This is a genomic window from Paenibacillus sp. FSL R5-0378, assembly GCF_038009285.1.
GTDB lineage: Bacteria > Bacillota > Bacilli > Paenibacillales > Paenibacillaceae > Paenibacillus_AQ > Paenibacillus_AQ favisporus.
Genome location: NZ_JBBPAY010000001.1, coordinates 2,263,728 through 2,725,100, shown reverse-complemented (window position 1 = coordinate 2,725,100; position 461,373 = coordinate 2,263,728). Strand labels below are relative to the sequence as shown.

431 protein-coding genes, 4 tRNA genes, 1 other RNA gene, 1 pseudogene, 2 riboswitches and 1 other annotated feature (2 of these 440 running past the window's edge) are annotated in these 461,373 nt (G+C 53.2%); of the genes and pseudogenes, 147 read left to right on the top strand and 290 right to left on the bottom strand.

All coding sequences use genetic code 11. The annotated features are described in order from the left end of the window. On the bottom strand, positions 1–303 hold the 5' portion of the coding sequence (locus MKY74_RS12810; protein ID WP_076169157.1) for an AraC family transcriptional regulator. 504 nt of this gene lie to the left of the window's left edge; the window shows 303 of its 807 coding nt (coding positions 1–303); the start codon lies at positions 301–303; the stop codon falls past the left edge of the window. Between the two features lie 253 nt (positions 304–556). Between MKY74_RS12810 and MKY74_RS12805 the strand changes: the two genes are divergently transcribed. Then, entirely contained in the window at positions 557–3,133 is a 2,577-nt protein-coding gene (locus tag MKY74_RS12805; RefSeq protein ID WP_167372858.1) for an Ig-like domain-containing protein, read from the top strand. Between the two features lie 107 nt (positions 3,134–3,240). On the opposite strand, the gene MKY74_RS12800 is transcribed toward MKY74_RS12805, so the two are convergent. The 4 genes from MKY74_RS12800 to MKY74_RS12785 all read right to left on the bottom strand — a co-directional run bounded on the left by MKY74_RS12800 (position 3,241) and on the right by MKY74_RS12785 (position 6,880). After that, entirely contained in the window at positions 3,241–3,801 is a 561-nt protein-coding gene (locus tag MKY74_RS12800) for a sugar O-acetyltransferase (RefSeq protein ID WP_076169158.1), read from the bottom strand. Position 3,802: 1 nt separating this feature from the next. Then, positions 3,803–5,035 carry an MFS transporter gene (locus MKY74_RS12795; protein ID WP_076169159.1) on the bottom strand — a complete coding sequence of 411 codons (1,233 nt, stop codon included), beginning with the start codon at positions 5,033–5,035 and terminating at the stop codon, positions 3,803–3,805. 11 nt (positions 5,036–5,046) lie between these two features. Then, positions 5,047–6,078, bottom strand: coding sequence for an ROK family protein (locus tag MKY74_RS12790; protein WP_076169160.1), 1,032 nt, complete (start codon positions 6,076–6,078; stop codon positions 5,047–5,049). Positions 6,079–6,280: 202 nt separating this feature from the next. Beyond that, entirely contained in the window at positions 6,281–6,880 is a 600-nt protein-coding gene (locus MKY74_RS12785) for a TetR/AcrR family transcriptional regulator (RefSeq protein ID WP_076169161.1), read from the bottom strand. Positions 6,881–6,975: 95 nt separating this feature from the next. Here MKY74_RS12785 and MKY74_RS12780 point away from each other — a divergent pair, with 95 nt between their 5' ends. Further along, positions 6,976–7,701, top strand: coding sequence for an SDR family oxidoreductase (locus tag MKY74_RS12780; RefSeq protein ID WP_076169162.1), 726 nt, complete (start codon positions 6,976–6,978; stop codon positions 7,699–7,701). 131 nt (positions 7,702–7,832) lie between these two features. On the opposite strand, the gene MKY74_RS12775 is transcribed toward MKY74_RS12780, so the two are convergent. The 4 genes from MKY74_RS12775 to MKY74_RS12760 all read right to left on the bottom strand — a co-directional run bounded on the left by MKY74_RS12775 (position 7,833) and on the right by MKY74_RS12760 (position 11,260). Further along, complete coding sequence (locus tag MKY74_RS12775) at positions 7,833–8,825, bottom strand: phosphotransferase enzyme family protein (protein WP_076169163.1); 993 nt, start codon at positions 8,823–8,825, stop codon at positions 7,833–7,835. Between the two features lie 70 nt (positions 8,826–8,895). Next, complete coding sequence (locus MKY74_RS12770; RefSeq protein WP_076169164.1) at positions 8,896–9,522, bottom strand: hypothetical protein; 627 nt, start codon at positions 9,520–9,522, stop codon at positions 8,896–8,898. A gap of 148 nt (positions 9,523–9,670) precedes the next feature. Further along, positions 9,671–10,525 carry a class I SAM-dependent methyltransferase gene (locus tag MKY74_RS12765; protein ID WP_076169165.1) on the bottom strand — a complete coding sequence of 285 codons (855 nt, stop codon included), beginning with the start codon at positions 10,523–10,525 and terminating at the stop codon, positions 9,671–9,673. A 216-nt stretch (positions 10,526–10,741) separates the two neighbouring features. Then, on the bottom strand, positions 10,742–11,260 hold the full coding sequence (locus tag MKY74_RS12760) for a DinB family protein (protein ID WP_076169166.1): 519 nt from the start codon (positions 11,258–11,260) through the stop codon (positions 10,742–10,744). Between the two features lie 126 nt (positions 11,261–11,386). Between MKY74_RS12760 and MKY74_RS12755 the strand changes: the two genes are divergently transcribed. Next, complete coding sequence (locus MKY74_RS12755) at positions 11,387–12,331, top strand: helix-turn-helix transcriptional regulator (RefSeq protein WP_076169616.1); 945 nt, start codon at positions 11,387–11,389, stop codon at positions 12,329–12,331. Positions 12,332–12,414: 83 nt separating this feature from the next. Here the strand turns inward: MKY74_RS12755 and MKY74_RS12750 are convergent, their stop codons facing one another. The 4 genes from MKY74_RS12750 to MKY74_RS12735 form a co-directional block, all read right to left on the bottom strand. After that, positions 12,415–13,413, bottom strand: a complete 999-nt coding sequence (locus MKY74_RS12750; protein WP_167372859.1) for an anti-sigma factor — start codon at positions 13,411–13,413, stop codon at positions 12,415–12,417. Further along, on the bottom strand, positions 13,400–13,897 hold the full coding sequence (locus tag MKY74_RS12745) for an RNA polymerase sigma factor (RefSeq protein WP_076169168.1): 498 nt from the start codon (positions 13,895–13,897) through the stop codon (positions 13,400–13,402). The genes MKY74_RS12750 and MKY74_RS12745 overlap by 14 nt, the downstream gene beginning before the upstream one ends. 164 nt (positions 13,898–14,061) lie before the next feature. Further along, positions 14,062–14,604, bottom strand: a complete 543-nt coding sequence (locus MKY74_RS12740; protein WP_076169169.1) for a GNAT family N-acetyltransferase — start codon at positions 14,602–14,604, stop codon at positions 14,062–14,064. Positions 14,605–14,747: 143 nt separating this feature from the next. After that, complete coding sequence (locus tag MKY74_RS12735) at positions 14,748–15,014, bottom strand: CD3324 family protein (protein ID WP_076169170.1); 267 nt, start codon at positions 15,012–15,014, stop codon at positions 14,748–14,750. A 360-nt stretch (positions 15,015–15,374) separates the two neighbouring features. On the opposite strand from MKY74_RS12735, the gene MKY74_RS12730 reads away from it, so the two are divergent. Next, positions 15,375–16,343 (top strand): copper amine oxidase N-terminal domain-containing protein, encoded by a 969-nt coding sequence (locus MKY74_RS12730; RefSeq protein WP_076169171.1) that lies wholly within the window; start codon positions 15,375–15,377, stop codon positions 16,341–16,343. Positions 16,344–16,527: 184 nt separating this feature from the next. Here the strand turns inward: MKY74_RS12730 and MKY74_RS12725 are convergent, their stop codons facing one another. After that, positions 16,528–17,241 (bottom strand): glycerophosphodiester phosphodiesterase family protein, encoded by a 714-nt coding sequence (locus MKY74_RS12725; protein ID WP_144025371.1) that lies wholly within the window; start codon positions 17,239–17,241, stop codon positions 16,528–16,530. Positions 17,242–17,490: 249 nt separating this feature from the next. Between MKY74_RS12725 and MKY74_RS12720 the strand changes: the two genes are divergently transcribed. Further along, positions 17,491–18,495, top strand: coding sequence for an aminoglycoside phosphotransferase family protein (locus MKY74_RS12720; RefSeq protein ID WP_076169173.1), 1,005 nt, complete (start codon positions 17,491–17,493; stop codon positions 18,493–18,495). 126 nt (positions 18,496–18,621) lie between these two features. Here the strand turns inward: MKY74_RS12720 and MKY74_RS12715 are convergent, their stop codons facing one another. From MKY74_RS12715 to MKY74_RS12695, 5 genes are all read right to left on the bottom strand, one after another. Then, positions 18,622–19,218: a TetR/AcrR family transcriptional regulator gene (locus MKY74_RS12715; RefSeq protein WP_076169174.1), complete on the bottom strand. Its 597-nt coding sequence runs from the start codon at positions 19,216–19,218 to the stop codon at positions 18,622–18,624. A 68-nt stretch (positions 19,219–19,286) separates the two neighbouring features. Beyond that, positions 19,287–20,762 (bottom strand): FAD-dependent oxidoreductase, encoded by a 1,476-nt coding sequence (locus MKY74_RS12710; RefSeq protein ID WP_076169175.1) that lies wholly within the window; start codon positions 20,760–20,762, stop codon positions 19,287–19,289. Positions 20,763–21,016: 254 nt separating this feature from the next. Continuing rightward, a complete protein-coding gene (locus MKY74_RS12705) occupies positions 21,017–21,541 on the bottom strand; it encodes an AAA family ATPase (RefSeq protein WP_076169176.1) in 525 nt (174 codons plus the stop codon). 66 nt (positions 21,542–21,607) lie between these two features. Then, positions 21,608–21,964, bottom strand: a complete 357-nt coding sequence (locus MKY74_RS12700) for a VOC family protein (RefSeq protein WP_084203816.1) — start codon at positions 21,962–21,964, stop codon at positions 21,608–21,610. A 150-nt stretch (positions 21,965–22,114) separates the two neighbouring features. After that, positions 22,115–23,611 carry an alpha-L-fucosidase gene (locus MKY74_RS12695; protein ID WP_076169178.1) on the bottom strand — a complete coding sequence of 499 codons (1,497 nt, stop codon included), beginning with the start codon at positions 23,609–23,611 and terminating at the stop codon, positions 22,115–22,117. A gap of 130 nt (positions 23,612–23,741) precedes the next feature. On the opposite strand from MKY74_RS12695, the gene MKY74_RS12690 reads away from it, so the two are divergent. After that, positions 23,742–24,584, top strand: a complete 843-nt coding sequence (locus tag MKY74_RS12690) for an AraC family transcriptional regulator (protein ID WP_076169179.1) — start codon at positions 23,742–23,744, stop codon at positions 24,582–24,584. A gap of 79 nt (positions 24,585–24,663) precedes the next feature. On the opposite strand, the gene MKY74_RS12685 is transcribed toward MKY74_RS12690, so the two are convergent. The 3 genes from MKY74_RS12685 to MKY74_RS12675 form a co-directional block, all read right to left on the bottom strand. Beyond that, on the bottom strand, positions 24,664–25,662 hold the full coding sequence (locus MKY74_RS12685) for an endo-1,4-beta-xylanase (RefSeq protein ID WP_076169180.1): 999 nt from the start codon (positions 25,660–25,662) through the stop codon (positions 24,664–24,666). Positions 25,663–25,889: 227 nt separating this feature from the next. After that, positions 25,890–27,425: a glycoside hydrolase family 43 protein gene (locus MKY74_RS12680; RefSeq protein WP_076169181.1), complete on the bottom strand. Its 1,536-nt coding sequence runs from the start codon at positions 27,423–27,425 to the stop codon at positions 25,890–25,892. 17 nt (positions 27,426–27,442) lie between these two features. Continuing rightward, complete coding sequence (locus MKY74_RS12675; protein WP_076169182.1) at positions 27,443–29,257, bottom strand: family 43 glycosylhydrolase; 1,815 nt, start codon at positions 29,255–29,257, stop codon at positions 27,443–27,445. A gap of 177 nt (positions 29,258–29,434) precedes the next feature. Between MKY74_RS12675 and MKY74_RS12670 the strand changes: the two genes are divergently transcribed. Next, a complete protein-coding gene (locus MKY74_RS12670) occupies positions 29,435–30,211 on the top strand; it encodes a helix-turn-helix transcriptional regulator (protein WP_076169183.1) in 777 nt (258 codons plus the stop codon). Here MKY74_RS12670 and MKY74_RS12665 read toward each other — a convergent pair. The 10 genes from MKY74_RS12665 to MKY74_RS12620 all read right to left on the bottom strand — a co-directional run bounded on the left by MKY74_RS12665 (position 30,200) and on the right by MKY74_RS12620 (position 43,676). Further along, on the bottom strand, positions 30,200–30,823 hold the full coding sequence (locus tag MKY74_RS12665; protein WP_144025372.1) for a class I SAM-dependent methyltransferase: 624 nt from the start codon (positions 30,821–30,823) through the stop codon (positions 30,200–30,202). The genes MKY74_RS12670 and MKY74_RS12665 overlap by 12 nt on opposite strands. Positions 30,824–30,910: 87 nt before the next feature. Beyond that, entirely contained in the window at positions 30,911–31,858 is a 948-nt protein-coding gene (locus MKY74_RS12660) for a carbohydrate ABC transporter permease (RefSeq protein WP_076169184.1), read from the bottom strand. Between the two features lie 17 nt (positions 31,859–31,875). Next, the gene (locus MKY74_RS12655; RefSeq protein WP_076169185.1) at positions 31,876–32,784 is read right to left on the bottom strand and encodes a carbohydrate ABC transporter permease; all 909 of its coding nucleotides are present in this window, start codon (positions 32,782–32,784) and stop codon (positions 31,876–31,878) included. Next, on the bottom strand, positions 32,781–35,339 hold the full coding sequence (locus MKY74_RS12650; protein WP_076169186.1) for a DUF5696 domain-containing protein: 2,559 nt from the start codon (positions 35,337–35,339) through the stop codon (positions 32,781–32,783). The genes MKY74_RS12655 and MKY74_RS12650 overlap by 4 nt, the downstream gene beginning before the upstream one ends. A 17-nt stretch (positions 35,340–35,356) precedes the next feature. After that, entirely contained in the window at positions 35,357–35,992 is a 636-nt protein-coding gene (locus tag MKY74_RS12645) for a Yip1 family protein (RefSeq protein WP_084203819.1), read from the bottom strand. Further along, positions 35,973–37,439, bottom strand: a complete 1,467-nt coding sequence (locus MKY74_RS12640) for a hypothetical protein (protein ID WP_076169188.1) — start codon at positions 37,437–37,439, stop codon at positions 35,973–35,975. Before MKY74_RS12640 ends, MKY74_RS12645 begins: the two co-directional genes overlap by 20 nt. 16 nt (positions 37,440–37,455) lie before the next feature. Continuing rightward, positions 37,456–38,319, bottom strand: coding sequence for a carbohydrate ABC transporter permease (locus tag MKY74_RS12635; RefSeq protein ID WP_089550090.1), 864 nt, complete (start codon positions 38,317–38,319; stop codon positions 37,456–37,458). Positions 38,320–38,332: 13 nt separating this feature from the next. After that, positions 38,333–39,292, bottom strand: a complete 960-nt coding sequence (locus MKY74_RS12630; RefSeq protein ID WP_076169189.1) for a carbohydrate ABC transporter permease — start codon at positions 39,290–39,292, stop codon at positions 38,333–38,335. A 12-nt stretch (positions 39,293–39,304) separates the two neighbouring features. Beyond that, positions 39,305–42,187, bottom strand: coding sequence for an extracellular solute-binding protein (locus MKY74_RS12625; RefSeq protein ID WP_076169190.1), 2,883 nt, complete (start codon positions 42,185–42,187; stop codon positions 39,305–39,307). 94 nt (positions 42,188–42,281) lie between these two features. Further along, on the bottom strand, positions 42,282–43,676 hold the full coding sequence (locus MKY74_RS12620) for an ABC transporter substrate-binding protein (RefSeq protein WP_076169191.1): 1,395 nt from the start codon (positions 43,674–43,676) through the stop codon (positions 42,282–42,284). 276 nt (positions 43,677–43,952) lie between these two features. Here MKY74_RS12620 and MKY74_RS12615 point away from each other — a divergent pair, with 276 nt between their 5' ends. Beyond that, complete coding sequence (locus tag MKY74_RS12615) at positions 43,953–44,723, top strand: helix-turn-helix domain-containing protein (RefSeq protein ID WP_076169619.1); 771 nt, start codon at positions 43,953–43,955, stop codon at positions 44,721–44,723. Between the two features lie 127 nt (positions 44,724–44,850). Here MKY74_RS12615 and MKY74_RS12610 read toward each other — a convergent pair whose 3' ends face one another. From MKY74_RS12610 to MKY74_RS12565, 10 genes are all read right to left on the bottom strand, one after another. Next, positions 44,851–47,586, bottom strand: coding sequence for an endo-1,4-beta-xylanase (locus MKY74_RS12610; protein WP_076169192.1), 2,736 nt, complete (start codon positions 47,584–47,586; stop codon positions 44,851–44,853). Positions 47,587–47,691: 105 nt separating this feature from the next. Next, positions 47,692–48,585, bottom strand: coding sequence for an ABC transporter ATP-binding protein (locus tag MKY74_RS12605; protein ID WP_076169193.1), 894 nt, complete (start codon positions 48,583–48,585; stop codon positions 47,692–47,694). A 3-nt stretch (positions 48,586–48,588) separates the two neighbouring features. Beyond that, positions 48,589–51,471, bottom strand: coding sequence for an ABC transporter permease (locus MKY74_RS12600; RefSeq protein WP_341012237.1), 2,883 nt, complete (start codon positions 51,469–51,471; stop codon positions 48,589–48,591). 43 nt (positions 51,472–51,514) lie between these two features. Next, positions 51,515–52,582, bottom strand: coding sequence for an efflux RND transporter periplasmic adaptor subunit (locus tag MKY74_RS12595; RefSeq protein WP_076169194.1), 1,068 nt, complete (start codon positions 52,580–52,582; stop codon positions 51,515–51,517). Beyond that, positions 52,536–53,267, bottom strand: coding sequence for an ABC transporter ATP-binding protein (locus MKY74_RS12590; RefSeq protein ID WP_076169195.1), 732 nt, complete (start codon positions 53,265–53,267; stop codon positions 52,536–52,538). Before MKY74_RS12590 ends, MKY74_RS12595 begins: the two co-directional genes overlap by 47 nt. 340 nt (positions 53,268–53,607) lie before the next feature. Next, complete coding sequence (locus tag MKY74_RS12585; RefSeq protein WP_084203820.1) at positions 53,608–55,068, bottom strand: glycoside hydrolase family 43 protein; 1,461 nt, start codon at positions 55,066–55,068, stop codon at positions 53,608–53,610. Positions 55,069–55,172: 104 nt separating this feature from the next. Continuing rightward, complete coding sequence (locus tag MKY74_RS12580; protein WP_076169197.1) at positions 55,173–56,804, bottom strand: response regulator; 1,632 nt, start codon at positions 56,802–56,804, stop codon at positions 55,173–55,175. After that, positions 56,782–58,545 carry a sensor histidine kinase gene (locus MKY74_RS12575; protein WP_244169220.1) on the bottom strand — a complete coding sequence of 588 codons (1,764 nt, stop codon included), beginning with the start codon at positions 58,543–58,545 and terminating at the stop codon, positions 56,782–56,784. Before MKY74_RS12575 ends, MKY74_RS12580 begins: the two co-directional genes overlap by 23 nt. A 27-nt stretch (positions 58,546–58,572) precedes the next feature. Then, positions 58,573–60,195 (bottom strand): extracellular solute-binding protein, encoded by a 1,623-nt coding sequence (locus tag MKY74_RS12570; RefSeq protein ID WP_208629285.1) that lies wholly within the window; start codon positions 60,193–60,195, stop codon positions 58,573–58,575. Between the two features lie 269 nt (positions 60,196–60,464). Continuing rightward, entirely contained in the window at positions 60,465–61,289 is an 825-nt protein-coding gene (locus MKY74_RS12565) for a sugar phosphate isomerase/epimerase family protein (RefSeq protein ID WP_076169198.1), read from the bottom strand. 98 nt (positions 61,290–61,387) lie between these two features. On the opposite strand from MKY74_RS12565, the gene MKY74_RS12560 reads away from it, so the two are divergent. Then, positions 61,388–62,221, top strand: a complete 834-nt coding sequence (locus MKY74_RS12560; RefSeq protein WP_240913229.1) for an AraC family transcriptional regulator — start codon at positions 61,388–61,390, stop codon at positions 62,219–62,221. Positions 62,222–62,270: 49 nt separating this feature from the next. Here the strand turns inward: MKY74_RS12560 and MKY74_RS12555 are convergent, their stop codons facing one another. The 9 genes from MKY74_RS12555 to MKY74_RS12515 form a co-directional block, all read right to left on the bottom strand. Next, positions 62,271–63,644 carry an ABC transporter substrate-binding protein gene (locus MKY74_RS12555; RefSeq protein WP_076169199.1) on the bottom strand — a complete coding sequence of 458 codons (1,374 nt, stop codon included), beginning with the start codon at positions 63,642–63,644 and terminating at the stop codon, positions 62,271–62,273. A 292-nt stretch (positions 63,645–63,936) separates the two neighbouring features. Further along, positions 63,937–64,707, bottom strand: coding sequence for an alpha/beta hydrolase (locus tag MKY74_RS12550; RefSeq protein WP_076169200.1), 771 nt, complete (start codon positions 64,705–64,707; stop codon positions 63,937–63,939). A 64-nt stretch (positions 64,708–64,771) separates the two neighbouring features. Then, positions 64,772–66,070, bottom strand: coding sequence for an SGNH/GDSL hydrolase family protein (locus tag MKY74_RS12545; protein ID WP_341012233.1), 1,299 nt, complete (start codon positions 66,068–66,070; stop codon positions 64,772–64,774). Positions 66,071–66,192: 122 nt separating this feature from the next. Further along, positions 66,193–67,731 carry a response regulator transcription factor gene (locus MKY74_RS12540; RefSeq protein WP_076169201.1) on the bottom strand — a complete coding sequence of 513 codons (1,539 nt, stop codon included), beginning with the start codon at positions 67,729–67,731 and terminating at the stop codon, positions 66,193–66,195. Further along, positions 67,724–69,544, bottom strand: a complete 1,821-nt coding sequence (locus tag MKY74_RS12535; RefSeq protein WP_076169202.1) for a sensor histidine kinase — start codon at positions 69,542–69,544, stop codon at positions 67,724–67,726. Before MKY74_RS12535 ends, MKY74_RS12540 begins: the two co-directional genes overlap by 8 nt. A 24-nt stretch (positions 69,545–69,568) precedes the next feature. Next, positions 69,569–71,107, bottom strand: coding sequence for a response regulator (locus MKY74_RS12530; protein ID WP_076169203.1), 1,539 nt, complete (start codon positions 71,105–71,107; stop codon positions 69,569–69,571). Between the two features lie 121 nt (positions 71,108–71,228). Then, on the bottom strand, positions 71,229–72,140 hold the full coding sequence (locus MKY74_RS12525) for a carbohydrate ABC transporter permease (protein WP_076169204.1): 912 nt from the start codon (positions 72,138–72,140) through the stop codon (positions 71,229–71,231). Positions 72,141–72,154: 14 nt separating this feature from the next. Further along, positions 72,155–73,138, bottom strand: a complete 984-nt coding sequence (locus MKY74_RS12520; protein WP_076169205.1) for an ABC transporter permease — start codon at positions 73,136–73,138, stop codon at positions 72,155–72,157. Between the two features lie 80 nt (positions 73,139–73,218). Beyond that, positions 73,219–74,874, bottom strand: a complete 1,656-nt coding sequence (locus MKY74_RS12515; RefSeq protein WP_076169206.1) for an ABC transporter substrate-binding protein — start codon at positions 74,872–74,874, stop codon at positions 73,219–73,221. A gap of 314 nt (positions 74,875–75,188) precedes the next feature. Between MKY74_RS12515 and MKY74_RS12510 the strand changes: the two genes are divergently transcribed. Beyond that, entirely contained in the window at positions 75,189–75,953 is a 765-nt protein-coding gene (locus MKY74_RS12510) for a helix-turn-helix transcriptional regulator (protein ID WP_076169207.1), read from the top strand. Between the two features lie 18 nt (positions 75,954–75,971). On the opposite strand, the gene MKY74_RS12505 is transcribed toward MKY74_RS12510, so the two are convergent. From MKY74_RS12505 to MKY74_RS12465, 9 genes are all read right to left on the bottom strand, one after another. After that, positions 75,972–77,516, bottom strand: a complete 1,545-nt coding sequence (locus tag MKY74_RS12505) for a carboxylesterase/lipase family protein (RefSeq protein ID WP_076169208.1) — start codon at positions 77,514–77,516, stop codon at positions 75,972–75,974. A 53-nt stretch (positions 77,517–77,569) separates the two neighbouring features. After that, positions 77,570–79,336 carry a hypothetical protein gene (locus tag MKY74_RS12500; RefSeq protein WP_076169209.1) on the bottom strand — a complete coding sequence of 589 codons (1,767 nt, stop codon included), beginning with the start codon at positions 79,334–79,336 and terminating at the stop codon, positions 77,570–77,572. A gap of 39 nt (positions 79,337–79,375) precedes the next feature. Further along, the gene (locus MKY74_RS12495) at positions 79,376–80,287 is read right to left on the bottom strand and encodes a carbohydrate ABC transporter permease (protein ID WP_076169210.1); all 912 of its coding nucleotides are present in this window, start codon (positions 80,285–80,287) and stop codon (positions 79,376–79,378) included. Continuing rightward, positions 80,284–81,204 carry an ABC transporter permease subunit gene (locus MKY74_RS12490; RefSeq protein ID WP_076169211.1) on the bottom strand — a complete coding sequence of 307 codons (921 nt, stop codon included), beginning with the start codon at positions 81,202–81,204 and terminating at the stop codon, positions 80,284–80,286. Before MKY74_RS12490 ends, MKY74_RS12495 begins: the two co-directional genes overlap by 4 nt. 392 nt (positions 81,205–81,596) lie before the next feature. Then, on the bottom strand, positions 81,597–82,877 hold the full coding sequence (locus MKY74_RS12485; protein WP_076169212.1) for a glycoside hydrolase family 27 protein: 1,281 nt from the start codon (positions 82,875–82,877) through the stop codon (positions 81,597–81,599). 129 nt (positions 82,878–83,006) lie between these two features. Then, on the bottom strand, positions 83,007–83,921 hold the full coding sequence (locus tag MKY74_RS12480; protein ID WP_076169213.1) for a helix-turn-helix domain-containing protein: 915 nt from the start codon (positions 83,919–83,921) through the stop codon (positions 83,007–83,009). A gap of 145 nt (positions 83,922–84,066) precedes the next feature. Continuing rightward, entirely contained in the window at positions 84,067–84,690 is a 624-nt protein-coding gene (gene rplD / locus MKY74_RS12475; RefSeq protein ID WP_076169214.1) for a 50S ribosomal protein L4, read from the bottom strand. A gap of 347 nt (positions 84,691–85,037) precedes the next feature. After that, positions 85,038–85,301, bottom strand: a complete 264-nt coding sequence (locus tag MKY74_RS12470; protein WP_076169215.1) for a CD3324 family protein — start codon at positions 85,299–85,301, stop codon at positions 85,038–85,040. Positions 85,302–85,350: 49 nt separating this feature from the next. Then, on the bottom strand, positions 85,351–86,382 hold the full coding sequence (locus MKY74_RS12465; RefSeq protein ID WP_076169216.1) for a Cfr family 23S rRNA (adenine(2503)-C(8))-methyltransferase: 1,032 nt from the start codon (positions 86,380–86,382) through the stop codon (positions 85,351–85,353). Positions 86,383–86,863: 481 nt separating this feature from the next. Between MKY74_RS12465 and MKY74_RS12460 the strand changes: the two genes are divergently transcribed. Both MKY74_RS12460 and MKY74_RS12455 read left to right on the top strand, forming a co-directional pair. Continuing rightward, positions 86,864–87,283 carry a DUF1259 domain-containing protein gene (locus tag MKY74_RS12460; RefSeq protein WP_076169217.1) on the top strand — a complete coding sequence of 140 codons (420 nt, stop codon included), beginning with the start codon at positions 86,864–86,866 and terminating at the stop codon, positions 87,281–87,283. Between the two features lie 54 nt (positions 87,284–87,337). Further along, complete coding sequence (locus MKY74_RS12455) at positions 87,338–87,757, top strand: DUF1259 domain-containing protein (RefSeq protein ID WP_076169218.1); 420 nt, start codon at positions 87,338–87,340, stop codon at positions 87,755–87,757. A 111-nt stretch (positions 87,758–87,868) separates the two neighbouring features. On the opposite strand, the gene MKY74_RS12450 is transcribed toward MKY74_RS12455, so the two are convergent. Both MKY74_RS12450 and MKY74_RS12445 read right to left on the bottom strand, forming a co-directional pair. Further along, a complete protein-coding gene (locus MKY74_RS12450) occupies positions 87,869–89,482 on the bottom strand; it encodes a GMC family oxidoreductase (RefSeq protein WP_076169219.1) in 1,614 nt (537 codons plus the stop codon). 873 nt (positions 89,483–90,355) lie between these two features. Further along, positions 90,356–90,697: a VOC family protein gene (locus MKY74_RS12445; protein WP_076169220.1), complete on the bottom strand. Its 342-nt coding sequence runs from the start codon at positions 90,695–90,697 to the stop codon at positions 90,356–90,358. Positions 90,698–91,080: 383 nt separating this feature from the next. Between MKY74_RS12445 and MKY74_RS12440 the strand changes: the two genes are divergently transcribed. The 3 genes from MKY74_RS12440 to MKY74_RS12430 all read left to right on the top strand — a co-directional run bounded on the left by MKY74_RS12440 (position 91,081) and on the right by MKY74_RS12430 (position 93,390). Then, positions 91,081–92,277, top strand: a complete 1,197-nt coding sequence (locus MKY74_RS12440) for an IS110 family transposase (RefSeq protein ID WP_076177140.1) — start codon at positions 91,081–91,083, stop codon at positions 92,275–92,277. Between the two features lie 350 nt (positions 92,278–92,627). Continuing rightward, positions 92,628–92,873: a hypothetical protein gene (locus tag MKY74_RS12435; RefSeq protein WP_076170194.1), complete on the top strand. Its 246-nt coding sequence runs from the start codon at positions 92,628–92,630 to the stop codon at positions 92,871–92,873. 202 nt (positions 92,874–93,075) lie between these two features. After that, positions 93,076–93,390 (top strand): hypothetical protein, encoded by a 315-nt coding sequence (locus MKY74_RS12430; RefSeq protein ID WP_076170196.1) that lies wholly within the window; start codon positions 93,076–93,078, stop codon positions 93,388–93,390. 1,576 nt (positions 93,391–94,966) lie between these two features. Here the strand turns inward: MKY74_RS12430 and MKY74_RS12425 are convergent. Both MKY74_RS12425 and MKY74_RS12420 read right to left on the bottom strand, forming a co-directional pair. Then, the gene (locus MKY74_RS12425; protein ID WP_076170197.1) at positions 94,967–95,749 is read right to left on the bottom strand and encodes a hypothetical protein; all 783 of its coding nucleotides are present in this window, start codon (positions 95,747–95,749) and stop codon (positions 94,967–94,969) included. A gap of 23 nt (positions 95,750–95,772) precedes the next feature. Beyond that, complete coding sequence (locus MKY74_RS12420) at positions 95,773–96,096, bottom strand: hypothetical protein (RefSeq protein WP_076170198.1); 324 nt, start codon at positions 96,094–96,096, stop codon at positions 95,773–95,775. 189 nt (positions 96,097–96,285) lie between these two features. Here MKY74_RS12420 and MKY74_RS12415 point away from each other — a divergent pair, with 189 nt between their 5' ends. Both MKY74_RS12415 and MKY74_RS12410 read left to right on the top strand, forming a co-directional pair. Beyond that, entirely contained in the window at positions 96,286–96,783 is a 498-nt protein-coding gene (locus MKY74_RS12415; protein WP_076170199.1) for a hypothetical protein, read from the top strand. A gap of 52 nt (positions 96,784–96,835) precedes the next feature. Continuing rightward, complete coding sequence (locus MKY74_RS12410) at positions 96,836–97,276, top strand: hypothetical protein (RefSeq protein WP_076170200.1); 441 nt, start codon at positions 96,836–96,838, stop codon at positions 97,274–97,276. 659 nt (positions 97,277–97,935) lie between these two features. On the opposite strand, the gene MKY74_RS12405 is transcribed toward MKY74_RS12410, so the two are convergent. Then, positions 97,936–98,157, bottom strand: coding sequence for a hypothetical protein (locus tag MKY74_RS12405; RefSeq protein ID WP_076170201.1), 222 nt, complete (start codon positions 98,155–98,157; stop codon positions 97,936–97,938). A 109-nt stretch (positions 98,158–98,266) separates the two neighbouring features. Here MKY74_RS12405 and MKY74_RS12400 point away from each other — a divergent pair, with 109 nt between their 5' ends. Next, on the top strand, positions 98,267–98,776 hold the full coding sequence (locus MKY74_RS12400) for a hypothetical protein (RefSeq protein WP_076170202.1): 510 nt from the start codon (positions 98,267–98,269) through the stop codon (positions 98,774–98,776). 280 nt (positions 98,777–99,056) lie between these two features. Then, entirely contained in the window at positions 99,057–99,713 is a 657-nt protein-coding gene (locus MKY74_RS12395; RefSeq protein WP_076170203.1) for a hypothetical protein, read from the top strand. 668 nt (positions 99,714–100,381) lie between these two features. Here MKY74_RS12395 and MKY74_RS12390 read toward each other — a convergent pair. Continuing rightward, a complete protein-coding gene (locus tag MKY74_RS12390) occupies positions 100,382–102,994 on the bottom strand; it encodes an adenosylcobalamin-dependent ribonucleoside-diphosphate reductase (RefSeq protein ID WP_076170204.1) in 2,613 nt (870 codons plus the stop codon). 452 nt (positions 102,995–103,446) lie between these two features. On the opposite strand from MKY74_RS12390, the gene MKY74_RS12385 reads away from it, so the two are divergent. The 3 genes from MKY74_RS12385 to MKY74_RS12375 all read left to right on the top strand — a co-directional run bounded on the left by MKY74_RS12385 (position 103,447) and on the right by MKY74_RS12375 (position 107,261). Next, positions 103,447–105,192: a DEAD/DEAH box helicase gene (locus tag MKY74_RS12385; RefSeq protein WP_263880528.1), complete on the top strand. Its 1,746-nt coding sequence runs from the start codon at positions 103,447–103,449 to the stop codon at positions 105,190–105,192. Continuing rightward, complete coding sequence (locus MKY74_RS12380) at positions 105,192–106,133, top strand: YqhG family protein (RefSeq protein ID WP_076170206.1); 942 nt, start codon at positions 105,192–105,194, stop codon at positions 106,131–106,133. Before MKY74_RS12385 ends, MKY74_RS12380 begins: the two co-directional genes overlap by 1 nt. A gap of 141 nt (positions 106,134–106,274) precedes the next feature. Further along, complete coding sequence (locus MKY74_RS12375; protein WP_144025417.1) at positions 106,275–107,261, top strand: hypothetical protein; 987 nt, start codon at positions 106,275–106,277, stop codon at positions 107,259–107,261. Between the two features lie 97 nt (positions 107,262–107,358). Here MKY74_RS12375 and MKY74_RS12370 read toward each other — a convergent pair whose 3' ends face one another. Beyond that, on the bottom strand, positions 107,359–107,577 hold the full coding sequence (locus tag MKY74_RS12370; RefSeq protein ID WP_076170208.1) for a YqzE family protein: 219 nt from the start codon (positions 107,575–107,577) through the stop codon (positions 107,359–107,361). Positions 107,578–107,753: 176 nt separating this feature from the next. Here MKY74_RS12370 and MKY74_RS12365 point away from each other — a divergent pair, with 176 nt between their 5' ends. Next, on the top strand, positions 107,754–108,464 hold the full coding sequence (locus MKY74_RS12365; protein WP_076170209.1) for an N-acetylmuramoyl-L-alanine amidase: 711 nt from the start codon (positions 107,754–107,756) through the stop codon (positions 108,462–108,464). Here MKY74_RS12365 and MKY74_RS12360 read toward each other — a convergent pair. Both MKY74_RS12360 and MKY74_RS12355 read right to left on the bottom strand, forming a co-directional pair. Further along, the gene (locus MKY74_RS12360; RefSeq protein WP_076170210.1) at positions 108,439–109,347 is read right to left on the bottom strand and encodes a divergent polysaccharide deacetylase family protein; all 909 of its coding nucleotides are present in this window, start codon (positions 109,345–109,347) and stop codon (positions 108,439–108,441) included. The two genes, MKY74_RS12365 and MKY74_RS12360, sit on opposite strands and share 26 nt — an antisense overlap. Before the next feature lie 175 nt (positions 109,348–109,522). Then, positions 109,523–109,607 (bottom strand) — tRNA-Leu (locus MKY74_RS12355). A gap of 204 nt (positions 109,608–109,811) precedes the next feature. On the opposite strand from MKY74_RS12355, the gene MKY74_RS12350 reads away from it, so the two are divergent. After that, on the top strand, positions 109,812–110,273 hold the full coding sequence (locus MKY74_RS12350) for a hypothetical protein (RefSeq protein WP_076170211.1): 462 nt from the start codon (positions 109,812–109,814) through the stop codon (positions 110,271–110,273). A 58-nt stretch (positions 110,274–110,331) separates the two neighbouring features. Here the strand turns inward: MKY74_RS12350 and MKY74_RS12345 are convergent, their stop codons facing one another. From MKY74_RS12345 to MKY74_RS12330, 4 genes are all read right to left on the bottom strand, one after another. Further along, entirely contained in the window at positions 110,332–110,547 is a 216-nt protein-coding gene (locus tag MKY74_RS12345; protein WP_076170212.1) for a hypothetical protein, read from the bottom strand. A gap of 373 nt (positions 110,548–110,920) precedes the next feature. Beyond that, positions 110,921–111,250 (bottom strand): hypothetical protein, encoded by a 330-nt coding sequence (locus tag MKY74_RS12340; protein ID WP_076170213.1) that lies wholly within the window; start codon positions 111,248–111,250, stop codon positions 110,921–110,923. Between the two features lie 118 nt (positions 111,251–111,368). Beyond that, positions 111,369–111,941 carry a xanthine phosphoribosyltransferase gene (locus MKY74_RS12335; RefSeq protein ID WP_076170214.1) on the bottom strand — a complete coding sequence of 191 codons (573 nt, stop codon included), beginning with the start codon at positions 111,939–111,941 and terminating at the stop codon, positions 111,369–111,371. Positions 111,942–112,032: 91 nt separating this feature from the next. Continuing rightward, positions 112,033–112,623 (bottom strand): DedA family protein, encoded by a 591-nt coding sequence (locus MKY74_RS12330; protein ID WP_076170215.1) that lies wholly within the window; start codon positions 112,621–112,623, stop codon positions 112,033–112,035. 185 nt (positions 112,624–112,808) lie between these two features. Between MKY74_RS12330 and MKY74_RS12325 the strand changes: the two genes are divergently transcribed. Beyond that, positions 112,809–113,837, top strand: coding sequence for a YkvI family membrane protein (locus tag MKY74_RS12325; protein ID WP_076170216.1), 1,029 nt, complete (start codon positions 112,809–112,811; stop codon positions 113,835–113,837). Between the two features lie 75 nt (positions 113,838–113,912). On the opposite strand, the gene MKY74_RS12320 is transcribed toward MKY74_RS12325, so the two are convergent. Next, the gene (locus MKY74_RS12320; protein ID WP_076170217.1) at positions 113,913–115,040 is read right to left on the bottom strand and encodes a glycosyltransferase family 4 protein; all 1,128 of its coding nucleotides are present in this window, start codon (positions 115,038–115,040) and stop codon (positions 113,913–113,915) included. Between the two features lie 134 nt (positions 115,041–115,174). Between MKY74_RS12320 and MKY74_RS12315 the strand changes: the two genes are divergently transcribed. Continuing rightward, positions 115,175–116,341 carry a GGDEF domain-containing protein gene (locus tag MKY74_RS12315; protein WP_076170218.1) on the top strand — a complete coding sequence of 389 codons (1,167 nt, stop codon included), beginning with the start codon at positions 115,175–115,177 and terminating at the stop codon, positions 116,339–116,341. 43 nt (positions 116,342–116,384) lie between these two features. Next, positions 116,385–117,782 carry an RsmB/NOP family class I SAM-dependent RNA methyltransferase gene (locus MKY74_RS12310; protein ID WP_076170219.1) on the top strand — a complete coding sequence of 466 codons (1,398 nt, stop codon included), beginning with the start codon at positions 116,385–116,387 and terminating at the stop codon, positions 117,780–117,782. Positions 117,783–117,868: 86 nt separating this feature from the next. Here MKY74_RS12310 and MKY74_RS12305 read toward each other — a convergent pair whose 3' ends face one another. The 5 genes from MKY74_RS12305 to MKY74_RS12285 all read right to left on the bottom strand — a co-directional run bounded on the left by MKY74_RS12305 (position 117,869) and on the right by MKY74_RS12285 (position 123,242). Next, the gene (locus MKY74_RS12305; protein WP_076170220.1) at positions 117,869–118,669 is read right to left on the bottom strand and encodes a Cof-type HAD-IIB family hydrolase; all 801 of its coding nucleotides are present in this window, start codon (positions 118,667–118,669) and stop codon (positions 117,869–117,871) included. A gap of 78 nt (positions 118,670–118,747) precedes the next feature. Next, positions 118,748–119,509, bottom strand: coding sequence for a pseudouridine synthase (locus tag MKY74_RS12300; RefSeq protein ID WP_076170221.1), 762 nt, complete (start codon positions 119,507–119,509; stop codon positions 118,748–118,750). After that, positions 119,506–121,068, bottom strand: a complete 1,563-nt coding sequence (locus tag MKY74_RS12295; RefSeq protein WP_076170222.1) for an RsmB/NOP family class I SAM-dependent RNA methyltransferase — start codon at positions 121,066–121,068, stop codon at positions 119,506–119,508. The genes MKY74_RS12300 and MKY74_RS12295 overlap by 4 nt, the downstream gene beginning before the upstream one ends. A gap of 206 nt (positions 121,069–121,274) precedes the next feature. Beyond that, positions 121,275–122,123, bottom strand: coding sequence for a GTP pyrophosphokinase (locus MKY74_RS12290; protein ID WP_076170223.1), 849 nt, complete (start codon positions 122,121–122,123; stop codon positions 121,275–121,277). 24 nt (positions 122,124–122,147) lie between these two features. Further along, positions 122,148–123,242: a quinone-dependent dihydroorotate dehydrogenase gene (locus tag MKY74_RS12285; RefSeq protein WP_076170733.1), complete on the bottom strand. Its 1,095-nt coding sequence runs from the start codon at positions 123,240–123,242 to the stop codon at positions 122,148–122,150. A gap of 188 nt (positions 123,243–123,430) precedes the next feature. Here MKY74_RS12285 and MKY74_RS12280 point away from each other — a divergent pair, with 188 nt between their 5' ends. Continuing rightward, positions 123,431–123,565: a hypothetical protein gene (locus tag MKY74_RS12280; RefSeq protein ID WP_279628464.1), complete on the top strand. Its 135-nt coding sequence runs from the start codon at positions 123,431–123,433 to the stop codon at positions 123,563–123,565. 64 nt (positions 123,566–123,629) lie between these two features. On the opposite strand, the gene MKY74_RS12275 is transcribed toward MKY74_RS12280, so the two are convergent. From MKY74_RS12275 to MKY74_RS12265, 3 genes are all read right to left on the bottom strand, one after another. Next, the gene (locus MKY74_RS12275) at positions 123,630–125,081 is read right to left on the bottom strand and encodes a L,D-transpeptidase (RefSeq protein ID WP_076170224.1); all 1,452 of its coding nucleotides are present in this window, start codon (positions 125,079–125,081) and stop codon (positions 123,630–123,632) included. 123 nt (positions 125,082–125,204) lie between these two features. Then, complete coding sequence (locus tag MKY74_RS12270) at positions 125,205–125,447, bottom strand: ferredoxin (RefSeq protein ID WP_076170225.1); 243 nt, start codon at positions 125,445–125,447, stop codon at positions 125,205–125,207. 166 nt (positions 125,448–125,613) lie between these two features. After that, positions 125,614–126,936: a DNA polymerase IV gene (locus MKY74_RS12265; protein WP_244169261.1), complete on the bottom strand. Its 1,323-nt coding sequence runs from the start codon at positions 126,934–126,936 to the stop codon at positions 125,614–125,616. A gap of 155 nt (positions 126,937–127,091) precedes the next feature. Between MKY74_RS12265 and cimA the strand changes: the two genes are divergently transcribed. Further along, entirely contained in the window at positions 127,092–128,711 is a 1,620-nt protein-coding gene (cimA, locus tag MKY74_RS12260) for a citramalate synthase (RefSeq protein WP_076170226.1), read from the top strand. A 129-nt stretch (positions 128,712–128,840) separates the two neighbouring features. Here the strand turns inward: cimA and MKY74_RS12255 are convergent, their stop codons facing one another. Next, complete coding sequence (locus tag MKY74_RS12255) at positions 128,841–129,392, bottom strand: TlpA family protein disulfide reductase (RefSeq protein ID WP_076170227.1); 552 nt, start codon at positions 129,390–129,392, stop codon at positions 128,841–128,843. 239 nt (positions 129,393–129,631) lie between these two features. On the opposite strand from MKY74_RS12255, the gene MKY74_RS12250 reads away from it, so the two are divergent. Further along, complete coding sequence (locus MKY74_RS12250; protein WP_076170228.1) at positions 129,632–130,087, top strand: Mov34/MPN/PAD-1 family protein; 456 nt, start codon at positions 129,632–129,634, stop codon at positions 130,085–130,087. On the opposite strand, the gene MKY74_RS12245 is transcribed toward MKY74_RS12250, so the two are convergent. From MKY74_RS12245 to MKY74_RS12235, 3 genes are read right to left on the bottom strand one after another with little or no spacing between them, the layout of a single operon-like run. Further along, the gene (locus MKY74_RS12245; RefSeq protein WP_076170229.1) at positions 130,073–130,813 is read right to left on the bottom strand and encodes an exonuclease domain-containing protein; all 741 of its coding nucleotides are present in this window, start codon (positions 130,811–130,813) and stop codon (positions 130,073–130,075) included. The genes MKY74_RS12250 and MKY74_RS12245 overlap by 15 nt on opposite strands. Continuing rightward, a complete protein-coding gene (locus MKY74_RS12240) occupies positions 130,810–131,889 on the bottom strand; it encodes a DUF294 nucleotidyltransferase-like domain-containing protein (RefSeq protein WP_076170230.1) in 1,080 nt (359 codons plus the stop codon). The genes MKY74_RS12245 and MKY74_RS12240 overlap by 4 nt, the downstream gene beginning before the upstream one ends. Before the next feature lie 50 nt (positions 131,890–131,939). Next, positions 131,940–133,385, bottom strand: a complete 1,446-nt coding sequence (locus tag MKY74_RS12235; protein ID WP_076170231.1) for an ammonium transporter — start codon at positions 133,383–133,385, stop codon at positions 131,940–131,942. A 264-nt stretch (positions 133,386–133,649) separates the two neighbouring features. Here MKY74_RS12235 and MKY74_RS12230 point away from each other — a divergent pair, with 264 nt between their 5' ends. Then, positions 133,650–134,084, top strand: coding sequence for a MerR family transcriptional regulator (locus MKY74_RS12230; protein WP_076170232.1), 435 nt, complete (start codon positions 133,650–133,652; stop codon positions 134,082–134,084). A 31-nt stretch (positions 134,085–134,115) separates the two neighbouring features. Then, a complete protein-coding gene (locus MKY74_RS12225; protein WP_076170233.1) occupies positions 134,116–134,802 on the top strand; it encodes a zinc metallopeptidase in 687 nt (228 codons plus the stop codon). A 53-nt stretch (positions 134,803–134,855) separates the two neighbouring features. Here the strand turns inward: MKY74_RS12225 and MKY74_RS12220 are convergent, their stop codons facing one another. Then, the gene (locus MKY74_RS12220; RefSeq protein WP_076170234.1) at positions 134,856–135,773 is read right to left on the bottom strand and encodes a LysR family transcriptional regulator; all 918 of its coding nucleotides are present in this window, start codon (positions 135,771–135,773) and stop codon (positions 134,856–134,858) included. Positions 135,774–135,821: 48 nt separating this feature from the next. Continuing rightward, positions 135,822–136,439: a rhomboid family intramembrane serine protease gene (locus MKY74_RS12215; RefSeq protein WP_076170235.1), complete on the bottom strand. Its 618-nt coding sequence runs from the start codon at positions 136,437–136,439 to the stop codon at positions 135,822–135,824. Positions 136,440–136,560: 121 nt separating this feature from the next. Between MKY74_RS12215 and tpx the strand changes: the two genes are divergently transcribed. Beyond that, entirely contained in the window at positions 136,561–137,079 is a 519-nt protein-coding gene (tpx, locus tag MKY74_RS12210) for a thiol peroxidase (protein ID WP_076170236.1), read from the top strand. A gap of 71 nt (positions 137,080–137,150) precedes the next feature. Here tpx and MKY74_RS12205 read toward each other — a convergent pair whose 3' ends face one another. The 3 genes from MKY74_RS12205 to MKY74_RS12195 form a co-directional block, all read right to left on the bottom strand. Continuing rightward, positions 137,151–137,543, bottom strand: coding sequence for a DUF1499 domain-containing protein (locus tag MKY74_RS12205; RefSeq protein ID WP_076170237.1), 393 nt, complete (start codon positions 137,541–137,543; stop codon positions 137,151–137,153). Between the two features lie 187 nt (positions 137,544–137,730). Further along, positions 137,731–137,922, bottom strand: a non-coding RNA gene (gene ssrS / locus MKY74_RS12200) — 6S RNA. A 75-nt stretch (positions 137,923–137,997) separates the two neighbouring features. Next, positions 137,998–138,831, bottom strand: a complete 834-nt coding sequence (locus MKY74_RS12195; protein ID WP_076170238.1) for a YesL family protein — start codon at positions 138,829–138,831, stop codon at positions 137,998–138,000. A gap of 176 nt (positions 138,832–139,007) precedes the next feature. Here MKY74_RS12195 and MKY74_RS12190 point away from each other — a divergent pair, with 176 nt between their 5' ends. Next, positions 139,008–139,127, top strand: coding sequence for a YjcZ family sporulation protein (locus MKY74_RS12190; RefSeq protein WP_208629305.1), 120 nt, complete (start codon positions 139,008–139,010; stop codon positions 139,125–139,127). A 59-nt stretch (positions 139,128–139,186) separates the two neighbouring features. On the opposite strand, the gene MKY74_RS12185 is transcribed toward MKY74_RS12190, so the two are convergent. Beyond that, positions 139,187–140,752 (bottom strand): DEAD/DEAH box helicase, encoded by a 1,566-nt coding sequence (locus tag MKY74_RS12185; protein WP_089546056.1) that lies wholly within the window; start codon positions 140,750–140,752, stop codon positions 139,187–139,189. Positions 140,753–141,075: 323 nt separating this feature from the next. Here MKY74_RS12185 and MKY74_RS12180 point away from each other — a divergent pair, with 323 nt between their 5' ends. From MKY74_RS12180 to MKY74_RS12165, 4 genes are all read left to right on the top strand, one after another. Beyond that, complete coding sequence (locus MKY74_RS12180; protein ID WP_445671803.1) at positions 141,076–141,900, top strand: YitT family protein; 825 nt, start codon at positions 141,076–141,078, stop codon at positions 141,898–141,900. 187 nt (positions 141,901–142,087) lie between these two features. Beyond that, positions 142,088–142,282 (top strand): hypothetical protein, encoded by a 195-nt coding sequence (locus MKY74_RS12175; protein ID WP_076170738.1) that lies wholly within the window; start codon positions 142,088–142,090, stop codon positions 142,280–142,282. 347 nt (positions 142,283–142,629) lie between these two features. Then, a complete protein-coding gene (locus MKY74_RS12170; protein ID WP_076170241.1) occupies positions 142,630–143,802 on the top strand; it encodes a putative glycoside hydrolase in 1,173 nt (390 codons plus the stop codon). A gap of 176 nt (positions 143,803–143,978) precedes the next feature. Continuing rightward, on the top strand, positions 143,979–145,337 hold the full coding sequence (locus tag MKY74_RS12165; protein ID WP_076170242.1) for an MATE family efflux transporter: 1,359 nt from the start codon (positions 143,979–143,981) through the stop codon (positions 145,335–145,337). Between the two features lie 135 nt (positions 145,338–145,472). Here the strand turns inward: MKY74_RS12165 and pfkA are convergent, their stop codons facing one another. Next, the gene (pfkA, locus tag MKY74_RS12160; RefSeq protein WP_076170243.1) at positions 145,473–146,441 is read right to left on the bottom strand and encodes a 6-phosphofructokinase; all 969 of its coding nucleotides are present in this window, start codon (positions 146,439–146,441) and stop codon (positions 145,473–145,475) included. A 17-nt stretch (positions 146,442–146,458) separates the two neighbouring features. Further along, entirely contained in the window at positions 146,459–147,490 is a 1,032-nt protein-coding gene (locus MKY74_RS12155; protein ID WP_076170244.1) for a tetraprenyl-beta-curcumene synthase family protein, read from the bottom strand. Between the two features lie 327 nt (positions 147,491–147,817). Between MKY74_RS12155 and MKY74_RS12150 the strand changes: the two genes are divergently transcribed. Then, the gene (locus tag MKY74_RS12150; RefSeq protein ID WP_076170245.1) at positions 147,818–149,011 is read left to right on the top strand and encodes an MFS transporter; all 1,194 of its coding nucleotides are present in this window, start codon (positions 147,818–147,820) and stop codon (positions 149,009–149,011) included. A 169-nt stretch (positions 149,012–149,180) separates the two neighbouring features. Here MKY74_RS12150 and MKY74_RS12145 read toward each other — a convergent pair whose 3' ends face one another. Further along, complete coding sequence (locus tag MKY74_RS12145) at positions 149,181–149,378, bottom strand: cold shock domain-containing protein (RefSeq protein WP_068694440.1); 198 nt, start codon at positions 149,376–149,378, stop codon at positions 149,181–149,183. 278 nt (positions 149,379–149,656) lie between these two features. Between MKY74_RS12145 and MKY74_RS12140 the strand changes: the two genes are divergently transcribed. The 5 genes from MKY74_RS12140 (at position 149,657) to MKY74_RS12120 (ending at position 153,571) form a co-directional block, all read left to right on the top strand. After that, positions 149,657–149,890: a hypothetical protein gene (locus MKY74_RS12140; RefSeq protein ID WP_076170246.1), complete on the top strand. Its 234-nt coding sequence runs from the start codon at positions 149,657–149,659 to the stop codon at positions 149,888–149,890. A gap of 6 nt (positions 149,891–149,896) precedes the next feature. Next, positions 149,897–150,091, top strand: coding sequence for a hypothetical protein (locus MKY74_RS12135; protein ID WP_076170247.1), 195 nt, complete (start codon positions 149,897–149,899; stop codon positions 150,089–150,091). Between the two features lie 200 nt (positions 150,092–150,291). Beyond that, positions 150,292–152,082 carry an oligoendopeptidase F gene (gene pepF / locus MKY74_RS12130; protein ID WP_076170248.1) on the top strand — a complete coding sequence of 597 codons (1,791 nt, stop codon included), beginning with the start codon at positions 150,292–150,294 and terminating at the stop codon, positions 152,080–152,082. An 84-nt stretch (positions 152,083–152,166) separates the two neighbouring features. After that, complete coding sequence (locus MKY74_RS12125; protein WP_076170249.1) at positions 152,167–152,496, top strand: LapA family protein; 330 nt, start codon at positions 152,167–152,169, stop codon at positions 152,494–152,496. 37 nt (positions 152,497–152,533) lie between these two features. Continuing rightward, positions 152,534–153,571 carry a M42 family metallopeptidase gene (locus tag MKY74_RS12120; RefSeq protein ID WP_076170250.1) on the top strand — a complete coding sequence of 346 codons (1,038 nt, stop codon included), beginning with the start codon at positions 152,534–152,536 and terminating at the stop codon, positions 153,569–153,571. A 178-nt stretch (positions 153,572–153,749) separates the two neighbouring features. Here MKY74_RS12120 and MKY74_RS12115 read toward each other — a convergent pair whose 3' ends face one another. The 9 genes from MKY74_RS12115 to hemE form a co-directional block, all read right to left on the bottom strand. Further along, a complete protein-coding gene (locus MKY74_RS12115; protein ID WP_076170251.1) occupies positions 153,750–155,786 on the bottom strand; it encodes a M56 family metallopeptidase in 2,037 nt (678 codons plus the stop codon). A 2-nt stretch (positions 155,787–155,788) separates the two neighbouring features. Then, complete coding sequence (locus tag MKY74_RS12110) at positions 155,789–156,178, bottom strand: BlaI/MecI/CopY family transcriptional regulator (protein ID WP_076170252.1); 390 nt, start codon at positions 156,176–156,178, stop codon at positions 155,789–155,791. A gap of 196 nt (positions 156,179–156,374) precedes the next feature. Further along, the gene (locus MKY74_RS12105; RefSeq protein ID WP_076170253.1) at positions 156,375–158,318 is read right to left on the bottom strand and encodes an ABC-F family ATP-binding cassette domain-containing protein; all 1,944 of its coding nucleotides are present in this window, start codon (positions 158,316–158,318) and stop codon (positions 156,375–156,377) included. Positions 158,319–158,524: 206 nt separating this feature from the next. Further along, complete coding sequence (locus MKY74_RS12100) at positions 158,525–159,334, bottom strand: DUF92 domain-containing protein (RefSeq protein ID WP_076170254.1); 810 nt, start codon at positions 159,332–159,334, stop codon at positions 158,525–158,527. 6 nt (positions 159,335–159,340) lie between these two features. Next, entirely contained in the window at positions 159,341–159,964 is a 624-nt protein-coding gene (locus MKY74_RS12095) for a fumarylacetoacetate hydrolase family protein (protein ID WP_076170255.1), read from the bottom strand. A gap of 82 nt (positions 159,965–160,046) precedes the next feature. Further along, positions 160,047–160,775 (bottom strand): glycerophosphodiester phosphodiesterase, encoded by a 729-nt coding sequence (locus MKY74_RS12090; RefSeq protein WP_076170256.1) that lies wholly within the window; start codon positions 160,773–160,775, stop codon positions 160,047–160,049. A gap of 29 nt (positions 160,776–160,804) precedes the next feature. Further along, the gene (locus MKY74_RS12085) at positions 160,805–162,295 is read right to left on the bottom strand and encodes a CapA family protein (protein WP_076170257.1); all 1,491 of its coding nucleotides are present in this window, start codon (positions 162,293–162,295) and stop codon (positions 160,805–160,807) included. A gap of 153 nt (positions 162,296–162,448) precedes the next feature. Beyond that, positions 162,449–163,399 carry a ferrochelatase gene (gene hemH, locus MKY74_RS12080; protein ID WP_076170258.1) on the bottom strand — a complete coding sequence of 317 codons (951 nt, stop codon included), beginning with the start codon at positions 163,397–163,399 and terminating at the stop codon, positions 162,449–162,451. 54 nt (positions 163,400–163,453) lie between these two features. Continuing rightward, the gene (gene hemE / locus MKY74_RS12075) at positions 163,454–164,494 is read right to left on the bottom strand and encodes a uroporphyrinogen decarboxylase (protein WP_076170259.1); all 1,041 of its coding nucleotides are present in this window, start codon (positions 164,492–164,494) and stop codon (positions 163,454–163,456) included. Between the two features lie 201 nt (positions 164,495–164,695). Between hemE and MKY74_RS12070 the strand changes: the two genes are divergently transcribed. Together MKY74_RS12070 and MKY74_RS12065 are read left to right on the top strand one after the other, a co-directional pair. Further along, on the top strand, positions 164,696–165,907 hold the full coding sequence (locus MKY74_RS12070) for an MFS transporter (protein ID WP_076170260.1): 1,212 nt from the start codon (positions 164,696–164,698) through the stop codon (positions 165,905–165,907). Positions 165,908–166,353: 446 nt separating this feature from the next. Continuing rightward, complete coding sequence (locus MKY74_RS12065; protein WP_076170261.1) at positions 166,354–167,616, top strand: asparaginase; 1,263 nt, start codon at positions 166,354–166,356, stop codon at positions 167,614–167,616. 96 nt (positions 167,617–167,712) lie between these two features. Here MKY74_RS12065 and MKY74_RS12060 read toward each other — a convergent pair whose 3' ends face one another. Next, positions 167,713–168,339: an O-methyltransferase gene (locus MKY74_RS12060; protein WP_076170262.1), complete on the bottom strand. Its 627-nt coding sequence runs from the start codon at positions 168,337–168,339 to the stop codon at positions 167,713–167,715. 193 nt (positions 168,340–168,532) lie between these two features. Between MKY74_RS12060 and MKY74_RS12055 the strand changes: the two genes are divergently transcribed. Together MKY74_RS12055 and MKY74_RS12050 are read left to right on the top strand one after the other, a co-directional pair. Continuing rightward, positions 168,533–169,672, top strand: a complete 1,140-nt coding sequence (locus MKY74_RS12055; RefSeq protein WP_076170263.1) for a THUMP domain-containing class I SAM-dependent RNA methyltransferase — start codon at positions 168,533–168,535, stop codon at positions 169,670–169,672. Between the two features lie 127 nt (positions 169,673–169,799). Then, a complete protein-coding gene (locus MKY74_RS12050) occupies positions 169,800–171,749 on the top strand; it encodes an LTA synthase family protein (RefSeq protein WP_076170741.1) in 1,950 nt (649 codons plus the stop codon). A 61-nt stretch (positions 171,750–171,810) separates the two neighbouring features. Here the strand turns inward: MKY74_RS12050 and MKY74_RS12045 are convergent, their stop codons facing one another. The 12 genes from MKY74_RS12045 to MKY74_RS11990 all read right to left on the bottom strand — a co-directional run bounded on the left by MKY74_RS12045 (position 171,811) and on the right by MKY74_RS11990 (position 180,377). Further along, positions 171,811–172,635, bottom strand: coding sequence for an aldo/keto reductase (locus tag MKY74_RS12045; protein ID WP_076170264.1), 825 nt, complete (start codon positions 172,633–172,635; stop codon positions 171,811–171,813). A gap of 196 nt (positions 172,636–172,831) precedes the next feature. After that, positions 172,832–173,113, bottom strand: coding sequence for a hypothetical protein (locus MKY74_RS12040; protein ID WP_076170265.1), 282 nt, complete (start codon positions 173,111–173,113; stop codon positions 172,832–172,834). Between the two features lie 134 nt (positions 173,114–173,247). Further along, the gene (locus MKY74_RS12035) at positions 173,248–173,550 is read right to left on the bottom strand and encodes a heme biosynthesis protein HemY (protein WP_076170266.1); all 303 of its coding nucleotides are present in this window, start codon (positions 173,548–173,550) and stop codon (positions 173,248–173,250) included. 174 nt (positions 173,551–173,724) lie between these two features. After that, positions 173,725–174,006 carry a hypothetical protein gene (locus MKY74_RS12030; protein ID WP_076170267.1) on the bottom strand — a complete coding sequence of 94 codons (282 nt, stop codon included), beginning with the start codon at positions 174,004–174,006 and terminating at the stop codon, positions 173,725–173,727. Positions 174,007–174,174: 168 nt separating this feature from the next. After that, a complete protein-coding gene (locus MKY74_RS12025; RefSeq protein WP_076170268.1) occupies positions 174,175–175,374 on the bottom strand; it encodes a M14 family metallopeptidase in 1,200 nt (399 codons plus the stop codon). 339 nt (positions 175,375–175,713) lie between these two features. Then, on the bottom strand, positions 175,714–176,526 hold the full coding sequence (gene racE / locus MKY74_RS12020) for a glutamate racemase (RefSeq protein WP_076170743.1): 813 nt from the start codon (positions 176,524–176,526) through the stop codon (positions 175,714–175,716). Between the two features lie 206 nt (positions 176,527–176,732). Then, entirely contained in the window at positions 176,733–177,074 is a 342-nt protein-coding gene (locus MKY74_RS12015; RefSeq protein WP_076170269.1) for a YtxH domain-containing protein, read from the bottom strand. Between the two features lie 3 nt (positions 177,075–177,077). Then, complete coding sequence (locus MKY74_RS12010) at positions 177,078–177,542, bottom strand: hypothetical protein (RefSeq protein WP_076170270.1); 465 nt, start codon at positions 177,540–177,542, stop codon at positions 177,078–177,080. A 184-nt stretch (positions 177,543–177,726) separates the two neighbouring features. Continuing rightward, positions 177,727–178,152: a DUF86 domain-containing protein gene (locus MKY74_RS12005; protein ID WP_076170271.1), complete on the bottom strand. Its 426-nt coding sequence runs from the start codon at positions 178,150–178,152 to the stop codon at positions 177,727–177,729. Positions 178,153–178,307: 155 nt separating this feature from the next. Continuing rightward, positions 178,308–178,595, bottom strand: coding sequence for a Dabb family protein (locus MKY74_RS12000; protein WP_076170272.1), 288 nt, complete (start codon positions 178,593–178,595; stop codon positions 178,308–178,310). Positions 178,596–178,683: 88 nt separating this feature from the next. Beyond that, positions 178,684–179,100, bottom strand: a complete 417-nt coding sequence (locus MKY74_RS11995; RefSeq protein ID WP_076170273.1) for a phage holin family protein — start codon at positions 179,098–179,100, stop codon at positions 178,684–178,686. 116 nt (positions 179,101–179,216) lie between these two features. Next, a complete protein-coding gene (locus tag MKY74_RS11990; RefSeq protein WP_076170274.1) occupies positions 179,217–180,377 on the bottom strand; it encodes a polysaccharide deacetylase in 1,161 nt (386 codons plus the stop codon). 313 nt (positions 180,378–180,690) lie between these two features. On the opposite strand from MKY74_RS11990, the gene MKY74_RS11985 reads away from it, so the two are divergent. The 5 genes from MKY74_RS11985 (at position 180,691) to MKY74_RS11965 (ending at position 186,640) form a co-directional block, all read left to right on the top strand. Further along, entirely contained in the window at positions 180,691–181,284 is a 594-nt protein-coding gene (locus MKY74_RS11985; RefSeq protein ID WP_076170275.1) for a helix-turn-helix domain-containing protein, read from the top strand. A gap of 542 nt (positions 181,285–181,826) precedes the next feature. Then, positions 181,827–183,983, top strand: coding sequence for an ATP-dependent Clp protease ATP-binding subunit (locus tag MKY74_RS11980; RefSeq protein WP_076170276.1), 2,157 nt, complete (start codon positions 181,827–181,829; stop codon positions 183,981–183,983). Between the two features lie 450 nt (positions 183,984–184,433). Next, a complete protein-coding gene (locus MKY74_RS11975; protein WP_076170277.1) occupies positions 184,434–184,880 on the top strand; it encodes a MerR family transcriptional regulator in 447 nt (148 codons plus the stop codon). Positions 184,881–184,987: 107 nt separating this feature from the next. Continuing rightward, entirely contained in the window at positions 184,988–186,205 is a 1,218-nt protein-coding gene (locus MKY74_RS11970; protein ID WP_076170278.1) for an MFS transporter, read from the top strand. Between the two features lie 12 nt (positions 186,206–186,217). Then, complete coding sequence (locus MKY74_RS11965; protein ID WP_076170279.1) at positions 186,218–186,640, top strand: universal stress protein; 423 nt, start codon at positions 186,218–186,220, stop codon at positions 186,638–186,640. Between the two features lie 145 nt (positions 186,641–186,785). Here MKY74_RS11965 and pstB (MKY74_RS11960) read toward each other — a convergent pair whose 3' ends face one another. The 4 genes from pstB (MKY74_RS11960) to MKY74_RS11945 form a co-directional block, all read right to left on the bottom strand. Beyond that, complete coding sequence (gene pstB / locus MKY74_RS11960) at positions 186,786–187,550, bottom strand: phosphate ABC transporter ATP-binding protein PstB (protein WP_089546020.1); 765 nt, start codon at positions 187,548–187,550, stop codon at positions 186,786–186,788. A gap of 11 nt (positions 187,551–187,561) precedes the next feature. Further along, on the bottom strand, positions 187,562–188,458 hold the full coding sequence (gene pstA / locus MKY74_RS11955) for a phosphate ABC transporter permease PstA (protein WP_076170281.1): 897 nt from the start codon (positions 188,456–188,458) through the stop codon (positions 187,562–187,564). After that, on the bottom strand, positions 188,455–189,321 hold the full coding sequence (gene pstC, locus MKY74_RS11950) for a phosphate ABC transporter permease subunit PstC (RefSeq protein WP_260869391.1): 867 nt from the start codon (positions 189,319–189,321) through the stop codon (positions 188,455–188,457). Before pstC ends, pstA begins: the two co-directional genes overlap by 4 nt. Before the next feature lie 172 nt (positions 189,322–189,493). Further along, positions 189,494–190,435, bottom strand: coding sequence for a phosphate ABC transporter substrate-binding protein (locus MKY74_RS11945; RefSeq protein ID WP_076170283.1), 942 nt, complete (start codon positions 190,433–190,435; stop codon positions 189,494–189,496). Between the two features lie 197 nt (positions 190,436–190,632). Here MKY74_RS11945 and MKY74_RS11940 point away from each other — a divergent pair, with 197 nt between their 5' ends. The 6 genes from MKY74_RS11940 to MKY74_RS11915 all read left to right on the top strand — a co-directional run bounded on the left by MKY74_RS11940 (position 190,633) and on the right by MKY74_RS11915 (position 197,294). After that, positions 190,633–191,541 (top strand): LysR family transcriptional regulator, encoded by a 909-nt coding sequence (locus MKY74_RS11940; RefSeq protein ID WP_076170284.1) that lies wholly within the window; start codon positions 190,633–190,635, stop codon positions 191,539–191,541. 247 nt (positions 191,542–191,788) lie between these two features. Further along, positions 191,789–192,547, top strand: coding sequence for a metal ABC transporter ATP-binding protein (locus MKY74_RS11935; RefSeq protein WP_076170285.1), 759 nt, complete (start codon positions 191,789–191,791; stop codon positions 192,545–192,547). Next, positions 192,547–193,410 carry a metal ABC transporter permease gene (locus MKY74_RS11930; protein WP_076170286.1) on the top strand — a complete coding sequence of 288 codons (864 nt, stop codon included), beginning with the start codon at positions 192,547–192,549 and terminating at the stop codon, positions 193,408–193,410. Before MKY74_RS11935 ends, MKY74_RS11930 begins: the two co-directional genes overlap by 1 nt. Positions 193,411–193,477: 67 nt before the next feature. Next, positions 193,478–194,422 carry a metal ABC transporter substrate-binding protein gene (locus MKY74_RS11925; protein ID WP_076170287.1) on the top strand — a complete coding sequence of 315 codons (945 nt, stop codon included), beginning with the start codon at positions 193,478–193,480 and terminating at the stop codon, positions 194,420–194,422. Positions 194,423–195,001: 579 nt separating this feature from the next. Next, complete coding sequence (locus MKY74_RS11920) at positions 195,002–197,041, top strand: sulfatase-like hydrolase/transferase (protein ID WP_341012189.1); 2,040 nt, start codon at positions 195,002–195,004, stop codon at positions 197,039–197,041. Positions 197,042–197,220: 179 nt separating this feature from the next. After that, a tRNA-Pro gene (locus tag MKY74_RS11915) sits at positions 197,221–197,294 on the top strand. A gap of 103 nt (positions 197,295–197,397) precedes the next feature. Here MKY74_RS11915 and MKY74_RS11910 read toward each other — a convergent pair. Beyond that, the gene (locus tag MKY74_RS11910) at positions 197,398–198,750 is read right to left on the bottom strand and encodes an MATE family efflux transporter (protein WP_076170288.1); all 1,353 of its coding nucleotides are present in this window, start codon (positions 198,748–198,750) and stop codon (positions 197,398–197,400) included. Positions 198,751–198,908: 158 nt separating this feature from the next. On the opposite strand from MKY74_RS11910, the gene MKY74_RS11905 reads away from it, so the two are divergent. After that, on the top strand, positions 198,909–199,595 hold the full coding sequence (locus MKY74_RS11905; RefSeq protein ID WP_076170289.1) for a TetR/AcrR family transcriptional regulator: 687 nt from the start codon (positions 198,909–198,911) through the stop codon (positions 199,593–199,595). 80 nt (positions 199,596–199,675) lie between these two features. Here the strand turns inward: MKY74_RS11905 and MKY74_RS11900 are convergent, their stop codons facing one another. After that, positions 199,676–200,860, bottom strand: a complete 1,185-nt coding sequence (locus MKY74_RS11900; protein ID WP_076170290.1) for an MFS transporter — start codon at positions 200,858–200,860, stop codon at positions 199,676–199,678. A 158-nt stretch (positions 200,861–201,018) separates the two neighbouring features. Here MKY74_RS11900 and MKY74_RS11895 point away from each other — a divergent pair, with 158 nt between their 5' ends. After that, positions 201,019–201,948 (top strand): AraC family transcriptional regulator, encoded by a 930-nt coding sequence (locus MKY74_RS11895; protein WP_076170291.1) that lies wholly within the window; start codon positions 201,019–201,021, stop codon positions 201,946–201,948. Positions 201,949–202,077: 129 nt separating this feature from the next. Here the strand turns inward: MKY74_RS11895 and MKY74_RS11890 are convergent. The 9 genes from MKY74_RS11890 to MKY74_RS11850 form a co-directional block, all read right to left on the bottom strand. Beyond that, positions 202,078–202,162, bottom strand: a tRNA-Leu gene (locus MKY74_RS11890). 183 nt (positions 202,163–202,345) lie between these two features. After that, positions 202,346–204,685 (bottom strand): glycoside hydrolase family 65 protein, encoded by a 2,340-nt coding sequence (locus MKY74_RS11885; protein ID WP_076170292.1) that lies wholly within the window; start codon positions 204,683–204,685, stop codon positions 202,346–202,348. A 64-nt stretch (positions 204,686–204,749) separates the two neighbouring features. Then, entirely contained in the window at positions 204,750–205,841 is a 1,092-nt protein-coding gene (locus MKY74_RS11880) for a carbohydrate ABC transporter permease (RefSeq protein WP_089546004.1), read from the bottom strand. A 1-nt stretch (position 205,842) separates the two neighbouring features. Continuing rightward, complete coding sequence (locus MKY74_RS11875) at positions 205,843–206,925, bottom strand: carbohydrate ABC transporter permease (RefSeq protein WP_076170294.1); 1,083 nt, start codon at positions 206,923–206,925, stop codon at positions 205,843–205,845. Positions 206,926–207,066: 141 nt separating this feature from the next. Further along, positions 207,067–208,479 carry an ABC transporter substrate-binding protein gene (locus MKY74_RS11870; protein ID WP_076170295.1) on the bottom strand — a complete coding sequence of 471 codons (1,413 nt, stop codon included), beginning with the start codon at positions 208,477–208,479 and terminating at the stop codon, positions 207,067–207,069. Between the two features lie 354 nt (positions 208,480–208,833). Then, the gene (locus MKY74_RS11865) at positions 208,834–209,838 is read right to left on the bottom strand and encodes a LacI family DNA-binding transcriptional regulator (protein ID WP_076170296.1); all 1,005 of its coding nucleotides are present in this window, start codon (positions 209,836–209,838) and stop codon (positions 208,834–208,836) included. 317 nt (positions 209,839–210,155) lie between these two features. Next, positions 210,156–210,923 carry a MerR family transcriptional regulator gene (locus tag MKY74_RS11860; RefSeq protein ID WP_076170297.1) on the bottom strand — a complete coding sequence of 256 codons (768 nt, stop codon included), beginning with the start codon at positions 210,921–210,923 and terminating at the stop codon, positions 210,156–210,158. Between the two features lie 155 nt (positions 210,924–211,078). Next, positions 211,079–211,432 (bottom strand): winged helix-turn-helix transcriptional regulator, encoded by a 354-nt coding sequence (locus MKY74_RS11855; protein WP_240913240.1) that lies wholly within the window; start codon positions 211,430–211,432, stop codon positions 211,079–211,081. A gap of 146 nt (positions 211,433–211,578) precedes the next feature. Further along, the gene (locus MKY74_RS11850) at positions 211,579–212,658 is read right to left on the bottom strand and encodes a hypothetical protein (RefSeq protein WP_208629309.1); all 1,080 of its coding nucleotides are present in this window, start codon (positions 212,656–212,658) and stop codon (positions 211,579–211,581) included. Between the two features lie 133 nt (positions 212,659–212,791). Here MKY74_RS11850 and MKY74_RS11845 point away from each other — a divergent pair, with 133 nt between their 5' ends. Then, the gene (locus MKY74_RS11845; protein ID WP_076170298.1) at positions 212,792–213,256 is read left to right on the top strand and encodes a MarR family winged helix-turn-helix transcriptional regulator; all 465 of its coding nucleotides are present in this window, start codon (positions 212,792–212,794) and stop codon (positions 213,254–213,256) included. 28 nt (positions 213,257–213,284) lie between these two features. Here MKY74_RS11845 and MKY74_RS11840 read toward each other — a convergent pair whose 3' ends face one another. Then, positions 213,285–214,568, bottom strand: a complete 1,284-nt coding sequence (locus MKY74_RS11840) for an MFS transporter (protein WP_341012178.1) — start codon at positions 214,566–214,568, stop codon at positions 213,285–213,287. Positions 214,569–214,678: 110 nt separating this feature from the next. Here MKY74_RS11840 and MKY74_RS11835 point away from each other — a divergent pair, with 110 nt between their 5' ends. Further along, a complete protein-coding gene (locus MKY74_RS11835) occupies positions 214,679–215,425 on the top strand; it encodes a MerR family transcriptional regulator (protein ID WP_076170299.1) in 747 nt (248 codons plus the stop codon). 179 nt (positions 215,426–215,604) lie between these two features. Here MKY74_RS11835 and MKY74_RS11830 read toward each other — a convergent pair whose 3' ends face one another. Continuing rightward, positions 215,605–217,413: an Ig-like domain-containing protein gene (locus tag MKY74_RS11830; protein ID WP_076170300.1), complete on the bottom strand. Its 1,809-nt coding sequence runs from the start codon at positions 217,411–217,413 to the stop codon at positions 215,605–215,607. A gap of 310 nt (positions 217,414–217,723) precedes the next feature. Between MKY74_RS11830 and MKY74_RS11825 the strand changes: the two genes are divergently transcribed. Beyond that, positions 217,724–218,467 (top strand): SDR family NAD(P)-dependent oxidoreductase, encoded by a 744-nt coding sequence (locus MKY74_RS11825; protein WP_076170301.1) that lies wholly within the window; start codon positions 217,724–217,726, stop codon positions 218,465–218,467. A 239-nt stretch (positions 218,468–218,706) separates the two neighbouring features. Beyond that, on the top strand, positions 218,707–219,276 hold the full coding sequence (locus MKY74_RS11820; RefSeq protein ID WP_167372871.1) for a TetR/AcrR family transcriptional regulator: 570 nt from the start codon (positions 218,707–218,709) through the stop codon (positions 219,274–219,276). 3 nt (positions 219,277–219,279) lie between these two features. Here MKY74_RS11820 and MKY74_RS11815 read toward each other — a convergent pair whose 3' ends face one another. Beyond that, entirely contained in the window at positions 219,280–219,942 is a 663-nt protein-coding gene (locus MKY74_RS11815; protein ID WP_076170303.1) for an O-methyltransferase, read from the bottom strand. 147 nt (positions 219,943–220,089) lie between these two features. Here MKY74_RS11815 and MKY74_RS11810 point away from each other — a divergent pair, with 147 nt between their 5' ends. Further along, positions 220,090–220,980 (top strand): LysR family transcriptional regulator, encoded by an 891-nt coding sequence (locus tag MKY74_RS11810; protein WP_076170304.1) that lies wholly within the window; start codon positions 220,090–220,092, stop codon positions 220,978–220,980. A gap of 75 nt (positions 220,981–221,055) precedes the next feature. Here MKY74_RS11810 and MKY74_RS11805 read toward each other — a convergent pair whose 3' ends face one another. Both MKY74_RS11805 and MKY74_RS11800 read right to left on the bottom strand, forming a co-directional pair. Next, on the bottom strand, positions 221,056–222,078 hold the full coding sequence (locus MKY74_RS11805) for a methyltransferase domain-containing protein (RefSeq protein ID WP_076170305.1): 1,023 nt from the start codon (positions 222,076–222,078) through the stop codon (positions 221,056–221,058). A gap of 457 nt (positions 222,079–222,535) precedes the next feature. Next, positions 222,536–223,015: a GNAT family N-acetyltransferase gene (locus MKY74_RS11800; protein ID WP_076170306.1), complete on the bottom strand. Its 480-nt coding sequence runs from the start codon at positions 223,013–223,015 to the stop codon at positions 222,536–222,538. A gap of 150 nt (positions 223,016–223,165) precedes the next feature. Between MKY74_RS11800 and MKY74_RS11795 the strand changes: the two genes are divergently transcribed. Beyond that, entirely contained in the window at positions 223,166–223,504 is a 339-nt protein-coding gene (locus MKY74_RS11795) for a VOC family protein (RefSeq protein ID WP_076170755.1), read from the top strand. Positions 223,505–223,572: 68 nt separating this feature from the next. Here the strand turns inward: MKY74_RS11795 and MKY74_RS11790 are convergent, their stop codons facing one another. Next, on the bottom strand, positions 223,573–224,793 hold the full coding sequence (locus tag MKY74_RS11790) for an MFS transporter (RefSeq protein ID WP_076170307.1): 1,221 nt from the start codon (positions 224,791–224,793) through the stop codon (positions 223,573–223,575). Between the two features lie 183 nt (positions 224,794–224,976). Here MKY74_RS11790 and MKY74_RS11785 point away from each other — a divergent pair, with 183 nt between their 5' ends. Beyond that, positions 224,977–225,855, top strand: coding sequence for a LysR family transcriptional regulator (locus tag MKY74_RS11785; protein WP_076170308.1), 879 nt, complete (start codon positions 224,977–224,979; stop codon positions 225,853–225,855). A gap of 58 nt (positions 225,856–225,913) precedes the next feature. On the opposite strand, the gene MKY74_RS11780 is transcribed toward MKY74_RS11785, so the two are convergent. Next, the gene (locus tag MKY74_RS11780) at positions 225,914–226,426 is read right to left on the bottom strand and encodes a DinB family protein (RefSeq protein WP_076170309.1); all 513 of its coding nucleotides are present in this window, start codon (positions 226,424–226,426) and stop codon (positions 225,914–225,916) included. Positions 226,427–226,456: 30 nt separating this feature from the next. Beyond that, positions 226,457–226,786 (bottom strand): chaperone CsaA, encoded by a 330-nt coding sequence (gene csaA, locus MKY74_RS11775; protein ID WP_076170310.1) that lies wholly within the window; start codon positions 226,784–226,786, stop codon positions 226,457–226,459. A 284-nt stretch (positions 226,787–227,070) separates the two neighbouring features. On the opposite strand from csaA, the gene MKY74_RS11770 reads away from it, so the two are divergent. Further along, entirely contained in the window at positions 227,071–227,910 is an 840-nt protein-coding gene (locus tag MKY74_RS11770; protein WP_076170311.1) for an SDR family NAD(P)-dependent oxidoreductase, read from the top strand. Positions 227,911–228,071: 161 nt separating this feature from the next. On the opposite strand, the gene MKY74_RS11765 is transcribed toward MKY74_RS11770, so the two are convergent. Next, on the bottom strand, positions 228,072–228,887 hold the full coding sequence (locus MKY74_RS11765; RefSeq protein ID WP_167372872.1) for an alpha/beta fold hydrolase: 816 nt from the start codon (positions 228,885–228,887) through the stop codon (positions 228,072–228,074). A gap of 183 nt (positions 228,888–229,070) precedes the next feature. Continuing rightward, positions 229,071–229,235, bottom strand: a riboswitch (cyclic di-AMP (ydaO/yuaA leader). Between the two features lie 87 nt (positions 229,236–229,322). After that, positions 229,323–229,510: riboswitch (cyclic di-AMP (ydaO/yuaA leader) on the bottom strand. A 483-nt stretch (positions 229,511–229,993) separates the two neighbouring features. Here MKY74_RS11765 and MKY74_RS11760 point away from each other — a divergent pair. After that, on the top strand, positions 229,994–230,623 hold the full coding sequence (locus MKY74_RS11760) for a hypothetical protein (RefSeq protein ID WP_076170313.1): 630 nt from the start codon (positions 229,994–229,996) through the stop codon (positions 230,621–230,623). A gap of 40 nt (positions 230,624–230,663) precedes the next feature. Here the strand turns inward: MKY74_RS11760 and MKY74_RS11755 are convergent, their stop codons facing one another. The 11 genes from MKY74_RS11755 to MKY74_RS11705 all read right to left on the bottom strand — a co-directional run bounded on the left by MKY74_RS11755 (position 230,664) and on the right by MKY74_RS11705 (position 239,738). Further along, positions 230,664–232,043, bottom strand: coding sequence for an MATE family efflux transporter (locus tag MKY74_RS11755; protein ID WP_076170314.1), 1,380 nt, complete (start codon positions 232,041–232,043; stop codon positions 230,664–230,666). Then, positions 232,043–232,867: a sugar phosphate isomerase/epimerase family protein gene (locus MKY74_RS11750; protein WP_076170315.1), complete on the bottom strand. Its 825-nt coding sequence runs from the start codon at positions 232,865–232,867 to the stop codon at positions 232,043–232,045. The genes MKY74_RS11755 and MKY74_RS11750 overlap by 1 nt, the downstream gene beginning before the upstream one ends. Before the next feature lie 27 nt (positions 232,868–232,894). After that, entirely contained in the window at positions 232,895–233,821 is a 927-nt protein-coding gene (locus MKY74_RS11745; RefSeq protein WP_208629310.1) for a Gfo/Idh/MocA family oxidoreductase, read from the bottom strand. Continuing rightward, positions 233,749–233,946 (bottom strand): hypothetical protein, encoded by a 198-nt coding sequence (locus MKY74_RS11740; RefSeq protein WP_208629312.1) that lies wholly within the window; start codon positions 233,944–233,946, stop codon positions 233,749–233,751. Before MKY74_RS11740 ends, MKY74_RS11745 begins: the two co-directional genes overlap by 73 nt. Before the next feature lie 33 nt (positions 233,947–233,979). Further along, entirely contained in the window at positions 233,980–234,915 is a 936-nt protein-coding gene (locus tag MKY74_RS11735; protein WP_076170316.1) for an AraC family transcriptional regulator, read from the bottom strand. Between the two features lie 91 nt (positions 234,916–235,006). After that, positions 235,007–235,759: a sugar phosphate isomerase/epimerase family protein gene (locus tag MKY74_RS11730; RefSeq protein WP_076170317.1), complete on the bottom strand. Its 753-nt coding sequence runs from the start codon at positions 235,757–235,759 to the stop codon at positions 235,007–235,009. A gap of 55 nt (positions 235,760–235,814) precedes the next feature. Then, positions 235,815–236,927 (bottom strand): Gfo/Idh/MocA family protein, encoded by a 1,113-nt coding sequence (locus MKY74_RS11725; protein ID WP_076170318.1) that lies wholly within the window; start codon positions 236,925–236,927, stop codon positions 235,815–235,817. 233 nt (positions 236,928–237,160) lie between these two features. Continuing rightward, on the bottom strand, positions 237,161–237,955 hold the full coding sequence (locus tag MKY74_RS11720; RefSeq protein WP_076170319.1) for a DUF2935 domain-containing protein: 795 nt from the start codon (positions 237,953–237,955) through the stop codon (positions 237,161–237,163). Between the two features lie 175 nt (positions 237,956–238,130). Further along, entirely contained in the window at positions 238,131–239,033 is a 903-nt protein-coding gene (locus MKY74_RS11715; protein WP_076170320.1) for a LysR family transcriptional regulator, read from the bottom strand. Positions 239,034–239,134: 101 nt separating this feature from the next. Next, entirely contained in the window at positions 239,135–239,533 is a 399-nt protein-coding gene (locus MKY74_RS11710; protein WP_076170321.1) for a DUF6220 domain-containing protein, read from the bottom strand. Further along, positions 239,520–239,738 carry a DUF5957 family protein gene (locus MKY74_RS11705; protein WP_076170322.1) on the bottom strand — a complete coding sequence of 73 codons (219 nt, stop codon included), beginning with the start codon at positions 239,736–239,738 and terminating at the stop codon, positions 239,520–239,522. Before MKY74_RS11705 ends, MKY74_RS11710 begins: the two co-directional genes overlap by 14 nt. Before the next feature lie 360 nt (positions 239,739–240,098). Here MKY74_RS11705 and MKY74_RS11700 point away from each other — a divergent pair, with 360 nt between their 5' ends. Both MKY74_RS11700 and MKY74_RS11695 read left to right on the top strand, forming a co-directional pair. After that, a complete protein-coding gene (locus MKY74_RS11700; protein ID WP_076170323.1) occupies positions 240,099–240,788 on the top strand; it encodes a response regulator in 690 nt (229 codons plus the stop codon). Beyond that, positions 240,778–242,139 carry a sensor histidine kinase gene (locus MKY74_RS11695; RefSeq protein WP_076170757.1) on the top strand — a complete coding sequence of 454 codons (1,362 nt, stop codon included), beginning with the start codon at positions 240,778–240,780 and terminating at the stop codon, positions 242,137–242,139. Before MKY74_RS11700 ends, MKY74_RS11695 begins: the two co-directional genes overlap by 11 nt. A gap of 126 nt (positions 242,140–242,265) precedes the next feature. Here MKY74_RS11695 and MKY74_RS11690 read toward each other — a convergent pair whose 3' ends face one another. Beyond that, complete coding sequence (locus MKY74_RS11690; protein ID WP_076170324.1) at positions 242,266–242,592, bottom strand: ArsR/SmtB family transcription factor; 327 nt, start codon at positions 242,590–242,592, stop codon at positions 242,266–242,268. An 89-nt stretch (positions 242,593–242,681) separates the two neighbouring features. On the opposite strand from MKY74_RS11690, the gene MKY74_RS11685 reads away from it, so the two are divergent. Then, positions 242,682–244,142: an MFS transporter gene (locus MKY74_RS11685; RefSeq protein WP_208629319.1), complete on the top strand. Its 1,461-nt coding sequence runs from the start codon at positions 242,682–242,684 to the stop codon at positions 244,140–244,142. A gap of 8 nt (positions 244,143–244,150) precedes the next feature. Here MKY74_RS11685 and MKY74_RS11680 read toward each other — a convergent pair whose 3' ends face one another. Then, positions 244,151–245,116: an NADP-dependent oxidoreductase gene (locus MKY74_RS11680; RefSeq protein ID WP_084203891.1), complete on the bottom strand. Its 966-nt coding sequence runs from the start codon at positions 245,114–245,116 to the stop codon at positions 244,151–244,153. Positions 245,117–245,274: 158 nt separating this feature from the next. On the opposite strand from MKY74_RS11680, the gene MKY74_RS11675 reads away from it, so the two are divergent. The 6 genes from MKY74_RS11675 (at position 245,275) to MKY74_RS11650 (ending at position 251,282) form a co-directional block, all read left to right on the top strand. Further along, a complete protein-coding gene (locus tag MKY74_RS11675) occupies positions 245,275–245,847 on the top strand; it encodes a TetR/AcrR family transcriptional regulator (RefSeq protein ID WP_076170325.1) in 573 nt (190 codons plus the stop codon). A 125-nt stretch (positions 245,848–245,972) separates the two neighbouring features. Beyond that, positions 245,973–246,473 (top strand): DinB family protein, encoded by a 501-nt coding sequence (locus tag MKY74_RS11670; RefSeq protein WP_309545764.1) that lies wholly within the window; start codon positions 245,973–245,975, stop codon positions 246,471–246,473. Between the two features lie 70 nt (positions 246,474–246,543). After that, positions 246,544–247,536 (top strand): helix-turn-helix transcriptional regulator, encoded by a 993-nt coding sequence (locus tag MKY74_RS11665; protein ID WP_076170327.1) that lies wholly within the window; start codon positions 246,544–246,546, stop codon positions 247,534–247,536. A 91-nt stretch (positions 247,537–247,627) separates the two neighbouring features. Next, on the top strand, positions 247,628–249,076 hold the full coding sequence (locus MKY74_RS11660; protein ID WP_076170328.1) for a spore germination protein: 1,449 nt from the start codon (positions 247,628–247,630) through the stop codon (positions 249,074–249,076). Continuing rightward, the gene (locus MKY74_RS11655) at positions 249,073–250,176 is read left to right on the top strand and encodes a GerAB/ArcD/ProY family transporter (RefSeq protein ID WP_076170329.1); all 1,104 of its coding nucleotides are present in this window, start codon (positions 249,073–249,075) and stop codon (positions 250,174–250,176) included. Before MKY74_RS11660 ends, MKY74_RS11655 begins: the two co-directional genes overlap by 4 nt. After that, positions 250,173–251,282: a Ger(x)C family spore germination protein gene (locus MKY74_RS11650; protein WP_076170330.1), complete on the top strand. Its 1,110-nt coding sequence runs from the start codon at positions 250,173–250,175 to the stop codon at positions 251,280–251,282. Before MKY74_RS11655 ends, MKY74_RS11650 begins: the two co-directional genes overlap by 4 nt. A gap of 70 nt (positions 251,283–251,352) precedes the next feature. On the opposite strand, the gene MKY74_RS11645 is transcribed toward MKY74_RS11650, so the two are convergent. The 7 genes from MKY74_RS11645 to MKY74_RS11615 form a co-directional block, all read right to left on the bottom strand. Next, on the bottom strand, positions 251,353–252,948 hold the full coding sequence (locus MKY74_RS11645; RefSeq protein ID WP_076170331.1) for a glycoside hydrolase family 43 protein: 1,596 nt from the start codon (positions 252,946–252,948) through the stop codon (positions 251,353–251,355). Beyond that, positions 252,945–253,928, bottom strand: a complete 984-nt coding sequence (locus MKY74_RS11640; RefSeq protein ID WP_076170332.1) for a pectinesterase family protein — start codon at positions 253,926–253,928, stop codon at positions 252,945–252,947. The genes MKY74_RS11645 and MKY74_RS11640 overlap by 4 nt, the downstream gene beginning before the upstream one ends. A gap of 37 nt (positions 253,929–253,965) precedes the next feature. After that, positions 253,966–254,856, bottom strand: coding sequence for a dienelactone hydrolase family protein (locus MKY74_RS11635; RefSeq protein WP_076170333.1), 891 nt, complete (start codon positions 254,854–254,856; stop codon positions 253,966–253,968). Positions 254,857–254,859: 3 nt separating this feature from the next. Continuing rightward, complete coding sequence (locus MKY74_RS11630; RefSeq protein ID WP_076170334.1) at positions 254,860–256,230, bottom strand: glycoside hydrolase family 28 protein; 1,371 nt, start codon at positions 256,228–256,230, stop codon at positions 254,860–254,862. Then, positions 256,227–257,372, bottom strand: a complete 1,146-nt coding sequence (locus MKY74_RS11625; protein ID WP_076170335.1) for a glycoside hydrolase family 88/105 protein — start codon at positions 257,370–257,372, stop codon at positions 256,227–256,229. The genes MKY74_RS11630 and MKY74_RS11625 overlap by 4 nt, the downstream gene beginning before the upstream one ends. Positions 257,373–257,533: 161 nt before the next feature. Beyond that, positions 257,534–259,063 (bottom strand): extracellular solute-binding protein, encoded by a 1,530-nt coding sequence (locus MKY74_RS11620; RefSeq protein WP_084203892.1) that lies wholly within the window; start codon positions 259,061–259,063, stop codon positions 257,534–257,536. Positions 259,064–259,140: 77 nt separating this feature from the next. Then, entirely contained in the window at positions 259,141–260,106 is a 966-nt protein-coding gene (locus tag MKY74_RS11615) for an ABC transporter permease (RefSeq protein WP_373309525.1), read from the bottom strand. 291 nt (positions 260,107–260,397) lie between these two features. Between MKY74_RS11615 and MKY74_RS11610 the strand changes: the two genes are divergently transcribed. Continuing rightward, the gene (locus MKY74_RS11610) at positions 260,398–261,288 is read left to right on the top strand and encodes a carbohydrate ABC transporter permease (RefSeq protein WP_076170336.1); all 891 of its coding nucleotides are present in this window, start codon (positions 260,398–260,400) and stop codon (positions 261,286–261,288) included. A gap of 68 nt (positions 261,289–261,356) precedes the next feature. Here the strand turns inward: MKY74_RS11610 and MKY74_RS11605 are convergent, their stop codons facing one another. Then, positions 261,357–263,600: a helix-turn-helix domain-containing protein gene (locus tag MKY74_RS11605; protein WP_076170337.1), complete on the bottom strand. Its 2,244-nt coding sequence runs from the start codon at positions 263,598–263,600 to the stop codon at positions 261,357–261,359. A 160-nt stretch (positions 263,601–263,760) separates the two neighbouring features. On the opposite strand from MKY74_RS11605, the gene MKY74_RS11600 reads away from it, so the two are divergent. The 5 genes from MKY74_RS11600 (at position 263,761) to MKY74_RS11580 (ending at position 270,068) form a co-directional block, all read left to right on the top strand. Then, positions 263,761–264,759: a LacI family DNA-binding transcriptional regulator gene (locus MKY74_RS11600; RefSeq protein WP_076170338.1), complete on the top strand. Its 999-nt coding sequence runs from the start codon at positions 263,761–263,763 to the stop codon at positions 264,757–264,759. A 119-nt stretch (positions 264,760–264,878) separates the two neighbouring features. After that, the gene (locus MKY74_RS11595; protein ID WP_076170339.1) at positions 264,879–266,288 is read left to right on the top strand and encodes a tagaturonate reductase; all 1,410 of its coding nucleotides are present in this window, start codon (positions 264,879–264,881) and stop codon (positions 266,286–266,288) included. An 11-nt stretch (positions 266,289–266,299) separates the two neighbouring features. After that, positions 266,300–267,787, top strand: coding sequence for a UxaA family hydrolase (locus tag MKY74_RS11590; protein WP_076170340.1), 1,488 nt, complete (start codon positions 266,300–266,302; stop codon positions 267,785–267,787). Positions 267,788–267,840: 53 nt separating this feature from the next. Continuing rightward, the gene (gene uxaC / locus MKY74_RS11585) at positions 267,841–269,262 is read left to right on the top strand and encodes a glucuronate isomerase (RefSeq protein ID WP_076170341.1); all 1,422 of its coding nucleotides are present in this window, start codon (positions 267,841–267,843) and stop codon (positions 269,260–269,262) included. A gap of 95 nt (positions 269,263–269,357) precedes the next feature. Beyond that, entirely contained in the window at positions 269,358–270,068 is a 711-nt protein-coding gene (locus tag MKY74_RS11580) for a rhamnogalacturonan acetylesterase (protein WP_076170342.1), read from the top strand. A gap of 202 nt (positions 270,069–270,270) precedes the next feature. On the opposite strand, the gene MKY74_RS11575 is transcribed toward MKY74_RS11580, so the two are convergent. From MKY74_RS11575 to sigZ, 4 genes are all read right to left on the bottom strand, one after another. Beyond that, the gene (locus tag MKY74_RS11575; protein ID WP_076170343.1) at positions 270,271–271,479 is read right to left on the bottom strand and encodes an MFS transporter; all 1,209 of its coding nucleotides are present in this window, start codon (positions 271,477–271,479) and stop codon (positions 270,271–270,273) included. A gap of 84 nt (positions 271,480–271,563) precedes the next feature. Then, on the bottom strand, positions 271,564–272,175 hold the full coding sequence (locus MKY74_RS11570) for a TetR/AcrR family transcriptional regulator (RefSeq protein ID WP_076170344.1): 612 nt from the start codon (positions 272,173–272,175) through the stop codon (positions 271,564–271,566). Positions 272,176–272,358: 183 nt separating this feature from the next. Further along, complete coding sequence (locus tag MKY74_RS11565) at positions 272,359–274,341, bottom strand: stalk domain-containing protein (RefSeq protein ID WP_244169263.1); 1,983 nt, start codon at positions 274,339–274,341, stop codon at positions 272,359–272,361. 155 nt (positions 274,342–274,496) lie between these two features. Continuing rightward, the gene (gene sigZ, locus MKY74_RS11560) at positions 274,497–275,234 is read right to left on the bottom strand and encodes an RNA polymerase sigma factor SigZ (RefSeq protein WP_076170346.1); all 738 of its coding nucleotides are present in this window, start codon (positions 275,232–275,234) and stop codon (positions 274,497–274,499) included. A 590-nt stretch (positions 275,235–275,824) separates the two neighbouring features. Here sigZ and MKY74_RS11555 point away from each other — a divergent pair. Beyond that, positions 275,825–276,844 (top strand): aldo/keto reductase, encoded by a 1,020-nt coding sequence (locus MKY74_RS11555; RefSeq protein ID WP_076170347.1) that lies wholly within the window; start codon positions 275,825–275,827, stop codon positions 276,842–276,844. A gap of 227 nt (positions 276,845–277,071) precedes the next feature. Here MKY74_RS11555 and MKY74_RS11550 read toward each other — a convergent pair whose 3' ends face one another. The 3 genes from MKY74_RS11550 to MKY74_RS11540 form a co-directional block, all read right to left on the bottom strand. Continuing rightward, entirely contained in the window at positions 277,072–277,836 is a 765-nt protein-coding gene (locus MKY74_RS11550) for a class I SAM-dependent methyltransferase (protein ID WP_076170348.1), read from the bottom strand. Positions 277,837–278,187: 351 nt separating this feature from the next. Then, positions 278,188–279,411 (bottom strand): amidohydrolase, encoded by a 1,224-nt coding sequence (locus tag MKY74_RS11545; RefSeq protein WP_076170349.1) that lies wholly within the window; start codon positions 279,409–279,411, stop codon positions 278,188–278,190. A gap of 104 nt (positions 279,412–279,515) precedes the next feature. Then, positions 279,516–280,739, bottom strand: coding sequence for an amidohydrolase (locus tag MKY74_RS11540; RefSeq protein WP_208629320.1), 1,224 nt, complete (start codon positions 280,737–280,739; stop codon positions 279,516–279,518). Positions 280,740–280,900: 161 nt separating this feature from the next. On the opposite strand from MKY74_RS11540, the gene MKY74_RS11535 reads away from it, so the two are divergent. Then, positions 280,901–281,791, top strand: a complete 891-nt coding sequence (locus MKY74_RS11535; protein WP_076170351.1) for a LysR family transcriptional regulator — start codon at positions 280,901–280,903, stop codon at positions 281,789–281,791. 135 nt (positions 281,792–281,926) lie between these two features. Here MKY74_RS11535 and MKY74_RS11530 read toward each other — a convergent pair whose 3' ends face one another. After that, positions 281,927–282,556 carry a nitroreductase family protein gene (locus tag MKY74_RS11530; protein WP_076170352.1) on the bottom strand — a complete coding sequence of 210 codons (630 nt, stop codon included), beginning with the start codon at positions 282,554–282,556 and terminating at the stop codon, positions 281,927–281,929. A 109-nt stretch (positions 282,557–282,665) separates the two neighbouring features. Continuing rightward, positions 282,666–283,265 carry a phospholipase D-like domain-containing protein gene (locus MKY74_RS11525; RefSeq protein ID WP_167372873.1) on the bottom strand — a complete coding sequence of 200 codons (600 nt, stop codon included), beginning with the start codon at positions 283,263–283,265 and terminating at the stop codon, positions 282,666–282,668. Between the two features lie 260 nt (positions 283,266–283,525). Here MKY74_RS11525 and MKY74_RS11520 point away from each other — a divergent pair, with 260 nt between their 5' ends. From MKY74_RS11520 to MKY74_RS11480, 9 genes are all read left to right on the top strand, one after another. Beyond that, positions 283,526–284,488, top strand: coding sequence for a family 43 glycosylhydrolase (locus tag MKY74_RS11520; protein WP_076170353.1), 963 nt, complete (start codon positions 283,526–283,528; stop codon positions 284,486–284,488). 220 nt (positions 284,489–284,708) lie between these two features. After that, positions 284,709–285,056, top strand: coding sequence for a Na-translocating system protein MpsC family protein (locus MKY74_RS11515; protein ID WP_076170354.1), 348 nt, complete (start codon positions 284,709–284,711; stop codon positions 285,054–285,056). A 364-nt stretch (positions 285,057–285,420) separates the two neighbouring features. Then, positions 285,421–286,464: an ABC transporter substrate-binding protein gene (locus MKY74_RS11510; protein ID WP_076170772.1), complete on the top strand. Its 1,044-nt coding sequence runs from the start codon at positions 285,421–285,423 to the stop codon at positions 286,462–286,464. Positions 286,465–286,597: 133 nt separating this feature from the next. Next, positions 286,598–287,542: a nucleoside hydrolase gene (locus MKY74_RS11505; protein ID WP_076170775.1), complete on the top strand. Its 945-nt coding sequence runs from the start codon at positions 286,598–286,600 to the stop codon at positions 287,540–287,542. Positions 287,543–287,557: 15 nt separating this feature from the next. After that, positions 287,558–288,379, top strand: a complete 822-nt coding sequence (locus MKY74_RS11500; protein ID WP_076170355.1) for an ABC transporter permease — start codon at positions 287,558–287,560, stop codon at positions 288,377–288,379. Between the two features lie 4 nt (positions 288,380–288,383). Continuing rightward, positions 288,384–289,172, top strand: coding sequence for an ABC transporter permease (locus MKY74_RS11495; protein ID WP_076170356.1), 789 nt, complete (start codon positions 288,384–288,386; stop codon positions 289,170–289,172). A gap of 16 nt (positions 289,173–289,188) precedes the next feature. Then, positions 289,189–290,244: an ABC transporter ATP-binding protein gene (locus MKY74_RS11490; protein WP_076170357.1), complete on the top strand. Its 1,056-nt coding sequence runs from the start codon at positions 289,189–289,191 to the stop codon at positions 290,242–290,244. Between the two features lie 18 nt (positions 290,245–290,262). Further along, positions 290,263–291,978 (top strand): adenine deaminase C-terminal domain-containing protein, encoded by a 1,716-nt coding sequence (locus MKY74_RS11485; RefSeq protein WP_076170358.1) that lies wholly within the window; start codon positions 290,263–290,265, stop codon positions 291,976–291,978. Positions 291,979–292,319: 341 nt separating this feature from the next. Then, entirely contained in the window at positions 292,320–292,607 is a 288-nt protein-coding gene (locus tag MKY74_RS11480) for a hypothetical protein (RefSeq protein WP_076170359.1), read from the top strand. Between the two features lie 33 nt (positions 292,608–292,640). Here MKY74_RS11480 and modB read toward each other — a convergent pair whose 3' ends face one another. After that, positions 292,641–293,354 carry a molybdate ABC transporter permease subunit gene (gene modB, locus MKY74_RS11475; RefSeq protein WP_076170360.1) on the bottom strand — a complete coding sequence of 238 codons (714 nt, stop codon included), beginning with the start codon at positions 293,352–293,354 and terminating at the stop codon, positions 292,641–292,643. Between the two features lie 3 nt (positions 293,355–293,357). Continuing rightward, positions 293,358–294,200, bottom strand: coding sequence for a molybdate ABC transporter substrate-binding protein (gene modA / locus MKY74_RS11470; protein ID WP_244169264.1), 843 nt, complete (start codon positions 294,198–294,200; stop codon positions 293,358–293,360). A 238-nt stretch (positions 294,201–294,438) separates the two neighbouring features. Here modA and MKY74_RS11465 point away from each other — a divergent pair, with 238 nt between their 5' ends. After that, positions 294,439–295,392: a helix-turn-helix transcriptional regulator gene (locus MKY74_RS11465; RefSeq protein WP_076170362.1), complete on the top strand. Its 954-nt coding sequence runs from the start codon at positions 294,439–294,441 to the stop codon at positions 295,390–295,392. Positions 295,393–295,648: 256 nt separating this feature from the next. Here MKY74_RS11465 and MKY74_RS11460 read toward each other — a convergent pair whose 3' ends face one another. Then, positions 295,649–296,881, bottom strand: a complete 1,233-nt coding sequence (locus MKY74_RS11460) for an acyl-CoA dehydrogenase family protein (protein WP_076170363.1) — start codon at positions 296,879–296,881, stop codon at positions 295,649–295,651. 343 nt (positions 296,882–297,224) lie between these two features. Between MKY74_RS11460 and MKY74_RS11455 the strand changes: the two genes are divergently transcribed. Together MKY74_RS11455 and MKY74_RS11450 are read left to right on the top strand one after the other, a co-directional pair. Beyond that, positions 297,225–297,614 (top strand): MerR family transcriptional regulator, encoded by a 390-nt coding sequence (locus tag MKY74_RS11455; RefSeq protein WP_076170364.1) that lies wholly within the window; start codon positions 297,225–297,227, stop codon positions 297,612–297,614. A gap of 66 nt (positions 297,615–297,680) precedes the next feature. Next, complete coding sequence (locus MKY74_RS11450; protein WP_244169265.1) at positions 297,681–298,508, top strand: NAD(P)-dependent oxidoreductase; 828 nt, start codon at positions 297,681–297,683, stop codon at positions 298,506–298,508. A 107-nt stretch (positions 298,509–298,615) separates the two neighbouring features. Here MKY74_RS11450 and MKY74_RS11445 read toward each other — a convergent pair whose 3' ends face one another. The 4 genes from MKY74_RS11445 to rfbB all read right to left on the bottom strand — a co-directional run bounded on the left by MKY74_RS11445 (position 298,616) and on the right by rfbB (position 302,384). Continuing rightward, entirely contained in the window at positions 298,616–300,424 is a 1,809-nt protein-coding gene (locus tag MKY74_RS11445) for an ABC transporter ATP-binding protein (RefSeq protein ID WP_076170365.1), read from the bottom strand. 13 nt (positions 300,425–300,437) lie between these two features. Beyond that, positions 300,438–300,932, bottom strand: coding sequence for a lasso peptide biosynthesis B2 protein (locus MKY74_RS11440; protein ID WP_076170366.1), 495 nt, complete (start codon positions 300,930–300,932; stop codon positions 300,438–300,440). Next, positions 300,919–301,221 (bottom strand): lasso peptide biosynthesis PqqD family chaperone, encoded by a 303-nt coding sequence (locus tag MKY74_RS11435; RefSeq protein WP_076170367.1) that lies wholly within the window; start codon positions 301,219–301,221, stop codon positions 300,919–300,921. Before MKY74_RS11435 ends, MKY74_RS11440 begins: the two co-directional genes overlap by 14 nt. A gap of 164 nt (positions 301,222–301,385) precedes the next feature. Continuing rightward, on the bottom strand, positions 301,386–302,384 hold the full coding sequence (gene rfbB, locus MKY74_RS11430) for a dTDP-glucose 4,6-dehydratase (protein WP_084203894.1): 999 nt from the start codon (positions 302,382–302,384) through the stop codon (positions 301,386–301,388). Between the two features lie 159 nt (positions 302,385–302,543). Here rfbB and MKY74_RS11425 point away from each other — a divergent pair, with 159 nt between their 5' ends. Continuing rightward, positions 302,544–304,118, top strand: coding sequence for a glycosyl hydrolase family 28-related protein (locus tag MKY74_RS11425; protein WP_076170368.1), 1,575 nt, complete (start codon positions 302,544–302,546; stop codon positions 304,116–304,118). Positions 304,119–304,152: 34 nt separating this feature from the next. On the opposite strand, the gene MKY74_RS11420 is transcribed toward MKY74_RS11425, so the two are convergent. The 15 genes from MKY74_RS11420 to MKY74_RS11350 all read right to left on the bottom strand — a co-directional run bounded on the left by MKY74_RS11420 (position 304,153) and on the right by MKY74_RS11350 (position 319,920). Next, positions 304,153–305,313 (bottom strand): nucleotidyltransferase domain-containing protein, encoded by a 1,161-nt coding sequence (locus tag MKY74_RS11420; protein WP_076170369.1) that lies wholly within the window; start codon positions 305,311–305,313, stop codon positions 304,153–304,155. A 44-nt stretch (positions 305,314–305,357) separates the two neighbouring features. Further along, the gene (locus MKY74_RS11415) at positions 305,358–306,563 is read right to left on the bottom strand and encodes an O-antigen ligase family protein (protein ID WP_076170370.1); all 1,206 of its coding nucleotides are present in this window, start codon (positions 306,561–306,563) and stop codon (positions 305,358–305,360) included. A gap of 50 nt (positions 306,564–306,613) precedes the next feature. Further along, positions 306,614–307,951, bottom strand: coding sequence for a UDP-glucose dehydrogenase family protein (locus tag MKY74_RS11410; protein ID WP_076170371.1), 1,338 nt, complete (start codon positions 307,949–307,951; stop codon positions 306,614–306,616). Positions 307,952–307,988: 37 nt separating this feature from the next. Continuing rightward, positions 307,989–309,374 (bottom strand): sugar phosphate nucleotidyltransferase, encoded by a 1,386-nt coding sequence (locus MKY74_RS11405; protein WP_076170372.1) that lies wholly within the window; start codon positions 309,372–309,374, stop codon positions 307,989–307,991. Positions 309,375–309,390: 16 nt separating this feature from the next. Next, positions 309,391–310,620 (bottom strand): glycosyltransferase family 4 protein, encoded by a 1,230-nt coding sequence (locus MKY74_RS11400; protein ID WP_076170373.1) that lies wholly within the window; start codon positions 310,618–310,620, stop codon positions 309,391–309,393. Next, on the bottom strand, positions 310,617–311,207 hold the full coding sequence (locus MKY74_RS11395; protein ID WP_076170374.1) for a putative colanic acid biosynthesis acetyltransferase: 591 nt from the start codon (positions 311,205–311,207) through the stop codon (positions 310,617–310,619). The genes MKY74_RS11400 and MKY74_RS11395 overlap by 4 nt, the downstream gene beginning before the upstream one ends. Continuing rightward, positions 311,176–312,090: a glycosyltransferase family 2 protein gene (locus MKY74_RS11390; protein ID WP_076170375.1), complete on the bottom strand. Its 915-nt coding sequence runs from the start codon at positions 312,088–312,090 to the stop codon at positions 311,176–311,178. Before MKY74_RS11390 ends, MKY74_RS11395 begins: the two co-directional genes overlap by 32 nt. A 23-nt stretch (positions 312,091–312,113) precedes the next feature. Further along, positions 312,114–313,292, bottom strand: a complete 1,179-nt coding sequence (locus MKY74_RS11385; protein ID WP_076170376.1) for a glycosyltransferase — start codon at positions 313,290–313,292, stop codon at positions 312,114–312,116. A gap of 52 nt (positions 313,293–313,344) precedes the next feature. Beyond that, positions 313,345–314,658 carry a lipopolysaccharide biosynthesis protein gene (locus MKY74_RS11380; protein ID WP_076170377.1) on the bottom strand — a complete coding sequence of 438 codons (1,314 nt, stop codon included), beginning with the start codon at positions 314,656–314,658 and terminating at the stop codon, positions 313,345–313,347. Positions 314,659–314,669: 11 nt separating this feature from the next. Then, positions 314,670–315,656, bottom strand: a complete 987-nt coding sequence (gene gmd, locus MKY74_RS11375; RefSeq protein ID WP_076170378.1) for a GDP-mannose 4,6-dehydratase — start codon at positions 315,654–315,656, stop codon at positions 314,670–314,672. Between the two features lie 18 nt (positions 315,657–315,674). Beyond that, the gene (gene fcl, locus MKY74_RS11370) at positions 315,675–316,616 is read right to left on the bottom strand and encodes a GDP-L-fucose synthase (protein ID WP_076170379.1); all 942 of its coding nucleotides are present in this window, start codon (positions 316,614–316,616) and stop codon (positions 315,675–315,677) included. 24 nt (positions 316,617–316,640) lie between these two features. Further along, entirely contained in the window at positions 316,641–317,339 is a 699-nt protein-coding gene (locus tag MKY74_RS11365; protein WP_076170783.1) for a sugar transferase, read from the bottom strand. Positions 317,340–317,356: 17 nt separating this feature from the next. After that, the gene (gene galU, locus MKY74_RS11360) at positions 317,357–318,247 is read right to left on the bottom strand and encodes a UTP--glucose-1-phosphate uridylyltransferase GalU (protein ID WP_076170786.1); all 891 of its coding nucleotides are present in this window, start codon (positions 318,245–318,247) and stop codon (positions 317,357–317,359) included. Positions 318,248–318,497: 250 nt separating this feature from the next. Beyond that, a complete protein-coding gene (locus MKY74_RS11355) occupies positions 318,498–319,187 on the bottom strand; it encodes a CpsD/CapB family tyrosine-protein kinase (RefSeq protein WP_076170380.1) in 690 nt (229 codons plus the stop codon). Then, positions 319,168–319,920: a YveK family protein gene (locus MKY74_RS11350; protein ID WP_076170381.1), complete on the bottom strand. Its 753-nt coding sequence runs from the start codon at positions 319,918–319,920 to the stop codon at positions 319,168–319,170. The genes MKY74_RS11355 and MKY74_RS11350 overlap by 20 nt, the downstream gene beginning before the upstream one ends. Before the next feature lie 375 nt (positions 319,921–320,295). On the opposite strand from MKY74_RS11350, the gene MKY74_RS11345 reads away from it, so the two are divergent. From MKY74_RS11345 to MKY74_RS11330, 4 genes are all read left to right on the top strand, one after another. Continuing rightward, positions 320,296–320,766 (top strand): VanZ family protein, encoded by a 471-nt coding sequence (locus MKY74_RS11345; protein WP_076170382.1) that lies wholly within the window; start codon positions 320,296–320,298, stop codon positions 320,764–320,766. A gap of 140 nt (positions 320,767–320,906) precedes the next feature. Further along, on the top strand, positions 320,907–322,856 hold the full coding sequence (locus MKY74_RS11340; protein WP_076170383.1) for an asparagine synthase-related protein: 1,950 nt from the start codon (positions 320,907–320,909) through the stop codon (positions 322,854–322,856). 15 nt (positions 322,857–322,871) lie between these two features. Continuing rightward, positions 322,872–322,997: a paeninodin family lasso peptide gene (locus MKY74_RS11335; protein ID WP_105441696.1), complete on the top strand. Its 126-nt coding sequence runs from the start codon at positions 322,872–322,874 to the stop codon at positions 322,995–322,997. 103 nt (positions 322,998–323,100) lie between these two features. Further along, entirely contained in the window at positions 323,101–324,012 is a 912-nt protein-coding gene (locus tag MKY74_RS11330) for an aldolase (RefSeq protein ID WP_076170384.1), read from the top strand. Between the two features lie 126 nt (positions 324,013–324,138). Here the strand turns inward: MKY74_RS11330 and MKY74_RS11325 are convergent, their stop codons facing one another. Beyond that, on the bottom strand, positions 324,139–324,816 hold the full coding sequence (locus MKY74_RS11325) for a winged helix DNA-binding protein (RefSeq protein ID WP_076170385.1): 678 nt from the start codon (positions 324,814–324,816) through the stop codon (positions 324,139–324,141). 174 nt (positions 324,817–324,990) lie between these two features. Here MKY74_RS11325 and MKY74_RS11320 point away from each other — a divergent pair, with 174 nt between their 5' ends. Both MKY74_RS11320 and MKY74_RS11315 read left to right on the top strand, forming a co-directional pair. After that, on the top strand, positions 324,991–325,608 hold the full coding sequence (locus tag MKY74_RS11320; protein WP_076170386.1) for an NAD(P)H-dependent oxidoreductase: 618 nt from the start codon (positions 324,991–324,993) through the stop codon (positions 325,606–325,608). A gap of 240 nt (positions 325,609–325,848) precedes the next feature. Continuing rightward, positions 325,849–327,138 carry a phytoene desaturase family protein gene (locus MKY74_RS11315; protein ID WP_084203897.1) on the top strand — a complete coding sequence of 430 codons (1,290 nt, stop codon included), beginning with the start codon at positions 325,849–325,851 and terminating at the stop codon, positions 327,136–327,138. Between the two features lie 76 nt (positions 327,139–327,214). Here MKY74_RS11315 and MKY74_RS11310 read toward each other — a convergent pair whose 3' ends face one another. Next, positions 327,215–327,556, bottom strand: a complete 342-nt coding sequence (locus tag MKY74_RS11310; RefSeq protein WP_076170387.1) for a KGG domain-containing protein — start codon at positions 327,554–327,556, stop codon at positions 327,215–327,217. Between the two features lie 279 nt (positions 327,557–327,835). On the opposite strand from MKY74_RS11310, the gene MKY74_RS11305 reads away from it, so the two are divergent. Beyond that, positions 327,836–328,456, top strand: a complete 621-nt coding sequence (locus MKY74_RS11305; RefSeq protein ID WP_084203898.1) for a YqjF family protein — start codon at positions 327,836–327,838, stop codon at positions 328,454–328,456. A gap of 366 nt (positions 328,457–328,822) precedes the next feature. Here the strand turns inward: MKY74_RS11305 and ptsP are convergent, their stop codons facing one another. From ptsP to MKY74_RS11260, 9 genes are all read right to left on the bottom strand, one after another. Continuing rightward, on the bottom strand, positions 328,823–330,577 hold the full coding sequence (ptsP, locus tag MKY74_RS11300; RefSeq protein WP_076170388.1) for a phosphoenolpyruvate--protein phosphotransferase: 1,755 nt from the start codon (positions 330,575–330,577) through the stop codon (positions 328,823–328,825). Next, complete coding sequence (locus MKY74_RS11295; RefSeq protein ID WP_076170389.1) at positions 330,577–330,846, bottom strand: HPr family phosphocarrier protein; 270 nt, start codon at positions 330,844–330,846, stop codon at positions 330,577–330,579. Before MKY74_RS11295 ends, ptsP begins: the two co-directional genes overlap by 1 nt. A 26-nt stretch (positions 330,847–330,872) precedes the next feature. Beyond that, complete coding sequence (locus tag MKY74_RS11290; protein WP_076170792.1) at positions 330,873–331,607, bottom strand: SIS domain-containing protein; 735 nt, start codon at positions 331,605–331,607, stop codon at positions 330,873–330,875. Further along, positions 331,604–332,362 (bottom strand): creatininase family protein, encoded by a 759-nt coding sequence (locus MKY74_RS11285; RefSeq protein ID WP_076170390.1) that lies wholly within the window; start codon positions 332,360–332,362, stop codon positions 331,604–331,606. Before MKY74_RS11285 ends, MKY74_RS11290 begins: the two co-directional genes overlap by 4 nt. Before the next feature lie 12 nt (positions 332,363–332,374). After that, positions 332,375–333,367 (bottom strand): phosphotriesterase family protein, encoded by a 993-nt coding sequence (locus MKY74_RS11280; RefSeq protein WP_076170391.1) that lies wholly within the window; start codon positions 333,365–333,367, stop codon positions 332,375–332,377. 138 nt (positions 333,368–333,505) lie between these two features. Next, positions 333,506–334,804, bottom strand: a complete 1,299-nt coding sequence (locus MKY74_RS11275) for a PTS ascorbate transporter subunit IIC (protein WP_076170392.1) — start codon at positions 334,802–334,804, stop codon at positions 333,506–333,508. Between the two features lie 35 nt (positions 334,805–334,839). After that, the gene (locus MKY74_RS11270) at positions 334,840–335,103 is read right to left on the bottom strand and encodes a PTS sugar transporter subunit IIB (RefSeq protein WP_076170393.1); all 264 of its coding nucleotides are present in this window, start codon (positions 335,101–335,103) and stop codon (positions 334,840–334,842) included. Next, complete coding sequence (locus MKY74_RS11265; RefSeq protein ID WP_076170394.1) at positions 335,100–335,543, bottom strand: PTS sugar transporter subunit IIA; 444 nt, start codon at positions 335,541–335,543, stop codon at positions 335,100–335,102. Before MKY74_RS11265 ends, MKY74_RS11270 begins: the two co-directional genes overlap by 4 nt. A gap of 24 nt (positions 335,544–335,567) precedes the next feature. Further along, positions 335,568–337,703, bottom strand: a complete 2,136-nt coding sequence (locus MKY74_RS11260) for a BglG family transcription antiterminator (RefSeq protein WP_244169266.1) — start codon at positions 337,701–337,703, stop codon at positions 335,568–335,570. A gap of 248 nt (positions 337,704–337,951) precedes the next feature. On the opposite strand from MKY74_RS11260, the gene MKY74_RS11255 reads away from it, so the two are divergent. After that, positions 337,952–338,164 (top strand): hypothetical protein, encoded by a 213-nt coding sequence (locus tag MKY74_RS11255; RefSeq protein WP_076170395.1) that lies wholly within the window; start codon positions 337,952–337,954, stop codon positions 338,162–338,164. A gap of 89 nt (positions 338,165–338,253) precedes the next feature. Here MKY74_RS11255 and MKY74_RS11250 read toward each other — a convergent pair whose 3' ends face one another. After that, positions 338,254–338,607: a DUF2512 family protein gene (locus MKY74_RS11250; RefSeq protein ID WP_076170396.1), complete on the bottom strand. Its 354-nt coding sequence runs from the start codon at positions 338,605–338,607 to the stop codon at positions 338,254–338,256. A gap of 226 nt (positions 338,608–338,833) precedes the next feature. Between MKY74_RS11250 and MKY74_RS11245 the strand changes: the two genes are divergently transcribed. Beyond that, positions 338,834–339,415, top strand: a complete 582-nt coding sequence (locus MKY74_RS11245; protein ID WP_076170397.1) for a TetR/AcrR family transcriptional regulator — start codon at positions 338,834–338,836, stop codon at positions 339,413–339,415. A 35-nt stretch (positions 339,416–339,450) separates the two neighbouring features. Next, positions 339,451–340,419 (top strand): glycerophosphodiester phosphodiesterase family protein, encoded by a 969-nt coding sequence (locus MKY74_RS11240; protein WP_432206607.1) that lies wholly within the window; start codon positions 339,451–339,453, stop codon positions 340,417–340,419. A 7-nt stretch (positions 340,420–340,426) separates the two neighbouring features. On the opposite strand, the gene MKY74_RS11235 is transcribed toward MKY74_RS11240, so the two are convergent. Next, entirely contained in the window at positions 340,427–341,206 is a 780-nt protein-coding gene (locus MKY74_RS11235; protein WP_076170399.1) for a DeoR/GlpR family DNA-binding transcription regulator, read from the bottom strand. A 249-nt stretch (positions 341,207–341,455) separates the two neighbouring features. Between MKY74_RS11235 and MKY74_RS11230 the strand changes: the two genes are divergently transcribed. Together MKY74_RS11230 and MKY74_RS11225 are read left to right on the top strand one after the other, a co-directional pair. Continuing rightward, complete coding sequence (locus MKY74_RS11230) at positions 341,456–342,418, top strand: metallophosphoesterase family protein (protein ID WP_076170400.1); 963 nt, start codon at positions 341,456–341,458, stop codon at positions 342,416–342,418. A 22-nt stretch (positions 342,419–342,440) separates the two neighbouring features. Then, on the top strand, positions 342,441–343,298 hold the full coding sequence (locus MKY74_RS11225; RefSeq protein ID WP_341012123.1) for a DMT family transporter: 858 nt from the start codon (positions 342,441–342,443) through the stop codon (positions 343,296–343,298). 84 nt (positions 343,299–343,382) lie between these two features. Here the strand turns inward: MKY74_RS11225 and MKY74_RS11220 are convergent, their stop codons facing one another. Continuing rightward, positions 343,383–343,826, bottom strand: coding sequence for a MerR family transcriptional regulator (locus MKY74_RS11220; protein ID WP_244169267.1), 444 nt, complete (start codon positions 343,824–343,826; stop codon positions 343,383–343,385). Between the two features lie 94 nt (positions 343,827–343,920). Here MKY74_RS11220 and MKY74_RS11215 point away from each other — a divergent pair, with 94 nt between their 5' ends. Next, positions 343,921–344,781, top strand: coding sequence for an SDR family oxidoreductase (locus MKY74_RS11215; RefSeq protein ID WP_076170402.1), 861 nt, complete (start codon positions 343,921–343,923; stop codon positions 344,779–344,781). A 266-nt stretch (positions 344,782–345,047) separates the two neighbouring features. On the opposite strand, the gene MKY74_RS11210 is transcribed toward MKY74_RS11215, so the two are convergent. Continuing rightward, positions 345,048–346,181 carry an NADH-dependent flavin oxidoreductase gene (locus tag MKY74_RS11210; protein WP_076170403.1) on the bottom strand — a complete coding sequence of 378 codons (1,134 nt, stop codon included), beginning with the start codon at positions 346,179–346,181 and terminating at the stop codon, positions 345,048–345,050. A 191-nt stretch (positions 346,182–346,372) separates the two neighbouring features. Between MKY74_RS11210 and MKY74_RS11205 the strand changes: the two genes are divergently transcribed. Then, positions 346,373–346,846: a MerR family transcriptional regulator gene (locus tag MKY74_RS11205; protein ID WP_076170404.1), complete on the top strand. Its 474-nt coding sequence runs from the start codon at positions 346,373–346,375 to the stop codon at positions 346,844–346,846. Positions 346,847–346,983: 137 nt separating this feature from the next. Here the strand turns inward: MKY74_RS11205 and MKY74_RS11200 are convergent, their stop codons facing one another. Then, positions 346,984–348,105 carry a Gfo/Idh/MocA family protein gene (locus tag MKY74_RS11200; RefSeq protein WP_076170405.1) on the bottom strand — a complete coding sequence of 374 codons (1,122 nt, stop codon included), beginning with the start codon at positions 348,103–348,105 and terminating at the stop codon, positions 346,984–346,986. 119 nt (positions 348,106–348,224) lie between these two features. Between MKY74_RS11200 and MKY74_RS11195 the strand changes: the two genes are divergently transcribed. Then, entirely contained in the window at positions 348,225–349,070 is an 846-nt protein-coding gene (locus tag MKY74_RS11195) for a LysR family transcriptional regulator (RefSeq protein WP_076170800.1), read from the top strand. A gap of 147 nt (positions 349,071–349,217) precedes the next feature. Here the strand turns inward: MKY74_RS11195 and MKY74_RS11190 are convergent, their stop codons facing one another. From MKY74_RS11190 to MKY74_RS11175, 4 genes are all read right to left on the bottom strand, one after another. Further along, positions 349,218–350,288 carry a bifunctional 3-deoxy-7-phosphoheptulonate synthase/chorismate mutase gene (locus tag MKY74_RS11190; protein WP_076170406.1) on the bottom strand — a complete coding sequence of 357 codons (1,071 nt, stop codon included), beginning with the start codon at positions 350,286–350,288 and terminating at the stop codon, positions 349,218–349,220. A 427-nt stretch (positions 350,289–350,715) separates the two neighbouring features. Next, on the bottom strand, positions 350,716–351,615 hold the full coding sequence (locus MKY74_RS11185; protein WP_076170407.1) for an NAD-dependent epimerase/dehydratase family protein: 900 nt from the start codon (positions 351,613–351,615) through the stop codon (positions 350,716–350,718). Between the two features lie 221 nt (positions 351,616–351,836). Then, positions 351,837–352,706, bottom strand: a complete 870-nt coding sequence (locus MKY74_RS11180) for a LysR family transcriptional regulator (protein ID WP_341013935.1) — start codon at positions 352,704–352,706, stop codon at positions 351,837–351,839. Positions 352,707–352,822: 116 nt separating this feature from the next. Beyond that, positions 352,823–353,695, bottom strand: a complete 873-nt coding sequence (locus tag MKY74_RS11175; RefSeq protein WP_076170409.1) for a LysR family transcriptional regulator — start codon at positions 353,693–353,695, stop codon at positions 352,823–352,825. A 143-nt stretch (positions 353,696–353,838) separates the two neighbouring features. Between MKY74_RS11175 and MKY74_RS11170 the strand changes: the two genes are divergently transcribed. After that, positions 353,839–354,756: an NADP-dependent oxidoreductase gene (locus MKY74_RS11170; protein ID WP_076170410.1), complete on the top strand. Its 918-nt coding sequence runs from the start codon at positions 353,839–353,841 to the stop codon at positions 354,754–354,756. Positions 354,757–354,885: 129 nt separating this feature from the next. Here the strand turns inward: MKY74_RS11170 and MKY74_RS11165 are convergent, their stop codons facing one another. From MKY74_RS11165 to MKY74_RS11125, 9 genes are all read right to left on the bottom strand, one after another. Next, positions 354,886–356,091: an acyltransferase gene (locus tag MKY74_RS11165; protein ID WP_084203899.1), complete on the bottom strand. Its 1,206-nt coding sequence runs from the start codon at positions 356,089–356,091 to the stop codon at positions 354,886–354,888. A gap of 414 nt (positions 356,092–356,505) precedes the next feature. Then, positions 356,506–356,967, bottom strand: coding sequence for a RidA family protein (locus MKY74_RS11160; protein ID WP_076170412.1), 462 nt, complete (start codon positions 356,965–356,967; stop codon positions 356,506–356,508). Next, complete coding sequence (locus MKY74_RS11155) at positions 356,967–358,178, bottom strand: M20 family metallopeptidase (RefSeq protein WP_076170413.1); 1,212 nt, start codon at positions 358,176–358,178, stop codon at positions 356,967–356,969. Before MKY74_RS11155 ends, MKY74_RS11160 begins: the two co-directional genes overlap by 1 nt. 26 nt (positions 358,179–358,204) lie before the next feature. Then, the gene (locus MKY74_RS11150) at positions 358,205–359,296 is read right to left on the bottom strand and encodes an alanine racemase (protein ID WP_076170414.1); all 1,092 of its coding nucleotides are present in this window, start codon (positions 359,294–359,296) and stop codon (positions 358,205–358,207) included. 353 nt (positions 359,297–359,649) lie between these two features. Beyond that, complete coding sequence (locus MKY74_RS11145; protein WP_076170415.1) at positions 359,650–360,318, bottom strand: helix-turn-helix transcriptional regulator; 669 nt, start codon at positions 360,316–360,318, stop codon at positions 359,650–359,652. A 269-nt stretch (positions 360,319–360,587) separates the two neighbouring features. After that, entirely contained in the window at positions 360,588–361,061 is a 474-nt protein-coding gene (locus MKY74_RS11140) for a YbaK/EbsC family protein (protein ID WP_076170416.1), read from the bottom strand. Between the two features lie 15 nt (positions 361,062–361,076). Then, on the bottom strand, positions 361,077–362,639 hold the full coding sequence (locus tag MKY74_RS11135; protein WP_076170417.1) for a 2-isopropylmalate synthase: 1,563 nt from the start codon (positions 362,637–362,639) through the stop codon (positions 361,077–361,079). Positions 362,640–362,733: 94 nt separating this feature from the next. After that, positions 362,734–362,969, bottom strand: a binding site (T-box leader). 82 nt (positions 362,970–363,051) lie between these two features. Next, positions 363,052–363,579, bottom strand: coding sequence for a PadR family transcriptional regulator (locus MKY74_RS11130; RefSeq protein WP_076170418.1), 528 nt, complete (start codon positions 363,577–363,579; stop codon positions 363,052–363,054). 69 nt (positions 363,580–363,648) lie between these two features. Then, a complete protein-coding gene (locus MKY74_RS11125; protein WP_144025419.1) occupies positions 363,649–364,113 on the bottom strand; it encodes a hypothetical protein in 465 nt (154 codons plus the stop codon). Here MKY74_RS11125 and MKY74_RS11120 point away from each other — a divergent pair. From MKY74_RS11120 to MKY74_RS11110, 3 genes and pseudogenes are all read left to right on the top strand, one after another. After that, positions 364,085–364,201, top strand: a pseudogene (locus MKY74_RS11120) (sigma-70 family RNA polymerase sigma factor); the annotation flags it as partial. The gene MKY74_RS11125 and the pseudogene MKY74_RS11120 sit on opposite strands and share 29 nt — an antisense overlap. Then, positions 364,191–365,261, top strand: coding sequence for a hypothetical protein (locus MKY74_RS11115; RefSeq protein WP_084203900.1), 1,071 nt, complete (start codon positions 364,191–364,193; stop codon positions 365,259–365,261). The pseudogene MKY74_RS11120 and the gene MKY74_RS11115, both read left to right, overlap by 11 nt. A gap of 219 nt (positions 365,262–365,480) precedes the next feature. Beyond that, the gene (locus tag MKY74_RS11110) at positions 365,481–366,464 is read left to right on the top strand and encodes a glycoside hydrolase family 43 protein (protein WP_076170421.1); all 984 of its coding nucleotides are present in this window, start codon (positions 365,481–365,483) and stop codon (positions 366,462–366,464) included. A gap of 353 nt (positions 366,465–366,817) precedes the next feature. On the opposite strand, the gene MKY74_RS11105 is transcribed toward MKY74_RS11110, so the two are convergent. The 6 genes from MKY74_RS11105 to MKY74_RS11080 all read right to left on the bottom strand — a co-directional run bounded on the left by MKY74_RS11105 (position 366,818) and on the right by MKY74_RS11080 (position 371,893). Further along, positions 366,818–367,051 (bottom strand): hypothetical protein, encoded by a 234-nt coding sequence (locus MKY74_RS11105; protein ID WP_076170422.1) that lies wholly within the window; start codon positions 367,049–367,051, stop codon positions 366,818–366,820. 102 nt (positions 367,052–367,153) lie between these two features. Beyond that, complete coding sequence (locus MKY74_RS11100; RefSeq protein ID WP_244169268.1) at positions 367,154–367,666, bottom strand: restriction endonuclease; 513 nt, start codon at positions 367,664–367,666, stop codon at positions 367,154–367,156. A 423-nt stretch (positions 367,667–368,089) separates the two neighbouring features. Then, positions 368,090–368,545 carry an SRPBCC domain-containing protein gene (locus tag MKY74_RS11095; protein ID WP_076170424.1) on the bottom strand — a complete coding sequence of 152 codons (456 nt, stop codon included), beginning with the start codon at positions 368,543–368,545 and terminating at the stop codon, positions 368,090–368,092. A 121-nt stretch (positions 368,546–368,666) separates the two neighbouring features. Next, positions 368,667–369,659, bottom strand: a complete 993-nt coding sequence (locus MKY74_RS11090; protein ID WP_076170425.1) for a quinone oxidoreductase family protein — start codon at positions 369,657–369,659, stop codon at positions 368,667–368,669. Between the two features lie 17 nt (positions 369,660–369,676). Continuing rightward, positions 369,677–370,906: an MFS transporter gene (locus MKY74_RS11085; protein WP_076170426.1), complete on the bottom strand. Its 1,230-nt coding sequence runs from the start codon at positions 370,904–370,906 to the stop codon at positions 369,677–369,679. Positions 370,907–371,041: 135 nt separating this feature from the next. Beyond that, a complete protein-coding gene (locus tag MKY74_RS11080) occupies positions 371,042–371,893 on the bottom strand; it encodes a helix-turn-helix transcriptional regulator (RefSeq protein ID WP_076170427.1) in 852 nt (283 codons plus the stop codon). A gap of 136 nt (positions 371,894–372,029) precedes the next feature. Here MKY74_RS11080 and MKY74_RS11075 point away from each other — a divergent pair, with 136 nt between their 5' ends. Further along, the gene (locus tag MKY74_RS11075; protein WP_076170428.1) at positions 372,030–372,941 is read left to right on the top strand and encodes an alpha/beta hydrolase; all 912 of its coding nucleotides are present in this window, start codon (positions 372,030–372,032) and stop codon (positions 372,939–372,941) included. Between the two features lie 77 nt (positions 372,942–373,018). Then, positions 373,019–374,947, top strand: a complete 1,929-nt coding sequence (gene shc / locus MKY74_RS11070) for a squalene--hopene cyclase (RefSeq protein WP_076170429.1) — start codon at positions 373,019–373,021, stop codon at positions 374,945–374,947. A 46-nt stretch (positions 374,948–374,993) separates the two neighbouring features. On the opposite strand, the gene MKY74_RS11065 is transcribed toward shc, so the two are convergent. The 3 genes from MKY74_RS11065 to MKY74_RS11055 form a co-directional block, all read right to left on the bottom strand. Beyond that, positions 374,994–375,467: a PAS domain S-box protein gene (locus MKY74_RS11065; RefSeq protein WP_076170430.1), complete on the bottom strand. Its 474-nt coding sequence runs from the start codon at positions 375,465–375,467 to the stop codon at positions 374,994–374,996. Position 375,468: 1 nt separating this feature from the next. Beyond that, entirely contained in the window at positions 375,469–376,308 is an 840-nt protein-coding gene (locus tag MKY74_RS11060) for an alpha/beta fold hydrolase (protein WP_076170431.1), read from the bottom strand. A gap of 161 nt (positions 376,309–376,469) precedes the next feature. Then, positions 376,470–377,918 carry an aminotransferase-like domain-containing protein gene (locus MKY74_RS11055; RefSeq protein ID WP_076170432.1) on the bottom strand — a complete coding sequence of 483 codons (1,449 nt, stop codon included), beginning with the start codon at positions 377,916–377,918 and terminating at the stop codon, positions 376,470–376,472. Between the two features lie 126 nt (positions 377,919–378,044). Between MKY74_RS11055 and MKY74_RS11050 the strand changes: the two genes are divergently transcribed. Together MKY74_RS11050 and MKY74_RS11045 are read left to right on the top strand one after the other, a co-directional pair. After that, entirely contained in the window at positions 378,045–378,662 is a 618-nt protein-coding gene (locus MKY74_RS11050) for a LysE/ArgO family amino acid transporter (RefSeq protein ID WP_076170433.1), read from the top strand. 180 nt (positions 378,663–378,842) lie between these two features. Next, entirely contained in the window at positions 378,843–379,820 is a 978-nt protein-coding gene (locus MKY74_RS11045) for an aldo/keto reductase (RefSeq protein WP_076170434.1), read from the top strand. Positions 379,821–380,000: 180 nt separating this feature from the next. Here MKY74_RS11045 and MKY74_RS11040 read toward each other — a convergent pair whose 3' ends face one another. Continuing rightward, on the bottom strand, positions 380,001–380,144 hold the full coding sequence (locus tag MKY74_RS11040; protein ID WP_208629322.1) for a hypothetical protein: 144 nt from the start codon (positions 380,142–380,144) through the stop codon (positions 380,001–380,003). Between the two features lie 74 nt (positions 380,145–380,218). Beyond that, complete coding sequence (locus MKY74_RS11035; RefSeq protein WP_076170435.1) at positions 380,219–380,836, bottom strand: TetR family transcriptional regulator; 618 nt, start codon at positions 380,834–380,836, stop codon at positions 380,219–380,221. Between the two features lie 240 nt (positions 380,837–381,076). Here MKY74_RS11035 and MKY74_RS11030 point away from each other — a divergent pair, with 240 nt between their 5' ends. Continuing rightward, a complete protein-coding gene (locus MKY74_RS11030; RefSeq protein WP_244169269.1) occupies positions 381,077–382,336 on the top strand; it encodes a cytochrome P450 family protein in 1,260 nt (419 codons plus the stop codon). A 184-nt stretch (positions 382,337–382,520) separates the two neighbouring features. Here MKY74_RS11030 and gdhA read toward each other — a convergent pair whose 3' ends face one another. The 5 genes from gdhA to MKY74_RS11005 form a co-directional block, all read right to left on the bottom strand. Further along, on the bottom strand, positions 382,521–383,885 hold the full coding sequence (gene gdhA / locus MKY74_RS11025) for an NADP-specific glutamate dehydrogenase (protein ID WP_373309577.1): 1,365 nt from the start codon (positions 383,883–383,885) through the stop codon (positions 382,521–382,523). Positions 383,886–384,035: 150 nt separating this feature from the next. Next, on the bottom strand, positions 384,036–385,019 hold the full coding sequence (locus MKY74_RS11020) for a diaminopimelate dehydrogenase (RefSeq protein WP_076170438.1): 984 nt from the start codon (positions 385,017–385,019) through the stop codon (positions 384,036–384,038). Between the two features lie 131 nt (positions 385,020–385,150). Beyond that, the gene (locus tag MKY74_RS11015) at positions 385,151–385,864 is read right to left on the bottom strand and encodes an SDR family oxidoreductase (RefSeq protein WP_076170439.1); all 714 of its coding nucleotides are present in this window, start codon (positions 385,862–385,864) and stop codon (positions 385,151–385,153) included. Between the two features lie 54 nt (positions 385,865–385,918). Next, positions 385,919–386,473: an NAD(P)H-dependent oxidoreductase gene (locus tag MKY74_RS11010; RefSeq protein ID WP_076170440.1), complete on the bottom strand. Its 555-nt coding sequence runs from the start codon at positions 386,471–386,473 to the stop codon at positions 385,919–385,921. 125 nt (positions 386,474–386,598) lie between these two features. Beyond that, a complete protein-coding gene (locus MKY74_RS11005) occupies positions 386,599–387,177 on the bottom strand; it encodes a TetR/AcrR family transcriptional regulator (protein WP_076170441.1) in 579 nt (192 codons plus the stop codon). A gap of 305 nt (positions 387,178–387,482) precedes the next feature. Here MKY74_RS11005 and MKY74_RS11000 point away from each other — a divergent pair, with 305 nt between their 5' ends. Together MKY74_RS11000 and MKY74_RS10995 are read left to right on the top strand one after the other, a co-directional pair. Then, on the top strand, positions 387,483–388,625 hold the full coding sequence (locus MKY74_RS11000; protein ID WP_076170442.1) for a glycosyl hydrolase family 8: 1,143 nt from the start codon (positions 387,483–387,485) through the stop codon (positions 388,623–388,625). Positions 388,626–388,871: 246 nt separating this feature from the next. Further along, positions 388,872–389,369: a MarR family winged helix-turn-helix transcriptional regulator gene (locus MKY74_RS10995; protein WP_076170443.1), complete on the top strand. Its 498-nt coding sequence runs from the start codon at positions 388,872–388,874 to the stop codon at positions 389,367–389,369. A gap of 89 nt (positions 389,370–389,458) precedes the next feature. Here the strand turns inward: MKY74_RS10995 and lpdA are convergent, their stop codons facing one another. Then, positions 389,459–390,847, bottom strand: coding sequence for a dihydrolipoyl dehydrogenase (gene lpdA, locus MKY74_RS10990; protein ID WP_076170444.1), 1,389 nt, complete (start codon positions 390,845–390,847; stop codon positions 389,459–389,461). 184 nt (positions 390,848–391,031) lie between these two features. On the opposite strand from lpdA, the gene MKY74_RS10985 reads away from it, so the two are divergent. Both MKY74_RS10985 and MKY74_RS10980 read left to right on the top strand, forming a co-directional pair. Beyond that, the gene (locus tag MKY74_RS10985; RefSeq protein ID WP_076170445.1) at positions 391,032–391,610 is read left to right on the top strand and encodes a TetR/AcrR family transcriptional regulator; all 579 of its coding nucleotides are present in this window, start codon (positions 391,032–391,034) and stop codon (positions 391,608–391,610) included. Between the two features lie 196 nt (positions 391,611–391,806). Further along, positions 391,807–392,253, top strand: coding sequence for a GNAT family N-acetyltransferase (locus MKY74_RS10980; RefSeq protein WP_076170446.1), 447 nt, complete (start codon positions 391,807–391,809; stop codon positions 392,251–392,253). Positions 392,254–392,358: 105 nt separating this feature from the next. On the opposite strand, the gene MKY74_RS10975 is transcribed toward MKY74_RS10980, so the two are convergent. Next, positions 392,359–393,444 (bottom strand): Gfo/Idh/MocA family protein, encoded by a 1,086-nt coding sequence (locus MKY74_RS10975; RefSeq protein ID WP_076170802.1) that lies wholly within the window; start codon positions 393,442–393,444, stop codon positions 392,359–392,361. 48 nt (positions 393,445–393,492) lie between these two features. Then, positions 393,493–394,677, bottom strand: a complete 1,185-nt coding sequence (locus tag MKY74_RS10970; RefSeq protein ID WP_076170447.1) for a Gfo/Idh/MocA family protein — start codon at positions 394,675–394,677, stop codon at positions 393,493–393,495. Positions 394,678–394,842: 165 nt separating this feature from the next. Between MKY74_RS10970 and MKY74_RS10965 the strand changes: the two genes are divergently transcribed. Continuing rightward, positions 394,843–395,721: an AraC family transcriptional regulator gene (locus MKY74_RS10965; protein ID WP_076170448.1), complete on the top strand. Its 879-nt coding sequence runs from the start codon at positions 394,843–394,845 to the stop codon at positions 395,719–395,721. A 51-nt stretch (positions 395,722–395,772) separates the two neighbouring features. On the opposite strand, the gene MKY74_RS10960 is transcribed toward MKY74_RS10965, so the two are convergent. Further along, positions 395,773–395,845 (bottom strand) — tRNA-Ala (locus tag MKY74_RS10960). 224 nt (positions 395,846–396,069) lie between these two features. Beyond that, complete coding sequence (gene nrdR, locus MKY74_RS10955; protein ID WP_076170449.1) at positions 396,070–396,537, bottom strand: transcriptional regulator NrdR; 468 nt, start codon at positions 396,535–396,537, stop codon at positions 396,070–396,072. 214 nt (positions 396,538–396,751) lie between these two features. Here nrdR and MKY74_RS10950 point away from each other — a divergent pair, with 214 nt between their 5' ends. Then, positions 396,752–396,970 (top strand): alpha/beta-type small acid-soluble spore protein, encoded by a 219-nt coding sequence (locus MKY74_RS10950; protein ID WP_076170450.1) that lies wholly within the window; start codon positions 396,752–396,754, stop codon positions 396,968–396,970. Between the two features lie 91 nt (positions 396,971–397,061). Here the strand turns inward: MKY74_RS10950 and MKY74_RS10945 are convergent, their stop codons facing one another. The 10 genes from MKY74_RS10945 to pnpS all read right to left on the bottom strand — a co-directional run bounded on the left by MKY74_RS10945 (position 397,062) and on the right by pnpS (position 408,614). Next, positions 397,062–397,625 (bottom strand): lytic transglycosylase domain-containing protein, encoded by a 564-nt coding sequence (locus MKY74_RS10945; protein WP_076170451.1) that lies wholly within the window; start codon positions 397,623–397,625, stop codon positions 397,062–397,064. Further along, entirely contained in the window at positions 397,622–398,218 is a 597-nt protein-coding gene (gene coaE / locus MKY74_RS10940) for a dephospho-CoA kinase (protein WP_076170452.1), read from the bottom strand. The genes MKY74_RS10945 and coaE overlap by 4 nt, the downstream gene beginning before the upstream one ends. A gap of 14 nt (positions 398,219–398,232) precedes the next feature. Beyond that, complete coding sequence (locus MKY74_RS10935; protein WP_076170453.1) at positions 398,233–399,003, bottom strand: manganese efflux pump; 771 nt, start codon at positions 399,001–399,003, stop codon at positions 398,233–398,235. A 141-nt stretch (positions 399,004–399,144) separates the two neighbouring features. Beyond that, positions 399,145–399,978 (bottom strand): DNA-formamidopyrimidine glycosylase, encoded by an 834-nt coding sequence (mutM, locus tag MKY74_RS10930; protein ID WP_076170454.1) that lies wholly within the window; start codon positions 399,976–399,978, stop codon positions 399,145–399,147. A 129-nt stretch (positions 399,979–400,107) separates the two neighbouring features. Beyond that, complete coding sequence (gene polA, locus MKY74_RS10925) at positions 400,108–402,774, bottom strand: DNA polymerase I (protein ID WP_076170455.1); 2,667 nt, start codon at positions 402,772–402,774, stop codon at positions 400,108–400,110. Between the two features lie 179 nt (positions 402,775–402,953). Then, complete coding sequence (phoU, locus tag MKY74_RS10920; protein ID WP_076170456.1) at positions 402,954–403,613, bottom strand: phosphate signaling complex protein PhoU; 660 nt, start codon at positions 403,611–403,613, stop codon at positions 402,954–402,956. A 49-nt stretch (positions 403,614–403,662) separates the two neighbouring features. Next, positions 403,663–404,418, bottom strand: coding sequence for a phosphate ABC transporter ATP-binding protein PstB (pstB, locus tag MKY74_RS10915; protein WP_076170457.1), 756 nt, complete (start codon positions 404,416–404,418; stop codon positions 403,663–403,665). Between the two features lie 145 nt (positions 404,419–404,563). Further along, the gene (locus MKY74_RS10910; RefSeq protein ID WP_167372874.1) at positions 404,564–405,754 is read right to left on the bottom strand and encodes a methyl-accepting chemotaxis protein; all 1,191 of its coding nucleotides are present in this window, start codon (positions 405,752–405,754) and stop codon (positions 404,564–404,566) included. Positions 405,755–405,909: 155 nt separating this feature from the next. Continuing rightward, positions 405,910–406,644, bottom strand: coding sequence for a response regulator transcription factor (locus MKY74_RS10905; RefSeq protein WP_076170458.1), 735 nt, complete (start codon positions 406,642–406,644; stop codon positions 405,910–405,912). A 164-nt stretch (positions 406,645–406,808) separates the two neighbouring features. Then, entirely contained in the window at positions 406,809–408,614 is a 1,806-nt protein-coding gene (pnpS, locus tag MKY74_RS10900) for a two-component system histidine kinase PnpS (RefSeq protein ID WP_076170459.1), read from the bottom strand. Positions 408,615–408,858: 244 nt separating this feature from the next. Between pnpS and yfbR the strand changes: the two genes are divergently transcribed. Beyond that, positions 408,859–409,518, top strand: a complete 660-nt coding sequence (gene yfbR / locus MKY74_RS10895) for a 5'-deoxynucleotidase (protein ID WP_076170460.1) — start codon at positions 408,859–408,861, stop codon at positions 409,516–409,518. A 179-nt stretch (positions 409,519–409,697) separates the two neighbouring features. Here yfbR and MKY74_RS10890 read toward each other — a convergent pair whose 3' ends face one another. The 13 genes from MKY74_RS10890 to MKY74_RS10830 all read right to left on the bottom strand — a co-directional run bounded on the left by MKY74_RS10890 (position 409,698) and on the right by MKY74_RS10830 (position 424,536). Beyond that, positions 409,698–410,573: an SDR family oxidoreductase gene (locus MKY74_RS10890; protein WP_076170461.1), complete on the bottom strand. Its 876-nt coding sequence runs from the start codon at positions 410,571–410,573 to the stop codon at positions 409,698–409,700. A gap of 234 nt (positions 410,574–410,807) precedes the next feature. Next, a complete protein-coding gene (locus MKY74_RS10885) occupies positions 410,808–411,233 on the bottom strand; it encodes a hypothetical protein (RefSeq protein WP_076170462.1) in 426 nt (141 codons plus the stop codon). 135 nt (positions 411,234–411,368) lie between these two features. Then, entirely contained in the window at positions 411,369–412,310 is a 942-nt protein-coding gene (gene mdh / locus MKY74_RS10880; protein ID WP_076170463.1) for a malate dehydrogenase, read from the bottom strand. A gap of 15 nt (positions 412,311–412,325) precedes the next feature. Then, positions 412,326–413,618 (bottom strand): NADP-dependent isocitrate dehydrogenase, encoded by a 1,293-nt coding sequence (gene icd / locus MKY74_RS10875; RefSeq protein WP_076170464.1) that lies wholly within the window; start codon positions 413,616–413,618, stop codon positions 412,326–412,328. A gap of 124 nt (positions 413,619–413,742) precedes the next feature. Beyond that, the gene (gene citZ / locus MKY74_RS10870) at positions 413,743–414,858 is read right to left on the bottom strand and encodes a citrate synthase (protein ID WP_076170465.1); all 1,116 of its coding nucleotides are present in this window, start codon (positions 414,856–414,858) and stop codon (positions 413,743–413,745) included. Positions 414,859–415,197: 339 nt separating this feature from the next. Next, complete coding sequence (locus MKY74_RS10865) at positions 415,198–415,599, bottom strand: FxsA family protein (protein ID WP_076170466.1); 402 nt, start codon at positions 415,597–415,599, stop codon at positions 415,198–415,200. Beyond that, the gene (locus MKY74_RS10860; protein ID WP_076170467.1) at positions 415,596–416,105 is read right to left on the bottom strand and encodes an acyl-CoA thioesterase; all 510 of its coding nucleotides are present in this window, start codon (positions 416,103–416,105) and stop codon (positions 415,596–415,598) included. Before MKY74_RS10860 ends, MKY74_RS10865 begins: the two co-directional genes overlap by 4 nt. A 182-nt stretch (positions 416,106–416,287) precedes the next feature. Continuing rightward, positions 416,288–417,712: a pyruvate kinase gene (pyk, locus tag MKY74_RS10855; protein WP_076170468.1), complete on the bottom strand. Its 1,425-nt coding sequence runs from the start codon at positions 417,710–417,712 to the stop codon at positions 416,288–416,290. Positions 417,713–417,848: 136 nt separating this feature from the next. Beyond that, positions 417,849–418,832: an acetyl-CoA carboxylase carboxyltransferase subunit alpha gene (locus MKY74_RS10850; protein ID WP_076170469.1), complete on the bottom strand. Its 984-nt coding sequence runs from the start codon at positions 418,830–418,832 to the stop codon at positions 417,849–417,851. Then, positions 418,833–419,723, bottom strand: coding sequence for an acetyl-CoA carboxylase, carboxyltransferase subunit beta (gene accD, locus MKY74_RS10845; protein WP_076170470.1), 891 nt, complete (start codon positions 419,721–419,723; stop codon positions 418,833–418,835). A 77-nt stretch (positions 419,724–419,800) separates the two neighbouring features. Beyond that, entirely contained in the window at positions 419,801–419,989 is a 189-nt protein-coding gene (locus MKY74_RS10840; RefSeq protein ID WP_076170471.1) for a glutamate decarboxylase, read from the bottom strand. A gap of 135 nt (positions 419,990–420,124) precedes the next feature. Continuing rightward, positions 420,125–420,631 carry a phosphatidylglycerophosphatase A family protein gene (locus tag MKY74_RS10835; RefSeq protein ID WP_076170472.1) on the bottom strand — a complete coding sequence of 169 codons (507 nt, stop codon included), beginning with the start codon at positions 420,629–420,631 and terminating at the stop codon, positions 420,125–420,127. Between the two features lie 236 nt (positions 420,632–420,867). Beyond that, entirely contained in the window at positions 420,868–424,536 is a 3,669-nt protein-coding gene (locus MKY74_RS10830; RefSeq protein WP_076170473.1) for a DNA polymerase III subunit alpha, read from the bottom strand. 155 nt (positions 424,537–424,691) lie between these two features. Between MKY74_RS10830 and MKY74_RS10825 the strand changes: the two genes are divergently transcribed. The 3 genes from MKY74_RS10825 to MKY74_RS10815 are packed head-to-tail and all read left to right on the top strand — an operon-like array spanning position 424,692 to position 425,887. Next, positions 424,692–425,018 carry a YtrH family sporulation protein gene (locus MKY74_RS10825; RefSeq protein WP_076170474.1) on the top strand — a complete coding sequence of 109 codons (327 nt, stop codon included), beginning with the start codon at positions 424,692–424,694 and terminating at the stop codon, positions 425,016–425,018. 3 nt (positions 425,019–425,021) lie between these two features. Continuing rightward, positions 425,022–425,525 carry a hypothetical protein gene (locus MKY74_RS10820; protein ID WP_076170475.1) on the top strand — a complete coding sequence of 168 codons (504 nt, stop codon included), beginning with the start codon at positions 425,022–425,024 and terminating at the stop codon, positions 425,523–425,525. A gap of 14 nt (positions 425,526–425,539) precedes the next feature. Further along, positions 425,540–425,887, top strand: coding sequence for a YtpI family protein (locus MKY74_RS10815; RefSeq protein WP_306433629.1), 348 nt, complete (start codon positions 425,540–425,542; stop codon positions 425,885–425,887). Between the two features lie 192 nt (positions 425,888–426,079). Here the strand turns inward: MKY74_RS10815 and MKY74_RS10810 are convergent, their stop codons facing one another. From MKY74_RS10810 to MKY74_RS10800, 3 genes are all read right to left on the bottom strand, one after another. Further along, entirely contained in the window at positions 426,080–427,414 is a 1,335-nt protein-coding gene (locus MKY74_RS10810) for a DRTGG domain-containing protein (RefSeq protein ID WP_076170476.1), read from the bottom strand. Positions 427,415–427,542: 128 nt separating this feature from the next. Further along, positions 427,543–427,830: a hypothetical protein gene (locus MKY74_RS10805; protein ID WP_076170477.1), complete on the bottom strand. Its 288-nt coding sequence runs from the start codon at positions 427,828–427,830 to the stop codon at positions 427,543–427,545. 84 nt (positions 427,831–427,914) lie between these two features. Continuing rightward, entirely contained in the window at positions 427,915–428,262 is a 348-nt protein-coding gene (locus MKY74_RS10800; RefSeq protein ID WP_076170478.1) for a YlbF family regulator, read from the bottom strand. 291 nt (positions 428,263–428,553) lie between these two features. On the opposite strand from MKY74_RS10800, the gene MKY74_RS10795 reads away from it, so the two are divergent. The 6 genes from MKY74_RS10795 to MKY74_RS10770 are packed head-to-tail and all read left to right on the top strand — an operon-like array spanning position 428,554 to position 435,198. Continuing rightward, on the top strand, positions 428,554–429,921 hold the full coding sequence (locus MKY74_RS10795; protein ID WP_076170479.1) for a YheC/YheD family endospore coat-associated protein: 1,368 nt from the start codon (positions 428,554–428,556) through the stop codon (positions 429,919–429,921). Between the two features lie 11 nt (positions 429,922–429,932). Then, entirely contained in the window at positions 429,933–431,054 is a 1,122-nt protein-coding gene (locus MKY74_RS10790) for a YheC/YheD family endospore coat-associated protein (RefSeq protein WP_076170480.1), read from the top strand. Then, positions 431,054–432,430: a YheC/YheD family endospore coat-associated protein gene (locus MKY74_RS10785; protein ID WP_076170481.1), complete on the top strand. Its 1,377-nt coding sequence runs from the start codon at positions 431,054–431,056 to the stop codon at positions 432,428–432,430. Before MKY74_RS10790 ends, MKY74_RS10785 begins: the two co-directional genes overlap by 1 nt. Before the next feature lie 2 nt (positions 432,431–432,432). Then, positions 432,433–433,539: a YheC/YheD family endospore coat-associated protein gene (locus MKY74_RS10780; RefSeq protein ID WP_076170808.1), complete on the top strand. Its 1,107-nt coding sequence runs from the start codon at positions 432,433–432,435 to the stop codon at positions 433,537–433,539. A 22-nt stretch (positions 433,540–433,561) separates the two neighbouring features. Continuing rightward, a complete protein-coding gene (locus MKY74_RS10775; RefSeq protein WP_076170482.1) occupies positions 433,562–434,083 on the top strand; it encodes a GNAT family N-acetyltransferase in 522 nt (173 codons plus the stop codon). Further along, the gene (locus MKY74_RS10770; RefSeq protein WP_076170483.1) at positions 434,065–435,198 is read left to right on the top strand and encodes a YheC/YheD family endospore coat-associated protein; all 1,134 of its coding nucleotides are present in this window, start codon (positions 434,065–434,067) and stop codon (positions 435,196–435,198) included. The genes MKY74_RS10775 and MKY74_RS10770 overlap by 19 nt, the downstream gene beginning before the upstream one ends. Positions 435,199–435,258: 60 nt before the next feature. On the opposite strand, the gene MKY74_RS10765 is transcribed toward MKY74_RS10770, so the two are convergent. The 10 genes from MKY74_RS10765 to MKY74_RS10720 all read right to left on the bottom strand — a co-directional run bounded on the left by MKY74_RS10765 (position 435,259) and on the right by MKY74_RS10720 (position 444,773). Beyond that, positions 435,259–435,945: an HAD family hydrolase gene (locus MKY74_RS10765; protein WP_076170484.1), complete on the bottom strand. Its 687-nt coding sequence runs from the start codon at positions 435,943–435,945 to the stop codon at positions 435,259–435,261. A gap of 123 nt (positions 435,946–436,068) precedes the next feature. Continuing rightward, on the bottom strand, positions 436,069–436,638 hold the full coding sequence (locus MKY74_RS10760) for a manganese catalase family protein (RefSeq protein WP_076170485.1): 570 nt from the start codon (positions 436,636–436,638) through the stop codon (positions 436,069–436,071). 34 nt (positions 436,639–436,672) lie between these two features. Continuing rightward, positions 436,673–436,948 (bottom strand): spore coat protein CotJB, encoded by a 276-nt coding sequence (locus MKY74_RS10755; protein WP_076170486.1) that lies wholly within the window; start codon positions 436,946–436,948, stop codon positions 436,673–436,675. After that, entirely contained in the window at positions 436,932–437,174 is a 243-nt protein-coding gene (locus MKY74_RS10750) for a spore coat associated protein CotJA (protein WP_076170487.1), read from the bottom strand. The genes MKY74_RS10755 and MKY74_RS10750 overlap by 17 nt, the downstream gene beginning before the upstream one ends. Positions 437,175–437,419: 245 nt before the next feature. Further along, positions 437,420–438,451, bottom strand: coding sequence for a sporulation integral membrane protein YtvI (gene ytvI / locus MKY74_RS10745; protein ID WP_076170488.1), 1,032 nt, complete (start codon positions 438,449–438,451; stop codon positions 437,420–437,422). Positions 438,452–438,461: 10 nt separating this feature from the next. Next, positions 438,462–439,823 (bottom strand): hemolysin family protein, encoded by a 1,362-nt coding sequence (locus tag MKY74_RS10740; protein ID WP_076170489.1) that lies wholly within the window; start codon positions 439,821–439,823, stop codon positions 438,462–438,464. A gap of 16 nt (positions 439,824–439,839) precedes the next feature. Continuing rightward, entirely contained in the window at positions 439,840–440,973 is a 1,134-nt protein-coding gene (gene yfkAB / locus MKY74_RS10735) for a radical SAM/CxCxxxxC motif protein YfkAB (protein ID WP_144025420.1), read from the bottom strand. 297 nt (positions 440,974–441,270) lie between these two features. Beyond that, complete coding sequence (locus tag MKY74_RS10730; RefSeq protein WP_076170491.1) at positions 441,271–442,353, bottom strand: HD-GYP domain-containing protein; 1,083 nt, start codon at positions 442,351–442,353, stop codon at positions 441,271–441,273. Between the two features lie 134 nt (positions 442,354–442,487). Next, positions 442,488–443,315 (bottom strand): undecaprenyl-diphosphate phosphatase, encoded by an 828-nt coding sequence (locus tag MKY74_RS10725; RefSeq protein WP_076170492.1) that lies wholly within the window; start codon positions 443,313–443,315, stop codon positions 442,488–442,490. Positions 443,316–443,336: 21 nt separating this feature from the next. Next, entirely contained in the window at positions 443,337–444,773 is a 1,437-nt protein-coding gene (locus MKY74_RS10720) for a bifunctional metallophosphatase/5'-nucleotidase (protein WP_432206608.1), read from the bottom strand. 130 nt (positions 444,774–444,903) lie between these two features. On the opposite strand from MKY74_RS10720, the gene moaD reads away from it, so the two are divergent. Together moaD and MKY74_RS10710 are read left to right on the top strand one after the other, a co-directional pair. Continuing rightward, on the top strand, positions 444,904–445,632 hold the full coding sequence (gene moaD, locus MKY74_RS10715; protein WP_076170494.1) for a molybdopterin converting factor subunit 1: 729 nt from the start codon (positions 444,904–444,906) through the stop codon (positions 445,630–445,632). Positions 445,633–445,721: 89 nt separating this feature from the next. Then, complete coding sequence (locus MKY74_RS10710; RefSeq protein ID WP_076170495.1) at positions 445,722–446,771, top strand: HD-GYP domain-containing protein; 1,050 nt, start codon at positions 445,722–445,724, stop codon at positions 446,769–446,771. A gap of 230 nt (positions 446,772–447,001) precedes the next feature. On the opposite strand, the gene sufB is transcribed toward MKY74_RS10710, so the two are convergent. The 6 genes from sufB to MKY74_RS10680 all read right to left on the bottom strand — a co-directional run bounded on the left by sufB (position 447,002) and on the right by MKY74_RS10680 (position 453,251). Beyond that, positions 447,002–448,399, bottom strand: coding sequence for a Fe-S cluster assembly protein SufB (gene sufB / locus MKY74_RS10705; protein WP_076170496.1), 1,398 nt, complete (start codon positions 448,397–448,399; stop codon positions 447,002–447,004). A gap of 21 nt (positions 448,400–448,420) precedes the next feature. Then, entirely contained in the window at positions 448,421–448,852 is a 432-nt protein-coding gene (gene sufU / locus MKY74_RS10700; protein ID WP_076170810.1) for a Fe-S cluster assembly sulfur transfer protein SufU, read from the bottom strand. Next, positions 448,852–450,063, bottom strand: a complete 1,212-nt coding sequence (locus tag MKY74_RS10695) for a cysteine desulfurase (protein WP_076170497.1) — start codon at positions 450,061–450,063, stop codon at positions 448,852–448,854. Before MKY74_RS10695 ends, sufU begins: the two co-directional genes overlap by 1 nt. Next, complete coding sequence (gene sufD / locus MKY74_RS10690; RefSeq protein WP_076170498.1) at positions 450,060–451,364, bottom strand: Fe-S cluster assembly protein SufD; 1,305 nt, start codon at positions 451,362–451,364, stop codon at positions 450,060–450,062. Before sufD ends, MKY74_RS10695 begins: the two co-directional genes overlap by 4 nt. A gap of 25 nt (positions 451,365–451,389) precedes the next feature. Further along, positions 451,390–452,172, bottom strand: a complete 783-nt coding sequence (gene sufC, locus MKY74_RS10685) for a Fe-S cluster assembly ATPase SufC (protein WP_076170499.1) — start codon at positions 452,170–452,172, stop codon at positions 451,390–451,392. Positions 452,173–452,789: 617 nt separating this feature from the next. Next, positions 452,790–453,251, bottom strand: a complete 462-nt coding sequence (locus MKY74_RS10680) for a Dps family protein (protein WP_076170500.1) — start codon at positions 453,249–453,251, stop codon at positions 452,790–452,792. 321 nt (positions 453,252–453,572) lie between these two features. Here MKY74_RS10680 and mtnK point away from each other — a divergent pair, with 321 nt between their 5' ends. Beyond that, complete coding sequence (gene mtnK / locus MKY74_RS10675) at positions 453,573–454,796, top strand: S-methyl-5-thioribose kinase (protein WP_076170812.1); 1,224 nt, start codon at positions 453,573–453,575, stop codon at positions 454,794–454,796. Then, a complete protein-coding gene (gene mtnA / locus MKY74_RS10670; RefSeq protein ID WP_076170501.1) occupies positions 454,793–455,878 on the top strand; it encodes an S-methyl-5-thioribose-1-phosphate isomerase in 1,086 nt (361 codons plus the stop codon). The genes mtnK and mtnA overlap by 4 nt, the downstream gene beginning before the upstream one ends. 119 nt (positions 455,879–455,997) lie before the next feature. On the opposite strand, the gene MKY74_RS10665 is transcribed toward mtnA, so the two are convergent. Continuing rightward, a complete protein-coding gene (locus MKY74_RS10665) occupies positions 455,998–456,300 on the bottom strand; it encodes a YunC family protein (RefSeq protein WP_076170502.1) in 303 nt (100 codons plus the stop codon). 214 nt (positions 456,301–456,514) lie between these two features. Here MKY74_RS10665 and MKY74_RS10660 point away from each other — a divergent pair, with 214 nt between their 5' ends. Beyond that, positions 456,515–457,045 carry a hypothetical protein gene (locus MKY74_RS10660; RefSeq protein WP_076170503.1) on the top strand — a complete coding sequence of 177 codons (531 nt, stop codon included), beginning with the start codon at positions 456,515–456,517 and terminating at the stop codon, positions 457,043–457,045. Between the two features lie 106 nt (positions 457,046–457,151). Here MKY74_RS10660 and MKY74_RS10655 read toward each other — a convergent pair whose 3' ends face one another. Next, positions 457,152–457,532: a DUF423 domain-containing protein gene (locus tag MKY74_RS10655; RefSeq protein ID WP_076170504.1), complete on the bottom strand. Its 381-nt coding sequence runs from the start codon at positions 457,530–457,532 to the stop codon at positions 457,152–457,154. Positions 457,533–457,708: 176 nt separating this feature from the next. Here MKY74_RS10655 and MKY74_RS10650 point away from each other — a divergent pair, with 176 nt between their 5' ends. After that, positions 457,709–458,146, top strand: a complete 438-nt coding sequence (locus MKY74_RS10650) for a hypothetical protein (RefSeq protein WP_076170505.1) — start codon at positions 457,709–457,711, stop codon at positions 458,144–458,146. Positions 458,147–458,195: 49 nt separating this feature from the next. After that, positions 458,196–459,047, top strand: a complete 852-nt coding sequence (locus MKY74_RS10645) for a DegV family protein (RefSeq protein WP_076170506.1) — start codon at positions 458,196–458,198, stop codon at positions 459,045–459,047. Positions 459,048–459,083: 36 nt separating this feature from the next. Here MKY74_RS10645 and MKY74_RS10640 read toward each other — a convergent pair whose 3' ends face one another. The 3 genes from MKY74_RS10640 to MKY74_RS10630 all read right to left on the bottom strand — a co-directional run. Further along, entirely contained in the window at positions 459,084–460,241 is a 1,158-nt protein-coding gene (locus MKY74_RS10640) for a phosphodiester glycosidase family protein (RefSeq protein ID WP_076170507.1), read from the bottom strand. A gap of 185 nt (positions 460,242–460,426) precedes the next feature. After that, positions 460,427–461,203: a delta-lactam-biosynthetic de-N-acetylase gene (gene pdaA / locus MKY74_RS10635; RefSeq protein WP_076170508.1), complete on the bottom strand. Its 777-nt coding sequence runs from the start codon at positions 461,201–461,203 to the stop codon at positions 460,427–460,429. 85 nt (positions 461,204–461,288) lie between these two features. Beyond that, positions 461,289–461,373, bottom strand: partial view of a response regulator gene (locus MKY74_RS10630; RefSeq protein ID WP_076170509.1) — the final stretch only. Its footprint extends 302 nt past the window's final position; 85 of the gene's 387 nt are visible here — the last part of the coding sequence; its start codon lies off the right edge, out of view — the gene reads right to left on this strand; the stop codon is at positions 461,289–461,291.

The following is a 461,373-nucleotide window of genomic DNA, read 5'->3' as shown; positions in this document are numbered from 1 at the left end:
GACCGGGTGGTCCGGAACATAATGAAGCAAATCTCCTGTGTAATCCCCCGGAAATGAAGCGTCAAAGAAGATCAGCAGGATTTGGCTGTGGTCAATGGTTTGATAGCCGTGCGGCTGATTAGGGAAAATGATCGCCATGTCCCCTTCGGACAGGACGTACTCTTGTTGATCGATGTGGACACGGATGTCGCCGGACAGGACCATAGCAATTTCGACGTTTTTATGCAGATGCAGAGGATAGGTATTGTTGGTGGAAATGAATAAATGAAACTGCGGGTCCCTGTGCTGGTATTTGATTTTCATTGCGATCCCCCGTTTCGGTCTGATGTGAACCCTGGCAGCCAAGCTTGGTTTGTTATGAAAAAGATAATATGGATGTCTGTATCTGCACAAGCACCGGGCGCAACTTCTGGCACAAAAAAATTCGTTTTTGGCAGGTAAAAGCAGCCTAAAAGATTTAAAGTTAGAGCAGTAAGCGGCTCCATGGAGCGGAGAAACGCAGCATTCCACCGGGCTTCCTGCTCCATTTGCCGTTGAAGGGAGGAAGTGTGATCGAATGACAAATCGAACAGTAAGGGGTGCATTTATGTTACACGGCAAGCGGATGAAACAGAAGAACAAAGGAATGAAAAGCATGGCTGTTGTGTTGAGTATTATGGTAGCGTTTCCATTTGTGGGAATGCCGCATTCCGGTTCGGTTTCGGCCCAGTCGGCGGATGAGCAGAAGTTTGCGGGCGCATCGATTCCCGCTTTTCCGGGCGCGGAAGGCGGCGGGGCTTATACGAGCGGCGGCCGTGGGGGCGACGTCTATATCGTCACGACCTTGGAAGATTACGGCGCCAACGAAAAGGCGGTCCCGGGATCGCTTCGCTACGGGATTATGTCCACGCCGAAAGAAGGCCGCACGATTGTTTTTAACGTATCCGGTACGATCGAGCTGGAAAGCTCCCTGCTGTTCAAAAACATTAAAAACCTGACCATCGCCGGGCAAACCGCGCCAGGCAACGGCATTACCCTCGCAGGTTGGGACACCAACATCAGCAACTCGGAGAACATCATCCTCCGGTATCTCTCCTTCCGGCCGGGGGCGACCAACGTGTACAACGGCAGCGATTCGATGGATGCGCTCTGGGGCAGAGACAATAACTATTTTATCATTGACCACTGCTCCTTCAGCTGGAATACCGATGAAACGCTGTCGCTGTACAGGGGCGAAAATGGCACCGTCCAATGGTCCCTCATTTCGGAGAGCCTCACCCTGTCCGGGCATTCCAAAGGCAGACACGGCTACGGCGGCATCGCCGGCGGAGACAAAACGACGTTCCATCACAATCTGTATGCCAGCCACACTTCCCGGAATCCAAGGCTCGGCGGCGGGTATGCCGGCGCGGCGGATGCCGATCACGTGGCGGTCGTGCAGCTCTCCAACAATGTGATCTATAACTGGGGCTTTAACGGCACCTATGGCGGAGGGTTCACCTTTACGAATTATATGAACAATATCGAAATCGCCGGTCCAGGCACACGGGATAATGTAACTGACCGTGTCATCGATGCGGGCGAATCCAAAAAGCTTGGCGGCTTCTACATCGCCGGGAACCGGATCAACGGCAAGCTGACGGGATGGCTCGACGGCTCGTCCCCATTGGTGAAAAGCTCCGGTGACGCCAGCGGAGACCAGCCGACGTCTTTTGCGTCCAAACCGTATCTCTCTGCGGACAGCACGGGAGTCAATCACGGGGTGACCAATCCGGCGTTTGACGATTATGTGCAGCATGGCGTGGAAAAAGCGAACGAGCCGCTACTGAAGGCCATTTTGGAGAAGGCGGGAGCCACCTACCCGCGCCGCGACGCCATCGACGCAAGAATCGTCGCGGAAGTGGAGCAGGGCCTCGGCAGATATATCAACACCGAAAATGAGGTTGGCGGGTATGTCACCCCATTCGGCGTGATCGAGGAGCAGCACGGCGCCGATTTTGATACGAATCGGAACGGAATCGACGACCAATGGGAAAAGAAAAACAACATCTGGGGCATTCAAGATGCCTATAAGACGGTAACCGGCACGGGCTACACCTGGCTTGAGCTGTACCTCAACAGCCTGGCCGACATGGACCATGCGGCCGAAAATCCGGATGCCACGCTTGCGGCGCCGCTGAACAATGCGCAGTTTGCACTGGGAGAGGACATTGAGGTCAGCGTCAAAGCCTCCTCCAAATTCGGCAATAAAATCAACAATGTGGCCGTATACAACGGATCGCAGTACCTTGGAGAAGCGGTGAAAAAAGGCGGCGCCTATGTGTACACCATCAAGGGCCTTCAGGATGCTTCCTACAATATTTCCGCCAGAGTGACGGACACGGACGGAAATGCGACCCAAACGACCGCAGCCACCATCCATGTCAATACGGCCCCTCGTACGCTGGCTGATGCAGGCTGGGCATCGGCCGATATCGGCCGCCCGGATATTAAAGGAACCGGAAGTCTGACGGACGGCGTAATCACCGTTAAAGGCAACGGCAAGCTGGGAACGAGCGAAGGAAGCACCGAGCAATCGCCGGAAAACGATGCTGCGAAAGACGATTTTCATTTTGTATATAAGGAAATGACCGGAGACATGGAATTCACCGCGAAGCTGGAAGCCATCGGAGCCGTTGACAATCATGCCTTTACCGGACTGATGATCCGTGATGATTTGCAGGATAACAGCGCCACTGCAGCCCTTGGATTATCCTGGGTGAAGCTGTCCAAAGAAACAAGCTGGTCGGCTTATCTGACGGGTAGAGATCAGCAGGGCTCAGGCTTTGATCCTTTGACCGAAACATTGGACAGCGCATCCAGCGCGCAGGAAGCCGGTATTCAGCTGGTTCCCGACATTCCGTTCAAAATCGGCGGCGTCGAGCAGGGCTACTGGCTTAAGCTCGGCCGGAATGGCAACACCTTCTACGCCTACGGATCGACGGACGGCAAGGAATGGAAGCCGATCGGTCAGAGAACCATCGCGATGCAGGATTCGGTCTATGTCGGTTTTGCCGTGGACAGCAACGATGTGGCCAATGCGATCGAGCAATTAAACTTTGCCAAATTCTCGAATGTGAAACTCGAGGATCACTTTGCTCCCATAAGCAACTAAGCTTAAATAGGGCGGGATGTGTGGTCCCTCTGAGATAACCCTTTTTCCGGTATGTAAAAATCGCCCGGCGGCCGTTTTCCGCACGGGCGATTCTTTTTTATTACAACTTAGGCTTCGATCGTTTTAATGACTTTCGCCGGGTTGCCTCCCACGATCGTGTTGTCCGGAACATCCTTGGTCACGACCGCTCCGGAAGCGATGACGACGTTGTTGCCGATCGTTACGCCCGGGTTGATGACCGCCCTCCCGCCGACCCATACATTGTCACCGATCGTTACGGGTTTGCCGTATTCCGGTCCCTTGATCCTTTCATACGGATCCACCGGGTGAGTCGCGGTATAGACGTGAACCCCGGGACCAAACAAGCAGTTGTCCCCGATCCTCACTTCGCACACATCCAGGATGGTACAGTCAAAGTTGGCGTAGAAGTGTTCACCGACGTGAATATTGTAGCCGTAGTCAAAGCGGATGTTAGGCTCCATCGCCAAGAAGTTCCCGGTTGAGCCCAGCAGCTCCTTCAGGATTTTCAGCCGCAATGCTTCATCCGTTTCGGTCGTCTGATTGTACATGCGGGTCATTTGCCGGGCATATGCCCGCTCCCGCGTCAATTCAGGGTCGGCAGCGACGTACAATTCGCCGTCCAGCATCTTTTGTTTTTCTGTTTTCATCTCAGGAGTGAAGCCCCCTCTCATCTTGATGTAATGTTTGGTGCAGCTGCACGGGCTTGGCTGCTCTAGACAGAGAACCTGCGATCCCAATGCCGATCAGCACTGCGATCAGTGCGTGCAATAACCCGAAATGCTCTCCAAGGAACCCCAGCGCAGGCGGGCCCACCAGAAAAGCGATGTAGCCTGTGGTCGCCACGGCTCCGACTCTTGCGGCAGCGCCTTGAGGATCATCTCCCGCCGCCGATAGACCGACCGGAAAACCAAGGGAAGCTCCAAGTCCCCACAGGACAACGCCTATGGAGGCCACAACGTCATTCGGACCCCAGATCACCAGCGATAACCCCAAAATGGCCGCCACGGCGCATCCGGATAACACCGGCACCCGGCCATAACGGTCCAGAACCCATCCGCCCGTAAACCGTCCCAGCGTCATCGCCGCAACGAACAATCCGTAAATAAATGAACCTGTCAGCGAGCTCACCCCGTAGCCATCCACCATGGTGAGCGGCAGCCAGTCATTGGCGGAACCCTCGGCAAACGCCATGCCCAAAACGATGATTCCAATCAGCAAGGTGCGCCTCTCCGTCCACATCTTTAACTGCTGCTGAATCGCCGATCCTTTAGGTGCTCCAGCACCCGCCGGTTCCTTCCCAGACTCCTCAGGCAGGTATCGCCAGCTATAGAGCACTGCTGCCGCCATAATTAAGGCAAGGATCGTGAAATGGACCATCACCTGAAGATGGATGGCGACCGCGGCGGCGCCGAGTGCTGCGCCCACAAGCGTCCCCACACTGAAAAAGCCGTGTAACGCCGGTAAGAGCGTCCGGTTCAACGCCTTTTCCGCGGCCGAACCCTCCACATTAAGCGCAACCTCCGCCGTACCATAGCCGCCGCCGAAAATAATCAGGCCGATAATAACTACGGGTACCGAAGCCAGCGACGTACCGATTCCCGCAACGACGAAGCCAACCACAATCAGCAAAGAGCTGATCAGGATGACAAATCGTGCGCCTTTCCGGGCTACGATCGAACCTGACGTAAGCAGACCGAACAAAGAACCGGCGGCAATCGCAAATATAATCATGCCCATCCCGGCGGTGGAGACTTGAAGCGTGTCCCGAACGTCAGGCGTGCGGGAGACCCATGACGCAAAGGATAGACCCGGCAGGGCAAACAGCAGAAACAGAATATTCCGGACCGTTCCCGGATGCGGTTTACTTTTCACAGATGTCATTGGGCTGACCCTCACCTCCGCTTCTCTACCAATTGCAGGGAATAAGCCAGGCTTTCCAACGTCATGGTCGTCAGCCCGTACATGTAGTCCTCATCCGGATGCTCCAGCAGCGCCAGCTGCGGCATATGCATCTCCGGGATATACTTCAGGCATTCCTGGCGGATCAGATGGATATCATCTGCCTGTACCAGACTTCCCGTCAGGGCGATCGTCTCCGGGTTCATGACCGCTATCAGGCTGGACACCGCATGCGCAGCCAGGGAATGGAAGGTCTCCCGGTCGTGCAGCTGCCGCAGCTGCTCCGCCTGCGAAATACCATACGGTAAAAAGGCGATCTCTCCGGCAAAGCGGGTATTCCCCCGATGAATATGCCCATCGACGATTAGCCCGGCGCCCGGCAAGCTCCCTTCGAGAAACGTTGCGACTGCAATCGACTTCTCGCTGTCATATTCCTGCTTCCGGTAAAAACCGTACACGGTCGAATTCATGTCGTTCTCCAGAATGACCTCGATCCCGTGTTTGTCGCGAATGATCGCCTCCAGCGGGGCATGAATCAGTTCAGGTATATCGCTGACATTGATCACGCCCTGATAAACCGCACCCGGGACACCGATCCCAACCGCCCGGATTTGCGGGTATTGGGAGATGAGCCCGTCGATCAGTTTCTCAATCGCTGCTACATCGATCCGGCCCGCTTCCTGCTGCCCCTCCTCTACCGCTTCACCGGCCAGGTTAGCAACCCTGTACGTGAGGGAGTGCACCTTCACGCCGGCCCGGATGATCACGCAGGCGATATAAGCATAGTTCACATTATATTGATACAGTCTAGCCGGACGGCCGCCGCTCGATTCCTCTCGATCCAGCTCGAGCAGTTCACCGGTCTCCAGCATTTCGTTCAGAATGCTGCCGCAGGTCGCCACGCTTAATCCGGTCATTTGTGCCACCATCGACTTGGTACCCTGCTTCATCGATTTGAGCGCTTGCCGCACGAGCTCCTGATTCATCTTTTTGACTCGCATCGTATTGTGCGTCACGGGATTCATTGCCGCTACCCTCCCCTTTTAAACTTATTAAAATACTTTTAATAAGTAATAACATAAATGATTTTGCTGTATCTGTCTACCCATTGATCCTGATCGGGTGCTAAAGCTGGATGACCTTTTACCAAGACACGGGACGCTGCAAGTAATTAACGCCATGCAAAAAAAGCCGACCGATTTTTAAAATCAGCCGGCAAATTTATTTTTAGTTCTTCGGACGCGGGGAATCGAATAAGTACGATACGAGGTTATCCACAAAAGGATCTTCCAGGGTCGAATGCCGGTTCAGAAGCCGATACCACATCGGTCCATAACACAAGTCCGCGATAAGCTCCAAGTCTGTATCCCTGGGCAATTCGCCACGCTGCTGTCCCCGCTCCAACAACCGAATCAAGGCTGCTCTGCGCGAAAAGATAAAGTTGTCACGAAAGACTGCGGCAAATTCAGGGTTAAATTGGGCTTCCGCCATCAAACTGCATACGATTTCATCCTTTCCTTCTATCAGGGAACGGAAGGTCCGCTTTAAATATTCAAGCACATCGCTCTTGAGATGGCCTGAATCCGGCAGGCCGATCTCCGTGTCCGCGTGCAGTTTCAGCGCCTCCATTACGATAAAAGGAACGCCAGGCCACCAACGGTATAACGTAGGCTTTCCTACACCAGCCTCTTTTGCGATTTTTTCCATCGTTAAGCTCGGGTACCTGCCCGATTTGAGAAGGTCAAGAGTCGCCTTCATCACGGCTTCATACGCTTTTTGGCTTCTTGGCCGACCTACAGCTGTTGTTTTGTCTTGCTCAGTATCCATGATAGCTCCCTCAAAATAATTTATTTACAGAACGTTACGTAATATATTATAATTCAAACCAGAACTTCAATCAAGCACAGTGAGGAGTCGATCCAATGGAACAATCTTTAAAAGGTCAACGTGTCATTATTATGGGTGGAACATCAGGAATGGGGCTGGCATCAGCCCGGTTGTTGGTCGAATTGGGTGCTGACGTCATCGTCACGGGGCGGGATCAGGCCAAGTTGGAGACCGCTCTTCAACTTCTGGGGTCTGGCGCTAAAGGAGAGCAGCTTAATGCAGCTTCTTACGAAGATCTGAAATCTTTTTATGAACGTCAAGGAAGCTTTGATCACCTGGTCATTGCGGTCTCGGGGGCTAAAGGTGGCGGAAACTTCCGTGAACTCTCGCTCGATGAATTGCGCAGCGGCTTCGATGCCAAGTTTTGGCCGCAAGTGACGTCTGCCCAGCTCAGCCTGAATACGTTGAGCGGCAGCGGCTCGATCACCTTCCTCACTGCGATTTCGGCCCGTTCCCATGCGCCAGGCAATGCCGGACTCGCTGCGATTAACGCCGCCCTGGAGTCTATGGTTCCCATATTGGCACAAGAGCGGGCACCTGTACGCGTTAACGCTATATCTCCTGGTGTCGTGGATACGCCTTGGTGGAATTGGCTGCCGAAAGATCAAAAAAACGCCGCGTATGAATTTTACAAAGAGCAGGCCCCGGTTAACAGAATAGGCCAGCCGGAGGATATTGCCAAAGCGGTCCGTTACTTAATCGATAACACGTTTGTGACCGGAACCGTGCTGGAGGTGGACGGCGGGCTGCGACTTCGGTAGCACCGATGCATCCGACAACGTCCTCATCATGGAATCATGAGTATTTCTTGTGACGCTGAACAGGCTGCCGTTATGAAGCGGCAGCCTGAGTGCTAACTTTCGATGCACAAACATAAATGATTTTTGATCATTTAAAAGAACTCGTCGATTAATGACATTCCATTCGTGATCCGCATCTGACTATCCTGCAAAAAGTCGCGGGTCCAATCGTCCGGTTCACGTAAATCCCAGCTCCGGTGCATACCGACGAATACAATGATTTCACGCAGTCTAAGGAAGAGCGGCAGAAGGTCTTTCCAGCCATCAGGCATAGTACGCCCATCCGCGGTATAGCCACGCACGAAATGTTTGATAAAAAGTTCATACTGCGCCTTCCGTTCGGATTTCGAATCTTCACCAAAAACATACAGCAAGTAATATAGCTGAACGGCGATGTCTTCGACATACCAGCTGTACTGGCATTCGTCGAAGTCGAAAAGTGTGATTCCTCCAGCTTCATCCACCATAAAATTCCCGACATTCATATCCCCGTGGATCAAACCAAATTGATCCTCTGCAGATGGCAGGACAGCCAGCTGTGCTTTAAGCTCATCCAGGGCCTGAAGAATCGGTTGATGCTCTGAGGGCAGCACATTTTTGGCCTGCAAGAGGTATTCATTAGACTTCCAAGTATGTCTTCTGAGCGTTGGGTTATAACGCTTCGACAGTTCGTGAAGATGTCCGGTGATGCGTCCGCATTGTTCATAAAGCAATGCATTTCCTAAGCACTCCGGATATCCAATCTTGCGACCAACCGCGTGCCTGAATGACGTTACATAGAAATCAATCATATTTCCATGCACCTGTTCAATGTCTTTCCCGTCAACTGAAGATACCGGTTCTGAAACAGAAAGTCCATTCGCTGAAAGATAACGAATCCATTCGATCTCAGCCGCAAGTCCTTTCCATGTGCGAAGCGTGCTCGGGGTGAAACGGAGGATATATTTTGAATCGCCCTTCATGTAGGAATAAATAAAGTTCTGAAAGCCGCCGATGAAAGTCAGCTCCTTTGGGCTGACGCCAAACCGGGCGGCACCTTCTGCGGCATGCTCGTTCAGGAACATTAATTTTATTTGGGGGTCCATGAGATCTCCTTGTGAATATAAAGTTTCATAAGATATTAGGAAACACGCTGGAACTTTGCCTTAAAGGTTATTACGCCTCAAACTGTAAGGTGAATACGAGTGCCCACTCCGTTCGGCTTAACGACTCCGTTGAAAGATCCGATGTACGCATGGTATTGGAGCTTGTGGCTTGCATGCCAAACACATGCACGGCCTGATCGGCCGTAAACGAACGCGGCTCCGCATCCTGGATCAATCCTCGGGCCGTCAGCTTTTTGTCCCAAGGGATGTGAAATGTGGCTAAGTCTGTTCCCGAGCGATTAACAATGCCTACCTTAATGGTTGCGGACTCGTCCTTCTCCCCAATGGATACCATATCCGTGGATATGATCACTTCTATTTCGTTATTCTTCTGCTCATCCGGACTGTAAAACACATCCCCTATCCAGCCTATAGAATCTACTCTCTGACCGTCCTTCCAGATGTCTATGTCCAAATTAGCGATCGGCTTGCTTCCTTCATATTTCAGCTTAAATGCACCGGACATCGCCCCGAGGAACGGCTGAAACTTGGCTGCCTCCCCCTTGAACAAATCAACAGGCACCAGCTCTATTTTGGCAGGACTTGCTTCCCCTTCCGGTGCGGTTGTCTCTTTACTCTCTGCAGTACATCCCGTTAAGACGAAAAAGATGATCAATATGCATGCTTTTAAGCGCATGTTACCTCCCCAAAGATGTTCCCATAATTCCAAATTGTACCATAAAATGCGTTATAAATGAGGTTATCCGCGCGGTTAGCGAAAAAAAGCAGCCGATCGTTGGGATCCGCTGCTTTGATTTGCTTCATAGTTTTGGGTGGGTTATCTTTTACACCGTTCCGAAAGTAATTTTCATACCCGCTGCATAGGTGGCCGCTGTTGATGAGGTAAAGAACTCCGACATTGCATTTTCACATTCATATTGTCGGATGGCCTCTTCCATTGACATTTCTCTCTTTAACAGGCTATCAATAAATGCTGAACGCTCCCCCGGGTTACTGAACTGCATAGCTTCATAAATATCGGTACCTATCTTCGCTGTGGGATCATAAATGTTTACTTTATCGCTCATCCGGCATTGGACATTACGTAATCCCAACCGATTGAAATATAAAGGCAGCTTTATTCCGATGTTTCCGTCCTTACCGGTGCGTTTCAAGTCTCGCTCAAACAACTCCTGCAACTGCCCTAATGGAATCACCGTGGACTGATCCATGCCATCCAAGTGGAAACCTGCACTATTTCCGATCCAGTGAGGCTCGAATGCAGCAACTTTTCCTTCGGGTTTGACAGAAGCTTTCATTCTTTTCAGCGTGCAAAGCGGGTCGTTCATATGCAGCAGCACCGCGTGGCATACGGCAAGATCAAATTCCTCATCAAAGCATACCGAGTTAAAATCCGCTGCAATGAACTCCGACCGGTATGGTAGATTTCGAAAGAGCTCTCTTGCGTGCTCTATCAGCTTAACACCGGCATCGACACCGACATATTCCGAACCGGCTGGCAGCAGAGGCAGCAATCGGAGCCCCAAGTGACCAAACCCGCATCCAAAATCTACGATTCGAACGGGATCATCAATGTTCCATACGCGATGAATCAAAAAATCAATATAATCATCGTTATAATACAAGGCAGTAGACCTTTTTAAATACTCGATTTGACCATCCCAATAATATGGCTCCATGAAGGATCTCCCTTAACGTATTTGCGCCGCGGTCGCTTATATAACATACAATCTACCCCAAAAAAGAAATAGACTTATCTTCAATTTTTTTATAAACTATTATGTATCTATGGCTTTTTTAGTAAACCCATTAATGCATGGAACCGGCACACTTTGTGCCGGTTTTTTTATTACTTCTACACTGTTCCATCTGCACATCTATTTTCCGCCTATGCCTCACAACGTCCACGATTTTGACGCCGGTCCGTACAGATCATACATCGAAACCGGGATGCCAAGCTGCTTCATATAGGTAAACATTTGGCCGCGGTGGTGATAGATATGCGTCGTAATCTCGATCAACCATTTGATCTGAACAGAAGGCTGGTGCTTGGCAAAAAAAGGGGCGGTCGATTTGTACAGCAGATCTGCCTCATCCAAGTTGTTCATGTAGTCTTTTAACGCTGAGACTCCGCGATGCATAACCTCTGACAGGGCAGCTGCGTCTTTTACATGCATAACAGACATGACCAGACTTCTAACCTGCTCCATGGGTTGTTCCTGCAAAATGGCCAGTTCTTGCTCGGGGACCTGAACAAGATGGCGGGCAAGCTCGATTAAGCTCCGCATGTTCTCGCGAGGACGATACTCCCAATGCTCCTCCTCAATCATGGAGAGCAGCGAGGCGATTGTCGTGAGCGCCAGCTCCATCTCTTCAAACAGCAAATCCTTGATGCGGGATACTTCCGGATTCATGTCTCTCATCCTTTCTTCGGGCAGAGGATCATTACGAGCATGAATATAACACCTAAATAAGTCAGAACTTGGCTTATTTTATGTGATAATATGGAAGAAAAATATGTGGCGGAGGATGAGCATGTATTGATCAAATCACAGCGCCTGATTCAATTAATGATGGTGATTAACGCCAAAAGGTCGTTTACGGTCAGGGAGCTTGCCGACGAGTTTGGCTTGTCTCCGCGGACGATTACCAGAGATTTACAGGAACTGAGCGAAGTAGGGTTTCCGATCTATTCCGTGCAAGGGCGCGGCGGCGGTTACCGGCTGCTCCAAGAAAGGATGCTTCCGCCGATTGCCTTTTCAGAGAACGAAGCGGTCGCCGTATTTTTTGCCTGCCAATCCCTGCAGTACTTTGGTTCCGTTCCCTTTGACGAGAGTGCGGCTTCGGCGATTCACAAGTTTTATCACTACTTGCCTGCCGATGCGAAAGAGCAGATCGACCGGCTGCGAAATCGGGTGGTGATCTGGAATCCTCATCGGACGATGTCCGCCGACTGCCTCCAGACTCTGCTGCAAGCGATCATGAACGACAGCGTCGTGACTATTGCGTATAAATCCGGCGATGGCGTCACGCAAAGAGATATTCAGCCCATCGGTCTCTATGCGAGCGAGGGATACTGGTATTGTCCGGCCTATTGCTTCCTCCGCCAGACCTACCGGCTTTTCCGCGCAGACCGAATCAGCTTCGCGAGTGTGAACGACGGCTTTCCTGACCGGAAGGATCTGGGCGGACGATCCGTATTCGATTGGATCACACCGGATTTGACCCGCTTTGAGCAGCAGTGCGATTTGATCGTCGATCTAACAGAGGAAGGCGTACGTTCGCTTGAAACCAACGTCTGGTTCAGTTCTCACATAGAAATTCATGAAGATGGAAGAGGTACTTTACGCATGCGGATCCCCGTTCAGAAAATCGAATTTTTCACGGATTTGATTTGGCCCTTAGGGGGAGAAGCAAAGATCGTGGGGCCTGTAGAAGCGGTAGAATATATTCGGCAAAAAATAGATAGGATTACTAAATGCTAATTTTGATCCCATGAGTTAAAAAGAAGGCAGCCGTTCGCACTGACCGGATACCTTCTTTTCCTGATGAAGTCGGGACACTTCACTCATCTGTCGACGGTTGCACCCATGACGGCTGCTTTTACATAGGGTTGGCCCTGCAATGCTTTCAGGCTCTCAGCCGTTCCCGTTACGACAACGCCAAACAGGCGCACGTCGCTTGTTTCCGGTTGTTCCTTATCCTTGCGTAAATAATCATAAATCCGCTTAAATTCCTGCTTATATTTTCGATTGTGATGCACTCCATATTCCAGTGCGCTAAGAAAATCCTTTTCAGAAACATCATTACGATCCGGATGAACGCCAAAACCGTATACGCTGCTCGCCCAGTCGGGAAACGGATCAACAACGGATCCATCTGGCATTTTAGCGGCCGTAAAGGGCTTCATATTCGAGTAAGTGTCTACCCAATACCACACGGGATGGACACCTGGCGGAAGCATCGCCTTGATCTGCTCCACCGTATAATTTTTATCAAAAGAAATGCCCATTTCAACCCGCTTCCGTCCATGCATGTCCTTCAGCTGCGGAAGCTCGTTAAGATAGTTCGCGTATTTTACGCTCGGGAGATAGAACAGCATCTCTCTCTCTCCATTATAGCGGTTATAGGGGCGTGAATAATGAAATCCTTTGGCCTCCATTTCTGGGTCCATAAGCGACAGGTCAGAATAGTCGCCGAAAAAGCGGGAAAAACTTCCCCAGGAGCTAAAATCGTAGTTTTCCTCCCCCCAGATGACCGGGACTCCCTCTATAACCTTATATGTCCGATATTCAAGCGTACCATGAAGAAAGCCGTAGTTAATCTGGAAACCTAATATATACTGATTCGGACCACTGATTGCTTTGAGCATCTCAATGTCACGCATTGCATGTTCTTCGCTTCTATACTGAAGCTGTAAATTCGCAAACCACCCTCCCGCAAGGATAAATATCGTAACTGCCAATGATATGATTGCGTTCCTAAGTATCGTTCTGCGGCGTGCCTTCTTGACGAGAGCCGACAGCTTCGCCCCATCATCAAAGCTGGATTCGTTATCGTTCATCATATAGTCCTCCATATTTTTTCTGAAATAGTTTGCGTGCCCGATATAGGTACGTCTTCACCTTCTCCTCACGAATGGCTATGAGTTCAGAGATTTCTTTATAGCTAAAACCCAGTTCGTATTTTAAAATAAGCAGCTGTTTATAGATCGGAGCCAGCTCTTCCATCACCTTTTCGATCTCTTCTCTCCGTTCCTTTCGCAGCAGGATTTCCTCTGGAATTTCACTGCCTTCCACCGTCGCCTCTTCCATCGAAATCTCGATTCGTTTGCGTTTTCGGAGCATATCGTAATATCGATTGAGTGCGACCCGATACAGCCACGCCGAAAACTTATCAGGCCCAATGGAATCAATATACAGGAGACCTTTATATACCGCGTCCTGGACGATATCCTCAGCGTCAGCCCTGCTTGCCCCAAGGCGAATCAGGTACCGCTGAATCTGTTTCATTTTATCCTGCATCAGCCGCAGCATCTGCTCGTTATCCACTTTCAACCTCCCTCCAAGCAGTACAACGTTTGGGTAGGTGCATATGTATACAAGCGCGGCAAAAAAAGATTTTTCCTCTCGTAGAATCGGACCCATCGGTGAGTCGCAACAGCCATGAATTAAACAAAAAAACAGCCGATCTTATCGATCAGCCGCCCGACTACTTATTTGTTTGTAAAATTGAACACCTTTGCCGCACCGATCTCAGCCCGCAGTTCCTTGTCCTCTTCCGTGAACCTGTTGTTCGTATAACGCGCGAGGGTTTTTCTCCAAAAATGAATGGTCCTTGAATTCCTCTCTGTCGGGGTCGTGTAGATCAGCCATTTTCCCTGGAACCGGTTGAAGATTTGGGTTATGGCAACCTCGGCAACGCCCTGACCCCGGAAAGGCTGCAGTATAAAATATTCATTCACCAAAAAGTCGCTGTCATCCTCCACATAAGGCGGCGTGGCAATCAATGCGAATCCTGCGGGCACTTCGTCGACCTGAATCAAGAAAGGAAAAAGGCACTCCTCTTTTTCCCACCAAATATCAAACTCCGGCATTTGCTGCTGAAGCGTTTGAAAGGCATCGCTGTCTTCAAAGACGCCATACCGATTGGGAAGCACGTTACGGATCCCTGCTAAATCGTGAAGATACAGGGGGTAAAGGTTATAGATGATTGATTGTGTATCACGCCTGCTTAATTCAACCGTTATTTCCGCCATGTCGGATCCTCCTCAAAGAGCCTTTTATCTATTACCGTAAAGTATATCGGCTGGCGCTTTGAAACAATAGGCAGAGAATACACATAACCATTTAGGATACAAAAAGGGCTCGCGCTGGTTTGGTCACACGCAAGCCCCTGGCATTATTTTTTCTGGTATACGATCTTTCGGATCGTTTCTACCGCGAGGCAATAGGACTGGGAGAGCTGCTCCACATCAATTCCTTTACGGAACGATTGCCTGATCTCTAGATTGCGTTTCCGCAGATAGTCCCGCTGTCCCGAAAGCTGGCCCCATTTTTTGCGGCCGTCCTCGCGAGAAGGAATATAGATCGTCCTGCCTTGGACGTATTTTTGAATTTCCTGAAGCAGCTGTTCAGGTAAAATGTCGCTCGCAGATACATATTTCATTGGCTTCGCCCTTTCATCTAAGTGAGTTGCAGATGGTATGGTAGCAAAGCCTGCATGACAAACATCCTGCTAATGAATTGAAAATGATGCGGTTAATAGATAAGGCTCCATGCAAAACAACCGCCGCTGTTTGTCATATAGACTCTGCATGGAGCAAAGATGTAAACTTTGCATCGGGTAAGCTTTTGGATTCAGTAGGTCCTGAACCGGCATCATCACGATATTCCTCTCTTTCGGTTATTCATCTGCCTAGTAGTTTCCACATGATATCTGTGGATTCCTTTGACTCTAGCAAAAAAATGAGACAAATCACTGCAATTCAGGTATATTCAAGGAAAAGATTCAAATGGAGGAAGAATTTTGAAGAAAATTGTCATGATATTGCTGGCTTGTGTGCTGGGGATTTCGGTAATCACGAATGGACAAAAGGCGGAGGCCAGTGGAGAGACAGAATCAGAGCTGCCTACCATCGAATTGAAAGATAAAGGAGTTATCCTATCAGGTCAAACCATGCTTCCCATTGGCCAGCTATTTAAAGAATTGGGCCTGCAACTGCAGTTTGATCCCAAACAGGGAAACATCGGCTATACAATCGGGGATATCAAGGTCACCGCTAAGCTGAATGTTAAGTCCGTGTCGATTAATGGAGCAAAAAAGCTGTATACTGTCCCTCCTCAGCTCATCGAGGGCAAGTTGATGCTTCCCCTCCGGATGATAACGGACACGCTGAATGCAAAGACAACAGTAGATTACACCAGGCCAATAAATGAAAAAACAAAGCCGATCAGCTACGTTATGCTCACCACATCAGCCAAGAAAGTTATCATTTTTATTAATAACGCCTATGAAACCTATAAAAAATATATAGGCAAGACTGTTTGGATTCACAGCTACCGGGTGCAGATGAAACTAACGGAACTTGACGGAACGCCAACTAAATCGGTTCACAATTTGTCGCAAGTTAAGATCATCAAGGTAGAAAGCGATGAACTAATTACCGGCTGGGTTGACGTATACTTTACTTATCAAAACAAAACATATAAAATTAAGAGCCTTCACACCGAGGATTTCCAAAAGGTAATTTCGACCGTTAACCCTTATAAAACCTTTAACTTTCCAAGTTCATCTTGGAAGCTCATCGAAAATAGCCAGGTTCGTGTAGGGATGACCGGCAAGATGCTCGAATTATCCTGGGACAAGCCGGACCGGATCCTTAATTCGGGGAATCATACCGTAACCTGGATCTACGACATCGCACCACCAAAATTGTTTATCTACGTAACGCTGAAAAACGGCGCTGTAACCTCCTATTCTTTGGAGGAGAAATAAGGTTCTCTTCAATCTCATATTAGAGTTCGGAAAAATACGATCCAGAAAAGGGAAGCGCAAGAATTAGCGCTTCCCTTTTCTTATACTAAACACTCATCAGCTATAACAACTATCTCCAAATGTCACCATTAGTCATAGCAGTAATACCCGTGGACAAAACGCTACGGAAACCAAGACTCCACTTTCAATCCCACAAAATCGTATCCGTCGTTATATAGGCCGCACCCGCCTCCTCAAACGGCCGCGAAATCTCCCGCTCGTTTACGGTCCAGATCGACACGTCAACTCCGGCCTTGCTGCAGTTTCGCACGTCATCCGGCGTCGCCGAACGATAGTCGTAATCCAGAAAAGCAGGCTGCAGCCGGCCGATGAGCTCAAGGTCTGCTTCGCTTGGCGGCTTCGCCGATAGAAAGCCGAGCGGCACCGCCGGATCGATGGCACGCACCTTCAACAGATCGTTGGCATTGAAGCAGATGAAGCTCATTTGTCCCATCATGCCGGAGCCGCGGACCAGCTCAACGAGCCTTTCCAGATCGCGATCCTGGTGGTATTCCTCGATCTCGACGAATGCGTGCATGCCGTATTTGACGCATACGGACAATACTTCCTCCAGTGCCGGGATTTGCAGGCCGGAATAATCGCTGATCCCGTTTCCGGAGGTGATGCTCAGCCCTCGGATCTCGGCAAACGAGAAATCCTTCGTCCTCCCCGATCCGTTCGTCATCCGGTCTACGGTACGGTCATGATGAACAATCCAGCGGCCGTCCGTCGTGCAGTACGTATCGCATTCGATGCCCCAGAATCCCGATCGTCCCGCCAGTTCAAAAGCCGCGACGGTATTCTCAGGCGCCTGCATACTAAGCCCCCGATGGGCTACATACTTCGGTTGCTGATTCACCTGTCTTCACCCCATGATCCGAATTTTTGTTGCTGTCCTCATCCTTTAATCGAACCGAGCATAACCCCTTTGTTAAAGTATTTTTGCAAAAAGGGGAATATGATCAGCAGCAGCAGCGCCGTTAACATATTAAAAACCATTCGTGAACGAATGGTTTTTTCCTGCTGCATGACGGCCGGGTAATTACATCCGTTCCATGATAAAATATCCGGTATATCCTAAAAAAAGGTAAGGAGGCAGGAAGCTGCAATGGATGTAAGGCTATCAGAACGAATCATCGAAAAATGGGCATCGGCGAACGCCGGTGCGATCGGTCTAGAACCTAATCATATCCAGGCTTCATACATCTATAATCCGGGAGGCTTCGGCAATTTGTCCCTCCGCTTGTCGGACGGCCGCACGCGGCTTCATGTTAAGCTGGCTCCGCCTGATCGGAGCGAGCGGCTGCAGCAGTGGGCGGTCGTCAGCAATTATCTTGCCGAACACTACGCCGCCCCCAAGATGTTCCACAGGATTGAAAGCGAGATCGTAGACGGGTATCCGTACGGCCTTGTGTTCGAATATATCGAGGATGCGGTCCCGCTGGCGGAAGCGGCGAATTCGGAGGCTATTCTGACAGGCGTCATTGAGACCGCCTCCAAGCTGCATCGCGACGGCATTCTCCGCGGAATGCTGCCTGAAGCCGAAACCCGCACTTATGCGGATGCCTTTGAAGACGAGTACATATCCAGGTTTACGGAAGACTTGGAAGGAATCCGCGGATCCCGAGAGCTGCTGCGGGACTTCATATCGGATGAGACCATTTTGTGGTTTGGAGAAGAGATCGAAAGGCTGAGGGAAACCGTCCGGCAGACCCCGGCATTTGGGCTCCCAGCGCGCGATGTGGTCCATAACGATCTGAACGGAAACAACGTGCTGGCTTGCGGCAAGGGAGGCTTTCGGATCATCGACTGGGACGATCTTTCCGCCCAAGGAGATGCGGCGATGGACTATTCGGTTATGTTATGGCCGCTAAGGCATGGCCCCTCATGGCCGGTTTGGAGGGAAAAGGTGTTGGCCACGGCAGGAGATACGGTTGCCCAGCGGCTTGAGCTGTATTTTCGGGCAAAACTGCTAGACGACGTCATTGACGTCCTGGCCGATTACGTCGAGTCGGAGGAGGTCCCGGAACATCGGGAAGAGGCCCAGCGCAAGGCCAAAGCGGTCCATCTCCGCTCTTATCCGCAGTATCTCGCCCAGTATGGAGCCGGATAAGCAGGCAGCGTTAGAGGCTGGAAACGGATTGCTGTTCTTGAATAAGGAGAACACATCATAAAACTCTTTCCACCCGCCTTGATAGACGGGTAGGAAAGAGTTTTTTTCACGATGTACAGACTGCGTTTATTTCCGGGCAACGAGCCGCATCAGCATGTCGGCCTTCGGAATTTGATACACCTTGCTTCCATTCGAATTGATGACCATCACACCGGAGAGGACGGATAAATAACAAACGATGAGCTCACGCGGATCTCCTTCCGCCAATTCCCCTGCCTGCTGGCCCTCTTCGAATAACGGAAGCAGCATATCTACATACGTATCCATAGAATATTGCTGTTGGAGCTGCTTGACTTGTTCAGGCACCCCGTCGGACGTGGCTGCCTGGTGAATCAGCATGAAGTATGGAGTGCCGTCTTCATTGAGGATTTCCGCCGTTAACGCCCTAATTCTCTCGAGCGGCGTTCCCGGCATGTCATAGACACTGCGCAGCGCCGCTTCCGATTCGGCCATCGCCTCCTGAACGAGTGACGTGAACAATTCGTCTTTGGATTTAAAATAATGGTACAGCAGCCCGTTGCTGATGCCTGCCGTCTCCGCGATCATGCTCATCTTTGCGCTGAGGATGCCTTTGCGGGCAAACACCTGAAGCGCTGCCGACTTGATTTGTTCTTTTCGTTCATCGCGAATTTGGTGCAATTGCTCTTCGTTTAATGGTGCCAATGTCAAGTACCCCTTTACCGGAAGCTACCGTTTTTTCTACCAGTATATCAAATCCATCTTCACTATCGCTATGGTCTGACCAGCTCGAACGCCGATTCCGGGAAATGCGGGAGCATTTCTTCGAGAATCGTTTCAACGGGTTGGCTGTTGTCCGCTGTAAGACGGGAGAGCAGTTCCCTACCTTCTTCCGAATCGGTTAACACTTGGACTGCTGTTTCAGGGTTGAAAATGTTTCGGGGGGATACCGCTAACGTATTAACCGCCCAATAGAGTCCATAGAACTTCCAGTCGGGTTTGCTGACCGCATATCTCAGGAACAGCTCCATATATTCCCGGCTGAAGGCGTTCCTCTTGCTCGAATCCGTCCCATGGTATTCGACCCCCTCCCACCGGAGATCGGCCGTACAGTTCAGCCAGAACGCCGGCTCGATGGCCTCCTTGATTCGGTGAAGCACGCCTTTCTCCCAATCCGGCCGTTTCTCGGCGCGCTGTTCCCGCAAACAGGCCTCCAGGATTTCGACAGAGATGGCAGCCACGGTCATGCCCTGGCCGAAGATCGGGTCATAGATGCAGTAAGCATCTCCCAGGACCAGCAAGCCTTGTGGCCACTTCGGCATCTGTTCGAATCGATGGCAGTACAATTCCGGAACGCGGAAAGGTCTGGGTGACGCCATCGGTTCGAAATCGCGGACGAGTTCTGCGATTTTCGGGCTCGGAAGCTGCTCCAGGGCGCTCTCGAATTCGGCGGCATCCGTCGGAGGGTAATTCCCGCCCGGACGGGCGAGCAGCACTTCTGCCGTATCGTTTTCGATAAAAGAGAAGACACTCGTATACGTACCGCTCGCCGGCTGCCCTTGAATGTTGATGACATCCCATTCATCGATCAAATGAGTCAGATGCGGCGGTACTTTATAGCGGCGGGTGCTGTATCCGAGCGAAACTTTCAACAGATCCGGCTTGGGAACCTCGTAGCCCAGGTCCGTAAGCCAGCCCGACAGCTTTGAAGATCGCCCGCTCGTATCAATAACCAGGTCGGCCGTCAGGGCTTTCTCCTGGCCGGACTGCTCACGGTCTCTGGCTTGCACCCCCGTTACCTCGGATCCGTCAGGGCTCGTTAACAATCCCGTCACCTGGTGTTTCGTCAGAAATTTCACGTTGGAAATGGCTGCCGTCCGCTGGCGGATGACCCACTCCAGAATCGCTCTGCTGAATTTAAGATCATCCCTGTCGTACTTCATTTCCAGGGTGCCGTACTGGTTCATGAAATACGCGCTTTTGTTCAGGGAAGACGGGCAGCCGTTCGCGATCATATCCTGCTCATAACCAGGAAAGAGGCGTTCGATGACCGCTTTCCCCCGCGCCGTAAAGCGATGCGGATGGAATGCCTGAGGCGTTCCCGGCCGCACGTCCGGCCCTGTCGGATAGGCATCATTTTCGACGATCAGTACCTCTTTGAAATGTTCCGAGAGCACGCGTGCGGTCATGAGTCCCGCCATACCTCCACCGATGACGATGGCCTTGCTTGTGTTCCCCTTGGTAACCATAAAATGATTCCTCCCTAGTTTAGATTGACTCATTCAGTCGATAATATTCCAAAAAAATATGAAGTTCCGTAATTTAGATTGACTCAGTCAGTCAATGTCATTATGCGGTGATTAACAGTTATTGTCAACCCCTTTTTTCATGCATCAGCATTTGCCTGTTCAGACACTTTCGGGCACAACAAAACGGCGGCCGGCGAAGACTTGAAGAATCGCAGTCTATCCCTGCGGCAGCCGTTGTTTAACCATGCTTTCCGTTACATTCCAATATGAACGTGAAACCTGTCATGTTGGATCACTCCTGCGGCAGTATCGGCCGGATCCTTTTGATTCGTATCCACAAGATAATCCGCATTGACTGCTGCAGACTTCAGTTTATTTAGCAAAAACAGCGAACGGTCCAGTAAGTGTATATCCCCTCTCTTATGGAGACGCTCTTTTATCGTTTCTTCGTCTGCGTGCAGTACCGCATATTTGAGCTGTACGTTTAAATCGGCGATCTGCCGGCAGAACCACTCGAATTCATCTTCGACGACAAAGTCGATCACGACATGAAAACCGCTTTGGATAAAGTTTCTGGTGACCGAAAGAATATTCATCCAGGCCAAGCTCAGACGTTCCTCCCATGTCGGGGCAGGCTCCGTCATCTGCATGTGGAGTAAATCGTCGCCCACGATCAGCACACAGCGTTCCACGAGCCGAGCGAGCTCTTTCGACGTTGTCGATTTTCCGACCCCGAGCGGACCGGAGATCAGATAGATTTGCTTCGTATCACCGTCCATATGTAATCTTCCTCCTCTTTCTACAAAAGCCATCAGCTGCGTCTAACCTTTCCAACTCGGCCGGGTTCAGACTTCTGTAATATGCCAGAGAACGCCGGCGGGATCCAACAGATGGATGGCCCGTCTGCCGTAAGGCTGGATTTCAGGAGGCTTGGCTTTCACGCCGTATTTTCCGATGACACCGGAGTGTTGAAGGTGGCTCCACCACGCATCCAAGTCCTGAACGCATAGTTCCAGCATATAGTTCATCTGCAATTCAGCGTTCTGATAGTTCTGTAGATGGAACTCTGTTTCGTCCATCCGGAAAATCGTAAGCTCATCGCTGGTGAAGATTTTTTCAAATCCCAAATCCTCATAGAACTGCACAGCAAGCGGGTAATCCTCACCGGACGGAACAAAAGGCCTCAGCTTAAGCGCTTTCATCGTCATCATCTCCTTAACAAGAGTTATTAAAAACGCCCTACGGCATCATTATAACAGCCGCAGAGCGTAATCCAATGAGTATTATATTTTTATACTGATTATATGCCTAACTCAGCCAGCGATGCCGGTCCAAATGGATCATCGAGCGTGTCACCCGAGCTCAATAGCCAGGCAGTGGGCATGATTTGTAGGCCTATGCTCCGGAAGGGAAACAACCAGAGCTCCGTAAGGCTGCTCGAACGGTACATCGCCCACACCCAGCAGCCGCACGGACTTTACTTTGTCAGCCGGGGTCAACGTACGAATGACGGCCAGACGATCCTCCGGCCAGCGCATTTGGAAGGCGTAGAGAATATTCCCCTTCTGCGTAAATCGGTAATCTGCCGCTGTCCATTCCACTTTGTTTTCGGTGAAATGGTCAATGACCACCTGTGAAGGGCCTTCGCCTGACACGCGGAACGGGCGGGTGCCAAATATTCCTTCGCCGCAGACTCGAATCCACTCAGCCATCTCTCTGAGGATATGCGTGCACTCGTCGTCGATTGTACCATCCGGCTTCTGCGGAATATTCAAGAGAAGATTACCGTTTTTAGAAACGATATCGACCAGGATTTCGATGACATGCCCCGGCTTTTTATACACAGACCTCACATTATAGAACCAGTCCCCTACGCATGTGTCGGTCTGCCACGGCTCAGGTTTAATGTCAGGCTCTTGGCTCCGCTCGATATCCAGCACGCCTATCGTGTATATTTCCTTGCGCCGATCCTTCTGGTTATAGACCGCACGGTTCACGCCGCCGTGAATCGCAGCGCTCGTATTATACAGGTGTGCGACAGCGCGCAGTCCAGCCTCGTAGGCGGGATCATCCAGGGAGAGCTCCGGCTTTTCCCAGTAGCCTGGTGTGAACGGCAGCCCGCCGTCCGAGTACAGCAGATCCGGCTGATACTTATCAATGATTTCCTTCATCACGGAAAACCAATGACGATGCCACCATGGATTGGATGTATACCAAGGCGCAATCGAATCAGCCTGTATCCTGCCTTGATGGTGTTCCTTATTGGGCAGGTACAAATCCTCATTCGCCGGATCGTTCCCATCGTAAGGAATGCCGGCATATGGCCCCTCCTTATCGCTGCCTTTATTCCAATGGAACCAGCTGAATGTGGCGCCGAGATGCTCCGTTAGGCCAAAAGGCAGCCCACGCCGTGCGGCCGCATCCTTCCACAGAGCGACAATATCTTTTTTGGGTCCCATATTGACCGAGTTCCAGCGATGGATGCTAGAATCATAATTGAAGAAGTTATCATGGTGCATCGCCTGCGCCACGAAATATTTGGCCCCGGCTGCCGTGTATAGGTCCATTAAGGCATCCGGGTCAAACGCCTCCGCTTTCCACAGCTGCACAAGATCTTTATAGCCAAATTTCGATGGGTGACCGTAGTGACGGATATGGTATCGGTATTGTTCCGAACCTTCGATGTAGATGTTCCGTGCATACCAGTCTCCGTACATCGGTACGGACTGGGCGCCCCAGTGCGACCAGATCCCGAACTTGGCGTCCCGGAACCACTCCGGACATTCGAATTGGCGGAGGGACTCAAAGGTAGGTTGGTAGGGGCCTGCGGCGATTTCGTTCCAGTTCATCGGTATTGCCTCCTTTGCTCGAATCAGGAATTGATTTTATCCTAGCAATCCTCATGCCATGAATGAATACAGAATCCTAACCTTCTGTTGGATAAAATTATCTACTCTATTTAGAACGGGGAATATATATATGGGCAACCAATCACTAGCAAGGCTGTATATGGAAAATCTGGACGTACGGGTCACATCGATGGGTTATAACCAGGTATGGACGGATTGGCGGGAGCTCGACTACACGCCGGACTTTAACAAGTTTTATTTGATCTGTGACGGGGAGGGATGGCTGAAAATCGGCGATTCGGAATTCAGACCCAAACCCGGACAATGGTTTCTTATGCCTCATGGGGTTAAGCAGTCCTATTCTTACACTTCGGGCCCCAGATACACGAAATATTGGTGCCATTTTACGGCTCGGATTGGAGACCGCAATCTCTTTGACCTGATTCAAACCCCACTGTATGTGGACACAAAAAATGACAGCGAAGCGATCCGGCTGTTCCGCGAATTGCTCGACAGCGATGCTGCGGCTTCCATTAGCGGTCCGCTGCTTGTGAAATCAGCCATGCTAAGATTGGTTTCTTATTATATTGAGCATGCCGTTTCCTCCGAGGTCAGCCTCCATCGTTCGACGGAGCCCGAACCTCTCGAACAGGTGATTTCGTATATTCAGAGCAGCTACCGTCACAACCTGACTATTACGGATTTGGCCGAAAAGGCTCATTTGCATCCCAACTATTTCATCCGTGTATTTAAACGCCAGTTCGGGATTTCCCCGATCCAATACATCAAGAAAAGAAGGCTGGAGGAAGCAAAACTGCTGCTTGTGACGACGAACCTCCCATTATCTGAAATCGGCGAGCGGATCGGAATATCCGATATCTCCTACTTATCCAGAATTTTCAAGGAATCGACCGGCTTCTCGCCGACCGCATACCGGATGACCTTCAATTCCCATCAAACGGTATCGCCTTAATTAAACGCGGTGCAGCTGCCGTTAACACGAAAAAAATGGTGCTTGTATAAGCACCATTCCAATGAAAAACATGCCTTGCCTAAAGAGTCAAGCCCACGGTCTTCAGCACTTCCGAATAAGACGGTTTGGGCTGATGCTTCGCATCAAATAAGAATGGCCAATTCTTTCGGCCCCGTACAGGGAAATGGTCCAGCCAGGTATAATCATCGGCAGCGCCCCAAAAAGTGACGGAAGTGATATATTCGCTGTATTCCTGGAACAACCGGAAAAATTGACCGTAACGTTCCGCTTGAAGAGCCAGCATCTCTTCCGTCGGAGCCGTGAGGTCGGTCCGCCGGTCATCGAACGCAAACATCGAAACGTCCAGCTCCGTAATATGCAGCTTCACGCCCAAACTGGCGTATTTCTCGATCGCCACGCGGATATTATCCAGCGACGGGTGATACAGGCTCCAGTGCGCCTGAAGCCCGATGCCATGGATCGGCACCCCCTGCTCGAGCAGCGATTTGACGAGCGTGTAGATTTTCTCACTTTTCACCGGATCGGCCTCGTTGTAATCGTTGTAGAACAGCAGCGCCTCCGGATCGGCTTCATGAGCGTACTCAAACGCCTTGGCGATGAAATCCTCGCCGATGATATCGAGCCACTTCGAAGGCCGCAGCAGCTCGCTGCCGCTGTCGGATACCGCTTCGTTCACCACGTCCCAAGCATAGAGTTCTCCCCGGTAACGGGATACGACCGTGTTGATATGAGATTTCATGCGGGCCAGCAGCGTCACCCGATCCGTTTGGCTGCCGTCTTCATTTTCAAACACCCATGTCGGCGTCTGATTGTGCCAAACCAGCGTATGGCCCCTTACTCCCATGCCGTTGGCTTTAGCCAGGGCCACCATACGGTCTGCCGCCTCAAACGTATATCGGTCCTCCGTCGGATGCAACCTTTCGAATTTCATTTCATTTTCGGCAGTCACGCTGTTGAAATGCTCAATAAGCAAATCACGCTGCGAGTCCAACGTCACCGGATTGACGGCGGCCCCGATCAAAAACTGTTCTTTAAACGCTTCGCGCAACCTCATCATACCTATCCCCTCCTAGAGAAGTTCTACACGCCAATGCTTTATGAAAGACACCTTCATCCCAAAGTGTAAGCCTCCTCATGATCACGCAACAACCTGCCGTTGACCGTGTCCTCACCCGGCAAAGTATGGTTGTCTTTGACCACAGCTTGCGACTTTCAAACAGCCAGCGCAAACGAGGACATTCCCGGAGGAACATCCCCTTTGCATAAAGAGCGAACGAAGTCGGATTACTTCAGCACTTGGTATTGAAAATCGGAAAAATCCGCCGTCCCTCCGACCTCCCGGGTGGAAAACAAAAACAGACCGATGCGGCATCCCATAAAATGGTCCAACTTGTATACCATCTTGTGCGTAATCCCGAGCTGCCTCCAGTCCGCGCCATCCCGGTAATAAAACATGCACTCATCCGCATTGTTCACGAAATTGCCAATCGTCTTGAGTGTGACGACGTTTCCGGAAACGGGAATTCTGGCGAGTTCGGTCCCGGGCTCTTCGTCGACCAGTTTGCCGAATATGGAGCGGTCTTTGGCCTCTCTGGCCAGCATCACCAGGTAGGATCGGCCGGCCTCCTTGGTCAGGGCAATCAAGCCGTACGTACCGATTAAAAAGCATAAGCCTGCATAATCGCCATCTTTCAGCCCGCTGCCGTCCAGCGTGACTGTCACCTCGCATGCCGGTCCCATGGCGCGCTGCGTCAGCGTATTGACCGCGAACGTCAAATTGGGGCTGATCTTGCCGGATGTGACCCGGTAGACTCCCGGTTTGTCCGTTACGGACCATAATGCATCGTCAGGCGTATGATTCCACTGCCAAACATCCTTCAGGCGTACTTTGCCGTCTTCGTCCGGCGTGTAATCAAAGTCGTCGCTTCCAACCAAAGGCTGGTAGGTATACCCCGGTCTTGTGCTTGGCAGCTCGATCATTGGGGGTGCTGCTTTGGCGAATACCGGAAATCCGTTCTCAAAGCGCAGCGGAACAAGCACCGGAATCCGGCCGACGGCGCCGTGATCCTGGAACAGCACAGCCACCCATTTCCCGTCCGGCGTATCCACGATGCCGCCCTGCGCTACGCCTGAATTGAAATACCCCATATCGTCATTAAAGGCCTCTCCGCCTGTAAATTCACCCTCCAGGGAATCCGCTGCAAAGCAGGCCTGCGTTCTGCGCCCTGAAGCCTTCGAAATATGGATAAAGAAAGCATAATACCTGCCATCGATCTTATAAAAGTGGGCACCCTCGTACCCGAGATGATACGGCTCCCGTTCTTTCACGATAACGCGGCTCAGCCCGCCGGGTTTCGGACCGGAAAGATCCTCCTTCAATTCGAGCAGGTGAATCTCGGCATTCCCGTAAATCAGATACGTCCGGCCATCATCGTCAAACAGCAGGGAGCAGTCGTGATAAAAACCCTCGATGTATTGCTTCGTCCATGGACCGGTTACACTATCTGCCGTGTACAGGTAAGTCCGGCGGGTATCGTTCGCCACGAAGATGACGTAGAATTTACCCTTGTGGTAACGAAAAGATGGCGCCCACATGCCCTGGCCGTAAATATGTTGGCCGTCTTCGAGCCGCTGTGCGGGCGTATTGTCCAGTACGTCGTACACATGTGAAGCCACCTCCCACTGAATCAGGTCGTATGATCGCAGAATGACGCAGCCCGGCATCATGTGCATCGTCGTGCTCACCATATAGTAGGTATCCTCTACCCGGATCACGTCAAGGTCCGGATAATCGGCCCATATAATCGGATTTGGAAACATGTTCTCTCTGCCCCTTCCTAATCGCGTTGTACAATGATTTCGATCGACACCTCGGCCAAAGCCGGGTTCAAATCCCTTTCTTCCGTTAAATCAAGCACCGGATATCCGTCCATGCCGAAATGAACGCGGCGGATTCCGGAGCCTCTTGGCCCCTCTACTCCAGGTCGGGCATGGTATACGTTCCAAGTGACGCCATCGTCATCGGTAATATAAGAATTATGGCCCGGACCGTATTCGCCCGGGACGCTTCTCGACGTCAGCAGCGGATAATTGCCCTTCGTCCAGCTGCCGGGATCCAGCAGGTCCGCATTCGCATCGGCGGTCAGCAGGCCTACACAATAAGTAGCGTCTACCGCCGCGCTCGAGAAGGTTAGAAAAATCCTGCCGTCCCGGATCAAAGCAAACGGCCCTTCATCGACAAAGGTATGGTTATTGGCCCAGCCAAAGTCCGGCTTGGTCAGCAGCACCGGGTCGCTCGCCAGCCTCCACGGCTCCTTCGGATCCAATTTCGCGATATAAACCCAGGCGCCAAGATCTACAGGCACGAACTGCCGCTCCGACCAAGCCGCGTAACAATCCCCGTTCACTTGGAAGACGGTCATGTCCAGTGAGATCACCTTGCCCGCCTCGCATAACTCGGTACCGTCTTTCCTGACGACGCGCCGGGGCATCGACCAATCAGCGGCGCAAGTGGGGTCCCCACCCTCGTGCAGCTTCATCACATGGCACTCTTCATAGAAAAACTCGCCTGTCGTTGCCGCATGAAAAATGTACAGCTCGTCCTCGATAATATGGAACTCGGGCGCCCATAACAGCCCTTTAATGTGATCATAGGTTTGTGTATCCAAAATTAAAGACTCGCCGGCCTGAACCAGACCGGATATCGTCTCTGCTTCCCGGATATACAAGGTTCGGTTGCCGTCGGCGTCGTTGGTCGCAATGAAATAATACTTGCCGTTCCATTTCGCGATGCAAGGGTCCGCCCGGTTCGGCGCGATCGGAAACGCATAATGCTCCTGACGAACCCTTCCCTTCACCCGATAGGTTCCCGCCTGATCCCAGCGAACCGATGCCGTATCCCAATCCACGGCTTTGGGGGCCGTGGTGCCGTCACTGTATACCGCGGTCGCTTTGAGCGCTTTCAAATCCTCTTCCGATGCCGCCTTAATGCCATCCGGAACTTCAATGGCGACATTCTCGGGAACCGTAAGCCGGCATACGAGCCGTTGTGCCGTTTCCCGCGGAACGCCGATCACGTTACGGGGCTGGACGCCTTCAATGTCTGCCGATACGGCTTCGAGCGTAAACGCCTCCGCTTTTTCCGGAGTCCCGGCGCCAGCCAAATCATAAAGGTCCTGAATCTTATTTTGGTAGCTGCCGCCCTTCCCGTCGCTCCACCGGATGACGTATGCCTGGCTTGTTTCATCGTACTCGCAAGCGACATCATGGACGTAAACATCGCTCTTCAAATCGACAAGCCCGATTTCTTGATACTGCAGCAAATCGTCGGAAGTAAAGAACAGCACCGCCCCTCGGCTCTCTTCATCCTGCTGTCCATCCGCCTCCGTCCGTACGGCAACGACACCGAATTTTCCGTCGGCCATGCGGAAGAGGTACGGATTTTTCAGGCTTTTGGCCCGGAGCGTCCCGTTTTCATGGTTCCTGGCCTTGGCGAACAGGACGCCTGAATTATGGTTCAAGGCTTGGAAGTCCCTGCCGTTCTCGCTATAGGCAAGATGCATGCTGTACGCCAGCCTAGGTGCATAGATGATGTCCTCCTGCGGAGTGCGGGTATAGCATAGTACTTTGATAAATTCGCTTTTCAATATCATGGCATGCCTCACCTTTATTGATCATTTCAAATACGGATTTGCTGACGGAGTAACGCCATTTCTGATTGTTCTATTGACTTTATATTGGGTTTACTATGAAATTATAAATTAGGACATCTTAGCAATGAATGATCTATGCTGACAGAAACTTGATCTATTCTAAGATTGGAGATCGTGATGACGACATCCATTTACTATGTCGGATATGATGCCGCCCATCCCGGAGACTTTATTTATGACATTCCGGATGGACATGATTTTTGGCTGCTGATTCTTACGCAAACGCCGGCTGAGTTCTGGGTTCAAGGAGAAATCCGGGAGTACCCGGCAAACTGTGCCGTTCTCTTTCCCCCTCGGCAAAAGATTATGTACCGCGCCTGCTCAGGCCAATTTGTGAATGACTGGGTCCGTTTCGAGACGGACGAATCCTACGTTCTGGAGACGACACTTCCGCAGGGCGTTCCGATTCCGGTCCCGGATCCCGGATACTGCCGCCAGCTGTTCCAGCTTCTGGCCACCGAAAATTTTTTCAGCTGCGATTACCGGGAGCTCTCGATCGACTACCTGTTTCGGATTTTGTTCAACAAGCTGCTCGAAGCTTTTCAATCCAAGGAAAATTCGCCGCATTACCAGAAACTGTTGAATCTGCGCAAGGCGATCCATAACTGTCCCGGCGCTGAATGGAGCGTCCCTTCCATGGCCGATGACGTACACTTGAGCCCCGGGTACCTGCAAACGCTGTATAAGGCGACTTTCGGGATTTCCTGCATGGACGACGTAATCCAGTGCAGGATCCGCCTCGCCAAGGAAAGGCTGATCCACGGATCGCTTCGAATCGCTGATATCAGCGAGCTGTGCGGATACAAAAATGTCGAGCATTTCTCCAGACAATTCCGGCGTATCGTGGGCTGCACGCCTCGTGAGTATCGGCAGTCGGGTGATTTACGGCTTTGAGATTTCATTTTGCAAGCTGTTTCTCTTCAACTTGCAAATATAAAACGGGTATTTTGAAAAAGTGTCGTATTGCTCTAATTGTTCAATGCGAAGATCACGATCTTTTGCATAATCCACCAGTTCTTTGACAGGATTCCTGCTTAAATGTGCCATGAACAAGAGGCAGCCTTCCCGTTTGAGCAGGCTCATGCAAGCATCGATACAGCGATCGAAATCGCCCGTTTCATTCACTGTAGAACCAATGAGCGTCACAAGGTCAAAATATGCTGATGGCAAATCGACGTCAAAAATACTTTGGTTCTTAACCATCGAACGATTTGGATGTCCTTCTAGATGCTGTCTCATCGAGAATATACTGCATATTTCCGGATCCAAATCGATGCTTGTCAGCGTTCCTGTGCCGTTCAGCCAGTATCCAAGATAGTCATCCCAGTCGCCAGTTCCGATCCCAACATTGCACACCCTAATACCGTCCTTTAGAGCCACATATCTTCTGACATAATCCCTTGTCATACACTCTGCGTACAGGCACTCCGGTGACAAATTCCATTCCGCAGCTTCCGGGCTTTTCAGCGCGAGGTAATAATCAAGCAGCTTTCTATCCGTTTCCAATAGAAACCTTCTCCTTATAGATAAATAAAATAGAGCAGCAGCATGCGGGACCGCATGCTGCTTTTTCGTTAATACCATAACCCGACCTTACCCGACGATGCCGGTCCGTTCGATGCTTTCCACAAAGTAACGCTGCACGAACAAATAAATAATGATCAGCGGCAGGATCGCCAGCAAGATGCCGGTATCCTGGACCATGCTCATATAGAAAGGATCCTTGTTGGTCGCCACCCCGCCCTCGAGCATGATGGAGAGGTTGTGCGGCAGCGACGCCAGTTGGGTGGACATCACTTTGCCCGACGTTAAATACGTTGTCGTAAAGAAGCTGTCATTCCACTGCCATACGAATGAAAACAACAGCACGGTAACGATGGCCGGAACGGCATTCGGAAGCATGATGCGCATAAAAGTTTTGCTTACGCCCGCCCCATCAATATAAGCCGCCTCCTCCACTTCTTTCGGGATCCCCCGGAAAAACTGCCTGAAAATAAAAATGTAGAGACCCGCCTTCAGCGAGTTTGCGGTGACTGAGGTTAGAAAGAAAGGCCAGTACGAATCCAGCAGGTTCACCGACTTCCCGGTCAGCAGCGGGATCAGCCCCATGAGGCTGAAATCCTTCAAATTCATGTAGATCGGTATCAGAATGGTCGTTGGCGGCACCAGAATGGTCAGAATGACGCCTCCAAAGAGCAAATTGCTGCCTTTGAATTTAAGCCGCGCGAAAGCGTAGCCTGCAAACGCGCAGGACACGGCCGTCAGGATCGTCGTCATGGCCGATAACGTAAACGTATTGAACAGCGTGTGCCAGTAATCCATGATCGAGATGGCTTTTTTGAAATTGTCCAGCGAATAATGCTCCGGGATAAAGACGACGATCGGCGAATACAGATCGCTCTTGTCTTTGATGGCCGTTGAAATCTTTTGAAGAATGGGGTACAGAATGACAAACGACAGTCCCGCCATCAGGACCAGCCGCACGACGGTCCACAGCCAGCGCTTCCAGCTTTCGAGCGACAACAAACGGGCGATGATCAACGCTGCTCACGCTCCTTCTATTCTTGATAGAAAATTCTTTTGGAAATGAAAAACGTAATGATTAGCAAAATAACCATGATCGCCAGGAAGTAAATCCAGGCCATCGCTGAGCTGAGTCCGAAATTGAAATTCGTAAATCCCGTTTCCCTGATCAGCGTCGTCATTTCGCTCCGGGAGAACGAGTCGATCACCGTATAAATCACGTTGACCAGGATGAGCGGACTGACCATGGGCAGCGTGATTTTCCAAAACGCTTCGTAACCGGTCGCTCCCTCGATCTTGGATGCCTCATACAGCTGGGGGGATACCGACTGGATCCCTGCTAGGAAGATCAGAATTTGCACGCCCGACTGGCTGACGATCTGGTAGATGCGATCCACAGCGCTGGTCAGGTACGCGACGATGTTATCACTGACACCGGAATTGACCATGATCCGCGTCAGCTCGCTGGTCCCCAGGCCGCTCACGGCACCGCCGGCGTTCTGCTCATTGATGGCCTGAACGAGGCTGGATGTCTCCAAATTCGCAATGACTCCGGACGCCAGGATGACCGGAAGGAAAAAAATCGATCTGGCAATGGCTCTGCCGACAAACCTTTGGTTCAGCAGTACAGCCAAAAACAGGCTGAAGATCACAATGAGCGGCACGTTGATGACCATGTTTACGATCGAGGTCGTCAGCGTACGGTTAAAGCTCGTATTGACCGTAAGGGCTTCCACGTAATTGGAGATGCCGATAAAGCTGATGTTCATGCCGTTAGCATTGGCTTCGATGGAGCTGAAGCTGTACCTTAATGAGGAAATTAAGGGTATCAGAAAAAAGAGAAGGAATCCGAGCAGCCACGGCAAAACGTAGATAAAGCCCCAGAGCGCCTTCTGTTCGGCGTACGTCCGCCGCTTCGCGCCGATTTTCATGATCGACTTCAAGATTGCACACCACCTGTCAAATAGCTCTCGGCTTTCACCGTTTGGCCGTCCACCGTCACATCCGTACGGTTATAGTTCACAATGACGTATACGCCGTTCCCGTACACGGTCTTGAATACGCCTTCGCCAAGCTTCTCATGGCCCGTGATCGGCTCATTCCGGACGTTCTTCAGCACATCGTTCACTTCACGGTACATTTCGGCGGCCTGGTCGATCCACTGCTTGTAATGGACGGCATACAACTCGTTATAATCCGTATCCTTTACTTTGTCATTCGGTTCATGGATCCATTCGAAGTACACGCCCGCTCCGTATTCGAGGCATCTCAGGATATACTGCCGTTCATCCGTATAGGTTGACAGGTTAAACGGGCTTCCCGTGTAGTCGACAGACCCCCGAATGACCATTTGATAGAATGGGATCTCTTCGTCCTCGATCTTGAATCGGCTGCCGGACATCGGCGCGTTCGTAATATCCGACAAGAATGGAAGCGCATAAGCGTTGCCGCCGTCTGCCATGACCTTCAAATTTTGCTGCGAGATGCTGCCCAGCGCCTGAACCGATAGTTTCTCGGACTGCGTGCGATCCAGTTGATTGTGCTTGCGGTAATCGCTGTTGAGCTGATCGGCGAGATCCCGGAGTGAAATGCCGCCTGTCTGATACCCCTTCAAGCCCTCCAGCACCGACTTGGTATAGGGAACAGTAAGCCGAGGTGATACAACATAAGAAGGCGGCTTATCCCGTTCCCTTCGATTGAGTGCCTGATCCAGCGGATAAAGAGCAGCAGGAACGCCTCTCAGCGTTCTCGCAGCATTCGCGTTCTCGTTGAATCCCTTTCCTGTATTCGCGGTCAAAACGGCTACATCAGGAAAGAAAGAAACCCCTTGATCCCTCGTGAACGACAGGAAGCTCTGCAATCCATTGCTGCCGCCGACCGCCTTGTCGACCGAAATGTGATCCGGAACCTCATGATCCATCCCGCCATTGAACCAGCCCGAAAGTTTCAGTTTGATGTTGGAGATGTCGCGGCTCTTCATCTGGTTGATAATATCCTCCGACTGTTCGAACGTCGTGAGGGGCTCAATGGTCCGGTAAGGAATGCCGGCGAAATGCTTTTCTTTGGCGATGCCGCCGACCAGCTGCAGGTAGAACGGCGTATCTGTCGTACCTGCGGTAGCCTCTTCTGGCTTAGGGAGACCTCCATGCTGCTCCAAATAACGCTGGTAGTAGCGGGCCAAGCCTTGGTAAGAAGCCTCCTCTTTGTTCAGGAATGCGTACCGGACCGTAAAATCCGTTTTCATAGCCTGTTCCTGGAACCTGGGGAGCGTACGCTCCTGGCCGTTCGCTTGCAGTGTCACTTCTCCTTTGTTCATGACATTGAAGCTGGGATATACATAGTTATAGCTGTTCAGCTTTCCGCTAATATCGGCATGGATGGCCGCAGCCGATGCGCCTTCCTCGATAATGCCGAGGATCGCGCCGCTTTCCCGGATGATGCCGAACACCGGCAGCCGGACCGCCTGCTCGGTCTTGGCATCCTCGGTCGTCTTCATCGTCAGGTCTTCCCCGTACACCGGCTGCTGGTAAGCGGGATACTGCTTCTTCCCGTTGTTGAAGTGGATGAGCGCACCGGATCCGTCCGGCACGAAGATCGCCCCCTTCTCCTTGGAACTGCCGGCGCCAAAAAAGCTGAGGAAGGAAATATTCCCGATCGGATATGCGCTCGGATATTGAATGCCGGATGAAGGGATTTTGGCGACTAGGCTGCCGCCGTCCAGAGCATATTCGATCGATGCGAGGAATATCCGAGGTTCCGGCTTCTCCTGTGTAAAATGCAGCTCCTCCATGTCCTTCATCAGGTCCTCTTCCGTATATCCGGCATCGTCGAATGCCTTGAAAGCGCGATCGAGCTGCAGTCCATTTAAGGCGCTGTCGTTACGGACATACACCTTTTTATCCGGATCTTCTTTATAGGCAATTTTCAGAGCCCGCTGCCCCGTTTTGTCCAGCTTGCCCAGCATCGCCTCGATCCGCTCGCTGCTGAGCATCATCGGCAAATCGGCCGCTGACTTCACGGCCGTTCCGAACTGGTACGTGACCCTTACTCCGCCTGGGATCGGTTCGAATTTGATCTGCTTATGCGAGACGCTGTCCGTGAACGTATTGATGGAATTCACCTGGCCGAAATTGTTGTAATAATCGATCTTGAGCTGGGAAGAAAGGTTGGCTTTGTTCACCCCCGAGGCGAGCGGATCCTTGCCCTGCTCCGGCGGGTTGCTGTACCACGTCTCTCCGGTATCCTTATTTAACACAGCAATAGCACCCGTACTCTCATCCACGAACAGCCGCAGTCGTTCATTTTCGGCCACGCCTTTCATGCCGGCTGCGCGGGCGTCGGTGAAAGCCGCCTTCAAAGGCTGGCCCTTGGTGAATTGGGCTGCAGCCGCCGGTGCATCCTTGGCCCCGGAGCGGGCGGCGTTCGAATCGGCACAGCCGGCCAGCGCGATCCCCGCGATCAGTGCAGGGAGCCACAGGGCGATTCTGGCTTTGCGCATGGTTTCTCCTCCTTTCTTTAGTTTCTCAGCATGATTTCCTGATAAATGACGTGAACGAACGAAATCATCTGCTGAATCAGTCCGAAAAACAGCAGGCATATAAAAGCCATAAATCCCATCGCCACGATCGTCAGCAGGATCGTCCCGATGGTCTTCGACGGCGAGTATTGATGCACGGTCATGTTGCCGACGAACAAAAGATACGCCGACCAGAGGAAGGCCGCGGTGCTGCAGAAGTTATAAAACGCCGTCTCCTGCAGCGATATGATATTGCTGAGCCAGATCCACGGGAAGTTGATGATCATCATCGGAACGAGGGCAAAACACGTCGACGTAAAAATTTCAACGAACTTCCCTTCGCCGTCCATGAGCGTCGTCAGCGACCAGTTGGCCACGCACCAGAACAAGACCGGGACAACGATGTACACTACTTCCATCAGGCTGTTCATATCATCCGGATTGGTGATTTTGACCAGGAAGCCGCTGTACTGGTTGCTAAGGACATTGGTGATGATCATCAAAAACAAAATGATCAAGGAAGCGATCAGCGTGTGCCGCTTGTTTCGTTCGTATTTCAAGTCCCAATAGGCGTTAAACGGATGCACGATGAGATAAAGCGGGTATTTTACGAGCTCACGATTCAATCGTAACACCTCCTTGTCTCCTCATCCGCTTCCGGAGCTTTTTGAAGAACAGGAGAGCAGCGGCAAGCACGATCAATCCGGTCATGACTGCCGGGAAGTATTCCCTCATCACCTGCTTGCGGTAAAGCAGGTACGCCTTTGAATAATTGACTTGATCGTAACTTTCCTTGAAGTACTGCATCGCCCCTTTGTAGTCCCCTTTCCGAAGGAGGGCCTTGCCCACGCCGGAATAAGCAAATTCCAGGTTCGCATTCATATTGATCGCCTGTTGATAGAGATCAAACGCCTTTTCCTCATCGCCCCTGTAGTAGCTCCGGACCGCTTCGTTCAACATCCGGCCGTACGCTGTTGTCTGAAACACCGTTATCTCGCCGAATGCCTTATCCAGCACAAGAAAATCGTCCCCGACCCGTTCAATCGCCGCGGGGGTGTTAAATTGGCCCATTTGGTTGCCCAAGCCGCCGAATATGTACATCAGATGTCCATCCCCGCTGTAAGTGAAGATCCTGCCCCGCTTCGAGTCGAGGACCGAATACATTTCGCTGTCGGTGACATCGATATCGATGAGCCGTGAAGGGCCGACATCTTTTGAATACCGGATATCCCCCACCAGGCTGAGATATCCCGTCCGCCGGAGAATATCGTTGCCCTGAGCGTTCAGTTTTTTGATCGGGTTATTCGAGTAGTCACCGCTTGTTGCGTAAATGAAGCCTTCGTCATCCATATCCAGATTTGTGAATTCGGTAGGCGTGAACATCACCATTTGGCTCCGCTGCGCCTGCGTAGACATCCTTTTCCAGAACAGCTCCACCGGATCAACCGTCACCCGGTTGGCGCCGATGAACGAGGTGAACGCCCCGTCCGGATTGAATTCCATAAAACCGTCAAATACGCCGGTCGACATGACGTAGATCCGCTGCGCCGTGTCGACAACCACCCGAACCGGCTGAAAATCGAAATTGGCCTGCAGCAGGTCGGACTTCGGCGCTTCAAGCACCCCCGCCACCCTTAAGTTTGAATCCAGATGAACCACCCGTTTATTGCCCGTATCGGCGATAAAGAGCTCTTTCCGGTCGGTCACGAAGATCCCTTGCGGGTTATTGAACGTATCTTTCTTCCCCTTGTAGTCAAAGGAATCCACCACCTTAACCGGCTTAAAATGCTCGTCGAGGACGACGATGCGGTTGTTGCCGGAATCGAGCACGTAAATCTCTTTGTCGGCCGTTACGTGGATGTCGCTTGGGTTTTTGAAGGGGCCCACGCCAAGCTGCGCGCCGTTCAGCAAGGACGTGGCCTCATACGCGGCAGGAGCCGGCGTCGTGTCATTCCAGAAGGAATAGTTGTAGGAGCCGCTGCCTTCGGCGTGAGCCGCATTTACGCCTATACTCGTCCCCAGCAGGCAGCAGAGGGCAGCCGCCAGGAGGTACTTTTTCACATTCGGTATGCTCATTCGCATCGTGCTAGTCTCCCCTCTATTCTTTCATTCCGGAGGTCGCCATCGTCTGAAGGACGTTGCTCTGCGAAATGATAAAGAGTGTAATCGGCACGACCATCAGAATCAGCGCGACGGCAGCTCCCACGCCGGCCCGGGCAATCCCGCCCGCGGTGATTTGGCCTAAGGCGTAGTGAAGCGTCTTGAGGTTCTCACTGTAAATAAAATTGCCTCCGTCCGAGCCCCACAGCATCGGAAACTGCAAAATCATCAGCGTTAGCCAAGCAGGCTTCACATTGGGCATGACGATCGTCCAATAAATCCGGTATTCGTTCGCCCCGTCGATTTTGGCCGCTTCCAGCAGGGCATCCGGAATCTGCTCCATGAACTGCTTCATCAGGAATAAGCCTAGCGGGAACGCAAGCGACGGGACGATAATCGATGCGTGCGTATTGATCCAGCCGAGCCACGACATCACCATATAGTTGGGAATCGCCGTAACATGCCCGGAAAACATCAAGGACATGACGACGATTGAGAACAGGATTCTGGACCCGGGAAAACGGTATTTTGCCAGCGGATAGGCCGCAGCAGAAGACAGCAGGATATGGCCGACGGTCCCTACAATCGTAATGAAGAGCGTATTCACGATATACCGGGACAGCGGAACCCAGGAATTTCCCATTAACGCCACCAGATCGTAAAAGTTGTCCATCGTCGGATTGTTCACGAAGAAACGCGGCGGAAACAGAAACAGTTCGTTCAGCGGTTTAAAAGCATTATTAACGGCGTAGATCAGCGGCAGCGCCATGAATGCGCCGAATACGGCCAGGAACGCGAACAGCATAAAGCTGACGGTAAAAGAGCGGTTCAGCCTTCTCGGCATGCGAAAGGCGGCCATCATTCTCGTCACCAAATCACTCCCCTACCTTTCTGAGCAATCGCTGTGTCAATTTGTTGGCACCGAGCATCATGGCGAACAGCACCGTTGCAATCGCGGACGCATACCCCATTTCAAAGCGGATCGTTCCGTAATCCATCAAGTGAGTGACGATCGTATGCCCCGCGTAGTTGACGCTGGGAAAACCGGCGAGCGCCACCGAGATATCGGCCACCGCAAACGAGCTGGTGATCTGCATAACCGCGCCGAACATCAGCTGTGGCCTCATGGACGGCAGCGTAATGAACCACAGCTCCTGCCAGCGGTTGCGGATGCCATCGATCGCTCCGGCTTCAATCAGGGACTTGTCGATCGTCTGCAGGCCCGCGATAAAAGCCAGGAAGCTGGTGCCCAGGCTGAGCCACAACTGGACGATCATGATGATCGGCAAAATGTACTTCTCGTTCGTCAGCCATTGAATCGGTTCCAGCATAAAGCCGAATTTAATTAAAAAGCCGTTCAAATAGCCGTATCTGTCGCCTGAAAAAATAATGAGCCAAATAAAGAAAACGTTGCCGGAAATCGACGGCGCATAGAAAACAAGTGTCATCAACGCGCGGACCTTCGGGGACAGCTCATTGATAATCCATGCAAACAGAAAGCAGGCAATGTAGCTGATCGGTCCGCAAATGACCGCAAACAGCAGCGTATTTTTCAAAGCGATCATAAAGACGTCATCATTCAAAAACAATCTGGAGTAGTTCTGCCACCCGACAAACCGGGGGAATTCCAGCATATTGAAGTAAAAGAAGCTGAGAACGATCGAGAAAACGACCGGAACCACCGTAAAGGCAAAAAAGATCAGCATGTACGGACTCATGAGGATGTAATAATGCTTGTTTTTCTTCAGCTCTCTCCAGACGTTGGCCAGCCGCGACTGCTTTTTCGGCTGCACGAGGCTCGATACGGCGGCCTTGCTGGTTGTTTCGGCTTGCATCCGATTCCCCCCTTACTGTTCAGGTAAATTGAATTCCTTCCGCTTGACCGCAATTTCGTCATTGATGTACAAGAGGTAATCCGACAAAGCCTCGCGGGGATTCTCGCTGGCGTTGACGACTTTGCGGAATGCGTTGTCCAGATGCCGGCCGGTAAAATAGCCGCCCGGAACTTGAGGGATTCCCCGGACCCATTTCCATTGATTCTCCAGATTACGATAGTCTTTAACCGGCCAAGGCAGTTCCTCGAGCGCCTCGACGTTGGCTGTCGGATAACGGGCCGCCTCGCCCATCAGCCCTTCCATCTCGCGGCCGTATGCGATTTGGGTATCCTTATCCGTCCACCATTTCATGAACTCCCAAGCCGCCTCTTGATCCCGTGCGCCCTCGAGCATCATCACGCCGGTCGTGTGGCTTGCCACTTCATGATGGATCGTGCCGTTCTTCTCCGTGCCGGGCACCATGGTAAATTCCCATAGCCCCTTGATCTCCGGCGCGAGGACGGTCAGCATGTTGTACGTCGTATAATCCGCGATGCCGATCGGCATTTCGCCGGTACGGAACCGGTTCGGAAAGTCGGCAAGCAGCGGGAACTTGTAGCTCGTATAGAACTGCGTCCATTTCTTGAAGGCATCCATGGAGATTTCGGAATCCAGCGCGCTCTTTCTGCCGCCGTCCCGGTAGAATTCGCCGCCGTTCTGGTACAGCAGCATGGAGAACGTCGGGTTCGGCACCAGGCTCGCGTTGGCGGCCTCGATCGGCAGATAAAATTCCATGTTGTGCTTCTGCAAAACCGAAATCATGTTATAGATATCCTGCCACGTCTGGGGCGGCTCCAGGTTAAGCTCCTTCAGGATATCCTTGCGGTAAAAGAGCATCGGGAACGACTGCTGCTCCGGCAGCGCGTAAACGCCTCCGTCATATTCGTAAGGCACCAATCCGCTGTCGCGAAAGCGGGATGCGACTTCGTTATAATCGGCAAATTTCGACAAATCGGCGGCGGCTCCCCGCATGGCATAGTTCACGGGCACGTCTTCGCCGATCTGCATTGCCACGTCCGGCCCTTCCCCGGCGAGCGTCGCGGGCAGAAGGATGTTGGCGGGTACGAGCTTCAGATTGACCGAAATGCCCGATTTCGGGGTAAACGAATCATCGATCAGGTTTTTTAACACCTGTGCCTGATCCCGCCCCGTCGTAATCCAAACGGTCGTCGACCGCTTCTGCTTGCCGGTATTGCCGATGCTGTCGTAATCCTCGGTATAAGAAGCGGTAAGCGCCCCGGCTTCATGCTTCACCACCTGCAGAAACGACGCATCCGCTCTCGGCAGCTTATGATCCGGGGAGGAAACGACCAGATAATCCAGCGTAAGCGGCTGTTCCCGGACGGTCAGAATCCAGGTACCCAGGCCGCCGACGTTGGTCTTGAACGCCTCCAAACGGTTCGCAACCGTATCCGGCCGTTTGGCCATCTCTTGGAGCTGCTTGACCATCGTGTGCAAAATGGCCACCTTGTCGCTCTGTTCGCCTGTCGCTTGTTCCAGGTAATCGGCCACGCTTTGGATCGTTTCGGCTTGTTTGCGGAATACCTCCGCCATTTCCGGGATCCGCTTCTCCAATTGGTAGTCCCGGTACGGATCGGGCGAATTGGATGTGATCATCAGAATTTTGCGGTACATTTCGTTTAGCTGCAGCACACTAGACTCGATCGTCTGGATCAGCGGGGCCAGCTCGCCAAGGGAAACCGTCATGCGAATCCGGTGCTTGCCTTGGGTCAAATGAAACAGGTACGGCTCATCCTCTCCCAAGACGTACATGCTCCAGTCCCTGCTGAATTCAAAAGGGATCCGCTTCATCTCCTTGAACGGAACCTTTCCGTCAATCGTCAGGCTTCTCGTGGCGAAGACGCCGCGCAGCTGATCCTGCTTCTCTTTTAAAGCGATCTGGTACAAGCCGTCCTCCGGCGCTTCGAATTCCCACTCGATCCATTGTCCGGGCAGCTTCCAGTTCAGCCCTCCGATCGTGTTGATCCGAATTTTGGACACATCGTATGGAATAACCGTCGGGCTCGATCTGTCAGAAACCGGATACAAGGTCGGAGAGGACTTATACACCGCATCCTCTGCCTGAATCAGGGTGTATTGGTCTTTGACCGGCTGCAGCCCTTCGGTTGAATAATCGCTCTTGATTTCTGCGTACGTCTTTAATGCTTCTTCCTGGTACAGCTCGATATAATCGATGGCCATAGGCTCACGCAATGCCGTCAAGGTCACGCTTTGGTTGCCTTTGTCAAAATAGAACAAATAGGGTTCGTCATAATAACCGCTGCGGTCGGTGACGGATTCGACCTGCCAGATCGGCTTCTCTACCTGACTCGGACGCAGCTCGTTCCCTCTGTCATCGCGACCGATCTTGTCGTCCCGGTTGCCCCAGACCCGGTCAAACGTAACCAGGTCGGCGCCCTTAAAGGGCAGCTGTTGATTGATTGTCAATCCGCGTTCGATCGCGGAACTTTTGCCTTCAACCGGCAAATACCGGATTCGGATGTTGTACAGGCCCGCCTGTTCGATGGGCACGTTCCAGCTGATGGAACCTGACTCCGGCGTGAGGACGGCGGTTTCCCCTGACGGATGGACGACCTCGAATCCCGGCCCGTCGGTTTGGGTAAAGCTCTCGCCCTCGATCCGGATAACCTGATCCGGGCGCTTAGCAGCCGAATGGGCTTTCACATATGCATCGTAGCCGCCGTCATCCCCGCCCGATCCCGTCACAGCCGCAAAATCGGCCATGGCTTGAACGCTCCGCACTTCGGATGAACCAGAAGGGTAGAATGCCCAAATGGACACCAGTATGGCAAGGACGTGCAGGACAGCGACGTAGCTCTTCTTTCGGTTGTTCACGCTTCTCCCTCCTGAAGCAAGAGACATGTCATGTCAATAACAGTCCCCGTTAGAAAAAAATTTCTAATAGGGACTGCTGCTTCAACATGTGAAATTATTTCGATCCGTATACCTCATCAATGGCTGCCTGGAACGGCGCTTTGTACTTTTCCACCACCGTAGACACCGAGGTTCCGCTGGTGATTTCGCCGAGGAAATCGTAGAACTTCAGGTTCGGGAATGTGAAGTGGTCAAGGACAATCAAATTGGCGGCGACTTCCTTCGCATTGTTAATGTCGTTTTCGTCCGTGAACGAGGTTTCATAGTAGGCCTGGTCCGGATAGTCATACATCGAATCGATGTCGTTGATTTTCTCCCAAATATAGAGCAGCTTATCCGGATCCTTCACAGCCTTAGGGATGAACAAAGATTGATAGAGGCCTTCGTAAGAGTGGTACGAGCTTGCACTAGGCCCTTTAGGGAATGGCACAAATCCGATATCTGCGTCAGGCATATCCTTCTTGAAACCGCTAAGTTCATAGAGTGCTCCCGTGTACATCAACGTGTTGCCTTGGCGGAAAAATTGGCCCGGCTCCGTCCAGTCTCCGCCTTCCGTTGGTCTGGCCACTTTTTCGGTCGCAATCTTGGAAATAAAATTAAGCGCTTCGGTCGTTTTCGGATCTTCCAGGTTTTGCTTGTTGTCCTTCGTCAAGCTCGTTTCGTTGGAAGCGAGCGCAAATTCGAGCGGCGCCGGGTTAGCGAGCCCCCAGGAATCAAGCTTGCCGTCATTGTTCGTATCCTTGTTGGCTTCTTTGGCTACTTGCAAAAACGTATCCCAATTCCAGCTGTCTTCATTGACATAATCTTGAAGCGACTTCAAGCCAAGCTTGCTCATGAGCGTCCGGTTGTAAAAAATACCCATGACATTGTTGCCCTGCCCTTCCGAGAATCCGTAACCCCTTCCGTTATATTGCATGTATTGATTGGTCACACTTTGGTTAAAGGCTACCGGATTTTTCGTATACTCATCGACGGGCCACAGCAGGTCCTGTTTCACAAGTGCCGGAATCGTGTAGGTTTTGCCCAATCTCACGATGTCGCCAAGCGGTTCGCCGGCCAGCAGGGAAGCCGTCACTTTTTGCTGGTATTCGCCATAATCGATCGCGACGTATTCGATTTTGAAGTTATGCTTCTTCTCCAACTCCTCCAGATTTTTTTTGCGCTGGATGTTATCCGGGTTATCCTCCGGAATCGTCATATCCCACCACGATACGACCTTGATCGTTCTTCCGCCCATGTCGAAATCCATGTCAGGCGTCTTGTACGTTTGCTCCGCATCCTTCTCTTCCGCACCTTTATTATCGGTGTTGGTTGCCGCAGTCTCGGTACTCGTCTCCGTACTCGTCTCCGCCGTACCGGCGCTTGACCCGCTTTTAGAACCGCCGCTGCTGCACGCCGAAAGCACAAGCAACAGTGTGCAGAGCAGCAGCATCATTTTTCCCATACGCATTCCTCTAATCCCCCCGTTAAAGTGGTTTGCATCCCAATTACATTCAAAGTGTAGCGCTTACATTGAAAGGGCAACAACCTGTGGTAAGTTAGATATTCTACCCGTCAAAATATAGGTTGCTTGTAACCCCTTACATTACAAATGGCCAATAAGTAAACAACGGATAGCAATATAAAGAAAAGCACATTGTTTGGGTATCGGGTTCTTTTTCATAATGAGAGATAAGCAGCTTCACCGGAGCCAATGATTGACAAAAAAGAAACAGGGGGGAATATCGTGTATAAGGTGCTGCTTGTTGATCCCGATCATCATGCGAAGGAATGGATAAAGCGTATGCTGGACAGACACCAAGCGGAATTTGAATTGGAGTGCCATGCCGCTGCAGCTGCCGAGGCGATGTCGATGCTATCCGCCCAGGATCATCAGCTGGTGCTGATCAGCATGAGAGCCTCGGAGGAAGAAGGACTTCAGCTCTGCGGCCGTATCCGGGAGAAAAGCCGTGTCCCGATCGTTCTGATCGGCGGGCGCAATGAGTTTCAGCTTGCCCGGAAGGCTTTGTATTATCAGGTGAACGACTACCTGCCCGACCCCGTATCGCCGGAGGAATTCGCGGCGAGCCTGAAGACCGTGAAGCGGGAGATGGACGAAGCGCCGTATTCCGCACATCAACCGGTCCCATGGGCAGGAACCGTTCAGGAAGCTGCCTCCGCCATCTCTTCGGCCGGCATCATCGACAAGGTGAAGGCGTATGTGGAAGAAGCCCTGCATCAGAACATCACGCTGAAGGAAATCTCCCATATTTTTCACTTCAACTATTCTTACCTCGGCCAGAAATTTAAAGTTGAAGAGAAGATGACCTTCAAGGAATATCTGCTTCAGCAGCGCATGGAGAAGGCAAAATTCCTGCTGGAGAATACCGACATGAAGGTGTATGAAATTGCTAATGAAGTCGGCTATACCGAGATGGACTGGTTCTATAAGAAGTTCAAAACGTATACCGGTGTAAGCGCTAACAAATATAGAAAGACCCTGATCATAACGGCGTGATTTAAGCACACTTCGGCATACATGGCGCACATTCGATGAAGCCTGACCACCTGATCCCTTAAACCAAAGGCCGCTTCCCGGCTGTTTATCCGGGAGCGGCCTTTATTCGTTGCCCCACTCGCTGGGGTTATTCCAATGTTAACAGTCCGATGTTAGACAGGTTTTGCCACGTTCTGTCCGATGTATCATTCCAGATCGCCACGCTGTCGCGAACCCCGTCGTCGTTCCCGTCATTATTGACCTGTACGTCAAACCCGATGAGGCTGCCCGCCTCAGGAGGCGTTCCGACCCAATCGACAGCGGCCTCAATAATGTAGCCGGTCGGGGTCCGCTTCGCGGCGGATGTCAAATTGGCGCCGAGCGATCCGGGGCTGACCGACGGCTCGTTATCGAAGTTCACACGATACTGCCCGTCGTCGCTGTCATAAGAAGCGGCTCTTGCGTTGTTCTGATCGATGAAGATTTCGACCGAATCCTGCTCCCACGCATTGGCGCTCCGCTTGGTCACCAGAGAGTCGGTCACCTCGGCCAGCACGTACAGACGGTGATCGTCCCAGAGCGTCCGGACCTTTGCCGTTGAACCCGAAGTTCCGCTGACCCAGCGGTCGGTTACGATCTGCTCGGCCTTGTTCCAAATGTCATCGATGTCTCCGTCGATGACCGCCGTTCCTTTTACAGCCTTGGCGGTTCGCGGACCTTCCACCATCGTCAATACGCCAAACCCGGACGTATCCGAATCCTGCCTGTGATGAATATCGTTCCAGGACGCCAGCTCTTCCGCTGCACCGGACCGGTCGCGAATACGGACGTCAAAGCCGATTTCCTTTCCGGTGTGCGCACCGTCGACCGGGATCGAGGCTTCGATCCGGTATCCCTTCTCTGTTTTCACCACGTTATACTCGGCCGGTTTATGCGGATTGGCGCCGCTGCGCCGAAACGTATACTTTTTGTCGTCCGCTTCATAAGCATTCGTTTTGCCGTTATTGCCGTCAATGTACACTTCGACGGAGTCATTGCCGTTCACCGTGGCATCATCGACATCAACCCATATATACAGATGTCCCGCATCCCACAGCGTCTTATAAGTCGCTGCCGCTTTGCCGCCTGTCTGGATCGGTACCGCCTGCGCCACATTCCATACCGCCTCCGCCTGGCCGTCAATCTTCGCGCTGGCCTCCAGGGCTTTCGTGCGCTTCGTTTCAACCGGAACCTTCGCCGGATCGACGAGCGCCCAGTATGCGTATTTGGCTTGCAGCCTTTCATCGAACAGCAGCGGCCAATTGTTGCGAACGACCGGGAACGTGCGCAGCCAGGTGTTCAGGTCATCCTTGCCCCAGAATATGACGGCGCTGAGCTGATCCGAATGCTTCCTGAATACGTCGAAGATCTCCCTGTAGCGGTTGGCCTGCTTGATTTGCAGCTCGGTTGGGAACGTCTCATAGGCCTCCGTGTCATTCGTATAGATGCTCATGTCCAGTTCGGTGATTTGCTGATCGATGTCAAGATCCCGGAACGCCTGAATCATATCATCTAATTCCTGCACCCGGGGATATTCGATCCCGATATGCGTCTGGTGACCGACGCCGTCAACCGGAATCCCCTTGGCCTTCAAACGCTTAATGAGATCATGCAGAAACTGCCGTTTTACGGGATCATTCGTGTTGTAATCGTTGATGAACAGCTTGGCGTCCGGATCGGCCTCATGTGCATAAATGAACGCCTTTTCAATGAATTCCTCGCCTGCAATTTGATACCATAAGCTGTTGCGAAGGCCCCCCGGTTTCTGATCGCCGGGCTCAATAACCTCGTTTACAACGTCCCAAGCGTAAATTTTTCCCTTGTACCGGCCGACGACGGTATCGATATGTTTTTTCATCCGCGCATATAGAAGCTCCTTGCTGGCGAGGTTGCCGTCGCTGTCATAAAACACCCATTTCGGCGTCTGGGAATGCCAGATGAGCGTGTGGCCCCGCATGGCGATCCCGTTATCCATGGCAAAGTTTACAATTTTATCGGCTGCCGTAAAATTGAATTGACCCTCCGTGGGCTCGGTGGCGTCCCATTTCAGCTCGTTGCCGGCCGTCAGACTGTTGAAATGCTTCCGGACCAGCTCCGCATCAGGGCTGGTTGGATTCTGGATTTCATTGACCAGCACCGCCGTCCCCAGCTTGAATTGGCCGGCAAACACGTCCTTCAGGCTCGGAATGTCCTTCTGAATCTCGATCGGAACCGGATCGGGAGCGCGCTCAATCACAACATCGTCCACGTAAAAATCAAGCGTCGGATAATCGAAGGATTCGATATAAACGGCTAGGCTTTCAATTGGATGTTGCAAGGTATATTCTCCGCTGAGCTTGACCCATCCGCTGTCGCTCGCCTGGACCGATTTGACGAGTTCATAGGCATTGGCGCCATCCGTCGTGCGTTGCACCACAATCGATACCGGTGAGCTTGCCGTTCCGGCAGGCAGCTTGACCCAAGCCGATAAGTGGTATGTCTTTCCCGTTTCCATGATTGGCGTCACGTCGAGCTGCGGGCCGTTCCAGCCCTGGGTTCTACCGGTGACCTGCAACCCGTAAGATCCCGTATGGGCTGCATTCGGGGAAACCGTCAGGACTTCGCTGCCGCCCCGCCCGTACCAGCCTTGAAGCGTCCCGTCCTCAAAATCTTTTGAGATGCTTACCGGAACGCTTGATGCCGCATCGCTCGTTCCGGCCGTTCCCATGCGGCCTTCAGATAGCAGGCCGGCCGGCTCCTGCTCAGCACGGGCCAGACCCGGGCGTGTGCCGAGCGATAAAGGGGTCAGTACGAGAACAAGCGCGAGCATCAGCAGGATAGAACGTTTGATTCGATGCTTTTTCATGAATCCACCTCTCCTCATGTCATCTATTCCATTAAAACGCCGCTTAACGGCGTTCCATGGTCATGTTATGGATCACTTCATTCCATAAATAAAACCAGGTTAAGTTCAGACCGTCTGCCTTTCGTTTGCCGGGTACAGAACGATACGCCCGTCTTCAAGCTCGACACGCACCTTGTTGCTGTCCTTGAAGCTCCCCGTGTCGAGGTAACCGGCAGGAATTTGCAGCCGTCCAGCCTTGTCGAGCACTGCATACTCGATATGGCTCTCGGCTTCCCGCCGGGCGGTGTCGGCGTCCATTTGCGTCAGCACATCGGAATAAGAGATCCTGCGGATCATCTCGGCCGACGTCTTGCCGTCGCGGATCTGAACAACCCGGTCGACCTTGCGTGCCAACTCCGGATCATGAGTCACGATCACAATCGTAATGCCGATCGACCGATTCAACGTCCGGAACAAATCGAGAACCTGATTCGATGTGCCCGTATCGAGCGATCCGGTTGGCTCATCGGCCAGCAGCAGCCGCGGTTCGTTCGCCAGCGCGATGGCGATAGCCACCCGCTGCTGCTCACCGCCGGACAATTCGCTGAGCTTGTTCTTCACCCTGTGGCTCAGTCCGACCGCTTCCAGGAGCTCGAGCGCACGGGCCCGGCGTCTTCGGCCCCGCAGGAGGATCGGCAGTTCGACATTTTCGATCGCGGTCAAATAGGGAATCAGGTTGCGCGCGTTATTTTGCCAGACGAACCCGACCGACTCCCGTTTATATTGCACCAGGTCGCGCTCGCTGAAGGCGAGCAGGTCCTTGCCGTCTACGAACAGCTTGCCGGCCGAAGGTTTGTCGAGGCCGCCCAGCATGTTGAGCAGCGTCGACTTGCCGCTGCCGGAATTGCCGATGATCGCCATGAATTCACCGTTCTCCACCTGAAGGTCCAGGCCCTGAAGGGCGACGACTTCCAAATCCGCCGTTTTATAGATTTTGACGAGCCCTTCGCATTGAATCATGCTCTATTCCTCCCCGAGCTTCAGCGCCTGTGCGATGCGGATTCGTGTCAGCCGGTACCCCAGAATGAGCAGCCCGACCGCCAGCGTGAATCCGATAATGCCGTACAGCTGCAAATAATCGCTAAGCTGATATGTAATCGTGAATGGAGGGACTTGTTCTTTGGACGCAAACGACATTTCAAACAGCGGCACGAATTTCATGCTCGTGACGTTGCCGATGAACACGCCGATGAGGACCGCGGCCCCCGACGTGAGCAGCTGTTCGCTGACGAGCATGCCGATCATTTGCGGGAAAGAGATGCCCATGGCCCGCAGAACCCCGTATTGAAGCGTCCGGCCGGACAAGGTCAGCACCCAGAACAGCAGGAAACCGATGAAGCTGACCAGCATCGAAATGGAAAAACCGAGCGTCATCACGCCGTTCATCGCCAAACGGAACGGATCATTTCTGGACTGGACCAACTCCTGCGTCGCGTCCCGCAGGCTCGTCACCTGCAGCTTCTTCGCCTGCAGCTCCCTGTAGATTTGTTCGCTGTTCGTGCCGTCCGCCAGCTTTAGCCATACTTCATACGGCTCGACGGCCAGCCTGTTCTGAATCGTGCCCAGATGTCCGACAACGAGATGGGGCTGCTCGGGTTTTCCGCTTCCCTGATCGGACGGCAGCGGGCTCCAGCTGGGCCAATAATCGATGATGCCGTACACCGTGAACGTCGCCCCGTCCAGGCTGTCCCAGTAAACCCGGATCGGATCGCCGGGCTTCAGTTTGGCATCCTCTGCGAGCGACCGCGAAATGAGCACGGCCTCCGGATTCGGGGCGATCAGATTCAGGTAGCTATTGATCGGATACTGCAGCAGTCCCTCCTTCATCCAGGCGGTACTGCCGAAATCCTTCGTGTCGATGCCAAAGAGAGCCGTTTTGCCGGACTTTTCATTTCCGACGGCACTGAATCTGGCCTCCTGCTTCTTGAACACCTTTGCTGTCGCTTGCAAGCCGTCCAGCTCCTCAAAGGGCTCGAAGGGCGGCTCCGTATACTGAACCCTTTTCTGCACCGTTGTCGTTGCCTGCTCAGACTGAGGCTGCCCTCCCGCCCCGGGGGATACAGGTGGAGGCGCATCGCTTTCCCACTTTGTCGTCAGCGCAATGTCCGTGCCGACGGCATACCGAACCTTGCTGTCCATGTTGTCGTTGATCGTCCTGGCCGCGTTCGCGCTGAACAGACCCGTCGCCACCGTCATGATCAGGAACACCTGAATGGTCAAATACTGCCCGGACGAGCGGCTGATCTGAACGAGCGTATGATACAGCGCAGGCGGCCATCCGTTTCGGCCCAGCCAATAAACGAGCCGGACGAACCAGGGGTATACCCGCAGCACCAGCAGGCCGCCTCCAAGCGCGAAAAGAGCCGGGGTCAGGAACAGGAGCGGATCAACCTGCAGGTCGGCAGATCCCAGCGCAAGCCTCCGCAGATCCTCCTGGCGCTGGTTGAAATTGTACAGCAGGTAAGCTGCCAGGCAGATAAGAACAAGATCCAAACCTGTCCTGTGCCAGATCGACAGCCGGGTGAGGCGCGCCGTCTGCTGCTTGTGGCTTACGATGCTGACCCGCGTTGCGAGGAAGGCCGGAATGAGGATCAGGATGACCGCTCCCGCCACAGCGGCTGCAGCCACTTGATAGGCGCTGCTCGTCATGCTGACCTTCAGCGCGGAGCGCTGCACGAACTCCAGAAACCCATTGGAGGCGCCAAGCAGTTTGGTAAACCATACGCCGAGAAACGGCCCGGCCGCCAGCGCGCTCAGCCCGAGCAGCAGGCTCTCCAGCAGGTAGGCAGCCATGATCTGCAGCCGGCTTGCTCCCCGGCTGCGGAGCACGGAAATTTCCGTTTTTTGCCGGTCAATGATCAGATTGGCGGTCATATATAAATAGAATGCCAGCATCAGCATGACAGGGGTATACAGCGAAAGCGTCACCGTATCGAGCTTCTCCTGTTTGCCCTGGTACGATGCGATGGTCGGGCTCGCCGGAATTTTGATTTCGGCTACCCCAAGCTTGCCTTTGAAATAACGCCGGACCTCCCGGTCCGCCTGGGTGAACGCATCGACCTTGCCCAGCGACAGCTGTTCGTAATTGAGCGCGAGCCGCCATTCCATGTTGGAGACCCTGGCTTTGCCGCCTTGCGTAAATTCTCGCTCGAACTGCTGGAAGGGGATCAGGAATCCGTCCTCGTTCTCCGTGGTCAGAAACGGCAAATACCGGTCCGCCTCCGGATTCGTCTCTACGATGCCGACCGGGATGACCCGAAAGCGGGTACTTCCGCCATCCTGCGGCTCTACGGTCAGTTCTTCACCAAGCTTCCGCTTGGTCGCCAGCTGAAACTTCTGCGTGACCAGCGCCTCGATGATCCCGTCCGAACGATCCGCAGGCATCCGCCCCTCGATCAGCCGGACCCGCTTCTCCAGATCAGACAGCGACATAAAGCTTCCTAACGTCTTTTGCGATTGCTTCTCTTGAGCCGAAGCATCGGCGCCGTATACCTTCATCTTCGGCGTGAACCGCTGCTGATAGAACGACAGTGCTTCCAGCCCCATGCGCTCCGGAATCGTCTTCACGAACCGGTCGGCGCTTCCGATGGCTTCCTTCGTCTTTGCGTCCATGGATGATGCCGAGACCGTCGTGCTTATTCGGAGAAAGCCCGGATACACGCCGTTCCCGGTCTGCACGGACTGCAGCTCCTTCAGTAATGTCCGCTGCAAAATGGCCTGCGAGTAGAGCGGCATGGAGCTGAACAGGGCCACGCATACGGTAAGGCCGATCCACAAATTCAGCTGCAGCCACTTGTTGTTGGCCATCTTGCGCAGGATCATCGTCCACAAAGCCAATACATACACCCCATCCCTAAATGCCCGGTCGGCCCGGGCCATAGCTCTTCGGTTAATTGTTCAGAATGACCTTCTGGCCTTCCTCAAGTCCTTTGACAATCTCGACTTCCGTCGGCGTCGTCAATCCGATCTCGATGTCAACCTCCTTGCGGCGTTCTCCTTCGGCGATTTGAACATAGGAACGCCCCATATAGGAGCGGATTGCCGAGCGGGGTACAATGATGGCGTTATCCCGCTTCTGAAGCTCGATCGTCAGCTCGGCGCTGTCGCCGACCTTGACGTCTCCCGGAGCGTTGTCCATGCTCATGAAAATCGTAACCCCGTTCTTCTCGGCCTTCGAACTGTCGGCGGCTGCCGGCAAATCCGAAGGGGCTTGAAGGACCTTTCCCTTATAGTCCTTGCCTTTATACTTGAGACTCACAGGCATGCCGGCTTTGACCGGGTTCAGATCCTTGCTGTCCGCTGCAACATAAGTCAGCTGCACTTTGGACGGGTCGGAGACCGTGACGATCGCTTGATAAGCGTTCACGTTGTCTCCCGCATTCAGCTTCTCGACAAACGTCACCGTTCCCGAGACGGGAGCGTACAAGCGTGATTGGCCAAGCTTGGCCTTCATCTCCTGCAGCGACATCCGCTCGCGCTCCAGGTCGATTTCCTTGAGCCGCAGGTCTACGGCGCCTGCACCGGCATCGCGTGCCTGTTTGTACAGCAGCTGTGCGCGCTCTACATTCAGCTGCTGCAGACGCACCTGAAAATCGAGGTCGCCCGTCTCCAGCTCGGCCAGCAAATCGCCCGCCTTCACCTCCTGGCCCACCGTCACCGGAATCGATTTGAGCCTTCCGCCCATCTCCTTGAAGGACAGCGCTTCGGATTGGGCCGACACAAAATAAGCCGTCCCCTTCAGGAAGGTCTGAATCTTCCCGCGGCTGGCCTGCACGAGGTTAAACTGTTCTTTGGCCGGCTCGACCAAGGGCGGCTGCAGCGTTTCCGGTTCGACCGGAAGGAGCGAACAGCCCGAGAGCAGCATCAGCGCCGTCAGAAGCGCGGCTATTCGCCGCAGACGCCGGTCTATTCTAGATAAGGGGAGATTCGTTCGTTGTCTGCGATACAATATTTCCATCCTCCAATGCGATAACGTGATCGACAAGCTCCATCATCCCGGGGTCATGCGTCGTGAGAACGACCGTCATCCCCGATTCTTTTACCAGCTCGCGAAAAATGCGGACGACCTGCAGCCCCATCCGGCTGTCCAGTTCGGCGGTCGGCTCATCCGCAATCAACAGCTCAGGCTGGTGCACGATTGCGCGGGCAATGGCTACGCGCTGCTGCTCGCCGCCCGACAGTTCGGACGGCCGATGCTTCATCCGCTCCCGCATGCCGACGCGGTCAAGCGCATGCTCCACCACCTCACGGTTACCCTTCAGTCCTGCGATACGCAGCCCGAATTCAACATTTTCGTAAGCCGACATCAGCGGAATCAAGCCATACGACTGGAACACGAGGCCGATCTCCTTACGCCGGATCTGGCTGCGTTCGGAGCCGGATAAACCGGTGATTTCCCTGCCTTTGAAATACACCTGTCCCTCCGTCGGATCGTCTAATGCGCTGAGAATGTTCAATAGTGTGGTCTTTCCGGAACCCGAGCGCCCTCTCAGAGCCACGATCGTTCCAGGCGGAATGTTCAGATGGATATTTTCCAAAGCGGTAACGGCGGTATTCCCCCTGCCAAAAATCCGTGTGATCCCGCTTGCCTGCAGAATCGGTCCGCCGCCCGTATCCTTCGTCTCCGTTTCCTTACCGGTCATTGCACTCGCCCCTTTGTTCTGACCCGATTCGCCTTCACCAACCTCATTGTAGCGCTTCCATTCAGGGGGAAGTACCCGCCAGTTCCCGTTCGTTTACCTGAGAAAATGTAGATATGTGCAGGCTGCAAGTTCTGCGGCTGCGTGTATTTGCAATAAGAAAAAACGTCTATCGACGTACTCTCAAAGGAGACAGACCGCGTTTAGATGTTGTTTTTCTTGCGATATCAGGAAGGTCTCGCTTCGAATTTTATACTTTCTGATATCTTAAAAAATGCCGCCCGATGAAACGGACGGCATTTCTTACAACGGCCTTACCTCTCACATATTCATTACCGGCACATTATCGAAATTGCCAATAGTCGATCTGGAACAGCTCGATATCCGGCTTCCCTTTGAAGATCAGGAACAAATCATGCACGCCCTCAGCACCGCTGACGGGCGCCGCCATTTCGCTCCACTGTCCGCCGGTCGAAGACACTTGAAGCGTACCGATCGATTTGCCTTCAGGGCTGTCCAGGAGGAGCTCGATGACTCCCCCATCATTCGCGCACGATACAGACGCTGAAAACGCTGAGGCCCCGGCGCCGAAATCAACGCCGGACACGGCGGTCCAGTCCCCATGATGAATGTCCGTTAAAACCATGCGGTCTTCGCCCTGTTCCAGTCCATCCGTCTGAAGCTTACGCACATTCACGCCTGCGCACCAAGCGATCGTCTCCGCTCCAACGCGGTCATAGGGATTCAGCGGCTTGATCTGCTCAACGCCGGCCATGTCCGCTTCAATGGATTGGATCGCACCATCTTCGTCCAAGATCACCCGGTTAAGGTGGGTCGACCGATACCCCTTCACCACGCCCATGGCCTTCGACAAGGTCTGGGCGTGATAAGCGATATACCAATCCCCATGAAACTGGAACATGGCATGGTGGTTGTTGCCGCTGACACCGAAAAAATGGCCGGGATTTTTAAGGATCGTCCCCTGGTACATCCATGGCCCCATTGGGCCGGTGCTGGTCATATAGGCAATCTCCCCTGCCGGAGGACTCCCCTCCGGCCGAACGCCATTGTAGAAGTTGGAGCAATACGAATAGTAATATTGGCCGCCTGCCTTATGAATGCCGGCATCCTCGAACATAAACGGAGCCGGGATCGGCTCGGCTTCGCCGATCACGCTGATCATATCGTCACCCAGCCGCATCATCCGAGCGGTCCCGGGATTCTCATCCTGGCCTTCCGGAACGCCCCCGCCAAAGTAAATATAACCTTTGCCGTCATCGTCCACCAGCACGGCCGGATCGAAGAGCCATACGACGCCTGGAACGCCCGGCGTGTCTCTTGCGATAAGCGGCCTGCCGATCGGATCGATCCATGGGCCGGTCGGACTGTCGCTCGTCAGCACACCGATGCCGCTGGCGTTGTTGGCAAAGTACAGGAAGAAGCGGTCTTTGCCGTCTATTCTTTTGTGAGCCGCCGCAGGGGCCCAGGATTGCGTCGCCCATTTGGCTGCTCCATCCGGACCTGCCACTTGAATGGCGCCATGGTCCGTCCAGTTCGCCAGATCATCCGAGGAAATTACCGATATGCGGTTGATGGAGCTATAGCTGTTGTCCTTGACCGCTCCTTGCTCGTCATACTCTAATACATCGTCTGTATTGTAGAGGTATACGCGCCCGTCGAACACCAGTACATAGGGGTCTGCTCCAAATTTATGGGCGACAAGCGGATTTCCGTTTCGCGGCAGCTTGCCGATCGGTGCATGAACGAGTTCATTCATTTTTGTGTCAACTCCCGTATTCAGCATTTTTTGTATAACCAAACTCTCTTAAAAAGAGTAAGGCTTGCGTTCAGCGGTAACAACCTGTCTGATCCGTCCGGATCACCCGCCAAACTCTAGTTTCCAGAGGTTCAATTCAAAGAAAGTGTATCCCGGTATTCCTGTGGCGTGAGCCCCGCTGCTTTTTTGAAAAAACGGGTGAACGAATGGGCCGCCTCGTAACCGACGGATAACCCCACCTCGCGCACTTTCAAATCGTTGTCCCGCAGCATCTCCTTGGCCTTCTTCACCCTGCACTTGTCGATAAAATCGGATAAGTTGATTCCTTTCTCCTGCTTGAAGAACCGCGACAAATACGAGGGATTGAAATAATGGATTTCCGCTAGGCGCACCAGGGACAAATCCTCACTCAAGTGCTCTTCGATGTACTGGCAGATCCGGTCGACAATCAGCGAGGCCCTGTCCCTCTCCTGCGTTTGTTTGCTTAGGAAAATGGATTCCGCCACGCGTTTCAAATAACCGAAGGCCTCCTCCATTGAGGGATGATCGTTCAGCCGCATCAATTTTCCGGTATCGCCGATATGCCCGTGCATTCCCATACGGCCTATGCAGGAATGCAGCATCAGCGCAATCGTATAGTACGTCTCGATCGTTAACTGAACCTTACAGCTCATCTTCAGTGCACTGGCCGTTACCTCCTCAAGCGCTTGGATAAATTCATCGTGTCTCCCCGACTCCAGATAAGCCCTCAGCACCTCCGCTGTCTGACTGTCCGCAAAGCTCGCTTTGCAGTCCATTCCATCGAGCGGCTCGAAGCCGTCGCGTACAATGATGGCTCCCCCGCTGCCGCTCCTTAACTGCTGCAGCTCCCGCAGCCTTTCGTATTGGCGCGTCAAGCTTTCCCACCTGCATGCTTCGCTGCTCAGCGCCAATCCGATGCTCAATCCAAGAAAACCGATGCAGGATTCCTGAACCAGCTCCAAGGTCCCCTCCACGAATCGGATGAAATGGCTGTCGGTCCCGCCCTCGGCCAGTTCAGACGGTTGCAGAAACCAAAAGGCGTCGCCATGCTTGTCGGTGATCCCCATACTCCGGGCCCTGCCCGAAAAATAGGTATCCCATATCCTTCTGACGGACGACAGGATTTCGCCTCTTTCCGTATACGTCCTGCCCTCCGGATACGAGATGCGGCCAAGGACCAGCACGACAGGCTGGGCGGGATCGAGGCCGATGTCCAGCTTGCTGAATTCGCGAGCCAGCATGTCTGTATCCTCATCCAATACACGGCTGTTCTGGAGAAGGTGCCTCATATAGTCACCCTGCGCCATGAATTGGAACGCCAGCAGCTGCTCGCGGGACTGTTCCAGCAGCAGACTGTCGTGATGCGCGCGTTCGATATCGTCCAAGACATCCTGCACGGTGTCGGTCACTTTGGCGTACCCTTCCGTCTTCAGCACATAACGGGCATTGGTCATTTGGATCGCGCGGTACGCATATTCGAATTCACTGTGGCCGGTCAAGAACACGACTCTGCATCTGGGCCAGTACTTCCGGATTTCCTCGGATAATTCCAGCCCGCTCATGCCGGGCATGGCTATATCGGTCAAGACGATGTCGATTCTCGTGCGCGACATCCAATCCAGCGCTTCCTTGGCGGAATAGGCTTTGCACACATCGAGCCGCTCCGGCTGATAGCGGTTGAACACTTCATATAGTCCGTCCGTAATGATATCTTCATCGTCAACGATTAGCAGTCTGTACATCCCCGTTCTCCTCCCTGATCTTGATACGAATGGCGGCCTGAAGCCCGCCCAAACTGCTTCTGGACAAGAACAGTCCGCTGCCTTCGCCGTACGTAAGCAGGATCCGCCGATGGATGTTGATTATCCCGGTCATTTCGTGGGATTCGGCAGGACCTGTTACCCGATGCTGGAGGGCTTCGAGCCCGGCATCGTCGATGCTGTTCCCGTTATCCTCCACCTTGATGACGCATTCGGAGCCGGTTCGCTCAAACGTAACGCGGAGAAACCCTTCGTTCGGCATGCTCTCCAGACTGTGCTCATAGGCGTTCTCGATCAACGGTTGGACGATCAACCTCGGAACCTTGATGCGCTGCATGTCCACAGGCAATTCGTCGAACTGGACACGGATGCGCCGGGAGAAGCGGAGCTGCTGGATTTCCGTGTACATTCTCGCATGCTTGATTTCTTCCGACAGCGTGGCATGGTCCTCGCCGTTGCGGGCGATAAACCGGTAATACTCGCCGAGCATGATTGTAAACAGCTCGATCCGGTCCGTATCGCCCGTCTTGGCCAGCGAATTCAGGATAAAGAAGCTGTTATACAGGAAATGCGGTTTGATTTGCGACTGCAGCTGCTTCAGTTCCGCCTTCTGCATCATCAATTTCTGTTTGAAATCTTGATCGATCAACGTCTGCAGCTTGACGAGCATCTGATTAAACCGGTCATACAAATAGCCGAACTCATCCTTCTGCTCATGCTGAATCGGAATATCAAGGGTCCCTCCTTCCATCCTTCGAAAGCTTTGGACGAGCGACAGCAGCGGACGATGAACGTAACGATAAGTGGAATAGGCATATACGATAATGGCAAAAACCGAAGTTACCGCAAACACCCATGCCCACAGGTTGAATTTGATCAGCGGTCTCTTGACCGTCCCCTCCGGTAAGTACGAAACGAGCGAGAGGGCCAGCTTGTCGGAATTGGCGATATTGAAATGGTACTCCCTTCTCCCGATATCGAGCAGTATCGTACTGTCGTCCAAGCCCTTGGCCGCCTTTATAAAATCCTCCAGCAGCTCTGGCGGCGTGCCGTTGCTGGACAATGTGAATCCAGCTTCCCTCGCGATCAGAATCGAGCCGCTTCCGGGATACACGCTGAGCGGTTTCAATGAGTCCTTCAGCTTGTCGTTATCCAATTCGATTTCAACGAGGTACAGCGGATCCTCCACATTGTTCCCGCCAAACTTCGAGGCGGTGAGCTGAAGCGAGTCCCCCTGCCGCATCAGCCGGGCGCCGCTTCGTTCTCCGATGGAGCGTATTGCATCATATCTCTGCTGGTCCAGCGAACGGACAGCATTGCTGGCCGAAATCGTTTTACCGATCGAATGAATATGGACATAAATATCTTTAATGTACGGGCTGCTGTTTTTTATGGAAGTCAGACGGTGGAGCAAGTAATTTACGCTGGACCTTTTCTCGGCGCTGTCCATCATCCCCCAAGTGACGGCAATTTTATGAAGCTCGCTTTCCTGCAAAATGTCGAACTGCTGAATTTCAAGCCATTCGATTTCCCGGTTCAGCCCCTCGAGATAGGATGATAACTGCGCCAGTGAATTTCTTGATATTTCTTCGCTTGCGTTGGTATAGCTCCAATTGTACAGGTATACGCCGAGCAGAATAATCGGGAGGATCACCACCAGATACATCAGAACGAGCCTGGCCAGGATGGTATGACGCAACGAATTCACAGGAATCCTAATCAAAACAACGCCTCCGATGCACTAATCTTTCTATTTGTTCGAGTACCATTCATTGACTTCGGCTGTCATTTTATCACCGCCCAGACGATGCCATTCCTCGACGAAACGGTCAAATTCATCGATGGGATGACCAAGTATAATGTTAGTGAACGTATCCATCGTCAGAGAGTCCAGAATCGATTGTTTTTCGATCATCGTATCGGTTGGCGCGCCCACAAAACTCTCATACAATAACTGGTTGTTCCTTTTATACCGGTCAAGGATGGAAAACGCTCCCGACGGGCCATAGGTTCGTTCCCAGCCCCAGCCGGACGGATTGCCACGGGTCAGATAAGCCTCGATGTTCTTTTGAATCGACCTTGCCTCATCCTTAAGCACATTAGGGTTTCCGGTTCGGCGTGCCTCTTCAATTTGGTAGTAGGCGTCCAGATTCTTCAGTGCAGGATACGGAGTAACCGGAGAAAGCTGCCAAGCCGGATATGGGGTGCTGTAATAGATTTCGTACTCGGCCGTCGCTCCCCAATTCTTTTCCAGATGCAAATTGAACAGCTTGACGATGGCCTCGGGATGCTGGACTCCCTTACGGACGGCAAGAAATTGATGGGTAGCGAAGCGGAGCGGCACTTTCGCCGGTTTCCCTGTGGCCGAAACAATGGGAAAAGCCTGCCATCTGGCTTCCGGATCCTGCTCATGATTGCCCTGCACGACAAACGATCCCCACTGTTCGCCGTACATCATCCCGTATTTACCTGCGATAAGGTCTGCTTTGGCCTTGATGCCGTCTTTAAACATAAATTCCTCGTCAATTTCTCCGTTCCGATACATGTCCTGAAGGACTTTCAGCGCAGTTTTGACTTCAGGTTGAACAGCTCCGTATACGAGCTTGCCGGATGGATCGCGAATCCATATATTAGGGAAGGCGTCGTAACCGGCCATAAATGCCGACAAGCCCATCACGGGATCCCACAAATATTGGGTTACCGGGAGCCCCAATGTATCGTTTTTTCCGTTTCGGTCGGGGTCATTTTCTGTAAACGCTTTCGAAATGTTCAGGAGGTCATTCATCGTTTGTGGCGGCTGTAAGCCGAGACGGTCCAGCCAATCCGTCCGGATCCAAATATACTGTGCTCCCTCGATCGATGAGCTTGTCTCGGGAATTCCCATCAATTTGCCGTCTACCGTGGCCGCTTCAAACGGCCCGCTCCCCTCCTGGCCCAAAATTTCCTTCGTGAACGGCGCCGCATATTTCTCATAGGCTTCGGTCAAATCCTGAATCAGGCCTGCATTGCTCAGCTGACGCAGCTGATCTGCATCGACTCTCACGACATCAGGCAGGTTTCCCGAAGCAAGCGCAACGCCCAGCTTCTGGTTATAGAGGGTGCCTTTGGCTGTCCAATCATACTTGATCTGGATGCCCAGAACTTGCTCATACAGGCGGGTCCATCGGTTATCTTCCAGCGTTTCTCCCTGAAACGTTTTGATCAGGTTGTCCAAATCATCGCTCGTCTCCCGCACGAAAGTGAGCTCAATCGGGGGATCATACTTCTCCAGGCCGGGCTCCGAGTAGATGTACTGACCATCGGTCTTCCCTGTTACCTCCTCACCGTCAGACACCCCGACCCGGTCGCACGACGCCAGCATGGACAAGGGCATCGTGACCGTCAGGACTAGACCAACTACACTCCATTTGGGAATACGCAATGCGCCAACCCCATTTCGATTAGATTCATTAAAGCGTATCAAGAATATTATCTTGATGGCGTACGCACACACACAACCCGCATCTTTTTACTTGCTCACCCGTTTTTTACTTTTTTGTGAAAGCGTAAACATTTTCTCTATTTATTTTAAATCAGTTTTTATGATCCCTCCTATTCATAAACTAAAGAAATACCCCCAATAAATGTAGGACTTTGCGTCAGTCAATTCCACTTCATTTCCTGCTCGGCCAGCAGTTTCTTAATTGCTTTCGCGGCTACTACGAATAGTTCAGGCTGGCTGAGCCCCGCGAGCTTTCCGGTTGCCTGCAGGTGCGGCTCCAAAGACATAAATCCGGAATATCCCGTCTGTTTCAATTGCTGGAGAAGCAGACGCAGCTGGCCGTCTCCCTCGCCGGCAAGAACCACTGAACCATTGTCCATCCGTGCGTCCTTCACATGAATATAAGAGATGTAGCCGGCGAGCAGCGGGTATGCCTCAGACATGGGGTGTACCCTGCACTGCACAAAATTTGCGGGATCAAAGGCCGCTCTCATGCCGGGCGACGAAACGGCCTCCAAGATGTCCTTGCAGCGTTCTCCGGTATCGCCGTAAATGTGGCTTTCATTCTCATGCAGCAGTACGATTCCGGCATCATTCGCCAGCTGAACGAGCCGCTTCATGCGACGGAATACTTCTTCTCGGAATCTTTCATGTTCTCCCTCCGGAATATAAAAGGAAAATATGCGGATAAACTTGGCTTCAAAAAACGCTGCCAAACGAATGGCGTGCTCGGCCATCGTAAAATGTGGATCAAAGTCCTCGGTGATCTTGATTTTTCCCAGAGGAGAGCCGATCGCGGAGACACCGAATCCCCGCCGGGTCAGCCGTTCTTTAATCTTCACCGTTTCCGCTTCGGTTAAATTCAATACATTTTTCCCCCAGACCCCCCGCAGCTCCAGATACCGAATATGTTCCGATTCGAGGACATCCAGCTGTTCTTCCAAATCCGATGAAATCTCATCCGCGAAACCAGTTAATGTAATCATGACAAAACCCCCTTCATTTGTTGAACTGAAATGAAATACTTCATCCTGGATGAGTCATACAATCTCGATTTTCTCTTGAAATTTCTGGAGTGAAACCTATGATTAGCTTAAAGGAGGCGGTGTACTTGGAAATTGAGCATCATCCTCATCTTGTTCCGAATATCTTTCTGTTCATCGACCGTAGATGCTTTCCCGAGTGGACGATCCAGAAAGCGAAAATCGGCTTCCACGATCTAACGTTTGTGGTTGAAGGCATGGCGAATTACTATATTAATGGAGAAAAATTCACAGTAGAAGCAGGTGACATGATCTACGTCCCCGGAGGAAGCATCAGGGAAGCCCATACGTTCAAGGAGTCCCTCATGCATTCGTATCCGTTCAACTTTTTTTGGGCTGAACCGTATAATCATATCCATCTCCCGTTTAAAGGCGTCACCAAGAAAGTGATCACCAAGGAGATTCTGGGGTATATTCGTGAATTCAACCATGTATGGATGAGCAAGCAGCCGTTTTACCACATCCAGGCACGCGCTTTGTTCGAGCTTATCCTCCACCGTCTGCTCACCAACTATTACCGGAAAGCGCCCATGCCGATCGATCCGCGGATCAAGAAATTAACGGAATACATTTCAGAGCATTACTCGGAAAATCTCTCGATCGCCGAATTGGCGGAATGGCTGCATCTGAGCCCCGTCTATTTGGGCAGGTTATTTAAGCAGAATACCGGTACGACACTCAAGGAGTACATCAAACGCATTCGCATCAACAATGCCGAAATGATGCTGTCATCCGGTGACTTTACCGTGAAGAACGCAGCGGAAATGTGCGGGATTGACGATATTTACTATTTCAGCAAGCTGTTCAAGGAAATGAAGGGCTATCCTCCATCCGCTGCAAGGAAGCAGGCAGGGCAGAAGCACCTTCTTGAATAAGGAGTCCCCACTTCGGATATTTTCTTCGTGGGGACGGTACCTATCACCGCTACTTTTTCCAAACCTCATCAATCGAAGCCTGGAACGGCTCTTTGTATTTTCCAATGACCGTGGAAACGGAATTTCCGTCAATAATGTCTCCGACTAGCTCGTAGTAAGGCATGGAAGGATACCCGTCTTTGCCGTCGACGACGTTGATGCTTTCCCCTGCCATTTTTGCATTGTTGATGTCGTCTTCGTTCTTGAATAACGTTTCGAGCGAAGCTTGTTTCGGGTAGTCGTAGATGGACTCGATATCGTTGATTTTTTCATAAATGTAAACCAATTGCTCGGGATGTTCGACCGCCTTCGGGATCGTCAAGTAATTCGGAATCGTAAGATGGGAGTGGTACTCTGTCGCGCTGGGCCCTTTAGGGAAGGGCAGGAAGCCTATGTCCAAATCAGGCATATCCTTTTTGAATCCATCCATCTCATAATCGCTCCCGGCATACATCAGCGTGTTCCCTTGACGGAAAAATTGGCCGGGTTCGGTCCAATCACCGCCTTCGGTCGGTCTGGCGATGTTTTCCGTTGCGAGCTGGGATATGAAGTTCAAGGTTTCTTTCGTTTTCGGATCCTCCAGGTTTTGCTTATCTCCCGACACGATATTTGCGTCGTTGGCCGCCAGAGCCTGAACTAAAATGGAAGCGGAAGCGAGCCCCCAGGTGTCCAGCTTACCGTCATTATTCGTATCTTTGTTCGCCTCTTTGGCTGCCTGGATGAAGGTCTCCCAATTCCAGTCGTCTTCGTTGACGTATTCCTGCAGCGGCTTGAGGCCCAGTTTCTCCATCAAGGTCCGATTATAAAAAATACCTGATGAAGCACCGTTGATGCCTGCTCTGAACCCGTAGCCCCTGCCCTCAAACTGCGAATAATCGTTCGTGTACTGCTGAATAAATACGTTCTGATTTTTTGTGAATTCATCAACCGGGGAGAATAAATCCTGCTTCACGAGCGTTGGAATCATCCAAGGTCTGGCCATCCGGATGATGTCGCCGAGCGGCTCTCCCGCGAGCAGCGATGACGTCACTTTATTCACGTACTCGCCATAGTCGATCGTAACGTATTCCATTTTAAAGTTATGCTTCTTCATGAGTTCGTCCAGGTTCTGCTTCTTTTTAATATTGTCCGGGTTATCTTCCTTGATCGATTCGTCGTACCAAGATACCCATTTGATCGTCCGGCCACCCATGTCGAAATTCATTTCCGAAGTACCGCTCTCTTCTTTTTCGTCCGGCTTCGCGGGTGCATTCGTGCTTTCCTCAGCGGCATTCTCGCCGCTTGAATCCGTGTTGGATGCGCCTCCTCCGGAACCGCTGCTGCAAGAGGCCATCAGGATCAGAATCAAACACCAAACCAGCACCATTGACTTACGCTTCCTCATAAAATACCCCCCCTTTGGATTTCGCCGTCTCATAGGACAGCGCTTTCAAAACATGAGCTTGCACGCGTATGCCTCCGTGATGACCGAAAGAATCGGTTCCGATGCCGGTGGTTCCTGATGAACTGCAAGCACACGGATCATGTTAAATGGATTTCCGGCAAACAACCATAGATAATCTAAATGGCATTTGTAAGTTTTAAACATCATTTTTCAGCCTTCCTGAACCTGACCTGCTTTAACTAAAAAAAAGAAACCTCTCCCTAAAGGAAAGGTTTCTTCCTGATCCATGATGCTAAACTCGAAACAGCAGCTGCGAGAAATGGTACAGATCGTTTTTCCAAACCGGCCAATCGTGACCGCCGCTTTCCTCGTACCAGACATGAGGAACGCCGTGCTCTGACAAATACGAGTGCGTCCGGTCACTGATATGCTTCAGGTCATCCTGGTCTCCGCAGGATAGCCAGAGCAGTCTGAGCAGATTTGCTGCCTCTTCGGGATTCGGTACGAGCAGTTCCGGGACCTTGGTATTCGGGGCCGGAGAAAAGGCTCCTACCCAGGCAAAGCGGTCGAGATGATTCAATCCGATATTCAGCGCCTGCCCTCCGCCCATGGACAAACCGGCGATACTATAATTCTCTCTGCCTGTGAATACCGGGTATTTCGATTCCATAAAAGGAATCAGATCATGAAGCAAATCGGACTCGAAAGTCTCGAAGGCTTTCACCTTGTCGGGGTCGAATATGTCTCCTTCCGCCCTGTCGTTCGGCATCGCGCGGCCATTAGGGAGTACGACGATCATGGGCTCGAGCTTGCCGTCGGCGTAAAGATTATCGAGCACGACCTGTATATTGCCGTGATTCTTCCATTCGGCTTCATCCCCGCCTATTCCGTGCAGGAGAAAGAGCACGTTATACTTGTGTTGTTCGGAGTACCCGGGTGGGGTGTATATGAACATTTTGCGGTTACAGCCGACAGTTTCTGAATAATATTCCACAAGTTCGATTTGTCCGCGGCTGATATGTTCCCTATATTGGTCAAAGCCCGTTGGCGCTGTTTCTATCAATTTCTTTTCCTCCCCTGTTATGACTCACATGATTAAATAGAACTGTATCAAGTACAAACAAGCTTTACAGCACGTAACCAAACCCCAGAATCGTAAACCGTTTATGTTCGCTGCCCGCCGCCATACGGATCTCAACGGTATGCTGCCCTGATTCCGGCTCATCGTACAAAATAACCGCACTGCAGTGCGTCCAGTTCACCTCATGCGGATCAGCGGTCAGCTTGTGCTTTCCGTCCACCCGAATCTCCGAGGATCCGAAATCGCTGCTTCCCGAGTCTTTAAATACGAGAATGAGACGCTTGCTCCTGATGGTCATTGTAAAATGGCCCTCTCCCGATCCGGCTGTATGCATCCAGTTATGGGGAAATTGGGGCGTGCCGTAATCGTGATCGTCCATTTCCGCGAGCTGCAGATCGGTATCGGTCTCCCGAAAACCACCGGTATCGATCTGAGCGATACGGTCACCGTTCTGACGATCCAGCAGCCGGGTGTGAACGTAATCGCTGCCGATCAACGGCGGTTTATCGGTCAGGACATCCTCCTCATCAGGTGCAGACCGGTCCGTGACTTCGAACAGCCAGTCCAGGCAATCCGCCATGATCTGATGGCCGCTATTCGTCGGATGATAGATATCATGGAAGAACTGCCTTTTGGAGATGACGCCTCCTTGGTCCCTGGCCAAATGGAACTGCTCGACGACGGCATCCTTTATGCTGACCATGGGAAGGTCGTAGTGCCACCCGACCGGAGCCAGCCGATCCTGAAGATTCCAGTCGTTCAGGAACACGCTGAACAGCAAGATCACCGCAGGGCGGCTATCGCCGCCAAGCGCCTTGAGCACCAGGCTTTCGTAACAATTGCCCCGCGTCTCATCGCCGGCGTCATTGACGGCAAACTCCACTACCACGATATCGGGATTCTCCGTATCGTCCCGGAGCACATCCCGATCATAACGTACGATTCCCAGCTCTGACGGCGTCCCGCCTACTCCCGCTTTGATCAGACGGATCGGACTGCCTTTGGAGGAGGCGAACCGCTTCCTAAAAAGATCGTACGACCTGTAGGCGTAACAATTTTCAGGAAGCGGGATAGCCCCAGCTCCATGGGTGATGGAGCCGCCGATGTAGGCGATGGTGACCGGCTCCCCTCTCTTCGCTTTTTCGATGGCCGCTTTCAATCTCTTGTTGTTGCCTCGATTCAAAAGAGATTTGGCGATCATATCACGGTAGGACTGCCCTTCAAAGTCAACCGGAGGATCGATCGTGTCTTCGGCAGCTTGATCATCTTCACGCCGGTATTCGGGGTCCCGCGGGGCCGCAGGGCCGCGAGCTTCGTTCGTGGATGCAGCTGGATGGTCTGTCATGGGAAATCCCCTTTTCACTGTGATTAGGAATTTGCGTTTCGATTTATCAAACTTCATTATCCCTGCAGCGGACGGATAAACTCAATCCGCATCTCTTTACATACCCACCCGATGTTTACTGCTTACGGGGCAGAAATACCTAACCGATCTCCCGGTTGATGCCATTTTCTGTAAGCTACAGGTTTGAGAGACGTCCGCTTCTCGAATTCTCTTAAAAAATGGTGATAGTGGACATATCCGAGATCCTCTGCGATCACCCGCACCGTTTCTTCGGTGTCGCACAATCTTCTTTTGGCTTCGGCAATCCGCAGATCGTGGATGTATTCCAGAATGCCGACACCGTTCTTTTTGATAAACGCCTGCCCTAAATAAACCGGATTGATAAAAAATCGTTCCGCGATCTTCTTGATCGTCAGATTCTGATGGAAATTCTCTTGCAAATAACGCTCGATTTGCACCAAGGGATGCTCGGAATTCATTTCTTTGTAGTGCTTGACGGTTCCCATGCATAATTCTAAAAACGTGTGCAGCGACTGCTTTAACGCAGCGACGGAACCCGGCTTCGTTTTTAAAAAATGGAACACATCCCGCCATAAATCCGTGGTCCCGCCGAATTCCCTGAGCAGCTCGATACTTTTCATGACGATCTGAATGCTTGCCATGTACGCCACTTCGGGGGCAATCTTGTTATCCTTAAATGTCTCGAACAACTGATGGAGCATATCGCAAACTTTCTGCTCCTGTGATCTCTCAACAGCGATGAGCAATTCATCCAGGACAAGGGACGGAGGAAGAACGTAACTCATTTCAAGCGAGGAATCCGGGTCACCGTCAATCACCCCTCCCTCCTCCGAACGGAAGAAGTGCTGAAGGGAAGCCTTGGCTGCCCTAATATAAGACTCAGGCAGGTCATGAAGGGTTAGAACCGAAGGACCGACGGACACGGAGCAGTCAAGGCCATGCTTCAGCAGTTCCTCATGCACCCGCTGCGCAAGCTCTAATGGTTCACGGGCAGTATCTACGATAAGACCGGCTTGGTTGCAGTACATATCTACATATAATGCATGCCCTGACTGGGAAAACGACCGGCAAATTTCCGTTCCCTCACAGGTCAGCCCTTCAATGTGGATATACCGCCAGCCGGTGGCTAGCTGATTCATCTGATCCATCAAATGCGCAATATCCCCGTCGACTTCGGTCAGTTCTCCGCGAAGCATTCGGGAAAGGGCGATGGCCAAGACCTGTTTGGAGGTAGCTTCCTCTTGCTCTCTGGTGCGTGATTTGGCGTCAAGTTCATTAACAATCGTCGCGATCATCGCATCCCACTCAGGCTCAATGACCGGTTTGAGCATATAAAATCTCACCCCGTACCGAAGAGCCGTGCGGGCATATTCAAAGTCGCTGTACCCGCTGAGAACGACAAAGATCGGATCATAATGTTCTATGGAACGGACTCGACGTATCAATTCCAGCCCGTCGATCCCCGGCATGCGAATATCGGTGACCACCAAATCCGGCAGCGTGTCCATAATCAGAGACAGGGCATCTTCGCCGTCGTCGCATGCTCCGCAGATTTGAAAACCGAGTCCTTCCCAATCGCTCAACATCTTCAGCCCCTCGAGGGCAATCGCTTCGTCATCCACAAGAAGCACGCTATACATGAATTTCACCTCCCGCTTGTGCTTGAACCTGGTTCAACGGGATTTGGATTACGATCGCCGTACGTACATAGGGATCGCTTTCAATGACAAGCTTGGCTTGACCGTCGTAGTACACTTTCAGACGCTTATACACGTTGCGCAGTCCGATATTTTTTCCGGTGTCATCGTCCGAATGAAGATTGCGGTTGATCCAATCCAGCTTGTCCTTGTTCATGCCGATCCCGTTGTCTTCCACGGTAATGATAAGGTCCTCATAGGACCGATGGATCCCGATCCGGATCAACCGTGCTCCTTTGACCGATTGGAGTCCATGCTTGCAGGAGTTTTCCACGAGCGCCTGGATGCTCATTTTAGGGATCCGGTACTTCATCAGGCCGGGATCAACGTCCAGCTCATAGGAAAACCGGTCCTGGAACCGGAATTTTTCGATCTGGAGGTACATTTCAATGAACATCACCTCCTCCTCAATCGTCACCAGGTCATCTTTCCAGCTTAACAATCTGCGCAGGATCTGGGCCAGATTACGAATAATATCGGTCACCTGCTCGTACTTGTATTTTTTGCAGATGACCAGCACCGCATTTAATGTATTAAATAAAAAGTGGGGGTCCACCTGGCTTTGCAAATAGTTCAATTCCGCCCTGACCCGTTCCAGCTCCAGATCCTTCTTCTGGATTTCCAGCTTGTAGACGTCGTTGATCAAATTGCGGATTTTTTCGGTCATCATGTTAAAGCTCCGCAGGAGCCCGCCGATTTCATCTTTTCCTTCGTACATATGAATCGTTTCAAAACGTTCGTAGTTCACAAGTTTCATATGCTTATACAGCTGCTTTACTCTTAGATTGTAGGAACGCAGAATGACTACAAATAAGATGGCCGGGATCAGCGTGGTGATCAGAGCCAAAATCAGGATAAAACGAAGGATATGACGAAGCTCGCCGCTGATATCTTTCCTTTCGGGTGTTCCGACCAGATTCCAGCCCTGTGTATAATTTGCCGGTCCTAATGGCCGGATAATATCCTTTATCGCTCCATCTCCGGAAGCTCTGCTCTCAACAGGGAGGCTCAACAGCTGACTGTCGCCCGCATCATCATGTGACTGATCGGATGCCAAAACGATTCTTTTTTTGTCATCGATCAGCTTTAATGTCATGTAATCCCGTTCCTTGGCGAACAATTCCTTCAGACTGTCCAATCTCAAATCGATCCGAAGATACTTTGTATGCTTTAATAGTCCGGGGTAATTGTCCATTTTCCGAATGATGCTGATGTATACCTTCTTTTGATTCGGGTACATCGGGTTCGTATCCAAATACGAAGTGAGCAGCACTTTTTCTTTGCTCCCGGCGATTTTTTGATACCACTCGCTGTTCTTATCGCTGTCTTGCAAGACAAAATAGCTGTTGCCGCTTTGAATGGTCGGATTCGTCGTATATACGCCAAGCCATAAAATATAGGAATGCAGGTTACTGTACTGACGCAGCCGATCTCTTAATACATTATCGTAATTTTCATAGTACTCATCATAATCCGCATAGTTATAATCCAGCATTTCATTCAACGTCCGGTCCGCAGCTACCGTGTTGCCGATGGCAACGCATTCATTAACCATTTGCATAAAATCATAGCCCGCCCGCTCTACCGAAATTTGCAGATTTTCCTGTTCACGGGTTTCGGCATTTTTGCTGGTCTGCAAATAGAACAGCGTATTAATGCTGATGATCGGAATAAGCACACCGAGCAGGATGATTAAAAACTTGTATCTTAAAGGGATATCGTCCATGAGAGCTGAGGTCTTCCACTTCACGTTCATGCACCTGTCTCCTGCATCATATTTTCAACCCTTCTTATAAACCGAAGGGGATATGCCGTTGATGGCTTTAAATTTGGCCGTAAACTGATCGGTATCGGCATAACCGACACGAGCCGCAATCTCGCGAATGTTCAAGTCGGTTCGCCGAAGAAGCTTCATAGCTTCTTCAATCCGCACGGCATGATAATATTCGTTAAAGGAAATGCCGAGTTTCTTCTTGAAGCGCTGTCCCAGATAGGCCGCATTGACATGCAGAACCTCGGCGATATCCTGCAGCTTCAGCTTCTCGGGATAATGATCACGGATAAATTCTATCGCTTTCGATATGTTTTGATCCGCCTGAACCCCATCTTCTTCAGCAAACCACTCCGCCGCTTCGCGAAGCTCGGTCAGGGTTTGTTGTTCAAGGTCGCTTTGCATCGTCAACGCCGGTGAGCCAGTAAACCATCTCCTCTCCCAGTCCGCTGTGCTGCTTCCCCTTCTGCCGATTTCATGGAGGAGTTCAACCTTGATATTGGCTGCATAAGCGCTGATCCACGGTTTTGAAGCGTGGTCTCCCGAAATGACGGCGAAAAACTCGTGCACACGACCGGGCAGCTCATCCACCCTGCCTTCCACAACCGCCTTTGTGAGCGATTTCATAAACGCAGAGGGAAGAAGGAGCTGCTGTTCCAGATTCTCCTCCTCATAATAGTAAACCTCTTGATGACGGTTATCGAGACGGGAAACCCCAGCGGCAACGGCTTCTTGGAAAACGGTGTTGAGAGAATACGGTCCTCTATGCTCATCGCTCACCGAGAAGGTGACATTCTCCTGATAATCGTTTCTAATGCATCGGATGAACCGGGTAACAAGAAGGGGAGTTAATTCCGGGCCGTCGGGGCCGGATATCAATACGTAGCCGTGCTTGTCCTGCCCGATCACGAAAGGAAGCACGGTAATATGCTCTATTTGCTGTTCGGCCAGACGGCTCAGCCGATCCAGCAGCTGACAGCCGCGAACATTTCCGTGCTCCAAAGCAGTTCCATACACGAGCATGCAGCGAATCCGCGATTCATCGCCGATGGGGAGCTGCCTAACCGCCTGCTCCAGCTCTTGCGGAGCGTATTCTCTTGTGAGAAGCTGCGAGAGCAGTTCTGTTTGGACATAGGCAGTCTCGGCTCTGCGGTACGCATCCGATTTCCGCTCGGACCGGATCTCCGAAGCTATGTTTTTCACGGCCGATTCCAACTCGCCCTCATCCAGAGGCTTGGTCAGATAGTTGCAAACGCCATATTGAATGGCTGTCTTGGCATATTGAAAATCAGCATATCCGCTTATAATAATAAATTTCGGTTGGAGAGACCCGCCCTGCACCTGCTTAATCAGCTCTAATCCATCAATGACGGGCATACGAACATCCGTAATGACCAAATCGGGATTGAGACTCTGGATTAGCTGCAAGGCGTCATCCCCATCCATAGCCGTACCACAAATCTCAAAGCCCAATTCGGTCCAGTCGACCAAAAAACACAGACCTTCCAGCATTAAGGGTTCGTCGTCGGCAAGTAAGACTTTAAGCATTTGGCATCACCGCTCCACCGATTGAATTTGCTTCATTATACACCCATGGAATAGGAGAAACCGTTCCGGCAGGCTGCCGGAACGGTACTGTTCTCGTCTGAAACGAGCACCCGAAAAATTTTTATTCTTTGACACTTCCCAAGTTCAAGCCTACCACAAAGTACCTTTGCAAAAAAGGATAAACGAATAATATCGGCATCGCGGTCACGATCGTGATTGCAGCCTGAATGGACGCCGGCGTTACCATGGCCTGGGTTTGGTTCGTATTAGCCCCTGCCATCATGGACGGATCGTTATTCGTGCTCATGGTCGATCCAAGCAGCTTCATCATTTCATACTGGAGTGAACTGAGGTTCTGTTCAGAAGAAGCGTACAGGAACGTGTCGAACCAGGAATTCCAGGAGCCTACGGCGATGAACAAGGCAATGGTCGCAAGGACGGGCGTACACAGCGGAAATACGATCCGCCAGAAAATCCGGAAATCACCGGCTCCGTCAATTTTGGCGGATTCTACCAGGCTCCCCGGGAGCGACCTGATGTACGTTCGGATCACGATCAGGTTAAATGCGCTGACCAAACCCGGCAGGATATAGACCCAGAAGCTGTTCCGCAAACCCAGGTCTTTGATCAAAAAATAGTTGGGAATCAAGCCTGCGTTGAAGTACATCGTCAATATAAACAGCATGCTTATTTTTTTGCGGAAAATATAGTGAGGCTGGGCCAATGTATAAGCCAGCATCGTCGTCAGAAATACGCCGAGCACGGTCGAAATGACGGTACGGGACACAGAAATGAACGCGGCGTGATAGATCGTGCCCGATACGAATACCGCTTTATAATTTTGCAGGGTCCAGGTGTGCGGCCAAACGTACACGCCCCCCTTCAGTGAATCGCTTCCGTCATTAAATGAAATCGCCATCGTATGAAGAAAAGGATACAGCGTGACAATGACGACAATCAGCATAAACAGGGTATTCAGCGTATGGAAAACGACGGGTTCCAGGCGAAACTGACTCTTGACTTCTGTTTTCATTTCCCCGTCCTCCTCTATACCAATCGTTCTTCGCCAAGACGCTTTGCGATGGAATTCGCAATGAATACGAGTATGACGCTCACGATCGTTTTAAATATGCCTGCAGCCGTGGCAAGAGAATAATTCCCCATCGATATCCCGTACTTCAGCACGAAAATATCAATCGTTTGCGACCAGTCCACGACCAGGCCGTTTCCCAGCAAATACTGAACCTCAAATCCTGCATCCAGGATATGCCCGATATTCATAATGAGCAGAATGATAAAAGTCGACTTGATCCCGGGGAGCGTCACATACCTCATTTTATGAAACCTGCCTGCACCGTCGATGGAAGCTGCTTCGTAAAGGGACGGATCGATCGAGGTAATGGCAGCCAAATAGATAATCGTATTCCAGCCAACCTCTTTCCAAACGTTCGACAGCCCGACGATTCCCCAAAAATAGTGTCCTTTACTCAGCCACATCACGGGCTGATCAATCAGATGCAGCTTCATGAGCACGGTGTTGACGATGCCGTCATCCACAGATAAGGAAGTCGCAACAATGCCTGCTGCGATGACCCATGACAGAAAATGCGGCAGATAGGATATGGTTTGTACCGTCCTTTTAAAGAACCGCACCTTGATTTCGTTCAGCAGCAGTGCCAAGGCAATCGCCGTTACAAAACCCAAAACCAGGTTGATGAAACTCATGGCAATCGTATTTCGCAGCACCCCAAGGAAGGCATCGTCCTGAAACAGAAAACGGAACTGCTGCAGTCCAACCCAATCCTGTTTCCAGAAGGACAGGGCCGGACGATAGTTTTGAAAAGCCATCAGCCATCCCCAGACGGGGACATATGAAAAAATGATTAAGTAAATGGCAATCGGAACCGACATGAATATCAGCTGTTTTTGGGCTTTCAGGGTTTTCCAGCTCAGGCTGACTCCAATTTCCGGGTCCACTCTCTTCTTCTTCTTCTTGCTCTTGACCTCCCCGGTCAGCACGATTTCAGACATCTCGTTGTTCCCCTCCCTTATGACATTTCCAATACGGGGCGGGGAATGAATTCCCCGCCCCGTTTGGATTTCTACAGCTCTTACTTGCTGCTCCAGTTCTTAATCCGCCATTGAATTTGTTCATTCATGCGGTCTTCATAAGCCTTAATATCCAGCTTGTGGATCTGATTCACATAATCCTGCCATACACTATCAAATTCCGAAGGGGAAGCCATAATCGCTTTCGGCAAATATTTGACCGACAGGTCGTTTAATTTGGTGCTGGCTAGTTGAGCGGCCGAGCCGTCCTCCAGAATGATGGTATAAGCCGGGAAATATACCGGGTTCGGGCCGGGCTCCTTGAAAAATTCCGCCCAGGTTTTATGATTGTATGCTTTTAAGATCTCTTGATCATAAGGCTTCAAGCTATCGTAAAATTCCTGCGGCTGGGTTCCGGGATCCGTCGCGTTGCCATCACTGTAAGATCCCTGCATTTTAGGCATGTATCCAAAGAACGAATCTGCCTTGTTCGCTAATTTCCAGGTATTGTTGTCCGCATTTTTCCGCTGCTCCGGAGTCCGGTAGAACGTGCCGTCTTCTTTAACCTCATAATCTTCTCCCTTGATTCCCCATTGCAGCGTCTTCTGCCAATCCTCTGTCATCAATGCATCCATAAACTTAATGATCCGAACCGGATCTTTGGCTTTTACGGAAATACCAAACCCGCGATTGAGGTTTAACCCTCCGCGATCACGATAGTATTCCTTTGCACCGGGATACATGAGCGGAAAGCCGACGTAAGTGCTTCCAATTTTCCCTTGGGAAATCAAGGAATTCTCACCATCTTGGAAGTTCCAATGCTGATCGAACATGCCGATCACTCGCCCGCTGGCGATTTTGGCCAGGTACTGGTCATAGTTCTGCACGAAGGCCTCTTTATCCAGCAAGCCCTGTGCGTTCACTTCATTCAGCTTCTTATAGTAGGTTTTCGCGATATCCTTGTCCGCAAAAATTTGCGCCTTGTTGTTGTCCACGATCACGCCGCCGTCATTAGGGTGACCGGATAAATGCTCCGGCGCGTTCTGGAGCGGAAATACCCTCCAGTCAAAATTCAAGGTTTCAAATCCGATCATATCCGGATGCTTGGCCTTATATTTCGCGATAATATCAAAGTACTCTTCTAGCGTTTTCGGTGTAGGATAGCCCATTTCTTTCAAAACATCCTTTTGCAAATAGAACCCCGGCCCCTGATAGGTCGTATCGTGAACCGAACCGGTATACACGCCGTAGCTTGGGAGTACATAAATATGTCCGTCCTTCGGATCCTTCATTTGATTCCATACTTCCGCATAATGCTTCTTCAAATTGGGCGCATACTTCTCAATTAAATCTTCCAGCGGAATATAAGCCCCCGCATTGATCAGTTTGTCATTGCCCGAGATGAGATCCGGGTAGTCGCCGCCTGCGATCATAACGCCCAGCTTCTGCTGCAGATCCCCGACCAAAAATTCCATATTCAGACTGACGCCGGTTTTTTCTTTAATCAATTTATAAATTTTGTTGTCGGCCGTAGGCTGCTGGCCCGGGGCGTCCATAAACACAGACAGGGTAATGGGTTTCGTATCGTCCCCGCTTGATTCAGCCGTCGATCCCCCGCCGCTCGTTTTTCCTGATCCGCTGCAGCCGGATAGCAGCAGTGCCGTAGAAATCATGCCGATACACAAAATGATGAGTGAACGTTTTACCTTTTTGCGCATTTCTTTGTGCCCTCCCCTTTTTCATCTATTGTCACATATTCTCACCTGGTGATAACTAAATTATATCTTTCTAGAAATCGCTTACAATTCACAAACTCAAGATGTTCCCCCTAAAAATATAGTCGCCCAAGGTTTAACACAAACAAGCGCCCCGCGGCGAATTGACGGCAGCCGCGAGGCGCTTGTAAACGGTGGATCATCTCATGACCCGGTCACTGAACATATTTCCTGATGCTAAGGTAGAACTCATAGGGTTTCGTTCATATTTTCCTTGTTATAGTATAGTAGAAACATCATTCCAAGGAGGGATAAGGATGGCCCGTATTCATTTTGTTGAGTATAACACGACGCACCCAAGCAACTTTGTGATCGATGTTCCCGTGGGTCATCACTGGCTTCTTGTCATCACCAAGACTCCCGCGCAGTTCTGGGTCAATGGTGCGCTGAAGGAATATCCTACGCACAGCGTTATCCTTTACCGCCCGCAGCAGAAAGTGTATTATCGGGCCTGCGCCGATCAATTCATCAATGACTGGATCCGCTTTGAATCTAATGAGCCCTATATTACGGAATCGCCGCTGCCGCTCGGAGTCCCCTTTTCCCTGGATGATCCGGACTACTGCCGCAAGCTGTTTGAACTGTTGACCATCGAACACAACTTTCATCGGGATTACAGGGCTTCGTCCATCGACTGTTTGCTGCGGACGCTGTTCAACAAGCTGTTGGAATCTTATTTTCACGAACCGATTACGCCTCAGTATTATAACTTGTTGAAGCTTCGAACCGCGATCCAGAACGATCCGGGCGATTACTGGACGATTGCGAAAATGGCCGAATATCTCGGAATCAGCCCAGGCTACCTGCAGAGCATCTACAAAAAAACCTTTAAGGTCACCTGCATGGAAGACGTCATCAACAGCCGAATCCGGTTGGCCAAAGAATATTTAATTCACAGCACCCAAAACATTGCTGAAGTCGCCTCCCGATGCGGGTATCAAAATGTGGAGCACTTCTGCAGACAGTTCAAACAGATGACAGGCTATTCACCAAGAAAATTCCAGGAGCATAAACAAGCTTGATATCCATATCACGCCATGCTAAGCCTCTGGTTGCAAGACGGGTCTGTTCTTCTTGAAATATTGGCGCACCAGAAATTTCATGATCTCGCTCGGCTGCTCTTGGGAAAATTCAGCCTGATCCGCAAAGAGCATTCCATAAGGGGCTTCCGGGGTATAAGGCTCCCATCGCGGCAGTTCCTCTCCCGTTGCATCCAGCCCGTTCGGATCACCGTTACGGATGAAGTTCGCCCAGTAATTGCACATCTGGCGGGCCAAATCGTAATGCTTGCCGACAAACGGCCGCCAGCATTTCGCCAGCGTTTCGAAGAAAAACCAGAGATCTACCGAGTGGAAGGTGCCCGGATCATCCCAGCCGGGGATCTCGGCATCAAAATTGTAATAGTACAATGGCGTACCGGAGCCGGTCTCGGCATTGGCCTGTGCGGCGATGCGGATCGCATATTCGATGCCGCTCACCGCAGCCTTCTGCCGGCTCTCCTCCACGTTGGCCGATGGCGCGCCACACAGTTCCAGGAACGCCTCTGCGTCGTCTCCAAACATGTCTTCGGCCAGCTTCTTGAATTCTTCAGGCGTATGGACATCCGGAGTACTGAAGAACTCGGAGGACGTGTGGCCAAACATGACCGGCACGTTCCAGCGCTTGTTCTCAAGGAACAATTCAAACGGATTGCCTACGCTGAACACCTGATCTGCGACGGTGCCCCAGAATCCCTTGTATTGCACAGCCTTGTCGCGGAGAGTGACGGCATCCAGCTGCCGGGCTTCCGCAAGTGAAGATACGCCAAGGTATTCAAAAAATTTCACGCCATCCTGTTCGGCCTCAGCCAAATGACTCCGAAGCGGGGGAACGCGAGTCCCCGGATACAGCTTCGTGTAGATTCCGCTTTGAATGATCGCCTTTTGAAACAGCCCCTCATTCTGAGGCGAAGTCAGCTGTGTCATCACGCTGCCGCCGCCGGCGGACTGACCGCCGATCGTGATGTTGTCCGGGTCGCCGCCGAAAGCCGCAATATTGCGCTTGACCCATCTGGTGGCCGCCTGCTGATCGAGATTGCCGAAGTTAGCCGGCGCTTCGGGCGCTTCCGCCGTAATTTCCGGATGGCATAAAAATCCGAACACATTGAGGCGGTAGTTGATCGTGACGACCACGATCCCTCTTCTGGCGATGCGCTCACCGTCGAACTCCATTTCAGCCGTATGGCCGACCTGAAGACCTCCGCCAAAATACCACACGTAGACCGGCAGCTTCTCATCGGTCCGATTAGCCGGGGTCCATACGTTCAGGTAGAGACAGTCCTCGTCCATGGCGATGTCCGGTTCCACGGCCCATTCCCGGGTATAGATATTGTTTTCGTCGATCTCCTGCCTTACCTGCATCGAGATCGGCGCGAATTCGTACGCCTTAAGCACGCCTTCCCAGTCGTTGGCCGGCTGCGGGGCACGCCACCGGTTGTCGCCTACGGGCGGAGCGGCGAATGGGATTCCTTTAAAACTGGTGATTCGGGGGTCGGCTGCTGGTAGTCCCTGCACCACCCCGTTTTCAACTTGTACGATTCGAAGCATGTGTAACGTCTCCCTTCATCGTTAGAATTCACTGGCCTTCACAGCCCCTGCTCTTATTTGCCGGCCGATGCCTCGGAACGCATTTGAACGATTTTTTGCGCTTTTGCCGTATCCGCAGCAAGTACGTCATTCCAGCCGAGACCTGCCACATCCGTTTTCATCTTTGCCCACAGCTGGTCAAACTCCGCCTGATCCTTCGCAAACACCATTTTCCAGGATGCATTTTTTACATAGTCCGAAATCTGGCTCCGTTTATTTTTAATATCCGACGAGTCGACGCCGAAGCTTGTATTGATATTCGGCACGATGTCGATCATCTTATTTTTCTGATAGTAGTCTGTTGCGTTCTTGGCGTCGTAGGTTTTTTGCCAGTCCGTGGTCAAGGCGGTCTTGTTAGCTTCTATAGTGGAACTCCAGTAATTGTTGTTATAGAATTCGCCGGTGTCCGGATCCTTGACAAAATCGCTCATGATCATGCTATTGATCTTGCTCTGTCCGTCCTGGTATCCGCCGCCTCCATATTGATCCGGTACGGGGGTGTTCTTCTGGAAAGCGGTTTGCCCTGTTTCGGTCAGCTTGAACTTGCCGTCATCCGTCTTTTCGTAATTGAACCCTTCAAAGCCGTTCGTGTAGTAGCGCAAGCCCTCGGGAGAAACCGACCAATCCAGGAATTCCATGATCCTTTCGGGATTTTTGGCCTTTGAACCGATGGCAAAAACCCTGCCGTTGCCGTAGTAGGCATCACTGGTCTGAATGATCCGGGAATCCGCGATTGGAACTGAAACGTAGCCGTCGCCGTTTTTACCCCTTTCAATGGAATTGTAGAACCCTCTTTGCCAGGAATACCATAAGAGGAGCACCTGTTTGTTGGTCAGTTTTTCAGAGACTTTGTTCCAATCCTGCGACGCGGAATCCGGATCGATCAGCCCCATCTGATTGGCCGTAAAATAAAATTGCAAAATCTTTTTGTACATGCTGTTATCATCGATGAGCGGAACGATATCGCCTTTCGCATTCAGCTGTAAGGTTGAAGTTCCGTCAGGCTGCTCATAGCCGTACCAGTTGCTCAGCCAGCGTACGTTCTCCATCCCTCCGCCATCCCAATCCTTCCACAGGGTGATCGGTACGATCGGTTTCCCGTCCGGAGTCTTGGGATACTTCTCCTGCATTTTTTTCAGTACATTCAGGAGGTCGGTCAAATTGTTCAGCTTGGGTGCCCCTACCCCCTTGTAATAATCCCAGGGCAAAATGGGGCTGGAATAAGGCTGGTCTTCCGAGAAGGTCGTTGGCGAAGTATCGGCTGTAAACGTCGGTAACGCATAAATTTTGCCGTCCGGATTCACTTTATCGAAAGCTTCGTTGAAAGGTTTAAAGTGATTATCCACATACTGGGACAAGTACTTGGTGTTCTTGACCTTATCCGTCAAGTCCATAATGAGACCGGCCGGGATGAGCTCTTCCAGCTGACTGTTATCGATGATCAGGAGATCCCCCAAATTTCCTGCTGCCGACCTCGTCTTGTATAACTGATCCCCGGCAACCTGCGGAGCAAGTATGTTCAGCGTCAGATTAAACTTGTCTTTAAGCAGCTTGCCATACCATCCGGTCTGCTCGCCCTGGTAATTCGCCGCGTTATCGAACACCGTAATCGTCAGCGGCTTGCTGTGATCGATGGCTGTGTTATTCTCGGAAGTCTTTGTATCGGTACCCGGCTCCTCATTGGATCCGCTTCCACAGCCGGCCAGCCCGACCGAGGCGATGAAGAGGCAAGCGAACAATAGCATGACCGATTTTTTTGCTGCTTTCCTGCTTTTACTCATTGACCATCCTCCTAATCCATTTTTAATCCCATGCGAAAATCAACCTTTGACCGCCCCGATCATAATTCCCTTGACGAAAAACCTCTGGAAGATCGGGTAGACGAGTAATATGGGGGCAACGACGATAATGGTAACGGTCATGCGAATGGAAGTCGTGGTTTGCTCTGTGGCTAGACTGGCTATGGCCGTCGAACCGGCATTTTGCAGGTTAACCATGGTCGATAATGAGCTCGCCTGATTGATATAGTTATAGAGAATAAATTGCAGCGTGTATAATTTGCTGTCCGTAACGAGCAGCAGCGTATCCTGAAAAGAGTTCCACTGATCCACTGCAGTAAATATCGCGACCGTCGCCAAGATCGGCTTGCTTATCGGCAATATGATCCTGAAGAAGATCATCATCGTGCCCGCTCCGTCGATGCTTGCCGCCTGCTGCAATTCCTTCGGCGTCGATTCCACGAAGGTCTTGACCAGAATGATGAAGAACGGGGCTACGATCGTCGGCAGAATGTATGCCAAAAAATTGTTGGTCAGATGCAGGGAACGCATGGTGAGATACCACGGAATAATGCCGGCGTTAAAGAACATGGTGATGACGGTGAACCGGTACCAGAATCTTCTCCCCCACATATCCTCTTGGGAGAACATAAATCCCAAAAAGGCGGAGGCCCCTACCGTCAGCAGAGTTCCGATCACGGTTCTGCCCAGGGAGATCAAAGCCGCATTCCCCAATCCCGGTATTTTAAAAACGTCCAAATAGTTCTGGAAATGGATATGCAGCGGATAAAAGACGACGTCCCCCCGGGCACTGATATCGTTTGCGCTTATCGTATTAATGATGATGGAGTAGAACGGATATACGCATACGCAAGCAAACAGGGAAAAAAGGACGTAGATCAATACGGTGATCATTTTGTCTGTCGGGCTTACCTGAACTGCAGCTTTTCTCATACGATACTCTCTCCTCTTAACAATTTGGAGAATCCGTTTACCGAAAAGAGAAGAACAACACTAATCAAACTCTTCAGCATACTGATTGCGACCGATACGGAGTAGCTGCCGCCCCCCATCGCCAAGTTATAAACATACAGGTCCAGAACTTGTATATTTTCCTTGTTGAATGCATTCTGGAATACGAAATATTGCTCCAAGCCATTATTCAGAAAGCTGGCGATCTGCAGCATCAGCAGAACAAAATACGTCGGGAGCATGCTCGGCAGGATGACGTTCCATATCACCTGCATTCTCGTTGCCCCGTCCACATGGGCCGCCTCATAAAGGGAATCATCAATTCCCGTAATCGCCGCTATGTATAAGATGGCGGACCAGCCTAACGTTTTCCAGATCGTCCACAGCCACATGGTGATCCAGACATGATCGGAGTTCTGAAGGAATAAAATCGGGGAATCGATCAGTCCCAGCTGCTTCAACAGACCGTTGACGATGCCTTCGCTGGAAAACATGGAAAACGCCAAAGAATATACCAGTACCCAGCTGATGAAATTCGGCAGGGTCGTTACCGTCTGCACAAACTTCCGGAACCGCACGGCCTTTATTTCGTTCAGGAATATGGCAAAAATCATGGGGAGCCAGGAGAACAGCAGCCCCAATCCACTCATCCCGAACGTGTTCTTGATGACCTGGAGCAGCTGGTCGATCTTGACCTGGTTTTCGATCAAGGAACGAAACCACTGTAAGCCGACAAACGGAGATTTGGACAACGGAATCGGCGGCGAGTAGTCGAAGAATGCATAGACCCATCCGTATAGCGGATAGTAGGCAAAGACAGCAAGCAAAAGCATGAACGGAAGTATGTAGAGGAATTTCCTGAAAGATATGCCTTTCGTGCTGTACTCTCGTATGCGCATCGTGTCACCTTCCCTAAAGATTCGTAGATTTGACGGGGAACCACAATATCACTCCCAGCCAATCATTCGAAAACGCTTTCAATAATAAGCAAAAAACGCTCTGACCCCATCCATTTCTCCAATCACAATGGTCTCATCTGTTTTTTCGGAACACCTCCATACATTCTCTCAAGATATCATTGTATCTCTATATGACTTGCACTAAATTTAAAAAAATTGTAAATGACTCCCCTGATTTAAACAATGATCTATACCAACATCTAATTGATATATCGTCACATCGGGCAGCCAGGGCCGTACAGAGCTTTATGAATTCGATCATCTTAACAAAAAGGAAGCCTATCTATAAAAGATAGACTTCCTCTGATCATGTCTGCATCAACAAAAGGGTGTTATTCCGCTATAAGCCGGAACAAAGAAGCTCCATGCGGCGGAACGGCAGAAGCCAATGTGCCGCCCAGCTCCCTGCGCTCCTCTCCGGTCCACAAATTTCGCGCATGCGCCGAGCCGGAAATGCCCAGCTCAGCCAGCGACACGGAAACTTCGGCAGCCTCCTCGCCGGTATTGAACAGCGCGGCGTAACGCTCGCCATGAGGACCCTCAGCAGCCCATATCACTCGGCCTTCGCTCCGGCTCACCTGGCGGGCGCCGAAGCTGTGCTGATGCATGTCCAGCACGTCCCGGTTCGTCAGCAGCGATAACGTCCACTCGTCGTTGTCGCGCATCTCCCCGCCGAACATAAGCGGCGAGCGGAAGATCGTCCACAGCGTCATCATCGTCAGCTGCTCGTCACGCGTAAAGTTCGTCATCCGGTCGGGATGACTGCAGCGGACGCCGATGCGGCCCAGCGGGAGCATGTCGCAATCCGGCCAGCAGCCGGGCTTCGGCCGTCCCTGCCAGGTTTCGCAGCGGTCGAACATATCAAGCAGCAGCGGCCAGCGGTCCCAGAAATCGTCGGTCATCCGCCACATGTTGGCATGGGTTTCAAGGAAATCGGCATGCTTCACAGGTGCGGGTCCCGGCGACAGGCTCAGCACCATCGGCCGGCCGGCATGGTCGATCGCCTTGCGGATCAGCTCTATTTCCGCCAAATGCGGCCCTCCGTGCAGCCAAGAATCCGCAATGTCATCCACCTTGACGTAATCGACGCCCCATTCGGCGTACAGCTCAAACAAGGAATGATAGTATTCCTGAGCCCCTTTCTTGCCCGCGTCGACGCCATACATGTCCGTGTTCCACCCACAGAAAGAGCAGGTATGGGCGATATCCCGGGCCGTAACGTTCGTGCCCTTGATCGGCGTATTATCATGTACGGCCTGCCGTGGAATGCCTCGCATGATATGGATGCCGAATTTTAGTCCAAGGCTATGTACGTAATCCGCCAGCGGCTTGAAGCCCTGGCCTCCCTCCGCAGACGGAAAGCGGTTCACTGCTGGAATGAGGCGCGAGTAACCGTCGGTTTCCAGCCGGACGAAGGGCCTGTACAGGTCTGAGACCGCTCCCGGCTCGTACCACTGAATATCGACGACAATGTATTCCCAGCCGTAATCCTTTAAATGGCGTGCCATATATTCGGCATTGCCCCGAACTTCCGCTTCCGTAACGGTTGCGCCGTAACAATCCCAGCTGTTCCATCCCATAGGGGGTGTTGGTGCAAACGAATGATGCTGCATGACGTTCCTCCCGAATTGATTTCGTATCATAAAATTGCTTTTACGCCTCCTATATTACGTCCGGGAAGAACAACGTTTCCATAGTAATCTTTCTTCTATTACAGCAAAATATTGCGGTTTATTCGCCGACTAATCAGAAAAACGTCTATCGACGTTATAATCTTCAAAAAACATCCGGCTGAACGTCAGCTGCCCCTCTTCGGAGCGGAAGCCCCCGGGTGTCAGCCCGGTCATCTTGCGGAATACCTTGATCAGGTAACTGCCGCCGGAATATCCGACCTGCTCCGCGATCTGTTCAATGCTCATATCCGTCTGCCGGAGCAGCCGCATCGCTTGTTCAATGCGGACCCGGTTTAAATATTCGCTCGGCGTCTGGCCGACCGCAGCCGCAAACGTGCGCAGCAAATGGTATTTGGACCACCCGAGCCGGTCCGACAGCTGGTCCAGGCTGATCATCGAACGGTAATTCGCATCCATATACTCGGCGGCCTGGCGCACTTTCTCCGGCCAGTTCCGTCGCTCGTCCTGCGGCGCTACCGCATACCGGCACAGCTCAGAAATGAAAGAGTATACACAGGAAGAGGCCGTGTAAGGGTCGGTAATCCGGCCGTGGCCCGCCTGATCCCAAATCTCCAGCAGCGCGCGGACAGGCCGGCTTGTGGGCGGCAGGTAGGGAGCCTCTCCCAACCGCAGCTTTGCTTCCTCCCAATTCGGCAGGATGAGCGATGGCCGCATCAGAATAAACACGAAGGACCAATGTGACCCATCCGCCGGAAAATAGTAGCGGTGATCACCCGGGATTTCGGCCATAATTGCCCGTCCCTGATCGATCTGGTACGTCTCCGTCCCCGACTCGAACATGCCCTCGCCCTCCAGCGTATACTGGAACAACAGCAGCGGACCGTCCTTCCGCTCCTCCCCGTCCCATCGGTACGACGGATGCCTGATCTCGTCCCGCCCGACCGCAAACAATTCGCACAGCGCCAGGTGCGAAGGCGCCGTGAAACGAAAGCCGTATGTGCCTGTCTCCGTACCGGATGCCATGCACTTCCCTCCTGTTCAAACATGATCTTTATATGATAGGGCTTAGCTATAACTATAATCCTTCATCGTTCATGCGCAAACTAAAAAGCCTGATCCTCTTCGGATTCAGGCTAATACTGAGGCGTATGATATATAGGATTCCTTCCTAAACATAGATCTCCGTAACCACTCTCACAGCATCTTTAGTGATTATGAACTTATCGCAATTCAGAATGTCATATACATTCAGCGAATCGGCTTCTGTGGTTTGCACACCCGGAATGTTATTTGCGCTTTTAAAGATCATATGATCTTTTTCAGGTAAGACAATGAGCGCTTTTCGATCGGCACCCAGAGCATTCAGCATGGCAACGATGGTCTTTGTCCTGTAACTCTCTAAATGAATGCGGTCGACGACAATGAGCTCGTTATTTTGTACTTTAGCCGACAAAGCCGATTTGAGCGCCAGACGCTTGACCTTTTTATTCAGGTGATAACCATAATCGCGAGGTTTGGGGCCAAACGCAATCCCTCCATGACGCCAGTGCGGCATACGAATCGAACCCGCTCTGGATCGGTCGATTTTATTTTGTTTATATGGCTTTCGGCCTCCGCCTCTAACTTCGCCGCGGGTTAAGGTGGAATGCGTCCCGCTGCGCTTATTCGCGAGAACATTGACCACCGCTTCATGTAAAACGGATTCGTTCGGGACTATGCCGAAGATGGATTGTTCGAGCTCCATTTCACCGATCACTCTACCATCCATATCATATACTGAAATCTTTAACAATCTAACTACCTCCTGATGATCCTCTAGACTTAATGGGCATTATATGCGAAGTACGTTCAGCCCTTAAGCAAGCATAAATAGCGATAATTAGTTGTTACCCGTATGATTTATCTTCTTACTTTTATGCTCACTTAAACTACAACCGAAATATTTACGATGGCATTCATGACTTTGACCCCCTCTTCCCTGCCTACATTTATACGTTAACAGATTGGATTTTCCTGATCTATATACCGAATGATGCTGTAGCATTTCGTAGCAACAACGTAAAAACCCCCCTGCAAGTCACACCATGCTTTCCTTTAGCACGATTTGCTTGAGGGGGGAATCCACTTCTACTTCTACTTCTACTTCTGATAAATTATTTTTCTGATCGCATAGGTCGATAAATGGAACGATTCCGAAAGCTCCTCGACAGATGCTCCCAGTATATATGCTTTCAGTATTTCATGGTTTCTTTTATTAATCTCTTGTCGGGCGCCGGATAGCTCTCCCCAGCTTCGATGTTGATTTTTTATAGCCGGTATATAGAGGTATTCCCCTTGTACAAATTCCTGTAATTTTTCAACCAATTCCTCCGGCAGGACGGCAGAGGCGTTAATGTATCTCACTGAGACTCACTCCTTGAAAAAATGGTTCAGGCAGCAAAATTTCAAAATCTCACTGTGATCCGTACAGCTGACCGCATGCTGCGTTGATATCGGAACCGAACTGGGTTCTGACGGTAACATGGACTCCTTTGGTCTTTAAGATTTTAAGGAACATGCTGATTCCGCTGTGATCCGATTCTTTATAACTTTGCGGGGTGGCTGTGGTGGCATTGTAAGGGATGAGATTGACGTGATATAAATGTTCCCATGGTCCTCTTCCCCGCAGTAAATCAGCAACCGCTTCAGCGTGCTTGGCCGAGTCATTGATTCCCCTCAAAAGGATATAAGCAATGTATACCTTTCGTTTCGTCGTTTGAATATGCTCATCAAGCACTTTCATCACTTCTTCCAGCGGAAAATGATGATTGATGGGCATGAGCTCGCTTCTCTGATCCGGAAATGGGGAGTGGAGAGAAAAGGTTAGATTCATCTGCGGAAAATCCTTCATTAATTTCTTTACTCCAGGCAGTATGCCTATGGTAGACACCGTAATTCTCCGATGACCCAGGCCAAAAAGCTCAGGATCGGTCAGCACATGTAAGGCATCAAACACATACGGATTTGCAAGGGCTTCGCCCATCCCCATAAAGGACACGCTGTCCAATGGGTAGCCGTTCAAATGGAAATAAAGAAGCTGGTCCGTGATTTCATCCGCTGTGAGATTTCTCTTCAACCCCAGCGTTCCCGTAGCGCAAAAGGTACAGCCAAACCCGCAGCCGCACTGGGATGAGATACAATAGGATTCCCACCCGTTTTTATAACTTAACTTTACGGACTCGATGTGCTCGTCGCCAGGGATGGCAAAAAGAATTTTGCTTACTTGCTTGGACTGCTGCACGATTTTGGGCGTAATGCTCAGCACAGGGTTGCCAATCTCCTTGATGAATTCGTTTCTTACGGCTTTAGGCAAGCTGCTCATTTCTTCAAAATGTCCGATTTTCTGCTTGAAAATAGCATCAGTTATTTGCTTGTATCTATAATCCGGTTGTTTCAGGATAGATAGGATCTGACGGATTTTTTCATACTTAGTGATGTGCTTCAACGTTAACGATCTCCTTTTACACGGAGACAACGCAAAAAAAAGCACCAGCATACCGGTGCTTTCTTGCGATACATTAACCAAGCTATACACAAACAAGCGACTATTTTAAAAACAAGTCACCTGCGATGTTTATGCATAGAAGGATAAAGCTCCGGTATCCGATTTGTGATTTGGTGAACCTTGCCCAGCATTGCTCCCGAAGACAGGTTCACCTGATCATCTACAATCTCAGAAATCGTCATCGCTTTATCCCTCCCTGTTCATTTGATATGGATGAAACTATCACAAAATGCCTCTCCCCGTCAAGCATTTGTCATGCTGCTCTGGAAGAAAACACGATACGGGTTCAGATAACGGACCGGCCTGCTCATGATGCAGCATCGGTCGTTCGTTTTTTATGCGAGTACCCTACGCTATCAGTCCATACCTCTTGCTTCCTTGATCATAGAATACATAGAACTTGATTAAAGGAGGACTTATGATGGCGGAACAAGTAAAGGTTAGCCCGCAGTTCAAAAGACTTTGTACCCAATTCGGAAAAATATTGGGCGGCGAATCGGAAATTGAAGCAGGTCCGGTTTGCTTTGTTACGCGGATGACGAATTTAAGAGAAACCATTCTTGGCAAAAGAACACGTTCCCCTTTGGTTCAAATGCAAATGTTTTCCTTCGAATCTCTTGATAAGTCGGGCCGCGCGCTTTGTTTGGGTGAAACGGCCGTTCACCAAAATCAGGTGAATCGGTTGATGTCGAACCTCCGTAAACGCGGGATTAAAGTAACCGCAGTCCATAACCACTGGCTGAAAGAGCAGCCTCGCTTAATGTATATGCACTGGGAGTCTATTGACAATCCGGTTGCATTCGCCAGAAAAACAAAAGAATCCATTAAATTCCTGGGCTAACACGGTTAAACGGGCAGGCTGTATTTATATCATTTCATGGGAGGATGATTTCGGATGGCGCAAGTTAAAGTAAGTCCTCGCTTTAAAAAACTTTGTAACGAATTCTCAGCTATTTTAGGTGGAACCGAGCACGAAATTACGAAAGGTCCGGTTTGTTTTGTCTCCAGAAACCGGGTCATTAGAGCCTCGATTTTAGGAAGACGTACCACTTCTCCTTTGGTCCGCTACCAGCTCTTCTCCTTCGAATCCCTGAACAGTTCAGGCAAGGCACTCTGTTTAGGCGAAACCGCTCTCTTCCAAAGTCAAGTCAACCGCTTGCTGAGCAATCTCCGCAAAAACGGGATTAAAGTAACGGCCGTCCACAATCACTGGTTATTCGAGAATCCGCGCTTGATGTACGTTCACTGGGAGTCGATCGATGATCCCATTGCATTTGCCAGAAAAACCAAAGAATCCATTAAGTTTTTGGGCTGAGGAGCAACAAGGAGTAAAGCGCTTCACGCACCGGCTGCACAGCATTAAAAAAAAGTCCCCGGGTTTTCGAGCTCGGGGACTTAGGCGTTATTTATGAATAAGTTGGGGCCATTACTCTTCCTCGCCCTCGGATGGCTGTCTTCTGCCTTTTTTATCCGGTGAGACCAATTGCCTCGCAATCGTATAACCAATAAGGAAAGTAGCGGCGGATGTATTACCGTCCACCGTAAATGGAATGATGGAAGCGTCGGCAACGATCAAATCCTCTACCCCATGCACGTGGCCCGTTCGATCCACTACCCCTCCCTTTTTTAACGGAGCCATACGAAGGGAGCTTTGCTGGTGATGATTATGGTCGAAATTCTGTTTAATATACTCCTCCAGTTGGGCGTCGTCCTCAATCATATCCAGTGTCGGTGAAACAAGCTGGTACGACGGATCGATGGATGCGAGTTCTGCCGCTATATTTTTCACATAGGTTCTAAAAATATTTTTAACCGCTTCCATGTCATCCGGATTGGTCAGAAATCCTTCATCCGCAAGCACGATTTTAAGCGGATCCTTGTTCTGTATCTTAATCGAGCCGCGGCTCTTGGGGCGCAAGTAAAGAACTGCTAAAGTTAACGTGCTGTCAGAACCAATGCCAATCAGTTGAACCGCCCGGCGATTGCTGTTTACACCCGTCGGATCGGGCAAAAAGGCCCCCCCTGTATAAAGGGCATCCGGGTCATTCGCAGGCAGGGCAGCATCGTTCGGATTGGTAGTGAAAGCGGCAAAGTTAAGCGTATGATTTCTCAGCCTCTTACCTACGTTCGGGTTATTAAAAATCACGGGGATACCCGCTTCTTTAAGTAATGCAGCTGGACCAATTCCGGACAGCATTAATAGTTGAGCGCTATTGATGCCTGCAGAGATAATGACCTTTTTTTGGGCGTAAGCACGAATGCGTCTTCCTTCTTTCAGGAATTCCACTCCTGTGGCGCGTTTCTTGTCAAAAAGCACGCGCAGAGCCGTTGAATTAAAGAACACTTTGAGTTTCCTGCCGTTTACACCGCGGCCGGAAGGCGTCATGATATCCGAGGAGAGAAAGGCTGTGGAGGAACTTTCTCTTCGGCCTTTGGGATTTTGATACAACTGCCAGCGGGTAAATGGCCCCAGGGGAGTTTTAGGATCGTTATAATCGAGGATCTCGGGATAGCCTGTAGCCCTCTCAATAGCCGTCGTGAGCTTTTCCGCCATAGATGTGGGATTTACCGGAGCCTGTCTGATATCGATCCTTCCATTGAATCCACGGGCGTTCAGATCATCGGTTTCTCCGTTATACTTCTCTAATTTCTTGAATCGGCGAATGGCCCGTCTAGGTGACCACAGCGGACCTAAGAGCTTTTCCCATTCCCTGAAAACAGCTGATGTAGGACGTACATACTGCTCACCGTTAATCGATGACCCTCCGCCTAAAAGGCGTCCCGTTGTCCATTCAAATGCCCGCTCATCCAGCTCCTCTTGCGGAACCCCTTCCCCCTGCCAAAAATATTGGGGGAAGAACTGTTCTTCCAATTCCAGTGCGAATGTAGAGTCCTTAATGGGGGTGTCTTTATCGTTGTTCCCACCGGCCTCCAGGACAAGAACCGATACTTCTTTATTATCGCTTAATGTTTTGGCGATTACGGCGCCAGCAGGACCTGTTCCTACGATAATATAATCAAAGGTTAATTTCCGGCTCATCTAAGCTCTCCTTGTTAAATGGTCTAATGTAAGGATATTACATTGACCTGTACTATGTTCCTGAGCGGAGTTATAGGAAAGCTCGAACCTCTATTTACTAAAAAAGGCATCCGAACATATTGATGTAGCGAAACAAAAATAATGCTGCCGCGTCCATACTGCAAAAGGCTACCGCTTGGATATCTTAGCAGCCACCCGGAGTACTATGTCGATATCGAAAAGCTGCCTGCTAATTACGATTTAGCTCAGCTTGCAGCTGCAGGTAAAAGGGAGTTGATTTCGTTCAGTGAAGTATCCGAACATAGCGGAGAGCTTGTCGAGCACCCGCTGGGCTTTGCCGAGCTCTATCTTCAAATGCCTTCCTGTTTCGTCTTCGGAATCCCAAAGGCGAGGAGGCATCGAATTTTGCCGGTCCCGTCCTCGTTTCGTTATCTACGGTTCAGAGCGATTCAAAATGATTACCTGTTACCCGGTAACCTAAAATCAAAAAACCTGATCCATTAAGGATCAGGCAAAGGACATGCATGCTTAGCTACAAATCGTACACGAGCAACGAGAGGGAATCTATCTATCTCCCTATCCCTCTATTGCTATACCCACCTTACTAGCACTTGTTAGGTCGGGTAGTAATGTATACGTATATACGTTAAATCCTTGTTTTGACTGGTGTTATCCATAATATGATATTCGAGAAACGACTGAACCATCCTGCCCGTTAACGTAGATGAAGCTACCGAACTGCACCGGCAGCTTCTTTCAAGAGGTCGTTTATTCAACTATCGTTTCCCGTTAGTTTAACGAAGTCATTCACAGGAATGTCCATGATCATATATTTTCGTCATCAAATGCTCCTTCTTGCCAAGGATTCGATTATTAGATGTTACCTACAATATTTACCGCATTTCCTTCAGTGTCCTCAAACGAAGCATACACCATACCGATCTCGGTAATTTCGGTTCGTTGCTGTATGATTTTACCGCCAAAATGAATGATTCTTTCAATCATTCCATCAACATCATCCACCCGAATTACAAGGCGCGGTTCCTTTAGTTCTCCGCTACGCCGTACGATTTCGCCATTTATGGCGCCAGTCGTAGTCTTATTTGCGTAGACTTCTTCCTGGCTCCAGCCAAAAATTTGCCCATAAAAACACCATGCTCGTTGCTCATCATCTGCGGGAAGTTGAAACCATGTAACTTTGTTCGAAGGGATCATCGTGGTACCTCCACTCGTTTAATTATTCTCAAACTAATTATAAGGTGGGAATGCTGACAACAATATGTCAGACATTATTGGTAGTTATATTTCGAGTGCCGTATCGTTCATTGAACAACCGATTGCACTATCCTGCCCGTTCGTATTATGAGGTGACCAGAACTTACTGGTCGACCTCATTTTTGTGTGGTCATAAGATTGAGGTAGCCGGGGATCGAACGTTTCTGCCCGTGGGACTCAGATCCCGAAAGCTATTCTGTTCATCCCCCCTACTTGTTAAACCATGATTAGGCTAGTTGGGGCTTTGACCCCGAATCACATGCGATAATATGGACGACAAGAAGGTTAGGGGCTGCCGGCGAATATAGACTAGGAGTGATTGAATGAATCCCGTCATCGGGTTGGATATTTCCAAAGGAGAAAGTCATGCACAAGCTTTTTCAAATCGAGGAATGCCTCACGGCAAAATCTTCCGTTTTGGGCATGATCTCGAGGGGCTAATGTCTTTTCTGCGATACGCACAGGAGCTTGAGTTCTTTACAGGTCTGCGTCCTGCCGTCGTGTTAGAAGCAACCGGGCATTACCATAGCCCTGTCGTTCAGTTTCTAGATGAGCATCAGTACTTGTACATCGTTATTAATCCATTGATTTCACATCAGGCCAAAAAAACCAACTTACGTAAGGTGAAAACGGATATTGCTGACGCGTACCAACTGGGGGAATTGTTTTACAAAGAAGAGTTGGAACCTTATAAAAAGCGCGGCCAATATCTGATGAATTTGCGCTATCTGACACGGCAGCATGAGTCTTTAACGGATATGTATGTGCAAGCGAAGCTACAGTTTCAGGCGGTTCTTGATCAGGTCTTTCCGGAATATCATGGTGTGTTTGGTGACCTGTATTCGAAGGTGTCACTTCGTTTTCTGACTCTTCACTCTACGTCTCAATCAGTGTTGGTCAGATCCCTGAAAGATATCACGGCAACGATCCAGTGCCTTGCTGGGCGTTCTTCCACTTGGGCGCTTGAACGTGCCCAGAAACTAATGGCTGCCGCGGAGCGCAATCCTTTCAAGGAGACAGCTTTTCCAAGCCATCTTATCTCACTGGAGTTGCTTATTAACCTACTTCTTCAGTACCAGGAGCATCTAGCCAACCTTGACCAGTCGATAGATGCTCTAGCTGAAGAATTACAGGAATATGATTTGATCCAATCGATACCTGGCATTGGCACCAAAATTGCTGCAACAATTCTGGCTGAAATCGGGGAAATCGATCGATTTGATCATGCAAAAAAGCTGGTTGCATTTGCCGGTATCGATCCAAGCGTGTTCTCTTCCGGCAAGTTTACAGCGACCCGAAACACGATTACTAAACGCGGTTCCAGAAGACTCCGAACGGCCTTATACCAAGCCGTACGCTGTGGTCTGCGTAGCTCTCGCAACCAAAAGCTCCGAGCTTATTACGAGAAAAAGCGTGCTGAAGGCAAACCGTTTAAAGTGGCCGTAATTGCCTGTGTAAACAAGCTGATCCATTGGGTTTATGCGATTCTAACCAAAAAAGAAGCATTTCGACTGAGCTAAACAAGAAAGGCTCACCTTCTGAGGAAAACCTTCCCAAATCCTATGGGACGGTTATTTGTTATGCTTTCTTTTAAGTATAGCACCTTTGACTTTAACCATTAAGAATTAAATATTGACAAGCTATTAGCTAGAATAGCTTAATGAAAAAAGCAGCCATCAAAAAACCTGCTCTGCCGGTTATACGGCAGTTTTTTCTCACAGTTGAATGAATAGTTTAAATGAAGCAGACCCCAAATCAAATATTCGATGCCTGCTTGCGAAGAATCAATACGATTGTATAAATCTCTCCTTGATCAAGCAAATTAACCAAAATGGGTAAAGGGCCATAGACTTCAGGAGGTTAAATCTACATGGATACATTTAATGATGCCGATGACCGGAAAGACTGGGTTAATAAGGATGTTTATGGGGTTCTAAGGAAGGAGATGGAAGTTGATTCTGACGTTAATGAGGACAGCAATCGGGAACAGCAATTGGACGACTCTTTTCAGGATTGGTACCGTAATATCGGGTATTGGGTTCAGCAAAAAGAAAATATGACCCAGGTGCCAAAGGCAAACGTCTTTGATGACATACCTGAGTTGGAAACCGAATAAACGATGAATGTGAATAAGGATGATGATATTAGATGGGATGGCTGCGCTGAGATCCATGTATATTCAATTAAGGACGAAAATCGTGATATCAATAACACCTTCCATACATGTGATTTAAAAGGGATGATCGATGTGTTGCAGCCACTCAACAACGTATGTAAAGATTACTTTGGTAAAGGAAGCTATTGGGAGGATACTGACGATGTTAAATCTGTCTGAACTCGGAAATCTTCACGCCGATATCCAAGCCGTTCACGAGATTGTCCGAACACTAAAGGTTATAATCGATGGTAAAGAAATTGAAATTGATATCCTCAGAAATCAGAACGACCATTATTTTTATGAGCTAAGCCATTACTATAAAAACGCGGACAAAACCGATCCCCACGATCCATCGGAAAATAGATATTCATCTGTTGAAGAAGCGGCACGAGGAGCACTCCGCTACGCTACGATGTTTTACCGGAGTACGGATGAAGGTGGAGCTTGGGTAAGAAAGGAGTCTTTCACTCCGTAGAAAAATACGGCTGCCGAATATCACGAGACACCCTAATAGGTGTCTCATTTACTCATCAGGGACGCAACCAGGCAATGAATTAAGGTTATGCCAGGCTTAATTCATTCGAATCACAAATAAAAGCCGCAACCGGTTTTGAAATGATTAATTCTCCACCGCATGATTCGATTTTTTGCCTAGTTAAAGCCAGGAAAGTTTGGGCGATTGCTTCCCGATGTTCTAGACTTAACGCTTTGTCATTAAAAGGTCCTTGATAGAGTTGGTACAATCTACATAACTCTGCTTTACTTTTTCTCCAATTCGGCAATGAATTGTACTTATTCGACTAATACCAATGTATTTTTCCTTCATCCAAATTGAAAGATCGGCAGGAAAAATAAGACCGGCAGCTTGAGGGTATTTCCCCAAACTGCCGGTTAATCAATCTTCGGATTTACAATGTGCTACAACTCAACTCGCTTTATTTATTTTTTTCATCTCTGTGCATGACCACGCTCTATTTACGAGCACTTATTAGGTCGGGTAGTTTTGTATACGTATACACGTTAAATCCTTATTTTGACTGAAGTTATACGCGATATGATATTTACGTATACATATACATAAAGATCAAATTGCTGCTAAGGAAATAAGAATCTCGGCATTAGTAGGGTCGATGACGGTGCACAAATGCCGAGACTTCGCTCTATTGAGCACCTACGTGGTTTATTTTATGTTCGCTGCCAATCTTGTTAGCATCGGTAACGATTCCTGGCTCATATAGCTAACAATAATTAATGTTCTTCTCTTTTATACTTTAGAATCCATAGATTGATAGTATATAGCAAAGGTATTAATAGAGAAAATTTAGGAATACCGTGTCCAAAAAAAGTCAAATAACATATTAAAGGAGTTGTCCATATGTCAGCTATTAGCAGCATACTGAATGATGCCTTTAATACTGCATAAAAGGCAAGAAATGAAGGCAAAAGCAAAAATAGGATAACAACCAAATATTGAATGTCTCCGGGATCTGTGCGAAACCAAAAAATCAAAAATACGGACAGAACAATTCCTAAAATTGATCCAATAATGCCCAAGGCCCATCCTTTCGTTCCCACGAGATTCCCCGCAACTATTGTGTGGTAATGAAATGGTAGATACCGACCAAAATTAATAGACATATTACAACAACGAAACCAATCAGAAAATTCTTTAACATTGTCCCTTCACCCCAATTACCATGATAATCCATTTTAAGCAGTGAGAACTACAAATAAGTAAATTTAAAATAGACAGGTAAGTGGATTGGAACGGATTGCTTTTCCCTTGCCCATTAGCAATCACCTCAATATTACATACTATGTGTAACCAGTTCTGCTTTGTGTTACTAATTCTGATTACCTAGTTTGTTTAAGAAAGAAAATTGGAAATTAAATGACCAGTTACTGTTTAACATTTTTGGATATACCCTTTTGTCGTCATTTATATGAGATAGTCAAAATTGATTCTCTCGGACAAACTTATATCAGACATAGGAAAAAGGAAGTGGGCGTCCCCACTTCCTTTTTCCTGATCAGTCTTGCATCCCCATGATTTAATCTTCTCGTCTACATTGTTGGGCAGTTTCTTTCTCAGGAACAGCCTTTTCTATCTCAACTTTAATTATCTTAACACCGTTTTCTGGAGTGTCACTCAACGTAACATGGATTCTATCGTAGGGAACATCACCATGATGTGCGCTATAATTTAACGCACTCAAATGAACAATATGTCTTTTTGTGTTCCCGTTTATTCTTTCAATTTTATCTATTCGGGGACACATGATAAAATCCGAGTAAGTTTCATCGAAATAAGGATAGTATCTGAAGTATAAAGTCTCTTCAAGCAACTCTTCTTTAGAAACTCCTACACTTTCATATTTCCACCCGACTAATAGCCAGTCGAACAGTTCTCTGGATTGCAATCGAACCTTCTTATTGTTCCAGGTGTATATAACCTCACCTTCCGCTGGCGTGCATATCTTTGTTTTGGATGCAGATGAACAATTATATGCAGGTTCAATAACTGAAACATTACCGTTTTTCATGTTTATTCTCAAATTCGGGAGAGTAGAGGTTTTATTAAGCTCTAATTCAGTTGGTCCAGTGGAAAGGTTTGATGTGTTAATCCATTTGATAACCTTTGCGATGATTACTTCTTCATACCCATCATTTTCTCTAAATAAGCGAGAATGACCGTATAAACCGTTGACTTGAACAGATGAAATATCCTCACGTGTTAATAACGGTTTCTGTAATTGAAAATCTGCTTTTGTAACACCTATTTGGAAATATAATCCAGAAATCACAACAAGCATTAGTAATACCCACTTTTTCATAAGCACCACGCCCCCGCACTTTCTTATGGATACCACATGAACTCCGGTATTTTTACGTAGACCCCATGATCGGTTATTATCTCTTCCGTATTGGGTCCAATATCGCTCATTTTTCTAGCGATTTCGGATTCGTTAAAGCCTATTGCCTGGTCTACTCGCGCGAAGTCACCAAATGTAGTAACAATCAGCCCAATCCGTTCATTCTCTTTTTGTTCTTCAACAGCAGACAATTTTGGACCTGAATAGATACCAACACCCGAGGGATGATGATCTGCATAGGTACTTTTCCCAGCTAAATTTGAAAGAGACAGCATTACAGCTGTAATTAGGATAGTTTTTCTTAACATGCTTACTCCACCTTTCCGTCAACAATAATGTTCCCTATTTTTGGATTTCCATCCCTGCAGGGCAGGCGACCGGTCTTTGAAAAACCGATTCATCTGGGAATGAAAATCTGCCTATATGGGGAACATATTTCCTATTGATAGGCGATAATACCTATCGAAAATGCCAAGAGGGATAAAAAAGGAGACAAAATGTTACTAAAAATTTTCACAGCGTTGATCAGTAGCACACTACTCTTTAATCCAAATCACTATCCTGAATTAAATGTATCTGAAAAGGACATACATGCGAGTTATACCACTATTCAAAAGGCTGAAAGACAATTCGAAAATAAATTTCAAAGGAACATAAAAGTCCCCCAGTATGTCCCCCTTAAACATAACTATACTGGTGGATTCTTCGATGAAGCTAAAGGTTCCTTAACCTTAGATTATTTAGATACGAATAACAATTTAAAATTTGAAGTTAAAGCTATTAAAGGAATACTTAATGAGAATGTTAATCGAGGTGAGAAAATTCAACTTAAAGATGGACATGCCTATTATCTAAACAAAAAAGAACATGTGGCTGATTATATTGTGTTTCAAGATAAGGATAATGAAGTTATTTACTTTTTGAGTATGAACAAAAAAACACAAGGCGAAACTCACTTGCAAGAATTAATAAAGGCAGCAGACTCGCTTCAATAACGAAAAAACCGACGCTGTTTATTGGAGACTCTCAGACGAACATGGTGAAAAAATGAAAAGGAAATTATTCGCTTTGCTTGGTATCTGCCTTCTGATTTACGGCTTCGCAACTGTTGCTGAGTCGTCTCCATCTAAATCTAGCGTATTTAGATTGACTGCAAATGATGTTCAAACAGCGTATGTAAAATGGGGTGAATTTTGCTGGACGCTGAAAAGTGAAGAAATTGATTCGCTTATCATCATGCTGCAAAACATCAAACCTTATCTTGGTCCACTTCCAAAAGGAGGTCCATTTCAAGTAAGCTTAACGACGAAATCAAATGAACATTTCGCTTTTACGGTTGGTGTTGGCGGACAGGGGTATGTCCTAATCTCGCCACGCGAGAAGGTATATCTTCCCGGATTTAATGAATTTATGAATCCGTTTATCGAACGAAGAACCAATGAAGCTAAAAATCACTCGCCGGCGCCATGCTCGAGTCAAACAAAATAAGGAGCCACTGTCTCATGGCAGTGGTTCCTTAATTAATGAAATTCAATGTATATCAGTTCTTAAAAAGTATCCGTAGTTAAGGATTAATTGTTTCGTATTGGGTCCAATGTCCCTTTTGGCTCGTGCTATCTCGGATTCATTAAAAATGATTTGCTTTTCTTGTCGGAAAAAATCTCCGTATTTTATAGAAATTAAGCTTATATATCTAAGTTTATGAAATCAACATCTGGACTGGTATCTGGATCCCACTCTAAAGTTGTTGTGATCCTTCTTACTGAATCCATACTATCAATATCTGCATGACTCGCTAATTCTTCCGAAGGGCTTGATATTGGATTCGAGGGAATTTCACTCCTATGCCACTTTCTAAATAAAGAATGAGCTTAATTCTAATTATAGTACATTCGATGAAAGATTATAACAAAAATCCCCATTTCATAATATTCAAATATCCGTTGCTATGGTCAGGCAACTTTATATTTGCCCTTCAGAAGCATTGGGTAAGATAAGCTATTTACGCCCAACAACCTTTAGTAGGGAATTTCCGAAACACGGTGTTACCTTATAGCCTGAGTTGTCATGCTTCTCTAACTCGATTCTGATTTTCTTTTTGACTTTATTGCCCAAGAGATCCCCTTCTAAAGTAAGGCTGGTGCCATTTATTTCGCAAACTTTCTTTGAAAGAACCCCCAATCTGTAATATGAAATTCTTTTGAAATCGCCTCATTGACTTCACCATGAAGAATAGATAACGTGTAGGTTCGTATATCTTTTACTGACTCCTTTACTTGCTCTTCTGGTGAAGCTAAACAAATTCCACTTACACTCATTACAACTAAAAATGTCGACAGCAGCAAAAGCAGTTTTACTTTGACTTTCAAATTTGCTCACTCCTTCAACCTGTATGCTTAGATTTTATTTTATCCAGAACAGACAATGATTAACTATGAAAAGGGCATACTACCTAACAAAAATACAAGGAGTGCTCAAATGTTAAGATTATCGCTAATTTTAATGCTTACAATTTCCTTTTTGACGGCAAATGATTTGAATCACCTCAGGAAGGCTACGGATTTTAAATTGCTCCTTCCAACGGATAGTTCACTTAAACAGAACAAGATTGAAATTAAGGAGCCTTACTCAATTGAACTTGATCCCCCGATTCCCAGGGTCCGAATCCATTATTTCGATGCATCAGGACAAAATTATGAGTTTGGATTGGAAGAACATAAAGCGGCTGGTTATAAGGTTAGGCGAATCAAAACGATAATGGATGCTCGTACCAAAACCAGTAAAACTGAAATAAACGAGGAGAATTTTAAGTTTGATTTGCGTGGAGAAAAAGTCTACATAAATGGGATCGAGGGGAGATTTGAGGCTTGGGTTAATCACGATAAAGGAGGCTATTTACGCTGGATACAAGATGACACATATTTAGAGATGGATAGTGGGGTTCTGACTAAGCAGATGATGCTTGACATTGCGGCATCGCTTCAATAATTTAAGAAATAAACCTTATCTTCGCTCAAAAGGGTCTGACCGAGCGTTATGATCGACTTCGAGTTGGCGCACTTTCGCAAAGGGGGCAAATTTGAATGAAAAAAGGATTGAGGCTATCTAACGATTGAGGAGGCGGCAAAACGCCTTAAGATCAGCTCAGAGAGCGTCTACGGATTAATTGTACGGGGGGGAGATCCAGGTGAGGACTCGTGCGGACCAGTTTGACGCTTTCGCAGAAAGAAAAGCGAAGTCCCACCCTTTCATGAAAGGAGGTTTACTAATGAGTTTGTTTAAGGAAATAAGAATAGAGGACTTAAAGGCGAAGCCAAGAAGCGAAGTTAACACTTCTCCGGTTAAGCATACGGAAATTAAGATTGATCGAACAATTAACCCAATAATATCAAATATCACACAGTTTTTTCTGTTTCCCTCCATAACTATGAATCTTGATTCTTTATATCTCCCTGTAGGCAACCCATTGATCGAAAATGTGATTTCAGTCCATCTTATGCCTCATTTTGAAGAAGCCGTTAGAGAGGAAACCAATGATGGTAAAATCGACATCTCTATGAGAAAATTAAGACCTGAATCAAAAATTCAGATACACGACTTACTGGATTCTGGTCAAATTCATACCTATATCACTGACCTATACGGTCATGAGTATAATTATCAATCGATTCCTGCAAAAAAACTGTATAATGTTGACATGACACAAATCACACCTTTGAAGGATGCGGAATTTGATCAACTTTGGAATTTCTTTAAGAATACTTATCTCAATAGACAAGGTGTGTTGGGTTTACTACCGACAGATTGGAATTTCGACGAGAGCTTCAAAAACCACTCGCTTGTAAGAATACTGGCAGACCGTTGTACTCTGATGAATGTTTTTGTAAGCGCTGATAATAAAATTACGAATTTTAATATTTATTGAAACGATGACCAAGTTCATTACTCATTGAATATAAAAGAGTTACCTCTAAGCTTCAAATCGCTGTTGAATGAGCTCAAGCCTGTCTTCCATGAGTTACCCCTCCGCCCTTAATAATAATCAAAAATAGAAGTGTTTTCTTAAAGTGGAAACAAGTTCGTTAAATCTTCCCGAACCAGTATGTGAAGTTTCAAATCCTCGTTTCCCATACTGAAGAAAATACAAAGTACGTGGATGAAATCTCTTTGATTAGAGCGTTCCAGGATCCCAAAAAACTGCTTCAGTCGAAGGACAAAACTGTTGTTTCTTCATACGGGAAATGAAGGGTTGAAAATGGAAATCCGTCGATGATATCGTGTGGAAGTCAGAACCAGGCGATGCCTTCCTGTTTCGTCTTCGGAATCTCAAAGGCGAGGAGACATCGGATTTTGCTGGTCCGGTCCTCGTTTCGTTATCTACGCTTCAGAGCGATTCGAGTTAGAAGAACACCTGGATTATTACCCGGTAACCCGGCTTAAATAAAAAACGCCTGATCCATTGAGGATCAGGCGAAGGACATGTGTGTTTTGTTACAACTCATACACGAACGATGAGAGGGAATCTATCTAACGTACTCTCTTTTTCTCTATCTTCTTTTTCTCTTCTCTATTTCCCTATCAACACATCCACTCTTACGAGCACTTGCTATACCCACAGTTGCCGCAAGTCTTGCAGCCCTCGATATTGATCAGCGCCGCAGCCCCGCAGGACGGGCACAAATCCACCGACGCCTTCGGCGCATCATGGCTGTGCGAGTGTGTGCCGCCATGGTCCGCCGTCTCCGGTGCCAGCGTAGCTGCCACGGGCGCAGGCTCCGGATGGTCATCTTCGATGCCGCTCTGCACATGCGCTTCCAGCGCCTTGGCGACCGCGTCGGCGATCGATTCCACACGGTTGACGCCAAAGCCGATCGCGCCGGACCCGCCGATGCCCTTCAGGTGCTTGATCAGCAGCTCCACCTTGTGGCCATGGTCGCCGTAGCGGAGGAACAGGGAGCAGACGCGGCCCAGTGCTTCCGCCATGGCGAACACATCGGAGCCTGCCTTGCCTACGTTCAGGAAGATCTCGCTCGGAATGCCGTCGAGGTCGTTGATCGTAATGTACGCCATGCCAAACGGCGTATTGATCTTATAGGTTGCACCGCGCAGCACCTGCGGCCGGCGCTTGTACTGCTTATCCACTACGGAGCTCTGGCTGCTTGCCACGGCAGCGGCTACCTGGGCACCCGCCTCCTCTGCGGCAGCCGGTACGGCAGCCTCGGGGGCAGCTGTTTCCGCAGCTGGAGCGGCCTTAGCTTCGCTCTTGTCTTCCTTCTTCTCCGTTTGCAGCACCTGCACATCGCGGCTGCCGTCACGGTAGATCGTCACGCCCTTGCAGCCAAGGTCGAACGCCAGCTCATACAGCCGCTTCGTTTCTTCGACCGTGAAGTCGGCCGGGCAGTTCGCAGTTTTCGAGATGGAACTGTCCACCCAGCGCTGAATGGCGGCCTGGGCGCGGATATGGTCTTCCGCCGTCAGATCCATCGCCGTCACGAAGTAATCCGGCAGTTCTTCACCCGGATGGGCGTCCAGCCAGTCCTGCGCGATCGGTACGAACTGTTCGTCGAAGCCGAGGCGGCTCTGACGGAAATATTTAAACGCGAAGTATGGCTCGATACCGGTCGACGTGCCGACCATCGTTCCCGTGCTGCCGGTCGGCGCCTGGGTGATGACGGTCACGTTGCGCATGCCCTTCTCACGGATGGCCGTGCCGACTTCAGGGAACGCCTCGGTCATATTTTTCATAAATCCGCTCTGCAAATACGGATCCGCGTCAAACGCCAGGAACGAGCCTTTCTCTTCTGCAATGTCAGCCGATGCCAGGTATGCTTCGCGGGCGATAAACCCGTAGAGCTTGTCGAGGAACTCAAGTGATTCCGGACTGCCGTACCGGATGTTCAGCTTGATCATCAGCTCCGCCAGACCCATCGAACCGAGGCCGATCCGGCGCTCCTTCTTCTGGTTTTTCTCGTTTTCTTCAAAATGGTATGGCGTCGTGTCGATAACGTTATCCAGGAAACGCACGGAATAACGCGTCACCGTCGCCAGTTCGTCCCAAGCCACGTCATGCTTCTCTTCATCGTAGAACTTGGAGAGATTCATCGCAGACAGGTTGCAGACGCCCCATGCCGGAAGCCCCTGCTCGCCGCACGGGTTCGTGCAAATGATCGGGTTGAAGTACCAGCTGTTGGACATCTGGTTGTAGTATTCCATAAAGACGACGCCCGGCTCGGCTGATTTCCACGCCGATTCGATAATCGTATGCCAGATTTCGCTCGCCTTTACCGTCCGGTACGGAATGACGGCATGGCCGCCCTGCTTCCATTTCTCAAGGTCGCCGTCCCACAGCTCGTCGTAATCCGGATCCGTCGTATCCGGGAATACCAGCTCCCAGTCCAGGTCCTCCTTGACCGCCTTCATGAAATCATTGCTGACACAGACGGAAAGGTTGGCATTCGTCACTTGTCCCATCGTCTGCTTGACCGTAATAAAATCGAGCACGTCCGGGTGCCAGTCGTTGATCATGAGCATCAGCGCGCCGCGCCGGCTGCCGCCCTGCTCAATCAGGCCGGTCGTGTAGCTGAACAATCCGCCCCAGGATACCGCACCACTCGAGGATCCGTTCACGCCCTTGACCACGGATCTGCGCGGACGGAGCGAGGACAGATTGATGCCGACACCGCCGCCCCGCGCCATAATTTCGGTCATCTCGGACAGCGTCGCCATGATACCGCCGCGGCTGTCCTTCGGCGAAGGAATGACGTAACAGTTAAACAGCGTCAGCTCGTCACTGGCACCCGCTCCGGCGGCGATCCGCCCGCCCGGAACGAGTTTCCAGTCTTCCAGAATGTAGCGGAACTTCTCTTTCCACTCGGCCTGCAGCTCCGGCGTCGGCTCCGCCGATGCCATGGCCCCGGCCAGCCGGTCCCACATTTCCTCAGGCGTCTTCTCGATATTCAGCGTCAGCTTCTCGACATCCGTCTCCACCAGCTCGCCGCGGCGTGTTTTTACCGTCGCCCGTTTCCCCTCGCGCGATACGATCTCGCCGACTTCCTTTGTCGGAAACTTCGGATCGTCCTTGGTCAGTACAAGTACGACGTCTCCAACTTTGGCGTGATTCGGGTCCGGGTCCTTCCAAGCATACCGGTCCAAAAAGATTTTTTCGCTTAACCCCTCAAGCTTCTGTTTGCTCTGAACTTGATTCACTGTTACATTCTCCTCCCATGACTGTTCTGCCGAACGTATCGGCTCTTCGTTCCGATCAGCGGATGATGTCGGTCTGCCGACTGCGCTAAAAGTGCCGGTTCACTTCCGGGAAAGGCCTGTATGTAGCCGGGTTCCTTCCATTCAATAAACGAAATATCCCCATTTAAAACGCAAATCCGCTCGTCATGTACCATATATTGTGTGCATTGATGATTATACTATACCACATATTGTTACTCCACGCCTTAATCCTGAAATTTAGACCATGAAAGCTCTTCACTCTGGGACAACCTTTGCTTTTCTCCGCCAATCTCACTTTTTTGCTTCGGTTCCTTTGAAAAAAATTGTGAAAATCAGCGGATGCCTTCATCCATACGGAGGTTATGAACTCTCCGGTTTACGTGCATACTACTGTTACGCGAGATTACGAACCTATGAAGGAGGTACAAGGCTTGAAAACTTCTCATCTCGGTAGCGGGGCGCAGGCCGGGGACCTTCCCGTTCCCCTAAATATTGACCGCAGCTGGCTGGATAACCTCGAATCCCGCCTGGATAAAGGCGGCCCCTGGGGTGACTTCCGGCTGTTTCAGCTGGCCGTTCAGGGCGAAGAGGCGCGGCTTGTGACGAGCTTTGACGAGCTGCAGTGTGTGAAGCATTTGCAGGACCTGTCCCCCCTTCCCCATCAGATCGACACGGCGCGGAGGGTGCTGTTTGAGATGTCCGGCAGAGCCATTCTGGCCGATGAGGTCGGACTGGGCAAGACGATCGAAGCGGGACTCATTTTAAAAGAATACATGGTGCGCGGGCTGGTATCCAAAGTGCTGATTCTGGTACCCGCCTCCCTGGTGCTCCAGTGGGTCCGCGAGCTGAACAGCAAATTCGGCATCCCGGCGGTCGCGCAGAAAAAAGCTTATTCCTGGCATTCCGACGTCGTCGTCGCCTCCATGGATACCGCCAAGCGCGAGCCCCACAAGGACATGCTGATGGAGCAGGAATACGACATGCTCATTATCGACGAGGCGCACAAGCTGAAGAACAAGAAAACGACGAACTATCAATTTATCCAGAAGCTGCGGAAAAAGTACTGCCTGCTGCTGACTGCGACGCCGGTTCAAAACGATATGAGCGAGCTCTTCAACCTTATTACGCTGCTGAAGCCCGGCCAGCTCGGGCGGCAGGGGGATTTTGCGGCCAACTTCGTTGTCGGCAAACGGCAGGCGAAGAACGAGGGTCAGCTCCGGGACGAGCTCGCCAAGGTAATGATCCGCAACCGGCGCGGCGAAGGCCCGGTGCAGTTCACCAAACGGACGGTGCGCAACGTCAGCCTGCAGCTCTCTCCTGAGGAGCAGGCGCTGTACGACGGTGTAACTTCTTTTGTCAAGAACCAGTACAAAGCGTCCGGGGGCAACCTAAGCAGCATGCTGTCCCTGGTCACGCTGCAGCGCGAGGTGTGCAGCAGCCGGGACGCGGTGTTCCTGACCCTCGTGAACCTGTCGAAGAAGATTCCGGACGACTCCCCACTCACCGCCGAGGTGTGGGAGCTGGTGAACGCAATCCGGAACATCAAAGCGAACACGAAGGCCGAAAAGACGATCGAGCTGATCAAGGACATGAACGAAAAGGTCATCGTGTTTACGGAATACCGGGCGACGCAGGAATACCTGCTGCAGTATTTTCAAAAGCACGGCTTGTCCTGTGTACCGTACCGCGGCGGAATGAACCGGGGCAAAAAGGACTGGATGATGGACCTGTTCCGCGGCCGGGCCCAGGTCATGATCGCCACCGAAGCCGGCGGCGAGGGCATCAACCTGCAGTTCTGCCACCATATGATCAATTTTGACCTGCCATGGAACCCGATGCGGGTGGAGCAGCGGATTGGCCGCGTCCACCGGCTCGGGCAGCAGAACGATGTGAAGATCTACAACCTGTCCACCACCGGAACGATCGAGGAGCATATCCTGAACCTGCTGCACGAAAAAATCAACATGTTCGAGACGGTCATCGGCGGCCTGGATGTCATTCTGGAGCGTTTCGAGAAAAAGGAATCGTTCGAGAAAAGCCTGTACAAGCTGTTCCTCGAGTCGGAGTCGGATGAGGAAATCCGCAGTAAGGTCAGCTCGCTCGGGCAGTCGCTTGACCAGATCAAGCGCGAGATCGAATACGAAGATGCGGAAACCGTCATTGAGGAGGAAGCTTGATGAGCCTGTCCCCGCAGGAAGTTCAGAAGCAAGTGCTAACTTATCTGGAAACGACCGAATGCAGCATTATCGAGAAGTCCCCTTATCACGTGACCGTCAAACTGTCACCGCAGGCGGACAAGCAGCTGACCAACCGCCCCTACTACTGGGGCTTTATTGAACGGACTGGGGCGGAGCCGGAGACTCTCTCCTACACCTTCGTCTTTGCCCCGGACCAATATAACGAACAGGTGGCCAAAACCCCGCCCCCTTCAGCGCAGCCTCAGCCGCAGGACAGCATTCTGTCGAGGTATTTCGGGGTGAATCCGGCAGGGCCGCGGATCGGCCCGGGGCGGATTCCCCGCGAAGACGTCACATACGGCAGCAGCCGGCTGCAGCAAATTTGGGCCATAGCCCGGCAGGAGGGCTCCTGCGTGTATCTGTTTGAGCAGCCGGGCCCTTTGCAGCGGGAGACGCTGTTCTCCGCCCCCTACGAGCCTTGGCTGGGCGTCTGCTTCAAGGTCGAGATGACCTGCGACGTGAAGAAAGAAGCGCTCCACTTCATCGGCATCTCGCTGGTGACGGGGCAGATCGACCAACAGTTTGCCCAGCGACTGGAGAAGCTTCAACTCGGGCCGCGGCTGCCCGAGAATATCCATATCCAGCCGGGAAGCCTCTCGCTCGCGGGCGCGGCCAATCTGCTGGAGAAGCATATGAAGGATCAGCTGGCGGGCGAGGATTACAGCTGGGCGGAAGCCGCAAGGGAGCGCCTTAGGGATGAGCTTGCGGTGATCGACATGTATTACGAAGACCTCCTCAAGGAAACCGAGGAGGAGAAGCTTACGGCCATCCGGGAGCAATACGACAACCGGCGCAGCGAAATGACATGGCAGTATGAACCTAAGGTGAACCTGTCCGCCATAACCTGCGGTCTGTTTCACTTAAGATCCATCCGTCCATGAGCATTTGACCTCCCTCGCTAAAAGAAGGCAAAAAAAGACCCGTGCCCGCGCCCCAAAGCCCGACACCTTGCAACAGCCTTTTTACGGCTTGTCCGATACAATGATGTCAATAAAGCTCTGAAATCGAGGAGGGTGAATGTGGTGAGGATGGTATCTCTCGCTTTAAAAGTGACGGCGTTGACCTGTGCCGTCAGCTGCGCCTGGCCGGCCTGGAGTCCTGCGGTCCCGCAATCGGCCGCAGCGGTCGGCATCGCTGCCGCCAAGGCGGCAAGCCCCGCGCGGGCTGCCTTGCTTCGGATCGCAGCGGGATCGGACATGCAGGCGGTGCCCGCGCCGCTGGAGAGCTTTGCCGGCTCCGTCGTCCGCGAGCTGTCCGCGCAGTCCGAGTTTCAGCAGTGGGACGGCGCCGCCATCGACTATTACCCGCTAGGGCCCGGCACCCACAGCTGGCTTGCGGTCGTTTCAAAGGATAGCAAGCAGCTGGGATATTTAATATTCACCGCCAGGGAGGAAGGCGGATATATGCTCAGCGAGTACGGCAGCGGTCCAGCCATCCCTTACAGCAGCGATGCGCTTCATGACCGGCTGGCTGAGGATGGCCTTATTCCCGATCACCCCGGCCTCCCCGCAAACGTTCAAATTCAAGCTCAATATTCGGCAATGCTGCCGGTTTGGAAAGTGACCCTGCCCGGCAAGCCGGCGATGTACATCAATGCGCTGACCTTGGAGCTTCTGCCGGCAAATGCCGTTTACGCCAGCACCGCCTCCGTTTCTAAGACGGCGGTCGTTACCAATCAGAACGGTCTCCGGCTCGAGGCATCGTCACCTGCTGCGAAGATAGATAGTAATGATCCTTATGACGACCTGCTCTGGATGACCTCCCCCCGGCTGAACATCCGCCGCGGAGACGATCTGCTGAAAGCCGTCGCATCCGGCGGCAGCCTGATCTTCACCGCTCCCGGCCGTAACGCGTCCTATGGGGCTCCCTTTGCGGTAAGCGGAATTCAGACATGGTCCCCGGCCGCAGGCGCTCCTGCGGTCAGCTACGCGGCCACAGGACGTGCCGGAACCCGGTACCTCCCTGTCTCCATGCTGATGGCTGCCGGAGAATTTCATGCCCGCCCCTAGATCTCCTGCATGATTATCTGTTCCTGCCCTTATCGCGTTTCATTCCCAAAAAGAAGCGGACCTCGTATCCCACGAGGTCCGCTTCTTTCATTTTCGTTCAGTCATGAAGATTCCGCATCTTGATTTTTCGCCGCTTCGGATGGCGTTTGTCAGCCGTCCGGCCTCCCCATTGGGACAATCCGAACGGGATCATGCCGAACCATTTGACCGTCCACGGCTCTTTATATTTTTGCTTCCTTCGTTCTTCCTTGGGTGTTTCCATGTAGCTGACGACGCGCTCGGTAATGTATTTTACAAGTTCATCTCCACTGGCCATTTCCATTCCCCCCACAATGCCAAATTACAGCTCTGCTATGCTCTTAGTTTGCACAGAGATACGGTAATCTAAACGGAGGAATGCGGACGGTGCATTATTTACCGTTTATTGCACATTCTAACTTCGACATCAATTTTTCGCTCCAATCCCGTTTAACGAAAGGAGGGCCATCCTTTATGCCTATCAAAAGCTTGATCGCCGCCATCCTCCTGATCCCGGCAATGTTGTGCACAGGCAGCTCGTCCGCTTGGGCCGCTGGCCCCGGTGACCAAAGTACGACCGCCTATCCGGAGCATCCGGCTTTTCCGCATGAAGTGATTATCGTGGATGCAGGACATGGCGGTGTTGACGGAGGGACTTCATTTCAGAACATTCTGGAAAAGGACATTAACCTCGCCATCGCCCAGAAGCTGTTTATGCTGCTGCGCAGCCAGGGGTACGACGCGGTCTTGAACCGGACGGCTGACTACGCTCTCAGCGACGACAATAACTGGCTCCGCAGCTCTTCCCGCCATAAACGCGATCTCGCGCAGCGGAAGGAGTTAAGCCATCAGCTGCCGACCCTGATCGTCGTGAGTCTTCACGTCAATTGGGGCCGCAATCCTTCAAAGAACGGGGCGCTTGTGCTTCACCAGAACGAAGGGCGCAGCGTCCTGCTTGCGGACAGCATTCAGCAGCAGCTTAACCCGCTGTACCAAACGAAGGGAAGCATCCGGCTGGGAAGCCCGTTTTACCTGCTGAACCAGGTCAAAGATCCTGCGGTTATCGTAGAGACCGGATTTCTCAGCAATGCCGCAGACCGGACGATGCTGTGCAATCGGCGCGGGCAGCTCAAGATCGCGCAGGCCATCGCGAACGGAATCAGCTATTATTTGACGGCAATATAGGCGCCGGCTTCCAATCCCAGATATCCCGGACGAGATCGCTGATTCCTACAAAAGATACGGAATTCTGCATACCGGTGATGCTTTGGCGAATGGCCTCCGCCGTCTTTTTCCCCTGCACGCCGACATGCCCGATCGTTACACAGTTCTGATGTTCACTCGCCCAGGTTTCAACGGCTTTCATTTGTTTGCTGACATGGCTGACGGTGTGCCGGTCGTCCAGAAATATGTTATTGGCCACCGGAGGCATTCCCATCTGAACGGCCAGCTTGCCGACTACGGAATGGTAGTTGGTCTTGCTGTCCACGAAGAACAACCCGCGTTCGCGGCAGACCTCCAGCACGATGGACATGATCCGTTCGTCTCCGGTAATCTTCGATCCCATATGATTGTTCATGCCGACCGCATACGGCACGTTGTCGATGGCCTCCTCCACCCGTTTGCGAATCTCCTCATTGCTCATATTGGAGGTAATAGCGCCGGGACCTAGCCACTTGGGATTGCCCTGCTTGGGCTCCATCGGCATATGGACAATGACGTCATGCCCCTGTTTATGGGCCAGCTCCGCGTCGGTTTTACTGGTAGGAAGAAACGGCATGATGGCTACGGTCAGCTTAATCGGCAGGGACAACATTTCTTCGGTTCCCCCTTGCCCGTTCCCGAAGTCGTCGATGATGATCGCAACCTTTTTATCCGGCTTCATGTCACTTTGCCGCTGGTCTGCCCCGGGCTGCTCCGCTTGCTCGTTGAAGACCCGCTCCGCCGCCAGTGATCGTTCCCCATCCGCGAGGGCAGTTTGACCAGAAAGCGCAACCGTAAGCGCCAGTCCCGCTGCCGCAATATTCCGCCAGCCGCGATGCAGCTTATTGAAAGATGATGTACTCAAGCAACTTCCTCCTTTACTCGGTATCTCCACGATGTGGTTTCATTGTTTGAGGAAGTTGGAGGAATTATGTATAGCAAAAATCCCCGCTACTCCCCTCTCAGGAAAGATACGGGAAATAACAAATAACACAAAAAGGCGTCCCCGTTGTTCAAAACGGGAACGCCTTATGTATGTATGCGGTCGAGAGGACTCGAACCTCCACGGGGGGTTAGCCCACACGGACCTGAACCGTGCGCGTCTGCCAATTCCGCCACGACCGCAAATCGGTCGGTCACTCTTTGAAAGATTCAATCTTTCGCGGCGACAAGATAGATCATACCATGCTGGACAGGTATAGTCAACAATTTTTCAAAAAAAAGTTTAATCTCCTCTTCATTCTGAACAATTTCCAGTTCCTATCTCTTGAATAATCCAAGCATTTGCGGGTAAAATAAGAACATAAGTTCGTACAGGTGGTGATATGTATGGCAGCACCCGGCATGACGTCGGAAGAGGCATCGCTGATTAAGAGTTATCTGCTCCTGATTTTTATTCATAAAGTTTTCGAACGGGACATTCGGATTATGGAGGAGAGCGGCGTATTCAAGACGCCCCAGTTGTATTCGGAACTGATTGTGAACGGCGACCGGCAGGCCGGCACGCTGCTTGCTGAAGTCAAGCGGGAAATGAGAAGACGCAAGATCCGGATCCTTCGAATCTTACAAGATGATACCGGGGTCAGGGCGGAATATTCCTGCAGAGGCTATACCGACGAAATGAATATCCTTTGGCCGGCTTTTCGTAACGAGATGCTCGTTCGGATGAGAGTTTATCTCGGGCTGGATCCTTTCTCTCCCGAAGACCGTTCTCTCCTTCCCGTCTCTTCTTTTACTCACCATATGGACCATCCCGCTGCTCCCTATTTTCAGGAGGGCTCCAAACCATAAGAGCCGCCTGGAGTCCCCCCATATGAACCAAGGGGAACCGAACCAGACGGCTCTGCTATTATTCCAGAGGGCTTTGACGCGGAGCGCTCGCAGGCTGGAACAAGTAGTTCCGGTCCAGCTTGACCACTTTGCGGTTGCGGCGGCGGATCAGCACCTGGCTGCCGTCCCAAGCCACAACAATCCCTGTCACATCATTGCTTTCGATGCCGTCGCGAACCACCCGGACCTGCTCTCCGGATTGGCGGTACGCATCCAATTCCTCATCGCTGATCATCTCCAATCCTCCTTTGCTTTTGAAGAAATCTCTTCATGTAGTGAACATGGATAAGTATATGCTTTTCCCGCATATCTTACAATGGAATCGGTGTGTACCGACCTTTATTAGACACAAGACTGAGCGGGTTCAATGGCATTTTTCGTTAAAGTCATCCGGCATGATTAAGAAAAACGTCTATCGACGTACCTTCAAAGAAGACAGACCGCGTTTAAAGGTAATTTTTCTTGAAATATCAGGAAGCAATGCTCTGGCGTTTATACTTTTCTGATATTATAAGAAAGGACCAGCAGCCAATCGGCCGCTGATCCTGAATGTGTTGGTATAAAGGTGTGTATATTAATCAACTGAACCTCTCGGTGACGCTCAGCAATTAACGTTGTGCGTGTTCTTTACTGTCGTTCTTCTCGTACCAATAATCGAGCACCGTCGACGACATCACTCGTTTTTCCAGATATTCAACTTGATGAGGGGTAAACAATTCCTTCCAGGAGAAGTCTAGCTCATCACACATGCCCACGATGGTCAGCAGTTCTGACCAGGCCACGTAACGTTTATACCAAAAAAACTGAGGATGCTCTATAATATAGGGATAGAGGTCATCGAATTCGGTATGCTTGCAATCAAGCGCTCTTTCAAAGTGATCCTTTGCTTTGGCCAATTTATCAATGAAATACTGTTCGGTTACCGGTTCTTTCCCCATTGTGCTGCCTCCCCTCATGATCATCTAATACATATTATAAGCCAAAAGACGGCCGGTTGAAAGAAATTGTTTCGATTTATCCGCGGAAAATGCGGCGAAACGGGCTTTCATCCCGGGCTTAATCGGCAAAAGTGATGACGCCGCCTTCAAGCGACTGGATACGGACGAGCGGTTCAATACTTATGCCCTGCTCCCGGATGGTCCGGGCCCCTGCCTGAAAGCACTTCTCTATGACGACACCAAGGCCGACCAATTCCGCGCCGGAGCGTTCGATAATTTTGATAAGCCCCCGCGCAGCATCTCCGTTTGCAATGATGTCATCGATAAAGAGCACTTTATCCTGTTCGCTGATATAATGACGCGACAGCATAATATCCGTCACGATCCCTTTGGTAAACGAAGGAACCCGTTCGCAAAGAGCGTCCGGATCGGCCAGCAGCGTCTTCTTGCGGCGGGCGAACACCAGCGGCACGCCAAGCTCGTAAGCCGTCGCAAAGGCCACCGCAATCCCGGACGATTCCACGGTAACGACCCGGGTCACACCGGCTTCGGCAAACCGGGATGCAAACTCTTTTCCCATCTCCATCGTCAACTGCGGATCCACCTGGTGATTAAGCAGACCGTCCAAGTTCAGCACCTGATCCGAAACGATGACGCCTTCTTGTAAAATTCGTTCTTTTAACTTATCCATTTCAATAGCCCCCCACGCCGTTCCTTTGACGTAAAAGTAACATATCTTGGGCTCCCACTTCAAGGGGAAACTCCATACATAACTTCAAATGTCAGCGTTTCTTCCACCGAAGCAAGCCAATGGCCGCTCCGAGTGCAAGAAGAGCCGCAAGCAGCGCGATCCGGATCGTGGTGTGCGTCATCCTCCCGGCAATTTCGCTCCAATGATATCCAACGGCATGTCCGATCAGCATAAAGATGGTGCACCACAAGGCGGCACCTACTCCCGCATACACCACATAAGCCCTGACAGGAAGTTTCGTCGTCCCCGCGATATACGAAGATAAATGCCGGAGTCCCGGCACGAAGTAGCCGACGATAATGCTTAGTGATCCATAACGCCTGAACCACTTCTCCGCCCCAGCCAGCCGCTCCGGAGTCATTCTTACCCATTTTCCATACCGGTGAAGCAGAGGTTCCCCGACCAGACGTCCAAGAGAATAGCTGATCATCATCCCGGTCATGCTTCCCAGAAAAGTGACGGCCAGCGCGCCGGCAAAGTTGAACTCCCCCCTCGCGGCCATCCCCCCGAAAGCAACAATCAGCGTTTCGTCAGGCACCGGAATACCCAGAATGCCCAGGGCCAGCAAAAAGTACATGGCGGCATACCCGTAATGGGCAATGTAAAAGGTAATCCCTGCCATACCAAAGCCTCTCTTTCCTATCGGTGTGTCTATTCGTCCATTCGAACGCAGCCGCTCACGGGAAACGCCTGATGGACTGCTTTCATGAGACATGGACAGGTTCCAGTCATGTCCTACCTCTAAACATCATAACCTGTAGTACAGGCAGGACACAAACCGGACTGCTTGGAGCAGGGAGGATAACGATGAAGAACGGGATCAGGGTACTTCAAATTGCTTTTACATATATCGGAACCATTGTGGGTGCAGGCTTTGCGACCGGACAGGAGATCCTGCAGTTTTTTACCCAATACGGCAAATGGGCGACGCTGACGATTCTGCTGTCCACCGCCCTGTTTATTTGGCTTGGGACCAAGATTATGATCATTTCACGGCGGATATCGGCCAGATCCTATGAGGATTTCAACAAGCATTTGTTCGGGGACCGGGCCGGGGGAGTGATCAGCATCGTGATGATGTTCGTGCTCATCTGCGTAAACAGCGTCATGTTGGCGGGAGCCGGCTCCGTTTTCGTCGAGCATTTACACCTTCATTATCAGACAGGCCTGATCATCACTCTGGTCGGATCCTATGTCTTGCTCACCCGGGGAATGAACGCTATCGTGCAGATGAACAGCATTGTCGTCCCCTTGATGCTGACGTTGTCTTTGGCCATTATTTTCAATACGATCCGCATGCCGGGGGCAGACAGCTTCCTGCGGATTACGACCGACCATCATTTTACGGCGGTATGGACCTCTCCGCTCCTGTATACAGCCTTCAATCTCGTTATGGCGCAAGCGGTGCTGGTCCCCCTTGGAAGCAAGACGGACAGCCATACGGTGGTTAAATGGGGAGGCATTCTGGGGGGCGTCGGCGTCGGGTTCATGCTGCTGGCCGCGCATGTTGCCATGTCCGCCCACATGCCGGGCATCCGGCAGTACGAAATCCCGATGGGCAGCATCGCCAGCAACCTGGGCACCGCGATCCAGCTGATTTATGTGATGCTGATCTTTTTAGAGATCTTCAGCACCTTCGTCGCCGACATCTACGGGGTCACCCTTCAGCTGCAGCAGCATCTTCCTTTGCCGCCAAAGCTTCTGATCGTCTGCGTCATGTTCATCTGCTTTCTGCTGAGCCAGATCGGATTCAGCTCCCTGCTGTCCGTGCTGTACCCGATTATCGGCGCGCTGTGCCTGATATTGGTGCTGAAGCTGATGTTCATATCCAAATGACAGAGCCATGAAATAGAAAAAAGGCGGGAGCTGAATATCTCAGCACCTGCCTCTTTGAGTTGGACGGCCAGCACGCTACACCTTTTGATAAGATAAATAAATTTTCTTCAGTTCATTCACCGCATGCGTCAGGGAATATTGGCTCTTCGCCTTATCCCAGGCCGTCCGGGCGAGATCGTAGCGGTACATCGGGTCGGTGATGACCTTCTCAAGCGCTTCGCAGAGCGCGATCGGGTCCTCGGGCGGCACGAGCAGGCCGTTCACTCCGTCTTCGATCTGCTCCGGAATTCCGCCCACGTCGGTTCCTACCAGGGCCAGGCAGCTGAGCGCCGCTTCCGCAAAGACCGAACCAAAGGCTTCCGCTCTGGAAGGGAGCACGAAAATATCAAAAAACGGCATAAACTCTTCCGGATGCAGCGTGTATCCATAGAAAATAGTTTCGTTATAAATGCCAAGCTCTTTGGCAAGGCTCTCCAGCTCCGTGCGGAACGGTCCGTCTCCGATGATGTGCAGCACGTAGTCATGACCCTTCTTCTTAAGCTCGGCGCAGGCCTTCAGCAAAATATCCAGCCCTTTGGCGGGTACCAGGCGGCAGACCGTAATCAGCTGCGGCACCTCGTTCTCATGGGGAACCGGCTTGAAACGCTTTTCGTCAAAACCGTTCGGAATGACCCCAATCTTATCCGGATGGTCCACATAGTCCGACAAATAGCCGGCGAACGACCGGGAAACCGTCAGCATGCGTTGGCTCTTCTGCTCCAGCTCCCGATACAGCGATACGAGGAACCGATGCTCCGGCCCACCGTTCTTAATGCGTCCGTTCAATATTAATTCCCGTTCATAACTGGAGTGAATGGTCTGAATTAACGGCGTATCGGGAAAAACCTGCTTGGCGGCCAGCCCGGCGATGGGATGGTGCGCATGGATCAGGTCATACGGCTTCTGGATCCGCAGACGCGTCCACCACAAGTAATCCTTATACGTCTGAATATATTTTTGAACGACAGGGGAGTCCTTGAACTCGGTCCAATCGAAGGTGTCGAACACGACCTCCTCATGCCCCTTGTTGCGGATCCGTTTAGGAAGCCAAAACAGCTCCATATCCCATCTCGATGATTGGAATCGCTCCTGCATATACGGAATCATGGAGGATACTCCGCCCGGCTGCTCGGGTGGGAAAAAGAGGGCCTGTAACAATCTCATAATGGGAAAACCACCCCTTTCTGTAGGTCTCTTAGCTTTTCGGCATCTTGTAAATTATGATATATTAGAACATATGTTTCAGTAAAGTAAAACCGCTGATCCAAAGAATATTCAAGAGAGCAGGAGAACGATCCATGCCCTACTCTTCATTCTTATCCCCCATTGTACCGGGGATTGCCGCCGCATCAGGTTTATATATCATACTCATCATGCTGCTGATTTGTCTCACGATGTACAGCAGGCAGCGCAAAAAAGCCTATCTCTACATGGTGGCGGCCTTTTTGTTCATTATGGCATACGAAGGGGTGAACATCCATTTCGCCTTCTCCGGATCGCTGAGGCAAGGGAATTATCCGGAAGGTGCCGATTGGCTTCTGGCCTTCTCCTTCCTCCTCCTCAACTTCGCTGTGTACCAGCTGTACCACCGGATGAACCGCAGGCTGCGGGCGCTCCTGATGGTCATGGCGCTTCTGTATGTCGTTCCGCTCCTGTCTCCCGGGTTTCTGGAAGGGGCCGGAAGCTGGCAGGCGGGTTATATAGACCTGTGCCAATTGGGCACCGTAATGATAGGGCTATTCGGCATGGCGCCTCGGGTTGGCCAGCGCAAGAAATATACCGCCGGATTGGCCGTCTATTTCGTCTACATTTTGGTCCATCTGCTGAACAACCTCATCCCCTTGGAAAAGACTTGGATTCCGGCGATCTGGATCTGGCTGCCGCTCTTGTTTTACACGCTCCTCTTTTTTATTTTGTTTACGCGGATCGTGGAGCAAATGCAGTCGATCTATCGCTCCTCCATTACCGACGGCTTGACCAATTTATACAACCGCCGCTTCTTTACGAGGCAGCTGAACCGTTACGTGGAACAAGGGCTGAAGGTCTCGCTGATCTTCTGCGACATCGACAACTTCAAGAAGCTGAACGATACCGAAGGCCATGCCAGAGCGGATCAGGTGCTGAAGCAGGTGGCCGCCATCATCGAGGAGGAAGTCGACGAAGCAGGCCTGGCCGGGCGGTACGGGGGCGAGGAGCTGGTAGCCCTCATCGTGGACAAAAGGGCCAAAGTCAGCCGGATCGCCGAGCAAATCCGGGCCCGGGTCGAAGCCGAAACGATCGTGACCCTGAGCGTCGGATACAGCGTCCTTCGCGCCGGCACGAACGCCGGTACGCTCATTTCGCAGGCGGATCAGGCCATGTACCGCTCGAAGACGACAGGCAAAAATAAAGTGACCGCATACCGATCTTCAAATCCGCCGGCAGCCGCCGGGACGGCCCCTTCGGCGGAAAGCGCGAATACATAGAAACCGCATCCATGATGATGTTGAATAAAGGAGTATGTAACGAATGAGTAAACAGGAACTCCCCGCAGCTTTTGTCAGACAGATGGAATCCCTGCTGGGAAGCGATACCGAAGCATTTCTTGACAGCTACGAGCGTCCGAGAACACATGGGCTCAGGTTCAACGGCTTGAAGCTTGCGGACGCACCGCAGCTGAAGGAGGCCGTCATCCGGGAGTTTAGCTTGACCCCGGTTCCTTGGTGCAGCACCGGCTACTATTACGGGGAGAACGTCCGGCCCGGCAAGCATCCGTACCACACAGCCGGCTTATATTACATCCAGGAACCGTCCGCTATGTCGGCTGTGGAGCTGCTCGATCCGCAGCCCGGCGAGACGATCTTGGACCTGGCCGCGGCGCCAGGCGGCAAGAGCACCCATATCTCCTCGAAAATGAAGGGCGAAGGGCTGCTCGTCTCGAACGAAATCCACCCGGAACGGGCGAAAATTTTGGCCGAGAACATCGAGCGTATGGGCGTTACTAACGCGGTGGTTACCAGCGCGGCGCCGGACGAGCTGTCGCGCCGTTTCCCGCAGGCTTTTGACCGGATCATGCTGGACGCCCCATGCTCGGGCGAAGGCATGTTCCGCAAGGACTCCGGGGCGATCGCGGAATGGACGCCGCAGCTGGTCGAGCTGTGCGCCGCCCGGCAGTGGGATATTTTGCAGGAGGCCTATGCCATGCTGAAACCCGGCGGTACGATGGCTTATTCAACCTGCACGTTTAACCGCAGCGAAAATGAAGACATGATGGAGCGCTTTACGGCTCATTATGCCGATATGGAAATCATCGCCATGAAGCGGCTGTGGCCGCATCGCGAGGCGGGGGAAGGGCATTTTGTCGCCCTCCTCCAGAAACGGGGCGAACCCAGCGGTGGCGGGCAGACCCTGGAGGCCTCGCCAAGCGAGCGGCAGCGGCCGCGAAGAAAAGGCCGCAGCGGAAACGGCAAGCCGGGAGCCGGCCTCCAGGACGCCCAGTCTGCGCTGAAGGCGTTCCAGGCTTGGGCGGATGAGGAGCTGCCGGACTTCGCGCTGCCGGCGGGTACGCCGATTCTGTTCGGCGAATCGCTGTACCTGCTTCCAGGCGGGGAGCTGCTGCAGGAACAGCAGCTCCAGGGCCTGAAAGTGCCGCGGGCGGGCCTCCACCTGGCCCACCTCAAGAAAAACCGGATCGAGCCGGCGCATGCGCTCGCCATGGCTCTCTCCCCGCAGCAGGCGGCCAAGCGCATCACGCTGGCCGCAGAGGACCCGCAGGTCTCCGCCTACCTGCGGGGCGAGACCCTTCAGGTCGATGCCTCCCTGAAGGGCTGGGTGCTCGCGGCCGTGGACGGCCTGCCGCTCGGCTGGGGCAAAGCCAGCGGCGGGCAGCTCAAAAACCACCTGCCCAAAGGCCTGCGGCAGCACTAGCCGCCCCGTAATCGGCCATCAACAGCAAAGAGCCTTCCTACGCCAGCGTGTACCAAGCTGAAGCCGTAGGAAGGTTCTTTTTTTCATTACGACAAACAGTATTTCAGCAGCGCCGCGTGCACGCCGTCCTCATTGTTCGAAGCCGTCACCTCATTAGCTGCGGCCTTAACCTCCAGCGGCGAGTTATCCATCGCCACGCCAAGGCCGGCGTAGGTGAGCATCGTAATGTCGTTATAATAGTTGCCGATTGCCAGAATCTCCTCCTGCCGGTAGCCGCGCCGCTCAGCGAGCTGCTTCAGGGCGTTCCCTTTGGACGCTTCCGGATGCATCAGGTCGACGAAGTATTCGCCGCTTCGCAGGATGTTAAATTCCGGCGTCCACGCCGCGATGTCCTGATGTACCTGGTCCATCGTGTCCGGCTGCCCAAACGCGGTGACCTTGACGATCGGATCACTCAGGTCATGCAGCGGCGGCAGAACCGACGGCAGCATCAGATAGTTTTCATACATGCTGCGCACTTCCACAGCCAGTCCCTCAACGTCGTCGACAAACATCTGGAACGCCGTATTAACGTCAAAATGCACGCCTTCCTTCCGGAAGTAATCCAGGTAAGGCACGATCGCCTTGGCGTCCATCGCGTATTGGTGAACCACTTCCCGGGTGTCCACCTTCACCGTCGCTGCCCCGTTATGGCTGATGACGTAGCCGGAGAGCCCCATCTGTTCCATAAACGGAATGGAATTTTGCGGTCCTCTCCCGGTGCACAGCACGATATCAGCGCCTTGACGCGCGGCCTCCTGAATCGTCTTCTGCGTCTGTTCGGTTACTTCATGCTCATCATTAAGCAGTGTGCCGTCGACATCCAATGCAATCAGTTTGTATTTCATGCTCCATCCATCCTTTGCCGTAATATCTCTATCTGTTCTAAAGCGAGCCGGTCTTTGGTCTATTGTAGTATGCCAATGTTATCGGGATGTTTCATCCTTCCCGAGCTGCAGCAGCTCATCCTCCGTCAGCTCACGGTAAGTCCCGATGCGCAGGCCTTCATCCAGCTTCAGTTCCCCCATTTGCACGCGCTTGAGGTAGGTAACCTTTTTTCCGACAGCCTGGAACATCCGCTTCACCTGGTGAAATTTCCCCTCATGGATCACAAGGGAGATGTGGGAGACGACTTCGTCCCCCTGCTGCTCTTTGCGCAAAATGGTGAGCTCGCCGGGCAGCGTAACATAACCGTCGTCCAGCGTGACCCCGGAGGCGAACTGCTGTACATCGGCTTCGGTCACGTCGCCGGATACGACGGCCTCGTATGTTTTGGGAACATGCCACTTGGGCGACAGCAGCTCATGCGCCAGCTTGCCGTCGTTGGTGAGCAGCAGCAGGCCTTCCGTGTCCTTATCCAGCCGCCCGACCGGAAACGGCTCGAATGCCAAATGCTCCGGTTCCAGCAGATCCAGCACGGTCCGGTCCCGGGTATCCTCGGTCGCCGATACGACGCCTGGCGGCTTATGCAGCATGAGATAGATAAATTCCTTATACTGCACCTGTTCCCCGTCAATCCGGATGTCATCCTTATACGGGTCGACATGCATGCCGCTGTCCTTGGCCCGGACTCCGTTGACGGTAACCCCCGCCTGTTTGATTTTCTTCTTGATATCGCTCCGGGAGCCATATCCCATATGCGTTAACACCTTGTCCAACCGCAGTGTCGTTCTGCCCTGCTTGCTCATGCGGATGTCCACCTCCAGCCTGCCGGATATTCGTTCTTCAGCATGCCCTCCTGCCACTTGCCCCATCCGGCCGAATAGCCGTCGATGCAGACCAGGGCGTAGCCCTTGGGCGAAGCTTCGCCGCCGCATTCCACGCGGTCCCCGGGAATGCTCAGCGTTTCGCCCTTCAAATAACGCACGGCTTCGCCGCTCCCGGAGTCGAGCCGGATGACCCGGATGAACTCACCGGGATGCAGCGCCGTCGCCAGCGGATGGGCCGGAACGAAGCGGCCGTTCTTGGCATCGCCCATGTACCAGCCCGGGCGGACGACCTTCAGCCCGTCGAGAAGGCTTGGCGGCAGCGGCGATTGATAAATATGGGAGCCGTAGACGACCGTATGGCCCCCCGGCACGAAGCCAAGGAGATGTTCGCGGATGAAAGCTTCATACGCGGCCGTTGGTGCGGCTTCGCCCTGGTTCCCCGCACCTTTTTTCGGCGGTTTTCCTTTCACGGGCTTGACGTTTCGCGTCGGCCGTTCCTTTCCCTTAGGCCGGTCGGCGGACTCCGCCGGAGCCGTGCTGCTCAGCAGCGTATCTCTGGCCCGTTCCGCTGCGGCGGCAGACTTAGGGTCCACCTCATGCTGAAGGACAGCCAGGAAATGCCCTTCGCCCTCAATCCGGTGCGGCCACAGCCGGGCTGTGCCCCGAACCTGCTCCCAAACCTGATCCGGAATATGCCCGAATCCGGAGCCTTGTTCCTTCAGCCAATCCGTTTCCCCTGCGGCAAAAGAGCCGGTTCCTCCGACCGGAAGCACGCGGAATTCAGGATGACCTGCCACGAATTCCGCAATCATCCCTTCGTTTTCTTCCGGAGAAAACGTACAGGTCGAATACACGATCCGTCCGCCGGGTCTGAGCATGGTGGCGGCTGCCCTAAGAATGCCGCGCTGCATGTCCGCATACTTCAGCGGCGAATCCCCATCCCATTCCTTGATCATCGCTTCGTCTTTGCGGAACATCCCCTCTCCCGAGCAAGGGGCGTCGATCAGAATTTTATCGAAAAAGGCCGGAAACTTCTCCGCGATCCGGTCGGGATGCTCATTCAGCACGACCGCGTTGCGGACGCCGTACAGCTCGATATTTTTGGCCAGCGCCTTGGTCCGGTCGGCATTCAAATCATTGGAGACCAGCATGCCTGTCCCCCGCAGCTTGGCCGCAATTTGCGTCGATTTGCCTCCAGGGGCGGCGCACAGGTCCAGTACGGCCTCTCCCGGCGTTACGTCCAGCAGCTCCACCGGAGCCATTGCGCTTGGCTCCTGGATATAATAAAGGCCCGCATGGTAATACGGATGCCTGCCGGGCCGTTCACCCGCTTCGGTATAGAAGCCTGTCCCGCACCAGGGAATCGGCCGCAAATCCCATGGGGCGATAGACAGCAGGTCCTCTGTAGAAATTTTCAGCGTATTGACCCGGATGCCGCTGCGCGGCACACGGTCATACGAATCCATAAAATCGGTATACTCCTCTTTCAGCAAGGAACGCATCCGTTCCTGAAATGCAGCCGGCAGCTTAAGTGCCATGTGCTTCATCATCCTGTCTTTAATATAAAATCGTTGGCCGGACCCCATTGTATCAGCCCTCGACCATACAAACAACCCGCTGCGCATGATCGGCAGCGGGCTGAATCCGAATGTTATGCCTCATCGGAAGGATCGTTTTTCTTTAGATCATGGCTGTAAGATTTCAGGGATACTGAAACATCCCATGATCGCAAGAAAAATTTCCGCTAATCTCGGTCTGTCTCTTGTGAGAATACGTCGATAGAATTTTTCTTATAGGCCGCCATCAGTTCCCGTACCTCGTCGAGGAGCTGTCTCATGCTCTCCATGTCATGGGGCTTGCCTGGCTCGGTCTGGGACCAGATTTGATTGAACCGTTCCTGGAACGCCATCGCCTCGTTCACCAGATGATAGAAGTAGAGCTGATGGATCATCGCCAGCACCGTAGAGGTCACGTTGGAATCGTCCTCAAACTGCTTCTGCGCCTCAAGGATATCCTCACGGATGCTCGACATTTCGTTATCCAGCACGGATGCCGCTTCGGCCGCGGTCTGCAGCCGCTTGCGGATGTTCTCCGGAAGGCTCTCCCGGTACTTATAGCTGAGCGAATGCTCGATCGTCGCCCAGAAATTCATCGCCAGCGTGCGGATTTGGATCTCCGCCAGGACCGGTTTTTGACCAAGCGCGGTCTGAACCGGGTACTCCACGATCATATGAAAACTGCGGTAGCCGCTTTCTTTATAATTCGTAATATAATCCTTTTCATACAGCACCGTCAGATCCTTCCGCTTGCGGATATATTCGGCCACGCGGCGGATATCCTCGACGAACTGGCACATGATCCGGATGCCGGCGATATCCTCGATCCCTTGCTCCAATTGATCCATTGGAACGCTAAGCCGCTTCGCCTTGTCCAGAATGCTCGATATTTTCTTGACGCGTCCGGTCACGAACTCGATCGGGGCATATTCCTCTCTCTTCTTCAGTTCCGCACGCATCGTCTTGAATTTGACCTTCAGTTCCTCAACGGTTTGTTCATACGGTAGTAGAAACAATCCCCAATCTCTGCCGTCCATTCACATGCCTCCTGTCTGTCTCCCTCAGTGATGGTCTGCCCCCACAGCCTCGGAGATATGGGCAAAGCCGTCACGACGCAAAAGCTCTCTCAGCCCGGCGTTGATTTTCCGGTTGATTTCGGGTCCTTCATATATAAGGGCAGTATAAATTTCCACCAGGCTAGCACCTGCCCTGATCTTCTCATAAGCATCTTCAGCCGTAAAAATGCCGCCGGAACCGATAATCGGCAGCTTGCCGCCCGTCTGGCGGTATACCCGGGATACGACCTCCGTGGAACGGATACGCAGCGGTTTGCCGCTAAGTCCCCCGGTTTCCTTGGCATTCGGATGGCTCAGCCCTTCCCGCCCGATCGTGGTGTTCGTGGCGATAATGCCGGAGATCCCGCTCGGAGCCAGCGCGTCGACCATTTCTTCCAGCTCGCCGTCGCTCACATCAGGCGCAATTTTCACCAGAATATGCTTGGACTCTCCGTGCTTGGCGGCTTGTGCCCGCATCTCTTCCATAATATGCCGGACCAATGTCGAAAGTTCGCTGCCGTACTGCAGATTGCGCAAATCTGGCGTGTTCGGCGAACTGATGTTAACCACAAAAAAATCCCCGTACGGATACAGGGTACGCAGGCATTCCTGATAATCCTTATAGGCTTCCTCGTTCGGAGTTACTTTATTTTTGCCGATGTTCACGGCGACCGGGATTCTGCGGTTCTTGATGGCCGCCAGCCGCTTGGCCATGGCCTCCGCTCCCTCGTTGTTGAATCCCATCCGGTTTACAAGCGCCTCGTCGGGCGGAAGGCGAAACAGGCGGGGCTGCTCGTTGCCCGGCTGTCCCTTCGGCGTCACCGTGCCAACCTCCATAAAGCCAAAGCCGATGGAAGAAAAACCGTCGACCGCTGCCGCATTCTTGTCCAATCCTGCTGCAAGTCCAACCGGTGTCGGAAAATGTATGCCGAACAGATCCACTGCGAGGTCTGCCGTCTCGTTCACGCCGTACATGCTTCGCAGTAGGCCCGTTCCTCCCGGAAACGCGCCCGCGGAATGAAGTCCGCCGATGACCAAATGGTGAGCTTTCTCCGGATCCATTTTAAAAAATATCGGTTTTGCCAAATTTCGGTACAGCACCAGCCAATCTTCCTCTCCATGCACATTGTCGTCTCTATCCTTCAGTTTATCCTTAATCGGTATAAAAATAAAGTTTTTTGCCTGATCGAACCGGCTGGCTCCAAGCCCATCCCCTGCTGGTATTTTACATTGAAAGCCATTACAATGAGGGTAAGATTGAATCTGATTAGGAAAGAAGGTAGAACGTCATGGCAACCAAGCGCAAACCGCCGACGCTTCAGCAGAAGAAGGACGAAGTCAACCGGAGGGCGGTGCTTTGGGTCGGGGTCGGCCTGCTTTTGCTCATTCTGCTCATTTCGGTTCTGATTATTTTCAACGTGTAAATTTTTAATTTCTATAATCTAACGCATTTTCGTTTGGGACAAGCCTTTCTGCCAGGGCTGCGGTTCACAGCCAGTGATACGTCTGATGGGGGTTCGTCTGATCCTGCTTCGGCTTCGTAAGGAATCTTTCCTTCGGCACGAGCGGCAGATCAGGCAGAACCCCCTTGCTGATGAGTACAGGGGTGCCTAACGGTACGAGATCAAAAAGCTCCTCAATGTCCGCCCTTCTCATGCGGATGCAGCCTTTGGATTCGTCCTTGCCCACGCTGTCCGGTTCGTCCGTGCCGTGAATCGCGTAATTCGTGTCCGACAGCTGCATGCCCCTGCTTCCAAATTCGCCGTCATCCCGGCCGTTCGGATTCATCACCTTGATCGAAATTTTGTATTTTCCCTCCGGCGTACGCTCTCCCCCCAGTCCAACCTTATAACTGCGGATGAGCTTATCCCCGCTGACTACGGCCAGACGGTGCGCCGCTTTATCGACGATAATTTCGAGCCGCTCCTGCAAAAAGGGCTCCTGCCCCCATGTCGAAGCAAACGGAGACGACGGCGTATTGGCACCGGATGCCGTTTCACCGCTCCCGCCTTCTTGTCCCTTAGAAGAACTATCGCCGGATTGCATCCATTCGGCCATCGGGGCAAACGCCTCCTGCATGCGTGGCGTCCGCCCCGAAACCCAATTTTCCGGAAAAGGCCGCGTCAGATCGTTCACGGACTTCGGCAGGGCTCCGTTCTTGTCCCGGTAGGCAGCCATGGCGCTGTACAGCAAAGCCAGCTCCTCCTGCTCCAGGGTCCATTTCGCGGCAGCGGACTGCAATGCTTCCTGATCCTCCGGTTTGCATGCGCAATCTTTGGCGTTATAGGACTGATAGGTCATCTTTCCTTTCCCGCCGGAAAGCATCGTATAAGAGACTGGCAGATCGCGCGACCACAGCAGCCATTTTCCCTGCCGTTTCATGGTCAGGACCGCCAAGCGGTTCCTGGATTTCTGCGCGATTGACATTTCACCCGCTAGCAGGTGCGCCTTGCCGTCCCCATCGTCCTCGCCCAGTGCGGTAAACACCGTACCGGATGCAGGCTGTCCGGCTTCAGCCGCAGCCCCCTCGCCTTTACTCGTACCCGTTTTCTCCGGCATATCACCTGCTGCTGCAGCCGCCTGCACTTCTTCCCGGGGGTTCGCCGATTCTTCGGCAAGGCTCTGCCGCTGCGGCGACTCCACCGAAGGAATCAGCACCAGAATGAGAATCATCAAGGCAACCGCCGCCCGGCGAATCCGCCGCCGCTTCCGCTCCGCATCCTCAGCCTGCTTCAGCAGCTTCTGTTCGTATTCCAGCCAAATATCCGAAGGCACCCGGCTCGTTTCGAAGGCTTCATAAATTCCGCCCGACTGGTTAAAACAGTAGTTGGCTTTCCCCTGCTGCCCGCTTTTTTCATATTCCTTCCCCAGCAAATACCATCCCATTTTATTGTCCGGATGCATCTGAACGTATTTTTTGAGATAGAGCGAATTCTTCAACGGTAACCTCCATGCGCAAATGTTCTTTCTATTTATATCGGCACGCGGAAAACAAAAAAACATCCCCCTCGAGGCCTATTCGGCCGGGGGATGCTTTCAGACATAGGCGTATGCAGCGATGCTTCAGCCTTCTTTATGAAAAGGGCAGTCCGCGATCTTAATGGAATCGGTCGGGCAGCCGTCAACGGCATCCTGCAGGTCATCGTACATCTCTTCAGGAATTTCGGTGTTGCCTGTGTTGTCGTCGTCGCCGTACACGACTCCCGCCAGCCCCTCATCGTCGTAATCGTAAATATCCGGAGCGGTTGCGCCGCAGGCGCCGCACGCGATGCAGGTATCTTTCTCAACCCAAGTATATTTGGCCATGGCTCTCCTCTACCTTTCTATTTATCTATATAAATGATCTATCCAAAAAAAACGAAATGTTCTCCACTATAGCAGCAAAACCATATTTCTATGGTAACGCAAATTTCGCCGTCTCTTCAATGACAAAAATCACATATTTTCGTTTCGTGACTTTCGCCCTAGCCGCCTACGGAAGATCCTCGTCGCGCTTATCGGCAAAATCCATCTGCAGCGACGTTCCCCGCACCCGATGGTTGCGCAGCAGCGCCGACGGATCGTCGCCGAGCATCCCCGCGGTAACGACGGCGTTCTCCCCGAACTTGTTCCGCAGCTCGTCCATAATCTTCGTCAGGTTTTCCTTCTTCGGCTGCTTCTCATAGCTGAACAGATCAAGCTGGATCGCCGATTCCTCCTTCGGCACCAAATGCTGAAGCGTCACGCCGAGCAGCCTGACCGGCTTGTCCCAGCTCCAATGCTCCGCATACAGCTTGCGTGCCGCCTCGTAGATGTCCTCGGCATTTTCGGTCGGGGCAGGCAGCACGCGGGCACGCGTGATCGTCTTCATGTCTGGCGTCCGGATCGTGATCTGCACCCCGCCTGCAACCAGTTCCTTCCTTCTTAAGCGCCGGGCTACCTGATCGCTTAAATTGAGCAGCACCCGGTTGACATCTTCCTTGGCGCTGATGTCGTGAGGCAGCGTCGTGGTATGCCCGACCGATTTGCTCTGCTCCCGATCCTCCACCACCGGAGAATGGTCAATGCCGTTCGCCGCCTGCTTCATCCAGGCTCCCACGACCCCGAACACGCGGATCAGCGCTTCTTCGTCCGTACGCGCCAGCTGGCCGATCGTATGGATGCCGATTTTGCGCAGCTTCTCCGCCGTTTTGCCGCCGATCCCGAACAGCTCGCCGCAGGGCTTGTTCCACAGCACGTTCGGCACATCGCGGATGCGAAGGACCGAGATGCCGTTCGGCTTTTTCATATCGGAGCCCATCTTGGCCAGCAGCTTGTTCGGGGCGATCCCGATAGAGCACGGCAGCCCGAGCTCCTCATAGATCCGCCGCTGGATTTCCTCGGCGATGTGCTGGGGCGTCCCGAACTGCTTCGATCCGGTAATATCCAGATAGCATTCGTCAATCGAAGTCGCCTGCATCAGCGGCGTATAGGAATAGGCGATTCTCATAAACGCCTTGGAGTATTTGCGGTATAAATCAAAATCAGGCTTGATGACGATCAGCTCCGGGCACAGCTTCAGCGCCCGGGTGACCAGCATGCCTGTCGAAATGCCCCGTTTCCGCGCAGCATAGGAACAAGTGACGATAATTCCCTTACGCAGCTCCATGCTCCCTGCAACCGCGGTGGGCATGCCCCGGTATTTCTCCGGCTCCTCCGCCTCATGGACGGAGCAATAAAACGCGTTCATATCGACATGCAGAATGACCCTTCCATTCTGCGGATAATAGGCATCAACGCTTGGCTTGTCCATCTTTCTCACCCTTACCAAATTCATAAATCCAGCATACCCCTCGCCAGAAACGAGGTCAAGAACCCTGGGAACCTACTTGCACGAGGAATTCTTTGTTACATTCCCGCGTAAAAATGATATAATAATGAATTATACAAATGACGTAGTGATCATTCCAAGACTTCCAAAGGAGGACTCCCATGTCTAAGTCCATTTCCATCTTCGATACGACCCTGCGGGACGGCACCCAAGGCGAAGGTGTCAGCTTGTCCGCCGACGATAAACTGAAGATTGCCAAGAAGCTCGATGAGCTTGGCGTACAATATATTGAAGGTGGCATTCCGGGAAGCAACAGCAAGGACATCGAGTTTTTTAAAAGGGTTCAGCAGCTGGGCCTGAGCGCCAAAATCACCGCTTTCGGCAGCACGCGCCGTAAAGACAGCAAAGCTGAGCAGGACGGAAACTTAAAGCGCATTCTAGAATCCGGTGTACAGGCCGCCACGCTCGTCGGCAAATCCTGGGACTTCCATGTCCATACAGCGCTGCAGACCACGCTGGATGAGAACCTGGCCATGATTTACGACTCGATCGCCTTTTTGAAGCAGCAGGGGCTTGAAGTCATTTTTGACGCCGAGCACTTCTTCGACGGCTATAAGAACAATGCGGACTATGCCGTGTCCGTGCTGAAGAAAGCCAAGGAAGCCGGCGCCGATTGGCTGGTGATGTGCGACACGAACGGCGGAACCCTCCCGCACGAAATCCACGGGATCGTCACCAGCCTGACATCGCTTATCCCTCAGGCTCAATTCGGCATCCATACGCATAATGACTGCGAGCTCGCCGTGGCCAACACGCTCAGCGCGGTGGAAGCCGGCGCCCGCCAGGTTCAGGGAACGATCAACGGCTACGGCGAACGCTGCGGCAACGCGAATCTCTGCTCTATCATTCCGAACCTGGAGCTCAAGCTCGGTTACGAGTGCATCGGGGAAGATCGCCTGAAGCAGCTGACCAACACCGCCCGCTTCGTCAGCGAAATCGCCAACGTCAACATGCCGGTGAACCAGCCGTATGTCGGTAACGCGGCATTCGCCCACAAAGGCGGAATCCACGTCTCCGCCATTCTTCGCGACTCGCGCACGTACGAGCATATCGTGCCCGAGCTCGTCGGCAACAAGCAGCGAGTGCTGGTGTCGGAGCTGGCCGGCCAGAGCAATATCGTGTCCAAGGCGCAGGATATGGGCCTGGACTTCGATTCCACGAGCGAGCATTCGCGCAAAGTGATCGAGAAGATCAAGGATCTCGAGCACCAGGGCTATCAGTTCGAAGCGGCAGACGCGTCCCTGGAGCTGCTCCTGCGCGAAGCCGGCGGCGAAATGAAGGAACTGTTCACCTTTGAATCCTTCAAAATGCTGGTAGAGAAAACCGCCGGCAGAGCCGTCGTTTCCGAGGCGTTCGTCAAGCTGAACGTCGCCGGCAACAACGTCTATACTGCGGCCGAGGGCAACGGTCCGGTCAATGCGCTTGACAATGCGCTGCGGAAGGCGCTTGTGCAGTACTTCCCGGCAATCAAGGAAATGCACCTGTCCGACTATAAGGTCCGCGTGCTCGATGAGAAGGATGCGACCGCGGCCAAGGTTCGCGTACTGATCGAATCCCGCAACATCAACCAGTCCTGGAACACCGTCGGCGTGTCCGAGAACGTCATCGAGGCGAGCTGGGAGGCGCTGGTCGACAGTATGCGCTACGCCCTGCTCGGACAGATCCTTCAGACATCGGAACCTGAAGCGGCTTCACCGTCGCAAGGGCTGGTCAATCACTAAACCATTCATATCAGCTTAACTGAAGCAGACCGTCCGGGAGCTATCCTGGACGTTTTTTTATGTTCTACAACAAATTCGCAAAAAAAAGAAGACCTCCGTTCTCGCGGCGGGTCTTCCATTCAACCTAAACTAAGACTCGATCAGATGCTTGATCTTCTTCTCCAGATCCTTGGACGGCAGAATGCCCAGGATCACATCCTGCACGACGCCGTTCTTGTCGATCAGCACGTTCGTCGGGAACACGGCTCCTTTGTACTGGTCGTAAATCGTTCCTTTCAGGTCCAGCATGACCGGAAAGTTCACGTCGTATTTCTCGACGAAGCTTTTGGCGTTTTTCTTGTTGTCGTATTTGGTGACATTGATGCCGTAAATATTCAGGTCATCCTTGTATTTCTCCGCCAAGGCATGCAGCTCGGGCGCTTCCTGCTGGCACGGATCGCACCAGGAAGCCCAAAAATTCACCAGAATAGCCTTGTCCTGCGCCCCGCCGACACGGTATTCCTTCCCGTCGAGTCCCGTGGCCGTGAAGGCCGGTGCCAGATATCCCGCTTGCGGCTTCGTTTCGGTCGGCATCGGCTTCTCCTGCTGAAAGGCAGCCTGGATTTTGTCCCCTGCACTTTGGTAAACTACAACACCCGCCAGCACCAAAAAGGCCAGCAGAATATACAAATTACGTTTCATTGATGTCGTCCCTTTTTTTCATAAAGTGGTATCCCTTATATTTTACCCTCTTTTCACGGGAACTTACAAATGAACTGCAAAATTTTTCCCAACGACCTATTTGGCTGGCTCACAATACGGTCTGCCGAGCACGTCCCTTGCGATTGTACGGTCATCCCGCTACACTTGACATGATATGAACGCACAAAAAAAAGAGCCCCTGCCAAATGCAGAGGCCAAAGTGAGAGGGGAGAATACGGTTGACAGAGCTTCACGTACACGACGAAGAAATATGGCTGGATGCTGCTTGCGCCCACGGATTGGCGGAGCAGCTATTTCTTCATCGGCCTTATGAAGCCTGCGGTGTACTGCGGGGTAATGCTGCAGCGGGCGGCATGCGAATCGAGACGTTGATCCCGATCCGCAACGTAGCGCCTGACCCGCTGCACCGCTTCGTCCTGGATCCCCAGGCGTGGGTCCAGCAGTGTCTGAACCCTTTGGGACTGCTCGGAATCTTTCACACGCATCCACACACCGTTCCCGCTCCGTCCGAGGAGGATTTGCGTCAGCTCCCGCTTTTCGGAGATTTGCTCCGTATCTACTTGATCAGCTCCCCCGACCAATCGGGATCTTCCATCCTGACTCAAGCTTACTTCATTGAACGATCAGCAGCGGGCGATTTTCATCTCCGCCCGGCCCGGTTACGCATGGCTTAGATAGGCGTACAGGTCGCCCAGCGTCTCCACCTGTCTCCTGCGCGATATGTCCCGCAGGTACATAACCCACAGCTTTGCGGTCATCTTGGCATCCTCCAAAGCGTGATGCCTTCCCTCGATCGGAATATTTTTCGCCATCAGCAGGTCGTCCAGTGCAAAGCTCGCGCGCTGCGGCTCCAGCCAGCGGGCAATCATCATCGTGTCGATCACCCGGTGGCTGAGGTTCACCTTCGAGGTTTTCCACAGTGCCGCATTCAAAAAGGATTTGTCATGGGCGCTCGCATGGGCGACCAGCACCCTTCCCCCGACAAAATTCATAAAACCGTGCAGACCGTCCATCAGCGGCGGCGCTTCGTTGATCATCGCCTGCGTAATCCCCGTCAATCCGGTAATGTGGGACGGCACCGGGCGTTTGCATTGAACGAGGCTGTAGAACGACTCATCCTCTTTGATTTCGCCGCCTTTGACCCGGAGCGCCCCGATCGACAAAATTTCATCGCCCTGCTGAACGTTAAATCCCGTCGTCTCCAGATCAAACACGACGGTTTCCAGCTCGCTGAGCGGAGTATGCAGAACCTCCGGCCGCCGTTGTTCTCTCATCAGCGAGCGGATAAACGCCATCTGCTGTGCGGAGGATCCTCCCATCACTGAAGCAATCGCAGATGGCATGCCTCCCTGCCGAAGCAGGCTCCAGAACCCGCTGTTCCCCCGCTCCGGCGTCTTCATGGTCTTCTCCTCTCCGCGAAACGGAGCTGACGCTGCAGCGCCCGGTGTGTCCGCCTGACGACGGTCAGGCTTTCGCGAAGCTCATACATCAGCGGCCTTTTCTTGAGCTCCTTCTGCGGAATGTATCCGCTGCTCATGAAGATGCCCCTTTCTTCGCGGTGGGGGGCGGTCGACCTCAGCATCAAGGCGGTAAGAAAGGCGCGCTGCACGTTCTCCAGCAGCATGTTGCCCCCGTCCAGCACCATCAGCCTCTCCAGCCGTTTCAGCGTGGACGATTCCTTGACTCCCTGTTGGAGCGCCATATATCGGACGCTGTTGACGATCGGGATGTACACCCCGTATTTCACGTCAAAATCTCCGGCATGTTCTCCAAACCGTTCGGTAACGACCTGGCCGAGCAGATTTAGCGTTGCTTTATGTCTGACCGTATTCCGCAGAATCGCGATCGCCAGTTCCGGCGTCTCATCGAGACATTTTCCGAAAAAAACCTTCCACGACTCAGAAAGTGTGCGATCACCAGAAATATAGCGCATATCTGTAGCGATAATCAGGTAGCGAACCGGTTCCCAGCTGAAGTCATTGCGCCAGCGGGAGAGCTGCGTTTTCCAACCCTCCAGCGTTTTGCGCCACAGCGGCTCGGAACACATGACTTTCCCCTTGCATTTTTCATAGCCCAAATATTCAAACAGGTCCGACAGCCGTTGACCGAAGATTTGAAAGTAAGCTTCCTTATATGCATCCGGCTCGTCGCTGATAATAAGGCCGTTATCCTGATCGCTCCACAGCGTCGACTCCCTACGGCCCGCACTGCCGAATACGACGAAGGCGTAGGAGACGGGAGGCAGGCCGTAACCGGCCTCCTCCAGTTCCCGCTCGCAGATGTCGACGGCTCTGGCCGCGATCAAATCATGCATTTCATTGACGAGTGCAGACCAGGCCCCGATCGGCATGTCAGCGAACATTTCCTGAAGCTGTTCCTGGCAGTCCAGCCGCCGACTCCGAAGCTCTTCACGCGAGTTCGCATAAGCGATCGTACCGAGGTCCAGATCACATGATTCCGACTTCAGCGGTTCCATACGGTTCACCCCCTCCATGGTGAATTATATTCATTCATATTTCTTAAGACTTAGGTAAAGGACTCGTTGGTTCCCGCAGATGGCTTGGGAGCCGATGCGGAAGACGCCGATGGTCTGATCTCGGAATCAACGAGCAGTCTCATTTGCTCCGGATAGCCGTAAGTGCCGTGTTCGCTGATGTCCAGACCCATCATTTCTTCTTCTTCGGTAACGCGAATTCCCATCGTTGCTTTCATAATAGCGATGACGATGAAGGAGATCACGAGAACGAATACGAACGCCCCGAGGACACCCAGCACTTGAACGCCCAGCTGCGAGAATCCACCGCCATAGAACAGTCCGGGTTTTCCGACGCCAGTAATCTCAACAAGCTTCGGCGTTGCAAACAACCCTGTGGAAACGGCACCCCAAATCCCGGCAATACCGTGTACGGAAAAAGCGTAAATCGGATCGTCAAGGCCCGCTCTCTCAAACCATTGAGCCGTGAAGAAGGTAATGATACCGGCAACCGCACCGATCACGATTGCTGCCCACGCATCCACGAATGCACAAGAACCGGTGATAGCAACGAGAGCGGCCAAAACGCCGTTCAGCATGCTAGGGATATCGGCTTTGCCGAATATTGCCCAGGAAATCAGCAGGGCGGCAACAGCACCGGCAGCTACAGCCAGGTTGGTGGTCAAGGCCACATATCCGAAAAATCCGTCCATCAGCGGTGTCAGCGCACTGCCAGGGTTAAAACCGAACCAGCCGATCCACAGAATAAACACGCCAAGTACCGATAATACCTGATTGTGACCCGGAATGCTGTTAGGCTTGCCGTCCTTGTTGTATTTGCCAAGGCGCGGCTTCAGCATGTAAGTGATGACCAGGGCTGCGGTCGCACCTGTCAGATGCACGACGGTCGATCCGGCGTAGTCCTGCATACCCAATTGGCCCAACCAGCCTCCGCCCCATACCCAGTGGGCAACAACCGGATAAATCACGATCATAAAAATGGTTCCAAATACGATATATACGCTTAATTTAGCGCGTTCCGCCATACCGCCGCAGGCAATGGCCAGCGATACGGCCGCAAAGGACAGTTGGAACAAAAACTTAACCGTCAGCGACGCATCCGATGCGGATAAGGAATCAAAGGACGCCGCCATGGAATCGCCGGTCAGGAAAAATCCCGTCGTTCCGAATAAACTGTTCCCATTGCCGAACCCAAGGCCAAAACCGACTGCCCAGAAAACGACGATGGCAATTCCGAGTGTCAGTACGGTCTTCCCTGCGATATGACCCGCGTTCTTCATCCGCACCGTACCGGCTTCCAAAAGCGCGAAACCCGCCTGCATAAAAAACACGAGCATAGCAGCCATAAATACGAAGAAGGTGTTCAACCCAGCCTGTAGTTGAACGTTGGTCGCCCCGTCATCGGCTGCAAAAACCGTTACGGGAAACGTCAACAATGTAAGCATTAATAACATGATTCCTAACCATTTTCTTTTCATGTACCCCATTCCCCCAATGTCAATATTTCTAACACAAAGTGAAATTCTTAATGACATTATAAGCCGATAGTCCTGAAATTGACAAGATATTTTTTGAAAATACTGAAAAAATGTTTCTGATGTAATATTAACTTACAATGTCAGCTTTACAGGAAAAGCATGACGTTTGACTGTACGGTTCGGATTCATGTATCATAATTTAAGTAATATAATATGGAAACGAGCATTCGTTTAATTTCCTGCGAGGTGATATAGGATGGGGATATGATACTGTATCGGATCGGTGAATTAGCTAAGGCTGGTGGTGTCAGCGAGCGTACAATTGATTATTACACCAAGCTGGGATTGATTTTTCCAGAGAAGCGCACGCTTAAGAATTACCGTTTGTACAGCCATGAAACCTTGGTCCGGCTTAAACGTATTAATGAATTGAAACAAGAGAAATATAGTTTGGATGAGATTAAAGAGATGCTTGAGAAGTGGGATTCGGTTCCGGAAGAGAAGCAGGTGTCCGACAAGCTGTCTCACCTCGAGCTTCATATGCAGCAGCTGCAGCGCGAAGTGAAGGAACTCGAACCGCTGATTAAGCAAATGAAGCCAAGCCATGCGCGGCTGGTGCTGCTGAATCTCCTCCCGCAAGGTGCGGCGTGCATCGAGGCCATTCGCCTCTTCCTTGAACAGCACGGCCCAACCCTCTAGTTTCCCGCAAAATAAAGCAGGAGGTATGGAAATGTATTTCGACGGAATGTATATACTTATCATTATTGCATTTCTGTTTTCGCTCTGGGCACAGTTTCGAGTTCAGGGTACCTTCAAGAAGTGGTCCACGGTTCAGGCGAACAGCGGCATGACCGGATATGACGCGGCCCGGCACATGCTGGATACCCACGGGCTGCATGACGTGCCGATCGAACCGGTACGCGGAGCCCTCTCCGACCACTACGACCCGATTAACCGCGTCGTCCGCCTGTCGGAACCGGTATATTACGAGAGCTCCATCTCGGCGATTTCCGTTGCTTGTCACGAGATCGGCCACGCCATTCAGCATAAGGAGCACTATCCGATGCTGGTACTGCGCCACCGGATTTTCCCGATCGTTAACTTTGCATCTGGACTTGCTCCGATCCTTCTGATTGCCGGTTTCCTTTTCCAATGGCTTGGACTGATCGGACTCGGCATTATCTTCTTCTCCGTTGCGGTTGCTTTCCAGCTGATCACGCTGCCGGTCGAATTTAACGCAAGTAACCGGGCCCGCGAGATTATGGTTTCGGAAGGATACATCACGAACGAAGAAGAACGGGGCGTGGCCAAGGTGCTGAACTCCGCAGCCCTGACCTATGTTGCAGCGGCGCTGGTTTCCCTGCTCGAACTGCTCCGGTACATTTTGATCTTTACGAACAGCAACAACCGTGACTAATACAAACAAGTATGTAAGTATCCGGCTTCAAATATAAAAATACCCCGTGTCGTTTAACCGACCGGGGTATTTTTATTGTTCTGGTGTAAGCCGAAATATTTAAGCAGAAAGGTGCGGAAAGACTGGGCCACCAGAGGAAGCTTATCGTCCGAACGATGAATCAGCCCGATCGTGCGGGTGACTTTCGGCTCCGAAATTTTAACGCGTGCCGGCTGCAGCGGATTGGTCTGGAACAAGGCCAGCTCCGGCAGGATGCTGACACCCATGCCAGCGGCCACCAGTCCGCGGATCGTGTCGGTCTCCTCACCTTCGAAGGCAATCTTCGGCGTAAAGCCCGCCTCGAGGCAAGCATGCCAGACAATCGGCCGCAAAGAATAGCCTTTGCTGAAGAGAACGAACTTCTCATCCTTCAGCTCGACGAGCTTGATGCTCTCCTTCTCGGCCAACGGATGGTTCGGCGGCAGAATCGCATACAGCTCTTCGGTCAGGATCACTTCGCCTTCCACATGTTCATGCTTTTCCGGGAAAGGTGAAATGAAGGCCAAATCGACTTCCGCCGAGATCACATCACGGATCAAGGACGGGAACATCCCCTGCTTGAAACGGAATTTCACGTTCGGATACCGGCGTTTAAATTCGGCCACCACGGAAGGGATCAAATGAATCCCCAGGCTGTGCGGAAATCCGATACGAATTTCTCCCTGCTCCGGATCCAGAAATTCATGAACCTCCATGACCGCCTTATCCAAATCCTTCAGGATACCCTCCACCCGTTTGCAGAACAGCTGCCCTACGGGGGTTAACTGCAGGTTTCTTCCTTTCTGCATGAATAAGTGGACTCCGAGTTCCTCCTCCAGCTGATGAATCTGCCGGCTCACCGCTGACTGGGCGACATGCAGCTCCTCTGCAGCCTGCGTGACATGCTCCTTCTGTGCTACCTTCAAAAAGTATTGCAACTGTCTTAATTCCACTACTTTCGCTCCATTCTGCTTATACGATACCTGTTCATCCGAGCTTGGCTAGCGGCGCCTTCTCAGCACCCTCGCCATCAGTCCATAAATAAAGAAACCGCCGATCAATCCGCCCATATGGGCCACCCAGTTGATGTTGGATTGTGAAACCCAGGTTACGACGACCCCCACGATCAATATGCCGTACACGGTTTTCCGGGAGGCGTCGTCCATCCACTGCCGCTGAAGCAAAGCGATATACAGATAGGCGCCGTAAATGCCGTAAATCGCTCCTGAAGCGCCTATGGAGATCAGAATCTCTCCGGTACGGTTGTAATGAGCCACTGTCATCAAATTGCCCAGAATACCGCTTAACAAGTACAGCAGCCCGTATCGCCAAGAACCAAGCAGCCTCTCCAGTGGCGGGGCAAACACGAGCAGCGCGAAGCTGTTAAACAGCAAATGGGAAAAACCCGCATGCAAAAACATGGAGCTGACATATCTCCACCACTCATTATATTGATCGATGTTCGTCAGTGCTCCAAACCGGATCAGCGTTTCATTGTTGGTGGAGCCCCCGTTAAAGGCCATAATGAGAAACATCACCAGGTTGATGACAAAGAGCAGCGTCGTGATCGGGTAGTACTTCAAATAACTTTTCAGATTCTCATAACGTACAAATAACATGTTATCCTTCCTTCTATAACCGAGTAAACCGCCGACGAAATTGGACAATGCCTTTTTAAAAAGATTATAATGGACTTTGTCACGAATCACCAATTTTTGATAACCAGGAAGGAGATTTCATATGGCACAAGAACGTACCAATGCAGCTACATTCAAAGGCAATCCGATTACCCTCATTGGCCCGGAACTTCATGTGGGCGACGCCGCTCCGGATTTCAAGGTCAGCAAAAATTTGCTTGAAGAGGCTACTCTTAAGGATTATGCCGGTAAAATCAAATTAATTAGTGTCGTTCCTTCTCTTGATACGGGAGTATGTGACGCCCAAACGCGCCGTTTCAACGAAGAAGCCGCCGGCCTTGGCGACGACGTGATCGTGCTGACCATCAGCGCCGACCTTCCATTCGCCCAGGAACGCTGGTGTGCCGCTGCCGGAATCGACCGTGTCGTGACCCTTTCCGACCACAAGGAGATGTCGTTCGGCGACGCGTACGGTGTTCATATTAAGGAATTCCGTCTGGACATGCGCTCCATTTTCGTCGTGGACAAAAACGACAAGATTACATATGTCGAGTACCTGAAGGAAATGGCCGAGCATCCGAACTACGAAAATGCCGTAGCAGCCGTTAAAGAACTGCTGTAATTCGGCTTAAGCCGCCATGTTCCCATAAAAAGCGGGAGAAAGAGCTGATCTTTCTCCCGCTTTTTCCTTACTCATTGTGTTATTTTGTATTTAGCCAGTTTCTTATCCAATATGCCGAACAAGTTTAAAATAATCCGGTAATTATACCCCAGATCCCCCAGCGAGCCCCGGGAGGCGGAATACATATCAACAGCGGTGCGGACTGGACCAACCGATAGCACCGAAATGGTAATATCCACGGTACGGCCAAGCGAGGTTCTCTTCTCCAGCGTGATTTCCCCGACGGAAGACACCTCGTGCAGCACTTTGTAGCCAGGAATTTTTTTAAGTGTCGAGGAGATTTCCTCCCATGCCTTGTCTTTCGATAAATTGTAATAGCGCGTTTTCATTTTAGGATCCTTCGCGCGGTCGCTTGTTCCTTCTTGACTGCGAATGACCCCCACTAGAACTCTCTTTAGCGACAAGACCTTTCCTCCTTTATAGTAAACATCATCAATACTTAACAGTTTATCATTGTTACGGTCAGAACAAAAGAGTAAGTACGGATTGATGCCGGAGATTCAACAAAAAAACACCCCAATCCGGAAATAGAACCGGCTGGGATGTTCTCTATTCTGCACCATCATGGTCGCAATGGGTTCATCGACAAAATAAAAACCCGCCTATGCCGTCCGGTTAAATTGTCTTCTGAACCTGCTCTAGCAGGTGGGTGATCGCATAAGCGGTTTTGAAGTCCCCATGTCATATAGACAGGGCGTTTCAGCTGCGCTTCATATAGATCTCCCTCAGACATTATCATTGGTTCAAAACAACGATTAACCGTGGCGAACATCGCAGGATGTAGTCTTATTATAGACCGAAATCGTCAGCATGTAAACGAAATGGTAAAAATTTAGAAGAAAATTATCGCTTGCTGGCTTAGTTTCTTTTACCCGGCTCATCGCCATTTGAAACGCTTTCTTCGTACCATTCATCTCTCTTGTCCGGATCGCCCTGCAAACTTACGGAATCATCTGCGTCAGCGGCTTCCTGCTGCGCCTCTTCTTCCTTCTGTTTGAGCCGCTCCGCTTGCTCCTGCATCTTCATGTAGGTGCCGTAGAAGTTGAAAAACGCCCACAATGCGATGACGCTACCGCCAAAGAAGAAGATCAGCGCAGGATACTTAGACCCGATAAACAGGACGACCGCACTCCCGAGCACGGTAGCAAGCACCCGGAAAGGGCGGATGATCGTAATCAGAATCGCGTTCTTCAAAATCTGTCCGATGGACATATGGTAATGAACGATCATCGAGAAAAAGTTGAACATCGACAGAAACAGAACGATCAGCAGGATCAGCATCACAATCCCGATCAGCTGCATATTGCGGAACTGGGTCATATAGACCGTATAATCCACCATCATAATAACCAGCAGCAGCACGTAGAAAATGCCGCCGACCATGCTTTGTTTGTAGTTTTCCTTGTACGCTCTGAAATAGGTGCTGAAAATTTTAATATCGGTATCGCCCATCACCCATTTACGTACCACTGCAAACAGCGCCGCCGTTGCAGGGAACAATGTAAACGGTGCCACGATTCCCATAGCCCAGTTCATCTGCAGCGACTCGTTAGCCCCCGTTACCAACAGCTTCGTTACGAGAAAAAAGAAGAACGGGATCGAACACAGCATCCACAAGATATTGCTGTAAGCTATCCGGGTAATCCACTCTGTAATTTTGTAAATTCCACCCATTGCACCTTTGAATTCCAAGTAAAAGTCTCCTCCTCCACTAACATGCCTGTACCTTAATAATACCGCATTAGGGACATACATTGCCAGAGCCTAATTTCCGGCATCTGGGTGTTGGTCTATACATGCGGGCGAAAACCGTCATAAGATACACCGTAATCCAAAAGAGTTCAACTTTTTGAAGGAGGTTATGTTCAATGTCTCACGCTGTAGGCGGAGTTGGTTATGGTTACGGTCATGGCCTTTGGGGTTCCACAGGCGCCATTCTGGTGCTGTTCATCCTGCTCGTTATCATCACTCGCGCATTCATCTGGTAATTTGATGATATGAAAAAAGAGGCGAAGTGCACGCGGCACTTCGCCTCTTTGTTATGTTCTTACTTCTCGTAAGAATCTTCGCGTTTCGTAGTACGGCGTCCCTCGCTGCTGCTGGTCCGCGGTTTACGGTCGCCGCGGTACGAATCCCCGCGTCCGCTGTAGCTCTTGCTGTAGCCGCCGCGTCCATCGCCGCGGTCACGGTTGTACCCTCCGCCGCTGCGGCTGCCGCTGCTGCCGCCGCGATAGCCGCCGGACGGTTTGCGTCCGCTGCGCAAGTCTGGCTTGCCGCTGTGACGGCGCTTGACGCGGATCGGGTCTTCCGGCGTCAGCTGGATATCCGAATCCTTCTTCTCGCCTGTCAGCATCTTCAATGCCGCAGACAGCAGCTGCACGGAGTCGTACTGCTCCAGCAGTTGGATGGCTAGTCCTTTGTATTCGTTCAATTCGCCCTTCTCCACGGTTTCAAGCAATCTTTCTGCTGTCACGCGCTGTTTGCCTTCGATGGCTTCGGCCAGCGTAGGGAGCGGCTTGCGCGGAATACGGTGGCGGGTTACGCGTTCGATCAGGTGCAGATGATCCATTTCGCGCGGAGTAACGAAGGTCCACGCGGTTCCTTCTTTCCCGGCACGGCCGGTACGTCCGATCCGGTGCACGTAGCTTTCCGGATCCTGAGGAAGGTCAAAGTTCACAACGTGGGTAACGCCGGATACGTCAAGGCCGCGGGCCGCAACGTCCGTAGCTACCAGCACGTCGATGCTTCCGTCACGGAATTTGCGCATCACGGTGTCGCGCTGGTTCTGGGACAGGTCGCCGTGCAGGCCGTCCGCGGAATATCCGCGCTTCTGCAGGGCTTCGGCCAACTCGTCGACACGGCGCTTCGTGCGTCCGAAAACGATGGCAAGCTCCGGAGATTCCATATCGATCAAGCGGCTGAGCGCTTCAAACTTCTGGCGTTCCGGCACTTCAATATAAGCCTGGTCGATCAGAGGTGCGCTGACTTGTTTCGGAATAACGGAAACATGCTCCGGATTTTTCAAAAATTGCTGAGCCAGCTTCTGAATGTTCGGCGGCATCGTCGCGGAGAACAGCATCGTTTGGCGTTCTTCCGGCACCAGCTTCAGGATCGTTTGGATGTCCTCCATGAAGCCCATATCCAGCATTTCGTCGGCTTCGTCCAAAATGACGGTTTCGACGTCGTCCAGGCGGATCGTTTTGCGGTTAATGTGGTCAAGCAAACGGCCTGGCGTACCGATAATAATTTGAGGCTTCTTCTTTAGCGCCCGGATCTGGCGTCCGATGTCTTGACCGCCGTAAATCGGCAGCGAGCCAATTCCTTTGAAACGGGTCAATTTTCCGATTTCCTCTGCGACCTGAATCGCAAGCTCACGGGTAGGTGTCATAATGAGGGCGACGATTTTATCCGTATCTTTGGAGATTTTATTAATCAGCGGAATACCAAAGGCAGCGGTTTTGCCTGTACCCGTCTGTGCTTGGCCAATCATGTCCCGTCCGCTCATTGCGATCGGAATGGATTGTGCCTGAATCGGTGTCGCTTCCTCAAATCCAAGCTCCGTAATGGCCTGCAATACCTTTGGTTCGAGGCCTAATTCTGCGAAATTTTTCAAATTTTTCATACTCCTTCTATAAAGTGGACATACCACAATCTTGTCTGTATTCTTAAGTAGCGGTAAACATTATATAGGGTAGCCAAACTTCGATCAAATTTTTCATGGCTTCGATTCTCTATAGCGTTTATCCGGGCAAACAAAACAGCCTACAGAATTTAGTAAACGGTAATTATTCTCCTGAAACAATGCAAAATAATACTATTGTACAACCGTACTCAAGAACATCTAATACATTATATCACAAACCAAATTACAAACACCAGTCAAGCTGAAACAACTTTCACTCGTCTTGCAGAAAATTACATAATGAGGTGATGAGCTTGGAGCTCAAAAATATTTGGAAGTATGTGGTTGTAGTCCTTGGTGCGGCTTTTATTGCCTGCGGGTTCAATTTATTCCTCGTACCGCTTCATTTGCTGAGCGGGGGCGTTTCGGGCCTGTCCATGCTCGTGAATTATTTTACACCGATCAGTCTCAGCGTTCTTTATTTCGTGTTTAACATACCGATGCTTGTCGCCGGCTGGTTCCAGCTCGGCAAACGTTTCATAATCCTGAGTATTCTTTCGGTCGTCGCCACAACGTGGCTGATCGCGGTAGTCCCCGAAACGTCCCTCGTGTCCGATACGCTGCTGGCTGCGGTATTCGGCGGCGTCCTCGTCGGGATCGGGGCAGGCATCTCTTTCCGGGCTGGCGGCTCCTCCGGCGGGTTCGATATTATCGGGTCCATCGTTACGCGTTACCGCGACTTCCCGATCGGAAACATACTGGTGTCCATGAATGGGGTCGTGATTCTCGCAGCCGGTTACTTACAGAACAATTGGAACCTGGCGCTCGCCTCCATCGTTTCCATTTTCGTCACCGGCAAGGTCGTGGACATGATCCACGTCAGCCATTTCAAGGTCACTGTGTACATCATCACGAACGAGACGGATGCCCTTCTTCAACAGCTGCTGGAACGTCCGCGCGGCGTAACCAAGATCAAGACGCAGGGCGCCTTTTCCAATGTGGAAAAGGATATGCTGATGACCGTTACCACACGGTACGAATTGGCCGAGCTGAAGCGCATCATCAAGCAGACCGACCCGAAGGCGTTCGTCAACATTGTCGAGACCGTCGGGGTGATGGGTTCCTTCCGCAGAAGCTGATTTTTGTATGCGCTGTGTAAAAAAAACACCGAATGTGGTATATTAATAGTGCGCGCTTCCTACAATAGTTCCATGAGATTAGGATAGACCCGAATTTCCCAAAGCACCAAAACGCTTTTCCGATTCGCCTTGCGTTGGATCATCTGACTGTGAAGATTCGAAGGAGGAAAGGGTGATTTTTGTGGAAATGGAAATGGAAACGGTAAAGTTGTCCCAAATCGTCATGAAATGGTTCCCGGATATGATGCCATTCTTGAAGCAAAATGAACTGAATTCCCTCATTGTGCTGCGGGACGGACTTAGCATTCTGGAACAAGAAGATGCCATGGAGATCATCCAGTACAGCATCTGTGAACATCAGAGCTCCGCGCTGCTTCACTGATTTATAGCAAGTAGCAAGTGCTTGAATAACATGCCATTCGCGAATGGCCGCTTTCGGCGGCAGCGCGGGTGGCATTTTTATTTGGCCTGAAGCGGCCACCGGGCACGGGAACTGCAATTTTGTCAAAATGTTGGAAGTCGCTTTTCCCGCAAGTATTTAAGCATCACGGTGGCAACCCTACGGAAGAGGGAGACCGTTTGATTCCAAGCTGATCCGTTTAAGAAAAGGAAAGGCGCCCCAGATTCCAGCCGCGCAGCCTTCGCCAAATGATTACAAAGCTGTTGCACCAAACAGGAGGTCGTTCCGATATAATTGACATGTAAAGCCACTCAAGGGGAGAGAGTATTATGAATATTATTTGGGCGCTGCTGCTGTTGCTCGGCAGCAGTGCCGGTCATCCGCAGCAGGACAGCACTCATCCGTTAAGCCAATTGTTTCAGGCAACCGTTCATTCCGCAATGATCGCATCCCAACAAGACGTTCCGGTCAGCGCAGACCACCCGCCCGTCAAGGTAGATCCGCAGGTCACCGCCCCCAAAGTCAAAGGGATTTACGTTACCGCATACAGCGCCGGCGGTTCACGCATGAATCAGCTGCTGGATCTCATCGACAAAACCGATTTGAACGCCATGGTGGTCGACATCAAAGACGATGCAGGATACATAACCTATAAGACGGACAATGCCACGTTGAAGCAGATGGGCAAACCGCAGCCGTTCATTCCCGACATCAACCAGCTGATGCAGCGCCTGAACAAGCATAAGGTGTACCCTATTGCCCGGGTGGTCGTATTCAAAGATACGGTCCTTGCCAAGAAGCGGCCGGATCTATCGTTTAAAAATCCGGACGGAACCCTCTGGGAGAACGGCAAAGGAGACAGCTTCGTCAACCCGTACAGCAAGGAAGTATGGGATTATAACATCGCGATTGCCAAGGAAGCGGCCAAGCTTGGCTTTAAAGAAATTCAGTTCGATTATGTACGGTTCCCGGAAGGATTCGAGAAGCGGGCTGATACACTGAAATACGTTAAGAACGATAAATCCCGTGTGGATACGGTCGCAGAGTTCGTCCAGTATGCCCGCAAGCAGCTGGCCCCTCTCGGCATTCGCGTGTCGGTGGACATCTTCGGTTATGCGGCGTCCGTTCCGGCGGCCGAAGGGATCGGTCAGGATTTCGGCAAAATCTCCGAAAACGTGGATGTCATCAGTCCGATGGTGTATCCGAGCCATTACACGACAGGCTGGTTCGGCGCCCAGGATCCGGACAAGGAGCCTTACAAGACGATCAAGGGCTCTATGGCCGATACGCACAAAAAGCTGGATCCGCTCAAAGACCGCAAGCCGATCATCCGCCCGTGGATTCAGGATTTTACCGCAAGCTGGCTCGGCAGCGGCCATTATGAGAAGTACGGCAAGCAGCAGGTACAGGATCAGATTCGCGCCTTGAAAGACGCCGGCGTGGACGAATACTTGCTGTGGAACGCTTCGAACCGGTATTCCCAAGGCGTGGCCTACAAATAAGAGGTACCGTCTAGATCAAACGGCATGATTATAAACGCACTTCTTTATCCCGGCGGCTTTCGCCGGGTTTTATTTATTTGAACAGAGCCCTGTTCAAACCGGTGTGCCATGGTTTACAATAATAGTCTTGTCACCTTTATGTCAGAATTCAAGATATCTGTGAGGCTCATTTTATTATGAAAACAACCATGTCGCTCAAGCAAAAAACGATGCAGTTTCTCGTCATCCTGCTGCCGATTCTGGTCACGCAAATCGCGCTTTCCGCGATCACGTTTTTCGATACCAACATGTCCGGCCGGGCCAGCTCGACCGATCTCGCCGGTGTAGCGATCGGCACAAGTCTGTGGATACCGCTCCAAACCGGTCTGAGCGGGATCCTGATGGGCATGACCCCGATCGTGTCGCATCTGGTCGGCGGCGGCAGCCGCAATAAGGTAGCGTATCACGTCGTGCAGGGCCTGTATCTCGCCATATTGCTGGCCCTTGTGATCCTTGGAATCGGCTCGCTGCTGCTTCCCGTTATTTTGGACGGGATGAACCTGGAAGGGAATGTCCGGGACATCGCTTTCCGCTTTTTGAGCTACCTGTCCATCGGCATCGTCCCGATGTTCGGTTATACCGTGCTGCGAAGCTATATCGATGCCCTGGGACAGACCCGGATTTCCATGCTGATCACGCTGATCTCGCTGCCGATTAACGTCGGCTGCAATTACCTGCTGATCTTCGGCAACTGGGGCTTCCCCCGCTTGGGAGGCGCAGGCGCGGGAATCTCATCCGCCATCACTTATTGGTGCGTGTTCCTGATCGCGATCCTGTTCATCCACCGGCTCCATCCGTTCACCGATTACGGCATTTTCCGGAAGCTGTACGGTGTATCGCTTTCCGTGTGGAAGGAGCTGCTGAAGATCGGGGTGCCGATCGGCTTCTCGATCTTTTTTGAAACCGGGGTATTCTCCGGCGTCACCCTGCTGATGAGCCGTTTCGACACGGTGACGATCGCAGCCCATCAGGCGGCGATGAATTTTGCGTCCACACTCTATATGATTCCGCTCAGCATCAGCATGGCGCTCACTATTCTGGTCGGCTACGAAAATGGGGCGGGCCGGCTGCGGGACGCCAGACAATACAGCAGGCTCGGCATTTCCACTGCGGTGGGCCTTTCGCTGATTACCGCCGTCGTCCTGCTCGTAGCCGGACGTTATGTCGCCGGATTTTATTCAGAGGAGAGCCATGTGATTGAACTCATTCAGCATTTTCTGATCTATGCGATTTTCTTCCAAATCTCCGATGCCGTAGCCACCCCCGTTCAGGGCGTACTGCGCGGGTATAAAGACGTCAATCCGGCATTCATCATTACGTTTATTTCGTATTGGGTCATCGGCCTGCCCGTGGGCTACCTTCTGGCCGAGTTCACCCCTCTTCAGGCCTATGGCTATTGGGTCGGCCTGATTACGGGACTCGCGGTCGGCGCGGCCCTTCTGCTCGGACGGCTCGTTAAGATTCAGCGGCGGTTCGCTGCCCCAAGCCGAGCGTAGCCCGCCCGGGTTCCCCCGAGCGGTTACTGAAACTGCGGAAGCGAAACCGGCATACCGCTCTCCCACTTTCGGCTCACTACAAAAAGGCGCTGCAGGGTTAAAACCCGCAGCGCCTTGTCTGTGTTACCGTTATGTTTATTGCGAAAGCCGTGAAGCGAGCTCATACAGCTCCCGGTTAAATTCCTTCTTCGTGTTGACGACCTTATCAATGTCCGTGAGCACGAGCTCGCCTTTAATGATCCCACACGCCTTGTCGGATTCACCCGCGATCAGCATACGCACCGCAAAATCGCCCAGACGGCTCGCCAGATTCCGGTCCGCCGGAGTCGGCGTTCCGCCCCGCTGGATATGTCCAAGAACCGTTACCCGCGGTTCCAGAGTAGGGCAGCGGTCGGTCAGGGCTTTGGCAACCTCTTCCCCGCTTCCCACACCTTCCGCCACGAGCACGATACTGTGCCGTTTGCCATGAGCAAAGTTCTGCTTCATCCGCTCCGTAATTTCATCCATGTCATGCGGCATTTCCGGCACGAGGATCGTCTCCGCACCCGAAGCGAGGCCCGCATGCAAAGCGATATCGCCGCAGTGTCTTCCCATGACTTCCACAATCGAGGACCGCTCGTGCGAGGACATGGTGTCGCGCAGCTTGTTTACCGCATCAACGACGATGCTGACGGCGGTATCGAATCCAATGGTGTAGTCCGTAAACGCGATATCGTTATCGATCGTTCCGGGCAGCGCCATCGTATTGATGCCGAGCTTGCTGAGCTTATTGGCACCCTGGTATGAGCCATCGCCGCCGATGACGACAAGGCCGTCGATTCCGTGCTTGCGGAGGATTTCCGCACCCTTCTGCTGGCCTTCCGGCGTCATAAATTCCTTACAGCGTGCCGATTGGAGAATGGTGCCGCCGCGCTGGATAATATCGCCCACGCTGCGCAGATCCATCGAAAAGATGTCGTCGTTCAGCAGGCCGTGATACCCGCGCTGAATGCCGTAAACCTCAAGTCCGTGATACAAGCCGCTGCGTACGACGGCGCGTACGGCTGCGTTCATCCCTTGCGAATCTCCGCCACTGGTTAGTATTGCGATTTTTTTGACTGCCATGTTATTTCCTCCTCTTATCACTCGTACAAATGCTTGCGGATCCACCGGCTGTTGAAGAAGAAGAATAAGCGGGTAAGCGGGCTTCCCTTCATCAAACGTTTGGATACGGAGCGAACTTCCTGCTGCTCGCTGACTTTGGGATCGGATAAATAGATTGCCAGCAGCCCCTCAATGATCATCCGATGGAACGGGGGCACCGGGATGGCTGCAACATCCTTCCGGGCCGATTCCACAATAAAGGCAATCCGGTCCAGCATGACTTCGGGGCTCTCATAGTAATTGCAAAAATTGAGGTCTCCGCCAAGCCGATCCTCTTCCTGATCAATCAGGTAATCCAGCATAATATGCAGACAGCAAACATGTGGAAAATATGACGCATGAATGGAGGCGGCGGCAGTGCTGCTCAAATGGCGGTCGCTTGCGGCCAGAAAGAGCATGAACACGCCCAAGGTCGAACCGGTTGCCGCGGCGAACTCGTTCCATTGAAGCTGGGGAGTCCGTTCACGATGAAGCTCCCACCATTCAAGCAGCGCCGGTTCTCTTAACTCCGGTTTGATGTGCTTGTAAACCTGCAGGTCGGTATACAGGCCCGCTAAATCCCGGATAAAGGGCATCGCGGCAGCGTATCCGGGCAGCTGGCGTATGCAGCTTTGGCAGGTTGTCACCAACCCATGCAAATAACCTCCGTCATTCTGCTCCTGACGAAGTGCATAGTAATTGACAGGTTCAGCCGCCGGGTCGATCGCATCCAGCATCGATTGGTGAAGCAGGCGGAAATCTTCGGCTTCCATGGATGTGCTGCGGTCACACAGGTTATCCAGATAGTCGCTGATCGTCTGATAGGCCACGATGAGCTTGGTAAGTATAAGCCGCTCCGGCAGCGGAACGGCGGCATAGACGCCTCCGCCCTCACAGTGAAATTGCTTCGTCTCTATACTCGCCAAGGCTTGCTTTCTCAGCTCGGGATCAGGGATGTTCCCTGCCTTCCTCCGCCATCCGTCCAGTTCTTTTCGCACTTCCGGCAATATATGCTTGTACACCCGGCTCATTAAACTGACAGGATTCCGGGGAACTTGATATCGAGTTTGCCTATTTTCATTCAAGACGGTGCCTCCACATTGTTGTCTACTTGTATCGATCCTAATGTCTTTTATTATAATATGGTCCTGGAATTTGCACAAATAAACCGTACATGAATCCTCCCTTTTTTTACAACAATATGTGTCCAATTAAAGGAGTGTGCCCAGATCTCCTCGAAAAGGTAAGCTGAAAGATTCCACCGCAGCAGCATATGCTCATCTATAGTATAGCGGGCGGCATCGTGCTGCAGGGTGACTTTTTGCACAAAAATCACAAAAACATCGGGGTATTTGATCATGAAACTAGAACAATCGACGCCAGACGTCAATTGGCAAAGGGCTTTCACCTTTACCATCTATGGGACCAGCGTCCTGGTCGCCTCCTACTTCCAGCTTTACTTCAGCTACTTGGGCTTCAGCAGCTCGCAGGTCGGCTATTTGTACGCCGTCGGGCCCTTCATCTCCATCTTCTCCAATATGTTTTGGAGCATGGCCAGCGACCGCTACCGGACGACCAAGAAGATGATGATCCTGCTTTTTGCCGGACAGCTGGGTATGGGCCTACTCCTGTCGGCCACTTCTTCCTTTTATGCGGTATTCGCGTTGATTACGGTCTTCTACTTTTTCTACTATCCGGTATTTCCGCTATCGGATACGATGTCGATCCAAACCGCCCAGAGGCACGGGAAAAACTTTATCGTCATCCGGGTCTTCGGTTCGATCGGCTATGCCTTCTTCGCCCTATCCATTGGCTATGTCCTTGGCAACGTCGGTATTTCCCGAACACTGCTTCTGGCCATAATCATTGCTGGAGCCTGCCTCCTGCTCGCTACAAGGCTCAGAGACGGCGTCAAAACGAACGGTCAGAAGATGGAATGGAGGGGCTTGTGGAACGTGCTTCGGCAAAAAGAAGTGCTGTGGTTTTTCGCAGGTGTATTCTGTCTCGCCCTCCCCTACCGGATGAATGAAGCGTTCCTGACCCTGACGCTCAAAAGCATGGGCGCGAGCGAGGGGCTGATCGGCTGGTCCCTGCTCGCGGCAGCCCTCAGCGAAATTCCGGTCTTCTTCCTGCTCAGCCGCTTCGGAGAGCGTTTCAAGGAGCTGCCGCTCCTCACCCTGGCCGCGCTGATGTTCGCTCTGCGCTTCTTCTTAATGTCGATCGCCGATCACCCCGGAACGGTCATCGCGGTTCAGACTTTACACAGCGTAACCTTTGGCATCTACTATGTGACGGCGGTCCGCTACATCACCCGGATCATTCCGGATGAATTCCGGGCGACGGGACTTGCGCTGTTTACGATCGTATGGTCGAGCGCAGCCGGGCTCGTCAGCGGAACGTTCGGCGGCGTGCTGTATGAGCAGACCGGGCGCACAACCTTCTATTTCATCGCCGCAGGGCTGGCTTTGGTCGCCTGCGCCGGTTTTTTGGCGCGGCACCTGCTCGGAAATGCCAAGATTCCGGGTGCTTCAATGGACAGCCGCAAGATGTAACCCTTCAAAAAAAAGCCCATTTTCTAACCGCGGAGAACGGAAGAAAACGGGCTTTCCCTTTATACACAAAAATATATGATAACAAAAAGGCACAGTCCCCGCATGAGAACTGTGCGTAATAAGCAATTGTTAACCAAAACTTATAAGAAATCCGTTACCGGAGTCAATCTTATAATTTGATTACGTTAGCAGCTTGAGGGCCACGGTTGCCTTCAGTAATTTCGAATTCAACTTCTTGACCTTCGTCCAAAGTTTTGAAGCCGTCTCCTTGGATTGCGGAGAAATGTACGAATACGTCCTCGCCGCCTTCAACTTGGATAAAGCCATAGCCTTTTTCTGCGTTAAACCATTTAACTGTACCTTTCAAATGAACAACCTCCTAAAAATACCGCCATCTGTGGCGAATAAGTACATTATACTTCATGAACTTTGACAATGCAATCGCTCTTTTTCGTCCGAAGCTTCTTTTTAAGGAATGGCATTTGTAAATCTCATCCAGGCTGCACCATTCCGTTATCGCAAGAAAAACTACCGCTAATTGCGGCCTGTCTTTAATGAATTATGCATGGATGACGTTTTTCTTATTTGCTTTTACACAAGCCTCTGCGGTATCATTTTACCAAAAGACCAAACGGAGAATGCGACATGATCAAAAAACATGAAATATACAAAAAAGACAAATGGAACATGATGACTGTCGAGGTCCAGGGCCGCTACATCGTCCTGCGGGAAATTTCCGATCAATGGGGCGAAGAGACCCACACCTTTATGAGCCGTCCGGCCATGATGCAGTGGGTGAACAACCGCTTTCCGAAGGAAGATTACCAGGGCAACGAGGATGAATGGCGTCAAATCATGAATGCGTTTAAAGAGGTATAATACAGGATGGAATACGGCAGCGTCCTGGTCTTTGTTATTTTGGCCTTCTGTTTAGGCGCAGTCTTGATCATGAGGAAGGATACGATCCCGCCGAAGCTGAAGCGCGGTATGGCCATCTTCGCCCTTATCATGATCCTGGTTGCCTTTTTCCTTATTGTATACAATTTGCTTACCATGGGTTCCAGCCCTAATGGAGGATAAATAATCTTTTTCGGGTAAGGTCATACTAAGGGGTATATTTCTTCAAGACAGACCGTCAGAGGAGGCCCCCTTTCGTGAAATACTCGAAGACCCTGAAGCTTGCCGTCGCCATCAGCATGCTCTCGGTCCTATTTGTTCCTCCTGCGGCTTCTTCACACGGAGCCCGATTCATATTAACCCAACAGTCAAGGAGGATTCCGATGGAACAATTACCGAAACGTTCAGAAGTACCCGCCGAGCACAAATGGAAGATTGAGGACCTGTTCGCCAGCCAGCAAGCTTGGGACGAAACGTATGCCGAGCTTCAGCAGGAAGTGAAAAAGGCCGCCGATTTCCAAGGCAAACTGGATAATGCGGCAGCGGTGAAAGACTGCTTCGCCCTCGAGGATGAAATCTCGCTGAAGACGGAACGTTTATACGTGTACGCTCACCTGCATCACGACGAAGATACAGCCAACCCTACATACCAGGCCCTTTCGGCCAAAGCCAAAAAAATGAGCGTACAGGTGGGCGAAGCCCTCTCCTTCATCACGCCGGAAATTTTGTCGCTGCCGGACAGCAAGCTGGACGAATTTATTGCCGATCCACAGCTTGCCGAATACAAATTTACGCTGACCGAAATGAAGCGCGAGAAAGCGCATGTTCTGTCCAAAGCGGAAGAAGCGCTGCTTGCCCAGGTCGGAAACCTGTCCCAGGCACCGCAGACGATCTACGGCATGCTGAACAACGCCGATCTGAAATTTCCGAAGATCAAGGACGAGAACGGCAAGGAAGTTGAGCTGACTCACGGCAGCTACATTCAGTTCCTGGAGAACCCGAACCGCGAAGTCCGCGAGCGGGCGTTCAAAGCGGTGTACGAAACGTACGCCAAGCAAAAGAACACGATCGCGTCCACGCTGAGCGCCAACGTCAACAAGAACATGTTCTACGCCAATGTGCGCAAGTACCCTTCCGTGCTGGAAATGTCCCTCTACGGCGACAATATTCCGAAGGACGTGTATACGAACCTGATCGACACCATCCATGAAAGCCTGCCTCTGCTGCACCGTTACATGAACCTGCGCAAGAAGCTGCTGGGCGTGGATGAGCTGCATATGTACGATCTGTTTGCTCCGCTCGTCGACGAGTACAAAATGGACATTACGTATGAAGAGGCGAAGAAAACCGTATCCGAAGGCTTGAAGCCGCTCGGCAAAGACTATCTGGCTTCCCTGCAGGAAGGCTTTGACAACGGATGGATCGACGTATATGAAAATGAGAACAAGCGCACTGGCGCTTACAGCTGGGGCGCCTACGGCACGCACCCTTATGTGCTGCTTAATCACAAGGAGAACCTGAACAGCATGTTCACCTTGGCGCACGAGATGGGTCATGCACTGCATTCCTATTATTCGGACAACGCGCTGAAATACCGTGACGCGCAGTATACGATTTTCCTGGCGGAAGTGGCCTCCACCACTAACGAAGCGCTGCTGATGGATTACCTGCTCAAGAAATCGACCGATCCGAAGGAAAAAATGTACCTGCTGACTTATTATGCAGACCAGTTCCGGACAACGGTATTCCGTCAAACGATGTTCGCCGAGTTCGAGAAACTTGTCCACGAACGTGCGGAGCAGGGCGAAGCGTTGACGCCTCAGGCGCTGTCGGAGATCTACTACGACCTGAACGTGAAATACCACGGCAAGGACATGGTCGTCGACAAGGATATCGAGATGGAATGGGCGCGCATTCCCCATTTCTACACCAGCTTCTATGTGTACAAATACGCTACGGGCTTCTCGGCGGCGACCAGCTTCTCGAAGCAGATTCTGGAAGAAGGCCAGCCGGCCGTCGACCGTTACCTTGGCTTCCTGAAGAGCGGAGGCAGCGACTTCTCGATCAACATTCTGAAGAAGGCCGGAGTCGACATGTCTTCGCCGCAGCCGGTCCGCGAAGCGATGAGCGTCTTCGAGAGCGTCATCGAGCAAATGGAACAGCTGACAAAATAAGTTGAACGGCCAGGCTTATGAAAATCCCTTGCCCGCGGGGGCGGGGGATTTTTCTACTGTCTGCCGGAGAGGGTGTTTTCAAAAGTGAAAATGCAGTGGTCACTCATATTCGGGCTTCTGTTTGCGCTGCTCACCGCGATTTTTGCCGTGATCAACGTCGATCCCGTGAAGGTCAACTTTATGTTTGCCGAGGTGAACATTCCGCTGATTCTGCTCATTCTCGGATGTACGCTGATCGGCGGGATTATCGTCGGATCCTACGGAATTTTCAGGCAGTACAAACTTCAGAAAACAGTCAAACATCTGTCGGCCCAACTGGCTCAGGTCCAGGCCGAAACGGGGTATACTTTCCCGGATCCTGCCGCGAACAAGGCGGGCTCTGAGGAAGATGCCGGCGGCTTGAAGCCGTCGTAAATGAGGAATGCAATTCTAACGGAGGAGAACCGTGAATATGTCGATACAACCCAATGAACAATACGTTTTAACCTTTTTGAAAAAGCTGCTCGACACACCGAGCCCCACAGGATTTACGGGACACATTATGAAATTCATCGAGGAGGAAGCGGCTAGCCTGGGCATTCCGCTGACCCGGAATCATAAAGGCGGGGCGATTCTGGAGGTGCAGGGCGAGAATACTTCCCGCACGGTCGCACTGAGTGCCCACGTGGATACCCTCGGGGCGATGGTCAGAGCGGTCAAGCCTTCAGGCACGCTGCGGCTGACGTCCGTCGGCGGTTTCATGATGCACAGCATCGAGAACGAATACTGCGTCATCCATACGCGCAGCGGCAAAACCTATACCGGCACGATCCTCAGCACCCATCCGTCGGTGCATGTCTACAGCGACGCACGCGATTTCAAACGCCAGGAGGACCATATGGAGGTCCGCATCGACGAGCTGGTGGAATCCAAAGAAGACGTGCTGAAGCTGGGCATCGGGGTCGGCGACTTCGTCTCCTTCGATGCGAGAGCGACGATTACGGACAGCGGTTATATCAAGTCCCGTCATATCGATGACAAAGCCAGCGTCGCGGCGCTGTTCGGCCTGCTGGAGTCGATGAAACGGGAAAACTGGAAACCGTCCACCAATGTCAAGCTGCTGATCTCCAACTATGAAGAAGTTGGACATGGCACCGCCTATATTCCTTCGGACATTGATGAGATGATCGCCGTGGATATGGGCTGCATCGGCGACGACCTCAGTTGCAAGGAGACCGACGTCTCGATCTGTGCGAAGGATTCTTCCGGTCCGTACGACTATGAGATGACAAGCCGGCTCATCGAGCTGGCGAAAGCCGAAGGCATTCCTTACGCCGTGGACGTGTATCCGCACTACGGCTCGGACGCTTCCGCCGCCCTGTCCGGCGGGAATAACATTCGTGCCGCGCTGATCGGGCCGGGCGTTCACGCTTCCCACGCGATGGAGCGCACCCATAAGCAGGCGGTGCTGAATACGGTCAAGCTGCTTGCGGCTTATATCCGCGGGTAACGCCCCAGCCATTTTCATCAGCCATATGCCGGGCTCACGCCCATCAAAGCCAAACCGGCTGTCCACTCGGACAGCCGGTTTGTTCTGTATAGTGCTGAATCACGATATCAGCAGCGTTTATACATTAATTTCGTTCACTATGCGAAATCTTGATCCGCACGCCAAGCTGACGCCTGGATCAGCGTCCTCCGCCGGAAGATACGGCTGCCTGCACGGGGCCGGATTCTGCGACCGGGCTGTTGCCGGGGGCTGCCTGCTCGGAAGGCGCCGAAGCGTTTCCTGCTTTCTCAACCGGGACAGCAGCAGCTTGAACACTGGCCCGCGCTTGCTTGGAGATTGGTGCCGTCTCGCGAGGGGCCTCCGCCTGCGCCTTTACCGAAGCGGCGTTTTCGCTTGCGCCGGATTGCGCAGTCGCATCGCCGCCCATAGTGGAGCGGGCCGCTTTCGGCGAATAGACCGAAATGTGATCCAGGCGCTTGGTGGCATGCGGCCCGACGAATTTCAGCTCGTAATCGCCCTCTTTATAGGTAAGCACATCATCCGATCCGCTTGTCTTGACGGAGCTTGGTTTGCCTAAGGTATTCTCGATTTCCTGGAAGCTGATTTTGCTTAGATCGGTGCTCTTATCCGTACCCGATCCGAAATAACGGATGTCGTACACCACTTCGCCCTGCCCGATGCCAAAAGCGTAGCTGCCCCGTCCCGCTCCAGGCGAGTAGGAATCATAGGCGTAACGGTCAGTCGGCTGCCATGGCCGGTCCGGCTCACCCCATGCGGTATGCACGTCCTCAATCGTTGTTTTGCCGGATACAAAGTCAGCACCCTTTACTCTGCCCTTCTTGGCTAAAGTGGCGATATCCTTGATCTGCTGCTGGTGTCCGCTTGTTGCACTGCCGGTCCCGGATGTGCCTGAGCCGCCACCCGCAGAACCGGTGCTGTCACCTGTAGTGGAGCCTGTGCCTGTGCCTGCGCCATTGCCGGCATTGTCAGGTCCGGAATCCGTCTGGCCGCCCGGCTCGTTCTGGCCATCCCCGTTGTGGGTCTGCCCATTCGATCCGTTCCCGTCATCCGAGGGGGTCGTGCCTGAATCCGTATTGGTGCTTCCGGCCGGCGGAGACGCCTGATCCTGTGTGGATTTTCCGTCGGTCAGGGCACATCCGCCCAAGACGAGCACAAGCACCAGACCGATCACTGTCCAACGGATCGAAGCCGGTTTAAACGTTTTAATCATGAGTATCCTCCTTCTCAGCTGCCTGCGTGAAGCAGATAGTCTTGCGGTTCCCGGAACATAGGCATCCGTCCGGTATTGTTCCAAAAGCGTCAGAATCGTATGCCCATACTGGGCGATTTGGTTCGGATCCATCCTTCTCAATGCCAGCGCATCGGCGGACAGCTCCTGATCCTCCCGCATCCGGTAGAACCCGTACCACAGCAGCGGATTATACCAATGAAAGGCGAGGAGGATCTGCGCAACCCAATTCAGTAAAATATCCCATCTTTTCGCATGCGCCAATTCGTGCAAAAAAATATGCTTTTGCTGCGCCTCGTCAAGCTCCGCAATACCCGGCGGCATGATCATCTGCGGACGCAGCACCCCAAACAGCGTGGGCGAGGAAACGGCGGGCGATATCTGCAGCCCGATGCTCCGCCTCACGCCCATGCTGGCTTTAGCCTCTTCAAGCATTTGAACCATTCCCGGGTCTGCCGCTTGGGCATGTCTGCCGAGCAGCCGTGCGTAACGGATATTCGAGATGGCAAGCCGGATCAGCAGGAGCGCCGCCCCGGTCAGCCAGACCGTCATCAGGATCGATCGGACGGATAACCGCCTTTCCTTTTGTGTCGGAACTAAAGTTCCGGAGGATTCATGGCCACCCGAGAGTTCGCCAGGGAATAAATCGGCCTCGTCCCCCACCTTCTCCGGTGGCTGTGCTTGGCCGGAGGAAGGGACTTCCGGCGCCTGCTGCCCAAACAAGGCGTTCCCCTGACCTGCCATGGAAAAAAGGTTCCCCATGCTGAATGAACTTTCAGGTCCGGCCGGGATGATCAATCGGAGAATTAACAGCAGCCACAAGGCGTAATGCCACTCGGGCTTCAGCCATCTGCCGAACACCTGCTTCATCAGCAAAATGAGGACCACCATCATACCGGCCAGCAGCGTCGTATGGATCATCCAGTCAAACAAATCGTTCAGCAGGGGGTTCAGGTTTCCCGGCATGCTTACCCCCTCCCCTCCGGTCTGCTCGTCTCATCCAGCAGTTTGCGCAGCTCGGCGATCTCCTCCTGCGACAGCTTCTCCTCTTTGAGAAAATTCACGAGCAACGGTTTGAAGGATCCGCTGTAAATGCGCTGCAAAAAGCTTTTCGTCTCCGCCCGCTGGCATTCTTCCTCCGAGACAAGCGGGAAGTATCGGTATGGGCGGCTGTCCGGATCGAATGAAGCGGCTTCCTTCGCGACGAGACGGTTCAGCAGCGTTCTGACCGTCTTCGGGCTCCAGTCCATGCGGCCGGCCAGAACGTCAATGACCTCACCAGCCGTCAGCGGGGAGCTGGCCCACAGCACTTTCATGACCTCCCATTCGGCCTCGGAAATGACGGGAAGTGGTTTCACGGTTTACTCTCCTTTCAAGTGATCACATTTGTAATCATCATATGCATCCAATATTACACATGTAATCCAAGATGTCAATCCGTTCTTTGCCCGGAAAAATGTCATTTTCTGAAAATGCACAGAAAAAGGGCGTTCCCGTAAACTTTTATGGGAACGCCCTAATATACTAACCTTCAGCTCCTTGAGCCGCTTCAATCTAAGCCTTGCTCTGTTCAATTTTCTCCGCCAGCTCGTTCAGATACGTCCAGCGGTCCATCAAATGCTCCAGCTCCTGCTCGGCTTCCTTCTGTGCCTGCAGCAGCTCCTGCAGTCTCGCCGAATCGCTGAACGCGGCTTCCATATCCTTCTGTATACCCTCCAGCTTCTGCTCGCAGGCTTCGATTAAGCCGTCGATCTGCTCGTATTCGCGCTGCTCTTTATAGCTGAATTTCAGCTTCTCCCGCGGCGCTTCTTTCGCCTGAGCTGAAGGCTGGGCCCCCTCCTGGGAGGCGCCGGCCTTCTTCAGTCCGTCCGCAGGGGAGCCGCCTGCGGCAGACGGCGCATTCTTGCTCATCCATTCCGCATATTCCGTGTAAGCCCCTACGTGGACGCGAATTGCCCCTTCGCCTTCAAATGCCATAATCTTCTCTACGGTGCGGTCAAGAAAGAAGCGGTCATGGGACACCACGAAGACTACGCCGGGAAAATCGTCCAAATAATCTTCCAGCACGGACAGCGTTTGAATGTCGAGATCGTTCGTCGGCTCGTCGAGCAGAAGAACGTTCGGAGCAGACATCAGCACCCGCAGCAAATACAGGCGGCGCTTCTCTCCGCCGGACAGCTTGGAAATCGGTGTCCACTGCATAGCCGGCGGGAACAAAAAGCGTTCGAGCATCTGGGAAGCGGTGATCTGGCTGCCGTCATCGGTCCGGATCACTTCCGCTCCTTCCTTGATGTACTCGATCACCCGCATATTGCCGTCCATTTCCTGATGCTCCTGGGTAAAGTATCCCAGCTTGACCGTCGGTCCGACCACGATTTCGCCCTCATCGGGCTCCAGCCGGCCGGCAATCAGGTTCAGCAGCGTCGATTTGCCGCTTCCGTTCGGGCCGACGATACCGACGCGGTCGCCGGGCACGGCAATATAGCTCAGATCGCGGATCAGCGTCCGGTCATCGGCCTTTTTGGCCAAATGCTCGATCTCGAGGATTTTCCGGCCAAGCCGGGTCGATAGCGCGGCCATGTCCACATTCCCGGCACGCTGCGGCCCCTTCTGATCCTTCAGCGCCTCAAAGCGTTCGATGCGCGCCTTCTGCTTCGTCGATCTCGCTTTGGCCCCACGCCGGATCCAGGCGAGCTCCGTCCGCAGCAGGTTCTGGCGCTTCTGTTCGGATGCCGCCTCCCGCTCTTCCCGCTGGGCCTTCAGCTCCAGAAAGGCCGAGTAATTGGCCTCATAGCGGTACAGTTTGCCCTGGTCCAGCTCCAGCATGACATTCGCAACGCGGTCCAGGAAGTACCGGTCGTGCGTAATCATCAGCAGCGCGCCGCGGCGCTTCTGGAGGTACTGCTCCAGCCAGGCGACCGAGTCGTTGTCGATATGGTTGGTCGGCTCGTCCAGAATGAGCAGCTCGCACGGCTGGATCAAGGCGGACGCCAGCGCGACGCGCTTCCGCTGACCCCCGGACAGCGTCCCCATCAGGGCATCGAAGCTTGAAATGCCCAGCTTGGACAGGATGGTCTTGGCTTCGCTCTCAAGCTGCCACGCCTGAAGGGCGTCCATTTCCTGATTCAGCTTAAGAAGCTTCTGCTGCAGCGATTCGTCCGAAGGATTCAGCTCGACCCGTTCCATCGTCTCCGTATAGTCACGGACGATCTTCATCTGCGGGTCCTGGCCCTGGAACACCTGCTGAAGCACCGTCATGCCCGGGTCAAAATCGGGATTTTGCGCCAGATAACGGACCCGGACGCTGTTGCCGATGGAAATCTGGCCTTCGTCCGGAGGCTCAAGTCCGGCGATGACCCGCAAAAAGGTGGATTTGCCGGTGCCGTTGACACCGATGATCCCGATTTTATCCTGATCCGCCATCCCGAAGGACGCGTCCTCAAACAATACCTTCTCTCCGTAGCTTTTGGAGATATGTTCAACTGTCATTATGTTCATAGCTAATTCCCCTACTCATCCAGCGATTTTCTGATTCCTTATATATTAACACAAAAACCGCCCAAAGGCTGGGCGGCATGTATGCTGTGCTTCTGTCAGATGTTGAGAGCGGGTTGTCCAGGGCGAACTGCGCTTACCCAACCGGCAGGGTAAACGCGGGAGCGGGGCTGCCTTAAACGCGTTGTGTGTTTTGCGCTCCCGATGGATCATGGAAAAAGCAGCAGCGCGGCCGCGAGGGCTGCCCCCCCTCCGATGAAGGAGGAGACGATATTGACGGCGTCGTTGTTCATGAACCGCCATCCGCCCATACGGCGGGTCGGGCTTCCGCAGTGCGTCATGACCTCGACCTCTTTGCCGCACACCGGGCACTGGTACATGATCTGCACGGATGCGCCGAGGATGGAATCGGCGAAAGCTCCGGCCAATCCGCCGACTATGCCCAGCACCAAGTCCAATGCCAGCGAATGGGTGGCCGGCCCGGACAGCCGTTCAAACAGCCAGGCGAAGAGGCCGATCAGCGCTCCTCCTCCCGCGGCGGCGGTGCTGCCGAGCAGCGACACCCCTCCCGACGTGCCGGGAGGGAGCACGCGCCCGTTCAGGACCGAACGGGGCGGCTTGCGGCTGAGGCTGCCGAGCTCCGTAGCCCAGGTATCGGCCGTTACGGCCGCCATGACGCCGATGAAGGCGAACACCCAGCCCTCGTGCGGCCAGAAGGCATTCAGCACGCACAGCAGCATGCCGGCGCCCCCGTTGGCCAGCACTTGTCCGGCGTCCCGGTTACCCGTTTTGGCGTAGGATTTTTCCAGCTCAACCTTCCGGCTTGCCTTCACCTTCGACAGCGCCGAGGAGCTGATAAAAAAGACGAGCAGGGTGCCGAACCACAGCAAATTCCCCGCTCCGAAATAAATCGTTCCCATAACAAAGGCGCAGATCGCTCCGGATATGGTGAGCGACCGCTTCCAGTACGCAGCCCCGGCAACAACGAGCGCGCACAGCGCCCCGATGATCCACATCATGGCGGTTTAGCCGATGCGGCAGCTTCCCAGCTGCTCTTCGCCCCAGCCTAGAGCGAACGTATCGCCTTCGGATGCCGGGCCGACGCCAGCCGGCGTACCGGTAAAAATCACGTCGCCTTCGCCCAGTCCGTAACGCGCGCCGATATAATCCACGATTTCCTGGAGGGAGAAAATCATATCCCGCGCATTGCCGCGCTGCACTTCCTCATTATTTTTCAAGACGGTAAAATCCTTCTCCGTCACGCTGCCGGTTCCCGGAAAAGGAATGAAGCCCGTAATGGGAGCGGAATTTTTAAACCCTTTGGCCGCTGTCCACGGGTGGCCCTTCTTCTTGATGACCGACTGCACGTCCCTCAGCGTAAAATCGATGCCAAGCGCCATTTGGTCCACCAGATCATCCACCACGGCTCCAGGCTCATAATCACGCGCGATGCGGATGACGATTTCGCCTTCATAATGAACCTCCCCCTGATCCTTCGGGAGGGCGAGAACGGCGTCGTCAAGCGGAACGACCGCATGGGACGGCTTCATAAAGATCATCGGCTCGGTCGGAACCTCGTTGCCGAGCTCGGCGGCATGCAGTTTGTAATTTCGGCCAACACAGTATACGTTACGAATCATCTCGATCATCCTTTGCTAAGATGGATTGGGTGTTGCATCGAGCAAGGCGACAATGGTTGCCGAGTTCGAACATTGCCGATTCCGGCAGGGTTCAGCCGGGAAAGGTTTTCCGCCAAACGTCCGGCCGGTTGGTACAGATCAATATTTCGGGCGACATTGCTGCGATCCTTTTCATGCCTCTGGCGTCATCGATCGTCCAGGCCATGACCTTAATGCCTTCGGAGATCAGCAGCGACGCGAGGCCCGAATCGAGATTAGGGTGACCGATCGACAGGAACGAGCACTGCAGCGCCTTGAGGCGCGATGGCAGATCCTTCGGCCTTCCGTCGAGGATCAAGCCGGTCTTGAACGCCGGGTTGATCTCCTTGACCCGCTGCAGCGCACCGGTATCAAACGAAGTGATCACCACGTCCTGCTCCATGTGATAGCGCGATACGCGTTCGAGCACCGCCTGCTCCAATCCCGGGTACATATTGCCGGATGTTTTCAGCTCGATGTTCAAACGGACCCTGCCGCAGCTTAGGCGCAGCACTTCGTCCAGCGAGGGAATGCGCTCTCCTTGAAAAGCGCGCCCTTTCCAGCTCCCGGCGTCCAGCCGCTGCAGCTGCTGCCACGTATGGGCCTTGACCTTGCCGCTGCCGCTGGTCGTCCGGTCCAGGCTGAAATCGTGAATAACGACGGGAATGCCGTCGGCGGTCAGCTGCGTGTCGATTTCCATCCACTGGACGTAAGGCTCCGCCATCGCCATCCGAAAAGCCGCCATCGTGTTTTCCGGCGCCTTGCCGGAAAATCCCCGATGGGCCACACACAGGTTGTTCATTCCCTCTCCCTCGCTCTCCTGAGTTATGGTCAACGTGCCGAGCCGGACGTTACGGTTCCGTCGCCGGATACCCGAACACCCCCGATGGACAGCTGCTGCACTTCCTGCAGCAGCTTCTTCCCTTCTTCGGCGTTCATTGGAACCGGCTGTCCCAGCTCCGTCTTGTACGGGATCAGCTTCATGCCGCATCCGCCCTTCGGACCGCATGACGCCTCAAATACCGCGGTCTTCCAGGTCGCCGGGACGGTTGATTTGGTGAAAATGAAGTTGCCTGTGCTGTAAGCAATCCATTTGCCCTTGTACTGCTCCAGCCCCTGCAGCACATGCGGATGCGCTCCGATGATCAGATCGGCTCCCGCATCAATAAAAGCGTGGGCCAGCGCCTTCTGGTTGGCATCCGGCGTGCTCTGCCGCTCGATGCCCCAGTGCGCCATGACGATGACCAGATCGGCGTTGTCACGGGCTTCGGCAATGGATTTCAGCACTTCGGGAGCCTGCCCGTAAGCACTGGCCACACCCGGTTTATTGGTACCCGCGGCCCAGCTTGATTCCGGGTACACGCGGCTGGCACCGACCAGCGCCACCTTCATGCCTTTGATAGAAAAGTATTCCGGTGCGTAGGCACGGGCTGCGTTCTTCCCTGCACCGACATACTTAATGCCGCTGGCACCCAGGTGAGTGATCGTATCCAGCAGCCCTTCCTCCCCCTGGTCGAGGATGTGGTTGTTGGCGAGCGTGACGGCGTCCATGCCTGCGGCTCGCAGCGCATCGAGCGCCTTAGGGGATGATTTAAACACAAACGTTTTGTTTTTGGCCCCGACGCCGCGGGTGGTGACCGGTGTCTCCAGATTTCCCAGCGTCAGGTCGTCCTTCTTGAACAAATCCCCCAAATATGTAAAGGGGTATGAATAGCCCTTGCTTTCAAGCAGCGTTTCCACTTTGCCCGAAAAAATCATGTCGCCCACAAAATGAATGCGAATCGTTTGGCCGGATGGCGCATCCGACGTCCCCCCGGAAGCTGTTTTCTCCGGGATTTGATCCTGCTGCGGCTTGGCTTTGCCGGAATCGGGATCCTTTCCCGTCTCCTGCTTTCCTTCTTGGGCGGCCTGCTCCTTCCCGCTTCCAGCAGGCTGGTCCTGCTGCACGCCGGCAGCCTCCTGATCCGGCGGAGTTCCTGCTTGATCCGGCGGAGTTCCCGCTTGATCCAGCGGAGGCGGGTCCGCAGCTTCCTCAGCCGCTTGTTCCGAAGATGTCTCCTGGCCGGAACCCCCCGCCTCTTCTCCGCTTCCCGGCACCGTTCCTTTCGGGTCAGCAGGCGGCTGCTCTGCGGTCTGCTGTGCAGGCTTGTGGGACTCCTGCGCAGAGCCGCCCGTATGCGCCTTTTGCGTCAACAAATAATATCCAATAAGTAGTGCAATGACGGCAAGCAGGCAGAGATTCACGTATCCCCACTTCCGCCCCTGCCTTTTTCGCCTGGCTTTTTTTCCAGCCTGGTGTTTCTGTGATCTTGGCGGGTACATGATTCACCCCTCATAGCGATTTTTCTAAAAATGATCCGGCCCTCCCCTGAAAGCCCACTCCATTATATCAGGTTCCCGGGAACAAATAGAACCCCCGGTCCGTGACACGGGGGTTCATCATCGTATATAGAGATGCAGCCGTATTCGAGAGTTTTACTCCGCCTGGGCCATTTCCCACTGCCCGATCACCGCGTCGGACAGCGTCTGCATATAGAGCGGATCGCTGTTCAGAGAATCGATGCGCATCAGGCGCAGATCCAGCTCCTTCGCTACCTGCTGGGCTTCGATGTCCAGATCGTACAGCACTTCGAGATGGTCGGACACGAAACCGATCGGAGCGACCAGCACGTCCTCGACTTCCTCTTTGCTCAAGTTGCGGAGCGTATCCAGAATGTCCGGTCCGAGCCATGGCTCGGCGGTACGGCCCGCACTCTGCCAGGCAAACTGCCAGGAAGTGACATCGGCCTTTTCCGCCACCGCGCGGGATGTTTCCAAAAGCTGCTCGGGATACGGATCACCCAGCTCCAAAATTTTCTCAGGCAGGCTGTGCGCGCTGAAAAGGACGCGCACTTTGCTGCGGTCCGCACCGGCTTCCTCGAACAAAGCCAGCTTTTCGTTCACACGGCGGGTAAAAGCCTCGATCAGCTGCGGATGCATATGGTAGCTCTGCACAAAGGTCATCTCAACCCCGACCTCGTCAGCTTTCGCTTTGGCCCGCTTCATATAGCTTCCGACGCTCATAGTCGAGTAGTGCGGCGCCAGTACGATCCCGACCGCTTTGCTTATACCGTCTTTGGCCATCGCCTCCACGCCGTCCTCGATGAACGGGGAAGCATGCTTCAAGCCTTGATAGCAGACGAATTCCACCTCGGGGTGGCGGCTGTCCCGGTTCAGGGTCTCCTGCAGGCTCGCCACCTGCCGGTTGGTGTTCTCACGAAGCGGGAATACGCCGCCCACGATCGCCTCATAACGGTCGGCCAGCTCTTTGAGCTGCTCCGGCGAAGGGGCATGCCCTCTGCGGATATGCGTGTAATACGCCTCAATGCCTTCCATGCTTTCCGGTGTGCCATAGGACATCACCAGTACGCCTACTTTATTTTTCACGAAACGCTCACCTCTTCTATATATATATCGGTTCTTCCATGAAGAAACGGTCTCCTAGCGGAGAAGGGTTGCCGAATATTCATGAATATATTCCGTCAATTCCTTCAGCTTATCCAATGAAGCTTCGGGGAACAAGCCGTGGCCAAGGTTGAAAATATACCCCGGCTCCTGAACGCCTTGATCGATAATCTCTTTGGCGTACCGCTTGATGACGTCCATCGGCGCCGTCAGCACATAAGGATCCAGATTGCCCTGAACGGCGAATTTCCCGCCGGTCCGCTTCCGTCCCTCGGCAATCGATACTCTCCAGTCGAGCCCGATCACGTTCGCCTGCAGCTCCTTCAGCGTCGGCAGCAGCTCGCCTGAGCTGACGCCAGGGAAATAGATTTTCGGTACATGTAAATCTGAAAGTTCGGCAAAGATACGGGTAATGGTAGGTAGTACGAATTTCTCGAAATCTTGCGGCGCCAGCGCCCCCACCCAGCTGTCAAACAGCTGGAACGCCTTGCCGCCGTTCTTGATATGCGCACGCACATAGGTTATGACCATGTCGCCCAGTTTGTTCATCAGCTGATGCCAAACTTCGGGCTGGCTGTACATCATCGTCTTGGTGAGAATATAGCTTTTCGAAGGACGTCCTTCGATCAGATAGCTGGCAATCGTAAACGGAGCTCCGGCAAATGTAATCAGCGGAACGTCCAGCTCTTTGTCCAGGATGCGGATCGTCTCTATGATATGGCTGAGATCCTTGTCTACGTCGATCGGACGCAGGCGCTCTACGTCGGCCGCGGTCCGGATCGGATTGTCGATCACAGGCCCGACATTTTTCACGATATCAAAATCGACTCCCAGGGATGCGACCGGATTCATGATATCCGAATACAGAATGGCCGCATCCACACCAAGCTTGCGCACGGGCATCATCGTTATTTCGGCAGCGAGCTCGGGTTGACGGCAAATTTCCAGGAGCGAATATTTCTCTTTAATCTTGCGGTATTCCGGATCATAGCGACCCGCCTGTCTCATATACCAAACAGGAACATGGCTCACTTCCTGCTTGTAGCTGGCGCGGATCAACGTATCGTTATAGGTCACGAACAGGCCTCCATATCTATAAAATTCTCTGCTTTCTATTATGCCCTTTTTAAAAGTAAGTAACAACCGCCGCGCCCTGACATCTGATGACAATCGTATGACATCTTTAACATAAGACATTTAGAAATTGTGCTATACTGGTAAAACTGTGTTTTTTTCAATCATTCATTTCAGTCAACTTAGAAAGGAAGTGAAAGCACATTGAAACCGTGGAAGGTCAACCTCATTGTGCTTTGGTTCGGCCAATTTCTGGTCAACTCCGGGATGACGATGATCACGCCGTTCCTGTCCCTGTATCTGGCTAAAGATCTGGGGGTGCAGGGCGAGCATGAAATCGGCCTCTGGGCGGGCTTTATTTTTGCGGCCAACTTCATGACCTCATTTATTTTTCAGCCATTATGGGGCAAGCTGTCGGACCGGTACGGCCGGAAAATCATGCTGCTGCGCTCCGGCTTCGGGATGGCCATCGTCATCGTGCTGATGGGCTTTGCCCGGAATCCGTGGGAGCTGCTGCTGCTGCGCCTGCTGAACGGCACGATCTCCGGCTTCAACCCGGCATCCATCTCGCTCGTATCGAGCACGACCCCGAAGGAACGGATGGGCTTTGCAATGGGGATCATGCAGTCGGGTTCGGTGGCCGGAACGATTCTCGGACCGCTGATCGGCGGCGGCTTGGCCGACCTGATCGGCTTCCGTCCGATTTTTTACATTATCGGCATGCTCATCTTCGCCGCTTCCCTGCTGGCGCTGTTCCTGGTCAAGGAAAACTTCAACCGGGAAAAGGCCGCCCGTGCGCCGCAGGTGTCGGTGCTTGAAGGCTTTAAGGAGCTGGCCCGTATCCCGCAGCTTCCCGCGCTGTTTGCGGTAACGTTTCTGCTGCAATTTGCGATGATGAGCCCCATGTCGCTCCTGCCGCTGTACGTGGAGAAGCTGCACCGCTCCTCGGTTGACATCGCCTTCTGGGCAGGCGTGGTCAGCGCCGTGACGGGATTGTCCAATATGATCACCTCCCCGATCCTTGGGCGCTTCAGCGACAAGGTCGGCGCCCACCGCATTCTGACCTACGCTCTGATCGGCGCAGGACTGTGCCTGATCCCGCAGGCGTTCGTGCAGAGCGTATGGCAGCTGATCGTCGTCCGCTTCCTGATGGGCATCTTCATGGGCGGCCTGCTGCCCAGCGTCAATGCCCTCATCCGCTCTTACACGCCTGGAGGCATGGAAAGCCGGGCATTCGGCTTCAACACGAGCACGCTCGCACTCGGCAATATGCTGGGCGCGCTCGTCGGCGGATTCCTGTCGGGATTTATCGGCATCGAAGGACTGTTCATCATTTCCGGCAGCCTGCTGCTGCTGAATATGGTCTGGGTGCGGCTGAAGCTGTACAAGCGCAGCAACACGCCGCAGTACCGCTGAACAGCCGCCGTTGGCGGTAAAGGGACGGCCGCAGAGTCACATTAGTGACCCTGCGGCCGTCTTTTTTTCTTGCCGTATGACCGCAAGGAACAAGTTTTCATCGAAAAATGTTCTGATGGAAAGTAACCTCCCGTGACAAATGACAAACTCACCGATATGTATTCCGTTTCCCTAACTATAATCCCAAATTTAATATACGTAATATATTCTAACATGAAATAAGATCCACAGGACTGTTTCCCCTCCATTCACATTGTAAATCAACCCCTGATTATTTTATAAATTATATCAAATCACCAACAAAAAGGGCTATTATCTAGCATTTTCTTCGATAATAAACGCTTACACGCTGATCCTTATAATTTGTCATATAACCTAACACAATATATGATCATCTTAGATTTCATTACATAACCATTACATACACATGAGGAGCTGATCGATTGATGGAGAAAAGAAAATTCGGCAAGTGGTCCCTGATTCATGCATCTGCGCTGACGGCACTGTCCCTCTTCGCCGCACCGGCAGGCAGCGTATTCGCCGACGCGGCAGCGGTAACAAGCAGCTCGGTGACAGCGGCGGCAACCGCAACGACAAGTCCCGCTGTAACGACAACCCCACCTGCAACCACAACGACAACCGGCACAACGGCCCCGGTTCGCAACACGGCCATCCCGCCGATCACCGATGCCGACAAGGCCTCCAAGCTGCCTAACGTGCTGGTGATCGCCACTGGCGGCACCATCGCCGGGCAGTCCGTCGACCAGACCAGCTTCCAAAATTACAAGGCGGGCAGCATTCCTATCGCGCAAATGGTGAGCGAGCTCCCGGACAAGCAAAAAATCGCCGACGTCGAAACGCTCCAATTCGGCAACTCGGGCTCCTCCGCCTATTCGATGGCCGATCTGTACGACCTGTCCAAGGCCGTGGACGAAGCGCTCAAATCCTACGACGGCGTCGTCGTCACTTCCGGCACCGACACGATGGAGGAAATCGCCTACTTCCTGGATCTGACCGTTCAAAGCGATAAGCCGGTCGTCATTACGGGATCCATGCGGCCGTGGACGGTCGTCGGCTCCGACGCCAAAGCGAACCTCTATAACGCCATCAAGCTGTCGGCAAGCGGCCGGACCGCCTCGTTCGGCACCGTCCTCATGCTGAATGACACGATCAACCTCGCCCGCGGGGTCACGAAAACGAACGATTACCGCGTCGACACTTTCGAGACGCCGATGCTCGGGGCCGTCGGATATATCGATGAAACGACGATCCGCATCTACCGGGCACCGGAGCGGGCCCTCCTTGGGCCGGGCAAAGGCAAGCCGGTCTTCGACCTCGCCAAAATCAAAAAGTCCGATCTGGCGAAAACCGAAATCGCCTATTCCTATCAAGACGCGGGCGGCGAAGCCATCGAAGGGTTTACCGCTGCCGGAGCCAAAGGCATCGTTACCGCAGGCACTGGAGCCGGAGGCATTTCATCCGCGATGAGCAAGGCGCGCAGCAAGGCGGTCGAGCAGGGTGTGGTCTTCGTCACCACGACCCGGACCGGTTCCGGCAGCGTCTACGGCGGCGGCAAGGGCATCATTTCCGGAGACAACTTGAGTCCCCAGCAGGCCCGCATCCTCCTGATGCTCTGCCTGTCCTTCAGCAGCGACTTTGAAACGGTCAAGTCGTGGTTCACGACCTACGGGGTTACGGAAATCGACTAAGCTGTCATTCAAGAAATCATTGCACTCATCATCATTATTTCATTCCAAAAAAAGCCCGATCCGCGCTGCATCCGGATCGGGCTTTCGTTTGCTGTTTTACTTGACCATGGCGACCGCCAGCCCGTCATAAGCCGGGAGAATGGTTCCGATCAGCCGGTCGTCGGTCGCCATCGCTTCGTTGAAGCGGCGGATCGCCTGCACCGAAGGGCCGTTTTTGTCGGGGTTGAGGGTCCGCCCCCGCAGAAAGGTGTTGTCGCCCGCGATCAGCGCGCCCGGATTGGCCAGTTCGATCGCGTACTCCAGGTAATTCGGATAGTTCTCCTTATCCGCATCGATAAAGAAGAAGTCGAACCTCTGCCCCTCCGCCTTCAGCTGTGCCAGGCTGTCCAGCGCCGGTCCGACCCGGTATTCCACCTGGCCGCCGAACCCGGCTTCGGTCACATTGGCCCGCGCAACGTCCGCGAATTCCTGCTTCAGTTCGAGCGAGGTGAGCGTTCCTTCCGGTGCAAGCCCCCGGGCGAGACAAATGCCGCTGTATCCGCCCAGCGCCCCGATCTCCAGGACACGGGCCGCTCCCGTCGCCTTGACCAGCAGCGTCAGCAGCCGTCCGTAGCCCGGCGCGATGGCGATTTCGGGCATGCCTTTCTCGGCGGTCACCTGCTTGACCCGATTCAGGACCTCGTCATTTTCGATAAAATGGTCTGCATATTGTTCTGGATTCACTTTCCTACTTCCCCTTTTTCCTACCGGACCCGGCAATTTTTACGTAACGAACACAAATGTTTGTGATTGACTTTACATTATCCTATAATGTGAGGATGAACAAAGATCCGCACTCGAACACTGCTGCAGGATCTACCATCATTGTATGAATTTTTACGGTGATCTACAAGAATAATGGAGTTGAACACGCACCATGCCAGAGCTGCAGTTGATTGCAACCGCCCCGATGGGCCTTGAAGCCATCGTCGCGCGCGAGTTGAAGGAATTAGGTTATAACGACGTTCAAGTCGAGAACGGAAGGGTCAATTTTACCGGAGATTACAAAGATATTTGCCGCTGCAACCTGTGGCTCCGGACGTCCGACCGCATCCTCGTCAAAATGGGGGAGTTCCCCGCCAAGACGTTTGACGAATTGTTTGAAGGGACCAAAGCGCTGCCCTGGCAGGACTGGATTCCGGCGAACGGGGAGTTCCCCGTGGAAGGCCGCTCCCACCACTCCCAGCTCAGCAGCGTGCCCGCTTGTCAGGGCATCGTCAAGAAAGCGATCGTTGAAAAGCTGAAACAGAGCTATCATACCGAGTGGTTCCAGGAGAACGGTCCGCGTTATGTCATCGAAGTCAATCTGCTCAAGGACGTGGCGCTGCTGACGCTGGATACGACCGGGCCGGCCCTGCACAAGCGGGGATACCGCAAGCTGGTTACCGAAGCCCCGCTGAAGGAGACAATGGCCGCCGCTTTGCTGCAGATAAGCCGCTGGAATCCGTCGCGGCCGCTGTATGATCCATGCTGCGGCTCCGGCACGATCCTGATCGAAGCGGCCCTCCTCGGCTGGAACATTGCGCCGGGTCTGCGCCGGTCCTTCCCTTCGGAGCACTGGCCGGCCATTCCCGAGGAGCTGTGGAGCGAGGCGCGCGAGGAAGCGTTCGATGCGGTGCAGGACGATGAGCCGCTCCAGCTGACCGGCAGCGACATCGATCCGAAGGCGATCGAAGTCGCCAAAGCAGCCGCCAAGAGCGCTGGCCTCGCTGGCGAGATCGATTTTCAGGTGCTCCCTGCCTCCAAAGCCCATCCGCAAGGGGAATACGGCTGCCTGATTACCAATCCGCCTTACGGGGAGCGGCTCAGCGAGAAGACCGAAGTCGAGAAGCTTGTCCGCACGCTGGGGCATACGGCCAATCAGCTGCCGACGTGGTCCTTCTTTGCCTTAAGCCCGACCAAACAGTTCGAGCATTACTTCGGCCGGAAGGCCGACAAGCGGCGGAAGCTGTTCAACGGCCGCATCGAATGCCAATATTATCAATTCCTGGGGCCTCTTCCGCCCCGCCGTTCGTAACAAACGCTGCCGCTTTGTCAGGAGCTGTCCACTTGGACAGCTCCTATATGGTTTTGGGGTATATCTTATCATGACCTATTTACAACGCTATAGCAGGAGGTTGTCCAATTTGAACTACTCATACAGCATGTCCAGTCACGCTTCAAATGGCGGCTTCGGGCGGTTCTTCCGCTCCCGTTACTTCACATACAGCCTATTTTTGCTGTTCATGATATATAAGCTGCTTCTTTTCCATTTTAAACTTCATATCAGCAAAATCGATTTCAACCCGCTGGACTTTTTTATCGGCCTCGGATCCCTGATTCTCGTATCGTTCTGGACCTTATGGCTTCCCCGGCGCGGACAGCGGATCGCGCTTATCGTCGTTAACCTATTGCTTACGGCGCTGATGTACACGGACCTGGTGTACTACCGATATTTTCAGGATCTGGTCACCTTTACGGTGATGATGCAGGCAAGTCAGGTGGACTCCCTCGGGGACAGCATTATGACACTGCTTCATTGGAGCGATCTATGGTTTGCCGCGGATTGGCTGTTGCTGACCGTCATCGCGATATGGAAACCGTCAGGATGGCGAAGTCCGGCACGGGGGGCACTGAATTTTACGGTCGGCAAATCACCATCCCGGAGGGCCGGATTCACTCGCCGCTTCTCATCCGGGATCGCTGCCCTGGTGATCGGCTGCGTCGTAACGTTTGCGCCGCTCAAGTTCTATATCGATTATTACGCTGTCGGCCTCTTTACCGGAAATTGGTGGAACCTTTCGCTTTATAACGTAACCGGGCTGCTCGGTTTTCATGTATACGACGCATACCGCTTCGGTAAAGAGCATTTGGGCCCAAAGCCCGTGCTCGCTTCGGGCGAAGTCGACCATGTGCAGGAATGGTTTGATCATAAAGATACAACGCGTTCGGAGAACGACGCCATGTTCGGCAAGTACAAGGGCAGCAACGTCATGGTCATCCAGACCGAGGCATTCATGAATTTCATGATCGGCAAGCAGATCGGCGGACAGGAAATCACGCCGAACTTCAACCGGCTCATGAAGGAAAGCATGTACTTCAGCCATTATTATCATCAAACCGGCCAGGGCAGAACCTCCGATGCGGATTTCTCGTCCCAGACTTCCCTGCATCCGGTTCCGTACGGTTCGGTTTTCATCCGCTACGCTGACCATCAGTTCAACTCGCTCCCGGCGATCCTGAAGGAGCACGGCTACACGCCAAATGCGTTCCATGCTTATGACGGCAGCTTCTGGAACCGGAATGCGATGTACGAAACCTTGGGCTACGACCGGTTTTTCAGCAAAAAGGATTACGAAATCGATGAGCCTCTCGGCTGGTCGCTTGGGGACAAATCCTTTTTCAAACAGTCCATGGATCAAATTGAGCAGCTTCCGCAGCCGTTCTACTCGTTTCTGATTACGCTCTCCTCCCACCATCCGTTCTCGCTGCCGGACGACGTGCAGGAGCTGAATGTCGGCGAGTTCGACGGAACCGTCTTCGGAGATTACCTGCAGGCGATCCACTATGTGGACGCAGCGCTCGGTCAGTTGGTGGAACGGCTGAAGCAGGACGGCCTTTGGGATCATACCATCCTGTATATCTACGGGGATCATGACAATTCGGTGAAGGACAAAGCGGTCTATGAGAAGTTTCTGGGCAAAAGCCTGACCGATTTGGACATGGAGCAGATCATGAACGAGGTGCCGCTCCTCGTGCATCTGCCGGACGGGGAAGGCGCAGGGGTGTATAACCAACCCGCCGGACAGCTGGACATGGCGCCATCGCTCCTGCACCTGCTGGGCATCTCCGCCAAGTCCCAGTATATGATGGGAAATGACCTGTTTGACGGCAAAGACCGGTTCGTGGTCCTGCGCAGCGGAGCTTATACAGACGGCAAACGGTTTTACATTCCCTCCCAAAGCGGCATGTTCGAGGATGGCAGCTGCTATAGTCTGGAGACCGGCAAAACAGTTGATGTCAGCACTTGCCGTGCCGGCTACGACCGGGCGAAAAAGGAGCTGTACACCTCCGATGAAACCTTGCAGTATGACCTGATCCCTGAGCTCAATTAAAAAGAAAAACCCGGAACTCCTTAAGGAGTCCGGGTTTTTGCTGCTTATATGGAAGAGAATGCTAGAACAGAAGCTTGTCCGGATCGCTGCCGACGCGACGGTTCTGATTAAGGCTGTCGATCTTCTTGATTTCGTCGGACGACAGCTCGAAATCAAAGATGTCCGCATTCTCGCGTATCCGGGAAGGAGTAACCGACTTCGGAATCGTGACGATCTTGTTCTGGAGGTTCCAGCGCAGGATAACCTGAGCCGGCGTTTTGCCGTATTTCTGGGCGATGCCGGCCAGCGTCGAATCATCGGTAAGCTTGCCCTGCATCAGCGGGCTCCACGCTTCGAGCTGGATTCCCTGTGCGCCGCAGAAATCCTGCAGCTCCTGCTGGATCAGCCGCGGGTGCAGCTCCACCTGGTTCACGGCAGGAACCGTCCTGCTGTCCTGCAGCAGGTCCTTTAGATGGTGAACGTGGAAGTTGCTGACGCCGATGGCGCGGATTTGTCCTTCCTCATACAGGCGCTCCATCGCTTTCCACGTATCTTTGAATTTGTCTTTGCCAGGCCAATGAATCAGGTACAAATCGATGACCTCGAGGCCAAGCCGCTTCTGGCTGCCTTCGAAGGCCTGGAGTGTGGAATCATAACCCTGGTCATCGTTCCACACTTTGGTCGTGACGAAAAGCTCGCCTCTCGGAATGCCGCTCTCGGCAATCGCGCGGCCCACTTCTTCCTCGTTGCCATAAACCTTTGCAGTGTCGATGCTTCGGTAGCCGATTTCCAGCGCCAGCTTTACCGCCTTATACACATCGTCCCCTTGGGCTTTGAAGGTGCCTAGCCCAAGCCATGGCATCGTAACTCCGTTATTCAGGATGGTGCAATCGGTAATGTGCTTCATACTCTCACAACCTTCCTTATGAAATAATGAGGAGACTAAAGAAGACAATCCTCATTATAGCATAATCAGGGACGGGCCCCAAAAAAGCCCTTTCAATATAGTCGGCACTCCGCTGTATGGATATGACCCGAATCCCGAAGGATGACATGCAAAAAACCCGCAAAGCACAGTGCGCTTCACGGGTTCAGACAGGAACCTACGAATTCGATTTCCCTTCCTCGGACGTCAGTGACGCCAAACGGCTCTTCTCCTCGGCCAACATTTCTTCTGCCAATTCGACGGCTTGACGGTTCTCCGCCAGGCCAGCTTGACGTACGGCTTGTTCCGTATGAGCCAGACGGTTGTGCGCCTGCTCGATCATTTGCCCGGTCGGATGGGACAGAGCCGAGGAAACCGCGTTGTGGAGCTTTTCCACCGCGTTTTGAGCCTGGGATACCGAATTTTGTGATTGCAGACTGGAATCGTAACGTGTTGTCATAAACAGTTGCTCTCCCTTCACTACAAAGTTCCTACCCGTCCTTAGAATGGTATGGAAGGAGCGGAACTATGCAGCAATCCGGGAATCCACCATTTTCCATCAGGTCCCTGCACACAGGTTCGAAATAGAGCGCCTTAGTGATCGCCGTGGTTGCCTTGGGATGGATTGGTGATCACAAAGCCTTCCTGCGGAAAATACAAATAGTCGATTTTGACGCCGTCAAGAAGCGGCTCATTCTTGTCCAGAAGCACATCGATTTCCTTATCGGTGCTGACGATTTCATCCGAATCCTTGGGCTTGTCCATATCCAGGCCGTAGTGCGCATGGTCGCCATGGGCGTGGGTCACGAGCACGCGAAGCTTCAGATCGCGGTTTTCTTCCTTCTCTAGTTCCTTTTTAAGCACCTTGGCCGCATTGCGGGTAATTTTGCATTTCATCGGCTACATCTCCTATAGGTAAGGTCAGTTTTACATACGGTATAGATTGAACTCAAGTTTCGAATTGAACCCCTGTTGTAAAAGTTTATCCAAGCTCTTCAACATAAATTTCTTGAGTTCATTCTATTTGTAACTATTGATTGTACAGTATCGGATATAGGATGGCAAGAAGCCTCAGCGCACCGGACCTTTGGGCGGCTGAATCGTACCGTTGTCCAGCAGACCGGGGTATTTTTTATCCATTCGGGAGACAAACCATCCCGTCATCAGCATCGTGACTCCTATATCGTCAATCGGGATAAACGGCATAACGTCGGGCAGCACCCAATACAGCACCACCGGAACGAGAAACAGCAGCTTGTCCATGATGGCCACATGAGGCGAAACCAGGTAGCGCCAAATCCGCGAGAACATGTGGGACCAGCGCCGCAGCGACAGCAATCTTCTCCATTTCATGCCTTTCCCTCCTCTTCTTGTATACTTGTAGTACGGATCCATCCGGATCTGGACGAGCTCTCATGCGAAAAAAGGAAACGATCGCCGGTCTTTACTTAAACCTAACACAGCGTCCGCTCCCTTAATCATATCATACGTAATCTTGCAGAAAATGTTTCAATATTTTTTTCACAATGACATGAGTTCAGCCAGAATCAAACCGACGTCCAGGCTGATTTGATCGTAATCCTCAAGCGGAAGCGGGTTTTTGCCCAACCCGACCTCGACAGTAAAGCCGGGACGGCGGAAATGCTGGATAAACCAATCTTTATAGCCGGCGTCGCTGCCTTCCAGCCTTACGGGACGATAGCCGCTGACCTGGCCCAGGCGGCGGGACCATTCCCGGCTCTCCTTGGGCTCATAGTTGCGGTAATTCCAGTAAATCTCCTGCCCCTGGCTGTGCAGAGATACGGCCGCATCAGGCGACGTTTCCAGCGTAAAGGCCGCCAGCGCGGCCGCTTCCGGCTCCGTCAGCGGAGCGGTACCCGGGTAATCCCGGGGGGACGGAGAACGTTTGCCCCGCCTTTGCACCTCTTCCTCCCAATGGGCCGGGAACTGATCGCCCAGGTCCACGCCGTGAATATTGGCCTTCCAATGCCGGAAGTCGCGGCGGCAGCCGTTCCACTCCGTCAGCTGCCTGTAATACGGATGGCCGGGATGAATCCCTTCTTGAACCAGCTCCACGCCGTCCGGATTGACCATCGGGACGACCCAGAGCGTGCACTGCTGGTACCACTGCACGGGATCATAGCCGTTCCAGCGCTCCCCGTATTGCAGACTGCAGACGTATTCCTCGATGAAACGCATGACGGACGGCGTCGTAATCCATTCGTTTGCATGGATGGAAGCGTTCACATGTATATGTTTGCCGCCTTCCCCGATTTTTACATACGGAAGCGGTTTTCCGAGTACGCTCTCTCCAATCGATCCGGTTTCGATCTTAGGATAGAACGCCGCCAACTGCCGGATATCCTCCTTCATCTGACGGTAACCGTATTCTCCCAGAAGCTGGACAATACCCGCCCGTTCGGACGGAGGAAGCACCAAGATGCGCCCTTCGGGAAGAACATGCGGCGAAATGCCGGGATTCATCTCCATGATCGCCTCTTCCCGGGTTTGAAAGGCCGCAGCGATGCGGTCCAGCGTATCGCCCGCCTGAACCTCATACCTTCTGCGCGGAGAAGAGGGAAGGTACAGAATCTGCCCCGGAATTAAATAGGGCTGGTCGGGAGCCCAAGGGTTGGCATTGATAATATGACTCGCCGATAACCCCTTGCTTGCGGCGATGCGTCTCAGGGTGTCGCCTTTCTTCACGGTATACTGCTGCATGGCATCGTTCCTTTCCGCGGGACTAGACCGCAGTCATCACCATTCGTAACATTGTATGCCCCAGTGAGCTTGGCCCATGCGGTAAAAACGATCCCTAACGCCCTGCGTCCTTTTAGAAAAAATAAAAAAGTCTCTGTATGAGTTGAAAATTGAAATCGATGATAAGGGCATATACGTAAAATGTTCCTACGATCACTCTAAGCAAACCTCAAGGAAGCCAGACTCCATTTAAACGGAGTTGTCACACGATAGGAATGCCGCGACTTCCTTTTCCTTATATCCAAAAAATCCGTAAGTCACCCTGAAGGCGGCTTACGGATTTGAGACCATCCAAAATCCTTATTCATCAAATTTGGAGACCTGCCATACGACCGGCGTCCGCCGGATTTGCTCCCCCAGCCACAGCTTTGCGATCCGTTTAAACATTTCGGGGTCGCCGCTGCAAAAAAACTGATGGACCGGGCTCTCCTCCCGGCTCGCGAGCTGCCCTTGATTATACAGAATAGTGCTGATTTCACGGGCCGTCTCGTTCGCCGAGCTGATCAGCTTGACGCTGCTGCCGATCACTTCCTGGATCGTATCCTTCAAAAAAGGATAATGCGTGCATCCCAAAATCAGACAATCGATGTCGGATTGGCGGATTCCCGCGAGCGACCTTTCCACGATCGCCGTCGTTTCTTCCGAGCGGAACAAACCCTGCTCCACGAGCGGAACCAGATCCGGACAAGCCTGGCTGACCACCTTGACATAAGGCGACAGCTGCTGAAGCGCGGTGGTATAGGCCCCGCTGCGAATCGTACCGACGGTCCCGATGACGCCCACTTGACCCGTTTTGGTCGCGCTGATGGCGGCTCTGGCTCCGGGATGAATCACCCCGATGACCGGAATCGGCACTTTCCCGGAAATATAGTCCAGCGCCGCAGCTGTCGCCGTATTGCAGGCGATCACGATCGTCTTGGGACTGAATTGGATCAGAAAATCGACGATCTGCTCTGTAAATTTTCTCACTTCATCGGACGAACGGGGTCCGTAAGGGGTGCGGGCGGTGTCTCCAAAATATATGATTTTTTCCCGTGGGAGCTGTCTCATGACCTCTTTGGCCACGGTGAGCCCGCCCACACCCGAGTCTAAAATTGCGATTGCCTGCTGCACGAACACACCGCTTCCTTCTCGTTTTCTTCTCTCTGTAGCTACCATATGAAAACCGTCAACAAAACGTACCTCATATCTTAACCCATTTCGTTTTTTCGGACAACCACGGCAACGCACCCGAAAATATGGAAAAACAGGCCCTGCTCCCGGGTGACACCAGGAGTGGGCCTGCGTTTTACGATCCTGAATTCATGCCTGCTTCCAAATTAGTCACGCTTCGCTTCGGCGTCGATCAAATCGAAATCTTCGAACTCATCGGGCTCGCCGGCGGCTTCTTCCGAGAAAGAGGAGATTTGGGCCAATTCGCCGGCTTCTTCCCCGTCAGCCTTGGACTTGCGCCAGGACTGGATATCGGCGATGACGTTGCCTGCGGTATCTTTCACCTTGCCGGCCCATTCCTGGGTTTTGCCGCCAACCGTGCGTGCGCCCTCCGCAATATCCTGACGCAGTTCTTTCCCGGATTTCGGCGCGAGCAGCAGCGCGGTTACCGACCCTACAATACTTCCGACCAATGCGCCCCACAGCAGGCTTTTATTCTTTTCCTTCATATCTCATCTCTCCTTTTCGCTTGATGGCACCGTTCCCGGCGGGTAAGCCTCCTGCTTCCAAGAGTGCCATACCGACAGCCCCACATCCAGCCACCGAAACGCTTCCGCGAGCCGAAGCTCATTGTCGCGGTGGGCTTTCTCCAGGCGCTCCATGGCGGAATCGGTGACGAGCTTCGAAATCGAATCTACCCGCTCCAGCGTGCCGGTTAAAGTTTCGCCAGCCAGCCGAAGCGATGAACTGAACGGTTCGATGTCTTCCACCCGTTCATGCAGAAGCGACAGTGTTGAAGATGCCTGAGTCAGCAGCTCCCTGGATTCTGCAGCCAGCTGTGTCATGTCGGCTCCCGCCTTCCCCAAAACGGATTCCGCCCGCAGCAGTACTCTCCTCAGCGTATGTAGAAGGATCATTGCCACAACAGCGAACATGATAAATCCGCAAGCGATGAGTATATAGCCCCATTCCGCCATGATGTTTCACTCCCTTCGCCCAGCCGGGCTAATGCCTAGTTGATGGTGTATTATAAGCAGGGCGGGGTTGTCTTGACACAAAATGGGCGCTATTTTTTAAAAAAATCTGCAGAAACACAAAAAGACCCGTCCATTCCCATGGACGGGCCAATAACAACCTATGCCGCTGCGGCGGAGAACTGGATTACGCACCCAGCTCCTGCTTCAAATAATCACGCACCTGCACGGAAAACTGTTCGAGAATGTCCGGCAAAACCGGGGTCAGCTTGTGCAGGCTTCTCCGGTCCCATGCGTAATATTCCTGCACCAACGGTTTGCGGAGACTGACGAGCTCCGCCAGCACGGCAAACACTTCATCGTCAAACACGCGCTCCTCATGCGTAATTTCTACGATATCCTCGTAGCTGCTTGCATCGCGCATAATAAATCCATCAATTAAATAGCTGCCGACATCGGTTACGACCTCGATGGCCAAATGCAGCGCCCGTTCCTGAACGAAACCGGACACAATCCCGCCATCCCAATTCCCGGCAACCTGCTTCAATGCTTCCACGATATCCGGAATCGCTTCCAGACGCCGCTGAATTTGTTCCTGGTTCACGTAATACACGGCCTTACCTCCATGATGTGGAAATTTATTTGTCCCGTTTTCCGCGGCGCTTCAGCCAGAATAACATGACAAACAAGGCCGCAATAAATACGATGAGCAGGAATAAGGTCTCCATTGGATATTCTAAATCGCTCATGTCCCATTCTTCCTATTCTTTAGAATTCGTAGTCCACACTCACGGATACGTCTTTCACTTCGTTGATGTGGCGGATCACGATCTGGTGCTCAGGATGAACCTGGTAAGCCTGCAGATCTTCCAGCGATGCAAGCTCTGTCACCAGCGCGATATCAAAAGAACGTTCCGAATGGATGACATCGAGTCCAACCTCAATCGATACGAGCTGCGGGATCTTCCCTTCCATATTGCGGAGGACTGCGGCGGTGCGTTCAATACTTTCCGGTGATCTGTCCTTTAATTTAAAGAAGACGATATGCTTAATCATGGTATCATGCTCCTTGTCCCATTCGAAAAGTGTACTGAGAAAAATATACCATATCCTCCCCCTCAGGGAAAGGAAACATGAAGAACCGTCACAGATCGGGACCGTTACCTTTGTCTTTATTTCGCAAAACGGCGATGAGCTGGCGGATTTTATCCGGCAGGGGCAGGCCAAGCCGTCCGTAATTTTCGGTAATCGATATGAGTTCGTTGGACATGTAAAAATAGATCGCCCCCGTCTTGATGACGTCGCTCCCGCTGCCGATCAGCACGTCCATCTGGTGCGCAAGGACGATGACGAGCAGCATCAGCGCTTTCCGGGTAAGACCCCAGAATCCGACCTGGCTGTCCAAGCCGGATCCTTCCTTGATGGAGGCCAGAACCCCCGTTGCATAGTCGATGAGTATGGTGATCAGAAACACGGTAAGCAGCTGATCCCACCCTCCCAATACAACGGTAAGAATTCCGCCAGCGGCCGCACTGATGCCGTTAACAACCAGATGATTCATCTCACAGCCCCTCCTTTCCTACCATCTCTTATATGAGTATGAAAGGAGAGAGGAATCTGCGCAGTCGGATATCTTCCATCACGGGCCTATTTCATAGATTTGCAGGACGATGTGTCTTACCGTTTGTCGTTCCAGAAATTGACTGGCGGCGTGCTGTTGGTCAGCGGCTTGAACGTGTAACCTTCGGCTTTCAGCGCTTTGATCAGCTTGTCCAGAATCGACGTGGTCGCCGTCTGGTCATGGAAAAGCACGATCGGGGTAACCCCTCTCTTCTTCATGGCCTTCACATCTCTCAGCACGTTGTTATAAATCGTCTGCGGATTGCTCTTGTAGCGCCAGTCGTCCGAATCAATGTTCCAATCCCACAGATGGTAGCCGTACGAAGCCGTCAAATCCCGGTAGCTCTGAGTAAAATAAGGCTTGCTTCCATAAGGCGGGCGGATCATTTTCGTATAAACGCCAGCGGCGGCGTGCAGCTTGTCGTTATCGGTGTTCATCTCACCCAGCGCGGACGAAGGTGATGCGTAGAACGTATTTTTCTTGTGACTCATGCCGTGCAGGCCGGCCCCATGCCCTTCCTTCACGATCCTGCGGACCGCGGACGGATGCGAAGCGATGTTATTTCCCAGCATAAAGAAGGTCGCCTTCACCTGATTCCGGTCCAGCACGTCGAGCAGGCGGGTCGTACCTGCATTCGGACCGTCGTCGAACGTAATGTAGATCACTTTGCTGCCCTGCTGCGCCGTCGTGCCGTTCCCCGTGGAAGGCTTCTGGACAGCCGTCTTCTTATGTTCCTTAATATACGTGCTGTATTTCAGTGCCAGCTGATGGTCCGTCAAGGAGGCGGAGCTGTTCACCGCACGGTACAGCGACTGGGCGGCATTGTAGGAAATTTGGTAGCCGAACTTGTCGGTCAGCTTCCGCAGGGAGACGAGCGTTCTTCCGTTTTTCAGAATGGCGTCCTTCCCGGGAACCGTCAGGACAAGCGCCTGCTTTCCGCGCGAAATGGTCAGCTTGCCTGCGGCGTACTTCGCCGACGCATTCATCTGGGAAACCGTAGAGGCGACGGGTACAAACAATGTACCGTTATGTATAAGCGGCTGGGGCTGGTCGTAAGTGATCAGTTTGTCATTGACAGCGACAAAGACGGAAGCCTTGACAGAGGACGCCGTGCTGCCCGCGGCTGTAGCCAGCCCTCCTTCTGCCGAAAGTACAGTGCTAAAAACAAGCAGGAATGATAAGAGCCATTTCGAGTAGTGCAACTTCTTTTTCAACATAATCTACCAACCTTTTTCTCTCGGATTTGGCTAAGATGTCGTAGATACGCGAATCTAGTAATCTAGCACCCTTGCATTGTACCCTTCCCGGCTGGCGAGTTCAATTTCAATTCGGTAACAGTTTGATGACTGAATTGGAAGCATTTTGGGGTTGAAGTGAAAAAATAGTTCCTATTATTCACTTGACAACGGGATACCGTAAATTCCCGGGTCATTCGGCTGAAAACCGGGACCTTGCAGAAACAGGCGATAGCACTATTGAAAACGTAGCCGAAACTATTGTAGAATTTTAAGAAAAATCATCGGAGGAAATATGCCTAAACAACAAGAACCGCATTCCATTCAGGCGTGGTCTCTGATCAATCGCAAATACTTAGGAAAAGGAATCCGCGTCAAACGCTTCCGCAAGCCATCCCGCTGCCAAATCCGCAACCGCGTGCTGCTGGCTGTCCTGATGGCCAACGACATCAAGCTGTCCCAGCTGGCTGAGGACATTTCGGTTTCTTCCCGGAGCGTGAGCGCCTGGGTATATGAAGGACGGATCCCGGGAAAAAAGAATTTGGACAAGGTATGCCAATACCTGGGCTATCCGCATCACATTCTGTTTAATCATACCGTTACATCTACAAGCCCGATCATCTGTCAGCCTTCCTCTTCGCGCTTCATGCGCCGGACGCTGACTCGGTCGCCTGTCAGCAACAAAATACTAACGGGGCTGTGCATGGTTCACGACCTGTCCGTCAGCGACGTCAGCGAATGGATGGACATCCATCCCGGAACGTTCCGGAAATGGCTGCACCAAGGGACGCTGCCGTCAGCCAGCTTTCAAGACCGGGCGGAACAATTTTTCCGCATCCCGAAATTCATTTTGTTTGCCGACTGCATATTGCAGGACGAGGAATCATGACACTTTTGGCTTATTCACCGCATTGATCATACAAGGTACGCCCTGCTGTTACGGAGACATTCCGTACGGCAGGGCTTTTTTCATGCTTCGGGAGGCCCGGGCTTCGGTTATATCGCAATAAAGTTCCGCTAAATGCGTCACACTCTTCGAATGTACATCGATAGACGTTTTTCTTTGCCTTCCAGCCTTTTTTCCGCCTCAAGCACGCCGAAAGGCCGAACCGTTCTTTCTCTCAAACCTTTTTCTATATACTTACGAAAAATAACTGAAAACCTGTTGACATGTGTTCCAAGTGAGGTATAATAAGGTCAAAGAAAGTCAAAGTCAGAGCGAAAGATCAAACTTGTACTGCATGAACAACCTCTTTAGGTGTTTGACTTTCGGTGCAGCCGTCTTTGTCCTGACGGAAGTTCTGACTTTTATCCCTTTATTCCGGCGGCCTGCTCCCGTAAGGCGCGGGCAGCCGTTTTCCTGATTAGGGCATCCAGATGAAGTATTCAAAAATTGATTAATCCATTAACTAACGAAAGGGGCATGCCTTCATGCGCTGTCAACATTGTAATCATAACCAGGCAACCGTAGGTCTGAGCCTCACTGTCAACCATAAATCCGAGAAATTGTTTCTTTGCGAAGATTGCTATGCCAAAGTAAACGGCGGCGTGCCGTTTGCGGCCGGCTTTGGTCCTTCGGGCAGCTATTCTTCTCCGTTGGAAGATTTGTTCCGCGGCTTCATGCAATCCGGCCAGCCGGTATCCGGCGCGGCGCAGCAGCCTCCGAGAGCCGCCGCTCAAGAAGGCGGACGGCGCGGCGGCGGGCTGCTGGACCAGCTCGGACGCAATCTGAACGACGCGGCGCGCGGCGGCAAGATCGACAACGTCATCGGCCGCGATGAAGAGATCGACCGCGTCATCGAAATTTTGAACCGCCGGAACAAGAACAATCCAGTGCTGATCGGCGAACCGGGCGTCGGCAAGACGGCCATCGCCGAAGGGCTGGCGCTGCGCATTACGGAGGGCAGCGTACCAGCGAAGCTGCGGAGCAAGGAAGTCTATTCGCTCGACGTCGCCTCCCTCGTAGCCGGAACCGGCATTCGCGGGCAATTCGAAGAAAAGGTCAAGCAGCTGATCGCCGAGCTGGAGCAGCGTAAAAATGTTCTGCTGTTCATCGACGAGATCCATCTGCTGGTCGGCGCAGGCTCCGCGGAGGGCTCCATGGATGCCGGCAACATCCTGAAGCCGGTGCTGGCACGGGGCGAGCTGCAGGTCATCGGCGCCACAACGCTTAAGGAATACCGTCAGATCGAGAAAGACGCCGCGCTGGAGCGCCGCTTCCAGCCGGTAACCGTCGACGAGCCGACCGCCGAGGAAACGATCAAAATTTTGAAAGGGCTGCGTCCGAAATACGAGCAGTTCCACGGCGTACGCTACCCGGACGAAACGCTTGAAGCGTGCGTGCGTCTGTCCAGCCGCTATATCCAGGACCGCTTCCTGCCCGATAAAGCGATCGACTTGCTCGACGAATCGGGCGCCAAGCTGAATCTGCGGGCTCCGGTCGGCAGTGCGGACGAGATCCGCGCCCGTCTGGAACAGATCACAATCGAGAAAGACGCGGCCGCCCGCGATGAAAACTACGAGCTCGCCGCCAAGCTGCGCGACGAGGAAGCCGACCTGCAGCAGCGTCTGAACGGGGATGCCGCTGCCGGAGAGGTCCTAGAAGTAACCGTCGAGGATATCCAGAACATCATCGAGCGAAAAACCGGCATCCCGGTCGGCAAGCTGCAGGCGGATGAGCGCGGCAAGATGAAAAATCTGGCCGCCCGCCTCGCAAGCCGCGTCATCGGCCAGGGCGAAGCCGTCGACAAGGTCGCCAAAGCCGTTCGCCGCGGACGCGCCGGACTGCGCAGCGACTCCAAGCCGATTGCGTCCTTCCTGTTCGTCGGGCCGACCGGCGTCGGCAAGACCGAATTGTCCAAGGCGCTGGCCGAAGAACTGTTTGGCAGCACCGATTCGATGATTCGCCTCGACATGAGCGAATACATGGAGCGGCACTCCGTCTCCAAGCTGATCGGTTCGCCACCAGGATACGTCGGTCATGAAGAAGCCGGCCAGCTTACGGAACGCGTACGCCGCAACCCGTACAGCATTATCCTGCTCGACGAGATCGAGAAGGCGCATCCGGACGTGCAGCATATGTTCCTGCAGGTGCTGGACGACGGCCGTCTGACCGACAGCCAAGGGCGTACGGTAAGCTTCAAGGATACGGTGATCATTATGACTTCTAACGCCGGCACGGCCGCCGATAAGAAAATCATGGTTGGTTTCACCGCCAAATCCGAACAGACCCGCTCGATTCTTGATTCGCTCGGCAGTTATTTCCGGCCTGAATTCCTGAACCGCTTCGACGGCATCGTACCGTTTGCCTCGCTGAAGGAAGAAGACCTCGTAACGATCGTCGACAATATGCTCAGCGAAGTATCGGCAACCCTGTCGGAGCGCGGCATCTCCCTCGACGTGACCGGCGAAGCAAAACGCAAGCTGGCCGAACTGGGTTACGATCCGGCCTTTGGTGCCCGTCCGCTCCGCCGCGTTATTTCACAGCATGTGGAAGACGGCATCACCGATTTGCTGCTGGACGACGAAGACGTTAAGGAGATCCGTGTCGAGCTGGAAGCAGACCAAGTTCGTGTCGTTCGCGCTTAACGTCCGCCGAATAGCCAACTTATCAGCCTTAATTTAGAAAGCTCTCCCTTAACCGCTACGCGGTATGGGACAGCTTTTTTATGTGTACAGACAATCAGGCGTCGCACAACACGGCCAGCTCTCCCTTCTCCCTTCGCTGTTCCAGATGCCCGCTATAAAGCACCAGCCCCCTCTTCTTCCCCCTCACCCTCTGAGCACTCCGCGACGCACAGCCATGCCTTTCGACCGTGAAACATAAGGAAATGTTCAACGAAAAAGCCCTTCACCCGGCCCACGGACGGACGCCGCACATAAACTGAGAACACCGGGCATACTAAGCCAACAACCGCATTCCGCGATAAATAGGACGTAAGAAATATATTTTCCGTTTCATAAATTTAACGTTGACGTTAACGTTAGTCAGGATTACAATGGGTAATGTTACCCGGGAATCTTTGAGGGAGGAAGGAAATGGATGAATATAAAATCGACGATGTCGCCCGAGAGTGCGGCTTGACGAAGCGGACGATCCGCTATTACGAAGAGATCGGCGTTTTTCCGACCCCTGAACGGAGCGAAGGAGGCACCCGCCTCTATACCCGCGAGGACATCGAGTACTTGAAGAAGATCGTCAATGCCAAAGAAATTCTCGGTTTCAGCCTGCAGGAGCTGGTTTCGTACTTATCCGTATCGGACGCTTACAAGCTGCACCACCAGACCTACCATGACATGACCAGCCGGGCTCATCGGAGGCAGCAATTGACCCATATGAGCGAGATGCTGGAAGAACAGCTTCAAATGCTGCGCACCAAAGTGGAAAAAATGCGCCTTATGCAGCAGGAGCTGGAACAGACGCAGACGCGGCTGGATGATTTCATCCGCAAATTCGACGAGGAAACCGATTCCCAGGAAAGCTGAAGCCGCTGCACGCGTCTATGCAAGGGCGTCGACAGACGTTTTTTTGTTGTGGAGATTCATGAAAATTTGAAAATACATGATTCATCAAAATGGAGGTAATGTTACTTATGAAAACCAATGCTTCACAGCCCCTTGAGCTGGAACAGCGCCAAGGAGGGCTGTTGTCCCAGCCGAAGGCGGTATGGGCGATCGCTTTCGCCTGTATCATCTCCTTTATGGGCCTCGGCCTGGTTGACCCGATTCTGCCGGCCATCGCCGAGCAGCTGCACGCATCCAAGAGCCAGGTTTCGCTCCTGTTTACGAGCTACAACCTGGTAACCGGCATAGCGATGCTGATTACCGGCGTCATTTCCAGCCGGATCGGCATCAAGAAGACGCTGCTGACCGGGATGCTGCTCATCGTCATCTTCGCGGCGCTGGGCGGTCTGTCGAACTCCATCGGCGGCATCGTCGGTTTCCGCGGCGGCTGGGGACTCGGCAACGCCCTCTTCATCGCCACCGCACTGTCCGCGATCGTCGGGCTGTCCACGTCCGGCACGGCCAAAGCGATCATTTTGTATGAGGCCGCGCTCGGTCTCGGGATTTCTGTCGGACCGCTGCTGGGCGGCGAGCTGGGCTCCATCTCCTGGCGCGGACCGTTCTTTGGCGTGGCCGTTCTCATGGCCATCGGATTTATCTTCGTTACGTTTATGCTTCCGAACGTGCCCAAGCCGAAAAAAGCCAGCACGCTGGCCGACCCGTTCAAGGCGCTGTCTTATCCGGCGCTGCTGATCCTTGGAATTACAGCGTTCCTGTATAACTTCGGCTTCTTCACCCTGATGGCGTACTCGCCGTACGTCATGGACCTGGATGAGCACGGCCTGGGTTATGTCTTCTTCGGCTGGGGCATTCTGCTTGCCTTCACCTCGGTATTCGTCGCTCCGAAGCTGCAGAAGCGCTTCAGCGTGGTGTCGTCCATTGCAGCGGTGCTTACGCTGTTTACGATCGTGCTTCTCATTATGGGCATCGGCACGTATAATCACTCGTCACAAACCGTTATTGTCTGCGTCATCGTGGCCGGGATCTTCCTTGGCATCAACAACACGCTGATCACCACGGCCGTCATGCAGGCCGCTCCGGTGGAGCGCTCCGTCGCTTCCGCGGCATACAGCTTCGTCCGCTTCCTCGGCGGTGCCGTTTCTCCATGGCTCGCCGGCAAGCTGTCCGAGTGGTACCATGCGGAGACTCCGTTCTACTTCGGTGCCGTCATGGTCTTCCTCGGCGTCGTCGCCCTGCTCGTATCCCGCCGCAAGCTTGCCCATGTTGACCGGGCAGAAGGCCATTAAGGAGGTTCTTATATGTACTCACGTATTCTCGTACCCGTCGACGGATCCAAGCATGCCCGGCATGCGCTGGATTCCGCCGTATCGCTTGTGCAGAGCCTGAATACCGCTCCCGAGCTGGTGGTCCTGCACGTCAACCCGACCGTTTCTATCAATGAACCGCCGGTAGGCGTAGATCTGGAGGAGCACATCCGCCAGGAAGGCGAAAAAATCCTCGCCCCGGCCACCGAAGAAGCGAGCCGCTCGGGAGTCGCCTTCCGCACGGTCAGCAAAACCGGCGATCCGGCCAAGGTCATCTGCCAGACGGCAAAGGAAGAGTCGGCCGACCTGATCGTGATGGGCAGCCGGGGCATGGGCCTTGTGTCGGAAATGCTGATCGGCAGCGTCAGCCACAGCGTCGTCCAGCATGCGCACTGTCCGGTGATGATCGTCCGCTAACCCACCCCACACTGTGGAGTGTTTGCTCCGATGTGGATTCAAATCCTTGCTGTGACCCCGGACCACATAAATCTTTATATAATTAAATAAGCCGTCCCCCATTCTTGATGGGGAGACGGCTTTTTGCTGTGCTGCAAACGGCGGCTCATCCAAACCGTCCGGAGATATACTCCTGGGTCATGGCATTGGCCGGGTTGGTAAAAATAATTTCGGTATCGTTATGCTCCATCAGCGTGCCAAGGTAGAAATACGCCGTATAGTCGGAAATCCGTGCGGCCTGCTGCATGTTGTGTGTCACGATGACGATGCTCAGCTCTTTCTTGAGCTCGACGATCAGTTCCTCGACCTTCGAGGTCGAAACCGGATCGAGGGCCGACGCCGGCTCATCGAGGAGCAGAATCCCCGGGTTGACCGACAAGGCGCGCGCAATGCACAGGCGCTGCTGCTGGCCGCCGGAGAGCGACAAAGCAGACTGCTTCAGGCGATCCTTCACTTCGTCCCACAGCGCCGCTTTGCGCAGGCTGGACTCGACGATCTGGTCGAGCTCTTTTTTATTTTTCACGCCATGGTACTTCGGTCCAAAAGCGATATTTTCGTAAATGGATTTATAAAATGGATTCGGCTTCTGCCATACCATTCCGATTTTCTGCCGCAGCTGAATGACGTCGGTGGAAGGATCGTTGATGTCCTCCCCGCCGATCCAGATCTTCCCCTTGATCACGGCTTGGGAAATCTCGTCGTTCATTCGGTTCAGGGACCGCAGAAACGTCGATTTCCCGCAGCCCGACGGGCCGATGAGCGCGGTAACGCTCTTGTCCGGGAAGGTCAGGCTGATGTTCTTCACGGCTTCGTACGCCCCGTAAAACACGCTCAGATTTTCAGTACGGAATGTAGTCGATGATTGTTGCATGCTCATTTCTCCTATCCCATTCGTTTGGATGCCGTCATGATCTTATAGAGCAGGTTGCCGAACCAGCGGGCAAACAGGTTGAAGACAAGCACGAGGATCACGAGCACCGCCGAAGCGCCGGCGGCAATTTCCGCCGCGTCGGGCGCAATGCCCTCACTGTTGATTTTCCAGATATGCACAGCCAGCGTTTCTGCCGGACGGAACGGATTGATCGGCGACGTCGGGCTCAGCGGGTTCCAGTTGGTAAAATCAAGGCGCGGCGTGGACATCCCTGCGGTGAACAGGAGCGCTGCCGCTTCCCCGAATACACGTCCTGCCGCCAGAACCGTACCGGTCACGATGCTCGGCAGGGCGACGGGAAACAGCACGGACGTGATGATTTTCCATTTCGATAAACCAAGCGCAAGTCCCGCTTCCTTCTGCTCCTTCGGTACGCTGCGGAACGCCTGCTCCGTGATGCGGACCATGAGCGGCAGATTAAAGATCGTCAGCACCAGCGCGCCTGAGAAGAGCGAAAAACCAAAGCCGAACGTGTTGACGATCAGGAGCAGGCCGAACAAGCCGACGACGATAGACGGAAACGAGGACAGCACCTCAACGACGAGGCGGATTGCTCCAGTGATCTTGCCTGGCTTGGCGTACTCGGCCATATAGATGCCGGCACCCAGGCCCAGCGGAATTGTAATAATAAGCGTCAGCACCAGCAGGAACAAGGAGTTAAACAGCTGCGGACCGATGCCGCCGCCCTCCCGGATCGTTTGGGGCACCGAAGTAAGGAAGTGCCAGCTGATGTGGCTGAGTCCCCGGTACAGAATAAATCCGAGCAGTCCGAGCAGAACCGCCACGATTAATAAGGAAAACACCACAATAATGGCTGTTGCAATTTTGTCAGCGGCTTTAGCTTTCAAATCCGATTTCTCCTTTCGAGCAGGCGAACGATAACGACGAAGATAAAGGTCATGAACATGAGTGCGAGCGCCATGCTCCACAGCGCGTTACTGTGCGCGGTGCCCATGACGGTGTTGCCCATATCCAGCGTAATGACGCTGGTCAGCGTTGAGGCGGATTCGAACAGCGACCGCGGAATATGCGGCGCATTCCCGATGACCATCTGTACCGCCAGCGCTTCCCCGAAGGCGCGGGCCATGCCGAGGACCACCCCGGTCAGAATAGAAGGAAGCACGGTTGGCAGAATAACTCTGTAGATGGTTTGCCAGCGCGTTGCGCCGAGTGCGTACGAAGACTCCTTGAGGCCCCGCGGCAGCGAGGACAGGGCGTCAGTACCGATACTCGTAATTGTCGGCAGGATCATGACCGACAGCACGATCGAGCCCGCGGCGATCCCGATCCCCTGACCGGGAAACATGTCGCGCAGGGCGGGAACGATGACCGTCAGGCCAACAAAACCGTATACGACGGACGGAATTCCGGCAAGCAGCTCAATGACCGGCTGCAGCAGCTTTTTGCCCCAGCCCGGTACGATTTCCGTCATGAACAGCGATGCGCAGATGCTGAGCGGGCTGGCGATGACCGCTGCCAGAATCGACGTCGCGAATGAGCCGAAAATAAACGGCATGACGCCGAACTGCGGCTCGCCATGGTTGCCGTCCGGATCCCATTTGGAGCCGAACAGAAACTCGCTGAAGCTGACGCCGTCTTTGAAGAAAGTCGCCAGTCCTTTGGAAGCGACAAAATAAACGATGGACAAAATAATGACGATCAGCAGAATCGCGCAAATCGTCGTATAGCTGCGTCCCGCGAAATCTTCCATATGATGTTTTTTAAACCGTCCGGGACGGGGATTGTCAGCGATGCCTACAGGCCTTTCATCTATAGCTTTCATCGTTGTCCTTCTTTCTAAAGTGAAAATAGAGGCAGAAGTTGGTCTCTCCGCCTCTTGTCGTACATATTCAGTGTTTCATGAGAGCTCAAGGAACCTGATGTTATTTCGTGATGTTGCCGTCCTTGTCGCGTTTCACTTCCATTTTGGAAGCCGGAATGTATCCGAGCTCAACCACGTCGCCGTTTTGCACGGCATCCGAAGTCATGTAGTCCAGGAACGCCTTCACTTCCGGAGCAGGCTCACCTTTGGTGTACATGTGCTCGTAAGCCCATACTGGGTATTTACCGGAGGCTACGTTCTCTTCCGTTGCTTCCACACCGTCATATTTCAGAGTTTTCACTTTGTCGTCCAGGTAGGACAGAGCAAGGTATCCGATGGCACCTGGCGTTTCGGAAATGATCTTTTTCACCGTACCGGAAGAATCTTCTTGGATCGAACCTTGCAGGTCTTCGGTCTTCGTTCCGAGTGCATATTTTTCAAACGTTACGCGGGTACCGGAGCTTGCAGGACGGTTAACGATTACGATCTTTTCATCCTTGCCGCCAACATCTTTCCAGTTCGTCACTTTACCTGTGAAAATATCAACCAGCTGCTGCTTCGTCAGGCTGTCTACACCAGCGTCAGGATTCGTTACAGCAGCCATAGCTACAACAGCCACTTGATGGTCAACGAGTTCTTTGGCTTTGTCTGCATCCAGCTTTTCTTCAGCAAATACGTCAGAGTTGCCGATGTTGGCCTGGCCGCCGGAAACTTGAGTCAGGCCGGTGCCGCTGCCGCCGCCTTGCACTTGAACTTGGATTTTAGAGTATTGGGATTCACCCATGAACTTTTGTGCGACTTGCTCTACGAGCGGTTGGAGTGCTGTGGATCCTACAGCCAGTACGGAACCGCTGAGCGTTTCCCCTGCCGCCGGTTTATCTTCAGTCGTGGTTGTTCCCGCAGCACTGCTGCCGCTATCCGACGCGTTTTTGCTGCCGCAGGCAGCCAGCATAAGTACCAGGACCAACGTACAAAACATAAGTAACGGTTTTTTGAATTTCATAATCTAATGTTTCCCCCCATTTTGGTTTGCCGTGTAACTCTATGAAGTTTACCGACAAGTTCATTGTAGTTCTCTATCATTTTGTAAAATGATGCGTTTTGTAAAAAGAAAGATAAATATCAGAATATAATCTTTATGAGTCCATAGATTAATTCTATAATGAAGAGGAATCGGACGTGACCAAGGGGGAATCATCGTTGAATTTGTTAAAATTGCAAATCCTTGTTTATATTGAAAAATACAAGAAGGTAACCGACGTAGCCAAAGAGCTGGATATGAAACAGCCGACCGTCACCTTTCATATGAAAAGCTTAGAGGAAGAGCTGGGCATCGCCCTCTTCGAGTCCAAGCGGGGCCGCATCCTCTTAACCGACGCCGGCAAGGCGCTGTACCCCTACGCCGTCAAAATGACGGGGCTGGCCGCCGAGGCCCGGAAGGCCGTGCAGGACTACGCCGATTTGGGCAAGGGCATTCTTCATATCGGCGCCGACAGCCTGATGGGGACGATTCATCTGCCCAGGCTTGTCAACCGGTTCTGCCGGCAGTATCCCGGCATCCAGATCGAGCTGACCGTTCAGCCCAGCCGGACCGTTCAGGAGCTGCACTACAACCATGAGGTAGACCTTGCCTTTTATTATTCGCAGGACGTTGCGGCTGCCGGCATCAAGGAAGACCTGCTGCTGGAAGATGAGCTTGTCGTCATTTTTGCGCCGGGACACCCTTTCTCCAGCCTGAAATCGCTGAGCGACCAGCTGGTCGCTCAACACTTCTTCATCCAGCATGCCGAAGGCTCTTTTATGCGGGACTTCACCCGGACCTACGCGATCGAGAGCGGAATCCATTTGTGGGAGCGCATGATCATCAATTCGCCGGAGTCGGTCAAGCACACGGTAGAGGACGGGGATTTCATCTCCTTCTTCCCCTTGTCCGGCATCGCAAGCGAGCTCGCCGCCGGAAGTCTCCAATACTTGCCCGCCCCCGGTCCCGCAGGCAAATCGGTCAAGGCCTATATGGCCTATCACGCCGATCAGCCCTATTCGCCGCTCAGGGAGCAGTTCAAGCAGTTCGTCAAACAGCAAATCACCAAGCAGGATATGAAGCCCTGATTCCGCGGAATCGGGGCTTTTTTTGGCTCCGCCCCCTATGATCGTCCCGCATACTAACACTGTTTCGACCTCGTTTACCCCACGAAAAACGGACAACCCAGCTAAAAAAACACTTTACAATTCTCCCCATCTGTTTTAGCCTATACTCAATAAAGTTTCCTTAGGTAAAAACTTTTATATATGTGCATTAATTTGTCTCAAGGGAAACTTATGTCAAAGTTTTCATAATCCAAAGGAGGTTTATGCTATGCTCCCCCGTCACCGCGACCCTTCGGTGTCCGTCGACAGCCTATTCGTCTCCTATCACGGCAAGGATGCCCTTCGCGGCGTCAGTTTTACGCTGCTTCCCGGCAGCATGACCGGTATTATCGGACCCAACGGGGCCGGCAAATCCACGCTGATGAAGTCGCTCCTCGAGCTGATTCCGCGGGACCACGGCGAGGTTCGCATCCTTGGCGGCAGTGTCAAGGAAGCCCGGACCCGCATCGCCTATGTTCCGCAGCGCAGCGAAATTGACATGACGTTCCCGATTACGGTCATCGATACCGTCCTGCTCGGCACCTACCCGAAGCTCGGCCTGCTCAAGAGGCCGCGGCGGCAGCATAAAGAGCTGGCCTACCACTGCCTGGAGAAGGTCGGCATGGAGGATTTCGGCTCCCGGCAGATCGGCGAGCTGTCTGGCGGACAGGAACAGCGCGTATTTCTGGCCCGGGCGCTCGCCCAGGAGGCGGAGCTGTTCTGCCTGGATGAGCCCTTCGTCGGCGTAGACGCCGCCAGCGAGGAGACGATCGTCGCCATTTTGAAAGAGCTGCGGGATCAGAACCGCACGGTGCTCGTGGTCCATCACGATTTGAGCAAGGCGGAAGCGTATTTCGACGGGCTTGTGCTGCTTAACGGCGAGCTGGTGAAGGCAGGTCCGGCCCGCGAAGTCTGCCGTCCGGACATTCTCAGCCAGGCCTATGCGGCGCAGCTGACCTTTCTTGAAAAGAACGGAGTGGGTGTGTAATGGAATTTCTGAGCGGAATCCTGGAATACGGCTTTTTGCAAAAAGCGCTGCTGACCTCGGTCATGGTCGGAATGATCTGCGGCATTATCGGCTGCTTTATCATTCTGCGCGGTATGGCGCTCATGGGCGATGCGATTTCTCATGCGGTCCTGCCCGGCGTCGCGCTGTCCTATATGCTGGGCATCAACTTCTTTTTCGGCGCCGTGGTCACGGGCGTGCTGACGGCGCTCGGCATCGGATACGTCAGCCAAAACAGCCGGATCAAAAACGACTCGGCTATCGGCATCGTGTTTACGTCCTTTTTTGCCGTCGGCATCATCCTGATTACCTTTGCCAAAAGCTCAACCGACCTGTACCACATCCTGTTCGGCAACGTACTTGCGGTCCGCGCCTCCGACATGTGGATCACGCTGATCATCGGCATCGTGATCGCCGCGGTCGTCTACTTGTTCTACAAAGAGCTGCTCGTCAGCTCATTTGATCCGGTTATGTCCGCGGCATACGGGCTGCCCGGGCGGCTTATCCATTACCTGCTGATGACCCTGCTCACCCTCGTGACCGTCGCCTCTCTGCAGACCGTCGGCATCATCCTCGTCGTCGCCATGCTCATCACCCCGGCCTCCACTGCTTATCTGCTGACCAACCGGCTGTGGGTGATGATTTATCTGGCTGCCGGCTTCGGCGCGTTATCAGCCGTGGTGGGGCTGTATTTCAGCGTCAAATACAATCTGGCCTCCGGTGCAGCCATCGTGCTCGCGTCAGCTATCTGGTTCATGCTGGCATTGGCCTTTTCACCAAAACAGGGCGTCCTGTGGCGGCATTTCCGTTCCCGGCGCAAAAAGGCGGCTCTGAAAGGACTTTGACGCCGTCTGCCCGGAAGGCAGCTGGGTTCGCGCCGCAATGATTCTTTTTAAATAGGAGGGAATCTGTATGAAACATAAAAGGAAGGTTTGGCTCGGAGCCGTACTTATGCTGGTCCTGGCACTTTCCGCCGGCTGCTCCGGTCAAACCGGGAACAAAGCCGGCTCTTCCGGGGAGAAGCCGGTCGTGCTGACCACGTATTCGATCCTCTACGATATCGTGAAGCAGATTGCTGGGGACCGCGTAGAGCTGTATTCGATCGTGCCGGTCGGCACGGACCCCCATGAATATGATCCGCTGCCTGCAGATCTCAAGCATGCCAGCGATGCCGATGTCATTTTCTATAACGGGCTTAATCTGGAGACGGGGAACGGCTGGTTCGCCAAACTGCTGGAGACGTCGGGAAAAGCGGGGGATGACGCCCCTGTCTATGCACTGAGCGAAGGCGTGGAGCCGATGTACCTGACCTCCGCCGGCAAGGAATCCGAGCAGGATCCGCATGCCTGGCTGAGCATTGAGAACGGGATCCGTTATGCAGAGAACGCCCTAGCGGCTCTGACGAAAGCGGACCCGGCCAACCGTGAATATTATGAGCAGAATGCCGGGAACTATATCGAGGAATTGAAGAAGCTGCACGATGATGCCGTGACACGCTTTGCCGACATCCCGGAGGAACGCCGGGTTCTCGTTACAAGCGAAGGGGCTTTTAAATATTTTTCTGCAGCTTACGGGCTGAAAGCCCAATACATCTGGGAGATCAATACGGAAAACCAGGGCACCCCTGAGCAGATGAAACGGATTATTGATATCGTGAAGGCGGAGCAGGTGCCTGCATTGTTTGTGGAGACCAGCGTGGATCCGCGCAGTATGGAGAGCGTCTCCAAGGAGACCGGGGTTCGGATATTCGGCAAGGTGTTCACCGATTCCACCGGCAAGCCCGGGGAAGATGGAGACAGCTACCTCGCCATGATGAAATGGAACCTCGATACGATTCATGCCGGATTGACGAAGTAACGGGTCCCGGCGCCTTTTTCCACACAGCATCTCCCCTTCTTGCCAATGGAATGATCCTGTCTCTTCCTATATATAATAGAGTGATGACATCCTTCTTCATCAATCATCGGCCCGGTTCGGGAGGCTATGCCCAGCCGGGTCCACCCCTCTTTCGCATCCCGGGCGATTCTTGCAATTCCCTGGGCCCTGTGCTTAAATTGCAATAGTGTAATAGTTACTATTAACTTCATTGTCCCGCGTATGGCCCGGCTTAGCACAGGTGTCCAAGCCTTGTGTTTGCTGTGGCCTGATGGCGTTTTTGATAAGGGGTAATCCATGATGCTGAAGAGGGAACGCGGGCGGCCCGCCGGCAGGACAACCTGCGGATGACAGACCGTACGCTGCTAATTCCTATACGCCCTTGGATGGGCTTGGCGATCTGTGTGGAAATTACGAAAGGGGCGTCGATTGATTTTGCATAACCGTTTTTCATGGAGAGCGCTAATAGGTAAACCTTTTATCTTCTTCTCCATTGTCTTGATTTTAAAAATGCTTTTGGTCTGGACGGTCGTGTTCAGGGAAAATGCCGGAGGCTTCGGCATGATGCTGCTGACGGGCATACCGCCCGTATGGCTGCTCTTCTGCCTGATCGAAACGCTGGCCTACCGCAAGAAGCTGGTCACCTACCTGATTGTGGACCTGGTTCTGACCATTATTTATTTTGCCGTCATTATGTACTATAAGTATTTCGGAGTTATCGTTACTTATCATGAACTTCGCCAGGTAAACCAGGTATCCGAGGTCAACAGCAGCGTCTTTTCGCTCATGGATCCGTATTACTTGTTCATTTTCACCGATATCGTCGTGCTGTTCATCCTTATCTGTTCGAGCCGGCGGTTCCGCGCCTTTGGCCGCAGCTTGTCCGTCCGAACGGGCCGCCCGTGGTTTGCGGGGGGAGCCGTCCTGGCACTGATCGCCTGTGCCGCGTGCATTTTTCCGTTCCGGAGCGGGATGAACGAATTCCAGCAGGCCCGGGATATGGGGATTCTCAACTATGAAGCGTATGTCGGCTTTGCCCCTTCCAAGAACATCAAGGTCGACGCCAAGTCGGTCACGCCTGAGGCGGTTGCCCAGGTGAAAGGAACGACCGAGCCGGCTCAGCCGGCATACTGGGGTGCCGCCAAGGGCAAAAACGTCATCGTCATTCAGCTCGAAGCGTTCCAGAATTTCCTCGTCAACCTGAAGATCGACGGCAAGGAAATTACCCCGAACATGAACAAGCTGGTCAAAGATCATATGTATTTCCCGCATTTCTTCCAGCAGGTCGGTCAGGGAAACACGGCGGATGCCGAATTCGTCGTGAACACCTCCCTCTACGTTCCGTCTAACGGGGCTGCTTCCGAGGTGTATGCGGACAAGGCGCTGCCGAGCGCGCCCAAAACGTTTGCCGCGAGCGGCTATCAGACGGCGACGTTCCATACGAACAGCGTCGTGTTCTGGAACCGGGATCAGCTGTATAAAGCGCTCGGTTGGGAAAAATATTACGACGACAAGTTTTTCGGCAAAAATGACCTCGTTTCGTTCGGTTCATCGGACGAGCTGCTATATGCCAAGACGGCCGAAGAGCTGGCACGGATGCAGGGAACCGGCAAACCGTTCTACGTGCAGGTCATTTCCATGTCGGGCCATCACCCTTTCCGCATCCCGGAGCGCAAGTTCAAGATGGAGCTCCCCGACCGTTATAAGGGAACCCTTGTCGGGGATTATATTCAGTCCCAGAATTATGCCGACTACGCCCTCGGCCAGTTCGTGGACGAGCTGAAGAAAAACGGCGTCTGGGACAACAGCGTCATCGTCCTGTACGGCGATCATCAGGGACTTCCGATATATTCCCTCAATAACAAAGAGAAAAAGCTGATGAAGGAAATTTACGGACGGGAGTACACCCTCCCCGATATGATGAACATCCCGCTCGTCCTCTCCGTGCCGAACCAAAAAGCCCAGACGCTGGAGCAGGTCGGCGGGCAGTCGGATATTTTCCCGACGCTGGCCAATCTGATTGGCGTCTCGCTGAAGAACCAGGTGCACTTCGGCCAGGATCTGCTCAACCAGAACAGCCCCGTGCTGCCGCAGCGGTATTACCTCCCGTCGGGCTCGTTTATTTCAGCTAAGGGAGCGTTCGTACCGGGCTCCGGTTATGCCGACGGGGTGACCTATCCGCTGAACGGAGGCAAGGTCACCAAGCCGCTGGATTCCAAGGAAACGTACGAGCGGGCGCACAAGCTGATCAGCATGTCGGATGCTTACGTGGCGGCGCTGCCGGAGTGGAAGGATCAGGAGAAGGAGCATGCCAACACGGATGCGAATACGGATTCGAATGCGGATGCAAACACGGGGGCGACTTCTCCTCCGGCCGGATCCAGAGCAGGGACTTCCCCGGCAAATGATAAAACGAACAGCACCAAAACCAAACCCGCCGATGCCAAGACAGATGGGACCAAACCGGCGGATGCCAAAGCTAGCAGCACTCCAACAGATACCCAGGCTGGCAATACACCAGCGGGCAGCAAACCAAGCAATACCACCCATGCGAATGATTCGGAAAAGCCGTCCAAGCCGGGCGATGCTGCAGGCAAATAAAACTTACGCTTTAGAAACCAAACAAGACCGGAAGGAATCTTTGCGATTCCCCGGTCTTTTCATTTGCTGGCAGCACAGGATCATTTTGCCCAATCGTTAAACGAATTGTGAATTTTTCTTTTACCCCCTTTACAAAATGTAAAATCGGAGTAAATTTTATAGTATAAGCTTTCTCTTAACGAGACGTGGCTCAGCTTGGTAGAGCGCTTGCTTCGGGAGCAAGAGGTCGCAGGTTCAAATCCTGTCGTCTCGATCCTTTATACAATCAACGGTTGCGGGGTACTTGACCGCAGCTTTTTTGTGTTCAAGAACAACAGATGTTGTAACCTCCTCAACGAACGATAACCCTATGTTTTCTACTGTACTAAACTCTCCATATCGGGCTGCAATTTGTTCCGCAAAACATACAGCATAATGGCCCCAACCAGGAACGCGACGGCATCCGCGATGACGAGCGACCAGACTACCCCGTGGAAGCCGTTCATTCGATTGGCGATATAGAGCACAGGAATCAGCGTAACTCCTTGAATAATGGACATAATAAACGCAGCGGTTCCTTGTGCGGTCGCTTGGAAGATCCCCGTAAACAACGTGGTCATGCCTGTAATGAACAAGGATAAGAACGTCACATGCAGGATGTAGCTGCCCATTTCGATTAATTGCGGGTCATTCGTAAATAAACCAATCAAGTGGTCGGAAATCAAATAGACGATGATGCCAAACGCGACGGCTAACGCTACAATCGTTTTGATCGTAAATCCGATCGTTTGCTTCATACGCAATTTATTCGCTGTAAAAGAGAAGGCAATCAATGGCACGACTCCCTCACATAAACCCATCAGAATAAACTCGGGAAACTGCAATAAGCGCGATGAAATTCCGTAAGCTGCAACGGCCGGATCTCCATATTCTACAAGAAAACGATTAAAGATGAGCGACATGGCCCCCAAAAAGATACTCATGATAAAAACGGGCACTCCAATTTTGATGACATTGCTCAAAATCTCTTTGGACGCCTTAAACCATTTAACGGAGATCGTTAAAAATGAGCTCTTGTATCCCATATGGTAGGCGTAGAATACGCTGGCGACCAGGTTGGAAACGACCGTAGCAGACGCAACGCCGATCACGTCCCAATGAAAAGCGAAGATGACCAGCGCATCGAGAATAATATTCACGACAACACTCAGAATCATCCCCATCATCGACGTCCTTGCCGCACCCTCCGAGCGTACGATATTTTCCAGTGTAAAAAATAAGATGACGAATGGTGAACCAATAAGCATCATCGTCACATAGTCCTTCGTAAAGACGAAGGAGTCGGGCGTTGCCCCCAATCCATGGACAATGGGATCAATCAGCGGGATACCTACGGCCATCACGATAAGACCAATAACTAAACTGCTGTAAAAGGCGAATGATGACACATGCTTGACATCATCAAACTTTTTCTCTCCCAGTAAACGGGAAATGAAGGTACCGCCGCCGATGCCAATCAAGTTGCCCAGTGCCATAATGATGGCGAACAACGGCAAGGTTAACGCGAGAGCGGTTAACATCGCCGTATTGTGGAGTGTGCCCAGGAAATAGGCATTCAATATGGAATAGATGACACTCATTGACGTGCCCAGCATCATCGGTACGGCGAAATGAGCTACGGCTTTGGCGACCGGTGCCTTTTCAAAGTAATAAAGATTTTCTGTATCCATGCGGGTCCCTGCTTTCTTTATTGATTTAGGTCAACCGTTTAACAGTGCAGATGTCATCTTACAGTGTTAGTTTGAACCTTACAGTGTTAGATGATATCATGGACTTATGAACATGTAAAGCATAAACTTACACTGTTAGGTAAAAGGATGGATTCCCGATGAAAAAACAGCAGCCTCAGATTTCGGAGGATCGGATTTTGGAAGCCTCATGGGAGCTTCTTGGCGAGGAAGGTATCGAAAAGTTCAGCATGAGACGATTGGCCGACCGGCTGGGGATTCAGGCTCCCTCGATATACTGGTACTTCAAGAGCAAACAAAATCTCTACCATCGTCTGGCCAACCAGGTATCGAAAATTATTCTGGAGGAGTACCACGCCGAGGGGGACTGGAAGGAGCAGCTGAAGGGGCTGGCGGTAACGGTGCGAAGCGTGCTCGGCCGGTATCCCTGCTCCACGCAGCTTATGATGTTGACGCTGCCCCACGAACCGGACATCATCCGGTTCACCAACCGGATGCTGCTCTGCGTGGAATCGACGCCGCTCGAGCAGGAGCAGAAAATGCAAGTGGTTCTTACGCTTATGAATTATATTTTCAACTTCGTTCTGGACGATTATGAGCACCAGCGCAATGTCTCCGCGATTGTTAAGGAGCATGGAGAAGGAGCGCTTCCGGGTGAGGAGATGATTCGTCTTCTGGACTCCATGAGCGAGACGGATGCCGGACTGTTCCGGAGGATGTTCAAGAACGGGCTATTCGAGCTGATGGGGACAGACAAGGCGTTCGAGTTTGGACTGAAGCTGATTCTGCTCGGGATCGAGCAGGTGATCCAGGAGCAGGAGAAATAGAACGCAACGTGAACCGCCCATCCGGTTATCGGATGGGCGGTTTCAATAGGGTTACCGTTTACATCGTAAAGACTGCTTTCTCAGGAGGGATTCTCCTGAAGGGAGTTATCTTTTTTACTATGAATCACCCTGCCTCTGTACAGGGTAACGATGGCTGAAACAATAGCCAGGATAACAAACAGACCTCCGATCCAGGCATTGGCCGTAACCTCATAACGGCTGATCACCACGCCGCCGATGGCAGATCCCGCAGCTACGCCGAGATGCAGCGAGGAGGTATTCAGGGAGAGCTGGATGTCCGCCGACTTTGGTGCAAGCCGCACCAAATAGCTTTGAATAGCCGGACTTGGCGCCATGTTAAACGCACACCAGACGATGACGACGGGCAGCAAGCGCAGCATGGAGGCAGCTGCCCAGGGCAGAAGCAGGATCGCCATGGCGTGGAGCAGCAGCGTGACGATCATTGTCCGGGCTGCCCCAAAGCGGTCGGCCGCCCACCCTCCAATCCACCCCCCTGCAATGCCGGCGAGCCCATAAACCAGCAAGACGAAGCTGATTTGACCGGGAGACAGGTTCAACATGGTCTGTAAAAACGGCGTGATATAGGCATAGATCGTAAACTGGCCCGTCATTTGCAGAATGGAGACGAGATGGGCGAACACAATTTTAGAATTTCCCAACGTACGCAGCTGTTCCCGCATCGGAAGCTTAGGCGGAGACGCCGCTTGGGGCAGAAATTTCATGATGCATATCGTCACAATGAACGAAAGTACGCCAATAAAAGCAAAGGTTGCCCGCCAGCCCCAAGCCTCGCCGATCAATGTCCCCAGCGGAACGCCGAGCACGAGGGCGCCGCTAATTCCCATAAAGATCATTCCAATGGCACGCCCTTTTGCTTCAGGTGTCACAATCCCCGAAGCCAGGGTGATCGACAGAACGACAACAATGGAGCAGCTTGCCGCCAGAATAACCCTGGATAGCAGCAGCATCGTAAAATTCGGACTTAACATAGACATGATATTTCCAGCCGTAAACACCAGCATGGCGATGACCAGCAGCCTTCGGCGCTCAACCTTCGTAGTTAAAGCGATCAAGACGGGGGATCCTAAGGCGAAAACCAGAGAATACACCGAAACCAGTTGGCCGGCCACACCGACGGAAACGCGAAGGTCCCGGGCGATCATATCCAAAATCCCGGCAATGACCAGTTCAACGGAGCCTACTGTAAAGGCAGCCAGCGCCAGAATGAAAATGCGCTTATCCATTCCTCTTCCTCTCCTTTCTTTCAACCTGATTATGAACCAGCTGAAAAAAGCAGAGGTAGTCTAAAAATCGCAAATGATTGCCTGATTCTCTCAAAACGATTCATCGCTGGACCCAACAGGGTTTATAATGGACATAGATAAGGAGGGGAAAACAATTCATGCGGGATTTATCCAACCACGCCAATTCCCTGGTTTCGTATCAAAAGGAATTGTCCTTATTGATGGAAAAACATACGGACGGAGACGGCATTCACGAGACGCTCATTCCTTCCCTTTCCCTGATTCGCAGTTCGAAAACGACGTTCCCTTCGTTTTCGGTCCATGAACCGGAGCTGTGCATCGTCTCCCAAGGTTCGAAGGTGGTCATGCTTGCAGACGAGAGCTTTACGTATGGGCCGTCCAGCTATCTGGTTATCTCCCTGGATTTGCCCGTCTCCGCACAGATTATTGAAGCATCGCCTGATGTGCCTTATTTGTGCTTCAGGCTTAAACTAAACCTAAAAGATGCGTTGGACTTAGTAAACGAGGCTAATCCGGTATCCCGGAAGAAGCTCCGTTCGAAACGGGGGTTATTCGTAGAACAATCGACTGCTCCTCTCTTGGACGCGGCTGTCAGGCTTACACGCCTGCTCGATAACCCGGAGGATATACCGATACTGGCACCGCTCATCGTTCGTGAAATCTTATATCGGGTTTTGCAGGGAGAGCAAGGAGACGTATTAAGGCAAATGGCCTTGAGGGGAAGCAGCTCGAACCGGATTGCCGTGGTGGTAGAGCAGCTGAAGCGGGAGTACATGGAGCCGCTTCGAATCGATGAGCTGGCGGCCGCTGCCCATATGGCCCCCTCCTCCCTGCACCGTCATTTTAAAGAGGTCACGGCCATGAGCCCGCTGCAGTACCAAAAGCAGCTGCGGCTGCAGGAGGCCCGCCGTCTCTTGTTATCCGAATCTGCCGATGCAGCGGATGTTGCTTTTCGAGTCGGTTACGAAAGTCCGTCCCAATTCAGCCGCGAATACGCCCGGCTTTTCGGCCTTCCGCCGATCAGCGACATCACGCGGCTTCGGGAGCAGTTAGGCCGGGTGCCCTGATCCAAGAGCCCCCGGCTCCAGTCTGTAATCACAATCTTGAAGAGAATAAAAAAAACGCCTATCGGCGTAAATAAACATAAAAATAGGATCATGTATTGCCTTTCAGCAATCACATGATCCTATCAACGATGCGGTCGAGAGGACTCGAACCTCCACGGGGGGTTAGCCCACACGGACCTGAACCGTGCGCGTCTGCCAATTCCGCCACGACCGCATATTCAGTTGGTCACGTTCGAAATGTTTTTTTCTTAGCGACAAGATAGATCTTACCATGGATCCATTATCATCGTCAAGCGTTTAGCCAAACTTTTTTTATAAAGTCGAAAAGCGGAGTTCCGGGACGAACCTGCCGGGTGATTCCCTGGTGTTTCTCGTTCCCAAACTCCGCCGTGTTTCGTTACCTTCTGACCGTCTTCCCTGCCTCAAGGGTCAGCTCTTCCCCCTTGTGGCGGATCTGCAGCGGTTCACCCTCCAGAAGTCCGTATCCCGTTCCTTCCGCGTCGACAAGCACCTCCAGAAGCCGGCCCTGGTTCATGATCCGGAAGCGATAGCTGTCCCACTGCCCCGGCAGCGCCGGCGCAAATTCCAGCATGCCGTCTACCAAGCGCATGCCCGCAAACCCGTATACGATGGACATCCAGGACCCGGCCATGGCCGCCGTATGCAGCCCGTCCTTGGCATTCCGGTTGATGTCATCCAGATCCATGCGCACTGTCCGGTCGAAATAAGCATACGCTTCGTCGAGTTCGCCGATCTCGGCCGAGACGATGCTGTGAATGCACGGCGACAGTGAGGAATCATGCGTCGTCAAAGGCTCATAGTAGCGGTAGTTCCGGATCTTCTCCTCTATCGTGAACCGTTCGCCGAGCAGGAACAGCGCCAGCACCAGATCGGCCTGCTTCAGCACCTGGTGGCGGTAGATGACGAGCGGATGAAAATGCAGGAGCAGCGGGTACTTGTCGGCCGGCGTGTTCTGAAAATCCCATTTGGCCTTCGTCAGGAACGTATCGTCCTGCGCATAGATGCCTAGTTCGGCATCATACGGCACGAACATGTTCTCCGCTGCCCTGCCCCAAAGCGCGATTTCCTCGTCCGTCAGGCCGATCGCCGCCCGCAGGCGCTGATCTTCCGCCGGATGTGATTCCGCCAGCCAGCCGGCCACCTGCACCGCGTAGCGCAGCTGATCCTGCACCATAAGGTTCGTATAGGCGTTATTGTTGACGATGGCCGTATACTCGTCAGGTCCGGTCACGCCGTCGATGCAGAACTTTCCGTCGCGGGCGGGGTTGAAGTGTCCAAGGTCCAGCCAGAACCTCGACGTCTCAAACAATATTTCGGCGCCCTCATTCAGCAGGAAATCGGAATCTCCGGTGGCGGACACATACTGCTTGATCCCGTAGGCAATGTCCGCGTTGATGTGGGCCTGGGCCGTACCGGCGGGATAATACGACGAGTTCTCTTCCCCGTCGATGGTCCGCCAAGGGAACAAGGCTCCCTTCTGCGACATGACCCGGGCCCGTTCGCGGGCTTTGTCCAGCGTGGCGTAGCGGAAATGCAGCAGCGCCCTGGCAATATCCGGCCGGGTATAGGTGAAGAACGGCAGCATGTACATTTCCGTATCCCAGAAGTAATGGCCTTCATATCCTTCGCCTGTGAGACCCTTGGCGCCGATGTTTGTCGCGCCGTCCCGGCCGACGGACTGCAGCAGCTGAAACGCATTGAAGCGGATGCCCTGCTGCAGTGCAGGGTCGCCGGCGATTTCCACGTCGGCGGTTTTCCAGAACTGTTCGAGAAAAGACTGCTGTTCTTGGGCAAGCACCTCAAACCCCGACTGCCGAGCCATCCGCTGAACCTCTTCAGCACGGACAAGCAGTTCCCCTTCGGCATAATCCTTGGACGTATGGTACGTGACGTATTTGGTGAGGGCTGCGCTCTCCCCCTGCCGGAGTGAAACGGTAAATTCGGATGCCGCATACTCGTTCTCCGACCACGCCGAAGTCTGGGAGGGCTGATTCGTCTGCAGATCATGGCTCATGGTCGTCAGGAGCACAAATCCCGAATGCCGCGTACGCTGCCTCATCCAGGACAGCTCTCCGTCACGGCCCGTATCTTCGAGCAGCAAGCTCGGCTCAGCCTTGGCTGCGCCCAGACGGGGATCGCCGTTGTTGTTCTGCGATGCGATCTTACCGTCCAGCGCGGAGGTCAGGCTGATGGCCCCGCTGAAATTAAGGGCGGTGACTTCATAATGGATCGCCGCCAAATGCTTGTGCTGGAGGGCGGCGAACCGGCGGATCCGGATCCGGGCACGCTGGCCGCCGGGTGCTTCCCACTCGATCTCGCGCGTCAGCATTCCCTTTTTCATGTCCAGCTCCCGCCGGTAGTCGTGGACGACGCCGCTGTTCAGATGGAACAGCTGGCCCTCGATCCGCAGCTCCACCCGCTGCGCGTTGGTCACGTTCAGCATCGCGTGATTCCGCTCCGGATACCCGTACGCCCCTTCCGGATACACGATCGGCTCGGAGTCATAGAACCCGTTCAGATAGTTGCCGGTGACGGAGGTGCCCAACATGCCGTAAAAGCCTTCCTCGAAATTGCCGCGCATGCCGATATATCCGTTGCCGATGGCAAACAGGCTTTCGCTGCGCTGGTTGTTTGCCTCGTCATACGTTTCCTCGGACAGACTCCATGCCTCATAAGGGTACAACGGCTGCGGCCTCACATACGTTTCCATTCTCATCTTCGACTTCAGCTCCTTACGCCGCAAGGGCTTCATTATATGTTCATGTTACCCAGCGGTACCGTTAACCTTTCACCGATCCGCCCATCAGTCCTCTGACGAAGTACTTCTGGAGCAGGAAGAAGATCGCAAGCGGCATCAGCATCGAGATAAAGGCGGCGGACGTCAGCAGGTGCCAGTCGTTGCCGCGGGAGCCGACCAGATCGGCGATTTTCATCGACATGACCTGCACTTCCGGCTGGTTGCCGATAAAGATCAACGAGACGAGGTAGTCGTTCCATACCCACAGAAACTGGAAGATGCCGATGGAAGCAAGCGCCGGGACCGACAAGGGCAGGATCAGCCGGCTGAAAATCGTGAAGTGGGTAGCCCCGTCCATAAAGGCCGATTCGAACAAGTCTTTTGGCAGCTGGCTGATGAAGTTGTACATAAAGTACGTAACCAGCGGCAATCCGAACGCCGTATGCGCCAGCCAGATCCCGAGGTAGCTGCCGTTCAGGCCGAGCGAAGTATAATCTTTCAGCACGGGGATGAGCGCCACCTGAATCGGAATGACCAGCATCGCGATAATGACGACGAACAGCGTCTTGCGCCCCGGAAAACGCAGCCAGGCGAAGGCGTAGGCGGCGAAGGATGCGATCAGGACCGGAATGACCGTCGCCGGAACCGCAATCGTCAGCGTGTTCCAGAACGCCTGGGATAAGCCGGTTCCCTTCTCCTTCGACTCGCTGCCGTCGGCATTTTTGATCGTATATTCCTTGCCTGTGATCACGTTTTTATAGTTATCGAGCGTCAGTTTGGACGAGCCGACCCAGCCCTGATCCTGCACGCTGATTTCGCGTGCGCGGCGGTTTTCCCAGGTCAGCCGCTTTCCGTCCTGCATGACGCCGCTCTTGAGCTGGTCGTCCGTATACGTCTGGCCGTTCACTTCGATCGGCCCGCGCAGGTCGACATCCTTGGACAGCTGAATCGTGTCCTTCGTTTTCCATTCCTGGTGAGGGAATACCTTCCACCATCCGGTCTCCAAAATATCCGCAGCCGGACGGAAGGACGAAATCAGCAGCCCCAGCGTCGGCAGCAGCCATACGAAACAGATGATGCCGAGCACGATGTTGACGATCCACTTTTTGCTTCTTCTTTTCTTTTTGCCTGCCATGTCAGAATCCCCCCTGCTTGCGGAACTGGCGCAAATTGATGATGATGACCGGCAGGACGGCGATCAGGAGCACGATGGCCAGCGTTGAGCCGTAGCCGAAGTTCCGGTACATGAAGAACTGCCGGTAGAACTGGGTCGCCACCACTTCCGTGCCGTACTGTCCGCCCGTCATGACCATGACCACATCGAAAATTTTCAGGGTGAACACGATGATCGTCGTCGTGACGGTCAGAATCGTCGTCGAAATAAACGGAATGATGATGCGGAAGAAAATGCGGATTTCGCCGGCTCCGTCGACGCGGGAGGCTTCCAGAATATCGTCCGGCACGCCCTTGATGGCCGCCGAGAAGATGACCATGGCGAAGCCCGTCTGCATCCAGATCAGGATAATGATCAGGAAGAAGTTGTTCCACGGCTGGAGCATGCTGACCCAAGCCTGGGGCTCACCGCCGAGCGCCATGACGATGGCGTTCAGGAGGCCGATCTGCTCGTCTCCCGGCTGGTAATAGTACACAAACTTCCAGATGACGCCGGCCGCCACGAAGGAAATGGCCATCGGCATGAAAATGATCGATTTTGCGATCCGCTCATAACTGCTCCGGTCTGCAAGAATGGCAATCAGCAGCCCAAAGGCGACACACGCCAGTGTTCCGACGAAAACCCACAGCAGGTTGTTGCGCAGCGCGGTCGCGAGCAGCCGGTCGCTGAAAATGGCGATATAGTTGCCCAGACCGACGAACTTATCAGAAGACGCATTGAAAAAGCTCAGGTACAGCGTACGCAGCGCCGGCAGCACGAGCAGCCAGCCCAGCACCAGAACCGCCGGCCCGATAAACACATACGGGAGCACGCTGCGGCTGATCCGGTCGGGAAACTTCTCCACCGCCCAGGTAAACGTATAGTAAATCAAGTAAACGCCCAGAACGCCCCATAGAACGGCCAGCACTGCGGTAAGCAGCGGGTTCAGGGACGAATCCCGGAAAAAGACGAAAATCACGCCGTTGACGGCGATATTGGCGATCAGGACGCCCAGAAAGATGAGCAGTGCCTTGATGCTGAATCCCGGTTTCGTTTGCGTATTCATAGGTATCCTCCTAAACAGACGACTTCATGGGTAGATCAAACGCGGGGAGGAAAAAGAGAGGCCGACGGATCGCTAAACCCGATCAGCCTCTTTGGTTGCCCATCCCTGCCTCTCCGCTGCCAAAAAGCTAAGCGGCTGCGGTTAGTTGTTCCAGCCGGCCTGAATTTGCTTCAGCGCCTCATCCAGCGTCGCGGTGCCGCTGACATAGTCGGTCATGCCCTTCCAGAACGTGCCGGCGCCCACTTTGCCCGGCATCAGGTCGGAACCGTCAAAACGAAGGGTCGTCGCATCCTGGACCAGCTTCGCCATGCGGCGGTCGGACTCGGATGTGTACCAGTCGAGCGAAGCGTCGTTCATCGGAGCAATCACGCCGCCGGACTGCACCCACGACTTGATCGATTCGCCGGTCGTGAAGAACTCCATCACCGCACGGACTTCCGGACGGTCGTTGAACATGGCATAGATGTCTCCGGCCACAAGCACCGGTTTGCCGTATTTCGAATCGATCGGCGGCAGGTAGAACCAGTCGTAGTCCTGGTCGACCTTGGCCGTTTCAGGGAAGAAGCTGGTAATAAAGTTGCCTGTCAGGTTGAACCAGGCTTTCGGAGGATTCTCGAACATCGGCTTCGGCGCATCGCCGAAAGCGGTCGTCACGATCGATTTGGTGCCGCCATAGACATAATCCTTGTTCATCCAGATTTTGGACATGAGTTCAAACGCGTTCTTCACTTCAGGCGAGGTGAAAGGCAGCTCGCCTTTGACCCATTTGTCGTAGTTTTCAGGTGTTGTCGTGCGCAGCATAATGTTTTCGATCCAGTCGGTTCCCGGCCAGCCGGTAGCCGCACCGCTCTCGATGCCAATCGTCCATGCCGGGTCTCCGTCCTTGGCGATCTGCTCGGTCAGAGCCATCATTTCGTCCCAAGTTTCCGGAACTTTGTAGCCGGCTTCCTCAAACTGCTTTTTCGGATACCACACCAAGCTCTTCACGTTGCTGCGGTTCCAGATACCGGCCATAATTTTGCCGTCCTTGCCGTCCATCGTCCCCATGTCGAGCCAGCTTTGGTTGTAGTTCTTCTTCAGTTTCTCCTGGTCCAGAACTTTGGTCAGATCCACCACTTTGCCGGTCTTGGCGATTGAAGCCAGCAGGCCTGGCTGCGGGAAGTCGGCGATATCCGGCGCGTTGCCGCCGTCCACGCGGACGTTGATAGTCGCCTCGAACTCCTTGGAGCCTTCATATTGAATATCGATGCCCGTTTTATCCTCAAAGTCTTTGATGCTGGATTCGAATTTCTTCTGGTCTGCATCCACAAACGGCCCGAACATCGTCACTTTGGTGCCTTTATATTTGCCCTGAAGCGCCTCCTCCAGCGGCGAACCCGGTGTGGCCGCAGGCTCGGTTGCCGTCGCTGTCGAACCTCCGTTGTTAGACGCCGTACCGGCAGGTTCTGTCGAAGGACCTGCATCCTTGCTGCTTCCGCAGGCGCTCATCACCATTGTAAACGACAGTCCCAGCACCATCAGCAGCGATAGTTTGGGCTTTGATGTTTTTTTCATTTTGGAACATCCCCTTTTCTTCATTTAGAAAACGATTCATGATTCCTGATTCAGGTTACGGATGCCATCACGGGTTCCTAGCTTAGCGGCCGCTCACCCCCTTCACAGAATTGAATTCGGCGCCATCCTGAAACATCCAGTTCATACACCATTGAACATATTCGTAAAATACAACGCTTACATGAATCCGGGAGGAAATCTCCCTCTGAAAAGCTTTTCAGTATCGTGTAAAAAAAAGAGCTTATCGACGTATCTTCACAGCAGACAGACCGCATTTAGCGGAAGTTTTACTTGCGAGATCCGGAAGCGGAAGCTCCGAAGCTTTTACTATCTGATCTCTAAAAAAAGATCTGCTTATCTCTGGCGGGATGACTCCCTTACGATCAGCTTATGCTTCATCATCTCCTTTGGGACCTTCACGCTGCCTGTCGTAAGCAGTTCATGAAGCTTCTCCGCCGCGCGGTACCCGAGCTCGTAAATCGGCTGGGCCACCGTCGTCAGCTTCGGAATGAACATATTCGCCATCCGCAGATTGTCGAACCCGACGACCGACACCTGACCCGGCACGAGAATATTCCGGTCCTTCAGATACGAGATCGTCCCCATGGCGAATTCGTCCGCCACGCAGAATACAGCCGTAATGTCCGGATGGGCTGAAAAAAGCTCGTGCGTCGCATGATAAGCCTGCTCGAACCGGTGTTCCGCGTACGCCACTTTTTCGATGTTGTGGGTGAGCCCGCCTTCCTTCATGGCCCGGACGAATCCTTCATACCGCGGCGGCCCCGATACCGAGTTCACATGGTTGAAGCCGATCATACCGATTTCCCGGTGGCCCAGCTCAATGAGGAACTTCACGGCCTCATAGGCGGCCTCCTCGTCGTCGACCTCGACGCTCGGAACCTCGAATTCGTCCGAATGCGAGGACAGCAGCACGAACGGGATGCGGCATGCGGTGAGCTTCTCATAGTACTCCGGATACAGGATATCGCTGGCGAAGACGATGCCGTCCACCTGCTTCTCGCGGAAGGCATCGACGTACGACAGCAGACGGTCCTTGTCGCGGTCGGTGTTGCAGATCATCAAGCTGTATCCGAGCTTGACGCAGGCGTCCTGCATCCCCCGGATGATCCCGGCAAAGTACATGTTCTCGATATCCGGGATGAGGAGCCCAAGGGTAAAGGACTTTCTGTAAATCAGTCCCCTGGCAAAGGCATTCGGCTGATACTGAAGCTTCTCGATCGCTTCGAGTACGCGTGAGCGCTTGGCCTCCACCACCGATTCGGGCGAGTTCATGACCCGCGAGACCGTGCTGATGGAGACACCGGCCATCTTGGCAACATCTCTGATTGTTGGTTTCATGTAGGCAACTTCCTTTTTAAGAAAACCTTTTCAAGGCGATTATAGCAAGGGTATTTCGAGTTGGCAACAACTTTTTTAAGCGCTTACAATTACCTTTTTATGCCGAAACGTTTTTACTCATTTAAGGTGCCTATAGCTGCATAGGGAAAGGTTCTTCGTTCTCCCAGCAAAAAAAGCCCCATCAGGGCTTTTAGGTAATGCGCCAAACGTTCGCGGTTTCTTTCGGGAAGGTCAGCTGTACATTGGTCCCGTCTGGGCTCCGGTACGGATTTATAAAATTGCTACATGGACGAAACCACTAACTTCGCAGTCCCGGTTCAGGACTTCGCCATCCCTGTGTAGACCAGAATTGCGTCCCGCAGAAACTCCGCCGCTCCCGGCTGCTTCGCATCATAGTAAGCCTTGAAGCGCTCGTCGTCCACATACATCTGGGCCAGCCCGGCATGCGCCTCTTTGCTGTAATCGCTCCAGTAGTACGTCAGCCACTGCTTGTGGAGGTCAGCCGTCTTCTGGGCGAGCTCACCGGCAGGATCCCCGGTTTGATAAGCCTGCCCAAGCGTGGACAGCACCTCATCGGCCAGGCGCGACACCTCTTCGTACTGCTCCTTGGTCATGTTTTTCACCTTGGCGTTGGAACGCTCGATGGCCGCATCCCCGTACTTCTCACGGATTTCCTTGCCGTACTTCTGTTCGTTATCGTCAATGAGTTGTTGTTTGAAGCCTTCAAATTTCTGCTGATCCGTCATGTTCATTCTCCCTTCCTGATACTGGATCGTCCGTTCCACGTTGGCAATCAGCCGGTCCAGCTGCCTGCGTTTGTCAAGAAGCTTCTCACGATGTTCCTTCAGAGCTTCGCTGCTGTTAAAAGAAGGTGAGGACATCAGCTCCTTGATGCGGTCCAGGCTTACGTCCAGCTCTCTGAAAAATAAAATTTGCTGCAGCCTGTTCACCTCATCCTCCCCATAAATCCGGTACCCTGACGAATTGATCCTAGCCGGCTTAAGAAGACCGATTTCGTCATAGTACCTCAGGGTCCGGGTGCTGACACCCGCGAGCCTTCCCAGCTTCTGCACGGTGTATTCCATGGGATCACCTCCTGACGGTTTCACTGTACACCTTTACGTAACGTCAATGTCAAACCTATTTTGTACACAACAAAAAGGGCTTACCAGGCCGACCTTCAGATGAAAGCCATGCCGTGCAGCCCTTGAAGTAACATTTGACCTATGGCTATGCTCCATTACTCAGCTGAAGCCTGGTTTCGTCCGCCCCATTTATCCACCCATCGCTCCATTTCCTTTAGGGCGAGCTGAAAATCAGCGCCCTTCTCCGTCAGCGAATATTCGACGGTCACCGGGACCGTGGGGAACACCTCGCGGTTCACAAGTCCCATCCGTTCGAGATGCCGGAGCGTATCCGTCAGCGACTGGGTTTTGATCACGGACGCATTGCGCTGAAGCTGATTAAACCGCTGCGGGCCCTTCAGCAGTTCATCCAGTACGAGGAACGCCCATTTGGTCTTCAGGATTTGCAGAACCTCGCAAATTTTCGAGCCCGACTCTTCGGGATCATATTTCAAAGCATGATCTTCCAAAGTGCTTCGCCTCCCTCGTGTTCGAGAAAAAAAGTACCGACGTTAAAAAGTACCGACATTATCCCGCCTGGCCGGCAGGATGCTGCCCTGAATATATAGCTTCAGAATGCCCGTGTCAATGAGCGGATGGTACGCTTGCCGGATTTCTACGGCCGATCATAAAGCTCGCCCAGTGCCGCAAACGAAGCCTTCGTGTCCCACGGCATCCCGGGGTAGGCCGCCCCTGTCCGCCCGTCTTTGAACGTGCGCACGACACTGTAGCTCGCCGTATCCAAATTTAAGGCCGGCTCTTCGTCATACGGATAGCTTGGCATGGCAAAGGTAAACCAAAAGGCTCCATCCACCCCTTCTTCCTGAAAAATATCGAAAAGCTCCCTCATGTACCGGACCTGCACCTGTTCGTTCCTCACGACGGCCTCCCCCAGCCGCTTGGGCGAATGTCCATGATCTACGACGTTCCAGCCAAAACCTCCCCGGTCCTGCGCCCCTTCGTAGGTGCAGCATCCGAATTCCGTGATGACGACCGGTTTCCCGTGCTTGAAATAGGAGCGCAGCTGCTTCCGGTAGCGCTTATCGTTATACGCATCGCGGTAATGATCGGCCGAAACGATGTCAAAGGGACCCCAATTCACATTTTCCCACGTACCGGAAGCATAGGTGACTTGCCCGTGGAAATGCTCCCGAATCACGTTTACGGCTCTGCTGAGAAAAGCGTTCAGACGCTTATGAAAAGATCCCTTCTGAATGGTGTATTTGAGCAGCCGCCAAGGGCTCATCAGCACCCCGATCCGGTCGAAGGACGCAGCTCCTTCCAACATCCCTTTCATGAACAGACTCAACTCGCAGCCGGCCACAAACACGACGTCCGCTCCTTTTCGCCGCAGCGTCTCCGCCGCGATTGCACATTCCCTGTAGTACTCGAGCATCGCTTGTTCTTCCTCATCGATCAGAGCCGGGGAGAACCACACCTCGAGCCCCTGATGGAGAGCGCATTCCGAAGCCGCCACCAGCCTGCCCACCTCCCTGCCCGAAATACGGATACTGGTGCAGTGCAGTTCTCTCTGGATGATCGCCATTTCCTTCCGGACGGTCTCCGGATCAAAAAGTTCTCTCGAGGAGGGCTGATCCGGTCCCCGGGTGTACGTTCCGACATCATAGTTGATTCCCCTCCGGCGGGGACCGCCGCTCCTGCGATTTATTGGATCATTGGCCATGGTGCGGGTCATTAGGGTTCCTCCTCCGTCTCGTTTTTAATTAATATTTATTTACTATTACTGTTGATATTTTGCGTTAATACGTGAATAATATAAATAAATATTTACTACCTGTCAAATGGACAGGGATGAAGGAGAACACGCCATGAATTCAGACAACTCCAAGCTTGCCGCAGCTTATATTCAGCTGATCCCGCTGCTTCACCGCGGCTTTGACATGCCTTCTGCGCGGCAAATGTTGCCTGAGCTGACGCATTTGCAGTACCACGTGCTCGAGGCTTTATATCATCAACCGGATAGTTATTCGATGAGCCTTCTGGCCAAACATCTGCATATATCAAAGCAGCAGCTTACGCCCCTGATCGCCAAGCTTGAAGAGAAGGAGTGCCTCACCAAGCAGCCGGACCCTCAAGATAAGCGTCAGATCGGATTGTCCTTGACCGAGAAAGGCCGGCGAATCGTAAGCAGCCGGTGGGAGTCCTTCCACCACGAGCTGAGCCGGCAGCTGGACCGTCTTAGCGAGGAGGACCGAAGCGATCTCGGCTTCTGCCTTGAGAAGATGACCCGAATCCTGCGCCGGTTGGATCCGGATACCTCAAAGGCGGATTAGCCCGGCCTGCCCGGCCGGGCTTGATCCGTTACTCGGGCCGGCTTGCGGGAGCGGATTCCCGCTGCCGGTACAGTGGGAGCACGATAAGCAGGCCGATCAGCAGGCACAACCCTGCCAAGCTATAGATGATTCCGAGCGGTAAGCGGCCGGCGAGCACGCCGGACAGGCTCATCATCAAGAGCATGGCTCCCGTCATAAGCGGCGTGCGGATTCCGCTCACCCGTCCGATGTATTCGGGCTCCGTATGCTGCATGACGAGCGTTTGGTTACCGATGAATATCGCCGGCTGCAGCAGGGCAATAACGAACTGGGCCAGCATCGTGAGCCACAGCATATCGGACCATCCGGTGACGGCAATCCCGGCTGCATTGACGATCAGGCCGAGCATCAGCAGCGTCTGGGGAGCCATGCGGCCGGCCAGCGCAAATGCGGCGATCCCGCCGGCAATCTCCCCGGCGCCATACGGGATGGACAGCCATTTCAGGTGATCGGCGGGAAGACCGAGCTTGTCGGTCACGATGAAGACGCTTAGCGGCGAAATGAGGCCGATCCCCAGACCGACAGCCGCAAAACAGAGACTGAGCCGACCCAGTAAGCGGTTCGAAGTGACATAACGGATGCCGTCCCTCATCTCCCGGAATACCGAGGTTCCTTGTCTTCGGCCGCCCCCTTCGGCCTTGGAATCGGCTGGAATCCATCCCAGCACGGCGGCGGACAGCAGAAAAACAGTCCCGGTCAAGCCCATGGAAACGCCGATGCCGAAGGTTTGGTACACCCATGTCCCCAGAACGGGGCCGAGCACCATAAACACGGCAAACATCGTCTGCAGCACAGACATCGCCGGCTGGATCAAGTCCGCTGCGGCCCATTCTTGAAACAGCCTCATTCCTGACGGCTGCGACAATTGGGACAGCACGGCGGATATCAAGGTCGGGAAGAATACGGCTTCCCAGGCACCCGATTTCATGGCCGCGAGGACGATCCAGATGGAGACGGCGGCGAGCGCATCGCACCAGATCAGCGTTCTGCGCGGCGGCCACCGGTCGGCGAACACGCCTCCGATCAAGGCAAATACCAGCATCGGAGCGTACTCGGCAACCGAGATCATAGAGACGGCGAAGGCGTCGCCGCCAGTCTTGTTCACCACATAGAGCAGCACTGCGAAGTTCCGGACCCAAATGCCGGTTTGCGTCAGCAGATTGGAAATGAGGACGATGCGAATCCATGGATGATGTAACAGCTTTGACGAAGCGAACATATTCTTCGACTCCCTTCCTGGTTTGGATTTCATCATGTGCGTTTCGGATTCCATGATGCAGCCTCCTCCAAGGGGAGAGTCAATGAAACATTTTTTCAGGTTCCCCGCTTGACTCTGACCTTAGGGGAGGCTATACACTAACCGCGAAAGGAGGAAAGGACCAGGTGTACACCGTGAAAGAAGTATCGGAGCTGTCGAATGTCACCATCAAGACGCTCCATCACTACCACAAGATCGGCCTCCTGATGCCGAGGGAGATTACCGAGGCGGGATATCGGTTATACGGCATGGAAGAACTGGAGCGTCTGCAGCACATTTTGTTCTATAAGGAGCTCGATTTTCCGCTGGAGCAAATCAAGCAGCTGCTGGAGGATCAGCCGGGCAGAGCCGAGATTTTGTCAGGTCAAAGGGAACTTCTCCTGGGCCGGATAAATCGGCTCGAGCGGCTTGTCCATACGCTGGATAAGTCCATTCAACATACACGGGAGGGAAAAGCGATGAATACGAAAGATATGTTCCAAGGATTTCAGAGCAAAGAGGAATGGAAGGAAGCGTTGGCGGAGCAAAGCCGCCATATCCAGGAGAATTACGGATACGACATGCTGGAAGAAAACCGGGTGGATCCGGCCGAGATGAACGAGCAGGCCGCGGAGGCGGTGCGCTTTATGAACGGAATGGCGCAGGGGCTGAAGGATGGCGTCAAATACGACGACGGGCAGATCCGGCAGCTGATCGCATCGCATCTGGAGGTTTTGAAGAAGCATGGACATGACACCGGACCGGACGCATTTGCTGCGCAGGCGCGTTTTTTCCTGCAGGACGACTTTCACCGGAACATGCTGGAGTCCCAGCAAACCGGCCTGTCCTACTATCTGTGCACCGCAGCCGAGGCGTTTGCGCAGAACGCTTAACAGGCGTACCGGAAGCCATCAAGATCCAATGCCATCGGGATCGATGGACGCAAAAAGACGGATCAGCTGCAGCTGGTCCGTCTTTTTTCCTCTTTCCAGGGTTTATTCATGGGAGGGGGCGATTGGAGAATTCCTGCTTCCCCCTTTGGTGCGGCTGACGCCGGCCAATTGCGTTTTCTTTAACGCTCCGGACCGGCCGAGCGCATCACCTGCACGTCTGCCATCACATGGCTGCCTTTATAAAAAGCATAAATCGTCGTGTTCCCTGCCCGCTTCCCGACCAGATTTCCTTCCGCATCGATATCCGCGATGTCAGGGTTCTCGCTGCGGAACTTCGCCTGCTTGGTTACGTCGGTTTCCTTGCCGGTCAAGTAATCCAGTACCGTCACACGGATATCGATCTGCGTGCCGGCAGCCAAAGAATACTCGTCCGAATCCAGTTGGAGCCGACCTTTGACCTTATCGAATTCGTCGCTGTCCTTAGGCAGCACCTGGACCTTGATCCTAGCGCTCAGCCCCTGGAATTCCGCAAGCAGATAGGTTTTCCCCCGCGAGACACCGATGACACGCCCGGAAGGGTCCGCCTCGGCAATGGACGCATCTTCGATGCTGTACACCGCCGCTGTGGACAGATCGCTGTGCGATCCATCCTCGTATACCGCCTCAAGCACGGAAGGAACGGTTTCCCCTTCTTTCAGCTTCAGTTCCTTTCCGGAAAAAGCAATGCTTGTCGGCTTGCGGTCATCCGCTGGCCCCTGCTCCTGAAAAGGAGCAACCTTAATGAGCTGGAACTTTGTCGTTTCCTCGCGCAGTACCGTGCCGGGAACGATGACGCCTCCGTCCGGACCAGCGGCACCGATGCCGAAGCGGGATAAAGCCGCCTCCTTGAACAAATGGCGGTTCAGAAGGTTACCGTCCCTGTCCACAGTCAGCACATCGTACTGGATTTTCCGGTTCGAAGGGCTTCCCGAATAGTGGCCCCCCAGCAGAGCGTATCCGTCGCCTAACGGAATCAAATTGTTAAACACCTCATAGTCCGAGCCCTCCGTCTTGAACGTCTTCTCCCACTGCGGCTCCCCGTTCAGATCCGTCTTCGTCAGAATCGTAATGCGCTGCTGGTCTACCACCCGCTGGCTGCCGATCAAATAACCGTCGTCACCCGCGGGGATGACCGCAAAAGCGCCCCGGTCCGTGTGGGGATCACTGATCTGCTTAGACCAGACCTCCTGCCCATCCGCATTCAATTTGACGATCAGCAGCGCGTCCGGATCCCCTGCCTCGTATTCCGGAGTATTCACCGCGCCCACCGCGATCAGCCCGCCGTCGACCGCCGGAATCAAATCGTCAAAATACTGGCTCTCCGCATAACGGTATTTGTTATACCACAGCTCCTGTCCCTGCCCATCGACCTTAAGCGCGTAAGCGCTCTCGTATCCCATCTTGGAGATGCCCTTACCGCCGATAACGAAGCTTCCATCCTCCAGCTCCACCGCTGCCTTCGGCGTGCTGTATATATAAGGATCATCCTGGGTCCGGTCCCACTTCAGACCGCCGTCGGCATCCAGTTTGGCCAGGTACATCTGGCTGTACGGTTCACCGGCCTGATTGGTGGATGTTCCGTACACGAGATACCCGCCGTCCCGGGTTTCAATCGCGGACAGCGCTTCATTGGTGCTCGAACCGCCGTAGGCCAACCTTTGCTCCCATTTCACCTCTCCCTCCGGGCTGAGCTTCATGATATACGCTTGTTGCTCATAATCGTCCCACTCCCCCGCAGGCACAACTTCCGTATAGCTGCCCAATGCCAGGTATCCGCCGTCCGAAGTGGGAAGAACGCCTTCACCGGCAGACCAGCTGCCGTATTCCCGGGACCATTCCATATGCGTCTGACTGTCGCTTTCAGCGCGGACTACCTCCGCCTTTCCTCCTGGCAATACAATCAACAATACCAACATCATGCTTGTAAATCGCAGTAAAAACCTGGACATATGCGCACCCCTCACGTCTCGTCTGATTAAATTCCATAATATTTCAATCTGCTCTAATTATGGGTTCAAATCATCCAGGTGGGTATCCCCCTAATCTCTTAAATCCCTGTGTCGTATGAACGGTTTTCCGTTCACCGATCAAGGCTATCTGCAACCCTCTGGACCTAGTTCGATGGAATGAGCCCGCATATAGCGCCATTGCATTCGTCATGAAAGTGTGCTAATAATTGTATGAACTATTTTACACGATGTAAACGAAATTCACTGAAGCAGGATTCGTTTACACTTTATATTGGGGAGGCAATCTGGCATGAGATTACAAGGCAAAGTGGCGATCTTCACCGGGGCAGCAAACGGAATGGGTGCGGCGGAAGCGAAATTGTTTGCCAAAGAAGGCGCAAAGGTCGTCGCAACCGACTTAAACGAGGCGAAGCTCAATGAAATCGTTGCCGAAATTACCGCAAACGGCGGCGAAGCCGTGGCGCTGAAGCAGAACGTCACCTCGGAAGAGGAATGGGAGACGATCGTTGCAAGAACGGTTGAGCTCTACGGCAAAGTGGATGTATTGGTGAATAATGCGGGCGTCGCAAGTCCCAAAACGATGGCCGATATGGAGATGGACGAGTGGAACAAGGTCATGGACATCAATCTGAACGGCTGCGTGCTTGGCATGAAATACTGCATCCCTGAAATGAAAAAGGCCGGCGGCGGATCGGTTATTAATATTTCATCCATCGGCGGCATTGTGGGCATGGCAGGCTCTAGCCCCTATACGGCTGCCAAAGGGGCGCTGCGCGCGTTGTCCAAATCCGCTGCCGTCGAGTACGGCAAGGATCGGATCCGCGTCAACTCCGTCCATCCCGGCATCATCGTCACGCCGATGACCGCTCCTTCGATGGCATCCGCCATGCCTTATTATGAGGCGCACACCCAGCTTCCTTACATGGGCGAGCCGGAAGACGTTGCTTATGGCGTCGTATTCCTGGCCAGTGACGAGTCCAGATTTATGACGGGTGCGGAACTCGTCATTGATGGCGGCTGGACGGCGCTGTAACGGGAGCATTTTTTTCTATCGCAAAAAAACAGGGGCTGCTTCTCAAATGGTTCGAACCTTTGAGGCAGTCCCTTTTTTTCCCGGCTATTCGGCATCCTTCTATCGCAAGATAGATCTTCCGCAGATGACGTCTGGCTGCCTTGAATATACGTCGAATGACGTTTTTTATGCTAGTATAGAGTTACCAAAAGATAGGTGTGATGTGGGTGGAAAGAAAAGATCCAAGGCAAGTGCATTCGATGAAAAAAATACAACGGGCTTATTTGTCGCTGATGCTGAAGGAAAACGAAAAGAGCATCACCATTCAGCGCATCTGTCAGGAAGCTCATGTAACGCGGCCTACGTTTTATAAATTGTATAAAGATATCTTGGAATTGCGAATCGACCTGCATAATGCAATTTTAAACGATTTGAGGCAGTCCTTGACCATTACCCATCCCAAAAGGATTGACGAGCTGCGTTCCGAGGACCTTCCGGAAAACATGGTCGCCCTGTTTGAGCATATCATTCAGAACCAGCTTGCCTATGAAGTCATGCTCGTGTATAAACCGGACGACTTATTCATTCAGGAAGTCAAAAACATCATCAGGCATTACGTAGAAGACGGCATTCGCGTATCCCAAACATCCGAAGAAGGGCTCCGCATGGAGATGTCCTTCGTCATTGCCTACACAACGGGCGCTTATTTGGAAAGCATCGTCTGGTGGGTTCGCAGCAACTATAAATATTCCGCCGTCACCATGGCGTCCAAGCTGCTCGAAATCTCCTTCCACGGGCCATACAAAAACCCGATTTTATGGAATAAGTAACACTTATTTCACGATGCCAATCATAAACCCGTCGTACCCCTTGCTCCCCACCGTCTGCAGCGCCGTGGCCGAAACATTCGGATGCCCGCTGAGCATATCGTAGAACGTTCGGACACCCTGCACCCGCGGGTCAGTGCTGTGCCGATCGGCAATTTCTCCGTTGCGGATAACGTTGTCCCCGACAATGACCGTTCCCGGCCGGGAAAAATGCAGCGCCCAGCGGAGATAGTTCGGATTGTTCGGCTTATCCGCATCGATAAAAATGAGGTCAAACGGCTCCACCCCCTCTTTCTCCATTTGGGCCAGCTGTTCAAGCGCGTCCCCGGTGCGTACTTCGATCGTCTGTTCCAGCCCCGCCCGGGCGATGTTCTTCTTGGCGACTTCGGCATGATGCGGACTCAGCTCCAATGTGATGATCCGCCCGCCTTCACTTAAGCCTCTAGCCATCCATATCGTGCTGTAGGCCCCCAGCGTCCCGATTTCCAGGATCCGTTTCGCCCCTTTGATTTGTACGAGCAGCTGCAAAAACTTCCCCTGATTCGCCGTTACATCGATTTCCGGGAGGTCCGCCTTCCGGTTCGCCACGATCACTTCGTCCAGCACCCGGTCATTCGGGCAAAGCCGGTCGACAATATACTCATCTACTTGTTCCCATACAGGATTCATTCCCCGTCACTCCTTATCATTTGGTTTCTATTTTTAGGATAGAAGCGCTTCTGGTTCTATTGTAGATCGTCTATAATGATATGAATAATATATCTTTCGCCGATTTTCATACATTAAAGATATGAATGGATGAGGAGTTGATACATCTTGAACCTGCACGCCCTGCGCTTATTTCATGTGATTGCTTCCACCGGGAGCGTGACCCGGGCATCCGAGCTGCTGAAGATCAGCCAGCCTGCGATTACCGCCCAGATCAAGAAATTCGAGAAGGAGCTGTCCCTGATCCTGCTCGAACCGCAAGGAAGGGGCATCCGGCTGACCGATGCGGGGGACAAAATAGCTGCGCTCGCCAAGAGGCTGTTCGCCGTCGAGCAGCAAATCGAGCAGCTGGCGCGGGATTACGGGCAGGGTACGGCCGGCCACATCCGCCTGGCGGCGACCTACCTGCCTGCGCACTTTCTCCTCCCGACCTGGCTGGCAAGGTTCAAGCAGCAGTATGAGCAGGTCGAGATGAGCATCACCACGACCAACTCCAGCGGGGCGCTCCGGCAGCTGCTGAGCGTCGAAGCCGACCTGGCCATCTATGGCGGGCTGCCGGAAGAATATCCGGACACAATTCAGACCGAGGAGCTGTTTCAGGACGAGCTGTGGTTCGTCGTCGCGCCGAATCATAAATTTGCGAACCGCCACCTGTCGCTTGCCGAAATGATGAGCGAGCCGTTTGTCATGCGCGAGGAAGGCAGCTCTACGCGGGAGCGGCTGTTCGCGCTATGCCGCACCTACAACGCCCCAGCCCCCAAAGTAGCGCTGCAGTTTAACGGTCTGCACGAGGCGATCACCGCCGTCATTGCCGGATATGGCGCCAACTTTGTCTCCTCGCTGGTCGTACGCGAATATGTGGCGCGGGGAGAGCTGTGCCGGGTCTATGTAGACGACGTCAGTTTGACGAACGTCATCGCCATCTGCACCCGCAAGGATGAGCCCCTGTCTCCGGCGGCCGCAAACCTGGTCGAGCTGATCCGCAGCCGCCCGGTGTAATGCGGCAAGCACTGTCGGCACACTGCATTCCGCCATATTGCCCGAAGTCCGTTTCAGCCGTGCGACAGGGCCGGATTAATCTTTTTGCAGCAAATAAATGGACGGATGCAGTCCCTTCAACCGGAGATCGGCTACCGTGGTCAAACGGAGGTGGGCTTTCTCGGCAGCCGCCAGCAGAGGCCCTTCCGCATCGGTTAAGCAGACGATCTGACCTCCCGATTTCAGCACCCGCTTCATTTCTCTAAGCACTTCTTCATACAACACGGGAATGCATGCTATGGACGAAATTTGCCTTCCAAAAGGAAGATTGGTCACCACTTTGCCGGCATATCCCGAATCCAGCGGCAGGCGCTGCGCATCCCATAGCTTAAGATGTACACCGGAAGTGTGTCCCACGTTGGCACGGGCAGCTGTGACGGCTTCCTCGGAGAGGTCTCCGCCGTGAATGCCGGCGTGAGGATACGCACAGCGCTCAGACAGCACGGTCCCTGATCCGCAGCAGGGGTCAACAAAGATGTCGTCCCTCTCCGGACGGGACACCCACACGAGCGCGTGCGCAACGGTCGGCCGCAGGGCGGCCGGCGCAAATTCCCGCGTCTTTCCCCTATACCTGAACGCCGCATCCGTTATCCTGATGGCAAAGACAGCCTTTTCCTGAACCAGATCAAGCCGAAACTCGAGCTGATGCCCGCCGCTGTGATCTTGTCTAAAATGCCGATAGCGCCGCATGATTCCCAATTCCGCAGCCTCTGCCGCATCAAACCTGCTGTAGGTATGGTTTCCCGCTCGGCTGGCATTGACCTTAAAGCTGATCTTTCCGGAAGAAAACGGGTGGATCGTCGATAAATCCAAACGGGAGATTTCTTGTTCAATATCGTGCAAATGCAATTTATGAGGACCCACCGGGAACCGGTGGATGAAACGATACAGATTGTCGGCGGTCCGCAGCGCCAGAAAATGCTCTACTGGCAAGTCAGAGTCAAAATAAACCTTTCCCCTGTCCTTGTCCCCAATACGTACCCCGGAAATTTTAGCCTGCATTTCATCGGCGAGAATTTCTTCCAGCCCAGGCAGTACAGTAAAAAAGTAGCGTGGCATACATCGATCACCTCGTCATTGATGGTAAGCATAGAATGAAGCCCGCAGAACGCGGTTTTTGCTCCGGCGGCCGGTTAGTGTGTTTCGAACATCTGCCCCGGAAACAAAAAAACGCGAATGAACCAAAGTCCATTCGCGTCTTCTATGCAAAAATGCACAGGCTGCCCCTAAGGCTGCCTGCAAAAGAACGTGATTAAGGAATTCCGTTTCATGACCATTCACTGCATCCCCGGAAGCTGCATATCAAATATACCCAGCCCCTATCGGGCTTGGATACCATGCCTCCGGCATGCTATTCAGTTTAGTTCACTGAATGAATGGTCAAGAAAACGGTCATCATCATCATCGTTCCAACCTCCATCAATTACGAAATTTTCCCCATTATATTACAGACCGCCGGATGGGGCAAGAGATCTGCGCGCCAACAAGCTTATTCCCTTTGCATCCCTCGAGAAATTCAGGCTGATGAATCAGCCTTAGCGACCGGCAGGCTCCATACCTCTTCTTCACCGTATACCGCCCCGGTTGGCGTAAAGCCTGCCGACTCGTACAGACGCTTGGCGATTCTATTGTTCCCATGAACGGTCAGACGGATTTCCCGGCAGCGGTCCCACCGGCTTAAGATCCAGCGGATCATCTCCGTCAAGGCGGCCCGGCCGTACCCTTGGCCCTGGTAGCGCTCATCAATCAAAAAGCCGTTAATCCAGTACATATCCGCCGTGTTCTCTTCACATGCGTGCATTATAAAGCCGACCATTCGCGGCCCATCGTATATGGCGAAAGGGATATAGTCGACGTTGTCCCCATCGGGTTTAACGTAGACTTTGGCCAGCGATACAGCAACCGGCGGGGTGAAGCCGGCCTGTTCCTCCGCAACCCTGAGGGAAATGGCTTCCTCCCAATTTTCCCTTGTCACCTTTTGAAGCTGAATTTCCATACCGATGCCTCCTGCCAGGTGGCGGGTTTTTATCGTGAACCCCACCTCTTTTAACCCCCATTATACCGAAACCTTATCACTTGCATAAAGGTCATATAATAAGGGGGTAAGCAAAGAAAGTCATCCCATTTTGAAAGGACGGCGGTAATGATGAAAATCAACCATTTGAATTTAACGGTGACCGATGTGGCGGCGTCACGGGCCTTTCTGGAAACTTATTTCGGACTGGAGTGCCGGGCGGCCCGCGGCGACAACTTCGCGGTGCTCTTCGATGATGACGGGTTTGTGCTGACGCTGATGAAGGGCCGTGAGGTGCAGTACCCCAAAACGTTCCACGTCGGCTTTCCCCAGCAGACCGAGGAGCAGGTCGACCGGATCAACCAAAGGCTGCTGGAGGACGGATACGATGTCAAGCCTCCGCAGCATGCGCACGGGTATACGTTCTACGTCGAGGCACCGGGCGGGTTTACGGTCGAGGTCCTCTGCTAAAGCCTGCCTCTGTCCCGATCTATACTGCCAGCCGGCAGGCTGATGCTCTGTCATCGACGGCCCTTTCCTTACTCTGCCAAGGGAAGGGCTGTTTCCTTTTCCTTTGCCCGCTGCTTATTTAGCACCTTCGCCGCTCCGGGTTTCGCAGCCAGCTGCTGAACCCCCGCCATGGCCAGCGTGACGGCCAGCAGCACCGGGATGAGCAGCGTATAGCTGCCGGCAGCGTCGTGGATCACGCCAAGCAGCATCGGCCCCATCGCGCCAATCACGTATCCCACCGATTGGGTCATGGCCGACCAGGCCGTCGCCTGCTGAGCATCGCTTACCGCTTCGATCGGCATCATCAGATTGACCGGGAACAGCACGCCGGGGCCGATGCCGATCAGAATCGCCGCCAGCCACGGCGTCACAGACATCCAGAGCATCAGGAAGCCGGCGGCCATCGACAGTGCGCCCAGCGCCAGCCAGAAGCGTCGGGAAGGCAGACGCCGGAGCAAGTGCGGAAACAGGAGGCCGACGGGGATCTGTGTCAGGGAGAACAGGACAAGCATGTTCGCCGCATAGTCTTTGCCGTATCCCATATGTTCCACGACCGGCGGCAGCCAAGCCGTGACCGAAAAGAACAGAACAGCGAGCAGGCCAAAGGACAGCGTGAGAGCCCATGCTTTGGCGCTGTTCCAGGGAAGTCCGGCCGCCCTTGCCGAGCGCTCCGCACGGGCAGGCCGACGGGTATGACGGAGAACCGACCACCACCATACCGGCAGGGCGACGGCAGCCAGGATAGCCCAAACCGCCAGCGATTCCTGCCACGAATGGGCCCGGACCGATAAAGGCAGGGACAATCCCGATGCGAGCGCGGCTCCGACCGCCATGGATACGGTATAGAGCGAAATCATGACGGGTACCTTGGCGGGAAAATGCTGCTTAATAAACCCGGACAGCAGCGGACCTGCCGCAGCGATCCCGAGCCCGGACAGAACGGTGGTTAGCAGCAGGTATGCTGACGACCCGGTGAACCATCTCAGCACCGTACCGGCGCCGATGACCGCAATCGACCAGCCGATGACGCGCTCCAGCCCGGCACGCTGGCCCAGTTTGACCGCAAAGGCTGGAAATATCCCCATGCACAGCACCGGAATGGACGTAAGCAGACTTGCCGACAACGAGCTCATGCCCAAATCCCGCTGGATGGCTTGCAGCATGGGCGAGATGGAATTCATCGCGGGCCGCAAATTTAAAGAGGCCAAAATGAAGGCGACAGCCATCATAAACAGTGAAGGTTTTCTCATTATTTCTCTCTCCCTCAGATCGATTTGATCACATCTTAATGGGAGAGCAATCATTTATCAATTATATTGAAATTATAATAATAATTTGTTATACAAATGATAAAACCGTGTTTTCACACATTCTAGAATTTACTTCTACTTCGGTGCGCCGCGTTCTATTGTTCATGAACAGGAGGAATTAACATGGAACTGAGACAACTGGAGTATTTCGTGGCCGTTTGCGAGGAGCTGCATTTTACGAGGGCCGCAGATAAGCTCGGCATCTCCCAGCCGAATTTAAGCCTGCAGATTAAGGCATTGGAGGAGGAGGTCGGTATGCCTCTGTTTGACCGGATCGGCAAACGGATCGCGGTGACCGATGCGGGCTCGGTCCTGCTTAAGCAGGCAAGGGGAATTTTTCAAAATTTGCAAAACGCCAAGCTGGAGATCGGCGAACTTCGCCATCACCAGGGCGGTACGCTCGGCGTCGGCGTGCTGCCTTCCGAGCTCGATTTCCGCCTGACCCCGATGTTCATCGATTTCCGCAACCGGTATCCGAACGTCCGGCTCAAGATCGTCTCGGCCGTCGATGTAGCGGACCTCGTCCTTAGTACGGAAATCGATATCGGCATCTCGCTCAAGCCGCTTTACGACAACCGGCTGGTGGTCCGGTCCCTGCCCCGGGAGGAGTACGGCGTGGTGGTATCTGCCGAACACGAGCTGGCCGGCAGGAAGTCGGTCTCCCTGACTGAACTGAACGGCCTGCCGATCATTATGTATCCCAAGGGGTTCTGGGGAAGGGAGCTCGTCGAGCAATACTGCCGGAAGCACGGGTTTAACCTGGACATCGTCGTGGAAACGACGTCCAACCCTTCGCTCTTCCGCTTTGTCAGGGAAAACATGGGGGTTACCGTTCAGACGCCTACGCTCGTCGAAGCCATCGGCGATCCGAAGCTGCGGTTCCTCCCCATCCATGATGATCCGCCCTACAGGGAAATGAGCATCATTTACCGGGCGGATAAATATTTGGGCCATGCTGCGCAGGCTTTTATTCATCTTGCCGAGGAGCGCCTCAAATCATAGTGCGAGCTCGAGGCGCGCAGCATGGCCGGCAATCGGCCCCATTTTGACCCTTGGGAAGTTATATGTATCTTTCCTGGATCACGTTATAATGATGGATTTCATGTCCGGTCAGAATATACGCCCAAGCGGCGGCGGTGGATTCATAACCGTTCACGATACCTCTGCGGGTCCAGGCCTCGTCCGGAATGCTCCGCAGCAGCGTCAGCGTGGAGCGGCGAACGGCGGCAAAATCCTCGAGAAGCTCGGCGATGGAGAAACGGTCGAAGGCTGCGCCTTCCATCAGCACTTCCTCGTCATAGCCGGTCAAAGGCGTGGTGTCCCCCCTCGCGATGCGGAGCAGCCTGTAGCACATGATGCGCTCATTATCCGTAATATGGCCGAGCACCTCTTTCAAGCTCCATTTGCCTGGCGCATAGCGGTAATTCCCTTTTTCTTCCGTCAGTGCAGAATAAAACGCGGTCGTCCGGTTCAGAGACCCGTTCAGAATCTCCTCGAGGTTCCCCTCAGGTACGAGAGAGACATACTTGGCGAAACCTTCGTTGTAGTCTTCCTTCGTTGGGCGCAGAATCATCGGTATCCATCCTTTCGTTTTGTAAAATGTTCAAGCAATGGGCGTGCCGTTGCCGACAGGCACATCAGGGGCCAGCAGCACCACATCGCCCTCTTCCGGAACTCCGCCGAGAACGAGCACCTCGGATTCATATCCGGCAATCCGCCGCACGGGAAAATTAACGACGGCGGCCACCTGGCGGCCGACCAGCTGCTCGGGGGTATACCTTCTCGTAATCTGGGCCGAAGAACGCTTGACTCCAAGCTCCCCGAAATCAATGCTCAGCTTGATCGCCGGCTTGCGCGCCTCGGGAAAAGGCTCCGCCTTGACCACCGTTCCGATGCGAATGTCCAGCTTCATCAAATCTTCGATGGTTGCCACAACTTTTCCTCCTTCTTATGCCATGATGATATCTCTCCATTATATCCCTGCCTGTCAATGGCACAAGCACTTTCACCAACCTAAAAAAGGCTGCACACCGCAGCCCAGATTCCCATAACGTATTTTATCGGTATAGCCGCAAATAACAAATTAGCCATATGCCTAACTTTCAAGTGTGCCTTTTCATTGATTCCAAAAATCAATCGTTCATCCTCAAACTACGACAGTTAATGACGTATTACCATAGTATGATGAAATAAATAACTGCGAAGGAGTAGATGGACTTGAAGAGACTCGCTGGGAAAATCGCTCTCGTAACCGGAGGAAGCCGGGGAGCAGGACGTGGGATTGCCGTTGAGCTCGGGAAAGCCGGAGCAGTAGTTTATGTATCCGGAAGAAGTTTACGAGGGACGACTACACACGGTTTTCCAGGCAGTATCGATGAAACTGTGGAGGAGATTCGAAGTCATGGAGGAGAGGCGTACGCATGTCGTTGCGATCATACCCGTGATGAGGATACACAGGCTTTGATCGAGAGAATCCGACAGGAACAAGGACGGCTCCATATCCTAGTGAATAACGTCTGGGGACTGCATGACTTGGAAGTGAATTTACAATCCAAACCATTCTGGGAATATCCGCTGAACATGTGGGATGCTATGTTTCAGAATGGAGTACGCCCACAAATAGCGACAAACCATTATGCGATCCCGCTTATGCTGGAAGCTGATTCTGGATTGATCGTACATACCACATTTCAGGATCAGGATAAGTATTTAGGAACTTTCTATTACGACCTCGCCAAGAATACCATTAACCGCTCAGCGCTCGGATTAGCTCATGATCTCAAAAACACTGAAATAACCGTGGTAGCGGTCTCCCCTGGCTGGATGAGAACAGAACTGGTATTAAGGAACTTCGGTACAGATGAAGCTCATTGGAAAGAGGTTGAGGCTCTGAAACACACGGAGTCGCCGTACTACGTAGGGCGAGCGGTGTCAGCCCTAGCTGGGGATGATGAGGTGAAACTGAAAAACGGACGGGTACTACAGGTTGGTGATCTTGCCCAGGAATACGGGTTCACCGATATTGATGGACGGTTCATCCCTCCCTTTTTAATATAATCAGTCTCATTGAAAAAACGAATACTCGCTAGAGCTCAGTTAACCGCCTTCTTATCGGGCGGTTAACTGATTAGCTAATATAGCGAGTAGATCGTTTGGTTAGGGCCAGTGCGATTCAAGATGCGATTTTCTTTCCAGGAGGCAAATCCCATGACCACGGACTATCCTCCATAGGCTTCCCGGGTCCGGTAAATATGCTGGTCCATCAAAAAGTTCAGCAGCATGCGGTTGAATGCATGGGGCTGGCACAAATGGGTCGGGTACATCGCATCCTCGATCGTCGCCAGCTGCACATGCCGGAACAGGGTGGCCGCCCGCTGCATTTGCTTGACGAACCACTCGCTTTGGCTGCCTGCGACGCACAGTACAGGCATCGGCAGCCGCGCCAAATTGGCGGGCATCTCCATACGCAGCAGCTCCATGCGCTGCTTGATTGACTCTGTCGGCCGCTTGTGGTACAGCTCCTTGCGCAGGATGCTGTAGACCGGTCTCCACCGGTTATACGTCACCCGCAGCGACCGGAGGAAAAACTCCGCAGGCAAATAATAAGACAGCCAGCTGCACGCCTCGCAAATATTCAGCAAATGGTTCTTTTTCCCGAAGCATCCCGCGAAGTAGCTGTCTACGAGCACCAGGGCGCTGACCCGGTCCGGATGAAGGGCGGCAAACGTCTGGGCGAGCACGCTTCCGCTGGAACAGCCGACAAGCGTCGCCTGCGAAATATGCAGCTTATTGAGCAGCTCGCACAGATCGCTGCATTGGGTTTCCATAATGTGCCCGACCTCCACGTCAAGCTTCCCCGAATTGCCGTAACCCCGGAGGTCCAGCACGATTACCTTCGCCCGCTTGCTGAAATATTCGACCTGGGGCTCAAACATATGATGGGACGACAAATGCCCGTGAATGAACACGATGGGCGTGCCGCTGCCGTGAATTTCGTAATATAACGTGGTTCCGTTTACTTGTATCTGAGGCACTTCATGTTCTCCTCTCTCCCAAATAACCTGTTTTCTCTGTTTGTGCAAAATCGCGGGCGCCGCCCGCTTGGGAATCGATGCTTCTCCTTGTTTAAACAACAAAAAAGAAGCAACGGAAAGAGGACACTCTTCCATGCTTCCAACTCCAAGGCCGAATAAGCCTTGCCATCTGCATGAATAACAGCTGCCTCTCTTAACACGCTTGCGTGGTTAGCTGACGGATTCGGGCCCAAGAGTAGCCCTACTCATCACTTTCGAGATTCACCCCATATGGCCGCAGCGGATGCTGCAGACACGACCGGTTCCCCCGCTTTCCGCCCTCCGGCGGAAATTCAGCGAATAGACATATTTCATGTACACGCTTCATCCTTCAAAATGAGCGCACAGAAAAACACAGAGCAGATACCCTGTGTTGATGCGTCAAATCACAGTTTCCTCCGCTCTCAACTACGCTTACGAGGTTAGCTGACGGATTCGGGCCGTGAGAGTAGCCCTACGGAAACAGGCATTATCCTGCCTCCGATTCACCCCTGCAAGCCGCAAGCCCCAGCATAAAGCTCCGTGGGGCGAGGACTGCGATTGGTTCCCCCGCTTTTCATCGGAAAATTCAGCGTTTATCAAGTCGCAAATCTTACTCTATTGGATGATGAAATGAATATACGCCTGGGACGGCGAACTGTAAAGCAGGGAAACGATACGATTCCCTGCTTTATTTGGGGATCTGATGGGAAAACGGGTCCTAATCCGTAGGAATCATTGTTTTACGGCCTTTCCTACCGCTTTCCTTAGCTTTGCTGGATAACTGAAGGCGGGAAGCCATTCAAATGGCTGAACCCGCCCATTGGATAGGAATATAATGCCGATATAGGGCTGAAGCCGCTAGGCTGAAAAAAAGCGGCTTTTTGCCGGAATTTTGGACTTTGCGCTGGAAAGATGCTGGTTTTGATCCGAAAAATCCGCCTCGTCTTCTTGCCAAAGATATCCCTTGGACGTATGATGCGGATAGTTTACCAATCGGACACATGTATGGAACCCTACTGGCCGTGACGATCCGGAACAAGACGGCAGGGAGTATCCATGAAATCACAGTCAAGGAGGATGTCACGATGAACCGGGCTTTGATTCCCACCATCGAACTGTTTGAAATCGTTCTTCCAAGATACCAGCACCACAGCCTGGGCTGGCTGGAAAACTGCCGGATCGGCATTTTAAAGCTGCCTTACTCCGGCGAGGAAGGGCTTGCCGAGGGCCTGCTGTGCTCAGGCAAGCAAGCCTTCGATCTGGTACGGTGGGGCTGCCGCCTGCGCTATATTTGCGGCCTGACGCTGGAAGAGGCCATCACCGCGACGGCCATGAACATTCTGAAGCAGCCGGGCCACAATCAGTACCCGCTCGCGCTGATGGCGCTGCTTGATGTCAGGTCACGCCTGGAGCAGCATACCGCGCGCACAACAGCCGAACAGATGGGAAGATCCCTTGATGTCGGCCTTCTCAAGCTGAACCGTACGGCTTACGCCGAAGGAGCCGCAGCATCGCTGCGCATCCGGGGAGGAACGTCGCTTGCGATCTCCGGCCTGACGGCTGACCTTGATACGGAAATCCAGGCGAAAGCTCCCGTCAACCGCCTCCCGCTGCTCGGCCCGGAGTTCCCGACGGATACCCGCGCCTTGATCCGCCGCTCCTCGGCATATCTGTCCCTGTTCGGCGCTGGCACAAAGAACCGCCACCCCGGATAATCCCCGAGTGGCGGTTCTTTTGTGCTGCCTGCGCGGGCGGCTATAGCGCCTGCTCCTCGCTGCGAAGCTGCACCAGCGCTTTTCGCTGCCAGGCCTTGCTCCTCCAGCGGACCCAGAGCAGGATGCCCCGCAGCCATTCGTCGGCGATAAAAGCCGCCCAGATGCCGTACAGGCCGTATCCCCAATAAATGCCGAGCAGGTACGTCAGCGGCACACTGAAGAGCCAGGTCACCGTGATGGACACGATCATGGCGGACCGGGCGTCGCCGGCGGCCTGCAGCGACCGTTCCAGGATGACGTTGAAGTTGCGCCCCGGCTCCAGCAGAAAGCTCAGCAGCAGCAAGGCCGCTCCCATCGCGATAATGTCCGGGTCGGTCGTGAACAGCTTCATCAGCGGGTGCCGGAACAGCGTCAGCACGGCGACGGCCGCCAGCGTAATCAGCTCGCTGCGGATCAGATTCCGGATCACCTGCTTGTAGGCCTCTTCCCTCTGGCCCGCGCCGACCAGCTGCCCGACGATGATCTGCCCGCCCCGGCCCAGCGAGACGGCCAGAATCATGACGAAGAACATGATGTTCTGCGTGTAAATTTTCGTTGCCAGCACGCTGGCCCCAAGCGACGAAATAAAGGCCGTGGTCACAAACTGGTTGGCGGAGTACGACAAGGACACGGCCGAGGACGGCACGCCGACGCGAAGCACCTTCCCGATATGCTCACGGCTCCACACGAACAGGTCGTTCCAGCGGATGTAGACGCCCGCCGCCTTGCGTAGCAGCACCAGATTGACGGCCAGACCGACGCACTGGGCAAAGGCGGTGGATATCGCCACCCCGACGACGCCCAGCTTCGGAAAGCCTCCGGGGCCGTAAATAAACAGGTAATTCCCGAAAATATTCAGTACGTTCATGCCGATCGTGACGACCATCGTCTGCCGGGTTAATCCGTGAGACTGGATCATGGCCGTGACGGCGGTCAGCAGCGCCTGAATGACCAGGGCCCCCCCGGCGATGAGCAAATACTTCTCCGCCTGCCCGAACAGGGAAGGATCGAGGTCGAAAATCCGCAGCAGCGGCCCGCTGAGCATCATGACGATGACGCTCACGACCAGGCCGAACAGGAAGTTCAGCGCCAGCGAGGACCCGGCAAGCCGGCCGATTTCATGCTGCCTGCGGGCACCCAAATACTGCGAGATGACCACCGCGGAGCCGAGCGCCACGAAATTGAACATCAGCACCGCAAACATGATGATCTGGTTCGCGACACCGACCGCCGCAACCGCGCCGTCGGACACCTTGCTCAGCATGAACGTGTCCGATGTCCTGAGAAACATTTGAAGGGCCGATTCCACAAAAATCGGCCACGTAATCGCAAGCAGCGACAGCTTGCTAACGGGGTTGTCTCCCGCGATGGATCTGGACATTACAGGCTGTAAGCCTCCCGGATCTTGGCGATGCCAAGCTTCGCGGTCTCCAGGGCGGTCAACCCGCCGTAGCTGTCCATAAACAGCTCCAGCGACAGGTAGCCCTCATATCCCGCATCCGCCAGCGTTCTGGCGAGCGCTCCGGACGGAGCGATGCCGTCTCCCGGAAATACCCGGTGGGCATCCTGGATCTCGGAGCGGGACGGCGCCGCCGGATAATCGTTCACATGGACGATGCCGATCTGGTTCCCAGCCAAGCCTTCAAGGTCCCGAAGCTCGCTGCCGCCGGTGTACATGTGGAACGGATCGATAAGAATTTTGGCGTCCGCCACCCCGCTGGCTTGAGCTACGTAAATCGCATCCTTTAGGCAGTTCAGCCGGGCCGCTTTTCCCCAGAATTCAAGATAGGGCTCTATGCCGATCCGGCGGGCCGACTCGGCCAGCTTGGCAAAGGAAGCGGCAAATTCGTCCAGCGTGACGTGGTCAACCTGTCCGAAGGGGGGCGCCGCCGCCGCGAGACAGCCCAGCTCCGCCAGCATCTCCATTTCCTTCTCCGCTTGTTCGAAACCGCGCTGTCTCGCTTCAGGATCACGGTCGGCCCAAGCCCAGAAGGCGATGGCGTTCGCCACCTTCAGTCCATGATCTTCGATATACCGTCTAAGCTCCTGCAGCTCGCCGCCCTCTGCAAGGTAAGCTTCAATGTCCCGTACCCACAGCTCGATGCCCTCATAGCCTGCTTCCGCCGCCACGCGGACCTGCTCTTTGACGCCGAGTCCGTAAGGCAGGAGTGTAGATGTATTCAATGACAATTTAAAAGGAAACAAGCTTGATCTCCTTCTTTCCGTAAGTAGTTAAGGGGTAAATGGCACCCTTCTCTGCTCAGCATGGCTCTGCATGCCCAGCTCGATGACACGGATCGCCATCCGGGCCTGCTCGGGCTTTACGTTAAGCTCTGACACCCCATGGATAGCCTCAGCCACGTTGCGGTAATAGGCGTCGTAACATCCCGGAATCGTCTTCAGACGCCCCGTAAACTGCAGGCCGTCCCGGCTGGCCACGAGGCTTCCCCACATCTCCTGCGGCTCTTCGCCCCATCCGGGCGATCCCGGCAGCCTGCCGGCCTTCAGCAGATTTTCCTGAGGATCTTCTCCATACTTGACAAACGAACCCTCCGTCCCGTACAACCGGTATCTCGGAGCCGGATCCCGGGCCAGCAGGGTCGATTTTACCGACACCTTCAGCCCATCCGGATACCCCAGCGATACGTCAAAATAGTCCGGGGCCAGCGTCCGCTCCCGCTGCGTCCGCACCTCCGCCTGCACGCTGTCCGGAAGCCCGAACAGCGTCAGCGCCTGGTCGATCAGGTGGACGCCCAGGTCATAGAACGTCCCGGACCCTTCGGCCCCCGCATCCCGCCAGCGGCTCGGATCAGCATTCGGGCTGAACCGGTCCCAGCGGAATTCCGCTTCGGTAATCCGGCCGACCAGACCGCGGCGGACAACCTCCTGCAGCGTAAGGTAATCGCCGTCCCACCGGCGGTTATGGAATACGCTGAGCACCAGCCCTTTACTTTGGGCCAGCGCGATCAGTTCGTCCGCTTCCTCCGTCGTCGCCGTGAACGGCTTCTCCACGACGACATGCTTGCCGGCCAGCAGGGCGTCCTTGACAAACGAGTAGTGCGCCGTGCTCGGCGTCGTAATGACGATCAAGTCGATGCCCGGATCCTCATAGGCTTCCCGGACGTCCTGTACAGCCCGGACGGGTAAGCCTGCAAGCACGAATGGCCGCTGCGCTGGACGATCATCGCCAGCTCCAGCTCCGGTACGGCCGTGATGACCGGGCAGTGAAACGTCCTGGCGGCGAATCCGTAACCGACCACCGCTGTCCTCACCTTCTCCTTCATTCGCATCACTCTCCTCTATAGCCAGGCGAATGTTTAACCTTCGCCAGCCCCGATGTTATACAGAATCCGGTTGACCGGATACAGCGATTCCGACTCCTTGACCGGAACCAAATCCCGGTACATCGGATTGTAATACTTTTTGCGGTACTGGCTGGCGGTGAGTCCCTTCACGGCTTTGAACACCCTGCTGAAGTAATTTTCATCCGAGAATCCGACCGCAAAGGCGACCTCCTTGATGCTGTGCTCCTCGTACAGCAGGAGCTGGCAGGCGCGCTCGATCCGCCGTTGAATGATCGCATCGCGCGGCGTGCGGCCCATATACTGCACAAAAGACCTGGAGAAATGCTCATGCGACCAGCCGATCCGCCTCGCCAGCATTTCCACCGAAATGGCCTCCCCCAAATGCTTGTCGATATAATCGAGCGCCTTGACGATTTGGGGAGGAATCCGGTTGGCCGGCGTCGTCAGCGGCTCGTCGTAGAGGTGGCCGCTGATTTCCGTCAGCAGCGACCATAGAAGCGAGCTCCCGCGGCTCTGCATCCGGTCCGTGTGGGCATGGGCAATATGCATGATTTGCTTCATCATACCGACCGGAAGCTCCTCGTCCAGCGGAATACAGCTCGGCCCGCCGGGCGCAAGGAGCGGAAGCGCCGCCTCCGTCCCGCCATTTTCCGGAAATCCGAAATGAATGAACAGATGGCGCGCCGGCTGCTGCGGATCGTATTCATAGGCGTGGTATTCGCCCGGCCTGGTCACGATAAAGCTCGGTTCCTGCAGGACGTATGCTTCTCCCTCCACCCTGTAGATGCTGCGCGTCCCATCCGGAAAATACAGCAGCTCGTAATCGTGAATCCGCCGCGGGCCGAGGGAGGTGCCGGGCTTCTTGACGATGTCCCCGACGATATGGATCCTCGGGAGGTGCACAAAATGTGAGGCCGCCCGGCTGGATTGGCTTTCCGTTATATTCATGGCAGTTCCCTTCCTCATCCCCACGAAGTGGAGTCTTAGCTTCGGTTCCTTTTCAGGCCCATTCGATGTTCGTTCGTAAGAAAACAAATGATTAAATCAGTCCGAGCCCCTGCAAATTGCGGTAGCTGATCGCCAGGCTCTCCAGCGGATCTCGCCGGCTCTGATCCTGTTCGACGACGAGCCAGCCGGCTCCTACCTCCCGCGCCGTTTGAGCGATGGCCTTGAAATCGAGAATCCCCTCCCCGATTTCGGCGAAAAACTGCTCCTCGCCGGCTTCCACGTCTTTGATATGGAGCAGCGGGCACCGGTTCTGAAGCTTGGCGAGGTACGACACCGGATCTTCACCGCCCCGCTTGACCCAATACGTATCCAGCTCCATCTGAACCAAGGAAGGATCGGTTTCGCGGAGCAAAATATCGAGCGCGTATTCGCCGTCGAATTTGGCGAATTCCCAGTCGTGGTTATGGTACAGCAGCTGAACCCCGCGCCGGCGGAACTTCTCGCCCGCTTCGTTCAGCTTGGCGGCCTTGGCCAGCACCTCGTCCCGGGACGCAAAACGCAGCGACAGCGCCACGAATTTACCGCCGTCCACCTCCTCGAGATAATCCGCGATGTCGTCCGGGTTGAAATCAAACGTATCGAATCCGGCGTGGGTTCCGATGACCTTGAGGCCAATCCGGTCCAGCAGCGCCTTCTGCTCTGCCACAGTGATGCCTTCCGGCGGGCGTCCGAGCTCGATGCCCTGATAGCCGATGGCGGCGATTTTCTCCAGCGTGCCTATGTAATCCTTACTTAATTGTTCGCGAACCGTATATGGCTGTACGGCGACGGGAAATTGGGTCATGATCTATGCATCCTCTCTTGGTTTGAAATGAGATAGATATTCCGTGCGGTGATTGTTACAGATCCAGCATGTTGTATTTCAGGCCGAGCGGCAGCGGAGCCGGACGTTCCACCGTGGATTCCAGGTGAATGTGGCGTTCCTGCTGAGACGCTTCGAAGATGCCGAGCGAGATGTCCAGCACATGGCGCGCCAGTTCGCCGCTTGCCCGGTTCGGACGTCCCGACTGGATCGCATAAGCCATGTCGGCTACGCCCATGCCGCGTCCTTCCTCGGCATACGGATGGGAATGCGGGATCTCTTTCGTCTGCCCGTTCGGGAACTGGATGGATACGGCGCCTCCGAAGAAGTTCGGATCCGGAACGTACAGGATGCCTTCCGTGCCGTACACTTCCAGCCGCGGCGAATAGCCGAACGCCTCTTTGGCCGCCTGAAGGGTTGCCACCGCGCCGCTGTGGAAGTCCAGCACCGCCGATACGTTCGTCGGCGCTTCCACCGGCACCGTCTGGCCGAATGCCGGCGATTTCGGATTGGCCACGACGACCTCCTGCTGCAGCTGGCGGGCGGATCCCGTTACCCTCTGTACAGGTCCGAGCAGCGCGATCAGCGCCGTCAAATAGTAAGGCCCCATATCCATGATCGGATCGCCGCCCAGCTTCAGGAAGTTGCGGAAGTTCGGATGCATGCCGCCCGCGGCGTTCCCCATGATAATCGTAGCGCTTGCACCGTAAGGCGTGCCGATCCATCCGTCATTGATCAGCTTGACGCAGGTCTGAATGCCGGCGCCGAGGAAGGTGTCCGGCGCGCAGCCGACAAGCAGGTTTTTGGACTCGGCCAGAGCCAGAACCTCATCGGCATCCTCGCGGTTGAGGGCAAACGGTTTCTCCGTATACACATGCTTCCCGGCCTCAAGTGCCCGCAGGTTCAGCGGGGCATGCGCGGCGGGGGCGGTCAAATTGAGAACGATTTCAATTTCCGGATCGGCCAGCAGCTCCTCCACGGTGTACACGTTCGGAACGCCGAACTCGTCCGCTTTTTTCTGCGCGAGCTCCGGAACCATATCCGCTACGGCTTTGACCTCGACGATATGGTCGAGCATGCCGGTCAAATTTTTCAGATATACGGTGCTGATCATGCCGGTACCGATGACGCCAACCTTGACTTTACGCACGAATACATCAACCTCTCTTCGTTTGGTAGTGATCTTGTGCCCTCATTATCACGCATCGCCCGGTCGAACTCAATGGACTGCAACGCAAATAAACTGGATTTATTTGATATTATCCATCCCTGTCCGCAGCCAGCCGGTTTGTGTTCAGGAGTAAAAAACCTCCCGGCACCCGGGGCATACCCGAAGAGCAAAGAGGCATTCTAAAGCGGTTTTATGATCAATCCCTTGGGGCGTTACTCCACCCTCGGCTTTGCCGGGTCGCAATCAGGACGCGGCACCTCACCGAATTGGGACAGCTTCTGCAAATAATAGCATTCTTCCCGGAACATATGGTCCGGCACCAGCCTGTTCAGCCTGCTCAGCAGCTCGGCGCTGATGTCCAGCTCCTCGATCTCCAGCAGAAAGTTCATAAACGCCGACATTTCCAGATCTACGTCGCTGTGGAACTTTTTCACCGCCGGATAGGTCGTCCGCAGCGTACGCAAGTATCCGACAAGCTCAAGCGCCTTCAAATAAAATTCGTTGAAATGCTGCTCAAATTCCTTGCTCCTCTGGATCAGCCTCCGCTCCACCCCGTCGAGATCCGAAGCGATTGATGCCGAGTGAAAAGCCGCGTCAGGCAGCCACAGCAGATCGTGATGCAGCGGGTGATAGCGGGGAACCGGGTTTCCCTTTAACAGCTCAGCGAGAATGCGCTCATATTCCTCCAGCTCGTTCACCATATGATTGATAAACGTTGGCGACAACCCGATGACCACCTTGCGCTGCAGCACCCGGTCGAGAAGATCCAGCTTAAACGCCCGCAGTTCATGTACCGCCTGATTCGCCTGTTCGTTCAGCTCCTTCAGCGGCTGTCCCTCAGGAAACGAGCGCGCCTGTCCCAGCAGCCGGTCGAACCATTGGACGAACGAAGCCGCCGTCTGTACGTCCTTGACTTCCTTCGACGCCAGAGCATTGTAGATAAAACGGGCATGATCCCCCAAAATCTGCAGCCAAAACCTGTGCTCAAAGAGCGCCTCTTCATTCATTGCAGGCGTATCCCTCCCATCGATAACCATCCGTCACTGGACAATATATGAGATGGAGCACCCAACTTATGCGTTACAAAAAACCACCCCCGCCGCATAAAGCGGCAAGCGTGGCTGGAAATCATACCTCGAGACTACGTCCCGGCGTTTCACCCTAATTTTTCAAAATTACGGATCAATCGGAGATCGCCTGATGCAGCGCTTCGATATACTCCAGCGCCAGCTTGGACAGCGCCGCATTCTGATGGCAGATCCAGCCGACATTGATCGTCTCGTCGCAGTCGAGCGGCACAGGAATAATCTCGTTCCCGTTCAGGTCGGCGCTGAGAACACCGGTTGAGATCGTATAACCGTTCAGTCCGATCAGCAGGTTGAACAGCGTGGCACGGTCGTTGACCCGGATGCTTTTCGGATGCGTCAGTGTGCTCAAAATTTCCTCGGAGAAGTGAAAGGAGTTGTACTCCCCCTGCTCAAACGACAGGTAGGGATAATCCTGCAGCTGGTCGATCGTCACGATGGACTGCTTGGCGAGCGGGTTATGGATGCTGATAAAAATATGAGGCCGGGCCGTAAACAGGCTCGTGAATTTCAAATTGGCGTCTTTCAGCAGCCGGTTGATGACCTTGCTGTTGAATTCATTGAGGTACAGAATGCCGATTTCGCTCCGCTGGCTTTTGACATCCTGGATGATTTCATGGGTCTTCGTTTCCCTCAGCGCCAGTTCGTATTCGTCCTGCCCATACTCGTTGACCAAATGCACGAACGCATTGACGGCAAACGCATAGTGCTGGGTCGATACGGAAAAATGCTGCGGCGACGGCTTGGCGTTCATATAGCGGCTCTCCAGCAGCTCCGCCTGCTCGGTCACCTGCCGGGCATAGCCGAGAAATTCGGCGCCTTCCTTGGACAGGGTAATCCCTTTGTTCGTCCGTTCAAAAATCGTAATGTTCAGCTCTTCCTCCAGATCCTTGATCGCATTCGACAGGCTTGGCTGCGAAATAAACAGCCGTTTGGCCGCTTCATTCATGGACCCGCGGTTGGCGACTTCGATGACGTATTTTAACTGTTGTAAGGTCAATGCTACAGCCCTCTCTTTGAAACAACGATATGATCTTCATTTATTTCAAAGTATACCCGGGCACCGGTCCCCTCCACAACTGTTCGGGCATAAATTCCCCATTACTGCCGCCGTGTGCTTCGCAGTGCGGTGTACAGCGACAGCAGGATAAGCACGAGGGCCATCACCGGATGCATGGCGCCCAGCGCAGGCACATGCGCCGTCATGTACTGCAAGTCGATCAGAACAAACATGGCCAAACTGAGCCACGCGCTGCCTTTAAAGCATTTTCCCGTAATAGCAAAAATGATCATCAGAAGCGGGGCAAACCCAAAGAAATGAACAAAGTTTTCGTGGAGCCGCCAGTTCACCGGATTCTGGAACACAGCCGACCCTGCGATGTACACCTGAACCGTGATGCAGGCGACCAATATCCAGGACAGCCCCATAAAGATGCCCCGGGAAATCCGTCTGCCCCCTGAAATTTTATCTTTAGATGGATTAAGATCAATGCTTGTCATGTGGTTTTCCTCCCTTATAATCGGACGTCAACGCGGCGATCCCCGCAAACAACGCAGCCATGATCAGCGGAAGATAAGGTGTCCCGGCCGGCCGGTCATGGATCAGATAACCGAGAGCGGCAATAATGGTTGACAGAAAGATGCCGCAGGCAGCGCCGCCGACGGCAGCCAGCAGTACTTTGATCACATGGTGCTGCTTCAGCATAGACTTCCCTCCCGTTGAACTGCATTCCATTGCATAGACTGCAATGAAGCAGTAGATTGCGATGGTCTGCGGCGCACCCCGTGTTTTGCCGCCTGGAGTTTATTGTAGCAGCGACTTGTTGTGAACCTGTGAAGTTCTCTTGTTGTTGCGATGAAAATGCATCCGATTTTTCGCGGCTTTTTCCCTGGTCCATGCGGGGTTGTCCGGGGTTTTCCTTCAGGAATGTTGCGAACTTGTTGCGGTTCCTTACGGCTTTGGTGAATTGTCCCCGCATCCGCGGGAACCGGTATATAATGAGGGGGATAAAAGCCGGAAAGGCTGCAACGGCCCGAGGCTCTCGAGAAAAAGGAGAATGAACACATGACGCATACTCTGCTGCTTGTCGATGATGAAAAGGAAGTGCTGGCCTTTATGGAGCCGTTTCTCCAGCAGGAGGGATACGAGACGATCACGGCTTTATCCGGGCGGGAAGCGCTCCGGATCGCCGGCGAACGGAAGCCGTCCCTGGTCGTCCTCGACTGGATGATGCCGGGAATGAGCGGCATTGACGTGTGCCGGGAGCTGCGGAAGCTGCCGAAGCTGGGAATCATCATGCTGACCGCCAGAGTGGAGGAAACGGATAAAATCATCGGGCTGGAGGTCGGCGCCGACGATTATTTGACGAAGCCCTTCTCCCTCCGGGAGCTGGTCGCGCGAATACGCTCGGTTCTCCGGAGAATCCATGGGGACGAGACTCCGGACGACCGGATCGTGCGGGGAGATTTAACGATATCCGAGGCGCAGTGCCGGGTGTGGAAACGCGGGGAGGAAGTTCTGCTGACCCCGACCGAATTCAAAATGCTCGCCACCCTGGCTTCGCGGCCGGGCATTGTATACAGCCGCCTGCAGCTGCTGGCTGCGGTCGATGACGACCTGCTGAACGACGAGCGGACCGCGGACGCCCATATCAGCCGGATCCGCAAAAAGATCGAGGACGATCCGTCCAACCCGGTGTTTATTAACACCGTGTACGGATTCGGATACCGGTTCGGTGACCGCCGTGAACGTTAGCCGGAAACTGTTTTGGGCCATGGCCGCCTTTATCGTGGTCATGAGCCTGACGTTTATGCTGATCACAAATGCAGTCGTGCGCGGGCTGCTGGGCGAGCTGACACCGTCCTCCGACCAAGAGCAAATCAGTGCCCTGTCGCGTACGCTCACCGAATATTATGATCGGCACGGCGGTTCCTGGAACGGTGTTGAGAAGCTGGCTCCCGGCGACTTACTGGAAGAAGTTCAAGACAGCGGCCTGATCTTGTACGACGTCCACGACAGGAAGCTGGCCATCTTCGGCAGCGTGGCCGAGCCCATGATCAGGGGGCTCGGGGTAGAATACCGCATCGAGACGAATGGACGGGACGTCGGGTCTTTTCGATACTACGACCCGGAGATCAGCGTGATCTCCAAGGTGAAGCTTGGCATTTCACACGGCGTCGGCTTTCTGCTGATCGTCAGCGCCGTGGTGTTCATTGTTGATGCCCTGCTGGCTGCCTATTGGATCTCCCGCCGTCTTACTTCCCCGCTTCGCCGGCTGGTTTCTGCGATTGAGCAGATTAAGGAAGGCCGGCATGGGGTGCAGGTTCCGGTCACGACTAAAGATGAGTACGGCGAGGTCGCTTCCGCCTTCAACCGGATGTCCCTGCAGCTGGGCCGGGCCGAGGATGCGAGGCGCAATCTCGTGGCCGACGTCGCGCATGAGCTGCGAACTCCCCTCTCCATCATGAGGGGAAAGATGGATATGCTGCAGCAGCAAGGCGAAGCGATCGAACCCGAGCAGCTGCTTCCGCTGCAGGATGAACTGATCCGGCTCACCCGGCTCGTGGACGATCTGCATCAGCTCTCATTGGCCGAGGCAGGCAAGCTGTCGTTTGAGTTCAGCCGGACGGACGTCCGTGCCCTGCTGGAGCAGACGCTCGAGCGGCTTCTGCCCCGCGCACAGGATGCCGGCATTGCCATGACGCTGGTGAGCCAAGCCGGCTCCACGATGATCCCGGTCGACTCCGGCCGGATAACCCAGGTCTTTCTCAACCTGCTGACCAATGCCGTCCGGCATACGCCGCATGGCGGTTCGATCCAAGTGATCCTGTCTGAGGTCCAGGATGCACACGGACGGCCATGGCTGGAGATCGCGGTGAAGGACACCGGCACCGGCATCGCCCCCGAGCATCTCCCGAACCTCTTCGACCGCTTCTACCGGGCCGATGCTTCCCGCTCCCGGCACAGCGGCGGAATGGGGCTTGGGCTCGCCATCGCCAAGGAGTTCGTCGCGGCGCATCAAGGCACCATCGAAGCTGAGAGCTCACCAGGCGAGGGGACCACGTTCCGGGTCCGGCTGCCATACAGCCGGGAGGAGCAGGCCTGAACGCAGCTGACTGCTCTCTGTCTTGCATCAAATCGAAACACCCCCCGACATTGTCGGGGGGTGTTTGTGCTTACGGATAAAGGGATGGCATCAGCTGATCTGTCTCCAAACCCCCGCTCCGCTTTCCTATTCATACAGCCAGCTTAAATCTTTCGTGAACTGCTTCAGCCGTTCCGGCTGCAGCGAATAATAATGCCGTTTTCCCTCCCTGCATTCCTTGATATACCCCTCATCCTTAAGCTCCTTCAAATGGTAGGACAGCTTGGACGGCGATACGTCTCCCAGCTTAAGCTGCAGGTCCGCAGGGCATACGGCCGCAGGCTCAAACGTACAGACAGGAGACTGGTAATCCGGCTGCCTGCCCATTTTAATCATCGTCAAAATTTTCATCCGGATCGGATCGCTGAGTGCTTTGGCCGCTTTGGCCATCTCGGTTTCGTAATGGGATCTCATAGATCATATTATACACCCTCTGTATTGACATTTCAATTTTTGTTGAAATATAATCATTTCAAAACATTTTGAAATGAGGTGCTTTTCGCGTGTCATCACGAGACCCGTTGTCAGCAAGTCCAAGGGGCGAGGTCATTACCGCTGCCCATTCTGCCGCCACACCGGCGATGTCAAAGAAAGCCTTGGGCTGGAGCCTGGCCATCCTCGCTTTCGCCCAGCTGATCTACTCCCTTGATATTAATATCGTGTTTGTTGCGCTCCCCGAAGTGGGCCGTGCACTTGGCTTTTCGGAACAATCCCTTCAGTGGGTCGTCAGCGCCTATACGATTTTCTGCGGCGGCTTCCTCCTTCTTGGCGGACGTGCCGCAGACCAGCTCGGGCAAAAAAGGATGTTCATCTCCGCGCTGCTCCTGTTCGCGCTGGCCTCCTTGCTTGGAGGGCTGGCATGGAGTCCGCTGGTCATCATCCTGGCCAGAGCGCTGCAAGGTATCGGAGCCGCTTTTCTTTTTCCGGCGACCCTATCCCTTATCAACCGGCTGTATGAAGAAGGACCTAAGCGCAACCGGGCCCTCGCAGTCTGGGGCGGAGCGGGAGCCAGCGGATTGACCTTGGGCTCTCTCCTCGGCGGCGTGCTGACGAACGCCATTGGATGGGAAGCCGTCTTCTTCGTCAACGTATTGTTTGCCGGCGGTGCAGCTCTGGCCGCACTCGCTGCCATTCCGCGGGACTCCGTCCAATCCGGAAGGAGCAGCTTTGATCTGCCTGGGGCACTAAGCTTTACTGGCGCTGCAACTTTACTCGTGTATTGCCTCGTTCAGGGGCCTGAGGCAGGATGGGGCTCCCCCGGTATTCTGATATGCGCCCTTCTGTCCCTGTTGTTATTTCTCACTTTTGCCTGGATCGAAAACCGAACCTCCAATCCGCTGATGCCGCCGCGTCTTCTCCGGAGACGGAGCCTGGTCACGGGCATGATCATAACCTTTCTTTACATGGGTACCTTTGGAGCCATCCCCTACTTTCTCACGGTACTGTTCCAGAACGTGCATCAATTCAATGCCCTCCAAACCGGCCTTGCCTTTATCGTGCCATCGCTTTCTATTGCCCTTGGAACCCAATGGGGCGAAAAGCTTGCCACTCGCTACGGCATGCGCAGCACGATTCTGACCGGCAGCATGATCGGCATCGTTGGCACCGCCCTCATCCCGCTGGGGGCGTATGCCGACTCCGGCTATCTGCTTATCGTGCCCGGATTGATCATTTCCGGCCTAGGCCAGGGCGTCGTATGGACCGGCATGTGGATCGCCGCTTCCGCGGGTGTGGCTCCATCGGAGCAGGGCGTGGCCTCGGGTATGGCCTCGACGACGCTGAATATCGGCAACGCCATCGGCATGGCCTTCCTGATCTTCATCGCCAATTCCGGTATCGCCGGTCAAAGCGGCGGCTCGCTTCTGGTCGCGCAGGCAGCAGGCGTCCGCACGGCCATGTATCTGGCTGCCGCCGGGATGATCATCGGGGGGGTCGCAGCCTTGTTCCTTCCGCGAAAAAAATAAGGAAGTTTTTATCGATCCGCCGTGCTGCTTACACGAATAATCATCTTCCCCCTGGCTCGCCGGCTTTCGCTGAGCTCATGAGCCAGGGCGGTCTCTTTTAAAGGAAACATCCGGTCGATGACCGCTCGAAGCTGCCCTTCCTCCACTAAGCGGGATATCCGTTCCAAATCCGCTGTCGTGACCGGCAGGATCGCAACTTCGTGAACGTCAATCTGCCCGGCGGCCGCCTGATCGGTGTCATAATTCCCCCACGTGACCGGAACCAGCGATCCCCCAGGCGTGATCACCTCCAAAAGCCGGTTTCCTTCGGTTCCACCGACCGTATCGACCGCAAGCTGGACCGGATCAACGGCCTGCGTCCATGAACCGGACGAATAATCGGCAAATTGATCAGCCCCAAGCTCACGCAAAAATGCTTCATTCCTGCCGGAAGCTACGCCGATCACCTCGGCTCCCTTCAATTTGGCGAGCTGCACGGCGAAGTGGCCGACGCCGCCGGATGCACCGTTGATCAGCACCCTTTGGCCGGCCTTCAGGCCACCTTGAACAAACAGCGCGTTCCAGGCCGTACAGGCCGACTGCGGAAGGGCGGCCGCCGCTTCATGGCTGATGCTGCGGGGCTTTCGTGCAAGCTGCGCTGCAGGCAGAGCCGCATATTCCGCACACGCGCCGCTGTTCGCCGTCATGCCAAAAACCTCGTCACCGACCCGCAGAGACGTGACGCCCGCTCCGACCTCTTCGACGGTGCCTGAAATATCCCACCCGGGAATATACGGCAGCGGAAAACGGTCTCCCGCCATCCCCGAGCGGATCTGCCAATCTCCCGGATTGATCGATGCCGCATGCACGCGGACCAACACTTCGCGCTCGTTTACTAACGGAACCGGAACATCTTCATACTGCAGCACTTCCGGCCCTCCGTGCCGGTGATACCGGATCGCTTTCATGGTTTCTTTTCGCTGATAACCAGGCATGTTCACCTTACCTCCATGGATTGATTCTTTTCCTGCCACCCCCTACAATAGGGAAAACACGGGCCGGAGAAAATCGTCAATCGTCCGCGTTTGACTGTTATCCGACATCTGAGCCTCATTGTTGAATATTACATAGGTATAAAGGAGGCGGCACATGCATGGAAAACAGAGGCGTTCCGCAAGACCGGCGAAGCAGGCGCTCGGAGAATCTGCTGAAGCAGTCGTTCGCAGAGCTGATGAAAGAAAAGGGCTTTACCGCCATGACGGTTGGAAATATTGCCGAACGTGCGGATGTCAACAGGGGCACCTTTTATTCGCATTATCCGGACAAATACGCCCTGCTGGAACAATCGATCCGTGATAAGCTCCATACCCGCCTGCAGCAGCATCTGCCCCCGGATGCCGGATGGAACAGCGATCATCTTCAGATGCTGGCCGTGAACCTCCTTGAGCATTTCCGGTCCCTTCACGGTCGCTGCAGTCCGGTGGAAACGATCAATCCTGTCTTTGAACGAACGATGCAGCAGGAAATCAAATCACTGCTCACGGCCTGGCTGCAGCGGCTCAAACCGGAGGATTTCGGCTGGAACGTTCCATTGGATACCGTAGCCCTTGCGGCCAGTTGGACCCTTTACGGCGCCGCCCTCGAATGGAGCAGAGGAACAGCTGCGTGCCCACCAGAAGAAACGGCCAGTTATATTGTCCAGTTGATCCTTCGAGGAACGGCTTAGCGGTTGCCCACATTAAAAATAAATAAATACAGCAGCATTCCAAAAAATCACTGACCGAGACTGTCAGTGATTTTTGTGTATACTGCTAATAAACCGAACAAAACTTCAAAAAAATGGAGGAATGCATGATGTTTACAAGCATTAAAGATTTTGCAGCGGAATGGACCAACGAAGCGGAAATGACCCAGAAGATCATGAACGCACTGACCGATGAATCGCTCGGGCAGGCCATAACGGACAAGCACCGGACCCTGGGCGGGCTTGCATGGCATCTCGTGGAATCCGTTCATTATATGACATCGCTCGGGCTGGCGTTTGATGCACCCGATAACAGTGACGCAGTAAAAAAATCGGCCGCTGCGCTTGCCGGCCAGTACGAGCGGGTCAGCCGGGCCATTCTCCAAGCGGTCGAGACGCAGTGGACGGACGCCAAGCTTCTGGAGACGCAAACCATCGCCGGCCAGGAGTGGAACAACGGAGGTTCGCTGCGCTTTACCCTCATGCACCAAGCCCATCACCGCGGACAGATGACCGTCCTGATGCGGCAGGCCGGATTGAAGCTGCCGGATTTGTACGGTCCGACTTACGATTCATGGGTGGAACAAGGAATGGAACCGCTCGCCTAGACGCGTTACAATGGAGCTGATACCCGGGATCGTATCCCGGGTAACTCTCTTTTACGAAAGGATTTCTCCGATGTCCAAAGCTGATAACATGCTCTCGATCCTCTGGATGCTCCGGTCCGGCAAAAAAATGACGGCACAGCAGCTTGCCGACGAGCTGGAGATCCATGTCCGCACCGTGTACCGGTGCATTGATTCGCTCTGCGCAAGCGGCGTCCCGATCATTGCCGATTCCGGCCCAAACGGCGGATTCCAAATCCTTGGGACCTTTGCCGACTCGCCGCTCATGTTCGATGCGGAGGAGCAGAAAGCCCTCGTCCATGCTTCGGTGTTTGCCCAGGAGGCTGGGTATCCTCACACCGATGCCTTGGGCAGGGCCGTGGACAAACTGAAACGGTATACGAACGAGAAGCAGCTCACGCAAATTGAACGCCACAGCAGCGGGCTGTCCGTCCTTCAACCGCCCATCGATCCGGAGCAAAAAGGGCGGCTGCAATGCCTTGAGGAAGCCGCTGGACAAAGGCAGACCCTCCGGATGGTGTACGGCGGCTCCAAAGGAGATCCCGGAACCGGGTCGGTACGTGAGTTCGATCCTTACAGCATCATCCATTGGAAAGGGCAATGGTACACCACCGGATACTGCCATCTCCGCAAGGACCTGCGGAACTTCCGGGTTGACCGGATTGTGAGCCTGGACGTGACGGATCGGCGTTTTGAGCGCCCCGAGAACTTTTCGGCCAAGGACGTTCTGCTGGAACAGCTGCTGCCGGACCCGGCTGGCGACCCTTCCCTGGTCACGGTCCGGATTCAGGCTCACGATCATGTCCTGAATGAACTGAAGCAGCACTGGCTGCTCGGACATGCACTGATTGAGCGAAGCCCCGGGGAAGCGGTATACAGGCTTGATTCCACCTCCCTGCATTCATACGTCCCCTACTTTCTTCTTCCCTACGGAAAAGCGCTGACCATCGCCGAGCCGGAATCCCTGGTGCTGCGTATGGCCGAAGTCAGCCGGGGAATCGCGGAACACTACGGATCGATGCTGTCAGGATTGCCTTCAGAGTAACCTCACCATCCTCCTGCATAATTTGATGCCGTAATTGGAATAATTAGGTTCATTCGAAGGCAAAAAGTGTCATGCAAAGGATGATCGACCCGTGGAACCCAGCAAAGGTGCAACGATGCTTCAGGCGCTCCAGCATACGTCCTCTGAATTTCTTCTTTCCCGGCTCCAGGAGGCTTTTCAGCATGCGGCCGACTTCCAGGCCGTCTGCATCGGTGAATCGGACGCCGGCAAGCTGTATTTGCTGTACCTGACGACGCTTGTCGGCTCCGATCATTTCATATTCAATATGAACCGGCAGCCGCAGGATGGTGTCCTGACCACACTGCACAGTTATTACGGCACCAGCTATTCGGCTGGTGATTTTTCCGCTTGCGAAAAAGCGGTATGCGCCGGCAAAACCGTGCTGTGCACTGCGGAGTCTGCCAACGGCCTGATTCTGGCAACGGAAAATCCGCAGCAGCGGGGACTGCAACAGCCGCAGACGGAGAACGTGATTCAGGGCCCGATGTACGGTTTTATCGAAAACTATTCAACCAATATCGCCCTCATACGCCAGCGGATGCAAACCTCCCGTTTAAAAATTTGGGAGGCCCGCGTCGGAGATCTGACCAATACGAAGGTGGGCGTGGTTTACCTGGAAGGGGTGACCGATCCGGGTCTCGTCCAATACACCTGCGGTCAAATCAGCGCCATCCAAGCGGACGGAATCCAAGATTCCGGCGAATTGCTGCGGTTCATGGACCCCGGATCTTCCCGCCTCTTCCCTGCCGCCGTCACGACGGAACGCCCGGACCGGGTAACGGCCTCCCTACTAAACGGCAAGATTGTTGTCTTGATGGATGGAACGCCGTTTTCGATCATCGCCCCGGGGTCCTTCTTTGATTTCTGGGAATCCCCCGAAGATCAATACCTGACGCCGCTGATCGCATTATTTTTAAGGTGGCTGCGGTTCATCGCACTCATGATCAACCTGTTTCTGCCCGCCCTCTACGTGGCGATCACTTCGGTGAACATTGACCTCAACCGCCTGGAGATCAGTCTGGCCGCCGCCGGCAGCAGGGAAGGGGTCCCTTATCCCGTGTGGCTCGAGTCCCTCATCATGCTGTTTCTTCTGGACTGCATCGTTGAGGCCGGCATACGCCTGCCAAGGTCGATCAGCTCCACCGTTACGATGGTTGGCGGGGTGGTGCTGGGACAGGCGATCATTCAAGCGAATATTGTGAGCAATTTGCTGGTCATCATCGTCGCAACGACGGCGCTGACCAATTTTATCGTCGTGGATTATCAGATGGGCCTGGTTCAGCGGATTTTGAAATATTTCACGCTCGCCGGGGCCAGCGTCATCGGAATTCTCGGCATATTCATCTGCTTTGCCATTCTCGTCATCTGCCTCTCCCGCATCCAATCGTTCGGCGTTTCCTATTTGACTCCGATCGGTCCCGGTGCCCGGATCCGGTCCATGAGTCTTGGGCTGATCGGCGGCTCCCGCAAATTTTCACTCAGCTACTGGATTACCTTCGGAAGAGGGTCGAGACAATGAATCCATCGAACGAGGAACTGAAGATCTCCATGCCCCAATACTTCGTCCTGCAGATGATGGTATTCGGGGCGATCTCCTTTCATGTGTACCCTTGGCTCGTTCTGCAGTCCACCACCCAGAGCTACTGGATCCCGATCCTGATCTGGATGCTGCTCGGACTGCTGGGTGCCTGGCTGTTCAGCCGGGTCCTCGCGCTGCATCAAGGAAAAGACGCCTATACGATTACAAAGCGCGTGCTTGGGTGGCCGGGGGTCATTCTTTTTATCGTCCCGCTGCTCTGGTTTATGTGGAGCGCCATGGTGATCATCGTCCGGGCTCACAGCGAGATCATCTCGATGACGATCCTTCACAGCACGCCGCAGTGGTTTTTGGATGGGATGATCTTTATTGGCGTCTTTCTGGCTTTCGGGGGAATCGGTTCGATTATCCGTGCTTCCGTCCTGTTTCTGCTCGTCAGCTTTCCGCTGTCCGTCGGGCTCGTATTGCTGGGTTTCGGCGATCTCGATTTTAATCTGGGCAAACCATGGCTCTATACCAACGGGGATTTTCTGACCAGCCCGAAGTTTTACACGACATCCTTCATCTGGGCCGGCTATCTTTACTTTGCGGCTTGCGGCAGATACGCCAAACAGCCGAAGAAGCTGTGGCGGCCTTATACCGTGGCTGCGCTCTGTTTTCTGCCTTTACTGGCCGCCGCCGTCTATCAGCCGGCGCTGACGTTTAGTCCGGAGATGTCAAGAATTTTGACGCTTCCTTATATCAGCAAAATGGACTCGGTAAGCTATTACTGGCTGGTGATCGAAAATTTAACCGCCGTATTTATCGTTAGCTCCATCCTCTATTTGTTTTTATTGCTTGCCCTGATCCTGAACTGCATCGTAACGGCAATCAGGGCGGTATTTCCCAGCTGGAACGAAAAGCTGCTATATGTGCTGGCAGGAGTCACGGCATACGCCGCCATCCGGCTTATTCCTTCATGGGAATGGATCGAAAGAGCCGTGGAGTGGGATACGGTTCTGCGCCTTTACTTAATGTATGGCTTTCCTATGGCTGTGCTGGTCAAGTCCTTCATTTCCAACAAAATGAGGGCCCGCCAATGAGCAGACGCGCAGCCCGATGCCTGGCCATCTTATGCCTGCTTCTCTTCCTCCCCGGCTGCTGGGATGTCAAAGATGTCGACAACCGGCTCCTCGAGACCGCGATCGGTATCGAGCCGGCCGGCGGTGACCGGGTGCGGGTCTGGATGAGGTTCCCACTCCCGCAGTCGCAGAACGGAGCCCATAAGGATTTTTTCGTCACCAAGCAGGAAGGCAGCACCGTGATTGAAGCCATAGACCAGCTCCGGTTAAGGCTGCCCAAAAGTCTGGATATGTCGCAGAACCAGTCAATCTTTCTGGATCAGGCACTGGCGAAAAAAGGATTCATGCCCTATTTGGAATTCACAATCAGGGACCGCACCGTTCCTCTGGATTCGTTAATTGCGATTACGACAGGCGGCATGAAGTCAATATTTGAACGTCCCAACCCGACGGGCGAGCTCTCGGGCATCTACACGAAGCTGTTCTTTGAACGCTACGGCGGCGGAACCTCGCAAAAAAACGTCGTGTCGCTATGGGAAATTTTCAGGGGGTACTATGATCCGCTTGAGGAATGCCTCGTGCCTGTATTGGTGACGGATTCTGAAACGATATTCCGGGTCGCGGGCAATGCATTCTTTAAAAATGACGCCATGGTCGGCATGATCTCTCCGGAGGAAACCCTGATTTACGAAATCGTTACGGGCAAGATGTCCCCCTTCGAAATCGAAACCGCGGATAAAATGAACCTTAAAATTCTGAATTCCAGTGCCGATATCGACACGGATATGAGAAGCGGCAAGCCCGTCATCCGCATTCATGCCAAGCTCTCGATGACCCTCATGGATTCCGCGCGCGGGATCGACATCAAGGCAAAGCATCTGGAAGCTTCCATTAACCGCCTGATTGAGCAGCGGGCAGCCGCTGTATTCCGGATGACGCAGGCGCAGGAATCCGACATTTTTGGACTTGGCAACCGCTTCAGAGGAAAAGTTCCACCCAGCCAATACGACCGGTGGCCCAAGCTGTACTCGACAGCAAAACTGGAGTTCAAGCTGGATTCCGAGCTGAAAAACACGGGCCTTCAGCTGAGACGCAGGCCGTTCATTAATCCGTCCAAGGAAAAGTAAGAACCGAAAACAGGGCTGCTTCAAAATAGAAGCAGCCCCTGTTTCATCATTACCGATCATCCCTGCTCTTCTATGCTTCAATTCCCGTATAACGAAAATGGGAAAAGTCCGCATAGCTTCCCCCAAAGGACTGCATATCATGGACGGCGATACCGACAAAGTTGCCGGTGAAGCCGCCGCAGAGGAAGCGGATGTCCTGCTCTTCAAACAGCGGGACCCAATCCTGCCCCGGGCTGAACCGGCCATAGAACCGTCCGCGGATGCCACGGACTTCCACGGCCAATTGAACAGCTTCCCCGGCATTCACCGGAATCATGTCCGGAATAACGGTGAACGCATCGTCCGCGCAGCGCATGAGCCGGATCACCTTGCCCTGCTCTTCGTCCTGCGTCACATAAGCATACAAGTAATTTTCATCGTTCAAATAAAGCATCAGCCCGGCCATCTGCAAATAGCTTGCTGGCTCGAACTCAAGCGACGTCTCGGCTCGGAAATGGATATCCGCCTGCCGGAGGGCCACAATGTGGTGATGAAACAGGCTTTGCGGCGATTCCCCGGAATGCAGGCGGAGATACCCCGGGCGCTCCGACAGCGAGCACCAGGATGGATCCGCCGGTATGCGGAGCGTATTCCAGGCTTTGGCAAGCTCCGGTCCGTCAAAGGTATCCTCAAACAAGCTCCGTTCCGCGGCCGTCTTGGCCTCTGCCGGCGTGATCCCTTTCGGACGCGGGACCTCCATCTGCGGGGAATTCCCCCCGGCGGTCAGGCGAAGCCATCCTTCCTCGTCCCAGTACACCTGCTGCAGCGCTGTTTCCCGGCCAAGGAGCGCGTACTGGCCTTCAACCGGACGCGTGCACAAATGGGCCATGTACCATTCCCCTTGCGGCGTCTGGATCAGGCTGCCGTGGCCGGCACACTGCAGCGGGAGCTCCGGGTTATCCCGGGAGGTCAGCATCGGATTGCGGGGGTCCACTTCGTAAGGGCCCATCAAGCTGCGGGAACGGGCTACCGTCACGGCATGGCCGCTCCCGGTGCCGCCTTCGGCCGTAATCAAGTAGTAATAGCCTTGATGCTTATAAATATGCGGCGCTTCGGTCTTCTTCAGATCCGTCCCGTCAAACAGCTTGAACGGTTTACCAACTAGCTTCTGCTGCTGCGGATCATACTGCTGAATAACGATGCCGCTCGATTTATTCCCTTCCGGAATGCGGTAATCCCAGATTTCGTTCAGAAGCCATTTCCGTCCGTCTTCGTCATGATACAGGCTCGGATCGAATCCGCTGCTGTTCAAATAGACCGGCTCGGACCAGGGCCCGTGAATCGAAGGCGCCGTAATCAAATAATTGTGAACGTCTTTAAATGGGCGCTTGGTGCTTTTCACATCGGTATAAATGAGGTAAAACAACCCGTCATGGTAGCTGAGCTGAGGCGCCCAGATGCTGCAATTCTTCGGGTTTCCCCGCAGGTCGACCTGATCGGTCAGCACGTCGGTGCAGTGCTCCCATACCGCCAAATCCTTGGAAGCATATACCCTTACGCCAGGGAGCCACTCGAAGGAAGACACCGCGATATAATAAGTGTCCTTTGCCCGCACGATGCAGGGATCCGGATTAAAGCCCGGCAGCACCGGGTTTCGAATGGTTCCCGTTTGGGTGGATATGGTCATGCTCTTCCCTCTCCTTTTCGTTTCCAAAAGTCCGTTCCGGTAAAAACTTGCTCCTTCTGCGGAGCCCCTTCCAGCGTCTCCTGATAGACCGCCCACCCGGCCCGCTGTCCTCCCGGAGCCGGCGCGGCCGGATCAAAGCGGGTGCCGAATTCCCGGTACCTGGCCGTCAGCCGCCGCCCCGGATCGTTCCAGTCGTCCCAGCCCAGCGGTTCGATATGTCCGCCCATCCGGCAGTCGACGTAGTCAGTGCGTGCATATTCGCGCCACGGCCTTCCCAGATACACGCCCGATACGCCTGGCTCTGCCGTCAAATAACAGAGGTTAAAGACATACCCGTATTCCTGCCCCGCGGGAGTAGAAGCCGCGGCGATATAACCGGCATGCCCGCTCGAATGGCGCAGGCTGCGGATCTCGCAGCGGTCAAAGAAGGCGGCCGCGCCGCCGAATATAAAATCCACCGCCCCTTCGATCCGGCAGTATTCGTACACCTGGCGGTACTCTCGGTGATGCTCCCGGAGCGGGATTCCTCCAAACACGCCGCCATGCTTGGGCGCAGGCGGAAGCGGTCCGGTAAACAGCGTGTCCTGGTGCCCTTTAAAGGTGCAGTAGCGAAAAACCGTTTCGTCGCAATGCGCATAGACCGCCACGGCCTGGCCGATGTCCTCGCCCTGCCCGGCCGAATTGGTCACGACCAAATTCTCGATCAGCAGCCGCCGGCCGCCAAGGAACAGCGTCGGCGTTGCAAAGGTGCCAATCTCATTTCCGTTCTCGTCCAGTTCCTTTGCATACCGGCCCTTCGTGATTTCCACATATCCGATGCCGATCACGGCCAGATCGGACCGATATATCCGTACCGCTTCCTCATAGACACCCGACAGGATGTACAGGGTTTCGGGCCGCTGCGGATCTTGCTTCTCCAACGCATCCACCGCTTCCTGAATCGTCGGATAATCGCAGTGGTCCAGCTTTCCTACAATCATGACCTTCCCCCCTTTCGTTTCGGGCTGCGGCCATCGCTTACAAGTGTTCCGCCAAAAATCCCTGCCAGCGGGCCCGCATTTCAGCCGTCTCCATATGGCCGCCGCCGGTCATGACCGTCTGCCAATGCTCCTCCTGTCCGGCGGCCCGGTATACCTCCCGCAGGCCATCGGCCAGCAGCACGACGCCTTCCTCCGGGGTCAGCCGGTCGGTGCGCCCGGTCAGGCTCATCCTTGGCCGCGGGGCGATCATGGCTTGGATTTCCAGCGTCGTGAAGTGCTTCAGCAATCCCGGAACGTAGTAGTAGAACCCGTGGTGATCCAGCCCGCGCTTCTTCATCAAGGTATGGGCATCCACCTGTCCGCAGATGTCCACGGTCACCTTGATCCGCTCGTCCAGCGCCGCCAGCCACCAGGCCATCATCCCGCCCATGGACATGCCTAGGGTCGCGACCCGCGAGGCGTCGATATCTTCCCTGGAGCACATGTAATCCAGCATCCGCCGGTTGTCATACAGCATCATGCCCCACATGACGCGCCCCTGCCATAACATTTCCTTGACGATTTCGCTCTCCGTCTTACCCGACCGCTCATGGAAGCCCCACATGTCGATACAGCAGACGGCATAGCCCATGCCGGTCAGTGTGCTGGCAAAAGACGGCTGCTGCAAATACGAGCTGCCGCTGATCAGCTCCCTGCGTCCGTTTGTGTAATTGCCGCCATGCGAGTGATTGAAAACGACGAGCGGATAGGGCCCCTCTCCGTCTATAGGCAGTGCGACATAAGCGGGCACCTGCTCCAGACCGTTTAAATCCAGCAGCAGCGTCTCGAGCCGGTACCCGTCCGTCTCTTCCTGCTTGAGCAGTTCCGCCTGGATAGGCCGGTCCTCCGGCACATCGCCCAGCAGCTTCTTCAACCGTTCCCTCATCATTGGTTAAACCTCCTCTTCGCTGAGATCCTCCTCCTGCGGAACTACGCTTACCTGCTTTACAAGCTGCTCCGGCACCTTCGTATCCTTTGACCGGCACTGCTGCCATTCCACGTCTTCGCCGTTCTCGACGTAGAAAGCCGGCCCTTCGTGGCCGCCAACCGTGACCCGGTCAAACCGAATGTCCCTCACATTGCCTAAATAAAAGCCGCGCGCTTTCATATCCTTGATGCCGGACATCATGGCCGGACGCCCCGGAACGGGGTTCTCCGCCATGGAAATATCGATGTCGGCAAACGTTAATTCCGAAATATACCTTTCCGCAAGACCATAAACAAACCCTGCCGCCGCATGTACGTTCCTTGCGGTAATATTCGAAAAGTGAATCCGCCGGAACGTCGGCGTTTCCAAGGTGACCGGATAAGGCCGCTTATCCCAGACGTACTTGTCCTTGCCCCGCGGTCCGCAAAAATAATACAGGTTCAAAATGAACGGGCAGATGACTTCCTCCATGACGATGCCGCTGACCCGGATATCCTCCACCGTTCCTCCGCGCCCCCGCCGCGATTTCAGCCGAATGCCGCGGTCGGTGTGCTTAAAGATGCAGTTGCTGATCACGACGTTCCGGATGTCCCCGCTCATTTCGCTGCCGAGCACGACGCCGCCGTGGCCGTGGATCATCGTACAGTTCGTGATCGTGATGTTCTCGCACGGAACCCGCTGCGCCGTGTCCTCCGTGCCGGCCTTGATGGCGATGCAGTCGTCGCCGACGTCGATGTGGCAGCCGCTGATCCGCACGTTCTGGCACGACTCCGGGTCGATGCCGTCAGTATTCGGCGAATCCGCGGGATTGTATATCGAGACGTTGTCGATCGTCACGTTGTCGCAGAGAATCGGATTGACCGTCCAGCTCGGGGAGTTGATCAGCGTGACGTCGCGGATCGTCACCCGGGTGCAGCGGTCGAGGCTGATCAGCTTCGGCCGGGGGTGGGTCAGCTCCTCCGGGCGGCTGCGCATCTTGTCCCACCAGGGCTGGCCGTTGCCATCCAGCGTGCCGCTGCCGGTAATGGACACGTTCTTCAGCCCGTGTCCGTACACACAGGAGGCATGCACCTCACGCAGCACCCCTTCCCAGCGGGAGGTCACGACCGGATAATCCGCCGGATCGGTGCTGAAGGACAGGACCGCGCCCGGGTCCAGCCTCAGTTCGATGTTGCTGCGCAGGAGGATGGCCCCGGTCAGGTACGTGCCTGCAGGGACGAACACGGTCCCGCCGCCCGCGGCATCCGCTGCCTCGATCGCCGCAGCGATGGCCCGGGTCGCCGGCTCGGCGCCGCCGGGCACCGCCCCGAACTCGGTGATGCTGTACACGCTCATGGCTGTTCTCCTGTCGCCGCAGCGGCCGGAACCCTGGCCTCGTATTCGCCGCAGGCCTGCAGAAACGCCCCCAGCCCCTTCTGGTCGTTGGTGATGATCGGCTCGCTAATGTAATAGGCGTACGTGCCGTCGCGCCGGTCGGCCCCGCCCAGCCCGGCCACCTGGCAGTTTTTGTTCAGGTTCAGCCAGCCTTCCTTCGTCTCCAGCACAAACTCCTCCAGCAGCCCCCGATACGCTCTGTCCAAGCAGTCCTGCCATTCCTGCGGCGCAAGCACGCCGAGGCGAAGCCCTTTCGCGATGGCATAGGTGATCATGCTGGAAGCCGAGGCCTCCAAGTAATTCCCCTTGCGGCCACCCTCATTGACCACCTGGTACCAGACGCCGCTGCCCGGATCCTGATAGGATCTCAGCGCACGCAGCGTATCGCTCAAGATGCGCTTCAGCTCCGGATAATCGGGATGGCTTGCCGGGAGCAGCTCCAGGCTGTCCGCCAGCGCCATAACGAACCAGCCAAGGGATCTGCCCCAGAAATTTGGAGATAAGCCGGTGGCCGGGTCGCACCACGGCTGGGCTTTTTTCTCGTCCCAGGCGTGATACAGGAGCCCGGTGGCCTCATCCTTCGTATGGAGCTCGCACAGCTTGAACTGCTTCGTCACGTCGTCCAGTCCCGCCCCGTCTTCAAACGTCAGCAGATATTCCAGATAGAAAGGCGAGCCCATATACAGGCCGTCCAGCCAAATCTGATAAGGATAAATTTCCTTATGCCAGAATGCCCCCTCCGACGTCCGGGGATGGGATGCCAGCTGGGATCTCAGCAGCCCGGCGGCCTGCTTGTATTTTTCCTCCCCCGTCTCGCGGTACAGCGTGAACAGCAGCTTGCCGTTGTTGATATGGTCGATGTTGTATTCTTCGGGGCGGTACCCGCGGATGTTCCCGTCTTCCTGAATAAAATGGTCCATGTTGTCCCGGATATACTCCAAATACCGGCGGTCTCCCGTCTGCTTCCAGAGCAGCTCGAAGCCCTTGAGCACCACGCCGTAATCATACGACCACTTGCCTTCATATCCCTTACCCTCGTACAGCTTCGGCGTCCGTGCCATGATGGACTCAGCCATGCGCTGCGCCGCGTTGAATGTCTGCATGCTGATCCTCCTCGGATAAAATTTCCGGCTTTCTCTAATAAAATTTCCATCTCCGCCGGCGATTGCTTTTTTACACCCTGCCGTCTTGGAAAAAACACAGTCCTAACCCCCATGCAGGCAGGATAGGACCTGGTACGTTCTTCTTGCGTCCGGCTCAGCCGTTATTTTTGCTGCGTAGCCTTGTAGGCCGCCTCGTATTCCTCAATAATTTTGCTGCCGCCGGATTTCTTCCAGTTCTCCACCGCAGCTTTGAATTCGTCCAGGTTGATTTTGCCGAGAATGTATTTGTAAGTCGCATCGGTGATGATCTTTTGCAGCTCGGAGCCCTGCGTTGTGTACGTTTCGGATTCCAGGGAATATGCCGGGTTCAGCACCCCGTATTTTGCGTTTTCCTTGATCAGCTTGTCGGCCTCGGCCTTCAGCGGATCGGCGTCATGGATTTTGTAGCCCGTTTCGCTCGGACGGGAAGAGGCAAACGGCTGCACTTCCTGCTGCCACAAATCGGTATTGGTGATCGTAACCGCGTCATTCGCATCCACGGTATAATGGACGCCTTCGATTCCGTATGTCATGAGGGCGTACACATCGTCATCCATCAGGTCGTTGACGAACTTCAGAACGCGCTTCAGCTCGGCTTCATCCTTCACTTCGGATTTCGGGAAAGCCAGCAGTCCGCCGATTCCGTTGTTCGCCGCCCAAATCGCGCGGTCGCTTTCGTTGCCTGTCGATGTAATGTTGTTGACCAAGGCGAGCTGCATGTTATCCTGAACGCCCTTGGCCATATTCAAGAGGTTCTTCCCGTCAAACAGGGCGCCGACGTAAATTCCGGCTTTGCCCTGGGCGAATTTTTGCTGCTGGTCGGTTTTGGCGGTCACCGCAAAGTCTTGATTGATATATCCTTTTTCGTACAGTGTCTTCATGTAATCCATCGTTTTGACGTACCCCTCGGTTTCGAATTCGGGAATCATTTTCCCGTCATCCGTCACCTGCCAGTTATTCGGCGTGCCGAAGTAAGAGCCCAGCGTCTTGAAGGCGCCGTAGATCAGATCGCTCCGGTCCATGAAGCCCGTCGTATCCTTCTGCCCGTTGCCGTCCGGGTCCTGCTCGGTGAATGCCTTGGCGACGTTCATCAGCTCATCGGTCGTCTTCGGCACGGACAGTCCGAGCTTATCCAGCCAGTCCTTGCGGATGACGACGCCGTTGCGGGCGAGATCCTTCTGGAAAGGCACACCGTACAGCTTGCCGTCGATCGAAGCCGATCTCCGCGTATCCTGCGAAATTTTCGCCAGGTTCGGGAACTCGTCCAGGAACGGTTCTACCTCCCAGAACATGCCGGACTTCAGGGCATTGCGTACGGAGGAATTGTCGAGAATGGTGAGCGTAACGATATCCGCCAGGGAATCGGACGCCAGCGACGTATTGATGCGTTCTTCCTTGGAAGCATCCGGAATCCACGAAAATTTGATATCCGCCCCGGTCTTCTCCTCAATCTTGTTCAGCACCGTATCGGTCGGCGGCGACGCTGTGTGCAAAATGTTCAGCCACGTAATCGTCGTTTTTTCGTCACCTGCCGCAGCGCTGCCTCCCGAGCCCTGGGCCGTTTCCCCCTTGCCGCCTCCCCCGCCGCAGGCCGAGAGCAGCAGCCCGCAGACCAGCGTAAACGCAGCCATCTTGCTTACCATTGGTTTCATGTGCCATTTCCCCTTTTCTATTATCCTTTGGATTGATCCCACATCCGTGGATGGATCCCACACCCGCCGTGCCTTGATTAGTACACGCCGTCCTCGCCAAACTTCTTCGCCAGCCGGTTGGAAGCCATGACCAGTACAAGTCCCACCAAGCCTTTGAACAAGCCTACCGTTGTACTGAAGCTCAGCTGTCCGTTTTTCAGTCCCGCCGTATAGATGTAGGTGTCGAAAATTTCGGCCACCTCGCGGTTCAGCGAATTGAGCAGCAGGTACATATGCTCGAATCCCAGATCAAGCGTGCTGCCGATCTTGAGAATGAGCAGGGTGATGATGACCGGCCGGATCGCCGGCAGCGTCACGTGCCACGTTTTGCGGAACCGTCCGGCTCCGTCCATTTCGGCTGCTTCGTACAGCTGGGTGTCCACCACCGTGATCGCAGACAGATAAATAATGGTGGACCAGCCGAGCTCCTTCCAGATGATCTGCCCGATGTACACGGTGCGCAGCCATTCGGGAGCGGTCAGGAAGCTGATTTTGTGCCCGCCCAGCCTGGCAATCAGCTCGTTCAGCACGCCTCCGTCCACGGTGAGGAATACGTAGGTAATGGAGACGATGATGACCCAGGACATGAAGTGCGGGATGTAGATGATGGTCTGTACCCAGTTTTTGAACAGCCGGTGCCTGACCTCATTCAGCATCAGCGCCAATATAATGGGAAGCGGAAAAAAGATCACGATGTTGAGTGCAAACAGAATCAGCGTATTGCGCAGAAGCATGAAGAACGTCGGTTCTGTAAACAAGCGGACAAAGTGCTTCATTCCGACCCAAGGGCTGCCCGTGATCCCCTTGAAAGGCTGGTAATCCTGAAAGGCAATGACGAGACCGCCCATCGGCAGATACTTAAAGATGATGAAATACAACACGCCGGGCAAAATCATCAGGTACAGCAGCTTGTGACGTTTGATACGGTCCAGCGCGGTGTCCGTCCGTACCTTCCTGGCCGGTTTGACATTCATGTTCATGACGGCCGTGTTCGAGTCCTTCACCAGGTCGACCTCCTTGTAAGCGTTTCCTGTTACGACTCCAGCTTAGGCCGTTTTGGGAATTCCGTACATAATCATTTCATTGACACCGGCCATAAAACCGCATAACGGCGCCATTTTCGCCTTCCGCATCTCAGCTGATGATTACGGATTGAAGCTGATGATTATCCGGGTGACAGCCGCGGATTCCCCGCTCTCCCCCCTCCGGACAACACCTCAGGAGCTGATTATATACGTAACCTGGTGCGCTTGGTACAGTCTAACTGTAAACGATTACAAGGAGGATACCCGCGTATGACACCATCCACAGCTTTGCGTAGAAAAGAGTCTTTCGGCAGCCGCCTGTTTACCGTCGTAAACAGCCTCCTGCTCATTCTGATTGCCCTCATTTGCCTGCTGCCTTTTGTAAACGTGATTGCGAGCTCCTTCGCTTCCACCCAGGAAGTGGTGGCCAAAAAATTCATTCTGTTTCCGACGACATTCTCCCTCGATGCTTATAAGTACATTTTATCGACGCCTACGATTTTTAAAGGGCTGGGGGTATCGATCGGGATCACTGTAGTAGGCACGATCGTCAGCATGATCCTGACGGCGCTCATGGCCTATGGCCTGTCCAGGAGATATCTCTACGGCCGGGGCTTCGTCAACTTCATCGTCGTATTCTCCATGCTGTTCAGCGGCGGCATGATCCCGACGTTCCTCGTCGTCAAAAGCCTCGGACTGATCGACTCCTACTGGTCGCTCATCCTTCCGGTCGCCATTAACGCGTTTAACCTGATTATAATGAGAAACTTTTTCCAGGCGCTTCCGGACGCGCTCGAGGAATCGGCCAAAATTGACGGATGCAACGATTTCGGGGTTTTCTTCAAAATTATGCTTCCGCTCGCTCTGCCATCCATTGCTACCATTTCGCTGTTTTATGCGGTAGCTTACTGGAACACCTATATGAATGCGATCCTGTACATGACGGATTCGACCAAGTGGCCGATCCAGGTGCTGCTCCGCCAGATCGTCATCGTCTCCAGCGGCATGCAGGCCGAAGGGACGTCCGTGGATGTCGTTCCGCCGGCGCAGACCATCAAAATGGCGGTGATCGTCATCGCGACCGTACCGATGCTGATCGCGTATCCGTTCGTGCAGAAGCATTTTGTCAAAGGGGCGCTGCTCGGCTCGGTCAAAGGGTAACGAACAGCAAAGTCTTGCATTCCGCTCAAGAAAGCAGCCCGGACGGAAATGCAAGACTTGTGTTTTGATTACTGAGCCTGTTTGACTTTACGGTAATTTCCCGGCGTCACGAGTTCCTTCTTGCGGAAGGACCGGATGAAGTTTTGCGGATTGTGATACTGCAGCCGCTCGGCGATTTCCTTGATCGTCATGTCCGTTTCAATCAGCCATTTCTTGGCCATCTCCAGCCGGTAATTCATCAGGTATTCGCTGAACGTCATGCCAAACTCCTTTTTAAAAATGCTGCTTAAATAGTTCGGATTATAATGAAGCCGGTCGCTGATCCATTCCAGGGACAATTCCTGGTCGTACTCCGTGCGGACGATCGTGGCGATCTTCTCGGCCAGGGAACGGAACTGGCGGTTGGTCTTCTCCTTCATGCTGCGCACCATCGGCGAGATGACTTCCTCCACGAGGATCCGCTCGATCTCTTCCGGGTTGCGGATATCGAGCAGGCGGTGGTACAGGGCGTGATTGTCCTGCGTCAGCAGCACCTCCACGCCGAGCAGCTGCTCCAGCTGGATCAGGTTGTTGACGAAACGGACCAGGGCCACTTCAAAATTCATCGAGTTTTTGTTCTTCTTCATCATCTCGGCCAGCAGCGGATACAGCGCCCGGGGGACCTGCTCCTCGTCGCCCAGCCGGATCGCGTCGAACAGCTGGGTTTCCAGCTCCGTCGGGTAATGCAGAAGCACCGGTCCCGAGACGACCGTCTCGATATCTTCATAGAAAATGATCGATTCTTTACCCAGATTGAGCCGGTGCCGGAGCGCCTGCTTGCTCATTTCGCAAGCCTCCTTGCTCTCCCACAGATGCCGGTACGTCTTGCTGATGCCGAAGCTGACGGAGCAGTTCAAATAGTCGCGCGCCGTCATCATAATCGTTTTCGAAAAGGAGAGCACCTGCCTGCGTATCTCCTGTTCCTCCTGGTCCGTAAACGTGAGGATGGTCGCCTGCGTGTTGTCGTTTAAAATAATCGGCAGCATGCGCCCTTCCTTCGGCACGACTTCCTCGACCATTTTGTTGATGGCGAGCAGCAGCATATCCCGGTCCGACGCCTCCCGGCCGCCGTAACTGTCCATCTGGATCAGCATCGCGACGAATGACGGCTGCGTCAGTTCCGGATACCCGAACCGCGGCAGCATCCGCTCCAGCTCCTCCGGGGACACCCGATTCCGGAACAGGTTCAGGATCAGCTGCGTTTCCAGCTGGGGCAACTCGGCTTCCATCATGCTCTCCAGGTTTTTCTTCTCGGTGACGATCGTGTCGATGGAATGAAGGATGCCTTCGATTTCGTTCTTGTACGGCAAATGGGAGCTGCGCGGCAGGCTGCGCTGGATTTGGCGGATCGGCTTCGTGAAATAAACGGAGATGCCGTAAGCCACCACGATGATCAGCAGCGTAATGACGGCCACCATCAGCATGATTCCGTATTTGGTCGTCTTGAGCGCGCCGGAAATTTCCTTCTGGTCCAGCAGCGTCACATAGATCCAATTGTTGTAGCTGGATTTGGCATAAATCGCTTCGGCCGACTGGCGCCCGGATGCCGTCACCTTCAGCCTGCCGGCCCGGTGATCTTCCCCGGCCGACTGGACGATGCGACCAAGCTGGTCAGCGGACAGCAGCTGTTTGTCGGGATCGGTTTCGTACATCAGCTCGCCCTGTTTGTTTAAAATGATGACCGGCGCATTGTCCTCAGTCTTCAGGATCCGGTCAAGCGTGGACCGGGAAATATCCGAAAGGGCAATCGCCTGCTTTTGCTTGGAAAAGACCGGCAGCGTGTTCACGAAACGGATGCCGTCATCCGTTTTGATCCAGAACAGCCCTTTGTCTTTGTCATCGATGTAGGCCTCGTACAGCTTGCGCCGGTCGGCATCCGTCAAATAGGACAGCTTTCCGCTCGTAATCTGCCAATTCTGTACGAGGCTGATGAGCGAATACTCGGTCCCTTCCAGGCCCATCGTGGCGATATAGTTCAGCTGTGTATTGACGTTCCGGTATTCTTCGAAATCCTGTTCCGTGATCGGCCTTTTTACGACGGCATCAAACGAGCTCGTCGTGCTGTATGTATTAAAGGCGTATTCGATCGTCTGGATTTTCTGCTCAAGCGAATTTTTGGTCTGGGTAATAAAGCTCTGCTTGCTGCCCGCCACCCGGTCGATCACCGAGTGGGTCGTATTGATATAAATGTAGCTGCCAAAACTGACGACGAGTCCGATCCCAAGGACCAGAATGGGAATAAACGTTTTATAAAACATGCGGCCTTTTTTCATTGTGATGCTCCTTTAGCCCGTTCTTGTTTCCAATTATAGCGTTTTCATGATTGGGTTGACAATATGATTCACGTGTGCATTTTTCCGGATTCATATTGACTTGAACCCTGTCTGAACTTAAACTGAAACCGTTAACAAATATTTCTTGTCACGAGGTCATATGATTACGATTAAAGACATCGCGCGCGTTGCGGGGGTATCGCATACGACCGTTTCCAGGGCGCTGAACGGCAACCCGCTCATCAAGAAGGAAACCCGCGACCGCATTGAACGCATCGCCGCCGAACTCAACTACATTCCCAATTACAGCGCCAAGAGCCTGGTCATGAAGAAGTCGTACACGATCGGCCTGTTCTTCTCCAGCATCGACCAGGGAACTTCGGCCAGCTTTCTCGTGGACGCCATCAAGGGCATTCATCAGGTGCTCGACGAGAACTACAGCCTTACGGTCCACGGGATCGACAGCATCCGGCACTATGATGCTATAACGCCAAGGCGTTTCGACGGTGTGCTCGTCATGAGCCAGAGCGAAGCGGACAATGCTTTCATTTATCACCTGAAGCAGACCGGCATCCCCTTCGTCGTCCTGAACCGCCAGCTGGATGACCCCGGCATTCTGAACGTGGTCGCCAATGACCGCGAAGGCGTCCGGGAGGCGCTGGATTACGGCATCGGACTCGGCCACCGGAAGATCGCCATCATCGAAGGCAAGGCCGGCTTCAAGTCGACAACGGAGCGGAAGCAGGGATTCATGGACAGTCTGATCGCCCACCGCCTCCCGCTGGTTCCGGACTATTTCACCGCCGGGGACTACGGGGTCGAAAGCGGCTATAACGCCATGATGTCGCTGCTCTCCCTGTCCGATCCCCCGACCCTCGTCTTCTGCTCGAACGACGATATGGCCATCGGCGCGCTGAATGCCTGCTACGCGCGGGGCGTCGCGCTTCCCGGACAGCTGTCGCTGATCGGGTTCGACGATATTTTGTTCTCGCAGTATACGTACCCGCCGCTGACAACGATCCGCAAGCCGATTGCCGATATCAGCAAGCTCGGCACCACCAAGCTGATCGAGCGGCTCGAGCAGCCGGACTCGGCGCCGGAACAGCTGTTTGTCCAGACCGAGCTGATCGTGCGGCAAAGCGTTGCGGCTGTCACCTAGGAGGGACAGCTGTAATGCCCTTGATTTTTTGAAGGCGACAATTCAAACATGATTTTTTTACACCAAAATGTTAACGTGTGCATTATGTCCATCATCTCTAAAGGAGGCATGAAATACGTATGACACCACGTCTTTCCCGCAGCCTGTTTCCCGATCTCCCCGCCCTGCCCGAGCGCATGATCCAGTTTGGCGGCGGCAACTTTATGCGGGCTTTCGTGAACTGGCAGATGCAGCAGATGAATCTGAAGGGATTATTTAACGGAAGTGCCGTCGTCGTGCAGCCGACCCCACACGGCAAGAGCACTGCGCTCATGGAGCAGGACGGCTTATACACCGTGCTGCTTAAAGGGCGGCTTCAAGGACAGCTGGTCAACTCAAGCGAAGTTATCGACACCGTCAGCCGGGTCATCAATCCTTATACGGATTATGAGGCCTACTTGAAACTGGCCAAACAGGACGAACTCGAGTTCATCACCTCCAACACGACCGAAGCCGGCATTGTGTATGAGGCCGGCCTGCGCCGGGAGGACGCTCCGCATTCCAGCTTTCCCGCCAAATTGACGGAGCTGCTCTACAGGCGGTTCCAGCTCGGCAAAGCCGGCTTTATCATCCTCCCCTGCGAGCTGATCGAGGACAGCGGCGAGAAGCTGCGCCGCTTCGTGCTGCAGCATGCCGCCGACTGGCAGCTTGGCGATGCATTTGCCACCTGGGTTACGGAAGCCAACACGTTTTGCTCCTGCCTGGTCGACCGCATCGTTCCGGGGTACCCGCGGGATCAGGCAGACGACCTGGAGCAGAAGCTCGGCTATGAAGACCCCTTCATGGTCAGTGCCGAGCCCTATCATCTGTGGGTGATCGAAGGGCCGGCGTGGCTGCGGGAGAAGCTTCCCCTTGCCGAAGCCGGGCTGAATGTCATCGTCACGGATGACCTGTCGCCTTACCGCGAGCGCAAGGTTCACCTTCTCAACGGCCCGCATACGGCTATGGTGCCCCTGGGCCTCCTTGCCGGACTTGAAACGGTCGAGGACATAATGAAGGATAGCGATTTGGGCCGCTTCGTCGAGGAGCTGATGGAAGACGAAATCCTGCCGGTGCTGAAGCTGCCGCGGGCCGAGCTGCTCGAATACGCGGCGGCTATCCGCGAGCGGTTCAACAACCCGCTGATCCGGCATGAGCTGGCATCGATTTCGCTGAACAGCATTTCGAAATTCACGGCGCGCCTGCTGCCGGTGCTGATCCGTTATCAGCAGGCCCAGGGGAAGCTTCCCCGCCTGCTCGTCCTCTCCTTCGCCGCACTCCTCCTGACCTACCGCGGCGACCAGGTCGCCCGCCGCGATGGGCCGGAAGTGCTGGAGGCATTTGATCGGAACTGGATCGACCCTGAATCGTTCGTTACCGGCATCCTGAAGGAAGAACGGCTGTGGGGCATGGATTTAACGGCAGTTCCGGGTCTTGAAACGCTGCTTGGGGAGCATATCGGCCTGCTGGAACGCGATGGCGTCCGGGCTTCGCTCCATCAACTGACCTGAGGAGGATTGACATGAAATCATTGATGAAACTGAACCCGCGGGACAGCGTCGCCGTTGCCCTCCGGCCGATTCAAGCCGGGGAACCGCTGGAAGTGGACGGCCTGAAGCTGGAGTCCGCCCAGGAAATTCCGCAAGGCCACAAAATCGCCCTGACGGCGATTCCCCCGGGCGAAATGGTGATCAAATACGGGTATCCGATCGGCCATGCGGTGTCCGCGATCGCTCCTGGCGATTGGGTGCACACGCATAATCTCCGGACCAACCTGGACGGTGAGGAAGAGTACGAATACCAGCCGGACCTTCATCCGATTTCCTACCCGAACCGGGGCCTCACCTTTGAAGGATACCGGCGTGCCAATGGCAAGGCAGGGATCCGCAACGACCTGTACATCGTCCCGACCGTCGGCTGCGTGAACGGCGTCGCCGAGCTCATCCTGCAGGAATTCAAGGCCGTCCACCCGGACCTCGGTCCCTTCGACAACGTCACGATCCTGAAGCACCCGTACGGCTGCTCGCAGCTTGGCGACGACCATCGCCAGACCCGCAGTATCCTGCTGGATGCGGTCCATCATCCCAATGCCGGCGGCGTGCTCGTGTTCGGTCTCGGGTGCGAGAACAACATCGTCACCGAGTTCCGTGAACTGCTCGGAGACTACGACGAGTCCCGCGTCAAATTCCTCGTGGCGCAGGAGGTCGGCGACGAGGTCGAAGCCGGCATGGCCCTGCTCGAAGAGCTGTATGAAGCCGCAAGCCTCGACAAGCGCGAGCCGATCCCGCTCAGCGAGCTGAACGTCGGCCTCAAATGCGGCGGCTCCGACGGCTTCTCCGGCATTACGGCCAACCCGCTGCTCGGCGCCTTCTCCGATTTTCTTATCTCGCAGGGCGGATCCACGATCCTGACCGAGGTGCCGGAAATGTTCGGCGCCGAGCGCATGCTGATGGCCCGTGCCGAGAGCCGCGAGGTCTTCGAGAGCATCACCTCGCTGATCAACGACTTCAAGCAGTATTTCATGTCCTACGGGGAGCCGGTTTACGAGAATCCGTCCCCAGGCAATAAGGCCGGCGGCATCAGCACGCTGGAGGACAAATCGCTCGGCTGTACGCAGAAGGCCGGCACCGCCCCGGTCGTCGACGTGCTGCAGTATGGCGAGAAGCTGCGCAAGAAGGGCCTCAGCCTGCTGCAGGCGCCGGGCAACGATCTGGTTGCATCTTCCGCACTCGCCGCCGCAGACTGCCAGCTCGTGCTGTTCACGACCGGACGGGGCACGCCGTTTGGCAGCTTCGTCCCGACCGTCAAAATCGCCACCAACCATGACCTCTACAACAAGAAAAAGCACTGGATGGATTTTAACGCCGGCTCGCTGCTGGACCGTCCGATGCAGGAAGTGCTGGAGGAATTTATCGCCTACCTGATCCAGGTAGCAAGCGGCCAACAAACGCGGAACGAACAAAACGACGTACGGGAGCTGGCCATTTTTAAAACCGGGGTTACTCTGTGATGTCACTGGACTAATAAATCTATTTCGATTTTTATCCAAAGGAGCTGTGGACCATGTTCTTGAACGACGATTTTCTGCTGACGACCGATACCGCCCGCAAGCTGTTTCATCAGCATGCCAAAGACATGCCGATCATCGACTATCACTGCCACCTCGACCCCAAGGAAATCTATGACAACCAGAACTTCCGCAACCTGACCGAAGCCTGGCTCGCCGGGGACCATTACAAATGGCGGTTAATGCGGGCAAACGGCATCCCGGAATCCCATATTACCGGCGACGCTTCCGATTACGACAAGTTTCTGGCATGGGCCCGGACTGTCCCGAAATCGGTCGGCAATCCCCTGTACAGCTGGACTCATCTGGAGCTGCGCCGCTTCTTTGGCATTAACGAGCTTCTGAACGAAGAATCCGCCCCGCGGATTTGGGAACAGGTGAACGCCAAACTGGCGACGGATGACTTCCGGCGGCGGAACATCATCAAAAATTCCGGCGTCAAGGTCGTCTGCACGACCGATGATCCGGCCGATTCGCTGGAATACCACCAGCTGCTGAAAAAAGAGGACACCGGCTTCCGCGTGTTCCCGGCCTTCCGCCCCGATAAGGCGCTGAACATCGACGCTCCCGGTTTTACCGATTGGCTGGAGCGCCTTGCGCAAGCCGCAGGCCAGCAGGTCACGACGTATGCCGAACTGCTGGATGTTCTGAAGCAGCGGATCGACTTTTTCCATGAACAGGACTGCCGCCTCTCGGACCATGCGATCGACGTGCTGCGCTATCAGGAGGGCAGCGCCGAAGAGCTGGAGCGGATTTTTACGAAAAGGATGGCCGGCGAGACGCTCTCCCTGGAGGAAATCACCGTTTACCGCACGGAGCTGCTGAGCGCGCTGATCGGACTGTATCACAGCAAAAACTGGACGATGCAGCTGCATATCCATGCCTTCCGCAACAACAATACGCCGATGTTCAAGCGTCTGGGGCCTGACACCGGGTATGACGCCCTGAACGACCTGCCGCTGGCCGGCCCGCTGTCCCGGCTGCTCGACCGTGCTGAATGCGGCCAGGGCCTGCCGAAGACGATTCTGTATTCGCTCAACCCGAACGACTATCCCGTCCTGCTGACTCTGATGGGCTGCTATCAAAAGGATACGGCCGGCAAATTCCAGCTCGGTTCCGGATGGTGGTACAACGACACGCGCAGCGGCATGCGTCATCAGCTCACCCTGCTCGCCGACAACAGCCTGCTGGCCAACTTCGTCGGCATGCTGACCGACTCCCGCAGCTTCCTTTCCTATACCCGGCACGAATACTTCCGCCGCGTGCTGTGCGAGCTGATCGGCGAGTGGGCCGAGCGCGGGGAAGCGCCTGACGATGAGGCGCTGCTCGGACAAATCGTGGAAGATATCGCCTACGGCAACGCGGAGCGGTATTTCGGCTTCAAGGAGCTCGGCATTCCCGAAGCGCTGCGCTCCTAAGCATGAGCGTGAGGCAATGCTGAGCGATAACCACCCCAAGCCATGCCACAGACCACTTTTGGGTCTCTGGTAAAAGAAAGGGAGGACTCCGTTCTATGACCATGACGCTGTATATCGTCGGCGATTCCACGGCCGCCCTGAAGGGCGCCATCGAGAAGCCCATGACCGGCTGGGGCGAATACCTCCAGCAGCACTTGGATCCGGCGATCCGGGTAGACAACCGGGCCATCAACGGGCGCAGCACCCGCTCTTTTATCGCCGAGGGCCGCTGGGCCGCCGTGGAGAACGAGCTTCAGCCTGGCGACTACGTGTTCATCCAGTTCGGCCACAACGATCAGAAGCAGGAAGATCCTTCGCGCTTCGCGGATCCTGCTCCCGGCGGGGAATACCGCGCCAACCTGAAGCGGTTTATCGAATCGGCCCGCTCGCGCGGCGCCATCCCCGTCCTGCTGACTTCCGTCAGCCGCCGCCGGTTCACGGCGGAGGGACTTCCGGATCCCGACGCTGTCGGTCCCTACCCCGAGGCAATGCGTGAAACTGCGCAGGAGGCCGGCGTGCCGCTGCTTGACCTGTTCGCGGCTTCCCAGCAGCTGTATCTCCGGATGGGCCGGGAGGAGTCGAAGCATCTGTTTATGCATCTGCCCGCCGGGTCCCATCCCAATTATCCCGATGGGATCGCCGACGACACGCACTTCTCGGACCGGGGTGCGCGGGAAATCGCCTCACTGGCAGCGGAAGCGATCCGGCAGTGCGAAGCGCTGCCCGGACTGCACCCGCTGCTGCGCAACCTTGCCCCGACAAGCTAATGCGGCTGGTGGCTGCCTGCTTATGGATGGCCGTTGTCTGTCCGCAAGCTTAAAGCCGGCGCGGATTCACAGGGACCGTGGCCATGACTTGCGGCTTTATTCCGCTAATAGACACAAAAAAATCCTCCGGGCCCATAGGGCTCGGAGGATTTTTCATCATATTCCGGTGTTTATTTATATATCATTCTAACCTGTTTCTGTATTAACGAACCGATCTGGACTCCAGCTCATACTGCGTTTCCCGTGATTTGAAGGACAGCAGGAATCCGAATACCAGCACGATGCTCGCGAGAATGTACGGATAATTCACATTCATGTCAAACAGCGCCCCCGCAATGATCGGGCCGATAATGTTGCCAAGGCTCGTAAACGCGGAGTTCAGCCCCGCCACATAACCCTGCTCCTCATTGGCAAACTTGGACATCTGCGTCCCGATGGCCGGGCGCAAAATATCCATTGCCAGAAACAGAACGAAGGTCACGGCGACCATAAGCCAGAACGTATGCACAAGCAGCGTGAAAATAATAAAGAGGATCGATACGAAAATGCTGAGCGTGATGACTCTTTTCTCTCCGAACCGGTTCAGGATCCAGCCGAAGATGGTGATCTGCACCACCGCCCCGCAGACCGAGCCGAACGTAATGATAAAGGCGATATCCTTAGGCGTAAAACCGAATTTATGATCGACAAACAGCCCAAACACCGTCTCGAAATTGGCGAGCCCGAACGAAGCGACAAACACGACGATCAGACTGATAAAATAAGGGGCCCGGTAGGCACCAGCCAGCTGGCGCAGCAATCCGGCCGGTGCCATCTTGGTATCCGATCCGTCGCTGGTCTGCGCGGCCTTCGGCACTTCCCGCAAGAAGAACGCGGTAACCGCCATGGCCAGCAGCCCGCCGACTGCGGCCGCGTAGAAAGGAACCCGAATGCCATATTCGGCAAGATAGCCGCCGATGCCGGGTCCGATGATAAAACCGGTCGTGATGGCAGCGTTGATGAAGCCCATCCCTTTGCCGCGCTCTTCCTCACTTGTGACGTCAGCGGTATAGGCCATGACGGCCGGCATAACCAGAGCCGCACTCACCCCGCCCAGCATTCTCGCCAGGAACAGAAACGGCAGCGTGCTGGAAGCGCCGAACAACCATTCCGACACGGCGAACAGCAGCAGTCCGGCCAGGATGACCTTTTTGCGGCCGATGGAGTCCGACAGCCTGCCGGCGATCGGCGAAAAGACGAGCTGCGTGATGGAAAAGGCCGCGACCAGCAGGCCCAGCACGCTTCCGTTAATGTGCAGCAGATTCATATAACTCGGCATAATTGGAATGATAAGTCCGATGCCCGTAAAAATAATGAAGTTGTTGAGCATGAGGAGCAGAATGGCTCCCCGGTTTCTAACTAGCAGCGACATAAAAAAGCCTCCGTAAGCAAATTCAGCATGTATACTGAACGTTCGTTATGTATTATGGCGTGAGATAACGAAGACCATTCTCCGCTATCGTTCTTTTGCTTGCTTATCCGTCGCCACTCCGTTCAAAAAAACAGTGACGGCATCCCGGTACAGCAGGGTCGTCTTCTCCGGGTTTAATCTGCGCGACAGCTGATTGGCGCCGAAAAAAATCGCTTCCAGCACGGCTGCGAGCCGCTCGGCATCGCCCGGCATGAATTCGCCGCGGTCAATTCCTTCCTGCAGCAGGTTCTGATTAAACGCCAAATGCTTGACCTTCATCTCGGCCATACGGGATTCCACTTCGGATGTCTTTTCTTCGTTATGAAAAAATTCATCGGCTGCCTTCGTGAGCGGATGGTTCAAGTCGTCAGCCGCCAACTGTTCCGCCACGGCATACAGCTTATCGGTAGTGGTCTTATACAAGTGCTCGTTTTGCTCCCAGTTCAGTTCCCATTCGCGGTCCCACTCTTCGAGCAGGTGAAGGAATAATCCTTCTTTGCTCTTGAAGTGATAGTAGATGTTGCCTTTGCTGCTCCCGGTCGCGGCCACGATATCTTCGATCGAAGTCGCCTTATAACCCTTTTGAACAAACAGCGCGCGGGCGGCATCTGCAATCTTCCTCTTGGTCTGTTCGCTTTGCAGCTGCTTCTGGTTCATGACGCTCACTCCAATACATATATATACCGAACGTTCAGTCAGTATTGTAGCACGGCATTTTTTTCATGGCAAGCCGCAGTTTATTTTTCCTGGGAAACGATCTAAAAAAACCGGCCACCGGGGTATACCCGGCCCCGGTTTATGTAAATGGGCTGGCGGCTCGAATGATTGCTGTTCCAGCCGTTACATGATGATTAATGTAACCTTGCCATCGATGAAAGAGACAACATCGTAATTGGACCAGCCCCAGGTCTCGATCTTCGTACCGTTCACGGACTGGATATCTTTAGCGGCGGGATTTCCCCAGGACAGCAGCACCTGCTCCTTGGTCATGCCAAGCGTTACATTGCCCGCCTTGATCTGGCTCCAGACCGAAGATGACCATTTATACTTTGTATAGGGATCATATTTCAAAAAGTACGTCGAGTCGGCAAACAACTGCGTCACTTCCGACGTATTCATGGCATAGCTCTTCAGCGTTTTTCCAGCAGCCGATTTGAAAACGACGACAAAGCTTCCGGTGTCCGTGGGAAGAACATCCGTCACCGTGACTTTGGAGAACCGTTCCCAGCCATCAAAGTCGTTCACCCAATACGTTTTCCCGATGAATTTGGCCAGACTGCCCTGCATTGCTTTCTTGATCAAGCCCGCAGTGTCTTGGGAGACGATCGTCATCTTGCCCTGACCGAGTGCAACTTCGGCCTGCCGCCATTGGGCATCCCAGGTGACCTTGGCCCCCAGCGTATCGGCAAGCAGGGAGGCAGGGATGTACGTTTCGCCTTTGTCGATGATTGGCGATGCTTTTAATGTCAGATGACTGCCGTTAAATTGGGCTGCCTGACTGCCGGCCTTAAATGACAGCTTCGCATCCCCGAGAGCAGCGTTCCAATTTCCGCCCGATACCTCAGCCGTACCTCCCAGCGCCTTGAACACCGTCTTGGCTGGAAGATATACGGTTCCCTTGACCAGTTTGGCATATTTCAACGGATCGCGGAGGCTGACCGTCACCGTCACGCTGGAGGAGACGCTGCCAGAAGTCACCGTCAGCTTCGTTTCGCCTACGCCGGCCGCTTTCAGCTTGCCGTCAGGCTGCACTTTCAGCAGGTAAGGCTTGTCCATGTCAAGCTGCGCTTCCTTCAGAGGCACCTTCAGCTTGGCCCCGTTGGTATACGTCTCTTGAATATCGACCTGTACCGCATCGCCAACATACGGCTTCTTATCGGAGACGGACATGGACACCGCCTTCACGGCAGGCACCTCCACCGGCTGGACCTCGCCGTCCTTGCTGATGACCCATGTCCCGTCGGCACGCTGCGCGTAAATGCCTTCGGTCAAGTCATCCTTATACGCATCTACCGCCGTCTTGACCACGTTGCTCAGCCCCTGAACCTGCGTGGTCAGCTTCCAGCGGTTGGAGTATTCTCCCGTCTGCCATACGGTTCCATCCTTGCGAGTCACGATCAGCACGTCGGTTGGTTCTGCTGAAACATAAGAAATATGTACCGCATCAGTAGCAACGGTTACCGGGATAACCCGGCCATTGTCGTCAAAGTTCGACATTTGATAGACCACGACTTCTCCACCTGTGTACAGCAGAGCGACGCGGTCGTCATGCACGGCCATCGACTTGACCGATCCGGCATTGTTTACGGTTCCGACTTTTTTGTATTGATCGGTCTTGTACGGATCCTTGAACAACAGCTCTCCGCTCTGGGTCAATGCGGCAAAATCCTTCTCCCCGTAGCCAATCAGCGTTATGTCGCTAAGATTCTTCAGCTTGCTGTCACCGGCCCAGACGGTACCATCGGCCTGAAGCCGGTACGGCCCGGACACTTGCTTGATTCCGCTTTTCCCCTCAACCACATGAGGCTTCATGCCGATATCCCATTCAACCAACCGGCCGTCACGCGTGATACCCAAGCCTTCGTACACGTTCCCCGAAATCTCGTCGACCGAGCCTTTCGTATAGATGGTCCGGTTTCCGTCGACCATGGACCACATCGAGCCGTCACTCATCAGATACGTATTTTTGCCGGCGATGTCTTTAATCTGCAACTGCTGAGCCCCGTCGGCTGAAGCCGTCTGATGGCCGAAAGCCGGGACGGCACCCATCATCAAGGCGCCCAGCGCAATCGTGGACAGCCTTCTTTTCCATGTTACGTTCAAGTTCATAACCCCTCTTTGTCATATTTAGGCAAATCCTTGTATGATTCGACACCATGGCAAAATATCCCTTCAAATCAAAAAACACGCCACTCATTATTGTGACGTGTTCTTTACAACGAAGGGATTAACAACATTCGCTGACCCACCCAAATACGTTAACGCTCCGCCCGGGTCGAAGCTTTTCGCCGTGCCGGCTTCTTGGCAACCCTTCCATAGACGACCGGCTTGGGCAGGTTCACGCGGTAATCGATGATGCTGCCGTACTTGTCTGTTCGGATCGTGCAGCAGCTGTTCATCAGCTCCCTCACCATTTCACGGCCCCGCTGGACCCTCGATTTGGCCCCCGAATAGGAAATGCCAAGCCTCTCGCTCAGTTCCTTCTGCGACATCCCTTTCAGTTCGGAAAGCTCAACCGCCTCCCGGTACTTATCCGGCAGGTAAGGAATAACGCCTTTCATCCCGCAGATCGCCTCCTGCGAGAAATCTTCGCTTTCCTCTTCCGCAACGCTTGGCAGCTGCTCCGGAAGTTCATCCAACCGTCTCTCCTTTCGGAAGTGATCCGTCACCGCATTCCGGGCAATCTGATACAGCCAGGCCCGAAGCCGATCCGGGTCCTGCAGTTCCGGCAGGTGCAGGTAAGCCTTCATGAAGACTGTCTGCACGATATCTTCGGTATCGGGGTGGCGATTCGTCCGGCGCGCGACGAAAGCGGAAATCGGTTCGTGATATTGATCCCACAGCATTTCCGGCGTGATCGTCGGCCGGCAGCCATTGGCCTTCCATCCAGCAGCATCCGTGTATCCGGCCTGATCTTCCGTCATCACGGAATGGTTCACGGCTGTGTGTACCTGCTTCGGTTCATATCCCTTTTCCTGTGCTGGTCTATCCTGCATTATGACATCTCCCTCCCCGTAGAACACGGCTTTTTTATATTTATCCTGCGTTTAATATAAATTTTTCAAAAAAATTCCCGCACTTTTGCGTCTTTGATCGGGTTTCCCCGTCTCCATCAATATAACAAAAACATTCATCGACGTACATTCTCAGATGACAGACCGCGTTTAGCGGAAGTTTTTCTTGCGAGATCAGGATGTTTAGCCTCAGAGGTTTATCATTTCTAATCTCTTAACAAAAACATCTATCGACGTACATCTGAGAAGACAGACCGCCTTTAGCGGAAGTTTTTCTTGCGAGATCAGGATGCTTGGCCTCAGAGGTTTATCATTTCTAATCTCTTAACAAAAACATCTATCGACGTACATCTGAGAAGACAGACCGCCTTTAGCGGAAGTTTTTCTTGCGAGATCAGGATACTTGGCCTCAGAGGTTTATCATTTCTAATCTCTTAACAAAAACATTCATCGACGTACATTCTCAGATGACAGACCGCGTTTAGCGGAACTTTTTCTTGCGAGATCAGGATGTTTCACCACTGAAAAGCTTACATTCTGATCTCTTAAAACAAAACCTGGAGGGATAAAAAATGAAATACAATTTGTTGGGAAATACGGGCGTGCTGGTATCGGAGATCGGGCTGGGAGCCATGACGTTTGGCGGCGGCGGACAATGGGGCGTTTTCGGCGGGCTGGGAGAGCAGGACGCTGCACACCTTGTGTGGCAGGCGCTCGACGCGGGGGTCAATTTTTTTGATACCTCCAACATTTATGCCGGCGGACGCTCAGAGGAAATTCTCGGCAAAGCGCTTGGGGCGAAGCGGCAGGACGTCATCATCGCCACCAAGGTGAGGGGGCGTACGGGCAGCGGCCCGAACGACCTCGGCTTGTCCAGACTGCATATTATGCGCCAGGTCGAGGAAAGCCTGAAACGGCTCGGCACGGACTACATTGACCTGTATCAAATCCATAACCCGGACCAGCTGACCGATTGGGAAGAAACGCTGCGGGCGCTGGACGACCTGGTCCGCAGCGGTAAGGTCCGCTACATTGGCTCTTCCAATATGACCGGCTGGGAGCTGATGAAAGCCCGGGGCATTTCCAGGGAACTTGGCCTGCATGCTTTTAAAAGCAGCCAGTCCTACTATTCGCTGGTCGGCCGTGACATCGAAAGGGAGATCATTCCCGTCCTGAAGGATCAGAACATGGGCCTGCTCGTATGGAGCCCGCTTGCCGGCGGCTTCCTGTCCGGTAAATACGCCCGCACGCGTACCGGAAACAGCGAGGACCGGCACACCAAGTTTGCTTTTCCGCCGATAGATGTGGATAAAGCCTATTCCATCATCGACGTGCTGGAGGACATCGCGAAAACCCGCGAGTCTACCGTGGCCCGCATCGCCCTCGCCTGGGTGCTGAACCAGCCGGCGGTAACCAGCGTAATCGTCGGCGCCAAGCGCCCGGATCAGCTGCAGGATAACCTCAAAGCCAGCGGGTTCGTGCTGACAGATGACGAGCTGGCCCGTCTGGATGAGGTGAGCCGGCTGCCGATCGAATATCCGGCGTGGCCCTTTATGGAAGAGGATGATTCGATTATCCGCAAGCACCCTTGAGGCTTGAAGCCGTATGCCATCTAGCTGAGTTTACATGAGTCGGGCACGCGTTCGCGTTCAGCGGGAGACTTTCCTGCAAGCAGAAATGGTTCAGCCTGACTAAGATATTTATTCATTTCTCATGATCTTGAACCGTCTCTAAATATCGCAAAAAGCCGCGGAGCCCTGCGTCTATTAGCTAGGGCATCCGCGGCTTTTGTGCTGTCCAGACCGGGACGAAAATTCCGCTACACTTCACCCCAAAACAATTCCGTTTCGTAATCGAAGCTGATCTTCCCGTCCACCTGGGTCTGCTCAAACAGCTCCTGCAGCCCCTGCTTCATCCGCTCATGGTTCGGCTCGCCCTCGGCCGGCACATAGGAAGACGACATGGCCCTGCCGATCAGCTCTTCCAGATTAAACAGCTGACGGTTGCCAAATACCGCGGTGTGCATGCCTCCATCCCGGAAAAACGGCTGCAGCTGCACTCCGGAAATGTTTTTGTGGGTCATTTTCTCATAATCCTTACTGTACTGCTTCAACAGCTGCTCGTATCCCTCCAGAAAAGGCGTGCCGCTCGTGAGCCGGGAGTTCCAGATCAGGACGGCTTTGCCGCCGGGCTTCAGGATCCGGTGAAACTCCGCCTGCGCGGCCGGACGGTCAAACCAATGAAACGATTGGGCGCACACGATGAAATCGACCGCGTCCGCAGGCAACCCGGTATCTTCCGCAGCGCTGGCGTGCGAGCGGTAATTCGGCGACGCGCCAAGCTCTTGCTCAGCCGCTTCCCGCATAGCTGCGTTGGGCTCCACGGCAATAACGTTGCTGCCCCGCTCCAGCAGCAGCTTGGAGAAAATGCCGGTGCCCGCACCGATATCGGCAATCACCGAATCGGCCGTCATGCCGACTACGGAGTAAAGGTAGTCCACCGCTTCCGCAGGGTAGCTTGGGCGGTACTTGACGTAGTTCTCCACCCGGTTTGAAAATCTTGCCTTGCTGTCACTGCTCATCATGCTTCACGCTCCTTTAGCAACATTAGATCATGCACCTGCATCGAACCACGAACCTGCATCCTGCTGTACTTTCTCGATGATATGTTTCATAGAATGAAACACAGTTCCATTAATTTCTGTCTTGATTATAGAAAACCCTGCGTATTGTTGCAAGACCTAATTTAGAGAAGCGAAGTCATCTCACCTGTTGGCAGATCCCCTCAAGCGCCAAACCGCAAGCACAAAAATGCCGCCAACCCCTGCATCGCAGAGGCTGACGGCTTTCAAGTTTGTCCCCGGCCCGCAGAGCCCGGCTGTCTATTGGGCTTCAGTCAGTCCAGCGGCACGGCAAGAGCCGGCCCGACCTACTGCTCAGACCAGCGCTCCGGCCACGACGTTCCCCCGGAACAATGTAGCCACCCGGGGTGATTTGCGGGCGACCGCCTCGGCCGAGCACGACGCGTCGACCAGCGCAAGGCTCGCCTCGTCGCCGATCCGCGGCCAAGCCTGGCGGCCTTCGGCATCAAGCGGCGTTACTCCGCCGGTGATGTACTGCAGGCCCTGCGCGAGCGCCTGCTCGTTCACCCAGCCGGAGATTTCGGCGAGGCGGCCGGTGCGCTCGAGAATGTCGCCGGTGCCAAACGGCGACCATACGTCAAAGACGTTGTCGCAGCCGACCGACACGGATACGCCCCTGCCTTGGAGCAGGCGTACGGGCGGAAACTTGCGGTTCATCGGCACACTCGTGATGATGCCGATCCCGGCTTCCGCCAGCATGTCTGCGGCCGCTTCGGCCTGCCCGACGGGAATGTCGCCGAGGCAGAACGCATGGCTGACAGCAACCTTGCCCGCCAGACCGGCATCCCGGGTGAGGCTGGCCAGACGCTTCAGCGTAAACAACCCGAGATGATCCGGGTCGTGCAGATGCAGGTCGATCCCCGCTCCTTCGGAGGCCGCAAGCTCGACCATCGTTCGCAACGATTTCTCCAAATCTCCATCGACCGTCGCCGGATCGACCCCGCCGACGAGCGACGCCCCGCTGCGCAGCGCTTCCCGCACAAGCCCGGCAGACTGCGAGCGCAGGAGCCCCTGCTGCGGAAAAGCGACGATTTCATACGTCAGCTTGCCATCAAACGCCTGCAGCGCCTTCTGCACCTCTTCCATCTGCTTGAGGCCGGCCTCCGGGTAAATGTCCACATGGGTCCGAACATGCGTGACGCCGGATCGCAGTGCCGTCTCCAAATACAGGGAGGCCCGCTCGGCGATGGAAACGGCATGCTCCGCATGCAGGCGTTTTTCCTCGTCCAACCGGTCAAAAATATGCTTTGCCGGCGTAACCGGCCGCCACTTGGAACCGAGCAGCGTCTTGTCCAGATGGCAGTGCTTCTCGATAAAAGAAGGAAGTGCCAGATTCGACTTGGCGTCAAGCCGCGGCAGATCGTCCGTAATCGCCTGATTCGCCGGAATTTTATCCGCGATCTTGCCGTCCCGGATCAGGAGATGGCACAGCTCTGTTTCCGTGCCGGTCACCACGCCGTTGTCGGTATGGAGTCCGCTCTCCAGGCGGACGTTGGTAAGCCAAAGAGCTGATTGCATCGATATCAACATCCTTTCTATTCTATAGATTGAACTAAAAGTTTCACATTGTATTTAGTTCATTCTATGGGGTAAAAAATTCACAAGAGGCTATGCCCTCATTTCTATTTCACGCCGAAAACGGGCTTGCCCCGATGCAGCAGAGCTTTCCGCGCTGCCCGCCTTGCTACGGCTTCCGCCGAGCAGCTGGCGTCCACAAAGACGGCGCTGGCCTCGTCCCCCGGCATCGGCCACACCCGGCGGCCTTCCCCGTCCAGCGGGGTCCTTCCGCCGGTTACAAAGCCGAGGCTGGCGCCAAGCGCCGCCTCACTGCCCCAGCCGAAACGCTCGGCAAGCGTTCCGGCCTTCTCCAGGCTGTCCCCTTTGCCGAACGGGGACCAATGATCGGCGATGCTGTCATGCCCCAGCTCCACCCGAACCCCCTGCTTTGCCAGCATCGGGATCGGAATCGTCCGTCCAAGCGGTACGGACGACGTAACCGAGATGCCAAGGTCCGCCATCCGGGCGGCTACCGCAGCCGCCTCCTCCGGCGAAATGTCCGCCAGCGCCAGTGCGTGGCTGACCGTGACTCTGCCCTGCCATCCGGCCTGCTCGGTCAGATCCGCGAGGCGCTGGATCGTAAACACGCCCAGGTGGCCCGGATCGTGCAGATGCAGGTCGACCCCGGCGTCCGCCTCCACGGCGAGCTCCATCATCGTGTTGAGCGACTTCTCGATGTCGCCGTCCACCGTGGCCGGATCGACACCGCCTGCCAGGGAAGCCCCGCTGCGCAGCGCCTCCCGCACCAGGCCGGCCGCTTGGCTGCGCATTAGCCCGTGCTGCGGAAACGCCACGATCTCGAAGGTGGCGCGGTCCTTATAGGTCTCGGCCGCACGCAGCGTCGCTTCCAGATTGTTCAGCCCGACAAACGGATCGATGTTGCAGTGGGTGCGAAAATGCGTCGTCCCGGACGCAAGCAGCAGCTCGATAAGCCGCTCCGCTCGATGCTGCGCCGTCGGCAGCAGCTTGGGCAGCAGCTTCTCCTCCTCCTCGATCCGGGAAAAGATGCCTTTGGGCGCAGGTCCCGGTGCTTTCCATGGGCCGCCGTAATACGTTTTGTCCAAATGAATATGCATGTCCCGCATCGCCGGAAGCATCAACGCCCCGCCCATGTCCGTGTGGGGGAAGCCGTCCTCCGGCATCGCATCCGCCGGCCGGATTTCAGCGATGCTCCCCTCGGAAATGCGGATATGGTACAATGCGGTTTCCGTACCGCTGACGGCGTCTCCTTCGTAACGCCAGCCGGTCTCCAGCCGGACATGGGTCAGCCATAAAGATGAATGTTCCATCAAGCCCTTCCTCCTTTGGTGGTCCTGTGATAGAAGCGCAGACTTCCCTGCCTCATATCCCGTATGCTAACATGGGATTTGATATATGAAAAATATTTATAATATTTGAAATGCAAAGGTTTTATATATACATTGAACAGAATTGACTGGAGGGATGACCCATGGATATCAGACAGCTGAGGTATTTTACGATCATCGTAGAGGAAAAGCAGATTTCCGCCGCAGCCCGAAGGCTGCACATGTCACAGCCTCCACTGAGCCAGCAGCTAAAAGCACTGGAGGACGAGCTTGGATCGGCTCTTGTGGAGCGGAGCGGCAAGCATCTGGAGCTGACCGAAGCGGGCAAGGCACTGTACAGCTACGCCCTGAAGCTGCTGCAGCTGATGGACGAAGCCAAGACCGAAGTTCAGGAGATCGGCAGCGGCTTTAAAGGGGTACTCCGCATCGGCATCAACACCCTGTCGTCGGTGGATCTCCCCGATACGCTGATGCGGTTCAAGGAGAACTATCCGCAGGTCACCTACAAAATCCAGCAGAACGAATCCGCCCAACTGTGCAGCATGGTCAAGAGCAGGGTGCTTGAGCTCGCGATCATCCGCCTTCCGCTTGCGCTGGACGAGTTCTCGGTGCTTCATTTGAATACAGAGCCCTTTTATCTGATGGCATCCAGGAAGCTTATCCCAGAGCCTCTTGCTCCGGAGATCCCGCTTGAGCAGATTCGAAACTACCCCCTAATCCTTCCAAGCACAGAAGGACTAGGCGTCCACTACACCGTCCTGATGGCCTGCGCGAAGCACCGTTTCGAGCCCAGGATCATCGCCGAATGCTCGGACATTCCCCTGCTGCTATCTTTAGTGTCCAGCGGCTTCGGGGCGGCGGTCGTCCCTGAGACGATCGTAAAGCTTCATACCCGTCATGATGTTCAGGTTGCGAGAATCGCTGACCCGGACTTAACATCGCCGTATGCCTTGATCTGGCTGAAGGAGCACCACCTGTCCCAGGCGGCGCGGCATTTTATCGACATGATCTCCCCTCCTGCATCAAGGGAATGACAGCGTATAAGCAAAGGATTGCAAACGAAAAGGCCCTCCCGCATATCGGAGAGGGCTTTGGCTTGACACTACTTTATGAATAATTGCATGGACTTACCGTAAAAAACGTTGGAACGGCAGCTGCTTCTTTTTTAATCAGTTAAACCCGTCGTATGTCACAAACTCCGCCACCGGCTTGCGGTAGCCGCGCGGTCTCTGTCTGCCCGCATCCTCCTTGCCGATCGTAATCAGCATGGCCGGCACATACCGGTCCGGTATGTTCAGCACCTTCCGCAGCGCTTCCGGATCAAATCCGATCATTGGGCAGGTGTCCCAGCCCCGGTCCTTGGCGATCAGCATGAACAGCATCGCGGACAAGCTGGCGTTCCGGATGGCCTCATCCCGCTTGAACGTGTCGCCCCTGCTTTCATACATGTCTGTTACGCTGCTGACCGTCTCCTCAAATTCGCGCTGGTCGATAACGCCAAGGCTTAGCAGCCCTTCGTTGATCGGTCCCACGTTGTGGTAGGCTTCAAGATCACCCAATACGGCGATGACGGCCGAGCTCGTTAACACTTTGTACTGCTTGAATGCTGCTTCATGCACCTGTTCCTTCTTCGTTTGATCGATGACGGGAACGTAGTGAGCGTGCTGCAGGTTGAAGGCCGACGGTGCAAATTTGACGAGGTTGAACATGTCGTCCAGCTCCTGCGGGCTGATGGTTACGCTCGGGTCGAATTTATTGGCGGATCTTCTTGCTTTGACAAGGTCTGTAAAGGACGTCATGCTGTTCGCCTCCGTATGTATAAATTTCCAACTGGCTATGAAGTTATCATATCACACTAACTGTAAAAAAGTAAGTTACAATTCAAAAAAAGTTCTGACCTCTGAAATATCACCCGCTCCAGTTCGTGAAACGATCGGCATCGTCCCACAGATGGCTGAACGCTTGCTCAAACTTGGCGGCAACGGCCGCATCCTTGATAATCAGCACGACGTCGTCATTTTCCTGGGCAGAGGACTCCAAATAATTCATCGATCCGGCCTCCACCCGGCTTTGATCCGCAATCAGCATTTTCAGATGCATCTTCCCTTCATGCGCATTCACCTTGACCGGAACACCGGCTTCCCGGATCCGCTTCAGCGCTTTCTTCTGTTTCCCTTTTTCTTCCGCATGCGCCCGGTCCGTAATCAGCCGTATCTGAACCCCGCGGTCCGCCGCATCGATGATGGCCGTCACAACCGGCTCGTAGCTGATGCTGTACACGGCAATATCCAGCGAGGATTTGGCCTCCTTGATGAGCTGTACGATCGCTTTCTCCGGACGTTCGCCTTCGCTCGTGAACAGGGCTTGAACGTCAGCGGCAGAGCCTTCCGTTACTGCACCGTTATGAGCAGAGCTTCCTCGCCCTTGTTGTTCATCCGACGCAGCGGAGCAGCCGGTAACGGCAGCACAGAGCAGAATGGCGGACACGGAGCTGTTGATGACTTTCATCGGATGACCTCCTTCAAAACATGGAAATTTTGGCGTACGGTAGAATAACATTCTTTTCCATCGATTCAAAATTGCTGAGCAAGTGCGGCACGTAGCCTGATTTCATACCGGAACTGCCAAAAAAGAATGCCGTTGATCTCAAAAAGATGATTGACAACGCTTTCAATATTGATATAAATTTTAGATATTACTTAACTGTTTCATATTTCATTAAAATTAAAGAGCTGTATGAATCTCATGTCAAAGGAGCCTGATCAAGAATGGTGAAACGAAGTAAACGAATGGTGATGACGGTGCTGCTGTCTCTCCTGCTTCTCCTCGGTTCAGTTTTTCCTGTAAGCGCTTCAACCTGGAATTTGAAAGGCGACACCAACGTTCACGACCCCGCCTATATCGTTGAAAAGGGGACCGGCACCCATTGGGTGTTCAGTACCGGTTCAGGCCTTCAAGTGCTGTATTCCACGGACGGAACCACCTACAACCGTTCCCTGCCGATTTTTACGGCCAAGCCCGCATGGTGGAGCAGCTATGTACCGAACCAATCGGGGCTGGACGTGTGGGCACCTGATATTTTCTACTATAACGGCACTTACTACCTATATTATGCGATCTCCACGTTCGGCTCGAAAGTGTCCGCCATCGGACTGGTGACGACCACCTCCATCTCCGGCGGCAAATGGACGGATCAGGGAATGGTGATCTCCTCAAACGATTCGTCCAGTTATAACGCCATCGATCCGAACCTCACCCAAGACGAAAAAGGCAATCTGTGGCTGACATTCGGCTCATGGAGCAACGGAATTTATATTACCGCCATCGACAAATCGACCATGAAGCCGTCGGGCAACGCCTACCGCATCGCGACCAAATCCGGCGGCATTGAGGCGCCGAACATCGTGTACAATCCAAACACAGGCTACTATTATTTGTTTGTCTCCATCGGCAAATGCTGTTCCGGACTGGACAGTACGTATCAGGTTGCAGTAGGACGCTCGAAGAGCATTCTCGGGCCTTACGTTGACAAAAACGGAACCGACATGAAAAACGGCGGCGCGTCGGTCATCGACAGCGGAAACAGCGCCTGGGCCGGTCCGGGCGGACAGGACATCGAAGGCATCAGCATCATCGCACGCCACGCTTACAGCGCAGCCGAGAACGGCGCTCCCAAGCTGCTGATCAGCGATCTTTATTGGGATTCCAGCGGTTGGCCGTATTATCATTGATGCTTTTTTAACTGTATTTTTCGTTTCGGAGCAGTCAACCAAACCTGACATGGGTTGGAAAGTTCGTGAATGGATTCAATTCAAATCATTTATGACATTAAATTATCATCAAAAATCGACAAAACCCGAACGATGGTCTTGCAAAAAACTCTTTTTTTATGTAATATAGACCTATCTGAACTCCTCATCACCAAAATAATCAACCGTTTGTAGGTGACCAATGGTTCATTTAGATTCCAACGAATTCAAGCAGAAGCTGAGTCAGGTATATAATGAAGTTTCCAAGGAGCTGTTCGGCTTTGGTACTTCTTTATTGAAGACAAGCATTCAGTCCGATGCGATTACCTTGTATGCCAGACACCGTCGGTCTCCCCGCTCCACTGTGCTCGAGGGCGAGGTTCCGGCTTTGAAATACGAGGTCGATTTTTACATGTCGATGATTTACAAGAAGAAGCTGAAATCTCGGCTGGAAGAGGAACTGGGACTAAACATCGAGGTTCTCCTTCGGGATTATGATCCCGCCACGCAGTGGGCAGTCACGAACATCATAATGTCACAACCTGAATGATACGGCCCTTTTCTTTTGATTTATCTTAAGGACTGGCCGAACCGTAACAAGAACGGATGCCGCTATTCTTTGTTTACATTGAAAAGCGCTCTAGTTAGAGATTTTCTTCTATCTAGAGTGCTTTTCTTTTTTAGTTTATAGATTTAGTTATAGAATTTGTTTGATTTTTCTTGTGACATGCCAAAATGTCTATTCAAAAGGGGGATATAACAACCGTCCAGTAGGGAAAAACAATCATATACAGCAGAGAAAAAAATTTCCCGGCGGCGGAAGCCCGGCATACGGCCTGCAGCAGAAAAACAAATAAAAAATAAACCATTACAGGAGTGAATCGATTGTGAAGAAACCATGGATTAAGGGACTCATGACTTGTACGCTGGCAGCGCTGGTACTTGCGGGATGCGGAAACGGAGGCAGCGAAGACAGCAGCTCCGGCGGATCGTCCGGCGGTCAGAAGAAGCTGGTCGTGTCGACCTGGGGATTTGCCGAGGATTTCTACAATAAAGAAGTGTATGCCCCATTCGAAAAAGAGCACAATGTGAAAATCGTCCTGGAGACCGGAAACAACGCCGACCGCCTGAGCAAAATTTTGCAGGGCAGCTCCGACGTCGATGTCGTCTATCTGTCGGATTACTACGCACAGCAGGGCATTGAAGCGGGAGCCTTCGAAAAGATCGACCGCAGCCGGCTGAGCAACCTTGACTCGCTCTATGATATCGCCAAAGCACCAAACGGCGAAGAGTATGGTCCGGCCTACACGATTGGCCAATTGGGCATCGCTTATGACCAGAAGGCAGCCGGAACGACGATATCCTCTTGGGCTGACTTGTGGAAGCCGGAGCTGAAAGGCAAAGTGACGATGCCGAGCATTACGTCCACCAGCGGTCCGATGATGGTCGACGCCGCCTCCAAGGTAGCTGGAAGCACGGAATTCAATGAAGACAAGGCATTTGGCAAACTGGCCGAGCTCAATCCGAGCGTCGTGAAATACTACAGCCAGACGTCCGAGTTCATCAACATGTTCACGCAAGGCGAAGCCGCTGCAGGACCGATCATGCAAATGTACCTCGGCGACCTGAAGAAGGCCGACCCGAACGTCGAATTCGTAACGCCGTCGGAAGGCGCGTACGCCATCGTCAATACGCTGAACGTCGTCAAAGGAAGCAAAAACAAAGAACTTGCCGAAGACTTCATCAACTGGCAGCTTAGCCAGGAAGTTCAGGAAAAAGCGGCTAAAGCCAAGGTCGACTCTCCTGCCAACCGCAATGTCAGCCTCAGCGCAGAGGAAGCCGCTGCCGTAACGTACGGCTCCAGCGTCGTTGAGAAGCTGCAAAAGCTGGACATGGCGTTCGTCAACAAAAACCTGAAGAGCTGGACGGACCGTTTCAACCGTGAAGTGACGAAGTAACGCCAAGCCTTTTTTAGTAAATATAAGCAGCCTTACGGGGTTATGATTCAGCAGGGGCTGCCCGCCCCTGCTTTTTATTCACCGCTGCCTGGATACAAGGCGGCACATGCTTCATTTTGAAAGGGGAATCCATGTGAAGAAAGCCATCCTGGATGTCGATACCGGCATTGACGATGCACTCGGAATTATGCTGGCTGTCCGCAGCGGCGAGCTGGACGTGCTCGGGATCTCGACAGTCAACGGCAACGTGTCACTGACGACTGCAACCCTGAACACTTGCAAAATATTGGACTTCATCAAGGCGCCGGCGTCCATCTCGGTCTATCCCGGGGCATCCCGGCCGCTCCTGCGGGACCGTCTCTTTGAGCACCGCGTGCACGGCGAGGACGGATTGGGCGGCGCCCTCTTGGACATGCAGCCTGCCGACCGGACCGACCCGGATATGTTCGGGCCCGATTTCATTGTAGAGCAGGCCAAGCGCTATCCCGGCGAAATCACGCTGATCGCTACCGGGCCGCTGACGAATGTGGCTCTGGCCCTCGCCAAGCATCCGGGCCTGGTCCACGATATCAAGGAGCTGGTCGTCATGGGCGGTGCGGTCCGTACGCACGGCAACATTACGCCGACAGCGGAATACAACATCCATGTCGATCCGGAAGCGGCACGCCTGGTCTTTCAGGCCGGATTCCCGTCCCTGACGCTGGTCGGACTCGACGTGACGCGCAAAGCGCTGCTGACCAGCGCGCACATTGATGCGCTCGGCTCCTCGGAGATCGCGGGTTACGTGCGCCAGAGCACATCGGATTACATGGAGCGCTACTATGAGCGCAACGGGGTCCGGGCCTGCGCCATGCACGACCCTTTGGCGGTCGGCGCCGCCATTTGGCCCGAGCTGGTTCGGACGGAGCGTCTACACGTCGATGTGGAGACCCGGAGCGAGCTGTGCGACGGGCAGACGGTGTGCGATTTCCAAAACCGTTTGCAGCGCCAGCCGAACCTGGACGTATGCCTTGATGCCGATTCAGACGCATTTTTGAACCGCTTTATCGCCGTGCTGCGCGGTGGATCCTACCAATAACAGGAGATTACATTCATGAAAAAGCGATACTTGTACCTGCTGCTCGCACCCGGGCTGCTGTTTCTGACCTTGTTCATGATCGTTCCGCTGATCCTCACGGTCGGCTCGACGCTGTTCAAGGACGGGAGCTTCACGTTCGGCATCTACTTACAATTTTTCAAGGACTCGTATTTCCTTGATATTTTGGGAACGACGCTGCTCGTCAGCGTCGCGACCACCCTGCTGTGCATCCTGATCGGATTCCCGGTCGCCTACTATTTGTCCATGATGCCTCCGCGCAAAAAGGGCATTTTGCTGGCGCTGGCGATTTTCCCGCTGCTCACGAGCTCGGTCGTCCGCTCCTTCAGCTGGATGATCATTCTCGGCAAAAACGGTCTGGTCAACAATGTGCTGATCAAGCTGGGGATCATTCACGATCCGCTCAGCATTCTCTATACACCGACGGCGATGATTATCGGTCTGGTCCATCTGTTCCTTCCCTTGATTCTGATTACGCTGGTCGGGGTGCTCGAGTCCATCGACCACGATCTGGTCCGGGCGGCGCAGAGCCTGGGTGCGTCCAAGCTGACGGCTTTCCGTAAAATCGTCATCCCGCTCAGTATACCGGGATTGATCGTCGGCAGCATTCTCGTGTTCGTGGGCAGCCTGACCGCTTACACCACGCCTGCCCTGCTGGGCGGGAAAAAGCGCGTCGTCGCGACCTTCCTGTACCAGAACGCCATTACGCTGAATGACTGGCAGGCGGCTTCGGCCATTGCCACCATCATGATGATCATTACGTTCATCGTCATCGGGCTGATGAATAAAGCAGCGGCCAAATTCAATCCGAAGGGGTAGAACTATGAAGACCAAAAATCCGGGGCTCGCCCTCTTTTCCTTTATCGTTTACTTGTTCCTGCTCGGGCCGCTCCTGATCATCGCGGTGACGTCCTTCGAGCCGGGAACGGTGCTTAAATTTCCGCCGACCGGTTTTTCGCTGAAATGGTACCAGAATATTTTTGACGTGGAGATGTTCATGTCGACCTTCAAAACGTCGATCTTCGTCTCACTGCTCGGCAACGTGATTGCGATTTTGCTTGGGGTTCCGGCCGCTTACGCCTTGAACCGGGTGACGTTCCGGGGCAAAGACACGCTGAATGCGGTGTTCCTGTCCCCCCTGCTCATTCCGGGGATCGTGCTGGGCTTTACGCTGCTCAAGTACGTCGTCATCACGTTCCATTTCCCGATTTATACGTCGCTTCTGATCGGCCATACGATCATTATGCTGCCGTTTATTATCCGGGTCATCGGCTCCAGTCTCGCCAACTTCGATTTCGCGGTCGAGGAAGCGGCGCTCAGCCTTGGATCCAGCCGGCTTGCGACCTTTTTCAAAGTCGTCCTGCCGAACATTAAATCCGGCATCATCGCTTCGGTACTGCTCGCGTTCCTCGAATCGTTCAACAACGTGGATATTTCGCTGTTTATGACCGGTCCGGGCGTCAGCACGCTGCCGATCCAAATGCTGACCTACGTCGAAAACTATTTTGACCCGACCATCGCAGCCATCTCGGTCCTGCTCATGCTGATCACGGCCGTGTTCATGTTCGTCATCGAAAGGCTGCTCGGACTAACCTATTTCACCAAACAATAACGAAAGGCGTGAGACGATGGCACTACTACAACTTGAAAACGTATCGGTCGCCTATGACCAGCAGTATATTCTGAAAGACTTCAACCTTTCCATTGAGAAAGGCCACCTGATCTCCCTGCTGGGTCCCAGCGGCTGCGGCAAAACGACCACCCTTCGGCTCATCGCCGGCTTCCTCGAAGCGACGGACGGAGCCTTCAAATTCAGCGGCAAGGACTATACGCGCGTGCCGATCAACAAGCGGAATTTCGGCTTCGTTTTCCAGAGCTACGCCTTGTTCCCGCACCTGTCCGTGTTTGACAACGTCGCCTTCGGACTGCGCCAGCGCAAAGTCAAGGAAGACGAGATCAAGAAGCGGGTCATGAACATGCTGGAGATCGTCAACCTCGGCGGATTTGAAAAAAGATTCCCGCAGGCGCTCTCCGGCGGCCAGAAGCAGCGCGTCGCCATCGCACGGGCCCTCGTCATTGAGCCGGATCTGCTCCTGTTCGATGAGCCGCTCTCCAATCTGGACGCCAACCTCAGGGTAAACATGCGCGTGGAAATCCGCCGCATCCAGCAGGAGCTCGGCATCACGACCGTGTACGTATCCCACGACCAGGAGGAGTGCTTCTCCATTTCGGACCGGGTCGCTGTCATGAACAAAGGGATCATCGAGCAGTTGGATCAGCCGTCGGTCATTTTCCAGTATCCGAAATCCGAATTCGTCGCCCGCTTCATCGGCTTCAACAACTTCATCCATTTTGACGAGCGGGACAGTGAAGGCTCCTTCTTCACCCTGCGCAAGGGAGACTACCACTTTCATGCCGCCAAGGCCGATGGCATGCCTGTCACCATGAAGGGCGCCATCCGCCCCGACGACCTCATTGCCGGTACGCTGCAGGAGATCAATTCCGGCGACAACGTACTGACCGGCAAGGTCAAAGTCAGCACGTATCTTGGACGCAGCTACCAATACGTCGTCGATACGCCGCTGGGCGAATTTACGGTCAACCAGGAAATGCAGCAGCCCTATGCGAACGGGCAGGAAATCCGTCTGTTGTTTCCATCGGATAAGCTCGTTCTTGTCGAATAACCATAGGGGGAACAACGTATGCATGCAGATTTGCTATTTCTTCAAGCCAAGGTGTACAACAGTTACTTTAAGCAGTGGTCTACCAACAACGTCGCCGTCAAGGACGGCAAGTTTTTCTATATCGGCCTGAGAGGCGAAGATACGTTCCAGGCCAAGCAGGTCATTAACGCGGAGGGACTCTATATGGTCCCCGGCTTCATCGACATCCATCTGCACATTGAAAGCACGATGGTGACGCCTGAATCCTTCTCGGCGGGTCTCCTGCGAAACGGCGTCACCACGATCGTACCCGAGCCGCATGAGATGGCCAACGTGTTCGGCCTCGACGGCGTTCTTGAGATGATCAAGGCGAGCCGGAACTGTCCGGTGGACATGTTCTACGCCATTCCGAGCTCGGTCCCGTCCACCTCGATGGAAACGACGGGCGGATCGATCGAGATCGAGGACATGGATGCCCTCCTGTCCACAGGGGATGTCATCTGCCTCGGCGAGATCATGAACTACGTCGACATCATTACCGACCCGGACTGCAAAACGAACCGCATCCTGGAGCATATTCGCTCGCATTATCCTGAGCTCGTCATTGAAGGCCACGTGCCGAAGCTGCTGGATCTGGACCTGCAGCGCGTCATTTATGCCGGCGTCAACTCGGACCATACGCATCAGACGCTGCAGGGTCTGGAGGAGCGGATTGCGGCCGGCATGTTCATTGAAATCCAGGAGAAGTCGATGACGCCGGAAGTGATGGACTACCTGATCCGCCACGATGTATCCGAGCATTTCTGCTTCGTGACCGATGACGTCATGGCGGACTCGTTCCGTGCCCGCGGCCATCTGAACCAGATCGTCCGCAAGGCCATCGGCATGGGGATGTCTCCGGAGCGGGCGATTTACGCCGCGACCTTCTCCCCATCCCGCCGCATGCGGATGTACGATCGGGGCTCCATCGCACCGGGCAAAGTCGCCGACTTCCAGCTGATCTCGGATTTGTCCGAGCTGAAGCTGGAATCAGTGTACAAAAACGGCGCGGAGGTGTACTCCGCCGCCAAGGCCTTTGAGCCGCAGTCGAGCGGCTACCGGTTCCCGGAGCACTTCTACCACAGCGTCCAGCTGGACGAGCTGAGCGCCGCCGATTTTGAAGCGGCGGCCGGCGTGGAGGACGGCATCTACCGGTGCCGGGTGATGACGATCCAGGACGGCTCGACCTTCACCAAGGAGAGCCAGGTGGACGTGCCGGCCGCGAATGGCCGGTTGCTGTGGGAGGACAGCGGCTGCGGCATGATCGCCACATTTGAACGGTACGGCAAAGGACGCCAAAAAGCGTTCGGCTTTATCGCAGGCGATACGATCCAGCGCGGCGCCGTGGCGACGACCTACTCCCACGACAACCACAACCTGCTCGTGATCGGTCACAACGTCGAGGACATGGTCCTCGCCGCCAACACCGTCATCCGCCAGCAGGGCGGCTTCTGCGTCACCCTGGACGGCGAGATCAAAGCCAACATGCACCTGCCGGTCGGCGGCATCCTGACTGAGGATCCGCTCGATCTGGCCGCCGAGTCCGTCCAACAGGTTCGCGAGGCGATGGAAGAGCTCGGGTATAAGCACTACAACCCGATCATGTCGATCGCGACGCATTCGCTGCCGGTAAGCCCGTACCTCAAAATCACCGATCACGGGCTGATCGACGTCAACGCCGGCAAAGTCGTACCGCTTATTATTGAGCAGGTGTAAGTTACTGGCCAGGGTATAACATTTACCGGTTAGGTTTGGCATTGCCGAAAGGTTTGACCTTTTATAAATGGCCTTGCCGTATATATCACAAAGGGCTGTCCCCGCTATTTTGGCGTGGGGACAGCCCTTTTTTTATATGACATAATCGATCAAGCACAAGTATACCTATCTTCGCCCTAAAGCCGTTTTATGGGCCAAAATCACATCACTTATTCCAGATTATTTCTATAGGCATATAACGACCTTATGCTATACAATATCCTACGGACTTTAGGCGAGATACCGTACAAACATTAGTCTCCGCCCGTTTATATATACTGCTACATAGAAGGGAATTGCACATGAAGTGGTGGAAGCTCATACTCGTTGTCCTTATATGGATTGTATCGTTTATGGCGATTAGATCTGGCCTTGCCATTAAACGTGAAAAATCTAAAGGCAGTGTTACGGATGTGATGAATGTATGGCCCCTTGCCGATACGATATCAGGAAATATCGCAGCAATAATCTGCAGCTTTATTGCAGGGTTGATCTATAAGCATTTTCCATGGTGGCTGAGAAAAACAGTTCTCTATTTGATATCAGCTATACTGTTTTGCCTGGGGCTGTATATTCTTATCGATGCATGATCAACAAAACAGCCCGAAACCAATACTCCTCCGTTATCCCCGGCTTTCTCTCGATACCTCTGTGCCCGCTCGCGGCCGCTCCGCTTCCGGCGCTTTCCTTCCGGTCAGCAGCAGCATGACAAAAGACATCGCGACGATCGCCAGCGTCCACGCCCAGGCCATCGGCATGTTGCCGGCGTCGACCGCCACGTAAATGGCCGTCGGGACCGTCTGCGTCTTGCCGGGAATGTTCCCGGCAACCATGAGCGTAGCGCCGAACTCGCCGAGCGCCCTGGCAAACCCGAGCACGAGCGCGGTCAGCAGCGAGGAATAAGTGAGCGGCAGCGTAATGGAACGGAACACCCTCCACTCGCCTGCCCCGTCGGAGCGGGCCGCCTTTTCCAGATCCGGATCAACGGCGGCAAAGCCGTTCTTCATCGTCTGATACACGAGCGGGAATGCCACGACGACGGTCGCCACAACAGCGGCCCACCAGGAAAAAATAATCGGCGCATCCCACAGCCATTCGATCAGCTGCCCCACCCAACTGCGGCGGCCAAGCAGCATCAGCAGCAGAAACCCCACCACGGTCGGCGGCAGGACCAGAGGCAGCATAAACAGCGTCTCCAAGACGATTTTTCCCGGGAAATGATGCCTTGCCATCCACCAGGCAGCTCCCGTACCCAGGATGATCACGATCAGACTCGAGAGCAGGGCAACCTGTAAGGACAGTCTGACCGGATCCCAAAACGCCTGCCAGTCCATCATCTGTTAACCCTGCTGCGGCACGGAAAATCCGTACTTTTTAAAAATGTCCAGGGCCGAATCCGTCTGGAGGTACTCATAAAAATCCACCGCCTCCTGGCTGTGCTTCGTCGCCTTAACGATTCCGACCGGGTAAACGACCGGCGTATAGGCAGACGGGTCGACAGTAAACGCCACTTTGACCTGATCCGAAGTCAATGCATCCGTTTTATACACAAAACCCGCATCCGCATTGCCAGTTTCCACGTACTGCAGCACCTGCCGCACATCCTTGGCCTGCACCAGCTTCGGCTGGAGTGTGTCCCACAGCTTGGCGTTCGTCAGTGCTTCCTTGGCGTAGTTCCCTGCCGGAACGCTTTCCGGAATGCCGATGGCGATTTTTTTCAAGCCGGTTCCTTTCAGGTCCTCCATGCCCGAGACTTGGGCCGGTTCTTTGGCGTTCACCACGGCCACAAGCTCATTGGCGAGAAGGTCTTTCTCATGCGAAGAATCGATGAGCTGCTTGTCCTCCAGCGCCTTCATGTTCTTCACTGCAGCCGAGAGGAACAGATCCGCCGGTGCGCCCTGCTCGATCTGCTGCTGCAGCGCCCCCGAAGCGCCAAAGTTAAAGTTCAGTTTGACGTTCGCATGCTCCGCCTCGTACGCTTGTTGAATCTCCTGCAGCGCATCCGTCATGCTGGCCGCAGCGGAGATGGTCAGTTCTACCTGCTGTGCAGCCTCTCTATTAGAAGTTTCCGCAGCGGCTCCTGAGTCGGCCGATTTCGGGTCTGCAGCCGAACCGGAATTCGATCCGCAGCCTGCCAGCATCAGAACGAAGGCGGCGAGGATCAGCCAAACACCTGGTTTCATACCCCTTTTGATCATCCGTAATCTCCAATCCTTAATCGTTATATTTAGTTATAATTAGTTATAATTGATTATATCCAGTGGGCCGCGAGGTTGTAAATACGGTTTGCACAATTTTCACATCCGGGTGTGATACAATAGAAGACACTATGTTCACAGGGTTCAGACCTAAGCCATTACAAGAAAAAATAACATATAACGAAACGTTCAGCGAAACATACAACGTACAAGGAGGAAGCTCATGTCCAGCGACATTTCGTATACGACCGAGGAGATTGCCAAGCTCCTGAAAATATCCAAGCTCACCGTCTACGACCTGATCAAAAAAGGCGAGCTGCCTTCGTATCGGGTGGGCAAGCAAATGCGCGTCGATGCCGCAGATTTGGAAGCCTACAAGCAAAGGGCTAAAGGACTGCAGGCGGCCGAACAACGCCCGGCTCCGGCGGAGCCGGTTTCCTTTCAACCTGCCGCTGTCGGAGCCGGCGGAACCCGTTCGGTAGTCATTACCGGGCAGGATATCAGCCTTGACATTCTCGTTAAGCATATGGAAAAGCATACGCCCGGCATCCGTCCGCTCCGCGCATATGTCGGGAGTCTGGACAGTCTGATTGCGATGTACCGCGGAGAGTCCGACATCGTGAGCACCCATCTGCTCGACGGCGATACGGGCGAATACAATTTGCCGTACATTAAGCGGATTTTGGTCGGCTTTCCGTATTTGGTCGTCAACCTGCTATCCCGGAAGGCGGGACTCTATGTCCAAAAAGGGAATCCCCTTGGGTTAAAAGACTGGGCCGATCTGTCCCGCACGGGGCTTAGGCTCGTCAACCGCGAAAAAGGGTCGGGTGCCCGCGTTCTGCTCGATGAACAGCTGCGGCTGCACGGGATCCAGCGGGATCAGCTGCAGGGCTACGGGGAGGAGCAAACCAACCATATTGCGGTCGCCGGCACCGTCGCCGCCGGGGAGGCCGATGTCGGGGTTGGCATCGAAAAAGCGGCAGCGATCGTAGGCGGCGTGGATTTTATCCCGCTGATCGAGGAACGCTACGACCTGGTCGTGCTCAAATCGGCGGAAAATATGCCTTGGATCGAGTCGCTGATGGTCATTTTGCGTTCGGAGGAGTTCCGCCGCGAGCTGCAAAGTATCGCAGGGTATGATCTGTCCCGTACCGGGGAGATCCTGCTTGAGACATAGATGTGACATATATTGCGGAAACGGCCCCGTATCATCCTCATATTCCCTCAACTTGAGAGAGCACCCGCTGCCGTTCATTAGACGGTAGATGTCCAAATCATGATAAAAAAAAGAAAAAGGCAGCCGGAATCATTCCGTCTGCCTTTCTTACTATTTCGAACCTACGATCTTACGATCACGATCCTGCGCATCCTGCGCATCCAGCGATCATTTACGATCCTACGAGCTTACGTTCCTACAAGCCTACGAGCCGATCTTACCGGTTGGTTCCCGAGTTCCCTTCTCCGTTCGCTTCTCCGGCTGCGGATACGTCCGCGATCGCCCGGCGGGCGAGCATCGATGTGACCGTATCGTCCATCGGCGGGTTGTGCAGACCCGCCCGCACGTCGCGGTACATCCGCTCCAGCGGAAGCTGGCGCGACAGGCTGGCCCCGCCCACAATGCGCATCGCCAGATCGACGATGCGCAGGGCCGCATGGGTCGCCGTCGTCTTCACGAGCCCGAGATCGGGCCTCATGCCCGGCCGCAGCTCCGGGTGGCGGTCCCAGCGGTCCGCCACACTGTACATGAGCGTGCGGGCGGTGATCAGCTCGGACTCCATCTCCCCGATCTTCTGCTGAATATGCGGCAGGTCGGCAATGGGCCCCGGCAGGCTGTTTGGCCGGTAATTGGCGGCGTAACGCACCGCAAAATCCCGGGCAGCCCAGGCGATGCCGATATAACATGCCGGGATATGCAGCAGCGCCCCTCCGTGGTCGGACATCTTACCTGCCGGCTGTCCTCCCAAAGGATCCTCACTATCGATCCTTTCCCCGTCCGGCACGAACACTTCTTCCATCACCAGGTCGTGGCTGCCGGTCGCCCGCATGCCCATCGTATTCCACGTTTCGTCAATGCTGACACCCGGACCCTTCCGCACCAAAAACGTTCCGGTCTTGTCTTCTTCCTCCACAAATGCAGTGACCGTAAACTGATCCAGAACAGGGATGAGCGAGCTGAACGTTTTGCGGCCGGTCAGCAGCCAGCCCCCTTCCGTACGCTCAGCTTTCGATCCCGGACGGCCGCCCCGGCTCGGACTGCCGGTCGACGGTTCGCTGGCAAACTGGTTGATCATCGCCCCGTCACGGACGATTTGCCTGCAGAAGTCGGCATACAGCTCGCGCGGCCACGACTGGCCGATGCGCATCTGCAGCACCTGGCTCACATGCCAGCCGACCGCCAGCGTCGTCGAGCCGTCCCCTTTTCCCAACCGTTCCTGGGCAAGGATCATTTCGTACAGCGACGCTTCCTCACCGCCAAACTCCGCCGGCACCGTCAGCTTTAAATAACCCGATTCCTTCAGGTCAGCAAAATTTTCAAACGGGAACGATCCTTCCCTATCATGTTCCGCAGCCCTCTCCGCAAATACCGCCGCAAGCCGCTCGGACCTGGACGCGATCTCGGCTTCCCGATTATTTCGTATAAACGGATCTGTTTGCATGGAATTCATCCTGCACTCTCCCCTCGCCTGTATCTTTTCTCCTAACGAAATCAGTAAGCATCAAAATTGACGCCTGTATACTGACTTCCCGAGAAAACGAAGCCGCAAACGCGGTCAGTCTTCTGTCAGGTTATTTCGAAAGATGTTTTCTTCATTGTATAATGCGGGGGCTGTGTTGTCCAAAGCAGAACCTGTTTCTTTTTATAAAGGCTGAACGAATAAGCTTTTTGCGATCATTTTGCTCAACACCGCACGGGATGCAGCCGGCACAATATACATACGCGCTTTACAAAGCCGGATTAAGATGATATTTTATAAACACGACGTTAACGTCATGTTTGGAGGGCAAGATATGAAGGATCGCATGCGCATAGGGGATTTATCGGAACGAGCGGGGGTTACTCAGCGTACGGTTCGATATTACGAAAAAATGGGGCTGATCCCTCCAGGCGAGCGTGAAGGCAATGGGCAGCATTACTATACAGATGAGACCGTTGCCCGGCTGCGCAAAATCGACCAATTAAAGAAGCTTGGGCTCAGCTTGGAGGAAATACGGGACGTGATCGATCTCTATTTCATGGATCCCAGTGGTGTACAACCTAAACAGAAAGTGCTCGGCATCTTGAAGCAGCATCTCGCAGAGACGGATCAGAAGATCGAGGGGTTACAACAATTCCGGACCGATTTGCTGACCCATATCGACCGCTTTGAGCAATGGCTCAAGGACGCAGAGCAGCATTAATTTTTTTTGCCACAAACATGACGTTAACGTAATGTTTATAACAATCACATTTCCAGGAGGATAAACATGATGAACGAGACAATCGGATTTATCGGACTTGGCAGCCTAGGTCTGCCGCTGGCTAAGAATCTCCTCGATGCAGGGTATCCTTTGGTAGTGCATAACAGGACGGCCAGCAAAGCCGAACCTTTGATTGCCCAAGGCGCCCGGCTGGCATCCAGACCCGATGAGGCCGTAACCGCTGGCGGAATCGTCGTCACCATTTTGTGGGATGATGCGTCTGTGGAGAGCATCGTCATGAGCGATAGCTTTTTAGAGAAGCTTGGCAAAGGGGGGATTCATATCTCAATGAGCACGATATCGCCGGATACTTCCAAAAAGCTGGCCGCTGTTCACGCAGAGCATGGCAGCACCCTGGTCGAAGCCCCCATCTTTGGAGTTCCGGAGGCTGCAGCAGCACGTCAGCTCTCCATCCCCATGGCTGGGCCGCAGCAGGCGAAAGACCGAGTCCGCCCGGTTTTGGAGGCTATGGGAGGGCTGAATATTTTCGATTTTGGTGAAAAAGCCGGGGCAGCGAATCAGGTGAAACTGGTTGGAAACTTCATGATTACTTCCGCCGTGTACACCATTCGGGAAGCTCTCTCGATGGTCGAAAAGAGCGGTGGCGATCCCAAGCCCGTGATGGATATGCTGACCCAAACGCTGTTTAACGCCCCGATTTATAAGCGTTACGGCCAGATGGCTGCCGAGAACATGGATCATCTCTTTACTCAAAGCCATATTCCGTTAAAGGACGTGGGCATTTTTAAACAAGCATCCCAGCAGGCCGGGGCCCCCGCACCTTTGTCGAACCTGTTGTATGACCTGTTAAGCAGCGAGCATAAACAAGCCTAATATCGATAATATCTTATCCAATATACGTTCATAACCATCTCACATGAAATAAAACAGCAGCCCCCGCAGAAGCGCGAACGCCTCCCGGGGGCTGCTTTTCATCCGAATCATACCTGCATTTGAGCCCCGCTCTGGTAGCTCAGCAGTTTGCTGAAGGAACCTTTGCTCTCCTGAGAGAGTTGCAAATAACCGCCCTGCTGAATCACCTCGCCCTGCTCCATCACGATCACATGGTCAGCGTTCCGGATGGTGGACAGCCGGTGGGCGATCACGATCATCGTCATGCTTCCTTTGAGACGTTCCAGCGCCTGCTGGATAAGTAGCTCATTTTCGCTGTCGAGCGCGCTTGTCGCTTCATCCAGGACAAGGATGCTCGGCCGCTTCAAAATCGCGCGGGCCAGCACCAGCCGCTGGCGCTCTCCGCCCGACAAGCGAACGCCCCGGTCCCCGATGACCGTGTCCAGTCCCTGCGGCAGCTTGCGGACGAATTCGGCCGAAGCCGAGAACTCCAGCGCCTGCCATAGATCGTCATCCTGCGCATTGGGGTCCACCAGCTGCAAATTGTAGCGGATGCTCTCGTTGAACAGGAACGGATCCTGCGCCACGTATCCGATCGAGCCGCGCAGCGCCAGCAGCTGGCGTTCGCGCTGGAGCGAAACGCCGTCCGCCCGCACTTCTCCCTCTTCGGGATGGATCAGCCCCATCAGCAGGTCGACTAGTGTACTTTTCCCGGCGCCGGACTTGCCGACGATAGCGGTCATGCGGTTAGCCGGAATATGGACATTGATATCGCGCAGCGCGTATTGCGGCTCCTTGGGGTTGTACCGGTAGCTGACATCGGTGCAGCTGATTCCGTCTACCAAGGCAAGCTTCGAAGCCCCCGCCGCTTCCGGGCTGATCAGCTCCTGCTCCGCTTCGTATTCCTGCTGCAGCTTCCGCATGTCATGAAACGCCGGCAGATTTGAGCTGAGCTGCTCCATATTCGACTGAATGCCGATAAACCTCGGCCACAGCCGGGTAAAAATGAGCACGACCGTAATCAGCTGCTCCGACGGAGTATGCAGCACGGCAATCGCCACGTACATAAATGCCGCGATCAGCACGACGGAGGACAGGCGGTAAATGACCTGCGACATGGAGTTCACCCGGCCGAACTCGAGGAAGTTATGCTCCATTTGGTCGGTCAGTTTACGGAACCAATGGATGTGGGACGCTTCCAGCCGGTTGCTTTTGATATCCTTAATGCCGCCGAAATGGTCGCTGATTCCCGCAAAATAATGCTTGGACAGCTCGGTGGTCTCCTCCCCGATCCGCTTGGACCTGCGCACAAACCTCCGTGCGAACAGAGCAAGCAGCCCCCCGCTGACCAGCACCATCACTGTCAATGCCGGCGACAGCCACAGGGCCAGGGCAATTTGAAGCACAGTAAAGATCAGCGACGTCACCATCTGTAAAAATAACGTCGTTCCGTAATTGACCCGTCCCAGCTCGTTGGACATCACGTGGTTAAAATCCGACCGGCGTTTACGCAGGTAAAACTCCCACTTGGCCCTCAGCAGCCCTTCATACGTCTCGGTCCGCAGCGTCCGGATAAAGGATTGTATAATCCTTGCATTCAGGAGGGTCTGGCTTCGCTGCAGCAGCGCTTGTCCACCCAGGATGAGGACATAGACCGCCAGGACCAGCGGCAGGCTGAGCTGCAGGGACCAGGAATGGATCAGCCCGGTAAGCGGGGCCAAAAACGGCAGGCTCCCCGAATCCATTTGCAGCAGGCCGATCATGCCCAGCAGCGGAACGATCAAATACATGCCGATGCCGTCCAACAGGCTGATGAGAAGGGTCATGGACATGTTCAAGTACAGTTTGCCTCCGGCGACCCGCTGGATTATGCGAATATAGTAGAATAAATCCTTCATTGTACGTAGCTCCTTATCCGGATTGCCGCGTCATGAGCCCGGCCTCTCGGTCGGCTGCCGCTCCGTTGCCGAAAATGCCCACAACCGTATACTTCTCGTGCCCTTCCCTTCCCGTCACGATGTACGACCCGCAGCGCAGCCAGGCGTGAGCCGCCAGCCGCCCCTGCTCGTCCCTGCCGCTTCCCAAATACAGCGTGCTCGACAGGCCGCGGCGCTCCAGCATTTTCATGGCGGCGATCGCCTTGACCAGGCATTGGCTCTCCCACCACGTGTACCGGCTCATCCCGTGAACGGCTTTGGAGACTTGGCGGATGGTCAGCAGTTCCTGTCGTCCAAGCTCCACCTCAGGAGTCTCCTTCATATAGCTCCCCAGAGAAGGGGCGACTTTGGCGAACGGGAGTGCCTTCAGCACCCTTCCCCATGCCAGGAGCGCGTAGGCTTCGGCATACATCATCTTCTGGGCCCATGGAAAGCGGACAAACGCACTCAGCTGCCTAATCCAGCTCATGCCCGCTTCTCACCTGGATCAGACCCTCCGCCGCAAGCTTGTTCAGAAACGGATGCACCTGCTGCTCGCACGCTTCCGGCCCGATATCATACTCTTCGACCAATTGGCCCACCAGATCCGTCAGGCTGGTCGGCGCAGCAATCAGCTCCCAGATCCGCCCGCCGATCTGCCCCAGGTTGTAGTATTTGCCGGTCTCGATACTCAGCATGACTTTCTCCCCATCCATGTCGCTGACGAGATAGCCGGGGGATTGGGAGATGATGTTGGCTGCAATAAGCTCTTTGTTCATCGAAAGACCCTCCTTAACTTGATTTGCGTTACATTTTGTATCCATAATATCAAATTATCGTGTCAAATTGTATACATTCTTGTACTAAAATGAATTTCGAGGAGTGTTGAAGTCTCTAAGGGGAAAAGAATGATACGCTAGGTCTATCTTCGTTCAACCATTGTTCAAAGGATCTTGGCTTGATTCATAGAAGGAGTCCACCAGTCTATATGTTCTAAGTACCAGTTGATTGTTTGCTGCAATCCCTCCAAAAAAATAAACTGAGGTTTCCACCCCAGTTCATTCATGATTTTAGCTGGATTGTTGGCATATCGATAATCTTGCCCAGGTCGATCTGCAACAAATTCGATGAGGTGTTCAGGCTTACCTAGAATCTCCAATATCAAACACACAACTTCAATTGTTCTTTTTTCTTGCCTCGAACCGATGTTATAGACCTCTCCACGATGGCCATAGTGTAGAACCATGTCAATAGCCGCATTGTTATCTTTAACGAAGACCCAGTCTCGAATACTCCGGCCTTCCCCATGTATTGGAATGCTCCTGTTATGATATGCATTCATTATCACCATGGGTATAAGTTTCTCCGGATGCTGTGATGGACCATAGGTGTTTCCGAACCTTACAATATTAAAAGGAAGACCATATGTATTGCTGTAAGCACGAATTAACATATCTGCACTCGCCTTACTAGCGGAGTATGGATTATTGGGAGCAATCTCTGACTTTTCAGTAAAATACCCAGTATCATCTAGTGAACCATATACTTCATCGGTTGAGATTTGCAAAAACAATTTAATATCGTTTCTGACAGCAGCGTCTAATAAAGATTGTGTACCATTGATATTCGTTGAAACAAAAGTTAATGGATCTATAATGCTGCGATCAACATGAGATTCTGCTGCGAAATTAATAATGAAATCGATATTGTAGTCTTCAACAATAGAATGAACCAAAATTCGATCGCAAATATCCCCCTGAATAAAAGTATAGTTTTTATAATTCAGGAAATTTTGAAGATTCTTTAAATTAGCTGAATATGTCAGCTTATCCAAGTTCACAAACATATAGGAAGGATATTTGGAAAGCATAAGCTGAAGAAAATTACTCCCTACGAAGCCGGCCCCTCCGGTAATTAATATAGTGGGACTTCCCTTTTTCAAACATTATTCACCTCAATTCATAGTATTCCCTAAATCATGAAAAAGTTAAAAAATACACAAGTACCCTGGTCCAAAAAGATCAAGAAAAACATAATATAACAATGGACATGAACATATTTGAGGAATAATGAGAATCCTTATTTAAGGAGTGAGTAATAAATGTCATCGGACAAGACAAAATATTTGAACTATCAACTATGGAATGGGAAAAGCGAAGATCTACCAAAAATAGTAAATAACACTATTGACAATATTGATCTTGAATTATTTGAAAGAGGACTTAATGTAAAATCAATTGGAGCAAAAGGTGATGGAGTTACCGATGATACCTCTTCAATAGAACAAGCTTTAAATCTTCTCTATCAATATGGCGGGGGAAAACTGATTTTCCCACCAGGTATTTACTTAGTTAGCAGAAAACTTACTTTTAAGGATAGAAACATAATTATACAAGGTTCAGGGCATGCAACAATTATTAAGGCTATAACCCCTATGGATCGAGTAATTGATTATTCGGGAACTAATCAATTTGGGCATCGGGGAGGTGGCATAATGAATATTAAAATAGATGCCAATAATTTTGCTGATTACGGTATCGTGATAGGATATGAAACTGGTACTGTCACAGGTGAATACTTTCATCATATTAGAATCGAGAATGCAAAAAAATGGGGTATGGTATGGGACGCATGCCAAAATAATTACTTCACTCTTATAGATATAGAGTATTGTGGCGGTGGCCTCTTAATGTTAAATGGTGCTGGTAACAACAAAGTCGATAAGAGCGAATTTGCCTCGATAAAAAAATCGTACCACGTAATGAGCGCCAGCAACTCAAATTTTCCTGGTTATGGACACAATGACTTTGCAAACATTCCGCAGGCAAATAAATTTTATTCTTGTGTTCTAGAAAGAGGTGAAGGATTAAGCTCTGTTTACATTGAAACTGGGAAACATAATCAATTTATCGATTGTGAGTTTTCTTCAACAAATATGTCAGTGTCTGCCGTTCAAATCAATTCAAATGCGGCTTTGTCCTTTTTTACCCGTTGTCGATTTGCAGGTGGGTTCACAAAGCAACCAGCAATAATAAATCGTGGGTATAGAACATTTGTTACCGATTGTTATTTTGAAAACTATACTGAAGATGAAATACTTGTATCTAACCGGACAATAATTGGCGACTGTGGATCTAATCGTGCCTCTAAACTTCCAAGAGTTAAGAACATTGGTGGCGATTCCGCTTTAAACATTCTATTTTCTGCTGCTCCCCGTTATATGGGAAACTCATCTATTCCTGATGAACCAAAGGTTTCTGAATTTTTTCATAATGATCAAAATCAACTATTCTTCCAAAGCAAATCTAAATTACAACAGTTTATTACAGGAAAAAATTTTGAAATGAAATTTGAAATCACCACTGAGAAAGTAGAGCATCTAGTTACAGTTCCCTTAACAAATGAAGGAAGTTGGATTGTAGAGATTCTCGTTGCCAATGGAGATTACAACCATACTCGGTCGGCCATATATATCGTTCGGTACAGAGACCGTGGCCAACCCGCTTATAATTTAGCGAATGTTCAAAGGTTAGTTAGTGATGTTAGTTCTGGTAATGTGATTTCACAATTAGATGCGACTGTCAATGTGGCTGGTAATTTAAGTATTAGTATTATGACCTTACTAAGTACTTCGCTAATAGTTCATGTAAAAGCTGTTTGTCAAATCGAATATTAAATAAAATAACAAATCTAGGTAAATCAAATATTTCTTAACTAGTTTTAAAATGTCTCCATATAATTATGAATGGTCTCAAAATAAAATATAGAAACTGAAGTTGACGTGGCAAAGGTATCGCCGCTGAATCCCAGGAGTTTGGATATAATCGACTAACGATATAAACGATTTTTTGTCTCGTTGACTTCAGCAAAAATAACTGCTTCTTATAACTAGGTGCAAGTACTGACTTCGTTTTAATATTAGAAATAAAGTCGAAGACATCCAAAATAAAACTTGGAGTATATTTTTTTTTATATTGTAAATGAAAATTTAGTGGGATACTTGTCTCGAATAAATGTTCTGACAGTATTAAAGCCTGGGACGCATAATGTTTACAATGATACATAGACAGAAGTGAATATAATTTTGACCAATTAATCGTTTTCTCCAGCAGCATCTTTATATCTACCAGCCATCTTAATCTAAACCACCCGTGCCTTGAACCATGCCAAACAAGATACATAAATAAGTCCTCATTACTAAGTAGGTAGACTTGCTTCCCTAAGGGGTAGCTCGTTACCCTGCGTTCCCATAGCTCGTCAAAACTTGGCTCTCTATCAGTATCTGGACTTAGTCTCCAGTGAAGTTCTACCTGAATATTCTTACTCTTGTTTATAAAAGACATATGATGTTCTCTCCATTTCCACCCTCTTCCTACTCTATAATTATTGTTAGTAGCAGAGTATCCTGATTCTAATAACAAGGCCTCTGCTCGATCTATATCTTTAATTGGGATGTAAATATCTAAATCTTTGGAAGTTCTCGATGAAATATTACCAAATAGTTCCTGTGATAAGACTGGCCCCTTTAACATAATCACAGGTATGTTTTCTTTATCGAAGCACTCATTAATTGCATGCATTTCAGCAGTGAGACTCATCATAAATAACATATTTCTTTTATACATTTCTCTAAGCAAGTCCATAATATTAACAGGTATGGTGGAAGCTTTAAGTTTTGACAACCGCTCATATACTAATGGATAAACACGATGATGGTCTACAAATTTAATAAATATATCCCAATCAAAGCCCTCTCTAGTTAAATTACTAAGCAGCGTTAAATGGGAATCATTATCTTCCGATCGTATTAGAGCGCACATGAACTTTAATTCATTTGGCAAGCCACTCGATGCATCGGCAAAACTATCCATTTCTTAATTCTTCCCTTCCTTCATATTTACAGGAAATAATTATCTTATGAATTATAAATCGCATGATTCACGTTCCTAACTTTTTTGTTCTGCTCATCAATTTGATTAGACAAACAAAGAACCACTGAAATCCAAACAAACATGCTGAATCCATTACCCAAAGTATAGAAAACACTCTCTGTTAAGGAATATAGCGAAAAGAGGACAAAAATTATGACTATATATTCACTCGACTTGTTTTTGACGTGTTTAATCATACTTCTAAAAATAAGAAAGATAATTGATAAAAATGCTAGCAGCCCTGCAATTCCGCTATTAATTAGAACAAGAACATAGTAATTATCTTTTGATGCATCAGTCTTAGCAGTTCCTTGTCCAAAAATAACTTTAAATAAACTATCGCTTTGACTTAAAAGCTCTGTCCATATTGTTAACCTGTAACTTGTTCCTTTATCTATAGCTTCCATTAGAGTCGGAAAGTCAACTATTAAAATTAATAGTAAAATAGAACCACCAATAAAGGTTAAAAACAAAGGATTCATAAATAACCTTAGAAATTTTATTACAATTTTATGTAGCATTATGGCTAGAATTAGCAATGCTGTAACGTAAAAAGATGTACGACTTGAAGATAATTGAACAAAAGTTAAATAAATTGGAATCATTACTAAATAGATTTTATTTTTTGATATTTGACTTAAAAGGAAGGAAAGGCATATCCCCATAAAAGAGTACAACCCTAATATGTTTGGATGTTCAAAATAACCCATATATCTATTCCTTAAACTGAAGGGATCGAAATGAAATGATGCTGGATTACCATATCCTAGAAGAGTTGACATCATGAGAGCAAAAAAGACCGCAAAGTAAGCGATTTTTACTATCGATTGATAGGTTATTTTCTTGCATAACATGTAATTAGGAAATATTACAAAACAATATAAAAATAAAAGTATATAAGAAGAAACGACTAGTAATGCTGAGATAAAGCTATTGAAGCTTTTAATATAGACAGTATCGACAACCATTATTGAGAACCAAATATAAAATATGGGAATTAAGACTTTAATTTGCCTTGGTAAGGTTATTTTTTCATTTAATAATGATAGGCTCATAAATAATAAATGAATTACAAAGAGGGCAAATTTCATAATATAAAAAGTTGAACTTATGCCAAATCTCATCTGAGAAGAAAAGTTAACGAATAAAACTAAAAAAAACAAAAAATAATTAAGTCTTCTTATTATCATATTTGCACCTCTTCTTTTTACAACAGTTAAAGAAATGATGTATATTATGTTTAAATCGACAATATAGGACTTTGCTCTTTAATTCCGTTGTTCATATTTGGGCGCCCTACTGAATAATAAATTAATTGAGTTCCTTTTAGTTCCTCTTCACTGTACAAATTTCTACCATCGATAAGATTAGGAAGTTTTAACCAGGATTGGATAAGATCTGGTGAGATTTCTCGGAATTCGTTCCATTCAGTAAGGATGCACAGTGCATCAGCATTTTCTGCAGCTTCGCGCACATTGTTGCAATATTCTAGGCATTCATGTTGCAAAACATTACTGAAATTTTTCGATGCAATCGGATCATATGCTTTTACTCTGGCTCCTTTACTCAACAATGAGGAAATAATTTCAAGTGCTGGCGCATCTCTAATATCATCTGTCTCTGGCTTAAAGGCCAGCCCCCAGACAGCAATGGTTCTTCCCGATAGTTCTTTTAAAATGGCTTCAAGTTTTCTAATGATGTTAAACCGTTGGTCATGGTTAACTTCAATTACTGATTTTAATAATTTAAAGTCGTAATCCATTTGACCTGCTATTTGTACAAGTGCCTGGGTATCCTTTGGAAAACATGAGCCACCATATCCAATCCCCGCCTTAAGAAAAGAGTGACCAATTCGCTTATCATACCCCATTCCTCTGGCAACTTGAGTTACATCAGCCCCCACTTTCTCGCAGATATTCGCAATCTCATTAATGAAGGATATTTTTGTGGCAAGAAATGCATTCGATGCATATTTAATCATTTCAGCACTACGGATATCTGTAATCATGATATTGTTTGTCAGAGGACTATGTAGTTCGATTAAAGTTTCCTTAACAATCTCAGTTGCTGCCCCAATGATAATTCGATCTGGATGAAGAGTATCCTCAATAGCTGTTCCCTCACGTAAAAACTCAGGAACAGAAGCTATTTCGAATGGATACATTGAGTGCTCAGCAATAATATCCCGAATTTTTTCATTAGTTCCAACAGGAACTGTACTTTTAGTAACAATGATTTTAAAGCCGTTAAGCGCCTGTCCAATTTCCTTTGCAGCCTCCATAATATAACTCAAGTTCGCTTGACCATTTGACATGGATGGAGTCCCAACAGCAATAACTACGATATCGGAATTTCTTACTGCTTCAGTCAAATCAGTTGTAAAACTCAACCGTCCCTCTTCCTTGTTGTGGGCTATAAGCTGCTTTAAACCTGGTTCGTAAATCGGGACTTCTCCTCCATTAAGCATGCTAATTTTTGAGGATATTTTGTCAACACAAATAACATCGTTGCCAAGCTCTGAGAAACATACTCCAGAGACTAGACCAACATAACCTGTTCCTATTACAGCTAATTTCACTTTTTCAGACCCCTTTCTTTAAGTTCCTAGTAAATCGTCAAACTTTTATGCAATTCTCAGCCATCTCATTCCATGTCTGATAAAGTTCGATTAATTGGTTTCGCTCCTGCCCAATCCCAGTTTGAACCACGATGATTTCCATTGGAGTTAGTGCACGTATGCTATGCAGCGTCTTCATGGGGATATGCAGCACGTTTCCTGCGCTTACACGCATAAAATTTCCGTTCTGAATAAATTCTCCTTCCCCCTTCACGATGGTCCATACCTCTTCACGGCTGGAATGCATGCGGTAACTAATATTTTTTTCTTTTGTAATACCTATTCGTTTAGTTATAACGCAGCGGCCATCGTTATACGATTGGTCATCGAGGATTCGAATCCATCCCCACTCCCTCTCTTCATACATAGGCCCCTGATTAAAATTAATAAAATCTTTTATTCGAGGACTTGCACTCTTATCGGTTACAAGAATTCCGTCAGGACTCACCGCTACTACTACATTCGAAAGCCCTACAACAGAAACAGGAATATCGATCTCATTAATTAAATGGGTGTTTTCACAATCATCACTAATAATACCTTTGCCTATTTGTTGACTGTTCATCTCTTCTGTCAATGTATTCCATGTACCTAAGTCCTTCCAGTAACCCTCGTATGAAACGACAGCTACACTTGCGGCTTTTTCAACTACTTCATAATCAAAGCTGATCTTGGGAAGTGACGAATATTGCTTGCACAACTCCTTATATTCGACAGGAAATCCCATAACTTCAAGAAGATGAATGACGTAACTAAGTTTGAATGCGAATACACCACAATTCCAAAGTGCGTTCTTACTTATTAATAACTCGGCCATCGCTTCGGTTGGTTTCTCGTAAAAGTGACTGACCGTTAAATATCCTTCAGAGTAACTATTTGAATTGCTTGGTTTGTTATCTGAAGGAATAATATATCCATATTTTGAAGAGGGGTAAGTTGGTGTTACCCCTATGAGCGCCAAGTCAACATTTGAGAGATTAATCACATTTTCCAATCCTCTAACCACTTCAAAAAAGTGATTATCTACATACGGATCAACAGGTAATACGCACACCGTCTCATTAAGTCTTACTCCCTCATGGGAGTACAAATATGTTGCTGCAAGAGAGATTGCAGCAAATGTGTCGCGTCTTTCTGGTTCCTCAATAATGGGAACATCCTTACCGACTTGACTGCGCATAATTTCAACCTGAGAACTGCTTGTTGCGATATAACTGGACTCAGCAAGTTTGCTCGCAGCTAACTGCCCCCAAACCCGTTGAACCATGGACACCTTTTCCTTTTTTTCGTTCTCTAGTACTTTTAAGAATTGCTTGGATCTAGCGTCATTGGATAACGGCCATAATCGTTTGCCTGACCCTCCGGACAATAATACCAACTTCATGCTACCTACCTCCTGTTCACACAGACAGTAATAGATTACGGTACTTATCCAACGAAATATCCCTTCTCAAATTATTATCTAAATAAGTTCTTCCTTGTAATCCTCGGCTTGTTAGCTCGTGATTCCTCAAGTTGTAAAAATAATAGATTTGTTTAATAACCTCATCATAATTTTGTGGTTCAACCACTGTCCCACATCTGCTATTTTCAATAAGCATCGCTGCTTCACTGCCTCGTTCAAGTACACCTAAAATAGGTTTACCAGCAGCCATTACACCATAGATTTTACTTGGCACGGAAACACCCTTAATCCCTTTTTGATTAACTACTAGATGAATGTCAGCTGCATTAAGCGTAAATTTAATATCAGACTTAGGTTGGAACGGAAGAAAAAAAACATTTGGGTTATCTTTAGCTTTTTGCTGCATTTCATTTTTTACAGCACCATCACCTATAAAGACAAATACGATATCATTTTGCTCCTTAAAGGCAGAGGTGATATCGATTAAATTTTCCAAATCATAATAAAGACCTAAATTTCCGGAGTACATTACAATAAATTTATCCTTCCACCCATGGGTCTCAATGAAGTCCGCCACTTTAGGATGATCTTTCGGTAAAGGGACTATATCTTTCTCATCTGTCCAGTTATTTATTACGGTATTATCTGTTACCGCACTATTCTTAAATCGATCAACTAATGTCTGCTGCATATCCTTACCGACAGTTATAATGTGGTCGGCGCATTTACAATTCACTGTGTCGACCCAGCGGGCTAATTTAAAAATCAGCTTGTTGTTCATATATCCGATTGCTTCTGCTTGCTCGGGATTGAAATCCTGGATGTTGTAAATATGCTTTGCACGTTTTGAATACTTCCCAATAGTACCGATTAGCCCGCCTACAATAGGGGGAGTAGAGATAGTGTAAATGAGATGTACTCTTTTCAGTCTGAGAATTATCAAAATGGAATAAAAAAAGTAGGTCAAAATATATTTGAGCCTACTCTGCTTACTTCTCTTATTTAATTGTGGAAGCTTAATACGTATAATATCTATATTCTCCAGTCGATCATGGGTGAAACGTCTTTTTTCCTTTTTCGGTTCGGCTTTTTCTTCAGTCTCAGCTGCAATCACAGTTATATTAAAATCATGCTGGATATGTAAACACAGTTCGGTTAGAAGCTGCCCCGTTGAAGCGTAGTCAGGATAAAAATAATTGATGACAAATACGATGTTTCGCTTCATAGTGTTACCTCTTTCAGATATTGGTTTTCGTCCTCTTTTTTGAAGCGGTGTTTGAGAAATACAGCTGGCGATCCCCCATGAATCTCGTTTGAAGGAATATCGCGTGTTACTGTGCTTCTCGCAGCAGCAACTGCCATTTCTCCAATAGTTATACCTGGATAGACAAAAACATCGCTAGCGATCCACGCCCCATTATGGATCCGGATGGGATGCGTTAGCAAAGAAAACTGCGGATCATTAATTCGATGTGAGCCGGTGCATAAATAGCTATGTTGGGATATTACGCAGTGCTCCCCAACGTCAATTTGATCCAAACTATAAAACTCCACCTGATCTCCGACCCAAGAGTAATCCCCGATCGATACCTTCCAAGGGTAAGTAAACTTAGCACTGGCTCGAATCTGAACTCCCTTTCCTATTCGAGCTCCAAATAGTCTAAGCAAGAAATTTCTCCAGGAGTACATAGGATGTAGTGAAAATCGAAATAAACTTCCTTGGATCATCCACCATAAAAGGACAATAAAGCCGTTCCGTCCCCGGGAATACCAGCTTTGATTATATTGATCCAACCTTATGATGTTCTTCATAATTTTTTTTGCTCCCATTTGTTCTAGAGTTTTTATCATCAACCATGTTGTGCTCGTAAATCTTTGCGTCGATCAGAAATCGATACCAAAAACCTTGTAAAAAATGAAAAATCAATCCCTGTTTTCCATCTAGAAATCCTAGTTTAATGAAATAGCGGTAAAAGAAATACAAGCCCGGTCTTGTAAATAAAGGTGTTCGATAATACACTAAATGCTTTAACCATCTCTTTCTTTCAGCTTGGCCCTTAAATAAACTTGGTTTTAATTCCTGTTTTGATTCTTCCGTTTTCTTCCGGTTCATAATATATTCTGTTAACTCTTTGTTAGAATACCAATTATGTTTTTGAGTCCACCATTCCAGATTCTTTGTATTGTTATCAATGAGATCAAATTTAAAGGTCACAGAGCTACCTTTTAACAAAATAATATGCTCGTCCATCAGCTTCTGTTCGCAGACAGCCGTACCAGTTCTAAATATTCTCAACAAGCATTGAGGATAAACATCTCCATGTTTGATCCATCTCCCCATAAAATAAACTCTTCTCTTCAGAATTACTCCGTTCACTTCTTCAGGGAGATGCTCTAATCGCCTGTTAATTTCATCACACAATTCGGCAGTCAATTCCTCATCCGCGTCCATTCTCATAGTCCAGGTAGTAGAAATATTCGTATTTTTAAAGGCCCAGTTAAGCTGCGAGGCATGATCTTGAAATTCATGCTCATAGAAGTCCAATCCCAACATCTCACAAATTTCCTTCGTTTTGTCCGTACTATAACTGTCCACTATAACGATTCTTTTTGCTATGTTGCGTATGGACTTAATACATTTTTTAATATTATCTTCTTCATTTTTTGTAATAATGACAATCGTTAAGTCATTCAAGTTTCCTATCCTCCTTTCAAAATTTATAGTTGTCCATTTAGAATTAATCTGTAATTGTGATCTAAGCTTTGACCTACTTTCGACCACTGATAATATTTTTGAACCAATGCTTTTCCATTCTCACTAATGGATTTTGAATAAACGGGATTATCTAGAAGCTTTATTATTTTTCCAGTTAATTCGTCTGCATCACAGTTCACAACTTCACCGGCATGGTTTTGTAGTAGTTCGCGATATATATTGACTTTGTTTGATATAATGACTGGCAAACCACATATCATGGCCTCTATCACCGAAATTCCGAAGTTTTCAGAATAGGATGGCAGAACAAACATATCTGAATCATAAAGCACTTCTAACTTGTCACGCCCTGTTAACATTCCTGTAAAGGTTACACGAGAATTCAAATTACGCTCATCAATCCAATTCCTTACTTTTTCCCCATACCCATCATTGTCCGGTCCAGCAATCACAAGATGAATATCGTCCCGTTGTTCTGCAATGTTGCCGAAAGCCTGAATCAATAAATCGAGACCTTTCTTAAAATTCAATCTACTAAAGAAAAGTATAACTTTTTTCCCCTTGGTTTCCGGGTACTTTTCGCGGAATTGTCCTTTTGTAATACTGAGATTATATTCATCTAAATAAAGCCCGTTGGGGACAATGAATCCTTTATCATTATTTACAAATGGTTGAGCCAGCAGCTTTTCTTCTTCAGTTGTATAATGAAGCGCTTGTGCATGCTTAATATTTCTGTTTTCAAATAAAAACTCTATAACAGCTTTCTTCTTTCGACTCCTTTGATATAGAAAGGGATCCAATGTGCCATGGGGCCTAATAATATATGGAATGTTATAAAGGCGGCAATAATGCGCAGCAACAGCACCATGAAAAAGATATAGAGAATGGATATGAACTAAATCAAATTCCTGGTGTCTCAAACTCTTTTTTAGAGCCTTTGCCATAGGTAAAGAAGTTCCGAAAAACCTTGGATTTTGTATTGGGAAATAGTAGATTTTTACACCTTCATTTAAAACCGGTGTATTCACCGGTACATCCAATACGCCATCCCCGTCCTGATTGGTTGTAAAAATTGTAACTTCGTTGCCCATTTCCACAAGACTTTTAGCCATCCCTATAACTGCTTGCGATGGACCTCCGTATCTTGTCGCTAAATTAGCAATGACATGTAAAATTTTCATTTTATTCAACACCTCTGGGCAAAAAATATATCAGAATAAGGACACTTGTTTATCAAAAGTTACTTCTTGGGACGGAGATCACGTCTACATTGCTCTGTTTTCTTACTGAAAAAACGACGCATGCCAGAGTTAATGCTGCCCTCGTGATCATCCCAGCACATACACTCATTGCTGCCCCTAATAAATAATATTGAGGAATGAAATATAGAGAAGTAATCATCACACAGATGCATGACAAGATATAAATAGGAACCTGTACTTTAATAAATCTTGAAGCAGTTAATGCTATACTCAGACAACTAGCTATATACCAGACAGCACTTGCGGCCATTATATAGACGAATGCTTGGTGATGTGCGGCATAATTTGAACCATACATAATATTTAATATTTGTTTACCGTATACGATAGCCGCTAGAATACCGATCACCCCAACTCCTGTAGAAAGACATACTAATCGGATAAGTAATTGTTTGAACTTATTAAGATTGAGCCTATAGTATGAGGCCAGTTTCGGGCTTGTAGATTGGAGCATCGCATTTACCACGGTTCCGCCAGCAATCATGAAATAAGATATTGCAGCATAATATCCCACTGTTTCTTCCCCACCAATATTTTGAAGGACATATCTTGGGATATTACTATTTAGAGAGTCGAGAGTGGAGACAATTCCTAACGGAATAGTCAACCAGGCGATTTTTGTTAATTGTTTAAAGTCCATGGTTCGAATCAAAAACATACTGCTTAATTTTATTGGTTTTTTGATTACCGTTGATAGCTTATAACCGTTTTTCAAATCATATAGTAATAGAATCATTAACCAAGTTATGGCTACAGACAAAGATCCCAATACTATACTGTTTGTAAGTGCCATTGTTATCGATAGAATTACCAGAGATATAATTCCTTTTAGGATCATTGAGGTTGATATGTAATTCATATTTTCATGTTTCTGAAAAAACCCAAAATAAATATCAGAGATAGATTCGAATACTTTAGCCAAACCTATAAATAAGGTTACAAGGAACAAATCCCAATTCTGATAGCCCCACAGAGCAATAGCGACAATAACAAAATATGCTATAAACATAGTGACTAGACGAAGCTTCAAGTAATGATGAAATTCGTATTGTGAATTCGTATCGGTTGCTTGAAAATTACGAAGCTGGAGATTTAAGAACAAAATAATTGGAGCTGTTACCGCGAGTCCAAGTGAATACTGCCCAACAAAGATAGGATTTCCTAGTCTGGCAATGACAATAATCATTCCCCATTGTGAGATGGAGTACACTAAATTGCCGAGCAGCAATGAGGTGAAATTTCGTCCAGCCAGAGGAAGCCTAAGTGTATGCTTTTTTGCATTCATCTCGCGGTTACTCATCTAACAGCCATGTTATAGTTGACTTCATTTCGAACTCTCCTCAAATCCTCATCAACCATCATCTGAATCAACTGTTTAAAGCCTACTTCCAGTTGCCAACCCAGCTTTTCCTTGGCCTTCGAACAATCGCCCAGCAATAGATCCACTTCTGCGGGACGCACAAATTCGGGATCAATCACGACGTAATCTCTGTAATCCAAACCAACGTAAGAGAAAGCTACTTCGAGAAGTTCCTTAACGCTGTGCATTTCGCCTGTAGAAATAACATAGTCATCCGGCTCGTCTTGCTGCAGCATCAGCCACATGGCCTTCACATAATCCCCGGCAAATCCCCAGTCCCGAAGAGAATCGAGATTCCCCATTCTCAGCTCATGCTCCAGACCCAGCTTAATTCTGGCTACACCGTCCGTTACTTTTCTGGTCACAAACTCAAGTCCGCGCCGCGGGGACTCGTGATTAAATAGGATTCCGGAACAAGCAAACATATTAAAGCTTTCACGATAGTTGACCGTGATCCAATGTCCATATACTTTCGCAACGCCGTAGGGGCTGCGCGGATAGAAGGGAGTCGTTTCCTTTTGCGGCGTTTCGACGACCTTTCCAAACATTTCGGAACTGGAAGCCTGGTAGACTTTAGCCTGCGGCTTTATAATGCGCACGGCTTCCAACATGTTGGTTACCGAAATCGCGGTCATTTGTCCTGTTGCCAAAGGCTGGGGCCAGGATGCGGCAACAAACGATTGGGCAGCGAGGTTATATACCTCGTCAGGATCGGATAAGCGTACCGCTTCAATCAAGGAAGCCAAGTCCGTCAGGTCCCCGGAAATCCATTTAATCTGGTCTTTGATGTGTTGAATATTTTCGTAGTTTGGCGTGCTCGTTCGTCTCCGCAGTCCAAACACTTCATAGCCTTTTGCCAACAATAGCTCCGCCAAATAGGAACCGTCTTGTCCTGTAACCCCTGTAATCAGCGCTCTTTTCATATTATCCTCCGATATTCTCTATACTTGTTTGATTAAAAGGTCGTCCCGGTAAGCCTTATAAACCGATTCCAGACCTTCCTGAAGTGTAACTTTGGCTTTCCAGCCGAGCTTGTTGATTTTCGTAACGTCTACCAGTTTTCTGGGGGTACCATCCGGCACAGTCGAATTGAACACAATCTCCCCTTCATAACCAACCACCGACTGGATGAGCTCCGCCAGTTCCCTGATTGAAATATCCTGACCAACGCCGACGTTAATAATGTCGCTGTCATCATACTGATCCATAAGGAACAAACAGGCTTCAGCTAAATCATCCGAATGGAGGAACTCCCGTCTGGGGTTTCCAGTCCCCCATACCTCGACCGAGCTGAGATTGTTTTGCTTCGCCTCATGGAATTTGCGGATTAATGCCGGCAGAACATGGGACGTTTGTAAGTCAAAATTGTCGTTAGGGCCGTACATATTTGTCGGCATCACCGATATGTAATTCGTTCCGTATTGGCGGTTGTACGACTGGCACATGTTGATGCCTGCAATTTTGGCAATGGCATAGGGCTGATTGGTCGGTTCAAGCTCACCGGTGAGCAAGTATTCTTCCTTTAGCGGTTGCGGGGCAAACTTCGGATAGATACAGGTGGAACCAAGGAATAACAGCTTCTTCACTTGGTTTTGGTACGCAGCGTCAATGACATTCGTTTGGATGAGTAAATTGTCCCTGATGAAATCCGCTGGATAATCATTGTTCGCCGTAATCCCCCCAACCTTGGCAGCCGCTAAAAAAACGTATTCGATCTGTTCCTCTCCAAAAAAACGATCGACCTCGGCCTTATTTCTCAAGTCCAGTTCTGTGCTTGTGCGGGTAATTAAATGGTGGAACCCCCGCTGTTGAAGGGCCCGCAGAATCGCAGACCCCACTAATCCTCGATGTCCTGCCACATAAATTCTCGAATTCAAATCCATAAACCATCAGCTCCTGCCCGATCTTTAATAAGCATTCTTTGAACCCGCAAACATCCGGATCGTCATAAAAATAATCTTCCAATCCATCATCACGCCGCGCTGCTCGATATAGCGCAAATCCAGCTCCACCATCTCGCTGAAGCTCAGCTCGTTTCGCCCGCTCACCTGCCAGAGGCCGGTGCATCCGGGGATGACCCTCAGGCGCAGCTTATCGTAGCTGCTGTATTCCGCGACCTCCCGCGGAAGGGCCGGCCGGGGGCCGACAAGCGACATGTCACCGCGCACAACGTTCCATAGCTGCGGCAGCTCGTCGATGCTCGTTTTGCGGATGACGGCGCCCACCCGGGTGATGCGCGGGTCCTTTTTCATTTTGAACATGGCGCCGCTGATTTCGTTTTGCTCCAGAAGTCCATCCAGCAGTTCTTCGGCATTGGATACCATGGAGCGGAACTTGTACATCCGGAACGGTTTTTCGTCTTTACCGACACGGGTTTGTCCAAAAAAAACGGACCCTTTCGGGTCCTCCAGTTTAATCAGAATCGCAACGATCAGAAACAGCGGTGAGAGCACGACAAGGCCGATCAGCGCAAGGACGATATCCGTCGCTCTTTTAAACGCTTGATAAATGACCCGGGGATTGTCGTTCTCCAGAACATATGGCGAGTACGCCGGCGTACCCTCGAATGCGACATCCGACTCGTTTCTTTGCGGTGTGGGAGAGATCACCACCTATCACCTCACTAGCGATTTATTTTGCCGAGCTGTTCCCGCTCGAGAATATGCTCCATCCCCTGCAGCAGCGGAGTGCGCAGTTCTTCGTACTGCAGCGCAAAATCCAGTGTCGTCATGATGAAGCCCAGCTTCTCGCCGACATCGTAACGCGTGCCTTCGAAATCGTAAGCATAGACGCCCTGGCTCTCGTTCAGCTTCTGAATGGCGTCGGTCAGCTGAATTTCCCCGCCGGCTCCTTCTTCCTGCAGCTCGAGGTAGCTGAAAATTTCCGGCGTCAGAACATACCTGCCCATAATGGCCAGGTTCGAAGGAGCCTGTCCTGCCGGCGGTTTCTCCACAAAATAGCTCACTTCGTGCAAACGTCCGAACTTCTCCAAGGGCGCAACCACCCCATACCGGTGCGTCTGTTCGCTCGGAACGGTCTGCACGCCGATGACGGACTTTTCAACTTGCTCGTACTGCTCCACCAACTGGCGGATGCAGGGCACCTCAGACTGTACGATGTCATCCCCAAGCAGCACTGCAAAGGGCTCATTGCCAATAAAGTTGCGGGCGCACCACACGGCATGCCCCAGCCCTTTGGCTTCCTTCTGGCGTATGTAGTGAATCTCCACGTTGGAGGACCGGCGGACTTCGTCCAAAAGGTCAAACTTCCCCTTGCTGAACAGATTGTTCTCCAGCTCAAACGCATGATCGAAATGGTCCTCGATGGAGCGCTTGCCTTTGCCGGTCACGATAATAATGTCCTCGATTCCGGACGCCACCGCTTCTTCTACGATGTACTGAATCGTCGGCTTGTCGACGATCGGCAGCATTTCCTTCGGCATCGCTTTGGTCGCGGGTAAGAACCGGGTTCCAAGCCCCGCTGCGGGAATAATCGCTTTTTTCACTTTCCTCATCTCATTCACTACCCATCTTTTATATTTTTCTTTGTACCCCAGATGCATGCTGTGTATGTAGAAAACCTAGCTATATGCTCTTCGCAACAGGGAAAAGACCATAGCTCCATTTTCTAAAAACAGGGCATTCAACCCGTCCTCACATCACACCCTCGACAATGAATGTCTAAGGTCCATAGGACCCACAGCGTGACCGAGTGCCTCCAGTGATAAAGGTTCAGTAGGCATTACCTTCTTGAAAAACATGTCTTTATTGAGCCTGCATACCGTAATGGTCCGCAGCAAAGGCCTGCTGGTCGCGGCTGCTCCGGTTAAGCACCAGCCCCAGCATGTTGGCCTTCACATGATCCAGCTGTTCCTTGGCCGCCCTCAGGTGGCTCCGTTTGACCTTGCCCGCGGCAACCACCATGATGACGCCGTCGCATAACGCACTCGTAATGACGCCATCCGACACCGCAAGCACCGGCGGTGTATCGATAAGGATGACGTCGTACTCCTGCCGAAGCTCCACCAGCATGTCCCGCATGGCGGCCGAGTCCATCAGCTCTGCCGGGTTGGCCGGCACGGGGCCGGCCGTCAGCAGGGACAAATGGTTAATGCCCGTCTCCTGAACGGCCTGCTGCACCAGCACGTCCCCGGCCAGTACCGTACTCAACCCGTGCCGGTTGGAAAGGGAATAGATGTCATGCAGCGCTGGCTTACGCATGTCCGCGTCAATCAGGAGCACCTTCCGGCCTTCCATCGCATAGGTCACCGCCAAATTGCTGACCGTTGTCGTTTTGCCTTCGGAAGAACGCGTCGATGTGACCATGATGACCTGATGCGCCGCGTCTTTGGGGGAAAAATGAATTTTGGTCCGGAGCAGCCGGTATGCCTCGGAAACCCGGGAGGTTGGATTCCCGGATACAACCAGAGCTTCTTTATTGATTGAGCGTCGCATACTTGCCTTCACCTACTTTTTGATTTGGTATACTTGTGCCGCTTCGGGTTTTCAAATCCGCCCGGTTCATTTCGCTGATGACTGCAAGCACCGGCATGTCCAAAATTTCCGCAGCCTCGGCCTCCGTTCTCACCGTATCGTCCAGATAGTCAAGCAGGAAAACCAGTCCGATGGCGAGCATCAGAGAAACGACAAAGCTGATCAGCATGTTCATGACCGGGTTAATGTTGATCGGTCCAGGGGAGGCCTTGGTGTCGGCTTCGCTAAGAATCGTAATGTTGTCCACGTTCATAATGCGGGGAATCTGTTCCTTAAACACCATGGAGACGGCATTGACGATTTTGGCCGCCCGGGTATAGGACGGATCCTGATACACCAGGTTCATGACCTGCGAATCATTGGCTGAAGTGACCGAGATCATCGCTGCAAGTTCACCGGGCGATGCTTTCAGATCGGGATATTTTTGCACGACTTTGTTCATAATGGCGGACGACTTGATGATTTCTTTATAGGAGTTAATGAGGAAAATGCTGGTCTGGATCGTTCCGGCATTCAGGCTGGCCCCGCCGTCCGCGGAGGCGGATTGGTTTACGATCAGTTTGGCGTTGGCCTCATAAACCGGCGTCGTGAGGTAGAGGCTTTTGACTCCGGTAGCCGCAACGGCAATAACGACAATCGCCGCGATTAACCACCACTTTTTTACAATGATTCGAAAATACTGTTTAAGCTCCATAAACACGCTACCCCCGCTAATCATTTTTCAACTGCAGTTGTGGGTCACACCTTACCGATACAGTATGTATTATTCATCCTACACTTTAAGATACAAATTGTATCATGTCAAGCAAATGACTCTAATTTTTTTCGAAAAGCGACATGATTATGCAGCGAAAAACCGCTTTCATCCGCATTTCCATGCATATTCAGACAGTTAAAATCCGCATTTCCTTTCCGGGCGTTAAAAAAATTGACGGCCTGCAAACTTGAAATCCGAAAAATGCTGCTATATACTTGCCGAAAAAAGTTACACTTTGTATCGCAAACACGCCTTCTCTCATCTCAGAACGGACACATATATAATGGAAGCGCTTTAAATGAAGGAGGAATTATGCGCATTTTTCTCACCGTGACGTGGGCAGTCTGCCTGTTCGTCTTTACCTGTTCTTTCGATTTCAACGCCCTTCTCCACCATCACCAGGCGGATTTCCGGCTGAACCCCTCACCCGATTGGAGTGAGCTGCTCAAGCTTGATTTACAGTGGTCGAGCGAGGCCTGGATCAACCGAAAAATCGGGCATTTTATCGGTTTCTTTCTATTGGAACTGCTCTTGTCCAATTTGCGCGGCTCGAAGCTTGCCGTCATGACGGCGATCTTGTACGCGGCGTTAACTGAGGTTCTTCAGCTGTATTTTTTTCGAAGCGGACGGATTTACGACATCGTGAACGATACGTTCGGCATCCTCTGCGCCTACCTGTTCTGCCTTATGCTCCAGGCTTATATCAAGCGGACAAACCGTGCCAGAACGGCAGCACGGCCTCCGCGTTCAGCTCTCCCATCCGACAAAAAGCAAACCAGGTAAACTTTCCTCATCCAAATTCACTAAATTTCGCACGTTGAAAAAATATGTTGATACAATATGTATACATGTAGTATGATACAGAAGAACTAGATACATATTGTCGCAAATTGTTTGAACGGTACATAACGGAGGAAGATGTCATGAGCGCAATTGCGGGGATTTACCGGTTTAGCCAAGACCCCTTAGACGTCAGCGCCGGAGCGCCCATTATGGAGTCACTGAAACGGTATCCGGCAGACCGGAGTTCGATATGGCAGCAGGGCCATGTGTGGTTCGGTTGTCACGCCCAGTGGATCACGCAGCAGTCTGCCCACGAATTGTTGCCCTTCTATTGCGCAGAACGCAGGCTGGCCATTACCGCCGACGCCATCATCGATAACCGGGATGAGCTGATGGATGGGCTGCAGGTCCCTACCCGTGCAAGACAAGCCATGACGGACGGGGAAATTCTGCTGCTCGCTTACGAAAAATGGGGAGAGTCGATGCCGGAGCGTTTAGTCGGCGACTTTGCTTTTATGATCTGGGACGGGAACAAGCAGATGCTGTTCGGAGCCCGGGATTTCTCCGGCGCGCGAACGCTCTATTATCACCGGAACGGGGAACAACTGGCCTTCTGTACGGCCATTCGCCCGCTGTTATCCCTGCCGTATGTTCATCAGGAGCTGAACGAACCTTGGCTGGCCGAGTTTCTGGCCATCAGCGGGGTTTTTGAGCCGCCGGACTTATCTACAACGGTTTACCGGCATATCGAGCAGCTGCCGCCTTCGCATACGCTCACGGTCCGCAGCCGCCAGGTGTCCGTCTCCAGATACTACAGCTTGACGGAGACTTCCCCCCTGCAGCTTAAGACTTCCGAAGAATATCAGGAAGCTTTCCGCGACGTGTTTAACCGGGCCGTTACCTCAAGGCTGCAGCGGACAAGCCGGATGGTGGGGGCTCATTTAAGCGGGGGACTGGATTCCGGGTCGGTTGCCGGTTTTGCGGCCAAAGCGCTGGAGCGTGATCACCGGAAACTGCATACGTTCAGCTACGTTCCCGAAGACGGCTTCGAGGATTGGACGCCCAAGCGGAGACTGGCCGACGAAAGGCCGCTCATCCGTCAGACCGTCCAGCATGCGGGCAACATCGAGGACAGCTACCTCAGCTTTAACGGCCGCAGCCCGTTTACGGATATCGACCACTGGCTGGATATTATGGAGACACCCTACAAATTTTTCGAAAATTCATTCTGGCTTAGAGGAATTTACGAACAGGCGCATGAGCGCGGGGTGGGCATTCTGCTGAATGGCGCAAGAGGAAATTACAGTATCTCCTGGGGCAACGCCTTGGACTATTATGCCAAACTGATGAAGAAAATGGCGTGGGTCCGCCTGCGCGGGGAGATTAACCAATACAGTATGAACATTGGCGTAGGACGCAAACGCATCATAGCCGAGCTCTGCAAGCAAGCTTTTCCGCTTCTGAAACGCAGGCATGCCGCCTCATCCGCCAATGAATTTCCGCAGCTGGTTAACCCGGAATTTGCCAGACAGGCCGGCGTTTACGACAAGCTGACGGACAGGCAGTTCACCGAAATCGGATCGGGCGAAGACCTTCCCTCCGACCCGGTGGAGGCGAGAAAGTATCATTTTGACAGCTATAACGTATGGAGCACGACAGGAACGAGCGTCAGCAAGCTCTCGCTGCAGTATCCCCTCTGGGCGCATGATCCGACCAACGACCTGCGCGTCATCCGGTACTGCCTGTCGGTACCGATGGAGCAGTATGTGCAGAACGGCCTCGACCGCGCGTTGATCAGACGCTCTGCCCAAGGCTACCTTCCCGACAACGTCCGGCTGAATCAGCGGCTCAAGGGGATCCAGGCCGCCGACATCCTCCACCGGATGACCCCGCACTGGTCGCAAATGGTCCGGGAGCTGGACCAACTGTGCCGGGATTCCCGCATGCAGCAGGTGCTGAACATTTCTGTCGTACGCGAAGCGCTTGACGAAGCCAGAAACGGGATGCACCCAAGCCAGGCCTACAGCCCGGCCATCAAGGTGCTGATGCGAAGCTTAATCGTGTACCGCTTTCTGGAGCGAAACTTTTGAAAGGAGGTGAAATCGATGAAAAAAGAATGGACTACACCTGAACTGGAAGTATTGGAAGTCAGCATGACGATGGCTGGCCCCGGAAAAGGCAAACCGGACTCTTTCCAACCGGACCCGGATGATCCTGTCTTCTACAGCTAATCCCAATTCATAACCGAGCGATCAGGAGCAGCCCTTGGTCCCAATTATATGGGGTAAGGGCTGTTCTTATATCCACATTCTTCTGACGAAGCGGAGAAAATATATGATCAAACCAGCGATATATACAGCCTTCGGGCTTAGGATAGAAAGTGAAATCCCGCTGCCCGAGCTCCGGCCGGCCTTGCGTTTCGGCCAAGATATCCAGGTGCGGATCGGCTTCGCCGACCTTGACGATGCCTGGGCACAGCGGGAAACACCCGTCAACAAATTCGCCGTAAGCGAGCAGCAGGTGATGTTCCGGATTCCGAAGCTGGCCGTGTTCAGCGCAGAGAACGGAACCGACATTTACGTCTCGCCGGAGGCAGACGCGGACGAGGATCAGATCCGGCTGTATGTCCTCGGTACCTGCATGGGTGCTATTCTGATGCAGAGGAGAATTTTGCCCCTGCACGGAAGCGCCGTCGTCATGAACGGCAAGGCTTACGCCCTGGTCGGCCACTCCGGACACGGCAAGTCTACGCTGGCATCTGCTCTGCTGCAGCAGGGATGCCAGCTGCTGACCGACGATGTCATCGCCGTTTCGATGGATTCGGAGCAGATTCCGCTTGTTGCCCCTGCCTATCCACAGCAGAAGCTTTGGCAGGACAGCCTTGACACGTTTGGCATGGACGCGGGCGGTCTCCGTCCTCTGTTCGACCGGGAAACGAAGTATGCGGTCCCCGTTCTCTCCAAGTTTGCATCCGAACCGATTCCGCTGGCCGGCGTGTTCGAATTGGTCAAAACGGACTGCGAACAGCCCGAGATCCGGGAAGTCGGGGGCTTGGAGCGCCTGCCCCTTCTTTACCGCCATACGTACCGCAGCTCTCTCCTCGCGGAGAGCGGTCTAACCCCGTGGCATTTTGAATGCACAACCCGCCTGTCGGGATCCGTGAATATGTATCAGCTGCAGCGTCCCCTGGATCAGCCTACGATCAGCAGATTGACCGAGATGGTTCTGGATGTTATTGGAGGCTGAGCAATCCAAATTCATACCGGGTATCGCCATCGCCGATCCATGACCAAGCCCTGTTCCATTGCTGGAACCAGGGTTTTTTATGCTGCAGAAATGTCCCATCCCCTCCCCCTCTTTCCGGAGTCTCACTCAAAAAAACATGAGCTGAATCATGTCCCTCACTTTACGCAGATCCTGCTCTTCCAAACGTTGAAGCTGTCCTAAAATCTCGCTGATGACCTTCGTCTCCGGCGCACATGAGCGACTATATTCCACCTCTTCTTCCTGCCCGTCCATCGGCTCGACAAAGGAAGTGCCGAGCGTATCCCTCATGCCCGCTGCAAGCAGCTGCAGCTCATCGAGCGTGTAGCGCTGCATAAAACGTTTGGCATTCCGCTCGATCTGGCCATGCAGCGCTTCATGCAGGTCGTATATTTCCCTGCCGAGTGGAGTCAGCCGGAAGAGCACCTCTTTTTTATTGTCAGGCAAGGACTCGGACTGGATGACGCCAAGTACGATGAGTCTCCGGGTGACTTTGGAGACGCTGCCGCGTGGAATGTCGAACTGCTTGGAGATCGTGATCCCGTTAACGGGTTCAAGCTGGCCGACGGCGTCAATGACATGAAGCATCACGATGGTCGACTCCTGCAAAACCGCCTTGACCTCCGGATTGTCAGTTTGGGAGATCATCCACTGCCTTTCTTCATCGATGCCTTCCGCCTGAAATCTCCGCTGAATCTGCGCGATGCTGCTCATCATTTCCTGAATGACGATTTCTTTTTGCGGCCATTCTCCAGGGGATGGATGATCTTGTTTGGATCGGTTCATGCGGCTGGTCTCCTTTCCTGCACTTAACGTTAAAGTAGTTACAGCCAGTATAACAGCATAACGCCTCCAAATAAAGATTCCATGAAACAATATTGACACCAATAAAACAAAAACGTATTATTGATTCTAAGAAATTATTTTGTTTCTAGGAATCATTAAATGGAGGGTATCCCCATGCATATCGTTATCGTTTTTGATCATCCTTACGGAGCGTCCGCCTCCGGCAACATTCCCCACCGCAGAAGCTTCTCCGCCGCCCTGCTGGCGTCCGTAACCAGCGGCCTGACTGCCGCTGGCCACACCTTGGATCTGGTGGACCTGCAGGCCGACCGCTTTAATCCCGTGACCTCAGCCGAAGATCTGGCCGCCTGGAGGCAGAGAGACACCCGGGACCCGTTGGTCCAAGACTACCAGCGCCGGCTGATGGAAGCTGACCATCTTATTTTCATCTTTCCGATTTGGTGGGAAACGATGCCCGCGCTGACCAAAGGTTTTTTGGATAAAGTGTTCGTCAAGGGCGTCGTTTTTGACGAGGTTAAGCCCGGACGCCCGTTTGTCTGCCTTCTTCCCAAGTTGAAGGGGGTTTCTCTGCTGACGGTTATGAGCACACCCGGATTCGTGTACCGTTGGATATTAGGTAATCCGATCACGAAGATTCTGTTTCGCGGCACGTTTCGAAAAATGGGCATCCACAAGCTGCGCTGGCTCAATTACCCCGGGATGGAGCATCTCAGCCTGGAAAAGAGACGCGAGCGCCTGGCCGCAGCGGAAAAGCGCTTCAGCCGGTTGTAAACAGCAACCTTTTGAAGACCACTCCGCAGTCCCTCCGGTTTGAACGTGCTGGCCCAAGCAAACCGTGGCGCAAGCCTCACTGCTGGCAAATTAGCTAACAATAACCTGTCAAAACAGCTTGCGTTACCAAGTAGAGGCTTTTCAAATAAATCCCCCGTGACCCCATTGACATGTTACCATAAAGTAACATATATTATACGTAACTAACAAGTAACATGTTTAAGGGGAGTGTACTTTATAATGAAACTAAATATGAACATGACTATGGAACACCCATTTTATGATATTGCTGTAATCGGCGGCGGGCTGACCGGTCTGACCGCTGCGATTTATGCAGCTCGGTCCGGGCGATCCGTCATACTGCTTGAAAAAGACAGCCGCCTAGGCGGCCTGGCCCAAACCGCCAGAATCGGTGGAGCCTTGTTTAATTACGGCCCCCGTGCCATGTACGAAGGAAGCGCGGCGCTGCGGATTTTGGAAGAGCTCGGCTGCAAACCTTCCTTGGGCAGCGGGACGAAAAATGCCATGTACGGCATTCTGGATGGGAAGCTCATCCATGCCGCCCAGGAGCTAAGTCCCGAGGAGCAGACGGAATGGAGTACGCTCATGGGAAGCCTGAACCGGATCGATCCGGAACCGATCCGCTCGATCAGCATGAAAGAATGGACACTGGGGAATGTCCGTTCCGACCGCGTCCGCCAGTTCTTTTACGCCATGTGCAGACAGTGGGCCTACGATGACGACATGGAGCGGTTAAGCGCAGGCTACGTTTTGGAACAAGGACAGCTCGCCAGCCAAGGCGTCCGGTATGTGCTTGGGGGCTGGCAGACGGTCATCGACAGCCTTCAGCGGGAAGCCGTCCGGGCCGGCGTTGTCATTGCCGCAGGTGCCGAAGCTGCCCAAGTTGTGCATGAGCAGGGAACAGTCACCGGTATCCTTCTGTCCGAAGGGACCCTCCTTAGAACAGGCAGCATCATCGCCGCGGCCGGACCGCATGCGGTCAGCAAATGGCTCAAGGGTTCCGGCTTGCACAGCCGTTCGCTGGAAGTCTGGAAGGAGCAGTCTCACCCGCTGTACGTTTCCTGCCTGGACGTCGCTTTGAAACAGGTGCCCTATCCGGATCGGGCGTTTGTTCTCGGACTGGATGAGCCGTTCTATTATTCGAACCATTCGGCAGCGATCCCACTTACAGACGACGGTTCCCAGGTGATCCATGTGATGACATACCACGGGTCCAGTCCTGCCGGTGATTCCGAGCTGGTCCTGCGGCGCCTGAAGGAAAGGCTTGAAGCCATTCAGCCGGGCTGGGAGCAGGCGACCGCCGCCGTCCGTTTCTCCCCGAATCTGCTTGCCGCTCATGCTTCCCGGCCTGCGCTGCGAAGCGGGGATGCTCCCGCACCGGGACCGGCCGTTCCGGAAATTTGCGGGCTGTACGTCGCCGGCGACTGGGTGGGCCGCGAAGGGCGCCTTGCCGATACCGCGATGACGAGCGCCAAACTCGCCGGTCTGACGGCCGCGGGCATAGATTGACGCGCCATGTAATAGTAAAAAGGACCTCCCCGAAGGAAGGTCCTTTTTATTGTGGTTCATCTATCGTATCGACTGATTAAGAGTTGTCTCTTTGACGGGCCCGGGCCTCTCCGCCCTTGCGGCCGGCTTCCTCACGGCTCATTTTGCCGTCCCTGCCATCGCTATCGCTTCTCGCTTCTCCGCCTTGCCGGCCGATTTCCTGATAAAATTCGCGGTCATGCGAGTCTGATGTCGCCTCGCCGCCCTTACGGCCGATTTCCTCATAGAACTCACGGTCATGGGAATCTGCCGTCGCTTCGCCGCCTTTTCTGCCGATTTCTTGATAAAATTCCTTGTCATGCGTTTTGGCGGTTTGCTCGCCACCCATACGTCCGGCTTCTTCGACGGTCATCTTACGGTTATCTTTGTTATTTGCCATTTCGAATCACTCCTTCTAGGGTTTTGAGTGTTGCGCTTGCATTCATTACTTACCCGTGCCCCTGGATATGAAACATCGTATTTGTGCATAGATGGGTAATAACGATACGTAGCCCCTGCCCAAACCGCCGAGAGGAGAGAACCATGAAAAACCGCAGCATACTAGAGCAAACGAGCCATCGTCCGATACCTATGCCAGACGGGCCCTGGGTCATGAAGCAGGGTTGGAACGACCTGCTTTTCGCCCATTGGCCGGTAGAAGAACACAGCCTGCTTCCCCATATTCCCCCCCGGCCTTGAACTTGAGCGATGGGAAGGAAGGCCGTGGATCAGCGTCGCCCCGTTTCTGCTGGATCCGCTCCGCTTGCGGGGGATGCCGCCCGTACCGGGGACCCGGAAGTTCCTGGAGTTGAACGTTAGAACGTACGTGAACTGCAGCGGCAAACCCGGCATTTGGTTTTTGACGCTGGAAGCGTCGAATCCGCTGGCGGTCGCGGGTGCCCGCATGCTGGCCCGCCTGCCCTACCGCTACGCCCGAATGCAAAAGAGCCATCAAGAGGGATTCATCCAATATGTCAGCGAAAGGGATCGCGGGCATGGAGAGTCCCCGGCGATATGGAAAAGCCGGTATCGCGCGGTAAACCCGAAAGTCTATCATGCCGAGCCCGGGACCCTCGTCCATTGGCTGACCGAGCGGTATTGTCTGTATTCCGCCGGATCCGACGGTGAGCTCCGAATCGGGGAGATTCACCACCTTCCCTGGCCGCTCCAGGAGGCGGGACTGTGGATCGAGGAAAACAGCCTGACGGCCTCGTTCGGCTTGGTCCACGACCCGGAGCCGGCGCTGCTGACGTATACCCCGCGGCTGGAGGTACTGCTGTGGCCCGTGCTGAAAATATAAATGGCCCTTAACAGTGAGTACGAGAATAGGAGCCAGTAAAAACAAAGAGGCACTCGGGCTGACCGCAGCATTGCGATATGAAGAATATCGCAATGCTGTAATGCGCTGTGCCGTAATGCGGAAAACCGTATTGTGCATTACTGTATAGTGCACTACTATATAGTGCATTACCGTATTGCGAATTACCGTTACCGCAATTACTACAATTCAGCAATTCAGCAGTTCAGCAATTCAGCAGTTCAGCAATTCAGCAATTACAGCAATATCGCAATCCGCCATGCCGCAAATCCAAAAGGCAGAGAATCCTCTCAGAGAGGACGCTCTGCCTTTTCCTGCAAACTCTAGCGGTCGGATGCTTAAACATGCCTATAGCGAATGCCCGATGGCGCGTCGAAACTCTTCGATTGCCTGACGAACCGCATGGGGCGTATCCAGCGTCAGAACGCTGTCGGCCAGCGAGCGGCAGGCTTCCCGGTCGAGAGCCGACAGTTCTTTTTTGATAACGCCCAGCCTGCCAGCCTCCATGCTCCATTCGTCCAAGCCGAGCCCCAGCAGCAGCGGAGCGGCCAGCGGATCGCCGGCCATCCCGCCGCACATGCCGGTCCATTTGCCCGCCCGATGGGAAGCTTCGATGACCTGACGGATCAGCTGCAGCACCGCCGGGTGGAAATAATCGTACAGGTAAGCGACCTTATCGTTCATCCGGTCCACAGCCAGCGTGTACTGAACCAGGTCGTTCGTACCGATGCTGAAGAAATCGACCTCACGGGCAAACGCCCCTGCCATGACGGCCGCCGACGGCACCTCGACCATGATTCCCGCCTCGATGCGCTCGTCGAATGCCGCTCCGCTGCGCCTCAGTTCTTCCTTCGTCTCCTCCAGCACGCCCTTGGCTTCCCGCCACTCCTGCAGCCCGGAAATCATCGGGAACATCACCTTGACGTTGCCGAATGCGCTGGCCCGCAGCACCGCACGCAGCTGAACCTTCAGGAGATCCTGCCTGCCCAGACCGATCCGGATCGCCCGATAGCCGAGGAACGGATTGTCCTCCCGCGGCAGATCCAGATACGGCAGCGCCTTATCACCGCCGATGTCCATCGTGCGGATGATCACCGGGCGGCCATCCATGGCGGCCGCCGCCTCCCGGTACGCACGGAACTGCTCCTCCTCGCCCGGCATGGCCGGGGCGTTCATGAACAGAAACTCCGTGCGGAACAGCCCCACGCCGCCGGCGCCCTGCGCGGCGGCGGCTTTCGCTTCGGCGGCCGTCCCGATGTTGGCCGCCAGCTCCACGCGCGTCCCGTCAGCGGTCACCGCCGGACGCGCGGCGTAACGGGCGAGCGCGGCGCGCTCCCGCTCGCCCTCCTCCATCCGGAGGCGGCTCTGCTCCGCCTCCGCCTCGCTGGGCCGGACGATGCAGCGTCCGGCCGCTCCGTCGACGGCGATCAGATCGCCGTCCGCGATGCCGTCGATGGCGCTGCCGGCGCCGACGACGGCGGCAATGCCGAGCGAGCGCGCCAGGATCGCCGTGTGCGACGTCGCACCGCCGGCGCGGGTGATCAGCCCCACCACCCGCTCGGGGTCAAGCTGGATCGTGTCCGACGGCGCCAAGTCGTCCGCCACGAGGATGACCCGCTCCGTAATCGCGGATAACCCGCGGTCCTCTTTCGCCGCCAACGCGTTCAGCAAACGTCCGCCAATGTCTCGTATATCCGCGGCCCGCTCTTTCATATAGTCGCTGCTCATGGCCTCGAACACGCCGGCTACCTGTTCCACGATGCCGGCAACGGCCTGCTCCGCGGGCACCCGCTTCTCCTGCACCCAAGCCTCCATCTTCGGATAGAAGGCCGGGTCATCCAGCAGCCTGCGCTGACCCGTCACGATCCCGGCCTGGTCTTCGCCAAGCGTCTCCGCCGCCTTTGCCGCCAGCTCCTCCAGCTGCAGGGCACACCGGCGCTTCGCCTCTCCCAGCCTGGAGAGCTCAGCCCGAATCGCCTCCGGGCCCCCGGGAAGCTCCGCGGGAGCCGGCGCACCGCCGGCCTCTTTCCGCCGGTGGATGAAGGCCGGCGCGATCCGTACCCCTTCCGACACGCCAATGCCTTGAAGATACAGCGTGTCCATCAGTCCTCACCGAACTTGCCGTCCACGAGCTCCGCCAAAGCGCGGACCGCTTCTTCGTCTCCCGGTCCGGCGGCTTCGATCGTTACGACCGATCCCGCTTCGAGCCCAAGCGTCATCAGCTCCAGCATGCTTTTGCCGTCGGCCCGGCGTCCATCCTCCGTTACGACCGCCACCTGCGCTTCATATTGTCCCGCCCGATCCGAGAACTGCTGAGCCGGCCGCACATGAAAGCCCTGTTTATTCCGTATGGTCACCGTTTGTGTAATCATGTTGCTCCTCCCCTTTATGAAGCCGGTCACGCCAGCAGCGCGATCCGGCCCTTATAAGCTTCGATCAATGCCTCGTTATGTGCGTCGGCCCCGTCGATGTTGCCGCTCAAAAATACCGGCGGCGTAAGCCCCTTGTCGAACATGATCCCGATCGCCTCCGCGAATACGGCGTTCAGAATCGCCGCTCCGATCACCGTCGAGCTGGGCGCAAAGGCGACCTCCATGCCTGGATACCGAAGCACCGCATCCCCTTTAACAGAGAAGTTGTCGATGACCAGATCGACGGCGTCGGCCAGATGCCGGCCGCTCTCATGGCGGGATGGTTGGCTCTTGGAATACGCCAGGGAAGTTATGCCGATGGTAAAGGCGCCTTTCTGCCCGGCCATTAGCGCAACATCCACCGGTACTGGATTACGCCCGGAGGTTGACAGCACGAATACCACTTCGCCTTCCCGGATATCCTGCTCATCCATGAAGTCTGCCGCAAGGCCGTTCTGCCGCTCCAGCTCGGATGAGCGCACTGCGCCTTCGTGCAGCATCAGCTTCTCCACGAAGATGGGACGGATGGGGGCAAGCCCGCCGGCCCGATAGAACACTTCTTCGGTGAGGATGTGCGAATGCCCGCAGCCGAATAAATGGATGATGCCACCCTGCTCTATGCAATCCGCGACCTTGACGGCAGCTCTCCGGATCTCCTCTGCCTGCTTCGTCCGTACCTTATGCAGCAGCTCGCCGATAATGTTGAAATACGCGTTCATCAGCATAATTCCTCCCCCTTCGCTTCAAAATCCAGCTTCCTTCTGGCCTGCAGCACCATGTCCGCCATCGCGTCCAGGCTGCGTTCGATGATCTTTTCCCCTTTCGCCCTGCTTGCCCGGGTGGCGTCGCCCAGCACCGCCGAAGACGTCATCTCTTCCCATGGTGTGGGGGTGCAGTCTGCGTCGTCAGGGATATGCGGTTTCCCGTCGATCGCACGGTCCATGTCCACATGCTCTTCAGCCAAATACAGCATGTAGGACGTTTCGATTTCGTCGGCATGCATGTAGGTGCCATGAGCCGCAGGCGTTTCCCGGACTTCTGCGGTCACTTCCTTCGTTCCGGGATAGAAGAAATAGAATACCTTCAGGTCCGGCACCCGTTCATACAGCACCCTCGCGGCCTCCTTCAGGGCGACGGCATTTCCCAAATGCCCGTTGACCATGGCCAGAATGCGGAAGCCCTGGTTGTGCAGGCTTTCCCCGATATCGGCAAGGAGCCGTATCAGCGCCTCGTTAGACACGTTAATGCTCCCCGGAAAATGACGCAGGCTCCACACCTGCCCGTAAGGCAGCGTCGGCAGTACGAATCCGCCGGTGCGCGCAGCCAGTTTGTCCGCGAGCCGTTCGGCAAGCAGATTGTCCGTGCCTAGGGGAAGATGCGGGCCGTGCGCTTCCACGGCGCCAACCGGCAGTATGGCCGTGCGGTGCAGGCGGATCTTGTCCATGACGTCAGCCGAGTTTTCATGCTCGAATTTCATGACCCTGCCCCCTTACTTTTTGAATGTAAAGCAGCGGGCCGGGTTGGCGACAAAAAACTTCTCGATCAGCTTTTTGCCGTCAAGCCCTGCTTGATCCGCCTCGTCGATGAATCGGGGCACCCATTTGGCAATGATATATTCCAGCCCCAGTCCATGATCGTAATGCTTGTAGTAGGTTTTGCGTGCGGTGTCCCCGCTGATCAGGATTTGGTCTTCGTACCCTTTGCGGACGAGATTTAGAATCAGCGCGATCCGCGTACTTTCAGGCGCGTATTTGATCTTGCCGATGCCGTCAAAGCTAAGGAACGCGCCGGTTGCGGCGATTTGCTCGTGGTAATACGGATCCGGATTCCGGTCCATGTGTCCAAGGCTCAAATAAGACAGGTTTACGCCTTCGCTTCTCAAGAGCTCAATCTGCTCCAGCGCCATCGTGCCGACCTCCGTATGGGAGTGGACGGGAGCTTTCGTTTCGTGATGCGCCCTCGCCACGGCCCGCAGCGTCTTTTCCTCCAAGGGCGTGATCCGGTTGTAGCCCGTTCCGAACTTAACCTGGCCTGCCTTGAACGGCGTCCCTTCCAGCCCTTCCTCGACCTCGCGAATGACGAAATCGGCCAGCTCGTTGATCGTCTTCGCCTCAATCCACTGGGCGTAAGTATCATAGGGCCCGATAAGGGGCTTCAGCTCTTCCTTGATGCCCGCGTCCCACAAAAAGCTTTTGTTGAATCCGGCCGTCCCGACGATCCGGATGCCCGTCTCGCGGGCGATCTCCTCTACGGCATGAACATCCCGGCCATAGTCGACCGCCGTTGCATCCACGATCGACTGCCCGCCGTACCGTTTGAAATCCAGCACGTCCAGCTTCGACTTCTCCTTATCGTCCAGCAGCAGATCGTCTTCCCCCCGCTCCTGCCAATAGGCCGGGCGGCATACGATATGCTCATGGGAGTACGTAAAACCGAGCTCCCTTGGATCAATATCCCCGTGAAGTGTGCGAATAAAGCCCATAATCGTTCCTCCTCCATTCTTGGTGAGTGGTTGGTGTCGTTGGTAAGATCCGGCTGCATACAAGAACCGCTATGGCCCAGGAAAGACGGCGCTCCGACCGCTCGCCGTCTTCCGTTTGGCCGGTTTCAAATATCCATTTTAAAAGAACAGCTTGGCGATAAAGTGCAAAATCGGACCGATGATGAACATATCCGAGTCAGCGGCCCACATGGCCGTGTCCGGCACGGTTGAAGAGATCAGGAAGCTTACCATGACAAACTGCCCCCAGGCGACGATCGTCGATGTCACGAAGCCCCCGATTACCGCTCCGCGCACGCCGCCTGTCGAGTTGCCGAATACGCCAGCCGTCGCCCCGTGGAAGAACAGCACGATCATCGTCGGTACAAAAATGTAGGACACCGTGCTGCCGAGCACGAGCAGCCAGATGATGGCTCCGGCGAAAGCGCCGAGGAAACCGAGCACAACGGCGTTCGGCGCGTAAGGATACACGACCGGGGCATCCAGCGCCGGCTTGGCCCCGGGCACCAGTTTGGTCGCAATCCCGTTAAAGGCCGGCACGAGCTCGCCGACAAACATCCGCACCCCCATCAGCACGATAGCAATGCCGCCGGCGAACGTAAATGACTGGATAATGGAATAAATGATAAAGTTCTGGTCTCCTGCCTTGGCGATCAGGGCAGCAGCCTCGGGAGTCCCCTTGGTTGACAGAATGATCGCTCCGATCAGGAACAGCACGCCCATGCTGAGCGCCGTAATCACGTTGGAGTCGCGAAGAAATTCGAATCCCTTCGGCACTTTGATCTTCTCGGAATCGTTCTTTTTGTTACCGAGCACCTTGCCCAGCAGCGCCGCCAGCAGGGCAACGGAGGCTGAGGTGTGACCCAGAGCGATGTTGTCGTTCCCGGTAACTTTTCTCAGGAACGGCTGAACCAGGGCCGGCTGGAAAGTCCAGTACAGGCCCAGAATGACGGCGATGACGACCACGAGTTTCCATACCGGAACGCCGGTGCCTGCCGCATGGACGATGACGCCAGCAAAGATCGTCGAGGTCCAGAACATCATGTGTCCGGTCAGATAAATGTATTTGAACCGGGTAAACCGGGCCAGCGCCACGTTGATCAGAAAGCCGACCAGCATGGCCAGCGTGACGGCGCTGCCGAATTTGGCGTTGAAGGCTTCCTGGCCCATGAAGCTGCCGAGCGAGCTGGTCTTCAGGCCGAACACTTCCTTCCACATCGGTTCGAACACGTTCAGCGCATTCACGATGACGTCCGAACCCGCTCCGATGATGAGGAAGCCGATGATCGCCTTGAACGTCCCGCTCACCAGCTGGCTGGTCGATTTTTTCTGAAGCATGAGGCCGACCAGAACGATGAAGCCGAGCAGTATAGCAGGTGTTCCGAAAATATTGGTTGCGATCCAATAAAGCACGTCCATGGATGGACACCTCCTCGGTTAGGTCAAGATAGGGCTTACAAGGATTCCTCCAGCTTTTGCTTGATTTCGTCATTGTCGAAGTAGTTATTGACGACGATGATCCGGGCGGAATGGCCCTCCAGGCTTTGCGCCAGCTCTTGGCTAGTGATAATATAGTCGGCCTCCATACCCGAAGCCGTGGATACATCCGTATGCTCCACGTCGGCGCTGACGCCCATCGCACTCAGCACATTTTCCACATTCATCCGCAGAATCAGACTCGTTCCTTGTCCCAAACCGCATACGCATAATACTTTCATTGCTCATTCCCCCTAATGATTTGTTGGATAGCTTCCACATCGGCCGCCTGTTTGAACTGTTCCAGATGCGCCGGACTGCTCAGCAGCGTCGTCAGCTGGCGCAGCAGGGCGATATGCTCGCCGCTGTCGGAACCGCCAAGGGCGAATACCAGCTGCACCGGATCGTTGGCGCTGTGGCCGAAGACGACCGGTTCCTTCAGCCGGACAAAAGACACCGCGGCCTCAATCACTCCGTCCTGCGCCCGGGCGTGCGGCAGGGCAATACTCGGGGCAAGGACGAAATACGGGCCCCTCTCCCGGTAGGAATCTACCATTGCGTCGGCGTAGCGTGCTTCTGCAGCACCCGCCTCCGTCAGCAGCGCACCTGCCAGCCGGATTGCCTCCTCGGCGGAAGCCGCTTCCGCATCCAGCGCAATGAGCGGAGGTTCAAGAAATTTCATGTTCATCTCTCCCGTTCGGATAGTTTAGCCGGAACTTGAAGCCGTCCCGATCTGCTTCAGAATCTGCTTCTTCGTATGCGCCTCCTTCAGCCGGTTCAGGCCGGCTGCCTCCTTCAGCATGCCCGTCAGCTCGGACAATGCTTTTAGATGCGACTCTCCGTCGATGGCCGCCAGCACCAGAACGACCTTCACCTGGTGGCGCGCTTCCCCGGAAAAAGCCACGGGCCGCTCTAATTGCAGAAGGCTCATCCCCAGCCGCTTCACGCCATCCTCTGGCCGGCCGTGCGCGATGGCGATTCCGGGCGCGACCACAATGTATGGGCCGAGGGACTCTACTTTGCCGATCATGGCATCGATGTAGCCTTTGTCGATGTATTCTTCCGCCAGCAGCGGCTGGGCTGCTTCCCGGATCGCTTCGCGCCAGCTCGCACTCTCCCGCTGCAGGCGGATCATCGGCGCAGGCAGCAGCTCGGCCAGGGAAGGCTTGGGCCGCTCGCCCAGCCATACTTTGCTCCGGCCGCTGGACAGGTAGCGGCCGAGTTCGTCGGCGAGGCCCGCTTCGTCGGTCACGTCGGCGTGCTTACGGACGATATCGAGCAGTGCCTGTACCGAGCTCGCCTGTGTCCTCTGGCCTCTGCCGCCCGCCTTGTTCACCCTGCCGAGCAGATTCTCTTTGTCCTTATCGCTGAGGATCGAACGGACGACATAAACGGGCACTTTGCTGTCCGGCAGCGGGACTGTTGAGAAAATTAAATCGACCCGCTCCTGGAACTGCTCGTATTCCCGCAGGGAAAGCATCGCGATAATGTCCAGAGTGGAGAAAAGCCCCTCCAGCTGGGCCTTCAGCATTCTCGATGCCGAGATCCCGTTCACGCAGACGATCGCCGCCCTCCGCCGGGCCGCCGGTTCCACTTCCTCCCGGCGCAGCCATCCGCCGAAATGCATGGCCAGATAGCTGATCTCGACGTCGCTCAGCTTCCGGCCGACCAGCTCCTCGAAGGCATATGCCGAGCGCCGGGTGAGCTCAAATAAATCGCCGTATTTACTGCGGATGTCCTCCAGAAGAGGATTGACCAGCTCCAAACCGTATATGATCCGGTAATACGCCGGCTTCAGGTGAACCAGCAGGTCCTCCTCCACGGCTTCCCGGCCGCCAAGCCAGACGCAGGCGCTGCGCTGGAACGCATCCGTCATCTCCCGGGCCGCGTCCCGCAGGCGTCCGATAATTTCATCCGAGCCTGTCAGCTGCTCCATCCGGTTCGCCCTTGCCCCAAGCAGATGCATCGTAAGGTAAGCGTTTTCTTCTTCCGGTACCGGGCTGCCAAACAAGCGGCCAAGGCCGTCCGCAATTCGGGAAGCCGCGTCATATTCGGGTGTCTGCCGAAGCACTTCCCGCTCGTCCTCATCCACACGGATCACACGGCCGGACTGGATCCGGCGGATAAACAGCAAAAATCGGGTGGTCAAATGAAAGAGCATCTCGTCGGTGAGCTCCACGTTCAGCATCCGCTCGCTGGCCGCGATCAGCCGGTAGATCTGACGCCGGATGCCTTCGTCCGTATTCTCCGGCATGATGTCCCGCAGCGGATCCTGCTCTCCCCAGTAGCCCGTACGGCTGACCGCCTGCTCCCAGCTGACGCTGCCGGCAAGCTGATCGCAACAGCGGGTCAGCTCTCTCCTGATCCTTGCCTCTTCGCCGTGCACTTCGTAGCCCCGCTTCCGGTCATACACCACCTCGAGGCCGGCCGCCTCCAGCTGCGCGCGGACCGCATTCAAATCCTTCAGCACCGTCCCCCGGCTGACTTGGAGCAGCTCGGTTAGTCGGTGGATAAAGACGGGACTCTTTGCCGTGAGCAGCCGGATCGCGATCCAGGCAAGCCGCTCTCGCTGGGACAAATAATACTGCTGGGCCGCAGAGCTCTCTGCCCTTGCCGTGTCCGGGATCCCCCGGCGGCTGGCCTCGGGCAGCGAATAACCGGCCGTGCGTACGTACTCGACAGGGGGCAGCTCCAAAGTCTCCAGCCAGTCATTGATTTTGTTCATATCGTAATACACGGTTCTTCGGGAGATGCCGAGCCTCTGCGTCAGTTCATCCAGCGTCACGTAATCGTCCGTCTGCACCAGCAGCTTCAGTATTTCGGTACTGCGTTCATCAAGCATTCCGGCATCCCTCCTGTCATTGACGAAATATGTCGTTCCTTGTGACTCGATTATACCTATGGCCCTGCTGCGAATGACAGTTCAATTCCTGGAAGTCCGGTTTGTGCAAAAATGAATACTATCGATTTCCAGCACTGCATTTATCGGCTTTCTTTCGGATCCGTCCAAGACGATGTGGATATTTCGGATGACAATATATGTAAATAATGGTAAAAAGGAGAATAGATACAGGAAGGGATGATACATCTGTGAAAAGGTCGACGGCATGGTTCGCATTATCGTTTGTGTTCATTTTTTTCAGTGCGCCGATGGGTTACTTCTTCTTCAGGAATATATTTTTTTACAATATGAATTTGACCGGTGAATACGAGACGCTGCTGTACTGCACCCTGCTCTCCCCGCTTCTTATCGGCGTACTCATGTTCCTGATCGGGCTTGCCGAGCTGAAGCAGAACCACTAAAAGAAGACCCTCTGCCTGTTGGCAGAGGGTCTTCTGATTTCATGGTCTCATCTATTCATTTTAAATCAAAGATAAGCTGAAATGCGGCATTAGGCCCGCTGTCTTCTGGCCGAACGGTCATCGCTCAGCAGCCACATGTGGTAGAAGTATTCGAAAATCCCTGCCACGATGGTGATAACCAGCATATCCGTATACGACAAGGACCACAGATTCGATGCACGCACCGCCCAAAGCATGAGAAAAACCAGAACAGCATCGCACAGCGTGGAAACGATATTGTTCTGGGAAGCGCGGAGAATCAGCAGGTCGCCGACCAAATAGGAAATGACGCCGATCGCCAGCGCCGTGGCCAATGCCCCCCAGATCGTTGCCGTAGAGAGTACCAACAGCATCGCCGTGATCACAACCAAATGAGCCACCAATTTAACGGCAAATTTCCCCATATCCCTGACCTCCTTTCCTCATTTGGAATGTTTTTCATGCAAGTTATAAACAGGTTCGGGTGCTTTAAAACGATCAACTGCCTTGCAGAAAATCGTTCATTTTTATTACCATGTGCCAAAAGGTCTGTTTATATGCGCATGGACTTGCGCATAAGCCGGTTTATGCCATATAATGACCACAGTCATTTATGACCAGGGTCATTTTTTATAATGAGGTGAACAAAGTTTGCTGAGAGACCAGAAGAAGAAGAGCACCCGGGAAAACATTACCCGCAATGCCATTCAAATGTTTAAGGAAAAGGGCTACGACAACGTCACCGTGGAGGAGATTGCCGCCGCGTGCGGAATCGCGAAAGGAACCTTTTTTAACTATTTCCCCAAAAAAGAGCATGTGCTTCTGTATGTAGCCGATTCGTACGCCAGCCTGATGGACGACATCGTCGCGCGTCATCAGGATGGTCCCTTGAAGCAGCGCATTTTGCGAATCTTGCGCGACCTGCTGCACATCTATATGCAGCATGAGGAGCTTCTGCGGCTGACTTTGATGGAAACGATCAAAGCTGAAATCGTATCAGGCAGCGAATTAACCAACATTTCGAATTTCAAAAATGCATTGCGCCGGGTGATGGTGGATGCCGGAGAACAAGACCCCCAGCAGCGGCTGTCAGACCCCGAGCTAAGCGCAGGAGTGGTGGTCGGACTGCTCTTCCAAACGCTGATAACGCTGTCCTCCAAGATGAATGAAGACGGGATATACGGATCGATTGAACGGCAGCTGGATGCCGTGTGGGAGGGAATCGGAAGGTGAAACGGCTGAAGCGGATCGTACGAAGCAAAACCTTTATGGTTTTGGCACTATTGCTTGTTTTTATTTATCTGAATAACACCTCCCTGCTGGCCAAGCCCCGGGATGGTTCCCCTTTTCTGCTCGCCCATCGCGGATTGGCCCAAACCTTTACGATGGAGGGAATCACGAACGACACCTGTACCGCGGAACGGATTTATCCCCCCGAGCACCCCTATCTGGAAAATACGCTTCCGTCCATGGAAGCCGCATTTCAGGCAGGTGCCGATATGGTGGAACTCGATATCAAGCTGACGAAAGACGATCAGATCGCCGTGTTCCATGACTGGACACTGGACTGCCGCACCAATGTGAAAGGCATGACGACGGATTACACGATGGCCGAGCTGAAAAAGGTTGATATCGGCTACGGTTATACCGCCGACGGCGGACAAACGTATCCGTTCCGTGGAAAGGGCGTCGGGCTTATGCCGACGCTGGATGAGGTGCTGAAGCAATTTCCGGACCGGTCTTTTCTGATTCATATGAAAAGCAGTGATCCAAAGGAAGGCACCCGGCTGGCGGATGCGATGTCGGCGCTGCCCGAACAGCGGCTGAAGCAGCTCGCCTTCTATGGCGGGGATGAGCCGGTTGCGGCTCTCCAAGCAAAGCTTCCCGAAGCCCGCGTCATGTCCATCGCCACGATGAAGCGCTGCCTGATTCCTTATCTGGCCGCGGGATGGACGGGGTATATGCCTTCAGCCTGCAAGCATACGGAGCTGCATATTCCCGAGAAAATCGCCCCGCTCCTGTGGGGATGGCCAAACCGCTTCCTGAACCGGATGGACAAGGCTGACACGCGGGTCATCGTCGTCGGCGGCGACGGCAGCGATTTCTCATCGGGCTTTGACAGCCCCGAAGACATAAAGCGGCTGCCGGCCCACTACAGCGGCGGCATCTGGACGAACCGCATCGACCGGATCGCGCCTTTATTTAAAGGCAGTTCCGCGGAGGAACCCGCCACTTAGAGTCCTCTTAGAGCCGGGCCTCTCCCGAAATGATTTCAATGTCCAGCTGCTTCAGGGCGTCGATCCATTCCCTGGAGCAGCCTGCATCGGTGACGACCATCGAGATCTGCGTAAGCGGTGCGATCTGGGCGAAGGTGGTGACCCCGAACTTGGAATGGTCCGCGACGAGAATGGCCTCTTCCGTACGCTCGATCATTTTGCGGGACAGCAGCGCTTCTTCCAGATGATAATCGGTGATCCCGTCAGTCAGCGATATGCCCCCTGCGGAAATAAACGCCTTATTCACCTTGAAACGATCGAGCAGCTCATGGCTGATCATCCCCGTAGCCGCCTGATGCTCCGGATTGATCTCGCCCCCAGCAAACACGATTTTCCCCCGGAACCCCTCAAGGGCAAGGTTTAATATCGGCACGGAGTTGGTGATGACCGTGACTTGGGGGCGCTCCATCACATTCCGCATAATTTCCAGTGTCGTGGTACCGTTGTCCAGCAGCACGGTCTCCCCGTCTTCAATCAGGGACGCCGCCAGTTTGCCGATCTCCTGCTTTTCGCTGCGGTGCATCAGGGAACGGTTCGTAAACGTCGGCTCCGTGAAGCCGGAACGGACCCGGACCGCGCCGCCGTAAACCTTCCGAAGCTTGCCTTCCTTCTCCAGGCGGTCGAGGTCCCTGCGGATCGTCTCTGTCGAAACGCCAAACATCTCCGCCAGCATGTGCACGCGGACTTTCCCTTCCATCCCCAATTGGCCGAGAATGGTCTCCCGCCGTTCCTCATAGGTTAAGGACATATCGAAACCCTCCTTTATACCAAAGGCTTAGTATTGGACACATGTGGTTTTTCATCGCTTACATGTGTTTTGTTGTTGTTTCTTATAAGTGTAGTTGGCGATGGAGAGGAATGTCAAACTTCAAAAAAATCAATTGACAGCAGCCTTCACCAGGACTAAAATCAACTAAAACCACATAAACACACACAATGCAACATTGATATGTGTGGTTTGTTAAATCAACGTAAAATGACGAGGGGGACACGTGAGATGAGCAAGAGCTTGTCTTTTCGAAAGGACGGCACCTTTACGATTGTACAGTTTACCGATTTGCATTGGATGGACGGCAGACCTGAGGACCAGCGCACACGCGAGATCATGGAACGGGTCATGGATGCTGAGAAACCGGATTTGGTCGTTATCACCGGAGACGTCATTTATACCGGACCCGTGTCCCCGGGAAAAAAAGAATGCGAGCATCCCCGGGAAGCCTTCCGGGATGCGGTCGCTGCCTTGGAAGAACGCGGCATCCCGTGGGCGGTCGTCTTCGGCAATCATGATACGGAAAACCGGATCAGCCGGGACGAACTGATGCAGACTGTGCTGGAGCACCGGCACACGGTAACAGAGCCCGGTCCGGCGGACTTGAGCGGGTCGGGCAATTACACACTGGAGTTGGTTGACGCGGAAGGGCGTCCGGCCGCCAACCTGTATTTCCTCGATTCCGGGGATTATTCGAGCCTCGAGCAGGTTCCCGGCTACAACTGGATCCAGCGGGACCAAATCAACTGGCTCGCCGCTGAATCCGCCAGGCTGAATCCGAGCGGGCAGGCGGAGAAGCTGCCTGCGCTGGCATTCTTCCATATCCCGATTCCCGAATATCAGGAAGTATGGGACACCCAAGTCTGCTATGGCCATAAATACGAACGGGTCTGCAGCCCTCCGGTCAACTCCGGACTGTTTGCGGCACTGGTCGAAATGGGCGACGTCATCGGTACGTTCTGCGGACACGATCATATCAACGATTACAGCGGAACGCTGCACGGCATCCGCCTGAGTTACGGGCGGGCCACCGGCTGCAACACATACGGCAAAGAAGGATTTATGCGGGGTGCCCGCGTCATCCGCCTGTCCCTTGGCGAGAAGGACTTCGATACCTGGCTCCGGCTGGAGGACGGGTCCGCCGCTCTGGAACAGCCGATTCATGAACCCGATACCCAAGAAACCAACTAAACAATCAAGGGGCTGACTCATTTTGTTATTACCGATTGTTCTTGTGATTGCTTCCGGCATGGCCCATGCCGTGTGGAGCATGTTCACCAAGCGGAGCCGCAGCAAAAGCGTCTTTCTGTGGTCAATCATGATGGTCGCGACGATTCTGCTGCTGCCGGTGCTGATCACCGAGCTCTGGAAAAATCCGATGAACGCCGCTTCCTACGGCCTGCTCCTGCTGTCGATGCTTCTTCAGGCCGTCTATTCCTGGCTCTTGTCGAAAACCTATGAGCTGGGCGACCTGTCGCAAATCTATCCGATCATGCGGGGCACCAGCACGCTGCTCGTCCCTGTGATCGGCGTCCTTTTTCTGAACGAATCGCTGTCCGTCTTCGGCTGGCTCGGCATCCTCTGCATGCTCGGCGGATTCGCCGTGCTGAGCGGTATCGGCTCCAACAGCCGCAGCGGCGGGCAGCAGGCCCAAGGCTTGAAGCCCGTGCTTATGGCTTTGTGCGTCGGGCTGTGTACCACCTGCTACGTCTTCGTCGACAAGCTGAATCTGGAGCATGTCTCTCCGATCGCGCTGCTGGAGGTGACCAACATCGGATTTGTGCTCGGTCTGACCCCGGCCGTGATCGCCTCTCGAAAAATTGTTGAGGAATGGAAGGCCAACAAAACTACGCTGCTGCTAGGGGCTGTTTTAAACCCGGGATCTTATCTGCTATTCCTGTTCGCCATGTCCCAGGCGCCGATGGCCCATATCAGCCCGCTGCGGGAAATCGGCACCATCTTCGCCACTTTCCTCGGCGTCCTGCTTCTGAAGGAGCAGCAGGGATTGCGGCGGATGCTGTGCTCCGTCGTTATTTTTGGCGGCATTGTTCTGATCGGCATGCTGGGCTGACTGTATTACTCTGACATGACTCAGCGTCTCAACAAAATAGCAAGCACCAACATGGTTGCGAATCGGTTGGTTTCCAGATAAACATCAGAAAAGTGCGCCCGGGGCGCGCTTTTTATTTACGGATGAGCCGGTATACCAAGTCCTCTGAATCTCTTGAGCTTTTTGCGGATCGTCCATGAGCAGAGTCTTGTACTCCAGCATCTTGTTAAGGGTGTCCAGCATTTGATCGTATTCTTCACTCTTGCCTTCGATCTCCTTTTTCTTACCGCGAATCCAATCTATAATCTCTAGATTGGTACTCATATTGGTGTCGCATTCCTGCAAAGCTTCCTTCAGTTCGGCCAGCGAACAGCCGATGGACTGGAACTTCTTGATGAGCCCCAACCGCTCGACAGCCTCTTCAGAATAGTTTCGATAATTGTTGCTTTCTCGCCGGACATGCCGATCATCCAACAAGCCTTCCTTTTCATAAAAGCGGATCGTATGGATCGTTAATCCCATCTTGTCCGCCAGTTCCTGAATTCTCATCATCATTTCTCCTTTGGACCGCTTGCCCTAGAGTTCGCTTCATAGTTTATGCTTAACACGATCAAACAGTCAACCTATGAAGGAGGATATCATCATGCATGTTTTTGTTACAGGAGCAACAGGGTTTGTCGGTTCTGCGGTCGTCCGGGAACTGATCGGCGCGGGGCATACCGTAACGGGTCTTTGTCGTTCTGAGGAGAAAGCTGCAGGATTAAAGGCGGCGGGAGCTGAAGCGCTGTACGGCACGCTGGACGATTTCGATACGCTAAGCAGCGCCGCCGCGGCAGCGGACGGTGTGATTCATCTGGCGTTCAGTTCACCCACCAACGATTTTTCCAACTTTGAAGGTGCGCTGGCTCTGGATTTGCGGGCTGTCCAAGCCATTGGAGCGGCGCTCGAAGGCTCCGGGAAGCCGTTCATTACCACAGGTCACCCTCATGAAAATGGACATACCGTGGACGATGCAGTGCTCGCCATGGCAGAGCGGGGTATTCGGGCATCCATCGTCACGCTAGCACCGACCGTGCACGGCGAAGGAGATAGGGCATTCGTGCCGAAGCTGATCAACATCGCCCGGGAGAAGGGGTTCTCCGCCTACATCGGCGATGGAACGAACCGCTGGCCGGCGGTTCATCGCCTGGATGCGGCGGTTCTGTACCGTCTGGCGCTGGAATCCGCCCCGACGGGTTCACAGATGGTTGCAGTCGGCGATGTAGGCATTCCGTTCCGCGAGATCGCCGAGGTCATCGGGCAGCAATTGAACGTGCCGACGGTCAGCATTACACCTGAAGAAGCTGCCGCCCATTTCGGCTTTCTTGGCCCCATTGCGGCATTCGACATCGCAGGCGTGTTCAACACTGCGCAGGCGAGTCAAGCAACACGGGAGCTTCTGGACTGGAAACCGGTGCAGCCCGGACTAATCGCCGATCTCGAAGAAGGGCATTATTTTGCATAAGAAAAACGTCTATCGACGTACCTTCCAAGAAGACAGACCGCGTTTAGCGGAAGTTTTTCTTGCGATTATAGAATGGTTCAGCTTCGCTGAAATTTATAAATTCTATAATCTTAAAAAAGGAGGGTGCACCCAAAGTAAAGCTTATAAATTGGCTTCTCGGGCTATAATTACTTCGACTTCACCGAAATGATTCTGTGGCTGGATGATTGGCGTCAAATCAGAAAAGCGCGCCCGAGGCGCGCTTTTCTGCTCACGATAACCTGTCTTCAAGCCTTTTCATCTTCTGCGATCGGGAACCATCCTGGCGTATGGACGATTTTGTGCCATAACGGATCGGCAATCCCCAGTTTTTCTTGATCGTGTAACGTGATCTCTGTTCGGATTTCGTCTTCCCTGCCTTGCGTTACCTTTTCAACCCAATCCGGGTCGATAATCAGCTCACGTCCCAGGGCTATAAGCGGGACTCCCGATTGCAGCGCTCTTAGCGCCTCATCAGGTGTGCGGATCGATCCTACACCGATGACGGGAACTCTTTGCCCGGCGAGCTCATCAATCATCTCCATTCTGGAGCGATTGTCCTCTACTCCACGTCTAGGCTTAGACCAGAAGTCCATCAAAGAAACATGCAAATAATCCAGGTTTTTATTGGCGAGGGCATCCACCAGTTTTAGTGTATCCGCCATCGTAATGCCAGGCGTCATTTCTTCTTCCGGCGAAAACCGGTATCCTACGAGGAACGGCCGTTTAGCATGTTCAGCCACTGCTCTGTTCACTTCATCCACTACAGCAAGCGGAAACGCCATACGCTTGTCTAGATTTCCTCCCCAACGATCATCGCGCCGGTTGGTGTATGGCGAAAAAAATTGTTGGATCAAAAACCGGTTGGCCCCGTGAATCTCTACCCCGTCGAAACCCGCCTCGATTGCCCTCCGGGTGCTGGCGCCAAATGCCCGGATGATCTCTAAAATTTCCTGCTCTTCAAGCGCCCGGGGGATCACGCTCTGCCCTTCTTTTGCAATCGCGCTTGCGCTTACGATCTCACCGTTTGATACCGCCTCCGGCAGAGCTTCGCGTCCCCCATGAAAGATTTGCAAAATGGCTTTGGCCCCGCGTTTCTTCATCGCTGCAGCCAGGCGCTGCAAGCTTGGGATCCGATCGTCATGGTCCGCCGCGATCTCCCCTCCGAATACCTTTCCGCTCGATGTGACGATCGCGCTTCCCGTGACCGCCATTCCAACACCGTTCGAACGGCTTTCATAATACGCGATGACATCATCCGATATCGTACCGTCTTGCCGGGAATAAGAAATCGTCATGGGCGCAAGAACGACTCTGTTCTTGACTTCGACGCCATTTTTGAAACGATAAGGTTCCATTATAGGCTGATATTTAGGGTTCATGTGCGTCTCCTCCTTCATATGTCAGGGATAGGTCTCCCTGATAGAGCACATTTTAAAAGTTGGAGTCGAATCGAAGTCAAGGCCCCTTATAAAGAGCCGTTGTATGAATAAAAAGTAAGCAGACCCCGTTTGACTTGGAGCCGGCTCCAAGATATATAATGCAATTAAGTTTCCATTACAGGAGGTGCAGGATGATGACCGAGCAAACGTTCACGATCAAGCAAACCGCGGAGCTGACTGGACTTTCCGAGGACACGATCCGTTATTATGAAAAAATCAAGCTGCTCCCTCCGCCGGACAGAAAGGAAAACGGGCATCGCGTCTACCGCCGGAAGGATATTCATATGATCAAATTAATATCCTGCCTGAAAAAAACAGGAATTTCCCTGGAGGCCATGAGGCCGTTCCTGAAGGCATCCGGCAACCCTGATCCCGCCGAATATATTGAGCTGACCCAGACTTTAAAAAACCACCGTGAACAGATCGTCGAGCAAATCTCCTCACTTCAGCAGCTCGTTGATTTCATTGACGTTAGACTGGAAGATGGGTACCCGAGCGGGGAATATTCGGATCAAAACCCGGAGGACGGTGCAAAGCCCATTTCCGTTGAGGAGATGAGCTATTTTCCACAGCTGCGAAAACGGGCAAACCGCCGAATCCGATGAAACAAGCAGCGCTGCTTCATGAAGTGCCGCAAACACGCTTGATTCAAAAAACGGCAGCAGCCCAGGACCTTTTTTCTGTCCTAGACTGCCGCCGTTTTTTCGGTCTAAGTCCTGCCACACCGCCATGCTTGTTCCGATTAGCTTACGCTTAGCCGTTTGCCGGTTAAGGCAGACTGCCGGATCGTTTCCAGCAGCCGGTGCAGGCGGGCGGCTTCGTAAAAATCAGGGGCCTGAAACGTCCCTAGACGAATATCATCTGCCATGACCTGATGTGCCTTCATCACGTGATTCACGATGACTGAAGATTCTTCGGTCTCGTCGTACACCTTTTGAAACGCCACCTGATCTCCGTAACCCTCAATATGTCCTGACGGATACAGCGTCTGCTCGACCACCAGTCCACCAAACTGGACATGACCTTGGGACTGAGGCTGGGAAATGCGGATGACCCCTTTCTCCCCTTGAACTTCCAATTCAAATTTCGGATAGGTTCCGCCTTGAATATGGATTGATACCGACGCGCCGTTCTCGAGCGTGCCATGAACCATAATCTGGTCGGCTGTATCTTTGGGTACCTTCTCCCCGGTTCCCAGTACCTTGGCCTCCGAATAATTGCTGTTCATCGTTGCGTAGACTTCTTTCAGATCCCCCAGCACAAATCCAAACGCGTCGAGCGAGTGTCCCCCGTTAATCGCCAGCAGGGTCGCTCCATACTTCTCCTGAAGCAGATAAATGTTGTTCCGTTCCGTGTACCCTCCCTTACCCGGCGTAGACACCGACATGCTGGCGGATAACACCCGGCCGATGTCTCCTCGAGTGATGCGGTTTTTCGCATCCAGCAGCGCAGGCGACTGTCTGGCCTGGAGGCCAACGGCATGATGAATGCCTTGCTCGGAAGCCAGCTCCGCCAATTCCTCCGCCTCTTCTGGCGTGACGGTAAGCGGCCATTCGCTGTATACGTGTTTCCCCACGGCGATCGCTTCCTTGATCATTTCGTAATGATGGGGAACCTTCACACTGACGACCACTAAATCCACATTCCCGGACTGCACCAGTTCACGATAGTCGTCGAAAGCATGGGCGACGCCCAGTACATCCGCGCTTTCCCGGGCGCTAGCCATATTCGAGGTGGCAATGGCTGTAATTTCATGATTTGCGCTCCGGGTAAGAGCCGGAATGTGAGTTTTGCTGGCCCACTGATTGTTTAACGAGCCTCCGATGATCCCGGTGCGTATTTTTTCAGAACCCTTTATCTCCATTTCTCTTCTCCTCCTGGGTTTATGATTCTTTACGGTTCCAGTATACTGGGATTGGGATATCATGAATAATGCATGTTATCAATAGAGTCATCATCATTTTTGATACCTTGGAGGCCGATATGGATATCGATAATATGAAAGCCTTTGTCAGCGTTGCCGAGCTTAAAAGCCTGTCGGCCGCAGCCGTCAAACTGAACCATCTCCAGTCCAACATGACGGCCAAGATTAAAAAAATCGAAGCCCATTACGGACAGCAGCTTTTCATCCGGAGTGCCAAAGGCATGGAGCTGACGTCGGAGGGGCGGAAGCTCTACCGCCAATATAAAAAAATGCTTGTTTTATGGGAAGAAACCGAGCTGGATATGAGCTATAGGGAGATAAAGCTGCGGATCGGCACCATGCAGTCCGTCTTTGGCAAAGAGCTCACGGATGCACTGACCCGTTTATATGAAAATCACGCCGATCTGTCCGTCACGCTAAAGACCGGGACGACGCAGTCGATGGAGCACGAATTGCTCCAAGGAAACATCGATTTGGCCTTTACGATCGGCAGGACCGATTCGCCGCAGCTGAGTTACAAAAAACTTGGTACGGAGGAGATGGTGCTCATCGGCAAAAAGTTCGCCGGCGGACAAAGCCTGGAATGCGCCCTCCACGGGGAGAACTGGATCATTTTGACCCGGGACTGCCTGTACGCTGCGATTCTGGAGCGGCTTTACGCCGAGCTTGGCCTGGAAAAAGGAGAAAGCACCGAAGTGGGGATTCTGGACACTCTCCTTCAGCTGACCTCCCTTGGGATGGGCATCTCCTTGATTTCCAAAAACATCGTAATGCAGCACGGATTTTCGGCGTTTGCCCAGCTGCCCGAGCCGTTCCGCTATGTGGACAAATATTTGGTGACCCGAGCGGGATATGAGATGTCCCCGTTGGAAAAAAGCTTTGTGGAAACGAGCCATTTTTTATAAAGAAATGCCTTCGCTCTAAACTCATCGCAGACAGACTGCATTATCTAAAAAACCGGATCCCCTCTCATGCAGCTCTAGAGGAGACCCGGCTTTTGTTGTGCTTGCTAACGTCATTTATTCAGGCAAAGTAATAATGGAATCCGGTGCTTACAGCAGTCCCGAACCTTTAACCTGGTTGTAGAATTCCTGGAACTGCGGAATGTTGAACTGCTGGGCCGCGTCGGACAACGCCGTAGCCGGATCCGGATGAACCTCGACCATCACGCCGTCCGCGCCGGCGGCCAGAGCCGCTTTAGCACAAGGAGCCATGATGTCTTTGCGGCCGGTGGAATGGGTCACGTCGACCAGTACCGGCAGATGCGTTTCCTGCTTCAGAATCGGTACGGCCGAAATGTCGAGCGTGTTGCGGGTCGCTTTTTCGTACGTGCGGATGCCCCGCTCAATCAGCATGATCTGCGTGTTGCCCCGGGATAAAATGTACTCGGCCGCGTGCACGAATTCGTCGATGGTCGCTGCCAGCCCGCGCTTGAGCAGTATCGGTGTCCGGACGTCGCCAGCCGCCTTCAGCAGCTCGAAGTTCTGCATGTTTCTTGCCCCGATCTGGATGACGTCGATGTAATCGCACGCCAGCTCGATATGAGCCGGATCCACGATTTCGCTGATCGTCTTCAGCCCGAATTCGCTCGCCACTTCCTTCAGAATTTTCAGGCCTTCGATGCCAAGCCCCTGGAAATCATAAGGCGAAGTTCTCGGCTTGAAGGCGCCGCCGCGCATCACCGTGATGCCCGCTTCCTTCAAAGCGGCCGCCACGGTGCGGACCTGCTCATAGCTCTCAACCGAGCATGGCCCCGCGATCATGACCGGCTTGCCGCCGCCGATCGTCACATCGCCCAGCTGAATGACGGTATCCTCCGCCTTTTTCTTGCGGCTGACGAGCAGGTGCTTCTTATGATCGACCTGCTGCAGTGTCAGCGTCGCTTGAAAAATTTGCTTGAACAGATGCCGAACCGTCTCATGGTCGAACGGTCCTTCGTTGCTGGCCACGAGCTTCTCGAGCATTTCCTTTTCACGGACCGGATCAAACTTCGGCACGCCCTGTTTTTCCTTCTCTACACCAAGCTCCTGTGCGATCCGTGCCCGTTCGGACAGCAGCGACAGCAGCTGAAGATTCACCTCATCCAATTGATTGCGCAGTTCTTCCAAGCGCCCTTGACTCATCTCTCATCTCTCCTCACCTAGTGTTAAAAAAATATAAAATCAAACAAAAAAGACCCCTGTCCGCCAAGGGACGAGGAGTCGTGGTACCACCCTTATTAGACATGCACACGTGTAGGCTGCACATCTCACTTGAACCTTTTAACGCAAGGGAAACGGGTATTCCTACGTCCTGCATTCCTCATGCAGGGAATCAAAATACCGGCTCAGGAATGAACTTCGGCGGGCAGTGTCCCTCGGATGCTTCCAGTCTATCGGCATACCGTCCCTGGCAGGAGCTTTCTCCGCTTACTCTTTCCTTCACAGCTTGTGTCCTATGAATTAGCTCGAACTAAAATTTAAAAGCATTGTATTACAATCGGTGGAAGGGATGCAAGATCACAAGGTAACGCGTTAATGAGGTAAATTATTGAAAAATCCATGCCTTTCCTCATTTCAAATGATGCCGAATCCAGCTGAGAAGCCCCTCCTCCTTGGGCTGCCAGCCTAACAAATTCCGGGCATGAACCGAACGCACCCGGCTGTTGGAGGCAATAGCGAACCGCGCCCAGTCTCCCAGCTCCGCTATCGCCTCTTCCGCCGGCCAGCTGATTGTTTTGCCGCCGAAACCTAAAGCGTCACTCACCGCCCGGGCAATATCCCCGTAGGATTCTTCCCCGTCTGAAGCGTAGAAATAGGAGGCAGACGGAGCCTTTTCCAGAGCAAGCACATAGAGCTGCGCCAAATCGCTGATATGCACATTAGACCAACGGTTCACACCCTTGCCGACATGTACGCCCGCTCCCAATTCCCGGGATTTGCGGATGATTTGCGGCAGCTGATCACTTTCGACCGGGAGCCCAAGCGCCTCCCCATAAATCATGGACGGGACGATAACAATGCTTCTTACATCTTCATCTACGCCGGCCCGGCGAACCCGCTTGTTAATGTTCACACGGTCCGCCCGGATGTCCATCGGGACAAAGGGAGTTTCCTCATCGTAAATATGGCTGCTGAGATGATCTCCTCTGGCGTCGTCTCCCACCACACTGGAACCGGAGGTGTGAATGAACACCTTGCCCGTGCCGCGCAAAGACGCGATAAACGTCTCCACCGCAAAATGATGATCCGAGTCGGCCGTATGCACGACCGCATCGCTGGTTTGGGCATAGTCTGTCAGCAGCTGTGCGTCGTCCAGCGTGCCCAGCACCGGTTCAATACCGAGCTGCCGGAGTGGCTCCATCTTGTCCGGATTTCGGACCAAACCGTAGACGGTATGCCCTTGATCTACAAACGTCTTGCTTACGGATCCGCCTATATAACCAGATGCTCCTGTGATAAAAATCTTCATCAACTCTCCCCCATCTCTCTGGATTCCTTTTGCGAACCAGATCCTGCGAACGGCTGAACCCGGGCACGATCACAGTCCAGAATCCCCGTGCTATACGGTTGGTCGAGGATTCTTTATTCCATTGTAAACACGGACTTATCCAGAAAACAAATTATGAATTATCGAATAAATCATAAATTTATTTATCGATAGAAGAGGGAATATCCACTTGAAAGCAGCGCTCAAACAACTCCTTGCAGAAGGGACAGCGTTTCCAGGATGTGAGGCACATGTTTATGCTTTAGCTGGTAAGCCAAGAAAATGTCGTTGCTTACTTTCAATTCTTCCCACAGTATTCGATAGCCCGGTGATTCAGGCTCATGCGTTAGCATATACGTCGGCACCACACTGATTCCTGCTCCACTCGCGACCGCGCTCAGAATCATATGCAGATTGGGGATGACATGAATGGGTCGGATCAGTGGGCGTTTATGAAAATGCTCCCGCCAGATCCGGCGGATGATGGGCAGCTCCAGGCCGTAGCTGAGCCAGGGCTGCGCGGAAAGCCACCGTTCGGCTTCTTCCGGATTCCGCACTTCCGGAACGTCCAAGGCCGCTGGCGCAACGATGACAAATTCTTCGACCATGGATTTCGTAAATCCAATGCCTGGAATCGGGTATTTTTTTGGCGTGACGACAATATCCAGCTGTTCATCCTTCAACTGGTCCAACAGGACATCGGCTGTCCCGAAACGGGTGACCGTACAGGTAGGGAAATCTTGAAGTCTGGGAAGTATCTTTTCTTTAAAAAATTCATGGGCTGTCCCGATCTTCGTCACCGCCATCGAAGGCAAAGATGCCGATTTAAAATCATGTGTTGTCGATTCCAGCGATTCGATCAAGGGAGCAACCCGGGAATACAACTCTTTCCCCCGCTCGGTCGGCACGATTTTTCTGGACGTTCGAATAAACAATGCTTCGCCCACTTCCGCCTCCAGCGCGGCCAGATGCTGGCTCATCGCCGGCTGTGTCATGATGCGGCTCTTGGCGGCTTCCGACAGCGAAAGATGCTTATAAATCGCGCAGAAGCTGCGGTACCATTCAAAATCCACCAAATCCACAAGCCTCCTTTTGCTCCTTATTATTTGATTTCCGTCCGGCAAAGATTGCAGACGTCTCCTGCTTGCTGGCAAGTACAGCGGCAGTAATTACTTTTCCTAGGCCACGTCTACTCCGCAAAATATGCGGCCACGTGGTCCCTAAATTCGCACGCGGCGGCCGACAAATAGCGCTGCTCGCTCCATACGAGGTAATATTGGCGCCGGCACGCTTGATCGGACACGGGCACTAGAGTGACACCGGGTATTTCTTTATCTCCTTTTTTGCAGCCGGACAGCGCTACCCCGACGCCCGCGCGTACGAGGCTTAGGATCGCCGGCGGTTCGTCGACCCGGCAAATATACCGGGGAGCCGCTCCGGCCTGCTCAAAGAAGCCGTCATTGATTTGCTGGAAGACAAAGTCCTCCCGGTATCCGATAAACGGCTCCTCCGCCGCTTCTTTCAAAGTAACCTGACGGCGGCCGGCAAGCGGATGCGCCGAGGGCACGGCCAAGTACAATTCCTCGCTCAGCACCGCCTTATAGGCATATCCCGCTTGATCCAGCGGCAGCGGCGTAAAGCCGAGATCGGCCTCACCCGAGGTAAGAAATTCGCTCATCTGCTCAATGGGAGCCTGGGAAATTTGAAAGTTCACTTCGGGATGAGCCGATATAAATTCGGTGATCGGTCCCGTCATCCGCTCCAGCGTCGCCGTGACCAGACGGATGCTGCCGCGCTCCAGCCCGGCAAGATCTGCCACCTCCCGCTTGCCTTCCTCCAGCAGACGGAGCGCTTCCTCTGCTTTTGTCAGAAACGCCTTCCCATAGGAATTCAGCCGAATTCTACCCGCTTGCCTATCAAAAAGCGGAACGCCAATATCTTCCTCCAGCCGGGAAATCGTCTTACTGAGCGCCGGCTGGGCGATCCGCAGCTCCTGCGACGCCTTCGTCATATGTTCCAGCCTGGCGACCGTCCTGAAATATTGAAGCTGCAGCAGCTCCATAGCTCTCTCTCCTTTTTCTATATACTTGAATATATGGAGTCATAATTAAATATATATTTCCGTTTATCGCAGCCTGATTATAAAATAACGTGAAAAGGAAATCAATGGGATCTACAATTCAGGATATTCAAGGAGTGAGTCCAATGAAAGCCATAACGTTTAACCGCCTGGGTCCGCCGGACGTGCTGCAGCTGACCGAGCTGCCCGTTCCGTCCGCCGGGCCGGGAACCGTCCGGGTACGCGTCCAAACGGCAGGCGTCATGCCAATCGACGCCAAGGTCCGCAGCGGAAGCGTTCCATACGCGCAGTCCCACCCGTTTCCGATCATCCCCGGCAATGAATTTGCCGGGATCATCGACGAGGTGGGGGACGACGTCAGCGAATTCGTCCGCGGGGACGAAGTAATCGGCTTTACGATGTTTGGCGGATATGCCGAATATGTCGTCGTCAGCAGCGACCAATTGGTCCGCAAACCGGCGGGCATGCCTTGGGAGACCGCCGGAGGTTTTACCGGCAACGGACAGGGCGCCCATATGGGACTGGAAGCGATCCGGATTCAGCCGGGGGATACCGTGCTGATCCACGGGGCGGCCGGGGGGCTGGGCACCTTTGCCGTGCAGCTCGCGCTGGCCTGGGGCGCCGGCAGGGTGATCGGCACGGCCAGCGAGGCCAATCACGATCATCTCCAGCGTTTGGGCGCCATCCCGCTCGGCTACGGGGATGGGCTTGCCGCCCGCGTACGCGCCATCGCTCCCGCTGGAGTGGACGCCGCCTTGCATGCCGGCGGCGGGGATGACCTCGCCCTGCAGGCATCCGTGGACCTGGTCCAGGACCTCAGCCGAATTGTAGCGATGGTCCCCAGTGTTCGGGCCCAAACACTCGGCATACGGCAGCTGACCGGCACGCGCAGCAAAGAACGCCTTGCCGAGCTTGTCCGCATCTACAACGAAGGGAAAGTCGACATCCATATCCGCAAAGTGCTGCCGCTGGATCAGGCCCGGGAAGCCCACCGGGAGATCGAATCCGGCCATGGCCGCGGAAAGATCGTTCTCTCGGTCTAACTTACCTTCGAAATCAAAAAGGGTGCCATCAATCATTGGATTGATGGCACCCTTTTTCGCTGCGGGATGATTGGAATCATTATTGGTTTGCCCATGGGACTTTCATCAAGGCATCAGGACATCAAGGCATCAAGACACCGTCGGAGACTCCTTGCGGAAGCCGGTCTCGTCCGGCTTGCCCTGCTTCACGTCACGGCGCTTTGCGCCAATGATCCAGCGCGATCCCGGCAGATGCGACAGCGTGTAGCTGATGCCGAGCGAAGCGAGCACAGTCAGGCCGAAGGTCAGGAGCGTATAAGACACGTGGCTGCCGGCCAGATCCATCGGTCGCGTAAAAAAGGCAATCACGTAAATGATCAGGGCGTGCACAAGATAGCCGCCAAATGAATAGCGGCCGATCCAGGTCAGCAGCCGCAGGAAAGCCTGGCTTCGCCCCTGCATCATGATGAGCAGCCCGTACAGCAGGAGCATCTGCGCGACGATGATGACAAAGGTCGATGGCCGCAGGTAAGTGGATATATTTAAATTCACGACCTCGCCCGACCCCTGCAGCACGTCATAGCCCAGCTTGATGTACATCGCCAGGAACAGGAGTCCGGTCCAAGGCAGCAGCCGGGTGCACCACTTCCGCCAGTTGGAGACAGATGACGCGCATACCGCACCGGCCACAAAATAAAAACCGTACATCACAAACGAATAGCTGCGGTACTGCAGCAAAACGGACCAGGGTCCGCCAAGCCCTTCGGCCCAGCTCCCCATCCGGTAATAGGAGAGATACAGCAGAGCAGCGTAGATCATAAAAGAACCGCCCAGGATCGCGGACAGCACCCCTGCCCGCTTCTTCGCCTCCATAGGACCGATCACGCGCCGCGCCGCCCGGAACGCCCAGGCAAACAGCGGAAACAGCAGGTAGAACTGAAAGATCATCAGGATAAACCACAGCTGGTATCCCGTCTGAGGAACGAACATCTCTTTCAGCAGCGCTCCCCAGTCCTGTCCTCCTTTTTGCCAGAAGGATGGGGTAAATACGTGGACATACAGCCAATAAATCACCGTCCAGCACAGGAAAGGGACATACACATCCCCGAACCGTTTGCGGATAAACGGACCGTACCGAAACCGTTCACCATAGTTGTAGAACAGCAGCACGGCGGACAAAAATACAAAGGTCGGCGTTCCGAAACGGGTCAGGTGGTAGATCATCGTCAGCATGGTGGAATCCGCGGCCACAATGTCGGGCCTGTAAATGTACTCGGCAATGGAATGCTGCATCACGATCGCCAGAAAGGCGAGGCCACGCAGCTGCGTCCATTCTTCGATTCGCGGTTTGCCCATGAGCATGAGGTCCTCCTTCTTCTTGGTCAGGGCCAGTATACCCGGTCAATATTAAATGAACCTTAAAGCAGGCGGAATTAACAGATTTTAATTCATCCAAAAGGTCATTCTTTTTGCCCCGTACAGGTTCATGATTCTCCAGATTCTAATAGCCTCCCAATACATATAAAAAAAACCGGGAAGTCCATCTTCTGGACGTTCCCGGCACGAAGCGCCGTGTATAAAGAAATCGGCCCTATTCAAATGGCAAAGAAAGGATCCGCCGCCTGTTCGAAGCACCGATCAGGCTCCCTTGATGGCCGCACGCTCGGCAGCGGCGCTGCCGTGGCTGGCGGACAAGGATCGGGTCGCTGCGCTGACGATCAGGGAAAACACGATGTTGGCGAGCAGCGCCACGATCCTGCTCTACCGCCGTTATTCGATCTCGACGATGATCTCCACCTCGACCGGCGTATCAAACGGCAGCTCATTGGTCCCGATCGCGGAGCGCGCATGTTTACCCTTCTCCCCGAACACCTCAATCAGCAGATCCGACGCCCCGTTCAGCACGTAAGGCTGATCTTTAAATCCCGGAGCGCTTTGGATGAAGCCGAGCATCTTCACTACTTTCTTCACCCGGTCCAAGCTGCCCAGATGGGCCTGCAGCGACGATAAAATGTTCACGATGCACCGGCGCGCCGCCTCTTGCCCCTGTTCGATCGTCAGCTCTTCTCCAAGCTTGCCTTTTAAAATCAGCTCCCCGTTCTTGCGGCAATCATGACCCGAAGTGTACAGCAGATTTCCTACCTGGTTTACGGGAACGTACGAGAACTTCGGCTCGCCAACCGGCTCCAGCTCGATGTTCAGTTCTTTCAATCTCTCTTGAATACTCATCATCATTCCTCCTGTAATGGTTGTTGTTGAAGCAGCCGCATGGCGAGCTGCATGTACACCTTGGCTGCGTCCGTGATCTGACGGACAGGAACCCGCTCATCCTTCACATGGGCTTGGTCCAGCGACCCTGGTCCGAATATAACCGTCGGTATGCCCAAATCAACGGACAGAAACGGCGCCTCACAGGTCGCTTCGAAAATGCCGATGGCGGACGGGTTCCCGAGAACATCGCCGGTGACCTCCACCAGTGCCTGCACAAGCTCATGGTCCTGCGGAATGGTCGACGCCGGTATAAACAAGTAGTCGTCCACTTCGTAGGTGACTTCACCAGTTCCGGCACTTAAGCCTGCGCTTGAGCTTGTGCCTGCAGCTGCATTTAGCGCCTCTTTCAGCTGCTCCAGCACCTGCGCCGCCGTCTCGCCGGGGATAACCCGGCGGTCGACCTCGATCTCGCAGTGCTGCGGCACGATGTTCGGCGCCGTCCCGCCCTTGATCTGCGTGACGTTCAGCGTCGCGTATCCGAGGAGCGGATCGGCGCTCTCTTTGAGGCGGCTTCGAAGCGGCTCCATTGCCGAGATGAGCGCCGCCATCTTCGGAATGGCGTTGTCGGGCTCCAGCACCTTTGCCGCATGGCCAGCGACGCCCGCCGTGCGGATCCGGTAGCGGCCGACGCCTTTATGGGCGGTGCAGATGCCGAGCCCGGTCGGCTCGCCGATGACGGCGTAATCGGCGTGCACGCCGCTGCGCAAAAAGTGGCGCATGCCGACATTCTCCCGCTCTTCGTCCACGTTGAAGAGCAGGATCAGCTCCCCGGCGAACGGGCAGCCGCGCCGGTGCAGCAGGATGGCCGCGTACAGCATGGCCGCGACGCCCGACTTCATATCGGCCGCACCCCGGCCGATCAGCTCACCGCCCCGGATGACGGCGGCAAACGGGTCCTCGCTCCAGCCTTCCCCGGCCGGGACAACGTCGAGATGGCCGTTGTACAGGAGCGCCGGCCCATCCGCCGTGCCCTTCAACCGGGCGACCACATTCGGCCGCTGCGGCGCGGCCCACTGCAGCTCGGCTTCGATCCCCTCGTCCCGGAGGAGCTGCAAGACGTACCGGGCGGCCGCCTCTTCGCGCCCCGGCGGATTTTCGCTCGGGATGCAGATCAGTCCGCAGACGATATCCAGCAGCTCCTGCCCGTGAAATGAATCAAGGTCCTTTCCCATGAATCCCAGCCTCCTCCCTGTAGCGCTTAGCTGTTCTTGCCCCTTGCGTCGATCCGGATCTTCTCGACCGGCACTCCTCCGCGGAAGCCGACGATGTCATCGCACAGATTCGGAAGGACGCAGGCATGGTTCGGGATAATCGTCAGGTGCTGGCCGATGTGAAGCGATACGGAAGCCGGATCATAACTGAGGAACCCGTGCTCTTCATTCAGCTTGAAAATTTCGATGTCGGGATGCTCCACGATGTAGCCGAAACCTTTAGAGAACGGCATCGTGTCCGTGGTGAGCGTTTTGGATCCCGCGTCGATGATCGCCCGGCCAGGAGCCGGTACGCTGACGACCGTAGTGATCACTCGCAGCGCGCAATCGTCCACCGTGATCATACCCATCGACAATTGGCCCACGTCGTGGAATATGTAATTTCCGGCGCGGATCTCGGTTACCCCCTCTAGTTCCCCTGCGAACTTGGACGACAGCGACGAACCGCCGCTGACGACCGGAACGTCGATCCCCGCTTCCCTCAGCAGATCGGCGGTATTCTTCAGGGTAGCCGCCTCTTGTCGTGCCGTGCTGCGGATCTCTTCCCGGCTCTCTTCGCCGTAAATCTGCCCCGCGTAGGACAGCAGCCCAGTGATTTCGATCCCCGGCAGGCTTTGGATCCGCTGCGCAAATTGCAGCGTGTCCTCCCCCGGCTGCCGGCCGCAGCGCCCGATGCCTCCGTCAACCTCGATGTAGAGCGGTATGCGGCGGCCGAGACGCTCACCCACCTCCGACACGGCCGTGGCGCCTTCCACGCTGTCGGCGACTGTCGTTACTTTCACCTTTTGCGCCAGCTGATACAGCCGCTCTTGCTTGTCTTCGCCAATGATGGGAAAAGCGATCAAAATATCGTCGATCCCCGCTTCAGCCATCACTTCCGCTTCCCCCAGCTTGGCGCAGGTGATGCCGGTGCTTCCGGCCTCCAGCTGCTTGCGGGCAAAATAAACCGACTTGTGGGATTTGATGTGGGGACGGTGCCGGATTCCGGCCTTTCTCGCTTCCTCCGCCATGCTGCGGATGTTGCGTTCGGCAATGTCCAAATCGACGATGACGGCAGGCGTTGATACGGTTTGAACCATCTTGCTCCCTCCTTAAATGACACAGATCTGGGTCATGGGTATGCCCTTGTGATAGGCTCGCTGAGACAATCAAACTCCATAACTACAAAAAAATAATTAGGTCAAAAAAATATTTTTTTGATTGTTCACATTATGAATCCCTTCGCTGCGCATTGTCAATATAATTTCTATGATTCAGCACGAATCTGAATGCGCTTTCAATTCATCACTAAGAAAAGCCCGGAATACAGGCCTACTCTTATGCAGATCCGTTCCCCACTTATGTTCATGCAAATGCGTGGACTCCTTCTGCCCTTGTCTGTCACTTTGCTGTTCGAAAATCCATCCGGCCCTGGTCCGGCGGCTTCTCCTTGCTATACCCTGTTTTTCGGCATGCCTTTGTCCTGGTTTGCCCGAATTTCGTCGAGATAGTTATACAGCGTAAACTTGGAAATATCGAGGAACTGGCATACTTTATCTCCCGCCTTTTTCACGAGAAAAGCGCCGCGCATATCCAGAAACTGCACCGCCTTCACCTTGTCATCCTTGCTCATATGCGAGACCGGCTTGCCGATTTCCTTCTGGCATTCCTGCAGCAGGTAATCAAGCAGATCGTTCACGTCGTTGACGAATACCTCTTTCACTTCCTGATCGAGGCTGTGCATCGTCAGCGAGCGGATCGTATTCTCCGCCACGAGCAGATCGGATATATCCAGGTTCATGCAAAGCGCTCCGATCGTCTCACCCTTGCTGTTCTTGAAGTAGGTTGAGGAGGAACGCAATATTTTGCCGTCCTTCGTCTGGGTGATGTAGTTGTAGCGGTCTCCCTCCGTCACGGTTCCGCGCAGCACCTCCAGCCCAAGATTGCTGCCGCAGTCCCCGACCTTCCGCCCGGTAATGTGGCCATTCTCGATCGCCACGATCGTGCTTTCGTACCCTTGCGTCAAATCGTGAAGCACCACTTCGCATTTCTCCCCAAACTGGGCGGCGATGGCCCGGATAACAGGCAGCAGCACATTCAGCTCTTCCTTGATATGTTCCATAGATCCCACTCTCTTTAATCTGTCATCTAAAAATAATTTTGAACATCAAAAAAACTTTCATATACGTCTAGTTTCTTCAAAATCGTTCCTTTTGTCAAGGCATGACGGCAGATCCGCGGCAGGACTATACGAAAAATGATAAAAACAGAAGAAGCAGCACATCCTGCTGCCTCTTCTGGATTCGGATCTTAAATGCGGAGCCCGAACTGGTTCCCAACCGCATAAAATACGTTCGTCTCCGGCTGTACTCATAACCTCGGCCCCATACCTTATTGAATGGTCATTACCTGTCCGGCTGTCATTGCAGTTAGCTCCTCCGGGGTGCAAGAAAATACCGCCTTCGGATGACCGGCCGCCGCCCAAATCGTGCCGAATTTCAACAAGTCTTCATCAATAATCGTCGTGATTCTCTCCAGGTGACCAATCGGCGCTACACCACCGATGACAAAGCCGGTGTGTTCCCGCACGAAATCTGCGTCCGCCTTCTTCAGCTTGACGTTAAGCGAGGAGGAAACAAGCTTTTCATTGACGCGGTTTACGCCGCTTGCTACAACAAGCACAGGTTCATTGGAACCGCTCTGACGGAAAATAATGGACTTCGCAATTTGTGCCACTTCGCAGCCAATCGCCGCCGCGGCTTCTTCCGCCGTGCGAGTGCTGTCCGGCAGTTCCACCACCCGATGGTCGTAGCCCATGTCACGGAGACGGCCCTCCACTCGCTCGGCACTCTCTTTTAAAGCCATGATATATGCCTCCTTTTACTCGCTTGCGCCCTGCACAGCTGCCTGCGGCTCGCCCGGTGCGTCCAGTACGGCGGCGTTGATGCCGTTGAGGAACGCCAGCGCGCTCGCCTTGATAATGTCGGTATCCATCGCCCGTCCCGAATAAGTTTTGCCCTGATATTCCAGTCGGATGTTGACGCGGCCAATCGCCTCTTTGCCCCGGGACAGGCTGTTGATTTTATAATCCCTCAGCTGCACGTCAAGTCCGACCAAGGCCTTGATCGCGCTGTACAGCGCATCGATCGGTCCGTCCCCGACTTTGCTGTCGGTATAGCTTTCGCCGCCTTTTTTCAGCTGGACGGTCGCCGTCGGCACGAGGTCGTTGGTCACGACCTGGAAGGATTCCAGCTCATACAGATGGCTGGTGCCCTGATCGATCTTGCGGTGCTCGGTCACCAGGTAGAATACGTCATGGTCGTACACTTCCTTTTTGGCATCGGCCAGCTGCAGAAATTTCGCAAACAGCTCCTCAAAATCGTTTGGATTGCTCGTGTCGAAGCCGATCTTTTCTACCGCATTTCTGAACGCATGCCGTCCGGAACGCGCGGTCAGGATCAATTCCATGCTCTCAGCTCCGACTTCCTCCGGCGACATGATTTCGTACACGTTTTTATCTTTCAGCAGTCCATCCTGATGAATGCCGGACGAGTGAGCAAAGGCGTTTTCGCCTGTAATGGCCTTGTTGACCTGTACGTCCAGGCCCGTCAAATGCGTCAGCAGCCGGGAGGTGCGCAGTATTTCCTTCAGCTGGATCTGGGTGTGGCAGTTAAAATAATTCTCCCGCACCTTCAGCCCCATCACCACTTCCTCGAGCGAGGTGTTGCCGGCGCGTTCGCCAAGCCCGTTGATGGTGCACTCCACCTTCTCGGCCCCGTTCTTGATGGCGGCCAGTGTGTTTGCCGTGGCCAGCCCCAGATCGTTATGGCAGTGCACACTCAGGACGACCTTGTCGTTCAGATTTTTCAGCCGGTCGTTGATTTTGCGGATCAGCTCGCCGAACTCTTCCGGAACGGCATAGCCTACCGTGTCTGGAACGTTAATGATCGTCGCGCCGGCTTTGACCACCGCTTCGATCGTCTGCCACAGGTACTCGAATTCCGACCGGGACGCATCCTCCGTGGAGTACTGCACCTCCGGCAGCAGCGTCTTCGCAAATTTGACCGCATCCACCCCCATCTGCATGACGGCGTCCTTCGAGCGGCTGAACTTTTTCTCCACATGGATGTTGGACGTGCCCAGCACGATATGGATAAACGGATTTTGTGCCAGCTTGATGCTTTCATACACGCTTTCGATGTCGCTTTTCACCGCCCGGGCGAGCGCGGTCACAGAGACGCTGTCCCCTACGGTTCTGACGATTTCCTGCACGGCTTGAAAATCCCCCGCCGACGACGCAGGGAAGCCCGCCTCGATGATATCTACATTGAGGCGCTTCAGCTGCTGCGCGAATTCAACCTTCTGCTGCGTGTTGAGCTTGGCGCCAGGCACCTGCTCTCCGTCGCGTAACGTCGTGTCCAATACGATAATTTTGCGGTTCATCTGCTATTCCTCCCAAATGAGTGTAGTTCATATATATTTAAAAGGGGTGCCGGCCAAACCCGGAATTTGGCCAACAAAAAAACCCCGTCTCTACGCTAGAGACGAGGTTTAACCCGCGGTACCACTCTAATTCATTTTTAACAATGCAAAAATGATCTTCTTCGATGGCAATCACCATCTATCCCTGTAACGGTGGAACTCCGGCAGACCCTACATTGTCAGGTGGCGGTTCATAGACGAGTTCGAAATGATCGACCACACCGCTTCGCACCACCCAGCGGCTCTCTGAAAAGTCACTTCACTTCTACTATTTCTAATCGAAACCTTTATGATGTATGAAATTGTTAATTATATTATGGCATCCATTTGCTTTTGTCAACCCTGGATTTTCTATAAAGTTGAAGCCGGGAGGTCAAGGAGAACGGAGATGTTCCATCAGCTTCCGGAGCCAGTTGGCGTCATTCGACAGGGCGTGGTAGGCATGCTCGCTAATAAAAAGGGCCGAATCCCGGTACCTGTCCGGAACCTCGGAAAAGCCGGGCCGCTCCTCGATCAGCCGGATTTTTTTCTCCAGCCGGGCGATGGACTCTTCGATGATGTAAGCCAGCTTATGCTTATCCACTTTATCCAGAAACAATAGGGATGAATACAGGCTCGTGATGCTCGTGAAATTTTGAAATACCGCGTAAATTTCCTCTTCCAGCGCCTTGCGGCCCTCGTCGGTAATGCCATATGTCGTTTTCTCCGGACGGTTTTCGGATTGGACGACTTTGATTTTGCGGATGTAGCCCTTTTTCAGCAGGACCTCAAAATTGTAATACAGCGTCCCGTCGTTAATTGTGATCGTATTTTCCAGAGGCTTGAACACCTGTTTCTTGATGTCGTACGGATGGTGCTCCCCCTCGCTGAGCAAGCCGAGAATAAAGATCTGAAGCGACATTGCGATCCTCCTCATCATATGAAAAAAGGGCCGACAGGACCTTTTCCTGTCAGCCCATCCGATCTTATTTTACATGAATTGCGGTTCCGCTGCAGGCTCCTTTCCCGCCTTGGCCGATTTGACCGGCTTAAACTGGTGAATGAACAGGTTGATGACGAGCGCACCCGCACCTACCAGGGCCAAACCGAGGACGTATTCCGCCGTTTTCCCGCCTCCAAAGAGCAGGTTGTAATCCAGATGAATGGTGTAGAACATCGGCGAAATGTGGCTGAATGCCTTGAAGAATGCCGGCATCATCTCCGGCGGCAGCACAGCTCCGCCCGCAATCGTCTGCGACAGCAGCAGCGGCAGATTCAGCATCATGCCGGCCTGGCCGAGCAGCAGCACGCAAATGCTGGTGAACTCGATGGCGACGAGCATTTCCAGGGAGTGCACCATCCACATCTTCAGGAACGTCTCCACTCCGTAGTTGTGGAAGCCGAAGTAGATAGCCAAACCGACCAAATTACTCGATATTCCGCTGGGAACCGTCAAGTCCAGATATCATGCGGGCCTGCAGTCGCTTCGAAAACACTTGGGAAACCTCCCCCTGGAAAGGATGGTAAAGAACAATGCCTATTGAAAGCCAAATCCGCGAATACCTGACCCGAGAGGCAGAGACCATGGAATGCCCCCCGGCTGTTTCCAAACGAATCGAGCAATCCTATTCTCAATACGTACAACGACAAAGGAGCAAAAAAACGATGAAAAAAAGATGGATCGGCGGCATCGTTGCTGCCGCAATTATGATTCCAACCGCGGCATTCGCGGCCCCTCCCCTGATTGAAATGGCGACGAGAACACCGATGACGGCTGAACAAGTCAAGGTGGATGTGGTTGGCCAGGCAGCGCTTGACAAGCTGTATCGCTCTTACCCGGAAACCAAGTCGTTTGAAATTGTCGACGCCAGCCAGCTTGGAGGAAATCCCGCGAATGCAAGTCAGGGGAAAGCTATCCAAACCAGTATCGTGCTGCAGGAAAAGGGAGATCACGGCAAAAAGATCCGGCTTGATCTGAACGGGATTACGGGTGAAATCGAACATGTAAACCAAGAAAACTGGCAGCCTCAAGACAAGCCGGTCATCTCCTTAACCGATCAAGAAATCAAGTCGAAGGTCGATGATCTCATTAACAAACTGTACGGCAGCACCGGTAAGTACGAATACAGTATGGAGCCGATGCAGAATTCGGACTCAAAAACGTTGATATTGAACTATACGGAAAAGGGATCGACAACGCCGTTCTATCAGGCATTGGTTCAAGGGAATACGATCAGCGTTTCGCTGATCGGAGGCGGCCCTGCCGCAACCGTGGAAGGCTTCTTCACTACAAACGGCAAGCCTGACTATACTGCGGATGCCTTTTTAAACGATGAAAAGCTCTTTGCTTTACTTCACATGAGCCCAGCAGAATTGAAACAAGAATTGGCAAAAGGTGCATCTGTCGCCGAGATCGCAGCATCCAAAAAGATCTCCAAGCAACAAGTCATAGACGTCATCGCAAGTACTCAGGCTAAAAAACAATTCCAGGCCGATTCGCATGGAGGAGCTTCCGATGACGAGCGTGCACTGGAACAATTGAAACAAATGGTTGAACCCAAAGTATCGCAAGTGATTGAACATAAAACGGAAACGCCTTGGTAGAAAGATCAGTACAGGCGCCAGAAATGGCGCCTGTTTTTATTTAGGGTACCCCCATAGAACTGATCGTCTCAAAAAGAGAACCATCCATTTTCTTAAAAACCTAAAATTTTGAGGAAAAGACCTATAAATCTTGTAGGTTTTTGACCCGGTTTGTTTGTTAAAATGGAAAGGAGCACCTATTGCAGCATCCATCCAACCACTGATTAAGGAGGAAACGAGATGACTCAGCCTGTGACGCAGCGCGAGCCTTTGGTCACCCACATTTATACCGCCGACCCTTCGGCTCACGTGTTTGAAGGCAAATTGTATATTTACCCTTCCCACGACCTGGACCATGAGCACACGTCCAATGATAACGGGGACCAGTACGACATGGAGGACTACCACATCCTGTCCATGGACGATGCGAACTCCCCATGCCAGGACCACGGCGAGGCGCTGCATCTCCGCGATATCCCTTGGGCCAAGCAGCAGCTCTGGGCTCCGGATGCGGCTTATAAGAACAACACGTACTACCTCTTCTTTCCGGCACGGGATCACGACAACATTTTCCGGATCGGCGTAGCCACCAGCTCCTCTCCCGCGGGACCGTTCACTCCGCAGCCGGAATATATTCCGGGCAGCTTCAGCATTGACCCGGCCGTTCTTATGGATGATGACGGAAGCGCTTTTATATACTTCGGCGGGTTGTGGGGCGGCCAGCTGGAAAAATGGCAGACGGGCACCTTTGATCCGAATGCAGAAGGCCCGGCGGCCGACGAACCGGCGCTGGGGCCAAGAGTGGCTGAGCTGAGCGACGACCTGCTCACCTTCAAGGACGCGCCACGCGAAATCTCCATTCTTGATGAGAACGGCCAGCCGATTTTGGCAGGGGACGAGGAACGGAGATATTTTGAAGGACCGTGGGTACATAAGCATAACGGACTGTATTATCTGTCCTACTCGACCGGCACGACCCATAACATCGTATACGCTGTGAGCGAGAACCCGCAGGGACCTTTTACGTACAAAGGAAAAATCCTGACGCCGGTCATCGGCTGGACGACTCACCACTCGATCGTGCAGTTCCAGGATAAATGGTACTTGTTCTATCACGACAGCTCCCTCTCGGGCGGCGCGGACAACAAACGCTGCGTCAAATTCACCGAGCTGACGATCCACGAGGACGGTACGATCGAAACGATCGATCCGTACGGGAAGTAATTGCATGTGACACGCTCGAGGCAAAATGAAAAGGCTTACCTCCACCAAATGGAGATAAGTCTTTTTTGGTTTGCAGCGCCGTACAGGGCAGCTCCACATATGGCGCTCCCAAAAGGTTAGCAAAGGTCCAAGTAACGTGAAAGCAGACATTTCAACCCCTTCAATTCCTCATAGAATGCGGAAGGGCGATGCTTAAGTTTGTGGGCACAAAAAAACCGACTCCCTTGGGAATCGGTCATCATTCTTATTTACGCTTCATTGCACTATGCTTGAATGAAGTAATCACATAACGAATGCTCACTCTTATTTTGCCGTAGCCGATTAGCTGCCGTTTCCGTCCATTGGACAATCAACTACAGCTCACCACGCTTCACCGATTCGATTAATTCTTCTGTGGAGTACAATTTGCCCTCCACCAGATCCGTCTCCGATGCTTCGATCATATGGCGGATTTCAGGATCAGAATCCAGCTCATCTACAGGACTGTGGACCTCATATTCCAGGCCATCTATACGAATAAATTCTTTGTGATCTTTCAAATACGATTCAATGACCGTACCGTCAGGAGCTTTTAGACTAAAATTCATCCTTCCAACCTCCTTTTGCCTTTCCTGATCTGAAACAACCTTACCCTGAAATTATAACATATCTCCTATCCCTGACTCATTAACAAAAAAATAACCTAAACTTTAATTTTGCATTTGTGGAATAGGTTGTAACCCATTTATACGATCATGTTTCGCGTCTAAATAATCCAACCACATATCAACAACCTGCTTGCCGTTAATTAGGTCAATATTTAAACCTTTCGCATACGTATAAGCATTTGAGGAAAAATCACTCGTTGTGATCACATAACCTCCCGCCGCACCCTGTTTGATCATTTGAGAATGCACGATAGCGATAGGATCAAATCCTACTAAATTCTGATCACTATAGCATTTTACTTGCCCAAGATATAGTCCTTCATCAGAATGCTCCTCAATATCGATGCCAAAGTCCCCTGACCCTTTTGTGACATAAGTTCTGCCACCACGCACCGTGGTTATGATCTCAGCAGCGAATTGCTCAAATAACAATGGATTGCCTTCCTTCTCCATTTCCAAATCACGTTTGAAACGATTATATAAACCAATTCGAAGGGTCTCCTTCATATCTTCATGAGAAGAGAATGCTTCAAGGGCATTTTCTTGATAGTTCACTAGCAGTAGCTTCTGTTTCTGATTCGAATACAGCAAATAACAGATTATGATGATCGATAAACTGAACAAAATGGTCATTTAGCTTCACTCCTTTAACAACCATCATTGCCAATCATTATACGTTTCAACCTGCAGACTCTTTATATCAAGAAAGAAACTAAATACTAATATTCTACTTGTAGGGAGTAGTATGTCATCTTTAAATTTGATAAAACAATTGGAATACGCCATTGCCCTTGACTAACAGTAAACGCTTGCCAGTCCCCGTTCGAGATTTTCATTTCTATAGATGATCATGCTTGGCGCTCATTAAAAAGGCTTACCTCCACCAAATGGAGATAAGCCTTTTTTGGTTTGCAGTGCCGTACATGGCATCACGAAATGGAGAGACAGATCAACCGGCGTTGTCCCTGCCGTCAGGGTCTACGCTACCCCTTCGGCAAAATTCCGGATGGCGTCCATATAGGACGAGGCTGGATACTCTTGCTTGGCGTGTTCGTATCCCGGATTGCCTTCGGACCACGAGCAGGTCAATTCCAGCTTCGTCCGGTCTCCCACCGGCGTCAATTGATAAGTCATATCACAATATACGGATTCATGCTGTTCATTGTAAGCCGGAGCAGGATGCTGTTCATACGAAAACTCTCGGTTCGGCTCGTACGACTTCACGAATCCGTACACATGAAGCGTCCGGTCCCCATCGGGCCCCGGTCCCCGGAATTCGACGCGGGCCCCCGGCTCAAAAGTCGATTCGATGCTGGACCCGAACAACGTGGCGCGTGTACCTTCCGATGTGGCAATGGCCGCCCACACCCGCTCGGGCGGAGCTGCGATCAAGACTTCGTACGTCAAGCTGCTGCTTGATGGATTGACTGCCATTTCATTCACCTTCCATTGCTTGATAGGAACGGGTGTTGCTGGATCGTTTCATCCATTTTTTCACTTTAGCATGCAGGCTGGTTGAAGCCAATCTATTTTTTTGCTTAAACGAAACGCATGTTCACTCATCCATCTTAAGCAGCAGCTTCCCGCGCGTGGATCCGGTCTCCAGAAGACGAAGCGCTTCATTGGCTTCATGTGCCGGGTAAGTCCCGAAGATGTCGGCATGGACTTCTCCTTTGGCCAGCATTTGCAGCGCTTCATTGGCCCTTTGGCCTGCCCTCTCGGGGTTAGCATCGCTGTATGTACCAAGCTGAAATCCGGCGACGGACAGATTTTTAAACCACAGCTCTTGGGTCGATTGCAGTGTATCCGGCTCCCCACCGGCGTTGCCAAGCACAACGAGCTGACCAAATGGCTTCATCACGTCAAGACTCGCCCTTCTCATGGCTCCACCTACAGGATCCAGTACGGCATCAACGCCTTGGCCGCCAGTAGCCCTCATCGTCTCTTCGACAAATCCGGAGCGGATACATAATTCATCGTACCCAAGGGAGGAGGCAAGGCTCTTTTTACTTTCCGATCCAACCGTGCCCAACACCAAGCCGGCACCCAACCGGCGGGCGACCTGGCCAAGGAAACTTCCCAGTCCTCCGGCGGCGGCATGGACCAACAGGCTTCCGCCTGTCTGCAGGCGAATCACGTCTTTCATCACGATCAGAGCCGTAGTCAAATTGACGATGGAAGCGGCAGCCACTGCCAGATCCAGAGTGGAATCGAGCTCTGCAAGCCGTACGGTCAGTTCGGGTCTGACGGATACCACCGTAGCAAATCCCCCAATCTCAGACAGCGTCATCGCCGCAACCGGCTCGCCTACACGGAAGCCCTTGACGCCTTCGCCTATCTCCCGCACATAGCCGGCAACCTCTAAACCGGGAACATAAGGCGGCTGAACGTGGTCAAATTCCCCTCTGGCCAGCATCACATCCACGAAGCCTACACCGGCATACGCGACGTCGATGGTCAATCTGCCCGGTGCTGCAGACAGAGTCTTTACTTCTTTCAGGCGAAGGGCTTGCGCCTCCCCCGGTTGTTCTACGATTAGAGCTTTCATCAGAATTACTCTCCTTTCTAATTTTCTACTGGAATCGCCTGCTGCTGTTTTCGATGAATCTTTCTGCGCCTCGTTTCCAGCAGGATCATGAAGACGATCAGCGTCAATCCCAATAGCGTAACCCCTCCGGAAAAAAGCGGTACTGCTCGAAGCCCAAACCGGCTGTCGATGACCATTCCTCCCAGCCAGGCCCCCACTGCGTTGCTGATATGCAGCGCAGATACGTTCATGGTGGTGGCCAGATTTGGCGCTTCCTTTGCCTTGCTCATTACGAGGACCGTAAGACAGGGAAGAATGCCGAAGCTGAACACCCCCAGAAGAAAAATATCCGCCACGGCAAAAATCTTGCTTTCGAGTGTCACTGTAAAGGCAAAGAGGCATACTGCTAACCCCGCGGTGATTCCGATCAGCGCAGGTCTCAAGCTCCAATCGGCCAACCTCCCTCCCGCTACATTGCCAAGGGTGACGCCAATGCCGAACAAAACCAGAATCCACGAAACGGAGCGGCCGTCAAACATGGCCAGCTGCTCCAGCAGCGGAGCTACGTACGTAAAGGTCATAAACACGCCGCCAAAACATAAAGCGCTCACCAGCAGCGCGAGTAATACTTCCGGTTTGCCCAGAACGCCGATTTCCCGTTTCAGCGGATCAGTCCGGGTGCTCAGATGGCCGGGAAGCAGCCGGAAGAGTCCCGCCACCGCCGCGGCCCCGATGACGGCAATCGCCGCAAACGTATAACGCCAGCCAAGGGCATGGCCAACCCACGTACCAAAGGGAACGCCGGCGATGTTCGCTATGGAAGAGCCGCTGACGAGAACGGATATCGCCCAGGCCCTCTTATCGGCGGTCACCATCTCAGCCGCCATGACCGTGGCCACGCCGAAAAACGAGCCGTGCGTCAAGGACATCAAGATCCTCGCTGTCATCAGCACGGAGAAGTCTTGAGCGGATACGGCCAAAGCGTTGCTGAGGACAAACAGCAGCATAAGGAGGAGAAGCAGCGTTTTCCGGGGCAAACGTCCCGTCAATATCATGATGAGCGGAGCAGTAACGGCAACGCCAAGCGAATAGCCTGAAATGAGCAGCCCGGCATCCGATATCGTGACCTGCAGGTCCGAAGCGATGTCGGGCAGTATGCCCATGATGACGAATTCAGCCATGCCGATGGCAAATGCGCACAAGGAAAGCACCAATAGAGGGCGTAACGGAGAAGATAAAGGCCGGGGAACTTCAGGTGATGGTTTCATACAGACGCCTCCTTTCGGTAAATCACATTACGTTAAGGAGGCAGAGGGAACCAGATCAAATTTTTAACTAGTATAAAAACTAACAGGAACATTCAGGGCAAAAAAAAAAAACCGCACTTCGGCGAAAAAATTCGCTTACATGCGGGCAGCCGGGCGAGTCTTCAACCATGCCTCCAGCTTTTCGGGCGTACGTGTCTCCGGCAGCGGCATATAGATGCAGCACATCAGATTTTCAAGATCATTGATTTGGGTAAACGTAATGATTTCAAAGTGCAGGTGCCCCATTGCCGGGTGCTTCACTTCGATTCGCAGGCCGTTCTTTTCGGCTACTTCATGAAGAGGCCACCATTCGGCAAATTCTTTGCTGCTAATGGTCAGTTCCTCAATGAGCCGGGTATACCAAGGCTGACTTGCCGAGCGGTCGTACAGCTTCCTGTAGAAAGAAAGCGCGATTTTGGTCGAGTGCTCCCAATTAATAATTTTGGTCCGAAATGCAGGATGCATAAAAGTAAGGCGGAGCATCTGCATGTCCTCGGGAGGTATCGCTGAAAAATCCGTCAAAATTTCGCAGGCGAGCTCGTTCCAGGCGATGAGGCGATTTTCCGGTCCGATGACGAAAAAGGGATACGGCGTGCTCGCCACCAAATTCATAAAGGCGGGCGACAGCTTGTATGCCGACATATCCCTGGATGGTACCGGATACCTCCCGGCAAGAAGATACAAATATTCACGCTCCGTAGGGCTCAGCTGGAGCGCAGAGGACAGGCGATCCAGTACCTCGGGCGATGCGGATACTTCCCGGCCCTGCTCTAACCACGTGTACCAAGTAATGCTTAAGTCGGCCAGCTGCGCCACTTCCTCCCGGCGGAGTCCTGGCGTTCTGCGGCGCGTATGTCCCTGCGGCAGTCCAAACTGCTCTGGTGTCAGCTGCGCTCGTCTAGCTTTCAGGAAATCTCCGATCGCTTTTCGGTTCAAACCGGCTTCCATCGGTCCAGTCCACTCCTATCCAGGTAGTTTTTATGCTAGTTACGTTTGCTACTGCCTTCAGTATAAACGGCATGTTAATCTCGCTTCAAGCCATGATGTCCCTTAACCAAATATCAGGAAAGAAGGAACAAATTCTATGACACTGCATGCACAAGCCAAAAAATTCATACAGGATACGGCATCCCTGCCGCCCTCCCACACACTGGATCCTGTGGAGCTGCGCAAAATAGCCGCAGGAACCGTCATTTCAGATACGTTCGAGCTCGCATCGGTTCAAGATAGGAGCATCGAGGGGCCTTACGGTGATCTGCCGCTGCGGATCTACCGGCCAGAGCGGGAAGGCCCGCTGCCCGTTATCGTATTCTATCACGGTGGAGGCTTCGTCATATGCGATGTGCAGAAGTATGACCCGATGTGCCGCATGCTGGCGGCAGTAACCCGTTGTGCCGTCGTATCGGTGGACTACAGGCTGGCTCCCGAACATCCTTTTCCCGCCGCTCCGACAGAGGCCGTCTTCGCCGCCAAATGGGTGGCGGAACATGCCGGGGAACTCGGATTTGACCCCTCCAAGCTGACCCTAGCGGGGGACAGCGCCGGTGGTAATCTGGCAGCCGTAGTTGCCCAACAGCTGCGTGATTTGGGACAAGTCGATGTTGCTGGGCAAATATTAATTTGCCCCCTCACGGATTATTCGCAAAGCTATGAATCGGAAGATCGATTCGCCGAAGGTTATTTTCTAAACCGTAACGTGCTGGATTACTTCAGGAAGCATTACTTAAAGGGGAGCACCGACCGTTCGAACCCGCTCGCATCGCCGATGCTCGGCCGCCTTGACGGCCTGCCGCAGACACTAATCATCACGGCCGAGTATGATCCGGTCCGCGACGAAGGGGAAGCGTATGGCAGACGGCTTGCGGAGGCCGGGGTCTTAGTCACATTCAGGCGTTATCCCGGCATGATCCACGGCTTTTACGCCATGACCGACTTGTTCGACGACGGCCGCCTCGTTTACGAGGATATCCGCAGATTTCTGCAAACCCTGGTATAATCAGCGGCTTTCTCATTTCTCCTTCCCTGCCGACATATATTGCTATCAATGGTCAACAAACGGAGGGAAGCGGCAAAATGAGCAATAGGCGAAGTACGGTAGATGAGGAGATCGGGCGTTTGACGGCCTATCTCCTGAAGACGCAGCAGTCGGACGGCTCCTGGCGTTTTTGCTTTGAAAACGGAATCGGCATCGACGCCTTCGTGATCATCCTCTTTCGTATTTTGGAGGCGGATCCGGAAGGTATCATCCGGCAGCTTCACGACCGAATCTGCAAAGAGCAGCAGCCTGACGGATGCTGGAAACTGTATCCCGATGAGGAAGAGGGCAGCTTATCCGCTTCGGTGGAGGCTTACTATGCCCTGCTTTGCTCCGGTTACAGCCGGCCGGAGGAGGAGCATATGCAGCGCGCCAAGCGGTATATCCTTTCGCGTGGAGGAATCGGTAAGGTCGACAGCATTTTGACCAAGGCGATCCTGGCAGCGACGGGCCAGCGCCCCTGGCCCCGGTCGATCTCCATGATCCCGCTGGAGGTGCTGCTGTTCCCCTCGTATTTTCCGATCAACTTTTTCGAATTTTCGGGCTATTCCAGAGTCCATCTCACGCCGCTGCTGATCATGGCGGACCGGAAGTTTTCGGTTTCTCCGCCGGACGCTCCCGACCTCTCCGACCTTGCCTCCCCGCGCTTGGATGCCGACGAAGATGATCCGCTGCCGCGGGAGTACGAGAACCTGCAGGCGGAACTCCGCCGGGGAATGAACAGGCTGATCGGCACGCCGCGTTTCATCCATGAAGCCGCCGTGGAACGGGCCGAGCGGTTTATGCTGGATCGAATTGAGCCGGACGGCACCCTGTACAGCTACGCAAGCAGCACGATTCTGATGGTTCTGGCGCTGCTTGCCTTGGGCTATGAGCGGGAGCATCCCGTCATCAGCGATGCCGTCAGAGGGCTGACTGCCATGCAGTGTCAGGCGGACGGGACGACTACGATCCAGAATTCGCCCTCCACCGTCTGGGACACCGCCCTGATCGCCGATGCCCTCCAGGAGGCCGGGGTTGCGGAGAATCATCCGGCCATCCGTCAGGCCGCCTCCTACCTGCTGTCCCGGCAGCAGGACAAACCGGCCGATTGGAGTCTCCATAACCCGGACACGGCTCCCGGCGGCTGGGGATTCTCCGAGTCGAACACGATCAACCCGGATGTGGATGACACCACGGCGGCGCTGCGCGCGATATCCCGCCTAACGGAAACAGACCCGCTGTACCGGGAAGCATGGAACCGCGGGCTGAATTGGGTGCTGTCGATGCAGAACCGGGACGGAGGCTGGCCGGCGTTCGAAAAGGATACCGACAAGCACATCCTGACCTGGCTCGCAATCGAAGGGGCCAAGTCCGCGGCCATCGATCCCTCCGAGGCGGATCTGACGGGCCGGACGCTGGAGTACCTCGGCCATTTTGCGGGTTTGACGCAGCGGCATGAGTTCATCCGGCGGGGCGCAAACTGGCTGATCCGGCACCAGGAAAAGGACGGCTCGTGGTACGGGCGCTGGGGAGTATGCTACATCTACGGCACCTGGGCAGCATTAACAGGACTGGCGGCAGCCGGTGTACCGGCCAGTCATGATGCGATCCAAAAAGGCGTCCGTTGGCTTGAGCAGATCCAAAACCCGGACGGCGGATGGGGCGAATCCTGCCGGAGCGACCGAATCATGCGCTATGTCTCCCTCGGAGCGAGCACGCCGTCGCAAACGGCCTGGGCTTTGGACGCGCTCATCGCAGTGCAGGAGCAGCCGTCGCCTTCCGTGGACCGGGGCGTCCAAAGGCTGACTTCCCTGCTGCAGCAGGACGGCGGCATGACGGCCTATCCGACGGGGGCCGGCCTTCCCGGCACCTTCTACTCCCAGTACCACAGCTACCGATACATTTGGCCGCTTCTGGCGCTGAGCCATTACAAGCGCAAATACGGCCATGCCTCCCCGGAAACACCAAAGCCGCCGGATCTCTGACAAGAGTCCGGCGGCTTTTTTCAAACCGTTTTTACTGAAATATGACTTATTCCATGGAAGACGATCCCTGTATCCGCTCCAGCTCATCGCGTTTCTGCCGGAGAAGGTTCTCGATCCGCTCAAGCTCTTCCCGCGCCCGGTTTGAAGCGCTCTCGGCTTGCTGGATCTGCTGTTCATATTCCATCCGCCGGCGCATGGGCATCAGCATGCAATCGTAGACCCATTCGCCATCCCGTTCCACGGCCGAAGCGTTAAGTAGCACGGGAAGGGGTTCGCCGCTGCTCGTTTTAAACGTCAAATACATTTCCTCGACGCCCCGGTTCAGCTTCATGAGCGGAAGAAAATAGATTTGAAAAAAAATCCGGCTGGAACGGGTCAACAGCGATTCGAAGCTGCTTCCGCACATTCCCCGTTTCTCATATCCTAGCATGCGGCACAGCGTGGCGTTGACGTCCTGGATAACGCGATTATCGGCCATGGACACATATCCGCAAGGCGCCCGATCCAATCGTTCGTCCATGCTACCGTGTGGACTCACTTGTCTGACCGGCTTTGGCCGAAGTCAAGTAGGCTTGAATCAGCTGAATCGTTTCATCGGGATGGCTCATGTGCGGACAATGGCCGGTAGCATCCATGAGCTGAAATTCGCTATCCGGCATGTGGGTATGGATATAAGCCCCTGCTTCCAGAGGCGCGATCACGTCCTCGGCGCATTGGAGAATCAAGGAAGGCACGGTGACCTTTCCAAGCGCATCCCGGTAATCCGAGAGAAACGTCGCTTCGGCAAACCGCCGGGCCACCTTCGGATCGGTTGCGCAGAAGCTCTGCTCGAGCTCGCCGGACAACTCGGGGCGACCCGGGTTACCCATGATGACAGGGGCCAGATAACTTGCCCAACCCTGATAGTTTTTGTCCATCATATCCATTAGAGCGAGCAAATCCTCGCGTTCGAAGCCTCCGATATAATCGGGAAGGTCGTTTAAATACCGTGCGGAAGGGCCTATCAGAATCAGCCGTTCAAAATATTCGGGTCTGCGGATGGAAGCGAGAATGCCGATCATGGCACCTACGGAATGACCTACGAAAATCGCGTCCCTTGCCCCCAGTGCCTCGCATATATCCAGAACATCCTGGGCATAGCCGTCCAGATCGCTGTAGCGGACCGGATTATACGCCCGAATGTCTGACCTGCCGGATCCGACAAAATCAAACAAGACCACTTTGTAATGATCTTCGAAAGCAGGTGCGACAAAACGCCACATGTTTTGGTCGCAGCCGAACCCATGGGCAAAAATCAAATACTGCGTGCCGCTCCCGGTGACTTGAACGTTGTTACGGACGAGAATCTGTTGATGGTCCATGTTGCTTCCTCCCGTATACACAGAGTTATTTTCTATTAAATTTGAAAGATGATCGTTCGACACTAAACTTCATTATACTACTAAACTCATCCTTCGGAACAAGAGATTAACCATTCCTTTTGAGAGATGGAATCAAATTCCAGGACCACAAGGGTGAACCCTCACCTATACGCTCGAATCATTCCGGCCAGTCGGAACAATCCCCGCTCCAGGTCGTGAAGGGATGCATACGCATACGATAAGCGCAGATGCTGCCGGTCATGCCGGTCATAAATTTGCCCCGGGTTTAAGAGGATCCCCTCTTTCAGGGCCTGTTCGAACAGTTGGTGAACCGGGATGGGAACATGCAGCCGCAGCCAAATGTAAAACCCGCCTCCGGGTATCTCCCACGTTGCCATATCTTGAAAATATTGCTGAAGGATCGAGAGGGCAAAATCTCTGCGCAGCTTCAGCTTTTGCCGGATATCGGCAAGATGCGGCTCGTACCGGCCTGTGCTAAGCCACTCCGCCACGGCATATTGGGACAGCGAGCTGGCGCCGTAGTCAGTTTGCATTTTGATGTCGGCCAGCCGGTCGATGACCGGTTCCGGCCCGGCCACCCAGCCGATCCGCAGTCCCGGGCCAAGCGTTTTGGACATGCTCCCCATATAGAGGACAAGGCCCTGCGGATCGGCCGACTTGAGCGGCGGGGGCGGCGGCGCGTCCAGCCACAAATCTCCGTATACGTCATCTTCGATTACCGGCAGCCGCTCCAAGGCCGCAGCCTTCATCAGCTCTTCCCGGCGCTTCTCTGACATGACCCGTCCGGTTGGGTTATGGAAGCTCGGGATCGTATACAGCAGCCCCGCCTGATGCTGACGTTTGGCCGGTCCCACCGCATCCGGACGAATCCCTTCCAGGTCCATCGGAACGCCGGCGAGCCGGATCCCTGCCGACTGAAACACGTGGATCGAGTTCAGATAGGACGGAGTTTCCGTCAGAACCGTCGAACCGGGCTGGAGCAGACCGACCGATATCAGCTGCAATCCTTGCAGCGCACCCGACACGATCAGAATCGACGACGGGGAAGCGAAGATTCCCTTGGACCGTAAATATTCGCTGAGTGTCTCCCGGAGAAACCGGCTTCCTTTAGGCTCGGAATAACCCAGCGACAAATGCCCGCCGCTCCCCTTCCCGATGATTTCCTGCATACTAGCTGAAGGGAGAAGCTCAGGCGACAGCTCCCCCGTTCCAAGCCGGATGATGTCCGCCCTGGCCTCGGCCTGGTTAATTCGCTGAATCAGCTGAATGTTGGGCGGATAAGCCCCCGCCCGGACGTAGCGGTTCCAGTCGGGAGCGGGACCAGCCGCAAGCAGATTCCACGTGTTGTTGACCACCACGGTTCCTTGTCCAACCTTGGATTCGATGAGCCCATTGGCCGCAAGTTCTCCGAGCGCATAGACCACCGTGCTGCGGTTCACTTGAAACCGGGCAGCCAGTTCCCGCTGCGGAGGGATCCTCGTGCCGACAGGCCATTCCCCATTCATGATTTTCCCTTGCATATATTCGTAAATCTGCCGGTGCAGCGGCACCGGAGATGACTTGTCCAGCTGCCATTCCTCGTAACGCATAGACCCTCTTCCTATCATGGTTGATTTCGTTTATTCTAACAGATTGGTTGGGTCCTTAACCAACCAATTGGTTGGAGACCTGCAGGGGCGCCTTCGATAAAATAGGGACATTACAGGAGGAATGATATGATACACGCCTTATTTCACGGATTTATATTGGCCCTTGGGCTGATTTTGCCGCTCGGCGTTCAAAATCTGTTTGTGTTCGGTCAAGGCGCCGCCCACACCCGCTTGAGCCAGGCACTGCCGGCTGTCATTGCCGCCTCCCTTTGCGATACGCTGCTGATATCCCTGGCGATCATGGGCGTTTCCGTCGTCGTGCTTGAATATGCCTGGATCAGAACGGTCCTATTGGGGCTGGGGATTCCTTTCCTGCTGTACATGGGCTACGTCACGTTAACCAGCAAACCGCTCGCCCATAACGGGGAAGACGCCCGGTCTTTATCGACTCGAAAGCAAATCGCTTTTGCCGTATCGGTATCCCTGCTCAATCCCCATGCGATTCTGGACACCGTCGGCGTGGTAGGCACAAGCTCCTTAAACTATGCCGGCTGGGAAAAGCTGGCGTTCGGCGCGGCATGCGTCCTCGTCTCCTGGGTATGGTTCGCCGGGCTCGCCGCGGCGGGACGGGCCGCCAGAAACCTCGATTCGACAGGCAGGCTCAGATCGTGGCTGAACCTGCTGTCCGCCGTCATTATGTGGGTTACGGCCGCTTATTTGGCTTACAGCCTGTTTAGGGGATGATGACGAGGAGTGAAGGATCCGGTGGGTCCAATGAGGTCAACGCAGGTTAGTTCAAAACAGGTCCAAACAGGCTCAAGTAACACGAGATTCACTTAGTATACTTTTTTTCAGTGCTTACCAGAAACCGAAAGAAGAATTATAATGTTACCGAATCCACCAGGAAAAGGAGGAAATTGAAACGTGAAGTATACCTATTTGGGAAAAACAGGATTAAAGGTCAGTCGTCTCTGCCTCGGTACGATGAATTTTGGTCCAAGCACCGAGGAGAAGGAAGCCTTCAAGATTATGGATGCAGCCCTCGACGCAGGTGTCAATTTCTTCGATACGGCCAACGTCTACGGCGGTAATGAGCACCGCGGATGGACTGAGGAAATCATCGGCCGCTGGTTCGCCCAAGGCGGCGGAAGACGGGAAAAAGTCGTGCTCGCCACAAAAGTATACGGCAACATGGAACATCCTATCGTGGATCCCAATGAGCAAGGGGGACTTTCCGCGTACAAGATCCGCCGCCACCTGGAAGGCTCACTCCGCAGGCTGCAGACGGACCATATCGAGCTCTATCAAATGCACCATGTGGACCGGAACGTGTCCTGGGATGAGCTCTGGAACGCTTTTCAAACTCATCAGAACCAGGGAAAAATCGGATACGTCGGCGCCAGCAACTTTGCCGGCCGCGACCTGGTGAAGGCGCAGTACGAAGCGGAGAAGCGCGGCCTGCTCGGCCTGGTGTCCGAGCAGCACAAATACAGCCTGCTCTGCCGGCTGCCGGAGCTTGAAGTGCTCCCTGCTGCGGAAGAGCATGGCATCGGTGTCATCGCCTGGAGCCCGCTGGACGGCGGCGTGCTTGGCGGCAACCTGAACCCGAAGGAAGGATCGCGGACTGCGCGCCAGACCGAGCGGCTTGAGAAGCTGCGCCCGCAGCTGGAACAGTTCTCGAAGCTGTGCAAGGAGCTGGGTGAATCCGAAGCGACGGTGGCGCTCGCCTGGACGCTCGTGCATCCGGCGATGACAGCCCCGATCATCGGACCGCGGACGCTGGAGCAGTTCGAGCAGACGCTCCGGGTTGTGGAGGTCGAGCTGAGCGAAGACGTGCTGGCGCGCCTGGACGAAATTTTCCCGGGTCCCGGCGGAGAAGCCCCTCGGGCTTATGCTTGGTAACCCGCAGTAAAAGAAAGCTTGCTTGATCGAACTCATCCTATTCAGATGCGCTTGGCCTTCCGGACATGTTCCGAGTGCTAAAAATCAGCGCCAGTCTGACTAGAAAAGGCTTATATTCTCTTATACCTTCAATAGAGAACACACCTTGAGGCTTCAAGGTGTGTTCTTGCTGTTTATTGATTAGTCTCTGAACTGCCGGAAGAAGGAGCGCAGATCTTCGGCAAGCTGATCCGGTACCTCCATGGCGGCGAAATGGCCGCCCCGATCGAACTCCGACCAATGCACGACCGTATACATGCTCTCGGCAATCCGGCGGACCGGCAACCCCCCATTTTTCGGTTATATCAACAAAAAAATTCCGCAGGAGCCGCGGAATCTTTTCGCTTAACTGTATGACCTCAACCCGGCATAGAAGAAAGCCGGTCCATATGGCGATGCAGCCTATCCACCAGGTTCGCATCGTCCCCCTGCTCCAGCCATTCCTCAATGGAAACGCGCAGAGCCGCCATATAGACGGCCACCAGAAACCGGACTTCATCACGGTCCGCCCCGGTTTCGAGCCTCGAGCCCAGCGCATCGCAGAGAGCCGGCTCCGTCTCCATCAGCGTATACAAAAATAAGGACGCGATAGAGGGCGTCTGCCCGGCTATGCGGTACCGGAGCACAAGACCCGGGCGCTGCTTCTCGTATTGGCCGGCCAGGTAACCGAAGACCGATTGCAGGGCGGCATGGGGTGATGCCGGAGGCTCCGCTTCCAGCAGGTATCGGACCCCATCCAGCTGCGTGCTGCGGATCGGTCCCGACAGCACTTCCTCCTTGGACGCATAATACCGGAAGAACGTGCGCGACGACATCGTGACCGCATCGGCAATGTCCTGAATCGAGGTCTGCTCATAGCCCTTCTGCTGAAAAAGCCGCAGCGCCGCTTCCTCAATCGCCGCCTGGGCCAGACGCTTCTTTCGCTCCCTTAAACCTGCCGGCGCTTCTATGGGATGTATGTTTTCTTTAGGATTCATCTCGAATTCTTCCTTCATTGACTTTTGTCACTCAGTGACATTATATTAAATTTAAGCGCAATCCACAATGCAAAATACGGACACAACAGCGCGAAGACGTAGGCCCAAGCTTTTCGGGACGGGCCATTCTTATGATTCCACCTGTTAGCACAGCTTATTTCAATCATTCGATCATCCCTAAAGACAGCTCCGTCCTGCTAAGGCAAGGCCAAAATACTCTGCTTATGAAAGGATGGTTTGATGATGAATCCGTCAGATCCCATTGCCCCGGAAGCCCTGAATCTGTTCAGCGGTGCCAGCGGGGACAATCCGTTCCCTGTATTCGCCCAGATGAGAGAATTGAACGCTGTCATTCCGATCCCGTTTCCGATGGGCGGGCCGGATCGTCAAGCGTGGATGGTCACCCGGATGGAGGAAGCGATGCAGGTGCTCAAAGACCATGCCCATTTCACGGTGGACCCCGCTTCGATCGACGGGAATGAAGATTTCAGAAAGAGCTTAGCCGGCGGTTCGGATGCGTCCGCACCTCCCACCTTTTTCACCGGACACTCCATGCTCACGGTCGATGACCCGGACCACCGGCGGCTGCGGAGCCTCGTATCCAAGGCGTTCTCGCCGCGATACATGGAGAGCCTTCGTCCCCGCGTGCAGGAAATCGCCGACGAACTGCTCGACCATGTCCAGGCGCAAGGCGAGATGGACCTCGTCAAGGACTACGCCTATCCGCTCCCGATCAACGTCATTTCCGAAATGCTGGGCGTTCCACAGGAAGACCGGGAGCAGATACATACCTGGTCGGCCGCTCTCGCCCATGGGCTGGGACTGGGAAGACGCGAGCCGGGCGTTGAAGAGAATATGCGCGCCTTCGGCGAGTACACCGCCCGGCTGGTAGCTTCCAAACGGCGGCAGCCTGCGGACGACCTCATCAGCCAGCTCATCGCGATCGAAGAGGCAGGGGACCGGCTCTCGGAAACCGAGCTCGTGTCGATGATCACTCTGCTCATCTTTGCCGGCCACGAAACGACCTCGAACCTGATCGCCACCGGCAGCCTGATGCTGCTGGATCATCCGGAGCAGCTGGAGAAGCTCAAGGCCGAGCCGAGCCTGGTGCCTTCCGCCGTTGAGGAGCTGCTGCGCTTCAACGGGCCGGCCACCATTGCCGGACCCCGCTTTGCCACGGAGGACATCGTGCTCGCCGGGCAGTCCATCAAGAAAGGCGATGCCGTGATCCCCGTGCTGAAATCGGCCAATCGGGACGAGCGCCAGTTCGACCAGTCCGAACAGCTTGACATTACGCGCCAGATCAACCGGCATCTCGCCTTTGGCCACGGCATCCATATGTGCCTGGGAGCGCCGCTGGCCCGCATCGAAGGGGATATCGCCTTTACTACGCTGCTGAAGCGCATGCCGAATCTGCGGCTGAGCATTCCCCGGGATGAGGTCCCTTGGAACTTTACGCTCAGCTCCCAAGGGCTGGCTGCCCTGCCTGTGGCCTTTTAAATCCATATTCATGTGAAGCCCTTGGGACCCAAGGGCTTTTTCGTATGCGGGATGAAGCCGTGGTAGTCCGATTGGTTTCGTAAAAAGAAAACCACGGACAAAGGAAGGGTATCTCATCCTTTATCCGTGGTTTTTATTGTGATATAAGTTCATTTCGAATGGTTTACTAAGCTGCAGGGAGGACTTAGACGATCCCCTGAGCGATCATAGCGTCCGCTACTTTCCGGAATCCGGCAGCATTGGCGCCTACGACAAGATTGCCATGATATCCGTATTCATCGGCTGCCTGAACGCAGCTCGCATAAATATTTTTCATGATATCATTCAACTTTGCGTCAACCTCTTCAAAGCTCCAGGACATTCTCATACTGTTTTGGGCCATTTCCAGCGCGGATACGGCAACGCCGCCCGCGTTCGCTGCTTTGGCCGGTGCAAACAGGACACCGTTCTTCTGGAAAATTTCGATCGCCTGAAGGGTGGACGGCATGTTTGCGCCCTCACCGATCGCCTTCACGCCATTCTTAACGAGCAGAGCGGCCGATTCTTCGTCGATTTCGTTTTGCGTGGCGCAAGGCAGCGCGATATCGCATGGAACGGTCCAAATGTCACGGCAGCCCTCGACATAAACGGCATCCGGATGTTCATTGACGTAATCTTTAATCCGTTTCCGCTCCACTTCTTTCAGGCGCTGAACCGTATCGATGTCCAGTCCCTTTTCGTCATAGATATAGCCGTTGGAATCGCTGCACGCGACGACCGTAGCTCCGAGTTCTTTCGCTTTGCGCATAGCATAAATGGATACGTTTCCGGAACCGGATACGACGACTTTGCTTCCCTCAAAGGACAGATCGTTGTCTTTCAGCATTTCATCCACGAAATACACGCATCCGTAGCCGGTCGCTTCCGTACGCGCCAGACTTCCGCCGTATCCGATGCCCTTGCCCGTAAGCACGCCGGCTTCGTTGCCGCCCCGGATCCGCTTATACTGCCCGAACATGTACCCGATCTCCCGGGCTCCTACGCCGATGTCGCCGGCAGGGACGTCTGCATCGGGTCCGATATACTTATACAGCTCCGTCATGAAGCTTTGGGTAAACCGCATGATTTCCCGGTCCGACTTGCCCTTTGGATCAAAATCGGAGCCGCCCTTGCCTCCGCCGATCGGCTGGCCGGTCAATGCGTTTTTCAAAATTTGCTCAAAACCCAAAAACTTGATGATGCTTGCATTGACGGACGGATGGAACCGGAGTCCTCCCTTATATGGACCGAGTGCACTGTTAAATTGTACCCGAAATCCCCGGTTGACCTGAATCTTGTTGTTATCGTCCACCCAAGGCACGCGGAATGTGATGAGACGCTCAGGTTCGACCATGCGTTCTAAAATGCCTTCTTCCATGTACTCCGGATGTTTTGCAAGAACAGGTACCAGCGAGTCAAAAATTTCCTTAACGGCCTGGTGGAACTCATCCTCGGAAGGATTCCGGGAAACGACTAAATTATACACATCGTTAACATACTTTTCGGCTGTATTTAAACCCTTCGTATCCATTACACTATTCATAACCCAACCCCTTTTGCACAATTCGCACATTTTTTTGCACTATAACGCTTTGCTTCACTAAATTCTAATGCAGGTTTAGGGGTTTTTTCCAATAAAAAATATTTTTTTAGTCGATTAAATGCATTTATCGGTGCAAAATTACAGCAATTGCTGGCGCAGCTCCGCATCGCTTTTCGCGGATAGATAACCGAGCGGGATATCAAATACCGTTTTGGCGCCAACGGCTCCTTCTTTGGCCAACCGGACGGCCGCTCTGGCATAAGCGGTCAATACGCTTGCGGTGAATTCCGGGTTGCTCTCCAGCTTCAGGCTGAATTCGACGATTTGCTTCGTTCCTTGGCCGGTCACTCCGCTGCGGATCACAAATCCGCCGTGCGGCATCCCGCTGTGCTCGGATTTCAGCTCTTCTTCCGTAATGAAATGAACTGTTGTGTCATAGTCTGCAAAATAGTTAGGCATCTCCACGATCGTCTTTTCAATCTCGGCACGGTCCGCACCCTCTTCAGCAACGACATAGCAAATCCGTTCGTGCTTCTCGCGGGTTGCCAGTTCTGGCGTTTCGCCGCTGCGGATTTGTTCGATGACGCTTTCTACCGGGACGGTATACTGCACTCCTGCTTTGACGCCCGGAACCCGGCGGATGGCATCCGAGTGGCCCTGGCTGACGCCTTTACCCCAGAATGTGTATTCCTTACCCTGCGGGAGAATCGACTCAGCGAGCAGTCTGTTCATGGAGAACAGGCCCGGATCCCAGCCGGTCGAAATGACGCTGACGGTTTGTCCGTTTTTAGCCGCTGCATCCACGCTTGCAAAAAACTCAGGAATCTTGGCATGCGTATCAAAGCTGTCCACTGTGTTAAACAGGGCGGCAATGGCCGGTGTTTGCTCGGGAAGATCGGTTGCGGATCCTCCGCACAGAATCATGACATCGATCGATCCTTTATATTGTTCCACCGTCGATACATGCTCAAATTTGACGCCCGCTTCCGCAGGCATCTGCGACGGATCACGCCGTGTGAATACCGCCACCAATTCCATATCTTCGTTCTGCGCGATGGATGCCTGGACGCCTCGTCCAAGGTTACCATAGCCTACAATTCCAATTCTGATTTTCGATGCCATTTTATGTCCCTCCACTTATTCTGATTATCCTTTTGATTATATGACATGAGATGTCATATGCAAAGCAAAAATACGAAAGAACGAGAAAAAGCCCTTGATCTCCAAGGGCTTTTGCCGATATATAGAAGTATTTACCAAGGAAGCTTGTCATCCATGTAGAAAAATCCGCCGGTCGGGCCGTCCTCAGGTATCGTTGCCAACTGAACAGCCGTTACCGCGCCTTCCTCGGCCGTCAGTTCGGCCTTGTCACCGCCCATGCGGGTCTTAACCAATCCCGGATGCACCGCGTTTACTTTCAAGTTCGTCCCGCTGGTCTTTTGCGCCCAAAAGGCCGTCAGCATATTCAGCGCCGCTTTCGAGGCTGAATAGGCGGGAGTCGCAATACGCTGCGCCAGCTCGTTCGTCAGGATAAATTGCATCGAGCCGAGCGCGCTGCTTTGGTTCACGATCCGCCCTGCCTCACTTTTCAGCAGCAATGGCAGCAGTGCCTCCGTAATAAAATAAGGCGCAAACGTGTTCACTTCAAACGTATCTCTGAAAGCGTCGCCTTCATATCCGGATTTTTCCAGGTGGACGCCTGCATTGTTGACCAGAATATCGAGCCGGCCGTATTCCGTTTCAATCCACTTCGCAAGTTCCACGATATGGGCTTCATTCGTCACCTCCAGCTGAACGCCGACCGCTTCGATCCCCTGCTGACGCAGCTCCGACGCCGCCTGATCCGCCGCTTCTTTCGTCCGTGCTGCCGTTAATACCGTAATGCCCTGCTGCCCCAATTGTTTGGCCACCTCAAATCCGATTCCTTTGCTGGCTCCCGTCACAAGTGCAATTTTGCTGTTGTTCATCTTCATTTCCTCCCTGTTATTGTTTTGATGAAAATGGTCATCGTTATGAAATGATCAAAGAATTTCAAGTGCTTCGTATCGCACGGGCTGCGCCTCAACCAAGTGCTTGACATACGCGGCCTGACTGTCGGCGATTTGCTCATCCGTCACATGATGCGCGTTATGCAGTGCAAAGGGCGGGAGATAGCGGGCGCTAACATAGTTGGCCAGCGCTTCCACCGGCTTTGCGATATCCCTGATTGTAAACAGGTTGTATCCTCCGGGTTGATACGAAGCGGCGGTACCCGAGGTCGAGATGGCAATACCGATCTCTTTCCCCTTCATGCGGTCCCCTCCAGGACCGAAAGCCCAGCCGTAGGTGAGAACCTCATCAAACCACTGTTTGAGGAGCGGCGGCGTGCTGTACCAGTACAGCGGGTATTGAAAAATAATCCGGTCATGGCTCTCCAGCAAACTTTGCTCCCGTGCGACGTCGATCTTTTTGTCCGGATAGGCTTCATACAGCAGGTGTACGGTCGTCTCTGCTTGCTTTTGTGCCGCTTCGGTCCAAGCCCGGTTGATCCGGGAGGCCTGTAAATCGGGATGTGCAGCAATAATTAACGTCTTCATAAAGATCGTCTCCTTTTTTGGGAATGATCATTCTATTAACAATGCGTCATGCTATGCTCATTAAAAAGATTAAGCACGGTTATTTTGAGAATGATCATTCTATAATTATGAAAAAAAATATGTTTTTATTTTTTGACGAAGCGTATCGATACGTCTGCGATCCGCTCCAGTTTTTCTTGGGGAAGGGACGTCCGTTTCATCACTCGAATTCCCACCAGAGCGTTATGAAGGTACTCCGCCAATTCTTCCGCTTCGTATTCCCTTGTAAACTCTCCGTTCTGCTGCCCCCAAAACACGATTTCCCTCACCAGCTGCTCGGCTTTGGCAAATGCCTCCGTCGCCTTTGCGTCCACCTCTTCATCACGGATCCCCAGTTCCACGGCCGAGTTCACGACCATGCAGCCTGGCGGTACGTCTTCATCCCCATGAATCATGTATTGGAAAACAAACTTCAGCGCTTGTTCGGCCGTTTCCGACTGCTTAACCCCTGCGGACATTCTGGCGTTGAACCGTTCCCCAAAGCGGTCGATCGCTTTCAGGAACAACGTATGCTTATCGGTGAACGTATCATACAGGCTTCTGCGGTGAATGCCCATATGCTCGACAAGGTCGTTCATGGATGTCTTCTCGTAGCCCTGTTCCCAGAACAGCTTCATCGCTTTCTCGAGAACGGCACTTTCCTCAAATTCTTTGCTTCTGGCCACCCCGTACACCTCCTTCCGTTATATTATCATTTCGGGAATCATCGGTATAGAAAATCTGTCCTTTCCGCTTCCCTTTCCTTTCGCTTATCTTAGAACAGTATTGCCTATTTCGAGAATGTACATTCTACTTCGAACGCTGTGAACCCTTTTCTTTACGAATTCAGCATAACATATCGGGAACGATCGGTAAAGTATTATTTTTATACATCGGAACACGAACATCTATAATTTGAAGGGTAAACGCTTTAATTTTTAGAGTGCCCCTTATGTTACGATAAGCTTAAACTAACTGCTGGAGGTTGATTATGGCTCTAACGATGCAAGGAGCGTTTTATACCGGCCAATATCGGAATGTATTCCTGGAAGCGGGTTATTCGCCAGAGGAGATCGACGCCAGGCTCGAACAAGCGTGGAATGACCTGTTTGACGGTGCACCTGAGGTTCGGATCTACTTCCCTCTTGGCGAGGATCAAGGTTATGTTCTGGATACAGGCAACTCGGACGTCCGCACCGAAGGCATGTCATACGGCATGATGATGGCCGTTCAGATGGATAAGAAAGACATCTTTGACCGGCTCTGGAATTTTTCCAAATCGTATATGCAGCATAAGGAAGGACGCTACAAGGATTATTTCGCCTGGCACTGCAAGCCGGACGGCACCCGCTTGTCTCCTGGACCTGCTCCTGACGGGGAGGAATATTTCGCAATGGCCCTGTTCTTTGCTTCAAGCCGGTGGGGCGACGGACTCCCGCCGTACGATTACTCCGAGCAGGCGAGGACGATTCTTCGCGCTTGCGTTCATAAAGGCCGGGACCAGGAAGGAGATCCGATGTGGGACCCTGCAACCAAGCTGATCAAGTTCATCCCGGAGTCTCCCTTCAGCGATCCATCTTATCACCTTCCCCATTTCTATGAGCTGTTCGCCGAGCGTGCCGACGAACAGGATCGAACTTTTTGGAAAGAAGCTGCCGTCACCAGCCGGGCTTATCTGCATCTGGCCTGTCACCCCCAAACAGGACTGTCTCCGGAGTATGCGAATTATGACGGCACGCCGGCTGAACCGCAGCCCCATGGCGATTACCGCCATTTCTTCAGCGATGCGTACCGGGTGGCGGCCAACATTGCCCTCGACTGGGAATGGTTCCGCCAGGACCCATGGCAGGTCGGGCAGTCCAACCGGATTCAGCGGTTTTTCCGGGAGATCGAACCTTCCGAATACCGGAGATACCGCATCGACGGGAGCCCTTTCGAAGAGCCGGCCCTGCACCCCATCGGGCTATTGGCTACCAATGCGATGGCATCGCTGGCCGCCGACGGTGAAGATGCGCTCCCCTTTGTTCACAAGTTCTGGAGCACCCCGCTTAGAACCGGCATTCGCCGATATTACGACAACTGCCTTTATTTCTTCAGCCTTCTGGCGCTAAGCGGAAAATATCGCATCTATTAAACATGCAGAGAGAAACTAGAAAACCCTTGATAAACAAGGGTTTTCTTTCTGCTTAATTGCAGTTCCTCCGCTGCTGATCTTTAATCCTCCTTCACATTGCGTATAACCGTCCTTTTCGTGGATTGGGTCGAAATAGACGCCTTAATGTGACTATGTAGAGTAAATAAGTCTTGATCGAAAAATCATCTTAATATAATGTTTATCTTAACGAGAAAAGACATAAGTCGCATACGCGGAGGAATCAAGATGTCAAAAGAAAAGGACCGCGTGTCACCTGAACTCGCTTCCTTACAGCAGGAAATGGTGCACGAGCTGCGCCAGAACAGCACCCGTGCCGTAATGTTCCATCAGCTTATTTCAGAACGATTGGGCTTAAACGCCACCGACCACAAATGCCTGGATTACTTGAATCAAGCCGGACCTGTCACGGCCGGCCAGCTGGCCCAGTTAACCGGGCTTACAACCGGTGCTGTGACCAGTGTCATCGACCGGCTCGAACAAGCGGGTTATGTCATCCGGGATAAGGATCCGAACGATCGCAGACGTGTCGTCGTCAAACCGGTGCCGGAAGGCTCGGCATCCATCTCTCCCTTGTTCCAATCGATCATGCAGTCGACGCTCGAGATCGTCTCGCAGTATACGGAGCAGGAACTGCAGCTGATTTTGAACTTCATCCGGCAGTGCAATGAGATGACTTTAACCGAGATGAACAAGATGAAGAACGAGAAAGACAGGATGAGCTGAGTATGAATCGCCGTCATGAAAGCCGTTTGCGCTCGCAAATGGCTTTTCTTTTGAGCAAAAGTCCGCATTTACTTTGCCATTCTCATTATTTATTTTGCAATTCTCATTTTTCTCACCGCGTTCTCGGCTGCCTCCATAATGACTTCCCCTAACGTAGGATGGGGATGAATCGTCATCGCCAGGTCCTCTACGGTCGCTCCCATTTCGATCGCTAAGGCCAGCTCCGATATGAGGGTTGACGCCTCTATGCCCACGATTTGCGTTCCTTTGACGATCCCCGACGCTTGATCCGCAATGATCTTCACAAATCCTGGCTCTTCTTTCAGCGCCAAAGCTCTGCCATTAATACTAAAGGAAGATTTGCCCACGATAACCGGGATGCCTTGTTCCTTGCATGCTGTCTCTGTCAGACCAACGCTGGCCAATTCAGGTTCGGAAAACACAACAAGCGGAATGGCTCTATAATCCACGATAGAAGGTTTGCCGGCGATAGCTTCTGCCGCAACTTTAGCTTCGTAGGAAGCTTTATGGGCCAGAGCCGGACCTTCCGTAATGTCACCGATCGCAAATATATGCGGAACCGCCGTTCTGCACTGAGCGTCCGTTTCGATCAGCCCCCTGCCCGTTGTCTGCAAGCCGATGTTCTCGAGCCCTAATCCGCCGTCCGTATTCGGTCTTCTTCCGACAGTCACCAGCGCATATTCTGCTCTAACAGTACGCTGCTCATCTTGACACACATAGCGGAGTGTCAGCCCGCCCGCATCCTGTTCTGCATGGACGGCTATAGCCTCCGTAATGATAGTTACACCGTCTTCGTTTAACTGCCGTACAACCGGAGCCACAAGGTCCGCCTCAAATCCGGGCAGCACCTGTCCTCCTCCCTCCAGAATCGTAACTTTGGTTCCGAATTCGGCATACATTTGCCCCAGTTCAACGCCGATATAACCGCCGCCGATCACGACCAGGCTCGATGGAATTTGTGAAAGGGACAACGCTTCCGTGGAAGACATAATACGTCCGCCGTAGGGCAAAGCCGCAAGCTCAATTGGACGAGAACCGGTTGCTAAGATGGCGTGTTTAAAAGAAATCCTTTGTTCGGCTCCCGCTTGTTGAATGGAAGCGGTGTGCTCGTCGATCAAGCGTGCCTCTCCTTCAAGAACCGATACTCCGGCCGTCTTTAATAAATATTGAACTCCACCGGCTTGCTTATTTACGACGGCTTGTTTAAAGCCCTGAGCATCCTCAAAGGAAGCAGCAGCAGCAACTGCCTGATTCCATTGCTTACGCTGCTTGAAGCGATGCGCTTCCCCAATCAACGCTTTGGAAGGAATGCAGCCTGTGTTGGTGCACACTCCGCCGACCCGGCCGCGCTCAACAACAGCCGTTGTCATTCCAAGCTGTGCTGACCGAAGCGCCGCCACATAACCTCCCGGACCCGATCCTATTACCAGGGTGTCTACCGATTTATGGTCAATCATAACTTTGCACCTCCGAAATAAAATATGATGAACGTAATATATTATAATCATCATATTTTAAAACAGTCAATATCCCTGCTTGTTTGCCATGAGACCCAAACAACTGGACTGAGGAAATTGACAGGTTTTATTATGATGCCTATAATATTTTAAAATGCGTATTTTGCCATTAGGAGTGATTGCTTTGCCTTATCCGGAAGGTCACAAATTAAAGGTTCGCGGCCGTATTATCGAAAGTGCAGCCAAAGCCATTCGGGCCAGCGGAGTACAGGGCATCAGCGTTCCCTTTATTATGAAGGGTGCCGGTCTGACGCACGGGGGGTTCTATTCCCACTTTGACAATAAAGAGCAATTGGTCGCTGAAACTTGCCGCTTTGCGATCAGCGAGACCATAGCCCTGCTGCAGAAGGCGGCGGACAAGGAAACGCAAGCACCCAAGATCCACGCAGTCATTCATTTTTATTTGAGTCCGCAGCATCGCGACCAGACCGAGGTGGGCTGCATTCTTCCCGCCCTTTCCGGGGAAGTATCCCGAATGTCCGATGAGGTGCGCGAAGTCTTTACCGAGGAGCTGCAGCGCATGATTGATTTTATCTCTGATCTGGCAGAAGTCGATCCATTGACTGGCCAAGCTTTGCTGAGCCTTATGGTCGGCACGATTGTACTGGCGCGTTCCGTTAGTGATGCCGAGCTGAGTGACAGTTTATTATCGACAGGCAGGCAGCATGCCAAAGATCTTATCAAGACAAGCGTGCAGAGCTAAAATTGAGATTGGGATGGTCACAGCCTTTTTGTCCTCAGACCAACCAATATGATTTTCAAGCCCCGTTATTCGGGGCTTTTTTGATTCTCACAGGTGTTTTCAACCGCAGAGAGTTATTTTTATTGCATTTACAACATAATTCATCCTATAATTTGAATAACGATCATTGAATACATCATGAAAGGGACGAAAACGATTGAAAACCCAAAGAATTAATCTACCTGAAGAGTTAGAGGCTGCATTTGCTATCCGGAGGAACGTATTTGTTGAGGAACAGGGCGTGCCGCTGAATGATGAATTCGACGAGTTTGATACTTTGGGTGGACCATGTGAGCACATCATCGCCTATTATGATGGTCAGCCCGTAGGAACGGGAAGGATACGAATTCATGAAGGATCCGGAAAGCTGGAGCGGATTTGCATCCTGCAGCCTTACCGCAAATTTGGAATCGGGAGAAGGATCATTGCATCGTTAGAAGAAATCGCTAAAGACAAAGGGGTACAGCAGGTTAAACTGCACGGGCAAAGTCAGGCGGAAGGGTTCTATAAGAAACTTGGGTATCGAACTTCCTCGGAGGAATTTATGGAAGATGGCATACCTCATATCCTCATGGTCAAACAACTGACAAATCAACCTAAATAACGATTACGGGAGGGTTGTATGATACATACGTGGCCCTCCCTGGCTTATTTTTAACAGATGCATTATAAGCAGCTGCTCCATGAACTTCTTGGCCTGGTCATGCAATCAGCTGTCGCTTCGGGTCACGTCCAGCGCCATTTCCTGCGCTTTCAAACACAATTCCGCCGCCATAAACGCATGCTCCTGCGTCATGGCATTTTCGGTCCGGTTCAGACAGTCAAGAATGAGTTCTCCAAAGAACGGATATCCAACCTGTCCGTCAACATGAAAATGATATTCACCTTCCTGATTGACCAGGTAGACATGATTGCCGGTCCGGTCGCGGGCGATATCGATATATTTTCTCAGCTCAATATAACCTGCGGTTCCCAATATCAGGGTGCGTCCGTCTCCCCATGAACCTAAGCCGTCCGGCGTAAACCAGTCCACCCGGAAATATTGCGTGGCCCCGTTGTCCCCTAGCAGGGTGGCATCGCCAAAATCCTCAAGCTCCGGATATTCAGGGTTGCTGTAGTTTGCCACTTTACTATGCAGAACCTCCGCTTGTTTACAACCCGCATAAAAAAGAAACTGCTCGACCTGGTGGCTGCCAATATCGCATAGAATTCCTCCGTATTGCTTCTTTTGAAAAAACCACTCCGGCCGGGACGTAGCGTTTAACCGATGCGGTCCGAATCCCGTCACCTGCAGCACCCGCCCGATCGCGCCCTGCTCAATGAGCTGCCCGGCATAAACCGCCGATTCGACATGCAGCCTTTCGCTGTAATAAACCATATACTTTCTTCGGGTTTCACGCACTTTGGCGCGGGCCGACTCCAGCTGCTCAAGCGTTGTAAAGGGGGCTTTATCCGTAAAATAATCTTTGCCTGCGTCCATCACCCGAAGCCCCAGCGCACAGCGCTCCGAAGTAACAGCTGCTCCCGCAACAAGCTGAACCTGCGGATCTGCCAGAATCTCTTCCTCGGAGGCTGCAATCGTTACTTGGGGATAGGTTCGTGCGAATGCTTCCGCTTTGGCCCGGTCACGGTCATAAACCCACTTTAATGTAGCGCCTGCCTCGATCAGTCCGTTGACCATTCCATAGATGTGCCCATGATCGAGCGCCACCGCGGCGATCACAAACTCACCCGGCCCGACTACTGGATTCGGTTTTCCTTTCGGGGCATAATTCATTCCGTCGTTCTTCTGCATCTCCTTCATCCCTTTCACGTTAAGGTTGTCCATCCCGATGATCGGGATTTACTGTTCGCCTGACGTTTGTCTATTCGTTACGCTGCCGTAACGGCTCCCTGTTGTTATTTTCAAATCCGCAAAATTTTCAACGCTGCTGCCCTTTTCGTAAAAATGTGGTGCATTCTTCATCAGGCCCTCCCGCGTGTAAAAAGGATCGTCCTGCTGCAAGGGAAGTTTGACCTTTTCTCCGGTGCTTGCGGACTTGTAAATGCTCATAATGAGTTCCAACGTATTCCGCCCGCTGATTCCGTCAATCATGACCGGCGCCCCCGTCTCGATGGCATTCAGCACATTGTCGATCTGCGCCGTATGGCCTTCGTATGGCAGATCCGGCAGCTCGCTGTAATATTGCTGGATTTTCTCCTCGAGAGAGGGTTCCCTCTCCGGGAAGCCGTTCGGCAGTGACCTGGAAGCCGTGACCCGCCACGGCGCCGAGATCCGGGCATGCTCACCCTGGAAAATAAACTGCTGTTCTTCACCATGATGAACGACGGAGCTTGTAATTTGCCCTAAGCTGCCGTTCGGATATTTTAAAATCGCGATGGACAGATCCTCCACTTCCGCATTGTCATGCGCGACGTTGCTCATATAAGCCTGAAGCTCGCTGGGCTGACCCAGCATCCAGAGCAAGGCGTCAATATGATGAACCGCATGGTTCAGCGTCGGACCGCCTCCCTCCTTCTCCCACGTGCCGCGCCACCATAAATCGTAATAGCAATGGCCCCGCCACCAGAACGAATCCACCTGGGCATGAAGAATTCTGCCGGCCAGTCCGCTGTCCACAACGTGCTTCAGCTTCATAATCGGATTTCTGAAGCGATTTTGGGCAATGACGGACAATACTTTCCCGTTTTGTTCCGCAGCTTTGATCATGGCGTCGCATTCTTCAAGAGAGGAAGCCATCGGTTTTTCCACGATCACATGACTGCCTGCATTCAGAAAATCAATAGTAACGGGCGCATGAACAAACGGAGGCAGACAAACGGAAACCAGGTCGATCTCCTGATCAAGCAGTTCCTTGTAATCCTTAACGATGACAGCGGCCAAACCGTATTGCTCCCGCTTGGCTTCAGCCTTCTCGGGATAAAGATCACATAACGCAACAATTTGGCAGCGGTCCTTCAACTCCAGATAACCTTCGATATGAGCGGACGAAATCGCCCCGGTCCCTATAATCGCAACCTTAATCATCCCTTTAACCTCCCATGAACTTCACTCATTGGCATATAAGGATATTAACTGAAGCTGCGAGAACATTGTGCTTCGCTGTGGGGGAAAAAATAACACTAGATTGCGGTTCTGCGATAGAATACATTCGAAAGCGAGTACATACGGGGGAAGAAGGAGGCAGCGGCCATGTCTTTTGTAGCGGGTAACTATAGCGAGGTGCCCCTGCATTTTGCCTATAAACGAAAAAGCGTCAACGATGAGCATAAGGAAACCTTCCACTCCCATCTCGGGGTGGAAATATTGTTGATCCATCAAGGGAAAGGGACGATGATCGTCAATAACAACCGCTACGACATCAAACCGGGCATGCTCTGCATTTTTCAGCCTTATCAGCTTCATCATCTCAAGCTCGAATACGACGAAGGCCAATGCTTCGAACGCTCTCTCGTGACCTTTGAACCGACGATGTTTGAGTCTTATTTTGAAAAATGGCCTTCGCTTCATACCTTTTATCGATTCTTGTATTTAGGGGAACTCTCAGTTCCGTGCTTGTATGACACCGGGGATGAGCTCCACATCCTGGACGCTGTCTACAAAAGCTTGGATAATCAATTACCCGCGCTTTCAGAGGCGGAAAGATATGAGGAATTTTCTTTATTTCTCGTCATGCTGTACCGTTCGATCCAACACGTATGGGATCAGCGGACGGAAGCCGGGCTGCCGAAACCGGCCCTTCGCCAAAATCATCAGGTGGAGCACATATTGACATGGATCGAGGCCAACTATACGTTACCGTTTCGGCTGGACGACATGGCCAAGTCGCTGCATTTATCTCCCTATCATGTATCGCATCTCTTCAAAGAGGCGACAGGCATCAGCATCTCCGAGTACATCATGGCCCGCCGGGTCCATCAATCCGTTCTGCTGTTAACGACCACGAAAAAACCAATCTCGCTCATTGCTGAGGAGATTGGTTTAGCGAACAGCTCTTATTTTTGTAAATTGTTCAAACAGCGCATGGGTATTACGCCACATCAGTATCGGAAGAAGTGGGCCAGGGCTTAAAATTAAAAAAAACAAACAAAAAAACCCTTGATTCCCAAGGGTTTTCTTCTATGGAGCCTAGGGGGATCGAACCCCTGACCTCATCGCTGCCAGCGATGCGCTCTCCCAGCTGAGCTAAGGCCCCTTATCATTTTCTACTGATTTATTATGTATCAGCGACTCTTATAATTTATCAAAGATTTATGCATGTGTCAACAAAAAAAATCAAAAAAGATTTTGGAGCTCATGCAAGTGTTCAGCCTTATGCTCTCATGACATGACCACCGCCAAAAGCAAAAGAGGCCCTGGAAGGCCCTTTTGCTCTTTAAGATGGTTGCCGGACCGGCAAAGCAGCATGCTCCCTTACGGTTAGTCTTCCACCGTATTTTTGGACAGCAGCCCCTTCAGCTCTTTCATGAACATGTTGATATCTTTAAATTGGCGGTAAACCGACGCAAAGCGGACATAAGCCACCTCATCCACGGGATACAGCTGCTCCATCACCAGCTCGCCGATCTGCCGGCTCTCCACCTCCGCCACGGCGGTGTTGCGCAGTGATTTCTCCACCTCGGAGACGATCATGTCGAGCTGCTCCACGGATACCGGGCGCTTCTCGCAGGCACGAATCAGGCCGCGGAGGATTTTATCCCGGCTGAACTCTTCCCGGCTTCCATCCTTCTTGATGACCATCAGCGGCGTTTCCTCCACCATCTCAAACGTGGTAAAGCGCCGGCTGCACTTCTCGCACTCACGCCTGCGGCGGATCGATTTATTTTCGTTAGCGGGCCGTGAGTCCAGCACTTTCGTGCCGGCATAATCACAGTACGGACATTTCATGGTAAACTCCCTTCCTTTGCAAATCACGGTGTATATAGAACAAAATCACGAACATTCACAGGGTCCGAATACCGCGAACCCTTATCCCGTCAGGGATTAACTTGCCGCCTCACCGAAATGTATTAAATTTCCAACAAAAACTTTTCAAAAAGAGTAATGAACTTTTGAGCTTCGAGACATAATACATTTACAAACAGCGAGGAGGTGAACAACAATGGCTTCCAACAACAACAGCTCCAACAACCTGGTAGTACCTAAAGCTACCGCAGCCCTGAACCAATTGAAATATGAAGTCGCTCAAGAACTGGGTATCAGCATCCCACAAGACGGATACCAAGGCAACATGACTGCATATGAGAACGGTTCGATCGGGGGACTTATCACTAAACGTTTGGTGACCCTGGCTGAACAACAACTGGCTGGTCAATTCTAATTCGGTTTGATACCCGAAGAAGTGTTGGAGACGCTAACCTAGCTTCTCCAATGCTTCTTTTGTTATGTTTAGCGACAGAACAGTACTCCCTTTAAAACTCGCTGTATATCCGCGTGTACTGATTGTAGTAATAAATGACCCGCTGGACGTAGTGCCGGGTTTCCCCGATGGGAATATTTTTGACCGAGTCGTAGGTCCCGTCCCATACGCCCCTTTTCAGCCAACCGTCCACTTTACCAGGCCCCGCGTTGTATGCGGCGATCACGGCAATCCGGTTTCCTTTAAACTGCTCCGACAGCGTTTTGAGATACCAGGTGCCGATTTCGATGCTGGCCTCCGGCTCATGCTTAATATGGTCCAGCGTCACCTCCGGAAGCTTGGCCTTTTCCATCGCCCAATTGGCCGTATCCGGCATTAACTGCATCAGGCCGAGAGCCCCCTTCTTGGACTCCTTGCCCAGCTTGTAATTGGATTCCACCCGGATAATTGAAGCCACCAGAAACGGGTCGACGTCATAACGCTCAGCCTGCTCGCGAATGTTCTCTTTATAATGAATCGGGTAAAACCACGACATCCAGTTCGTATTAAAAAACAGGATGACGACAAATCCTAAGAACAACAGAAGAAGCACTCTTTTTTTGCGTAAAAACTTCATAGCAGGCCCTTCCGGTTCCAAAATTCATCCACTTGGCGCTCCGTCTCGGAAGGTTGTCCACTGTTGTCGATCACAACGTCGGCCCGCTTCTTCTTCTCTTCGATATCCATTTGGGAACGAATCCGCGCGACCGCTTCATCCTTCGTCAGCCGATTCCTCTCCATCAGGCGTTCCACCTGAACCTCAAACGGGGCATAGACCAGCAGGACCTGCTCAAACATCGCTTCCAGACCCGATTCAAACAGGAGCGGGATGTCCACCACTACCAGGCGGTCCGGGTGCTCCTGTTCAAAGGTGTGCATCTGCTCCCGGATCTCCTGACGGATCGCAGGATGCGTAATATCGTTCAGAGCTTTGCGCTCGCCCGGATCGTGAAACACGATATCCCCCAGGCGTCTGCGGTCCAGCGTTCCGTCCGGAAGGAGGATGGCTTGTCCAAAATGCTCGACGGCCGCCGCCAAAACCGGATGACCCGGGAGCATGACTTCCCGGGCGATGACGTCGGCGTCAACAAGCAGCGCCCCCTTGCTGACTAAGAGGGCGGATACGGTACTTTTTCCTGTCGCTATTCCTCCGGTTAACCCGATGTTCATATCCTTAACTCACCTCATAACAGCTTCATTATTCCCATTACAATTAATAATATTGCCGGCAGCACCGTAAACCGGCGCATCCACGTTCGGGACGCAAAGCGCAGACCCGTCTTCATTCCGACGACCAAAAAGGTGCCGCTGAAGAGAGCGATCACGAAGGCGGTCAGCAGCGGCGAAAAGCCGAGCAATGCCGCACCTAGACCCGCGCCGAACGCATCCAGGGACAAGGCGATGCCAAGCCACATGGCCTCCCATCCGGAGATGCTGCCCGACTTATCCATATCCGCAGAAGACGGCGTCCGCAAAATGCGGATCACGACGCCCAGCTTCCGGATTTCCAGTGAAAACACCGTCTGTTCTGGTGCTTCATGCTGGGCAGGGTCCAGTGTACCTTCTCCGCCGGAGCTTTGCAAGCCTAGCCCCTCCATCCCGCTGGTTTGGGCGTCTTTAGCCTGCTTGGCGAGCTCTGCGTCTTTGGCTTCCAAGACTTCTTTGCCTTCCCCGCTTTTCTCCTTCTGGATCCACATCTGTACCAGCGACCACGAGCCCATAATAATCAGGATGACGGCTCCAATGATGGAGGCGATCGAAGGGGATACGAATTGGGCCAGCAGCACGCCCACCTGCATGGACACATAGATGATGACCCCGGAGCACAAAGAAATAATCGCTATCGATAACGGCGAAATCCTCATTTGACGAAGGCCGTATGTAATGCCGACACCAAAACTGTCCAAACTTAATGCTAACGCAAGCAGCAGCAGTGCAAGAACATGACTGAGCACCCCGTTCCCTCCCTGTGACAGAAGCGGTGCCCCGAAAAAGCCTGTAGTATGGATCAGGCATTCGGAAGCCCCGCTTCATAAGATATCTCTACCTCAGTATATGGAGGGTACAAAAAAGGGGTGCACGCCCAGTTCGAATTGTTACGATTTCAAGGTTTGGCAGGACGGGCAGAAATGGGTTCCGCGCCCGCCAACGACCGTTTTCTCCACGGCGGTGCCGCAATTTACACACGGCTGGTTCTGCCGGCCGTAAATCTTCAGCTGGTGCTGGAACATGCCCATCTCACCTTGTCCATTGACATAAGACTTGATGGACGATCCCCCCACCTCAACCGACTCGGCAAGCGTGGCTACAATCGCCTGATGGAGCGCTTTAAGTTGTCCATCCGTCAACGTATCAGCCGGCTGCTCGGGGTGAATGCCCGCCCGAAACAGCGACTCATCCACATAAATATTCCCGATGCCGACGATATATGCCTGGTTGAGCAGGACTGCCTTGATTTTGGTCTTCTTCCCCTTCAGCGTTTCTTTGAAACGCTCCAGCGTAAACGCCGAATCCAGCGGTTCCAATCCCAGCTTGGAGAGCGGGGGGAGCTGGAATTCCTCTCCGGGCTGGAACAAATGCATCGTTCCGAACTGCCGCACATCCTTGTACCGCAGCTCGGTGCCGTCGGTAAAGTGGAAAATGACATGCGTATGCTTTTCCACCGGATCGCTGCTCTGGTATACCCCGTATCGTCCCTCCATCCGCAAATGGGAGACGAGCACAAGCCCGTCCAGCAGGATCCGCAAAAATTTGCCGCGCCGCTCCACGCCTTCAATGGTGTGTCCGGCCAGCATCCACGCAAACTGATCTATATCATCGGGGCGCTGAATGATCCGCGCCAAATGGACACTAACGCGGTCAATCGTCTTTCCCTTCACGAGCTGATTGAGTGTTCTTTTGACTGTTTCGACTTCCGGCAATTCCGGCATGATGACTTCACCTCAACCTCTATTATAGCGTAAGACAACCCCACAAAGTGGCGCTTTTCTTCGAAGCCTGCTCCGAGTACTTCGCGGAGCTCCCGTAAAAATCTGAATTACGGGCGCTTACGGAGCCCTTTATTTCGCCTCGTACCAATTGACTCCGTAGCTCACTTCGGCCTTGAGCGGTACGGACAGGGCCAGCGCATGCTCCATCGTCTCCGGCACCAATTTTTTCATGAGCTCCAGCTCTTCCTCAGGGACTTCGAATACCAATTCGTCATGCACCTGAAGCAGCATGCGGCTCTTCAGCTTCTCTTTGGCCAGCGCCGCATCCATCTGAACCATAGCCAGTTTGATGATATCGGCGGCAGTGCCCTGGATCGGCGTGTTCATCGCCGTCCGCTCGGCGAAGGAACGCAGATTGAAGTTGCTCGCATTGATTTCCGGCAAATAACGTCTGCGCTCCAGCAGCGTGGTGACATAACCGTCGCGCTTGGCGTCTCTGACGATATCGTCCATATATTTGCGAACGCCCTGGAAGGCGTCGAAGTATTGATCGATAAATTGGGCCGCTTCCTTCCGGGTAATGTTCAGGTTCTGGGACAGGCCATAGTCGCTGATGCCGTACACGATGCCGAAGTTAACCGCTTTGGCGGACCGGCGCATATTGGCGTCAACGTCTTCGGCTTTAACACCGAACACGTCCATGGCCGTCTTCGTATGGATGTCCATATCGTGCAGGAAGGCTTCCTTCAGGCCTTCATCCCCTGAAATATGGGCCAGCACCCGCAGCTCGATCTGCGAGTAGTCGGCGGCCAGAATGTACCAGCCCGGTTCGGATGGCACGAACACCTTGCGGATTTTCCGTCCTTCTTCCAGGCGGATCGGAATGTTCTGCAGGTTCGGGAACTGGCTGCTGAGACGACCTGTAGCCGCAATCGTCTGGCGGTAATACGTATGCACCTTGCCCGTTTCCTCCGAAATTTCCTTCAGCAGGCCTTCCACATACGTCGACTGAAGCTTGGCGATGGTCCGGTACTGCAAAATCAGGCGTACGACATCGTGATACGGTGCCAATTTCTCCAGCACTTCGGCGTCGGTGGAATAGCCGGTTTTGGTCTTTTTCACGACAGGCAGACCCAGTTTGACGAACAGAATCTCTCCCAGCTGCTTCGGCGAGTTGAGGTTGAACTCGGTGCCCGCAATTTCATAAATCTGCTCGACCAGCGACTTGATCTGGGACTCGAATTCCGTTCCGAGCGCCTTCAAATCATCCTTGTTGACCGCGATGCCCTGCTTCTCCATGTCCGCCAAAATCCGCGACAGCGGCATCTCCAGGTCATGGAACAGCGAGCTCATCTCATTGTCCGCAAGCTCCTTCTCCTGAAGCGGAATGATCTCCAGCAGCGCGGCGCTCTTCCGGGCCAGATGCCCGCTCAGCACGTCCAGCTCCGGCACCTTGTATTTCGCGCCCTTGCCGAATACGTCCTCATCCGCCGCCAGCACCGGCAGGCCGTATTTGGATGCAAGCGCGTTGACATTCTGGTTGGCTTCCGTCGGATCGAGCAAATACGCGGCCAGCTGCACGTCAAACGACGCCCCGGCAAACGCGATTCCCTTCCAGTAAAGCGCCAGATCCGTGCGGTGCAGGTCATATCCCCGTTTCGGAACATCCGGGTTCCCCAGCCACGTCCGCAGCGGCTCCGCCCAAGACTCGTTCATTCGCTCGAACGGAACGTAGTAATGCTTCGGCTCGGCGGAGAACATGACTCCGATCACGTCGGCGTGATGCGGGTTCTCTCCGCTGGTCTCGACATGAATAAGCTGCACGGCGTCCAGTGCACCGATCAGCTCGTCCGCATTTTCGCCGTCAACGACGGTGACCTCGATCTCCCGTTCGGCAGCCTTGGCCTGCTCTTCTTCCGAGTGCGTGTTACCGTCCGCATGGAAGGACAACCGCTCCAGCAGCGATTTGAATTCCAGCTTGGCGAGCGCAGGCCCTGCCGTTTCTTCCTTCAGACCCGGGAATACCATCTCGTTAAACGACTTGTCCAGCGGCACCTCGCGGTAAATGGTCGCCAGCTTCTTGCTGAGGACCGCATCATCGGAATGGGTTTCGATCTTTTCCTTCATCTTCCCCTTCAGCTCGGCCGTATTGGCCAGCACTTCCTCGACCGATCCAAATTGGTGCAGCAGCTTGAGCGCTGTTTTCTCGCCGACGCCCGGAATTCCCGGGATGTTATCCGAGGGGTCCCCCATGAGGCCCTTCAGGTCAATAATTTGAAGCGGGGTCAGTCCGTAACGCTCCTTGATTTGCTCAGGTGCGTAGGTTTCGATTTCCGTTACCCCTTTGCGTGTCAGGCCCACCTGAACATGGTCCGAAGCTAGCTGCAGCATATCCTTGTCCCCGGTCACGACGAGAATTTGCTGCCCTTCCTCCTCGGCGATGCGGGAGACGGTCCCGATGATATCGTCCGCCTCGTAACCGCTCAGCTCATATTGGGCGATGCCAAAGCTCTGCAGCAGCTCCTTGAGCAGCGGGAACTGTTCCGACAGCTCCGGCGGCGTCTTTTCCCTTCCTCCCTTGTATTCCTGGTAACCTTCGTGGCGGAACGTCGTTTTTCCGGCGTCAAACGCAACCATCATGTGCGTCGGCTTATGGTCTTCGATCAAACGCAGAAGCATATTCGTAAATCCGTACACAGCATTCGTATGCAGACCCTTGGTGTTCGTCAGCGGGGGCATTGCGAAAAATGCGCGGTAAATAATACTGTTTCCATCTATCAAAATCAGCTTGTTCATTGGGCACCTTCCCTTTATCAAACGTCCTTCATTTATGATACCATACACGCCCCTTTTCGAGAAAAAATAAGGCCGTTTTGCCGCAAATCTTCTAAGCGTAATTTCTGTCAATTCCTTGACGACAAAAAAGGAGCTTCCCGCCTGTGCGGGTCAGCTCCTTGATCTCATATATGATGATGTTATTGATTCAAATCAGGACGCCGGCCGGTGACGAGATACACCGTGCTCTCCCCGATATTCGTGGCGTGATCGGCGATCCGCTCGATGTACCGGGCAACCAGTGTGAGCAGCATCGCTTGCGACAGCGTTTCGGGATTCGAGGCGATATAGCCGTACAATTCTGTGATGATCCGGCTGTAGAATTGGTCCACCTGATCGTCGTCCTTGGCCATTTTATAAGCAAGGTCGGTATTTTCGTCCAAGTAAGACGTAATAGACTCCTCGATCATCACTTGCACCAGATCAGCCATTTGCGGAATGTCGATCAGCGGCTTGATCAGCTCCTGCCCCTGCAGCCGCAGCGTCACCTTGGCAACGTCCAGGGCAAGGTCTCCCATGCGCTCAAGGTCGCTCGAAATTTTAAAGGCTACGAGAATTCTCCGCAAATCCTTGGCTACCGGCTGCTGGGTGACGATCAGGCGAGAGCCGATGTCCATGATTTCCTCTTCCATCGCGTTCAGCTTGGCGTCATCCTTGACGATTTGCTGTGCCTTCACCGCATCGAGCGTTTTCAGGCTGATAACCGCCTCTTCCAAAGCATGAACCACATGCGCGCCCATCTGGCGAAGCAACGAGCGCAGTACCTCTAAATCCTGATCCAACTCTTTTCTCCGAATCATCGCTGCCCTGTTCCCCCTAGGATATATTTAATGCTCATCTTGCTGCCGGTTACCCGAAACGCCCGGAAATATAATCTTCGGTACGGGAGTCCCGCGGGTTGGTAAACAACTCCTTGGTATCGTCGGCTTCGACGACTTCCCCGTTCAGGAAAAATACCGTGCGGCCGGAAATCCGGGCAGCTTGATGCATATTGTGAGTAACCATAACGATGGTATAGGTCTCCTTGAGCTCCTGTACCAATTCCTCAATCTTTAGTGTCGAAATCGGATCGAGCGCAGAGGTCGCCTCATCCATCAGAAGAATGTCCGGCTGAACCGCCAATGCTCTGGCAATGCACAAGCGCTGCTGCTGTCCGCCCGAGAGGCTGAGGGCCGAACGCTTCAAGTAATCCTTAACTTCTTCCCACAGCGCAGCCTGGCGCAGGCTCTGCTCCACAATTTCGTCGAGCACCTTCTTATCGCGCGTGCCGTGCAGACGGGGGCCGTAGGCAATATTGTCGTAAATCGATTTGGGGAACGGATTCGGCTGCTGGAACACCATGCCCACCTGCTTGCGAAGAGCTTCCACGTGCACGTCATTGCCGTAAATATCTTTGCCGCCGATCTTGACGGAGCCTTCGATATGCGTGCCTGTGATCATGTCATTCATCCGGTTCAGCGTCCGCAGCAGGGTCGACTTGCCGCATCCGGAAGGGCCGATAAAGGCAGTAATCGTTTTCTCGGGAATGTCCAGGTCTATATTTTTAAGCGCATGAAACTGCTCGTAGTACAAGTTCAACTGCTCAATATCGATAATATCTTCCATTTACAATCGCTTCTCCTTTTTTCAAAAAGGGTCTATGAAGTTCAGTTCATCTATATGGCACCTATCTATAGTAATGCCGTTATGTAAATGCTGTGTCCCACAATTGTAAACGCAATGTAAAATGTGTAAACTAGCAGATCCAATATTAAGCAAAAGAACTTCCCTTTTCCAGTTCCTGCCTGATGACGGCGGCCCGCATGGCCGTATCTCCCGCCAACCGGTTGACGGTTTCACCGCTCCCCTCCACGTGCTCGACCGCCTTTTCCAGCTCCCCGAACATTCGGCTTCGTTCGCCTAACAGCTCCGCGCTTGCCGTGATTTCGCCCACTCCGGCCGTGGTTAAAGCCCCCGTTTCCTTCGCCAGCCGGCTGATGCTTCCAAGCAGTCCGGAAATATCCGCCGCCAGCTGACGCGTCTGTCCTGCGAGCGATCTGACTTCAGCAGCGACGACCTGAAAGCCGCGTCCGTGCTCACCGGCATGCGCCGCCTCGATCGATGCGTTCATGGCCAGCAGATTGCTTTTATCTGCCAGCTCCGAAATGGTCCGGGTTAATGCCGAGATCGTGTCGACATCCTGGATCAGCCGGGCCACCTGCTGCTGATTCTCGTTCATCCGTTCCACCACATTAGAATAGGACTGGCTGACCTCATCCAGCTTGCTGCGTCCGTTCAGCGACCATTCTTTCATCCGGCGGCATTCTATCAGCGTGGCGTTCGCTGCCTCCGCTACCTTCTGCAGCGATTCCTCCATCCCGGTGACATGCCTGAAGCTCTCCGCTACCGTCTGCCTGCGCCGCTGCTCAGCCCCCGTCTGAAGCAGGCCCGACATGATCATCAAATCCAGGACCGTCAATACGCCTGCCAGCTGCCCGTGATCCGTCAAAATGACGCAGTCATAAAATTGGGATTCGGGACGGTCCAGCGCCTGCTGAATCAGCAGTCCGGGATCGGCTCCAATGTCGGCAATCAGGGGCTGCATATCTGCAAATCTCTCCACCGGACGGGCAAAATACAGATCAGCACCGAACCGGCCGGTCAGCCTCCGGTAAAAGGTGTCCCGCATGACCAGCCCATACGGCTCGCCCTCTTTTCCTCCGATGACCACGCAGGGAAGATCCGGCTGCTCCTTGATCAGCTCCAGAACTTCACGGCAGCTCGTCTGAGCGTCCAGCAGCGGAACCATCCGGCAGTATTCCGCCGGCGTGGGGCGATCCCCGGAATCTCTTCCCCCTTGCGTGCTTGCTTCAGTATGGCCTTGTGCGGAGGCGTTACCTTCTTGAGCTCGGTTTCCATTTGCACGAATGCTTTGTTCCAGATCGGCGTACAGTGTGGACAATATGGCCCTCCCCCTCTTCGGCTCTCTAGTCTTTAGCCGCATCATACCTCCCGAGCGTTAAGAGAATATGCGGACAATGTAAATTGTATGTAAACCTATGATCAAAGAACTAGTTCCTTAGGTCTAATGCATACAAAAAAAGAAGCTCCCTCCTTTTATTCCACAGGATGAGAGCTTCTTTTTTTATTGACGACCAGCTTATAGCCAACGCCGCGGATGGAATCGATATGAACGGATTCGGGGTCGAGTTCCAGCTTCTTACGCAGGGAACTGACATGCACATCCACCGTCCGCTGACCCCCGATGTAATCAAAGCCCCACACCGCGTTCATCAAATCATCCCGGGTCAGGACAACGCCGGGTTTGCGGGCGAGGTACAGCAGCACTTCAAATTCCTTCGGCCGCAGATTAATGCTGGTACTGCCCAGCATCACCTCGTATTTCTCCGGATAAATTTCCAGCTGTCCGAGCGTGATGGCCGAGGTAGGCGATTCCGGAACGGCCGCCGCTTCCTCTCCGGGACCGGAAACTCTACGGAGCACGGTGCTTACGCGCGCCAGCAGCTCCGAAACCCCGAACGGTTTCGTAATGTAGTCGTCGGCGCCCAGCTTAAGGCCCTGCACGACCTCTTCCTCCGCGTTTTTGGCCGTCAAAATAATCACCGGCGTCTCCATTCCCTTGCTGCGGAGTTTGCTCAAAATGTCAAATCCATTCATTCCCGGCAGCATCAAATCCAAAATAATGAGGTCGTAAGGCTCATGGGCGGCCCGCTCGTACCCGGACGTGCCGTGGTCTTCAATCGTGACATCGTAGCCTTCCTGCGTCAAGTTGTACGAAAGCAATCTGGCGAGCGTCGGCTCATCCTCGATTACCAACAATCGTTGAGTCATATTCACCGGTCCCCCTGTTTCTTGTATCAAATGAATGAATGCTGACAAGCAACATCTTATCATCTGATTGTTAACGCTGTGTAAAAGAATACATGATGTTTACCTTTTTCCAAAGATAAGCCTATTGTCTCTAACGAAAAGGGGGAATATTCCAATTCCCCCGTTTACACACCGTCCTGCTCCTGAAGCATCGGAAGCTTAACGGTAAACGTGGTGCCGATGCCTAGCTCGCTTTCCACGGAAATCGCTCCGTGGTGGAGTTCAACGAGATGCTTCACGATCGAAAGCCCCAGCCCGGTTCCTCCCGAGCTTCTCGATCTTGCCTTATCCACCCGGTAAAAGCGTTCGAAGATCCGCGGCAGGTCCTTCTTCGGAATGCCGATGCCTGTATCGGAAACGGCGAATACGACTTGTTCGTTCCCGTCGGCGTCCTGCTGATCGCGCACGGACAGCTCGACTCTGCCGCCATCCTGGGTATAGCTGATCGCATTTGAGAGCAGATTGATAAAAATCTGCCGCAGCTTGTCCTCATCCGCTTCGATAAACAATTCATCGGGAATGTCCGTCTGCAGCGTGATCCTTTTTTTCTTGGCGACCGTGCCGAGCGTCTCCATCATCGTCCCAAAGAACGTGGACACGTCGACGGGAGCGTAATCCATCGGCGACTGCTTGGATTCGATTTTGGACAAATCCAATATATCGCTGATCAAACGGTTCAGCCGCTCGCTCTCATCGAAAATGATCTGCAGAAACGACTTGGCCGTTTTCTCGTCATGGACGCCGCCGTTCAGCAGGGTTTCGGCAAAGCCCTTGACCGCCGCCACCGGCGTCTTGAGCTCATGGGACACATTGGCCACAAACTCGCTGCGCATATTCTCCAGCCTGCGGATCGCGGTAACGTCCTGCAGCAGAAACAGCATGCCGCTGAACTCTTTGCCGTTTTGTTCCCGGAACATCGGAACCCCGTCCATGCGGAGGATCGTTTCCTGCGGAATGTAGACCTTCCGCTCTTCGTGGATTTCGATGCGCTCGGAGATGCCTTCCTTGATCAGCTTCGTCAGTTCGTAGTACTGCTTCAGTTCATCATAAGAGCGGCCGGTAATTTGTTGGGCACTCACGCTCAGCATGTTCTGGGCGGCCGGATTCACCAGCGCGATCTTCCCTTCGGCATCCACAAGCAGAATGCCTCCGGTCATATTGTCGAGCACGCTCTGCAGCAAACCCTCATTGTCCTGGATCGTTTTCAGCTGTGTCTGCAGGCTGTCGGCCATCCCGTTGATCGCCTTGCCCAGAAGGCCGATTTCGTCCTTTCTGCGCAGGTCGACGCGAGCGTCGTAATCCTGCTGCGAAATGCGTCTGGCCACCCGGGTGATTTTCTCCAGCGGCGACGTCATCCCGGATGCGATACGGTAGCTGATCAAGGCTGCCACGGCGAACAAGATGATAAGGCCGACAGCCATGACCATCCAGCCGTTCCGGACACCCTCATCGACGGATTTCAGGCTGACCGACAGCCGGATGAAGCCATCGAAATTCGCGCCGGAAGTCACCGGCACCGCCACATACAGCATATTCTGACGGAGCGTATCGCTGTAACGGATGGCGTGCCCCACCCCTTCTTTCGAAGCCGTCACAATCTCCTCCCGCTTGCTATGGTTGTCCATTTCCAGCGGATTGCTCTCCGAATCGCCGACCACGGTGCCGTCCCTTTTAATAAAGGTCACCCGCGCTTCCGTCAGCTTGCCGAGCTTCCCGGCTTCGCCGGTATAATAGCTGACCGCATCCGCCCCCTGCATCGGTACAAAATCAAATGTGGTGCTGAGCAGCTTTATTTCGCGGACCATATTCTCTTCAAGTCCTGTAATATGCGATTTCTTGAACACCTGGGCCATCGTAATGCCTGCCCCAAGCATAGATACGCCGATCATCACCATAAGAATCAGCGTCAATCTGATCCGAAAAGGTTTCATGGGTCCCTTCCTTTATCCTCAAGTTTCCTCTTTTTCTATTCCTAATCCTAACGTGAATTCTGCCCTTTGACCAGTGGAAAATGGACAGCCCTGTTCCGGGGTGCCTCTTCCCGGATATAATAATATCTATCCAGATAGATTGAACAAAAGAAATGAAATTAAAGTCCTCTGATGGTCCGTTAACAGGAATTTCAGCGCTAAACTTTAGGTTCAATCTATCCAGCTTCGAAAGGAGAACCGAACGTTGAACTATCATTTTTCAGCTTACATGTACCGTCTGCAGTATATCCAGCGCTGGAGCCTGATGCGCAGCACCTCGCCGGAAAACGTGGCGGAGCACTCCTATCACGTCGCTCTGCTCGCACATATGCTCTGCCATATCGGCAACGTCTTCTTCGGGCGCCGGCTCAACGCGGACCGTGCCGCTTCCCTCGCCTTGTTTCACGACGCGGCGGAGGTGTTCACCGGCGACATCGCCACGCCGGTGAAGCATAACAACCCGCGGCTCCTCGGAAGCTTCCGCGAGATGGAGCAGATCGCCGCGGAGCGCCTCGCCGGCATGGTGCCTCCGGAGCTGCAAGCGGTCTATTGCCCCCTCCTTCATCCGGATACGGTGGATGAACAGGAGTCCGAGCTGCTGCGCTATGTCAAAGCCGCCGACCGGCTGGACGCGTACCTGAAGTGCACGCGCGAGGTTGCTGCAGGCAACCGGGAATTCGCCGCCGCCAAGGAGCAGACACTGGCGAAGATCCGCCAGATGAAGCTCGCCGAGGCGGATTATTTCCTGGAAAATATGGCGCCGAGCTTCGAAATGTCGCTGGATGAGCTGTCCGCCGACGATGAAGGCGGCAGTAATCCAGCCGACACTGCCGACGATGGAAATCACGGTAGCAGTCCGGAATGAAGCGGCCCTCTGACGCCACCACCAAAAAAGGTTGTACCCGGAGTTTCTTTTTCCGGGTACAACCTTTTGTTCAAGGAATGCTTGAAGTCAATCCCTTTGGGTAACAACCGATCCAAATATGGGCTGCGAATGCCAGACGTTACAAGGCGTCGCCGCCCTTTTTTAACGTTCCGCTCGGCTTAGCCGTTTACGACTTCGCCGCCGTTCACGTGGATCACCTGTCCGCTGACATAGGACGAGTCATCCGATGCCAGATAGACATAGGCCGGCGCCAGCTCTTCCGGCTGACCCGGACGCTTCATCGGCTGCGACGCGCCAAACTGGCTTACCTGCTGGGCATCGAACGTGGACGGAATGAGCGGGGTCCAGATCGGCCCCGGAGCGACCGCGTTCACGCGGATGCCCTTCTCCACTACGTTCATGGACAGCGCGCGCGTGAAGCTGACGATTGCGCCCTTCGTCGAAGAGTAATCGATCAGCGTCGGGTTGCCTTTATAGGCCGTAATAGAGGCCGTGTTGACGATCGCGCTGCCATTCTTCAGATACGGCATCGCCATCTTAGTCATAAAGAACATGCCGAAAATGTTCGTACGGAACGTCTTTTCGAGCTGCTCCTTCGTAATGTCCTCAATTTTCTGCTGCGGATGCTGTTCCGCCGCGTTGTTAATTAGAATATCCAGTCCGCCCAGCTCCTGTACTGACTGGTTTACGGCGTTTTTGCAGAAGGACTCGTCTCCGATATCGCCAGGGATCAGCAGGCATTTGCGTCCTTCCTGCTCGATCTGGCGCTTCGTTTCTTCGGCGTCCCCGTGCTCATTCAGGTATACGATCGCGATATCGGCACCTTCTTTAGCGAAAGCTACGGCCACCGCACGGCCGATTCCGCTGTCGCCGCCGGTGATGATCGCCTTTTTGCCCTGCAGCTTGCCCGCGGCTTTGTAATCCTTGGGCTCGTATTTCGGTAGAGGGTTCATTTCCGATTCCGTCCCCGGCTGATGATTCTGATGCTGAGGAGGCAAAGTCTGTTTAGATTGCGATTGCGAATTTCCTGACATCATTCATTCTCCTTTCACGGATGGGTTTCATCGGTGCACATGCCATCACATTCCGTATTAGGATGGCATATGACGGATGGATTATTCTCTACCGTTGATACTTACCACATCGCTCCCGGAGTTAAACAGTAGAAGACCGCTCTCCATTCAAGAAAAAGCAGTCCATGGATCATTTTTGTCAAAAAAAGATGACCCCGCAATGCGGAGTCATCTTCAAACGTTAGAACCTATTACTTAAATAATGTGGTTGTAGACCATGAAGAAGGTCATAATCAGCAGGCAAATCGCCAGCAGGGCGCTGAGCGTACGGATTTTTCCCATTTCTACGGAAATATCCCTTTTTTCCTGAATGCCCTTGATCGCCAGCCGGAGCGGCTTGCCCATGATTCCGCTGATTGCGCCGAGCGCCAGCAGCAGGATGACAATAATGATCATCCACGGCACGGAATAGTCGCCTTGGCTCATCAGATAGCCGCCTGTCAGCAGCTGGATAACAAGGCCTACTTGAGCAAACGTATTGAGGCTGCGGATGGCTGCCGCGCTGCCTTCCTGAGCAGGGAGTGACAAACCGGCCACTTTACCTACAACGAATGGCAGAACCAGATAGAATCCGAGAGCCAACGCTCCCAAAATATGTACGAAAAACATCACAGTGGTCATTCCATTTCCTCCCCGCGTGCTTGTGTTTCCATAACATTCATTATACTTATAAACCTTTGAAAAGAAAAGAAAACCTCCATGGTTGTCACACATTAGAGGTTTTCTTGTTCAAAGTTTGGACACGAATGGTCCCGCTTATACATTCACTACAGCGATGACATTGCGGACCGAATCGGCCGATTGATCCAGCGCCGCTTTTTCTTCGGCCGTCAGCTCCAGCTCGAAAACTTTCTCGATGCCGCTGCCGCCTAGAATCGTCGGTACGCCTAGGAAAATGTCATGGTAGCCGTATTCGCCGTCAAGGCGCGCGATGACCGGTATAATCCGTTTCTTGTCCTTGATGATGGCTTCCGCCATTTGCACCAATGAGGCAGCCGGGGCGTAATACGCACTGCCGTTGCCGAGCAGGTTGACGATTTCGCCGCCGCCGACGCGGGTGCGCTGCACAATCTCCTGAATGCGCTCCGGCGATATCAGCGTGTCGATCGGAATACCGCCGACGCTGGAATACCGCACGAGAGGCACCATGTCGTCGCCATGGCCGCCAAGCACAAAGCCGCGCACATCCTCGACGGAGACGTTCAGCTCCTGCGCGATAAACGTGCAGTAGCGGGCCGTGTCAAGAACGCCGGATTGGCCGATCACACGGTTTTTAGGGAAACCGAGCGTCTTGTAAGCGACATGCGTCATGGCGTCCACCGGATTGCTCAGGATGATCACGATCGATTCCGGCGCAACGCGTTTTACGTTATCGCAGACCGATTTAACGATGCCTGCATTGGTGTTCACGAGGTCGTCACGGCTCATGCCCGGTTTGCGGGCAACGCCGGCCGTAATGATCACGATGTCGGAGCCAGCCGCATCATCGTAATTCGAGGTACCGATGATCTGACTGTCAAAGCCTTGAACAGGACTCGCTTCCAGCATGTCCAGCGCCTTGCCCTTGGTTGGGTTCTCCAGTTGAGGAATATCCAGCAGCACCACGTTGCCAAGTTCCTTTTGCGCGAGCATCAGCGCCGTCGTGGCACCGGTAAAACCGGCACCCACAACGGTAATCTTTTTACGAGTCAAGGCCATGATCGGATCTCTCCCCTACATGTTTTTGATAACTTCGTCAGCAAACTCGGAGCATTTAACTTCCGTCGCGCCTTCCATCAGACGGGCGAAATCGTAAGTTACCGTCTTATTGTTAATCGACGTTTCCATGCCTTTGTAGATCAGATCAGCCGCTTCCTGCCATCCCAGGTGCTCAAGCAGCATAACGCCGGACAGGATAACCGAACCCGGGTTCACAACGTCTTTGTCCGCGTATTTCGGAGCTGTTCCGTGCGTTGCTTCAAAGATCGCGTGTCCTGTCACATAGTTGATGTTCGCCCCTGGAGCGATACCGATACCGCCGATTTGTGCAGCAAGGGCGTCGGACAGATAGTCACCGTTCAGGTTCAGGGTTGCAATCACGTCGAAGTCCGTCGGACGAGTCAGCACCTGCTGGAGAGCGATGTCGGCAATCGCATCCTTGATGATGATTTTGCCTTCGGCTTCAGCGGCTTTTTGAGCGGCATTCGCAGCGTCTACGCCGTCTTTTTCCTTGATGATGTCATATTGTGCCCAAGTGAACACTTTATCGCCAAACTCCTGTTCAGCCACTTCGTAACCCCAGTTTTTGAAGGCGCCTTCGGTGAATTTCATGATGTTGCCTTTGTGAACGAGCGTCACGCTCTTACGGCCGTGCTTGATGGCGTATTCTACTGCAGCGCGAACGAGACGCTTGGAGCCTTCGGAAGATACCGGCTTGATTCCGATACCGGAAGTTTCAGGGAAACGGATTTTGTTAACGCCCATTTCTTCCTGGAGGAATTTGATGACCTTCTTCACTTCCTCCGAGCCTTCCTTGTACTCGATACCTGCATAGATGTCTTCCGTATTCTCGCGGAAGATGACCATGTCGACCAGCTCAGGATGCTTAACCGGAGATGGCACGCCGTTGAAGTAGCGCACAGGACGCAGGCAAACGTACAGGTCGAGCTCTTGGCGCAGGGCCACGTTCAGGGAGCGGATACCGCCGCCGATCGGCGTAGTCAAAGGTCCTTTGATTGCTACAATGTACTCGCGGATAGCTTCGAGCGTATCGTTCGGCAGCCACTCCCCGTATGTATTGTAGGCTTTTTCGCCGGCAAATACTTCATACCAAGCGATTTTTTTCTCGCCGTTGTAAGCTTTCTCAACAGCCGCATCCAAAACGCGCTTGGAAGCTCTCCAAATGTCGCGGCCGGTGCCGTCGCCTTCGATGAACGGAATAACTGGATTGTTCGGAACCTGCAGCTTGCCGTTCGTTATTTCAATCTTTTCACCTTCGGTAGGGAGTGCAAATTTCTCGAGTTTCATGAATAAATTCCTCCTTATAGTTTTCGTCGGGCATCAGATTTCTGCCGGGACAAGCACAAAGCCAGAGGGAACCGCCCGTGCCCGGGTTGATCGTTCACGGTGTTCCCCCTTTTTCTATTATACCTTAAGAACGCTGCTCAATCGGAACATATTTTTGATCCGTTTGGCCGACATATTCGGCACGCGGACGGATGATGCGGTTGTTTTCATATTGTTCCAGAATGTGCGCCGTCCATCCCGACACGCGGCTGATCGCAAAGATCGGCGTGAAGAGCTCCTGCTCGATGCCAAGCTGAGTATATACGGAAGCGGAGTAGAAGTCCACATTCGGCTTCAGTCCCTTCTGGGCAGTCACGATGTCCTCCACTTTGACGGACATTTCGTACAGGCTTGTATCCCCTTTCATTTCACCCAGCTCGCGGGACATCTTCTGCAGATGCTTGGCGCGGGGATCCCCGTTTTTGTAAACGCGATGGCCGAAGCCCATAATTTTGTCTTTATTGTCGAGCTTCTCTTGAATGTAAGGCTCAACTTTGTCGATGCTTCCGATTTCGTTCAGCATCTTCATGACCGCTTCGTTGGCACCGCCGTGCAGTGGGCCTTTCAGAGCGCCGATCGCCGATGTAACGCCGGAGTAGATGTCCGAAAGCGTCGCCACGGTTACGCGCGCAGCAAACGTCGAAGCGTTCAGCTCATGGTCGGCATGCAGCACGAGCGCCTGGTCGAGAGCCTTCACCGAAGTCTCTTCAGGTGTTTCACCTCTGAGCATATACAGGAAGTTTTCGGCAACCGACAAGCCTGCTTTCGGTGCGACAGGCTCCTGGCCTTTGCGGAGACGGGCCATGGCCGCAATAATCGTAGGGAGCTGCGCCTGAAGACGGATCGCCTTGCGCTCATTGGCTTCACGGCTCATATCGTCGGCTTCCGCATCGTACAGCGCCAGGGCCGATACGGCGGAACGGAGAGCTGCCATCGTGCTCATATCTTTAGGGTACAATTTCATTTGTTCGATCAAAGCATCCGGAATTGCGGCATAGTCGCTGAGGTCCTGCTGAAGACGACTCAATTCGTCCTGATTCGGCAGTTTTCCGAACCAGAGCAGGAAAGCCACTTCTTCGAAGCTCGCGTTCGCTGCCAGGTCATCAATGTTATAACCGCGGTATGTGAGCACACCGTCGACAATCGAGCTGATGGAAGAAGCTGCGGCAACAATTCCTTCCAGACCTTTGGTAGCTGTCATCGTACATCTCTCCTTCGTATAACGGAATTTTAACAACATGCATGAACCGTGAAAACAGTTACATTTTACTGAAAAGAAAAACGTCCATCGACGCAATCCACAGCAGACAGGCCGTGCCATAATGCCGTTAACGCGGAACCGGGCGGGCTGTACTCTCCTGTTCGGATCCCGCAAAACCGTTGTCCGCTACTCTACCTGACACCAATCGCCAAGTAATGGAACCATATATTATCATAAAGTATTTTGACGTCTATGTGAACAATTACAAGGTGACAGGAAACATCAAATTGTTTTATCAGCCGAATAAACAATTTTTTATCAGGTATGCTCTTCCTGCCGCTAACGGCGGTAAATCTTAATGTTTCCATCTTTCATCTTCCGCTCGATCCACTTCAAAATGACATAGCGGTACAAGGGCCGAGTCAGCGGAAATACCATCGTAAACCCGATCAGGTCCGTCACAAAGCCAGGAAGGACAAGCAGCATCCCTCCGATAAACACGCATAAGCCATCCACCATGCTCCGGCCGGGAACCTGGCCTGAATTCATTTTGGCCCGCGAATCCTCCAGCACCTTGCGCCCCTCAAAGCGCATCATCAGCATGCCGATTCCGGATGTGACGATGGTCAGCAGCAGCGTATTGGCCGCTCCTACCCGGGTAGCCACCCATTCGAAGCCGAATATTTCGACCACCGGAACGATAATGATCAGGGCCAGCAGCCATTTTCTGAACGCGGTCATGCCTCTCCTCCTGTAATCGACTTGGACAGGGCCGTATACAGCGCAGGCGAGTGCTTGTCGAGCCTTACGGGCTGCCAGTCCCGGTTCAGCCACACATGCTGCGTCGAACCCGTGACGAGCACTTCTCCAGGCAGTTCTTCGCCGATCTTATACCCGCTGCCGGCAAACGTCGCCTGCTCCTGTTCGGATCGTCTTCGGATTTCATAGATATAGTCAATCCGCAGTTTGGTGAACCGCGTCATTCTCGTAAAAATCGTAATCATGTCGTCATAGCGCGCCGGCTGCACAAACTTCATGTCAAGCTCCGTGACGGGCAGAAACAAGCCCTCATCCTCCATACTGCGGTAAGTAATGCCCAATTCGCGGATCATTTCGGTCCGGCCGATTTCAAACCAGTTTAAATAATTCGCATGGTAGACGACAGCCATTTTGTCGCTTTCCTGATAGCGTACCCGGAGTGACGTCGTAAACCAGCGGCTGAGCTGAATGCCGTTATCTTTTCCCATCCTCCACTGTTCCCTTTCTTGCTGTAATTAATGTCCTTCAATTTAGTATAACATAAGGGATGCCTGCTTCTGAAATTTGCCCGGTATCAGCAAAAAAAAGCCTGCCAGGAGTGAATCCTGACAGGCTTTTCTATGAAATGGATCTATTCGGTAGGCTAGCGGCGGTCTGCGCCGCAGTCCTCTTATGCGTTTGGAATTTGGCTGACTTTCACCAGGTTCGTCGAACCGGATTGTCCCAGCGGAACCCCTGCCGTAATAACAACCAGATCGCCCGGTTTTACGAGACCGGACTCCAGGCCGCCCTTCAAGGAGTTCTCGAACATTTCATCCGTCGATGTAGCAGTCTTGCCTGGGACCGGCGTAACGCCCCAAGTCAGAGCCAGACGACGCAGCGTGCGCTCCTGCGTAGTCACTGCGATGATCGGTGCTTCCGGACGGTACTTGGATACCATGCGTGCCGTATGGCCGGATTCCGTCGAAGAAATGATCGCCTTGGCGTTCAGATCCAGTGCGGAAATCGCCACCGATTGGCTGATCGCTTCGGTAATTGTCGTTTCCTGGGCAATCCGCTGCTTCAGGAAAATCTCGCGGTAGTTCAGCGCGGATTCAGCCTTCTCGGCGATGCGGGACATCGTCAGAACGGATTCCACCGGATATTTACCGGCAGCCGTTTCCCCGGACAGCATGATTGCATCCGTGCCGTCGAAAATCGCGTTCGCTACGTCACTCGCTTCGGCGCGTGTCGGACGCGGGTTGCGCTGCATGGAATCCAGCATTTGCGTCGCCGTAATGACCGGTTTGCCGGCAACATTACATTTTTCGATCATGCGCTTTTGTACCAGCGGTACTTCTTCGGCCGGAATTTCCACGCCGAGGTCGCCGCGGGCAACCATCAGACCGTCGGACGCTTCCAAAATTTCATCGAGGTTGTCCACGCCTTGCTGGTTCTCGATCTTGGAAATGATCTGGATGTGCTCTGCGTTGTGCTTAGCGAGCAGCTCGCGGATTTCTTGAACGTCACTTGCTTTGCGTACGAAGGAAGCTGCGATAAAATCGATGCCCTGTTCGATCCCGAATACGATATCGTTCGCGTCTTTCTCTGTGATGCCCGGCAGAGAAATCGCCACACCCGGTACGTTCACGCCTTTTTTGCTCTTGATCGTACCGCCATTGACAATACGGCATTTAATTTCAGTGCCCTCGACTTCCACAACCGTCAGGCCGATCAATCCGTCGTCGATCAGGATCGTCGAACCCGGCTGCACATCACTAGGAAGATCTTTGTACGTGATCGAAATCCGGTCTTTGTCGCCCAGAATTTCTTCGGTCGTCAGCGTGATGTACTCATCCTGCACCAGCTCGATCGGCTCCACGGCAAGCTTGCCTGTGCGGATTTCCGGTCCTTTGGTGTCAAGCAGGATGGCAACGGTTTTGCCAAGCTCGCGGCAGGCTTCGCGGATGTTCTTGATCCGGCGGCCATGCTCCTCGAAATCGCCGTGCGAGAAGTTCAAACGGGCAACGTTCATGCCGGCCATAATCAATTTTTTGGTGTTTTCCAACGATTCACTGGAAGGACCGATGGTACATACGATTTTTGTTTTACGCATTTGGGTTTCCTCCGTTTTATTCTTTAAAGTCTCTCTACCCTACATATCTTTATCCAAAGATTAAATTTACTACAAAACGAAAGTTTTGTATAGGAAGTTTGAAAGTTTGTCATAATACATCATTGCCCAGATCGAACTAATCTATCACACCGACATGCGAAGATTGTTCATAGGCAAACTTGCCGATCTTGCGGAACTTCTGATACCGGTCTTCCTTCAAGGCGGCGCTGTCAAGTCCCGACAGTTCGCCCAGATGGCGTACCAGGCTGTCCTTAATAGCAGCAGCCGTCGCCTCATAGTCCCGGTGCGCTCCGCCTTTCGGTTCCGGCACGATCTCTTCGATCACTTCGAATTCAAGCAGGTCTTTGGCCGTAATCTTCATGGCCTCGGCCGCCTGATCCGCTTTGGACGCATCCTTCCAGAGGATCGAAGCCGCTCCGTTCGGCGAAATCGCCGAATAAATCGCATGCTCCAGCATCAGCACACGGTTGCCGACGGCCATCGCAAGAGCACCGCCGCTTCCACCTTCGCCGATGACCACACAAATAACAGGAACACCCAGAGCGGCCATCTCCCGTAAATTGCGGGCGATTGCCTCGGATTGTCCCCTCTCTTCTGCTGTATTACCCGGATAAGCACCTTTTGTATCAATAAAAGTGATAATCGGGCGTTTAAATTTGTCCGCCTGATGCATCAGCCGCAGCGCTTTGCGGAAGCCTTCCGGATGCGCACTGCCGAAGAAACGGGCAATGTTGTCCTTCGTATCCTTCCCGCGCTGTTGGCCAATCACGGTGACCGGAGTCCCGTTCAGCTTGGCCAGCCCGCCAATGACGGCGAGGTCATCACCAAATAGACGGTCCCCGTGCAGCTCGATGAAATCGCTGAAAATCAGCTGGATCAAATCGAGCGAAGTGGGACGTTGATGATGCCGGGCCAGATGCATTTTCTGGGCGGCCGTAATATTTGAATACACCTCTTCTTCCAATTGGGCGTATCTTTCTTCCAATCTCGCAATCTCGTCGCTAAAATCAATACCCTTGTCCGCTCCGAACTGCTTCAGCTCATTGATCTTCTGCCGCATTTCCACAAGGGGCTTTTCAAAAGGCAATTCTCCTGCCACTTAATATCCCCCTTTCACGGTATGCATCTCGATCAGCTTGTACAGCATTTGGCGCAGCTCTTTCCGGTGGACGACCAAATCCAGCTGTCCGTGCGCCAAATTGAACTCCGCCGTCTGGAAATCATCCGGGAGCTTCTGGCGGATGGTCTGCTCGATAACGATCCGTCCAGCAAAGCCGAACACAGCCCCCGGCTCCGCGATGTTAATATCGCCGAGCGTGGCAAAGCTGGCCGAAACTCCGCCTGTCGTCGGATCGGTAATGACCGAAATGTAAAGGCCGCCTTTTTCGTTAAAACGAGACAAAGCAGCGCTTGTCTTCGCCATTTGCATCAAACTTAGAATACTTTCCTGCATACGCGCTCCGCCGGAGGTCGAGAAAATAATGAGCGGGAGATCCCTTTCGGTCGCAATTTCGATCGCCCGGGTAATTTTCTCACCGACGACCGAACCCATGCTTCCCGTAAAGAAATCGAAGCTCATGACAGCGACGACAACCGGGAGTCCTTCAATGGTGCCTTGTCCGGTAACAACCGCTTCGCGCAGACCCGACTTGAGCGCCTGCTGCTCCAGCTTGTTGGCATATCCCGGAAATTGGAGCGGATCGACCGATACCATACCGCTGTCGAACTCTTCAAATCCTGCATCGTCCAGCGTCATTTGGATCCGTTCCAACGCATTCAGACGCATGTGGTGTCCGCAGTTGGGGCAAACCTTCAGATTTTTCTCCAGCTCTTTGCTGTATTGAATGCTGCCGCATTTTGGACATTTATTCATCAAGCCTTCGGGAATTTCCCGGCGCGGTCTTTCTTCACCCGGCTCGCTGCCTCTTCCTACACGTTCTGAAGGAATGGTCGCGTACTTTCTTTTTTTCTGGAACAAGTCTTTAAACACAACTACACCTCTCAGCCGTTAATTTGCCCAGCCGCTCTTCACTCTGCCTCTATAAACGTCACTTTGTTTCCTTAAAATTAAGGATGCAAAATGGAATTAAGCACTTCCTGGACTTCCTCCAGCTCACCAGAGGGAACCAAAATCTCGAACTGCTGCTTGGATAAATTGATCGGACGGCTTTTAACCAAAAATCCCTCTTCCGTTAATTTGGTCGTGATCATTTCCGCTACCTTGGCGGTAGGTGCGATATAGATGACCGTCCACATTCCTTGCAGAACCCCCTAATCTCATGTTCTGAGCACGTATAATAGAGTAATGATAACATAACTCCGTTTTTTCCCGCAACAAAGTGATGGGACGCGAGCAGGCCGATCAGAGGGTTCGTTCAAGGCCTTCGGGCGTTACAACCCGGAATTTCCGGAAGCGGACGGATACTGCTTGGCTCCCTTGTACCGGTGGGCGATCCTCGCGGATGCCGCGGCGGCGAGCCCGGCGACCAGATCATCGAGAAAAACGTGGATCTCGTCCTTTTTATTGTTCAGGGTATCGATAATACCGATTTTTTCTTTATCCAAAAAACCAAAACTTGTCAGTCCGATCATGCCGTACACGCTCGTAATGCCGAGCGCCAACGTCTCGTCCACTCCGTACAGCGGTTCGTCCGCCTCCATGATCGCCTGCAAAGGCTCGGGAAGAAGCTTCTTCTCCGCCAGCTCGTCAAGCGCCATCCCGGTCATCAGCGTGTACTGCACTTCCCTTTTGCCGAGGACGGCGTTCACGCTCTCCACGCATTCGTCGATCTCCAGTTCCGGATGGTACGGGATTTGCAGTTTATACACGATATCGGCAATGTCCCCGACTTTGACTCCCCTGCGGCTCAGCATGGCAATCGCTGCATCATATGACATGTTTATTCCTCCCGCACGGCACGCCCGCCCCCGGGTCCTTCGAAAAGATGCGTCTGCCCAAGGCAGCCGGGCGGCACATGATAATGTTGTCCCTAGGTGTTCCTAAGTGTATGCGGGAGGCTCGGGAAACGTTCGTAAAATCTGTGTCATTTCCGCAGAAGCCCGAAGGGTCATTGAATTATTGAACTATTGAGCTGTTGCCGGCGGTTGTGCCAGCCGCCCTTTGATCCGTGCTTCTATTTAATCCGGACCGTCCCTTTGCCGAGCATGTTTTCGATCATTTCGAAAAATTCGGGCGACGGTTTGATCCGATAGTTGTCGCTGAGCGCAAGGAGCTTTTGGCTTTGCTCGTAAAAGAGCACCGTGGCCACCGGACCCGGATGCTCCTGAAGCAGCTGCTTCAGCTTGGCAAGCAGGTCCGGGTTCTCCGCTTCCGGCGTAATCTTAACGAAGACGCGCTGCTCCGCCGTTGTGGGGCGGCGCGCTTGTTCCTTCGCCGGGGCGGGTGCGCCGCCGCCCTGCTCCTTGCGCGCCGGGGCGTCGGCCGGCGCGGCAGCATCGCCGGCGGCTGCCTGCGGAGCGGGGCGGCCCGCAGGCGCGCCCTGCCGCCGCGAGGGCCCCGGCCCCGCGGCGAAGGATCTGCCGCCGGCTGGCGCCTGGTTCCGCTTGACCATCTGGGCAAGCGGGGCCCCGGCCAGCGGCAGCACTTCCTCGGCGAGGAGCTTGAAGCCCTCGTCCTGCTGCTGCACCTTGGCGCGCAGTGCCAGCAGCTCGCCCTTGCCGACATAGCTCGAGCTGCGCTTCCAAACTTCAGGGAACAGCACCACTTCGCAGCGTTCGATCTGGTCTTCCAGCTCCATGAAGGCCATCGCTTTGCCCTGCTTGGTCGTGATCGACTTGACGGACACGACCATGCCCGCGACGACCACCTTCGCTTCATCCGCCGCCTCGGCCAGGTTCATCAGCCGCTCGACGCCCGGTTCGTCTAATACTTCATCAAAGTCGTCCAGGGGGTGGCCGGACAGATACAGACCGAGCAGCTCGCGCTCGTGCTCCAGCTGCTGGGAAACGGAAAACGGCGGAATGTCAGGATATTCGATCTCCCAATTCGTCGTTTCGACAAAATCAAACAGCTGGATCTGCAGATCCTCGCGTTCCTTCCGCCATTTGACGGCGGCATCGACGGTCTCGTCCAGCATGGAGAGCAGCTGCGCGCGGTGGCCCGGCAGCGAATCGAAGGCGCCCGCCTGGATCAGCGACTCGATCACCCGTTTGTTGCAGACGCGCAGATCGATCCGGCGGCAGAAGTCGAGCAGGCTTTCGAACGGCTTCTCCTCCCGGACGCGCATCATGTTTTCCACCGCCTGGGTGCCCACGTTCTTGATAGCCCCCAGCCCGAAACGGATATGCCCCGGCCCTTCAGCCGGCTGCCCGTCCTCCGCACTTACCGCCACAGGTGTAAACAACACGCCGCTTTCGTTGACGTCGGGCGGCAGTACCTTGATGTTCATCCGGCGGCACTCCACCACGTATTCCGCGACCTTCCGGTGGCTGCCCATGACGGCCGTCAGCATCGAGGCCATGAACTGCACCGGATAGTGCGCCTTGAGATAAGCGGTCTGGAATGCCAGAACGGCGTACGCTGCCGCGTGGGCTCTCGGGAAACCGTAATCGGCAAAGCGCACGATCATGTCGTATACCTTGTTCGCATCCTCTTCGGTATATCCCTGCTTCAAGCTGCCCTCCACGAAGTGGCTGCGCTCACGGTCGAGCACTTCCCGCTTCTTCTTCGACACGGCGCGCCGCAGCAGATCGGCTTCCCCGAGTGAGAAGCCCGCCATCAGCGAGGCGATTTTCATGATCTGCTCCTGGTACACAATGATACCGTAGGTATCGGCCAGGATCGGCTTCAAATCGTCATGCGGGTAGTCGACCTGGATGGTACCATGCTTCGCCTGAATGAAATTCGGGATAAACTCCATCGGACCCGGGCGGTACAGCGCCACGACCGAGATGACGTCCTCGAATACGCTTGGCTTCAGCTCTTTGAGCACCCGCCGCATGCCGGCGGACTCCAGCTGGAACACGCCGGTCGTATCTCCGCTCCCCAGCATCTCATAGGTCAGCGGGTCATTGTCCGGAACCTGCGCGAAGTCCGGCGCGCTGCCGGTCATTTCCCCGATCCAGCGCATGGACCGCTCGATGATCGACAGGGTACGCAGACCGAGAAAGTCCATTTTGAGCAGGCCGATGCTTTCCAGCTGCTCCATCGGATATTGGGTCAGCGCGGTTCGCTCGCTGCCTTCCTGCAGCGGGACCGCATCGGTCAGCGGGTCGCGCGATATGACTACGCCCGCGGCGTGGGTCGACGCGTGCCGCGGCATGCCTTCGACCTTCATGGCCATATCGAGCATCTCGCGGGTTTTGAGGCTCTGCTCGTACAGCTTCTTCAGCTCGTCGCTGATTTCCATCGCCCGGCGGATGTTGATGCCGTGTGCATTCGGGATGAGCTTGGCCGCCTTGTCCACCTCGCCGTACGATACGTTCAAGGCGCGTCCCACGTCGCGTACCGCCGCGCGGGCGGCCATCGTCCCGAAGGTGATGATCTGCGCGACGTGTTCACTTCCGTATTTATCGGCCACGTACTCGATTACTTCGTCGCGGCGTTCGTCGCTGAAGTCGATATCGATATCCGGCATGGTCACCCGCTCCGGGTTCAGGAAGCGTTCGAACAGCAGGTTGTACTTGATCGGATCAACGTTCGTGATGCGGAGCACGTAAGCGACGAGACTGCCCGCGGATGAGCCCCGTCCGGGACCGGTCACGATTCCCTGCCGGTGCGCATACGCGATAAAATCCCAAACGATGAGGAAGTAATCGCTGAACCCCATGCTACCGATGACGCCGAGCTCGTAGTCGAGGCGCTGGAGAAGCTCTCTTTTTCCTTCTTCGGTGTCCCACAGGCCGGTCGTACTGTAGCGGCTCTCCAGTCCTTCCAGGCACAGGGTCCGCAAGTATTCGGCAGCCGTCTGCCCCTCGGGAAGCGGGCGGTATTCCGGCAGAATGGACCGGCCGAATTCCAGCTCCAGGCTGCATTTGTCCGCAATGAGGAGCGTATTGTCCAGAGCTTCCCGGACATGCGGGAACAAGCGGGCCATTTCCTCTCCGCTTTTCAGGTACAGCTGGTCGGTCTGAATCTGCAGCCGGTCCTCGTCCTCTACCGTTTTCCCCGTACCGATACAGATCAGCACGTCCTGCATGGAAGCATCCTCACGGACGAGATAGTGGACGTCGTTGGTCGCTACGAGCGGAACGTCCAGCTCCCGGGCGAGCTCGATCAGCTGCGGATTGACCCGCTTCTGTTCGGGCAGCCCATGGTCCTGCAGCTCCAGGTAAAAATCTTCGCCGAAAATGTCCCGGTACCGCAGCGCCGCCCGGCGCGCTTCCTCGGTCCGGCCGTGCAGCAGATGCTGGGGCACTTCCCCGCCGAGGCAGGCGCTCAGGCAGATGATGCCCTCATGATGTTTCGCGAGCGCATCCATATCGATGCGCGGTTTATAGTGAAAACCTTCCAAATGCCCGATGGAGCACAGCTTCATCAGATTGCGGTAACCCGTCTCGTTCTTGGCCAGCAGGATCAGGTGATAGATCGGCTGATCCTTGCGGCTGCCGCGCTCTTTGCGGGAACCGGCCGTCAGGTAGGCCTCGCAGCCGATGATCGGCTTGATGCCTTCCGCCACACAGGCTTTATAAAATGGCACCGCGCCGTACATGACCCCATGGTCAGTCAGTGCCAGCGCCTTCATTCCGTTCTCCGCGGCTCGCCGGACAAGGTCCGAGATCCGTGCCGCTCCATCCAGAAGGCTGTATTCGCTATGCACGTGAAGATGCACAAATGAACTCATGTCTCGTCTCCTTTTCGCCGCAGTGATCACTGGTTTTTAACGTTTCATGCACTATTTATTATTTTATCATAATCCGCCTAGGACCGCCCATAGAATGGAATAAGGAAACCGCTGGACAAGGCGTTTCCGACCTCCTTGGGAAAGGACTGGGAATCATGAGCGTGTTTTTATCCAAAGCCATACTGGATTTCTTTATCGCTTTCGGCATCGTGCTGGGCGGTGCGATGGTCGGCGGGATCGGTGCAGTCATCTCGCTGCAATCACCGACACACACCATGCTCGAGGTGGCCGATCGGATTAAAATATGGGCGATGGCGGCGGCGATCGGCGGCACGATCGATCCGATGCGGGTCATCGAGAGCAATTTTATGGGGGGCAATCTTTCCCCCGCCATCAAGCAGGTTCTGTTTCTCCTCTTCGCCTTCCTCGGCGCCCATATGGGCAGCGAGCTGGTCAAATGGGTTTGCGGCGGCAGGGAGTAGCCGATGCGAATTCCTCCGTTCAGCCGATACCGCCATTTCTCCCAGCTGACCGCCGTCTTCGTCTTGGGCGCCGTTATCGGAAGCGTCGTGTATAATTCGGTGTTCCACTCCAGCTTTGACATGCTTTGGGCGTCCAATCAGGACCTGGAGCTTCGGATCCAGCAATACGAGGACGACATCAAAACGCTGAAAAAATACAACAATCAGCAGACCGTGATCAAGGAAATCAAAATCCGTGCGGAGCAGCAGGACCCGCCTCTCGATCCGGTCATCGTCAAGGAAGTGATCCGCAAACTCGGCGAGGATCTGGAGGTGCTGCGGGGCCGGAACATTTTCGATATCGACGAGGACAGCAAAATCGCCCGGAACCTCCTCAATCGTAAAATTTACAGGGTGCGCGATAAGGAATATTCCATCGAAATCAAGACGATGCTGGTGGCGGAGGGCGTGCTCCAGATATGGATCGACATCGAGCCTCAAAGTGTCGCTTCGGTCGGCAAATCGTGATACAATGAGGAATATTGAAGTTATTGACAGTAAAGGAGCTGCAGCATTCGATGATTTCCGTCATCCGCTATTGCCTATTTGCGCTGCTGGTGATTACCTGTTTATGTTCCGCTTACTACAGCTACCGCGCCCGGCGTTCCGCCGATGTCCGTGACCGGGGCTTGTACGGCTCGAATATGAATATCTGCCTTGGAATAATGCTGATCGTGCTTGCGCTGATCTGCATGTTTATTTTCCATGGATCGACCGCCGCGGTCGTTATCGAGGGGCTGTTCCTCGTCCTCGGGGCGTTCAATATTTTCGCGGGCATCCGCAATCGGGGCCATTTCAGCCGCATGAAATCCTCAGATACGAAAGCTTGAACCTGATGCTGCAATTGTCGCAGTGTAATCTGAATCTTCCAAGCGTGGACAAGACCCAAACTTTAACGTTCGGGAGATAATCGGGGCAGGCCACAAACAACAAATAACCGGCACTATCTTTGATCAAAGATGCTGCCGGTTATATTTATGTCTGGCTAAGACCATGGCCAATTCGGCCATGCCCGTTACCTGTTATCCATGCTCGATAGAATGAAGCGTCAGCACGGCCTTGGCCACCAGGCTGTCGTCATGTAGCATTTCGATTTCGATCTTGCACGTCCGCCGGCTCGCCTCCAGCAGCCGCGGCATGACGGTCACCGGATCCTCGATCTGCACCGGGCGGACGAAGTATGTCGACATGTTATCCAGGACAAAGTCATTCCCCGTCATATCCTTCGCCGCCCGCAGCGCCGCCTGCGTCATCACCGTGGTCAGGATGCCTTCCGAAATCGTACCGAGATCCGTCGCCATCTGCGGCGTAATAAAGCCGTGGAAAAAGAGCCGCCCCTCCTCATCCCGCTCATCCGCAAATCCGTTCCAGATCAAATGGTCGAACGTCTCGCCGAGCTGCGGCTGCTTGCGGGCGTCGCGCATGGCCTGAAGCACTTCCTTCCGCGACACGGTCGCCACCAGCTTGCGGTTGCGGTCGACGATCGGCAGAAAGTCCACGCCTTCCCACATCATGAGCTGCGCTGCGGACGCAAGCGAGGTTTGCAGTCCGGCCGTGACCGGATTGCGGACCAGCAGCTTCTCGATGCTCTGCCCATCGGGCAGGCCCTTCATATCGCTCCGGTTCACGATACCGAGCACCCGGTTCCACTCGTCGATGACTGGCAGCCGCAGCTGTCCGGTCTGATCCGCGAGCGCCTTGCAATCCGCCACGGTGCTCGACAGCTTGAGGGCGTGGATTTTGGCCCGGGTGTTGACGATGTCCTCCACGATCATAATTTTCTTCTTGATCAGGCGGTCGAAAATGGCCCGGTTGATCAGCGATGCCACCGTAAACGTGTCGTGGCGCGATGAAAAAATCGGCAGGTCGAGCGTGTCGGCCAGCTCCTTGACCTCCCGGCTCGTACCGAATCCGCCGGTAATGAGCACGCCCGCTCCCTGCTCCAGCGCCAGCGAATGCGCGTCAGCCCGGTTGCCCACGATGAGCAGGCTGCCCGCGTCGATGTAACGGGCCATGGCGTCCACCTCCATGGCGCCGATGACGTATTTATGCAGATGTTTATTCAGTCCATCGGCTCCGCCGATCATGTGGCCTTCCACGATCTCGACCACGTCGGCGAAGGTGAGCTGCTCGGAAATATTCCGCGGCTTCTTCTCGACCCGGACGGTGCCGATCCTTTCCTTGGTCACGACGATGCCCAGGTTTTCGGCGTCCTTAACCGCCCGATAAGCAGTCCCTTCGCTAACGGACATTTCCTTCGCCAGCTTGCGGACCGAAATCTTGGTGCCAATTTTCAGCCCTTCGATATGCTGCAGCAGCTGCTCATGTTTCGTAATCGTTTCATCGCGGCCCTCCAACTGTTACACCCCCACGTTTCTATCTGTACCATACTGTACTATTATATCATGGTTGAGGCCGGAAAATAACAACGCAAAAAAAGCCGCCTCCACGCAATAACATTGCGCAAGACAGCTTTTGATCGCATTTATACATTTTCCTGGCGCTGCTGTGTTTCCTCCGGCCATTTCAGCTGCCACTGCTGCAGCTTGGCCTTACGAATGCGCTCCAGCGCTCTTTGTTTCTCTTCGTCCACCCCAAGCAAATAATGCAGGTGCGAGCCGATTATCAGAAAGGCAAACACGGCCCAGGCCGCTCCGAACCCGGAAGCCCAGGTCCATCCGCCGCTGAAGTTGATCCGGGGCAGAGCGTACACCAGCATCGCCAGAGCGAGAAGTAGGTAAATGGAATGCTTCAGTTTGCTTCTTTTTTTCATCTCATCGCAGCTCCTTCATTTGGTAACTCTATATTTCTACTCTATGAAGGGGTCTGCGAAAATATGAGAAAAGTTTTGTCCAACCTACAGGCTTTGTCCCCCGTACAGATGCTGGAGGCTGTCCGCAATGATTTTGTTCACGTCCTCGATGATCGTGCTGAGGCGGCGCTCCGCTTCAAACAACCGGCGGATGTTCAGGTTCAGGCTGAGCACGTCGAAGAGCTTCTCCATCTTCTCCATCTCCTCCTGGGATGGCATATCCCCGGACATCATCCGCTGCTGAATTTCCATCTGCCGCTGGCGGAAATCCTCAAGCATTTGTTTGCTCTCCGGATCCGCTTCAATCAGACTCATCGCCGAGCTGATTTCCTGGACCTCCGAGCTTTCCTTTAGGGCTTTGGCCAAATCGTGCGCTTTGTCATAAATGTTCATAGGTTGTCATTTCCTCCTTAAATTTGGGCAGTTACCAATCGGCGTGTTTTATGGGAGACGGACCCCTGACTCCCGCGGAAGTGAATCCTGCGATCATTGCAAGCTTTTGCTTTGCTCACAGCTTATCAATCCGCCCGTCTCCGAAAAAATGAAGGGCTGAAATCCCGGTTTTTATAAAAGTGGGTCAATCACCAAGGGATATATGTCCTCATATGATGCATTACATGCAATATTGCAGATGCTCCTTATCTGCCCTGTAGACATCAAGTTGTTGTTGGAAGGAGATCCACGATGTCCAAAAAAAAGCTACCGGTCCAAACGTTCAGCCCGGGCATTGTGAAAGAAAACACCGTCATGCTCGGCGAGAGACTGATCAAACAGTGGAAGATTCCCACCGACCGGCCTCTGCAGCTGTCCTTTGGTTCCTTTAGACAAGAGATCACCGTTATTTCCGCAGCAAAATATTCCGGCCTGCGCATCAGCGAGCCACTGGCCCGCAAAATGGGCTTAGCGTCCCGTCCCGTGCTCCGAGTGGCATACAGCCCATCCAGCAAAACGCTCAGGCTGGGTCCGCTCATCAGTGTCCTGATCAGCCGGGATTATCCTGACACGCCGGAAAAGCCGTTCGGTTCCATTTCCATGTTCTGCAGGGAACTCGTCAACGCCTGCCGCAAGCAGGGTGCATACGTATACTTCTTCACTCCGAATCACATCACCGAGAGTGCAAGCAGCATACAGGGCTGGATCTATGACGGCGGATGGCGCCAGACAACGATGCCTATCGCAGATGTCATCAATAACCGCCTGACGACACGCAAAATGGAGAATAAACCTAGCGTACAGCATTTTATGAAAGAAGTAAAATCCCGCTACGGGAGCCACATATTCAACGAAAAGTTTTTGGACAAAAATGAAGTGTTCGACACGCTGAAGCAGGACTCCTCCTTATCCCGGCTGATGCCGGAATCGCACCTGCTGACCGGCTATTCCATCCTGAAGAAGATGTGCAGCCAGTATCCGGTCGTGTTTCTGAAACCGGTGCGGGGCAGCCTCGGGAAAGGGATCATCCGGATCTCCAGGCAGTCTGACGGCACCTACCAAACTTTGGCGACATCGGTAGGCGGCCCCAAAAAACAAAGCTATCCCAATCTTAACAAACTGTTTACCAACGTCTCCGGAAAGATGAAGAGCACCCGCTACCAAATTCAGCAGGGCTTGACGCTCATCGACCACAGCAATCGGCCCATCGATTTCCGTGCGCTCGTCCAAAAGAACGGGCTCGGTAAATGGAGCGTGACCTCGGTCGTAGCCCGGATCGCGGGCGGGAACCATTTTGTCTCGAACCTCGCCAGAGGCGGAACCCTCAGCACTGTAAAGGAAGCTGTGAACCGCTGCGCCCTCCCGTCGGCCGTGAAAAGCACTGCACACGCCAAGCTGCAGCGGGCCTCGCTGGACATCGCCAAAGGCCTGGATGCGCTGCTGCCCGCCCATTTCGGCGAACTCGGCATCGACCTGGCCATGGATACCTCCGGTAAAATATGGCTGCTCGAGGTTAATTCCAAGCCTTCCAAAAACGACAATACGCCGCTCCATGAACAGAAAATAAGGCCTTCCGTCAAACGCCTGCTGGAATACTGCGCCTTCTTGTCAGGGTTTTAGGAGGTGCCGCGATGAAAAGAACCACAATCGGAACCATTGGAATCCTAAGTTCCTCCACACCGGGCTCCCCTCCCTTCTCGGGAGAAGGATACGCCCGCCGATTGGCTGTGGCCGGCAGGAAATACGGTATTCAGGTCGTCGTTTTTTGCCCTGACGGCGTGCCGGAGGGACAGAGAAGCATCCATGGATATATCTTCAGCGATGGGGCGTGGCACGCTGCCACGGTCCCCTTTCCGGATATCGTCTACGACCGCTGTTTTCCGCAGCGAGGCAGCGAATACCGGGCAGCGGCGAGGTTGCTTGCGGACGCCCCTACAGGGAAGAGGTGGATCCTGTGGTCCCGCGGACTTCCCGGGAAAGGGCATGTGGACCAAGTACTTCGTAAGGAGCCTGGCCTGCTGCCGTTTCTTCCCCCGACTGCCGTCTATCGCGGGAGCAGCCAATTGCTGCGCACCTTGGAGAAATATGACGGCGAGCTGTTCATGAAGCCGATGAGCGGATCCCAGGGAAAAAATACGCTTCACGTCACGCGCCATGCCGCAGACGGATCTCTGACGATCCGGGGAAGAAGCGCAAGCAACCTGCCGTTTGTGAAGCATTTCGACGATACGAGTTCAGGCCTAACATGGATCCGGCGGTTTACCGGGGACCGTTCGTACCTGATTCAGCCCTTCCTGCATTTGTACAACGCAGACGGCGCCCCTTTTGACGTAAGAGTGCTGATGCAAAAAAATGAAACGGGTTCGTGGATGCATACCGGCATGGCGCTGCGCCTGGGCAACCCGGACAGCATTACCTCAAACCTTCACGGCGGAGGAAAACCTCTGTCTGTCCTGCCTTTTCTGACCGAACAATTCGGGGCTGACTGGGCAGAACACATAAGGGATCGTCTTCATAATCTGTCGGAGAAGATTCCGCCGATTCTGGAAAGCCGTTATGGCCGGCTCGGAGAACTGGGTATCGATTTTGGCATTGATACGAAAGGGAGAATCTGGCTGCTTGAAGTCAATTCCAAACCGGGGCGCACCTCCTTCCGGCACATTGGGGAACCAGGCAGCGATGTTCTCGCTACGGAAAATCCGCTCCGTTATGCCCGCTATTTATTGCTTCGACAACTTAGGAGGGTAAATTGATGAGTTTGACATTTTGTAATGTTCATTTTTCGCAGCAGCCCGAGAAAGTCGTCTACATTTCGAATTCGCTGATGAAAAGCCTCAAGCTGTCCGGCAAAAAGAATATTCAGCTCCGTCTGGGAAAAGACATGGTTAACGCAACCGTTAAGCCCATAAAAAAGACGGGTAAGCATCTGTTCCTCAGCTCCGGTGTCCGAAGCGGCATCCACGTTCCAAACGCCGGCGGGGTCATGCTGAGAAATCTCCAGGAGGACGAAGTCCAGCTCGGTCCTCTGATCGGCGTGCTCTCGGATGGACCCAGCACGTCACCATCGCAGCCGTTCGCTTCCCGGACGAATTTTATCAAACAGCTTCTCCGCGAGGGGAAAAGGAAGTCGTATATTTTCGCCTTTACGCCCAAGGACATCAACTGGCAGCAGGAGACGGTCCGGGGCTATTTTCTGAACGACAACGGCACCTTTTACCGTAAAACCGTTCCGCTGCCCGATGTCGTCTACAACCGCCTCCCGAGCCGGAAAGCGGAAACCTCCTCTTCCATCAATCAGCTCAGAGAGCGGCTGACCCGCAAGAGAATCCCGTTTTTTAACTGGAGCTTCTTCAACAAATCCGACATCTACCGCCTGCTTGAAGACGACAACACGGTGAACCGGTACGTGCCCGAATCCCATATCAACCCTTCCCCGGAACGGATCAAGGATATGCTTGAAAGGCATCAGTTTCTGTACTATAAGCCTTCCGCAGGAAGCTTGGGAAAAGGCATCTATCGTTTGACTTACCTCCCGAAAAGGGGATATTTCGCCCGTTACCGCAAGGGAGGCGGCAACGTCCTGCTTCGTTTCAGCAACTTCAACAGCTTGATGCGGATGCTTAAATCCAGACATGGCCGGACCCTGGAAACGTATGTCATTCAGCAGGGAATCCGGCTGGTCGAAATCGACAACTGCCCGATTGACTTCCGCTTCCATATGCATAAGAACGGCAGCAACAAATGGGTTGTTGTCGGTGTCGGTGCCAAAAAGGCCGGCCGCGGCAGCGTAACGACCCACCTGAAGAATGGCGGCTCCCTCCTTACTCCTGAACAGGCATTGAGCCGGACCTTTGGCGACAGATCCGACGAGGTGCTGCAAAACGCCAAAAAAGTCGCGATTACCCTGGCCGAAGCGATTGAGTTTCATCACCAGCATCTCCTTGGAGAAATCGGTTTTGACCTGGGTATCGACCAAGACGAGAAGGTGTGGATGTTTGAAGCGAACGCCAAGCCGGGCCGTTCCATTTTCAGCCATCCTTCCCTCAAAGCGGAAGGCAAGGCATCCGTTGAGCATATTCTTGAACACTGCCTGTATTTGAGCAAGTTCCGCAGGAGGGATGTGGAGTGAACATCCGGAGTCATACCGACAATAAACCCGTAGTGGCCATCCTGACCATGTCGGATTCCCACGGTTATTTCCGGGGAAATCAACAGAATTTTGAAGATATTGTCAAGACGGGACAGAAAATGGGATTTCCTGTCTATGTAGTCACAGCTAAAGATCTGAAGCTGACGGAGGATCGGATCAAGGGTTTTACGCTGAATGACGAGGAGACCTGGGAACAGCAGTATTTTCCGCTGCCCCAGGTCATCTATAACCGGATTCCGCAGCGTGAAGACGAACTCCGGCCCGCTGTGCGCCAGAAAATCAAGGAATGCATGAAACATCCATCCATTTCGCTGTTCAATCCGCACTTTTTCAACAAATGGCATCTGTTCGAGTGGCTCAGAAGCTCCAAAGCGACGGAGCATCTGGTACCGAAAACCAAACGCTTCACAAGCGTGAGCACGCTGCAGAAAATGCTTGAGCGTTATCCTTGCCTCTACCTCAAGCCCGAAAGCGGAAAAGCCGGAAAAGGCATTATGATGCTGAGATACCAGAGGGACAAACTGCTTCCCTACCGGCTCAAAGTTCAGCACCACCGATCCAGCACCACGTACAAAACGCGGAATCTGTACCGCCTCTGGGCACGGATCAAAAGCGAAACCGGCAGCGCACGCTATATTATTCAGCAGGGCATCGAGCTCGCATCCGTTAACAACCGGCACTTTGACCTAAGGGCGCTGCTGCAAAAAAACAACAAAGGCTTATGGGGAGTTACCGGTATCGGAGCCAGAATGGCGGGTTCTAAGAGCATTACGACCCATGTGCCGAGAGGCGGCACGATTGAGGATCCCAGCAAGCTCCTGTCCGATGTATTCGGATCCGAGATGTCGGCCGTGATTTTGAACCGCGTCCGAACGACGGCGATCATCATCGCCCGCCAGATTGAGAAGGCTTCCGGCTACGAACATGGAGAGATGTCGATGGACCTCGGGATTGACGAGTTAGGAAATATCTGGTTCTTTGAGGCAAACGCCAAGCCGATGAAATTCGATGAACCGCATATCCGGAAGCGGTCTCTCAAGCGAATTTTCCAATACAGCGAATATCTCTCCAATCAACCTAAAATGTAATCGCAAGGGAAGTGATTGACAGGTGCAGATCTTAACGATAACCCCGACCCGTGAAGATTGGCTGCGCCAGCACGCCAAAATTCTCAAATTTGTGTTTGAACACGGCGGAAATCAGGCGGCGCGCGCAGAGTTCATTCTTCTTGCCCGATTGACGGCGGAGCAGCTCGCTGCGCCGGGAACCTCGCTTATGGCCGCAACCGTCCGATGCGAAGACGGGGAACGTCTGGCCGGTGTCAGCTTTGTATCGGGCTACGGGGCCGAGGGGTGTCTCGTCGTCGTCCATCCGCTGTACCGCGGAAGAGGGATCGGCACCTCCCTTCTGGCCTCGCAGCTTCGGCAGTTAGGCACCATGCGATGCGAGGCTCTTCTGAGCCGGCTTCCTTTTGTTAAAATGTGCTTTCGCGCCGGACTTCACGCCGTCGCCGTCCACCAGGGGGCTGCCGGAGAGCCCGCCCTGGTCATGGAGGGGCCGTGTGGAGATCCGGATGGTGCATCCATTACTCTGACCCAAGAAGGTGATCCCCTGTGCCGCTACCCGTGTTAGGCATCTTGACGCTGTATCTGAACGAGCATAAGCATTTGGAGGAAAAACCGATCTATCAGAAAATGATCGTTGAAGGCGGCAAGCTGGGACTTGACGTATTTGTGTTTACCCCGATGGACGTCAGCGACAGCAAGAAAAAAATCTTTGCTATGGAATACGACGCAAAGCAAAAGAAGTGGACCCGGCGATGGAGAAACTTCCCGGATATGATTTATGACCGGTGCCGCATCCAGAAAAGCCCCCGCTTTGCCCAGCTTCTGCAGTTCCGGAGCCAGTACAGCAAGATGCTGTTTCTGAACAAACCGCTCCGGAACAAATGGACCATTCACGAGGTGCTGTCCAAAAAGGCGGAATTCCGGAAGTTTCTGCCGGAAACGCGCCTGTATCACGGACTGACAGACGTCCACCAAATGCTGAAGAACAGGTCTGTCGTATTTTTAAAACCGATCAACGGAACCGGCGGGCGGGGTATTTTACGGATTGAAAAATTGAAGGCTGCTTCCCAGTACTACATTCAAGGACGGAATCAGCAGCGGAAGATCATCACTCCGCAAAAAATCCACGCTTCCCGGCTCGGCGCCATTCTGAGCGGCTGGAATATGAAGGACCGGTATTTGATCCAGGAAGGCATCGCCGTGGAGCTTCCCGACGGCCGGGTTCATGACTACCGCATGCTGGTGCAGAAAAACAAGGAGGGGCATTGGCAGCTGACCGGCATTGCCGGCCGGGTGGGGGCGCCGCGGAGCGTCACCTCCAACCTGCACGGCGGCGGAAGAGCCGTGCCCGCTCATCAAATGCTGTCTTCTTGGATCACGAATGAGGAGCAGCGGCAGGAAGTAATCTCGACGGCAGGCAAGATGGGCGTGGACATCGCCGCCTATCTGGAGCATCAGTACGGACCGCTGTGCGAGCTCGCGCTCGATCTCGCCATCAACCGGAAAGGGCGGATTTACCTGCTCGAAGTCAATCCCAAGCCCGCGAGGGAAGTCTTCTCCCAGATCGGCGAGCCCGAACTGTACCGCACGGCCATTACCAGACCGTTGGAGTACGCCCTGTGGGTTTACAAGCAGAAGACGGAAACCGCCGACACTAAAGAAAACAAACCGCAGCTCTAGCGCGGTTTGTTTTTCTTTATATGCAGCTATGATTCCCTTCAAAGGCGGCTCATCGCCGATTTACACCGATGAGGCATACAGCCCCAGAAGTTTGTCGAACGAGCTGATGAGGACGTCGGACCCTGCCAGTTCATCCGGGTTTCCAAACCCGGCATATTGGCATCCGATGACGGCAAGGCCGTTCTTCCGGCCGGCTTCCACATCCGAAGATCGGTCGCCCACCATCCAGGCCGTGCTTACGCCTTCGCGCTGAAGCAGTAATTCCACCAGATGCACCTTAGATTTGGTTCCGTGCTCCCCGGCACTGTACAGGCCGTCAAAAAGGTCCAGCATGCCGTGAGCCTCCGCGATCCCTTTTACGTAATGCTCCAGCCCGTTGCTTGCTACATACAGGCGCACACCCTGCTCCTTCAAACGTGCCAGCGTTTCCTTCACGCCGGGATAGAGCTCGGTGTTCCCTGCCTTGAGCCCCTCCAATTCCAGCTGGAGAAGGAGCTCATTAGCACGCGCATGGGCACGTTCGCTTCCGTCCGGCATGACTACTTTCCAAATGTCCTCCAGCAGCATCCCGAGACTGCCCATCATCCGTTCCGCCGGGGGCGTCGGTGCAGTATACAGCCCCTCCTCCCGCAGCTTGTCGAACAACCGCTGATGGGCCGGCAGCAGCAGCGATTCGGTTTTGAACAGCGTGCCGTCCATGTCGAACAATATCGCCTGCGGCTTGTTCAATGTCTTCTCTTTGTCCATCGGTTATCTTCCCTTTCATTGCCTGCATTAATGCGTAATACTCAGTATCACCCAATTACATGCCTATGATAAGGGAAGTGCCAAGCCTTGTAAACTTCGGTCGTTCATAAAAAAGGTTAGCCTTTAGAAGAACCGTTTTTTACCCCGGTCATCTTTAATGATCTCCACGGCCTCCCGGAACCGGGTCGAATGGACGATTTCCCGCTCCCGAAGGAACTTCAGTCCGTCCTGCAGGTCCACGTCATCCGTCATGTCAATCAGCCACTGGTATGTAGCCCTGGCCTTTTCTTCTGCGGCGATGTCCTCATATAAATCGGCGAGCGGATCGCCTTTGGCCTGAATGTACGCCGCCGTCCATGGGACCCCGGCTGCATTTTGGTAGTACAATGCTTTGTCATGATTGACATAGTGGTCTGCGAGTCCGGCCGCCTTCAGCTGATCCGGCGTTGCATCTTTTGTCAATTTATAAACCATGGTGGCAATCATTTCCAAATGGGCAAATTCCTCCGTGCCGATGTCGTTGAGAATGCCGATGACCTTATCCGGGATGGTGTACCGTTGATTCAAATATCTCAAGGCAGCGGCCAATTCCCCGTCGGCACCGCCGTACTGCTCCAGCAGCAACCGGGCCATATATGGATCACACTTGCCGACCCTGACCGGATACTGCAGCTTTTTTTCATATATCCACATGCGGGACATTCGCCTCCTTTAGATTCTTTGCCGGTTACACCTGCCATGGCCACGGGGCCTGCGGCCATTCAAACGGGAACTTCGAATAGGCATGGCCGAAATGCATCAACGGTCCATAGGATTCCTGAAACTCCCGGACGATCGGGATCCGCTCCTGGGCGAGCCGGTTGTACTGCTCGATGCTTTTTAAATCGTCCGGATGCGTATCCAGGAACAGATTCAGCTCGACCAAGGCGAAATCGATCATCTGCAGCTTTTCAAGCAGCTCGTAATAGCGCTGATCCACCGCCGGTTTAGACTGGTTCTCCATCACTCCCCACCTCCTCCACTCTTTTGCCTTTAGATTCATAAGGGCTGTAAAGGTTCGGCCAAAGCGTTCCCAGCTTCAGCGCCTCGGCGAGGCTGAATTGCGGCCAGTCCAGAGGCTGGAACACGATATACTGGTTGGGCGGGACGACGTACGTCCTGTAAGGCAGCGGCGGGCACGGATCAAACGGGCCAATGAAAGGCTTATACACTCGTACCTGTGAGTTCACCACTTGCTCCTCCTTTTGTTGTCCATACTAAAGTCGCTGATTTCCCTCGAGAAGGCGAAAAATCAGACACTCTTCGTAATTAAACATATGACCCATCCGCGGAATCTGAACAAAAAAGTTCATGGGACAACAAAAAGACCCCTGATTTGCGGTCGATTTACCGCCAAGGGGTCAGTGTAAAGGACTCTAGCAGCTTCTGTCGAAGCGCTGGATGAAGCGCGAGCCTTCAATGAGATGATGAACTTTTAAAATCTGATCTTGATCTGGAACAGTCCCGCTTTCCGGACCGCCGAATAAATAATGACCACCAGCGGGCCGATAAATACGCCGATCACACCGACGAGCTTGAAGCCGATATACATGCTCACCAGAGCCGACAGAGCGCCGATGCCGACCGAATCGCCGATAATTTTGGGCTCGACCACCCGGCGGGCAATCGTAATGACCCCAAACAGCAGCATCAGCCCAAAGCCGGTATAAGAGTCGCCCACGATAAACAGGTATACCGCCCAGGGAATCAGCACCGAGCCGACCCCCAGAATCGGCAAAATATCGACGACCATGATCAGCAGGGCGATCGCCAGCGGGTAATGAATGTCGAGGATGAGCAACCCCGTGAGGGTCAATACATAAGTAAAAGCGCTCAGGATCATCTGGGCCTGAATAAAGCCGAAGATGGACCGTTTCAGGCTGTGCAGCACCTCGTTGATCTGGTCTTGGGTCTCCTCCTCGAACAGGGATAGAATCCCTGCCTTGATCGTCTCCAGTCCAAAGCTGAACAGATAGACAGCGACAAAGAAAACCACCAAAAACACGAACGTGCCCGGGATGCCCTTGGCAAAAGATAAAAAGGTTGACGACAACGAGTTGATGAGCGACTCGGCGTATGACGTCAGATTGGTCAGCATTTCCCTCAGGCTCTCGGCCAGCTCCGGCTGAAACCGGTCAAACAGCCCTCTCGCCTGGATCAGCGTCGTCTGCACAAAATCGTCGGCCGACGCAAAATATGCCGGCGCATTCTTCCAGTATTCCAGCAGCTGGGCGAAAACCTGAAAACCCAGCATGTACACCAAAAGAAGAATCATGAGCATAAACAACGTACATGTAAGCGAAGCGGCAGCGACACGGTTCCATTTCAGCCTCCCGATCAGCATCCGGTTGATCGGCTCCAGCGAAACGGCCACGAGCGCAGCCAGTACAAAAGGGGCGCCTGCCGTAAACAGCAAATACAGCAGGAGCAGTCCCACACCGACGAACACCAGCTGTTTGCCAGTCATGCTTCACTCCTTAATCCCCGTTATCCGTCCCTTCCTGTTCCTCCTCGTCGATGACTTCCGTATCGGCAACGCGGTGAATGTTAACCCGGGTAATCCGGAGCTTGGTCGATTCCTCGACCTCAAACACGAAATTGCTCACCTGGACCTTTTTGCCTTTTACCGGATTGCCTTCCAGCTCCTTGAACAGCCAGCCGCCGATCGAGTCAACCTCATCATCCTCAATGATGACGCCGGTCAGATCGTTGACATCCTCGATCAGCATCCGCCCGTCAACCGAGATGACATCCTCCTGGATTTCGACATCGGGACGCTCGTCCTCAAATTCGTCATAGAGCTCCCCGACGATTTCTTCGAGGATCTCTTCGGCCGTCAGCATGCCGGCCGTGCCGCCGTATTCGTCGACCACCAGCGTCAGCTGGGCATGCTTCTTCTGCATAAGGCGCAGCACATGGCTGATTTCCATCGACTCCGGCACGTTCAGAATCGGACGGACCAACGAGGTCAGCTCCTTCTGATGCTCGGCGTCGGCCAGGAGAAAATCGGTAATATGCACAAATCCGATAATCTGGTCCTTGTCCTCCACGGCGACAGGATAACGGGAATGCTTCGTATCACTGATAATCTGCAGATTCTCTTCCAGTGTATTCGTCGTGTACAGGCAGTCCATATCCGTCCGTGGGAGCATAATTTCGCGCGCCAGCAGGTCGGAGAACTCGAAGATGTTGTCCATCAGCTTCATCTCGTCCTTATCGATGACCCCGCTTTTGGCGCTCTGATTCATTAATATGCGGATCTCCTCTTCAGAATGCGCAGCTTCTGCTTCGCTGGCCGGATGAACGCCGAACAAGCGCAGCAATCCGTTGGCGGAAGCGTTGAGCAGCCAAATGAAAGGAAAAAATATTTTATAAAAGGCCATCAGCGGTGCGGACAGCAGCAGGGCGGCCCCTTCCGTTTTCTGAATGGCAAGCGACTTGGGGGCCAGTTCCCCAAGCACGATATGTAAGAAAGTAATGACACAGAACCCGAGCACCACGGATACGGTGGCGATGAGCGTTCTGTCGGTAACGCCCATTTTATACATCAAAGGCTCTACCAGTAGTTCCGAAATGGCCGGCTCCCCGATCCAGCCGAGACCGAGGGATGCCAGCGTAATGCCGAATTGGGTAGCGGACAAATAAGCGTCCAGTTTGTTGTTCACCCGGAGCGCATAGCCGGCCAGCCGGTTGCCTTCGCTGACCAGCTGCGTCAGCCGGGACTGCCTCATTTTTACAAGCGAAAATTCGGCGGCCACAAACACGCCGTTAAAAAATACCAGCAGCAGAACAAAAAAGAGGTTTAAAAGCAGTTTGCCTATTTCTAACTCCCCGTCCAATGACAACGCCCCATTTCTATAATAAGTTCGCTTTTTTCACGGTAAAATCGGTATCTTTATAATACATGTCCTTCACGAGCAGATTCGGTCCGCAGCAGCCCGCAGCGTCGCAATGGCAGTTCACCGTCTTGTTCAGCGGATGCCCGGTCTGCCACGCATTAAAGATGTCGTCGAGGCGGCCGGTTTGAATATTGCCGAACGCCGGAATATCGGAAAAGTCGGTGACATAGACGTCGCCCGAGAACAAATTGACGTTGACGCGGTTGCGGCCGTCAGGATCGTTGCGCACGGTAACGTTCGGCGCATCCGCAAGCCTGCGGATCAGCTTCAGATCCTCGTGAATATCGCTGCACGCGAAGAACGGGAGCGTTCCGAACAGCATCCACATTTGCGGATCGCGAACATCCAGCAAGCTGTGGATCGCCTTGCGTGTCTCATCCAAAGAAAGCATCGGAAGCTCCGTGGCAAAATTGGAGGCATACATCGGGTGCACTTCATGGCGGCGGCAGCCCATTTCCCCTATTAGTTTGTGAATTCCTGCAAGCTTTGTATGCGTCCGGTAATTAATCATGGACTCCGCCGAAATGAACATGCCCGCTTCGCTCAGCTTCAGGGCGTTCTCCATCATTTTGTCATACATGCGGTAGGCGGTTTCCTTCGGAACCGGATGGTTGCTGTTGGCGAAGCCCACCTCATGGAAATCGTCTCCGTTCAAATAGTTGAACGAAATATGCATCACGTCAAGGTACGGCAGCATCGCCTCATATCTGCTGATATCCAGCGTCAAATTGGAGTTGATCTGCGTGCGGACTCCCCGGTCCTGAGCATATTTGAGCAGAGGGACGATCACCTCTTTCACCGTCTTCTCCCGGAAGGAGGGCTCGCCTCCGGTCAGGCTGATCGTCTGCAGATGCTCGACTTCGTCCAGACGCCGTAGCATCAAATCCAGCGGAAGAAATTCTGCCTCTTTCATAACGAGCATATCGCCGACCGCACAGTGCTCGCAGCGCATATTGCACAAATGCGTTACCGTCATTTCGACACTGGTCAGCACATGCCGGCCATATGTACGAAGGGATTCAATCGGATCCCATGGATCATTGCTCGGAGATAAGGGGGCAAGTGCTCCCCGGGTATTTACAGTATTCATTATTTACTCACCTTATTTCTTTATTTAACCCAAAACACGGTTTTTGTGTAACCTTTATTTTCCAGACCCAGCGCAGTCCGGTTGTCTCAGGATGAATATGTCATTCCTTCTATCATACCATGAAGCGCGAAAAATCTCTCTGTCTGAATAGGTATGCCGGGACAAGAAGAAAAAAGACCCCTAAACGGCGGCTCCTGCGGGCAGCAGGGAAATCGAATTTCCACCGCATCCATTACTGCCCGATACCGCTCGCTTTATGGGTCTTCCGGTCATGACAAATCCTAATTCCTGCTCTCGCTAATCCCCGAGAACGCCGTCAATAATAACGGAGAGCGACTGGGACAGATCCACCTCGTAAGGTGCCTTAAGCGGCACCCCTTCCGGATCCTGCAAAATGCGGACCACGGGACGATGGGGCATATGGGCGTGAATTTTCGACACCACTCCCGTCTCCCCGGTACTCAGCTTGACCGACAAGCCGGGCGGATAGATCGCCACTTTATCCCGGAACAGCTCCAGCTTCTTTTGGTCGTACAAGGTACCTGCCCCGCCGTACAGCACTTCAGCAGCCTGATGCGGAAGCATCGCAGGCCGGTACACCCTGTGCGAGGTCATCGCATCGTAGGAGTCGGCGAGCGCCACCCACTGGGCATATTCGTGAATATCATCACCCTTGATGCCGCGCGGATAACCTGATCCGTTCATCCGTTCATGATGCTGAAAGGCGCAGTGCGCGGCCAGGAGCGGAATATTCGGCTCGTCCTTCAGGATTTTAAAGCCGATTTGGGCATGCGCCTGCATGAGACGGAATTCCTCATCATCCAGCTTTTGCGGCTTGAACAGCACTTTTTGGGGAATTTGGGTTTTTCCGATGTCATGCAGCAGCGAACCCAGCCCCAGCACCATCAGCTGGTCCTGCGTATAACCGCTCGCAATCCCCAGCACAAGTGAATATACGCACACATTTAAGGAATGCTTATATAAGTAATGATCTGCGGTGTTCATGTCCATCAGCATGATCATGCAGTCCTCCTGGGAACTGACATCTTCAAGGATGGACTCCATCACCTTGGAGAACTGCTTTCCGAGATGGTGATACCCTCCAGTAATCGGGGAGGCTTCGGATAACCGCTGAAAATTGACGCGAATCTTCTGAAGAGCCTGACGCCTCGTTTCCTCCCGGAGCATTTCGGGAATATCGATGCCTTCCGTCAGATGATCTTCCACATAAATATAACCGATGTCCAGCTTTTGCAGGCGGCTGATCAGCAAGGAGGTGAGCTCCACGCCTTCCGCGAGAAGCACAACACCCTCGTCGCTGTATATCTTTTTGCCGATTTTCATTCCCTGCTGCAGCATCGGAACGGGTACCAAACGCAACACGATCCACTCCTGCCTAAAATCACGGCCGCCCGGTTATTGCTTCCCAGGTCCGTTTACCTAGTTTCCCCATACCATCCTATGTAGCCCATTCACGCTATGCGGAATTAGTCCATCACATTACGGTTCTTGAATCAGCGCATAACGAACAGCCAGAACACGGCGGCAAGCACAAACCGGTAAATGGCGAAATGGGTCAGACGAATTTTTTGAATCAATTTCATAAAAGCAAGCACAACGACATAGGCCACCACAAAAGCTACGATAAATCCGATAACGAACATGCCGATCGTATCCTTGGTCATATACTTGTACGAATCCAGCATTTCATAGCCGGAAGCGGCGCACATGATCGGAATTGCGATCAGAAACGAGAAATCGGCCGACGCCTTGTAGCTTGCCCCGCTCAGCATCCCTCCGGAAATCGTGGATCCCGAACGCGAAAATCCCGGCCATACGACAGATAAAATTTGATAAAGCCCGATCAACAGCACCTGCTTGTACGACAGGTCATCCATCGTTTCGGCGGTGATTCTGGCTTTGGACTTGTTAAACCACTCGGCAAAAATCATGAAGATCCCGCCTACGATCAGCGCCCAGATTACGGTATTTGCGCTGAACAGGCTCTTGATAAAGTCCCTGGCAAAAAAGGCCACGATGAGTGCAGGGGCGATCCCGATGATAACATGCAGCAGATTCAGCTTCTTGCCGGACCGCAGGCTTCCGGATTCGGGCATGGTCCGTTTGATGCCCAGCAGATCCAGAATCCGTCTCCAATAGACGAGGGCGATCGCCAGAATGGCCCCCAGCTGAATGACGATTTCAAAGGTTTTCATAATGGGGTCCTGCTCATCATAGCCCAAGAGCTTGGACGTCAATATCATGTGCCCCGTTGAAGAGACCGGAATAAATTCCGTAACCCCCTCCACAATCCCCAAGATAATTGCAGTAATGGTATCCATTTCTTCCTCCTCTGGTCCTTCTTAAACAACCTCGATCCAACGGTGCTTGCCGCAGGTATCCAGACTTCCGGGACGCTGGAGCTCAAGTCTCAGCAGGTCCCGCAAAAACTCGGGAAGCAAGTATTTCGGATCTTCCCCCCGAGAAATCTGCTCGTATCCCGTCCCGAATGTAAACATGTCCAACGTTCCAACAGTGTACATCCGGTCGTCCCGCAGCGGCTCCCCCTGAAGCGAAATTTGAACAATCCTATCATAAGGGATGCGGCTTGGATCGTACAAGACTTCAATTCCGTCCACCGCGATATTGCCGAGAACATTGCCGCGGAACCCGAATCCCCGGATTTCCTTGCTCCAATATTCCGGCAGGAGGCTCTCCTCCAGGCTTCGCCGGATATGCTCCCCTTTGAGGCTGACCACGCAGGGATTAATCGGAGATGGGCAGAGCTCGTGAAGGAGTCCCGCCGTAATTTCCCCTTCCGGCAGATCGCCCAGCAGCTGCCCCGTGTTGACAAGCGACAGCTCCGCGCCGGTAAACTGGCGGACCGACTGCGCCAGCAAATTGCCGAACGGCGATTCTCCCGTATGCGTCAGGGACAGCGGCCGGTCCGTAACCGCCACAGGCTCTTTCAGGGCTTCTTCGGCCCGCTCGCGATGAATTCCAAGGGCGCGGGACACCGTTTCATCTAAAAGGTTGGTATCAATTGGCTGGCATCCTCCCTCGATGACACGGAAACGGCCGTCATCCTGTTGAGTCATGACCACCTTACCGACGTATTGACCGTACTTTCCCGCTGCGCACAGCACCGTATCACCAATCCGCAGCGGCTCTTCCAGCAGATGGTGGGTATGCCCGCCGAGAATCAGGTCGATACCCGGAATCCGTTCTGCCATCAGCCGGTCGGTAGACAGCCCGAGGTGGGATAAAACGATCACGATATCGGCCTCCGGACGCAGTGCCTCCACCTGCTCCTGCAACGCTTGCAGCGGCTCCAGGGCATCCCAGCCGAGCAGTTTGTAGAAGTCGGCGAACGGAGCCGTAGCTCCCGTCAGCCCGATCCGGATTCCGTCCTTGTCCAGAATGACGCGTTTCTTCATCCATGCAGGCGGCGCCGAGCTGAGCTGCTCATGGATGTTGCAGCAAATAACCGGGGACTGCAGGCCCGCATAAAGGCGTTCCAGCACGTCCGGGGTAAATGTCAGCCCCTCATTGTTCCCGATCGTTACCGCCTCATATCCCGTTAAATTCAATATGTCGATGTTCGTCTGGCCCATCGTCCCCTCGGTTTCGACGGCCGTCCGGTCCATATGATCTCCTATATCCACCAGTAAAAGAGGACTCTCCGCCGCCTGAGCGCGTTCGGCGGCAGCCAGGGCTGCAATGGAACTAACCGTTTCAAAGTGGCTGTGTATATCATTCGTATGCAGGATTGTAATCGATTTTGCCTGGTTCTGCAGCATCATTGGGTAACCTCCCCTTTCACTGTTCTCGCCTTGTTAGGCCCAAATGCTCCTAGGGATAAGCATAACATTTTCAAGGTGGATATGGTATATTGAAGACATGAACTACCACGCCCGAGGAGAGAAAGAAATGCAGCTTGATATTCGATTGTTTGCCGGTCTTGCAGAACGGCTCCAAACCTCTGTTTTACCTTTGTCCGTCGAAGGGGAATCCATCACAGCCGACGGCTTGAAACAAAAGCTGACCGAATTATACCCGGAGGCTGCCGCGCAGATCTCCGTTTCTTTTGTTGCCGTTAATCAGAATTATGCGCCGGGTGACGCGCTTATTACGGAAGGTGACGAAGTCGCCCTGATTCCGCCCGTATCGGGTGGAGACGGAAGTAGCTCAGTACAGGAAGCATCAGCAGACGGCTTATACTGTATTACCGATCAGCCGCTGTCCGTTGATGAGGTGACGTCCAAGGTGCTGGACGACAACCATGGCGCCACGCTGTCTTTTGTCGGGACAACCCGGGAAATGACGGGTGAGCAGCGTACCGTTCACTTGGAATACGATGCGTATATCCCGATGGCACTGGCGCAGCTTGAATTGATCGGCCGTGAAATCGCCGAACGTTGGCCGGGCACGCGCTGTGCGATTTCGCACCGGATCGGTACAGTCGACGTGAAAGAGATCAGCGTCATCATCGCGGTATCGACCGGGCACCGGGAGGCTTGTTATGAAGCGAGCCGGTATGCGATTGAGAAGCTCAAACAGTCCGTGCCCATTTGGAAGAAGGAAATTTGGGAGGACGGGTCGGAATGGAAGGGACATCAAAAGGGGCCGTGGGACCCGACGCTCCCTCCTTCCGTCTAAGAAGAGTTCGTTGATAATCCATATTTTTCTTGCTAATATAGATTTCAAAACAATAGGTTCCAATCTGAACAATGAGGTGACGATCAGTTTTGAGAGTTCATGTCACGGAATTACGGCCCGGTGATCGGCTTCAAGCCGATACGTTTAACGATATCGGGCTTCATGTGCTCCACAAAGGGAAGGAACTGAAGCTTGAAGAGATCAGCAAGCTGATTCAGCATGGCATCGCTTATGTGGAGGTTGACCCCTCCCGGCCGGATGAGCCGACCGCTTCATCACCGTTCCTTTCCGGTCAACCTGCTTCCAAGGTGGAAGAACAGGTTGGACAAGCGGTGGAAGGGTTTGAGTCGCTGTATCTGGAAGCCCTTTCGACAGGCCGGATCAACACGACCGTCGTCAATGACATTATGGAGCCGCTGGTGGACCGGCTCAGCACCCATACCGACGTGGTCTCCCTCCTCTTGTCCATCAATCCGGAAGACGAATATACATACCAACATTCCGTTCAGGTCGGCATTCTTTCCTACTACATATCTACATGGCTCGGGTATGCTCCCGAGGAGGCCTACGCAGCCGGAAAAGCGGGTTTTTTGCATGACATCGGCAAATGCCTCGTCCCCGCCGAGCTGTTGTACAAACCCGGCAAGCTTACGCCGGAAGAATTTGAAGAAATGAAGCGTCATACCGTCTACGGTTACGATATCATCCGAAGCTCCACCAACGATGAAATTCCCGCGCTGGTCGCGCTGCAGCATCATGAACGTGACGACGGGAGCGGCTATCCCCACCAGTGCGGCGAGCTTGAAGTCCATCCTTTTTCGCGGATTACCGCGGTGGCCGACGTGTTTAGTGCGATGACAACGAACCGTGTGTATCAGACGAAGCAGGAACTGCTGACCGTGCTCCGCGAGCTGTACAGCCTCAGCTTCGGTAAGCTGAGCCCCCGGGCAACCCAGGCGTTTATCAGCCATATGCTCCCGAACTTTATCGGCAAACGGGTCACCCTGACTTCCGGGGAAACCGGCACCATTATCATGACCAATCCGGCGGATTTCTTCCGTCCGCTTGTGAAGACCAAGGACCGGTTCATTGATCTGTCCTCTGACCGGAATATTGCCATCGATCAAATTTATATGTAACCCGTTCAATGCAAAAGAAGCCCTCGGTTGAGGGCTTCTTTTTAATGATGGCCAGAAAAAACCGTCTATCGACGTACTTTCATAGAAGACAGGCCGCTTTTATCCGAAGCTTTTCTTGCGATATAAAGGATGCCGAGTCTCCGAAGTGTATACTCTCTTATTCTAATAAAAAAGCGTGCCCTGCGAAGCCACCGTAACGGCTGCGCAGAACACGCTTTGTCTGCTTAATATTAACCGATGGAGCCTTCCATCTCGAACTTGATTAGGCGGTTCATTTCGACCGCGTATTCCATTGGGAGCTCCTTCGTGAACGGCTCGATGAAGCCCATAACGATCATTTGCGTCGCCTCGGCTTCGGTGAGACCACGGCTCATCAAGTAGAAGAGCTGATCTTCCGATACCTTGGATACCGTCGCTTCGTGCTCCAGAACGATGTTGTCGTTCTTGATCTCGTTGTACGGAATCGTATCCGAAGTGGACTCGTTATCCAGGATCAGCGTATCGCACTTGATGTTGGCTTTCGCGCCTTCCGCGTTGCGGCCGAAGGAAGCGAGACCACGGTAGGTGACCTTGCCGCCGTGCTTACTGATCGACTTCGATACGATCGTGGACGTCGTATCCGGAGCCAAGTGGATCATTTTGGCGCCTGCATCCTGATGCTGGCCTTTGCCTGCAACCGCAATGGACAGCACCATGCCTTTCGCGCCGCGTCCTTTCAGCAGCACTGCCGGATATTTCATCGTCAGCTTGGAGCCGATGTTGCCGTCTACCCATTCCATCGTGGCGTTCTCTTCAGCTACCGCCCGTTTGGTAACAAGGTTGTAGATGTTCGGCGCCCAGTTTTGGATCGTCGTATAACGCACGCGTGCGTTTTTCTTACAGATGATCTCAACGACCGCACTGTGCAGCGAGTTCGTGCTGTAGATTGGAGCGGTACAGCCTTCGACATAATGCACGAAGCTGTCTTCGTCCGCAATGATCAGCGTACGTTCGAATTGGCCCATGTTCTCGGAATTAATCCGGAAGTAAGCCTGCAGCGGGATTTCACATTTAACGCCTTTTGGAACGTAAATGAAGCTTCCGCCGGACCATACCGCACTGTTCAGCGCAGCAAATTTGTTATCGGTAGGAGGAACGACAGTCGCAAAGTGCTCTCTGAAAATTTCAGGATGCTCTTTCAGCGCTGTGTCGGTATCCATGAAGATAACCCCTTGGTCTTCCAGGTCTTTCTGCATGTTGTGATACACAACTTCGGATTCATACTGGGCGGATACACCGGCCAGGAATTTCTGCTCGGCTTCCGGAATACCCAGCTTGTCAAAGGTTTCTTTGATCTCAGCCGGTACTTCTTCCCACGTCTTTCCTTGCTTCTCGGAAGGTCTTACGTAGTACTGGATATCGTTGAAGTCCAGTTCATCCAGGTCGCCGCCCCAGCGAGGCATTGGCATTTTCTCGAACTGCTCCAAAGATTTCAGACGGAATTCAAGCATCCATTCCGGCTCGTTTTTGATTTTGGAAATTTCGGTAACAATCTCACGGGTAAGTCCTTTACCGGTTTGGAATACCGCTTTATGTTCGTCGCGGAATCCGTATTTATACTCTTCTATTTCAGGCGCTTTTTTGGCCATGAGTATTCAGCCTCCCTATCGTTAGTGGTTAATGCGTTCCTCGTCAATACCTTTCCGCAGTGCATTCCAAGCGAGCGTTGCGCATTTAATGCGGGCCGGGAACTTGTTAACTCCGGACAGGGCTTCGATATCTTCGTAATCGTCAAAATGAACGTCCTCACCCTGCATCAGCGACGAAAAGCGTGAAGCCATTTCCTTCGCTTCCTCAAGCGTCTTGCCTTTGACCGCTTCGGTCATCATCGAGGCGGAGGACATGCTGATGGAGCAGCCCTCGCCTGTGTATCTGGCATCTTTGACAATGCCGTTATCGACAATAAGCTGAAGCGAAATTTTGTCGCCGCAGGTCGGGTTGTTCAGATCCACCGTCACGGCTTCATTTTCAAATTTGCCCCGATTGCGGGGGTTTTTATAATGATCCATTATGACACGCCGGTACAAGTCGTCAAGTTCCATCATCCAAAATACTCCTTTGTCTGGATTAAGGCGCTGATCAGACGATCTACATCTTGTTCGGTATTGTATAGATAAAAGCTTGCACGGGCGGTGGCACTGGCCTCAAGCCAACGCATGAGCGGCTGGCAGCAGTGATGGCCTGCGCGGATTGCAACCCCGCTGGCATCCAGAACCGTAGCCACATCATGCGGATGCACATCTCCCAAATTGAAGGTGACCAAGCCCACTTTACGTACACGCGGACCATAAAGCTTCAGGCCTTCAATTTCCGATAACCGCTCGATCGCATACTTCGCGAGCTTCTGCTCATGCTCCTCGATTTGATCCATGCCGATTTCCTCGAGAAAATCGATGGCTGCAGCAAGCCCAACCGCTCCGGCGATAATCGGGGTGCCCCCTTCAAACTTCCAGGGCAGCTCCTTCCAGGAAGAATCGTATAGTCCGACATCGTCAATCATTTCACCGCCGAATTCCACCGGTTCCATGGATTCGAGCAGCGCCTTTTTGCCGTACAGTACACCGATGCCGGTAGGACCGCACATCTTATGGCCGGAGAAGGCGTAGAAGTCGCAATCCAGATCCTGAACATCGATCTTCATGTGAGGCGTGCTTTGGGCGCCGTCCACGACCATATACGCGCCATGGCGGTGCGCCAGCTCGGCAACTTCCTTCACCGGGTTAACCACGCCCATGACGTTGGACACATAGCCCATCGCGATGATCTTGGTTTTCTCGGTGACGACTTTCTCGACTTCGGCCAAGGTGACTGAACCGTCTTCTTGTAGTTTAACATATTTCAACGTGGCGCCGGTGGCTTTTGCCACCTGCTGCCAAGGAATTAGATTACTGTGGTGTTCCAGCGGGGTCAGGACGATTTCATCGCCTTCCTGGCAAATCGAGCGCCCGAACGATGAAGCCACCAGATTCAGGGCTGTCGTCGTTCCCCGCGTAAAAATAATTTCCTTCGTGCTCTTGGCGTTAATGAACTTAGCTACCTTCTCGCGCGCGCCTTCATAAGCATCCGTTGCACGGCTTCCAAGCGTATGCACCCCGCGGTGCACGTTGGCGTTGTCATGCTCGTAATAGCGTTTGACAGCCTCGATCACAGCGAGCGGTTTCTGGGAAGTCGCCGCATTATCAAGATATACCAGCGGGTGGCCGTTTATTTCCTGATTCAGGATGGGAAACTGCTCGAGAATGTCGCGGTTCATTGTCCCAACTTCCCTTCGATGACCGATTGAAGCTGCGTGCGCAGGCCTTCAAGCGGAATCTGAGATACGACCGGTGCCAGGAATCCATAGATGATCAGGGATTCGGCAACTTCGCGGGAAATCCCGCGGGACATCAGGTAGTAAATTTGTTCAGGGTTGACCTGGCCGACGGATGCAGCATGACCTGCCTTAACGTCGTCCTCGTCGATCAGCAGGATCGGGTTGGCGTCACCGCGTGCTTTCGGACTCAGCATCAGCACTTTCTCCGTTTGCTGTCCGTCGGATTTGGTCGCGCCCTTCTCGATCTTGGTGATGCCGTTGATGATGGCCTGTGCTTCTTCACGCATAACCGCACGGGTAATCATTTGGCTCTCGGAGCTCTTGCCGAAGTGGTTCGCACGAGTCGTGTAGTTCAGCTTCTGCGAACCGGAGCCGACGGCGATGATCTTGGAATCGGACGTCGATCCGTTTCCTTTCAGAATCGAGTAAGTATCGCTGGCGGTATCGCCGCTGTTCATTTCACCGACGATCCATTCCATGGACGCGTCGTTCTCGATCACGGCACGGCGGTAGCTGATGTCCGTCACGTTCGTGCCCATTTGATGAATCGTCGCAAACCGGACTTTCGCTCCCGATTTGGCGAATACCTCAACGGCGCCGTTATGAGTGACCGGTTTACCGGATGTACCGGATACATAGTTATCTACATAGGTTACAGAACTGTTCGTATCGGCAATAACCAGAATATGAGGAGCAAAGGTCGCTTCCTCGTCGTCTGTCAGCAGAACGGCCTGCAGCGGTACGGATACCTCCACATTTTTTGGAACATACAGGAACACCCCGCCGTTCCACAATGCGGCATGCAGTGCGGCTACGGAGCTCTCATCCGCTGTAACAGCCGTATGAAGGTGAGCCTTAACGAGATCCTCGTGCTCCTTCACGGCCGTCGCCAGATCGGTGAAAATCACACCTTGAGCAGCCAGCTCAGGGGACAGCTTCGTATACACAGTTCCGGAATTGCGCTGGATAATCAGGTTGCCCGCTTCCTGGTCCTTGATCAGTTCCCGAATCGATTCAGGAGCTTCAGCCAGCGATGCAATCGGGCTTACCGATTTGAAGCTTCCGTAATTTTGAATATCCCAGCGTTCGATTCTCGTTTTTTCGAGTTTCGGCAGCTCGAGGGTTGCCGCGAGTTCCAATGCTTTCAGACGATTTTCCGTGAGCCAGGCCGGCTCGTTGCTGCCCTTCGACAGCGCGCTCAGGCCTTCAGCGTTAACCGGAAGAATGGTTTGTGTTGTCATCTTCGTTCTCCTCCTTCCGTTATCTTTACGCTTCTTGACCTACAGTTTCGTCTTCGATACCGAGTTCTTCCTTCACCCAATCGTAACCTTCTGCTTCCAGGCGCTCCGCCAGTTCAGGACCACCGGATTTCACGATGCGGCCCTGCATCATAACATGTACAAAATCAGGCTTCACGTAGTTAAGCAGGCGCTGATAGTGGGTAATAATCAAGAAACCGCGGTCGTCGCTGCGCATCGCGTTTACACCGCTGGCAACAATTTTCAAAGCGTCGATATCCAGACCGGAGTCGATTTCGTCCAGGATGACAATGCTAGGTTCGATCATCATCATTTGCAAAATTTCGTTCCGCTTCTTCTCACCGCCGGAGAAGCCTTCGTTCAAATAACGATGGGCAAACTCAGGGTTCATATCCAGTTCTTTCATCTTCGCTTCCATTTGACGGATGAAACGAATCAGCGAAATTTCATTGCCTTCTTCACGGCGTGCATTGATGGCACTGCGAAGGAAGTCGGAATTGGTCACGCCCGTAATTTCGCTCGGGTACTGCATAGCAAGGAACAGGCCGGCGCGCGCACGCTCGTCAACGCCCATTTCCAGAACGTCTTCGCCGTTCAGGGTTACGCTGCCGTCCGTTACTTCATATTTAGGATGTCCCATCAAAGCGGAAGCAAGTGTACTTTTACCGGTACCGTTAGGTCCCATGATGGCGTGGATTTCTCCGCCCTTCATTTCCAGGTTGATGCCTTTCAGGATTTCCTTGCCCTCGATTGTCGCTTTAAGTCCTTCAATGGTGAAATTAGTAGCCATATTCGTTTTTCCCTCCGTTAAATGTTTTGCCGAAATCAGAAAGTCTATTTCAACAGGGACGCGCTCCCCGATTTCAATCAATCATTATTATCAATTTGTAATGAGTCTAAATTGATTCTCAATGATTATCACAATTTTATAATAAATGGCGAATCATATCAACCGCCCGTCGGAGTAAACCTGGTGTTTCATTACAGAAACAGGCTTCGCCGCGGTTGCAGCCAAGCCTGTTTCCTTACAATATCAAATTTTTCCATGGACGCTGTTCATGACGAACGGATTTCGCGGAAGTTCTGCAGCATCCGGCAACGGAGCCATCGTTCTCATCACCGGCTGGCGTTTCGTGAACATTCTGCGATATGTTATGGATTGCATTCCCACATCCAAGGAACAGCAGCATGGAGGATCCTGACAACCGCGCAGACGCTCGGAATCATTATCGGGAACAGCCGCCAGAGACCGGATCCCATTTCTCAATTTCCCGTACGTCCGATTCATGTCTGATTCATCAAAAAGGCAACGCGGTCTTATACGTTATGCCGTCAAAGGTTGATCCGGGACACAAAAAGTGCGCTGGCGGCCAGCGCACTTCCGGGCTTTCGCGAAAGAAGCCTCCCTTATCCCAGGTAAGAACGGAGCATCCACATATGCTTTTCGAGATCGCTCTTGATCTTGATAAACATGTCGGCCGTCGGATGGTCGCCGGCTTCCTCCGCCAGGCTGATTCCTTCGCTCATTTCCTCGGCAACGGTGGCAAAGTCCTCGATCAGGGTCTGCACCATTTTGCGCTGGTCTTCATTGCCGGAAGCTTCCTGAATGGTTGCGATGTCCAGGTACTCCTTCATCGTCGCAGCAGGGCTTCCTTTAATCGTAAGCAGCCGTTCAGCCACTTCGTCCATTTTCAGCGTAATATCGTCGTACAGCTCTTCAAATTTTACGTGGAGGGTAAAGAAATGCTCACCCTTTACGTACCAATGGTAGTTATGGATTTTGACATACAGGACGTTCAGGTTCGCAACTTGTTGGTTTAGGATTTGCTCCAAAGTGGATGTTTTCGATTTGGATGACGTTTTTGCCATGAATATCCCTTCCTTTTTTAAGTATATGGCCTTCCCTCTCCAATGCTGCATACAACGGCAGCTTCGGGGTCCGGCTGGAGTTTTCGTATAAGTATGGGGAGGCTCTTCCGAGAGTAATCTGGGCTGCGTGCCTCCCTGCCCTTATCTTACCCTTCAACCCGCTGCACGAAACAATTGCCTATAAATGGCAGGGTCTTTCGTTTTCAAACGCTCTCACTGAAAAAAAGATTCAAAAGAGGTCGGCAATCCGATATACTGTTTTATAACCAAGTGAACAAGTTGGCTTTATTCGCGTTTCCTTATTATACGGAGGTGACTTCCATGTCCACATATCACCCGCTCACCGTCCAAGACGCCATTTCTCTCGTCCGCGGCATTCCGGGGCATTTCACGCCCGATGCGCAGCTGGAATGCAAAGAAATCGGTGACGGCAACCTGAACTTAGTGTTCCATATTACGGACCGGAACAGCGATAAAAGTATCATTGTCAAACAAGCCCTTCCTTATGCGAAGGTGGTCGGGGAATCCTGGCCGTTGTCCCTGGACCGGGCGCGCATTGAACGCGAGGCGCTTCAAGTGCAGTACCGCCTGTGCCCCGGACTGGCACCGCAGGTGTTCTCCTACGACGATGACCTGGCGATAACCGTCATGGAAGACCTGAGCGACCACACGATTATGCGCAAAGGGCTGATCGAAGGACAAGCCTATCCGTTGTTTGCCCGTCATATCGGCGAATTTACGGCCAGAACGCTGTTCTATACCTCGGATCTGTACCTGAACCCGCAGGAAAAGAAAGAACAGGTACGTAAATTCATCAATCCGGATCTGTGCAAAATTACCGAGGATTTGATCTTTGACGATCCATATCGGTTTTCCGATAACAACAACTACCCGGACTATCTGGAGGATGAGGCGAAGGAGCTGCGGGAGAACGGCAAGCTCCATCTGGAGGTCGCCCTGCTCCGGGAAGCCTTCTTGACCCGGACTGAAGCGCTGGTTCACGGCGATCTGCATACCGGCAGCATTTTCGTCACACCGGAATCGACCAAAGTGATCGATCCCGAGTTTGCCTACTACGGGCCGATGGGCTTCGACCTCGGCGCCATCATCGGCAACCTGCTGCTGAACTACGCTTCCCGGCCAGGCTGGGATGCCGCAGAATCGGAAGTTCTCGGCAATCAAGAGCGTCTTCTGCGCATGGTTTCGGACGTATGGTCCGAATTTGAAATCCGCTTCCGCAAGCTGTGGGATGAGGATGCCAGGGACCCGCTTGCGAAAGCACCCGGCTACCAGGACGCCTACGTGGCCAAAGTACTGCGGGATGCCTGCGGATTCGCCGGCTGCAAAATGATCCGGCGCATCGTCGGCTTGTCCCATGTGGCCGACATCGACACGATCGCGGACGTAAAGCTGCGGGAGAAGGCGCAGCGTACGGCGCTGGCTATCGGCAAACAGCTCGTTCTATTCAACCGGACCATCCAGTCCGGCGAAGACATCGTCCGGCTGGTGAAGGAAGCCGAGCCGCTTAAAGGAGCCGTAAAATGAGTAATGACAACCAAGAACAAACACAACGACGCAGCGAACCATTAACTTCCGTCCAATGGGGCGGCGACAAGCTGATCCTGCTGGATCAGCGCCTGCTTCCGGACGCCATCGTCTATCTGGATTTGTTCACACCCGAAGAAGTGTGGGAATCGATCCATGCGATGAAAGTCCGGGGCGCGCCAGCCATCGGCATCGCCGCCGCTTACGGCGTAGTGCTCGGGGCGCGCCAGTATGGAGGCGTCGATGCCGCCGCCTGGGACGACCATGTCGTCAAGGTCAGCGCCTATCTGGCCACCTCGCGGCCGACGGCGGTCAATCTGTTCTGGGCGCTGGACCGGATGAAAGGAAAAGCGCATGAGCTGGCCGGCCGGGGAGGCAGCGTTGCCGACCTGAACGAGGCCCTGCTCGCCGAGGCCAACGCGATTCAAGCGGAGGACGAGGAAGTGTGCCGCCGCATCGGGGAGAATGCACTGCCCCTGTTCCGGGACGGCATGGGCGTGCTCACCCACTGCAATGCGGGCGGGCTGGCTACGGCCAAATACGGAACGGCGACCGCGCCGATGTATTTGGCCCAGGAACAGGGCATACAGCTGAAAGTGTATGCCGATGAGACGCGCCCTGTGCTGCAGGGCGCGCGGCTGACGGCCTTCGAGCTGCAGCAGGCCGGAATTGACGTGACGCTGCTCTGCGATAACATGGCAGGCATGGTCATGTCCAAGGGATGGGTGCAGGCGGTGATCGTCGGCACCGACCGGGTGGCCACCAACGGCGACGTCGCCAACAAGATCGGCACCTACAGTCTGGCCGTGCTGGCCAAGGCCCATGGCATTCCGTTCTACGTCGCCTGCCCATTATCGACGATCGATCTGAATACCCCTACAGGGGACAACATCCCGATTGAAGAGCGGCCGGCTGAGGAAGTCACCGAGGGCTTCGGGAAGAGAACCGCTCCTGAAGGCATCAAGGTTTACAACCCGGCGTTTGATGTCACGCCTCACGAATATGTAACAGCCATCATCACGGAAAAGGGGATCGTCAAGGCACCGTTCGCCGAGAACCTCGCCGCCCTTTTCCAAGCTTAATGAACTTGGCCAATGTGGATTTTTCCGGCTAGTGTCTCTAATCTCCGAAATGCCACCGGCTCAGCCAGCCCTGCCAGGGCTGGCTTTTTATTGCTTTCCAGTCGGCGGCCGTGAAGCCATTACACCATTTTCAACAGAGCTTCATGCCCTGGCATGCCCGGAACGATTCCGAGCGCCTCGGCCTCGGTCGTCACCGACTCCAGCGGCGCTTCAAGCAATTCCTGCAGCGTTTTGACGCCGACAGCCCGGCCCGCAATGATTTTTCGCTCCGCCAGTCTCGTGTTAAGCAGGCCTACGTCCAGCGCCCCGCACATAATGTACCCTTTCGGCGAGTTGATCGTGAGCAGAGTCGTCTTGGGCAGCTTAACCTCTACCCCGACAAAGCTGTGCCCCCCGACGGTAATCGGCACCATGGTCACCATTCAGCTGTACCTCCCCAGGCGTGATATCCATCCAGCATCATTGTATTCGCCCTGGGGAAGGGGTGACTGTGCGGACGTCTATAACCAAAATGCGCCGAAATAAATAGGAAGAAAGTTGCTATCCACTCCGACATTAGGACTATGATTCTATTCACATTCATGATATTATTTAGTCACTTTCATATCTAATTTGAACGTATAGTTTGGGGGATCCATGGACAACAATCAATCCAATGACGAATCGGGTTTTTTATTCAACGTCGACATCTTAGTGAAAAGTCCCTCTAATGCCCTGGCGCTTCAAGAACTCCTCGGCATGCTGAACGGCAACGGGCATATTGCGGATTTTCGCATCAAATCGGGAATTGAACTGGGGCGGTTGATTGAAACGATGCTTCAGGACAAGCGCAAATCTCTCCTTTCCAAAGAAGAGCCTTCCCGCCCGTCCGTTCCCCCAGCTCCGATCAAGGAAGCGGAACTGCGTACAGCGGCCGTGGGGAAAAATACAAAAAGCCAGCCGCCCCGAAACCCGGTGCATGGCGGTTCGGACATTTATGATTGGATTCAGGTATACATCCGTGACAACCGGCTGATCCGGCTGACGGCCAACCGGAGCGGGCAGCACATTCATATGCCGTGCCGGATCCTGAATTATGATGAGGAACACCAGATGCTGAACGTATATCACGTGGATGAGAAACAGGTTTATACCTTTAAGCTGAACGAAGTGGACGAGGTCATCTAATAGGATAAGGATCCGTTTCTCCGAAGCTTATAACACTAAAACAAGCCCGTCCCGGCTCACTAAGCCGAAGACGGGCTTTCTTCTGTTCTCCTCCGATATGGACGGGTCAGGCTCGTCTGCGCGAGGCGGCTTCCGCAATCAGGCAGATCCAGCCGATGATGAAGGCAACGCCTCCAAGCGGCGTAATGGCGCCAAGCACTTTGATCCCGGTGATGGCGAGCACATACAGACTTCCGGAAAACAGAATGATTCCGGCCAGCAGCAGCCATCCCGCCCAGGCCAGCTTGCGCGAATCTCCCCATAACCCCGCAACGACCCCGATCAGTATGATCCCCAAGGCGTGCGCCATATGATATTGAACCCCAGTTTCATAAACCTTCATCGCCGACTCTCCGACAATAGGTTCCAGCATGTGGGCTCCGAATGCTCCGATCACCACGGACAGCATCGCCATCAGGGCGCCGGTCAATATAAATTTACGCTGCACATCGACAACTCCTTTGGATGTTCCTAATCTACTAACAAACTGTTAACTATTTTAACCGATCGGACGCCGCCTTTTCCACCACCATGGCTCAAGACTGCCCAAATCAGCTTGATTTTTACGGGATCTTATGGAAAAGTAAGAAGCATATCTATCGATTCGAAGGAGAGAGTGATTTCATGGATTCAAACCAGCCTCCGCACCAGCCGGACGGATTCCAGCAGAACCCGGGGCCCCATTCGCCCCATGCTCAGTTCGTTCCCCCTGCTGCGCTGAAGCATTCCGGGCCCGGCATCGCATCCTTTGTCATGGGCCTGGTCAGTTTGCTGGGTTATATCATCAGTGCCGCGGCAGCAGGCGCCATTATGGCTCCTTATCTCGAAGAAGGTATGCTGGACGGTCCGAATTCCAATGCAATTCTTGGCCTCGGCGTCGTCGGTCTGCTGATGATCGCACTGGTTGTCATCAACGTGGTCGGAACGATTCTGGGCATTGTGGGGACGGCCATCAGGAACCGCAAAAAGATCTTTGCCATCATCGGGCTTATTGTGAATGCCGTCATCGTGCTCAGTATCGGCTTGTTCTTTATATACTTCATGGCCTCTGCCGCAGTCTAGCGGACTTTACCCGCAGTCCAGCAGTCTATTAGAAGAAAAAGGTGATCTTATGTCTCAAGTCAAAATATTTGCCGACAGCACATGCGACCTTCCTCACGATTGGATCAAAGCCCATGACATCGGCATTATTCCGCTGTACGTTACGTTCGGGGACCAGAATTACAGGGACGGCGTCGACTTAACGACACCCGAATTGTATGCCAAGGTGGAGCAGACGGGCAGCCTTCCCAAGACGGCCGCTCCGTCTCCGTCCGATTTTATCGCGGCATTCACCCCGTTTGTGGAAGAAGGACGGGATATCGTTTATATCAGCCTGTCGTCCGAGCTATCCTCGACTTATCAGAACGCGCTGATCGCAGGTGAGGAGTTTCCGGAGGGACGAATCACGGTCGTGGATTCACGGAATCTGACCACCGGCATCGGCCTGCTGGTCATGAAAGCGGTGGCCGCGGCAGAACAGGGGAAAAGCGCCCGTGAAATCGCCGGCATCGTGGAGACCGTTAAGCCGCTCGTAGAGACCGAATTCGTCATTGATTCGCTGGAATATCTGTACAAGGGCGGACGCTGCTCAGGCATGCAGAACCTCATGAGCAGCCTGCTCAAGATCCGGCCGGTCATCAAGGTGATCGACGGTAAGATGACTCCGGCCTACAAAGTCCGCGGCAAGCGAGAAAAGGCTCTGGAGCAGATGGTCAACAATACGCTGGACAAGAAGGACGAGATGGACAACGATCTCATCTTCGTCACCCATTCCATGGCGGCTGAAGATGCGGAAGCGATCAAAAGGCTGTTGGAACAAAAAACCGGCGCCCGTGAGGTTGCCCTCTCGGATGCCGGCTGTGTCATTAGCTCCCACTGCGGTGCCAAAACGATCGGAATCATTTATTCCAAAAAAGCCTGATTTTCAGGCTTTTTTTCTTTTATAAATAAACAATTCTTACTTCTTTGAAGGGTCGATGTCCCTCGGATTGAGGCCCGCCCATATATTCGGGATGTCCGCCTGCTCTGGGTGTTCAAACACCAGAAACGCGGTAGGCAAATACCGTTCCCCGTATTCCGATGACGGTTTGTTCACAATTTCATTATCTTTGACGAGGACGGTGGAGGATCCTCCGTCCAGATTGGCAGCGATCACCGCTCCGTGCTTCAGCATGATCTGCTGGACATCGTATAAATTGGCTCCGACGCTGTACGTCGGCTGTCTTCCGTCAATAACGACAAACAGGATGGCCCCGTCCTCACGCTGGCCCATGGCAGTCCGCGGCGCGATGCCCCAGCCTTCGGCGGCATTCTTGATGAGTCCTTTGCCGTTGACGATAATCCGCGGCTGAAACGTCACCGCTTCCTGAACCCCCATCCGGTCCAATTCCTTTAGCGAATAGTTGCCGGCGATCATTTTGCCGTCCCGGTCAATGCCTACCACCTGGGTAGTCGCATTTTTTCCCAATCCGTTGTAATACAGCTTCCCCTGCGATATGACGATGCCGATCGGCTTAAAGCCGTTCCCTTTCCAGTTCGGGTCGGCGAATCCGCCTCCGTTCACGCCGGCGATCGCGCCGTAGCGCTTGACCATGCTGGAGACCTTCTCGCCTTTGCCGCGCTTTGCGGGAACGCCCAGACGGATTTTTGTCGGATCGTGAACGGTCATTACATACCCGTGATACCCTTTACCCGAAACTTCCTCAATCTCCACAAGGGGCGGCTTCTCCATCTCCTTGCCGGCTTCGGCGGAAGCCGTTTGGGTTTGCACCGGCAGCTTGATTTGGTGCGTATCTTTTTCGACGCCCATGGCTTCAAACCGCTTGTTGTATTCCGCTACGCGCTTGTTCAGCTCGTCCTGTCCAATAATATATTTCGCCAAATAGCGATGCTGTGTCGTTATGAGCGTATCCGCTATCAGGTAACGAAAATGATTGCCGGAAACCGTCAGGAACAACCACGCGGCTGCCGCGGCACCGACCAGAACCAGGCTCCAGAACAAGCGTATACTGAATCGCAGGAAACCTCCCTTTTTCTTTTTCCTTTTCTTTGTCCCTTTTGGAGCGGACCGTTGGTTTCTTACGCTTGAACGTTTGGGCAGCGATGCTTGCTCCATGGTTACTTCCCCCATCTCATGAACTCGGGTCCTAAGTCCCACGTAGAATAGACGCGAAATCAGGGAGGAAGGTTTCATATATTCGGGCATTATCAACAATAGGATACAAATATTTTCCATTAACGCTGCCGTAAAAGCATAAAAAAAACGCCAAGCCACATTGGCCTGGCGTCTTCCTATTCGGATTAGTAAGTTGGCCGCTTCAGTTGGTCCAAGCTTTTGAACTCATAGCCCTGCTTACGGGCATCGTCGATGATCCGGGCCAGCGCCTCCGTGTTATCCTTCGAAATGGAGTGCAGCAGAATGACCGCCCCCGGATGCAGCTGCGCCATCACTTGACGGTAGGCATAGTCAGCCCCCTTCTGATCGTTCACGTCCCAGTCCTTGTACGCTACGGACCAGAATACCGTCGTATAACCTTCAGCGCGTGATGCCGCAAGCGTGCGGTCGCTGAAAATCCCCCGGGGAGGACGCACGTATGCCATCTCCTTCTGGCGGGTCGTCCCGGTTACGCTCTGCTTGACCTTATCCAGCTCTTCCTTGAGCTGCGCGTTGGAAATCTGGGTCATATCCGGATGCGTCCAGGAATGATTGCCCACCAGATGGCCCTCGGTGACCATCCGGGTTACGAGCTCCGGCTTGTCCTTTACATAATGTCCCGTCAGAAAAAAAATAGCCGGCACTTTCTTTTCTTTCAAAACATCCAGGATTCTAGGCGTGAACCCGTTTTCATACCCGTTGTCAAACGTCAAATACAGCTCTTTCTGGGTTGTATCCCCCAGGAAGATCGCACCATTCTTCTGCAGAATGTCTTTAAAGCCTTCTTCATTGATGGAAGGAAGCTGACCGTTCCTGCTTTTCTTAAAGCCAAAATGATAAGGGCTGTCCGCAGCCGCTGTCTCCTGGAAAAATCCGCAGCACAGTAACAGTGCGGCAACCGCAGCAAACGCAAAACGCTTCATCTTGAAATTTCCCCCTGCGTTGGATTATAGGCACTAAAAGCTATAACGTAATATGCCACATCCGATGCAAAGTTATGTGATATTTTCAAAATGGCAGCCGCCGGAGAATAGAATCGATCACCTGAATAAAGTGCTTAATGTAGAATGGCTTCGTAATGTATTCGATAAAA

What these genes read in the sequence shown, in the direction of transcription:
- MKY74_RS11830 (WP_076170300.1), bottom strand. Translation starts at nt 217,413, where the DNA reads ATGTCCAGGTTTTTACTGCGATTTACAAGCATGATGTTGGTATTGTTG.
- MKY74_RS12265 (WP_244169261.1), bottom strand. Translation starts at nt 126,936, where the DNA reads ATGAATTTGGTAAGGGTGAGAAAGATGGACAAGCCAAGCGTTGATGCC.
- MKY74_RS11000 (WP_076170442.1), top strand. Translation starts at nt 387,483, where the DNA reads ATGGCTCTAACGATGCAAGGAGCGTTTTATACCGGCCAATATCGGAAT.
- MKY74_RS11705 (WP_076170322.1), bottom strand. Translation starts at nt 239,738, where the DNA reads ATGCTGAAGCAGCACCATGTGATCAAAGTACTGCTGGCTGCCGTCGGC.
- MKY74_RS11545 (WP_076170349.1), bottom strand. Translation starts at nt 279,411, where the DNA reads ATGCAATCAGCTCTTTGGCTTACCAACGTCCGCCTGGAGAGCGGACTC.
- MKY74_RS10795 (WP_076170479.1), top strand. Translation starts at nt 428,554, where the DNA reads ATGTCCAAAAAAAAGCTACCGGTCCAAACGTTCAGCCCGGGCATTGTG.
- MKY74_RS12760 (WP_076169166.1), bottom strand. Translation starts at nt 11,260, where the DNA reads ATGAATCCGGAAGTATCCCGCATCAAGGATTTGCTGTTTGAAGAGATG.
- moaD (WP_076170494.1), top strand. Translation starts at nt 444,904, where the DNA reads ATGCAGCTTGATATTCGATTGTTTGCCGGTCTTGCAGAACGGCTCCAA.
- MKY74_RS12485 (WP_076169212.1), bottom strand. Translation starts at nt 82,877, where the DNA reads ATGCAGCATCATTCGTTTGCACCAACACCCCCTATGGGATGGAACAGC.
- MKY74_RS11340 (WP_076170383.1), top strand. Translation starts at nt 320,907, where the DNA reads ATGAGCGCAATTGCGGGGATTTACCGGTTTAGCCAAGACCCCTTAGAC.
- pepF (WP_076170248.1), top strand. Translation starts at nt 150,292, where the DNA reads ATGGAACAATTACCGAAACGTTCAGAAGTACCCGCCGAGCACAAATGG.
- MKY74_RS10860 (WP_076170467.1), bottom strand. Translation starts at nt 416,105, where the DNA reads ATGGGAAAAGATAACGGCATTCAGCTCAGCCGCTGGTTTACGACGTCA.
- MKY74_RS11105 (WP_076170422.1), bottom strand. Translation starts at nt 367,051, where the DNA reads ATGAATTTTAGTCTAAAAGCTCCTGACGGTACGGTCATTGAATCGTAT.
- MKY74_RS11970 (WP_076170278.1), top strand. Translation starts at nt 184,988, where the DNA reads ATGAAAACCAATGCTTCACAGCCCCTTGAGCTGGAACAGCGCCAAGGA.
- MKY74_RS11845 (WP_076170298.1), top strand. Translation starts at nt 212,792, where the DNA reads ATGAATTCAGACAACTCCAAGCTTGCCGCAGCTTATATTCAGCTGATC.
- MKY74_RS11020 (WP_076170438.1), bottom strand. Translation starts at nt 385,019, where the DNA reads ATGGCATCGAAAATCAGAATTGGAATTGTAGGCTATGGTAACCTTGGA.
- MKY74_RS11050 (WP_076170433.1), top strand. Translation starts at nt 378,045, where the DNA reads ATGATACACGCCTTATTTCACGGATTTATATTGGCCCTTGGGCTGATT.
- MKY74_RS11880 (WP_089546004.1), bottom strand. Translation starts at nt 205,841, where the DNA reads ATGGCAGGCAAAAAGAAAAGAAGAAGCAAAAAGTGGATCGTCAACATC.
- MKY74_RS11035 (WP_076170435.1), bottom strand. Translation starts at nt 380,836, where the DNA reads ATGAATCCTAAAGAAAACATACATCCCATAGAAGCGCCGGCAGGTTTA.
- MKY74_RS11935 (WP_076170285.1), top strand. Translation starts at nt 191,789, where the DNA reads ATGCTCCCCCGTCACCGCGACCCTTCGGTGTCCGTCGACAGCCTATTC.
- phoU (WP_076170456.1), bottom strand. Translation starts at nt 403,613, where the DNA reads ATGATTCGGAGAAAAGAGTTGGATCAGGATTTAGAGGTACTGCGCTCG.
- MKY74_RS10975 (WP_076170802.1), bottom strand. Translation starts at nt 393,444, where the DNA reads ATGCAGAAGAACGACGGAATGAATTATGCCCCGAAAGGAAAACCGAAT.
- MKY74_RS11820 (WP_167372871.1), top strand. Translation starts at nt 218,707, where the DNA reads ATGAAAAAAATACAACGGGCTTATTTGTCGCTGATGCTGAAGGAAAAC.
- MKY74_RS11870 (WP_076170295.1), bottom strand. Translation starts at nt 208,479, where the DNA reads ATGAAAAAAACATCAAAGCCCAAACTATCGCTGCTGATGGTGCTGGGA.
- MKY74_RS12365 (WP_076170209.1), top strand. Translation starts at nt 107,754, where the DNA reads ATGCCTATCAAAAGCTTGATCGCCGCCATCCTCCTGATCCCGGCAATG.
- MKY74_RS11095 (WP_076170424.1), bottom strand. Translation starts at nt 368,545, where the DNA reads ATGGCAGTCAATCCATCAAGCAGCAGCTTGACGTACGAAGTCTTGATC.
- MKY74_RS12245 (WP_076170229.1), bottom strand. Translation starts at nt 130,813, where the DNA reads ATGAAGACGCCGGAGCGGGGGAACAGCGGGTTCTGGAGCCTGCTTCGG.
- MKY74_RS10790 (WP_076170480.1), top strand. Translation starts at nt 429,933, where the DNA reads ATGAAAAGAACCACAATCGGAACCATTGGAATCCTAAGTTCCTCCACA.
- MKY74_RS12500 (WP_076169209.1), bottom strand. Translation starts at nt 79,336, where the DNA reads ATGAGTAAAAGCAGGAAAGCAGCAAAAAAATCGGTCATGCTATTGTTC.
- MKY74_RS11350 (WP_076170381.1), bottom strand. Translation starts at nt 319,920, where the DNA reads ATGGAGCTTAAACAGTATTTTCGAATCATTGTAAAAAAGTGGTGGTTA.
- MKY74_RS12300 (WP_076170221.1), bottom strand. Translation starts at nt 119,509, where the DNA reads ATGAGCAAGCAGGGCAGAACGACACTGCGGTTGGACAAGGTGTTAACG.
- MKY74_RS11440 (WP_076170366.1), bottom strand. Translation starts at nt 300,932, where the DNA reads ATGAGCTGGATTAGGCAGCTGAGTGCGTTTGTCCGCTTTCCATGGGCC.
- MKY74_RS11905 (WP_076170289.1), top strand. Translation starts at nt 198,909, where the DNA reads ATGAAAAAACAGCAGCCTCAGATTTCGGAGGATCGGATTTTGGAAGCC.
- MKY74_RS12040 (WP_076170265.1), bottom strand. Translation starts at nt 173,113, where the DNA reads ATGACAACACGTTACGATTCCAGTCTGCAATCACAAAATTCGGTATCC.
- pdaA (WP_076170508.1), bottom strand. Translation starts at nt 461,203, where the DNA reads ATGAAGCGTTTTGCGTTTGCTGCGGTTGCCGCACTGTTACTGTGCTGC.
- MKY74_RS10755 (WP_076170486.1), bottom strand. Translation starts at nt 436,948, where the DNA reads ATGGAGAACCAGTCTAAACCGGCGGTGGATCAGCGCTATTACGAGCTG.
- MKY74_RS12440 (WP_076177140.1), top strand. Translation starts at nt 91,081, where the DNA reads ATGAATCCCGTCATCGGGTTGGATATTTCCAAAGGAGAAAGTCATGCA.
- MKY74_RS12170 (WP_076170241.1), top strand. Translation starts at nt 142,630, where the DNA reads ATGAATATTATTTGGGCGCTGCTGCTGTTGCTCGGCAGCAGTGCCGGT.
- MKY74_RS11740 (WP_208629312.1), bottom strand. Translation starts at nt 233,946, where the DNA reads ATGAAGGAGAAGGTGAGGACAGCGGTGGTCGGTTACGGATTCGCCGCC.
- MKY74_RS12455 (WP_076169218.1), top strand. Translation starts at nt 87,338, where the DNA reads ATGGCGCAAGTTAAAGTAAGTCCTCGCTTTAAAAAACTTTGTAACGAA.
- MKY74_RS12315 (WP_076170218.1), top strand. Translation starts at nt 115,175, where the DNA reads ATGCCCTACTCTTCATTCTTATCCCCCATTGTACCGGGGATTGCCGCC.
- MKY74_RS12705 (WP_076169176.1), bottom strand. Translation starts at nt 21,541, where the DNA reads ATGGACGGTGATACGAAGCAAATCTATCTGATCTCCGGTCCGCTCGGG.
- MKY74_RS12800 (WP_076169158.1), bottom strand. Translation starts at nt 3,801, where the DNA reads ATGAAAACAGAAAAACAAAAGATGCTGGACGGCGAATTGTACGTCGCT.
- MKY74_RS11530 (WP_076170352.1), bottom strand. Translation starts at nt 282,556, where the DNA reads ATGACGTCCTTTACAGACCTTGTCAAAGCAAGAAGATCCGCCAATAAA.
- MKY74_RS10725 (WP_076170492.1), bottom strand. Translation starts at nt 443,315, where the DNA reads ATGGATACCATTACTGCAATTATCTTGGGGATTGTGGAGGGGGTTACG.
- MKY74_RS12425 (WP_076170197.1), bottom strand. Translation starts at nt 95,749, where the DNA reads ATGAAAAAGTGGGTATTACTAATGCTTGTTGTGATTTCTGGATTATAT.
- sufU (WP_076170810.1), bottom strand. Translation starts at nt 448,852, where the DNA reads ATGGAACTTGACGACTTGTACCGGCGTGTCATAATGGATCATTATAAA.
- MKY74_RS11655 (WP_076170329.1), top strand. Translation starts at nt 249,073, where the DNA reads ATGAATCCATCGAACGAGGAACTGAAGATCTCCATGCCCCAATACTTC.
- MKY74_RS12750 (WP_167372859.1), bottom strand. Translation starts at nt 13,413, where the DNA reads ATGATGAACGATAACGAATCCAGCTTTGATGATGGGGCGAAGCTGTCG.
- MKY74_RS11080 (WP_076170427.1), bottom strand. Translation starts at nt 371,893, where the DNA reads ATGGAAGCCGGTTTGAACCGAAAAGCGATCGGAGATTTCCTGAAAGCT.
- MKY74_RS11510 (WP_076170772.1), top strand. Translation starts at nt 285,421, where the DNA reads ATGACTTGTACGCTGGCAGCGCTGGTACTTGCGGGATGCGGAAACGGA.
- MKY74_RS11200 (WP_076170405.1), bottom strand. Translation starts at nt 348,105, where the DNA reads ATGGAGATAAAGGGTTCTGAAAAAATACGCACCGGGATCATCGGAGGC.
- MKY74_RS12535 (WP_076169202.1), bottom strand. Translation starts at nt 69,544, where the DNA reads ATGAACGTGAAGTGGAAGACCTCAGCTCTCATGGACGATATCCCTTTA.
- MKY74_RS11320 (WP_076170386.1), top strand. Translation starts at nt 324,991, where the DNA reads ATGCATATCGTTATCGTTTTTGATCATCCTTACGGAGCGTCCGCCTCC.
- MKY74_RS12555 (WP_076169199.1), bottom strand. Translation starts at nt 63,644, where the DNA reads ATGAGGAAGCGTAAGTCAATGGTGCTGGTTTGGTGTTTGATTCTGATC.
- MKY74_RS11220 (WP_244169267.1), bottom strand. Translation starts at nt 343,826, where the DNA reads ATGAGAATTCAGGAACTGGCGGACAAGATGGGATTAACGATCCATACG.
- MKY74_RS11295 (WP_076170389.1), bottom strand. Translation starts at nt 330,846, where the DNA reads ATGATTACACAAACGGTGACCATACGGAATAAACAGGGCTTTCATGTG.
- MKY74_RS11075 (WP_076170428.1), top strand. Translation starts at nt 372,030, where the DNA reads ATGACACTGCATGCACAAGCCAAAAAATTCATACAGGATACGGCATCC.
- MKY74_RS12190 (WP_208629305.1), top strand. Translation starts at nt 139,008, where the DNA reads ATGTCTCACGCTGTAGGCGGAGTTGGTTATGGTTACGGTCATGGCCTT.
- lpdA (WP_076170444.1), bottom strand. Translation starts at nt 390,847, where the DNA reads ATGATTGACCATAAATCGGTAGACACCCTGGTAATAGGATCGGGTCCG.
- MKY74_RS12580 (WP_076169197.1), bottom strand. Translation starts at nt 56,804, where the DNA reads ATGTACAGACTGCTAATCGTTGACGATGAAGATATCATTACGGACGGA.
- MKY74_RS10825 (WP_076170474.1), top strand. Translation starts at nt 424,692, where the DNA reads ATGAGCGTGTTTTTATCCAAAGCCATACTGGATTTCTTTATCGCTTTC.
- MKY74_RS12215 (WP_076170235.1), bottom strand. Translation starts at nt 136,439, where the DNA reads ATGTTATTTGTACGTTATGAGAATCTGAAAAGTTATTTGAAGTACTAC.
- MKY74_RS11265 (WP_076170394.1), bottom strand. Translation starts at nt 335,543, where the DNA reads ATGAAATTTCTTGAACCTCCGCTCATTGCGCTGGATGCGGAAGCGGCT.
- MKY74_RS11280 (WP_076170391.1), bottom strand. Translation starts at nt 333,367, where the DNA reads ATGGGCTTTATTCGCACACTTCACGGGGATATTGATCCAAGGGAGCTC.
- MKY74_RS10995 (WP_076170443.1), top strand. Translation starts at nt 388,872, where the DNA reads ATGTCAAAAGAAAAGGACCGCGTGTCACCTGAACTCGCTTCCTTACAG.
- MKY74_RS11790 (WP_076170307.1), bottom strand. Translation starts at nt 224,793, where the DNA reads ATGAGAAAACCTTCACTGTTTATGATGGCTGTCGCCTTCATTTTGGCC.
- MKY74_RS10965 (WP_076170448.1), top strand. Translation starts at nt 394,843, where the DNA reads ATGTCTTTTGTAGCGGGTAACTATAGCGAGGTGCCCCTGCATTTTGCC.
- gdhA (WP_373309577.1), bottom strand. Translation starts at nt 383,885, where the DNA reads ATGGATACGAAGGGTTTAAATACAGCCGAAAAGTATGTTAACGATGTG.
- MKY74_RS12505 (WP_076169208.1), bottom strand. Translation starts at nt 77,516, where the DNA reads ATGCTTCGAATCGTACAAGTTGAAAACGGGGTGGTGCAGGGACTACCA.
- MKY74_RS11210 (WP_076170403.1), bottom strand. Translation starts at nt 346,181, where the DNA reads ATGAACCCTAAATATCAGCCTATAATGGAACCTTATCGTTTCAAAAAT.
- MKY74_RS12805 (WP_167372858.1), top strand. Translation starts at nt 557, where the DNA reads ATGACAAATCGAACAGTAAGGGGTGCATTTATGTTACACGGCAAGCGG.
- MKY74_RS12345 (WP_076170212.1), bottom strand. Translation starts at nt 110,547, where the DNA reads ATGATCAGCGATGAGGAATTGGATGCGTACCGCCAATCCGGAGAGCAG.
- MKY74_RS11455 (WP_076170364.1), top strand. Translation starts at nt 297,225, where the DNA reads ATGAAGGATCGCATGCGCATAGGGGATTTATCGGAACGAGCGGGGGTT.
- MKY74_RS11785 (WP_076170308.1), top strand. Translation starts at nt 224,977, where the DNA reads ATGGAACTGAGACAACTGGAGTATTTCGTGGCCGTTTGCGAGGAGCTG.
- MKY74_RS11680 (WP_084203891.1), bottom strand. Translation starts at nt 245,116, where the DNA reads ATGCCTGGTTATCAGCGAAAAGAAACCATGAAAGCGATCCGGTATCAC.
- MKY74_RS12795 (WP_076169159.1), bottom strand. Translation starts at nt 5,035, where the DNA reads ATGACATCTGTGAAAAGTAAACCGCATCCGGGAACGGTCCGGAATATT.
- MKY74_RS11400 (WP_076170373.1), bottom strand. Translation starts at nt 310,620, where the DNA reads ATGAAGCGAAACATCGTATTTGTCATCAATTATTTTTATCCTGACTAC.
- MKY74_RS11945 (WP_076170283.1), bottom strand. Translation starts at nt 190,435, where the DNA reads ATGAAATTCAAAAAACCGTTACTTATGTTTTGTACGTTGGTCCTGGTA.
- MKY74_RS11840 (WP_341012178.1), bottom strand. Translation starts at nt 214,568, where the DNA reads ATGGAATCCGAAACGCACATGATGAAATCCAAACCAGGAAGGGAGTCG.
- MKY74_RS12325 (WP_076170216.1), top strand. Translation starts at nt 112,809, where the DNA reads ATGAAGAACGGGATCAGGGTACTTCAAATTGCTTTTACATATATCGGA.
- nrdR (WP_076170449.1), bottom strand. Translation starts at nt 396,537, where the DNA reads ATGAAATGTCCGTACTGTGATTATGCCGGCACGAAAGTGCTGGACTCA.
- MKY74_RS12630 (WP_076169189.1), bottom strand. Translation starts at nt 39,292, where the DNA reads ATGCAAGCCGAAACAACCAGCAAGGCCGCCGTATCGAGCCTCGTGCAG.
- MKY74_RS10645 (WP_076170506.1), top strand. Translation starts at nt 458,196, where the DNA reads ATGTCTCAAGTCAAAATATTTGCCGACAGCACATGCGACCTTCCTCAC.
- MKY74_RS10865 (WP_076170466.1), bottom strand. Translation starts at nt 415,599, where the DNA reads ATGACCGCGTTCAGAAAATGGCTGCTGGCCCTGATCATTATCGTTCCG.
- MKY74_RS11800 (WP_076170306.1), bottom strand. Translation starts at nt 223,015, where the DNA reads ATGGAAATTCAGCTTCAAAAGGTGACAAGGGAAAATTGGGAGGAAGCC.
- MKY74_RS12370 (WP_076170208.1), bottom strand. Translation starts at nt 107,577, where the DNA reads ATGGCCAGTGGAGATGAACTTGTAAAATACATTACCGAGCGCGTCGTC.
- MKY74_RS11090 (WP_076170425.1), bottom strand. Translation starts at nt 369,659, where the DNA reads ATGAAAGCTCTAATCGTAGAACAACCGGGGGAGGCGCAAGCCCTTCGC.
- MKY74_RS11625 (WP_076170335.1), bottom strand. Translation starts at nt 257,372, where the DNA reads ATGCAGACATTCAACGCGGCGCAGCGCATGGCTGAGTCCATCATGGCA.
- MKY74_RS11315 (WP_084203897.1), top strand. Translation starts at nt 325,849, where the DNA reads ATGAAACTAAATATGAACATGACTATGGAACACCCATTTTATGATATT.
- MKY74_RS11195 (WP_076170800.1), top strand. Translation starts at nt 348,225, where the DNA reads ATGGATATCGATAATATGAAAGCCTTTGTCAGCGTTGCCGAGCTTAAA.
- MKY74_RS11720 (WP_076170319.1), bottom strand. Translation starts at nt 237,955, where the DNA reads ATGAATGAAGAGGCGCTCTTTGAGCACAGGTTTTGGCTGCAGATTTTG.
- MKY74_RS12105 (WP_076170253.1), bottom strand. Translation starts at nt 158,318, where the DNA reads ATGAACATAATGACAGTTGAACATATCTCCAAAAGCTACGGAGAGAAG.
- MKY74_RS12690 (WP_076169179.1), top strand. Translation starts at nt 23,742, where the DNA reads ATGGGCAACCAATCACTAGCAAGGCTGTATATGGAAAATCTGGACGTA.
- MKY74_RS12700 (WP_084203816.1), bottom strand. Translation starts at nt 21,964, where the DNA reads ATGAAAGCGCTTAAGCTGAGGCCTTTTGTTCCGTCCGGTGAGGATTAC.
- MKY74_RS11150 (WP_076170414.1), bottom strand. Translation starts at nt 359,296, where the DNA reads ATGGTTCAAACCGTATCAACGCCTGCCGTCATCGTCGATTTGGACATT.
- MKY74_RS11465 (WP_076170362.1), top strand. Translation starts at nt 294,439, where the DNA reads ATGTCCAGCGACATTTCGTATACGACCGAGGAGATTGCCAAGCTCCTG.
- MKY74_RS11480 (WP_076170359.1), top strand. Translation starts at nt 292,320, where the DNA reads ATGAAGTGGTGGAAGCTCATACTCGTTGTCCTTATATGGATTGTATCG.
- MKY74_RS12420 (WP_076170198.1), bottom strand. Translation starts at nt 96,096, where the DNA reads ATGTTAAGAAAAACTATCCTAATTACAGCTGTAATGCTGTCTCTTTCA.
- MKY74_RS10665 (WP_076170502.1), bottom strand. Translation starts at nt 456,300, where the DNA reads ATGGTGACCATGGTGCCGATTACCGTCGGGGGGCACAGCTTTGTCGGG.
- MKY74_RS12640 (WP_076169188.1), bottom strand. Translation starts at nt 37,439, where the DNA reads ATGCGAATGAGCATACCGAATGTGAAAAAGTACCTCCTGGCGGCTGCC.
- MKY74_RS11700 (WP_076170323.1), top strand. Translation starts at nt 240,099, where the DNA reads ATGACGCATACTCTGCTGCTTGTCGATGATGAAAAGGAAGTGCTGGCC.
- MKY74_RS12335 (WP_076170214.1), bottom strand. Translation starts at nt 111,941, where the DNA reads ATGGATAAGTTAAAAGAACGAATTTTACAAGAAGGCGTCATCGTTTCG.
- MKY74_RS11865 (WP_076170296.1), bottom strand. Translation starts at nt 209,838, where the DNA reads ATGAAACCAACAATCAGAGATGTTGCCAAGATGGCCGGTGTCTCCATC.
- MKY74_RS11490 (WP_076170357.1), top strand. Translation starts at nt 289,189, where the DNA reads ATGGCACTACTACAACTTGAAAACGTATCGGTCGCCTATGACCAGCAG.
- MKY74_RS12115 (WP_076170251.1), bottom strand. Translation starts at nt 155,786, where the DNA reads ATGCCGGGAAACCTGAACCCCCTGCTGAACGATTTGTTTGACTGGATG.
- MKY74_RS12090 (WP_076170256.1), bottom strand. Translation starts at nt 160,775, where the DNA reads ATGAACAACCTGTGTGTGGCCCATCGGGGATTTTCCGGCAAGGCGCCG.
- MKY74_RS11240 (WP_432206607.1), top strand. Translation starts at nt 339,451, where the DNA reads ATGGTTTTGGCACTATTGCTTGTTTTTATTTATCTGAATAACACCTCC.
- MKY74_RS11780 (WP_076170309.1), bottom strand. Translation starts at nt 226,426, where the DNA reads ATGATTCTGCGCCCAACGAAGGAAGACTACAACGAAGGTTTCGCCAAG.
- MKY74_RS11990 (WP_076170274.1), bottom strand. Translation starts at nt 180,377, where the DNA reads ATGTTGAAAAAGAAGTTGCACTACTCGAAATGGCTCTTATCATTCCTG.
- MKY74_RS10650 (WP_076170505.1), top strand. Translation starts at nt 457,709, where the DNA reads ATGGATTCAAACCAGCCTCCGCACCAGCCGGACGGATTCCAGCAGAAC.
- MKY74_RS12310 (WP_076170219.1), top strand. Translation starts at nt 116,385, where the DNA reads ATGAGTAAACAGGAACTCCCCGCAGCTTTTGTCAGACAGATGGAATCC.
- MKY74_RS12045 (WP_076170264.1), bottom strand. Translation starts at nt 172,635, where the DNA reads ATGAAGCACATTACCGATTGCACCATCCTGAATAACGGAGTTACGATG.
- MKY74_RS11805 (WP_076170305.1), bottom strand. Translation starts at nt 222,078, where the DNA reads ATGCCACGCTACTTTTTTACTGTACTGCCTGGGCTGGAAGAAATTCTC.
- MKY74_RS10830 (WP_076170473.1), bottom strand. Translation starts at nt 424,536, where the DNA reads ATGAGTTCATTTGTGCATCTTCACGTGCATAGCGAATACAGCCTTCTG.
- MKY74_RS12120 (WP_076170250.1), top strand. Translation starts at nt 152,534, where the DNA reads ATGTCGATACAACCCAATGAACAATACGTTTTAACCTTTTTGAAAAAG.
- MKY74_RS11675 (WP_076170325.1), top strand. Translation starts at nt 245,275, where the DNA reads ATGGAAAACAGAGGCGTTCCGCAAGACCGGCGAAGCAGGCGCTCGGAG.
- MKY74_RS11520 (WP_076170353.1), top strand. Translation starts at nt 283,526, where the DNA reads ATGGTGAAACGAAGTAAACGAATGGTGATGACGGTGCTGCTGTCTCTC.
- MKY74_RS12255 (WP_076170227.1), bottom strand. Translation starts at nt 129,392, where the DNA reads ATGAAACGTAATTTGTATATTCTGCTGGCCTTTTTGGTGCTGGCGGGT.
- MKY74_RS12710 (WP_076169175.1), bottom strand. Translation starts at nt 20,762, where the DNA reads ATGGTTACCAAGGGGAACACAAGCAAGGCCATCGTCATCGGTGGAGGT.
- MKY74_RS11270 (WP_076170393.1), bottom strand. Translation starts at nt 335,103, where the DNA reads ATGAAAGTATTATGCGTATGCGGTTTGGGACAAGGAACGAGTCTGATT.
- MKY74_RS12560 (WP_240913229.1), top strand. Translation starts at nt 61,388, where the DNA reads ATGATTAGCTTAAAGGAGGCGGTGTACTTGGAAATTGAGCATCATCCT.
- MKY74_RS11275 (WP_076170392.1), bottom strand. Translation starts at nt 334,804, where the DNA reads ATGGACGTGCTTTATTGGATCGCAACCAATATTTTCGGAACACCTGCT.
- MKY74_RS12435 (WP_076170194.1), top strand. Translation starts at nt 92,628, where the DNA reads ATGGATACATTTAATGATGCCGATGACCGGAAAGACTGGGTTAATAAG.
- MKY74_RS11730 (WP_076170317.1), bottom strand. Translation starts at nt 235,759, where the DNA reads ATGACCCAATTTCCCGTCGCCGTACAGCCATATACGGTTCGCGAACAA.
- MKY74_RS10950 (WP_076170450.1), top strand. Translation starts at nt 396,752, where the DNA reads ATGGCTTCCAACAACAACAGCTCCAACAACCTGGTAGTACCTAAAGCT.
- MKY74_RS12585 (WP_084203820.1), bottom strand. Translation starts at nt 55,068, where the DNA reads ATGCTGAATACGGGAGTTGACACAAAAATGAATGAACTCGTTCATGCA.
- MKY74_RS11380 (WP_076170377.1), bottom strand. Translation starts at nt 314,658, where the DNA reads ATGAATGCAAAAAAGCATACACTTAGGCTTCCTCTGGCTGGACGAAAT.
- MKY74_RS11130 (WP_076170418.1), bottom strand. Translation starts at nt 363,579, where the DNA reads ATGTCGCTTCAGATCTTTATTCTCGGCTTGCTCAGCGAGGGGGAGCAC.
- MKY74_RS11110 (WP_076170421.1), top strand. Translation starts at nt 365,481, where the DNA reads ATGACTCAGCCTGTGACGCAGCGCGAGCCTTTGGTCACCCACATTTAT.
- sufD (WP_076170498.1), bottom strand. Translation starts at nt 451,364, where the DNA reads ATGACAACACAAACCATTCTTCCGGTTAACGCTGAAGGCCTGAGCGCG.
- MKY74_RS11155 (WP_076170413.1), bottom strand. Translation starts at nt 358,178, where the DNA reads ATGGGAAAGGACCTTGATTCATTTCACGGGCAGGAGCTGCTGGATATC.
- MKY74_RS12240 (WP_076170230.1), bottom strand. Translation starts at nt 131,889, where the DNA reads ATGGAACCGCTGAAGTCGGAATCATGTGATCTGGACCTCGGTACGATC.
- MKY74_RS12530 (WP_076169203.1), bottom strand. Translation starts at nt 71,107, where the DNA reads ATGCTTAAAGTCTTACTTGCCGACGACGAACCCTTAATGCTGGAAGGT.
- MKY74_RS11535 (WP_076170351.1), top strand. Translation starts at nt 280,901, where the DNA reads ATGGATATCAGACAGCTGAGGTATTTTACGATCATCGTAGAGGAAAAG.
- MKY74_RS12140 (WP_076170246.1), top strand. Translation starts at nt 149,657, where the DNA reads ATGATCAAAAAACATGAAATATACAAAAAAGACAAATGGAACATGATG.
- MKY74_RS11590 (WP_076170340.1), top strand. Translation starts at nt 266,300, where the DNA reads ATGAAATCATTGATGAAACTGAACCCGCGGGACAGCGTCGCCGTTGCC.
- MKY74_RS11610 (WP_076170336.1), top strand. Translation starts at nt 260,398, where the DNA reads ATGACACCATCCACAGCTTTGCGTAGAAAAGAGTCTTTCGGCAGCCGC.
- MKY74_RS11600 (WP_076170338.1), top strand. Translation starts at nt 263,761, where the DNA reads ATGATTACGATTAAAGACATCGCGCGCGTTGCGGGGGTATCGCATACG.
- MKY74_RS12175 (WP_076170738.1), top strand. Translation starts at nt 142,088, where the DNA reads ATGGAAATGGAAACGGTAAAGTTGTCCCAAATCGTCATGAAATGGTTC.
- MKY74_RS11145 (WP_076170415.1), bottom strand. Translation starts at nt 360,318, where the DNA reads ATGGAACATATCAAGGAAGAGCTGAATGTGCTGCTGCCTGTTATCCGG.
- MKY74_RS12350 (WP_076170211.1), top strand. Translation starts at nt 109,812, where the DNA reads ATGGCAGCACCCGGCATGACGTCGGAAGAGGCATCGCTGATTAAGAGT.
- MKY74_RS10805 (WP_076170477.1), bottom strand. Translation starts at nt 427,830, where the DNA reads ATGAAAAAAAGAAGCAAACTGAAGCATTCCATTTACCTACTTCTCGCT.
- MKY74_RS10720 (WP_432206608.1), bottom strand. Translation starts at nt 444,773, where the DNA reads ATGCTGCAGAACCAGGCAAAATCGATTACAATCCTGCATACGAATGAT.
- MKY74_RS10970 (WP_076170447.1), bottom strand. Translation starts at nt 394,677, where the DNA reads ATGATTAAGGTTGCGATTATAGGGACCGGGGCGATTTCGTCCGCTCAT.
- MKY74_RS11910 (WP_076170288.1), bottom strand. Translation starts at nt 198,750, where the DNA reads ATGGATACAGAAAATCTTTATTACTTTGAAAAGGCACCGGTCGCCAAA.
- MKY74_RS11795 (WP_076170755.1), top strand. Translation starts at nt 223,166, where the DNA reads ATGAAAATCAACCATTTGAATTTAACGGTGACCGATGTGGCGGCGTCA.
- MKY74_RS12565 (WP_076169198.1), bottom strand. Translation starts at nt 61,289, where the DNA reads ATGATTACATTAACTGGTTTCGCGGATGAGATTTCATCGGATTTGGAA.
- MKY74_RS12695 (WP_076169178.1), bottom strand. Translation starts at nt 23,611, where the DNA reads ATGAACTGGAACGAAATCGCCGCAGGCCCCTACCAACCTACCTTTGAG.
- uxaC (WP_076170341.1), top strand. Translation starts at nt 267,841, where the DNA reads ATGTTCTTGAACGACGATTTTCTGCTGACGACCGATACCGCCCGCAAG.
- MKY74_RS12320 (WP_076170217.1), bottom strand. Translation starts at nt 115,040, where the DNA reads ATGAGATTGTTACAGGCCCTCTTTTTCCCACCCGAGCAGCCGGGCGGA.
- MKY74_RS11085 (WP_076170426.1), bottom strand. Translation starts at nt 370,906, where the DNA reads ATGAAACCATCACCTGAAGTTCCCCGGCCTTTATCTTCTCCGTTACGC.
- cimA (WP_076170226.1), top strand. Translation starts at nt 127,092, where the DNA reads ATGTCTAAGTCCATTTCCATCTTCGATACGACCCTGCGGGACGGCACC.
- MKY74_RS12570 (WP_208629285.1), bottom strand. Translation starts at nt 60,195, where the DNA reads ATGCCCTTGTCCATGCTGGCGTCGTGCGACCGGGTCGGGGTGTCTGAC.
- MKY74_RS11650 (WP_076170330.1), top strand. Translation starts at nt 250,173, where the DNA reads ATGAGCAGACGCGCAGCCCGATGCCTGGCCATCTTATGCCTGCTTCTC.
- MKY74_RS11690 (WP_076170324.1), bottom strand. Translation starts at nt 242,592, where the DNA reads ATGAGATCCCATTACGAAACCGAGATGGCCAAAGCGGCCAAAGCACTC.
- MKY74_RS12525 (WP_076169204.1), bottom strand. Translation starts at nt 72,140, where the DNA reads ATGAAAACAGAAGTCAAGAGTCAGTTTCGCCTGGAACCCGTCGTTTTC.
- MKY74_RS12785 (WP_076169161.1), bottom strand. Translation starts at nt 6,880, where the DNA reads ATGGATACTGAGCAAGACAAAACAACAGCTGTAGGTCGGCCAAGAAGC.
- MKY74_RS11185 (WP_076170407.1), bottom strand. Translation starts at nt 351,615, where the DNA reads ATGAAGATTTTTATCACAGGAGCATCTGGTTATATAGGCGGATCCGTA.
- MKY74_RS10640 (WP_076170507.1), bottom strand. Translation starts at nt 460,241, where the DNA reads ATGGAGCAAGCATCGCTGCCCAAACGTTCAAGCGTAAGAAACCAACGG.
- MKY74_RS11895 (WP_076170291.1), top strand. Translation starts at nt 201,019, where the DNA reads ATGCGGGATTTATCCAACCACGCCAATTCCCTGGTTTCGTATCAAAAG.
- MKY74_RS10890 (WP_076170461.1), bottom strand. Translation starts at nt 410,573, where the DNA reads ATGTCAGGAAATTCGCAATCGCAATCTAAACAGACTTTGCCTCCTCAG.
- MKY74_RS10945 (WP_076170451.1), bottom strand. Translation starts at nt 397,625, where the DNA reads ATGAAGTTTTTACGCAAAAAAAGAGTGCTTCTTCTGTTGTTCTTAGGA.
- MKY74_RS12720 (WP_076169173.1), top strand. Translation starts at nt 17,491, where the DNA reads ATGGATGTAAGGCTATCAGAACGAATCATCGAAAAATGGGCATCGGCG.
- coaE (WP_076170452.1), bottom strand. Translation starts at nt 398,218, where the DNA reads ATGAACATCGGGTTAACCGGAGGAATAGCGACAGGAAAAAGTACCGTA.
- MKY74_RS11425 (WP_076170368.1), top strand. Translation starts at nt 302,544, where the DNA reads ATGTCATCGGACAAGACAAAATATTTGAACTATCAACTATGGAATGGG.
- modA (WP_244169264.1), bottom strand. Translation starts at nt 294,200, where the DNA reads ATGAAACCAGGTGTTTGGCTGATCCTCGCCGCCTTCGTTCTGATGCTG.
- icd (WP_076170464.1), bottom strand. Translation starts at nt 413,618, where the DNA reads ATGAAACTCGAGAAATTTGCACTCCCTACCGAAGGTGAAAAGATTGAA.
- MKY74_RS11595 (WP_076170339.1), top strand. Translation starts at nt 264,879, where the DNA reads ATGACACCACGTCTTTCCCGCAGCCTGTTTCCCGATCTCCCCGCCCTG.
- MKY74_RS12480 (WP_076169213.1), bottom strand. Translation starts at nt 83,921, where the DNA reads ATGGCATCCGGTACGGAGACAGGCACATACGGCTTTCGTTTCACGGCG.
- MKY74_RS12400 (WP_076170202.1), top strand. Translation starts at nt 98,267, where the DNA reads ATGTTAAGATTATCGCTAATTTTAATGCTTACAATTTCCTTTTTGACG.
- MKY74_RS12595 (WP_076169194.1), bottom strand. Translation starts at nt 52,582, where the DNA reads ATGGAAATATTGTATCGCAGACAACGAACGAATCTCCCCTTATCTAGA.
- MKY74_RS12675 (WP_076169182.1), bottom strand. Translation starts at nt 29,257, where the DNA reads ATGATATTGAAAAGCGAATTTATCAAAGTACTATGCTATACCCGCACT.
- MKY74_RS12460 (WP_076169217.1), top strand. Translation starts at nt 86,864, where the DNA reads ATGGCGGAACAAGTAAAGGTTAGCCCGCAGTTCAAAAGACTTTGTACC.
- MKY74_RS12540 (WP_076169201.1), bottom strand. Translation starts at nt 67,731, where the DNA reads ATGTATAGCGTGCTTCTTGTGGATGACGAAGCGATTGCCCTCGAGGGG.
- sufB (WP_076170496.1), bottom strand. Translation starts at nt 448,399, where the DNA reads ATGGCCAAAAAAGCGCCTGAAATAGAAGAGTATAAATACGGATTCCGC.
- MKY74_RS12050 (WP_076170741.1), top strand. Translation starts at nt 169,800, where the DNA reads ATGTCCAGTCACGCTTCAAATGGCGGCTTCGGGCGGTTCTTCCGCTCC.
- MKY74_RS12735 (WP_076169170.1), bottom strand. Translation starts at nt 15,014, where the DNA reads ATGAAATATGTATCTGCGAGCGACATTTTACCTGAACAGCTGCTTCAG.
- MKY74_RS11900 (WP_076170290.1), bottom strand. Translation starts at nt 200,860, where the DNA reads ATGGATAAGCGCATTTTCATTCTGGCGCTGGCTGCCTTTACAGTAGGC.
- MKY74_RS11385 (WP_076170376.1), bottom strand. Translation starts at nt 313,292, where the DNA reads ATGAAAATTTTACATGTCATTGCTAATTTAGCGACAAGATACGGAGGT.
- MKY74_RS11515 (WP_076170354.1), top strand. Translation starts at nt 284,709, where the DNA reads ATGGTTCATTTAGATTCCAACGAATTCAAGCAGAAGCTGAGTCAGGTA.
- MKY74_RS11310 (WP_076170387.1), bottom strand. Translation starts at nt 327,556, where the DNA reads ATGGCAAATAACAAAGATAACCGTAAGATGACCGTCGAAGAAGCCGGA.
- MKY74_RS12495 (WP_076169210.1), bottom strand. Translation starts at nt 80,287, where the DNA reads ATGAGAAAAGCTGCAGTTCAGGTAAGCCCGACAGACAAAATGATCACC.
- modB (WP_076170360.1), bottom strand. Translation starts at nt 293,354, where the DNA reads ATGATGGACTGGCAGGCGTTTTGGGATCCGGTCAGACTGTCCTTACAG.
- MKY74_RS11575 (WP_076170343.1), bottom strand. Translation starts at nt 271,479, where the DNA reads ATGTCGCTGCTAGTTAGAAACCGGGGAGCCATTCTGCTCCTCATGCTC.
- MKY74_RS12510 (WP_076169207.1), top strand. Translation starts at nt 75,189, where the DNA reads ATGGCCCGTATTCATTTTGTTGAGTATAACACGACGCACCCAAGCAAC.
- mtnA (WP_076170501.1), top strand. Translation starts at nt 454,793, where the DNA reads ATGAGTAATGACAACCAAGAACAAACACAACGACGCAGCGAACCATTA.
- MKY74_RS11250 (WP_076170396.1), bottom strand. Translation starts at nt 338,607, where the DNA reads ATGGGGAAATTTGCCGTTAAATTGGTGGCTCATTTGGTTGTGATCACG.
- mtnK (WP_076170812.1), top strand. Translation starts at nt 453,573, where the DNA reads ATGTCCACATATCACCCGCTCACCGTCCAAGACGCCATTTCTCTCGTC.
- MKY74_RS11995 (WP_076170273.1), bottom strand. Translation starts at nt 179,100, where the DNA reads ATGAATCATCTGGTTGTTAACGGCATCAGTGCGGCCGCTGGCGGAATT.
- MKY74_RS10835 (WP_076170472.1), bottom strand. Translation starts at nt 420,631, where the DNA reads ATGTCATATGATGCAGCGATTGCCATGCTGAGCCGCAGGGGAGTCAAA.
- MKY74_RS11175 (WP_076170409.1), bottom strand. Translation starts at nt 353,695, where the DNA reads ATGGAGCTGCTGCAGCTTCAATATTTCAGGACGGTCGCCAGGCTGGAA.
- MKY74_RS12230 (WP_076170232.1), top strand. Translation starts at nt 133,650, where the DNA reads ATGATACTGTATCGGATCGGTGAATTAGCTAAGGCTGGTGGTGTCAGC.
- MKY74_RS11205 (WP_076170404.1), top strand. Translation starts at nt 346,373, where the DNA reads ATGATGACCGAGCAAACGTTCACGATCAAGCAAACCGCGGAGCTGACT.
- MKY74_RS12680 (WP_076169181.1), bottom strand. Translation starts at nt 27,425, where the DNA reads ATGTTTCCAAATCCGATTATATGGGCCGATTATCCGGACCTTGACGTG.
- MKY74_RS11015 (WP_076170439.1), bottom strand. Translation starts at nt 385,864, where the DNA reads ATGAACAACAGCAAAATTGCACTTGTGACGGGAGCCAGCAAAGGAATC.
- MKY74_RS12605 (WP_076169193.1), bottom strand. Translation starts at nt 48,585, where the DNA reads ATGATTCAATGCGAAGGGCTCGTCAAAATCTATAAAACGGCGGATTTG.
- MKY74_RS11760 (WP_076170313.1), top strand. Translation starts at nt 229,994, where the DNA reads ATGAACCGGGCTTTGATTCCCACCATCGAACTGTTTGAAATCGTTCTT.
- mdh (WP_076170463.1), bottom strand. Translation starts at nt 412,310, where the DNA reads ATGGCCTTGACTCGTAAAAAGATTACCGTTGTGGGTGCCGGTTTTACC.
- ytvI (WP_076170488.1), bottom strand. Translation starts at nt 438,451, where the DNA reads ATGACTGGCAAACAGCTGGTGTTCGTCGGTGTGGGACTGCTCCTGCTG.
- MKY74_RS11815 (WP_076170303.1), bottom strand. Translation starts at nt 219,942, where the DNA reads ATGAATCCTGTATGGGAACAAGTAGATGAGTATATTGTCGACCGGCTT.
- ptsP (WP_076170388.1), bottom strand. Translation starts at nt 330,577, where the DNA reads ATGGACACGCTGTATCTTCAAGGCATTGGCGTGTCGGAAGGGGTACGG.
- MKY74_RS11930 (WP_076170286.1), top strand. Translation starts at nt 192,547, where the DNA reads ATGGAATTTCTGAGCGGAATCCTGGAATACGGCTTTTTGCAAAAAGCG.
- pstB (WP_076170457.1), bottom strand. Translation starts at nt 404,418, where the DNA reads ATGGAAGATATTATCGATATTGAGCAGTTGAACTTGTACTACGAGCAG.
- sufC (WP_076170499.1), bottom strand. Translation starts at nt 452,172, where the DNA reads ATGGCTACTAATTTCACCATTGAAGGACTTAAAGCGACAATCGAGGGC.
- polA (WP_076170455.1), bottom strand. Translation starts at nt 402,774, where the DNA reads ATGAACAAGCTGATTTTGATAGATGGAAACAGTATTATTTACCGCGCA.
- MKY74_RS12000 (WP_076170272.1), bottom strand. Translation starts at nt 178,595, where the DNA reads ATGATTAAGCATATCGTCTTCTTTAAATTAAAGGACAGATCACCGGAA.
- MKY74_RS12100 (WP_076170254.1), bottom strand. Translation starts at nt 159,334, where the DNA reads ATGATGTGGATCATCGGGGCGCTGTGCGCGCTCGTTGTTGCCGGGGCT.
- MKY74_RS11420 (WP_076170369.1), bottom strand. Translation starts at nt 305,313, where the DNA reads ATGGATAGTTTTGCCGATGCATCGAGTGGCTTGCCAAATGAATTAAAG.
- MKY74_RS11645 (WP_076170331.1), bottom strand. Translation starts at nt 252,948, where the DNA reads ATGACCATATCCACCCAAACGGGAACCATTCGAAACCCGGTGCTGCCG.
- MKY74_RS11975 (WP_076170277.1), top strand. Translation starts at nt 184,434, where the DNA reads ATGGATGAATATAAAATCGACGATGTCGCCCGAGAGTGCGGCTTGACG.
- MKY74_RS12415 (WP_076170199.1), top strand. Translation starts at nt 96,286, where the DNA reads ATGTTACTAAAAATTTTCACAGCGTTGATCAGTAGCACACTACTCTTT.
- MKY74_RS12395 (WP_076170203.1), top strand. Translation starts at nt 99,057, where the DNA reads ATGAGTTTGTTTAAGGAAATAAGAATAGAGGACTTAAAGGCGAAGCCA.
- MKY74_RS12095 (WP_076170255.1), bottom strand. Translation starts at nt 159,964, where the DNA reads ATGATCGAGATGATTCGTAACGTATACTGTGTTGGCCGAAATTACAAA.
- MKY74_RS12340 (WP_076170213.1), bottom strand. Translation starts at nt 111,250, where the DNA reads ATGGGGAAAGAACCGGTAACCGAACAGTATTTCATTGATAAATTGGCC.
- MKY74_RS10660 (WP_076170503.1), top strand. Translation starts at nt 456,515, where the DNA reads ATGGACAACAATCAATCCAATGACGAATCGGGTTTTTTATTCAACGTC.
- MKY74_RS11710 (WP_076170321.1), bottom strand. Translation starts at nt 239,533, where the DNA reads ATGACAAGCATTGATCTTAATCCATCTAAAGATAAAATTTCAGGGGGC.
- MKY74_RS12770 (WP_076169164.1), bottom strand. Translation starts at nt 9,522, where the DNA reads ATGCGCTTAAAAGCATGCATATTGATCATCTTTTTCGTCTTAACGGGA.
- MKY74_RS11630 (WP_076170334.1), bottom strand. Translation starts at nt 256,230, where the DNA reads ATGAGCGTGTACAGCATCACCGAGTTCGGGGCGGTGCCCGGCGGCGCC.
- MKY74_RS12035 (WP_076170266.1), bottom strand. Translation starts at nt 173,550, where the DNA reads ATGAAATGCAAAATTACCCGCAATGCGGCCAAGGTGCTTAAAAAGGAA.
- gmd (WP_076170378.1), bottom strand. Translation starts at nt 315,656, where the DNA reads ATGAAAAGAGCGCTGATTACAGGGGTTACAGGACAAGACGGTTCCTAT.
- MKY74_RS11665 (WP_076170327.1), top strand. Translation starts at nt 246,544, where the DNA reads ATGTCCAAAGCTGATAACATGCTCTCGATCCTCTGGATGCTCCGGTCC.
- MKY74_RS12450 (WP_076169219.1), bottom strand. Translation starts at nt 89,482, where the DNA reads ATGAGCCGGAAATTAACCTTTGATTATATTATCGTAGGAACAGGTCCT.
- MKY74_RS11160 (WP_076170412.1), bottom strand. Translation starts at nt 356,967, where the DNA reads ATGATGAGTATTCAAGAGAGATTGAAAGAACTGAACATCGAGCTGGAG.
- MKY74_RS11335 (WP_105441696.1), top strand. Translation starts at nt 322,872, where the DNA reads ATGAAAAAAGAATGGACTACACCTGAACTGGAAGTATTGGAAGTCAGC.
- MKY74_RS11325 (WP_076170385.1), bottom strand. Translation starts at nt 324,816, where the DNA reads ATGAACCGATCCAAACAAGATCATCCATCCCCTGGAGAATGGCCGCAA.
- MKY74_RS12685 (WP_076169180.1), bottom strand. Translation starts at nt 25,662, where the DNA reads ATGATGAGGTTGCGCGAAGCGTTTAAAGAACAGTTTTTGATCGGGGCC.
- MKY74_RS11285 (WP_076170390.1), bottom strand. Translation starts at nt 332,362, where the DNA reads ATGAAATTCGAGCATGAAAACTCGGCTGACGTCATGGACAAGATCCGC.
- MKY74_RS11570 (WP_076170344.1), bottom strand. Translation starts at nt 272,175, where the DNA reads ATGAACCAGAAGCAGCTGCAAAGCGAACAGACCAAGAGGAAGATTGCA.
- MKY74_RS12780 (WP_076169162.1), top strand. Translation starts at nt 6,976, where the DNA reads ATGGAACAATCTTTAAAAGGTCAACGTGTCATTATTATGGGTGGAACA.
- MKY74_RS12410 (WP_076170200.1), top strand. Translation starts at nt 96,836, where the DNA reads ATGAAAAGGAAATTATTCGCTTTGCTTGGTATCTGCCTTCTGATTTAC.
- MKY74_RS12380 (WP_076170206.1), top strand. Translation starts at nt 105,192, where the DNA reads ATGAGCCTGTCCCCGCAGGAAGTTCAGAAGCAAGTGCTAACTTATCTG.
- MKY74_RS12085 (WP_076170257.1), bottom strand. Translation starts at nt 162,295, where the DNA reads ATGTACCCGCCAAGATCACAGAAACACCAGGCTGGAAAAAAAGCCAGG.
- MKY74_RS12515 (WP_076169206.1), bottom strand. Translation starts at nt 74,874, where the DNA reads ATGCGCAAAAAGGTAAAACGTTCACTCATCATTTTGTGTATCGGCATG.
- pnpS (WP_076170459.1), bottom strand. Translation starts at nt 408,614, where the DNA reads ATGAAACCTTTTCGGATCAGATTGACGCTGATTCTTATGGTGATGATC.
- galU (WP_076170786.1), bottom strand. Translation starts at nt 318,247, where the DNA reads ATGAGGAAAGTGAAAAAAGCGATTATTCCCGCAGCGGGGCTTGGAACC.
- MKY74_RS12590 (WP_076169195.1), bottom strand. Translation starts at nt 53,267, where the DNA reads ATGACCGGTAAGGAAACGGAGACGAAGGATACGGGCGGCGGACCGATT.
- MKY74_RS10785 (WP_076170481.1), top strand. Translation starts at nt 431,054, where the DNA reads ATGAGTTTGACATTTTGTAATGTTCATTTTTCGCAGCAGCCCGAGAAA.
- MKY74_RS12295 (WP_076170222.1), bottom strand. Translation starts at nt 121,068, where the DNA reads ATGGCACTTAAGCTGCCGGCTGCATTTCAGGAACGGATGCGTTCCTTG.
- MKY74_RS11345 (WP_076170382.1), top strand. Translation starts at nt 320,296, where the DNA reads ATGCGCATTTTTCTCACCGTGACGTGGGCAGTCTGCCTGTTCGTCTTT.
- MKY74_RS10905 (WP_076170458.1), bottom strand. Translation starts at nt 406,644, where the DNA reads ATGACTCAACGATTGTTGGTAATCGAGGATGAGCCGACGCTCGCCAGA.
- MKY74_RS12165 (WP_076170242.1), top strand. Translation starts at nt 143,979, where the DNA reads ATGAAAACAACCATGTCGCTCAAGCAAAAAACGATGCAGTTTCTCGTC.
- MKY74_RS11735 (WP_076170316.1), bottom strand. Translation starts at nt 234,915, where the DNA reads ATGAATATAACGGAAAGCCAATCCAGCCGGGCGGCCTCACATTTTGTG.
- MKY74_RS11030 (WP_244169269.1), top strand. Translation starts at nt 381,077, where the DNA reads ATGATGAATCCGTCAGATCCCATTGCCCCGGAAGCCCTGAATCTGTTC.
- MKY74_RS10885 (WP_076170462.1), bottom strand. Translation starts at nt 411,233, where the DNA reads ATGACCACTGTGATGTTTTTCGTACATATTTTGGGAGCGTTGGCTCTC.
- MKY74_RS11540 (WP_208629320.1), bottom strand. Translation starts at nt 280,739, where the DNA reads ATGGAACATTCATCTTTATGGCTGACCCATGTCCGGCTGGAGACCGGC.
- shc (WP_076170429.1), top strand. Translation starts at nt 373,019, where the DNA reads ATGAGCAATAGGCGAAGTACGGTAGATGAGGAGATCGGGCGTTTGACG.
- MKY74_RS12545 (WP_341012233.1), bottom strand. Translation starts at nt 66,070, where the DNA reads ATGACAGACCATCCAGCTGCATCCACGAACGAAGCTCGCGGCCCTGCG.
- MKY74_RS12225 (WP_076170233.1), top strand. Translation starts at nt 134,116, where the DNA reads ATGTATTTCGACGGAATGTATATACTTATCATTATTGCATTTCTGTTT.
- MKY74_RS11670 (WP_309545764.1), top strand. Translation starts at nt 245,973, where the DNA reads ATGATGTTTACAAGCATTAAAGATTTTGCAGCGGAATGGACCAACGAA.
- pstC (WP_260869391.1), bottom strand. Translation starts at nt 189,321, where the DNA reads ATGGAAGATTTCGCGGGACGCAGCTATACGACGATTTGCGCGATTCTG.
- MKY74_RS11620 (WP_084203892.1), bottom strand. Translation starts at nt 259,063, where the DNA reads ATGAAACCAATGGTAAGCAAGATGGCTGCGTTTACGCTGGTCTGCGGG.
- MKY74_RS11065 (WP_076170430.1), bottom strand. Translation starts at nt 375,467, where the DNA reads ATGGACGAACGATTGGATCGGGCGCCTTGCGGATATGTGTCCATGGCC.
- MKY74_RS11460 (WP_076170363.1), bottom strand. Translation starts at nt 296,881, where the DNA reads ATGAATTCCATGCAAACAGATCCGTTTATACGAAATAATCGGGAAGCC.
- mutM (WP_076170454.1), bottom strand. Translation starts at nt 399,978, where the DNA reads ATGCCGGAATTGCCGGAAGTCGAAACAGTCAAAAGAACACTCAATCAG.
- fcl (WP_076170379.1), bottom strand. Translation starts at nt 316,616, where the DNA reads ATGGATTTGAATTCGAGAATTTATGTGGCAGGACATCGAGGATTAGTG.
- MKY74_RS11260 (WP_244169266.1), bottom strand. Translation starts at nt 337,703, where the DNA reads ATGCTTGATGAACGCAGTACCGAAATACTGAAGCTGCTGGTGCAGACG.
- MKY74_RS11860 (WP_076170297.1), bottom strand. Translation starts at nt 210,923, where the DNA reads ATGGAATACACCGTGCAGAAGCTGGGAAGGCTCGCGGGTGTCAGCACC.
- pfkA (WP_076170243.1), bottom strand. Translation starts at nt 146,441, where the DNA reads ATGGCAGTCAAAAAAATCGCAATACTAACCAGTGGCGGAGATTCGCAA.
- MKY74_RS11875 (WP_076170294.1), bottom strand. Translation starts at nt 206,925, where the DNA reads ATGAATACGCAAACGAAACCGGGATTCAGCATCAAGGCACTGCTCATC.
- MKY74_RS12150 (WP_076170245.1), top strand. Translation starts at nt 147,818, where the DNA reads ATGAAACTAGAACAATCGACGCCAGACGTCAATTGGCAAAGGGCTTTC.
- yfkAB (WP_144025420.1), bottom strand. Translation starts at nt 440,973, where the DNA reads ATGAATACTGTAAATACCCGGGGAGCACTTGCCCCCTTATCTCCGAGC.
- MKY74_RS11055 (WP_076170432.1), bottom strand. Translation starts at nt 377,918, where the DNA reads ATGCGTTACGAGGAATGGCAGCTGGACAAGTCATCTCCGGTGCCGCTG.
- MKY74_RS12790 (WP_076169160.1), bottom strand. Translation starts at nt 6,078, where the DNA reads ATGAATCCCGTGACGCACAATACGATGCGAGTCAAAAAGATGAATCAG.
- MKY74_RS11170 (WP_076170410.1), top strand. Translation starts at nt 353,839, where the DNA reads ATGAAAGCCATAACGTTTAACCGCCTGGGTCCGCCGGACGTGCTGCAG.
- MKY74_RS12065 (WP_076170261.1), top strand. Translation starts at nt 166,354, where the DNA reads ATGGAGAAAAGAAAATTCGGCAAGTGGTCCCTGATTCATGCATCTGCG.
- MKY74_RS11550 (WP_076170348.1), bottom strand. Translation starts at nt 277,836, where the DNA reads ATGATGAGCAGTGACAGCAAGGCAAGATTTTCAAACCGGGTGGAGAAC.
- MKY74_RS12235 (WP_076170231.1), bottom strand. Translation starts at nt 133,385, where the DNA reads ATGAAAAGAAAATGGTTAGGAATCATGTTATTAATGCTTACATTGTTG.
- MKY74_RS12620 (WP_076169191.1), bottom strand. Translation starts at nt 43,676, where the DNA reads ATGCGTATGGGAAAAATGATGCTGCTGCTCTGCACACTGTTGCTTGTG.
- MKY74_RS12280 (WP_279628464.1), top strand. Translation starts at nt 123,431, where the DNA reads ATGGCAACCAAGCGCAAACCGCCGACGCTTCAGCAGAAGAAGGACGAA.
- MKY74_RS12330 (WP_076170215.1), bottom strand. Translation starts at nt 112,623, where the DNA reads ATGGCAGGGATTACCTTTTACATTGCCCATTACGGGTATGCCGCCATG.
- MKY74_RS12135 (WP_076170247.1), top strand. Translation starts at nt 149,897, where the DNA reads ATGGAATACGGCAGCGTCCTGGTCTTTGTTATTTTGGCCTTCTGTTTA.
- MKY74_RS11580 (WP_076170342.1), top strand. Translation starts at nt 269,358, where the DNA reads ATGACCATGACGCTGTATATCGTCGGCGATTCCACGGCCGCCCTGAAG.
- MKY74_RS11215 (WP_076170402.1), top strand. Translation starts at nt 343,921, where the DNA reads ATGCATGTTTTTGTTACAGGAGCAACAGGGTTTGTCGGTTCTGCGGTC.
- MKY74_RS11230 (WP_076170400.1), top strand. Translation starts at nt 341,456, where the DNA reads ATGAGCAAGAGCTTGTCTTTTCGAAAGGACGGCACCTTTACGATTGTA.
- MKY74_RS11235 (WP_076170399.1), bottom strand. Translation starts at nt 341,206, where the DNA reads ATGTCCTTAACCTATGAGGAACGGCGGGAGACCATTCTCGGCCAATTG.
- MKY74_RS12155 (WP_076170244.1), bottom strand. Translation starts at nt 147,490, where the DNA reads ATGAGCCGGGTGTACAAGCATATATTGCCGGAAGTGCGAAAAGAACTG.
- sigZ (WP_076170346.1), bottom strand. Translation starts at nt 275,234, where the DNA reads ATGCAGGATAGACCAGCACAGGAAAAGGGATATGAACCGAAGCAGGTA.
- MKY74_RS11525 (WP_167372873.1), bottom strand. Translation starts at nt 283,265, where the DNA reads ATGAAAGTCATCAACAGCTCCGTGTCCGCCATTCTGCTCTGTGCTGCC.
- MKY74_RS12270 (WP_076170225.1), bottom strand. Translation starts at nt 125,447, where the DNA reads ATGGCCAAATATACTTGGGTTGAGAAAGATACCTGCATCGCGTGCGGC.
- MKY74_RS11635 (WP_076170333.1), bottom strand. Translation starts at nt 254,856, where the DNA reads ATGATGAGGGAACGGTTGAAGAAGCTGCTGGGCGATGTGCCGGAGGAC.
- MKY74_RS11355 (WP_076170380.1), bottom strand. Translation starts at nt 319,187, where the DNA reads ATGCGACGCTCAATCAATAAAGAAGCTCTGGTTGTATCCGGGAATCCA.
- MKY74_RS11415 (WP_076170370.1), bottom strand. Translation starts at nt 306,563, where the DNA reads ATGATAATAAGAAGACTTAATTATTTTTTGTTTTTTTTAGTTTTATTC.
- MKY74_RS12290 (WP_076170223.1), bottom strand. Translation starts at nt 122,123, where the DNA reads ATGGACGGCAGAGATTGGGGATTGTTTCTACTACCGTATGAACAAACC.
- MKY74_RS11435 (WP_076170367.1), bottom strand. Translation starts at nt 301,221, where the DNA reads ATGAACAAAGAGCTTATTGCAGCCAACATCATCTCCCAATCCCCCGGC.
- MKY74_RS11395 (WP_076170374.1), bottom strand. Translation starts at nt 311,207, where the DNA reads ATGAAGAACATCATAAGGTTGGATCAATATAATCAAAGCTGGTATTCC.
- MKY74_RS12775 (WP_076169163.1), bottom strand. Translation starts at nt 8,825, where the DNA reads ATGGACCCCCAAATAAAATTAATGTTCCTGAACGAGCATGCCGCAGAA.
- MKY74_RS10840 (WP_076170471.1), bottom strand. Translation starts at nt 419,989, where the DNA reads ATGTGGACGGTCATCTATATCGCACCTACCGCCAAGGTAGCGGAAATG.
- MKY74_RS11135 (WP_076170417.1), bottom strand. Translation starts at nt 362,639, where the DNA reads ATGAACCGCAAAATTATCGTATTGGACACGACGTTACGCGACGGAGAG.
- MKY74_RS12010 (WP_076170270.1), bottom strand. Translation starts at nt 177,542, where the DNA reads ATGGCGGAATGGGGCTATATACTCATCGCTTGCGGATTTATCATGTTC.
- MKY74_RS10820 (WP_076170475.1), top strand. Translation starts at nt 425,022, where the DNA reads ATGCGAATTCCTCCGTTCAGCCGATACCGCCATTTCTCCCAGCTGACC.
- MKY74_RS12490 (WP_076169211.1), bottom strand. Translation starts at nt 81,204, where the DNA reads ATGCGCATACGAGAGTACAGCACGAAAGGCATATCTTTCAGGAAATTC.
- MKY74_RS12015 (WP_076170269.1), bottom strand. Translation starts at nt 177,074, where the DNA reads ATGAAGGAAAAGAATAAAAGCCTGCTGTGGGGCGCATTGGTCGGAAGT.
- MKY74_RS11965 (WP_076170279.1), top strand. Translation starts at nt 186,218, where the DNA reads ATGTACTCACGTATTCTCGTACCCGTCGACGGATCCAAGCATGCCCGG.
- MKY74_RS11140 (WP_076170416.1), bottom strand. Translation starts at nt 361,061, where the DNA reads ATGGCTTTAAAAGAGAGTGCCGAGCGAGTGGAGGGCCGTCTCCGTGAC.
- MKY74_RS12740 (WP_076169169.1), bottom strand. Translation starts at nt 14,604, where the DNA reads ATGGCGGAAATAACGGTTGAATTAAGCAGGCGTGATACACAATCAATC.
- MKY74_RS11060 (WP_076170431.1), bottom strand. Translation starts at nt 376,308, where the DNA reads ATGGACCATCAACAGATTCTCGTCCGTAACAACGTTCAAGTCACCGGG.
- pyk (WP_076170468.1), bottom strand. Translation starts at nt 417,712, where the DNA reads ATGCGTAAAACAAAAATCGTATGTACCATCGGTCCTTCCAGTGAATCG.
- MKY74_RS11010 (WP_076170440.1), bottom strand. Translation starts at nt 386,473, where the DNA reads ATGAAGACGTTAATTATTGCTGCACATCCCGATTTACAGGCCTCCCGG.
- MKY74_RS12635 (WP_089550090.1), bottom strand. Translation starts at nt 38,319, where the DNA reads ATGATGGCCGCCTTTCGCATGCCGAGAAGGCTGAACCGCTCTTTTACC.
- MKY74_RS11985 (WP_076170275.1), top strand. Translation starts at nt 180,691, where the DNA reads ATGCCTAAACAACAAGAACCGCATTCCATTCAGGCGTGGTCTCTGATC.
- MKY74_RS11885 (WP_076170292.1), bottom strand. Translation starts at nt 204,685, where the DNA reads ATGAGAATGGAAACGTATGTGAGGCCGCAGCCGTTGTACCCTTATGAG.
- tpx (WP_076170236.1), top strand. Translation starts at nt 136,561, where the DNA reads ATGGCACAAGAACGTACCAATGCAGCTACATTCAAAGGCAATCCGATT.
- MKY74_RS11555 (WP_076170347.1), top strand. Translation starts at nt 275,825, where the DNA reads ATGAAATACAATTTGTTGGGAAATACGGGCGTGCTGGTATCGGAGATC.
- pstB (WP_089546020.1), bottom strand. Translation starts at nt 187,550, where the DNA reads ATGCAACAATCATCGACTACATTCCGTACTGAAAATCTGAGCGTGTTT.
- MKY74_RS11115 (WP_084203900.1), top strand. Translation starts at nt 364,191, where the DNA reads ATGCCTATTGAAAGCCAAATCCGCGAATACCTGACCCGAGAGGCAGAG.
- MKY74_RS11445 (WP_076170365.1), bottom strand. Translation starts at nt 300,424, where the DNA reads ATGAAGGATTTATTCTACTATATTCGCATAATCCAGCGGGTCGCCGGA.
- MKY74_RS11165 (WP_084203899.1), bottom strand. Translation starts at nt 356,091, where the DNA reads ATGGGCAAACCGCGAATCGAAGAATGGACGCAGCTGCGTGGCCTCGCC.
- MKY74_RS11640 (WP_076170332.1), bottom strand. Translation starts at nt 253,928, where the DNA reads ATGATTGTAGGAAAGCTGGACCACTGCGATTATCCGACGATTCAGGAA.
- MKY74_RS12610 (WP_076169192.1), bottom strand. Translation starts at nt 47,586, where the DNA reads ATGAAAAAGCATCGAATCAAACGTTCTATCCTGCTGATGCTCGCGCTT.
- MKY74_RS12445 (WP_076169220.1), bottom strand. Translation starts at nt 90,697, where the DNA reads ATGATCCCTTCGAACAAAGTTACATGGTTTCAACTTCCCGCAGATGAT.
- MKY74_RS10695 (WP_076170497.1), bottom strand. Translation starts at nt 450,063, where the DNA reads ATGAACCGCGACATTCTCGAGCAGTTTCCCATCCTGAATCAGGAAATA.
- MKY74_RS12520 (WP_076169205.1), bottom strand. Translation starts at nt 73,138, where the DNA reads ATGTCTGAAATCGTGCTGACCGGGGAGGTCAAGAGCAAGAAGAAGAAG.
- MKY74_RS11330 (WP_076170384.1), top strand. Translation starts at nt 323,101, where the DNA reads ATGATCAAACCAGCGATATATACAGCCTTCGGGCTTAGGATAGAAAGT.
- MKY74_RS12430 (WP_076170196.1), top strand. Translation starts at nt 93,076, where the DNA reads ATGTTAAATCTGTCTGAACTCGGAAATCTTCACGCCGATATCCAAGCC.
- MKY74_RS12305 (WP_076170220.1), bottom strand. Translation starts at nt 118,669, where the DNA reads ATGAAATACAAACTGATTGCATTGGATGTCGACGGCACACTGCTTAAT.
- MKY74_RS11850 (WP_208629309.1), bottom strand. Translation starts at nt 212,658, where the DNA reads ATGACCCGCACCATGGCCAATGATCCAATAAATCGCAGGAGCGGCGGT.
- MKY74_RS12055 (WP_076170263.1), top strand. Translation starts at nt 168,533, where the DNA reads ATGCCAGAGCTGCAGTTGATTGCAACCGCCCCGATGGGCCTTGAAGCC.
- MKY74_RS11825 (WP_076170301.1), top strand. Translation starts at nt 217,724, where the DNA reads ATGAGATTACAAGGCAAAGTGGCGATCTTCACCGGGGCAGCAAACGGA.
- MKY74_RS12765 (WP_076169165.1), bottom strand. Translation starts at nt 10,525, where the DNA reads ATGGAGCCATATTATTGGGATGGTCAAATCGAGTATTTAAAAAGGTCT.
- MKY74_RS10680 (WP_076170500.1), bottom strand. Translation starts at nt 453,251, where the DNA reads ATGGCAAAAACGTCATCCAAATCGAAAACATCCACTTTGGAGCAAATC.
- MKY74_RS11755 (WP_076170314.1), bottom strand. Translation starts at nt 232,043, where the DNA reads ATGTCCAGATCCATCGCGGGAGACAACCCCGTTAGCAAGCTGTCGCTG.
- MKY74_RS12030 (WP_076170267.1), bottom strand. Translation starts at nt 174,006, where the DNA reads ATGAAATGGAGAAGATTGCTGTCGCTGCGGCGCTGGTCCCACATGTTC.
- MKY74_RS11190 (WP_076170406.1), bottom strand. Translation starts at nt 350,288, where the DNA reads ATGAGTCAAGGGCGCTTGGAAGAACTGCGCAATCAATTGGATGAGGTG.
- MKY74_RS12670 (WP_076169183.1), top strand. Translation starts at nt 29,435, where the DNA reads ATGACGACATCCATTTACTATGTCGGATATGATGCCGCCCATCCCGGA.
- MKY74_RS12650 (WP_076169186.1), bottom strand. Translation starts at nt 35,339, where the DNA reads ATGCGCAAAGCCAGAATCGCCCTGTGGCTCCCTGCACTGATCGCGGGG.
- MKY74_RS11405 (WP_076170372.1), bottom strand. Translation starts at nt 309,374, where the DNA reads ATGAAGTTGGTATTATTGTCCGGAGGGTCAGGCAAACGATTATGGCCG.
- MKY74_RS10760 (WP_076170485.1), bottom strand. Translation starts at nt 436,638, where the DNA reads ATGTGGATATATGAAAAAAAGCTGCAGTATCCGGTCAGGGTCGGCAAG.
- citZ (WP_076170465.1), bottom strand. Translation starts at nt 414,858, where the DNA reads ATGACAGCTACCAAAGGTCTGGAAGGAATTGTTGCCGCAGCTTCTTCC.
- MKY74_RS11605 (WP_076170337.1), bottom strand. Translation starts at nt 263,600, where the DNA reads ATGAAAAAAGGCCGCATGTTTTATAAAACGTTTATTCCCATTCTGGTC.
- MKY74_RS11495 (WP_076170356.1), top strand. Translation starts at nt 288,384, where the DNA reads ATGAAGACCAAAAATCCGGGGCTCGCCCTCTTTTCCTTTATCGTTTAC.
- MKY74_RS11920 (WP_341012189.1), top strand. Translation starts at nt 195,002, where the DNA reads ATGATGCTGCTGACGGGCATACCGCCCGTATGGCTGCTCTTCTGCCTG.
- MKY74_RS12025 (WP_076170268.1), bottom strand. Translation starts at nt 175,374, where the DNA reads ATGCAGCAGTATACCGTGAAGAAAGGCGACACCCTGAGACGCATCGCC.
- MKY74_RS10765 (WP_076170484.1), bottom strand. Translation starts at nt 435,945, where the DNA reads ATGGACAAAGAGAAGACATTGAACAAGCCGCAGGCGATATTGTTCGAC.
- MKY74_RS11500 (WP_076170355.1), top strand. Translation starts at nt 287,558, where the DNA reads ATGAAAAAGCGATACTTGTACCTGCTGCTCGCACCCGGGCTGCTGTTT.
- MKY74_RS11980 (WP_076170276.1), top strand. Translation starts at nt 181,827, where the DNA reads ATGCGCTGTCAACATTGTAATCATAACCAGGCAACCGTAGGTCTGAGC.
- MKY74_RS11925 (WP_076170287.1), top strand. Translation starts at nt 193,478, where the DNA reads ATGAAACATAAAAGGAAGGTTTGGCTCGGAGCCGTACTTATGCTGGTC.
- MKY74_RS10800 (WP_076170478.1), bottom strand. Translation starts at nt 428,262, where the DNA reads ATGAACATTTATGACAAAGCGCACGATTTGGCCAAAGCCCTAAAGGAA.
- MKY74_RS11450 (WP_244169265.1), top strand. Translation starts at nt 297,681, where the DNA reads ATGATGAACGAGACAATCGGATTTATCGGACTTGGCAGCCTAGGTCTG.
- MKY74_RS11485 (WP_076170358.1), top strand. Translation starts at nt 290,263, where the DNA reads ATGCATGCAGATTTGCTATTTCTTCAAGCCAAGGTGTACAACAGTTAC.